Below are 437,578 nucleotides of genomic sequence, written 5' to 3'. Positions count from 1 at the left end.
CGGTTCTGGCCCGCGCGCCCCTACGACCACTACACCTTCCTCGTGCACGCCGCCGTCGGGGCCCGCGGCGGCCTCGAGCACCTCGCCGGCAGCGTCCTCGGCGTCGAGCCGGAGTCGTGGGCGCCGGCAGCGCGGCGCGTCGAGGCCGGCAACCGCGAACGCGACGACGACAGCGAGACCGGCGTCTACGATCTCCTCGAGCTCGCCAGCCACGAGCTGTTCCACGCCTGGAACGTCAAGCGCCTGCGCCCGCGTGCGCTCGGACCGTTCGACTACACCCGCGAGAACTACACCCGCGAGCTGTGGATCGCCGAGGGCTTCACCAGCTACTACGACGGCCTGCTCGTCCTGCGCAGCGGCGAGATCAGCGTCAAGGCGCACCTCCAGCGCCTCGCCGACTCGATCGCCCGCCTGCGCGACACCCCCGGTCGCCGCGTCCAGTCGCTCGAGGAGTCGAGCTTCGACGCATGGGTCAAGCTCTACCGCCCGCAGGACGACAGCCCCAACGCCTCGGTCAGCTACTACCTCAAGGGCAGCCTCGTCGCGTTGCTCCTCGACCTGTGGCTCCGCGAGCTCCGCCCCGACGGCAATGGCCTCGACGGCGTCCTCGCCGAGCTGTGGCGCCGCGGTCCGGGCAGCCTCGACACGCTCGGACCGTCGACCGCGAACACCTATTCTTATCCAGGCTTTACCTCGGAGGACCTCGCCCGGATCCTCGGTGAGCACAGCGGCCTGGGCGAGGTCCCCCGCGCCGTCCGCGCACTCTGGAACGAGCCGACCGACCTCGACTTCGGACCGCTCGCGTTGCTCGGCCTGCGTCTGTCCGAAAAGCCAGTCGGCCCCGGCCTCATCGAGCTCGGCTTCACGATCCAGGATCGAGGCGGCGCTCCATGGGTCGAATTCGTGCGCACCGATTCGCCGGCCGAGCGCGCCGGCCTCGCTCCCGGCGACGAGCTCCTGGCCGCTCGCCGCGTCGACGGCTCCTGGCTGCGCCTCCGCTCGGCCCGCGCTCCCCGCGTCTGGGATCACCTCCAGCCCGGCCTCCCCGCGGAGCTCCTGGTCAGCCGCCGCGAGCGCGTCCTGACGATCCCGGTCGCCTTCGCGGCCGCCCGCGGCGCGCCGCACATCGAGCGGATCGCCGACGCCGACTCGGCCGCCTGTGCGCGCTTCGAAGCCTGGTCGGGCCGGCGCTGGAGCGACCCGTGATCGAACCCGCGCTCGAGCAGCTCGGCGCCGAGGACGTCGGGCATCCGTCCGGGACGCCGCTGCCGTTCCGTTTCACCCCCGCCGAACGCATCACGCCGCTCGTCATCAGCCTGCCGCACGTCGGCCTCGCATGGCCGGCCGACGCCCCGCGAGCGCGGCCCGCCGTCGAGTTCGCGCGCAACGCCGATTACGAGGTGCACCTGCTCTACAGCCGCGCCGCCGCTCTCGGTGCCGCCGTCGTGCGGGCCGAGTACAGCCGGCTGCTCGTCGATCTCAACCGCGCCCCCGACGACGTCAGTTCCGAGTTGGTCCCCGACCACCCCGCGCCGCGTCCCGACCGCCGCGGCTGGTGCGGCCCCCAGGCCAGAAATCGCGGCGTCGTGTGGGGCAGCGCCGTCGGCAACATCCCGATCCTCGACCACCCGCTGTCGTACGCCGAGTTCGCGCAGCGCCTCAGCCGCTACTACCTCCCCTACCACCGCGCTCTGTCGGTGCTGCTGGCGCGCCGGCGGGCCCGCTTCGGCCACGCGATCCTGCTCGACGCCCACAGCATGCCGAGCAGCGTCCCCGGCGACCTGATCCTCGGCACCTACGAGGGCGGAGCCTGCAGCCCCGGCCTGCAGCAGCGCGCGCTCGCGGCGCTACGCGCGTCTGCGGACGGTCGGCAGGCGCTCTCCGTGCGTCTCAACGACCCCTATCGCGGCGGCGAACTCGTGCGCTCTTTCGGCAGACCGGAGGCCGGCCAGCACGCGTTGCAGCTCGAGGTGAATCGCGCGCTCTACATGGACGAGGCGCGGCCCGCCGTGTGGCCGGAGCTCGCCGCGTTCGCGTCGACCGCCGGAGCCGCGCCGATCCGTTCGACCCGTCCGCGCCTCGCCGCGCTGATCGACCGTGTGGAATCCCTCGTCCGCGCACTGGCGAGCGCGCAGACCGGCCTTGGACTCACCAGCGAAAGCGCCGCGCGGTGAACATCTTTCGCCGACGCACTTCTGCAAACCCTTGTATCGCTCCTGCCCGAGAGGCTAACATCGACCAACCGCTCTCGGCTCCGTTGAAGGAGAGGCACCGTGGCTGCACCAAAGAAGACCACATCCGGCAACGCCGATGCGTTTGACGACCTGCTCGGCCAGCTCGTCGACGAGCTTGCAATGACTCCGACCATGGTGCCGGAGCCCGAGCCTCCGCCACCGCCCCCAGCGCCGGAGCCGCCGCCGCAGCCCGAGACCTTCGCTGCGCCCGTGCACGAGCCGCCGCCCCCCCAGAAGCCGATCCTGGCGATCGCGCTCGGAGGCGGTGTCGCTGTCGCCGGCATCGCGGTCGCGCTGGCGATGATCTTGAAGAAGCCCGAGCCGCCGCCGCCACCTCCGGCGCCCGCGAAGGTCGAGACCCCGGCGCCCACGCCGCCGGTTCAACCTGCCCCGACGGCCATGCCCAATCAGCCAGGTCAGCCGAACGTGGCCGGCCAGCCGAACATGCCCGGTCAGCCGCTCCCCGGCCAGCCGAACGTGCCTGGGCAGCCTGGCGTGGTCCAACCGGTCGATCCCAACGCGCCGACCCAGCCCGGCGTCACGCCCGGGACGCCCGACCCGAACGCCGCTGGCACGCCTGACACCGAGCCGAAGAAGACGCCGAAGAAGACGATCAAGAAGTCCGGCGGCAGCGGCGGCGGTGGTGGCGGTGGTGCCAAGAAGACCGAGCCCAAGAAGAAGAGCGAAGTCGCCGACCCCTTCGGCTGAGCCACACGAGAGAAACGACCCGCCCATGTCGATCCTGCGCGTCTCGCTGTCCGCCCTCCTCTGCACCACTCTCGCGCTGCCCACCTCCGTCGCCTGGGCTGGTCCGCCGCCGCCTCCGCCGGGGTCCCAGTCCGACGCACCGCCCGACCCGAGCACGCTGTCCCAGGACGAGCGCCTCAACTGGGCCAAGAAGCTGTTCGGCGAGGCCAAGGCCGCCCACGACCGCGAAGATTTCTACAACTCGGTCATCAAGTTCGAGCAGGCCTACAACTTCGCGCCCGACAAGCACATCTTCGCCTTCAACATCGGCCAGGACGCCTGGGAGCTGAAGGACTGCGCGCGCGTCAAGCAGTACCTCGAGCTGTTCCTGGTCAAGGAGCAGAACAACGCCGACCTGCGCAAGAAGGCGCAGGAGCTGCTGCAGAAGGCCGAGAACAACCCCGAGTGCGTCACCGGCGGCCCGGCTCCGACCACGACCACGACGACCACCACCAACAACAACAACAACTCCTCGTCGCGCCCGGCGACCGACGAAGAGGACCCGCTGCTGGAGAAGCGCAAGAACGGCGGCAGCAGCGGCGGCGGTGAAGAGGACGACACCCCGAAGAAGCGCGGCGTCTCCGGCCTGTTCATCGGCGGCGTGGTCCTCGCCGTGCTCGGCGTCGGCGCCGTCGGCGGCGGCATCGGCACCCTCGCGGCCGCCAAGAACAAGGCCAGCGGCATCGAGGAGGCCGCGGCGCCCGGCTCGATGATCAGCACCTTCCCACAGGGTCAGTACACCAGCGACGTCGACGACGACTTCAACTCGCTAAAGACCCTCAACCTCGTCACGCCGATCCTGATCGCGGCGGGCGGCGCGCTGCTCGTCGGTGGCATCGCCATGATCGCCATCGATCGCACCAACAAGAAGAAGGGCAAGGGCTTCTACGCCGGCAAGAAGCGGCTCGAGGTCACCGGCCTCGGCGCGGCGCCCCTGCCCGGCGGCGGCGCTGCCGGCTCCTTCGCGCTCCGCTTCTAGTCGATCGGCGCGCTAGACTTCACGCATGGCCGTGAGCGACGAGCGAGCCCTTCTACGGGCTCGTCTAAACCGTGAGATCGGGACTCTGGGCGTGGGGCGACCTTCCGAGGTCGCCTTCGCCTATCCAAGCCCCTATCGCGCGGGCATGTCGAGCCTCGGCTATCAGACGCTCTATCGCCTCCTGCACGAGCTGCAGATCGGCGCCCACCGGGCCTTCTTGCCGGACGCGTGGGAGCCGATGGCGCTGCCCTGGCCGCAGCCGCGGCGCCCGATCCTCACCTACGAGGGCGAGCGCCCGCTGTCGTCCTATCGGGTCGTCGCCATCTCGGTCGCCTACGAGCTCGAGCTCGCCGGCCTCGTCCGCCTGCTCGAAGGGTCAGGTATCCCGGTGCTGGCCGCCGAGCGGCGCGAGCACGATCCGATCCTCGTCTTCGGCGGCCCCCTCACCTTCTCCAACCCCAGCAGCCTGCTGCCCTTCGCCGATCTCTTGATCGCCGGCGAGGCCGAGGACGTGCTGCCCGAGGCCATCGAGCGGCTGCTCGCCCACCGCAAGCGCGAGCCGGCGATCGCCGCCGCGGCCGAGCTGCCGCACACCATCACCGGCGAGCTCGCGCCCGGCCTGTTCCACGAATTGCCGGAGCCGGCGCGCGCCAGCAAGGGCCGCGTCCCGGCCTACTCCGCGATCCTGACGCCCGACACCGAGCTCGCCGACATGTTCCTGGTCGAGCCCGAGCGCGGCTGCTCGCGCCAGTGTGCCTTCTGCGTCATGCGGATCCAGCCTGGCGGCGGCATGCGTCTGGTCGAGATCGATCGCGTCCTCGACCTCGTCCCCGAGCAGGCGCGCAAGGTCGGTCTGGTCGGCGCGGCCGTCACCGATCACCCCGACCTCGAGCCGCTGGTCGCCAGCCTCGTCGAATCTGGCCGATCGGTCAGCATCTCCAGCCTCCGCGCCGACCGCCTCACCCCCACCTTCCTGCGCGACATGCAGCGCAGCGGGCACCGCACCATCACCGTCGCCTCCGACGGCATCAGCGAGCGCATGCGCCTGCTGCTCGATCGCAAGATCAAGGAAGAGCACCTGCTGCGCGCCGCCAAGCTCGTACACGAGCACGGCTTCCACCGCCTCAAGGTCTACGAGATGATCGGCGCCCCCGGCGAGACCGACGCCGACGTCGACGAGCTCGTCCGTTTCGCCCGCGAGCTGGCCGGTATCGGTCGCCTCGCGCTGACCTTCTCGACCTTCGTCGCCAAGCGCAACACCCCGCTCGACGGCCAGGCGTTCCTCGGCGTCAAGGCAGCCGAGGAGCGCCTGCGACGGATCCGCAGCGGCCTCGGCGGCAAGGTCGAGATCCGGCCGCAATCGCCGCGCTGGGCCCACATCGAGTACTTCCTGGCCCAGCGCGGACCTGACGCCGGCCACGCCGCGATCAAGGCCGTGCGGGCCGGCGCGCGCTACGCCGACTGGATCCGTGCGTTCGAGGACACCCCCGTCCTCGCCCGTCCGCTCAAGTTCGGCGACGAGGAAGCCTGGGCGCGGCGGCGCGGCAAGGCGGCCGAGCGGCGCAACAAGTTCCCGCTGCCTGTCCTTGCCGCCAGCTCCGGCTCGTGAGCCGCTCGCGGCCGCGCTGAAATACCGGGACCCCCTCGCGCGTGGACGACTTTGCGGCCGCCTCGCGCGGCCGTGGTAGCGTCTCGCCGTGCAGCTCCTCGTCGCCTGGACCGTCCTCCGCACCTTCGCCGCGCTCGGCCGTCTCGAGCCTGTCGACGAGGCGCGCGAGGGCATCAAGGTCGACGAAGCGCCCGTAGCGATCGTCGAGACCCACTGGATGGAGACCGGCATCCGCACCCGTCCGTGGTCGCCGAGCAAGCGGATCGCCACCATGGCCAAAGGGACACGTTTGCTCGTGCGCGGCCAGGTCGCCAGCCGCGACAACAACGGCTGCAAGGGCAAGCCGTGGTACGCCGTCTACCCGTTCGGCTACGTCTGCTCCGAGCACGTGCGGCCCGGACGCGAGCCGCCCGCCACCGGCCACGCCCTCGCCGAGCGCATGCGCGGCGATCGACGCCTCCCCTACGACTACACCAAGGTCCGCGAGGACGGCGCGCAGATGTATCGGGGCGTCGACGCCGTGCGCGCCGGCGTGGCCGCGCGAAGCCTGAGCCAGGGCATGAACCTCGCCGTCGCGCGCACCCTCGAGGTCGACGGCGCCGCCTACGTCGAGACCGTCGACGGCCAGCTCGTCAGCAAGTCGGCCATCGGCTGGCTCGGTCAGGGCTCGGCCTGGCAGGGCGTCCTCGTCGACAGCGCCGCCGCGATCGGCCCCGCCTTCGCCTGGGCCTCGCGCGACAAGGTCCCCGTGCTCGCCGACGCCGACCCCAAGGCCGCGCAGGTCGGCCTGCTCGCCCTGCGCGAGCGCGTCCCCCTGCTCGAAGAGACAGGTGAGGCCGACCCCGACCGCTGGTGGAAGATCGGCGAGGGCCGCTATGTCCAGGCCAAGCACCTCAACGAGGTCGTCTTCACCGCCATCCCGGAGGGCGCCCTGCGCGACAACCGGCTCGCCAGCGGCGACGACCAGTGGATCGACGTCGACCTCGGCGAGCAGGTCCTCGTCGCCTACCGCGGCGCCACTCCGGTCTACGCCACCCTCGTCAGCTCGGGCAAGGGCTCGCCGACGCCGAAGGGCAACTACCCGATCTGGGCCAAGGTCGCCAGCATGACCATGGCCAACCAGGACTACGAGGACAACCCGTACATGGTCGAACATGTCCCTTGGGTCATGCTCTTCCAGGGTCACAACGCCCTCCACGGCGCCTACTGGCACGACCAGTTCGGCAAGCGGCGCAGCCACGGCTGCGTCAATTTGGCGCCCCGGGACGCGCGCTGGCTGTTCGAGTGGGTCGCCCCGGCGCTGCCCGCCGGGTGGACCGGCTTCCTGCCGGCCGATCTCGAGCGCAGCGTCGTCGTCCACGTCCGCGACTCGAGCCTCCCGCCCGACCAGGCCTTCTTTCAGGAGCGGCCGATCGGCCCGCCCGACCCGGAGGAAGAGAAGCGCAAGCAGGAGGAGGCCGACGAGCGGCGAGCCGAGGCCGCCGCCGCCCAGCCCGCGGACCTCGTCCCTGCAGCGGCCGCGGGCGGCTGAAGCTGCGGCGGATCGGCGCCGGTTGACCGTGCGACGCGCGGCCGCGTATGTTCCCGGCCATGGCCTCTGCCCGTCGCTGGCTCCTCGCTGTTCTCCTCTGCGCCGCCCCGTCGCTGCCCGGATGCAAGACCGGCCCGGGCCTCACCAGGGTGGAAGCGCCCGCCGAGGGCATCAGCCTGCGCTACGACCTCGCCCCCGGTCAGGTCTATCAGGGCAGCGTGCGCCGCAGCGCCACGATCCGCGCCGCCAGCAGCGCCACCAGCTCGTCGCAGAGCTTCAGCTTCGACCTCACGCTGACCGTCCGCGGGCCCGACGAGACGCACGGAGGCACCGCCGTGACCGCGCGCTTCAGCGCCGTCTCGGTCAAGTGGAGCCTCCCGCCGAGCTTCCCGGTCAGCGTCGCCGAGTTCAACCGCACCGCCAGCCAGCAGCTCCAGGGCCTCGAGGTCGACTTCAACGTCGACGACACCGGCAAGATCCTCCACATGCCCGAGCTCCCCGAGGACCTCTCGGCCGAGCTGCGCGTCGTCCTCCAGCAGGCGCTGGACGCCCTCGAGACCGCCTTCCTCACCGTCCCCGCGCACCCGCTCAAGGCCGGCGACACCTGGAAGGACGACAAGAAGCGCGGCCGCAAGGGCAAGCTCGGCCGCTACACCGAGGGCACCGTCACCAGCAAGGTCGACGGCTTCTACAAGACCGGCGAGCCGCCGATCACCGTCGCCCGGCTCATCACCGACACGGACGAGACCGAGATCACGACCACCTCGAGCGGCAGCCACGAGGTCAAGAAGCAGTCGACGATCACCGCCCTGTTCGCCACCGAGCAGCGCTACCTCTACAGCTACACCAACGAGGAGCAGATCTTCGACGCCGGCAAGACCAACACCTTCGCCAAGACCGAGGTGAACTGGTCCAAGCCCGTCAGCCAGACCGGAGCCGCGCCGGCCGCCAAGGTGCAGGACATCAGCGACCCCTGCCACCCCGACTACGTTGGCGCCGAGGAGTGCGCCAGCGAGGCCGCGGAGCCCGCCCCGCCCGCCGACGGCGAGCCGCCCGCCAGCAGCCAGCCGCCCACCACCTCCGCCCCGCCGCCCGCCGGCAGGAGCTGAGCGCGCCGCGGCTCGCGTGAAGGGACATGCCCGCAAGGGCATGTCCCTTCGTCATTGTCCCTTCCGACATGTCCCCGGCGACATGTCCTCTTCGTCACCCGCGCCGCGGCACCCGCTTCGAGATCCCGCAGCAGATCTCGTACGGGATCACGTCGGCCCAGGCCGCCAGCTCGTAGATGCTGACGCGGTCGCGGCCCTGGGCCCCGAGCAGCGTCACCCGCTCGCCCTCGCGGGCGTCGGGCAGGTCGGTCACGTCGATCATCGACACGTCCATCGTGATGTTGCCGACCACCCGGCAGCGATGGCCGCGGACCAACACCTGCGCCTGCCCGCTCATTCGCCGCGGGTAGCCGTCGGCGTAGCCGACCGGCACGATGCCGAGCCGCGACGGCCGCGACAGCTCCATGCGGTGCCCGTACGACACGCGCGCGCCCGCCGGCAGCTCGCGGATCCCGAGGATCCGCGAGTGCACGCTCATCGCCATGCGCAGGCCCGGCAGCTCGACCTCGCGGCTCGACGCCGCCCCGTACATCGCCACCCCCGGGCGCACCATGTCGAAGTGCGCGTGCGGCAGGCGGACCAGCCCCGCGCTGTTGCACACGTGGCGGATCGGCGGGTGGAACCCGCGGCTGGCCAGCGCGGCCAGGCTGTCGCGGAACGACTCGAGCTGGCGCGGGCTCGTGTCGTCGTCGCCCTCGTCGGCGCACGCGAAGTGGGTCATCACCCCTTCGAGCCGCACGTGCTGCCCGTCGTCGCCCTCGAGCCAGTCGAGGAACTCCGGCAGCTGGCCCGGCAGCGCGCCGAGGCGCGACATCCCGGTGTCGATCTTCAAGTGGATCGGCAGCGGCGGCGCGCCGCTGCGACGCACCGCCGCCGTGAGCAGCTGCAGGTGCTCGCGCGCCCACACCACCGGCGTCAGCGAGCGGTGCACGATCACGTCCTCGGAGCCCGGATGGACCCCGCCGAGCACCAGCACCGGCGCCCGGAGCTCCGCCTGGCGCAGCTCCACGCCCTCCTCGACCAGGCTGACCGCGCAGCCCCACGCGCCGGCGTCGACGAACGTGCGGGCCGCATCGATCGCGCCGTGGCCGTAGCCGTCGGCCTTGACGACGGCGAGCACGCGGCAGCGCGGACCGACGTGGGCCTGGATCGTGCGCAGGTTGTGGATCATCGCCCCGGTGTCGACATACGCATAAGTCGGCCGGACTTCGATGATCGGAGCTTGCCTGCGGTCGGCGATCCGACGTTCAGGCCCGGAATAACGCACGGGCCCGAAGGTAGCACGTGGTGTCGGAGAAGTTGGCATCGGGCGCGTCCCCCAACGCGACCGGCCCCGCCGACATTCCGCGGCTCAAGTCGTCTCGTTGACCAGGCTGTCGTTGAGGATCATGCGCCGGCCGCTGCCGCTGACCAGGCCGTTGCGGGCCATCGCGCTGAGCGTGCGCGACACGGTCTCGCGACAGGAGCCGACCATGCGCGCGAGCTCCGACTGCGTCGGCACCGGCGCGAGGATCCACCCGGCGCTCGCCGGGTTGCGGCGGCCCTGGCGGCGCGCGAGGCGAGCCAGCGTGCGGCGCAGCCGCTGCTCCACGTCACACAGCGCCAGGCCGCTGGCCACGGCCTCGACCTCGCGGAGCTTCTCGTACTGCAGCCGCATCAAGCGGACCACGGTCTCGGGCTCGCGGCGCAGGTGCTCGCTCAGCGCCTCGCCGGGGATCCGGAGCATCTCGCTCTGGACCGCGGCCACGGCGGTGGTCGACATCACCATCCCGGGCATCGCGCAGTTCTCGCCGAACACTTCACCGGGCCCGAGACTCGACAGGATCAGGTCGCGGTTGCCGTCGACGGCGCGGACGAGGTTGATGCGCCCGCGGAGCACGATATAGAGGCCATCAGCGGGCTGCCCGTCGTGGCAGAGGATGCTGGCGGGCGTCTTCCGGACTCGCACAGCCGTGCGGCCCAGCACCTCCAGTTCCGCGGGGCGGGCAGCGGTGAAGGGCTCGACGCAGGACAAGATATCCTGGGCTTCCATGCGCTCCAGGGGGATGCTAGGGCGGCGGGATTCCGACTCAACGTGCATGCTTGTGGGGGTGAGCACAAAGCGGGCCAAACGCCGGCACGGCGCGTCAAACGCCTAACTCGTTGATTTTCCAGCCGTCTTCCAAAAATACGGCGATCATCGCGCCCCTGGAGACCTGTTGCACGATCGCCACAGGTGAGTGAATTGGGCAACGCTGTGATCCATGTCGTGCCGGCGCACATGGCGCGAGCTCGTCCTACCCCCTGTTCGGTGTACCTTTCCGCCCGTGCCGACGCTCGTGCTCAACGGTGAGCCTCACCCGTTCGCGCCCGGGACCACGGTCGCGGCGCTGGTCGCCTCGCTGGGCCTGGACCCGCGGCAGGTAGCCGTCGAACGCAACCGAGAGATCGTGCCGCGGGCCACTTACGAGCGGACCGAGCTGGTCGACGGTGATCGGCTCGAGGTCGTGACCTTCGTCGGCGGAGGCTGAATTGAGCAACACACAAGACACCTGGACCCTCGCCGGTCGGACCCTGACCTCGCGGCTCATCATCGGCACCGGCAAGTACAAGGACGCCGAGGAGACGCGCGCCTGCCTGGCCGCCAGCGGCGCCGAGATCGTCACCGTGGCCCTGCGCCGGGTCGACCTCAAGGCCAAGGACAACCTGCTGTCGTGGATCGACCGCGGCCGTTACACGCTGCTGCCGAACACCGCCGGCTGCTACACCGCCGACGACGCCGTCCGCACCCTGAGGCTGGCCCGCGAGCTCGGCATCGCCGACCTCGTCAAGCTCGAGGTCATCGGCGACCCGCGCACGCTCCTGCCCGACAACGAGGAGACGCTCAAGGCCGCCAAGATCCTCCTCGACGAGGGCTTCGTCGTCCTCCCGTACTGCACCGACGACCCGATCGTGTGCCGCAAGCTCGAGGCCATGGGCTGCGCCGCCGTCATGCCGCTCGCGGCGCCGATCGGCAGCGGCCTCGGGATCCGCAACCCGCACAACATCCGCCTCATCGTCGAGCAGGCCAAGATCCCCGTCGTCGTCGACGCCGGCGTCGGCACCGCCAGCGACGCCGCCATCGCCATGGAGCTCGGCTGCACCGCCGTGCTCATGAACACCGCCGTCGCCCAGGCCCAGGTCCCCGTCCTCATGGCCGAGGCCATGCGCGACGGCATCATCGCCGGGCGCAAGGCCTACCGCGCCGGTCGCATGCCGACGCGCATCATCGGCAGCGCCTCGAGCCCGACCGCCGGCATGATCGAGTGAGCGGTGACTCCGCCCTTCCGCCTCCTCGCCATCACCCCGCCGACCGGCCCCGTCGATCCCGACCTGGTCACGCGCTGGCGCGCCGGTGCGGGTGATTGCGCGCTCGCCGTGCTCCTGCGCGAGCCGGGAGCGGCGCCCGACGTCCTCCTCGACCCGGCCGGTCGCCTCGCCCCGCTCGTCCGCCGCTGCCGCGACCGCGCGATCCCGCTGCTCCTCGCCGTCGACCTCGCCCACGTCGCGCGTGCCGTCGAGCTCACCGGCATCGACGGCCTCCATCTCCGCGGCGACCCCTCGCTCGCCAGCCTCGCCGCCCTGCGCCCGCGCCTCCCCGGCCTGCTCGGACGGGCCGTCCACGGCGAACCGCGGCCCGGTCACCACCTCGTCGACTACACCCTCGTCGCCCCGGTCTTCCCCCCGACCACCGCCCAGCCCGGCGCCCCGCTCGGTAGCAAGCGCCCGCTCGGTCTCGCCGGCCTGCGCGCCTGGACCGCGGACCCCGCCGCCTGCATCGTCGCCCTCGGCGGCGTCGGCCCCGAGACCGCCCGCGACTGTCTCGCCGCGGGGGCGCGAGCCCTCGCCGGGATCGGCGTCTTCTTTGGTCCGCCGGGACGGGTCGAGCAAGATGTCGCCGCGCTGAGCGAACAGCTCCGCGCCTGGCATGTTCTTCCGCCGCCAACCAGAGCCTGACGACTACGCCTCGCCGCCGGACCGCACCTGGCCGACGCGGCTCGCCTGGTGCGTCCTCGTCGGCGGCGCCGCGCTGCTGGTCCTGCGTTGCAGCTTCGCCACGGTCGTCGAGATCCACGGCGACGGCATGGCGCCCAACCTCCGCAGCGGCGACCACGTCCTGTTCGTGCGCGGCACCTGGGGCCTCGACCGCGGCGACCTCGTCGTCTACGACCCCACGCCGCCCCCGCCGCCGCCGGCGCCCGAGCCCGTGCAGGAGCTCCCCGGCGCTCGGCCCGAGCCCGACGCGCGCCCGCGGGTCTCCGGCACCCGCGATCGCCTGCGCAACACCGCCGTCGTCGACGCCAAGGAGCTCGGCCTCGACGACGAGTGGGAGAAGGTCCAGCGGCGCAGCGGCGTCGCCGGTCGTCCCCCGCCGCGCAGCTTGCGGGTCGCGCGGATCCTCGCCCTCCCCGGCGACACCGTCACCTTCGGCGATCCGCGCGGCGCGCTCGGCCTCGCCATCAACGGCGAGCCGCTCGCGCACAAGCCCGGCGACGGCCCCGGCGAGGCCGGCGCGCGCCCCACCTCCTTCGAGATCATCGACGACCGCCGCTACCAGGTCCTGGCCAGCACCGCCGGTCCCGACGCCTGGCCCGGCATGGGCGTCCCCGCCGACGGCGGCCCCTACGAGATGCCCGCCGACGGCTACCTGCTCGTCGCCGACAACCGCGACGAGGGCGCCTGCTGCGACTCGCGGGCGATCGGCTGGGTCGACACCGACCAGCTGCGCGGCGAGATCGTCCTCCGCCTCGGCGGCGCCCCCGACGACCCTCCGGCCGCCAAGCCCTGAAGGACATGTTCTCCAGAGCATGTGTCCATGCACATGCTCTTCACGACATGCCCTTCACGACATGTCCCGCTCGTCACTCACCTCGGTGAGCCTCGGGTCGCATATCTCCTCGTCGCGCCGGCCCCGTCGCCGCGATTGCGCCCGGCACCACGGCCCGATCAGCCCGCTCGCCCCGGCAGGCCGGGCCGGCCCCGCGTCGGTCAGCGCCGCGGCGGCCCGCCCGCCCGTGCAACGCACACAGCGCGTTCGCAGTGGCGCCCCAACGAGCGCCGGGGCTATCATTCGCGGCGCGCATGACCACCTCGACCGGCCCCGACCTCGAACGTCCGCTGCGGATCGGCACCCGCGCCTCCGAGCTCGCGCTGTGGCAGGCGCACCACATCCGCGACCGGCTCCGCGCCGTGTGGGGCGACGCCCTCGTCGTCGAGCTCGTGCACATCACCACCGAGGGCGACCGGATCCAGGACCGTCCGCTCAACCAGATCGGCGGCAAGGGCCTGTTCGTCAACGCGATCGAGGAGCGGCTCGCCGGCGGCGACGTCGACCTCGCCGTCCACAGCATGAAGGACCTGCCGGGGCACCTGCACCCGGGGCTCGCCATCGTCTGCACCCCGCCGCGCGAGGACGCCCGCGACGCCCTGGTCCTCGGGCCCGCGCTGCGCACCGCTCTCTGTCCCGAGGGACATGCCCCGAGCGACCTGTCCCTGCAGTCCTTGCCGGCCGGAGCCACGCTCGGCACCACCAGCCTGCGCCGCGGCGCGCTGGCCCTGCGCCTCAACCCCGGCCTGCAGATCCGCCCGCTGCGCGGCAACGTGCCCACGCGCCTGCGCAAGCTCGACGCCGGCGACTACGACGCGATCTTGCTGGCCACCGCCGGCCTCGTGCGCCTCGGGCTGGCCGACCGGATCGACGCGCGGCTCGATCCGGAGCAGTTCTGCCCCGCCGCCTGTCAGGGGATCCTCGCGCTCGAGAGCCGCGCCGACGACGACCGCGTGCGCGCGCTCGTGGCCCCGCTCGGCGACGAGCGGGCCGCGACCGTGGCCGCCGCCGAGCGGGCCTTCCTCGCCCGCCTCGACGGCGGGTGCCAGGTCCCCATGGGCTGTCACGCCGAGCTGCGCGACGAGCTCCTGCACGTCCGCGGCGTCGTCACGGACCCCGGCGGTCGCCCCTGCTTCACCGCCGCCCGCGTCGGCCCGCCCGCCGAGGCCGCCGAGCTCGGCACCGCCGTCGCCGAGCTCCTGCTCCGCCTCGGCGCCGACGCCGTCCTCGCCGCCCTCGCGCACAGGACCTGAGGAACATGCTCCCGGGAGCATGTCCTTCGCAACATGCCCGATCGAGCATGCCGTCGGGGACATCCTGCCCATGAGGTCGCCGGCCGCGCGAGCAACGGCGTGACCCGCCGCTCCGCGCGCCGCCGCTCACTCGCGCACGAGCTCGCGCTTCACCATCGACGCCGCCGACGCCTCGGCGACGGCCGTCGCCGACGGCACCTCGAGCCCGAACAGCTGCTGCACCGCGCCGGCCAGGTCGGCCTCGGCGCCCTCGCCGACGGCCGCCTGGCGCAGCGCCGCCATCGGCCGGTGCAGCAGCTTCTGCACGATCCCGTTGGCGAGCGCCTCGACCGCCTTCTGCTGCTCCGGCGCCAGCCCTTGCAGCTTCCCGCGCACGCGGGCCAGCTCCGCCTCGGCGATGCCGCGGGCGTGGTGCTGCAGCGCCTGCACGATCGGGCCGATCGAGCGCGCCCGCTGCCAGGCCACGAACTCGCCGACCTCTTCCTCCACCAGCGAGCCCGCGCGCTCCGCCTCGGCCGCGCGGGCGCGCATGTTGTCGTGCACGATCCCCTGCAGGTCGTCGATGTTGTAGAGGAACACCTGCTCGAGGCGCGCCACCTCCGGCTCGACGTCGCGGGGCACCGCGATGTCGACGAAGAAGATCGGCTTGCCGCGGCGCACCTTCATCACCGGCCGCAGCAGCGCGCGGTCGATCACCGGCCGCTGCGCCCCGGTGCTGGTCACGACGATGTCGGCGCGGCGGAGCTCCGCGTCGAGGCTGTCCCACGGCGCGTAGCGGGCGGTCAGCTCCTCGGCCAGCGCGCGCCCGCGGGCCTCGCTGCGGTTGACCACCGTCATCTCGGCCACGCCCGCCGCCTTGAGGTGGATGCCCGCCTGCGACGCCATCTCGCCGGCGCCGACCAGCAGCGCGCCGCTGCCGGTGAGTTCGCCGAAGATCGATCGCGCCAGGTCGACCGCGACCGAGGGCACGCTGGCCGCGCCGCGGGCCACCTCGGTCTCGCTGCGGACCCGCTTGGCCGCGCGGAAGGCCGTGCCGAGGCAGCGGTCGAGCACCCCGCCGACGGTGCCCTCGCGCTGGGCCAGCTCGAACGCGTCCTTCACCTGGCCGAGGATCTGCGGCTCGCCGACGACCATGCTCTCGAGGCTCGCCGCCACGCGACAGATGTGACTGGCCGCCGCTCGCTCGCCGCGGACGAACGTGTGCGCCACCAGCTCCGCCAGCGGCACCGCGCGCGTGTCGGCGAGCGCCTGCAGCACGCGCTCGCCGGCGCGGGCCCAGTGGGGCGCCACCGCGTAGACCTCGACGCGGTTGCAGGTCGACACGATCATCACCTCGCCGAGGCCCGCGCGCTCGCGCAGGGCCGACAGCGCGGCCGCGACGTCACCTGTCCCGAAGGCCAGGCGTTCGCGGAGCTCGACCGGCGCCGTCTTGTGGTTGAGGCCGACCGCGACGAGCTCCGTCATGCCCGCACCCCGTACCATACGAGTACGAGCAGCGTGCACGCGAACGCGGCCAGGGTCAGCAGCGCCGATTTGCGCCCGCGCACCCCCAGCGTCGCGCGCATCACCAGGATCGCCGCGCTGCACAGCCACGCCGCCGCCGCCATCAGCACCTCGATCCAGCGCCCGCCGATCGCCGCCACCCCGCCGGACTTCACCGTCCACAGCACCCCGGTGACGATCGTCAGCGTCAGCACCGGCGCCACCAGCATCACCGCATGGTAATGCAGGCGCTCGAGTCCGGTCAGAGACAGCCCGCCCGGCTGCGGTTTCCAGCGTTTCAGGCGCAGTCGGCGGTCCATGGTCAGGTAGAGCGCGGCGATGCCCGCCGCGATCGTGAAGCCGCCGAGGCCCGCGGTCGCCAGGCCGATGTGCGCCTTCGCCAGCGCGCCCGTCGGCGCCGGCAACGGGTCGTGGACACCGGTCGCGCCGAACATCACCCCGATCGACAGGCCGAGCAGGCCCACGGGCGCCACGATCGCGCCGAGCGTGCCCGCTCGCCGGATCCGCCCGACCACCAGCGCGCCGACCACGGCGATGAGCGCGCCGAAGCTGGTCGCCAGGAACACCGAGCCGAACGGATGTTCGCCGGCCACGCACTGTGCGCCGATGCACGCCACGTGCAGCGCCGCCGCGATCGCCAGCAGGATCGCCGCGCGGGTCTCGCGGTGCATGGCGTTCGCGTGCGCCTCGCCCGCGGGCGGATCGAGCGCGTACGCGAAGATCGCGGCGCCGTACGCGAGCGAGGCGAGGATGAAGAGGACGAGCATGCGAGCTAGTTGTCGGACGAGGTGCCGAGGCCCTCGATCTGCTGCATCAATCGGGTCCACGTCGGCCCGTCGAGGCGGACCTCGGCGCCGCGGGCGTCGACCACCGTGGCGATGAAGCCGGGCCGCACGGTGTACGCGTAGTCGCCCATCACGACCGAGCTCTCGTAGTGGTCGGCGCCCATCTGCGCCAGCTCCTGCGACGTCTTCACGCGCCCGACGACGTCATGAGGATCGGCCTCCCCGCCGTCGATGCGTTCGAACCACACCGCGGGGTTGATGAAGAGATCGACCGAGGGCGGACCCGACACGCGCAGGAGGTCTTGCTCGAGGGACACGGTCCCGGTCGAGAGCCAGGTGTCGACGAGGGTCTGAGCGACGAAGATCCGCGGCATGCCCGGCCAGGGTAGCCGCGCGCCCGAGGCCTCACAACCCTCGCAGGACCCTTGCGCCGCCGGGGGCCCGGCACCATGCTCTGGCCGGCCGACGCCGGGAGCGCCGCGCCGCCGCCGCGAGCGGCCCCTCCACTGCACGCCCGTCCAAGCCTGACTGCTTCACGGCCCTCTGGCCTGCACCTCACCCGCCCCAATCACCATGGCATCCGACAAGATCACCAACACCTCGGACCAAACCTTCAAGAACGACGTCCTCGACTCGCAGACCCCGGTCCTGGTCGACTTCTGGGCCACTTGGTGCGGTCCGTGCCGCGCGATCGCGCCCCACCTCGACGCCCTCGCCGGTGAGCTCGACGGCCAGGTCAAGATCGTCAAGCTCGACGTCGATCGCAACCAGAACACCGCCGTCGAGTACGGCGTCACCAACATCCCGACCCTGCTCCTGTTCAAGGACGGCAAGCTGGCCAACCGCATGGTCGGCGGCGGCTCGCGCGGCAAGATCGCCGAGTTCATCAAGACCGTCCTCTGAGCCCGCCGCGTTCCGCCGGTCTTTCAGGACAGGTCCTTTGGGACCTGTCCTTTTTTTCACCTCGCCGCGGCCGCGCTCACGGCTTGACGAACTTGAGCGTCATGCGGTCGCTCTCGCCGATGGCCACGTACTTGTCGCGGTCCTTGTCGCCGAGCTCGAGCGAGGGCGGCAGCGTCCACACGCCCTCCGCGTAGTCCTTGGTGTCCTTCGGGTTGGCGTTGATCTCCGAGCGCGCCTGCAGCTTGAAGCCGTACGACTCGATGCGGGCGACCACCCAGTCCTCGGGCAGGTAGCCGGTCTCGGCCGCCTTCTTGGGGTCGTCGACCGGGCCCGGCTTGCCGCGGTGGGCCTCGACGCCGAGGATCCCGCCGGGCTTGAGCGCCTTGAAGGCCGCGCCGTAGATCGCGCCGTCGATGTCGTCCTTGACCCACCCGTGGGTGTTGCGGAACGTGACGACCAGGTCGACCGAGCCCTCGGGCGCGAGCACCAGGGTGGTCGGATCGGTCACGGTCACCACCTCGACCTGGTCGTAGACCTCGGGCGCGCCCGCCAGCTTGTCCTTGAACTTGTTGGCGTTGCGGGTCTGGTAGGCGTCGGGCGGGCCGCTGGGGTCGAAGTTGGTGGTGATCAGCTTGCCGCTGTCGCGCAGCGTCGGCGCCAGGATCTCGGTGAACCAGCCGCCGCCGCCGGGCCACAGCTCGACCACCGTCATGTCCTTCTTCAGGCCGAAGAACAGCAGCGTCTCGAGCGGGTGGCGGTACTGGTCGCGCGCGCGGTTCTCGGCCGAGCGCTGCGGCCCGGCGATGGCCGCCTTGAGCGCCGCGACCGTCGCGGGATCGGCGTCACGGACGGCCGCGGCCGCGGGATCCTCGCCGCCGGGCGCCGGCGACTCCGCCGGCGTCTCCGTCGACTTGGAGGCGCAACCGAGAGGGACAAGCGAGGCGACCAGCGCGGTCAGCGAGAGGGAACGAAGAGCCGTGCGCAAGAGCATGCGCCGGGAACATACTCCACCGCACCGGCCCGGCCATCCGGCGCGCCACCGGTGAGCTGAGCCACGTCCCGCCGCCCCGCCGGTCCCCGCCGGCACCTTCCGAAGCCCGCCTACGGGTGTTAAACCGAACTTTACATGAAGCTCCGCGGCAGGATCCTCTGGCTCACCGAAGACCCGCAGCGCATCGCGCAGCAGCTGACGGGCACGGATCTCGGCTGCGGCGCAGACGACGCTCCCCCGCTCCACTACGGCGTCAACACCGACCTGATGATCAGCGGCGCCGCCTGCACTCTCGGCTACACCGGCCCGATCCTCGGCCCCTACTTCCTCGAGAACTTCAAGGAACAGGTCCAAAAGGACAGCGTCAAGGGCGGCGGCTTCCAGGTCGTCGTCGGCGGCGACGCCTACGGCTCGGGCAGCAGCCGCGAGGTCGCGGTGGTCGCCCACCAGGGCGCCGGCATCGAGCTCGTGGTGGCCCGCAGCTTCCAGCGGATCTTCCAGGAGAACATGGTCTACAGCGGCCTGCCGTTCACCACCGACTTCGGGGTGATCGATCGCCTGCAGGCCGGCGAGGACGTCGACCTCGGCCAGCTCGCCGCCGAGCTGCCGCCGTTCTTCCGCGCCGTCGTGCAGAACGGCGGCCTCCTGCGCTACGGCACGCGCCTGCTCGCCGGCGAGATCGAGCCCGAGTACCGCACCGACGCGCCGGCGCGGCCGCTCAACTGCGTCGAGAAGATCATCGCCGCGCGCACCTGGACCGGCGGCGACCGCTTCGGCATCGCCGCCGTCGCGCCGGGCGATCAGGTGCTGTGCGAGGTCGGCTTCCGCGGCGTGCACGAGTACACCGGCGGCATGGTGATGGCGCTCTACGAGCAGGAGTGGGGCACCACGCCGGTCAAGAACCCCGAGCTGGCCGCCGCCTTCGAGGATCACTTCGTCCTCATCGATCAGCCGACGGTCCCGCTGCGCGTCAAGCAGCAGCGGCTCGACTCGGCCCGCCAGCTGCGCGACGAGATGGTCAGCGCCAGCCTCAAGAACGGCATCCGGATCCACGGCCCCGGCCAGAAGTACGACGCCGGCGTGTGCCACCGGATCGTCGTCGAGCAGTACGGCAACCCCGGCACCATCATCATCCTCACCGACTCGCACACCCCGACCGCCGGCGTGCTCAACGCCTTCGCGTTCGGCGTCGGCTCGACCGCCATGGCGTTCGCGCTGCGCACCGGCCTCGTCCCGGTCACCGTGCCGAAGACCGTGCGGATCTGGGTCACCGGCGACGCCCGCGGCGTCGTCTCGCCGAAGGACCTCATCCTCCACATCATCGGCGACCCGTACTTCCGCGAGGAGCAGTGGCGCACCTCGGCGACCGACACCTGCGTCATCCAGATCGGCGGCCCCGGCCTCGATCAGTGGAACGTCGACGAGCTCAGCGTCCTCACCAACATGACCGTCGAGGGCGGCCTGATGACCGGCGTCGTCGAGCCGTGCGCGCCGGTGCGCGAGTTCCTGCGCGCGCGCCGGCCCGGGGTCGACGTCGACGGCATGTTCGTCGAGCCCGACGAGGGCGCCGCCTACGTGAGGACCATCGCCATCGATCTCGCCGACGTCCCGCTGACGGTCGCCACGCCCGGCGACTCGCGCAACCGCGCGGCGCTCGCCGACGTCGGCGAGGTCCCGATCCACAACGTCGTCATCGCCTCGTGCACCGGCGGCTCGCTCGCCGACCTGCGCGCCGCCGCCGACGTCCTGCGCGGCCGCACGCTCGCGCCGAAGGTCCGCGTCACCGTCACGCCGTCGAGCGCCGAGGTCAGCGCCTCGGCCGAGCGCGAGGGCCTGCTCGGGCTGTTCCGCGAGCTCGGGGCCGTCGTCACCGAGCCGGGCTGCGGCTCGTGCATCGGCAACGGCCCGGGCATCCCGCTCGAGGGCGAGACCACCGCGAGCACCACCAACCGCAACTTCGATCGCCGCATGGGCGGGCCCGGCCCGGTCTACCTCGTGTCGCCCGCCGTCGCGGCGGCCTCGGCCGTCACCGGTCACCTCACCGACCCCCGCGCCCTCACGGGCCGCGCCCAGGCGTGATCGGCAGCGACGGCTGCGGGCCTCACGGCGCAACTCCCTTCACGCGCCGGCGTCGCGGGTGCCGCCTCACCCGCGCGCAGGCGTGATCGAACGCGCCGTCCGGCGGCTTGTCGGTCGGGCGCCGCTCGGCGTACCGTCAGCGCCTCTATGCGCGTGATCGAGAGCTTCCTGAACGGCGCCTGGCAGTCCGCGGACGGTCCCAGGACCCCGCTCGTCAACCCCGCCACCGAGGAGGTCCTGGCCGAGGCAGCCCCGGCGCGCGGCCTCGGCGACGCCGTCCGCCACGCCCGCGAGGTCGGCGGACCTGCACTTCGGGCCATGTCCTTTCGGCAACGCGGCATCCTGCTGCAGGCCATCGCCAAGCTGCTGCACGGCCACCGCGAGGAGCTGCTCGACCTCGCCGTCGTCAGCGGCGGCAACACCCGCGGCGACGCCAAGTTCGACGTCGACGGCGGCCTCGGCGTGCTCGCGGCCTACGCCGAGCTGGCCGAGTCGCTGCCCGAGTCGCCGTGGCTGGTCGAGGGCGAGCCGGCGGTGGTCGTGCGCACCAGCAAGGTCCGCGTGCAGCACCTGCTGCAGCCGCGCCACGGCGTGGCGGTGCACATCAACGCCTTCAACTTCCCGGCCTGGGGCATGCTCGGCAAGGCCGCGGTCGCCTGGCTCGCCGGCATGCCGGTGATCTCGAAGCCGGCCACCAGCACGTGTCTGCTCGCCCACCGGATCGCCGAGCTCCTCGCCGGCGCCGACATCCTCCCGCCCGGCGCCTTCCAGCTGCTGGTCGGCCCGGTCGGCGACCTGCTCAACCACCTCGGCCCGCAGGACGTCGTCGCCTTCACCGGCTCGGCCGACACCGGCGCCAAGATCCGCGGCCACCTCACCGTCCTCACCCACGGCGTGCGCGTCAACGTCGAGGCCGACAGCCTCAACTCGGTCGTGCTCGGCCCCGACGTGCAGGAGGGCAGCGAGCTGTGGGACCTCGTCGTCCGCGACGCCGTCACTGAACTGACCCAAAAGACAGGTCAGAAGTGCACCGCCACTCGCCGGATCCTCGTCCCCACCGACGCCCTGCCCGCGCTGCGTGAGGCCCTCGAGGCGCGCCTCGGCGAGCGCGCGGCCCAGACCGGCAACCCGCTGAGCAAGAACGTCAAGATGGGCCCGCTGTCGACCGCGCAGCAGCTCGCCGACGCCCGCGCCGGCGTCGCCGCCCTGGGCGAGCGGGCCCGCGTCGTCCGCGGCGATCTGCAGCGGCGCGAGTTCATCGACGTCCCGGCCGGCAAGGGCTACTTCCTCGAGCCGATCCTGCTCGAGGCCGACGCCGCGGCCGTGCTCGATCGCCACGCCGTGTTCCACCGCGTCGAGGTGTTCGCGCCCGTCGCCACCCTCCTGCCCTACGACGGCAGCGTCGCCCAGGCCGCCGCGATCGTCGGCTTCGGCGGCGGCAGCCTGGTGAGCACCGTCTACAGCGACGACCGCGAGTTCGTCGCGCGCGCCGTCGCCGAGCTCGGGCCGCAGCTCGGGCGCCTCGTGCTGTCCGACGAGAAGGGCGCCGGCGGCTCCTTCAGCCCCGGCGGCGTGTTCCCGCAGGCGCAGCACGGCGGCCCCGGCCGCGCCGGCGGCGGCGCCGAGCTCGGCGGTCGCCTCGGCCTCGAGCTCTACATGCAGCGCACCGCCGTCCAGGGCGGCGCCAGCCAGCTCGCGCGCCTGTTCGGCGGCTGATTCCCCGCCTCGCCGCGCGGGCAAGACCGCCGCCGGAGCCGCCGTACGCGCCTTATGGGCGGCTGACGGCCGCGCCGGCGCGCGCTATCCTCGGCGGGCATGCCGATCCTGGTCGCGCTCGTCGTGCTCATCGCCGTCGTCGCGGGCGTCGCCTACGCCGGCTTCGCCCGCTTCCTCGAGCACCGCGAGCGCATGGCCGCGCTCGAGGCCCAGCGGCCGCGGGTCGTCCTGGCCCTTCCGCCAGGTGACAACCGCGACACCGATCAGCTCACCGACGAGATCCTCGCCGCCTGCCGCCAGAAGGGCGTCGACGTCGACCTCGACCTCCGCTGAGCCTCACAGCCCGGCGAAGATGCTCATCGGCACGCCGACGCGGGCCGCCCACTCGAGCTCGTTGTGCATCGCCCCTGGCGCGTGCACGTAGAACAGGTCGCTGTCGGGCGTGTAGCCGAGGGACTGCAAGATCGCGTACAGCTGCGCGTTCTCGCAGTAGTTGTCGAACGAGTCGGGCGCGTCGTCCTCGATCCCGTCGGCGTCCGCATCGACGCACGTGCCCTCGCCGCCGCTGTCGACGTAGATGACGAACCCGCGCTTGCCCGCCTGTTGATACGTCTCGAGGATCGTCTCGTTGTGCAGCTCGATCGAGCCCCAGCCGACCGTGCCCGACAGGCTGATCGCCATGTCCCAGCGCTCGGGGTACAGGTCCGCGATCGCCAGGCTGATGAGGCCGCCGAGCGACGAGCCCATCGTCCCCACCTTCTCCGCCGGCCCGTACGCCGCCTCCATGCGCGGCCGGATCACCCCGTCGACCAGCATCGCGTACTTCGGCCCGTCGCCGCCGACCGGCTGGCCGTCGAGCGTGTCGGGCACCTGCGTGTACTCGTTCATGCGCTCGGGCGTGTTCGTGATCCCGACGATCAGCGTGTTCGTCGGCGCGCTCGCCATCAGCTGCCAGCCGCCGAAGAAGGCCGACGGGTCGAACAGGTTCTGCCCGTCGTGGACGTAGAGCGCGTGCGTGAAGCTCCCGTCCTGCGGCACCAGCACCTCGAGGTCGCGCGGCTCGGCGAGCCCGACCTCCGCCCCGTCGATCGCGTACCAGCGCTCGAGGTGGGCCGCGCTCGCGCGCACCAGCGAGTACACCCCGAAGTCGTCGTACCCGTGGCGGCGCCCGTACGGGTCGGCGATCCACTGCATCGTCGCCGGCTCGTGGAATTTATAGAGGCTCCCGTCGGGCTCGGCGACCTCGGCCTCGATCCACCACAGCGCCCCGGCCTGCGCCATCGGCGTCGGCTCCCACGCGTTGTGGTCGCCGCCCAGCGTCCACTCGCCCTGTCCGCAGAGACAGGCGAACAAAAACCCGCCCGACGCCGCCGCGACCGGGAGCCCGCCGCGATCGGCGATCGTGCGGATCGCCTCCCCCGCGTCGACCTCGCCGGCGATCGCCCGGCGCAGCAGGACCTCGTCCTCCGACATCCCCGGCCCCCCGGTCGTCGCGTCGTCGGTCGTCGTCGGCGCCTCACTCGTCGCCTCACCCGTCGTCGCCTCGCCCGTCGTCGCCTCGCCCGTGCTCGTCGGCGCGGTCTGGCCCGCCGTGCTCGCGTCGCCGAACGACGTCGACGTGAGCGCCTCGCCCGTCACCTCGACCGTCACCCTGCTCTCGTCGGGCTGACAGGCGAGGACGGACGCGACGAGCGTGAGGCATCGAGGGGCGGCGCGCATGCGCGCGAACCATACACGACCGCGTCGGTCGCGTCCGCGATCCCTGCGCGGGGCCTCCGGAACGACGATTCGGGTGCACAGGCAACGAGCCCGCCGAGCGAGGGCCCTGCGTGTCGGCTCCTGGCCGCCCCGGGCGGCGCCTCACATGTCCTTCAAGACATCGAGCGCCGTCGCCTCCCGCCTGTCCCTACGGACATGCCCCGAAGCCCCTTCAGCTCGCCGGGGCCTCGCGGGCCGCCTCCGCCTCCGCGGCCAGCGACTCGCGCAGATCGAGCGCCGCCGCGTCGTAGACCTTCACCTCCGGCCCGCGGTACACCAGGGCCGTCAGGGGCGGCAGGTCGAGCGTCGCCGCGCACGGCAGCGCCCCGCCGGCCGAGTGGTCGGCGATCAGGCGGTCGGGGGCCGAGCCGCCGTTCCCGCCGAACTGCGCCTCGTCGGAGCACAGCATCAGCTGCCACTCGCCGGGCGCCTCGAACGGCACCGTGTAGTTCGACCACGTCATCGGCGTGAAGTTGAGGATCACCAGGATCACCGCGCCCGCGCGCGGCCGGCGGAGGAACGCCAGCGTGCTGCGGCGGTAGTCGTCGACGACCGCCCAGCGGAAGCCGGTCGGGTCGTGGTCGAGCTCGTACAGGCCCGGCTCGGCGCGCAGCAGGTGGCCGAGGCGGCCGACCCACCGCATCATCCCCGCGTGCTCGGCCTCGGCGAGCAGCCCCCAGTCGAGCGCCGCGTCGTGGTTCCACTCGCGCGCCTGGGCGAACTCGTCGCCCATGAACAGCAACTTCTTGCCCGGCAGCCCGAACATGTACGCGTACAGCAGCCGCAGCCCGGCCATGCGGGCCGCCGCACCGCCTGTCCCCGGGGACATCTTGCGGATCAGCGAGCCCTTGCCGTGCACCACCTCGTCGTGCGACAGCGGCAGCATGAACCGCTCCGAGTAGGCGTACATCATGCGGAACGTGACGTCGCGGTGGTGCTGCGCGCGGGTCACCGGGTCGCGGCCGAAGTAGCGCAGCGTGTCGTGCATCCAGCCCATGTCCCACTTGAAGTCGAACCCGAGCCCGCCGGCCTCGACCGGGTGTGACACGCCGGGCCAGGCCGTCGACTCCTCGGCGATCGTGATCGCCCCCGGGACCTCGCGGTGGACCGCCTGGTTGAGCGCGCGCAGGAACTCGATCGACTCGAGGTTCTCGCGCCCCCCGAGGTGGTTCGGCAGCCACTGCCCGTCCTTGCGCGAGTAGTCGAGGTACAGCATCGACGCCACCGCGTCGACGCGCAGCCCGTCGACGTGGAACTCCTGCAGCCACATCAGCGCCGAGCTGAGGAGGAAGGCCCGGACCTCGTGGCGGGCCAGGTTGAAGATCAGCGTGTTCCAGTCGGGGTGGACCCCGCGGCGCGGGTCGGCGTGCTCGTACAGGTGCGTGCCATCGAAGCGGACCAGCCCGTGCGCGTCGTTGGGGAAGTGCGCCGGCACCCAGTCGAGGATCACGCCGATGTTGGCCTGATGCAGCGCGTCGATCAGCGCCATCAGCTCCTGCGGCTCGCCGTAGCGGCGCGTCGGCGCGAAGTACGACGTCGCCTGGTAGCCCCACGAGCCGTAGAACGGGTGCTCCGTCAGCGGCATCAGCTCGACGTGGGTGAACCCGAGCGCGCGCACGTGGGCGATCAGCTTGGGCGCGACGGCCTTGTAGGACAGGTGCTCGCCGCCTGGCCCGCGCAGCCACGACCCCAGGTGCACCTCGTAGATCGCCATCGGCGCCGCCGGCCCCTGCCGCTCGGCCCGGCGCGCCAGCCAGGTCGCGTCGCCCCACGCGTACGCGTGGTCCCAGATCACCGAGGCCGTCTGCGGCGGCGCCTCCGTCATCAGCGCGTGCGGGTCGGCCTTGTCCATCACCTCGCCGTTGACCCCGATGACCCTGAACTTGTAGAGGTGCCCGCGCCGCGCCGCCGGCACGAAGCCGGTCCACACGCCCGCCCGGGTCGGCCGCAGCGGGTCGCGCTCGGCGTCCCACGCGTTCCACTCGCCGATCACGCTGACGGCCCGCGCGTTCGGGGCCCACACCCCGAAGTGCACGCCCTCCCCGCCCGGCTGAAGCCGCGCGCCCATCTTCTCCCACAGCCGCAGGTGCGTGCCCTCGGCGAAGAGGTGGTAGTCGAGGTCGCCCAGCGGGCTCGCCGGCTCCGCGAGTACGGCTGTCTCTTGCGGCATGTCCATGACGACCTGTCCCTCTGCACCTGGCTGTTCGAACATGTCCGTTCGCGCAGCCTCCGCGGCAGGAGCGGACGGCGCGACCTCGTCGGGCCCGGCCGCGGGCGGTGCAGTCGCGCCCTCGTCGCCCACGACCTCTGCAGCGGCCACTTCGCGCCCGGCCTCGTCCCTCGCCGGCGCGACCTCGGCGCTCACACCTTCCACCTCGCGCTCCGCCTCGCGGCTCGCGCGCGCCGCCTTCGGCGCCTCGGCCTTCGGCGCCTCGGCCTTCAGCGCCTCGGCTTTCGGCGCCTCGGCCTTTGGCGCCTCGGCTTGCTTCGTGCTCGCCGCCTCGCGCTTGCGCGACGACGCGGACCTGTCGGACTTGCGCGAACGGGACATCTGGCCGGCGGCTTTTACCGAGGAACCCGCCCCGTGCAAACCGGCCGCGGCCGCGGCCCGGGGCGCACGCGCGTGACCTTGCCGCGCGCGCCCACGTGGGTCCCCGTGCCCCCGCGCGTGCGACCCCTCGCATTCCCGCGGAAGACCTCGGCGACGTCCGCCCTGCGCAGCCCGCTCCAGGCGAGGACCGGGGCCTCGCCCGCGTCCCCGACGGCCACGAGCGGCTCGCCTGTGCTCCGAGACTCCGCGGTCAGCTCGCGCTGTGGGGCTCGCTCGCCGCGTCGGTGCGCAGCAGCAGCACCTCCATGGTCGCCGGCGGCAGCTCGCGGCTGTCGGCCGAGGCGGGCAGGATCTCCTCCTCCGCCGCCGGCGCCGCCGTGTCGACCAGCAGCTGCCAGCGGCCCAACTCGCGGCACGGCAGGGCGAACCGGGTCGGCACCTCGTCGGCGTTGAGCAGCACCAGCAGCGTCGCGTCGACGACCGGCTCGCCGCGGGCGTCGTGGATCCCCGTCGCGTCGCCGCCGAGCAGCAGCGCCAGCGCCCGGGTCGACGGCGACACCCAGTCCGAGTGGCCCATCGCGCGGCCGTCGGGCCGCAGCCACGAGATGTCGCGCAGCTTGCTGCGCGGCCCGCTCGCGCCGGCGAAGAACCGCGAGCGGCGCAGCACCGCGAAGCGCGAGCGCAGCGTCAGCGCCCGGCGGGCGAACGCCAGCAGCTGCTGTCCTTCGGGACCTGTCTCCCAGGACAGCCACGACGTCGGGTTGTCCTGGCAGTACGCGTTGTTGTTGCCGCGCTGCGTGCGGCCGAACTCGTCGCCCGCGGCCAGCATCGGCACCCCCTGCGACACCGCCAGCGTCGTCAGGAAGTTGCGGACCGTGCGGGCCCGGATCGACGCCAGCCGCGGGTCCTCGCTCGGGCCCTCGACGCCCCAGTTGCTGCTGTGCTCGTGGTTGTTGCCGTCGCGGTTGTCCTCGCCGTTGGCGTGGTTGTGCTTCACGCTGTAGGCCGTCAGGTCGCTCAGGGTGAAGCCGTCGTGGCAGGCCACGTAGTTGACGCTCGCGGTCGGCCCGCGATCTGTCGCCGAGAACAGGTCCGAAGAGCCAGTCAAGCGGTAGCCCAGCTCGCCGGCCAGGCCGAGGTCGCCGCGCCAGTAGCGGCGGACCGCGTCGCGGTAGCGGCCGTTCCACTCGGCCCACGGGTACGGCGACCCGCCGAGCTGGTAGCCGTGCGGACCTACGTCCCACGGCTCCGCGATCAGCTTCAGGCGCGACAGCAGCGGGTCCTGGCCGATCGCCGCCAGGAACGGGCTGTGGCGGTCGACGTCGGCCCCGCGGCGCGACAGGGCCGGCGCCAGGTCGAAGCGGAACCCGTCGACGTGCATGTGCTCGGCCCAGTAGCGCAGGCTGTCGAGCACCAGCCGCAGCGTCTGCGCGTGGCGCAGGTTGAGCGTGTTGCCGCAGCCGGTGAAGTCGGAGTAGTAGCGCGGCGCCGCCGGGTCGAGCAGGTAGTAGGCGCGGTTGTCGATCCCGCGCAGCGACAGCGACGGCCCGAGGTGGCCGCCCTCGCAGGTGTGGTTGAACACCACGTCGAGGATCACCTCGATCCCCGCCGCGTGCAGCGTCTTCACCATCGCCTTGAACTCGGCGATCTGCCCGCCGGGCCGCGGATCGGCGGCGTAGCGGGCCGCCGGGGCGAAGAACCCGAGCGTGCTGTAGCCCCAGTAGTTCACCAGCCCGCGGCGGCGCACCTCCGGCTCGTCGTAGATCTCGTGGACCGGCAGCAGCTCGACCGCCGTCACCCCGAGCGACTTCAGGTGCTCGACGATCGGCGGCGACGCCAGCCCCGCGTACGTCCCGCGCAGCGTCGGCGGCACCTGCGGGTGCAGCCGCGACATCCCCTTCACGTGCAGCTCGTAGATCAGCGTCTCGGTCCACGGCGTCGCCGGCCGGCGGTCGTCGCCCCACTCGAACGCGTCGCCGGCGACCACGCCTTTCGGCGCGTCGGCGGCGTTGTCCTCGCGGTCCATCGCCAGGTCGCCGGCCGGGTCGCCGACGCGGTAGGCGAACGGCTCGGCCGCGTTGCCGCTCCACGCCACCGCGCGCGCGTACGGGTCGAGCATCAGCTTGTGCGGGTTGTGGCGCAGGCCCGCGTGCGGCTCGTACGGCCCGTCGACGCGGAACCCGTACAGCTGGCCCGGGCGCAGCCCCGGCACGTAGCCGTGGAAGATCCGACCTGTCCGTTCGGGCAGCTCGATCGTCTCGCGCGGCGGACGGTGCGGCGCGTCGAACAGGCACAGGAACACGCGCGTGGCTGTCTCGGAGAACAGGGCGAAATTGACGCCGTCGTCGTCGGCGTTCGCCCCGAGCGGGTCCGGTCGACCGGGCCAGATCACGGAGGGCACGGCACGAACGCTACAACACGAGCCCCTGCGCGCGGGCAACAGACGCACGTCCGCGGGCCCGGCGAGCTCGGCGCCGATCGCTCGCGCTCGCCGGGCGATCCGCGCAGGTTCCGCTGTTTTGGCTTCGCAGCGCCCGCGCGGGCTGCTACTGGATCCTGGCGCTCGGCCTCGCCCCCGCGCGCACCCTCGCCATGAGCCCAATCGCCACCTCGTCGCCTGCCGGCCGCGTCGCCGGCGTCACCGTCCCGCTGTTCTCGCTGCGCTCCGAGCAGTCGTGGGGAATCGGCGAGATCGGCGATCTGCCGGCCTTCGCGGCCTTCATCGCCCGGGCCGGGATCTCCCTGATCCAGGTGCTCCCGCTCAACGAGATCTCCATCGGCAACACCTCACCGTACGCCGCGCTGTCGGCCTTCGGCATCGATCCGATGTTCATCTCGCTGGGGCCCGTGGTCGACCTGCAGCACCTGAGCACCCGCGACGTCCTCGGGTCGGCGGGCGTCGTCGCGCTGAACGCCGCCAAGAAGCGCCGCACCATCGACTACGACGCCGTCCGCCAGCTCAAGCGCAAGGCCCTCCTCGCCGGCCTGCAGCGCTTCATCGATCACGAGCTCGCGGCCGGCACCGGCAAGTCGCCGCGGGCCCGCGCATTCATCGAGTTCTGCGACGCCCAGCGCCACTGGTTGCCCGACTACGCCCTCTACCGCGCGATCAAGGACGCCCATCACGGGGCCGCGTGGTGGCAGTGGCCCGATCCTCTGCGCGAGCGCGATCGCGCCGCCCTGCGCGCTGCCCAGGCGCGCCACGCCGAGGCCGTCCTCTATTACGAGTACGTGCAGTGGCTCGCGCACGCCCAGTGGGCCGCCGCGCGCGGCGAGCTCGCGCGGCAGGGCGTCGAGCTCATGGGCGACCTGCCCTTCATGGTCGATCGCGACAGCGCCGACGTCTGGGTCCACCGCGGCGAGTTCCGCATGGACATGTCGGTCGGCGTCCCGGCCGATCAGTTCGACGAGGACGGCCAGGACTGGGGTCTGCCGCCCTATCACTGGCGGATCATGGCCCAGGGCCAACCGGGCTTCGCCTGGCTGCGGCGGCGCGCGGCCTACAGCGCCACCCTCTACGACCGCTTCCGCATCGATCACCTGGTCGGCTTCTACCGCACGTACATGCGGCCGTACGAGCGGCGGCGCGACGACAAGGGCAAGCTGGTCCCGGGGACATTCGACCCGCCGACCGAGCCCGAGCAGATCGTCCACGGCGAGCGGGTCGTCGGCGCCGTCATGGCCAGCGCCGGCGAGCGGGGCGCCAGGCTCATCGCCGAGGATCTCGGCTCGATCCCCGCCTACGTCGGTCCCTCGCTGCAGAAGCTCGGCGCGCCCGGCTACCGCGTCCTGATCTGGGAGAAGGACGGCGACGTCTTCCGCGATCCCGCCGCCTACCCTGCGCTCTCGGTCGCCACCTTCGGCACCCACGACACCGCCCCCGTGGCCGTGTGGTGGGACGAGCTGTCCGCGGCCGAGCGCGCCGAGGTCCTGAAGTTACCTGTCCTCAAGGACATGCCCGAACCGCTCGGCCAGGAATTCACCCCCGCGGTCCATGGCGCCCTCCTGCACCTCATCTTCGCCGCCGGCAGCGACCTCGTGCTGCTGCTGCTGCAGGACCTGCTCGGCGTCCGCGACCGGATCAACAAGCCGGCCACGCAGGGCGACCACAACTGGACCTGGCGCCTGCCGAGCCCGCTGGAGAAGCTGCGCGACGACCCGCAGGTCCAGGCCGCGCTGGCCCGGGTGCGCGCCGCGGTCGTCGCCAGCGGTCGGCGCTCGCCCACGCCGCCCTGATCCGTCTGCGGCGCTGTGGTAGCCTCGGCGCGCATGTCGCTCCGCCCCCGTCTCCGCGTCCTCTGTGTCCCGCTCGCAGCCGCAGCGCTGCACCTCTTCGGCTGTCAGCCGGTCGACGGCAAGGCCGACGCCAAGCCGGCGCCCGCCAGGACCGAGGCCGCGCCGACCAGGACCGACGTCCCGCCGCCCGCGCCCGCCGTCGCCGCACCCGACACCACGCCCGCGCCCTCCGACACCGCCGCCCCGGCCAGCGAGGGTTCGGTCGTCGCCCTCGTCGACGCCGGCGCCGAGCCGCGCGAGCCGCTGCGGCTCAAGCTCACGGCCGGCCAGGAGCAGGTCATGCTCATGACCATGCGCATGGGCATGGCCATGGAGGTCGGCCCCAACAAGATGCCGAAGACCGACATCCCGGCGATGCAGATGACCATGAACCTCAAGGTCAGCGAGATCACCGGCGAGGGCGACATCCGCAGCGAGTTCAGCCTCGACAAGATCGAGGTCCTGCCCGACAAGACCACCCCGCAGGCCATGGTCGATCAGCTCGAGTCCGTGCTCGGCACCATGAACAAGATGTCGGGCACCTCGACCATCACCCCGCGCGGGATCGTCAAGTCGGCCGACTTCAACATCCCGCCCGACGTGAACCCGCAGATCAAGCAGACGGTCGAGAGCATGCGGCAGCAGATCAACCAGATGTCGGTGCCCTTCCCCGAGGAGGCGCTCGGCGTCGGCGCCAGGTGGACCGTCACGCAGCACCTCGAGCAGCAGGGCATGAAGCTGCAGCAGGTCGCGACCTGGGAGCTCAAGGGTCGCGAGGGCGACGTCGTCCAGCTGGCCAGCACCATCGTCCAGACCGCCGCGCCGCAGGCGATCGAGGCCCCCGGCATGCCCGCCGGCGCCAAGGTCAACCTCGACAGGCTCGACTCCACCGGTTCGGGCACCACCCAGGTCGACCTCACCCACGTCGCCCCGGTCAAGGGCGACATGAAGCTCACCTCCTCGATCGCCATGACCACCGACGCCAACGGCATGAAGATGCCGATGACCATGGAGATGGACATGAACCTCGAGATCTCCGGCAAGTAGTCCCTGCTCGCGCTGGTTCGGCTGTGCGGCGCCCTTCGAGGCGCCGTTTTTTTTGCTCGAACACGGGCGTTTTCGCTCCGCGCGACAGACGCAGGTCCGGCGCGCTCGCGGGCGCCCGGCGGCCGAGCCGCCTAAACCCAACATTCTCGCCACACAAACTTAAATTCCTTGCGTTGGTTTCGGCGGTTGTATAAGACTCGCTGCAAGGATTAACTGTTTTGCAGCTTTATCACCTCTCGACCTCTTCGCAGACGACCGCCCATGCAGGCGTCTGCGAGGACGAGCCGGCGAGGGCCACGGGCAGGAGATCCACGAGACATGTCGCAACGAGCATGTCCATTCAGACATGCCGCTGCTCCACCGAGGTTATCGACGCGAGGAAGGTGTGAAATGAAGCGAGTACTGACGACCCTCTCGGCCGCGCTGCTGGTGATCGCCTGCGAGAACAGCAAGGGCCCGGAGCTCACCGGGGACAAGCCGCCCGAGACCGCGGGCGACACCAGCGAGGGCGACAGCGAGACCGGCCCCGACCCCGACGACCCGCCGGTCGTGACCTCTGCGGGCCCGACGACCGAGGGTGAGACCGACACCGGCACCACCGGGGACACCACCTGCAGCTTCGTCTGCGACACCACCGGCGGGACCGGACCGGACATCCAGTGCGACAACTGGGGCCAGGACTGCCCGGACGGCCAGAAGTGTGCCGCCTACGCCAACGACGGCGGCTTCTCGTGGAACGCCCTCAAGTGCGTCCCGGCCGACGCGGCCGGCGGCGAGGTGGGCGACCCGTGCACCGTCGAGGGCAACGGCGTCAGCGGCATCGACTCGTGCGCCTTCGGCTCGATGTGCTGGGCCGTCGACCCCGAGAGCGGCCAGGGCGTGTGCGTCGCCCTGTGCACCGGCTCGCCCGAGGCGGCCCAGTGCGCGCCGGCCGGGACCACCTGCGTGGTCGCCAACGAGGGCGTGCTCAACCTGTGCCTGCCGCAGTGCGACCCCCTGCTGCAGAACTGCGAGAGCGGCGACCTGTGCCTGCCGAACCCCCTCGACCAGAGCGCGTTCGTGTGCATCCTCGACGCCTCCGGCGAGTCCGGCACCACCTTCGACCCGTGCGAGTACGGCAACGCCTGCGACGCCGGCTTCGTCTGCCAGGACCCCATCTTCGCCAGCGAGTGCGACCCGGGCGCCAAGGGCTGCTGCCTGCCCTACTGCGACCTCAGCGACCCCGAATGCCCCGGCGCCAACCAGGACTGCCTGGCCTGGTTCGAGGCCGGCATGGCCCCGCCCGGATACGAGAACGTCGGCTACTGCGGGATCCCGCAGGGCTGATCCGCCCTTCGAGCCCGATCGACGCCGCCGCTTAACCTTACCGTGGGGACATGTTCTGGAGGACATGTCCCCGCGGTCTCCTCATGTCCGGGCCCGGCGCTCGAGACGCGACGACGCGACACGTCCACCGGTGAGTTTCCAGGCGCGGGTCGCTCGGCCCCGCGACGGGCTCGCATCGCACGGCGGCGCCAGCGGCCCGTGCGGTGCATCATGGGCCGGGAAGTCCTCGTGAGGACCGCGAGCACCGCTCCGCGATCCCTGCGGCCGGCCGCGAAGTCGGCAGGAGAACCGCGTCGTGTGCCCCATGTGAAGATCGCGACGCACGGCCGTGACCTGGAGCGAGTCGCGCGGTGCCCGCCCGAACCGCGAAGCCGCGTGCCGACCAGCGTTTGCGCCGCGGACGGACCGCCGCGCCGAGGCTCGCCGAGGCCGAGGCGGCCCGGATGGGCGCAGCCTGGTCCGGATTGCGCGGACGCGCGAGGCCTGTTACCTCTCGCCGGGACCCGTGCCTTCGCCGCGCAATTCGATCGCCCTCGGCCTGCTCGCTAGCTTCTCGCTCGGGTCATGCCTCTACGAGTCGAACAACCCCGATCTCACGGGCCAGGACGTCCGCCTCACGATCCTTCACACGTCGGACGTCCACTCGCGGATCCTGCCCTACGACCACGATCCTCTCTACACCGAGCAGCAGCTCGGCCTGGCCGACGGTCGCGGGCCCTACGGCGGCGTCGCCAAGATGGCCCACATCGTCAAGCGCGAGCGCGAACGCGCCGGTCGCTCGCTCTGGCTCGACTCGGGCGACCTGTTCCAGGGCGCCCCGATCTTCAACATCTTCGGCGGCGAGGCCGAGGTGCGGGCGATGTCGATGGCGGGCCTCGACGCCATGGCGCTCGGCAACCACGAGTTCGACCACGGGCCGGAGAACGTGCTCGAGCAGTTCTCGAGCTTCGGCGACTTCGATCTCCTGGCCGCCAACTACGAGTTCGAGGACGACGCCAAGCCGTTCGCCAAGCAGTTCGACATCATCGTCAAGCCGTTCGTCGTCTACAACGTCGACGGCCTCAAGCTCGGCATCATCGGCATGGGCAACCTCAGCTCGATGAACAGCCTCGAGGACGGCACCAACAACCTCGGGATCCTGCCGAAGGAGACCCTGCAGACCGTCCAGTTCTACACCAACTTCCTCCGCGAGTCGGTCGACCTGGTGGTCCTGCTCGACCACCTCGGCCTGACGGAGGACGAGGTGCTGGCGCGCAACATCTGTGGCCTCGACCTGATCCTCGGCGGCCACCACCACATCGCCCTGAGCCCGCCCAAGCTCATCGACTACAACCCCGACGCCCACTACGTCGCGGCCGAGCCCGACATGGACGCCGAGGTCGTCACCGTCGACAGCGAGGGCGAGGAGGACGACCCGGAGGTCGGCTCCGATCCCGACGGCACCGACCCGCCGCGCGGGATCGGCGAGTGCAAGCCCGAGCACCGGCGCCAGACCTTGCTGGCCCACCCCAACGCCTTCGCCAAGTTCGTCGCGCGCCTCGACCTCGTCGTCCGCGACAAGCGGATCATCTCGCACAAGTTCAAGCTGTTCCCGATCGACGCCACCGTCCCCGAGGACGCCGACACCCGCGAGGTCCTGCAGGAGTACATCCAGGAGATGGCGCAGACGCTGCTGCTCGACCGCGTGATCACGACCGCGACCGAGCCGCTGCGGCGGTTCGGCAACACCGGCGGCGACAGCATGCTCGGCAACCTGGTGGCCGAGGCGATGCAGTACCGGCGCTACATCGAGACCGAGTTCTGCGTCACCAACTCGCTCGGCATCCGCACCGACATCCTCGCCGGCCCGATCACGTACGAGCAGATGTACAACGTGATGCCGTTCGAGAACACGATCACGACGATGACCCTGAGCGGCATCGAGGTCCAGGAGCTGCTCGACTTCGCCACCCGCTCGAGCGCCGAGCGCGGCTGCAACTCGCAGATCCAGGTCTCGGGCATCAGCTTCACGATGAACTGTCGCACCGGCAAGGCCGAGGACATCCACGTCAACGGCGAGCCGCTCGAGAAGGCCCGCGCCTACGACATGTGCACCAACGACTACATGGCCTGGGGCGGCAGCGGCTTCCGCATGCTCAAGCGCAACACCACCAAGGTCAACACGGGCATCCCGATCCGCGAGGCGATGATCCAGTACATGCGCGACATCCCGGCGCTCCCGGCCTGCTACGACGCGAACACGCCGCTCGACCACTGCAAGTCCGGCTACGCCGTCCCCGACGGCCGGATCGTCACCAAGTACTAGGAAGGAGGCCTGCGCGTCATGCATTCCAAGTCCCCCGCCCTCGCGCTCGCGCTCCTCGCCGCCGGCTGCGTGCAGGAGCTCGACAAGAGCACCGGCAAGGTCGCGCCGCTCAGCTTCAAGGTCGAGATCGAAGGCGAGGTCGGCAGTGAGAAGAGCCCGCTCGCCTACAGCGGCACCGGCCGCCAGTTCCTCCTCGACATCCGCGCCGTCGACGACGAGGGCGAGCTCGCCACCTGGTTCTCGGGACAGGTCAACATCGACGTCGCCCCGCGCGGGCGGCTCGCGCCCAACCAGCCGAACACCGTCACGCTCAAGGACGGCGAGGCGCGAGGCGTGCCGGTCGAGGTGATGCGGGCCCACGGCGCCACCAACATCTGGGTCGAGGACCGCGGCAGCGACGAGAAGCCCGGCAGCTACGCCACCGGCCTGTCGCCGACCATCCACGTCGCCCACCCGACGCTGCGCGAGATCAACGAGACCGACATCCCCGCCTCGTCGCCGCTCGACGGCGACTTCGTCAAGGTCAACGCCGAGGGCCGCACGCTCGTGGTCACCGGGATCGCCGTCGACGGCTTCTACCTCACCGACATGAACGACATGGCGGCCGGCTTCAACGCCATCTTCGCGCACACGCACTCGCGGCCGAAGGGCGTCGAGCAGGGCTCGGTGATCGAGGAGATCATCGGCACCGTGGTCGAGTTCTACGGGTTTACCGAGCTCGGCTTTCCGACCTATCGCGTCGGCGGCAAAGTCTCCAACCTCGTCCCCGTGGAGCTGACCGGCGCGCTGGTCGAGCAGGACGGCGAGATGGAGAAGTTGGAGAGCCGACTCGTCGAGGTGCGGGACGTCACGGTGTGCCCGCTGGGTGACGGCTACGCGACGTTCGGCCAGTGGGTGGTCCTCGTCGACCCCGCCGGCAACTGCAACAGCGGCAAGGGCGGCGTCAACGTCGTCAGCGCCCTCAGCGCGACGGGCTTCGATCCGGCCGACCACGCCGGCGGCAAGCTGGCGCGGATCACCGGCGACCTGCGCTTCCACGCCGCCGCCAACCCGTCCTGGCTGATCTACACGCGCGGCGACGAGGACATCGAGGTCTCGGCCCAGTAGCGCCGCGACGGCCTGTCTGTCGCCTCCCGGAGGTCGGAGTGCCGCGACTCGTCGCGGCCTCGCGTCGCCGCGGGACGCGGAGACGTCGGCCGGATGTCGACCGCGTCACAGCGTTCGCTGGGGGATCGCCTCACGCGGGGCCCCGGACCGCGAACATCGCTTGCTGCGATCGCAGGGGCCCGGCTTGACATCGCGCATGGCCGCAAAGTAAGTGTCCGGGCGCACGGAACGCCCTCTGTGGCGGCACGCGCCGCGAATCACTGCATGGCCTCTCGAGGCCACGAGATGCGAAGGAGCTGGATCATGCGTCGACTCGTCCCCTGCACCGCGCTGTGTCTTGTCGCCTGCAACGCGTTCAACAACAACAACACCGCCGGTGACGACGCGACCGCGACCGAGTCCGCGGGCACCACCGACACGCCGCCGACCACCACGCAGCCGACCGACGGCGGCGGCCTGAACGACACGACCATCTACGACATCCAGCAGAACAAGGTCACCCCGAGCACGCTGGTGCGGGTCAAGGACGTCGTCGTCGTCTCGCCGACGAAGTTCAGCGGCAGCGGGGCCGGCAGCGTGTTCGTGCAGGAGCTCGACGGCGGCGAGTACTCCGGCATCCAGCTCTACATCTTCCCCGACACCGCGACCGAGCTGATGGCCCAGGGCAAGGTGCCGAAGCCGGGCGACAAGCTCACCGTGATCGGCGAGTACGTCGAGTACAAGGCGATGGACGACACCGGCGAGGAGACCTACAGCGAGATCAACATCTCGCTGCCGGACGACATCATGATCACCGGCACCGCGACCGCCCCGACCCCGCCGGTCGTGTCCCCGCCCGACATCGCCAACGGCGGCGCGCTGACCGAGGTCTGGGAAGGCACCGTCGTCACCATCGAGGACGTCGACGTCACCAACCCGGACCTCGGCTTCGGCGAGTTCGAGGTCACCGGCGGCGTGCGCGTCGACGACATGTTCTTCCTGCCGGAGGGCGGCCCGAAGCCGCCGATGGGCACCACGCTGACCCTCACCGGCCCGGTGATGTACAACTTCGGCAACTTCAAGCTGGCGCCGCGCGGCTGCGACGACTTCGTCGGCTTCGAGTGCGAGGGCGGCAACACCACCGACACCGAGACCACCGGCCCGATGGGCGCGGTCACGATCTACGACATCCAGCAGGGCATGGTCCCGCCGATGCAAGTCGTCACCGTCGAGAACGTGATCGTCACCAGCCCCCTCACCTTCAAGGGCGACGGCTTCTTCGTCCAGGACCCGCAGGGCGGCGAGTACTCCGGGATCTACGTCTACATCAACCAGAACCCCGACATGCTCGCGGTCCAGCCCGGCGACGTGGTCACGATCAACGGCCTCTACAACGAGTTCTACGACATGTCCCAGATCACCGCCGGCCAGGCCGGCGACGTGGTCGTCACCGGCACCGACGCGGTCCCCTCGCCCATCGTGCTCGACCCGGCCGACATCGCCACCGGCGGCGGCATGAGCGAGAACTACGAGTCGGTGCTCGTCAGCGTCGAGAACGTCACCGTCGCCACCGCGGCCGACCAGTACGGCGAGTGGACCGTCGACGGCGACCTCTTCGTCTCCGACCTGTTCTTCACCACCAACGAATGGCCGCAGCCGATGCCGGGCGACACCTTCAGCTCGCTCACCGGCCCGCTGATCTACAACTTCGAGAACTTCAAGCTGGCCCCCCGCACCGCCGAAGACCTGGCCCCGTAGCCGAGAGCGACCCATCGCCCATGCACCGGCCTCTTTCCGCCGCCGTCCTCACCGTCGCCTGGCTCGCGCCCGGCCTCGCGCTCGCGTTCCAGCCCGGTCCCGGCGACTCCCCGCCGCCGGGCTCGAGCCAACCGCCGCCCACGGCCACGCAGTCGCCGACGCTCGAGCCGCCGCCCCCGTCGGCCGCGCCGCCGCCGAGCGAGCAGCCCGCCGTCGCGCCCGAGGGACCTGTCCCTCCGACCAGCACGCAGGCCGTCGACGTCGAGGCGCTGCAGCGCGAGCTCAAGGTCCTGCGCTCGCGGGTCGATCGCGCCGAGCAGCGCCTCGCCGTGCAGGAGTCGCGGCGCGAGATCGACGAGAAGCGGGCCATGCCGACCACCGGCTACAACCAGTGGACCGCAGGCAACGCGATGGCGACGCGCATCACGTTCGCCATCGCCGACGACAACCTGCTCGCCGGCGCGAAGGACCGCTCGCCCTCGGCCGGCTTCAAGCTCGCGGCCGACCGCCTGTTCTACGACGCCATCGAGCAGGAGAAGCGCGGCTTCGAGACCGAGACGCAGTTGGTTGTCTACAAGCGCATGCCGACGTTCTTCAAGCGGATGGACGCCGAGGCGGCGTTCGTCACCGAGATCGAGCAGTGGCACGACGGCAAGACGTTCCAGAACTACACCACGCTCAGCGACGACGGCTCGTACGGTAAGCTCAACTTCTACACCAAGCGCAACGACTACACCGGCGACAACATCTCGCTGACGATGTTCCCGGTCGACTCGCAGCGCTTCCTGCTCGGCTACACCTACGCGGTCACGTGGGGCGGCGAGCGCATGTTCCCCAACAACACCGGCCAGACCCCGGGCCTCCGCCTGCGCTACGACTGGAACGTCGGCACCGGCAAGGACAGCTACGTGTTCCTCGGCGCCAAGTCGGCGCGCCTGCTCAACGAGAAGCTCAACGAGCCGCAGACCTACTACTCGGCGCTGGGCGGCTTCGGCATCGGCTTCACGCCCTGGCTCGCGTGGGAGGCCAACGGCGGCTACTACCAGTCGGGCGCGTTCCCGATGTTCTCGCCGAACTCGCGGATCGGCGGCAAGACGGTCCACACGTTCGGCGGCTCGACCCGCCTCACCGCCCACTGGGGCGTCCCGATCGGCACGTCGATCGACTTCCAGCTGTTCCGCTACAGCCCCGACGCCAGCTTCCTGCTGACGCAGCAGCAGATCTACGACAACCGGATCGCCGGCTCGGCCGCCGTCGAGTTCACCACCGTCGGCCAGACGCTGCAGCAGTTCGAACAGCCCGACACCACGCGGATCCAGCCGGCCAAGGCGGCGGCGTTCCTCGGCAAGCTGCGGATCAAGAAGCTCCGCCTGTTCGCCAACGCCATCTACCGCGACCTGGCGTTCGTGGTCCTGTCGATCCCCGGCGTGTTCCCCTACCAGACGTTCCCCCACGAGGCGAAGGTCAGCCCGGAGCTGTGGGGCTCGCTCGGCTTCGACTACTACTTCGAGCGCAGCAAGCTGACCCCGGGCGCTGTGCTGGCCTACAAGTCGCCGGCGTCGATCAAGGTCGGCGACACGACGAACGTGTACCGCGAATACTGGGACCAGGAGGTCCTCCCCGCCGGCCAGAACCCGTTCGACATCCTGTCGGGCAAGCTGACGCTGAAGTGGGACATCGCGCCGTTCTTCGTGGTGGTGTCCGAGCTGCGCTACACGCTCGACAACAACCGCACGAAGTTCGTCAAGGCGAGCAACGAGTCGGGCCGAATCCGCGTGTTCGAGGACCCGAACGTGACCAACCGCCTCGGCTTCTTCATCCTCGCCCAGGCGCGCTGGTAAGCGGCTTTTTCGCTCGTCACGGGCTCGCGTGTCTCGTCGAGACCGCGAGCCTTCGCCGTTACGGAGGTAGGATCGCCGGGCGATGCTCGTCGCGGGTTCGCAGCGGCGGGGCATGAAGATCGTCGAGCGGTGTTCGTCGCGGGTCGCAGCGGCGGGGCATGAAGATCGCCGGGCGATGCTCGTCGCGGGTTCGCAGCGGCGGGGCATGAAGATCGTCGAGCGGGCGGACGAGGGGCGGCGCAGCGGGTCCCTCGCTACGCGAGACCTGCCATGCCAGATGCTCGGCGCGGAGCGCTATGCTATCACATGTCCGAAGAGACATCCCGCGCCTGCGCGTCAGGCATGGGGCCCCTCGCTGCGTCCCACTGCGCCGCCCCTCGTCCGCCCGGCGAGAATCGGCGCCGCCCCGCCTCGTCGCCGCTCGGCGATGCATTTCCATCGCCCGTTGGACCTCTTCGCGGGCTGACAGCGCACGATACAGAGTTTGGGGGCCCGATCATGCAGCCGGCCGCGTGCCCGCCATGACCCGATGCGACTTCCAGGCGAACAGCACCGCGCCGAAGATCCCGCTCCAGACGTAGTCCACGCCGCGCTCGAACGCCACGTCGGGGGCGGTCTCGACGGCGTCGATGCCGAGGAACATCGAGATGAACATGAGCGCGCCCCAGAGGCCGCCCAGCACCGTGCGCCGGCCCTGGTGGTCGTCATGCATCACGTAGACCACCCACGTGGTCGTGAGCAGGCCGAACACGACGCCTGCGCCGATCATCCACGGGAGTGACGCCGGGCGCAGCGCGAAGTCGGTCATGGCCGCGCACAGGCCCAGGCCGATCAGCGTCGACAGAGCGAAGCGCCGGCCGAAGCCGAGCGAGTACAACCCGACGAGAGGCGCGTCCGACATCACCTGCACTCTGCCAGATCGCGGAGCGCGGCGAAAGCGGCCGGCGAACATCGTCTCCGCCGCGCCTCCGCGCCGCTCGACCCGACATGACCGTTCGAGCATGTCCGAAGAACCATCCAGTGTTCGCACCTCGCCTACGGCGGGAATCAGCGACAGCGGCACCCTCCTCGCCGACCCGGCAGCCCGCCGTCCTCGTCACGTCTCGTCGATGGATCGCCACGCCAGCTCGCGCGTTCGCGCCCGGAGGTGGGGCGCCGGGGCGGACACGCCGGGTCGGGACGGTCGTCGGCGAGGGCCCGGCGTGTCCGCCTGCGGACGACGGCCCCGGTCTGCGGGAACCGGATAGATTTTCAAATGGAGGTTCGGCGGTGCGACGACCCATCCTGGTACTGGTGATCGCGGCGTTCCTGGTCGCGCTGTGGTGGTGGTGGCGAGCCGCGGCGGAGCCAGGGGAGACGGCTGAATTGCCGTCAGGACATGTCCAAACAGACATATCCTGGAAGCCTGCCGCCGCGTTCGAACAATTAGCGCCGCCTGCCACGCTCGGGGCGATCGCGGGTCATGTTCGCGGCCCGGACCGCCTGCCCCTCGCCGGCGCGCAGGTGTGCGCTCACCTCGCCGAGGCGGGGCCGCAGGCGAGCGATGGCTGGGCTCCCGCGTGCGTGACGAGCGGCCGTGACGGGGCGTACCGCATCGACGGGTTGCTGCCGGGGCCGCGCCGGGTCGAGGCCGGCGCGGCGAATCGGGTGCCCGCGACCTACCGCGAGCAAGACGGCGGGGAATCGGTGCGGGTCGTCGCCGGTAGCGAGGCGCGGGACATCGACCTGGTCTTGTGGCCAGGTGGTGTCGAGCTCCGCGGCGTCGTGCGCGACGTGTCGGGCGGCGAGATCGAGGGCGCCGTGGTCCGCTTCGCCGCGGCGACCGCGTTCTCCGGCGCGGACGGGCACTTCTCGATGTTCGTGCGCCCGGGGCTCGACTACGTCCAGGCGCGCGCCGAGGGCTACGCCCCGGCGACCACCAACGCCTCGGCGCCGGGACAGACGGTCGAGCTCGCGCTGTTCCCCGAGTCGGTCCTCGTCGGCCGGGTCGTGCGAGCGGAGGACGGTCTGCCGATCGCGGGCGCCGAGGTGTCGGCCGGCGACCGCGACGCGCTCACCACCCACACCGACGCGTCGGGGCAGTTCCGCCTCGGGGGCCTGCGCGCCGGCGTGTACAAGCCGCGCGCGGTGTCCGACGAGGCGTGGGGCCTGGCCGAGACGGGCGTCCCGCTGGCGCTCGGCGAGACCTCGGCGCCGGTGACGATCCGCGCCCACCCGGCCGTGACCGTGGGCGGGAAGATCGTGACGGACAACGGCGGCAGCTGCGAGACCGGTCGGGTGACGCTCACCGATCCGGCGACGCGACGCGCGGTGAGCGGCGCGGTCGAGGCCGACGGCGAGGTCGCGGTGCGCGGCCTATCGCCCGGCTCGTACGAGGCGACGGTATGGTGCTTCGGACATGTCCCGGAGGACAAGTACGAACGCGTCGCGGTCGCCGAGGCGGCGGTCGCCGGCCTCGTGTGGCGGGTGCACGCCGGGCGCCGGATCACCGGACGCCTGGTCGACAGCGGCGGGACACCGGTCACCATGGCCGCGGGGCTGCGCGCGCGGCTCGAGGGCGGCGACCCGCGCGACTCCGCCTCGCAGGGCGCCGCGGTGGTGCAGCCGGACGGCTCGTTCGCGCTGCTCGGCCTGCGACCCGGACGCTATTCGCTGACCGCCTCGCGCGAGGGCGGCGCCAGCAGCAAGCCGCTCGAGGTCGACGCCGGCGAGCGCGACGTCGCCGACGTCGAGCTGGTGCTGCCCGCGGGCGGCGAGGTGCGCGGGCAGCTGCTCGACGCCCACGGGCGGCCGGCGCGGCAGGCCTTCGTGACGCTGTCCGGCGACCACCAGACCGGCTGGGGCGGCGCGGTCGCGGACGACGGCAGCTTCACCCTGCGCGACGTGCCCGAGGGCGCGTACCGGGCCCACGCCAGCGACCGCCGCGGGCCGCTGCGCCTGTCCGGACGCGGGCCCGACGACCTGCCCGGCGTACCGGTCGAGGTCAAGGCCGGCGCAGTGGCGCAGCTCGAGATCATGGTCGAGGCCGGCGGCGGTGAGATCCGCGGCAAGGTGGTCGATGAGACAGGTGCACCGGTGTCCGACGCCCAGGTCGCCTGCGCGCTCGAGTCGGACCGCCCGGGCGCCAGGTCGGCGCTGACGCGGACCGGCACCAGCAGCCACGAGCGCCCGATCATCACCGATCAGGACGGCCGTTTCGTGCTCACGGACCTGTCCTCGGGGACATATGCCGTGCGGGCCTGGTCCGGCGCCGGTGCGACGCAGGCCACCGCCGAGCGGGTCGCGCTCGGCAGCGAGCTGGTGCTGACGATCCCTGCCGCGGGCGAGATCGGCGGCAGCGTCCGCCTGACCGGCGGCGGCGCGCCCGAGTGGCTCAAGGTCACCGCCGAGGAGCCGACCCTCGACTACTTCCGTCACGACCAGTCCTTCAAGACAGCCGGCCGCTTCGCCCTCACGGGCCTGCCGCCCGGGACCTACACCGTGCGCGCCGAGGCCGGCGAGGGCAGCGCGGAGACGAAGGTGACCCTGGCCGCCGGCGAGGTGCAGCGCGGCATCGATCTGGTGCTCGCGCCGCGCATCGAGCTGCGCGGACGCGTGATCGACCTCGAGACCGGCGAGCCGCTCGTCGGCGTGCGCGTCGAGATCGGGATCGGTGGCCAGCACGGCCTCACCGACGCGAGCGGTCGCTTCGCCCTCGCCGGCACGCCGGTCGGCGCGGCCTCGCTGCGGCTGTCGCCGGCGCTCGCCGATCCGCAGGGCCCCGGCCACACCAACACCTCCGTGCCGATCCTGGTCGAAGGGACAGAGGCCATGGAGCTCCCCCCGACCGCGCTGGTGCGCCGCCGGCTGCCGCCGGGCACGGGCCCGGGCGACCTCGGCTACTCGCTGCAGGAGCCGCCGCCCGGCGAGGACCCGCGCCTGCGTCGCTGGCTGGTCAGCGCCGTGCGGGCCGGCGGACCGGCCGCGAGCGCCGGTCTGCGGGTCGGCGACGAGATCGTCGCGATCGACGGCCACCCCGTCGCCGGCGCCGACAGCTACCGCTACCGCGCCCTCGCGCTCGTGACCTCGGGCCGGACCCTCCAGCTCGGGCTCGCGCGCGGGGACACGCTCGCGGTCACGGCCGCGCCGCTGCGCTGAAGCGCATGCCCTATCGAACATGTCACCATGGACATGTCCAAACAGTCATCTTCTACCAGCCGGCCGGCGAGCCATCACATGTCCGATGCGACATGTGCGGAGGCTCGCCGCTCGACCCCGCCCGCGCCGCGCGTTTGACAGCCGCCCCCAGGCGCGGCAGCGTAGCGGAATGAAATTGCGCCGCATCTCCTTGCTCCTCACGCTCACCTGCGCGGCCGCCTGCGGCGACGACAAGGGCGGAGACACCGAGGCCACCACCGGCATCGGCTCCACCACGACCACCGACCCCACCACCGGCACCGGCTCCACCACGACCACCGACCCGACCACCACGGGCACCGCCGACGGCAGCGCCTCGGACGGCCAGACCGACACGGGCACCGATCTCACCGGCACCGATCCCACCGGCACCGACCCCACCGGCACCGGCACGACCGGCGTCGACACCTCGCAGTTCGAGCGCTTCACCGTGCGTGACGCGGCCGGTCCGTGCCCGCCGAACGCCGACTGCGACGGCTTCATCGAGCTGCTGGGGACGCGCGTGTTGCGGGTCGAGAAGTTCGGCGAGCTCGACAACCCGGTGACCGAGGTCGAGATCGACGAGGACGACTTCCTCGCCGCGGTCGCGGTGTTCACCGCGCCGGAGCTGGTGAACACGCTCGACGGCCCCGACCCGCTGTGCAACCCGCCGAGCGACGTCTTCGAGTCGATGGAGCTGGTGCTGGACGGCGCCCTGCACGACGCGATGACCACGGCCTGCGATCTGCCGCCGCTGGTCGCCGCGCGGGAGATGGCCGACGCGCTGGTGATGGAGTACGTGCCCTGACAGCGGGCCGATGGAACGCCGGGCCCGCCTCGGGCACAGTGTCGCGCGTATGCGAAAACTAATCCGCCTTCGAGCTCTCCTCGGTCTCCTCGTCGTCCTCGCGGCCTGCGCGCCCAAGCAGACAGTATCGGCCGTACCTCCGCCTGCCACACCGGAGCGGGCCGCCTGGACCGGCTCCGAGATCTCGGTCGCGGTGCGCACCAGCCCCGACGTGGCCCAGTTTCGCCAGGTGTTCGAGCGCGAGCTCGGACGCGCGGGCTTCCGCGTCCTGCCCAACCCCGACGCCCAGGCCCTGCTCCTCAACCTGCTCGGCGACGGCAACTCGACCTCCGGCGCGAACGCGGCCGGCAGCACCGTCCAGCAGACCATGATCATCGACATGAGCGTGTCGCTGGACGGCCGCCTCCAGGGCGAGCACCGCGCCACCGTCCAGTACACCGCGGTGCTCGACCGCAACGACAAGACCGACGACTTCAACAAGTTCAACGCCCGCGTCGGCGACTATCAACGCCAGGCGCAGGAGTGGCTCGCGGTCGACCTGACCAACCAGCTGATCGCCAGCCTCCAGGCCAAGCCCGCCCAGTGACCGTTCGAACATGTCCCTCAGGGCATGTCCGAACACATCACCTGCCCGCGCCTCACAGCGCGACCTTCGAGACCCGGTCGCGGTGGAGGTGGCCGAGGTAGAGCGCCCCGTCGCGCTCGTGCACGCTGGTGACCTGGTGCACCGACTCCCCCGACGGATCGTGCAGGCTCTGCAGCACCTTGCCCGTCTCGTCGATCTCGATCGCCAGCCCGTACGGGGCGGGCTTCGGCCACAGCGCGCGCGGCAGGTTGGCGACCATCTTCTTGAGGAACGGCCGCGGCGCCAGGAAGTCGCCGGCCGGGTTGCGCACGGTGAACATGGCGATCCAGAACGTCCCCCGCCCGCTCTGCGCCACGCCGTCGGGGAAGCCCGGCAGGCCCTCGATCAGCACGTCGGTCGTGCCCGACTTGTCGCCCTTCAGCCAGTGGCGCGAGATCCGGTAGCGGTAGGTCTCGTTGACCGCCACGTACGACTCGTCGCGGCTCAGCGCCACGCCGTTGGCGAAGTAGAGGTCCTTCGCCAGCACCGTCGACGTCTTGGTCTGCGGGTCGTACTTGATGAGGCGCCCGTGCGGCCGGCCCTCGAGCAGGTCGAGCATGTGGTCGCCGAACCCGAACTTGTCGCTCGCGTCGGTGAAGTAGACCGTCCCGTCCTGGGCCACCGCGACGTCGTCGGTGAAGCCGAGCCGCACCCCGTCGACGGTGTCGACCAGCGTCTCCACCTGTCCTTCGGGACTGATCGACAGCAGCCCCTTCTTGGCGTCGGCGACGATCAGCGCGCCCGACGGCGCGAAGTCGAGGCCGAGCGGGCGGCCGCCGGTGTTGGCGAACACCTCGATCGCCTCGCCGTCGAGGCGCAGCACCTCGCCGGCGTTGGTCCCGCCGTAGACGCGGCCCTGCGCGTCGGTCTCCACGTCCTCCGGCCCGTCGATCTTGCCCGCCGCCAGCAGCGTCGCCCCGGCCATGCGCTGGTTCGGCGCCAGCGGCCCCGTCATCTCGGACGCCGCCGGCGGATCCCACGCCACCGGATCGATCGGCGCGGGCGCCACCGCCAGGTACGCCGCGAACAGTGCGAGCCCCAGGACCAGCAACAACACCAGACGCAGCAGCAACTTCATGGAGTTCGCCATCGTAGGCCATCTTCGCCGGCCCTGCGACGGGCGTCGACGCCCCCCGGGGTGGTGCGACAACCGTCGCCGTCCGGCCCGCGTCGGCGCCCCGGCATCGCGTACGCTGAGCCCACGCGCCCGTGCGCCGCGCGTCGACCGGCGTGACCCCCATGGACCCCTCCCTCCTCTTCGCCCTCCTCGGCGGCCTCCTCATCGGCACCGCCTCGCTGCTCCTGCTCGCCGGTAGCGGGCGGATCGCGGGCGTCAGCGGCATCGTCGGCGGCGCGCTCGCCCGCCCCGCGGGCGATCTCGCGTGGCGGCTCGCCTTCGTGCTCGGCCTGGTCGCCGGCGGGTCTGTCCTTCGGGTCCTGTCCCCGAGGACATTGCCGACGGGCTTGCCGCACACGGCCCTGGTGATCGTCGGCGCCGGCCTGCTCGTCGGCTTCGGCGCCCGCCTCGGCGGCGGCTGCACCTCCGGCCACGGCGTGTGCGGCCTCGGCCGCCGTTCGCCGCGCTCGCTGGCCGCCGTGCTCACCTTCATGACCACCGCCTTCGTCACCGTCCACGTCGTCCGCCACGTCCTCGGAGGTGGCGCGTGACCACGCTCGTCGCCTTCGCCGCCGGCCTGCTGTTCGCGCTCGGCCTCGGCCTCGCCGGCATGACCGACCCGGACAACGTCCTCGCCTTCCTCGACCTCGCCGGCGCCTGGGACCCCGCGCTGATGCTCGTGCTCGCGGGCGCCTGCGGCCTCTACATGCTCGGCGCGCCGCTCGTGCTGCGGCGCGGCCGCCCGCGGTGGGCCGCGCGCTTCGCCCTGCCGACGCGCCGCGACATCGACGGCCGGCTCCTCGTCGGCGCCGCGCTGTTCGGCGTCGGCTGGGGCCTCGTCGGCCTCTGCCCCGGCCCGGCCCTCGTCGACCTCGCCGGACTCGGCGGCGACATCGTCCTCTTCGTCGCCGCCATGCTCGCCGGCATGTTCCTCTTCACCCGCGTCTTCGCCACCTCGCCATGAAGATCGAACACTTCTACGACCCGCGCACCAACACCCTGACGTACCTCGTGTACGACGAGCGCACGCGCGACGCCCTCGTCATCGACCCCGTCCTCGACTACGAGCCGGTCGGCTCGAAGGTGTGGGAGGAGTCCGTCTCGGCGATCGCGGCGAGGATCCACGCCCTCGACCTGCGCCTCGGCCTGCTGCTCGAGACGCACGCGCACGCCGATCACCTGTCCGGCTCTCAGGCGCTGCGGCGGCTGTTCCCCGGCGTCCCGCTGGCGATCGGCGCCGCCATCACCGAGGTCCAGGCGCTGTTCCGCGACATCTACGACCTCGGCCCCGACTTCCGCGTCGACGGCAGCCAGTTCGACCGCCTCCTCCACGACGGCGAGCGCTTCGCCGTCGGCGCCCTGCACGTCGAGGCCATCGCCACCCCCGGGCACACGCCCGCGTGCATGAGCTACCGCGTCGGCGACGCCGTGTTCGTCGGCGACGCCATGTTCATGCCCGACTACGGCGCCGGCCGCTGCGACTTCCCGGCCGGCAGCGCCCGCGCCCTCTACCGCTCGATCACCCGGCGCCTGTATGTCCTCCCGGACAGCACGCGCATGTTCGTCTGCCACGACTACCAGCCCGGCGGCCGCCCGCTCGCCTGGCAGACCACCGTCGGCGAGCAGAAGGCCGAAAACATCCAGCTGCCCGCCGGCCGCGCCGAGGACGACTTCGTCGCCTTCCGCACCGCCCGCGACGCCACCCTGGACGCCCCCAAGCTGCTCTACCCCAGCGTCCAGGTCAACATCGCCGCCGGCCGCCTCCCCGACCCCGCGCCCAACGGCCGCCGCTACCTCAAGATCCCGCTCAACCTCAAGGGCTGACGGCACCCGCGGGCGATGCTTCTTTTTAAAAGAAACATGTTCGATGGAGCATGCTCCTTCGAACATGTTCTCTGATACAGGTCGATACCGAGGCGTAGCCCGTCGCCCTGGCGGCATGGGCGCGCCGTCGCCCGACCTCGGCTCCCGGCGCTCGCCCTAGCCGGTCGCCTCTCACCCGCACTCGACCCGCACAGGCCCTCGCCGCCTGGCTCCACGCTCTTGCCCCGGAGTTGCGCTCGATCGGCCCGGAAGGCTCGCCGCCGCGCCTTCACCGCGGCTGCCCGACCTCGGAGCGCCTTGACCCGCCGCGCGCAGCGCCACTAGGCTGCTTCGGGTATGAGCGCGCGTAACGTCGAGAATACCAAGAAGGTGCTGGAGCTGTTCTGCCGCAAGGAGCTCGCGGAGGCCGCGAGCTACTTCGCCGAAGACGCGACCCTGCGCAACAACGTGTCCCCGGACGTCAAGCGCGGGCGCCAGGCCATCTACGAGCACCTGGTACGCTGGTACAGCAGCTTCTCCGACGCCGCCGCGCACAGCATGGAGTTCATCGACGCCGGCGACACCGTCATCGGCATGTTCCACGGCGAGGGCACGCACACCGGTCCGCTCGGCGAATTCCCGGCCACGGGCAAGCGCTACTCGATCCGCTACTGCGAGATCTACCGCTTCGACGCCGAGGGCAAGATCATCGCCAACGAGGCGTTCTACGACAGCCTCTCGCTGCTGCGCCAGCTCGGCCTCGCGCCCTGAAGCGCAGCGTTCCCGACGGCGACGCGACTTGCAGAGCCGGCGTCGCCGCGACGGGCGCCTCACCCGAGCAACCGAAGAGGAGGAGCACCCCCGACCGCGGCGCTCCGCATCGCCGCTCACACCCCGGCGAACAGCCGCGCACCGAAGCTGTCCGACAGCCGCGCGTCGTTGAAGATCTTCCGCGCCGCCGCGCCGACATCGTACTCGACGCGCTTGAACTCGAACTTGCCGCGGCCGGAGTCGTAGATGGTGTAGCTGGCGCGCGGGTCGTGGTCTCGGGGCTGGCCGACCGAGCCGACCGAGACGATGTAGCGGAACTCGGGGTGGATCTCGAATTCCTTCGTCACCACCTCGTACACGCGCTCGCGGCCGATGGCGAACGCCTTGCACAGGTGCGAGTGGCCGATGAACGTGATCTGACCGAGGCTGTCCCAGATCGGGATACAGGTCGCGGCCTGCTCGACGCTGAAGATGTACTCGAACTCCTCGAGGTCGACCGGCGAGCCGTGGCAGAAGTGGGTCGCCCCGTCGCGCTCGAAGTAGTTGAGCTTGCGCAGCCAGTTCATGTTCTCGGACGTGAGCTGGCGAGAGTGCCAGTCGAGCGCCTCGCGGGCCGCGTCGTAGTAGTAGCTGTAGTCCATGCGGCCGGCGACGGCCGCGTCGTGGTTGCCGAGGATCGTATAGCGGGTCACCCGCTTGACGATGTCGCAGCAATCGTTCGGCTGGGCGCCGTAGCCGACGGTGTCGCCGAGGCAGACGAGGGCGTCGATCTTCTCGCGTTCGAACGCCCGGAGCACCGCCTCGAGGGCGTCCAGGTTGGCGTGGACATCACTGAAGATCCCGTAGCGCATCAGTCCCCGACTTCCACTTCGACTTCGTCGATCTCGTCGTCCTCGGCGGCGTCGAGCTCTGGCGCGATCGCGTCCGACGCCAGACGCGAGAAGCGACGTGACGCCTCGGCCTCTTCCCCCTCGGCGTCGTCCCGCACGGCGCCCAGTGTAGCAAGCGCGCGCCTGGCCGCGGAGGATACCGACGGGTCCCCGACCTCCAGCAGATTCTCGACCGCGACCCGGCCCGAACCGCCCGGCCCCGCGCCCTCGGCCTTGATGAGCTCCGCGAGCGCGCGGGCGACCCGCGCCCCCACCACCTCCTTGCGCCCGGTCGGGGTGCTCCGGAGCAGGTTGCACAGCGGCCCGACCACGCGCGGGCCGAGGTTGCCGAGCGCGCGCGCCGCATCGACCCAACCCGCGCTTGGCTCGTCGCCGAGCATCATCACCAGCGGGCCCTCGGCTTTGCGCTCGCCGAGGTGGCCGAGCAGGATGGCCGCGGCCTGGCGCACATGTCGCTGGGGCGCCCGCAGGGCTGCCAGCAGCTCCGGCCCGACGCGGGAGCCGAGCTCGGCCAGCGCCGGCAGCAGACTGACGACCTCGTTTTCCGATAGTTCGGGCAAGGTCCCGATGACCGCCCGGACATCGCCGTCGGACCCGCGCAGCCGCCCCGTCAGCTCGCGCAGGCGGGCCTGCGATCGCGCCTCCTGCACCGGCGGCGCCTCGCGCACCTCCGCGGCCGCCTTCACCTGCGGCTGGCTGGCGCGACGGCCGGTCGTCACCTTGCCGAGCCCGAGCGCCTTCGACAGCTCCGGCGGCGGCGTGAGGTTCTTGTGCTGGCAGAGGTCCAGGATCCCGCGCCAGGCCGCCTCGACCTGCTCGGCGGAGAGGTCCTCGCCGCGGGCGATCGACGCCGTGCGCGCCGCGATGAGCTTCTGCACGAACATCCCGCCGTCGCGCGCCTGGTCGGAGCCGAGCCAGCGGCGCCAGAAGCGGGCCGGGGCCGGCAGCCCGAATTCGATCGCGGCGCCGAGCACGGCGGAGCGGATCTTCTCGTATGTCTCGATCGACAGGCCGTCGACCTCGAGCAGGCGCGCGAGGTTGTCCTTGCGCGAGCCGTGGTCGAGCCGCTCGAGCGCCGTCCAGGCCCCGGCGGCCGACTCGCGGGCGGTCTCCCCGAGCGTCTCGGCGATCGGCGTCCGCGCCGGCTCGAGCCGCTGCACCGTGTTGCGGCCGGACAGCAGCTCGCGGGCGGTGCGGTACGCGTCAGGCGGGAACTCGCCGGTGCCGAGCTGCGCCTGCGCGCTCTCGAGGCACGACGCCGCGTTGCGCTGCAGCTCGGGCGCCGCCAGCTCGCGGATCTGTCCGCCGGGCAGCGCCAGGCGGATCTTGAACTCGAGGGTCAGTTGTTTGAACAGGTCGAGCGTCATCGGCTCGCCGACGTCGACCACCGCGTCGATCACCAGCGACTCGCCCCCGGCCTCGGCCACGCAGCGGACCCCGACCAGCGGATAGCCGAGCCCGCGCAGGTGGATCGGCCGCACCTTCACCGGCGCCGACGCCCACACGCGCGCGGTCGCCTCGTTGACGTTCACCCCGACCTGCACCGCCCCGCCGTCGCGGCCGAGGCTGGCGATCGCGGCCCGCTGCACTTCGGCCCCGAGCCGCACCGGCGGGGGCGTGGGTGCCCGGCTCGAGGCGCGTCCGGACCGCGCCTCGGCCTCGTCGCGCCGCGGCCAGTTCGGCCCGCTGTCGCCCGCCGACTCGAGCACCTGGCGCTTGGGCCAGGTCCCGGTCACCGCCGCCTCGCTGACGCGGTCGCCCGCGCCCTCGAGCCCGCGCCGCGCCGCTGCGTCGGCCGCCTCGACCTGCCGCCGCGACCACGCCCCGCTGCTGTCGGCCGCCCCGGTCTCGGTCGCCTGCCCCGGCAGCACCGCCGCCGGCCGCGGCCCGCCCTCGCCGTTGCCCGGCCGCCCCGGCTGAGTCGGCGCGCTCGGGGACAGCGCCCGGGCCACCGCCGCGCGCAGCGCCGACCGCTCGCCGTCCGCCTCCGCCGCCGGCTCGATCACCGCCGCCGGCTCGATCACCGCCGCCGGCCGTCGCTCCTGTCCGTTCGTACCTGTCCCTTCGAGCACCGCCGCAGGCCGCCGGCCCGCCGGCTCCTCGAGCCCCGCGCGCCGACTTGCCCCCGAGGACATGAGCCCCGAATCATGTCCGTTGGAACCTGTCCCTTCGAGCACCGCCGCCGGCCGCCGCGCTCCCTCGTCCGCCCGCCGACCCGCGACGTCCGGCCCCTCGAGCACCGCCGCCGGTCGCCGCGTCCCCTCGTCCGCGCGCCGGCCCGCGACGTCCGGCCCCTCGAGCACCGCCGCCGGCCTCCGTGCTGTCCCCGACGACATGCCCCCTGCGTCCTGTCCGTTGGAGCCTGTCCCTTCGAGCACTGGCGCCGGCCGCGCCGGGCCGCCCAGGCCCTCGAGAGCGGCGGGGCGCCGGCCCTCGTCCGGCAACGTGCGCCGGCCCGGCGCGTCGGGCCCCTCGAGCACCGCCGCCGGCCGCCGGGTGGCCTCGTGCGCCGCCTCCTGCAGCTCATCCTCGATCGCGCGGGTGCGCCGGCGGCCCGGGAACGTGTCCTCGAGCGACTCGGGCAGGCTGGCCGCGCGGACCACCCGCGCCTTGCGAGCGTCGGCCTCGCTCGGTCCCGACCCCTCGCGTCGCCGGTTCGCCTCGACCGCCTCGCCCGGCCGCGACTCCTCGCGCTTCCTCGCCTCGACCGCGTCCCCCGGCGCCGCGCCGCGCCGCCCCGCCTCGATCTCGCCCGGCCCCGAGCCCTCGCGCCGCCGCCCCGCCGCCAGGGCCGGCCCCGAGCCCTCGCGTCGCCTCGGCTCGACCGCGGTCGGCCCCGAGCTCTCGCGCCGGCGCCCGGCCTCGCCGGCCCCGCCGTTCCTGGCCCCGGGGACATGTCCCTTCGAACCTGCCTCATCGACCCTGGCCTCGAGGCCAGGCGGCTCGCCCTCGCCGGCCCGCCCCGGCTCCTGGACGCGCGACCCCAGCGCCGGACCCGGCCACGGCGACAGCTCCGGCGCCGCCTCGTCCGCCTCCTCGGCCCACGGCGGCGGCACCGGCACGAACGCCAGCTCCGGCTGCAGCAGCCACGGCGCCGCCAGCTCGGGCCGGGCCTTGAGATCGGCGAGGTGGGCCTGCAGCGCGGCGATCAGATCTCCGCGCCGATCGGCGCTGAGCACCAGAGTCGCCGCGCCGCGATCCGGGTCGACCTCCAACCACGCGCCGCCGCCGGTCGCCGGGCGGCGGCAGCGCGAACACGCGCCGACCAGCGGGCCCCCGGTTCGCAGCGTCCCAACCAGCTCGGGCCGCGCCTGACGATCGAGCCAGCGCCACCGTCGGACCGCCACCAGCGAGCCGCACGGGCACGCGTAGAGGGCCTCCTCGGACCAGCTCCAGTCGCCTTGATTGGACACGCGCGCGACCATAGCGTCCGCGCGCGGACGGTGTAAAGCTGCCGCGCCGATGACCGACACGCCCTCGACCCCCCCGGCTGCGCCGGACTCGCTGCCCCGGACCTCCGGCCCCGACGCCGCCGCGCTCGACGCCGCCGTGGGCGATCTCGACCGACAATTGCGCGAGCAGGTGAAGCGCGCCCTCGGCGTCGAGCTCGACGGCTCGGTCACCTCGCTGGCCTTCCTCGACCACTACCTCGGCCTCGCGCGCAGCGAGACCCGCGCGCCGATCCTCGACCTGCTGGCCGCGTCGGCCGGGGTGTACTTCGGCGAGCTGGTGCGCCGCGAGTTCGGCGGCACCTGGGTCGGGCGCGCCGGCGACCCGCGGAACTATCGCCTGCTGCTCGGCGCGCAGTACCTCCATTTCACGCCGGTCGCGCTCGCGCTGGCCGCGATCCTCGGCCGCGAGCCGGACGACGAGGACGTCGACTGCGCGCTCCACCTCGACATCCGGGGCGGCTCCGAGCCTGACGGGGTCAGCGACGCCGCTTTCATCGAGGAGCGGCTGATGGCCGTCCCGCCGGTCCCGGAGGATCAATTCTACACGCTGACCACGCGCTTCGAGACGATCGCCCTGATCGTCGATCTGCTGGCGCAGCGGCGGGCGCAGAGCGGGTCTGAGCCCTACACCTACACCCTCGACGATTATTCCCACGCCCTGTCCTAGGTATTCCGGCCGCGCGCCCCGGTGTAGACTGCCGCCCGAGCGATGCCCGAAACCGCCGAGATGCCCCTGCTCGAGATGTTGCAGGTGCTGTCGCGGACACCGACCAGTGAGCCGCAACTCCGAGCCGTGGTCGCCGTCACGTGTGCGCGCTGGTGTGTCGTGCGCGGCGAGGACGGCGAGGCCCAACGCCTGCTCGCCCACGCCTTGGAGCTGGTGCCGGACCTGCGGCCGGCGATGCGCCTCCTCTACCGGATCTTTCTCCGGCGCGGCGACATCCGCAACTCCGTTCGCTACCTCGATCTCGAGATCCGCGCCACTCGCCACCCGCGCGAGGCGGCCGCGCTGTACCGCGAGCGAGGTCAGCTGGTCGAGACCCACTTCAAAGATCGCGCCGCCGCTTTGCAGTGTTATCAGGCGGCTCTGCGCGCGACCCCGAAGGACCTCGCGGTGCTGCGCTCGGTCGAGGCCGTCACCCTCGCGCAGGGCAACCTCATGGCTCTGGTCGCCAACCTCGAGGCGCAGCTCGAGGTCCTGCACGACCCGCGGGCCGTCGCCGCGGTCGCCCGCGACCTCGCCGTCCTCGAGACGCGCCAGGGCGGCGACCTCAACCTCGCCGCCGCGCTGCTCATCGCCGCCGGCGAGGAGCAGCCCGGCAACCTCCTCCTTATTCAAGACCTGTTCCGCGTCGCCGAGGCGGCCGGCAACGCGGAGTTGATGCTGCGCGCGCTCGAGGCCGAGGCCGACGCCCGCCCGCCCGAGCAGCGCGCCGGCCCGCTGGCCCGCGCCAGCCTGGTGCTGCGCGAGGTTCGCGAGCGCGCCGGCGCCGTCTCGCTGCTGCACGCCGCCGCCAAGCTGCAGCCCGACAACTTCAGCCTGTGGCGCAACCTCGAGGAGCTGGCGATGGCGACCGCGCGCTACGACGTGGCCGTCGAGGCCTGCGCCGGCCAGCTCAAGGCCATCGGCGGCTCCGACCCCGGCGCCGAGGCCGAGCTGTTCTACCGCCTCGGCAAGCTGGCGATGATCCGCCTCGACCGCGTCAGCGAGGGCCTGGGCGCCATGCGGCGCGCGCTCAAGCTGTTCCCGGGCCACACCCCGGCGCTCGAGGACGCCGGCCGCTACCTCATCGCCAACGAGTCGTGGCACCAGCTGCTCGAGCTGCTCAAGCTCCAGGTCGCCACCGCCGACGCCGCCGGCCTCAGCCCCGAGGAGCGCGCCCAGGCCCAGCTGCGCGCCGGCCAGGTGCTCGAGGAGAACCTCAAGGAGCTCGAGGGCGCCCGCCTGCTCTACGAGGAGGCCGTCGCCGCCTCGCCGACCTACCGCCCCGCGCTCGACCGCCTCGAGCGCGTGCTCCTCCAGCTCGGCCGCTTCGACGGCCTGCGCGAGCTCTACAGCGGCGAGCTGCAGCGCGGCGTCGGCGGCCCGCGGCGGATCTTCCTGCTGTCGATCCTCGCCCGCCTGCACGAGCGCCAGGGCGATCCCTCGGCCGCGATCAAGTGCCTGGTCGCCCTGCTCAAGGAGTTCCCGGAGCACCTGCCGTCGCTGCAGCAGCTGGCGCGCCTGCTCGCCCGGGCCGGCCGCGCGCGCGAGCTGCTGCAGGTCACCGAGCAGGAGATCAAGCTGACCATCAGCCCGCTGCGGCGGGCCAAGCTGCTGTTCCGCTCGGCCGAGCTGGCGCTGCAGATGGGCGACACCGGCCACGCCGAGGCCAGCCTGCAGGAGTCGCTCGAGGAGGTCCCGGATCACCCGCCGACCCTCGCGCTGCTCGAGCGGATCCTCCGCGACCGCGGCGACGACGTCGGCATCATCGATCTCCTGCGCCGCCGCCTGCAGCGCGCCGCCGATCCGGCCCAGCGCCTGTCGCTGCACCTCGAGATCATCCACCGCCTGCTCGCCCTCGGCGAGCTGCCGCAGGCGCTCGACGAGGTCGACCTGGTCCTTCAGACCTGGCCCGAACACCTCTCGACCTTGCACACCGGTGAGCGCCTGGCCGCCGCGCTCGGGCGCACCGAGGGGCTGCTCGGCTACCTCGCGCGTCACTTCGATCTGTCGCGCGGCCAGCGGGCGCGGGCGCTGCTGATCTACCGCGCCGCGCTGGTGCGGGCCAGCGATCCCGCCGGGATCTGGGCCGACCCTGGCCAGGCCGAGCAGGCCACCGGCGAGCTGCGCCGGGCCCTCGCCCTGTGGCCGAGCCTCGGCGGCGGCTGGACCACCTTGCTCGAGCACTGCGCCGCCAACGGCGACGGCAGCGAGCTGCGGATCGCGGCCCGCGGCGCGCTGGCCCACGAGCGCGGCCTCGGCAACCGCCAGGCCGCGGCGTTGTTGCTGGCTGAACTTTCGGACAGCCCCGCGCTCGGCGTGCAGTACCTCGAGGCCGCCGCCGAGGCCCGCCCGCGCGACCTCAACACCCAGCTCCGCCTCGCCCGCGCCGCCCGCTTCAGCCGCCGGCCCGACCTCGTGCGCGCCGGGGCGACCGCCGCCCTCGCCATCACCGCCGAGGAGGCGGCCGACCACCCCTTCACCCACAGCCTGCGCTACCGGGCCGCCCGCGCCGCCGAGTCGGCCGGCGACCTCGACGCCGCCGACGCCGGCTACACCGAGCTGCTGGCCAAGGATCCGCGCTACGAGCCGGCGCGCCGGGCCCAGGCGCGGATCGCCGCCCGCCGCAACCTCGCGCCGACCCGCCGCGCCGCCGCCGATCTCAACACCGCCGCCGCCGGCGAGAAGGACTACGTCGAGCGCGCCGCCCTGCTGTGCGGCAGCGCCGACCTGTACCTCCGGGCAGGTGACCTCGACGAGGCCCTCTCGCGCCTCAACGCCGCGCTCGTCACCTGGCCCAAGTACCTCCCGGCGCTCCACGGCAAGGCCTGTCTCTTGGAGCAGCGCGGCAGCGCGGCCGACCTCGTCGTCGCCGCCGACCTGCTCGGCCAGATCGCCGCCCTCGTCAGCGACCCGGCGCACCAGCTCTCGCTGTGCGTGCGCGCCGGCCTGCTCGCCGTCCGCGCCCGCGATCCCGGCCGGGCCTGGCGCGCCCTGGCCCGCGCCCTCGACATCGAGCCCGCCTCCGATCCCGCCTTCTCGGCGCTGTGGCGCACCCGCGAGCAGCACGGCAAGGAGGGCGCCCTGCCGCTGGTCGGCCCGCTGACCCGCCGCTTCGACGCCCTCGCGGCCGCCCGCACGCTCACGCCCGAGGCCGCCCGCGCGATCGCCCGCGTCGTCGAGCTCAGCGACGGCAGCATGGCCGCCGCCGTCCTGCTCGAGCGCGCCGTCCACTCGTTCGCCGACAACGTCCCGCTGCGCGTCGACCTCGCCCGCCTCTACGCCCGCGCCGGCCGCGGCTCCGACGCCGTCGGCCAGCTACAGGAGGCCCTCCAGCGCGAGGCCTCGCCCGAGCTGCGGGCCGTGCTCGAGTTCTTGCTGGCCGACGCCCACGAGCGCTCCGGGGCCCCGGACGCCGCCTTCGAGCACTACCTCGCCGCCAGCCGCGGCGGCTTCCAGTCGTTCGTGGCCCTGCGCGCCGCCGATCGGATCGCCTCCGCGATCGGCACCGTCGACCAGCGCGTCGAGGTCTTGCAGCGCCTGCTCGAGCTCGGCGACGCCGACGAGCGCGTGCGCAGCCTGCGGGCCCTCGCCGACATCGATCGCCGCGTCCGCGGCCGCCCCGAGGAGGCCGCCGGTCTGCTGCGCGAGCTCCTGCGCCTGCGCCCCGCCAACACCGACGTCATCCTCGAGCTGCACGGCCTGCTGATCGAGCTCGGCCGCGGCGACGAGGCGCGCGTCGCCTTGCAGGCCGGCATCGCCGCGCAGCGGGCCCTCCTGCGCGACCGCGGCCTGACGCGCCCGAAGGCCGCCGCCGGCGAGCCCGGCCCCGCCGACAGCGACCCGATCGTCGGCCTCCTGCGCCTGTTCGACGCCGCCGAGGAGTCGGGCGGCGTGTACGTGTGCGCCGCCGTGCTCGAGACCGTCGACCCCGACCTCGTGCCCGCCAGCCGCCGCTGCGAGGTCCTGCAGCCCGCCCCGTGGCCGCTGCCGACCGCGCCCGACAAGCCGCAGCCGTTCTTCACCGTCGACGACCCCGCCTGCGCCGCCGCCGTGCACCTCCTGCAAGCTGGCGTCAAGTACATGTCCGGAATACCAGGTGCTCCGCCGCCGCCGGTCAACCTGGCCCAGCGCCACAGCTTGCCGGCCGCCAGCTCGGTCGCGGTGGTCACCCGCGCCCTCGCCCGCACGCTCGGCGTCGGCGAGCCGCTGCTGTTCCTCAACCCCGGCGACGACAACGGCGTGGTCGCCCACGTCGGCACCGCGCCGGTGCTCCTCATCGGCCGCAAGATCAACGGCGCCCCGTTCTCGCCGGCCTCGCGCGAGGCGATCGGCCGGGCCCTGTTCCGCCTGTCGACCGGCGGCGACCACCTGCACCACGTCATGGACGACGTCGGCGTCATGGCGGTCCTCCACGGCCTCGCCAGCTGCGCCGGCGTCGAGCTCGACGACATCCACCCGCGCGACGAGAGCGTGTCCGACGCGATCATCGAGGGCCTCGCCGGGGCCGGCGTCGCCGTCGACTTCGGCGACGACGCCGAGATCCTGGCGCGCAACCTCCAGCAGTTCTCGCTGCCTGTCCTGCGGGACACCTTGCGTCAGGGCGAGGACCGGGCCGGCGCGATCGCCTGCGGCGACCCGCGGGTGCTGCTGCGCCGTCTGTCCGCCCGCCCCGCCGGGTCCGACTCGGCCCCGCCGCCGATCCTCGCCGTGCCCCGCGCCGCCGCCCTGGTCGCCTACCTCGTGTCCGAGGAGCACCTCGCGCAGCGCCGCGCCCTCGGCTACAACGTCGAGCTCGAGCTCGAGCTGAGCGACGTCGAGGAGCTCCCCGCATGACCGGCCCGCGCAAGCCTCTCCCCCTCGACGAGTGCGGTCGTCCGCTCGACCTCGGCGCCGCCCCGGCCGAGCGCGTCACCGGCAGCGGCCCGCCGCCCTCGCTGCTCGACCTGCCCGACGCCTTCTGGCCGCTCGACCTGCCGCTGGCCCCCGGCGCGCTGGCCTTGCCGGCCGTCGACTGGTGGCTGCTGGCCGACGTCCTGGCCGCCGAGGCCGCGCGCGAGCAGAACCCCGAGCTGCGCGCCGCCCTGACCGGAGAGACAGGTCGAGTCCAGCGCGAGCGCCTCGGCCTGATCGAGGGCGACGAGGCGCTGGCCGCCGGCAGCCCGGCGGTGCGCCAGGTCGCCGCGGCCGTGCAGGCCGTCCGGGCCGACCTCGCGGCTGAACTTACGGACCTGTTCCAGGAGGCAAGTGACGAGGCGCAGCCGGCGACCGCGCGCGCCGCCGCGTGGGTCGAGCACGGCCAGCGGATCGAGGACGCCACCGGCGACGTCGGCCGCGCCTACGCCAGCTACCAGGCCGCGCTCGTCGCCGTCCCCGACCACCCGATCGCGCTCGCCCTCGCCGTCGACGCCGCCATCCTGCTCAAGCGCCACGCCGACGCCCAGCGGCTGCTCTCGACCAACGTGCGCAAGATCGACATGGCCAGCCTGCGCGCCGCCCGGCGCCTCGACCTGGCCCACGTCACCGACGACCCGCGCCAGCGCCGGAGCTTCCTCGAGCTGGCGCACACCGACGACCCGAGCAACGCCACCGCCCTGCGTCGCCTGATCCGCACGATCCGGCGCGACGGCGGCGGCACCCCCTCGGCGCTGTCCGAGCTGTACCGCCGGCTCGCCGGCCTCGCCGAGGATCCGATCACCGCCGCCACCGCCCTGCAGCTGGCCGTCGTCGTGCTCGGCAGCGAACCTGTCCCGAAGGCCCTGTTCGACGACGTGCGCGCCTGGCTCGACCGCAGCAGCGACGAGTCGGCCGCCGCCCAGGGCCTGCTCGACGCCCTCTCCTACGCCCTCGCCGGCCAGGCCCTCGCCCGGCAGAACGGCGGCGAGCCCGACTCCAACTACCTCGAGATCCTGGCCCGCCTGGCGCCGCTGCTCGACGACACCCGCGAGCAGGCGATCGTGCGCGAGCAGATCGCCCGCATGCGCTGGCTCGCCACCCCGCTGGCCGCGCGTCAGAGCGCGATGAACGACGACGGCACCCTGCGCCGCCTGCAGGAGAGCGGCGACGAGGACGTCGCAATCGACCCGGTCACCGACGACGAGGTCGCCGCCTACCGCAAGCTCGAGCGCGACCTCCGGTTCGTGCGCACCCACCTGCCCGAGCAGCGCTGGGTGTGGCAGGCGCTGGCCGACATCTTGCGGGCCACCGGCGACATCGCGGCCCTCGTCTCGCACCTCACCGAGTGGGCCCAGCACCAGCCGCACGGCGCCGAACGGGCCGCGATCCTCGTCCGCCTCGGCTTCGTCCACGAGGAGCTCGAGCGCAACCTCCCGCGCGCCGCCGAGGTCTACGAGCTCGCCGTCGCCGAGGACCCGCGCAGCGCCCACTGCCTGCGCGCGCTCGGCAGCGTCTACGAGAAGATGCGGCGCTGGGCCCAGGCGGCCGCCACCCTGCAGCGGCAGGCGCGGGAGTCGTCCGAGGGCAGCGAGCGGCTGGCCGCGCTGCGCCGGATCGCCGCCATCGCCGAGAACGAGCTCCACGACGTCGACCTCGCGATCGCCACGCTGCAAGAGATCGCCCAGCTCGATCAGGACGACGTGCTCGCCCTCTATCAGCTCGCCGGCCTGTGCCGCACCCACGGCCGCACCCCGGTGCTGATCGGCACCCTGCAGCTGCTCGTCGATCGCCTCGAGGAGAACACCGCCCGCACCGCGATCCTCGTCGAGCTCGGCGAGGCGCAGGAGTTCCACCTCAAGCAGCGCGGCGCGGCGCGCGAGGCCTACGAGCGGGCGCTCGCCTTGACCCCGGGCTACACCCCGGCGCTGCGGGCCCTCGCGCGGATCTACCGCGACAGCGGCGACCTCGACGATCTGCTGCGCCTGCACGAGCCCGAGCTCGACCCGACCAGCGATCCGGCCGTGCTCGCGCTCAAGGCCGGCCGGATCTGCTTCGAGGAGGTCGGCGACATGGACCGGGCGATCGACTACCTCACCCGCGCCTACCGCCTGAACCCCGACCTCGTGCCGGCGCGCGAGGGGCTCTTGCAGCTGCTCTCCGCCAACGGCCGCGTCCGCGACGCCTACGACCTCCTGCGCGCCCAGGATCTGCCGCACAGTCCCGCGCTGCTGGCCGACTATCACTACCGCCTCGGTCTGCTCGCCGAGACCCTGGCCCGCAAGGACGCGCGGCCCGAGAGCGACACCGCCTTCGTCGACGAGGATCGGGCGCTGCAGCACTACCGCGCCGCGCTCGCCGTCCAGCCGCTGCACGGCCTCGCCAGCGAGCGCGCGCGCCGGCTGCTGGTCGCCAACCGCGACATCGCCAACCTGATCCGCCTGCTCGAGGATCAGAGCCAGCACCTGAGCGGCCCGGCCAAGGCCGGCGTGCTCGTCCACCTCGCGCGCCTGCACCTCGCCGAGCGCAACCTCGACGAGGCCCGCCGCACCTACGAGGAGGCCATCGAGAGCACGCCCGACGACGCCATCCTCCTGCGCGAGTACAAGAACCTCCTGCGCAAGGTCGGCGACACCGAGTCGTTGCCCAATCAACGGCTCCGCCTCGCCCGCGTCAGCGAGGACACCCACTACAAGGCGACCTTGCTGGTCGAGTCGGCCGAGGTCCTGCTGCGCAGCGACGCCCCGGAGGACCGCGAGTTCGCCGCCAACGCGATCCTCGGGGCCCTGCGCGAGGATCCCGGCAACCCGTACGCCGTGCGCCTGCTCGAGGGTCTGCTCAGCGATCCGAACAACCCGCTGGCGATGACCGACGCCGTCGGCGCGCGCGCGGTGCGGGCCCAGAGCGACGGCGAGCGGGCCATCTTCTACCTCGAGAGCGCCGAGCTGCTCGAACAGGCAGGCGCCGTCAACGAGGCCCAGCGGGCCTATCGCGCCGCGCTGCGGGCCATGCCGTCGCTGGCCCCGGCCGAGCTCGGGCTGCAGCGCGTCTCCTCCGGCGCCGCGCGCGAGTCGGCCGCGCCCAAGACCAAGGCCGTCAGCGTCCACACCCTCATGGCCGAGGCGCGCGACGCCGCGGTGCGGGCCGGCAACACCGGCAAGCCGGCCGACGCCGAGGTCGCGCTCGGCCTGCTCGGCCAGATCCTCGGCCGCGATCCTCACTACCGCGACGCCATCGGCCTCGCCCGCGCGCTCGCCAGCCAGCTGCCCGAGCCCAAGCCCGCGCTCGACCTCCTGCGCACCGTGTTCGGCCGGATCAGCGACGCCGGCCTGCGCTACGAGCTCGGCGTCTACCTCGGCGAGCAGAGCACCCGCGACGAGGACGCGCTGGCCTACTTCACCGTCGCCGCCCAGGCCCGGCCCGACGGCAAGCAGGCGCTGCGCGGCCTGGTGCGCTGCTACCAGCAGCTCGGCAAGGAGGCCGAGTCGGCGCGCGTCATGGAGCAGCTGCTCGCGCTCTACGACCCCGCCGATCCCTCGGCCGTCGACCTGCGCCTGATCCTCGCCGGCTACCTCGCGCGCGCCCCCGAGACCCTGGCCCGCGCGCTCGACCACGGCCGGATCGTGCTCGCCTCGCGCGGCGACGACCCGCGCGCGATCACCCTCATGGCCAGCCTGCTCGAACGGACAGGTCAGCCCGCCGAGGCCGCCGAGCTGCTCGACCGCCTGTGCGCCCGCGAGCGCGACCCCGATCGCCTGCACGAGCTGTACTTCCGGCGCGCCAGCCTGCTGGCCGAAGTGCCAGGTCGCGAGGCGCAGGCGCTGGCCGCGGTCGAGCGGGCCGCCGAGCTCGGCCCGGGCAACCGCACCACGATCCTCCTGCTCACCCGCCTGCTCGAGCGCCTCGGCCAGACCGAGCGCGTCTCCACCTTCCTCGAGCCGATCCGCCTGGCCATGCTCGGCGGCATCGGCCGCGGCGCGCTCAACCCGAGCGACATCCGCCTGCTGGCCGAGGTCGCCAACCGGCCCAACCCCGCGCTGGCCCAGATGGCGCGGCTCCTCGTCCACGCGCTCGAGCCGGGCGAGTCGTCGACCCTGCCCGACGGCTTCATGCGGCCCGCCTCCGCCCAGGGCCTGCAGGCCGCCTTCGCCACGCCTGCGCTCCGACAACTCCTGTTCTCGACGGGCGAGCTGCCCGACATCAACGACCTGCTGACCTGCGTCGAGACGGCGATGGACCGGATGTTCCCCGAGTTCACCGGCCTCAACGGCGACGAGACCGTGCCGGTCCCGCCCAACGTCGACGCCGGCGCGATCCGCAGCTACCTGCAGCAGTGGTGCCGCCTGCTCGGCATCGAGGACATGGCCGTGCGCGCCACCTCGATCAACAACACCGTCGCCGTCCTCGACGAGGGCGAGGAGCCGACGCTGCGCCTCGGCGTCAACCTGTGGCTGCGCGGCGACCCGATCTCCTGGCGCGGCCTCGGGGCCCTGGCCCTCGCCCGTCGCGCCCTCGGCGGCGGCCGCGTGCGCTCGCTGGTCCCGGTCGAGCTCGACCTCATGATCGCCGCCAGCTTCGAGGTCACCAAGGTCTTCAACGCCATCACCGCCGACCCCGACGCCCGCCGCCTCCGCGACGTCGCCAACAACCTCGGCAAGAACCTCCCGCGCCGCCAGCGGCGCCCGCTCCTGCGCGTCTGCCAGGCCCTCTCGAGCCACCACTTCGAGCCGGCCGCCACCGCCCGCGCCACCCTCACCACCGACCTGCGCATGGCCCTGCTGCTGTCCGGCGACGTCGCCGGCTGCCTGTCCGCCGCCTGCCTCCTCGACGGCTTCGCCAACGGCAACATCAAGCAGCGCATCGTCCTCAGCCGCAACGCCCAGGACCTGTGCGTGTGGATGCTGAGCGACGCGTACCTGGCCCTGCGCAAGGCCGTGGCCTGACCGTGCGGGCATGCTCTCGGGGACATGCCCACACGGACATGTCTCTCCGGACCTGCCCGCCCGCGCAGGTCCGCCGCGGAGCTCGCCCGGCGCCCCGGCCGGCCGCACGGCGAGGCGACGAAACGACCGTCCGCGCGGCGTTCGCCCCGCGGCCCCGGACCGGCTACCATGCCCGGGTGACTCGCCTCTACAACAAGCAGACCGGCGCGCTGATCGGCGCCCTCACGGACGAGCAGCTGCGCGACCTCATCGATCTCCTGGTCGAGGAGAGCGCGGACGACCGCGACTACTACATCGACCGCGACACGCTCGACTACCTGGAGGAGAACCAGGCCGATCCGGAGCTGCTGCGGATGCTCCGCGCCCACGTGCCCGAGGAGGGCGAGGGCATCGACATCGAGTGGCGCGACGAGACCGCCTGAGCCCTTTCGTTGAGCAGGAGCGCGGGGCCAGGGAGAACTGCGGGACAGCGGGCACGACAGCTCTCCGTTGAGCAGGAGCGCGGGGCCAGAGAGAACTGGGTGACGGCGGGCACGGCGCGGCGGATTGGGGCCCTCGCTACGGCGGGCCCCTCCCAGGTCACGTGCTCGGCGCCCTCACCTTCGCCAGACTTCCGGCTGGAGAACGAAGACTCTCGCGCGCACGACGGACGATGGCGCCTGCGCGCGGTGACCTGCGGCTCCGTCCCGCCTGCGTCCCAATCCGCCGCGCCGTGCCCGCCTACAACGACCGTCGCGGGCCCCGCTCGTCGCCGGGTGGCGGACCTGTCCGCTCGCGTCCGTGATCAGCGATTTCCGGGCGACGGACCTGTCCGCTCGGGCGTCGGGAGCTCCGAGGTGGGCCCCGTTCGTCGCCGGACGACGGACCTGTCCGCTCGCGTCCGTGATCGGCGATCGCCGGGCGGCGGCCCTGTCCGCTCGGGCGTCGGGAGCTCCGAGGCGGTCCAAGGGTCGCCGGACGACGGACCTGTCCGCTCGCGTCCGTGATCGGCGATCGCCGGGCGGCGGACCTGTCCGCTCGGGCCTCGGGAGCTCCGAGGCAATCAAGGGCATGGTAAGAGACCCTTGGCGTCGAGACCGCCGGCCGGCGCCGGGGGGGCGATGGAGCTGGAGTACGCCGAGTTCTGCCTGAGCGGCTTCACGCGCCAGCCCTTCGCCGCCAGCGTCGACGCGCTGAGGGCGGTCGGGCAGCGCTATCCCGTGCGGATGTTTTCGATCCGCGAGCCCGGCGATCGCTCGACGACGATTGAACCGGTCGGCCGCGCCGTCGACCTCTCGCGCGCCATGGGGGTCACCACCTGGCACGGCGTCCATGCCGGGGCCGACCCGGGGCTCGTCACCCTGTATCGGCGTCGCGACGGCGGCGCGGACATCGACGGCTACTTGCCGGTCTCGTGGGCCACTCAGCGCTTGCCGGCGCTGTCGCCGATCACGATCCTCGCGGCGTACGCCGACTTCGCCACCGCGGCCGCGCTGGCGCTGCAGGTGGAGGTGTTCACGGTCGGCAACGAGTGGTGCGAGGAGGGCATCGGCGGCGAGGACGTCATCCCGCCCAACCTGCTTGCGGTGTTCGCCGAGCACCACATCACGGCCATCGCCGATGAGCTGCGGGCAGCCGGCGCCGTGCTCGACGGACCGCGCCCCGGGCTCGTGCGCGTGTGGCTGCAGGCGCGCAGCCGCTTCGCCGCCGGGCTCGAGCCGGACCCGCGCGTGACGGAACTGCTCGCCGGTGTCCTTCGCGGGCTCTACTGAGCGCCGCGCTGTTGGCCGGCGGCGCGACGGCAAGCTTCGCCGTCGCTCCAGGCCGCACGGCGACTCCGCCCGGACCGACATGACACCCGTGTAACACCGGAGCGCATTGCCTCGCGTGCTCGAGCGCCACGGTGCGAACACTTGCCCGTGCGAGGGTGGGCGCCCTTCGCACCCGGCATCGTGACGGCGGCGCGAGTTGCCGGGCTTCGCTCGACTCTCGTACCCTCGACGTCATGTTCGCTTACGGCTTTGGTTGTCGCTCGCTGGCTGTGTCGCTCGTCGTCTCGCTCGTCGCCTGCGGTCGCACCGACACCGCGCTCGGCACGGACAGCGACCCGGACACCTCGAGCACCCCCGGCACCACCACGGACGGTGGCACCACCGCGCCCGCTCCCACCACCACCTCCACCGCGCCGACCACGACCCTCACCACGATGGGCGGCACCGAGACCGGCACGACCGTCGATCCGACCACCGGCCCGGCCACCGACACCGCCGTCACGATCACCGACGGCACGGCCACCGACACCTCTGCCACGACCACGACCGGCACCACCGCGGACACCACCGGCACCGGCACCGACACCGACAGCACCACCGGCCCCGCGCCGTTCTGCGGCGACGGTCAGGTCGATCCCGGCGAGGAGTGCGACGACGGCGACCTCGTCGACCTCAACGCCTGCTCGAGCGGCTGCGTCATCAACTTCTGCGGCGACGGCGTCGTCCACGAGCTCCTCGGCGAGGAGTGCGACGACGGCAACGACATCGAGGACGACGGCTGTTCGAACGGCTGTCGCGAGCCGCAGTGTGGCGACCAGATCGTGCAGGTGACCGAGGAGTGCGACGACGGCAACCAGGAGGACGGCGACGACTGCACCAACAGCTGCACCGCCGCGGTGTGCGGCGACGGCATCGTCCACGTCGGCGTCGAGCCCTGCGACGACGGCAACGACATCGACACCGACGACTGCCTGGTCGACTGCATCGAGGCGGTGTGCGGCGACGGCATCGTCCACGAGCTGCTCGAGGCGTGCGACGACGGCAACGACATCGACGACGACGCCTGCACCAACGCCTGCGCGCTCGCCACCTGCGGCGACGGCATCCTGCAGATGAACGAGGAGTGCGACGACGGCAACGACATCGCCACCGACGCCTGCACCACCCTGTGCAAGCTGCCGGTGTGCGGCGACGGCTTCGTGTTCGCCGACACCGAGGCGTGCGACGAGGCCGGCAACACCGCCACGTGCGACAGCGACTGCACCGTCCCCGAGTGCGGCGACGCCCACCACAACCCCGCCAACGGCGAGGCTTGCGACGCCGGCGGCGACAGCATGACGTGCGACAGCGACTGCACCCTCGCCTTCTGCGGCGACCACACCGTCAACGCCGCCGCCGGCGAGACCTGCGACGACGGCACCGAGAGCCCGACCTGCGACGACGACTGCACCGCCGTCGTGTGCGGCGACGCGAGCCTCAACGAGAGCGCCGGCGAGATCTGCGACGACGGCGGCCAGACGGCCACCTGCGACAACGACTGCACCTTCGCCGCCTGCGGCGACGGCGTCATCAACAGCGCCGCCGGCGAGAGCTGCGAGGACGGCAACCTCGCCGAGGGCGACGGCTGCAGCTCGCAGTGCAAGGCCCACAAGGTGGTGTTCACCACCAGCCAGGCCTTCGACGGCAACCTCGGCGGCCTCCTCGGCGCCGACGCCAGGTGCCAGGCCGCCGCCGTCGCCGCCGGCCTGCCCGGCACCTACCGCGCCTGGCTCAGCGACGCCACCGGCAGCCCCTCCACGCGCTTCACCAAGTCCACGATCCCCTACGTCCGCCGCGACGGCGTCGTCGTCGCCAACAACTGGACCGACCTCACCAAGGGCACGATCAAGGCCCCGATCAACCTCTCCGAGCTCAAGACGCCGCCCGGCGGCGACGCCAACGTCTGCGGCGGCGTCGCCCAGCTCACCTTCACCAATACCCTCTCCGACGGCGCCATGTTCGGCGACTTCTTCTCGTGCCAAAATTGGTCCAGCAACGCCCCCGGCCTCACCGGCGGCGGCCAGTGGACCAAGGCCGACGGCCTGTGGACGCAATTCGTGTGCGCCCAATCGTGCGACTGGAAGAAGCCGCTGTATTGCTTCCAGCAGTAGGCGTGAACGTTCATGCCGGATTGTGAGCACTTTCGAGTGCTCACAATCCCGTCGCCCCGCCGTCGATAGCCCGCGGCCCTCGCTCAGCGGCTCGCGCGTGTAACCTGCTCCTGCAAGCAATGCCGGAGCCCGGCGCGCAGGTCACGAAATGCTCGCAGGTCGCCGAACCCGCCGCCGAGCCCGACCAGCGTGTCGGCGACCGCGGGACGCACGCCCGTGAGCACGCAGCGGGCGCCCAGCAGCGAGGCGGCCCGCGTCACCCGGAGGACGTGATCGGCGGCCGCGGCGTCGATCACGTCGACGCCGGTGACGTCGAGGATGACGCTCCGCGCGCGCGTGGCGACCAGGCGCGTCAGCAAACCCTCCATCATGCTCTCGGCGCGCTGCGGATCGAGCTCGCCGATGATCGGGAGCACGAGGACGCCGTCCCAGAGCTCGAGCACCGGGGTCGAGAGCCGGCGGATCGTCTCGGCCTGGGCGGTGATGGTCGTCAAGCGCTGCTCGAGCTCCTCACGCTGGCGCGCCAGCGTCTCGTGCATCTGCTGCACGCGCTCGTGCTGCGCCAGCGTCTGCATCAGCAACACGTTGCGCAGCACCGTCTCGAGGTGGCGGGCGACCCACCGAAATTGCTCGACGTCCGCCTCGACGAAGCGCACGCGGAAGCGCGCGGCGCGGGCGTCGAAGCCGGCGAGCGCGAGCAGCTCGAGGTCCGGGCGCGGGCCGATCGTGCACCACAGGAACCGCTCGAGCCGCAGCGCGCCGGCGAGGGCGGCGAGCGGCCCCTCGGGCGCGTTGAGCAGCCCGCCCCGACGCGCCCGCAGCTCGGCGACCAGCCCGGGGCCCGCGATCGCGGCCGGCGGCTCTCCGAGGTGCGACGGCCAGGACAGCGCCTCCACCCCGTCGTCGCCGATCCGCAGCACCGCCGCGGCCTGAAAATCGAGCTCGTCGAGGAGGAGCCCGCACCACCGATCGCAGGTCGATTGCAGGTTGGCCTGCGCGTCGAGGTCGCTCTCCAGCGCGTGAAACGTGCTCCACCACGACAGCGCGCGCTCGTGCTGGCGCCGCAACGCGTTGAGCTCGGCCTCCCGCTGGGCGAGCAGCTGCGATTGCTTGCGCAGGAGATCCTCGTCGGACATCGGGCTCACTCCGCCAGCGCGAGCATCGGGTACGTGAAGTTGTAGTACGTGGCGTGCGGCCCGAACGGCGCCACCTCGCCCCACGCCAGCATGCCGAGCCACTCGGCGTCGGGAGCCAGCGCCTGTTGGACCAGCGCCTGCTCGCGCGCGGCCTCTTGCTTGCCGAGCAGCGGCACCGTCCGCGCGCTGCACTCGAAGCCCATCACCAGCCGGATCACCCGGCCCTGCAGGCGCCTCGCCAGCGCGCGGGCGGCCTGTTCGGCGCCGTCGACGGCCGCGCGGATCGAACGGAGGTGAAAGACGATGCGGGTGCCCTCGGGGACCGGCGCCGCCATGACGAGCCCGCCGCGCTGCGTGTCGAGGGCGAACGGCGAGCGCACGACGTACGGCGTCAGCGCGTCCGACTCGGCGGGCGGCGCCGCGAACTCGACCCCGAGCGCGACCTTGGCGGTCGCCTCGTTGTCGAGCTCGCGCAGCGTCTCACGCCCCTGGAACTCGCTGTAGACCGCGAGCGCGGGGCGACCATCGAGCTCGAGCAGGACGTTGCCGTCGGTGCGCGTGACCGTGGCCGTCGAGGTGGTCGGCTGCGTCCCCGTCGAGGTCGCGATCTCCGCGGTGAACTCGCCGCCGAGCGCGACAGCCACCGCGGCGCCGCTGCGCACGCGGTCCCCCATGTACTGGTACGTCTGGGCGAAGACACCCCACGGCTGACCGGCGCCGCCGCCGACGGCAGGGCAGCCGAGCTCCGCCTGCACCGCGCGCGTGAACGACTCGAAGTCGGCCCCGCACAGCGGATCGCCGTGCACGATCACGACCCGCGGCGTCGCCCCCCGCAGCCCGTCGCGGAGCTCTCGCCCCACCGCGTGCCCCCTGGCGATCGTGTCCCGCGCGAAATCTTCGGCCATCGCCGCCGCCGCCCGCAGCGCGGGGCCGCCGAGACCGACGATCCCGGCCGCGTAGTTGCCCTCGTGAAACGACCCGCGCCCCGTCAAGCCGGAGGTCGAGCAGCCGACGATCGGCGTCGAACCCAGCCCCTCGCGCACGGCCCCGAGCAACGCCTCCTGATCGTGGTCGACCGTCGCGTACACCAGCGTGATCGCCGGAGGCTCCGCGCCGAACGCTGCGCGTATCTCCTGCGCCAGCGTCCCTCCCGCCGCGCGTGCGAGCTTGTCGCGCGAGACCACGGCACGCGCGAGGAGCCGAGATTCGGGCTTCATGAAGGGAACCATAGAGGGTCCCGTCGAGCCGGTGCAAGTCTCCGAACCGTGAACATCGCGCGCGGACGCGAGTGTGGTGCGAGCCATCGGGACTCGCCCGGTGCAACCTCGTCGACGCCAACGCCCGGCCGCTCCACCTCGCGCACGCGCCGGGGCACCGTCATGACATTCACGGCAGCGCGCCAACTGGTTCTTCTCGCAGCTCGACAGCGGGGTGCCCCGGCTGTTCCTCCACAAGGAGCACGCCGAGCTGATGCGCGCCCTGGACGACCTCTCGTCCGGCTTCGAGAGCCCCGAGGCCGTCGACGCGATCGTCGGCTCTCCCTTCCCGGATTGAGACGCACACAGCTCTCCGAGACATGTCCCGAGAGACATGATACATGCGAGCCGGACGCGCCGGCCGGCGCAGGCGGACGGCCGCACGACAGCGCCGATGCGCGGCCCGGGGCGGACGCGCACGCGCCAGGACGCAGCGCGAGCGCGCCATTGTGTGATGGCGGGCCGCGCGCAGCGCGTCGATCGCGGACAAGCGAGCGGCGACGAAGCCGCCGATCGCGTCGCTCGCCCTGGGGCGCGCCGTCGTGGCATCCTCGCCGCCAGCGCCTGCTCGTCGGGCTGCAGGAGACATCGATGAATTCGGACCATGAGCTCACCCAGCTGCGTCAGCGCGTGACGGAGCTCGAGCGCAGCGAGGCTCGTTACCGCAACATCTTCGAGAGCTCCCCGATCTCGCTCTGGGAGGAAGACTGGTCCGCGGTCAAGCAGCACGTCGACCGGATCCTCGCCACCGGCGTCGATCTCGACGCGCACCTCCGACACCACGCCGACGACGTCATCGCCTGCGTGGGGTTGGTGCGGATCCTCGACGTCAACCGGGCCACGCTCGAGCTCTGCCAGGCCCTGAACAAGGATCAGCTGCTCGGGGCGCTGTCCGTCGTGTTCAACGAGAGCACGCTCGACACGTTCCGTCGCGAGGTCGTCGCCCTCGGCAACGGGGCGATGTCGTACGAGGAAGAGACGACGATCTGCACGCTCGGCGGCGAAGACAGGAACATCATGTTCCGCGTCGTCGTCAGCGCGGACTCCGAGCAGACGTGGGAGCGGTGCTTCGTGTCGCTCGTCGACATCACCGACCGCAAGCGGGCGGAGGAGGCGCTGCGCCTGAGCAAGGAGGAGACGATCCAGGCGCAGCGAGAGATGCTGGCGAGGTTGTCCGCGCCGGTGATCCCGATCAGCGACGACGTCATCGTCATGCCGTTCATCGGCCGGCTCGACCGGGTGCGCATGCAGCAGGCGCTGGGCGTGCTCCTCGACGAGGTGACGCGGCTGCGAGTCACCACCGCCATCCTCGACATCACGGGCGTCCCCGAGATCGACGCCGAGGGCACCCAGGGGCTCATCCAGGCCGCGCAGGCGGTGAAGCTGCTCGGCGCGCAGGTGGTGCTGACGGGGATCCGGCCGGGCATCGCGCAGGGCCTGGTCGCGCTCGGCTCCAACCTCGACGAGCTCGTCACGCGCGGGACCCTGCAGACGGGGATCGCGTTCGCCATGCAAGACGGTGGCGCCCGACGGTGACCGGCGCTCGCGCCGTGGTTCGTCGCCGTTCGCACTGAGCATCACGGCACGAACGACGAACGGGTGGCCGAGGAGCCACCCGCGAGGGTCGTGGCGAGCGGGAGACCCGGGCCGGCGGTTCGCGCGTCTCACGCCGATCAGCTCGGTCGCCGCCGGCGCCGGGCTCGTTGCGCGGATACGTCGGCAATTCTCTGCCTGTCCGACGTCGTTTGCTCGCCTCGGTTTTCCGACCACGCCTCTCCTCGTCGCACCGGCAGCGGCGCGCGAGGGACACGGAGACGGACCGTCATGACGACGCGGAGCACCGACGGCGACCATGCGCGTGAGTACGGCGCACGCGTCGAGGACCGACGCCGCGCGGCCGGGTGACGCCGACATCGAGGTTCGCCGTGCGCATCAAGCCTGGCAATGCATATCCCCTCGGAGCGACCTGGGACGGTCGGATCGGGACCAACTTCGCCCTCTACAGCGAGCACGCCTCGCGGGTCGAGCTCGTGCTCATCGACGCCGACGGCGGCGAGCAGCGGGTGCCGCTGCGCGAGCGGACCGCCTTCGTGTGGCACGCCTTCGTCGAGGGCGTCGGCCCCGGCCAGCGCTACGGCTACCACGTCGACGGCCCCTGGGCGCCCGAGGAGGGCCTGCGGTTCAACCCGCGCAACCTCTTGACCGATCCGTACGCCCGGGCGTTCAGCGGCGTGACGCGCTGGGAGGACGGCGCCTTCTCCCACGACATCGCCAGCGACAGCCCGGACCGCGACCTGATCGCCAACCCGCGCGAGAGCTGGGGCGTCCCGCTCGGCGTCGTCATCGATCCGCGCTTCGACTGGCAGGACGATCGCGCCCCCCGGATCCCGCTGCACAAGACGATCCTCTACGAGACGCACGTCAAGGGCCTGACGATGCGGCACCCGGACGTCCCGCTCGAGCTGCGCGGCACCTACCTCGGCGTGGCCAGCCCGCCGATCGTGCGCCACCTGACCGAGCTCGGCGTCACTGCGGTCGAGCTGCTCCCGGTGCATCAATTCGTCGACGACAAGTTCCTGCTCGACCGCGGCCTGCGCAACTACTGGGGGTACAACACGATCGGCTTCTTCGCGCCGGACGTGCGCTACCGCAGCGGCGAGCGCGTCGCCGCCGAGGTGCAGCAGTTCAAGGAGATGGTCCGCGCGCTGCACCGGGCCGGCATCGAGGTGATCCTCGACGTCGTCTACAACCACACCGCCGAGGGCAACCACCTCGGGCCGACGTTCAGCTTCCGCGGCATCGACAACCCGACCTACTACCGGCTCGTGCCGGGCGACCCGCGCTACTACTTCGACTACACCGGCACGGGCAACAGCCTCAACGTGCGCCACCCGCAGACGCTGCAGCTCATCATGGACTCGCTGCGCTACTGGATCCTCGAGATGCACGTCGACGGGTTCCGCTTCGACCTCGCGGCCACGCTCGCGCGCGGGCTGTACGAGGTCGACCAGCTGTCGTCGTTCTTCACGATCATCCATCAGGACCCGGTGATAAGTCAGGTCAAGCTGATCGCCGAGCCGTGGGACCTCGGCGAGGGCGGGTACCAGGTCGGCAACTTTCCCGTGCGCTGGGCCGAGTGGAACGGCAAGTACCGCGACACCATGCGGTCGTTCTGGCGCGGCGACGGCGGCGTCGCGGGCGACCTCGGCTACCGTCTGTCGGGCAGCAGCGACCTCTACCAGAACGACGGGCGCCGGCCGTACATGAGCGTCAACTTCGTCACCGCGCACGACGGCTTCACCCTCGCCGACCTGGTCGCGTACGATCGCAAGCACAACGAGGCCAACGGCGAGGACGACCGCGACGGCTGCGACAACAACCTGTCGTGGAATTGCGGCGCCGAGGGCCCGACCGACGACCTCGAGGTGCTCGCGCTGCGGCGGCGACAGCAGCGGAATTTCCTGGCGACGCTGCTCTTGTCGCAGGGCACGCCGATGATCGCCGGCGGCGACGAGATCGGGCGCACCCAGGGCGGCAACAACAACGCCTACTGCCAGGACAACGCCATCAGCTGGTACGACTGGGAGCTCGACGACGAGCGGCGGGCGCTGCTGCGGTTCGTGCGGCGGACGATCCGGATCTACCGCGACCACCCCGCGCTGCAGCGCTCCAAGTTCTTCAAGGGCCGCAAGATCCGCGGCGGCGACGTCCGGGACATCATGTGGCTCCGCCCCGACGGCGAGCAGCTGTCCGACGACGACTGGCAGGATCCCACCACCCAGAGCCTCGGCATGTTCCTCGCCGGCCACGGCGTCGACGACGTCGACGACGAGGGCGAGCCGATCCGCGACGACGACCTCCTCCTGCTCCTCAACGGCGGCCGAGAGCCCGTCGAATTCGTGCTGCCACCGCTCCACCGCGCCTGGGAGCGCCTCCTCGACACCGCCGACGACGAGGCGCAGGGCCTGGTCGCCGGCGGTGCCCGGGCCGACCTGCCGCCGAAGACGCTCGCGCTGTTCCGCGGCGTCGATCCCTACATGCCCCATGAGACATGAACCTTCGACGCCAGGGCAATTCCCAGGGCGCCGGCGCCGTCTGTCCTTGTCGGGCCCCGAGATCACGAATTGGCCCGCGTCGGTGCAGCGCGTCCGCGAGGACACGGAAGGAGGGAGATTGCGGGGCGTTCGCCGCGCCGCTGCGCCGTTGATCGTGGGCGAGCCGCTCCCGGGCACCTGCGCGACCGAATTTGGATTTGCGCTTGCTCTGGTCCTGAACAGGGCCAGAGAGCCGCAACAATCTACCCGTCCAGGAGTTGGAAGTGAGCCTCGACATCTTCAAGGAGCGCGGCACGCCGCTCGAGCGGCAAATGTTCACGTGGAAGGACATCGTCGGCGAGCCGTACAGCAAGCTCGACGACGACGCGTTCACGCGGGTGCGTCAGATCTTGATGCACGGCGTGGAGCAGGAGGCGTGCCGCTTCAAGCACTTCGCGGCGCGCTTCAATCCGGAGCTGCGCCTGCCGCTCGCCCGGATCCGGCGGGTCGAGCACCACCAGGCGACGATGATCAACTGGCTGATGCCGGGCGACCAGTCGACGCTCGAGACGACGATCGGCTTCGAGCAGGTGGCGATCGAGGTCACGGCGCACGTCGCCGCCGTCGAGCCCGATCCGTACATGGCGCGGGTGTACCGCTTCGGGCTGCTCGAAGACTTCGACCACCTGTACCGCTACGCGGCGCTGATGGACCGCCTGTGCGGCAAGGACGCCAACAACATCCTGCAGAGCTACACCGACGTCATGCCCGGGCGTCCGACCTCCGTCGAGCACCGCGCGCCCGAGGACGACCTGCGCCAGCACTACGAGAAGACCAGGGCCGCGCCGCTGACGAAGATCCACGCGGCGCTGATCACCGGCTCGGAGTGGCAGACGCGCGACTACTACCTGACCGTCGGCCCGACCTTCGCCGACCCGATCGCGCGCCAGCTCTACGCCGAGATCGCCTCCATCGAGGAGCAGCACGTCACGCAGTACGAGGCGCTGAGCGACCCGAGCGAGACCTGGCTCGAGAAATGGCTCGTGCAGGAGGCGACCGAGGTGTACGCGTACTGGAGCTGTTATTCGCAGGAGTCGAACCCGCGGATCAAGCAGATCTGGGAGCGCTTCCTGAGCTACGAGCTCGAGCACCTGCGGCTCGTCCGCGAGCTGATGCAGACGCTCGAGGGCCGCGACCCGGCGGAGCTGCTGCCGGCCGAGTTCCCGGATCCGCTCAGCTTCACCAGCCACCGGGAGTTCGTGCGCGAGACCCTGGCGGCGGAGGTCGATCTGCGGGCGCGCGGGTACGACATCGTGCCGCTGAGCCAGGACAGCCCGGCGTCGATCGCCTACCGCGCCCAGCTCAACGCCAAGGGCTCGCCCTCGGAGGTCGTGGCCGCCGGCTATCAATGGAACCCCGGGACCGAGCTCACCGACCCTCGCGTGCGCGAGGCTGCATTCGCATCGCTGGCCCGGGAGGAGGCTGCACAATGAACAAGAACGATCGCCCCACCGACACCGGCATCAACCGCACCGGCATCGCTCTGTCTCCCCTGGACGGGCCGCTCACTGCGGACGGAGCCCGATCCGCCCCGCCCAGCTCGGCCGGTTCGTGGCAGGACGCGGCCATGGTCCGCCTCCAGTACGCCACCGAGGCCGGCGAGTTCGGCCACATGCCGCCGCCCCTGACGCTCCGCGGCATGGCGAAGACCGCCAAGGAGCTGCTCAAGGGCACCAAGGCCAACGTGCTGCTCGACAAGCTCGGCGAGCGGCTCGCCTTCGAGCGCACGGGGGTGCGCCTGTACGACAGCCTGATCGTCAAGTTCGAGGCCACGGGTTCGTGGGAGGGCGGCCCGTCGCTGGAGGAGCTCGTGGCGTTCCGCAGCGACGAGGCGCGCCACTTCGACGTGATGGTCCAGGCCCTCGTGGCGCTCGGCGCCGACCCGACGGCGATGACGCCCTCCGCCGACATCATTGCCGTCGAGAGCCTCGGCGTGCTGCAGGTGATCTCCGATCCTCGCACCGGCCTCGCGCACGCCCTGCACGCGCAGCAGATCGCCGAGCTCGCCGACGTCGCCGGCTGGGACCTGCTCGCCTCGCTCGCCGAGACCCTCGGTCACTCCGAGCTGGCCGCCGAGTGCCGCCGGGCGCTCGCGCAGGAGAACTTGCACGCGGCCTCGGTCAGCCGCTGGCTCAAGGCCCACGCCGAGGTCGCGGCCCGCGGCGAGCTCGAGCACGCTGTCGCGAGCTGATCACATCGGCTGACGCATCGCCGGACCGGCCCCGCCCACCGCTCGACCTGTCATCGATGCGGTGAGACGGGGGGCCCAGGTCACGCTCCCTCCGAGCCAGACGATCGATCGCGTTTCGCCGGCGCAGGGAGAGTCGAAGGCGCGCTCTGGCGCGCCTCACCGGCGCGCGTGTGCCCCTGCGACGCCCACGCGCTCGGCCACGACCTCCGCGCCGTCAGGAGCGGCGCCAATTTTTTTGAACGCGGGAGCCGGCCCGGCCTAAGCTCGCGGCCCGGTCCATGGCCAACTTTCGCGTCCACGTCCTCGGTGCGGCGATACCCTCGGCGCTCGCCGCGGGCCTGGCGATGGCAGGCGGCCTGGTGACGCCGGCGGTCGGCGGCGTCTGCTTCGGCCTCGGCGTGCTCGGGGGAATGCTCCCCGACATCGACGCCGACAACTCCGTGCCGACCCGGATCATCTTCGGCACCCTCGCCGTGGCCGCGGCCGCAGCCGTCGCTCTGGCGCTCCGCGAGCACACCGCGCCGTGGCTGGTGGCGCTCGCGGCCCTCGCGGCGTTCGCGGTGATCCGCGTCGGCCTCCGTGGCTTCACCGCCTGGCTGTGCGTCCATCGCGGCCTCGTACACTCGCTCCCCTTCGCCGCGCTGGTCGGGGCCGTCGCGGTGCACCTCGCCTGGCGTTCGTTCCACCTCGCGCCGACCCCCGCCTGGCTCGCGGGCGTGTTCCTCACGGGCGGCTTTCTCATCCACCTCGTGCTCGACGAGCTGTTCAGCGTCGACCTCGTCGGCGCACGAATGAAGCGCCCCTTCGGCACCGCGCTCAAGCTCGGCAGCCGGCGCCAGTGGCTCGGGACTGCCCTCCTCTACGCCGGCGTGATCGGTTTGCTGACAGTGGCTCCGCCCGCCGATCGATTCGTCCGCGACGTGACTTCCAGTCGCACGCGGGCCGCGATCGCGGCCACCTTCGCCGGGCTCCGCTGACGGCCACCGGCAGATTCGCCGCTAGGAGCCTGTCCAGGAAATCGCGTGGCCGAAGGCGCGGGGCCGTGGAGATCTGGGTGACGGCGGGCACGGAGCGGCGGAGCGGGTCCCTCGCGACGGCGCTCGTCGTTAGCCATATCTTGCGCTCGAGCGCCGGACAGCGCGTGCGCCGAGGACAGCCGTCTGGAGGACGATGAGGCCACGACAGAGCACGATCGTTCCGGGTGGTCCGCGCTTGGGCCCCGGCCTGTAGCCGCCGAGCTCCGCGACCCATCCCGTCACGACGTGGAGCGGTGGGATCTCGGAGGGACGGTACGGGGGTTTTTTGCGGACCATGTGCTGCTGACGCAGCCGTATGAGCACCTCGATCTCCTCTCTGCTGTAGGCCACGGTGGCGGGGGCATCGGGTTGGGTGCGCGATAGGAATTTGATGCGCTCGATGCGGGCCGCGACCGACGAGGCGATGATCAGCAGGCGCGAGAAGGCCTCGAACGACTCGAGCTCGGACGCTTCGATGTCGCAGGCGCCGGTCTTCAAGGTGCGATGGAACTCCTCGCAGCGCCAGCGCATCGTGTAGTTGTGGATCACCAACTCGGCGTCCCGCGAGCTCTGCACGGGATACGTCGTGAGCAGCAGCCACTCGATGGGTGACACATCCTTTGGCGGCCGGGGCTCCGTCACCGCGACGATCGACATGCAGAGGGATACCTTGCGCTTCGCATCCGCCGTGTAGCGGACGGTCGTGGTCCCGAAGCGCACGCTCAGCGTTGCAGTCCGGCCGGACCGCTCCGCTCGATCCGGAATCTCGATCTGGTAGCGATAGGCGACCGGTAGCGCCTCGATCCAGGCGTGCAGGTAGTTCTCTTGCCCGCCGTTGACGACCACGCGCTCGTGACAGATCCGCGCGGTCAGAAGCGCGTCGTGCTCGTGGGCCCAGGCGAACACGCGCCAGAAGTCCGCCCCTTGATCGGCCTGGTACCAGGCAAGCACGTTGGGCGCATGCTGCCGGAGTTGCTCGTGGCACCCGTCCAGCGCTCGCACCCACGCGAACGACTCCCGCTGCTCGGCCGGGCGCTTGTCCTTGCGCCTGCCGCTGCGGCCTCGTCGGCGCGGTGGCGTGGGTATTTCGCTGCGGAGCCAGCGATCTTGATGCAGTACCCCGAGCACGACTCCCTCGCTGTCCAGCGCGAGCCCCGTCATCAGATGGACACCTCGAGCCCTGCTTGTGCGGGTCCCAACCGAGCCGAAGCTGGTGGACTTTCTCTGCTCGTCGAGCTTGATGCTGGTCTGATCGACGGGGACGATCGCCATCGGCATCTCGGCCAGTCGCCGGGCACACGCCTCACCACGCGCCCGTTCCAGCTCGTCGATCGAGATGTCGGGGCTCTCGACGAACCTGTACGCAGCCTCCAGCTCACACCCGACTTCGAACACTCGGGTCAGCTTCCCGCCTGGCCTCTCTGCCAGGCGCTGCGTGATCAGCTTCAAGCGCTCGTTACGTCGCCTATCGCCGAGGTCTGCCGCTCCGAACTCTTCTTGAGCCCATGCTGCGTCCTGCATGCTGCAACTGTGAGTGACCCTCCGCGAGGCGCCCTGGATCCACGACGAAAATTGTGATCAACACCGAGGCGACGGCGGGGCCCTCCCAGGCAACGTGCTCGGCGCCCTTGGGCTTCGATGATGAGCTGTCGTTGAGGACAGGTTCGTTCGTGCTTCGCGGACGATGGCGCCTGCGCGCGGTTGCCTGCGGCCCCTCCCGCCTGCGTCCCACTCCGCCGCTCCGTGCCCGCCTGCGGAGAGCGTCGCCGGCCCCGCTTGTCGCCGTGCGGGTTCATTCGCCCAGGCCATGCGCCCGGATGTCTCGAAGGACATGAGAATCCTCGCGACGAATCAACGATGTTCACAGCTCGATTTCGCGCGAAGGTATTTCATGAAGGACGGCATGAGCAAGACATTCCGCCCGTGGGAGATCGACCAACTCCAGCTCCTGCCGCCGTCCGTGCACGAGCTCGTGCCGGAGGGCCACGTCGCCCACTTCGTGCGGGATCTGGTGCGGGAGTCGCTCGACCTGTCGGAGATCTTCGGCGCGTACACGGAGGAGCGCGGGCAGCCTCCGTTTCACCCTGCGATGATGACTGCGCTGCTCCTGTACGCCTATTCGCAGGGCGTGTTCTCGTCGCGGAAGATCGCGCAGGCGTGTGAGCAGCGAGTTGACTTCATGGCCGTAACTGCGTGTCAGCGGCCGGATCATCGCACGGTTAATGACTTCCGCCGGCGGCATCTCCCGGCGCTCGGCGGTCTCTTCGGCCAGGTTCTCCGGCTGTGCCAGAAAGCCGGACTGGTGAAGCTCGGACACGTCGCGCTCGACGGGACGAAGATCAAGGCGAACGCCTCGAAGCACAAGGCGATGAGCTACGCGCGGATGAAAGAGGTCGAGCCGCAGCTCGCGGCCGAGGTCGCGCGGTGGGTCGCGCCGCACTCGCCGCCGCTCGGTGAGCCTCCCGCACGACGACAAGCGGGGCCGGCGACGCTCTCCGCAGGCGGGCACGGAGCGGCGGAGTGGGACGCAGGCGGGAGGGACCGCAGGCAACCGCGCGCAGGCGCCATCGTCCGCGAAGCACGAATGAACCTGTTCTCAACGACAGCTCACCATCGAAGCCCACGGGCGCCGAGCACGTTGCCTGGGAGGGCCCCGCCGTCGCGAGGGACCCGCTCCGCCGCTCCGTGCCCGCCGTCACCCAGATCTCCACGGCCCCGCGCCTTCTGGCGCGCGTTTTCTCAGGCAGGCTCCTAGCCGGCGGATTGCGCATGTGCACCGGCACGGGTGGCGTGGGCTTCGACCAGCTGCGTCGCTCGCTGCACGATATCCTCGGGGAAGCCGGTGCGGGCCAGCAGGGCGATGGCGTTGGGGCGCTCGATGCGGCCGGGGCGCAGGCGGTAGTCGAAGTCGAGCTCGCCGTCCTCCGTGGCGACCTCGCAGAAGTGGGCCTCGGTGAAGGCGCCCTCCATCTGCTCGCCGATCTCGAGATCGTGGGTCGCGGCGAGCACGAGGTGACGGCTTGCGAAGTGCTGCAACACCGCCACCGCGGCGGCCGTGCGCTCGAGCGGATTGGTACCGCGGAAGATCTCGTCGAGTACGACGAGGCAGGGACCGGCCTCGGCGCCGCGCACGATCCGGAGGATCGCGTCGAGCTCGGCGCGGTAGTAGCTGCGGCCTGTGAGGAGATCGTCGGCGATGCCGATGCACGAGGCGACCCGGACGGGCGCGCCGCGATAGGAGGTCGCGTAGACGACACAGACGCTCTGGGCGAGCACCGCGTTGACGGCCACGGTGCGGAGGAACGTGGTCTTGCCCGACATGTTCGAGCCGGAGACGAGCAGGCACGTGCTCGGCAGCAGCAGGTCGTTGCCCACGGCTCGGGCCAGCAGAGGATTGCGCAGGTCCTCCGCGCGGATCCGGGGCGGCGCGCTCGCGCCGTCGGACGCATCGATCCGGGGAATGCACGTGGCCGGGTCTTCCCGCAGGCTCGCGGCCGACTGGGCCGCGTCGAGGTCGCCAACCACGTCGAGGATGCGCCGCAACGGCGGCTGCAAGCGGCGCAGCGACCGGGCGGCGCCGTAGAAGCGGATGACCTCCAGCAGCAGCACGGTCTTGAGGTACTCGGACAGATCGAACGGATCGTTGAAGTGAAGCATCGTGGTGCGACGCACCAGCGAGCGGGTCCCGGGGAGCATCGCCTCGATCTCGTGCAGCGCGGGCCGCAGTGACTCCGTGCGCGCGACCGAAGGGAGCTGGACCAGGCGCTGCGCGACCATGACGAGGCGACCCACGTCTTCGAGGGCCAGCATCATCGGCGCGATGGTGTACGACGCCCGGTTGTGAATGACGATGTTGGCGGCGAAGATCGCCGCCCCCACACCGAGCAAGAGCAATGAAGGCAGGAGGATGCCCGCGGCGATGGAGCCCACCAGCGCGACGGGGAGCAGCCGCAAGACGGGCAGCGGCACCTCGGGCTCCTCGATGCTGCCCCACAGGACGCGCGGCAGGTGCTTGCCTCGACCCTCGCCGAATTCGAGCAGGAGCGCCTGGATCTCCGCGCGAAGCGCCGGGTCCCGGCCCATCGCCTCGATCATTGCATTGCGTCGACGGAGGGCGTCGACATCGAGCAGCGGGCGGCGGATCCATCGATACAGGGCCTGCGAGCCCGCGGCCGTGATGGTGCGATCGAGCTTCGAGACGACCTGGTCGAGCAGCAGGTCGCGCCAGGTCTGGTCGTCGAGCCGCTCGTGCTCGCCGGCGTCCATGGACTCGCGCAGCGGGCGAGCAGGATCGACGCCCTCGCGCTCGAAGGGCCGGCCCCAGCCGTGACGCAGCTGCTCTCGTCGCAGCCGGTCGCCGGCTCGGCGGGTCACGAAGCGATGCACGAGCCACCCTGCGAGCAGCGCACCGACGATCCAGAGGCCCATGAGCTCCATCGTCCCCGAAGTGTAGGACGGCCAGCGACGCGTCTGACAGACACTCGTGAAGAATCGACGATCACCACGCTCCCCCACCCTCCGCCGGGACGACAGCCGATGACGGAGTGGTTCGTCGACTCGATTCAGCGGCGCGCCCACACCATTCACGTGCACGGCTCGACGAGAATTCGGCCGCACGCACAGCATGGTCGGGTACGCTCCGAGCCGATGCCCCGACGTCACGCGTTCCGGCTCGCAACGCTCCTCTCCGCCGGCTGCGCCGCGCCGGCCCCCGAAGCCGACCCCCCACCAAGCCTTCCGCGAGCCGCCGAGGTCGCGCCCGCCGAGCCTGCGCCGGTGCCTACCGTGCCGACCGAGACCGACGTGCCGTTCGCGATCCCGACGATCGTGTTTTGCTCGACGGCGTGTGCGCCCAGGCGGAAGGCTTCAAGGATCCGTCACAAGGCCACGACGTGCGCATGGCGTGCGACGAGCTCGGGCAGATCGAGGGGATGAATTCGTGGACCGCGACCGTGACGAGCGCGTCAGGGCTCTCGGGCGTGACGTCCGGTTCGCGCTGCACCGTGAGCGTCACCACGGACGACGGCAGGTGCCGCGCCAACGTCCAGTGCGAGAGCCACGCGGTGTACGCGGGCGGTAACCCGTGCGCCGGCGCGGGGGCGTCGCTGTCCGGCGGCGAGTCGATGACGACCGCGAGCGACGGCGACGCGGCCATCACCATCGACACCGCGACGCGCAGCTGATGCTGCGAGACGACGAGCGCGGCGATCTCGGCGCATTCACGATCACCGCGACGATCGACGCGCCGCCCTGACCGTCTTGCGCAGCACTCGTAGATCTTGCGGAGCGCGGGGTTCGCCCGCAGAGCGACGGCGCGCAGCGACGCCGCCATTCACCTATTGTTCTGGGATTATTCCGTGGAGCGGAAGACTTCGAATTTCCTGTCGCGCAATCGAGCCATCCGTGTTCCCTGAGTGACACAGCCAGACGCGTACCGATGACTCGCGCCATCTGCTCGTGACGCGACCAGTCAACCAGCCCCTCCCCGAGGCGCACGGGTGCGGCCGACCTTAGGTGCGGCGCCGATGAACGGAGGTGCTCATCAGGGCTCCGATTGCGACGAGCGCCGCCACGCACCTCCGGCGGAGGCGTGACGCCTTCGCGCATTGACATCTCCGACCGCAACTGCCACCGTCCTCCGCGGGCGAGCCGACTCATCATTCGTACGGCCGCCGGATGGGGATATACATGCGTTCAAGATCTGTCTGCAATGTTCAATCACGGCTGATTCGTGCCATGGCGAGCGGCTGTGCGTTCCTGGCGTACGCTGCGTCCATTCCGAACGCCCACGCTGTCGCTCGCGAGTGGGCGACCTATTACGGGGGGAGCGGCAGCGACGGCGCCGCCGACACGGCGCTCGATTCTTTCAGTTCGGTGATCGTGGTCGGCCACACCGACTCCAGCACAGGCATCGCCACCGACCTCAGCAGCTTCGCGGGTGGCGACAACGACGGGTTCATCGCCAAGTTCGACGAATTCGGCGTCCTCGACTGGGGCACCTACCGCGGGGGCAGCGGCGACGAGAGCTTCCGCGTCGTCGCTATCGACAGCAACGACAACGTGATCGCGCTCGGAACCACCAACTCGTCGAGCGGGATCGCTACGGTGGGCGCGTGGAAAACGTCGCTGACAGGCAGCCGGGACGCCATGCTGGCCAAGTACACGCCGCTCGGCGCCCCGAGCTGGGTGACGTACCTCGGCGGCAACGGTAGCGATTTCGGCTCGGGCACCTGCGTGGCCAGCAACGGTACCATCTACGTGGTCGGCGACACGACCAGCACCGACCTGGGGCTCGGTACCCCCCACGACACCACCTTCAACGGCGTCCGGGATGCGTTCATCGCCAAGGTGAGCAGCAGCGGTACCCCGACGTGGATCAGCTACTACGGCCATAGCAGCGGCAGCACCGCTGCCAGAGACTGCGCGGTCGACGCGAGCAACAACGTCTACGTCGTCGGGGACACCACGGCGACCAGCGGCATCGCCACCGCCGGTACCCACGACACCGGCCACGACGGAGATGACGACGTCTTCGTGGCGAAATTCGACAGCAACGGCGGGCGCCTGTGGGGCACGTACTACGGCGGCAGCGCCACCGACCTGGGCATCGCCATCGACCTGGACGAAGACGGTGACGTGTACATCGCCGGCAGCACCAAGTCCCCGAACGACGGGCACCTCCGACAGATCGCCACCGACGGCATGCACAGCGAGGCGCTCGCGGGCGCACAGGACGCGTTCGTGGCCAGATTCGACGGCTCCAACGGCGCCAGGGTGTGGAGCACATACTTCGGCTCCGAGAACTCCGGCAGCGAAATCAGTAGCGACGCATTCACCGACCTCGAGGTCGACACCTCCGGGATCGTGCTGTCCGGTTCCACCAACTCCGACGACCCCCTGCTGTCGACGACCGGCGCCTACGACCCCTTTTACGGCGACTGGTTCGATCCGATCTTCGTCAACATGTCGATCGACGGCGACGTGTGGTACTGCTCGTACAATGGCGGCACCGGCATCGAGCCGGGCGACCATGGCAACGGCGTCGCGCTCTCTTTCGACGAGGCGGTGCTCGCCGGCACCACGCTCGCTAGCGGCGGGATCGCCACGACCGGGGCCCATGACACCTCGTACAATGGTTCGCACGACGTGTTCGTCACCTTCATCAGGCTGTTCGCCACATAACCGCGGAGGCTGATGCCGCGGAGCCGGGTATGCGGCCGCACGGGCGCGTGATGCTCGCCCCTGCGGTCTTGATGGCGGAGCCGATACCGTCCTCGCGTCGCCCCCGGAGCTGTCGCGCCGCGCGCGGCGTGACAGCTCGGGGGCGACGCGAGGGTCCAGAGACCCGGCCTCCGACGCCCCGACGTCGACGTACGCCCGATGTGCTGTCCGTTCGTCGCCTCCGGCGCGACGTCGGTGACCCGCTCGGCGCTCGCGGGCCTGACGGCCGACGCGTTCGGCCTCTCCGCCGCGACGTGGGCGGCCTGAACGCCCTGTCGGGCCTCCACGTCGCGCGCCACATGCAGCAGACTCTCCGCAGATGACCCACCCTCGCGGAATCCTCGAGCACATCGGCCGCACCCCGCTGGTCCCGCTGCGGCGGCTCGGCGCCGGCCTGCCGGTCCCGGTGCTCGTCAAGTGCGAGCACATGAACCCCGGCGGCAGCGTGAAAGATCGGATCGCCCTGGCGATCGTCGCCGACGCCGAGGCGCGCGGCGTACTCACGCCGGGGGCCACGCTCGTCGAGGCCACGGCCGGCAACACCGGCGTCGGCCTCGCGCTGGTCGCGGCCGCGCGCGGCTACTCGCTCGTGTGCGTGATGCCCGAGAAGATGTCGGTCGACAAGCGCGTCGCCCTGGCGACCCTCGGGGCGCAGGTGATCGTCACGCCGAACGCGGCCCCGTCGGATCCGGACAACTTCCGCAACGTCGCCCGTCGCCTCGCGGCCGAGCGCGGGTGGTTCTTGACCGACCAGTTTCGCAACCCGGCCAACGTCCGCGTCCACGCCGAGACCACCGGGCTCGAGATCCTCGCGCAGACCGGCGGCCGCGTCGGCGCCTTCGTCGCCGGGGCCGGCACCGGCGGGACGATCAGCGGCGTCGGGCGCTGCCTCAAGGACCACGTCGCGCGCGTGCAGATCGTGCTCGCCGATCCGGTCGGCTCCGGGCTCGCGGACTGGGTCGAGACGGGCCGGCTCGGCGCCGACGGGACCTACGCGGTCGAGGGCATCGGCGGCAGCGACGTGCCCGACAACCTGCACCGCGGCGTGATCGATCGCGCCGAGCGTGTCACCGACCACGAGAGCTTCGCCACCGCGTTGCGGCTGATCCGCGAGGAGGGCCTCCTGGTCGGCGGCTCGGCCGGCACCAACGTCGCGGCCGCCCTGCGGATCGCCGCGCGCGGCGAGGTCGACGGTCCCGTCGTCACGGTCCTGCCCGACGCCTGGGATCGCTACCGCGCCAAGCCGTGGATGCGCCCCGCGGAGCACAACACCCGCTGAGCGACCGGGCGGTCGGCGCGCCCGAGTGGTCCGCTCCGGCACGCCCCCGGGCTGACGACGAAGCGCGGCGGCAGATCCGCGAGGCCGCCTCGACCTCCGCGCCGGGACCCCGCGCCCCTCTGTGCCGGACCGTCGCGCCGGAGTACCGTGTCTCGCATGATCCCCAATTCGCTGCCGGGGCTGACCTTCGCGGCGCTCGTCGCAGCCCCCGCGGCAGCGTCGGCGGCGAACGGCATCGAGCCGCGCACGCCCGTCGACTGGCCCGACGCGACCGCCTGTCTCACCGTCGTCGATCGCCAGCAGAGCGCCATGGTGCACATGCCCTACAGCGTCCCCTTCGAGGACGTGGACGTGACCGTCGACGAGGTCGCCGACAGCCGTACGCACCAGTTCATCGCGTTCTGCCGCGATCACAGCCGCGAGGAGTTCCTGCCGATCTGGCTGACGTGGAGCGATGTCGAGGCGGCCGCGGCCAAGATGCTGGTCGACCCGCTGGCGGTCGAGGACGACGAGGTCCTCGAGACCAGCAGCGTGTGGAAGGACTGCTGGTTCCCGATCACGCCGCACGACGCGCGCCGGCCGATCACCTTCGCCGAGGCGAAGAAGGGCGTCGACTGGGACACCACCGCGCTCCCGGCCGGAGCCTACGTCGTGCAGGGCTACACCTGGGAGCCCGCCGTCAACATCTACGCCCAGCGCCCGGGCGTCGTCCACGTCGTCGACGGGCCTGATTTGGCCGCCGTCGGTCCGGCCGCCGCCGTGACCACCACCCTGGACTTCACCTTCGCCGAGGACACCTACACGATCGAGGGCTGCACGCGCGCGCTGCCCGGTTCGACGCTGAGCGTCCACTGGTCGATCACCGGGGCCGGCGTGCTCGACTGGAAGCTCTACACCGAGGACGTGCCGATCGACGGCGAGGCCTTCACGCTGCCGTTCTTGCCGCCGCCCGAGGCCTCCGGGCGGACCGTCGCGCTGCGCGTCGACGTCACCGACCCGATGCAGCGGACGTTCAGCGCCTACCCGCCCAACCTGCTCACCGTCCTGCCGGGCAGCGCCGGCGACACCACCTCCGACACCACCGCCGGCTGCAACCCCGAGGCCGCGTTCGTGGCCGATCCTTGCGACACGGGCGGCGACGGCAGCACCGGCGATCCGGGCGACCCGACGACGGCGGCGACGAGCGCCGCCACGAGCGACGGCAGCAGCGGCGACATGGCCGACAGCACGGGGACCGGCGGTTCGTCGTCGTCGGCCGGACCTGCGCTCACCCCGGACTCGAGTGGTTGTTCGTGCGACGCCACCCCGCCCGCCGGCCTCGCATGGGCGAGCCTCCTCGTGCTCGGCCTGCGCCGCCGCCGGCGTCGCGACCAGGCCGCAGCGCCGTCGTGACGGCCGCGTTCACGCCGGATCGCCGGCGCTCCCCTGCCCCGTCAGCGACCGCGTGCGCGGCCCGAACACCGCGTAGACCGCCGGCAGCACCAGCAGGGTCAGCATGCTCGCCGAGATCAGCCCGCCGATGACCACCGTCGCCAGCGGGCGCTGCACCTCGCTGCCGGGCGCGGTCGACAGCGCCATCGGGATGAAGCCGAGGGCCGCGACGAGCGCGGTCGTGAGGACCGGCCGCAGCCGCAGCTCGGCAGCCTGGCGGATCGCCGCCACGTGCTCCACGCCCTCGGCCTGGATGTGGTGGCAGAAGGACACCAGCACCAGGCCGTTCAGGACCGCGACGCCGAACAGGGCGATGAACCCGACGCCCGCCGAGATCGAGAACGGCAGGTCGCGGAGCCACAGCGCGAGCACCCCGCCGACGACCGCGAACGGCACATTGAGGAAGATGATCAGCGCCGAGCGCATGCGCCCGAGCGCGGTCCACAGCATGAACACGATCAGCGCCAGCGCCAGCGGCACGATCAGCGCCAGGCGGTCGCGCGCCGTCAGGTAGTGCTCGAACATCCCGCCGTACTCGACGCGGTAGCCGACCGGCAGCTCGATCTCCGCGCCGACCACCGCCTGGACGTCCTGCACCGTCGACACCAGGTCGCGGCCGCGGACGTTGAACTCGACGATGATGCGGCGCGACTGCTTCTCGCGGTTGACCAGCGCCGGGCCGGGCTCGAAGCGGAGCGTCGCCACGTCGCCGAGCGGCACGATCCGGCCCGTCTGCGAGCGCAGCGGGATCGAGCGCAGGTCGGCGAGGTCGTCGGTGAAGCCGTGCTTGAACTTCACCATCATGTCGAAGCGTCGCTCGCCCTCGAGCACCGCGCCGACGCGATGACCCACCGCGAGCGCCTCGGTCGCGAGGTTGACGTCTTCGATCGTCAGGCCGTAGCGCGCCAGGCGGGCGCGGTCGGGCAGGATCCGGAGGTAGCGCAGCCCCGCGACCTGCTCGACGCGGGCGTCGGCCACGCCGGCGATCCCGCCGACGCGCTCCAGCACCTTCGCGCCCAGCTCGCGCAGGACCGCGAGGTCGGGCCCGTAGATGATCACGCCGACGTCGGAGCGGACCCCGGCGACGAGCTCGTTGGTGCGCATCTGGATCGGCTGCGAGATGCCGCCGGCGACCTCCGGCACGGCCTGCTCGACGACCTCCGCGACCTCCTCGGCGAGCTGCTCCTTGAGCAGCCCCGGGCGCCAGTCGTCGCGCTCCTTCAGCGCGATGTAGACGTCGGACTGCTCCACGCCCATCGGGTCGGTCGCCAGCTCGGGCGAGCCGGTGCGCGTGACCACGTGCGAGACCTCGGGGATCTGCCGCAGCGCGCGCTCGAGTCGCAGCCCGGTCTCGACCGACGCGGTGAGCGCCGTGCCCGGCAGGCGCCGCGCCTCGACCAACACGTCGCCCTCGTCGAGCTGCGGCACGAACTGCGCGCCCAGGCGACCGAACAGCGCCGCCGCCCCGGCGAGCACCAGCACGCCCGCGGTCATCGTCAGCACGCGCCAGCGCAGCGCGAGCTCGAGGACCGGCGTGTAGAGCCGGTGGACCACGCGCAGCAGGATCGTCTCGCGCTCGTGCGGCTCCGGGCGCACGAGGAAGCTGGTCAGCACCGGCACCACGGTCAGCGAGAACACGAACGCCCCGGCCAGCGCGAACAGCACCGTGTAGGCCATGGGGTGGAACAGCTTGCCCTCCATGCCGGCGAGCGCGAGGATCGGCAGGTAGACGATGGCGATGATCAGCTCGCCGAACACCGCGGCGCCGCGGACCTCCACCGTCGAGGCCTGGATCACCCGCGTGCGCTCCTCCGATGTCAGCACGCGACCCGCGTCGCGGCTCGCCTCCGACAGCCGGCGCGCCGCGTTCTCGACCACGATCACCGCCCCGTCGACGATCAGGCCGAAGTCGATCGCCCCCAGGCTCATCAGGTTGCCCGACAGGCCGACCGCGTTCATCACGATCACCGCGAACAGCATCGCCAGCGGGATGATCGACGCGACCACCAGCCCGGCGCGCAGGTTGCCGAGCAGCAGCAACAGCACGAGGATGACGAGCGCCGCGCCCTCGAGCAGGTTGGTCGCGACCGTGCGGATCGTGCGCTCGACCAGGCGCGTGCGGTCGTAGAACGGCTCGATGCGCACGCCCTCGGGCAGCGTCGGCTCGAGCTCCGCCAGCTTGTCGATGATGCCCTGCGTGACGGTGCGGGAGTTCGCGCCCATCAACATCAACGCCACCCCGACGACGACCTCGCCCTCGCCGTCCTGGGTCGCCGCGCCGCGCCGCAGCTTGGGTCCGAAGCGGACCTCGCCGACCGAGGCGACGGTGATCGGGACCCCCTGCGGCGTCGAGCCGAGGACGACGCGCTCGAGGTCCTCGCGCGACTGCACCAGCCCGTTCGAGCCGATGACGAAGTGCTCCTGGTTGTGCTCGATGTACCCGCCGCCGGCGTTGGCGTTGGACACGCGCAGCGCCGCCGCGACGTCGCCGACCGAGAGGTCGAGGGCCTGCAGGCGCTTGGGGTCGAGGACGACCTGGTACTCGCGGTTCTCGCCGCCGAAGCTGTTGACCTCGACGACGCCGGGCACCGTGCGCAGCTGCGGCCCGATGTACCAGTCGAGCAGCTCCTCGAGCTCCATCAGCGAGTGGCCCTCGCCGCGCACCGTGAACTGATAGATCTCGCCGAGGCCGGTCGAGATCGGGCCCATCTCCGGCGTCCCGTACCCGTCGGGGACCGCCTCCGTCGCCTCGCGCATGCGCTCGTTGATCAGCTGGCGCGCGAAATAGATGTCGGTGCCGTCGTCGAACACCACCGTCACCACCGACAGCCCGTACTTCGAGACCGAGCGGACCTGCTCCATCTTCGGCAGGCCCAGCATCGAGCGCTCGACCGGGACCGTGATGTACTTCTCGATCTCGACCGGCGACAGCGCCGGCGCGGCCGTGATGATCTGGACCTGGACGTTGGTGACGTCCGGGACCGCGTCGATCGGCAGCTGCAGCGCCGCGCGCAGGCCGACGGCGATGAACAGCAGCGTCGCCACCAGCACCAGGCTCCGGTTGCGCAGCGACCACGCGACGATGGCGGTGAGCAGCGACATGTCAGTGGTGGTCCTCGCCGAAGGTCTCCTTCAGCAGCACGCTCTTGAGCGTCCACGCGCCGTGCACGACCACCTGCTCGCCCTCCTCGAGGCCGCGCACGACCTCGATCTTGCCGGGCGCGGAGACGCCGAGCACCACCTCGTGGACCTCGAACTCGCCCGACTCGCGCCTCACGAACACGACCTTCTTGCCGGCGACGTCGATCACCGCCGTGCGCGGGACGACCAGCCGCGGCTCCGCGTCCTCGCCGCGGTCGACGGCGATGTTGGCGACCCCGAACAGCCCGATCCGGAGCAGGCCGTCGCGGTTGTCGACGACGATCCGCGCGACGATCGTGCGCGCGTCCGGGTCGACCTGCGGCGACAGGAAGTCGATCTTGCCGCCGAAGAACTGCCCGGGGTAGCCGTTCAGCTCGACCTCGGCCGGCGCGCCGACCTTCACGTCGACGAGCATGTGCTCGAACACCCGCGCCATGAACCACGCGCGGTCGAGGTTGACGATCGTCGCCACGTTGTCCTCGGCGATCACCGCCTGGCCCTCGACGATCCCGCGGCGGGTGATGAAGCCGGCCGCCGGCGCGCGCAGGATGAAGTCGGACGTCCCGCCGCGCGTGCCGAGCCCGAGCGCCTTGAGCCGCTGCCCGGCCGCGCGCGACTCGGCGTCGAGCGCCGCCGCCTCGGCCCGCGCCGCCGCGAGCTCCTGCTGCGACGCCATGTTGCGCTGCGCCAGCGTCTCGAGCCGCGTCAGGTTGGACCTCGCCGACACCGCCCGGGCCTGCAGCGCCGCCAGATCAGCCCGGAGCCCGCCCAGGCTCGGCGCGCGGATCTTCGCCAGGACCTGGCCCTCGGCCACCAGATCGCCCTCGCGGAACTCGACCGCCTCGACGATCCCCGCCACGCGCGCGGCGACCTGCGCCGTGCGAGCCGGGTCGGCCGCGATCTCGCCGGTCGCGGTCACCGTCGGCGCGACGGTCTCGCGGCGCACCGGCTCCGTCGCGATCTTGGCGTCGGCGATCACCTGCTCGCTCAGCCGGACCTCGGTCGGGATCCCGCCGTGCTCGTGCTCGTCGCCGTGCTCGCCCTCGCCGTGCTCGTGCCCGCCGTCTTCGTGCCCGCGCTCCGCTTCGCCGTGTTCGCCGGCGGAGGCCCCCGGGCGGCCGCACGCGCCGAGCAGCGCGGCGAGGGCCCAACCAATTCGTCCGGTCATGGCGTCGCTCCTGGCGGAAGCAGGCCGGTCGCCTGCGCGAGATCGACGGAGGCGAGGCCGAGCGCCCGCCTCGCCTCGATGTAAGACGCGAGCAGGTCGAGGAAGGCCTGCTGCAGCACCACGGCGTCGCGGATCGGCAGCCGCCCCGCGGCCATCTCCTGGGCCAGGGCCTCGAGGTGGCCCTCGGCCTGACGGATGCGCTCCGCGTCGAACAGCGCGACCTCGGACCGGCGCGCGCGCACGGCCTCGAACGCGGTCATCACCTCGGCGCGGACCTGCCGGCGCACGCGCTCGATGTCCGCCTCGGCCTGCCGCACGCGCGCCTTCGACTCCGCGATCTCGCCGGCGTACGTGCGACCGAGCGGGCTCGGCAGCGGGATCGGGAACGCGACGCCGCCGCCCAGCACCTGCTCGGCGAAGCCGTCGCGCTGGGCGTAGGCGACCAGCGACGGGTTGGGCACGCGCGCCCGCTTGTAGAACTCGATCTGCCGCTTCAGCGCGTCCCGCTCGGCCGCCGCGACCCCGAGCTCGGCGCGGCGCGCCAGCGCCAGCTCGACCAGCGCCGCCGCCTCGCCCTCGATCGCCAGCGGCGACAGATCGCCCTGGACCTCGAACGTCGCCGCCGCCGGATCGGCGCCCAGCAGGTTGGCCAGCAGCGCCCGCGCCGTGGCGACCCGCCGCCCGGCCTCCACCTGCTGCTGGCGGATCTTGACCACCGTCGTGCCGATGACGTCGGCGTTGAGCCGCGACGTGAGCCCGGCCTTCTCGCCCTGGGCCGCCAGCTCGACCAGCGTCTGCGTCGCCTGGGCGATCCGCCCCAGCATCGCCTGCTGCTCGCGCGCCGCCAGCAGCTCGTAGTAGACGCGCAGCGTCTCGGCCGCGACCTCGCGGCGGGTCGCATCGACGCGGTGCTGCTGCGCCTGCGTCTCCGCGTCGACCATGGCCACCCGCTTGCGCCGCTGCCCCGCGATCTCGAGCTCCTGCGACAGGCGCCCGTACACATTGATGTCGCGGTCGCTGGTGATGAGCCCGCGGCGCGACGCGACCGTCGCCTCGACCATCGGGTTCGAGGGCAGGATCGTCCGCGCCGCCCGCTTGCGACCGGCCAGCGCCTCGACCCCGAGCACCGCCGACTGCACGGCGGGGCTGGCTTCGAGGGCGCACTCGACCACGCGCGCGCGCGTCAACACGCCGGAGCACGCCGGCGCGGGCGCGTCGCTCGGTGAGCCGGTCAGGGTGAGGAGCAGGAGAGAGGCGCGAAGGACCATCGTTCGACTCGTCGCATGCAGGTTAGGATCTGGCGCGGCAGCCCGGCCGCCTGGTCTCACGGAGGGCGTGGCTCACCACCTGCGCGGCCCCCGAGAGCGCGAGGCCGGCGATCACGAGGGCCACGAGGAGGTCGGGCCAGCCGGAGCCGAGCGCGAACACCCCGCTCGCGGCGAGCAGCACCGCGAGGTTGGCGAGCGCGTCGTTGCGGCTGCACAGCCAGACCGAGCGCATGTTGCTGTCGCCGTCGCGGTAGCGGTACAGCATCCGCGCGACCGCGAGGTTGGCGATCAGCGCGACCACGGCGACCACGCCCATCGTCTCCGGCTGGGGGACGCTGCCCCACAAGGCGTGGACGAGCGCCCGCACCAGCACGACCACCCCGAACAGACCCATCGTGACGCCCTTGGCCAGGGCCACGAGGGAGCGCGCGCGCAGGCTCCGCTCCAGGACCAGCAGGCTCACCGCGTAGCTGCCGGCATCCCCCAGGAAGTCGAGCGCGTCGGCCTGCAGCGCCGCGGATTCGGCGAACCAGCCGGCGACGACCTCGACCATGAACATCACGAAGTTGATCCATAAAGCCGCGACCAGCACGCGGCGGTACGCGCGCGTGGGCGCCGCAGGCAGCTCGTGGGCGCAACAGTTGCTCATGGGCCTCGCCGGGGAGGCTAGGCCCTGTAGCGACTACAAGGTCAACCTGAGACAGACGCGAGGAGTCGCACGCGCCGCACCGGCGGGCATCCTTCACCCAGCGAGCACGACTCCGGCGGACCCGCGCCACGGACGATTGGGGCGCCGACGGAGCGCGCCTCGCGACTTCAAGCGCTTCACGGGCCCCAGCTCGGCCGACGCACCAGGGCATGAGAGGCCCGGCGCACCTCCTCGGTTCTCAGACGTCGCCGAAACCGCCGGCCGCCCAGCGGCCCGCGCTCGCGCTGCTGAGCTTGAAGTTCGGCGCGACTCGCCGCTCGGCGAGCTTCTCGCCGGCGGCGTCCCACGCCGAGAGCATCGCGTGCGGATCGTCCTCGTCCGCCGCGATGTCCAGATCGACGCGGATCGGGCAGCCCTCCGCGTCGATGATCGTCACGCTGCGGTGGCGCTGGGCCCGGGCGTGCGCCTCGTGGCGGGTGACGACGTCCTGCGCGCCCTTCAGAAGCGTCTTGAAGTCGGCGTGATTCAGCGGCTTGGGGTTCTTCTTGTCGCGCCCCATCGTCCACGGACTGACGAGCACCGGCTCGGACTCGCCGTCCCGCGTCATCGTCACCGCCCAGCCCTCGTCGTCCTCGTTCTTGATCACCCGGGCCGTGAACCCGCTGGCGACCCACGTGCGCTCGTCGCCCTCGTTGTCACCGTCTGGCTGCTCTGCGCTCTTGGTCATGACGTTCCGTGTCCCGCTTGAGGCTGCGCAAGTGTACAGCATCCTCGCCGCAACCGACAGGGGGGTCGACCTCCCCGCCCCGGCCGCCGTCATGGGCGCCGCACGACGAGGCGCTGGGCGCCTGGGGCACCGCCGCCGGGTCGGCAAGCCGCCAATCGACGTCTTCGTGAATGCGCATCCATATCGACGTTGGCCATCCCGTCGTTCCGGCAACCACCCATTCGGTGCGCCCCGTACAGCCCATCGGGACTTCCCGCACATCGACGTCGCGCGCTCCGGCGGCGGTTCGGGCCCCAGGGCGCCCTGCGGAAAAAAGACGAGTCACCGCAATTGAATCGTCCGAATCGAGCACTCTCGCAAGAGGAGGGCGGCGGCAATCGCCGACACCGACGTGACAGTCAGCGGAATCTCGTGCCATACGCCATGCCGGTCACTGCCGCCCTGGCTTCGGTATCGCCGGCCCGCGCGGCCGTTCTGCCGCGCATGACCAGGCAAGGGGCCCCCGCGGGTTCGAGACGCCGACGATCGTAGGATTGGCGTCGCTCAATCGTGCACCACCGTTGAAATCAAATCACAGGAGACAGCCATGAAGAAGTTTTTTCTAATCGCCACGACCTTCGCCAGCGCGTTCATCGGGGAGGCTCCGGAGGCCGCCGCCGCGGACAAGCAGCAGACCGCCGTGACCGCGTGTGCCGTGACCGCCGGCGGGACCATCATCTACACCGGCTCCAACGTCGGGATCAAGGCGGGCAGCACCGGGACCGTGACCTTGATGTGCCCCGTCGACGTGAACCTCGCCAGCTTCGACACGATCGAGCTGTCGTACCGCGACTCCGACGGGACGGGCAACACGGGGTCGGTGGAGGTCATCGTCAACGCCGTCGACAAGACCAGCGCCGTCTTCAGCACCCCGTACGTGATCTTCGAGTCGAACTGGTACGCCACGACGGCGTGGAACAACAAGGTGCAGGCGCTGGCGTCGACGTTCACGTTCGACCACGACGACTATTTTTATTATGTGCAGATCAACCTGACCCGGAGTTCCACCACGACCTTCGTCCCGGTCGGGCACGTGAAGCTGTTCACCACGCCCTGACCTCCTCACGGGCCAGGACGTCCGGCCGGGTGCGCACCGGGAAATCGTGGCAGCCAGCGGCGGCCTCACTCGTCCGACCCAGCCCTCGGGCGGGAGCGCTCCCCCGGTCTCGCCGGGATGGGGCCCCCCGCGCCCCGCGGTCCGGCCGATCCGATCCCCGGCCCGACCCGGCCCGGCCTCTCGGCTCCGGGCGCGAGGACCCGGTGCACCCCCCCGGTCGGGGCTCGAGCTTCGCAGGCACATCGCCCTGAAGGTCCGGTACAGTGGACGAGCGACCTCGAGTCGCCGGGTGCACTTGCTCTGTCTCTCCTCCATCGTGTTCGTCGGGCTCGTGCTCGGGTCGCCGGCGTCGGCTCCCACGGACGACAACTCGGCGCGCGAGGACGGAGCCACACCGGCCGGCGCCAGCGTGCCCCTCGGCGGCCCGCTCCCGTATCGACCCTCCCCGCCCGGATCCGCGTGGCTCCCCAGCCAGGGCGTCGCCCCCCTCGATCAGGGAGGCGGGACCTCGGCGCCCGCGTCGCCCTCGCCCGAGGATGGCGCCGCACCGCTCGACGCAGCGATCGCCGCGCCGAGCGACCTCCCGCCGTTCCCCCCGCCTCACGGCATCGCCCCTCTCGACGCCGACCCCTTCGAAGCGGGCGAGCGCCCTCCGGTCGGCTCGCCGTCGCCCATCGCACCTTTCGGCTCCGGGCCCCCCGCGCCGGCCACCCCTCCTCCGGATCCGCGGACGCTCCGCGCCGTCCGGATCGACATCCTCGTCGCCCCCGTGTGGCGGATCCGGACCACCGAGTCCATGGTGCTCGCCAGCCTCGAGGCCGGGCGCCTACAGGGCTTCTCCGGCACCTTCCACGTCGGTATGATCGTCGCACCCGACCGCCAGATCATCGGCGCCAACGACTTCCCGATCGGCGGCGGCTTCGTCGCCCGGCGGCGGCTGGGCCAGCGTTCGCTGTACGGCAGCGTCGGCCTCACCGCCGGCCTCCTCGTCCACCGTGCCGACACCGATCTGGGGGTCGTGCGCCGCGTCGACCCCGACTTCCAGCTCCCCCTCAAGTTCGCCTGGACCGCCGGTCGGGTCGGGCTCACCGTCGCCCTCCTCCAGGGCTTCAGCGTCCGCACCCGGACCTATGAGCGCCGGGGAGTCGAGGTCTGGAAGCGGATCCCCTACCGCATCGGCCTCGCGATTGGGCTACACTTCGACGTCGGAGTCGGCCGGGCGAGACCGCGCCGCTCGAGGTAGAGAGTAACCATGACTTATCTTCGCTTGCTCGCCGTGTGTTCGCTGGTCCTCTCGAGCTGTCAAGACACCGTCGATCTCGATCCGCTGGATCGATCGCCCGTCGTCGAGTCCACGGTTCGGCCGCCGCCGATCCTCGGCGGCACGCTGACGCTGACCGACGATGGGTTGGCGATCGCGGCCGACCCCGACCGCGACCTCGTCCACATCGTCGACCTCGACGCTCGCGAGGTCCGCCACACCATCGCCCTCGCCCCCGGCGATCAACCGCATCGCATCGCTCTCGGCAGCGACGGCCGGGCCCACGTCGTCCTGCGCGGCAGCGGCAGCATCGCCACCATCGATCCGATCGCCGGCACCGTCGCCGCTCGCCACGCCGTCTGCCCCGAGCCCCGCGGGATCGCCTTCCACGACGTCGACAGCTCGCTCTACGTCGCCTGCGCGGGTGGTTCGCTGCTGCACCTCACCGAGGGTGGCGGCGTCCTCGAGCGGCGGGAGCTCGAGCCTGACCTCCGCGACGTCCTCATCGTCGACGGCGAGGTCAAGGTCTCGCTGTTCCGCTCGGCGACGATCCTCGGCCTCGACGGTTCTCGCATCGAGGTCCCGTCCTCCACCGACTTCATCCCCCACGTCGCCTGGCGCACCTGGGTCACCGAGAGCGGCGAGATCGCGATGCTCCATCAGGTCGCCAGCACCGCGGAGGTGCCGATCGATCCCGAGCCCGGCGACCTCCCCGAGGGCGGCTCGCCCTACGGCGGCGGCAGCTCCTGCGACCTCGGGCTCGTCGCCGCCGCGATCACCACGTTCAGCGCCGACGCCAGCACCACCACGCCGCTGCTCGGCTCCAACCTCACGGTCGACGCCGCCATCTCGCCGTTCGACGGCTGGGTGGCGATGGCGGTCCCCGGCGCCGCGAGGCCGGAGGATCGGGTCGAGTCCAAGCGCCGCGGTCGCGACGAGTTCGACTTCGGCCCCATCGCCCCGCGCGCGAGCACGGTGCGGGTCGATCGCCCGGACCAGCCCACATGCGGGAGCTTCGACGAGAACGACTACGGCCAGGTCACCGCCGTCGCCTACACCCCGCTCGGCCACCTGGTCATGCAGAGCCGCGAGCCCGCGCAGATCCTCGTGATGGACGGCGCTCCCGGCGGCCAGTTCGACACCATCCCGCTCCAGGGCGAGGCCCGCTTCGACACCGGCCACGAGATCTTCCATCGCGCCACCGACTCGGGGTTGAGCTGCGCCTCGTGCCACCCCGAGGGCACCGACGACGGCCACGTCTGGGACTTCGCGGACCTCGGTCCCCGGCGCACCCAGGCGCTCGACGTCGGCCTCTCCGACACCGCCCCGTACCACTGGGACGGCGACATGCCCGACTTCGACGTGCTCATGGCCGAGGTGCTCGCCCATCGCATGGGCGGCAAGCGTCAATCGCCGGAGCGCGGCGAGTCGTTCACCCGCTGGATGTTCGAGCAGCAGCGCCCGGCCGTCGCCGCCGGCGTCGACGAGCCGACGCTCGCGGCCGCCGGCGAGGGGCTCTTCGTCAGCTACGGCTGCGCGACCTGCCACGACGGCCCCGCCTTCGGCGGCCAGCGGACCGAGCGGATCGCCGGCGTGGCCAAGCAGGTCCCGTCGCTCCGGCGGATCTCCCTGCACCCGCCCTACATGCACGACGGCCGCGCCCGCACCCTCGAGGCGGCGATCCGCGACATGATCGCCACGACCCGCCCCACGGCCGCCCCGGACAGCGACGTCGAGGCGATCGCGGCCTACCTGCGCCAGCTCTGACCGCGGAGCCAGGCCGAGCCGCGCATGATCGTCGTCACCGGCACCAAGCGCTCCGGCACGTCGATGTGGATGCACGTGCTGGTCGCGGCCGGCCTGCCGTACATCGGCGAGCGCTTCCCGGGCGGCTGGGGCGAACTGCTGGGCGACGCCAACCCCGACGGCTTCTTCGAGTCCGAGTTGATGGGCGGCATCAATTATCGGACCAATCCGCACCCGCTGACCGGCGCCTATCTGGCGCCGGCGGCCACCCGCGACCACGCGGTCAAGGTCTTCATCCCCGGGCTCGTCCGCAGCGACGTCGCCTTCCTCGATCGCTGCATCGCCACCGTCCGCGACTGGCGCGAGTACGTCGCCTCGGTCCGCCGGATCGGCATCGACGACACCGCGTTGCCGCCGGCGCTCGACTGGTGGTGCTCCAACTTCGCGCTGATCCGCGACCTCGCGATCCGCGGCTACCCCGCCCACGTCCTCTCCTACGACAGCTTCCTCCGCGACCCGGAGAAGGTCGCCGCCGAGGTGGTGGCGTGGATCGGCCGCGGCGATCCGGCCGCGGCCGCCCGCGTGGTCCGTCCCGAGCGGAAGCGCGAGCCGGTCGGCGCGGCCGACAGCGCCCTCGCCGAGGGCGTCGATGCGGCCCACCTCGAGGTCTTCGACGAGCTCTACGCGACCATCGACGCCGGTCGGCCGCTGAGCGCCGGCTTCATCGACCGGCTCAACGCCGTCGACCGGGCGCTGCGCCCGATGGTCCTCGAGCGTCAGGCCGGCGTCGAAGCCAAAGTGATGGCCGACATTTTCGGGCGGCGATGATACGATCCGCATGATGGTGCTTGAGCCCTCCGCGCTCCAGCTGCGCTTCCGCGACGACGTGGCCTCCGAACCGCTCGCGCCGCCCGATGTCGCCGCGTTTTCGCGGTCCTCGTCGGCCGGCGCCGACCCGCGCCCGCTGCACGACGACGAACTCGGCGTGCTGCCCGGCGCCGGCACCGGCGATCCGGACGGCCCTGTCACGATCTTCTTGCGACAGCCCGAGTTCGGGATCCCGGCTCCGGGATACGACCACCGGGTCCCCGATCTCGGCAGCTGGGCGCTCCGGCCGACCACCTTCGGCTGGATCGCCCACGTCCCCGCGACACGCGGCCCGGGTCCTCGCCGCGCCGCCCGGGTGCTCGCGGGCTGCCTCGCCCTCGCCCTGCCGACCGACGCCCTCGCGGCGGCGCCCGCCATCCCGCCGCCGCCCGCCCAGGTGCCGGCCAGCCCATCCCCACCCACGCCGCAGCAGCCGACGAAGCTCGAGCCGGCGGCAGCGCCCGCGCCGTCGCCTGCGTCTGCGCCTGCGCCATCACCCGCCGCTCCGCCTGCCGTCCCCGACCCGCTCGCCGCCTCGCCCGAGTCCGAGCCCGCCGTCGCCCCGTCCCCGGAGCCTCTCCCGGCGGTCGCCGCCGTGAACGCCACCGCGGCCGTGACCGACGCCGCCTGGGAGGGCGTCGACGGCTTCGAGGTCATCGCCGAGCTCAAGGGCGGCAAGGTCCTCCGCGGCCGCGTCGGCGCCGTCCAGACCGACACGTTCACCCTGATCGACGGCACCACCGGGCAGATCCTCGTGATCCCCAAGAGCGGGGTCGCCTCGCTGCGCGCCTACGTCCCGCCGCCGATCCCCGGCAAGACCGGCACCGGTCTGATCGCCGGCGGCACCATCCTCGCCGCCATCGGCGGCCCGGTCTTCATCACCGGGGTCGTGTTCCTCGGCCTCTGCCCGTCGTGCGTCGAGCTCCACCTGCCGATGCTGCTCGTCGGCGGCGGCGCCCTCGGCGGCGGCATCCCGATGATCTCGCGCGGGGTTCAGCGCCGGAACGCCTTCCAGAGGGCGATCCAGGAGCATCGGATCGCCCCCTCGGTGGCGCGCACCCCCTACGGCGGGTGGGCCGGCGTGCTGCAGGTCCGCTTCTAGCCGCAGGCGTGTCGGCATTCAGCCGACATGACCGAGAGACCATGTCCTGATGGACATGTCTTCAAGAACAAGTCCCCGAGGACATGACCGCCGCACGGTCGACCGTGAGCTCGTGATCCAGGATCGACGCGTCGCTCCCGGCTCACGAGCCGCAGCCACCGCGGCCGCCGCCGCACGTGCAATCGAGGCAGCCGTGCTCGGCACACGTCCCGCACGAGCGCACGACCTGCTTCTTCAACGCCTCCCGCGCGCGAAACACCCGCACCGCCGCGTTGCCGGGCGTGATGCCCGCCTCGGCCGCGTAGTCCTTGACCGCGAGCCCGTCGAGCTCGATGCGCCGCAGCGCCTCCGCGTACTCCGGCTTCAGCGTGTCGGCCAGCCGGGCCACGCACTGACAGACCGCGCCGCGCAGTTCCGGAGCGGGTTCGACCGCCTCCTCGAGCTCGGCCGCCAGCGCGTCGAGGCGGCGACCCGAGGCCGCGTCGCGCCGGTGGCGATCGATCACCGCGTTGCGCAGCAGCCGGTAGAACCAGGCGATCGCCGCCTCGTCGTCGCGCAGGTCGCCGATCTTGTCGAGGCCGCGCACGAACGCGTCCTGCAGGATGTCCTCGGCGGCGGCGCGGCTGCCGACCCGCGCCTGCAGGAAGGCGAGGAACTCGCGGTGGTTGGCGACGAGCCGGTTCACCGCTTCAGGCGTCGGCTCGGCGTACGTCTCTCGGGCGCTCATGTTCGTTCTCCTCGTACGTGCTGCGGCCGCCAGGCAGTGTAGCGCTCGCCCGCGCCGACCGGACGCGCGGGCGAACCCCGCGGCTACGGCTTGCGCGCCACGACCTCGAGCACGCCGCGCGTCATGTTCATCCCGCAATTGAACTCGTACACGCCCGCGGTGAGCGCCGGCAACTCGATCGTCACCGGCTGATCGGTCGGCAGCTCGCGGCGGATGCCGAGCGCGGCGAACACCACCTCGCGCGTGCACGGCGAGCGGTCGCGGCGGACGAAATTCAGGCGGACGCGCTCGCCCTCGGCGACCGTGATCCGGTCGGGCCGATACGAGCCGTCGACGACGACCTCGATCTCGCGGACGGCCGGGGCGCGCTCGACCTTCGCCGCTTCGGCCGCGGCGGGGAGCACGCCGGCGACCGCGGTGACGCACGTGGACAGGACGACTCGGAGGATGACGTTGGGCATGATGCGACTCGTTCCGGAGGGCTGACGCCGCCGCCTGCCGGGCATTACACCCCGCCCGCCGCGAAGCGCCGCAGGCGCAGCGAGTTCGCCAGCACCGACACGCTCGACAGCGACATCGCCGCGCTCGCCAGCACCGGCGACAGCAGCCAGCCGGTCCACAGGTACAGCGCCCCGGCGGCGATCGGGATCCCGATCACGTTGTAGACGAACGCCCAGAACAGGTTCTGCCGGATCGTCCGCAGCGTCCGCCGCGCCAGCTGCAGCGCGACCGGCAAGCTCGAGATCCCGCCTCGCAGCAGCGCGATGTCGGCGGCCGCGACGGCGATGTCGGTGCCCGTGCCGATCGCCACCCCGACGTGCGCGCCGGCCAGCGCGGGCGCATCGTTGACCCCGTCGCCGACCATGGCGACCACTCGACCGCGCGCCCGTTCGTCGGCCACGACCCGCGCCTTGTCCTCCGGGCGCACCTCCGCGATCACGCGCCCGATCCCGAGCTCGGCCGCGATCGCCTCCGCCGTGCGTCGGCGGTCGCCGGTGAACATCGCCACCTCGATCCCCAGCGCTTTCAGGTCGGCCACGACCTGCCTCGCGCCCTCGCCCGGGCGATCCGCGACCGCGACGAGGCCGGCGAGCACGCCGTCGACCGCGACGAACGACGGCGTCCGTCCGCGCTCCGCCAGGCGTTCGGCCTCGGCCTCGAGGCTCGCCGCGTCGACCCCGTTGCGGCCGAGCCACGCGCTCGTGCCCACCAGCACGATCCGGCCGTCCACCGTCCCCGCGATCCCGAAGCCCGGCTCCATGCGAAACTCGCTCGCCAGCGCGGCCCGGATCGCCCGCTGCTCGGCGCCCTCGACGATCGCGCGCGCGACCGGATGTTCGCTGGCGCGTTCGACCGCGGCGACCAGCGCCAGCAGCTCCGCCGCGCTCCAGCCCGCGCCCGGCACCACGTCGGTCAGGGCAGGCTTGCCCTCCGTCAACGTGCCGGTCTTGTCGAGCAGCACCGCGTCGACGCGGCTCGCCGCCTCGAGCGCCGCCCCACCCTTCACCAGGATCCCCAGCTCCGCGCCCCGCCCCGTGCCGACCGCGACCGCCGCGGGCGTCGCCAGGCCGAGCGCGCACGGGCACGCGATCACCAGGACCGCGACGAAGCGCTCGATCGCCGCCGCGAAGCCTCCCGCCGTCGGATCGACCGCGACCCACGCGAGCAGCGTGATCATCGCGATCCCGAGCACGATCGGCACGAAGTAACTGCTGACGACGTCGGCGAGGCGCGCGATCGGGGCGCGCGAGCCCTGCGCCTGCTCGACCGCCTCGACGATCCGCGCCAGCGCCGTGTCGCCGCCCGTGTGGGTCACCCGCACCACCAGCGCGCCGCTCTGGTTCAGCGTCCCGCCGAACACCTGCGCTTCCTTCGCCTTGTCGACGGGGATGCTCTCGCCGGTCAGCATCGACTCGTCGACCGCCGACACGCCGCGGACGACCACGCCGTCGCTCGGGATCCGCTCGCCGGGCCGCACCAGCACGTGATCGCCGGGCACCAGTGACTCGACCGGCACATCGTCCTCGCGCCCCTCGCCGAGCCGCCGCGCCGTCTTCGGCACCAGCGCCACCAGCCCGCGGACCGCGTCCGACAGCCGCCGGCGCGCCCGCGTCTCGAGCAGCTTGCCGAGCAGCACGAAGCTGACGATCGCCGCGGCTGCCTCAAAGTACAGGTGCGGCAGCGCCCCGTGCTCGGCGTGCGGGAACAGCCCGGGCAGCGTCAGCGCCACGGTCGAGTAGACCCACGCCGCCAGCGTGCCGATGCTGACGAGCGTGTTCATGTCGGCCGCGCCGTGGCCCAGCGCCTTCCAGGCCAGGCGCAGGAACCGGCGGCCGGGACCGAAGACCACCGGCGTGGCGAGCACGAATTGCAGCCACCGCCCGAACGTCCCCGCGGTGCCGGGGATGGCGCCGTGCGACATCGCCACGACCAGCAGCGGCACGCTGAGCGCCGCCGCGGCGACGAAGTCGCGGCGGAGCCCTCGCTGCTCGCGCTGCTCGGACTGCGCGAGCGCCTCGGCCCGCGCAGCCGCCTCCACGCGCGCCGCAGGAGCGGCCGCGAATTCCGGCACGGAGTAGCCGGCCCGCGTGATCGCCTCCACCAACGCACGCGGCGAAGCCTCGCCCGGGGCGAAGCTCACCGTCGCGCGCCCGGTGACGAGATTGACGCTCGCCTCGGTCACGCCCCGCACCGCGCGCAGCGCCTTCTCGATCCGGCGCACACAGTTCGCGCAGGTCATCCCGGCGATCGGCAGCTCGATGCTCGTCGTCTCCGCGGCCGCGGGTCCCGGCACGGCATAACCGGCGCCTTCGATCGCCCGGGTGAGCGCAGCCTGGGTCACCGCCGCCCCGTCGAACACCACGCGAGCGCGCCCCGTGACGAGGTTGACGTGCGCCGCCTGGACCCCGGGGACGGCCTTGAGGGCGCGCTCGACCCGGACGACACAGCTCGCGCAGGTCATGCCCTCGATCGGCAGCTCGGCGTGGGCTCCAGCGTCCTCGGGCGTCGCGGTTCTGGCGATGGTGGCGGTGCTCGACATGGTTCCTCCTCGCCCCGCCGACGCCGCGACCCGCCCCGCATTACAGCTGTAATGCCCACCCACCCGCCGCGTCTCCGCGATGCGAGCCGCGAAACGCCGCGCCGCAAGGAGACCTGCCATGAACACGCCCCACCAAGCCATCCTCGCCGTCCCCGGCATGAGCTGCCAGTCCTGTGTCCGCCACATCCACGACGCCCTGCGCGAGCTGGACGGCGTCGACGAGGTCGAGGTCCGGCTGCGCGACGGCAAGGTGCTCGTGCGCCACCACCAGGACAGGGCGACCGTGGATCACCTGCTCGCGGCGCTGCGCGAGGCCGGCTACGAGGCGAGCCTCGCCCCGGCCGCGTGAATCGCCGGCGCGGACGTGATGCGCAGCCGCATCGCGTCCGCGCTGCCGATCGCTCGAGCCGCGAGGACCTCGCGTCCTGAAGCCGCTGGCGTCGCGCGCGGCGCCGGCCCGATCTCCTGTTCAAGTTCTGCGCCGGCCCGGTAGAGAGCACCGAGCCCTGCGAGGCGCTGTGTCGCCCCGGCGGGCGCGAGCGCCCGCGCCCGATCGTTCACCCGACGGGCATCAACTGCCCTCCGGCGCGAGGCGCCCGCCCACGGCGAGCTCGAGCTCGCTGCGGGCGATCCAGTAGTCACGAAGGGCCTCGACGTACTGGCGATGCGCCTCGATCTGGTCCGATCGGGTCTCGAGCAGCTGGTACGTCCCCACGAGCATCGCGTTGTACTGCAGCAGCGTCAGATCGGTGATCGACTCGGCGCGCGGCAACACCGTCTTCTGGTAGTGCTCGACCTTTCGGCGCGCCGCGACCAGCTCGGCCCGATGCACCCGGATCTCCGAGCGCGCGTGGATCGCCGCGTCTTGCAGCCGGTGCTGTGCCTGTCGCAAGTACGCCTGAATACGCGCGATGTCGGCGTGTCCGGGGTCGAAGATCGGCAGCTGCAGCGCGAGCGACCCGCCGAGGACCGGCTCGTGGCCCGCGTCGTTGCCGACCTCGTTGCGCATCACGAAGCCGGCCTCGATCCCCGGCACGATGCCGCGGCGACGGAGCCCGAGCGCGTGGGCGATCGACTTGACCTCGACGCGAGCGGCGGACAGATCGAGCCTGTCGGCGATCCCCTGCTGCTCGAGTCGGCCGAGGTCGACCTCGGTCGGCAACGCCTCCGCGAGGGGCCCCGCGATCTTCCACGCGGCGTCCTCGCCCCACAGCCCGAGCAAGCGCGTGAGCTCCTCGCGCTCGACCAGCGACGCGAGCTCCGCGTCGGCCAGCTCGACCCGGGCCCGGTCCAGCGCAGCGGCGAACAGCTCGTGATCGAGCGGATAGATGTTGCCGGCGTCGAGCTGGCGCTGCGCCAGCTCGTGCGCGACCTCGGCGGCCTGCGCCCGCCCGCGGTACAGCTCGAGCATCTGCTCGGCCGCCTGCGCGCGAACGAACGCCACTTTCACGTCCCGCGCCAGCATGAGGGCCGCCTGTCCCACCGTCACGATCGCGTGATTCAGCCGGGCCTTCGCCAGGCGCCGCTTGGCCGGGATCAGAAACGCGCTGAGCAGGCTCTGCGTCAGCGACAGCCCGCCGCCGAGGCCATAACCCCGCGTCGAATTGACGAGGTCACCGGCGATCACCGGGTTCTCCAGCAATCCCGCCTGGACCAGCTCTGCCTGGGCGACCCCGAGCTCCTCGAACACGGCCCGGAGCTCGCGGTTGTTGAGCAACGCGACTTGCAGCGCGCGCTCCAGCGTCAGCGGCGCGGACACGAGCTCGGCGACGCGGTCACGCACCCGGGCGCGGCTCTCCGCGTCTTGCTTCGCGGGGACCACGTCGGCCAGTCCGACGCGGCGCTCGACGAGCTCCGCGACGTCTCGCCGCGCCTTCGTCGGCTGGACCGACGCACATCCCAGGAGCGCCGTCACGGCCGAGATGATGAGAGCACGAGCCTTCATCGCAGAGCACCCTCCTGCTCCGGAGCGGTCGCCGGCGCGACCTCGCCTCGCGGAGATTTCGTGTTCACCACGTCTTCGTGGCCTGCATGTTCGGACCTGGCTTTCGTGGCACCGCCCTCATGGCCCCCATGTCCGTGACCGGCGTGCTCATCGGCGGCTGCCCCGTGGTTCATGTGCCCCGAATGCCCCGTGTGCTCGTGCCCGGAGTGCCCGGAATGCCCGCCGTCCGGCGCCTCGGTGAACGCCGAGGTCTCGTAGGGGTTCGCCCGCGCCTGATACGGGGCTGCGGCTGCGTTCGCGTCCGCCGGATCGGCCCCGGGAGGCTCGGGCGGCAGACCTGCGCGGCAGGCCGGCAGCGCAGCGAGCAACGCCGCGAAGACGATCTGTGCACCGCGCCGCGCGCGTGCGGGAGCGTCATGCCTTGATGCCGTCACGATCCATGTCCTCCTTCCGCGCCAGATCGGCCACCGTGCCCGGCGGGTGCTTGTACCAGCCGGGGTCCTGACTTCCGTCGCCGATGTCCTCGTCGCGCACCTTCACGATCGTGAACATCCCGCCCATCGTGATGTCGTCGAACGGCCCCCTGGCGCCGACCATCGGGATGCTGTTCTTCGGGACAGCCATCCCCATCGCCGCCATGTCGCCCATCCCGTGCTGCCCCATCGGCATGTAGCCCGGGACCACGCGCCCGCCGAGCGCGCCGACCTTGCGCGCATCGACGCCGATCATGTTGGGCAGGTCGTGCCCCATCTGATTCATCACGTGGTGCGTCATGTGACAGTGCATCGCCCAGTCTCCGGGCGCGTCGGCGACGAACTCGACGTCTCGCGTGCTGCCCACGGGCACCAGCACCGTGGTCTCCGGCCACTGCGCCGACACCGGCAGCGGGCCGCCGTCGGTGGCCACCACCTTCCAGTAGTACCCGTGCAGGTGGATCGGGTGGTGATCCATCGCGCTGAGGTTGCCGAAGCGGATCCGCACCCGCTCGCCGGTGCGGCACACCAGGGGCGCCGTGCCGGGGTACGCCTTCGCGTTCATCGTCAGGACGTTGAAGTCCGTCATCTCGTTGGGGTCGGGCCGCTTCGCGCCCGGCACGATCTTCCACTCGCTCAGCATGATCACGAAGTCCCGATCGACGCGGTACCCCGGCGGCGCCGGTCGCGGATGGACCACGATCATGCCCAGCATGCCGAGTGCCATCTGCGTCATCTCGTCGTGGTGCGAATGGTACATGAAGGTACCGGACTGCTTGAACGTCCACTCGTAGCGGAACGTCTCGCCCGGCGCGATCGAGCGTTGATTGAGGCCGCCGACCCCGTCCATGCCGTTCGGCAGGAAGATGCCGTGCCAGTGGACCGTCGTCGGCGCGGGCAGCTTGTTGGTGACGTACACCCGCACGCGATCGCCCTCGACCGCCTCGATCGTCGGCCCGTGGACCCTGCCGTTGTAGCCCCAACAGAGCGCGCGGAGGCCGGGAGCGAACTCGTGATCGACCTCCTCGGCGACGAGGTGATAGACCTTCACGCCGTCGACGATCTTCCACGGCAGCGTCGCGCCCCCGGGCGTGATCGTCGGCTGATAGTCGCGCCCCGGCTGTCCCGGCGCCCGGGCGGCCGAGGCCGCTCCGCCGCTGTAGCTCGACTCCCACCTGTGCACCGGAGCCGCGGCATGCGCCTGGCGACTCGCCAGCGCCGTGGCCGCGCCGCCGATGGTGGCACTGGCCAGGAGGGCCTGCCTTCGACTGAGTTTCACGTCTTTCATGATTGTCCTCGAAATTTGGCTGGTGACTGACCACGCCCGCGCGAGCCCTCGAGTCCGTCCCGGCCGGCATCATGAGCTGCCGGTCAGGCCGACGATATCCTGAGTGCGCCCCGCGACGCGAGCCGACGATGGCGACACGCCGGGCGCGGCGCTGCAAAAATGCCACCCCAGCGGCCTCGGCCGAATCAGGGGACCTGGACCGTCAGCTCGGCGGACACGCCTTCACCGCCCGCGTTGACCGCCTTGACGCGGTAGACGTGGCGCGTGCCCGCCATCACGGCCGCCGCCGTGGTCGGCGTCGTGCTCTCGCCCGTCGTCGCCGTCGTCGTGTCCGCGGTGTCGCCGCCGCCGTGCGTACCCGCGTGCGTCGCGGCGTCGGTGCTCTTGTGGTCCGCGCCGCAGGCGGCGAGGAGGACGGTGAAGATCATGGCGATCGGGGTGCTGGGTCGGTGTCGCATGGACTGGTCATTCACAGGACGTTGAGGGCGAAGGAGCATTACGCCGCGCAGTTGTCGCGCTCGCCACGAGCGGGTCTTCACGGCCGGACGCGATCGGCGCTCACGGCGACGCTCCCACCTGCAGGACGCCCATCATGCAGCCTTCTTTATGTTAAAGAGATGTCGCATGCGTCACTCCAAGATCACTGGCCGGGTTCGATGGAATGCACGCGGACCTGACCGTTCGCCGCGAGATGGGCCGTCAGACGAATCGGCGCCGCGCTGGCGTTGGTCCACAGGTACGAATAGAGGCCCGCGCGCGGCGCCACGAAACGGACCTTGCCTTCCGTGCCGGTGCCCTGGCTGTGGATGACGACCTGGTCGCCGTCGTGGCTGTGGACGTTCCACTCGAGCGGTCCACCCGCGGCCGTGAACGTCACCTCGGTCGAGGTCCCTTCGGCCATCTCGAGGTTGATCTCGGCGAACTTCCCGGGCTCGAGCACGACCTCCTCGAGCCCATTTTTTACGATTGAGGAAGAATCCGCAGCGGCACCACCGCACTTGCCGTCGCCGGGCGTGTGCCCGCCGCAACGGCCGAGCTCGTGGCGACAGGCGGCCTCCCCTCGTGGAGCGGGCCCGGCGGGGACCTCCGTCGCTTCGGGTTTGGGGGCTGACGCGCAGGCGAGGCCGCTGGTGGCGAGGGCGCTCAGCACGATCACGATGTCGGAGGCACGCATGCGTTGAACTGTATAGATAAGCACGAGACGTGCCAGTCAGGGTCCCGGCAAGATCGTTGCGCAAGCGAGGCCACGCGCGGCCAACGCAGGCCCGACATGAGAATATTCTTCAGCCTCCTGAGACATTTGTGATGAGGGCCGCGGTCGGCGAGGCCCGGCATGGCTCGGAGCGCTTGCTCGACCGCCAATGCTGTGCCCGCCTCGGCGGCCGCGCCCGCGCACGCGCGGCGACGCATCGGGTCCGAGCCCCCCGCGGTGGGGCCGCACGGACGCACGGATTTCCCCGCAGGAGTCCACCTGCGACGCGAAGCTCGTCGAACCCGACGACCCACCGCGCCTGCGCGCACGATTCCGCCACCGGCCCGCGAGTCGCGGCGAACCGCACGCTGCCCCCATTGCCCCGCGCCACGACTCGGGCTGGACCTGCGCCCCGCCGCGTGTAAGGTCCGTGCCGCATGAAAGCCCGCTCGTCTGCATTCATCCTCTGCACCCTCGCGCTCGGCCTCGCCTCGACCTCCGCGCAGGCCTCCAACTACCCGCCGGACTACGACATGTGCAGCCTCACCGAGACCCTCTACTCCGGGCCGTTCGAGGTGATCCGCGACTTCGTCGATCCGTGGGATCAGCACTACAAGCTCACGATCGCCTACGACGGCTACCTGCGCGACGACCACGCCGACGACGAGATCAACCTCTACGTCGCGCTCAACGGCCACGACGCGATGCTCGAGGCCTTTCCGGGCGCCCACGACGACGCCTACGTGCTGCTCGACTCCGGCCCCCGCGGCTGTTACTGGTGCCCCAACGGCCCGCACGCGCCGGACTACTGCGACGACGTGACCTTCGATCCGTACCAGAGCGGCAAGTGGCTGTGCAGCGAGCCCACTGCCGTCGAGCAGCACCTGTTCTACTGGGCCTTCGACGGCCTCGGCGGGCTCAACGCGTGGGACATCGAGCTCGCGGCCGAGGCCGGCGGCGAATGGGACAGCGACTACGGCAACAACTTCGCCGTGCGCTTCGAGCCGCGCTCGTGCTGGTGATCCCGCGCCCACCGCCTCTGCGGACGCCGCCGCCCCGCGTCGCATGGAATACCCATTCGCCCGCGCGCCGTGATGCGCCGGCTCGATTGTGAGCAGCGCGACGATCATCACCCGTCCACGAGATCGGGAATGATCGTGACAGGCGCAGCGATTGCCAACCGGCGGCCGGTTCCGCTAGCGTCGCCGGCATGTCTTCTCCTACGGTCCCTGTTCACCCGCGCCTGCGGATCCTCGGCCTCGCCGTGTGCACGACGCTCGCGGCTTGCCCCGGCGACGGAGCCGGCGACACCACCGGCTCGACCGGCGATCCCACCGGCAACGCGCCCACCGGCGGCGACCCGACCGGCAGCAGCGAGGCCACCGTCGGCTCGAGCACCGACGACACCACCGGCGCTCCGACCACCGGCGCCGTCGACCCCACCGGGAGCACCGGCGTCGACCCCACCGCTGCCACCACCGATCCGGGCACCAGCACCGGCCCCGACGACACCACCGGCGATCCGCCGGTCGACCCGGGCTGGAGCGAGCGGCAGTACGCGCGCGTCTTCATCTCGGGGCACAGCCTGACCGACAACCCGCTCGCCGATCACATGCTCGAGATCGCCGCCGGCCTCGGGGTCGACCTCGATTACAACCAGCAGATCGGCATCGGTTCGCCGATCCGCGTGCGCACGCTCGGCGGCGGCTGGGACAACCTCGACTGGCCCGGCTACAGGACCGGCAAGAACCGCGACGGCAGCGACATGGACGTCATCGCCGAGCTCGCCGCGCCGCAGACCCTCGGCCCGGGCGAGCTGTACGACACCCTCGTGATCACCGAGCGGCACGACGTCCTCGGCACGATCCAGTGGGAGGACACCACCGGCCTGCTGCGGCACTACCACGATCGCCTCATCGACGGCAATCCGGCCGGGCAGACGCTCCTCTATCACAGCTGGCTCGACATCGACAAGAGCGCCCCCGAGGCGTGGATCACCCACGAGAAGAACGCCCTGTTCGCCTGGGAGTGCGTGGCCGCCAAGGTCAATCACACGCTCGAGGCCGACGGCCGGCCCGACCGAATCACCACACTGCCGGTCGGCGCCGCCCTCGTCCGCCTGGTCGAGGCGGCGCTCGCCGACGAGGTCGCGGGCATCAGCGGTACGGTGAATCAGAAGATGGACCTGATCTTCAACGACAACGTCCATTTGACCCCGCTGGGCGTCTACTACGCCGCGCTCGTCACCCACGCCGCCGTGTTCCGCGGCTCGCCCGTCGGCGCCCCGGTGCCGCAAGGCGTCGCCGCCGAGCCGGCCGGCGACCTGCAACAATTGGCGTGGGAATTCGTGCGCGACTATTACACGGACCCCGAGATCGGCGGGCACAGCATGGAGGAGTGCCGCGCCTTCATCTCCGAGCAGGTCTGCGGCTCGTTCTGGACCCTGCTCGACCAGCCCGGCAACATCCAGGGCTGCACCACGCACTTCGCCGACGCCGACGCCGAGGGCAACCCGTTCCGCTGGCCCGACCCGCAGCTCGTGCCGTGGCCGGCCCCCTGAGGACGGTTCAACGGACCGTCGAGGCCCCGGGCAGCCCGTCGAGGACCTCCGCGATCGCCTCCACCGCCACGTCCGGCGCCGGGAGCCCCTCCGTGTGGCCCGGCGTGCGCGCGTAGTGCCCCTGGCGGACCCACACCGTCGTCAGGCGCTCGCCCCACGCCTGCTTGCACGCGCTCAAGATCCGCAGCTTGTCGTCGATCAGCACGTAGTGGTCGGCCGGGTGGCGGCGCGCCACGTCGTCGAGGCGCAGCTCCTTGTGGACATAGATGAGCACGCGCCCGTCGACCGCCTCCCACAGCCCGCTGCGGCGGATCTTGTGCGGCTGAAACACCACGTCGCCGTCGGACAGGATCACCACCTCGCCGCGCCGGCGCAGCCCGGCCAGCAGCTCGAGCACGCCCGCGAACAGGCGCGTGGGGAACGGATAGTCGAGCAAGAAGTGCGACACCGCCAGCAGCGACTGGTCGTCGACGTGACGCGCGCGGTAGCGCTGCAGCGTCCCCAGGTAATCGACGTAGCCGAGCTCCGCGCGCAGCTCCTCGAGCACCGCGAAGTACTCGCGGCAGTTGCAGGCCCCGAGCGAGCGATCGAGGTGGGCGCACAGGTCGGCCTGGACCGCGTCGTTGTCGAGCAGCGTGTTGTCGACGTCGATCAGGAAGACCGTGTGCTCGCCGGAGTTCATGCCCTCACCTCGCCGCGGGAGGATACGCGCCGGACCGCGCGCACGACAGCGCCGCTCGCCCGCGGGGCCGCGACCATTCGCAAGGGCCCGCTCGAGCGCCCGCACGCGGTCGCCCGCTCGTCCCTGCGGCGCGCGCGACCGCGACGCCCCGCGCGTCCTCAAGCCCGCCGACGCCCCGTCGCGGACGCGCGTGTCCGCCCTCGCACCGCTCCCAGCCCAGCACGCCGCGCCGCCTGGCAGCGGCGAGCCCGGCTATGCTCGCCGCATGCAAGGCTCCGGGCTCGCGCTGCTCATCGTCGCCTACCTCGCCGCGCTCGGCGTCGCCGTGTGGAGCGGCGTGCCGCCGGGCACGCTGCTGACCTGGGGAGCGGCCGGCGCGGCGATGATCTGGCTCGTCGTCCTGATCACCTTGCCGTGGAACCTGCACTTCCGGGCGCGCGAGGTGCTGGCGGAGATGCGGCGCTCGCGGGACGCCGGCATCAAGGTCACCGACGAGCAGCTCGCGTTCGCCGAGCGGGTCAAGCGCTGGACCCTGATGACCAGCCTGACGATCCACATCGTCTCCGCCGGCGTCGCCCTGGCGCTCGCCCTGCTCACCGACAGCGACCTCGGCTACCCGTTCGCCGGCTTCTACCTGCTGTCCTGCCTCGTGCGCCCGGCGATGGCCTCGATCCAGCAGGTCCGCCGGCGCCTCGAGGCGCTCGCCGAGGACACCCGCTACCCGCGCGACGACGTCATGAAGCTGCGCGGCCAGGTCGCCCAGCACGAGGCCGCCGTCGACAAGCTCGCGGAGGAGCTGAAGAAGCTGCGCGAGGAGCACGACCAGCTGACCGCCCGCACCGACCGCCAGCGCGTCGAGCTCGAGCAGAAGATCGGCGCCCTCGCCCGCAAGTTCGAGGACAGCCTCGATCGCCTGACCGACAACCGCGAGATCATCGCCGGCATCAAGTCCTTCCTGCGAATGATCCGCGAGGGCGACGCCGACGCCAAGGCGTGACCGGCAGCGCGACCGACCGCTCGCCGGTGTGCCCGGCAACCTGTTCATCCTCGCCGCGCCGCTCGATCCGCGCGACCTCTACTTGCGCCGCCAACGGGTCGCCGACGACGCGGAGGGGCCGCAAGACCCCTCAACTCGGCATCACGGATGAATCACAGGGCACGGGATGACACCACCGATCGCCGCGGTCTTGCGGAGCCACGCCCGCGCCGCCTAAGCTCGGCCTCTTCCTTATGCCTGTCTACATCAACTACGTACGTCCTGTGCTCCTCCTCGCCGTCCTCGGCGCCTGCGCTCCCGGCAAGGCCGGCGACACCGACACCACCGACACCACCGACACCACGGCCGGCACCGACACCGGCCCCGACGAACCGACCGCGGGCACCAGCGAGGGCGGCGTCTCCGGCTGCGACCTGCCGACCGGCGCCAGGGCCCAATTCGAGGTCGAATGGGGCGTCCCCGGCCCGTCGTGCGACTTGGAGGTGTGCGTCACGGAGCGCAGCGCCTCCTGCATCGTCAACGCCCTCGGCGTCACCGCCGAGGCGCTCGAGCTGATCCTCGACTGCGAATACCCGGACCTCGGCCCCTCGACCGACGTCATCGACCTCGAGGCCGTCGACCTCGCCATCGACCTCGCCGTCGGCGACCCCGTCGAGCTCTCCTTCCGCCGCGTCAACGCCTTCGAGGATCAGCCCGACTCCTGGCTGCGCCTGACCGACAACGACGGCCTCGTGCTCGCCGTCGCCGGCGGCGGCTCGCAGAGCTCCGAGGGCTGGGCCGAGGAATTCGTCGCCGAGGTCGTCGCCCCCTTCACCGTCGAGCTCCAGCCCGGCTGCGAACAAGGCGACGCCCAGATCGCATTCACGCACGCCGGTCAGACCGTCGCCGTCCCGCACGAGCGCTGGTCGACCCTGACCGCCGACGGGCACACCTGGGTCCTCGACATCCGCCACGCCGTCGTCGGCATGGTCGACCCGTTCGCCTCCGACCTCGCGTTCGCGGTGCTCCGCCGCGGCCCGGCGGCCGGGATGCCCTGACAGGCGCATTCGTCGCGATCACCCGCGGCGCCGCATCACTTGCAAAGTTGCAGTCGCATGCTCGCCGCGAAGTCCGGCGGGTCGGCGCGCGCGCTCTTGCGCCGGCCCGCGGAGTTGGTCTAGTCCCTTCCCGTGCCCCCCGACGCCCACCGCGCCATCCACGCTGTCTGGCGGCTGGAGTCCGCGAAGCTCATCGCCGGCCTCACGCGATACGTGCGCGACCTCGGCGTCGCCGAGGAGCTGGCCCAGGACGCCCTCGTCATCGCCCTCGAGAAGTGGCCGATCACCGGCGTGCCCGACAATCCCGGCGCGTGGTTGATGGCCACCGCCAAGCACCGCGCCATCGATCACCTGCGCCGCCTCGAGCGGCACGGCCGCAAGCACGCCGAGATCGGCGAGGCCATCGACGCCCGTCAGGAGACCGCCGCAGCCGCCCTCGACGCCGCGCTCGACGACGACGTCGGCGACGACCTGCTGCGCCTCGTGTTCACCTCGTGTCACCCGGCGCTGTCGAGCGAGGCCCGCGTCGCGCTGACCCTGCGCCTGCTCGGCGGCCTCACCACCGCCGAGATCGCCCGCGCCTACCTCGTGCCCGAGCCGACCATCGCCCAGCGGATCGTGCGGGCCAAGCGGACGCTCGCCGACGAGGGCGTGCCGTTCGAGGTGCCGCGCGGCCCCGATCTGGCCGCGCGCCTGTCCTCGGTGCTCGAGGTCATCTACCTGATCTTCAACGAGGGCTACTCGGCCACCTCGGGCGACGACTGGATGCGCCCCGCGCTGTGCGAGGAGGCCCTGCGCCTCGGCCGGATCGTCGCCGAGCTCATGCCCGGCGAGTCCGAGGTCCACGGCCTCGTCGCGCTGATGGAGATCCAGGCCTCACGCGCGCGCGCCCGCGTCGGCCCCGGGGGCCAGCCGGTCCTCCTCAACGATCAGAACCGTGCTCTCTGGGACAGGTTGCTGATCCGTCGCGGCCTCGCCGCGCTCGAGCGGATCGACGCCCTCGGCGGCGCGCGCGGCCCCTACGCCTTGCAGGCCGCGATCGCGGCCTGCCACGCCCGCGCGCTCACCCCCGAGGCCACCGACTGGTCGCGGATCGCCGCCCTCTACGCCGCCCTCTATCAGCTCTCGCCCTCGCCCGTCGTCGAGCTCAACCGCGCCGTCGCCGTCGCCATGGCCGAGGGTCCGGCCGCCGGCCTGAAGATCGTCGACGCCCTCGTCTCCGAGCCCGCCCTCGCCCGCTATCACCTGTTGCCCGGCGTGCGCGGCGACCTGCTGTTCAAGCTCGGGCGCTTCGCCGAGGCCCGCGTCGAGCTCGAGCGCGCCGCCTCGCTGACCCGCAACGAGCGCGAGCGCGTCCTCCTGCGCGAGCGCGTCGCTGCCTGCGACCGCGCCCTCGCCGGCGAGAAGCCGTGACACTGCGCCGCTACTTGCGGCGGTCCTCGGCGCGCGTGCGGCAGATGTGGTCCCACAGCGTCAGCGCCTCGCCGAAGTTGACCTCGGCGTTGGCGTGGTGGCGGTTGTGGAACGCCGACGTGTTGACGAACAGGCGCGGCAGCGTCGCCTCGAGCGCCGCGTACGTCACCCCGCAATGGAGGTAGTAGTTGAGCAGCACGAACCCGCCCACCAGCGCGACGTAGGTCGGCCCGAAGTGGGTCGCCCACGGGAACGCCACCAGCAGGATCGGCCAGAACGTCAGCAGCGATTCGACCGGCCCGACGGCGAACCCGGCGAACGGCGTCGGATCGCGGTACACGTGGTGGCCGCGGTGGAACGGGAACAGCAACCGCGTGTGCAGCAGGCGGTGCTTCCAGTACAGCCACGCGTCGAGCACCAGCACCCCGAGCAGCGTCTGCCAGATCACCGCCGACAGCCCGCCGGCCTCGGCCAGCGACCACACCAGGCCGATCGGCTCGCCCGCCTCGGCGCGCGCGATCGGCCAGGCGGCGAAGCAGGCCGCGATCCAGGCCGCCAGCGCCGTGTCGCCGGCGCTGCGACCGACCAGCGCCGAGCGCCGCCGCGGGCCCTGGATCCGCGCCCCGCGGAACATCGCCGCGATCGTCGCCGCCCCGGCGCCGAGCAGCACCAGGCCGCCGATCGCCGCGAACGCCACGAGCATCGACTTGTACCAAAGGACAGGTCCGTAAGGACAGGCGATCCCCGCCACCGTCGCCATCACCACCACCGCGCGGTCGACCGCGCCCGCGAAGCCGCGGCCATGCGGAGAGAACACGGCCGCGTCGGCGGCGGGGCGGAGCAGGTCGGTCAGGCGGGGCATCGTCGCCGCCAGTGGAGAAGATCGACGCCCCGTTGTCCAGGGGTCTCCCCCGGGTCGCCGGGCCCCCGGACGCCCGACCGCCTCAGCGCTTGCCGCTCGCCGCCATCGGCGCGATCTGCAGCCGGCGCAGCGCCAGCGCGTGCGCCAGCCCGTCCTGCAACGAGCTCAGGGTCTTCAGCCCAGCCAGGTCGACGCCGAGCCCGACGATCGTCTGCGCGATCGCGGGCGACACTCCGACCAGGATCATCTCCGTGCCGAGCAGCCTGACCGCCCCGGCGGTGCGGAGGATCAGCTGCGCCGCCTCGGTGTCGAACACCGGCACGCCGGAGATGTCGAGGATCACCACGCTGGCGCGCGCATCGGTGATCGCCTGCAGCAGCCGTTCGGTCAGCAGCTGGGCGCGCTGCGCGTCGAACATCCCGACCAGCGGCAGCGCCAGGATGCCCGGGTAGACCGGCGCGATCGGGGTCGACGCCTGGCGGATCGTCTCGAGCAGGTGCGTCTTCTCGTCGTACGCCGCCTTCAGCTCCTCGAGCTGCGACTCGAGCTGGCGCACCTCGAGCTGCGCCGCCTGCTCCTGGAACACCTGCTCGCGGTGGGCGACGAAGCGCATCGCGCCGACCAGCACCAATTGGAACAGCCAGTCGTCGACGCGCTGGCGCTCCGCCGCCTCGACCTCCGGAGCGGCCGCCAGCGACGCCAGCACCAGCGCGCGCAGCGTCGTCGCCAGGTTGCGCAGATCGGCGTAGCCGAGGCCTGCTCCCGCGTGTTGCTGGATCAGCCCCAGCATCGCCTCGCGGCCGGCCGTGTCCTTGCCCGCGCGCAGGTCGGCGGCCAGCGCCGCGATCATGCGGCCCGCGACCGCCTCGCAGGCCGTCGCCCCCATGGCGTTGAAGATGCTCCCCGCGCGGCGACCCAGGCGCTCCGCCAGGGCCGTCGTCAGGCCCGGGGCCTCGCGTTCGATCCAGTGCACGTGCCCGCTCATCGTCCGCCCGCCGCTAGAAGCTGACCAGATACGTGCACGACGTCCCGCCCTCGTCCATGCAGCCGCCGGCGCCGTGTTCGACCAGCGCCGGCGCCCCCACGCGCGAGCAGCAGCCCTCGATGATGCCGATGTTGAGCGGACACGGACCGAGCGTCGTCCACACCAGCGTCGCGCTGTGGTCGTCATCGAACGCGCAGGTGATGCTGCCGAGGTCGCCCGCCCGCGCGTTCATGCGATAGGCCGCGTCGAGCCCCATCAGCAGGCTCTTCACGTCGTCGAGGCCCGGCGGGAACGGGGCCGTCTCGATCATCTTCTTGCCGACGGCGATCATCGCCCCGCGCCCGATCTTCTCGAGGATCGCGAAGTACACGTCCATCGCCCAGTTGATCTCGTACCAGCGGTCGGGGTCGATGCGATCGACCCCGGCGTCGCGCAGCACCTTCTGCACCAGCGCCTCGGAGTGACCCAATCCGAGCAGGAAGGAATAGAGGGCGGCGCCGTTGTATTCACCCTTCGTCTTGCTGTGTCGCATGCGTCCTCCGCCCCTCGGCGCGCCCCTGCCGAAATTCCGGCGTACCCGGCGAAACGAGGTTCGGACGCCGCGCACGATCCTTGGCCGTATACCGCGGCCCGCGCCCGGCTGTCCAGGTCGCCGGCCTGCGGTGACATCGCGAGCGGCGATGTAGCCATCTTCAATTGACCGGAGTCGGCGGACGGGCCGCCCAGCATACTTCCCCTGATGCACCTTCAGGGGAGCCCGCAGACGACAGCGATCCGCGTGCTTGACGGTATCGCCGGCCATCACGATCCGCGCCAGAACTCGTTCTACCGCCGCTGCCGGTGCCGCGTGGTCGCGTGTACTCCAACGCCACACCCAGCGCCGCGACGCCGCCTCGATCTCGCCCCACGTGCTCCACCGCTCACAGTCTCACGATTCGCATGCCTGATTCGGCTCGCCGGCGATCCACCGCTCACGGTCTCACGATTCGAGGCCCGCCTCGCGCACCAGCAATTCGACCAGCGCCGCCGCCGGCAGCGCGCGGATCATCGGCGCCCCCTGCCCTGCCCACATTTGCATGAGGTCGGCCCGGCCCTGCGCAGCCGCGGCCGCGCGGAGGTCCCGCGTCGCGCTCTGCTGCTGCGGGAACGGGGCCGCCTCGACCGCCGCGAACGCGTCGCTGAAGCGGTTGCGAATGCCGCGAGCGCAGCGCCCGCTGAACGCCCGCGTCACCACCGTGCGATACGCCGTCGCCAGGGCCGCGCGGTGCGTCGCGCTGGTCGCCGCCTCCGGGCAGGCCATGAACGCGGTGCCCAGCTGCACCGCCGCCGCGCCGTTGCCGAGCATCGCCCGGATCGCGCGACCGTCCATGATCCCGCCGGCCGCGATCACCGGCACGCGCACGCGCGCAGCGATCTGCGGCACCAGCGTGATCGTCCCGATCAGCGCGTCCGCGAAATCGCCGATGAACGTCCCGCGATGACCGCCCGCCTCGGCCCCCTGCGCGCACACGGCGTCGACCCCGAGCGCCACCAGCAGCTCCGCCTCCTCGACCGTCGTCGCCGTCCCGATCACCGCGATCGAGCGCGCGTGCAGGGCCAGGACCTGCTCCCGCGTCGGCGCCCCGAACGTGAAGCTGAACACGGCCGGTCGGATCCGCAGCACCGCCTCGAGCTGCGCCTCGAACGACGGCGCCGCGCGGCCCGGCGGCGGCGCTTCGGCCAGCCCGAGCTCGCGCCGGAACGCGCTCAGGATCGGCGACACGCGCGCCGCCGCGGCCGGATCGTCGGGCGCATCGGCGCGGACGAACAGGTTGAGCGCGAACAGGCCGCCCGTCAGCGTCCGCAACTTCGCCGCCGCCGCCTCGATCTCGCTCGCCGTCATGTACGCGCAGCCGAGCGACCCGAGCCCGCCCGCGTTCGACACCGCTGCGGCCAGCTCCGGCGTGTCGACGCCGCCGGCCATCGGCGCCTGAATGATCGGCCATCTCGTCACCAGCGCGCTCGTCCGTACGTCTCTCGTCATTGCCGACAGCATGCACCACCCTCGGGCGCTCGCCCACGGCGAACTCTCCCGTTTTCATGGCACCCCGTTCGATTCGGGCCTCGCGCCGGCACATCGCGTAAGGTGAGCCGGTGGTCCCGTTCTCCGTCCTCGACCTCGCACCGATCGCCCAGGGCACCGACGCCGGCCAGGCCCTGCGCAGCACGCTCGAACTCGCCCAGCACGCCGAGAAGCTCGGCTACCGCCGGTTCTGGCTCGCCGAGCATCACAACATGCCGGGCATCGCCAGCGCCGCGACCGCGGTGGTCATCGCCCACGTCGGCGCCGGCACCAGCACGATCCGCGTCGGCGCCGGCGGCATCATGTTGCCCAACCATGCCCCGCTGATCATCGCCGAGCAGTTCGGCACGCTCGACGCATTGTTCCCCGGCCGCATCGACCTCGGCCTCGGCCGCGCCCCGGGCACCGACATGCGCACCGCTCGCGCCCTGCGGCGCAACCTCGCCGGCGACGTCGACAACTTCCCCGACGACGTCGCCGAGCTCATGGCCTACTTCCGCCCTGCGGCGCCCGGCCAGGCCGTCCAGGCCGTCCCGGGCGCCGGCGCCGACATCGAGGTCTGGCTGCTCGGCTCGAGCCTCTACGGGGCCCAGCTCGCCGGCATGCTCGGCCTCCCGTACGCCTTCGCCTCGCACTTCGCCCCGGCCGCGCTGATGCGGGCGATCGACGTCTACCGCCACCACTTCCGCCCGTCCGATCGCCTGGCCAGGCCGCACCTCATGGTCGCCGCCAACGTCATCGCCGCCGACACCGACGCCGAGGCGCGGCGCCTGCTCAGCTCGTTGCAGCAGATGTTCGTCTCGCTGCGCACCGGCCGGCCGGGCCTCCTGCCGCCGCCGATCGACGACTACGACGCTCGCCTGGCCCCGCACGAGCGCGCGATCCTCGACGAGGTGCTGTCGTGCTCGTTCATCGGCGCCGCGGCGACCGTGCAGGCCGGGATCGAGGGCTTCCTCGCCCGCACCGGCGCCGATGAGCTCATCATCACCTCGCAGATCTTCGACCCGGTCGCCCGCCTGCGCTCCTACGAGATCGCCGCCGAGATCCGCGACCGACTGCGGTAAAGGGCCCCCATGCACACGCCGAGCAGCGCCGCCGATCACTACGAGCTGTACTATTGGCCAGGTATCCCGGGGCGCGGCGAATTCGTGCGCCTCGTGTGCGAGGACGCCGGCGTGCCCTACCTCGACGTCGCCCGCCGCCCGGTCGAGGACGGCGGCGGCGAGCAGGCGGTCGTGCGCGCGCTCGAGTCGTTGCCCGGCCTGCCCGCGTTCGCCCCGCCGATCCTCCGCGTCGGCGAGCTGGTGATCGCCCAGACCGCCAACATCTGCCGCTTCCTCGGCGAGCGCCACGACCTGGCCCCGGGGACAGATGGCGGCCGCGCCGAGGCCATGCAGCTGCAGCTCACGGTCACCGACCTCGTCGCCGAGGTCCACGACACGCACCATCCCATCGCCGTCAGTCAGTACTACGAGGATCAGAAGCCGGCGGCCAAGCTGCGCGCCGCCGCCTTCCGCGACGAGCGGCTGCCCAAGTTCCTCGGCTACTTCGAGCGCGTCCTCCGGCGCAGCGGCGGCCCGTGGCTGCTCGGCGACGCCTGCTGCCACGCCGATCTCTCGCTGCTGCAGGCCCTGCTCGGCCTCGAGTACGCGTTCCCGCGGGCGTTCGCGCGGGCCAGCGCCGCCACGCCGGAGCTGCTCGGCCTGCGCGACCGCGTCGCCGCTCGCCCGCGGCTCGCCGCCTACCTGGCCTCGCCGCGGCGCCAGGCGTTCAACGAGTACGGCATCTTCCGCCACTACCCCGAGCTCGACCCCGCCTGAGGCCAACCACGATCGTCGCGGCCTCTTCAGCTACGGGACGGCGCCGCCCTCGATCCCGCAGCACGACAGCGCCTTCTCGTGCACCGTCTCGAGGTCGGCGCACGCGTCCTGGGGCGCGCACTCGCCGAACTTCACGTCGTCCGAGAAGCACTCGCACACCTCCGTCGTGCACTTCATCTCGAGCTTGGGCTCGCCGGTGCACTGGCGCATGTAAAAGCACTCGGTGCCCTCGAAGTCGCCGCCGCTGCCGAACCCGCACTCGTTGCCGAAGCCACACACCTCCTGCTGCGCCATCATCTCGTCGAGGCACGGCCCCTCCACGCCCGCCTCGATCTCGTCGATCTGCTGGCAGGTCAAACTCGACTGACACGCCATCGCCGCCACCGTCGCCGAGTGACACGGCTCCTCGAGCTCCCCGAGCCCCTGGTTGCAGTCCGAGGTGCACGCCGCGATCTCGGCGGGCGTCTCTCCGAAGCAGGCGCCGAGCGTGGCGCAGTGTTCGGCGCACACGCTGCCGGGGATGTCGCCGCTCGTGGTCGTGTCGCCTGCCGTCGCCGGCTCGGGCTCCCCGCTCGTCATCGTCAGCGGCGTCGTCGTCGGCTCGTCCACCGTGGTCGTCGGTTCGCCCGGCCCGCCCACAGTCGAGTCGGAGCCTCCCTCCTCGGTCGAGCTCGGCCCGGAGGTCGGGCCGTCGTCGGTGTCGGAATCGCTGTCGTTCTTCTCGAGCCCGCAGGCCGCGAACAACAGAGCTGTCAACGTGGTGCCACAGATACGAATCATCATGTCATGCCCTCGATTCTCGCAGTTTGGCAGCCGCCGACGCGCGCACCAACCCGGGAACTCCCCCCGCGATCGGACGTCCCGTCGTGACCGCACCCGGGCGGAATTGCCCGCAGCCGCCCGCCGCTACCCGGGCCGGCGAGCCTCGGTTATCCTGGGCGAATGGTCTGGGGCGGAGCCACCCTCGACGCCATCGCGCGTCTGAAACAGCTGCAGAAATCGCTGGGCAGCCGGCGCAGCGCGATCCTCGTCGACGGCCAGTTCGACCTGTTCGAGGCCATCCTCGAGCCCGGCGCCGTCTACGAGCTGCAGTGGCCCTCGGCCCCCGAGGGTGTCCCTCCCGTCATTCACCCGACCACCGGCGTCGTCCCGCGCGACGCCTACCGCTGATCGCGCCTGTCCTTCAGGGCATGCCCGTCGTCCGTCGCGCCGCCGCCATCCTCGACCGCCGGCTGCGTGCAGCTTGGTCGCGCGCGGCCCATCTCCTACGATCGCTCGTCGATCCCCATGCCCACCCGCCGTCGCTTCCTCGCGCTCGCCGCGGCCCTGTCCGCCACTGCATGCAATTCACGGGCGCGCGCCGTCCCGCCCGGTTCGCCGGCGCGCCCGCTCGAGCTGCTGGTCCTCGGCGGCACCGGATTCATCGGACCGCACCTCGTGCGCCACGCCGTCGCGCGCGGCCATCGCGTCACGATCTTCACCCGCGGGCGCCGCCAGGCCGAGCTGCCGGACGGCGTCGTGCGGCTCGTGGGCGACCGCGACGGCCAGCTGGGCGCGCTCGCCGGCAAGCGCTGGGACGTCGTCGTCGACGACTCCGCCACTCGCCCGGCTTGGGTCGAGCAGTCGACGCAATTGCTCAAGGACCAGGTCGGGCGTTATCTCTTCACCTCCTCGACCGGCGTCTACTACCCCTATTTGCAGCGCGGCGCCGACGAGTCGTGGCCCGTGCGGCTCGACCCCACCGATCCGGAGGACGGCTCCGAGGCCTACGGCGTGGCCAAGGCCCGCTGCGAGCGCGAGGTCCTGCAGACCTTCGGCGAGCGCGGCCTCGTCGTCCGCCCGACCTACATCGTCGGCCCCGGCGACACCACCGATCGCTTCCCGTACTGGCCGGTACGACTGCAGCGCGGCGGCGACGTCCTCGCCCCCGGCCGCCGCGACGACCCGGTCCAGCTCGTCGACGTCCGCGACCTCGCCGAGTTCATGCTGAAGCTGCTCGAGGACGGGCGCAGCGGCGTCTACAACGTCGCCGGCCCGCGCGAGCCGCTGACCATGCCGCAATTCCTCGAGGCCGCCCGTGCGGCCGTCAACCCCGCCGCGCGCCTGGTGTGGGTCGACGACTACGCGTTCCTCGAGGCCCACGAAATCGTCGATGCTGTCCCATGGGTCATGTTGAAGGGCAACGACCTCGGCCACATGTCGGTCCGCAACGACCGGGCCGTGGCCGCCGGCCTGCGGTTCCGCCCGCTCGCCGACACCGTGCGCGACACCCTCGCCTGGTGGCCGAGCGTCCCCGCCGAGCGCCGCGACGCGCCCGCGTTCGCCATCAAGCCCGAGCAGGAGGCCCGGGCGCTGGCCGACTGGCGCGCGCGCGGCTGACGACCGCGCTCACCAGGGACCGGAGGGCAGCGTGGGTCTCCGCGGCTCGGCGGGCCCCGTCGCCGGCCGGCCCGGCGCGGCGCCGTCCATGTCCTTGGGGACAGCTGCCTCCGGCGGCAGCAGCACCACGCGCTCGAGCTTCAGCTCGGCGCGGTGGGTGGCGACGAACTGGATCAGGCGATCGAAGCGCAGATGATCGCGGCCGTGATGCGACCACGGCACCTCGACGCGCAACCGCGTCGGCCCCGACCAGGACAGGCGCGCATCGGGCTCGACCAGCAGCACCGCGGCCTCCACGTGCTCGCTCCGCCGGCGCAGCACCAGCTCGACGCGCCCCGGCCACAGCGTGCCGCGCTTCACCCAGGCCGCCAGCGCCCCGACCGGCAGCGGGTAACGGGCGATCCGGCGGCGGAGCCAGCGGACCTCGGCGACCTCGCGCTCGCTCGCGTGGTGCACCATCGCGATCACGTTGCCGAGCAGCAGCAGGACCAGCAGCTGCGGCGCGAACGCCATCCCCACCGCCCCCGCGGGGAACAGCACGGCGAACAGCGCAGCGACGCGGGTCGCCCCCCAGATCTCGTCCCGCGGCCCGCGCTCCGCCCACGCCGGCACGCCCTCGCGGAGCGCCTGCTCGAGCGCCGTCTCCACGAAGCTGCGGTAGGGCTCCGGGGCGAGCCGGTCCGATCCTGCGAGCGCACGCATCGACCTCCCGAGGCTAGCAGCCGGGCCCCGATTGGGCACGCGCACGCGGCACCGCACCGCCGCGTTCGCTCGACCGCTCGCGCCCGCCGTTCACCGCGGCCCGCCGCGCCGGCGGCGCTCGTCGGGGCGCGTCCCGGGTCGCTCGGTTGACCTCGCCGCTCGTCGCCTCCGCGCGGGCACGACCGCGCGCCCGCGATCTTCTGCTACGAATCCCGGCCATGACGCGCACGCGCGCCCGAACCCTCCTCGCCTGGAGCGGCGGCAAGGACTCCGCCTGGGCGTCCGTCGTGCTCACGCGCGATCCTTCCGTCGAGCTCGTCGGCCTGCTCACCACCACCCGCGAGGACGACGAGCGCGTGGTCATGCACCGCACGCCGCGGGCCGCGTTGCTCGCCCAGGCCGACGCGCTCGGTCTCCCGCTGTGGGAGACCCAGCTGCCCGACCCGTGCCCCAACCCGATCTACGCCGCGAAGATGGGCGCGGTCGTCGAACGCGCCCGCGCCGAGGGGGTCGACGCGATCGCCTTCGGCGACCTGTTCCTGGCCGACATCCGGGCTTACCGAGAGGACATGCTCCGAGGGACAGGTCTGCGCCCTGCCTTCCCGCTGTGGGGCGAGGACACCGGCGCGCTGGCGCGGACGATGATCGCCGGCGGCCTGCGGGCGACCCTCGTCGCCGTCGACCTCGCGCGCCTGTCGGCCGGCTTCCTCGGCCGCGCCTTCGACCTCGACCTGCTCGCCGACTTGCCCGAGGGCGCCGACCCGTGCGGCGAGAACGGCGAGTTCCACACCCTCGTCACCGACCTCCCCGGCTTCGCGCGCCCGCTGACCCTGCGCACCGGCGCCGTGTACGAGCGCCACGGCCACGCCTTCCTCGACCTCGCCCTCGTCGATCGATCCGGCGCCGCGAACTGACACAGCGGCCTGCCGCCATCGGGAGGCGCCCGACAGGATTCCCGGGACACGGACGCACCGCGACGACCTGCACCGTCGATGCGAGCGCAGCGGGCTTGTCATCCCCGCGGCTCATCGCGTACGTAGAAACGTGCCGAGGTCGCATCGCACCGGTCTGCCGCTCGGCGTCGATCCATTCACCGCACCGCGTACTCGGGAGATTCGATGAAGAAGCCGTCCGTCACGAAGGCGTCGGCCAAGCGAGCCGCCGCCAAGAAGACCGCCGCCAGGAAGACCGCCAAGAAAGCCGCCGCCAGGGGGCGACCGGCGGAGGCGACCGCCAGGAAAGCCGCGAAGGCGTCGCCCGCGAAGAAGAGCGCGACCAAGAAGACCGCCAAGAAGACCGCGACCAAGAAGACCGCCAAGAAGACCGCGACCAAGAAGACCGCGACCAAGAAGACCGCGACCAAGAAGCCCGCCAAGAAAGCCGCGGCCAAGAAGCCCGCCGCCAAGAAGAAGCCCGCCAAGAAGACCGCCAAGAAGCAGGCGTCGGGCGGCTACGATCACCTCGACGCGCTCGCCGAGATCGCCGCCGACCACTGGAAATTCATCGACGCCTGGTTCGCCGACAACGACACCGAGAACTACCGCCCCGAGCCGCCGCAGGAACGCAGGGACCAAAGCGCTGCGCTCGCCCGCTGGGAGGACGAGTACGGCGAAGCGTTCGAGGACGGCCTGCGCGTGCACTTCGGCAACGGCTTCGCCCATCCCGGCCGCTCCTTCCTCGAGTACACCTTGCTCGACCTCTCGCTCGCCCGCAGCCGCTGGCAGGGCCTCAACGAGCTCGTCGACGAGGGCGCGTTCGAGGACGCTGAGCCGCGCGCGCTCGCCGACGATCAGGACGCGATCCGCTTCGTCTGGTGGAGCCGCGGCTTCATCCCTCTCGCCGAGGACGGCGGCGGCAACCTGATCTGCGCCGACATCGATCCCGGCCCCGGTGGAACCAGGGGCCAGATCATCAAGTGGGAGAAGACCGAGGGCCCGCTCGGCCCCCTCGACGAGAACCTGAGCATGTACCTCGTCAACTATCGCAACGCGCTCGAGGAGGGCTCGCTCGCCTTCGACGACAACGGCTTCCTCGAGCACCGGAAGCTGCGCCCCCGGGGCACCGAGACGCAGGAGGAGCTGTTCGCCGCCGTCGAGGCCGGCGACGGGGCCACGGTCGCTCGCCTGCTCGCCGCCGACAAGTCGCTCCTCGACCTCCGCAACCAGTACGACGAGCCGCTCATCATCCCGGCAATGCAGAAGAAGCACACCGACGTCGTCAGGGCCTTCCTCGACGCCGGCGTCGACGCCAACGCCTGCGGGCCCTCCGGCGGGCGGATCCTCGGCTACGCCATGAGCGCCGCCGCCGCGGAGAGCGTCGCGCTCCTGCTCGAGCGCGGCGCCATCCCGCTGATCGAGAGGCACGGCGCGCCCGAGAGCATCATCGCGTACATGCTCTACGGCGCGAACTTCTCCGACCACGCCCCCGAGGCCGACTACCTGTCGATGCTCGAGAGCCTGCTCGAGGCCGGCGCCGACCCCAACGTCCCCTTCGCCGACGAGACGCCGCTGATGAAGGCCGCCGCGTTCGGCAGCATGGCCCTCGTGAAGCGGCTGCTCGCCGCCGGCGCCCGCGCCGACGCCGTCGACGGCAAGGGCAAGACCGCCGCGGCCCACGCCCGGTCGAAGCGCCGCAAGGAAGTCCAGGCCTTCCTCGAAGGCCTCGCGGCCGGCTGACGCTGGCCCCGGCAGCGGCGCGTGGTTACGCCGCGGCCTTGGCCTGCTTCGCCAGGATCCAGTTGGCCAGCAGGCTGTCGCGCCCCGGCGCGATCGCGGCGATCGTCGCGGGGCGCAGCCCGAGCCGCGCGCGCGCCTCCGCCAGCGGCACTGCCAGCAGCTCCTCGAGCGGCGCCTCGAGCATCGGCTCGGCCTCCTTCGCCATGCGCAGGCCGACGCGGACGTTGTGCCACACCCCCGGGATGTGCAAGGGCATGAGCACCGAGTAGATCAGCGCGCTCGACCACAGCATCGCCGCGCTCGACCCGAACCCCTGCCCGATCATGAACGCGAACACCCCGATCTCGCCCGCGGGCGTGGTCGGGAAGCCGGTCAGCACGTGCACGAGGTCGTGCGTGGTCGTGTAGCGCAGCGCCAGCGGGTTGTCGGACAGGCGCGCCTTCATCTCGTCGCTGATCACCAGCGGCTCCAGCCCCTTGCTGTCGAGCTGGCGCGCGAACTCGCGGCCGACCGTGCCCTCCGGCAGCGCCCGCAGCTCGGCCATGTCGACCTCGAGGCACGGCGTCGGCAGCGTGTGCAGTCGATCGTTGCCGGTGTGCCGCGGCCCGGCCAGCACCGCGAACTTCAGCGCCGCCACATCGCCGAGCGACTTGCCCTCGCGGTGCAAGCGATTGATCTCGCGCATCTCGCTCCACTTCATCTTCGTGGCTCCTCGAACCCGCGCGGGCGCCGGAGCGGGCGCGATCTCGCGCCGACATCGGCTCCGAACCGCTCCTCCGGCGGGCTCCAGACCAATATTGACTAACTGACCAGATTTGTCAAACTGGTCAGCGATGAATTACGAGAGCCTCGCCCAGATGCGGACCATCCTCGAGGAGATGGTGGGTGACGTCGACCCCGACAGCCCGAAGGGCAAGAAGCGCCTGCGGATCCTCGAGGCCGCGATCGCGCTGTTCGTCACCCACGGCTACCGCAAGACCGGCATCGACGACATCGCCCGCGCCGCCGGCATCGCCAAGGGCACCGTCTACCTCTACTTCGCCACCAAGGTCGACGTCCTGATGACCGCCTGCGCCTACGAGAAGCTGCGGCTGTTCTCCCAGCTCGACGGCATCGACGCGCCGACGCTGGGCCCGCGCGACCGCCTGCGCCAGTGGGTGCGCGCCTCGATCCTCATGGTCGCCGCCTCGCCGCTGCTCAGCCGCGCCGCCATCGGCGACCCCGAGATCATCTCCGCGCTGCTCGAGGGCATGCCCGAGCGCACCGCCCAGGCCATCACCGACGCCGGCGAATTCATCGGCGCCCTGCTCGACGCCGCCGTCGCCCCGCAGCGGTGGACCAACGACGAGCGCCGCGCGCGGATCGTCGTCGTCGAGGCCCTCACCCGCTTCGCCCCGCTGCTGCGCGACGACCCGCTGCGCCAGGGCCTCAGCATCGAGCGCTTCGCCGACGCGCTCGCCGACGTCGTCGTCGACGGCATGCACGTACCCGCCCGCGACCGCACGCGCGCCTGAGCGCCGACCTCTCGACCCGCAGGCTCGCATCACCGGGGCGCCGGCCCGTGCGCGCATCGTCGCGGCCGCGGCCGCGGCACCCCGCTCGCCTCCTCGAATCGTGACGTCACGGCTCCGGCTGCGCCGCCGTCGCGCCCTGCTCGCTCGCCGGGCGCGCCCGCTCGGCGTGCTGGCCGACCCGCCACGCCTCGATGCCGACGACCAGCAGCACCAGCACGAACGTCAGGCCGGCCATGCCGCCCACGATCCACGCGCCGATCCCGGCATTCCCGTAGTCGGCGAAGGTCGGGCTGGCGAGCCCGGCGATCGCCGGGCTCGTCGAGATCGCGAACGCTGCCGGCCCGGTCCAGCGGAACGGCTGGCTCTTGGGCCAGATCAGCCCGATCCGCCACAGCAGCAGCCACAACGCCCCCGTCGCGCTGCCAAAGAACCCCCAGTACGCGCCGATGCCGTCGAAGCGCGCCCGCGGCCAGGCCCACAGCATGAGCGCCACCAGCCCGGCGAAGGTCGCCCAGTGGCTCCTGCGGCCGAACTTCAGGCCCGGGAGCGCCCGCGACCACGGCGGGTACAGCGAGTACAGCACCACCAGCCCCGCGGCGTAGATGAACGGCGCGTTGGTCAGCACGCCGGCCCAGATCTGCTCCTCGTCGAGCCCGCAGCCGGCCAGCAATCCCACGAGCGCGAACGGGTGCAGACGAGAGCGCATCGCCGAGGAGCCTATCACCCGTCGCCCGAGCGCGCCTCGGGCGGGCTCACGCCCGCACGGCGCTCAGCTCGAGCAGCGCCGGCTGGCCGCGGCGGCGGCCCAGCTTCGGGCTCGCCGCCGGATCGGCGTACCAGTCGGTGACCGAGACCAGCGACCAGTCGTCGGCCATCGCCGCGTGAATCGCCGCCGCCTCGTGCAGGTAGCTCGGCAGGTACAGGTCCTCGCCCTCGTGCTCGAAGTGGGCGCGGCCGCCCTGCGCGCGCCAGCGCGGGTGGATCTCGAAGATCTGCAGCCACCCGCCCGGGCGCACCGCCCGGGCCGCCGACGCCAGCAGCGGCGCCACGTCCTCCGCGTGCTCGAGCACGAGGCTGAGCAGCGCGCCGTCGAAGCCGCACAGGCCGGGGACCTCGGCGGCGTCGGCGTGGACGAAGCGGACCCGCGGGTCGGGCACGTTGCGGGCCGCCTGGGCCAGCATGCCCGGCGACACGTCGACGCCGACGTAGGCCTCGAACCCGCGGGCCAGGAAGAACGGCGCGTTGCGCCCCGTCCCGCAGCCGAGCTCGATCGCGCGGCGCCCCTCCGGCCGCCAGCGCCGCATCGCCACGCCGGTCATCGCCACCAGCGGATTGTCGCAGCGATCATACGACCGCGCCCACAAGTCATAACCTGAGACGATATCGGTGCTCCGCATGTGTCCTCCCTGCGGCCTCACCCTGCCGCGAATGGGGGCACTTTGCGTCCGCCAGACGTGCCTGCGGTATAGTCAATCCGGCCCGCCCGCGCAAGCCCTGCCGCGTCGAGGCCGGCGCGGGCCGCCGCGGCGGCCCCGCGATCCTGCACGAGGCTCGCCCGCTCACATCGGGATCGGCACCAGCTCGGCGGCGAAGCGGAAGATGAGGAACTGGTGGTCCGGGTTGCCCCCGCCGCCCGGCCACAGGAAGGGGCTCTGCGGCGGCTGCACGTTGCCCGGGTCCCAGTCGAACCACATCCACTTCGCCTCGGCCGGCATGTCCATCGGGCACACCAGCGGGAACTCGTTGCCGGCCATCGGCCCGCCGTTGTAGGGAGTCGTGTTGTCCTCGCCGAACGCCACCGCCCCGTACTGCGTCCCGACGTCGTCGACCCAGCCGACGCTCGTGGTGTTGGGATCGAGCGCGCCCGCGTTGCACTTGCCGATGTGCTCGTTGATGACCTGCAGCGTCGGCCCGCCGCTGCCCGGCTGGTAATCGACGCCCGTCGCGCACACCTCCCAGCCCTCCGTGCCGGTGAACACGTCCTCGCCGAAGTTCCCGCCGCCGTCTTTGCGGCGGAACCGGGCCAGCACGCCCTGCGTCACCGACGAATCGGCCCAGGCGACGATGTAGAGGAAGCTGGCGTTGTCGGCCTCCTCGTACGGCACCACGTACAGCTCCGGCCCCTCGCCGCAGTTGAAGATCTGCCCCGCCGTCGTGTTCTCGATCCCGCCCCAGTACATCGAGATGTCGTCCTCGGTGCCGTACGCGAACCCGTACGCGTTGTCGGCCGTGATCACGATCTCGATGTCGCTGGCCGGCTCGCCGGTCGTGCCGGTGCTGGTGTCGCCGGTCGTCGTCGTCTCCCCGGTCGTCGTCGTCGTCGTCTCCCCGGTCGTCGTCTCCGACGGATCGCTCGTGCTCGTGCTCGTCGCCTCCGACGTCGTCGTATCGACCCCCTGCGTCGTCGTCGACGTCGGCTCCGGAGTCGTCGTCGCCGTGCTGTCGGTGCCGACCGTGCCGGTGCCGACCGTCGGCTCCTCGGTCGTCTGCGTCGTCGTCGGCGCCACGTTGCCGGTCGTGGGGTCGGTCGCGCCGTCGGTCGCCGTCGACGTGTCGCTGGCCGTCCCGGTGCTCGTGCCGCTGCCATTCTCACAGGCCGCCGCCGACAGCGAGACGAGCAGCAACGGCAGCGACGATCGAAGGAAATTCAATGGGCAGATTCTCAACATGGCGGCATCGTACCCGATCGCGCGAGGGCGGCGCCGTGCGAATCGCCGCGACCCCCCCGCCGCTCGGGGGGCACGATCGCGCGCGCCCTCACGACAGGGCCCGGTGCGCCTCCGCCTCGCCCTGAGGGGTCTTCCCGGCCGCCGCCCGCGCTCCGCACACGCCGCGGCGCTGATGCACGCCACGCGGTCCGCACGCGCGCGGGCGTCGCCCGCCCGTACCGGTTCGACGCACGCGAACAGCGACGGATCGATCCGAGCGTGCTCGAACGATCCGTCGCTGCCTGTCCAATCGAAGGACCTCGGTCATCCGGGGTCGTTCGACGAGGCGAGCCGGACCTGCGTGAATCGAGCGAGCGGGCGGCCGCTCCCCGATTGATCGCAGCGCCCCGCGCGACCTCGATCAGATGCCGCCGCCGGCCTTCTGCATCAGCTGCTCGACCTCGTCGTAGCGGACCCCGGCGGTGGTGCTGTTCTTCTTCGACATCGGCAGCCACACGAAGTCGGGGTGGCGCCGCCGCGACCCGCCGACCCACTCGCCGCCGATGACCCGGCCCGAGCCGTCGAGCTCGAGGATGTAGTCGTAGACCTCGGTGAACGTGAAGGTCTTGACGTTGTCGACCAGCTGCTGGTTATAGCCCGGGCCCGCCTCGTTGATCCAGTACACCTCGGTCCGCATGCGCCGCAGCTCCGCCGCGTTCTTGTTGAAGCGGTACTTCGAGCCGCCCACCTTGAGCATGTCGTTCGCGGTCGCGGCCGAGACCTCCTGGTCGCGCGTGACCTTGTAGCCGATCACCGGGTGGTTCCACACCTCGCGGTCGTAGGTGCGGTCGAACACGAACGACTTGCCGCGGAGGCCGAGCAGGTTGGTCAGCGCGACGTGGAAGCTGCCGGGGTTGGTGTCCTTGCACGGCGCGCTGCCCGGCCAGCCCTTCGAGTTGCAGCGCAGCGACATGAAGCGGACCGACAGGCCCTCGGTGTACGTGAGGCTGACGAGCGCCTTGAGGTCGGAGATCTCGAAGCGCACCCCGTTGAAGGTGATGCCCTGCTTCGGCTCGCGCTCCATGATGGCCGCCGGCGCCCACGCGTGACAGATACCGATCCAGGTCTCGACGCAGCGGCCGCGCGCCTGGCCGTGGCGGCGGGCGCACGCGCGGCCCCCTCCGCACTGCGAGTCGTACTTGCACGCGCGCGAGCCCCCGACGCTGCCGACGCCGAACTGGTTGGACACGGCCGCCGCGATCCCGGCGCGGCCGAACGCGGCGCCGTACTTCTCGGCCGGCGAGCGGACCTTCGAGCCCGCCCAGCGGTAGTTGATGCTGTCGTTGTAGGTCGGCCAGTAATAGCCCGGCCACGGCGTGCGCTCCGCCCAGCCGTTGGTCGGCAGCTCGTGGAACTCGAAGTTGAAGTCCTTGCCGAGCAGGCGCGGGTCGTCGGCCTTCGACCAGCCCTCGCGGTACAGCAGCGCCTCCTCCTGCGACTCGGTCAGGGCCTCCTCGTCCTCGGCCTCGTCGACCGGCTCGTCACAGGCCGACAGCCCCGGACAGAGCACGCCGAGCAGCAGCGCGGCGCGGAGCGTGAACGAAGTCGCGAGTCGGCTCGCGGACAATGATGATGTAGTAATGAACACAGACATGATACACCTCGAACAATGAGCGCACCATTCGCACATTCTCCGTCGTCGCCGGCCGCAGGATCGCGGCGGGGTCCTCGGGAGCGACTTCGAGGCGGAGCGATCGTCACGCAGCGTCGATCGACAGCCTCGCATGATTCTCCTCTCGTCTCGCGGCGACATGGAGGCCCGCCGGAGCGGTCCTCTGCGTGAGCGCGGTCCTGACCGACGGCAGCTGCGACCGCTTCACGGCATCCGCTCGCAGAGACGACGGCGAGCGCGGTGCATGGGTCGCACGGAGTGACCGGCGGGCAATCCATCGGGTCGAGGTCAGCGTGACGGGTCGCCGGTCGAGGTATCGACGATGCGCGGGGCCAGGGCCGCCGACGTATTCGCCGCCGAGTGGGGGGAGCGCTCGATCTGCCGGTCTCGCGCTGCGCCGCTGATTCGGGCGCGACTCGGATTGTGACAGTTAGGAGAGTTCAGCGGCGAGGCGGGCCTCGCCGCTCGAAGCGGAGCGCCCGAGAGGCTCGGGGCGCTCCGCCTCATGCGGCCCGGAGCGGGCCGTGCGGCGCGGTCATCGAGCCTCGAGGACCGCGCGCGCGCCGTGGGTCACTTGCCGAAGGTGTGCTTGCCCACGCCCTGCTCGAGATCCTGGACCAGCATCTCGCACTCGGTGACATCGAGGTAGATCAGCTCGCCCTTGCCGATGCCCTGATCGAAGCCCTTGCCCCAGCGCTTGCCGAAGCCCGGCTTGCCGATGCCCTGCTCGTACTTGCCGATGCCCTGCTCGTACTTGCCGATGCCCTGCTCGTACTTGCCGACGCCCTGCTCGTGCTTGCCGATGCCCTGCTCGTGCTTGCCGAAGTGCTGCTCGAGCTCCTGCAGGATCTCCTGCTCGAGGCTCTGGTCGTACTTGCCGAAGCCCTGGTCGTACTTACCCCAGCGCTTGCCGAACCCCGGCTTGCCGATGTTCTGGTCCTTGCCGATGTTCTTGCCGATGTCCTTGCCGATCCCCTGCTCGAGATCCTGGATCAGCTCCTGCTCGAGGTCCTGGATCAGGTCCTGATCGAGGTCCTGCGTCATGCCCTGCTCGAGCTCCTGCACGAGCTCCTGGACCATCTCCTGCTCGAGGAGCGTATCGTCCTGCACCATGTGCTCGAGCTGCTCGAGCTCCTGCACGACGTTCTGGTCCTTGCCGACGGTGGGCTTGCCGAAGCCCTGCTCGAGCTGCTCGAGCTCCTGCACGACGTTCTGGTCCTTGCCGACGGTGGGCTTGCCGAAGCCCTGCTCGAGATCCTGCAGGAGCTCCTGCTCGAGATCCTGATCGAGCGGCGTCAGGCCCTGGCCGGGGCCGACCGGCTTGCCGAAGCCGGGTTTGCCGACGCCCGGCTTGCCGAAGCCCTGATCGTAGCCGCCGCCCCAGCGGGCGGTGCTACAGAACATGGCGCCCCCGGCGGTGCACGAGCTGCGGCACGAGCGAGCGGCGTCGTCACCGGTCGCGGCGATGTCGCAAGCCGCCAGGCACTCGTCGGCGCTCAGGACCTCGCACGAGCGGTTCTGGGTCACGCCCTGCAGCAGGTCCACGCAGAAGTTCATCTCCTGCTCGATGTCCTTGCCGACGTTCTGCCCATAGCCTTGCTGGCCGCCCCAGCGGGGCTCGTCGGCCGACGAGGTGGCGGGCAGCGCGAACGCGAGCGCCGGGAACAACACAAGAATGGTACGCAACATGGGAGGGTTTCCTTTCTCTGTCTGAAGCAGCCGGCAGGTCAATCCCGTCGGAGCCGCTCCGGTCGAACTATTGGTTGGTAGCACCGGGTAGGCAAAGCTACGGTGTGGTGGAGCGCAAACACGGGTGTGATCAATTGTGGCGAGAACCCGCCGGAAGGGCCGTCTCCGCCGCCAAATTCGGCGAAATAAGCCGCTCCCGCGGCCTCGGCGGGGCGCGCGAAGAGCCGCTCGAATACGCCTCCTGGCCGCCGCTGCGACCGCCTCGCCGACTCCTATCAATGCCGCTCGCCCGCCCGCGGTCGTCCCCCGCGCCGGAGTCGGCCGCGCCGCGCGGTGGTGGCATTATGCCGAGGCGGCGCCGAGAATGTGACAGTGCATCGCGCATTCGCCGTCGGCGAGCGGCCGCGCCGTTGCCCACGGTCGACGCCGCCGGCCCTCCAGGCGAGCCGCCGCGCGTCGACTCACCAGCCCGGTGCGCCGCGGACTACAGCGACCAGCGATACCGGCGCACCCGCGTCAGCCCCAGGAGCCGCATGTCCGAATGGACAGGCACGTCGACGGTGTCGACATAGGTCGCTCCCAGCAATTCGATGGTGCGCAGCGAGGCCGCATTGTCGGGGCTCGTCATCGGCCACAATTCTGCGAATCGGTGCGTCGCGCCAGCGGTGCCAACAATCGACAGGCGCGCAGCACCAGGCGGCGGCCGCGGTGCTCCGGCGCGATCTCGCAGCCCACGTGCCCCGCATGGGCCACCAGGCCCGGATCCTCATGATCGACGCGCAGGACGATCCGCCCGACCTCCGTGGTCGTCCCGCGCAGCACGACGGCGAACAGGTACGCCCGCCGCTCCGGGCGCGACGAGGCGTCGTCGAGCACGCGCAGCTCGAGCGCCTCGTCGACCATCGCCTCCCCGGTGGGCTCCGTATGCGCCACCCGATGCCGAGTCGCGCGCCCTGCGGCCACGAGCGACAGGGCCCCCGGCCCGCTCGCGCCGATCCGCCTCGCCGCAGCGCGAGTTCCGGTCCGGGAGCCGCTCGTCGCGGTTTTGGCTCCAGTTCCGGGCCACCACGTCCTCGCCCGGAGGCGACCCGGCCGCCGCACCTCTGATATCGTGGTTTCGTCGCCTGCCTTCGCGGCGCCTTAGCAAAAGGATAGAGCTTATGCCGACCTCTCGCACGACCTGTCTCTTCCTGTTCACCGGCGCGCTCGGCGTGTTCGCCTGCGACGACACCTGCCCCGAAGTACCTGTCCCTTTGGCCAGCATCGACGCCACGTGCGGCCCGACGGCGGTCGGCACCGTCCCCGTGGTCAACGGCAGCTTCGAGGCGCTCCACGATCCGCTGGCCGGCTGGAGCCTGCGCGACGCCTCCGGCACCGGTGTCACGCGCCTCGCCGGCCTCGACGGCTGCGCCGCGATCGCCCTCACGCCGGCAGACGACCGGTTCGCCGCGAGCGCGCAGCTGACCCAGGTCGTGCCGGCGGCGGCCGTCCGCGGCCAGCGCGTGCGCCTCAACGCCTACGTGCGCGCCGAGACGACCGGTGGTTCGCGGCCCGGCCTCGCCGTGCACGCCCGCGCCGGCGAGCGCCGGCGCGTCGTCGACGGCGCCGCGATCCGCTTCAAGGACGGCGCCTGGGCCCTGCGCGGCGTCGAGTTCGACGTCCCGCGCGACGCCGACACCATCGAGCTGGCCGTCCACCTCGGCGAGGCCGCGCGCGTCGAGCTCGACGGCGTCACCCTCGATCGCGTCGGCCCGGCCTGCCCCGGCTGCGACCCGCCGGCGCCCCTCGGCGAGCGCGAGCTCGACAACCTGCTCGCCTACACCAGGCTTTTGGGACATGTCCGCTGGTTTTATCCCGCCGACCAGGTCGAGCACGGCGACTGGAACCACCTCGCCCTCGCCGGCGTGCAGACCGTCCTGGCCGCCGACAGCCCGGCCGCCCTCGCCGACGCGCTCGAGCGGGTGTTCCAGCCGCGCGCCCCGCTGGTGCGCGTCGCCGTCGGCCGACCCACGCTCGCGCCGTTCGCCCGCCCGACCGACGCCACCCGCGCCCTCGTGTGGCGCCACGGCGACAAGAGCCAGCGCGTCGACCGTGACAGCCTCGTGGGACATGTCCCCGAGGACATCTCGGTGCCCGAGCCCGGCGTCCCGCACGCCGTCCCGCTCGCCCGCGGCCTCGTCGCCAGCATGCCGTACGCCGTGTGGGCCGCCGCTTCGAGCCTGCCGCTACCCGGCCGCAGCGACCCGCCCCTGACCAAGCCGCCCGGCTTCACCCCCGCCGCCGGCGACCGCCTCACCCGCCTGGCCGCGATCGCCGTGCTCGGCGCGCGCCTGAGCCAGTTCTCGCCCCACGTCGCCCGCGACCGCGACGCCTGGGAACATGTCCTGCGGGACAGCTTCGCCCGCGCCGCCGTCGCCCGCGATCGCTTCGAGCTGCGCGAGGTCGCGTGGCGGCTGTTCGCCGCGATCGGCGACACCCCGGCCCAGGCCCACGTCGACAACGACGTCGAGCTCGTCCACCGCCTGGCCCTGCGCTGGACCTGGCTCGAAGACCAGGTCGTCGTCACCGCCGTCGATCCCGCGCGCGCCCCCGACCTGCGGGTCGGCGACGTCGTCCTCGCCCTCGACGGCGTGCCCGTCGAGCTCGCGCTGCGCGACGTCCTCGAGTACGCCCCCGGCCGGACCGACGCGCGGCGCATGTTGTGGGCGCTGTCGCGGCTGTCTCGCGGGCAGACCGACGAGCCGCGCGCGCTGACGGTCCGCCGCGACGACGGCGAGCACACCGTCGCCGTCGCCACCGTCCCGGTCCGGCTCGCGCCCGCGGTGCGACCGGGCCCGAAGATCCGCGACCTCGCCCCCGGCCTCCTCCACGTCGATCTGTCGGGCCTCGACCCCGCGGACCTGCGCGCCGCCGCCGAGCGGATCGCCGCCGCCGACGCCGCCATCCTCGACACCCGCGGCGGCGTCACCCGCAAGATCGTCGAGCTGCTGGTCCCACCCGCGCCGCTGCCCGAGCGACACACGATCTGGCCCGAAGGACAGCACGCCTGGCGCGACCCCGACGCGGCTCCGACCGCTCCCCGCGAGCCCATGGCGCTGCCCTCGCGGCTCGTCGTCCTCACCGACGCCGGCGCCGTGCATCACACCGAGCCGCTGCTCCACGCCCTGCGGACCGACCACGGCGCGCGCCTCGTCGGCAGCCCCACGGCCGGCGCCACCGCCGAGGTGCGCGCCTTCAAGCTCCCCGGCGGCCTGGTCGTCGACTACACCCACGGCGAACCCCTCGCCGTCGGCCGCGATCCGTTCACGCCGCTCGCCCCCGACGTCGCCGTCACGCCGACGCTCGCCGGCCTCCGCGCCGGCCGCGACGAGGTCCTGGAGCGCGCCCTCGCCGAGCTGCAGCCCTCCGACGTCCCTGGCACCGAATGAAGACGACTGACGTGGATCCCAAGCTCGTGACGCCCTATCCGCCGACGCTCCACCGCCTCCCGGACGACACGTCGGGCCGCTTCCAGCTCATCCGCGAGTTCCTGCTGCGATGGCACGGGCTCGACACCGGAGCGGTCGGGCGGACCGTCGACCGCGTCGGCGAGGCCGAGGCGGGCGTCGGCAAGTCGCTCCCGCTGGCGGTGCGCGAGTGGATCGTCCTGCTCGACGACCTCCACCGCATCGACGGCTGGAAGCACGTCCTGCGCGACTGCTGGGGCCTGAAGCAGGTGCCGAACTGCGCCGCGTTCTCGTTGCTGACCGCGGGCGAGGGCGATCGTCACTGGGGCCCGCTGTTCCGCGATCTCGGCAAGGAGGACCCGCCCACCAGCGAGTTCGTCCCCGACTACGAGCGCGACGAGCGACGATTCAAGCGCCGTCGCCAGGTCGCCCCGCGCGTCTCGACCTGGGCGATCGAGTTCATCATCAGCTACCTGCGCCTCAGCAGGAGCCTGCAGATCGAGCGGCGCGCCTCGAAGCCGACGCTCGATCGAGCGTGCACGCGATCGGCCGGCGCTCTCGTCGCGTCGCAGATCGGCGCCACCGAGCTGCTCGAGTTCGAGGGCGGCCTGATCCACGCGGAGCCGGACGGGCGCGGGATCTATCAATTGCGATGTTACGCTCCGCACCTCGCGGCGACCGACTACCACGCCGCAGCCCGCGACTTCGGGCAACGGGTCGACGCGCTCCTCGGCGTGACGTGGCTGTGAAGCGGACGACGTCGTGCCCGCCCGCGCCTCAGGAATCGTGGTCCCAGCGCACGATCGGCCGCCCGCGCAGCCCGAGCCGCGTCCCCGTGTTCTCGCACTGCGGGCAGCGCAGCAGCTCGGGCGCCGGCAGCGGCGCGCACGCGCTCGCGCGGCCCGGTGTCACCTGCACTTCCGGACAGCCGCAGCGCGGGCACACCAGCCCTTCGCCCTCGGCGTTCACGTCGACTCCGCGCGCTTGCGCAGGCGCTCGCGCAGCTCCGCCGGCACCGACTCGTGGCGCCGCGGATCGGCCAGCGGCCGCACCAGGTCCTCCGGCGCGATCAGCCACGGCGGCTCGGGCACCTCGTCGAGCTCGTAGAACCCCCCGCAGAAGCACGCGTGGGGGCACGACGCGCACACCGGCTTGCGCACCCGGCGTTCGGCCAGGTACTGCGCCAGGTTGACCGTCTCGTTGTTGACGAACGCCATGTGGCGCTCGAGCTTGCCGAGGTCGCCCTGCATCAATGATTCGTGCCCCGGCATGAAGCAGAACGGCAGGTTGATGATCTGCAGCTTCATCCGCGCCTGCCACGCCTCGATCACCGCGCGCAGCGACGCCGCCGCGCTCGCCGTGTCGGGGGCCAGCATCGCCGTCGCCCGGCCGAACGGCGTCAAGAATTGATAGTTCACCCAGCGCAGCCCGAGCGACCACGCCAGCTCGGTGATCCCCGCCAGCTGCGCCTCGTTGTGCTTGGTGATCGTCACGTTCATCCCGAGCTCGACCCCGCGGGGCGCCAGGCGGACCGCGTTGCGCACCCCCGCCAGCGTCTGCTCGAAGGCCTCGGCGACCCCGACGTTCTGCGCGTGCGTGCGGGCGTCGGCCCCGTGCACGCTGAACAGCAGCGACGACAGCCCCGAGTTGACCAGGCGGGCCGCGAACGCCTCGTAGGCGCACAGCCGGCCGTTGGTCGTCACGTTGACCGCGCGGTAGCCGAGCGCGCGCGCGTGGCGGATGAGCCCCAGCAGGTCGGGGTGGAGCGTCGGCTCGCCGCCGTCGATGTCGAGCAGCTCGACGCCCTGCTTGCGGTAGTGGGCCAGCTGCTCGCGCAGTCGCTCGCCGTCGCCGTGCAGCTGCGAGCGCGTGCCCACCGCGCAGAAGCTGCAGTGGTTGTTGCACGCGTAGGTCGCGTTCATCACCAGCTTGCGCGGCCCCTGCGACGCCTGCAGCCGCTGCTCGAAGGTCCAGCGGAATTTTTCCAGCAGCTCGGCCGGCACCGTCGCCCCGGTCGGCGCCCGCTGGAACCGCGGCCCCCAGTCGTGATCGGCCGGCGGCGGCGCCAGCGGCAGCGAGCGGGCCAGCCGCGTGCCCGGCAGCGGCGTCGCGAACTGCACCGCCGGCCACGCCTTGAACCTGTCCCACAGGTCCAGCGCGAAGCTCAGCGTCTGGTTGATCTCCGCCGCCGACTCGCCGGGCTGGCCGATGATGTAGTGGATCATCAGCGGCACCCCGGCCGCCGCCGCCGACTCGGCCGCGCGCACGATCGCCGCCAGGTCGAGGCGCTTGCCGACCACCTCGTCGACCACGCGCTGGACCCCGCTCTCGGCGCTCACGCTCAGCGTCGTGATCCGCCCGCGCATCGCCTCCAGGTGGCGCGGCTCGAGGTAGTCGGCGCGCAGCCCGTTCGGCAGCTCGAAGCGCAGGCCGAGCTCGCGGATGTCCTCGAGGACATGGTCGAAGTGCGCGGGGTGGACGTTGATCAGCTCGTCGAGCACGAACACCCGCTCGGCCGCGTGCTCGCCGCGGAGCGCGCCGAGCAGCCGCCGCAGCCCGGCCCGCGAGTGGCGCCGCTGCGTCTTCGGCCGCCCCGGCGGGGTGTCGGGGTTCGAGCTGCAGTGGGCGCACGTGAACGGGCAGCCGCGGCTCGTCACCGCCGGCAGCGTGCGGCCGTCGATCGGGAACGCCCAGCCGCCGCGGCCGAGCCCGCGGACCACCGCCGCGCGGAACTCGTGGTACGCGTCGAGGTCAACCTTCGACCAGGCCGGAACGGGCAGGTCCTCGAGGACAGCTTGCTCGCCGCGGTGGAGCCCGCGCGGCGCCGGCCCGCCGGCGAGGTACGCCCGCAGCAGCGCCGGCACCGTGCGCTCGGCCTCGAATTGCACGTACGCGTCGGCCTCCGGGTAGCTGGCGAGCAGCGCGGGCGCGGCCACGTAGTGCTGCCCCGACTGGTAGCAATCGGCCAGCACGATCGGCACCTCCGGCCCGTGGTGCGCGCGCAGCCCGGCGAGGAGGTCGCCGAGGAGGTCGTCGCGGGCCGGCGGGCGGTGGAACGGCGTGACCGCCACCACGATCGCCGCCGCCTCGCGCGGGCACGCGGCCAGCGTCGCCGCCACCGACGCCCCGAGGTGCGCGCGCCCGTCGCTGCGCCACTCGAGCCCCGCCCCGGGCAGCGCGTAGGCGTCGACGAGGTCGCAGGCCGTGCCCTCGGCCTCGAGCACCGCCGCCAGCTGGACCGCCCCGAGGTCGATGAAGTACGGGTAATCGATGAAGTCTCGCGCCACCGACACGGGCGGATGGACGACGAGGACGCGGCCGGGGCGCACGGTCGGCGACGATAGCACGCTTGCGGCGCGCGCGGGGCGACGGGTACCCTGGCCGGGAATGGACGCCCTCCCGGCCACCGCGGTGCAGCACGAAGAGGCCGCGCACGAGCGGCGCAACTGGGTCCGGCTGACCTTCGACTGCAACGACCGCTGCGTGTTCTGCCTCGACGCGCACACGCACGACGGCACCAACCGCGACCGCGAGGAGATCAAGGCCCAGATCCTCGACGGTCGCCGGCGCGGCGCCACCCGCCTGATCCTCTCGGGCGGCGAGCCCACCATCCACCCCAACTTCGTCGACTTCGTGCGCCTCGGGCGGCGGGCCGGGTATCGCAAGATCCAGACCGTCACCAACGGGCGCATGTTCGCCTATCCCGAGTTCCTGCGGGCCGCCCTCGACGCCGGCCTCGGCGAGATCACGTTCTCGATCCACGGCCCCAACGCCCGGATCCACGACGCCCTCGTCGGCACCAGGGGCGCCTTCGACGAGGAGGTCAAGGGCCTGCGCGGCGCCCTGGCCGACGGCCGCCCGGTCGTCAACATCGACGTCTGCGTCAACCGCGGCAACGTGCGCCAGCTGCCCGAGCTCATGGCCACCTTCACCGCCATGGGCGTGCGGGAGTTCGACCTGCTGCACGTCATCCCGTTCGGCCGCGCCTACAGCGAGGGCCGCGAGGTCCTCTTCTACGACCTCGAGGCCATGCGGCCCTACCTGCTCGAGGCCTTCGCCTACGCCCGCAAGCCGGGCGTGCACGTGTGGCTCAACCGCTTCCCGCCGCAGCACCTCGAGGGCTTCGAGGACCTCATTCAAGACCCGCACAAGCTGATCGAGGAGGTCCGCGGGCGCAAGGAGGAGTACGCGCTGCTGCTCGAGCACGACATCCCGCTCGACTGCCGCGCCCCCGAGCGGTGCAAGCACTGCTACCTCGAGCCGCTGTGCGACCGCCTCGACGAGGTCCGGGCCCAGCTCGCCGGCCGCACCTTCGAGGTCCTCCGCGTCGACGCCGGCGCCGACAGCCACGCCCCCGTCGCCTACGGCGGCGACCCGGCCAGCCGCCAGCACGCCGCCGCCCGCCTGCGCCGCGTCCTGGCCGAGCGGGCCCTCGCCGCCGATCCCCCGGGACATGCTTTGAAAGACATGCCCGACCTCGCGGCCGACGGCACCGCCGACGAGGCCGCCGCCGGCATGGCCGAGGCCCGCGCCGCGCGAACGACCGGTCTCTCCGGACATGTCCACGACAACATGTCCGAAGAGACCGAGCCCGCCCCGCCCCGCCGCCTGCGCCTGCCGCTGCTCGGCGCCGGCCCGCCCGTGCCCCAGGCCCCGGCCCGCCCGCGCCTCGACGCTCGCGCCCTCGCCGCGGCCGCCCGCCCGCGCGCCCTGTGGCTGGTCGCGCCCGACCTGGCCGCCGCCGAGGCCCTGGCCGCCGAGTTCCCCGCCGTCCCCGAGATCGAGCTCGAGCTCGCCGACCCGACCGCCTTGCTCGCCCGCCTTTCGGACATGTCCCATGCACCAGGTCCTGAAGGCCAGCCGCTCACCCTCGCCGGCAAGCGCGTGACCCGCGTCGTCGTCGCCGACCCGGCGGCGGCCGAGGCCCTGCTGGCCGCCGAGCTCGACCTCGACGTCGTCCTCCTGCTGTCGCGCGCCGCCGAGCCGTGGCTGCTGGCCCTGGCGCAGGCCCCGGCGCGCCTGGTCCTGCGCCAGCCCGCGCGCGAGCGCCTGACCGAGTCGGCCGCGCTCGACCTCGACCTCCCGGCCTTCTTCGCCGCCTTCCGCCCCCCCGTCCCCGTCGAGGGCGTCCCCGCCTGCGTGCTCGGCCGGCCCCCGCGCGCCCGCCCGGCGGTGTTCGACGCCGCCCAGCTCGGCCCCGACGGCGGCCTCGAGATCTTCCGCTACGCCCGCCGCTTCATCGACGACGGCTTCCAGGTCAAGAGCCTGCGCTGCAAGACATGTTCGTTCGACCATGGCTGCAAGGGCATGCACATCAACTACGTGCGCGCCCACGGGTTCGCCGCCATGCGACCTGTCCCCTGAGCCATGTGCTCGCCGCCGCGTTCGTCGAGCAGGAGCCGCCGGTCGTGGTGACGCGCCGCCCCGGCCCGCCGCTGGCCCGCCGCCTGCAAGCCGCGCTCGACGCCGGCGACCTCGACGCCGACGAGCCGCGCCTCGGCGCCCGCGGGGCCCTGCTGCGGGCCACCGCGCTGGCGCGAGCCGGCCGGCTGGCCCAGGCCCGGGCCGTCGCCGAAGCTGCTCTCAAGGACAGGTCGGACGACGCCGCCGTGGCCCTCGCCGCCGCCGCCGTCCTGCGCGCCACCCACGACTACCAGCGCAGCCTCGACGCCCTCGCCGCCGCCGCGCGGGCCGCCCCCGCCGCCACCCGGGCCGCGGCCACCCGCGCGATCGGCTACGCCAGCGCGCTCGGGTGGGAGCGCGAGGTCGCGGCGGCGATCGCCACCGGCCGCGCCGCCGATCCCACCGATCCGGCGTGGGACGCCTTCGAGGCGCAGATGCACCTGCGCGGCGGCGATCTCGAGCCGGCCATCGCCGCCGCCCGCCGCGGCCTGCAGCGCGCCCCCGAGTCGGCCAAGCTGCGCATGGAGCTGGCGGCGGCCCTGGCCCGCGCCGGCCACGACGAGGCCTGCGCCGCCGAGGTCGCGGCCGCCGTCCGCCTGGCCCCCGCCGCCGACGCCGGCCTCTACCACCGCGCCGCCCTGTTCGCCCTGCTCGAGACCGGCGACCTCGCCGGCGCGCAGCGCCACGGCGAGCTCGCGCTGCAGGCGGCCCCGCACGACGCCGCCGTCGCGCTCGCCCTCGCGGACATGTCCCTGTGGACAGGCGATCGTGAGGCCGCGCTGGCCCGCGCCGACGCGGCCCCTGGCGCGCTCGGCCGCGCCGGCGCCCGCCGGCTCCGCGGCCAGATCGCCCTCGCCGACGGCGACGTCGCGCGCGCCCTCGCCGAGCTCGAGGCCGCCTGCAGCGCCCCCGACCCGGCCGCCGAGCTGTCGCGCGCCGAGGCGCTGATCCGCCGCGGCGCCTGGGAGCCGGCCCACGCCGCGCTGACCCGCGCGACCGCGATCGGCGACGGCTACCTGTTCGCCGCCTGGATGCTGCGCTTCCTCGCCGCCGCCGGCGAGCGCCCTGCCCCCGACGCAGCCGTCAACCCGCGCCAGATCGAGGAGTTCGCCGAGGCCCTCGCCGAGGTCTCGCCGCTCGGCGCCGCCGCGCTCGCCGACGACCGCCAGGGCCCGCTGGTGGCCGCCACGCGCGACGCCCTCGCGCGCATGGGCTGCAACCGCTCCGCGTTCGCCACCTATCACGACGGACATGTCCTGAAGCGCGTGTCCACGAGGACAGGTGTGCGCCACGCCTCGCGCCAGGCGCTGCAGACGATCCGCAGCGCCGAGCCGGCCCGCGCCCTCGCCCTGCTCGACGCCGCCTGCGCCCGCTGGCCGCGCTCGTCGCTGCCGCTGGCCCACCGCGGCGAGCTGCGGCTGTGGCTCGGCGACGACGCCGGCGCGCGCGCCGACCTCGAGGCCGCGATCGCCGTCAACCCGCGGACCCGCTGGGCCTACGTCGGCCTCACCCTCCTGGCCCATCGGACAGGCGACTCCGCCGGCGCCCTCGCCGTGTCGGCCGCCGGCATCGCCCGGATGCGCGGCACCGTCGGCCCGGCCGTCTACGCCCACCGCGCCGGCGCCCGCGCGGCCACCGGCGACCTCGCGGGCGCCCTCGCCGACCTCGAGCACGCCGTCGTCAGCCACCCCGCCCGCGCCGGCGCGTGGGTCGAGCTCGGCCTCGTCCACGCCGCCCGCGGCGACGCGGCCGGCCTCGCCCGCGCCTTCGACCACCTGCGCGGCCACGCCCCCGGCCTCGTCTCCGACGCCGCCGCTGCCCGAAACTTACCTGTCTGGGGGGACATGTCCTTCATACCCTGTCTAGAAGACCAGACATCGATCCTCGCCGAGGCCCTCGTCATGCTCCGCGGCAACCGCTCCTCGACCTGCGTCACCTACGTGACCGCGGCCGGGCAGCTGCGCACCGTCCCGCACGGCCCCGCGGCCGCCCACCCGCGCGAGCGCATTGACGCCGACCTCGTCGGCATCCGCACGCTGCTGCTGCGCTCCCTCGGCGTCGCCTGAGCCGGCGGCGCGCCGACACCTGACCGAATCGCACGCCGCGTGCGCACCAGTGCCACGATCGGACAATTTCGAGCAGCCCTCGCTAGTTCCCAATTCTCCGCCACACTATCCACGTTGCTCGTTGCTCGTCGGTCACATGTTGACCCGAACTCCTCGACCCACGAACAGCAGCGATCACTCGACGCGGTTCGCCGCACGCGCACTCTCAAATATCTGACTCCAGAATATCTTCTGGGTCATGTTTTCGGAGCAGACTGACGAACTCGATGAAAGACCTCTTTGTGACTGCATTGTACCCCCGCCAGTAGTGCGCCCGAATGCCTATCCCTTCCGCTATCACCGTCAAGCGCCACGCTGATGCTTTATCAAACGTTCGTCGCCTCTGCGCAGCATTCGCAGCCGCGCTCTCTCTAAGAGGCCTCAAATTATAAGAGTTACTAAGCCTCCTGGTATCGTCAACAACCACGGCCACGCACATTCGGACGATTTTAACCAGGTGACCGTCGTTAGCAAGCAATCCCAAGCCGCGCACAGAATTCGCAAAATTGTTGTACACCACAAATTCAAGGGGCTGACCTTCAACGTCTGCCACGCATGAAGCAATCACTCGGGCAACAAAATTCGCGCCAAGCAGGAAAGCGGCCCGAAAAGAGAATGCCGCTCCGATCCCCGTCGGACTCTGGACGACTGGAATCGTCACGCTAATCTCACGAGCGAACGCACTTGATCCAACATCCTCCGGGGAACAACTATCAACGTAACCCACGGCTGAGATTGAAGTTAGATCTGAAATTTCAGGTGAGCACATGGTAGCAATTAATCCGCCCCCACCACGCAGATGCTCATCAACAGCAATTACTTCCAGCGCATCCATGAACTTCCTTCGCGTACAAGTCGGATTTCGCTCAACGAGTACTGCGGGCTGGCTTTGCAGATCCGCAAGCACTTCACGGATCGCACAGGCATTCAGATAATCACGCGAATGCGTCTGGAAGAACTTCAAAGCGGCAGCAGCGAGACGCTTGATGTTTATGTCTAGGTTATGCTTCCGCTGCAGAATTCTGAGCCTATCAAAGCTGGGAAAGAGATCATTTTCCAACAGTTGAAGTGCGCACTCCGCGAAGCAGTACCAAACTTCGGGCAAGAACTCGATTTCTGAAATCCATGCCTCGAAGGAGGCTAGCCATCTCAAGACTGAGCCTTCATCTTGGTCATCCGGAACTGTGACGATATAAGGATCCGAGTAAACGCGAATGCCGACACTCTGCACGGGTCACCTCCGTCGATTCATTCGCTTTCGCAGCGACGCCTTCGTTATCGCCTCTTCCTGCCGAATCGTTTGGTCAAAGAATCCATCAGGCCAGTTCAGAATGTTCCCGGACTCCGAAATCTCCACGGGGGAAAATGTTGTGCGACCATCAGCCTCGTCTTGCTGCGCGAACAGCACGCGTACTGAAGGCGTAGTGTCTTCGTCATTTGACTGGGCGATATACAATCGCATTTGGTTCACGAGGCAGTCACTGTGCGTCTCGATCAGACAGCGCTTCCCCGTCCGCGCAAGCCCAACGAAAAAATCACCTAGCCGCGCTTGGGCCCGCATGTGCAGGTGCAACTCGGGTTGCTCAAGTAGAAGAAGTGAATCGACCGGCGCGAGAAGGCCCGCCACCAGAATGGGGACCACTTGACTAACGCCAACGCCTACAGCTGAGAGCGGACGATCTTTGGCACCAGGTCGATGGAGTACACGCCAAGCGACACCAGTTTCCCTCGCCTCACTTGTATGTACCCGATATGCGACGCTCAGATGTTGGATCCAAACGTTGAGAGCGTGCTCAAGCGTTGAAAAATCCTCCGCATTTTTGTCTGGATTCCACCAACGAATTAGCTTAAGCCTATTCGCATCATATACAGCAGCTGCATATTGCCCTCTTGATCCAACGTCATCGAGTTCACTGGAGGGTGAAAAGCTTTGCATGGCTTGTGGATCAACTCGAAGAGGTCCAAGATAGCGAATTTTTCCAAAGAAGAAGTTTGTCGCTGCCTTCACTGCTTCTTCAAGAAGTTCGCCTTCAATCGTCTGCAGAGTCGACAACTCATAGACATTGCTCGATTCGGCCCATTTCTCGCCATCACGAGTTATCTTCCGAAGAAGATTGTTCCGAAAATTCTCCTTTTCCCTCCCATGCAGCCCAGTGATGGACATAGCCTCGCGGAGCCAAGAAATGAAGCCAGCAAACGATCCGTCCTTGCGTTTCAGGGATTGGACGCGTCTATTGCGGCCGAATTGCTCGTTTTTTAGAACATATTCATAAAATCCTGTGATCATCTCCTCGGGCAGCGGAAATACGTTCGATTCAGCGTCGCTCATGTATAGCGAGCTCATGGAATAGTTGAAAGCCATTCTCACGAGCGCGTTGGCGACATATCTCATCCGTCCGTCAAAGTTCATTTTCTGTCTAACCACAATCCGCTCGGGCATGAAGTGACGCATTCGCGCCACACCTTGGATAGACTCCTCAGCTTGAGTCGTCGGATCTTCCCAGATTGGGCCGAGCTGTGTGATGCGCGTTTTATAGGAAATTCCCTGCCCGAAGCGCCAGCGTTGCTTATCTAGGCCCGAGACATTCTCAGTATACAACTCGGACTCTCCGGTCGACATCGGTTCAGCGTGAAGCTGCAGCGAGCGCCGGTAGACTGTCTTTATATTCATATTAAGACTGGTCAAAGTTGCGCCTCCTTCAGAACGCAAGATTCCCGTATCGACCTCGGTGGGCTGAAAACTCGCGTTGACGGTAATCTCGGTGATTCGAGAGCGATTACCGTTAAGGTGTCGGCGATACCGTGGGGTCTCGTGAAATGAGAGGCGGAACCCGATTGAGACCGGATCTTCAGGCTTGGCATTCTCATTCTTCACTTGTGCTAATAGGCCAAGCTGGACTTGATTGCCGTTCGGCACAAGTGAGCGCTCGTAATCCGAGTGTCCAAAGGTCTGAGACAGCATGAGGATCGCCTGTAATACGCTGCTCTTCCCTGAACTGTTCAGCCCGGCGAGGAGGGTAACCTCTCCAAAGTCAAGCGCGATCGGACCGCGAATCGGTTTGAAGTTCTGGAGAGTGAGGCTCTGAAGCATCGATCGCCTAACCTAGCGGAAGTGTGAAAGCTTCGCCAGTGCCCTGGGTTGGTTCCGACTTGGACCGTCCCAAGGACCCTAGCATGGCGTGGTCGATCGCACACCATAGACGTCCGCGCAAGCAGCCCGCCCGGTCGGGCTGTCGCGGGCCAGCGCGGCGGTGATAGTTCGTCGACTTCAGGCCCTCATGGCGTGCGAACGCCTGAAGAGCGTAGGGCTTTCCCCCCGTTCGGCTCGGCGCGCTCGTGTGGGAGTGGGCCACGCAGATCGGCTCGCCCAACCTCTGCCGCCTCGACGAGTTCCGCTTACACGAGGCCTGAAAAACCTACTGCGATGCAGGGGATCGACTACCTCCGCGAGCCCGTCTTCCCCTGGTAGCCACGTAGAACAAGGCCAAGAACGCACGCTTCCGGCGTCGCGTCCGCCCCGCTGTCCGTCTCGTGCAGGCAGCCGCCGATCCTCCCAGACTTCGTCCCCCGCGGCACCTTGCGCGCTCCGCTGCTCGCGCGTCCCGGGCCGGCGCCGCTCGGTTATAGTCGCTCGCCATGCCGACCTCGCACCGGGTGTGCCTGCTCCTCCTCGCCGCCGCTGCCTGCAGCGCGCCCTCTCAGCCGCAGAAGGCCGCGTCCCGCCCCGCCGAGCTCGCCCCGGCCCCGGCCAAGACCGGCGCGCCGCCGGCGGACAGGCCCGCCGACAAGCCCGCCGAGGCCCCGCACACCACCACCGCGACCGGACCCGCGGCCGCGGCGAGCGACCCCGACGTCGTCGTCATGCCCGACAGCCTGCTCGCCGACGCCATCCCCGCGATCCCGCGCGCGATCGCCGACGGCGTCGGCACCTACTCCGAGGCGCGCTCGGCCGGCGCGATCGACTGGCACCCCGTCGATCACTCGCTGCTGATCCGCACCCGCTTCGCCGACACCGACCAGATCCACGAGGTCAAGATGGCCGGCGGCGACCGGCGCCAGCTGACCTTCTTCAGCGACAGGGTCGGCCGCGCCACCTACCCGCCGGTCGGCGACGGCGACTTCTTCGTCCTCTCCAAGGACATCGGCGGCAACGAGTTCGCGCAGAACTGGCGCTTCGATCGCGCCGACGGCACCCTGACCCTCCTCACCGACGGCGCCTCGAAGAACAGCCTCGGCCCGTGGACCCGCGACGGCCAGCGCTACGCCTACACCTCGACCCGGCGCAACAAGAAGGACACCGACTTCTACGTCGTCGACCCGCGCGACCCGAGCACCGACAAGCTGGTCGCCGAGGTCGACGGCGGCGGCTGGGCGCCGCAGGACTTCTCCGCCGACGGCGACCGGATCCTCGCGCTCAACTACGTCTCCGTCAACGAGAGCTACCTGTGGCTGTTCGACCTCGCCGCCGGCACGCGCACGCTGCTGACCGAAAAGACAGGTGATACCCCGGTCTCGTGGGACGGCGGCGCCTTCACGGCCGACGGCAAGGCGGTCATCACCACCACCGACGGCAACGGCGAGTTCCGCGAGCTCGTCACCCTCGGCCTCGCCGACAAGAAGCTCACCCCTGTCGGCCAACCTGTCCCCTGGGACATCAGCGACTTCGCCGTCAGCCGCGACCGCAAGCTGGTCGCCTCCGTCGTCAACGAGGGCGGCATCGGCAAGCTGCGCGTGCACGAGCTGCCGGGCGGGCGCGAGCGGCCGATCAAGACCCAGCTCCCCGCGGGCACGATCGGCGGCCTCAACTTCCACTCCGACGGCCGCCTGCTCGCCTTCACCCTGTCGTCGGCGCGCTCGCCCGCCGACAGCTACGTGCTCGACGTCAAGACCGGCACGATCGAGCGCTGGACCGAGAGCGAGGTCGGCACCCTCAACCCCGCGACCTTCAGCGAGCCCGAGCTCGTCCAGTGGAAGAGCTTTGACGAGCGCGAGATCCCCGGGTTCTACTACCGCCCGCCGGCCCGCTTCACCGGCAAGCGCCCGGTCGTCGTCATCGTCCACGGCGGGCCCGAGGGTCAGTCGCAGACCGGCTTCATCGGCCGCAACAACTACTACCTCAACGAGCTCGGCGTCGCGGTCCTCTACCCCAACGTGCGCGGCTCCACCGGCTACGGCAAGACCTACGTGCGCCTCGACAACGGCGTCCAGCGCGAGGACTCGGTCAAGGACCTCGGCGCCGCGCTCGACTGGATCGCCAGGCGGCCCGAGCTCGACGCCGAGCGCGTCATGATCATGGGCGGCTCGTACGGCGGCTACATGACCCTCGCCGCCTCGGTCCACTTCGCCGACCGGATCCGCTGCGCCGTCGACATCGTCGGCATCAGCAACTTCGTCACCTTCCTCGAGAACACCGAGGCCTACCGCCGCGACCTCCGCCGCGCCGAGTACGGCGACGAGCGCGACCCCGAGATCCGCAAGAAGCTGCTCGAGATCTCGCCGCTCACCCGCGCCGCCGACATCAAGAAGCCGCTGTTCGTCATCCAGGGCCGGAACGACCCGCGCGTGCCCGCCAGCGAGGCGCACCAGATCGTCGCCAACCTCAAGGAGCGCGGCACGCCGGTGTGGTACCTCGAGGGCAAGGACGAGGGCCACGGCTTCGCCAAGAAGCGCAACCAGGACTACCAGATGTACGCCACGATCCTGTTCATGAAGACCTTCCTGCTGGACGGCATGCCGCAATGAGCGGGGCGAACCAGCAGCAGATCGAGCACTGGAACGGCCCCGGCGGCGCGAGCTGGCGGCGCCACCAGGAGCGGCTCGACGACATGTTCGCGGCCTTCAGCGAGGCCGCGCTGCGGGCCGCGGCCGTCCGCCCCGGCGAGCGCGTGCTCGACGTCGGCTGCGGCGCCGGGGCCACCACGCTCGCGCTGGCCGGCATGGTCGGGCCGGGCGGCGCGGTCGTCGGCGTCGACGTGTCGGCGCCGCTGCTGGGGCGCGCGCGCGAGCGGGCCGACGCCGCCGGCCTGGCGGTCGAGCTGCGGCTCGCCGACGCCGCCGACGCGCCGCTCGGGGGCCCCTACGACCTGCTGTTCTCGCGCTTCGGCGTGATGTTCTTCGCCGACCCCGTGGCCGCGTTCACCCACCTGCGCGCCGCCGCGAAGCCGGACGGGCGCCTCGCCTTCATGTGCTGGCGCGCCGCCGCCGACAACGACTGGGGCGCGCTGCCGCACCGGGCGCTGCGCGACCTGCTCCCGCCGCTGCCGCCGACCGATCCGTCCGCGCCCGGTCCGTTCGCCTTCGCCGACCGCGGGCGCGTGCTCGCCATCCTGGAGGCCGCCGGCTTCCGCGACGTCGCGCTCGCCCCGTTCGACGCCCCGCTGCGGTTCGGCCGCGGCGACTCGCGCGAGGCCGCGCTCGACGACGCGCTCGCCCAGGCCGCCGAGGTCGGCCCCCTCACGCGCCTGCTGGCCGGTCACGACGACGACCTGCGCCGCCGCGCCCTCGCGGCCGTGCGCGCCGCCTTCGCCGAGCGGGCCGGGCCCGACGGCGTCTTCCTCCGCGCCGCCGCCTGGATCGTCACCGCCCGCGCCTGACGCGACGCGCGACATGTCACCGCGGACATGTCGCCGAGAACATGCCCTCGCGCGCATGCTCGATCGGGCATGCCGCCGGGGACACCTCGTCGCCGGCTCACACGCAGTGGTTGTTCTCGCAGTCCGACAGCGGCGCGCAGTCCTTGGCGAACTCGCACGGGTCGAACATGCTGCCGTCGTAGCAGACGCCGACCACGCAGTGCTTCGACATCTCGCCGCAGTCGGTGTCGGTGACGCACGGGTCGCCCTCGCTGCCGTCGTAGCAGGTGCCGTTCATGCAGCGGGGCGCGCTCGCGCTGCACTCGGCGTGGAAGTCGCACGGGTCGCCCTCGCTGCCGTCGTGGCACTCCGCGCTGGCGCAGAACGGGGCCGAGGGCGGGCAGTCCCCGTTGAACTGGCACATCAGCCCCTCCGTGTCGGCCGGCGGGGCCGGCTCGCTGCCGGTCGTCTCCGGCCCGGTCGCGCTCTGGGTGTCCTCGGTGGTCGTGTCGGTCGTCGTCGTCGTCGACGTCGTCGGCACGGCCGGGCCCGTGGTCACCGACGACGGCCCCTCCGTCGTCCCCTCCGTGGTCGTCCCGGTCGTGCCGGTCGTCTGCATCGCCGGGATCTGCGGCCCGGCGGCCGTGTCGGTCGCGCCCACCCCCTGGATCTCCTTGTCGACGCACGAAGCCGAGAGCGCGAAGGCGAGGTACAGAACGACGGTGTGCCGCATATTCGCTGAAGAAAGATGGCGACACTCGAGCAGGCGGCAGCATCAATTTCCATTGATGGCAGTGGAACGATGTACGACGCGCGGAGCCCCGCGAGGCCGCGGATCGACCGTTCCGCCGCGAATTGGCGGCCGTTCGTCGCGCGGCTCCGCGCCGTGACGGGCGGCACCGAGGTGCCGCGATCGTCCGGAACGCAGCGACCGCCCCCCGCGACGGAGGCCCCGCCGGCGCGGAGCCGGTCGGGCGCCGCGCCCGTTGCGAATGGCATGTCCCCTTGCACATGGCACATCAGACATGTCCATCCCGCCAGCCTCGCCGCGCCGCCCCTCGCGGGCCCGCGCCTCACTCGCCGGCGAAGTCGGCCGCCGAGCGCACGCACTCGACCGCGACCGCCGCGACCTGGGGCATCGCCGGCGGCCGCTTCGTCACCTTCACGCGCACCTGCACCGGCGGGTACAGGCGCACCACCTGGCGCGCGAGGTCGACCGCCAGCGCCTCGATCAGCGCGTACCGGCGCCCGACCACATGGCGCTCGAGCTGCTGCACCAGCACGAAGTAGTCGACCAGGCCGGTGAACTCGTCGCGCGCCGGGCCGCGGCTGAAGTCGCAGTCGATCGCCAGGTCGACGAGCACCGTCTGCGTGATCGCCAGCTCCGCCTCGTGAAAACCGACCCCGACCGTCAGCTCGAGCCCGCTGCAGTACACCGTGTCGTGCATGACCTCGCCCGCGGGCCGCGCCGACCCGCGGGCGAACCTACCACGCGCGCGCCGGCGCGACATCGCGGCCGCGGCGCGAGCCCGCCGGAGCCGGCGCGTCGACCTCCCGCACGATCTGCGTCCGCCGATGCGGGAGCCGCGGCCGCGCCGGACAGTCCTCTGTCCTGAGAGACATCGCCGTCAACGGAGCCGGTGCTCGAGGCGCTGCGCCGTGTCCTCGAGCACGGCGCGGTGCTCGGCCGGCACGAACTCGATCTGGCGCCGCAGGTACGGCAGGAGCTCCGAGTTGGGCAGCTCGCTGATGGCGGTGCTGGCCACCTTGACGAACGGCTGCTCGCCCTCGCGGAGGCGGTCGCACAGGAAGTCGAGCGCCTCGACGCTGCCGATCTTGCCGATGGCGGTCAGCGCCGCCTTGCGGGCGGCCTCGGGGTCTGGGAGGTCGCGGGCCTCGAAGATCCGGCGCAGCGGCTCGAACGCGTGCGGGAACACCAGCCGCTCGACCGAGGCCGCCGCGGCCTTGCGCACGCCCGGGCTGGGGTCGCGCAGCGCCTGCGACACCAGCCCGAAGCTGCGCTTGAAGCGGAGCGCGCCCATCGCCGCGGCCACCGACTCGCGCAGCGACGCGTCGCCGTGGCGGTACATCGCCTCGAGCCCGGCGATCACCGGATAGGCGCGGACCACCGACAGCGCCTTGACGATGTCGAGGGCCGGGTAGGCCTGCCCGCGGCGCTCGAGCTCGAGCACCAGGAGCAGCGCGTGGCGGCGCACGTAGTCGGGGAAGCGGCGGTCGGCCATCACGCCGGCGGCCACCAGGGCCGGGTCGCCGCCGAGCTCCCACTCGGCCAGGTCGACGTACCAGACCTCCTCGTAGTCGGGCAGCTGGCGCAGGAACTCGGGCACCGGCATCGGCCGCGGCGCGTCCTGGGGCTGGTCGCCGAGGCGACGGATCAGCCGCAGCGCCCGCTCGCGGTTCTTCGCCGGCAGGTCGAGCGTCGTGATCTTGCGGTACGCCTCGGCCACCTGGCGGAACGCCCGCACCGACGCGAACGCCTCGGCGGCGGCGAGGCACGCGTTCTCGATGATCTGCGGCGGGTGCCCGGCCGCCAGCGCCTCGGTGGCCGCCTTGATCCACGCCTCGGCGCTGCGCCAGCGCAGGTCGTCGGCGTACGGCAGGCCCGAGCGGGTGCAGTAGTCGGCGGCCTCGCGCAGGATCGACGCCACCGCGTGGAACTCGCCGGCCTCGCGGGCCATGGCGATGAACGTCTCGTACAGGCGCAGCGCGTCGAGCTTGAGCCCGTCGTCGCGGAGGATCCGGACGCTGTTGAGGTAGCCCTCGGCGACGTTCTCGAACGCCCGCGTCTCCGAGCCGAGGCGCGCGATCAACTGATAGCAGTCGAACGCGCGCTCGCGCAGGCCCTCGCTCTCGAACGCGTCGGCGACCTCCTCGACGCTGGTGGTCGCGTCGGCGATGGCCTGGCGGGCCCGCTCGTGGCCGAGGCGGCGCAGGCACAGCGCGTAGTTGATCTTCATCAGCGCGCGCTCGTAGTCGCGGTCGACCAGCGCGTCGCCGGCGAGCATGCGGGCCCACAGCTGCGAGGCCGCCGCGTCGTCGCCGGCGCGCTCGAGGGCGATCGCGCGGTGCACCGGCATCCCGCCGAGCTCGAACCACGAGGCCGCCGGGCGGTGCTGGCCGGCGCGCGACAGGTAGATCGCGTACAGCCGCACGGTGCGGATCGCGTCGGCGTCGCCGGCCTGGGCCCGCTGCGCGTACAGCCGCATGATGTCCGGGCCCGGCATCTCGCGCGCCCCGAGGTACGACAGGCACGCCATCCCCTCGCCCCAGTTGCCGGTGGCCCGCAGCGAGTCGACGTAGGCGCGCAGCCACTCCTCGTACTCGAAGTCGATGCGGTCGACCACCTGCACCAATTGGCGCAGGTAGATCTGGGCGTCGGCGTGGCGGCCGGCCCGCAGCGCCCCCTCGGCGCGGATCCACAGCACGTTGGTGTCGATCACCGGCGCCTCCGACCATGTCCTTTCAGACCTGTCCCAACGGACACGCTGCCGGTCTTGCGGCGGATCGGCTGGGCCTGGCGCTGACCGGCCTCGACGTCGCTGATGATCTGGCGGGCGCGCTGGGCCCGGCGGCCGTGGCTGATCGCCTGGTCGTCGATCACGTGCACGCGGTAGAACAGGTCGAGGTAGCCGAGGTCGAGCACGCCCGAGCTCGGCAGGATGAACACGCCGTAGATCGGCGCGCGCGCGGCCAGAGCGGCGACGTCGTCGGGCGGCAGCTGGCACTCGCCGTGCGTCAGCAGGTACACCAGGACCTTGCCGGCGCCGGCGCCCGAGCGGCGCGGGGCCGACAGCTCGGCGTTGATCTGGCGGATCACGCGGGCGTAGTTGCGGCCGTGCTCGGCGCGGAACTGCAGCACGTAGGGCACCTCGGCGTGGCCCTGCGCGCCGACCCGCACGCCCTCGTACAGCCGGCTGTCGAAGAAGCGCAGGATCACGTGCTCGCCGAGCAGCGCCAGCCGCTTGCACAGCGCCAGCGCCAGCCCGCGGGCGAACACCTCCCGCACCCCGCGCATCGACGCCGAGCCGTCGACCAGCACGTAGTGGGTGCGGTGCTCGTTCTCCACCTGCTTCTCGTGGGTGAAGTAGAACAGCTCGTCGTCGATGAACTTCTGCTCGAAGATGTCCTCGTCGTACGCCAGCTGCGACAGCTCGAGGTCGTCGACCCCGCCGAAGCGCTCGATCGAGGCGTAGCCGTCGATCGAGAACACCTGCTGCCCGGCCTCGCGCTTGACCTCGAGGATCGACGGCAGGAGCTCCATCGAGAAGTCGATCACGTCGGCCAGCGCCGGGCTGACCATCACGTTGTAGAGGTCGGCCAGGTCGACGCCGGCGGCCGCCTCGCCGGGCCCGCCGCGGAACAGGCCGAACAGCCGCAGCGCGTCGACGTCGATCTGCTCGACCGCCAGCAGCGGCAGCAGCCGGTGCTGCGTCAGCGTCTGCAGCCACGCGATCGTCTGCCGCTGGTCGTAGCGGGTGTACGCCGAGCTCGGCTCGACGCGCGCGTAGTGGATCGCGTCGACCGGCAGCTCGATCGGCCGCAGCACCCGCACGTCGTCGGGCAGCTGCGGGACCACCGGCGCGAACACCCGCGCCAGGACCACGCCGATCATCTGGTCGCGGTGCTTCCAGCCGGCCTGCGCGCGCACCAGGTCGCTCTCGCTGAGCTCGACCAGAAGGCCGCGCCACGCCTCGCACAGCTCCGACTCGGCGATGCCCTTGACCACCGGACCCGGCCCGCCGAGGCCCGTGATGAGGCAGCCCAGGTCGTGCAGCACCACCAGCGGCGCGGCCACGCCGAGGCGCGCGAGGATCCCCTGCCACACCAGCGCGCGCATCATCGCCAGCGCGCCTGCGCCGTCGATCTGCGACAGCGCCAGGCTGCCGACCTGGCGCTCGAGCTCGGCCATGTTCGGCGTCACGCGCGGCGCCTGGGCCTGCGCGCCCGCGGACGGCCGCGACGGCCGCGGCGCCTGCGGCTGAGGCGGAGCGGCGCGCGGCGGGGCCGGAGGCTTGCGGACGTCGGCCATTCGCTACCTCATGCGAACCGGCTCGACGCGAACATCGTCTCGAGCAGCTTGTCGACCTCGCCGACCATGCGCTGGGCCGTCGGGCTGTCCTGCATGCGCAGCAGCGCCGCCTTGATGTCGCCGAGGTTGCGCAGCTGGCTGAACAGCTGCATGTCCGACAGCACCTGGCTGCCGGTGAGCGTCTCGCGGATCACCCGCAGCTCCTCGAGCAGGTCCTGCAGGCTCGTCGGCGTGGCGCCGATCCGGCCGTGGTCCGGGTGCGACTCGTACCAGCGGTCGAGCACCGGCCCGACGATCTCTTGCAGGATCTCCTCCTGCTCCGGCGTGTTCCACACGTGGCGGAGGATGAACAGGTCGGCGTCGTTGACGTGGTCGCGGCCGTCGAACAGCGCCGAGCTGGCGAAGATCTTGAGCAGCTTGACGACGCGGCGGTCGGACAGGCCGATGCCCTCCGAGCGGATCTGGAACACCAGGCCCTTGAACGTGGTGAGGAACTCCTCGCTCATCTTCACGTGCTGGCCGAAGTCGCGTTGCACCGCCAGCAGCTCGGCCGCGGTCGCGACCTTGCGGCCGACCTGCACGTCGGCCATCTGCTGCACCTCGAGCTGGATGCCCTTCTGCAGCAGGCCGCGGAAGTGATAGCTGTCGAGGTAGTCGCAGCGGACGCGCAGCAGGAAGCGGTCGAAGATGGCCGACAGCGCCTCGTCGGTCGGCACCTCGTTGCTCGCCGCGAACAGCGAGATGAGCGGCACCCGCACCGTGTGCGTGCCGTGGGTGAAGCGGCGCGCGTTGACCAGCGTGAGCAGGCTGTTCAAGATGGCGCTGTTGGCCTTGAAGATCTCGTCGAGGAACACGACCTCGGCCTCGGGCAGCATCTTCTCGATGCGCCGGCGGTACGTGCCCTGGCGGAACGCCTGGATGTCGACCGGGCCGAAGATCTCGTTGGGCTCGGTGAAGCGCGTCAGCAGGTAGTCGAAGAACCGGGCGTCGATCACCTGCGCGAACGCGCGGACGATCGCGCTCTTGGCGGTGCCGGGCGGCCCGACCATCACCATGTGTTCGCCGGCCAGGGCCGAGATGAAGAGGAGACGGATGATCTCCTCCTTGCCGAGGAACTGCTGCTCGAGCTGGCGCGCCCCGTCCTGCAGGCGGCGGGCGAGGTCGCTGATCGAGAAGGTGGCCGGGGTGGTGCTCATGGTTATTTTTCGGCTTTTACGACGCGCGGGACGAGCGTCGCCAGGAGATTTTCGACGACCGAGCGCGGGATGAGCTCGCCGAGATGATCGATATACTCGATCCAGCGCCGCTCCACTGCCGCGTCGAAGCCCAGCCCCGAGGCCCCGCCGAGCGGCGAGCCCAGCACGTCGCCCAGCGTGGGCAGCAGGAGCGGCAGCGCCAGGAACATCTGCACCGGCCGGTCGCGGCTGGTGGGCGCGACGCCGAGCCGGGCGCCGAGCTCGAGCACGCGGAGGAAGTGGACGTGGATGAGGGCCGCGACCAGGGCCGCCACGTCCTCCGGCCCGGCGGTGTCGACCGGCGCCGGCAGGGCCAGCATCGGCTTGGCCCCGGCGGACGGCGCGCCTGCTCCCTGGGCCGCCGGGGCCGCGCCCGACAGCGGACGGCCGGTGAGCGAGAACAGCAGCGACCCGAGCACCGTGCCCCCGATCTCGATCCAGTGCCGCGACGACGCCCACGCGTGGCAGACCGCGCGGGCGAACGCGCGGTGGCGCAGGAAGCTCGCGCCCTCGAGCGGGCTGTAGCCCGGCGGGGCCGTCAGCGGGCGCAGGAGGCAGGTCACGGGGCTGGCCCAAAGGACATCTTGTTGCAGCGCCGCGACCTCGGGCACGTGCGCGGACGACCACCACACGATCGTCTCCTCGCGCACCGACAGCGCCCCCGGCACCGTCCAGCGCAGGCGCCGGCGCGGGATCTCCTGGCCGACGAAGCGCAGCTCGCCCTCCGCCCCGCTCAGGATCTGGTCGCGGCGCGACAGCTCGAGGAACGCCCCGACCGCCGCGTGATTGGCCAGCGCCGCCGAGAAGCCCTCCGGGCGGGCGAACAGCAGCCAGTAGCGCGCGGCCGACTCGACCCGCCGCCACGTCGCCTGGCGCGCCCACACCCGCCCGCGGTCGGGGTGGTCGAGCACGAGCAGGTTGTAGAGCGCCACCCACAGCGCCAGCTCCTCCGCGCCGGGGTCGTGCAGGTCGGGCTCGGCCACCAGTTGCTGCGCGCGCTGCAGGCGGAGCGCCGCCACGTCGCTGTTGCGCAGCGTCGCCAGTTCGTTGGCCATCGCCCGGAAGTCGGCCGGCCGCACCGGTGCGGCCACGTGCACCGTCCCGCCGCCGAGCAGGGGCGCCACGAAGCGCGCGCAGAACTCGCCGAGGTTGCGCGTCACGACTCTCGCCCCGGCGGCAGCTCCGGCGTCCCGCTCGGTTCCTCGGCCGCCGGCCGGCCCGCGCGCGCCGCCTCGCCGAAGCCCCACAGCGCGAAGCGACCGAGCCGCTCGTTGAGCAGCGTCGCCGGCCCCGACGGCGGCATCTCCGACGGGCTCGCCTCGATCACCGCCAGCTCGAGCCGGCTCATCATCGCCGAGTCGAGCGGCGCCAGGTGGTCCGGGCGCAGCCGCAGCGGGCTCTGATCTGTCCCGAGGAACAGGGCGTGATCGGCCGCCTCGAGCCCCAGCAGCTCGCGCACCAGCTGCGGGCGCACGTGCGGCCACAGCTCGAAGCCGTCGGGCACCAGCACCCCGGGCGCGACCTCGACGATGCGCATCCCCAGCGGGATGATCGCCGCCGCCCCGACCCCGGCCGCCAGCCCGGCCGCGCCGCCGAGCGACGAGCCCGTCAGCACCAGCATCCCCTGGGGCAGCACCGCCAGCCGGGCCGCCGCCAGCGCCATCGGCGGGATCAGATAAATCAATCGCCGCAGCAGCCCCGCCTGCTCCCAGCGGATCAGCGCCCCTCGCGGCTCGCGGATCGACGCCGTCGGCCGCAGCCGCAATTCGACCTTGAGCGCCTGCACCGCCGTGCCGCGGGCGTCGCCGGGCTCGTGCGCCCGCGCGGCCACGTCGCTGCGCACCAGGTGCGCCCCGTCGATGAACTGCGGCGCCCCGTCGAGCCGCTCGACCCGACCGACGCGGCCGCGGAACAGGTACATCTCGTCGCCCGGCAGGCACGACGACGCCGACGCCAGGTGGATCGGGTGGCGATACCCGATCTCGACCGCCGCCCGCTGCGACACCGGCGCGAGCAGCTCGACGCCGGGGATCCCGTGCAGCACGTCGAGCACCTGCCCGCTCGGCTGGCGCAGGCGCAGCAGCAGGCTGGCCCGCCGCTCGCCGGCCAGGGCCACGCGCACGCCCGCGAGCGGCACCTGGTTGCCCCACAGGTAACTCAGGATCCTGTCCGAAAGGCCAGGTGCTACCAGCACCAGCGCGATCTCGTGCAGCCCGCACAGCTGCGGATCCCCGGCGATGCCCCCGAGCGGCAGCGGGATCTGGCGCAGCGACAGCCGCTGGATCAGCTCGACCGGGTCGAGCCGATCGAGGGCGCGGTAGCGCGCCGCGACGTCGTGATCGACGACCACGACCTCCTCGGGGCTGGCCGCCGTCGCCGTCCCGCCGGCGAGGTCGTAGCCGAACGGCGCCATGCGATCGCGGTAGCGGACGAACACGGTGCCGCTGCCCGTGAACAGCTGCCCGTGCACCGCCAGCGACAGCCGGCCCAGGCGGTCGAGCGCGTAGCTGTCGGCCCCGGCGCAGCGCATCAGCAGCGCGTGCCCGCCTCCGTCGCGCCGGGCTCGCTCGATCGTCATCGTCGGGATCAGCTCGTCGAGGCTGCACTCCTCGCTGTACGCGCCGAGGAACGCCACCAGCCGGTCGAGCGACGGGAACGCCACCAGCGTCTCGCGCCCGCACGCCACCCCGCGGGCGTCCGGCGCCAGACCCTGGAGATGAAAGCGCGTCTGTCCGGCGGCGATCGGCTCGAGCAGGGCAGGCATCGGGACCGGGAGTGTAGCCGCTCCCCTGCGGACCATCTACGGCCCAGATCCGGCCCGGCATCCCTCGCCAAGCGGCAGGATCGCGCCGCCGCCCGCAGCGGCGTCACCGCGACCTCGCCCCGCGGCCCGCCACGACCCATGCGACGCGAGGCCGGACCGGCGAATCGCTCGATCGACCGCATCACCCGGCGTCCGCGAGTGATCGACCGCCCGTGACCGCCGCCATCGAGACCCCGCAGCCCCGCTCGGGGCCCGCAGGAGCCGCCCGGCGGCGCCCCGGCGGCGGCGTGTTAGCATGGGCGCTGCTTGTCCCGCCCGAGCAAGCCGCGTCCGCCGCCTCCGCCGCCTCCGCCTGCCTTGCGCCCGCCGTCGGCCGCGCTCGACACGCCGGCCCGCCCCGGCCCCGGCGACGGCCTCGCCCGCGCTCGCGCCCTCGAGCACACCGGCGACCACGCCCGCGCCGCCGCCCTGCGCCTCGAGTACGCCCACACCCTGTGCGGCACGGCCCAGCGGATCGCCCTCCTGCGCGAGGGTGCCGCGCGTCACACCGGCGCCACCGAGGAGGGCCGCAGCCTCCACCAGGCCCTCGCCGAGACCCTCCTGCGCCACGCCGAGTTCATGGAAGACGGCGCCCCGCGGCGCGCGATCCTCATGGAAGCCGCGCGCGCGCTCGAGGAGGCCGACCAGGGCGCCATCGCCGGCGAGATCTACGAGCGCCTGCACATGCTGCGGCGCGCCGCCGTCGCCTACGAGCGGGCCGGCGCCGTCACGCAGCTCGAGTACGTGCTCGGCCTCATCGACCAGATCGAGCACATCGAGGCGACGCTGCAGCGGGCCGGCGACGAGATCGACGTCGCCCTGCGCGAGGGCCGGCGCTTCCTCGCGCACAGCCTGCTGCAGGAGCACCTGCACGACGTCCGGATCACCCGCGGACCGCTCGCCCACAGCGGCGCCCCGCTGCTGCGCGCCGCCCTCGCCCGCGTCCTCGCCGACCTCGGCAGCGCCCTCCCGCGCGGCCAGCGGCTCGACCTGCGCTGGGGCCCCGGTCAGGTCACGCGCGTCGTCCTGCGCTCCGATCTGCGGCTCGGCCGCTCGCCCGACGTCGAGATCAACCTCGCCGGCGCCAGCCTCTCGCGCGAGCACGCCGCCCTGCGGCTCGAGGCGATCGCCGCCTCCGGCAGCCTCGGCGCCGACGAGGTCGAGCTCGCCGTCGCCCTCGTCGACCTCGGCTCGCGCGCCGGCACCTTCTGGCGCGGCGAGGCCCTCGCGCCCGGCGAGCCCGTCGCCCTCGAGGGCCCCGGCGAGCTCGCTCTCGGCCTGTCCGCCGCCCGCATCGAGGTCCACCCGCTCCCGCGCGAGCGCGGCGAGCTCGGGGCCCTCCTGCGCCCGCTCGGCCCCGGCGCCGCGGCGCACCCGTGGACCCTCTACCTGCCCGGCGGCGGCCCGCTGTGGCTCGCCCCCGATCGCCCGATCCCCGCCACCCTCGAGCTGCGCCCGCCCTTCATCGCCGTCCGGATCGCCGCCGGGATCCGCGCCCAGCTCGGCCAGGAGCCGCTCGGCCCCGGCGCCAGCATCGAGGTCCTCCACGGCGACCGCCTCCACCTCGACCTGCCCGACGGCCGCCTGACGCTCGAGATCTCGATGACCTGACCCTTGCGACCTGCCCCCGAGGACCTGTCCCCGGCGACCTGCCCTAGCGCACCTGTCCCATCGCACCTGCCCCTCAGAGCCTGCCCTCTCGGCCATCCTCGTCCCTCGGCGCATCCAACCCTCCCCACGCCACCGCTGCTCCTCGCGCCGCCTTCGCCATTCGCCTGCTCCTCGCGCCGCCTCTCCCCGCACCAAGTCTTCCGGCCGCCCCGCCTGCCCCATCGCACCTGCCCCTTCGCACCTGTCCGTTTCGCCATGCCGATCGAGCCCCTCCGCGGTGACATCCGCGCCGATCCTGCCCTCGACCACCAGCTGCGGGCCGTGCTCGCGCGGCTGTCGGAGGGCGCCGAGCTGCCGCGCGAGCTGCCGGGGATCGCCGCCCTCGCGCGGCGTTTGGTCGAGGGGGCGCCGGCCGCCGAGATCGATCGCCTGATCCGCGACCTCAGCCACGCCGGCTACGTCCGCGGCGCGCTCGTCAGCGTGGCCGCGCACCTGCGCCTGCGGCCGCGGCCGGACCTCGTCCTCGTGCTCGCGCGCGAGCTGTGCGACGCCCTCGCGCCCGACCTCGGCGTCGAGCTCGCGCGCGCCGCCCTCGCCCTGCCCGACGTCGAGGACACCCGCTGGCAGCCCACCGGCCCGTACGCGGCCGCCAACCTGCTGCTCGGCGACACCCTCCTCGATCGCGGCGACCCGCTCGGCGCCCTGCGCCACTTCGAGGCCCTGCTCGCCGTCGACATCGACCACGCCCGCGCCCTGCGCGGCTGGAGCACCGCCCAGCGCCGGCTCGGCCGCGGGGGCGCGCACGCCAGCCGCGGCCTCGCCCTGCTCGAGGGCCTCGACGCCACCGAGCTCGTCGCCGGCCTCGGCGTCGATCGCTACGAGCTCGGCCGCCCGCTCGGCCGCGGCCGCCACGCCGTCGTCTACCAGGCCTTCGACCGCCGCGTCGGCCGCGACGTCGCCATCAAGCGCCTCGTCGCCGAGGGCAGCGACGGCCGCCTCGTCAGCGCCCGCTTCTTCGCCGAGGCCCGCACCCTCGCGCGCGTCCGCAGCCCGCACGTCATCGCCCTCCTCGACGTCCAGCCCGCCCACCGCTTCGTCGCCCTCGGCCTGTGCCGCGGCGGCAACCTGCGCGTCGCCGTGCGCAAGCGCCTGCTCGGGCCCGCCGACCTGCCGCGCGTCGGCTCGCAGATCGTCGCCGCCCTGCGGGCCGTGCACGCCGCCGGCGCCGTCCACCGCGACATCAAGCCGGCCAACATCCTGGTCCGCGAGGCCCGCGAGGGCTCCCCCGTGGCCCTCGCCGACTTCGGCCTCGCCCTCGCCGACCCGCGCTCCGGCAGCGGCCACGCCGGCACCCTGCGCTACCTCGCCCCCGAGCTGCGCAGCCCCGGCCCCGCCGCGCGCGCCACCCCGGCCTCCGACCTGTTCAGCGCCGGCGTCGTCCTCCTCGAGCTCGCCCTCCACCCGCAGCCCCTGCCCGCCGTGTTCGACCAGATCGGCGCCGCCGCCTTCGATCCCGAAGAACACGTCCCGAAGGACCTGCCCGACGGCTGGACCGACCGCCTCGTCCGCCTCCTCGGCCCCGACCCGGCGGCGCGCGGCTGACCGGCCTCTCCAGACATGTCCTTTCCGACCTGCTCTGTCGCACCTGTCCTTCGCACCATGCACCGCCTCGCCCCGCTCCTCCTGCTCGTCCTCGCCTGCGAGGAGCTGCCGCGCACCTACAGCAGCGCCGGCCCGGCCCAGCTCCTCTTCGCCGACCGCTTCGACGGCGCCGAGCTCGGCCCTTCCTGGAAGTCGACCGGCCCGGGCGCGCGGCTCGAGGGCGGCGAGCTCGTGGTCGAGGGCCTGCGCAACCACCCGCTGTGGCTGACGCTGCCGCTGCCGGACAACGTGCGCGTCGAGTTCGACGCCCGCGCCGCCACCGACGAGGGCGACATCAAGATCGAGCTCGCGGGCGACGGCAAGAGCTTCGCGCGCAGCGCCAGCTACACCGCCACCGGCTACGTCATCATCTTCGGCGGCTGGAACAACAGCACCAGCGCGATCGTCCGCCGCGACGAGCACGGCGGCGATCGCAAGACCACGCAGTCGCTCAAGGTCGAGGCCGGCAAGCGGTATCACTTTGCGATCACCCGCCGCGACGGCGCCATCCGGTGGGAGCTCGACGGCCAGGAGGCGCTCGTCTACGACGACCCCGACCCGCTCACCGGCCCCGCGCAGCGCCACTTCGCCTTCGGCGGCTGGGAGGCGAAGGTAGCCTTCGACAACCTCGAGGTCTTCGCCCTGTGAGTCGCCTGGCGTGCGCGACTCCTTCGCCTGAACGGCGCGGCTTCGCGCCCGAGGTGCAACCCGCCGCGTCGCCGACGATCCTCGCCTCATGACGCGCGTCACGAGCCGCGACGGGCGACTGCCCTGGTTCCTGCGGATCTTCGCCTCGTCGAGCCGGGGAGTGACGCTCCCGCGCCGCGTGCGTCCGCGCTGGCCGGGCTACTGTCTGTTCTCGCGTCACCCGATGCCCACGCGGAGCACCTGGGTCGTGGCTCGTGATCACCGAGAAGGAGCCTCGCTCTGGCGCGGATGGGTCCGCCTCGCCGTGCCCGGCCGGCCTGTCCCCGCGGCCATGTTCCACCTGCGCCGGGCCCTCCGCGGCGCCGGCACGGTCGCTCTCGCCGCCGGGTGCTTCGCGTTCACCGAGTGCATCGTCCGCCCGCACACGACAGGGTTCGCGTCGGGCCTTCTGTACCTCATGACGTTCGTGCTGCTCCTGCTCCCGCTGATCGCCTGGGAGCACCGGCGTCCGCTGCCGCTCGCCGTCACGGTCCACCCCGACCGCATCGAGTACGCCTTCCACCGCCGCGATACCGCCGAGGACTTCGCCCGGCTGAACGCCGCGCCCCTCGTGGCGCCGGCGGACGCGAGCGACGCGGATGCCCGTCGCCCTCACCCCGGCTCGAAGCCGACCTCGTCGACGTAGCACCAGAACCACCGCTCTCCCGGCTCGAGCGAGCGGATGATCGCGTGCTTCGTCGCATGAAAGTGCTGCGTCGCGTGCTTGTTCTTCGACGAGTCGCAGCAGCCGACCTTGCCGCAGGTCATGCACAGGCGCAGGTGGACCCATTCGTCGCCGAGCGCGAGGCAATCCTCGCAGCCGCGGGTGTGCGGGTGGACGTCGTGGATCTGGTCGAGGTGGGAACAGCTCTCTTTCGCCATGATCGAGCTCCTCCGTGGTGTGGCGCGCTCACTCGGCGAGCGCGCGGTGGATCATCTGCACGCAGATCGAGCCCTCGCCGACGGCCGAGGCCACGCGCTTGACGTTGCCCGAGCGCACGTCGCCGACGGCGAACACGTTGGGCAGGCTCGTCTCGAGCAGGTACGGCGCCCGCCGCCACGGGCGTTCGGCCAGCTCCTCCGGCGTCAGGTCGGGCCCGGTCTTGACGAACCCGGCCGCGTCGAGGGCCACGCAGCCGGCCAGCCACTGCGTGTTGGGGCGCGCCCCGGCCATCGAGAACACGTGGCGGATCGGCCGCGTCTCGCGGGCGCCGGTCTGGTGGTTGCGCCAGCACACCTGCTCGAGGCTCGTCTCGCCGAGCAGCGCCTCGATCTCCGTGTGCGTGCGCAGCGTGATCTTCTGGTGCTCCTCGATCCGGCGGATCAGGTAGCGCGACATGCTGTCGGCCAGGCCGCTCGAGCGGACCAGGACGTGCACGTGGCGGACCGCCTCGGCCAGGAACACCGCCGCCTGCCCGGCCGAGTTGCCGCCGCCGACCACGATGACCTCCTCGCCGGCGCACAGCTGGGCCTCCATCTGCGTGGCTCCGTAGTACACCCCGTCGCCCTCGAACTTGTGCAGGTTCGGCACCCCGAGCCGGCGGTACTGCGCCCCGGTGGCGAGGATGATCGCGCGCGCGCGCACCGAGCCCTGCGACCCGAGCTCGATCACGTACGGCGTGCGCGAGCAGTCGAGCCGGACCGCCTCCATCGCCACCGCCACGTGGGCGCCAAACTTCTGCGCCTGCGTCAGCGCGCGGCCGGCCAGCGCCTGTCCCGAAATACCTGTCGGAAAGCCCAGGTAGTTCTCGATCTTCGACGACGAGCCGGCCTGCCCGCCGGGCGCGCTGCGCTCGACGACCAGCACGTCGAGCCCCTCCGACGCCGCGTAGACGGCCGCCGCCAGCCCGGCCGGCCCGGCGCCGATGACCACCACGTCGCGCAGCACCTCGGGGTCGACGTCGGCGTTGAAGCCGAGGCAGCGGGCCACCTCCGCCGTCGTCGGGTTGCGCAGCACCACGTTGCCGCGGCAGATGATCACCGGCACCTCGTCGCACGCGACCTGGAACTGCTCGAGCAGGTCGGCGACGCCGGCGTCGCGCTCGACGTCGATGTACGAGAACGGGTGGCCGTTGCGGGTCAGGAACTCCTTCAGCCGCAGCGTCGCCGCCGAGTGGACCGAGCCGACCAGGACCGCGTCGCTGGCGTGGTGAGCGATCAGGCTGACGCGGCGGAGGATGAACGCGCGCATCAGCAGCTCGCCGATCTCGGCCTCGACCTGGACGATGTGGCGCAGCCCGTCGCGATCGATCTCCAGCAGCTCGCCCGGCTCGCCGATCCGTCCGCGGACCAGGTTGGGGCGGCCGGTCAGCATCGTGATCTCGCCGGTGAACTGGCCCGGCTCGTGGATCACGACCGGGTGTTCGACGCCGTCGTAGCCGGGCTGGACCACCTCGAGCGTGCCCGACAGGATGACGAAGAAGTTGGTGCCGACGTCGCCCTGATCGAACACCACCTCGCCTGCCCGCGTCGGCCTGCGCCGGCCGTGGCGGCACAGCCGGGCCTGCTGCGCCTCGCTGAGCCGCGGAAAGGTCGCCTCGCGCCGCTGGGCCGACGGGTCGTTGGGGAGGGTCGTCATGCGCCGCCCAGTCTACCGCGAACGCGCACGTTCGCCCCGCTCGCGCTCGTCGCACCGCACCCGAACTCGGCAGGGTCGCGGACCCCGTCCCTGCGGCCCCGCAGGCGACCGCCCGCACGGCGGCGCCTCGCGGTTGAAACCATCCGGCCGCCGCACTAGCCTGGCGGACCCGGCATGAAGCTCTGGGCCCTCAGCGATCTCCACGTCGGCCACGCCCGCAACCGCGAGCTCCTCTCGCACCTGTCCCCGCGGACAGACGACTGGCTGATCGTCGGCGGCGACGTCGGCGAGACCGGCGATCACCTGCGCTGGGCCTTCGACCTGCTGCAGCCTCGCTTCGCCCGCGTGCTGTGGGTGCCCGGCAACCACGAGCTGTGGACCGGCGACGAACGAGGCGCGCGCCTCGGCGGCGCCGACAAGCTGGCCGCGCTCGGCGAGCTGTGCCGCGAGCGCGGGGTCGTCGGCGTCGACGACGAGTGGCCGGTGTGGCCCGGCGAGGGCGGGCCGCACACCATCGCGCTGATGGCCCTCCTCTACGACTACACCTTCGCGCCCGCCGGCATGACGCGGGCCGCCGCGGTCGCCTGGGCCGCCGAGGACGGCGTCGTGGCCGCCGACGAGGTGCGCCTCGATCCCTCGCCCTTCGCCGACATCGTCGCCTGGTCCGCCGCGCGCGTGCGCAGCGCCGCCGCGCGGCTCGAGCAGGCGCGCGCGCGCCCGACGATCCTCGTCAATCACTGGCCGCTGCGCGACGACTTGATCTTCATCCCGCGCGTGCCGCGATACCGCCCGTGGTGCGGCACCGCGGCGACCCGCGACTGGCACCGGCGTTACGGCGCGCGCGTCGTCGTCAGCGGCCACCTCCACACGCGGCGCACCGACTGGATCGACGGCGTGCGCTTCGAAGAGGTCTCGCTCGGTTATCCGCGCGAACAACGGCCCGGCATGCTCGCCGACGCCTACCTGCGCCAGATCTTGCCCGAGCCGACGGCTTGCACTACCGCTCGCGCCATCGCATGAGCGCCCACAATTCGGCGCGCTCGCGCGAGCGTTGCCGCGGCCGCGCGCGCCGGGGTATCCTGCGCTCATGAGCCAGGCGGAGGTCTACGCCGAGTTCCTGCGCGCCGAGGGCTTCCGCCCGATCGTCGACGACGCCGGCGACCTCGTGTTCAAGTGCGAGGGCCGCTACTACTGCGTCACCGTCGACGACGACGACCCGCTGTACTTCCGCCTGGTGTTCCCCAACTTCTGGGGCCTCGAGAGCGAGGCGGAGCGCCACTGGGCGCGGATCGCCGCCGCCGAGGTCACGGCCGAGTTCAAGGTCGTCAAGGTCTACCCGCAGCACGACGACATGCAGGCCGCGACCGAGCTGTTCCTCGCCGCCGAGGGTGACTTCCGCCTGGTGTTCGAGCGCTGCATCGCCGCCCTGCAGGGGGCCGTCCGCCGCTTCTGCGAGCTGATGGAGCGCGGTCCCCGGCTGCGCCTGGTCGAAGAGACATAACGCATCGCCCGGCGCGCCTGCGCGTCGCGGCCCGCCCCGCCCGCTGTTCGGCGCGGCGTCGCGGCGCCGCGGCCGCGCGCGAGGCACCGCGCTTTGGTACCCTCGCGCCACCCGTGACGCTCATCGACCGCCTCCGCCGCCTCCGCGACGACCGCCGCTGGCGCCGGCAGTACCCCGACTTCGAACCTGGCTTTCGGGCCATCCACGACCGCGCCCGGCCGTACACGATGACCTCGACCGAGCGGATGTACGCGCTCTACCAGGCCGTGCGTCACGTCGCGCGCGAGGGCGTCTCCGGCGCCTTCGTCGAGTGCGGCGTGTGGAAGGGCGGCAGCGCCATGGTCGCCGCGCTGACCTTCCAGGAGCTCGGCGACCGCGCGCGCGAGCTGTTCCTCTACGACACCTACGAGGGCATGAGCGAGCCGACCGCGCGCGACGTCTCGTTCAAGGACCAGGCCCCGCTCGCCGACTGGGACAGGATCCGCGGCACCGACCACAAGGTCTTCTGCGCCAACAGCCTGGCCGACGCCACCGCCAGCCTCGCCACCACCGGCTACCCGCGCGACAAGATCCACTTCGTCAAGGGCAAGGTCGAGGACACCATCCCCGCCACCCTGCCCGACGCGATCGCCATCCTCCGCCTCGACACCGACTGGTTCGAGTCGACCCGCCACGAGCTCGTGCACCTCTACCCCCGCCTCGCCCGCGGCGGCGTCCTCATCGTCGACGACTACGGCCACTGGCGCGGCGCCCGCGAGGCCGTCGACGGCTACTTCGCCGAGCACGGCGGCGCCCCGCTGCTGCACCGCATCGACTACACCGGCCGGATCGCCGTCAAGCCCTGACGCCCGACGGGGGTGTTCGTGGGGTCATGTCTTCCGAGACATGCCCCTTTCGTCAGGTCCTCAGTGACATGTTCGTAGCGACATGTGCCGCGAGCCTCAGCGTCGCCAGCGCAGCTGCAGCTCGAGCTCCTCCTCGTCGTCCGCGGCCTCGTGCTCGATCGACAGCGCCGCGTCGCGCGGCACGCTGAAGCGGGCGCCGGCGACCTGGATCCGGAACGCCTCCCCGCGCTCGAGCGCGTCGGCCAGGCGGCGCAGGGTCTCGACGAAGGTCTGGGTGCTGCAGTTGCGTTCGACGTCGCGCTCGGGCATCGCCGCCAGCATAGACCACAAGCGAGCCGCGGAGCGCGCGTCGGGCAGCGCTCGCCCGGGCGCGTGGCGGTGACGGACCACGTCGAGCGGGCCCCGGTCGCGCGCCTCACATGTCCCGAAGGTCATCTTTCTGGATGCGTGGCGAGCCAGCGGGCCACGCGGTCGAGGTTCGGCTGGTGCCCCAGCTCGCGCCAGTACGCCTCGGCCTGCGCGGCCAGGCTGCGCGCTCTGGGGCGCTCCGGTGGCGAGGCCCCTAGCGCCTCGGCCAGCGCCATCTGGACGTTGGCCCGATCTTCCACGCCAGCCAGCGTCAGGGCGCGCTCGAGCAGCGGAAGCGCCTGCGCCGGCCGGTCGAGGGCCAGCTCGAGCTCTCCCAGCCCGAGGAGGGTCGCGGCCAGGCCGGCGTGATTCGGACCGAGCGCCTTCTCCTGCAGCGCCAGCGCCCGCTCGTGCCGCAGCCGGGCCTCCTCGTGGCGGCCGAGGCCCCGGAGCGCCCGCCCCAGGCCGTTGAGGGCGAGCGCCAGGTAGGACGACTCGGGGCCGAGCGCCTTCTCGCCCAGCGCCAGCGCCCGCTCGTGGGCCATCCTCGCCTCGTCGTGCCGGCCCAGGGCCGACAGCGCGTTGCCCAGGCCGACGAAGACGGCGTGGGCGACGGGATCGTCGGGCCCGACGCCCTTCTCGCGCAGCGCCAGCGCCCGCTCGAACGCGTCCTTCGCCTCCTCGTACCGGCCCAGGGCCGACAGCGAGGTGCCGAGGTGGGTCAGCGGGAAGGCCGTGACCGGGTGCTCCGGTCCCAGCACCTTCTCGCGCAGCGCCACCGCCCGTTCGTGCACCTGACGCGCCTCCTCGTAGCGGCCCAGCCCGAGCAACGCGCGGCCCAGGTTGCCGAGAGACAGCGAGGTGTGCGGGTGCTCGGGACCCAGGATCTTCTCGCGGACCGCCAGGGCTCGCGCGTGCCGCTGGCGCGCCTCCTCGTGGCGCTCGAGGGTCACGAACATGATGCCCAGCGTGTTGTCGGCGTCGGCTCGGCTCACCGGATCGTCGGCCAGCTCCACCGCGGCCTCCAGCGCCAGCGACAGGGTCAGCGCCTCCTCGCCGCGCCCCTGCCTGGCGCCCAGGACGAACAGCAGCTGGCTCCACGCCCGCGCGCCGAGCCGGGCGTCCTTGCCCTGCGCCGCCGCGACGATCGCCCGCCGGGCCAGCTCCTTCGAGCCCTCGTAGTCGCCGACGGGCTCCTGCAGCTCCGCCATCACGTACAGCGCCCGCGCTCTCAGCGGCGCGTACGCCACGGTGTCCACCTCCCGCAGCAGCGCTTCCCCGAGCTCCAGCCCCTCGGGGTACTTGCCGGCCTCGTACAGCGCCTCCAGGCGGTCCGCCTGCGCCTCGAGGGCCTCCACGCGCGCTCGCACCGACGGGTCTTCCGGCGGAGGGACGGCGGCCGTCAGCGCCTCCGCGTCGGCGCAGTCATCGAGCGGAGGCAGCGACTGCGCCGCGTCCACCGCCCGATCGACCAGCGCCCGGTCCGGGCCGCGCGCCAGCAGCTCGGTCAGCGCCCCCAGCCGGCTGCGCCGCCGCTCCAGGCACGACTCCCGCAGCGCCGCGAGCGTGCCCGCCTGCGCCGTCCGACCGGCGGCCTCGCACACCTCGGTCCGCATCTTCACCCACGCGTCCGCGTAGCCGTCCAGCTGCGCCGCCGTGCGCCGGGCCGTGTCGGGCGCGTACGACACGCCCGTGGCGAGCAGCGCCTGGTCGACCCGGGCCTTCGTCGGCGCGTCCCAGATGCCCGCCAGGTGCTGCTCCATCCCTCCGCACCCGCGCTCGCGCTCGTCGAGCCAGCCCCACACCACCAGCCCGGCCAGGAGCGCCAGCAGCACCACCAGCCCCCCCGCGAGCGCTCGCCCGCGTCGCCGCGCCTGCGGGTCGTCGGCGAGCTCGGCCAGCAACGCCGCCATCGACCCCGGACGCCGCGAGGGATCGCGGCTCAGCCCGCTCAGCACCGTCCGGGCCACCCAGGCCGGCACCTCGGACGTGGACGGCGGCGGCTTCACCCTGCCGGCCGCGTGGGCCTCCATCAGCTCCATCAACGTCTTGCCGTCGAACGCGAACTGCCCGTACAGCGCCTCGTACAGCGAGGCACAGAACGAGAACACGTCGGTACGGACGTCGCCCCGGCGCCCCTCGAGCAGCTGCTCGGGCGCCATGTAGCGCGGCGTGCCGACCACCGAGCCCGTCACCGTGAGTTCGTCGGCCGGGGCCGACGCGCCCGCGGGCGACGAGCCCTCCGCCGGCTCGGGAGCGGCCGGCAGCGCCTCCGACTGCTTGAGCCGCGCCAGACCGAAGTCCGTCACCCGCGCGCGGCCGTCCTTGCCGACCAGCACGTTGTCCGGCTTGAAGTCGCGGTGGATGAGGCCCGCCGCGTGGGCCGCCTCCAGCCCGCGCCCGGCCTCGAGGTACGTCGCCAGCACCTGCCGCCAGGAGCGAGGCTGCTGGGCGCACCACCGGCGCAGCGTCTGCCCCTCGACGAACTCCATGGCGATGAAGAGCGAGCCGTCTTCGAGGGTCCCCGCGTCGTACACGGCCACCACGTTCGGGTGGCTGAGCCGGGCCATCGACTGCGCCTCGCGGACCAGGCGGGCCTTCTCCTCGCGTCCGCTCGAGCCGTCGGCGCGGGTCCGCAGCAGCTTCAGGGCCACACGGCGGTCCAGCCGCGCGTCGTAGGCCGCCAGCACGAGGCCCATGCCGCCCTGCCCCAGGAAGTCGAGCACCGTGTAGCGCTCGGCCAGGCTCCGGCCCGGAGCGAGGGCCGCAGGCACGAGCGCCCCGTTCGCCGAGGGCAGCGTCGGCCCATCGGCGTCGAGAGATTTCCGCATGGTCATGGCGAGCTCCCCGGCACCCGAGGAGGCGTTCGCCCGCGGCGTTGAATCGCTCATCTGCGCGCTGAAGCGCGATCCTAGCCGAAATCCCGCCTCTCGGCGAACCGCCGCGCGCCTGCCGGAAGCGGTCGCTAACCTCGCTCGGGCGATCTTGCCCCGCCCCGGCGCGAGGACGTCTCGGGCCTGCAGATGCAGCGCCGGTGGACTCGAGTCTCACTCCTCCTGACGAAGCGCCGGGTGCTTCGCCGGCGACCTCGCGGAGTCGGTGCCGTGGTCGCGACGGCGCCGAACACCCGCGGGTCGCACACGTATACCTGAGGACATGTCCTTATGAACATGCCCTGAAAGCCTCACGGTGCCACCTCCGCCGCCGCATCAATTTCGCTGAACGCGACTGCAAGCTCGAGGCGACGCGCGAGCTCCGCCGCGAACCTCCCGTCAACCACCTTCTTCCGTTCGTCGACCCACCACCTGTCCGGTTCACGCCGAGCCGGGACACCGGCCCCGTCGCGGGATCTCGCAGCTCGCCCATGGGACGAAGCCCGGTGCGTCGACGCGCGAGGCCCCACGCGGGGTCCCGGCGCGGGGCCGCGCCTTGTTCGCTCGCGCCGCGCTTGCTAGCGTCGGCCCCGAGATCCTGGGGTTGGGATTCGAGGGGGCGACGTGGAGTCGGAGCTGCTTGTCGCGAGCATGATCGGCGGGAACTCGGCCCGCTTCGAGGTCGCAGGTTCGGCGAATCAATTCTGGGTGCTCCGCTTCTCCGGGGTCGAGGCGGTCTCCGAGCTCTACGAGTTCCAGATCGAGCTGACGGCGCGCTTCGAGATGGTCGACGAGATGGTCGGCGCGTACGCCAGCCTCCGCCTCGCCGGCACCGACCGCGCCGCGCGGACGATCCACGGCCTGCTGTGCCGCGCCGAGTACACGGGGGAGCTGCCGCCGCGCTCGACCTACCGCGTCTGCCTGGTACCCGACGTGTGGAAGATGCAGTTCCGCACGACCAGCCGGATCTTCCAGCGGATGTCGACCCCGCAGATCCTCGAGGCCGTGCTCGGCGAGTCGGGCATCCGCTACCGCCTGCGTTTGGCCGGCTCGTACAGCGCGCGCGACTACTGCGTGCAGTACCGCGAGAGCGACCTGAGCTTCATCCGCCGCCTCATGGAGGAGGACGGCATCGCCTTCTACTTCGAGCACGAGGAGGACGCGCACACGCTCGTGCTGTCGGACATCAACACCGGGCGCGAGCGGATCCAGGGCGACCCGGCGCTGCCGTTCCGCGTCGACGAGAAGATCCGCGGCAGCGAACATGTCCGCAAGTTCTCGCTCGGCCACCAGATCACGCCCGGCGCGACGGTCGTGCGCGACCACGATCATTACGTCTCGCGCAACGTCGAGGCCCGCGACCAGGCCCCCCGCGGCGCCGCCCAGCTCGAGCTCTACGACGCGCCGATCGGCGCCCGCGACCCGGCGATAGCGACCATGCAGGCCAAGCTGCGGCTCGAGGCGGCGCGCGTCGGCGGCGTGGTCGCCACCGGCACCAGCGACTGCCCGCGCCTGGTCCCCGGCCACTCGTTCCTGCTCGCCGACCACATGCGCCACGAGTTCGACGGCGAGTACCACGTGCTGCGCACGATCCACCGCGGCGAGCAGCCGCGGATCGTCTACGCCGACGCCGAGCTGGTCTACGACAACGACTTCGTCGCGATCCCGGTGACCACGCCGTACCGCCCGCCGCGCGTCACCAAGGTGCCGACGATCCGCGGGGTGCAGACCGCGACCGTCGTCGGCCCCGCGGGCGAGGAGATCTACGTCGACGAGCAGGGCCGGGTGAAGGTCCAGTTCCACTGGGACCGCGCGGCGCCGTTCAGCGAGCTCAGCTCGTGCTGGGTCCGCGTCAGCCAGGCGTGGGCGGGCCCGTCGTACGGCTCGTTCTTCCTGCCGCGGATCGGCCACGAGGTGCTGGTCGAGTTCATCGAGGGCGACCCCAACCGGCCGATCGTCACCGGCCGGATCTACGACGGCACGCGCCAGCCGCCCTACCCGCTGCCGGAGGAGAAGACCAAGAGCACCATCAAGTCCGACTCGAGCCCCGGCGGCGGGGGCTTCAACGAGCTGCGCTTCGAGGACGCCAAGGGCACCGAGGAGATCTTCATCCACGCGCAGTACGACATGAACACGATCGTGCTGCACGACGCGACCCGCGACGTCGGCAACGACGACCACCTGACCGTCGCCAACAACCAGACCGAGGACGTCGGCGTCGACCGCTCGGCCACAGTCGGCAGCAACGAGACGATGTTCGTCGGCGTCGATCAGCGCCTCGACGTCGGCCAGCACCAGACCAACACGATCGGCCAGAACCAGATCAACACGATCGGCCTCAACCAGTCGACCACGATCGGCGCCAACCAGGCGACCACCGTCGGCGGCGCCCAGGAGAACATCGTCGGCGGCGACCACAGCCTCAGCGTCCACGGCCACGTCCTCACCGTCGCCGGGATGGACAACGCTCTGGCCGTCGGCGGCAATCAGCACGTCCAGGTCCTCGGCGCCCGCACGCTCGAGGTCGGCCTCGATCAGACCACCACCGTGCTCGGCAACGTCATGTGCGACGTCACGATGATGGTCAGCGCCTCGGTCGGCACCGACCTGCTCGTCACGGTCGGCATGAACAACACCGTGACGATCGGCGCCACCCAGAACCTCGTCGTCGGCGCGGAGCGCGTCACCATGGTCGGCGCCAACGACACGCTCACCGTCACCGGCGCGCTGACGGTCTCCGCCGCCACGATCGTGCTGTCCGCGGGCGGCTCGACCATCACCCTGTCCCCCGCCGGCATCGACATCTCGAGCGCCGGCGTGGTCAGCATCAACGGCTCGCTCGTCACCACCAACATGGGCGCGGGGGGCGGCGGCGGCTTCTTCTGAGCCCCGGTGCGCCGGTTATTTGGTCCGGACGAGCCCCGCGGGGGCGATCGGCGTGTGCCCCCCGACGACCTCAAAGCCGCCGTCGTCGTCGGTGCGCTCGGGCGCGTACGGGACGACCTCGCCGGCGGCTTCGGCGGCGGCGATCTGGGCCTGACGGGCCCGAAACTCGCGCTGGAGCTGCGCGGTGGCGCTTGCGATCTCGGCCGATGTCAGGTTCGCCATGCTCAGATCTCCACCATGTAAATGATCGTCTTCGGCACGTACTCGCCGTCCGCGGTCGAACCGGCCGGACGCCTGAAATCGGTGGTGTACGGGACCCACATCGTGGTGTTCTCTCGCCCGGTCACCAGGAACTTCGTGTCGGTCGCGAACAGCACCTCGGCCTCGCGGTCCTGGTTGAGCTTGTCCGTTTCCGGCTGATTGATATCTTTCCCCTTGTAACCGAAAACGGACAGGTTCTCGATGTAACGACCCGTCTTGGACTTGATCAAGAACTCGTATTGCCCCCTGAACTTCGAAGGCGGGTCGCTGCCGGCGCACGTGCTCACGAACGCATTGTCGGAGACGACCTTGCCCACCTGGTAGGCCGAGTCATAACTGCCGAGGCCCTTGGCTCCTCGACAAACGATGCCCTGGTATGGAGGCAGCTTCGAGAGGGCCGAATTCAGGGTCTTCTTGTACCCCTCCCACTCGTTCTTCTGCCCAGGCGTGCCGTTACGAAGCGTCCAGTTCAGGGCCTCGTAGTCGCCCTGGGTGTACCGGACGAGGGCGAGCATCTCGGGGTCGTCGAGGCGCCCGTAGACCTTCCGATTCTTTCTCCTGGCCTCTTTGATGATCTTCTGTTCCCACTCTAGCCAGCTTGCGTCATTTTTTAGGGCCGGCTTCGACATCTTCTGGAAGTACTCGTAATCGTACTTCGTCGGGCGCTCCGGTTTGACCCGACCGCGCCCGAAGGGGTCAAGCCCGTCGCCAGCCAGCCGAGGGGGCATATGCTTCGTGGCGAACGGGTCCGACGACTCTTTCCGCGACCCGAACGGGCTCCGCGAGCCGTCGTCCTTGTTCGGCTTGGCCGGCTTCCAGTTCGGCGCGTCGTTCGCGTCCGGCCCGTCGTCCGCGTCCGGCCCGGCGTCCGCGTCCGGCCCGTCGTTCGCCTCCGGCCCGTCGTTCGCCTCCGGCCCGTCGTTCGCCTCCGGCCCGTCGTTCGCCTCCGGCCCGTCGTGCGCGTCCGACTCGTTGTTCGCGTCCGAAGTCGACGGCGGCGACTCCGTCTTGGCCGTCTGCTCCCCGCCCGACGCGCCCGCCTGCGGTCTGCCCAGTTGGGTCGGCGTCGTCGCGGGTCTCGGCGCGCTCGGCCGGGCGGACTTCCACGGAGTCGCCGGCGTCAACGGGCTCGGCGTCGGCGGGGCCAGTTGCGGATGCATGATCGTCGGCGCGGTCCCGGCGCCTCCGGGGCTGACCGCCTGACCCATCGTCCACCCGCCGCCCGGCGAGCTCGCGCCCGTGGACGCCGCCGGCGGCCCGCCCACGAGCGCGAGCGGCAGCCCGCCCTCTCCGCTCGCCTCGCCGCCCCTCGGGTTCGACCCGGGCGAGGACGACGGCGAGCCGGGCGGCTTCGCCGGCCTCGGCGGCTTCGCTGACGGCACGTTCGGCGACGCGTTCGGCGACACGTTCGGCGACACGTTCGACGACACCTTCGGCGACACGTTCGGCGTCACGTCCGGCGTCACGTCGCTGCCGCCCCCGATCCCTCCCTTGAACACCGGCATGCCCCGCCCCTCGCGCACGCCGGCACGGCGCGCGCCGACGACGAGCATCACCGGCCTCCTCTCCGCACGCAAGTCGTCGCCGCGAGCACCACCGCGCGCGCGGATCCCTCTGGCGCACTTGTGCGCGTACAAACGCCGCCGCCTTCGTGCGAGACTCGCGTCCTTCGACGGGCCCCGACGTCCGAGCGGCGAGCGCGCGTCGGTCCCCCGCGGCGCGATGCAGTTCTTCAATTACACCCCGTACCCGGCGTACCTCTTCCGCGGGTGCATCGAGGCGCGCAAGGTGCTCGCCTGCGCGATGCTCCGCGTCACCTACGACATCGTCGACGGCCGCCTGAAGCCGGCCGACGACCAGCCGTGGGGCGTCTCGCCGGCGCCCTGGCAGGGGCCGTACGGGCCGATGCCCTCCGACCAGCGCTACGTCCGCGGCGGCGTCGACCTCCTGGTCTTTGGGTCAGCTCGCAGCGCCAGGCCGGTCCCGAGCATCGAGGTCGTCGCGCAGGTCGGCGCCAGGTGGCGCGCCCGGATCCTCGCGTGGGGCGACCGCCACTGGCGGCCCGGCCTCACCGGCCTTGCCCCCGGCGCGCCCGAGCCGACGCGCGAGGTCCCGCTGACCCTCGCCCGCGCCTATGGCGGCAAGGACAGGTGGGACGGCGTCGACGTCGCGTACGTCGACAACCCGGACGGCCGCGGCTTCTACCTCGAGGCGGACCGCGCCCGCGGCAACCTGCTGCCGAACCTCGAGGATCCCGACGCCCCGATCCGCGCGTGGAGCGACCGTCCCGAGCCTGTCGGCACCGGTCCGTGCCCGCAGACCTTCGCTCCGCGGGTGCGCCGCGGCGTCGAGCTCGACGAGACCGGCCAGCAGATCCGCCGCCTCAAGCCCGAGTTCTTCAACGACGCCTTCCCGAAGATGATCGTCCCGCGCGCCGAGCCCGGCGAGCGCGTCTCGATCACCGGCGTCTGCGAGGACGGCGCGCTCGCGTTCGAACTGCCGGTCCACGACATCCGCGTCCGCGTCGAGGTCGGCGACGACATCGGCGAGCGCACCCCGGCGATCGATCAGATCGGCGTCGAGGCCGACGCCCGCCGCGTGTTCCTGACCTACCGCTACTCCTTCGCCTACCACCTGACGCCGCACCAGCGGCGAACTTGCATGCTCGGGCTCGTCGAGCCCGGATGAGGAGCGCGCCGTGTTCGCCGTGATGAAGCACTTCGATCTGATGATCGGGATCGACGTCCACACCTGTTGGCCGCCGCCCGACCCCAAGCCGAACGGCCCGGCGCCGTACTTGACGATCATGTTCCTCCACGGGCTCCAGCCGCTGACGCCGATGATGGCGCCGACGTGCCTGACGCTGTCTGGCATGACGATGCAGCGCGGCACCGACATCGGCCCCGGGATCCCGCACATCGGGCCTCCGAGCAAGCTGACCCCGCTCGACATCCTCCTGAGCTCCTCGGTCTCGTACTTCGGCCCCTCGGCCTACACCGTCGAGGGCGTGTCCGTCGCGGCCGCGCTGACGCTGGTGATCGGCGTCAACGCGAACTGCTGGACCGTCGGCCCGGTCCCGACCGGACGGGTGCTCTGCCCGACGACCCACTTCACCGGCATGACGCTGATGGACATCCTGTTCGGCGTCGTCAGCTACGCCGCCGACGTCGTGATGGAGCAGGTGACCGGCGCGGCGACTGCCGTCGTCAAGAAGCGCGTCGTCGGCCCGATCAGCAAGAAGCTGTCCACCAAGCTCGCCTCGAAGACCGCCGCCAAGACGGCCGGCAAGGCGTCGGCCAACGCGGGGAGCACGGCCGCCGGCAAGGCCGCCGCCCCGACGCTCGGCGGTCACCGCCCTCCCGGCTTCACTCCCGGCAAACCCGCGGGCCCGCGCCCCGCAGGCGGGCCCCAGCTCGGCGGCCACCGTCCTCCCGGCTTCACCCCCGCCAACCCCTCGGGCCCCCGCCCCGCAGGCGGGCCCCAGCCCGGCGGCCACCGTCCTCCCGGCTTCACCCCCGCCAACCCCTCGGGCCCCCGCCCCGCCGGCGGACCCCAGCCCGGCGGCCACCGTCCTCCCGGCTTCACCCCCGCCAACCCCTCGGGTCCGCGTCCCGCCGGCGGACCTCAGCTCGGCGCCCAGCGGCCCCCTCCGTGGCAGCCCGCCAGGCCCTCGCAGCCGAACAAGCCCCCTGCCAACGTATGGCAGCCCGGCAAGCCGAGCACGCAGCAGCGCCCGCAGGCCCGGCCGACGCTCGGCTCGCACCGCCCGCCGCCGGAGAAGCACCTGACCCCGCTCGAGTACTACCGCCAGACGGGCTACGACGCCCTGCTGGAGATGCTGGCCTCGATGCCGCTGTCGATCCCGCACCAGATGGCGATGGAGCTGCTGCCGCTGACCGGCATCGAGGAGTTCGGCGCCCCGCCCGAGCAGCAGGAGGAGAGCTGACCCTTGGGACAGGTACAGACAGCCCCCTCCGCGACCGCGCTGCAGCTGTCGGCGCACGGCCTCGACGGCAAGTGGACCCTGACGATCCTCGCCAAGCGCACTTACGAGATCGACGACGCCGGCCGAATCAGTCCGGCCGCCGAACAGCCGGCCCTGCGCGCCGAGCCCGAGTGGGACCCCGCCGACCCCGAGCAGCTGCTCGCCGACACGGACCTGTTCACCCACAAGTTGCGCACCGACGTCGTCGTCCACGGCCACGTTTACGGCGACGGCACGGCGCGCCAGCTGGTCGCCGAGGTCAAGGTCGGCGACCATCAGGTCCGCCTGCTCGCGCTCGGCGAGCGCCGATGCACGCTCGACGCCACCAACCGGGCGGTGTTCTCCACCCCTGCCCCGATCGAGCGGATCCCGCTGCGCTACAGCCACGCCTACGGCGGACGCGACGCCGTCTTCGAGGAGGTGCACGGCCACCCGCTGCGCGGCGACCCGCGCTTCGCCGACATGACCGAGGCCGACCTCGCCGCCGCGTCGCCGTACCTCTACCCGCGCAACCCGTGCGGCCGCGGCTACCTGATCGCCGCGACCCGCGACGCCGTCGAGCGCCTGTCGCTGCCCCAGCTCGAGGACCTGCTCGATCCGCTGACCCCGACCCGCCTCGCCGTCGGCGACTTCAAGAAGTGGTACAAGATGCCCCTGCCCCAGGGGACAGGTTGGATCGACTACGGCTGGTACCCGCGGTCCGCCTTCTTCGGCGTCGTCCCGATCTGCGAGCGCTTCGACGCCCCGGCGGCCGAGGTCACCCGCGGCCTCGTCCCCGCCGCGCTCGGCCCCGGCGACGGCAAGCAACCGGCGAACCACGCCTTCGAGGCCGCCAGCGGCGCCTCGCTCGCCCTGCAGCTCCCCCACCTGCGCGGCGGCGAAGCCGTGACGCTCACGCACATCCACCCGCGCCGCTCGCAGTGGAAGCTCGCCGTCCCGTACGCCCCCGCGCTCGCCGTCGACGCCCGCGACGGCACCGTCACCCGGGTCCAGGCCATCATGCACACCCTCGAGCTCGACCCCGAGGCCGGCCGCCTGACCCTCGTGTGGCGCGGCTCGGCCCCCGCGCTGCGCAGCTACCTGCCGCAGGAGCTCGAGACGATGCCGATGCGGGTCGCCTGGAGCGACTGACCTCTGGAACAGCTGGCCCGCCGCCGCGATCGGCCGCGCGCGACCTTCGACGCCATCGCCGCGCGCACGCCCGCGGCATGGTTCCGCATATCGCTGGTCTCTACTTCGGGGCCGCGCCGATCTGCCAGTGCTTTGACGCCGCGCCGGCCGAGGTCGCGCGCGGACCCGGACTGGCGGAGCTCGCTGCGAAGGAGCCGCCGCACCACGAGATCGAGGACGGCAGCGGGGCCTCGCCGGCGCTCCAGGTGGGCCATCACCGCGGAGGTGAGGCGCTGTCGCTGTCGCGGACCCATCCGCGAAGGCCCCGGCGACGTCGATCGTGCCGCCTGCGCCCGGGCTCGCTGTCGACGAACCGGTGTTGCACACGTTGCTCGTCGAGCTCGACCGCGGGCGCATGACGGCGGAGCGGCGCGGTTGTGGACGCGCCATCCGTCGCGCTGCGCCGCACGAACCGACGACGATGCCGATGCGCGTGACGTGGGGTGGAGCCGAAGCACGTGGTCGCGGCGCTGGACAGCGCAGCCGCGCTTTTTTACGATGCCCGGCATGGGGCGCGGACCGCTCGTCTCGCGCGAAGGGGAGACAGAATGACGAATGGTAGTGGGGATGATCAGGGCCCGAAGGGCGGGACGCCGGGCGGGACGCTGTTGTCGGAGCTGCTCACGGTCACCAACATCGGGCCGCGCGGGAGCGAACCCTACAAGCTGGTGCGCCAGGGGACGCACAAGCTGCTCGACGATCTGCTGCGCAAGGCCGAGGCGGCGCCGAAGCTCGATCGCCAGCTGGTGGACGAGATGATCGGCGAGATCGATCGGCGGATGTCGGCGCAGATCAGCGCGGTCCTGCATCACCCGCGGGTGCAGCAGCTCGAGTCGGCGTGGCGCGGGGTGCGGTACCTGGTCGATCAGATCGACTTCGATCACAACATCGGGCTCGACCTGGTCCAGGTGACGAAGGAGGAGCTGCGCCTCGACTTCGAGGACGCGCCCGACATCACCGGCTCGGGGCTCTACGACCTGGTGTATCGGCGCCAGTTCGGCACGCTCGGCGGCAAGCCCTACGCGGTGCTCTGCTCGACGCACGAGTTCGGGCTCGACGGCGAGGACGTCGGGCTGCTCAAGCAGTGCGCGGCGGTGGCGGCGATGGCCCACGCGCCGATCCTCGTCAACGCGGCGCCGTCGATGTTCGGGCTGTCGTCGTTCACCGAGCTGACCAAGATCAAGGACCTGCCGGCGCTCTTCGACGGCGGCAAGTACGCCCGCTGGAACGCGTTCCGCGACAGCGAGGACGCGCGCTTCGTCGGCGTGTGCATGCCGCGCTTCCTGCTGCGCTACCCCTACGGCGAGCCGGTGCACGTGCCGGAGGATTCGTCGGAGTACGTGCCCGCGGCGCAGCGGCCCGACGTGCCGGTGACTGCGTTCGCGTACACGGAGGACGTCATCGACCGCCACGAGCGCTACCTGTGGGCGCCGGCGTCGCTGGCGATGACGGCGCGGATCGCCGACAGCTTCACGCGCTATCGCTGGTGCCCCAACATCGTCGGGCCGCAGGGCGGCGGGGCGATCCACGACCTCCCGCTGCACATCTACGAGCAGCACGGCCACCTCAAGACCAAGAGCCCGATCGAGGTCGCGCTCGACGATCAGTGGGAGCGCGAGCTGTCGGAGCAGGGGCTCATCGGGCTGGTGTTCCGCAAGCACAGCGCCAACGCGGTGTTCGTGTCGGCGAACTCGGCCCACCGCCCGAAGCTGTACCCGCGCACCCCGGAGGGTCAGGCGGCCGCGCGCAGCGACGAGGTCGGCTCGCGCCTGCCCTACACCTTCGTGATCGCCCGGATCGCCCACTACATGAAGGTGCTGCAGCGCGAGCAGATCGGATCGTGGCAGACCCGCTCCGACCTCGAGCGCGAGCTCAACGGCTGGCTGCGCGGCTACGTGTCCGACATGCCGGACCCGCCCCCGGACACGCGCGCCCGCAAGCCGCTGCGCCGCGCGCGGGTGACGGTCCAGGAGGTCCCGGGCCAGCAGCAGTGGTTCCGCTGCGACCTGGCCGTCGAGCCCCACTTCTCGCTCGACGGGGTGGCGGTCGAGCTGGCGCTGGTCGGCAAGCTCGACCGCGCGTGACGGCGATACCATGCGCGAAAGGACATGCCCATACGGGCATGTCTTTTTCGCCATGTTCGATGGAGCATGTCCTGCGAGACATGCCTGCCCCGCCGCGCCCCGTGTGCGACGATCCGCGCGCGCGCTCCTCGCACGCGGACCCCTCGCTCGCCGAGCGCCGTCCCTGGCGTCCGCGGCCGCGCTCGCGCTACCGTGCCGGCATGCTTCGCCGCATCGCGCTCGCCCTGCTCCTCGCCTCCTGCTCCACCGCCGCGGACGGCGGGGCCGATGTCACGATCGGCGCCACGCAGGGCGAATCGACCGACACGAGCACGGCCGCCACGACGACCGCCGGCAGCGCCGCGACCACCGACGAGCCGTCCGTCACCACCACCACCACCGCGGTCCCCACCACCGGCCCCGAGCCGACCACCGGCGAGCCCGCGGGGCCGTGCGGTCAGCCCCCGCCGTTCACCGGCGCCATGGCGCAGACCATCGAGGCGGCCGGCATGGAGCGCGACTACGACCTCGTCATCCCCGCCGATTACGATCCCGACACCGCCTATCCGCTGGTGTTCGCCTGGCACGGCCGCGGCGGCTGTATTGGCTCAGCGTGAATGCAACCGAGGGAGGGGCGGCCTACGGACTTGCGGGTGGGCAGGTCTCGCTGGGATGATGGTGGGTTTGACGTTGGCGATCAAGTTCTCGGCGTTGACGACGGAGCTCTCGAGCGGCCTCGAGTTTGTGGTCGCGTTCGGCGAAGATGACGGTCTCGCGTCCGGCGAGCTTGTCGCTGGGCGCGATGTAGCCGATGGCGCTGTGGAGACGGCGGGCGTTGTAGTGCTCGACGAAGTCGGCGGTGACGCGGCGGGCCTCGTCGATCGTCGAGGGTGCTGCGGGTCGCAGGGCCGTGGATTTGAAGGTCTTGTGCCAGCGCTCGAGCTTGCCGTTGGACTGCGGGTAGCCGGGTGAGATCCGGACGTGGGTCATGCCGGCGACGCGGATGAACTCCTTGAAGTCGCGGGCGATGAACTGCGGGCCGTTGTCGGTGACGACGCGAGGTCGGGCGTCAGGGAACTAAACTTGCCCCGATCCGGTGGACACCCTCGATGAGTCAGGAGTAGAGAGGGTGAAGGCCATGAGCAAGAAGAAGCGCCGAGCGTTCACGGAAGAACAGAAGGCCGAGGCGGTAAAGATCGTAAGGACCTCGGGGAAGACGGTCGCGCAGGTGGCTCACGAGATGGGCTTGACGGTGAGCGCCCTGAGGAATTGGGTGAAGAAGGATGAGAACGACCGCAATCCAGCACCGGGCGGGCCGCTGACGACGGACGAGCGTGCGGAGCTCGCCAGGCTCCGCAAGGAGCTGAAGCGGGTGGAGATGGAGCGCGACTTCTTAAAAAAAGCGGCGGCCTTCTTCGCCAAGGAGACGTGACCATCTTCGAGGTGATCGCGGCGGAGGAGGCCCACTTTCCCGTCAGCATGATGTGCGAGGTCCTCGATGTCTCGCGGAGCGGCTACTACGCGTGGAAGACGAGAGAACCGTCGGAGAGGGCGCGGGAGACCGCGGAGCTCGCCCAGGAGGTCGCGGCGATCCACGAGGCGAGCAGGAAAACCTACGGGAGCCCGAGGATCCGTCGGGAGCTGCGCGAGCGTGGCCGGAAGGTCAGCCGCAAGCGTGTCGCCCGGCTGATGCGCCAGGAGGGCATCCAGGGCCGCCGCAGGCCGAAATTCAGGAAGACCACCGACTCGAACCACAGGCTCCCCGTGGCCGACAACATCCTCGACCGCAACTTCACCGCCAGCAAGCCGGACCAGGCCTGGGTCGCCGACATCACGTACGTCTGGACCCTTGAGGGCTGGCTCTACCTCGCGGTGCTCCTCGACCTGTTCTCGCGGCGCGTCGTCGGCTGGTCGATGGCCGACCACATGCGCACCGAGCTGGCCCTCGGCGCGCTACAAGCCGCGCTGGGGCATCGTGAGCCGTCCCCGGAGGGGCTCCTCTTTCACTCCGATCGCAGCTCCCAGTACGCCGCAGACGATCACCGGGAGGCCCTGCGCCGGGCGGGCATCACATGCAGCATGAGCCGCAAGGGCAACTGCTGGGACAACGCGGTCGTGGAGAGCTTCAACAGCACCCTCAAGACCGAACTCGTCCATCGCACGATCTTCCTCACGCGAGAAGCCGTGAAGCTGCCCCGATCTGGTGGACACGCTCGATGAGTCACTCGGCTCGGACATCCGCGCGAGTATGGCCCAGCCCCTGCGCGCCGCGCTGCAGCGCCTCGAGCGCGTCGACCCGCCAGGCCAGCGCCGGACCGCCGCGGCCGAAGAACGCGGCGGCCTGCTCCGCCAGCGGGCGGGCCTCGTCGCTGCGCCCGGCCGCCACGAGCGCGCGCGCGAGCGAGCTAGCGAGGTCGGCGCCGAAGGGGTCGAATTCGCGGTGCTCGCTACCGTGAAGCGCGCGCGCCAGCAGGTCGCACGCGGTCGCGGCGTCGCCACGCTCCAGCGCGAGCCGGCCATGCGCGGCGAGCGAGGTGAGCTCCCGCTCTGCGTCCTCGCTGGCCCGGGCGTCGAGGGCGTCGGCGCGGGCGAGGAGGCGCTCGGCGCTGGCGAGGGCGCCGTCGAGGAGATCGGCCTCGGCGAGGACCCTCAAGGTCCAGGCGATGTCCGGGTGATTCGGCCCGAGCGAGGACTCCTCGATCTTCAGGGCGCGCGCGGCGTCCCGCCGCTGCGCCGCAACGTCGCCGCGGAGCCCCGCGACCTCGGCGAGCCCCACCAGCGGCAGCGAGACGAGCGGGTGCTCGCCACCCACCGTCCGCTCGCCGATGGCGAGGGCCCGGGAGAATTGCCGCTCGGCCTCGTCGAGCTCGAGGCGGACCAGGTGCAGGTGGCCGAGGTTGACGACCTCCACGATCAGGTTGAGGTCGTCCGGGCCGAAGTTATGCTCGCTCGTGGCGATGGCGCGGCGCAGGTGCGGCTCGGCCGCCTCGAAGTCGCCGGGTCGGCCGCGGCTCAGCAGCACCGAGCCAATGTTGGCGTGGGCCATACCCACGTCGGGGTGGTCCGGCCCGTAGGCCGCGCGCCAGATCTCGAGCGCCTGCGTGAATCTGTCCAGGGCCTCGTCTTCGCGCCCGGCGCGGCGGAGTACCGTGGCCTGGTTGTTGTGATACGCGGCGATCGTCGGGTGCGACGGGCCGAACACGTTCGTCCGGATCTCGGCGAGGCGGTCGAAGTTCGCCAGGGCGGCGTCGTACTGGCCGAGCTCTCCTTGCAGCGTCGCGACCATGGCCAGCGCCCGGGATGTATCCCGGCTGTGCGGCCCCAGGTGCTGCTCGGCGTGCGTGAGGGCCCGCCCGAACCAGTCCTCGGCCTCGGCGAAGCGCCCGGCGCGGTACTCGACCTGCCCGCTGTCGAACAGCGCCTCGAAGTGGGAGCCGCCGCGCGGGGCGGTTCGCACGGACATGCTGCGGGCGAGCCGGACCCACATGCGGGCCTCGGGCCCGCGGCTGCCGGACAACGCGATCACCTGCGCCAGCGCCCCGGCGACGAGGCCGAGGCGCTCGTCGTCGCCGATCTCGGCGGCGAGCCAGGCCGCCCGCGTCAACATCGACTCGGCCTCGGCCCGCGCGTCGCGGGCCTGGTGGATCGTGCCGAGGTGATAGAGGGCCTGGGCGATGAGCGGCGCATGACCGATCGTCTGGGCACGCTGGAGCGCCTCGGTGGCGTGGCGCGCGGCGTCGTCGAGGTGCCCGAGCGTCCACTCGGAGCTCGCCGCCGAAAGCTGCGATTGCACGGCGAGCACGGCCCGGGTCGTCGCGGGATCGGCCGGCGGCGCGACCTCGGCCAGCAGGCTCCCGGCGTCGCGGCAGCGCGCGAGGTCCGGCAACCCGAGCGCCGCCTGCGTCGCCCGCTCGAGCTCGGCGGCCTCGATCGCCACGAGTTGCTGCACCAACCCGGCGAGCGCGCCGTGGGCTGCGGTGAGACACAGCGTGGTCCGATCGAGCAGCGCGTCCGAGATCTGCCCGCCGCGGTGCTGCTCGCAGACGGCCCGACGGGTCTCGCGCCACGCTCGCGCGTAGCCGTCGAGCTGTGCCTCGATCCGCGCCGCGGTATCGGCAGCGAAGCCGAGGCCGGTCGCCGTGATCGTGGCCCGGAGCTGCTGGCGCTCCGACTCGCCCCACACCGCGCCGATCTGGGCCGCGCCGTCGTCACAGGTCGCCGCATACGCGCCGAGACCGTAGCCGACGCCGGCGAGCAGCCCGACGGCGGTCCCGGCGGCCAGGCCCCACCGCCAACCCCGAGCGCGCGACCGCGGCGCGGCGAGGCGGCCGAGCTCCGCCCGCAGCGCGGCCAGCGAGGGCCAGCGGCGCTCGGGGTCGGGATCGAGGCCGCGGGCGACCACGCGGCCGAGCTCCGGCGATGCCCCTGTGACCGCGAGGGGCGGAGGTAGCTCGCCGCGCAGCGCCCGCAGGCCGAACGGCCCGTCGCGCACGAACGCCTCGAAGGACATGGGCGCCAGCGCCTCGTACAGCGCCGCGCAGAAGCTGTACTGGTCGCTGCGGGCGTCGGCGACGCCCCGGCCGTGCTGCTCCGGCGCCATGTAGCGGGGCGTGCCCCCGCCCAGGCTGGTGCTCGTCGACGTCGCCTCGGGCGGGCGTTCCTGAACGCACATGCGCTCGATGCCCGATTCCGGCGGGGCGTCGGCCTCGGCCTGCACGAGTCCGAAGTCGCCGACGCGCGCGCGCCCGTCGGCGCCGATCAGCACGTTCTCGGGCTTGAAGTCGCAGTGCACGAGGCCGTGAGCGTGGGTCGCGGCGAGGCCGTCGGCCGCCTGGAGGAAGATAGCGACGACCTCGCGCCAGGTCCGCGGCGCCCCGGTCAGCCAGGCCCGCAGCGTCTGGCCGGGCACGAATTCCATGACGAGGAACACGTGGTCCTCGAGCTCGCCCACCTCGAACACCTGGATGACGTGAGGGTGGGCGAGCCGGGCCATCGCCCGGGCCTCGCGCAACAGCCTGCGGTGTCCGCCGCGGGCGGTGACGCCGGGGTGGAGCAGCTTGATGGCGACGCCGCGGTCGAGCTCCGGGTCATAGGCGTGATAGATGACGCCCATCCCGCCGGCGCCGAGCCGGGCGAACACGACGAAGCGGCCGAGCCGGCCCAGCGACTGCGGGGTGCCGAGCAGCTCGAACTTGACCCGGCCCTGGTCGATGCGCTCGAGCAGGTTCGGCCGTTCGCTGGACACGTCGCGCATCCGGACCCGAAGCGAGGCCGAGGGTATCGCCCCGCGTGCGCGCGGACAACGTCGCGCACCGTGCGCGGGGCGGCGCGCGAAAAAAAATGTTCGCCCGCGCCGATCAAGCGCCGGGAGGTCGGCACTCGTCGGTCCGCGGCCGCGGCGCCCACCGAACGAGCGACCGCGCGCCTCCACTAACTGAACCTACTTCGGAACTGACCATGTTCGACACCGCCTTCTCCTCGATCCTCTCACCCGCGAAGCCCGCCGCCGCCGTGCTCGGCGGGCTGCTGTTCCTCATCGCCTGCCAACCGAAGGAAAACGCCACCGACGGCGACGACAGCCCCAGCATGGAGTGTGCTCCCGAGGGGGCGAGTAGTGCCGAGGCGGCGTGTTGCGAGGGGTTGGCCCCCGATTTCTCGAACACCTGCGTGCCGTGTGTGCCGGAGGGCCAGGCACGATCCGTGGATGACGGCGGATGCTGTGAAGGGCTGGTGGCCCATCCGACTACGATGATCTGCGAAGAGCCGCTGGGCCAGACCGAATCGACCGGCGACGACCCCACGACCAGCACCAGCACGAGCGACGACACCGGAACCGACACGGCCGGCGCGTGCGCCGGACACGACATCGTCGACGCCTGCTGCTGCTTCGCCCTCACCCCCGGGGACGGGGGGCCCACGCCGCCCACGATCGAGGTCGGCTGCGGCGACAGCCCCCTGTGCTCGAGCTTCGAGATCTTCTGCGGCGACCCGGAGGACGGCATGAGCTCGGAGCCGTGCACCACGACGAGCGACGAGGCGGCGCTCGACTGCGCCCTGGCGGCGCTGGCGGCCGGCAAGCCCGGCTCGCTGCATTTCGAGCTTCGCCACTCCTCCCAATTCGGATTCTGGGGAGACACGCTCTCGTATTACATCCGCGACGACGGGACCGCTTTCGTGGCCGCGCGCGAGTTTGTCGACAGCTCCAGCTCGGCGGACGTCTCGCACCGCCCGCTCCAACCGACCGGCTCCTTCGCCGACTGCCAGGCTACCGACTCGGTGGAGGCCAAGATCGCGTGCCTGAGGGCCGCGACCACCGACGAGGTGATCGAGCAGTGCGCCACCGCACCCGATTGAGCGTGGGCCTCCGGGCACGGCGATGCAGCGGGCCGCGTCGCTCTCGAGATCAGCGTCGTTGCCGTCGTTGGCGATGATGATCGAGGCAACCGGGATCAGTGCCGAGAGCACTGGGCCGGTGCCGCGGAAGTCCGAGGTTCAAGCCCAACCTGGCAAGGTCAGGGGTAGAGAAGATACAAACATTCGGCGGCCCTGCCATGAAGGACTGGACCCAGATGGCCAAGAAGACGGTCGACGACGCCAAGCCGCGGACCGCCGCGCCGTCAGTGCCCACAGGCGTGTACTGCCTCGGCTGAGCTGCAACGAACCTGAAATCTGGTAGAGGCGTGGCCAGGAGGCCCGCATGAAGAAGCAAGAACGCCGACACTTCACCCCCGAGCAGAAGTCCAAGATCCTGCGCGAGCACCACCTCGACAAGGTGCCCGTGTCCGACCTGTGCGAGAAGTACAAGCTGCAGCCGAGCGTGTTCTACGGCTGGCAGCGGGCGCTGTTCGAGCGGGCGCCGCAGGTGTTCGTCGAATCCCGCGTGACCCCGGCGGAGACCGTGAAGCGCGAGCTCGGCGGCAAGGTCGAGCACCTCGAGGTGAAGCCCAGGCGATCCTCGACTTCTTCGACAAGCACCCGCTGGAAGGCTACCGCCGGCTCACGTACATGATGCTCGACCAGGACATCGTCGCGGTCAGCCCCGCGACCGTCTACCGGGTCCTGAGTGCGGCAGGCCGCCTCGATCGCTGGCATCGCGGCCCATCGAAGACCCAGTCAAACGGCAAGCTCGAGCGCTGGCACAAGACCTTCAAATCCACCGCCCTGCGACCCGCAGCACTCTCGACGATCGACGAGGCCCGCCGCGTCACCGCCGACTTCGTCGAGCACTACAACGCCCGTCGTCTCCACAGCGCCATCGGCTACATCGCGCCCGGCGACAAGCTCGCCGGCCGGGAGCACGCGATCTTCGCCGAGCGTGACCGCAAACTCGAGACTGCTCGAGAGCTTCGCCGTCAACGCCGAGAACTTGCTCGCCAACATCAAACCCACCATCATCCCAGCGAGACCTGCCCACCCGCAAGTCCGTAAGCCGCCCTCCCTCGGTTGCATTCACGCTGAGCCAATACAGACGAGCCCGGTCTCCGTCCGCTGCACGCCATTCCGTTCACGCTCGACCGCGGGCTGATGGTGGTCCAGGGTCGGATCGCTGGATCGCCGCCACTCCGGAGAAGGTGCGCTCGCGCCAAATATCGCCGACGTGAGCGCGCCGGTCACCACGAGCTTCGAAACATTCAACCCTGCGCTCGAGATTGTTGTGCCGCGCGTCGGCTCCGCCATCCATGGATTGGCGTGTCACTTCGAAGCGATCGTGGGGCCGTCGCTCATGGCGAACCACACAGTTCGGATCGACTACGATCGACAGGTCATCGAGCTCTACGCACCCGACGTGGTCTACCGGGGCGCGAGGGTCAGGGACGGTGGCATGTTCACGTTGACCCAGGAGAACGGCGAGACCATGAGCTCGGACGCCCTGATCGACTGGGCGTCCGGGGCCGCGTTGACGGGGGCATGCTCGGGAGCCTCGACCGGGTCAGCGTTGGCGACGTCTGGATGACCGGCGGCGTGGACAGGGCGGCCCGCCGCCGGTCCGCCGCCTCAACCTCGACCTGCACCGGCATGAGCGCGGCGCTTCGCGCTCCTGACCCCGCGACCAGGTGCGCAACTCGTCGATGTCTCCTTCGAGGGTCGCCAGCTTCTCGCCGGTGGGGCTCCACACGATGACCTCGAACAAGGACATGCTCGCAAGCGCTCCATTGGAGCGGAACGCCAACTGCGAAGCGGAGGACATGCCGAGCATCGAACTGCTCGCCGGGGAGGGTCGTGGGGCTTGCGTGAGGCCGCGCCAGCAACACGCTCAGTGCCGCGCCGCGCGAGGATCGGGTGAGCATGTCCTTGGGCTGCGCCGCCGCGGTGCTCGCCGAGCGCGGCGCCGGGCACGATGCGGCCCTGGTCGGCGAAGGTGTCGCCCGTGTGTGCGTGGACAACGCCGCGCGCCGCGCGCCGCAAAAAAAATGTTCGCGCGCGCCGATCAAGCGCCGGGAGGTCGACACTCGTCAGTCCGCAGCCAGGGCGCTCGTCGGACGAGCGATCGCGTTGCCGCACCCATGACCGCTCCTCAAGCCGACCATGCTTAACCTCTCATTCTCCTCGCCCCTCCCCCCCTCGCCTGCGACGCGCTGTCTTGGGACCGCCGCGCTGCTCGGCGGGATGCTGTGCCTCGTCGCGTGCGAACTCAAGGAAGCCGTGACCGACGAGAATTCGACGAGCGACGGCCCACCGCCACCGAGACCGCGACCGGGTCGGTGACGTCGACCGCGACCGATGCCATGACCCCCACCACCGGGGCCATCCTCGCCCGTTCCAATTGTCCTTCCGGGCGCCCTGAGCGCTCGCTGCGGCCGGTCGCCGCATAGATAGTAGGTACAGCCATGTTCTTGTTGGTTCTGCAGAATCTCATCATGCTCTCAGGGTCGAGTGCAACCGATGTCGCGTCGGCGGCTCCGGCCTTTGCGATGGAGTGTCCGACCCTTGACTGCGCCGTCCGTCGCGCGCCTGACGAGGTCATCGCTGCCCTGATTCGGCTGCGAGATCCGTCGTGGGCCGTGCCGGGCCTCGAGGCCGCGGGCATCCGCTTTCGCCGCGATCGTGACGGTCGAGCGCGCCACGTCGGGACAATCTACCCCGTCGACGCTCCGGCGCGCGCGCTCGCCATGCTCGCGGCGATGGGGTGGGAGGTCCAGGTGGGCGCGCCGGACGTCGGCGCGCCCACGCAGGCCACCGGCACCGAGGCGGGGACGTGGGCCGTCGAGGCGCACGGCCCGACGCCGCTCGACGGGCCCACCGGCCGCGGGGTCAAGGTGATGAGCTTGGACGAGACGATCGATCTGTTCCACCCTCACTTCTTCCGCGCTGACGGCGGGGCCCACCCGTGGATCGATGTCGACGGCGACGGCATTCTCACCCCGGGCGTCGACGGGATCGACCTGAACGCCGACCTAGCGATCGAGGCACACGAGGTGATCGCGTTGCTCGACCACGCCAACACGACCACGGGAGCCTCCGCGGACGGGTTCTTCGACCCGGTGGTCGACTACCTCTATTTGGACCTCGACGGCAACGGTCTCCGCGACCGCGGCGTCGGGTTCGACGAGTCGACTCCGGGCTACGGCGAGCCGATGTACCTGCCTGACGACGCGAACGGCGACGGATCGATCGACGTTCACGAGCGCGTCCTCCTCCTGTCGACCTCGAAGATCTCCGCTTTTCGCCAGGGCGACCAGGTGTGGCGCCGCGGCGTCGATCTCATCGAGATCCCCGCATTCTCCTATTACACCGCCTGGCACGGCACGGCGACGGTGGGGATCCTCGCCGGCGGGCAGGACCGCCTGTTCCGCTCGCACCGGGGGCTGGCCGGCGACGTCGACATCGTCATGGGGTCCCGCCTCGGGTGGTCCGGCTGGGCGGACTACGTCGAGGCCTACGCGTGGGGCATCGAGGAAGAGGCCGTCGACGTCGTGCTCAGCGAGTACAACACCTACAGCGGCCACGAGCTCGACGGATCGACGCTGGTCGAAGCGGCGATCGACGAGTCGAGCGAGGCAGGGGTTGTCCACGTGTGCACCGCGGGCAATCTCGCCGCGTCCGAGAGGCACACGCAGACATCGGCGAAGCCGGCCGAGTTCCAATTCCTTGTCCCGAACGGTCCGCTCACGTGGTTCCGGATCACGTTGCACTGGCGCGACCCCGTCGCCGAGCTCCAATGTGTGTTGCGCAACCCCCAGGAGCAGGAGCACGTGCTCGTCCCGAACACGGTCCAGGCGTTCGGAACGAACGACGTCGCGGTCGATCGATTCGACAGCCTCGGCGGCACCTCTGTCCTGTTCATGAGGATGACGTCGAAGATCGCGCAGCACCCCGGCGTCGGAGCGTGGACCCTGGAGTGCACGCACGGCTCGGCGGAGCCCGTCACCGTGCATGCGTACCTCCGCGATCCGATGACGTTCTGGGACACGTTCACGCGCTTCCTGCAGCCGGCGCCAGACCCGACGACCACGATCTGCGTCCCTGCGACCGCGGACAGCTGCATCAGCGTTGCCGGCTACGAGTTCCAGGAGCCGTGGACGGTGCCGGCCGGGGAGCTCGGCCCCTGGTCGAGTCGGGGGCCGCGCATCGACGGCGGTCGGACGATCGACATCGCCGCGCCGCGGGACGCCTATGGGCCCGAGCCTTCGCCCGACCAGCCTGACTCCTCGGTGTACTACACCATGCCGGGCGGGACCAGTGGGGCCGCGCCGGTCGTCGTGGCCGCGGTCGCGCAGCTGCTCGAAGCCGAACCGGGGCTGACGAGCGCGCAGATCCGCGACCGTCTGCGCGCGAGCGCCGGCGTCGACGAGTTCGTCGACGTCGTCGACTTCCCGGACGACGGCTGGGGCTATGGCAAGCTCCGGGCGTACCAGGCGCTTTACGACGCGGACGCCCCGGCGCGGCCTGATTTCGTCACACGCGGCCTCGAGGTCGAATTGCAGGAGGGCGATGGGACGTGTACCGCCGTGGTGCGCGTGCTCGACGTCGACTGGCCGTCGTCGACCTTCCGCTGGGACGACGACTACGACGGGGCCTGGGACACGGAATTCGCGGCGACGCACGAGCGCCCGATCGTCCTCACGCCGGACGACCCGACGTACGCGGTGCGCGTGGAATTCGGGCGCGAGGGCTGGCGCGTCGGCGGCGCCGCCGTCACCGGCGAGGTCCCGGCCTCGTGCTTCATGGGCGGAGGTTCCGAGAGCAGCAGCAGCGGCGGCAGCTCCGAGACCGGTGATGTCACGACGGGCGGGAGCAACACGGACGGGGACGAGCCGACGGGGAGCGCTGGCACCGGCGGGGCGATGACGAGCACAGGCGCCGGCGTCAGCGACACCGCCGGCGCCAGCGCCACCGCTGGCGGCAACGACGCTGCCGACGACGGTGGATGCGGCTGCACGACGACCCCGGCCTCCGCCGCCTGGTGGAGCATCGTGATGCTGGGCCTCCGGCGCCGAAGGCAGTCGGCTTGAGTCCGAGCCCCACGACGCTCCCCTATCGCTTCCCTTATCGAAGCTCAGTGAGGTGTTGTCATGGGAGTCACGGCGACCGACTGCGGTAGGGTCCCGCCTCGGCCTCTGCCAGCATCCGCGGAGACCTCGCGGGCCGCGGGGACCCCCTGGCGCCCCCATCCGCGGCCGGGCCCCGCGTTGACGGTCTCACGCCGCCCCATGGTGGCCGCTCCTCGCGGACGCCTCCTGTTCTACGCGCCGTTGGTCGCGCTGCCTCGCGTGACTCACGGAAGGCGGCAGAGGCCGTCATCGAAGGCCGCGTCGCCGATCTCCAAACGCGTCGGCGGCGAACGGCCGGCGAACGAGCCGTACGAGCGTGCAGTCGCGCTCCTGCACTCCGACCCGCGGACCGCGGTCGAGCTCTTCAAGGCCGCCGCCAAGTTGCAGCCCGAGCGCCCGCGCATCCACGTCAACCTGAGCTGGGCGCTGTCGAAGCTCGGCCTCCACGCCGAAGCCAGGGCAGCGGCACAGCGAGCGCATCGGGTTCGGGCGCCGCGTGTATCGATAGCCCTGAGGGGGGTTCAGGTGCCGTCGGCGAGCGGTCCGGCGGGTTTCCAGCCCTGCTGAGCGCGGATTTCGGCGGCCCACGCCTCGAGGTCCGCGAGCGAGACGGAGACAGGAGTAGCGATCGGCGATGCGGCGAGGCGGGCGGCGACGGCGGCGCGCAGGCGCTCCTTGCCGCGCGCGAGCTGGCTGCGCAGCGTCGGCTCGGCGACGGCGAGCAGCAGCGCCGACTCACGGCTCGTCAGGCCGCTGAAGTACCGCAGCTCGAGCACCACCTGGTCGTGGAGCGGGAGCTGGCGCAGGGCGTCGACGAGGGCCTGCGCCTGGCGTCGACTCATGATGATCGAGCTCGGCGAGGCCGGGGCCAGGTCGTCGACGCACACCGCGGAGAAGTCGAGGTGCTCCCGCTCGCGTTTGTATCGCTTGCGGATGTAGCCGTGGAGCACGTTGCGGGCGACCGCGTAGAGGTAGCGCCGGAAGCTGGTCTCGCCGCGGAATTGCGGCAGCGACTCGAGCGCGCCGAGGAAGGTCTGATGGACGAGGTCGGCCGCGTCGTCGCCGCTGGCGACCTTGTTGCAGAAGAACCGCGACATCTCGCGGTAGTGCCTGGAGATCAGCGCATCGCCGGCGCCCGGCTGCCGGTCCCGCCAGGCCGCCGCGAGCTCCCAGTCACTCGGCTCGGACATCCGCGCGAGTATACCTCAGCCCCGGTGACGGGCGCTGCCGCGCCTCGAGCGCAGCGACCCGCCAGGCCAGCGCCGGGCCGCCGCCGCGGTAGAACGCGGCTGCACGCGCCGCCAGCGGGCGCGCCTCGTCGCTCCGCCCGACCGCTGCCAGGGCGCGCGCCAGGTCGATCGCTAGGAGCCCGAGGTAGAAATCGCCGGGACGAAATCGCTCATGTGGGGTTCGCATGAGCGGGTGTGTTCTGAAAGTCGAGCATCGGCGGAGACTGACGCGAGTCGCGTCCAAAGAGCGCTCCGAGCCACCGGAGAAGCGTGAGGACAGCCACGAGTACGGCAGAAAGCGCGGCCCGAAGGCCCTGGAGGGCCCTCGGTTTCCCGACTCCGTGGACCTTTCGCATGATCAGACTCAAGTTGAATCCGGCGGCGTGGATGACCAGCCGCTTGCGGATATTGTCGTGACCGCGGACGTGGACTCTGCGCATGCCGCCGGAGTCGAGCATGTGTGCGAAGGGCCGTTCGACCAGCTCGCTGCGCTTCTTCTGCAGCTCCTTGCCCTTGCTCCGTTTCATGCGGCGGCGGCTCCGGCGGACCGCGTCGCGCTCGGCCTGCTTGCCCTCCACCGCCGCCGACCTCGCGCGGGCTCCGGAATATAGCCGCGCACGTCGACCTCCTCGAGGGAGGTCATCACGTCGTTGCTGTGGTAGCCCTTGTCGGCGACGACCTCCTCGACGCGCTCGGCGATCTGCTCCCTGGCCTTCTCTGAGCCCTCCTGGCGCACCTCCGCGAGATTGGCGTCGGCGACCTCCAGCGTCTTTTCGAGGGTTTTCGTGTCGCCCGCAGCGCCGCCGTGCACCGTCACGCCGACGATCGCCCCGGTCTCGAGGTCGACCGCCTGCTCGTGCTTGTGCGCGAGGTGAGTGCTGCCGTTCTTCATCTTCATGATCTGCGCCTCGGGATCGTGCGGGTGCACCCACTCGTCGTTCGAGCCCTTCTTCGGCCGCTTGCGGTCGAGCCGCGCCACGTCCTCGCGCGTCGGTTCCTCGATCCTCTCGGCCTCTGCCAGGTCGGTCAAGTACTCCTTGTACGCGCGCCCGTCGTCGCGGCGAACAATCGAGCGCAGCGCCGCGTTCGCCTCGAGCGTCGTCGCGTCGATCCCCAGCGTCTTGCCGCGCAGCAGGCCGTGCTCCGCCACCAGCTCGAGCACCCGCGTAAAGACTCGCTCGTGCCCGTCGGTGCTCAGCCGGCGTCGCGTCCGCGAGATCGTCGAGTGGTCCGGCGGCTGCTTCTCCAGGCCGAGCCCCAAAAAACGCCGCAGGCTCAGCGAGTCGGCAATCCGCCCGGCGATGCCCCGCTCGCTGCCGATCCCCTCGAAGTAACCGATCAGCAAGCACCGGAAGTACACCCCCGGCGCGAGGCCCGGTCGCCCCATCACCTCGGCATAGAACTGCTCGCACTGCTTCTCCGCGAAGCGGTCGAAGCCGTGCTTCCGGAGCAGATTGTCGAGCGCCTCGTAGAACGGGTGCCCGAGCCCCTGCAGCTTGTCATAGGTGATGAACAGCGTCGGCTGCTCCCCGTTGTCGTGCCCCATTGCCATGGCAGAGCCACTCTATCAGGTTTCCGAGCGGCGCGCGATACCGCGCGCCGCTTTGCTGTTCGCGAGATTCCTCGCGGCGTGGTTACCGCGACTTCCACCACGGGCTGCTAGCGACCCCGCGTGCTCGCCGCGGTGTGGTCTGGGCGAAGTCGTCAAGAAGCGTTGCCAACCCGTTGCCAAAAGGTCCGGTTGCCAGACCATCAGCGGGCTCGGGCGGGCACGCCGCCCCCCTGCAGAACACCGATCTGGGCCAGGAAACGAAGGGGCCGGGGATCGGGGGTGTTCTGCGGGGGGTCAGTCGGACTTCAAGGTCGAGGAGGCCAGCGCCGGCCAGGCCGTGTTCGTCTACCCCGACGCCCTCCCGCTGGCCGACATGGGCGGCCAGACCGGCTGGGACCTCGATCCCGCCAACGAAGACGTCGCCCTGTTCGACGCCATCCTCGCCGACGTCTCGAGCCGGCTCTGCATCGACGGCGCGCGCGTCTTCAGCACCGGCCACAGCTTCGGCGGTTACATGTCCAACACCCTCGGCTGCGCCCGCGGCGGCATCGTCCGCGCGATCGCCCCGGTCGCCGGCGGCGGCCCGTTCTTCCCCTGCACCGGCCAGGTCGCCGCCTGGGTCGCCCACGGCACCGGCGACACCACCGTGCCCTTCTCCCAGGGCGAGGGCGCGCGCGATCACTGGCTGTCCACCAATTCATGCGGCGACACCACCGCCCCCGTCGAGCCGGCCCCCTGCGTCGCCTATGACGATTGCGCCGACGCCCTCCCCGTCCATTGGTGCCAGCACGACGAGCCCGACCTCGGCGGCCACGGCTGGCCCGCCTGGGCCGGTCCCGCGATCTGGGAATTCTTCGCCGCGCTGTGACGCCCCGCCGAGGACGAGCGGGCCGCGGACGGCCGATCGCCGCGGTGTCGACAATGCCCCGCGCGATGTCCCGGCCCAGGGCGCGTGCTCGACCTCGGGTCCTGCTGGCGACCGATCGTCGACATCTCCGTCAATCTCGACACATGGCCTTCAGGCCATGACTGACAGGACAGGTGCGTCGCGCGTCACGCGGGCGACGCCGCCGCCAGCGCGGCGAAGATCGCCGCGATGGCGACGGCCCCCGGATCGGGGACCCCGCGCAACGCGCTCTCGGGCACGTAGCTCGCGCGACCGGCGTGCGTCCGCGTCATCGTCCGCGTCGCCTCCGCGCCCCGCTGCGCCGCCGCGGCGGCCCCTGCGAGCCCCTCCTCGGCTTCGAGCGCCGCGATCGCCGGGAGCAGCGCGTCGAGCAGCGTGCGATCGCCCGCCCCGGCGCCGCCGACCTGCTGGATCCGCCGCACCCCCGCGCGCAGCGCCGCCGGCCAGGCCTGCGACGCTCTCGCTGCGACGCCCATCGCCGACACCCCGATCGACAGCAAGATCCCGCTCGATCCGCCCATCACGCTCGACAGCTGCCCCGCGATCGCGGCACACAGCGCGCCCGCGTCGGCGAACGGGAGGCGATCGAGCTCGGCGAGCACGGCCCGCGCCGCCGTCGCGAACGTCGTGCCGGTGTCGCCGTCGCCGACCTTCGCATCGAGCGCGTTGAGCTCGGCCTCGCGGGCGATCACCGCCGCGCACACCACCTCGAGCACGCGTCGGCGCGCCACGTGGACCGACGGCGAGGGTGTCTCCGGCCGCAGGCCCGCGGGCAACGGGACCGGCGCGACGCGGGCGACGCGACGTCCGGGCACCCACGCGGCCGGGCCGACCGGGGACAGCAGCGCGCGCTCGAGCTCCGGGTCGAGCGCGAGCGCGGACACCGACAGGCCCTTCATGTCGAGCGACGTCATCAGCCGCGCCGGGCCGAACACCAGACCGACCTCGCGCCGCATCGACGCCAGCAGCGATCCCGTGGCGACCGCGATCTCGATCGGCGGCACCCCGCCGAGGTCGTTGATCATCAGCGCGACGGGCGAGCCTGCGTCGCCGAGCCGCGCGTGGAGGCGCGACACGAGGACCTCGGCGAGCTCGCGCACCGGCGCGTAGCGGATCGTCTCCGCGCCGGGCTCGCCGTGGATCCCGAGGCCGAGCTCGACCTCGTCCGGGCCGAGCCGCAGCTCCGCCGGCTGGCCGGGGATCGTGCACGACGAGAACGACAGACCGAGCGAGCACACCGCTCCGGCGACGCGCTCCGCGGCGCGCTTCACCTCCGCGAGCGGCGCCCCTTCGCGGGCGAGGTGGCCGGCGACCTTGTGCACGAACAGAGTGCCGGCGACGCCGCGCGGCCGCGGTGCCTCCGGGATCGCGATGTCGTCGCCGACGACGACCATCTCGACCTCGAGGCCGAGCGCGCGCGCCTTCTCGGCAGCGAGCCCGAAGTTGAGGCGGTCGCCGGTGTAATTCTTGACGACGAGCAGGCAGCCGGCCGCGCCGGTGACGGCGAGGATCGCCGCGAGGACCGCGTCGACGCTCGGCGAGGCGAAGATCTCGCCGCTGACCGCGGCGGTCAACATCCCGTCGCCGACGAAGCCCACATGCGCCGGCTCGTGTCCCGCCCCGCCGCCCGAGATCACGGCGACCCGGCCGCGGTCCCAGTCGGCGCGAACCACGACCTTGATCGCGGGGAAGCCGTCGAGGCGGGCGAGCTTGCCCTCGCCGAGCGTCACCGCAATCTCGATCGCCTCGCGGACGATGTCCGCCCGCTCGTTGATGAAGTGCTTCACGCGGCGATGGTCGCACGAACGCCGGCCGTGATCAGCCCCCGCCGGCGTCGCCGCTCTCGTCCTCGGTTATCCTGCGGCGCGAGCAGGTTCATGAGCGTCTCGAAGCGCGGAGCGAGGCGGATCGTCGTCGACGGTGAGGAGTATGTCTGGCAGCTCCGCCGGCGGCCGACGCCCGATCAGCGGAGCGGCCGGACGCCTCTGCTGCTCGCCGTCGCTGCGCGCGGCGTCGACGGCCCCGCCATGCTCGTCCGCCTCCATCGCCCCCACCCGGGCAACCAGGTCGGTCTCGCCTCCGCCGCCGTCACCCCGCGCGAGGTCGCCGAGCTCGTGCGCGAGGGTCTGCGCGCCGGCTGGCAGCCCACGCGGCCCGGCCGGCAGTTCATCCTCGTCCCGCGGGCCGCTGCCCGCGGCCCGAGAACCTGGCCCCGAGGACATATGCATCATTCACGCGAACAGCTGCTCGCGCTCGCCCGCGCCCGCGAGCCCCGCGATCGCCTCCGCCTCGCCGACGATCCGGCGTACGTCTCCTGGCCCGGCGGCGGCGGGTTTCAGCCGTGCGCGATCCTCATCAACGACCGCGACCTGATCGATCTGGTCCGCGACGTCGAGCGCCCGCACGCCGCCCGTGAGATCGCCGAGCGGCGCCGTGACGACCCCGAGCTCGACCTCACCGTCGACCACCTCGCCGGCGACTACCTCCACCTCACGCGCCGCGAGTTGGCCCTCCCGAGCCGCCACCTCTTCGGGCCCTCCGACGACGTCCGCCACGGCTTCGCCGTCGCTGCCGACGACCCGGTCCACGCGAAGACCACCGTCCTCCAGTGCACCTGCGGGATCCTCGAGTGCTGGTTCTTGCTGGTCCGCATCACCCTCTTCGACGATCTCGTGGTCTGGTCGGACTTCGAGCAATTCCACCGCGACTGGGTCTACGACCTCGGGCCATTCGTCTTCGATCGCCAGGCCTACGAGCGCGCGCTCGCCGGGTGACCCCGGCTCGGCGGATGTCGTTTCAGACATGACCGAAGAGACATGAACCGCGACAGCCGGACCGCAGTGCGACGGGATGGCGTCGCGGACCGCCGAGGGCGGTCGCAGGCCGATGTCCCCAGGGACATGTCCGTTCATGTCGGACCGCCACGCCCCGAGGCTCGGGCAGCCGGGGGCGGGCCGCCTCGGGACGGCGGCGGGGTCGCACGGAGCGCCGCATCGACCGGGTGATGGCATCGCCGTTGCACGCGTGAGCGCCGGCGTTCGGGATCGCCCGCCCCGCAGCTTGCACGCTTCGCCGGCATCCGTGAACCTGGAACAGGCGCCGATGCCCGACGACTCCACGCACTCGAGCCAGCTCGTCACCCGCGTCGACGCGCTCGCGCAGGTGCCCGAGCGCGGCAGGCGGGCCGAGCCGGACGACCCCGGTCCGGCGAAGATCGGCCGGTTCGTCGTGCTGCGCAAGCTCGGCGAGGGCGGCATGGGCGTCGTGTACTCCGCGTACGACGAGCAGCTCGAGCGAAGGGTCGCGCTCAAGCTGCTGCGCGGCGAATTCCGCGGCCAGCAGCAGAGCGTCGGCCAGGCTCGGCTTCTACGCGAGGCGCAGGCGATGGCCAAGCTGTCGCACCCGAACGTCGCCCAGGTCTACGACGTCGGGCCGTTCGGCGACGCCGTGTTCATCGCCATGGAGTTCATCAGCGGCGGCAACCTCAAGGGCTGGTTGCAGCTCGAGGACCGGCCGTGGCGAGCGATCCTCGGCGTGTACCTGCAAGCCGGCCACGGCCTCGCCGCGGCCCACGGCGCCGGCCTCGTCCACCGCGACTTCAAGCCCGACAACGTGCTCGTCGGCGACGACGGCCGCGTGCGCGTCGTCGACTTCGGCCTCGCCCGCCACGACGAGCACGCCCTGATCCCCCAGGGCGCCCCGCCGCCGAGCGCCAGCGGCGTCGACCTGACGCAGGTCGGCACGTACATCGGCACCCCCGCGTACATGGCCCCCGAGCAGCTGTTGCTCGAGCCGGCCGACGCGCTCAGCGACCAGTTCAGCTTCTGCGTCGCGCTGTTCGAGGGCCTGTACGGCTACCGCCCGTTCAAGGGCGCGACGACGGCGGAGATCTCGAAGGCTGTCCTCGAGGACAGGCGCCTCGACCCGCCGCGCGACACCGAGGTCCCGGGCTGGGTCCACGCCGCGCTGGTCCGCGGCCTCAGCATCGATCCGGCGCAGCGCTTCCCGACGATGGACGCGCTCCTGCAGGTGCTGTCGGCCGATCCCGACCGCGCCCGCCGGCGCCGCCTCGGCGTCGCCGCGGCCGCCGCCGGCGTCATGTTGTTCGCCAGCGCCGGCGGCTACGCGGCCTACGCGATCCCGGCCCGCGCCGCCGCGACCTGCGTCGGCGCCGACGAGCAGCTCGCCGGCGTCTGGGATCCCTCCGTCGCCAGCGCCGTCCGCGAGGCCCAGACCGCGACCGGTGCCGCCTACGCCGACGAGGTCGCGACCCGCGTCGGCCAGCGGCTCGGCGAATACGCCGGGGCGTGGATCGACATGCGCCGCGGCGCCTGCGAGTCGCACCGCCGCGGCGAGCAGTCCGACTCGCTGTACGACCTGCGGGTCGCCTGCCTCGACGACCGCAAGACCGCCCTGCGCGCGCTCGTCGGCGTGCTGACGACCGCCGACGCCGCGGTGCTCGAGAAGGCCGTGCAGGCCGCCGACCAGCTGCCGACGCTCGCGCGCTGCGCCGACACCCGCGCCCTGCTCGCCCGCAGCCCCGCGCCCGACGACCCCGCGGTCGCGCGCGCCGTCGACGACCTGCGGGCCCGCCTCGCCGGCGTGCAGGCGAAGTTCGACGTCGGTCAGTTCAAGGCCGCGCGCGCCGAGCTCGAGCCGCTGCGCGCCGAGGCCGAGGCGCTGGCGCACGCGCCCACGCTCGCCGCGACGCTGCACCTCGCCGGCAAGATCGACGACCAGCTCGGCGACTACCCCACCGCCGAGGCGGCGCTGCTGCGCACCGTGGCGACGGCCGACCGCGCCGGCGACGACGAGACCCGCGCCGCCGCGACGATCGATCTCGTCCGCACCGTCGGCGTGCGGCAGGCCCGCTTCGACGAGGGCCTGCACCTCGCCGAGCTCGCGCGCGGCGCCACCGGCCGCCTGTCCGACGGCGGCACCGCCGAGGCGCTGCTCGAGGGCCGCCTCGGCGACCTGCTGCTGACCCGCGGCGACCTCGATCGCGCCGCGCCGCACATCGACCGCGCCGTGGAGCTGCGCGCCCAGCTCCACGGCGAGACCTCGATCGCCCACGGCCAGGCCCTGATCTCCCGCGGCACGCTCAGTTTCCTGCGCGGCGACTACCCGGCCGCGATCGCCGAGTACCGCCGCGTCCTGGCGATCTTCGAGCAGACCTACGGCGCCCGCCACCCCGTGCTCGGCGACGTGCTCAACAACATCGGCGCCGCCGAGCTGAGCCTGTTCGACCTCGACGACGCCGAGGCGACGTTCACCCGCACGCTGGCGATCGTCCGCGGCGCCTACGGCGACAGCCACCCCGCGCTGGCGACGGTCCACTTCAACCTCGGCATGATCGCCCAGTTCGAGGCCCGCTACCCCGATTCACTGGCCGCGCTCCGGCAGGCGCTGGCGATCTACGACGCCCACCTGCCGCCCGCCCACCCGAGCCGCGGCGACTGCCTGATCGAGCTCGGCAACACCCACCTGTTCGCCGGCGAATTCGCCGCGTCGGAGCAGTCGTTCGCCGACGCGCTGGCGATCTTCCACCAGGCCTTCGGGACAGGTCACCCGCGGACCACGCAGGCGCTCGCCGGCATGGCGACCGCGCAGCTGCGCGCCGGTCGGCTCGGCGACGCCGAGCGCACCTTCCAGCGCGCCCTCGCCGAGCTCGAGCGCGACCCCGCCGAACCGACCCGCGGCGTCCCGCTCGCCGGCCTCGGCCGCGTCCACCTCGCCGCCGGTCGCCACGCCGCCGCCGCCGAGGCGCTCGAGCAGGCGCTCCCGCTGCTGCCGCAGAACGCATTCGTCGCCCCGTACGACATCGCCGAGGCCCAGTTCGCGCTGGCCCGCGCGCTGGTCCGGCTCGACCCGGCCAACGCCGCGCGCAGCCGCGACCTCGCCTCGCAGGCGAAGACCGGCTTCCTCGGCGTCGGCGCGGCGTTCCAGCCGGCCGCCGCCGAGGTCGACGCCTGGCTGTCCGCTAGGGCAGGTTGACGTACGCGGTCCCGTCGGACTTGCCGGCGCACACCAGCCCGCCGATCGTCATCGTCTTGTCTCCGACGATGACGTCCCCCTCCTGCTCGATCGCGTCGTACTTGGTCTTCGGCGTCAGGCACTGGAGATCGGCGCCGCTCTTGAGGCACGCCTCCCACACCGGCATGCCGGTGAAGCACTCGCACGCGATCGGGTCGACCGTACAGGGCTTCTCGCCGCCCATCTTGCTCCCGTCCTGCCCGAGCGTACTGCCGGTCGTGGTCCCGCCGCCCCCGCCGATGCCGGTGCCGATGATCACCTTGCCCGGGTAGAAGTAATTGGCCACCGCGGTCCCGACGACCCCGAACCCGCACGCCGCGAACACACCGATCACGATCAACTTGCGCATGTCCAAACCTCCGCTTCCGAACCCAGCGAACCATTAGGCCGACACCCCCGCGGCGCGTCAATCGTCCCGCCCCCGAGCGGCGACCTGCGCATGACGCTGCCATGTAGGTGAAACGTGCCCGACGCCGCGTGCGGACCGGGGGCTCATGGATGCCGCCACGTCGCCCCCGACGACGCCCGCCGGCCGCGGACCTGCGCCCCCGCGGCGGGGGCTGCCGACACTCGGTGGATGGCAGGCGAATTCCTCGACGTGACCCAGAGGACAGGCCCGGTTCAGGAGGCTGCTGCGATGAAATCGTGGATCGACTGCGCGATCGTTGGATTGAAGTACATGCTGTAGTGGTCGCCGTCCGGCAACACGATGCTCGACGCGTGGGGGATCGCGGCGCCGATCGCCGCGGCTGCGGCCGGGTGAGCGACCTCGTCTGCGGCGCCGGTCACGACCAGAGTCGGCGCGGTGATCGAGGGCGGCGGGCAGCTCGCGCTCTCGGCGAAGAACTCGCGCAGCAGGATCGCATGGCGGTGCAGCGCGACCGGGCTGCGGAACGGCATGCTCGCCAGGTGGACGAGCGAAGGGTCGATCACCCCGAGCACGTGCGAGACCTGGTCACGCGCGGGCTGATGCCCAAGATCGCCGCGAGCCTCGACGCCGCCCGCTTCTACCACCGCGTCGTGTTCGGCGGCGGCGGCGCAGCACCATCGGCGGACGCGGGCTGGCGGCGCCGCTGCGGAACACGACCAGCGGGAAGTCGTCGGACGACCGCAGTGTGTCGCGGGTGTAGACCGCGTCGCACGCCTCGCCCTCCAGCTCCCGCAGGGACATGCGGACGTACTCGCGGCAGGTCGCGGCGCCGATGTCCCCGGTCGCGGGCCGGGCCGGCGTGAAGGTCTTCGGGGCGCGCAGGTAGCTCGAGTAGAACACGGTGCGTCGGTTGACGAGCTGCTCGAGCGGCGTCATCTCGGCGTCCTCGAACATGCGGACTTCGAGCCGGGCAGGTCGAGCAGCTCGGCCAGGCTGGCGAGCGCCTCGCCCACGCTCGGCCCGCGAGGGATCGTCAGGTGGTGGACCGGGCCGCCGGGGAAATCTTCGGTGTTGAGCTGCCACAGCTCGTCGGCGATCCAGTCGACCGGGACGAAATTGAGCGGCGTGGTGGCTTCGCCGCGCAGCCGCAGCGGGCGACCCACCGCGCGCAGGGCCTCACGCATGCGGTGGACCTCGCGGATGAACCCATACATGCCGGTGTCGCTGCCGCCGCTGCGTTTGGTCGTGTGCGGGCCGACGACGATCCCCGGGCGGACGATGCGGGCGTCGAGTCCGTGCAGCGCGCACCGGCGCATCACCTCTCCCTCGGCGGCCTGCTCGTCGCCGCGACCCTTCATCAGCTCGACGTCCAGGGCGCGACCGTCGTCGGGCACTCGCTCGGTGGCACCGTCACCACCGCGCTCGCCGAGCAGAGCCCTCACCTCGTCGAGCGCGCTGTGATCGTCGACCAGGCGCCCGACAACAGCTACGGTGGCCTCGACTTCCCGGCGAAGCTCAGCACTTCGCCCGTCATCGGCCAGGCGCTCTGGCGAACCGCGCCCGAATTCGCCATCCGCGAAGGCTTGAGCCAGGCATTCGCTCCCGGGTTCGACATACCTGACACCTTCATCGACGACTTCCAGCGCATGACGTTCACCTCGTACGACCACTCGGTCGCCGAACAAGTGCGCTACACGGATGAGAAGCCGTTGAACGAGCGTCTGGAGCAGACCGGCGTGCCGCTGCTCGCCGTGTTCGGCGAGCAGGACCAGATCTACGCCGCCCGCGAGGCCTTGCGAGCATACGCCGGGGTCACGAGGTCACAGACCCAACTCATCCCGGACGCGGGCCACGCTCCGAACGTCGAGCAGCCGATGGTGCTGGCCCAGCTGATCCTGGCCTTCTCGGCCCCGGCGCACCCCGGCGTTGCGATCCACGGAAACGACAGCTCCGGGTGAATAGGCAGAGGGGCAACGCCATCCCGGCCCGGGCGGCGACCCTCTCGGCGGCCGCACGCCACTCGGTCTCGTTCAAGCCGCTCTCGTGCTCGACGCGCAGCACGTGCGGCGTTCTCACGTGCCGGGCGGCTGGACGCCGGGACCGCCGAGCGACTTCAGGAAGGTGATCAGGTCGGCGCGTTCCTCGGCGTCCTCGACGTAGAACGGATGCGGCTCCTGCTCGCCCCGCCCCGGGTCGAACAGGGAGTCGAGGGTCGGCACCGAGGCGTCGTGAAGAAAGAACGGTTTGCGGGCGAGGTCGACCAGGAACACCGGCGGGATCCCGCGGAGCGAGGAGCGGTCGCTGGCGTCGACGATCACCAGCTTGTCGTCGTAGGTGCCCGGCGAATCGGCGATCGGGACCAGCGGCGGCTTGCGCACGAGGAGCTCCTTCGGCAGGTAGCCCGGCCACAGCGCGCGCAGATCGACCAGCATGTACGGCAGCGGCTCCAGTGGGTCGACGTTGTGGCAATCGGTGCAGTTCTCGGCGAGAAACACCTGCTTGCCCCGGGCAGCCGCGGCCGGATCGACCTTGGCCCCGGCGGGGATCGGCAGGTCGGCCAAATACGCGTTCATGTCGGCCAGCTTCTTCGCGTCGACGCGCCGCCCGGTCGGGCTGGTCGCGTGCCCGGGCGGCAGACCGTGCTCGGTCACGTGGACGAACGGGTACCCCGTGACGCCGGTCTCCTTCAAGATCGCCTCGTAGTTGGCGGCCAGTTCCTCGCCGAGCGGGCCGGCCCGCAACGTCAAGAACTGCCGCCCCGGCGCGGTGACCAGCGCGGTCGGGTCGAGGTTCTGCGAGAACGAGGCGCTGCTGATGTCCTGGAGGCGCTCGAACTCGCCGGCCGAACCGAAGGGGTCGGCGAGATCCTGGCGGAACAGCGGCGTGTTCTGCACCGAATTGCCGACCCCGTCGTTGGTCTCGTCGAACGTGCCGCGCGGGTAATAATCCTTGTTACGCAGGTATGCGTCGACCTCCGCCTCGCTGCTCTCGCGGCGGATCCCCTTCGGGGCGCGGCCGATCGTCATTCCGCCGAGCTCGAGCTGCAAATTGGGGTAGTAGGCCCGCGAGTTGAGGCCCGCGGCGATGATCCCGCCGACGTCGATCGACCAGGTGCCGAGGCCGTCGAGTCGCTTGCCGACCGCGCCGCGGTTGCCCGGCATCTGATAGACGGACCCGTCGGCGACGGTATGACAGATCGCGCAGCTGATGCCCATCTTGTCGCCGTTGCGCAGGTCGACCCTGCCGTCCCCGTCGATGTCCTTGGCCGCGAATCCGACGACCGCGTTGGCCTCGATCAGCGCGATCGTCACGTCGGAGTCGTGCAGCAGCGGCGCCTGCTGCTTCGACAGGTCGGTCTGGAACTGGTGTTCGAGTTTCTTGCGCAGTTTCTTGTCGATGTGCTCGATGTCGATGTGCATGCCGAGCTCGAGCAGCCCGAGCGGGGATATTTGCTCGTCCATGATCCCCTGCGGCAGGCGGACGGCGTCGGTCCAGAACCCCTCGTTCCCGAAGGTCTCGAAGCGGAACACCTCCTGGCCCGCGGCCGCGTCGCCGCGGAGGAACGGCCGCCGCAAACCTTCGACCGCCGGTCGGGTCTGCTGCGCCGGGCCGGCGCCGTACCACAGCATCGCGCCGGCGGCGACGGACACGGCGGCGATCCCGGCCATTCGCATGATCGTACGCATTGGGGCGGTCATACCCACTCCTCCGTCGCCGTGAGTCCGGTCGACGCCGAGATGGTGCCGGGACCTTCTTACGGTGCCGCCGCCGACATACCTCCTGGCTCGAGGCGACTCCTTGAAGCGGTCGAGTGGAATCGCGCGACCAGTGCGCGGCGTCCGCGTCCAGAGCCGCATCGCGACCTGCTTGGTTCCGCGCCGCTCGGGTGCAGCGCACGCCGGGTCACGTCCTGGTCGGCGATGGATGAGCGCGTGCGCCGGCTTCGACGAGGACGGTCTCGACCACCAGCGTCTCGCCCTCCCGGCGGGCGCCGAGGCTCAGCCGCCCCGGTCCGGGACGCGGCCCGATCCCCTGGGCCAGCGCGTTCTCGACGAGCGGCTGCAGCAGCATGCCCGGCACCCGCGCGCCGAGGACCGCGGGATCGACGTCGCGGACCACCGTCAGCCGCGGCCCGAAGCGCATCGCCTGCAGCTCGAGGTCGAGGTCGACCTGCTCGAGCTCGCGGCGCAGCGGCACCTGCCCCTCCGCGCCGGCCTGCTGCGTCAGCCGCAGCAGGTCGCCGAGCCCGACCAGCATCCTCTCGGCGCGCCGCGGATCGTCGCGGACCAGCGCGGCGATCCCGTCGAGCGCGTTGAACAGGAAGTGCGGGCGCAGCTCGAGCGACAGCGCGCGCAGGTTGGCCCGCGCCAGCGAGCGCGCCAGCACCTCGCGCTCGACCCGCTCGTGGGCCCGCTGCAGCACCGCGTGGGCGAGCACCAGCACGGCGAAGCCGCCCGCCCCGCGCACGACGACCTCGCCCGGCTGCATCTGCGCCGCGATCACCCCCGAGTCCACGCCCAACAACACAACCGCCAGGGCGAGGAACGCCGCGGTCACGGCCGCGTCGAGCGCGAGGTAGCCGACGCCCAGCAGCACGCGGAGCAGCTTGTGTCGCGCGCGCCGCCCGGGCGTGAGCGGCAGGGCGTCGAGCACCCACCACAGCGGCCAGGCCGAGGCGACGTACACCGCGGCCCCGGCCAGAGCGACGGCGAACATCTGCCAGCCCTCGACCGCGAGCCCGCGGGCCTGGAGCTCCTGCACCGTCGCGTTCGTCGGGCTGTAGATCACCGCCAGCACCACGCCGACGAACACGAGCCACTGACCGCGCGTGGTCTGGTGATACACCGAGGGGACGCCCTCGAGAGGTCTCGCGCCGACGCACACCACGCCAGTGTAACCCACCGCACCCGGCCGTGAGCTCGACCCCTGACATTGACGATTGAGTATTCCCGGGATGCTGTCTCGCGGCGTCCACGGCCGACCCCGGGCGCAGCTGTAAACGCTCGTGGTCGGCGCATCGTCCGCGCCGTCGCAGCGGCTCATCGAGATATTCGGCGCGTTCCCTGTTGCGCGCTTGTGATCCTCGGCCGCGCGGAGCTACCGTCGCCGCGCCATGAAGCTCCTCAATTCCCCCCTGTCGCCCTTCGCCGCCCGCGTGCGGCTCGCCATCCACGCCAAGTCGCTCCCGGTCGAGCTCGCCCCGTCCGGCATGTGGACGCCCGACGGCCAGAAATCGCCGGAGTACCTCGCGCTCAACCCGATCGGCAAGGTCCCGACCCTGATCCTCGACGACGGCACCGCGCTGCCCGAGTCCGACACGATCGTCGAGTACCTCGCCGACGCCTTCCCGCAGGCCGGCCTGCGACCCTCGCGCCCGCAGGACATCGCCCGCGGCCGGCTGCTCGCGCGGATCTTCGAGCAGTACGTGATGGCCCCTGGCTGGGGCGGCCTGTTCGGCCAGCTGTTCGCCCCCTCGCGCGACGACGCCGTCCTCGACGCCGCCCTCGCCAAGATCCACGAGGGCATGCGCCACCTGTCGCACTTCATGGTCGACACCCCGTTCGCCGTCAGCGACGCGATCACCACCGCCGACTGCGCCCTCGTCCCCTTCCTCTCCTTCCAGAGCCGGATCGCCCGCTTCTACGGCCGCGGCGACCTGCTGGCCGAGCACCCGCGGATCGCCGCCTACCACGCCCGCACCCAGCGCGACCCCGCCGTGCAGAAGGTGCTCGCCGAGATGCGCGACGGCCTCGTCGGCTCCCGCCTCGCCTGCCTGCTGACGCCCGACGAGCAGCCCGGCTGAGCGCGGCCGGTACCTGGTCGCCAGGACATGTCCTTCGAGGAAGCCCCGCGCGTCCCGGCGCTCGGGCCCCGCCTCGATGCGCCCCCTGCGCCGTCGTTTTTACCCGGGGGATATTGACCGGCAATATTCCCCGGGTATTATTGCCGCGTGGACCCGGAGCGCACCTACACCGCCTTCGCCGGCACCCGGCGTCTCGCCTCGGGCAGCGCCCGCGAGGTGCTGCAGCGCCTCCGCGACGCCGGCGCGTGCGCGGGGACGGTCCTCGTCTTCGACGACGCCAGCGGGCACCAGGTCGAGCTCGACGCCACGCTGGCCGCCGAGGCGCCGCCCGTGCGCGCCGGTCCCGGCCGCCCGAAGCTCGGCGTCGTCTCGCGCGAGGTCTCGCTGCTCCCGCGCCACTGGGAGTGGCTCGAGCAGCAGCCGAGCGGGATCTCGGCGGCCTTGCGCCGGCTCGTCGAGGAGGCCATCCGGCGCGATCCCGACGAAGAGCGGGCCCGTCTGGCGCGAGAGGCCGCGCATCGGGTCATGACCGCGCTCGCCGGCGACCTCCCCAATTACGAAGAGGCCGCGCGGGCCCTGTTCGCACGCGACTCGAAGCGCTTCGCGCGGCAGATCCGCCGCTGGCCCGCGGACATCCGCGATCACCTCGCGCGCATGGTCGAACGCGCATTTCCTTCAGGAGACGACCCATGACCTCTGCCACCCCGCACCGGACCCGCGCCGATCACAAGCGACAATACCGCGAGCAGCCGCGGCGCGCCGGGGTCTACCTCATTCGCAACACCGTCAGCGGCAAGGTGCTGCTCGGCAGCAGCATGAACCTGCACGGCCCGCTGAACCGCCACCGCTTCATGCTCGACATCGGCGGTCATCCGAACCGCGCGCTGCAGGAGGACTGGCGGCGCCTCGGCCCCGACGCCTTCGAATTCGCGATCGCCGACATCGTGACCCCGCAGGACGAGGAGGCGGGCCCGCACGAGGACGAGCTGTGGCTCCTGGAGCAGGTGTGGATCGAGCGGACCTCCCCCTTCGGCGAGCGCGGCTACAATCTCCACCCCCGGATCCGCGACGCATGATTCGGTGAGGCAACGCCCTCGCCATGGCATGTCTCAAGAGACATATCGCCACATCCGCATTCATCTCACCCTCGCCCCGACGCGCAGCGCCGTCGCGGACAGCTCCATGAGCCGGCCGCGACACGCATCTCCACGCACCGCCCGGCCAGGCCGCCTCTTCCCGCACACCTGGCCCCAGGACCGCGCGCGACCGCCCGGCTCGCGCGCCTCCTTGAATGCAGGCACGCCGACCCGCTATCGTCCCGCCGTGCCCCGGCGCACGCTCCTCGCCCTGCTCGCCGCGCTGCTGCCCGCGTGCACCGACGGCCCGGGTAACCCCGCGGGCGCGGCCGTCCGCGGCGCTGCCAGCACCTGGCTGCCCGATGAGGCCGAGTGCGCCGCCTGCCACGACGACATCGCCGACGAGTGGGCGCGCTCGCGGCACCATCGATCGTTCACCAACCGCGAATTCCAGCGCTCCTACGCCCGCGAGCCGACCCCCTTCTGCCGCGACTGCCACGCCCCCGGGCACGCGCACCTGCCCGCGGGCGACGCCGAGGCGCTCGGCGTCGGCTGCCTCGCCTGTCACGGCGACGGCGCCGCGATCGTCAGCGGCGTCCGCCGCACCGGCACCGGCGACGCCCCGCATGCGCTCCGCCGCGATCCCGGGTTCGCCACCGACAGCTGCGCCCGCTGCCACGAGTTCGACTTCCCGCCCGGCAGCGGCCGCGCCCCCGGCACCATGATGCAGACGACCATGCGCGAGCACCGGGCCTCCGCCCACGCCGATCGCAGCTGCGCCGACTGTCACATGCCGCGCCCCGATCTCACGACCCACCCGCGCCACGACTTCGCCTCCACCCGCGATCCCTCGGCCATGCGGCGCGCCCTCGACGTCACCGCGCGCCGCGACGGCGACGTCCTGCTGCTCGACCTGCGCACCCGCGACGTCGGCCATGCCTTCCCGACCGGCGATCTGTTCCGGCGCCTCGCCGTCCACGCCGCGCTCGTCGGCCCCGACGGCCGCGAGCTCGCCCGTCGGTCGCGGTACCTCGCGCGCCATTTCGTCCCGCGGCACCACCCCGACGGGCGGATCCGCCACGCCTCGACCCGGCCGCTCGTCGACGATCGCCTGCAGGGCGCCGCCAGCCTGCGCCTCGATCTGCGCCCCGACGCGCCGATCGACGGCGCCGCGCTCGTGTGGTGGATCGACCTCGAGCGCGTCGACGCCCGCGATCCCGACCGCCCTGAACAATCGACCATCGCCGATACTGTTCGCCTCGCCGACGGGCACCTCCCTCCATTGTCACCCGCGAGTCCACGACCATGACCACCCCGCATTCGCCCCATTCCCGCCCGTGGCTCCGTCTCGCCGCCCTCCTCGGCGCCGCGGCCTGTACCGCCAATCCGCCCGTCGACGCCCGGCCCGGGCCCGACGCCGCCCCGGCGCCCGCCCCTGTGGCTGCGCCGCCCGCCCCCGACGCCCCGCCCGCTCCCGTCGCCCGCGTCGAGCCGCCCGCGCCCGCACCTGCCCCGCCGTCCTTGCCGCCCCCGCCGTCCGGCGAACCGGCGCCCCCCGAGCCCGCCGGCGACGCACCACCCGTCGATCCCGCCGCCGCGCCGCCCGACGAAATCACCACACCCGCCGCGCTCGTCGCCGCGCCGATCGTCGCCGCCGAGCACCAGGCCGCGTGGCGCGACGTCGTCACATTGCCCGCCACCCCGGCCCTGAAGGGCTTTCAATACCTCGCCACCGGCGTGCTCGCCGGCGCCGGCGCCGATTTCTACACCCTCGACGCCGCCGGCGCGTGGGTCGCCGCCGGGATCGGGGCCCCGCCGGGGCATCTGGTCGGCCACTGGCCCGACGAGGTCTGGGCCGTCGAGCACGGCCAGACCCGTGATCGCGCCCTGCTGCCGCGGCTCCGACTGCACCGATTGCGCGGCAGCAGCCGGTGGGTCCCGCAGGCGATCGGCACCGATCAATGGGTGGAGACCGACCGCCTCGGCCCGGTGCGCAAGAGCTGGAACGTCGGCTTCCTCGCCATCCTCGACAACGGCCTCGTGCGCGTCGCCGGCAACGGCGCCCCCGACCCGGACCTGCCGATGGTCCGCGGCTCGCTCCGCGACATCGTCGAGAGCAAGGCCGGCGCGCTCTACACCCTCGCCGAGGACAATGGTTATTACGTGCAGATCGCCTGCGCCGACGCGGACTGCGTGCAGACCAACGCCACGCCGCTGCCGCCCGGCGCCTGGGAATGGGAGCACACCATCCCGCGCCAGAAGCACAGCGTCTCGATGACGCTGCGCGACCCCGCCACCGGCGCCACCGATCACATCCTCCATTACGAGACCGGCGGCTGGAAGCTCGAGGCCCTGCCCGCGGGCGCCCGCTTCGCCGGCCTGTGGCCGACCACCGACGGCGGCCTGTGGGCCCAGACCGCCGACGCCCTGCTGCACCGCGACCCCGCGGGCGCGTGGCGCAGCGTCGCCCTGCCCGCCGACGTCTCGGCCACCGGCCCCGTGTTCGCGGCCATGCCCAGAGCCATGACCGAGCTCGTGATCATGGGCGTCCGCGGCGGTGCCCCGGTCCTGCTCGCCACCGCGGCCAGGGCCCAGAACCCGGGCTGATCACGGGACAGCGCCCGGATCCGCGGCCCCCTCGCCGACCCGAGCGCTCCAACCGCGAAGCTCCGCCATCAGCCGATTCATCCACGCGTCATGGCCGCGTCCGCGCAGTCCGGCGACCTCGGCCGCCTCGAGCGGCACGAGGCGATCGTCGCGCTCGAGCCGCAGCGCGCACTCGAGCACCAGCGCCCGAACCTCCGCGCGGCGGACCGGACCGAGGCGCCCGGCGTCGAGGAGGCGCTCGCCGGCCGCGAGCGCCTCCTCCCACCGGCCGCCGCGGCACAGCCTCAGCGCCTCGATGATGGCAGCTTCGCTCTGCATGAACAGATCGGTGGAGCGCTGCAGCACGGCCACATCCTCGGCGGCCGCGTCGAGCTCGAGCAGCTCCACCCGCGCCCGCGCACGCAGGGCCCGCAGCCGCTGGCGCTCCCGCTTGATGAGCGCGTGCGTGGTCACGTCCGCCAGCTCCTGCCAGCGCGCCTGGCGGCACAGCAGGCGCGCGAGCAGCAGCTCCGCGTCCGGCGAGCTGGCCAGCGCGGCCCGGCAGCTCTGCTCCGCGACGTCGTCGTCCCCGCGCCGGAAGGCGACCTCCGCCCGGGTGAGGAGCGCCCCGGCGTGCTCCGGCCGCTCGCCGAGCACGCCGTCGGCGACCTGCCGCGCCTCCTCGTCGCGCCTGTGCAAGGCGAGGCACTCGGCATAATCGGCGCGCGCGTCCAGCGGATCGCGGCCGGCGGCGAGCTTGAACACCAGCATGACGAACGAATCGCCGGGCCCCGTGTGTTCCCGCCGCTCGTCGGCGAGGACCTCGAGCGGCAGCGAGCAGCCCGCGTGCTGCAGTTGCCAGCGGCGAAACGCCGCGCACTCGTCGCCATAACGCTCGTGCAAGTACGGCACGACGCAGGACTCGACCAGCCCGAACGCCCGCGTATCCGCGTAGGTCTCGGTCTTGTCGCCGGGATCCATGCGCCAGCGATCGCCGCGGGTGCGGAACGTATAATCATAGTGGTGCGACAATTCGTGCACCAGCACGGCGAGCGCCCGGAGCTTGAGGTAGACGCCGAACGGCCCGGGGGCGCCCGGCTCGTGGACGAACGCGTGGAGCCGGACGCTGGCGTCCTGCCCGTCGTACAGGCCCGCGAAATCCGGGCCATATGCGCCCGGCAGCACCTCGGAGCCGGGCCGCCCCGTCCACGGATCCGCGGACTCGTCCTCCGTCGCGCGCCGCTCGTCGCCGACACACAGGCGAATCGGCCCGAGCCCGTCCAGCGACCCCGGGGGCATGCGCCGCAAGATCTCCCGGACGTCCGCCTCGGTCGCGGCGTGGTGGACGTAGGGTCCGCCGTCCTCGACCAGCACCGGCGCCGTGTCGGGATCGACGATCGCCAGCGGGAGACGGCCGTCGCGCCCGCGCTGCTCCCGGATCCGCCGCTTGATCCGTCGCTGCCGCCGGATGTTCTCCCGCACCTCGTCGGCCAGCTCCGACTGGGCGTCGAGGTCGGCGTAGTCGTCGGCGAGGATCCGCTGGAGCACGCCGTGGGTGTCGTGGATGCTGCGAGACACGGAGGCGCATTGTAGGCGATTGCCACGGCGGCGAGCGAGCGCGACCCGAGGTGCGCAGACGCGCCTCACCGCGCTCGTGGATCACCTGTCGGCGACGAGGCGCGCGGACGGGCACCTCGGCATCGACGGCCATCGTGGTCCGCCCGCGATCAGACGCGCGGCCGCTTGAAGCAGACGATGCCCTGCGTCATCGTCACCAGCTCCCAGCCCTGATTCGCCGCCTGGGTCACGTCGTCGTTGATCCCGCTGACCGACGAGCTCGGCCCCATGCACATGTGCTCGAAGCGCGGCGCGGTGGCAGGATACTGGGCGATCGCGTGCCCGACGGTGCCGCCGGCGCAGCCGATGAGGATTCCCGAGAGGACGAGGGCGAGGTTCTTCCAGGTCATTGCCCGCCGACGCTATCACGCGCCGGGGCCGCCGAGGTCGGCCACCACCGGCCCGCTCCAGCCGCCGCCGCAGTTGTACGTAACCCACGAGCAGCACGAGCACCACGCGCGCGGAGACGACGGCGTCGCCGACGATAGCCCATGGTTCCACGTCGACGCGGCGCCCCGCGCCACCGCGTCACCCGTCGCATCGGTCGTGATCGCCTGGCCCGAAGGACAGCCAGCGACCAGCGTCGCCGCCACGATCGTCCACGACCCCGCCGCACGCCCCTCGACCTGCCTCGCGATCGAGTGTGCCGCCGCCCTCAAGCTCAGGTCGAGCTCGCTGGCCCGTCCGCCGATGGTGCCCTGGCCCGCGCACGAGCGGCCCGCCTCTCCGCGTTCGCTCGCCATTTCGCGCCTCGCGCGGCCCACGCCGCGACCTGTCGTGCCAGATCGCCGCCCTCCCCCCGGGAGAACCCCCTTATCATGCGCTCATGAAGCGCCGCGTCCGTCCGCTCGCCTTGCTCGCCCTGATCGCCACCGGTTGCGGGGTCCCCTCGCTCCTCGACAAGATCGACGCCGAGAGCGAGAAGTCGGTCGACATCGTCTGCTCGTGCAGCAACGTGTTCCCCGACCGGGCCATGTGCGAGGGCATGTTCAACTCGTTCCTCAGCTTCTTCGACCGCGACTGCCTCGAAAATGCCCTGGAGATCGACAAGGACGGCTCGAAGACGACCCTCAAGTGCTTTCTCGACCGCGCGCGGGAGTACAATGATTGCCTCGAGGACCGGCTCGACTGCAACGACGCGCAGTCTGTGTCGGACTGCCAGCAGAACTTCGACGACTGCCCCGAGCTGCCGCCGGCCGTGGATGAGAAGGCCTCGGCCTGCGCGGCCACCACCGACTGAGCCCGGCCGCGCCTGCGCGATCGGGAATGTCCTTCAGGACATGTTCTCTCGATCATCTGTCCGTGACGGCTACCACCGCCGAAGTTTCTTCACGCCGATGGCAGCGATGACTCAATCGCCGCCCCCCTTCGTGCGCCGGCCTTTGCCTCGCCCGCGCGGCGTGTCCACCTCCTGCTCGGCGGCCGCGCGCGCGGCCTCGGCCGCCTCCGCCCGGCTCTCCGCCGCCTCCGCCGCCAGCTCCGCCGCGTCGGCCCGCTCCCGCGCCGTCCTCGCCGCCTCCTCGGCCTTGTGCGCCAGTTGGTCGGCCTTGCGCGCCGCCGCCTTCGCGCGCTCGGCCTTCGTCGCCCACTGCTCGGCCTCGCGGCTGACCTTCGCGTACGCCCGGCGAGCGGCGGCCTGCTGCCGCGCCTCGGCCTGCTCCGCCTCCCGCTCCTCGCGAGCGGCAGCCTGCGCTTCACGAGCCGCCTCCCGCTCTGCCTCCCGCGCCTCGCGGGCCGCCGCCACCTTCGCCGCGCGAGCCGCCTCCCGCTCGGCCGCGCGCTGCTCACGAGCCGCCGCCTTCGCCTCACGGGCCGCAGCCTGCTCCGCCTCCCGCTGCTCGCGAGCCGCCTCCTGCTTCGCCGCGCGATCGATCCGGCGCGACGGCTTCGCGCGCTCACGCGTCGCCTTCCGCTTCACCTTCCGCTTCGTCGGCTTGCGCTCGCGCGTCGGCGTCTCGACCTCCGCGGCCGGCGGCGCTTCCTCGTCCGCGCCCCCTGCCATCATTCGCATCACGTCGCCGATGTCCGCCGGCTCGAGCTCTCGCGTCAGCGTCCCCTCGCGCAGCATCTCCCGCTCGTGCTCCGCCGCCGCGGGCGCGGATTGCAGGGTGATACGAATCGGGTCGAGGTGATCGCCCGGCGCGCGGATCCCCGCCTTTGCCAGCACGTTCGTCGCGGCTTGCAGCAATTCCCACACCAGCTGGTGGTGCGCCTCGCTCGCCTCGCGCAGCCCCGTCGCGCCGGAGCGCTGCGACTCGCGCATGCGTTCGCCCGCCTTCAGCAGCGCCGCCATCCGCCCCGGCTCGCGCCGCGCCAGCTGATTGATCGCCCACACCGCCGTGCTCGGCTTGCGCAGCGACTTCACCCGCGTCGCCCCGGCGCTGTCGCCCGCGGCCCGCAGCTTCGCGGCCAGCTCGTCGCGCGCCCGCGTGAACTCGGCCAGCGGCAGCCCGTAGAGCCCCGCGAGGCCGCCCGCCTCCGCGTCCGCCGTCGGTCCGGGGTTCTTCAGACGCCGCGCCATCGCCTCGTGCGGCGATCTTGACGCCTCGTCCGCCTCCGACCGCTCACACCTGCGATCGCCACCACCGGGCCGCGCTCGCGCCTGAACTCGGCGGGGCCGGCCCTGCCTCTCGCGGAGGCCGCGCGCCTCGCCGTCGAGCTCGCCGGCTCACTCCTCCGACCGGCCCCGCCGGCGCACGCGCTGCTCCTCCTCGTGGCGGCGGTACGCGTCCTCCTGCGTCAGCGGGCTCGCCTCCCGCGACAGCCGCTGCAGCAGCGCGAAGTGGCGGCGGAACATCTCCAGCTCCTCCTCCGACACGTCCTCCGCGTCGAGGACGCGATTCGACGCGGCCGGGTTGCTGGCGATCAGCTCGTCGAGCTTGAGCTGCAGCGCCAGCGTGTCCTTGCTCTGCGAGCGCTGCAGCAGGAACAGCATCAGGAACGACAGGCCCGCCACCACCTGCTCGATGGCGTCGGCGGCCTCCGTCCAGCCGAGGACCAGCGGACCGGCCACCAGCCACGCCACGACCACCGCCGCCGCCAGCCAGTGCGACACCGGGTGGACGACGAAGCGCGTCGCCAAATTGGCGATCCACTCGCCGCGCGTCGCGAATCGCGGCTGCCCCGTCGCCTCCTCGCATTCGTCGCGCTCCCGCGTCATCGCCCTGCCCCTCGGGTCGCCATGCCACGAATGCTCATACCGGGCCGTCCGCCGCGAATCGCACCGCTCGCGTCCGCGCCGTCGTCGTGACTCGGGTCCGTCGCCGCACCGTCAAGCCCGCCGCAGGCCAGCGAGCGCAGGATCGGGCCGCTCGTCGCCGTCGCCGAATCGACGCGCTCTCGCGCCGCTCCCGGCCAATCGCGCGCTCCGCCGATTCGCCGGACGCGGCGATTCACCCCGGGCTCATCCCGGTCGACTCGCGCCGCTCCGGCGGCGAGCCATGCGGACCACGCGCCGCCCACATCTCGAACTCGGCGAGGTCGTGGGCACACAGCACGCGGACCGCGTCGGCGTGCTGATACAGCAGATCGCGGAGCCGCTGCTGATTGCTCAGCCGGGCCCGGCGATCCACCTCCATCATCGCCTGATACGCGCGCAGCCCGATCGGGCAGTGCGGGTTGTTGACGTTGATCTCCGCGTGGAAGAAGTACGCGTCGCCCGCGTGCAGCAGCCAGCCGTCGTCCGCCTGCACCGCCACCCCCGCGTGTCCGGTCGTGTGACCGGCCAGCGGCACCAGCAGGATCTCCGGCCCGAGCCCGACCAGCTGGCGCACGCACGCGAACCCGAACCACTCGTCGCCCGCCGGCCCGTAGGTCTGCCACGAGCCCGCCATCGACCATTGCAGCGGCCGGTAGCGGCCGCGCGCGATCAGCCCCGCGCGCTGCTGGGCCGCGTGGGCCTCGTCGGCCAGCAGATGCACCTGCGCGTGCGGGAAATCCGTCAGCCCGCCCGCGTGGTCGAAGTCGAGGTGCGTCAGCACGATGTGGCGGACGTCCCGCGGCGAGAAGCCCAGCCGCTCGATCTGCCGCACCGCCGTCTCGTCGACGTCGAGGCGCGGTCGCATGAGGCCGACGAAGAAGCGGCTCAGGCGGATGTCGGGCGCCTGGATATCCTCGCGGCCGAGGCCGGTGTCGACCAGTACGAGCCCGCGATCGGTCTCGATCAGCAGGCAATGGCAGGGTATCCGCGCCCGACCGACGTCGTCGGGCGCTCGCCCCATCAGCCGCCCGCCGACCGGGCACATGGTTCCGCAATTGAGGTGATGAATGCGCACGGCGACCTCCGCGGATCAGGCTGCGCGGATTCCTTGCAGCGGCAACGAGGTCGCGCGCGGCCCGTCGCGGGCGCGACAGCGACGGCGCCCTCGCTGCGGCCGTCCGGGCCCGGCGCGGCCGCCGGAGCCGTGACCCGGAAATCCTCGCACCCCGCGACCACCGACCTCGACGTTCGTCTCCGGCGTCGGACCCGCCGGCGCCGCCGCCAGCGGGCGCGCCTGCGCGTCTTCGCCCGCGCTGCCGCGAATGTCGGCTCGTCCGCGGCGCGGCGCGAGCAGTCGCATCACAGCCGTGCGCCGTGGACCTCCCCGACCTCCAATCGCCGTCCCGCGCCTACCCGGCGTCCCAGGCGCTGCTGCAGCGCGCCCGCTCGCTGATCCCCGGGGGCTATCATTTGTCCGGCCGCCCGCTGCTGTCCCCCGGCGATTCGCCGATGTACTTCGAGCGCGGCGAGGGCTGTCGCGTGTGGGACGTCGACGGCCACGAATACATCGACTTCATCATGGCCTACGGCCCGCCGCTGCTCGGCTACGCCCACGAAGAGGTCGACCGCGCCGCCTTCGACCAGGCCCGGCGCGGCAACCTGCTGAGCCTGAATCATCCGCTGCACCTGCGCTTCGTCGAGCGCCTGGTCGCGCGCTTCCCCGGCGCCGAGATGGGGGCATTCTTCAAGACCGGCTCCGACGCGACCACCGCCGCCCTGCGGCTGGCGCGGCGGGCCACCGGCCGGCGCCGCGTCGCCCGCTGCGGCTACCACGGGTGGCACGATTGGTGCCTCCCGCTGGCCGACTTCGTCCCCGCCGGCCTCGATCGGCAGGTCCTCGAATTCCGCCCCGACGAGCCCGACTCGCTGCGCGAGCTGCTGCGGGCCCACGGCGACGAGATCGCCGCCGTGATCCTCGCGCCCGAGATGATGCCGGCCGCCCGCCCCGAGCTCACCCGGCAATTCGCCGAGCTCACCCGCGAGCGCGGCGCCGTGTTCATCCTCGACGAGATCAAGACCGGGCTGCGGATCCGCCCGAATTCGTTTCAGCAGTGGGCCGGGGTCGTCCCCGACCTCACGACCCTCAGCAAGGCGCTCGGCAACGGCTGGCCGGTCGCCGCGATCGTCGGCAAGCGCGAGATCCTGCGCCACGGCGCCGAGCTCCACATGTCGGCCACCTACCACGGCGAGACCACCGGCCTGGCCGCCGCGCTCGCCACCCTCGACATCCTCGACCGCAGCGACGTCACCGGTCACGTGTGGCGCCTCGGCGAGCGCCTCATCGCCGGCCTGCAGCGCGCCGCCGACCGCTTCGCCGTCCCGGCCCTCGCCTACGGCGAGCCGTTGCCGCCGATGCCGTTCCTCCGCTTCACCCACCCCGATCCGCAGGTCCGCGACGCCCACGCCGGCACCTTCTACCGCGCCATGCTGCAGCGCGGGGTCCTGCTGCACCCGCGGCACCTGTGGTTCGTCAGCGCCGCGCACCGCGACGACGACATCGATCACACCCTCGCCGCCGCCGAGGCCGCGCTCGCGGCGGTGCGCCGGCGTCACCTCGATCTCTAGCCCGCCGCCGGGCGACCGGGCGGGCGGAGCTCGCGTGGCGGTGCCCACATTTCGCGCGCCCTGGGAATTCACCCTGCCCGCTCGCACTGACGTGATTTTTACGCCCCGGCGCGCTTGTCAACAATACAGCCTCGCCCATGCTCAGCCCACCGCGCGCCCGCGTTTGTCCGGCTCCCAGCGATCTTCGGCCATGACGAACCCCAGCACCACGACCCGCGGTCCGATCTGTCCGCGCCCGCTGTTGCGGCGGGCCGACGACAGCTGGGTCAGCCTCGACGGGATCTGGGAATTCGCCATCGATCGCGCGGCCGTCTGGGTGCACCCGACCGAGGTCGCGTGGACGCACCAGATCCTGGTCCCGTTCGCGCCGGAGACCGAGCGCAGCGGCGTCGGCGAGAAGTCCTACTTCGCCGCCTGCTGGTACCGGCGCACCATCGATCTCCCGCGCACCGACGCGGGCGAGCGGCTGTTCCTCCGCTTCGGCGCGGTCGACTACGCCGCCACCGTGTGGATCGACGGCGTCCACGTCGCCGTGCACGAGGGCGGCTACACCCCGTTCTCGATCGAGCTCCCGCCGCAGCTGCGCGCCGGCGGCTCGGTCGAGGTCGTCGTGCGCGCGCTCGACGACCCGCACGACCTCGCCAAGCCGCGCGGCAAGCAGGACTGGCAGGAGCACCCGCACTCGATCTGGTACCCGCGCACCACCGGCATCTGGCAGACCGTCTGGCTCGAGCGCGTGCCCGCGGTCCACATCGCCTACCTGCGCTGGACCTCCAACCTGTTCCGCTGGGAGATCGGCTTCTCCGCCACGATCGCCGGCCCCGTGCCGCCGACCGTCGCCCTGCGCCTGCGCCTGTCGAGCCGCGAGCGCCTGCTCGCCGAGGATCACTACGTCTGCACCCACAACGAGATCCACCGCCGGATCCCGCTGTCCGACCCCGGCATCGACGACGCGCGCAACGAGCTGCTGTGGTGCCCCGGCTCGCCCAACCTGCTCGACGCCGAGATCGAGCTGCTCGCGCCCGACGGCCGCGTCGTCGACGCCCTGCGCAGCTACACCGCCCTGCGCACGATCGGCGTCCACCGCGACCAGATCCTCCTCAACGGCCGCCCGATCCGCCTGCGCATGGTGCTCGATCAGGGCTACTGGCCCGAGACCGGGATGACCGCCCCCGACGAGGGCGCCCTGCGCCGCGACGTCGAGCTCGTCCTCGCCATGGGCTTCAACGGCGTGCGCAAGCACCAGAAGATCGAGGACCCGCGCTATCACTACTGGGCCGACCGCCTCGGCCTGCTCGTATGGGAGGAGATGCCGAGCGCCTATCGCTTCAACGGCCGCTCGGTCCAGGCGCTCACCAACGAATGGATGCAGGTGCTGCTGCGCGACAGCAGCCACCCGTGCATCGCCGCGTGGGTCCCCTTCAACGAGTCGTGGGGCGTGCCCAACCTGCCCGACAACCCGTTCGAGCGCCACTACGTGACCGCGCTCTACCACTTGACCCGGACGCTCGACCCCAACCGCCCGGTCGTCGGCAACGACGGGTGGGAGAGCGTCGCCACCGACATCGTCGGGATCCACGACTACGAGTGCGACCCGCAGCGCATGATGCGTCGCTACCAGGCCCCCAACGTGCGCCACAACCTCTACGAGCGCGAGCGCTTCGGCGGCCGCGAGCTCGTCCTCGGCAACTTCCAGGAGTTCGTCCACCCGGTCGTCCTGTCCGAGTTCGGCGGCATCGCGCTGTCCCCCGATCGCCAGGGCACCTGGGGCTACGCGCGCAGCGACGACGCCGTCGAGCTCGAGCGCCGCCTGCACGCGCTGTTCGAGGTCGTGCGCGCCCAGGACATCCTCGCCGGCTATTGTTATACGCAGTTCGCCGACACCTATCAGGAGGCCAACGGCCTGCTCCACGCCGACCGCACGCCCAAGGTCCCGCTCGAGCGGATCGCCGTGTTGAACGGCCTCGGCTCGCCCACGCCGCACGACGACCACGGCCAGCAGGGGCAGGAGGTGTGATCGGTGTACAAGCGCAGCCTGACCAAGCCCGACGGCCGCCGCCTCCACCTCTACGGCCGCAGCGAGCTCCCCCCCGACTGCGTGGCCGACGGCCCGCGCGGCGGCCAGGGCGGCTCGCACATGCGCTGGCACCCGCTGCGCGGCGAATGGGTGGTCTACGCCACGCACCGGCAGACCCGAACCTTCCTGCCGCCGCCGGAGTACAACCCCTTGCTGCCGACGAGCGACCCGTCGCAGCCGACCGAGGTGCCCGGCTGCGCCTGGGACGTCGCCGTCTTCGACAACCTCTACCCCTCGCTGTCGAGCACGCGGGTCGAGCCGCCTGCCTGCATCGTCGACACCGCGCCGGGCGTGGGCGCCTGCGAGGTCGTGGTGTTCTCCCGCGACCCGCATGGTTCGCTGGGCGGCCTGCCGCTGGCGCAGATCGAGCTCATCCTCGAGGTCTGGGCCGACCGCACGCGCGAGCTCGGCGCGCGCGACGACATCGCCCACGTGTTCCCGTTCGAGAACCGCGGCGTCGAGGTCGGCGTCACGCTGCACCACCCGCACGGCCAGATCTACGCCTACCCGTTCGTGCCGCCGCTCGTCGCCCGCGAGCTCGCCAACCAGCGCACGTACCACGCCACGCGCGGCAGCAACCTCCTGCTCGACCTCCTCCGCGCCGAGATCGCCGAGGGCGAGCGCATCGTCTACGCGGGCGACCGCGCGGTCGCCCTCGTCCCCGTGTGCGCCCGCTACGCCTACGAGGTGTGGGTCGCGCCGCTCGTGCCCTGCCCGTCCTTGCTCGCGCTCGACGAGGCGACCCGCCGCGACCTCGCCCGCGCGCTCAAGACCATCCTCCTCAAGTACGACGGCCTGTGGAACCGGCCGTTCCCGTACGTCATGGCCTGCCATCAGGCCCCGTGCGACGGCGACAGCCACCCCGAGTCGCAGCTGCGCATCGAGTTCTATCCGCCGTATCGCATGCCGGGCCGCCTCAAGTACCTCGCGGGGACCGAGCTCGGCGCCGGGGTGTTCACCGCCGAGACCCTGCCCGAGGACAAGGCCGGCGAATTGCGGGCCGTGGAGGTGCGCCTCGATGATTGAGCGCGACGAGTTCATGGCCCTGTACGGGCGCCCGCGCCAGGTCGTGGCCAGCGCGCCCGGCCGCGTCAACCTCATCGGCGATCACACCGACTACAACGGCGGCTTCGTGCTCCCGACCGTGCTCCCGCAGCGGACCCAGGTCCAGCTGGCGCGCCGCGACGACCGGCGCGTCCGGGCCGCCAGCGCCCAGCGCCCCGACGTCCTCGACTACGAGCTCGGCGCCGAGGCCCGCACCGGCAGCTGGCTCGACTACGTGCAGGGCATCACCGCCGCCCTGCTCGCCGACCAGCGCTCGATCACCGGCTTCGACCTGCACATCGACTCCACCGTGCCCGTCGGCGGCGGCCTGTCCTCGAGCGCGGCCCTCGAGGTCGCGCTCCTCCGCGGGCTCCGCGACCTGTTCTCGCTCGCGCTCGACGACGACGTCGTGGCCGCCCTGGCCCACCGCGCCGAGGTCGAATTCGTCGGCGTACCGGTCGGCATCATGGACCAGATCGCCTGCAGCCGCGGCCATCCGGGCCTCGCCCTGTTCATCGACACCCGCACGCGGGTCGTCGAGCCGATCCCGCTGCCGCCCGACCTCGGCCTCGTCGTCATCGACTCCGGCCTGCCGCACGACCTCGCCAGCAACAACTACCGCGTCCGCCGCGGCGAATGTGAACAGGCCGCGGCCGCCCTCGGCGTCAGGCAATTGCGCGACGTCGCCGGCGACGACCCGCGGATCGCCGCCCTGCCCGATCCGCTGCCGCGGCGCGTGCGACACGTCGTCGGCGAGAACCAGCGGGTGCTGGACGCCGCGCGGGCGCTGGCCGCCGGCGACCTCGCCCGGCTCGGGCGCCTGTTCGACGAGTCGCACCGATCGATGCGCGACGACTTCGAGGTCTCGTTGCCCGAGATCGACCTGCTGGTGGCCCTCGCGCAGGCCGACGAGGCCGTGTTCGGCGCCCGCCTCACCGGCGGGGGCTTCGGCGGCGCCGTGGTCGCGATCACCGAGTCCGCCGGGGCAGCGCGGGTGGCCGGCGACGTCGCCGCCGCGTACCACGCGAAGACGTCGCGGCGGCCAATGATCGTACTCCCGAGCTTGCGCGCCTCCGCGACCCGACCCAAGGACGTCGAATCATGAACCTGCTCCAACCTGGCGAGCCGACCGATCGATGCGGCCGCGAGCTCATGCCGCGCCCGCTGCAGTACGATCTCGTGTGCCTGTCGCACCTCCGCTGGGACTTCGTCTATCAGCGCCCGCAGCACCTGCTGACCCGCTGCGCGCGCGCGCGGCGGGTCTTCTTCGTCGAGGAGCCGCGGCACGACGACGGGCCCCCGCGGCTCGAGTGCGAGCGGCGCGACTGCGGCGTCACCGTGGCCGTCCCGCACCTGCCGCACGACCTCGCCGACGCCGAGCGCGAGGCGCTGCTGCGCGTCCTCCTCGACGACATGGTCCGCGCCCACGAGCTGCGCAACTACGTCCTCTGGTACTACACTCCGATGGCGCTGGGCTTCACGCGCCACCTCCGCCCGGCCGCCGTCGTCTACGACTGCATGGACGAGCTGTCGAACTTCCTCGGCGCGCCGGCGGCCCTGCGGCAGCGCGAGCTCGAGCTGCTGCGCACCGCCGACCTCGTGTTCACCGGCGGGCGCAGCCTGTGTGAGGCCAAGCGCGAGGTCCGGCCGACCGCGCATCTGTTCCCCAGCAGCATCGACGCCGCGCACTTCCGCCGCGCCCGCGCGCCCCAGCCCCAGCCCGCCGATCAGGCCGGGCTCAAGCCCCCGCGGCTCGGCTGGTTCGGCGTCGTCGACGAGCGGTTCGACCGCGAGCTGCTGGCCGCGGCCGCCGAGCTGCGGCCCGAATTCAGCTTCGTCATGATCGGACCGGTGGCGAAGATCAGCCCGGCCAGCCTGCCGCGGCGGCCCAACATCCACTGGCTCGGCCCCAAGCGCTACGCCGAGCTCCCGGCCTACATCGCCGGCTGGGACGCCGCCATCATGCCGTTCGCGCGCAACGCCTCGACGCGGTTCATCAGTCCGACCAAGACCCCGGAGTACCTGGCCGCGGGGCGCCCCGTCGTCGCCACCTCGATCCCCGACGTCGTCGATCCCTACGGCCTGCAGGGCCTCGTCGCCATCGCCGACGAGCCGGCCGAGTTCGTCGCCGCCGTCGAGCGGGCCCTCCGCCGGCCGCGCGGCGGCGACTGGCTGGCGCAGGTCGACGCCTTCCTCGCCCGCAGCTCGTGGGACGACACCTGGCGGCAGATGGACGCCCTCCTCCTCGACGCCGTCCTCACCCGGTCGACCGCCGGAGCGCGAGAGCACTGACATGTTCGACTACTTGATCGTCGGGGCCGGGTTCGCCGGCAGCGTCCTGGCCGAGCGGCTCGCCGCCGGCGCCGGCAAGCGCGTCGTCGTCGTCGATCGCCGCCCGCACATCGCCGGCAACGCCTACGATCATTACGACGACGCCGGCGTGCTGGTCCACAAGTACGGCCCGCACATCTTCCACACCAACTCGCGCGAGGTGTTCGAGTACCTGAGCCGGTTCACCGCCTGGCGCCCCTACGAGCACCGCGTCCTCGCCAGCGTCGACGGCCAGCTGCTGCCGATCCCGATCAACCTCGACACCGTCAACCGCCTCTACGGCCTCGGCCTCACCGCGCTCGAGCTCGAGCAGTTCTTCGCCGCCCGCGCCGAGAAGGTCGAGCCGGTGCGCACCTCCGAGGACGTGATCGTCAGCCGCGTCGGCCGCGAGCTCTACGCCAAGTTCTTCCGCAACTACACCCGCAAGCAGTGGGGCCTCGACCCGGCCGAGCTCGACGCCTCCGTCACCGCGCGCGTGCCGGTCCGCTGCAACCGCGACGACCGCTACTTCGACGACACCTACCAGGCCATGCCGAAGCACGGCTACACGCGCCTGTTCGAGCGCATGCTCGCCCACCCCAACATCAAGGTCATGCTCAACACCGACTACCGCGACATCGCCGGCGAGATCGGTTACCGCGAGATGATCTACACCGGGCCGGTCGACGAGTTCTTCGACCACCGCCACGGCAAGCTGCCCTACCGGTCGCTGCGGTTTCACCACGAGACCTACGACCAGGCGGTGTACCAGCCGGCGCCGGTCGTCAATTACCCCAACCAGCACCTTTACACCCGCGTCACCGAATTCAAGTACCTCACCGGCCAGGAGCACGCCAAGACCAGCGTCGTCTACGAGTACCCGTGCGACGACGGCGACCCGTACTACCCGGTCCCGCGGCCCGAGAACGCCGAGCTGTACCGCCGCTACAAGGCCCTCGCCGACGCCACCCCCGGCGTGCACTTCACCGGCCGGCTCGCCACCTACCGCTATTACAACATGGATCAGGTGGTCGCGCAGGCGCTCACGCTCTACGCCCGGCTGTGCCAGCGATCCGGCGCCGACGCCCCGCGGACCGACGACCATGGACGAGACCCTCGTGTCCTCTCCGCCGCCTCTTGAGCTGTGGGGCGGCATCGAATGCACCGTCAACCGCGTCGGTGATCGCGTGTACGATCAATTGCGCGCCGGCGGCCACCACGAGCGCGACGGCGACCTCGACGCGATCGCCGGGCTCGGCCTCACCGCCCTCCGCTACCCGGTGTTGTGGGAGCGCACCGAGGTCGCCCCCGGCCGCCACGAATTCGCGTGGGCCGACCGTCGGCTGGCGCGCCTGCGGGCCCACGGCATCACCCCGATCGTCGGCCTCGTGCACCACGGCAGCGGCCCGCGGCACACCCATCTGCTCGATCCGCGGTTCCCCGGCTTGCTCGCCGACTACGCCGGCCTCGTCGCCCGGCGCTACCCCTGGGTCGACCTCTACACGCCCGTCAACGAGCCGCTGACCACCGCGCGCTTCAGCGGCCTGTACGGCCACTGGTACCCGCACCACCGCAGCGACGCCTCGTTCTGCCGCGCGCTCGTGCATCAATGTCGGGCCACGCAATTGGCGATGCGGGCGATCCGCCGCGTCCACCCGCGCGCCCGGCTGGTCCACACCGAGGACCTCGGCGCCACCCTGTCGACCCCCGCGCTGCTCTACCAGGCCGAATTCGAGAACCAGCGCCGGTTCCTCTCCCACGACCTGCTGTGCGGCCGCGTCGGCCGCGATCACCCGCTGTACGATTATTTGCAGTCCGCCGGCGTCACCGAGGCCGAGCTGGCCCCCATGCGCGACGAGCCGCCGCCCGACCTGCTCGGCGTCAATCACTACATCACCAGCGTCCGCTTCCTCGACGACCGCGTCGAGCACTACCCCCCGCTGCTCGTCGGCGGCAACGGGCGCCACCGCTACGTCGACGTCGAGGCCGTGCGGGTGTGCGCCGACGAGTGGCCCCGGCCGCACGAGCTCCTGCTCGAGCTCGGGCGCCGCTACCCGCTCCCGCTGGCGATCACCGAGGTCCACCTCGCCTGCACCGTCGACGAGCAGATCCGGTGGTTCCACGAGCTGTGGCGGGCGGCCGAGCGCTGCCGCCGGCTCGGCGTCGACGTCCGCGCCGTGACCGCCTGGTCGCTGCTCGGCGCCCACGACTGGCACTGCCTCGTCACCCGCCCCATCGGCCGCTACGAGCCGGGCGCCTTCGACGTCAGCGACGGCGCCCCGCGGCCCACCGAGCTCGCGCGCTTCCTCGCCGGCGTCGCGCGCGGCAACGCCTCGCACCCCGCGCTCGATCGCCCGGGCTGGTGGCGCCTGCCGGCCCGCCTGCTCCACCCGCCCGTCACGCCCGCGCGGCGCCCCTCGTCCCGCCCCGAGGTCGAGGTCGTCGGCAGCGACTGATCTGCAAGGAGAGCCAACATGCGCGTACTCGTCACCGGCGGCGCCGGTTACATCGGCAGCGTCGTGGTCGAGGAGCTGCTCGCCGCCGGCCACCTCGTCACCGTCCTCGACAACATGAGCAAGGGCCACGCCGACGCCGTCCCGCCCGGCGTCGACCTCGTGCGCGCCGACCTGCACGAGCAGGAATTGGTCGAGCAGCTGCTGCGCGCGGCCCAGATCGAGGCCGTCGTCCACATGGCCGCCGACTCGCTGGTCGGCGAGTCGGTCACCGCGCCGGGCAAGTACTACCGCAACAACCTCGTCGCCGGCCTGCGCCTGCTCGACGCCATGCTCGTCACCGGCGTCGAGCGGCTGGTGTTCTCGTCGACCGCCGCGGTCTACGGCGAGCCCGCGCAACAGCCCATCGACGAGACCGCCGCGACCCGCCCGACCAACCCGTACGGCGAGACCAAGCTGGCCTTCGAGCACGCCCTCGCCTGGTACGAGCGGGCCCACGGCCTGCGCTACGCCTCGCTGCGCTACTTCAACGCCGCGGGCGCCAGCCGCCGCGCCGGCGAGGACCACGACCCCGAGACGCACCTGATCCCGCTCGTGCTGCAGGCCGCGGCCGGACGCGTCCCGCACGTCACGATCTTCGGCGACGACTACCCGACCCCCGACGGCACCTGCGTCCGCGACTACATCCACGTCGTCGACCTCGCGCGGGCCCACGTCCTCGCCCTGTCCGCCCTCGCCGAGGGCAGCCGGATCTACAACCTCGGCTGCGGCGGCGTCGGCTACAGCGTACGCCAGGTCGTCGACGCCGCGCGCGAGGTCACCGGCGCGCCGATCCCCGTGCAATTCGGCCCGCGCCGCGCCGGCGACCCCGCGATCCTGGTCGCCAGCTCGGACCGGATCCGCCAGGAGCTCGGCTGGCAGCCGCTGCAGGGCGAGCTCGGCGCGATCGTCGAATCGGCCTGGACCTGGCTCCGCGCCCACCCGCACGGGTATGCGCATTGAGCTCCGGCTCTCCCAGCCGGATCATGCCGCGAGCCCCTCCGCACAGCCTCGCCGCAAGGCCCTCGCGCGCCCGAACCGCGCCGTACCCCGCGCCCGGCGTGACGGCGTCCTCGGCGCGTCCGGCCGCATCTGGCGCACCATCGCCCGCCGTGCTAGGAGCCCCCGCCATGAGCGAGGAGCGCCGGCGCGTCCTGAACAACCTCGACCGCATCGAGGACCGCCTGCGCGACGCCCCCGAGGGCCTCCACGACGTCGGAGAGCCGGCCGGCGACGACGACCTCGCCGCGAGCGGCCTCGCCCCCCACGTCGCCCTGCTGTGGGGCGCCTACGACGGCCTCGAGCTCGGCGGCGGCGAGGCGCGGATCTTGCCGCTGGCCGACCACGCCGAGGCCACCGCCGCGGCCGAGGCCGAGGGCCGACTGCGCCCCGGTGACCGCGTCATCGGCGAGCGCGGGCGCGACCTCCTGGTCCTCGCCGCCGATCCGCACGCCGAGGGGGCCGACGTCGTCCTCGTCGAGGAGGACGGCGAGCGCCTGCCCTGCGCCTCCTCGGTCGACCGGCTGGTCCTGGCCCTGCTCGGCGAATTCTCGGTCCTGTTCGACGAGGACGGCGAGTACCAGGAGGACCTGTTCGGCGACGACGGCGAGCTCACCCCCGCCGCCGAGCGCCGGCTGCTGCGGCGTCACCTCGACCTCGACCCCGACGCCCCGCTGGCCCGCTTCCGCCTGGCCCAGTCGCTGCGCCGCGCCGGCGAGCTGCGCGGGGCCGCCCAGGAGCTGCGCCAGCTGCTGCGGCGCGCCCCCGAGTTCGTGTGGGGCCACCTCGAGCTCGGCCGCGTCCGCCTCGGCGACGCCAGGCCCGTCGAGGCCGTCGCCGCCTTCCGCCGCGCCGCCGAGCTGGCCGCCGACCCCGGCCTGCGCGCTCACTGCCTCGCGCTCGCCTGCCTCGCCCTTTCGAACATGCCCTCGGCGACAGGTCCTTCGGCCCAGGGCAAAAAGGCCATGTCTTCCAAGACAGGTCCCGCCGAACAGGACGCAAAGGCCAGCTCCGAGCGCGCCGCCCTGGCCGCCGCCGCCCTGGCCGCCAACCCCAACTTCGCCGCCGCCCAGGAGGCCGCCGTGCGCGACGCCCTGGCCGGCGAGGACCTGGCCGCCGCCGACGAGCAGCTCGCGCTCGGCCTCGCGGTCGTCCCCGGCCACCTCGGCCTGCTCAGCCTGCGCCCCGCGCTCGCCGAGCTGCGCGAGCGCCCCCAAGACGACGAGGGAGGCGACGAGGAGGGCGACGACGACCCGGACGCCGACGTCGACCCCGCCCTGCGCGACGACGACGCCGAGCGCGTGGCCGCCCGGGCCAGGCCGGAGCCGCCGCCTACAGCGGACCGAGCGCCTGGTACTGGCTCGGCGTCATCCCCATATGGCGGGCGAACGCCCGCGAAAAGCTCGGGTGGTCGGCGAAGCCGGCGCCCAGCGCGATCTCGAGGATAGAGCGCCGCGACGACCGCAGCTCGCGGGCCGCCTGGCACAGCCGCAGCGTGCGCAGATAGGCCCCCGGCGTCATCCCGACCACCTGCGCGAACTGCCGCAGGAAGTGGTACTTCGACAGCTCGGCGACGCTGGCCAGCTCGTCGAGCGACAGCGTGGTCGGGTCGATGCGCGGGTCGAGGCTGCGGATGTAGTCGACCACGCGGGCGATCTTGCGGTGGGCGATCCGGTTGGTCGAGCGGCGCAGCGGCTCGCGCAGGTTGGAGAACTCCGTGAACGCCTGGTTCACCACGTGCTGCAGCGCGGCCTCGACGTCGAGCGTGCGCCCCGGCGCGCCGTCGCTGCGCACCAGGTCGTGCAGCGCCTGGATCGCCGCCACCAGCTCGACGCGACCGGTCACGCGCACGCTGGTGAACTCGGGGGCGCAGCGCGGCCCCGCGACGTCCTCGACCAACCCGAGCGCGATCCGGCGATCGACGTACAGCGAGATGTAGTCGACGTCGCTGCTGCCGCGCGCGTTGCCGGTGTGGACCTGCTGCGGGTTCATCAGCACCACGTCGCCCGGCTCGAAGCTGAACAGTCGACCCGCCACGTGGCACTCCTCCTGCCCCGCCAGCTGGGCGCAGATCAGGTACTCGTCGTGGAAGTGCGGCGTGAGCGGGCGACTGCCGTGCGCCCCGGAGGCGTGGTAGAGCGTGAACCCTCGCCCGCCGAAGAACGCGGTGTGAAGATCGGCCCGGGCCATGGCGCGAGCCTACTCCCGACGCGGCGTGCGGTCTACCACCTCGCGCGGCGCCGCCCGGCTGCGGACGCGTGCACGCGCCCACGTGAGCGCGGCCTCCCCGCCCACCGCACGGACAGCACAGCGTGCCTGCGACCTCGGCGATACACTTTGAGACGTGTCTATTGAACCTGATTCAAGCCGCGACCTCGATCTCAACGGCCAGCTCGACGTGCTCGAGGCGCGTCAGCGGTCGGAGGCGCCGCGCCCGCGGGCCATCTTCGAGCGGGAGACGCGGCGCGTCCGGATCCCGCCGGGCGGCGAGCTGCCGGAGTCGGCCGCGCTGCTCGAGCGCTTCTACGGCGGCGAATTCACCGTCCGCGAGAAGAAGCCGATGGTCGTCGACACCCGCCGCAGCGTCGGCCCCTACATGGTCTCGATCGACGCCCGGCCGCTCACCTTGCTCGACGCCTGCTCACAGATCGCCACCCAGACGCACGGCTTTTATCACCCGGGCATCGTCAAGGCGCTCTACACCGGCCGCTTCGAGCACTGCCTGTGGAGCAACCCCGACACCACCGTGCACCACGTCCCCGAGCTCGCCGCCTACGAGGAGGCGCTCGAGCGGCTCGCTCCGCCTGCGCTCGAGCACGTCAGCTTCGTCTGCGCCGGGGGCGCCGAGGCCAACGAGAAAGCGCTGCGGATCGCCCGCCTGCACGCGCCCCCGCCGGTGAACGGCCCGCGCCGGCGCGTGCTCGCCTTCCGCGACGGCTTCCACGGGCGCACGCTCGCCACCCTCGCCGCCACGTGGAACCCGGCGAAGCGCGCGCCGTTCGAGTTCGCCGGCTACGAGGCCGTGTTCAGCAGCGCCGAGCTCGCCGAGGTCGAGCGCCTGCTCGACGAGCGCGGCCACGAGATCTACGCGATCATCGTCGAGCCGATGCAGGCCGAGGGCGGCGACGTCTACCTCCGCCGCGAGTTCTTGCTCGGCCTGTGCAAGCTGGCCCGCGCGCGCAAGCTGCCGCTCGTCGTCGACGAGGTGCAGACCGGCTTCGCCACCGGCGGCCCGTTCTTCTGGTGGACGCGCCTCGGCCTCGGCGGCGACGAGGCCACCACGCCCGACATCCTCACCTGCGCCAAGAAGGCCAGCCTCGGCGTCGTCCTGTCGCGCTGGCCCGACCCCGAGAGCAACCAGGTCCACGTCGCCTCGGCGCTGCGCGGCCTCATCCAGCTCGAGACCTCGCGCGACCAGGCCACCCTCGAGCCGCTGCTGCGCCCGCGGGCCGAGGCGCTCGCCGCCGCCTTCCCCGGCCTCGTCGGCGACGTCCGCCTCGCCGGCACCGCCCTCGCCTTCGACCTGCCCGACGGCGCCGCCCAGACCGCCTTCATCGACCAGCGCTACCAGCGGGGCCTGATGACCTACCCGGCCGGCGATCGCACGATCCGCTTCCGCTTCAGCGCCGGCTGGGACGAGCGCGTCGTCGACGACCTGTTCAAGCGGATCCACGAGTCGCTCGCGCGCCTGTCCGACAAGACAGCCAGGGATTGGGTCCCCGAGGGTCAGTCGGCCGACAGCGACCCGGCCGTGATCGTGCGCCCGATCGAGGAGCGCGACTGGCCCAAGATCATGGCGATCGAGAACGCCACCTACGAGCCCGCGCGGCGCGACAGCGAGGCCTACCTGCGCCGCGCCGCCGCCACCGGCCTCGGCCTGTGCGCCGTCGACACCGGCAGCGGCGACATCCTCGGCTTCTGCTTCGGCGGCCCGCTCGAGGACTTCCGCGGCGTCTCGGGCGCCAGCCAGGACGAGCGGCTCGGCCTCGGCGACACCTTCTACTCCGCCGACGTCACCGTCGCCGAGGCCGCGCGCAGCCGCGGCGTCGGTCGCCTGCTCAAGCGCGCCCAGGTCCAGTGGGCCAAGGTCCACGGCTTCTCGTACATCTCCGGCCGCAACCGCGTCGGCACCACCGACGCGATGGCCGCCCTCAACCGCTCCTACGGCGCCTTCCCGGTCGTGCGCCTGACGCACCAGTACGAGGGCAACGCGCTCGCCGACTACTACCGGATCCCGCTGGTCCCGCCGCCGGCCCCGCGCGCCCCGACCGACGAGGGCATCCTCGACCTCGCCAGCGGCCTGCAGCAGCCGTTCGGGCCCGCGCCCGCGTTCATGGCCGGGCACGAGCTGGTCGGCCCGACCGCCAGCAAGATCAACCTCAGCAACTACGCCACCATCGACACCGTGCACTACAGCGAGCACCTGCGCCTGCTCGCCCCGCGCGGCACCGGCCACATGTACTTCACCTCGTCGCGCGACGAGACCGTCGACAAGGCGCTGCGCTGCCTGCGTCTCAGCCGCCCGCAGGGCCAGATCGCGGTCGGCCTCGAGGGCGGCTACCTCGGCCACGTCACCGCCGCCGCGCGCAGCCTGTCCGACCCCGCCGGCTTCGGCGACGGCCTGGCGCTGTTCGAGTTCCCGCGCCTGCCGCACCCCGACGCCGACCTGCCCGGCTTCACGGCTGGCCTGAAGAACCTGGTCGAAAAGACAGGCGCCGACAAGATCCTCGGCCTGTTCGTCGAGGTCGTCGGCGAGCGCTCGGGCCGCGTCCTCGCCGGCGCCACCGCGAGCGCGCTGGCGGCCGCCTGCCGCGAGCACGACATCCCGCTCGTGCTCGTCGAGGCCGCGAGCGGCTGCTACCGCAGCGGCGCCGGCCCGTGGGGCGTCGACGCTTTGCCGGCCGACGTCGTGCCCGACATGGTGCTCTGGTACCCCGGCGGGCAGCTCGGCCACATCTTCGTCGGCGACCGCTACTTCATCAAGAAGCCGCTCGTCCTGATCTCCACCTGGGACGGCGACGAGCTGTCGGCGATCCGCGCCCACGAGCACCTGCGGGCCGCCCGGCGCCTCGACCTCGCCGACTCGATCGCCGCCCTCGACGCCCTGCTGCAAAGCGACGTCCTCCCCGCGTGCCCCGGCGCGCGGCTGGGCGGCGCCGGCCTCTACCGCACGATCAGCTTCCCCAGCGTCGCCCTCGCCGAGGCCGTCGACCAGGCCTGCCTGCACCGCGGCCTCTACCTCGGCAACGGCCTGCCCGACACCCTCGTGTTCGCCCCGCCGCTCACCATCACCCCCGCGACCATCACCGGCGACCTGCGCCGCCGCGTGCTGGCCGCGATCGACGAGGCCAGGAGCCCCGCGTGACCACCTCGACCCCGTTCGACCCGGTCCTGTTCGATCAGGACGACCCCGCACGCCGCGGCGAGGCCCACGGCGAGATGTGGCGCGCCGAGATCCGCGAGCTGGCGGAGATCCGCGCCGCACTCGCGCTCAAGAAGGGCTCGTTCAAGGACCGCGGCCAGCTCGACGCGATCGCCCGCCTGCACCTGCCGCTGCTCGACAACTTCTCCGCCCCGCTCGCGGCCGAGCTGCGGGGCATCGCCCGCGGCGCCGCCGTCGCGCCCGAGGCGGTCGTCGTCCTCAACCACTACACCGACCTCCGCGACGTCCCCCCGAGCGTGCTCGAAGGGCCATGTCCCGAGGACCCTGTCGTTTCGGACACCTTCCACGACCTCAACACCGCCGACGACCCCGGCGGCTGCACCGCCGTCTACCTGCCCGGGCAGGGCGCCCCGGTGCTCGGCCAGACCTGGGACATGCACGGGACCGCCGAGCCGTACGTGCGGGCGATCCGGATCAAGCCGCGCGGCGGCGACGACGAGGTCGTCTGCTTCACCCTCACCGGCTGCCTCGGCATGACCGGCGTCAGCGCCCGCGGCGTCGCCGTCACCATCAACAACCTGTCGAGCACCGACGGCCAGGTCGGCGTCGTCTGGCCGGCGCTCGTGCGCGCGATGCTGGCCTGCGCCGGCGCCCGCGAGGCCCGCGACCTGCTGCTGCGCACCCGCCTGTCCTCGGGCCACCACTACATGATCGCCGACGGCCGCGAATTCTTCGGCGTCGAGACCTCCGGCCAGCTCAAGGTCGTCACCCAGCACGGCGCGCGCGCGGCCCACCTCCACACCAACCACTGCTTCGACCCCGTCCTGCGCCGCCACGAAGCTGTCCCGAAGGCCAGCACCTCGTTCCGCCGCATGGAGCTGGCCACCACCCTCTACGTCCAGCAGCGCCCGCAGGACGCGCGCGCGCTGTGGACCATGCTCTCGAGCCACGAGGGCTACCCGCGCTCGGTCTGCTCGCACATCGACGACGCCGGCGGCGACCCCTCGGCCTCCAGGACCTGCGGCCGCATGATCGTCGACCTCACCCGCGGCGAGGTCCTCGTCGGCCGCGGCTGCGGCCAGGTCGAGCCGCCCACCGTCGTCAAGCTCGATCGCTGGCGCGGAGGACATGTCCCATGAGCCATATCTTCTACACCTGGACCGCCCAGCGCCACGCCCACCCGCTCACCGTCGACGCCGCCGAGGGCGCCCGCTTCCGCACGCGCGAGCACGGCTGGCTGTGGGACCTCGAGAGCCAGACCTACAACGTCAACGCCGGCCACGGCGTGGCCCACATCCAGGAGCGGATGATCGCGCAGATCCGCGAGCTCCCGGTCGCCGGCCCCAACATGCGCCTCGACGTGCGCGAGCAGCTGAGCGCCGCGCTGGCCGAGCGCACCGGCCTCGAGCGGGCCTTCCTCGCCTCCGGCGGCGCCGAGGCGGTCGAGAACGCGATCAAGATCGCCCGCCTCTACACCGGCCGCAGCAAGATCGTCGCCCGCCGCCGCAGCTACCACGGCGCCACCCTGGCCACCCTCGGCATCGGCGGCGACCCGCGCCGCGCCCCGTTCGCCAGGGACCTCCCGCCCGCGATTTACATCGACGACCCCTACCCCGTGCCCGCCGGCGAGCCCTCGGCGTGGGTGAAGAGCCTGCACGAGGTCGTCGAGCGCGAGGGCCCCGACACCATCGCCGCGATCGTGCTCGAGGGCTTCACCGGCACCAACGGCATGCAGCACCCGCCCGCCGACTTCTGGCCGGCCGTGCGGGCCGTGTGCGACCGCCACGGCATCCTGCTGGTCGACGACGAGATCTTCAGCGGCTTCGGCCGCACCGGCCGGTGGTTCGCGCGCGAGCACTGGGGCGTCACGCCCGACCTCATGGTCCTGGGCAAAGGCCTCACCAGCGGCTACGCCCCGCTGTCGGCGGTCATGGTCTCGCGGGCGGTCGCCGCCCACTTCGACGAGCACAAGCTGTGGTGCGGCGTCACCCACTACGCCCACCCCGTCGGCTGCGCCGCCGCGCTCGGCGCCATCGAGGTGTACGCCGAGCAGCGCCTGCCCGAGCGCGCCGACCAGGTCGGGGCCGTGCTCGCCGAGCGCTTTTCGGACATGTCCCAAAGACCAGCCACGCGCGCCGCCGTCCGCGACGCCCGCGGCCTCGGCCTCATGCGCTGCCTCGAGCTCGACCGCCCGGCCGCCCCGATCGCCGCGCGCCTGCTCGAGCGCGGCGCCTACGTCCCCTGCCGCGACAACCTGCTCTTCATCTGCCCGCCGCTGTGCCTCACGGTGGAAGAAGCGCACATCGTCGCCGACCTGCTGACCGACGTCGTTGCAGAATCCATCACTTCCGTGCGTGCCTGAGCGCCGCGCGGGGCCGGGTTTCACGCCGCCGCACCCGCGCGCGGTGAGGTCGCGGTCCGGCGCGAGTGATCCGTCGCCACCGAATTGGTAGCTACCCGATCGTGGTCACCGAACGGACCGCGCGGCGCCACCCCCTCGCGCCCGCTCCGCGGTGAACCGCCGCCCGTGGTCACCGGACCGCCCCAGCGCGACGTGTTCGCGCCGGCCCCGTGGTGAATCGCAACACATGTCCTCCGGGACATCCGATCGGAAGCACTACCATGGTTTCCAGCGTATCCCTCGCCCTCTCCGTCGTCCTCGCCGCCCAGCCCGCGTCGCCCGAAGGCCCCGCGCCTGCCCCCGCGACCGACAGCGCCTCGCTCACCGCGCCGGCCCCTGCCTCGGCCCGCCCGCCCGAGCCGCGCTGGCGCGGCACCGGCCTGCTCGCCACCGCCGGCGTGTTCGGCGGCATCGGCCTCGGCGCCAACCTGGGCCGGGTGATCGTCGCCAGCCGGTTGTGCCGCGGCGCCAGCTACGACCCCGAATCGCAGGACTACTCGGCCCTCGACGACTGCGCCTTCGGCGGCGCGGCGCTCGGGATCCTCGCCCCGATCGGCCTCCTCTCCAACACCGCCGCGTTCGCCTTCGCCGCCGGCGGCAGCTCCATGCGCGGCCGCTGGGACGCCCACCGCACCGCCTTCGCCGGCGAACGCCAGCAGCGGGCCGGCCTGCAGATCGGCCTCGGCGCCGGCCTCCTGACCGCCGGCATCATCACCTACCTCGGCGTCCGGATCGGCTCGTTCGCCGACGCTCTCGGCTTCGCCACCTGCAACGATCGTCACCCCGTGATCGACATGACCGGCGGCGAACTCGGCGACGACGGCAACATCCCCGAGTTCACCGGGTGCATGGGCCGGCGCATGGGTGGTTACCTCGCCGGCATCGGCATCGGCCAGACGATGAGCGTCGTCGGCGTCGGCCTCTTGACCCACGGCGCCGTCTACAGGAGGGACCTCAAGCTGATGCACTACATCACCCGCAACCAGATCCGGCTGCAGCCGACCCTGAGCTTCAACTACGCCGGCCTGACCCTGTCCGGCCGCTTCTGAGCGACAGCCGGCGTGCCCTCGTCCCCCTCGCGGTCGGCCGCTGCGATCGCGGACGGCGATCTCGACCGCAACTGCGTAAGATTCCGCCCCTGGCGGTGCTAAGTTCCGCCCATGCGAGCCGTTCAGTTCTCCCGCTTCGGCGCCCCCGATGAGGTCGCCGACGTCGTCGACCTCCCCGCACCTCCACCGCCCGGGCCCGGGCAGGCCGCCGTCGACCTGCTCGCCGCGCCGGTCAACCCGGCCGACCTGCTCAACCTGCGCGGCCAGTACGGCATCGTCCCGACCTTGCCGGCGATCGCCGGCCTCGAGGGCGTCGGGGTCGTCACCGCCATCGGCCCCGGCGTCGAGCACATCCGCGTCGGCGACCGCGTCCTGCTCGGCGGCGGCACCTGGCGCGAGCGCCAGGTCGTCAGCGCCGGCGGCCTGTTCGCCCTCCCGCCCGGCCTGCCGAGCGAGCAGCTGGCCATGCTCACCGTCAACCCGCTGACCGCCCGCGCGCTGATCCACGACGCCCAGCTGCAGCCGGGCCAGTGGGTGATCAAGAACGCCGCCAACTCCGGCGTCGGCCGCAGCTTCTTCACGCTCGCCAAAAAGGCCGGCGCGCGCGGGATCGCGGTCGTCCGTCGACCTGGCCTCGAGGACAGGCTCAAGAGCTGGGGCGCCGAGGCCGTGCTGGTCGACGGCCCCGACCTGCCCGAGCGCGTCAAGGCGCTCGTCGGCGACGGCGCCCTGCGCTACGCCGTCGACGCCATCGGCGGCAGCGCCACCGCGCGCCTGGCCGCCGCCCTCAGCCCCGGCGGCGTCGTCGTCAACTACGGCCTGCTCTCGGGCGAGGCGTGCCAGATCTCCGGCGTCGACCTCGTGTTCCGCAACATCGTCCTGCGCGGCTTCTGGCTCGTCAACTGGTTCCAGCACACCCCGCGCGAGGAGGTCGCCCGGGCCTTCGGCGAGCTGATCGGCCTCCTGTCCGCCGGCGAGCTGACCACCCCGATCGAGGCCACCTACCCGCTCGAGCGCGTCCGCGAGGCCGTGCGCCACGCCGAGCAGCAGCAGCGCGGCGGCAAGGTCCTGCTCGCCATCGGCTCCTGACCCGTTCGCCATGCGCGAAGGGCCATGTGCCGGCGCCCATGTCCCGAAGACCAGACAGGCGAGCGGCCGCGGGCACGGCCCCGGTCGCTCGTCGACGGCAAGATGCACGATCGGCCATGTTCCGATGAACATGTCCTGATGACCAGACAGGCGAGCGGCCGCGGGGCACGGCCCCGGCCGCTTGCCGGGCGCGGGCGACGGGGGACACTGATCGCCGAGGAGGTCGAGCATGCGTCGTCTCGTCATCGTCTTCGCGGCCCTCGTCTGCGCCTGCAACGGCCCGCCGGCGCTCCCGGGCGCCTCGGCCACCGAGCCCGGCGTCACCACCGGCACCACCGAGGCCGTCGTCACCACCGCGCCGATCGACGTCGCCGTCCTCGACGCCTGCCCCGACCTCGTCCCGATCGCCGAGGACGAGTTCGCCGCTCGCTTCGCCGCCGCCGTCTGCGGTGAGAAGGCCGCCTGCGGCTGCGACCTCGACCCGCGCTGCGTCACCCGCTTCAGCGCCCTGTTCGAGGCCGTGCGCAGCGCCGCGCGGGGGGGCGCCCCGCACTACGACCCCGTCTGCGCCGCCGCCGTCCTCCACGACAAGGTCGCCGCGCGCGGCTGCGCGACCCGGTCCGAGTACCACGACGACCAGGGAGCCTGCAGCCGCGGCTGCGAGGTGTTCCGCGGCGACGTCCCGCCCGGCGGCCTTTGCGGCGAGTTCGCCTCGCTCGACGTCGCCGCCTTCGCCGACGTGTGCGCCGGCGTCGACATGGCCTGCGGCGTCCTCGGCACCGCCAGCTGCGAGCAGCGCGGCGCCATCCCCACTGTCGGCCGCGGCGAGGTGTGCCTGTCCGCCGACGGCAAGACCCTCTTCGCCTGCGAGGCAGGCTCGTGGTGCAGCGCCGCGAGCCGGGTGTGCGTGCCCGAGGTCGGCTTCGGCCAGAAGTGCGGCCGCTTCGCCGAGTGCAGCCCTGACGCCTGGTGCAGCCAGGACGGCGAATGTCTCCCGCTCAAGGCCCACGGCGCCGCGTGCCAGCGAGACCGCGAGTGCGCCGCGCTCACCTGCGAGCAGGGCAGGTGCAACGACTTCGTCATCGCCTGCCGCGTCGACAGCCCCGCCGACCTGCTGTTTCCGTTCACCCTGTGAGTCGCACCGCCGCCGACGAGCGGCGCGACGACAGGAACAACGCGGCCCGGCGGAGTCGCGACAGCGACGCGAACGTCCGCGTGAGTCAGGGCCACCGATGCCGGCAATGCATCGACCTGCACGACGGCACGCCCCGAACAGCTCACCCCGACAGGGAACGATCGCTCACCCTCGTCCGCCGCCCGACCCTGCCGCCTCGAACCGCCGTTACGCCCCCGTAGCTGCGGTCATGCACCCGTTGCGCGCCGGCGCGCCCCGTGTTACGGCGCTCGCGCATGATCGCGTTTGACAGCAGCGGCCGCAACCTCGTGCTCGCCGACGACGGCGAGCTCCTCGTCCACGACGGCCCGAGCGAGGGCCCCCGCTGGCGCCGCGACTGCAAGTCCCCGCTCGTCGCAGTCGGCGCCACGACCGACAGCGTCGTCAGCGTCGACGAGGACGGCCAGGCCGTGTGGCACGACCCGCACAAGGACGTCCAGCGGGCCACCGCCGACGCCGGCGAGCTCGCGCGCGCGGCCGCCGTCGCGCCTTCGGGACATGTCCTCGTGGCCACCTCGGACGGCGTCGTCGAGCTGACCCCGAGCGGCCCCGGTCGGCGCCACGCCTGGCCCGACGCCACCGTCGTCGCGTGGGGCGTCGGCGGCCAGCTGCTCGTCGCCGACGAGCGCGGCAAGGTCGGGGTGTTCGGGCCCGCCGGCCTCGTGCACGAGGTCCAGATCGACGACCCGGTCGTCGCCGCCGCCTGGAACGCGCGCGGCTTCTGGGTCGTCGCCACCGCCGGCAAGCTGCTGCGCCTCGAGCACGGCGCCGTCCACCACCTCACCAATTGCCCGTCCGGCCTGTCCGTGCGGGCCGTCGCCTGCTCGCTCGCCGGCGACGCCATCGCCATGGTCCTCGGCGAGGCCCTCGTCATCGTCCTGTCATGGCCCGGCCGCGACAGCATCGGCCAGCTGCGCTACATGGACCGTCTCGTCACCGGCGTGCAGTTCGGCCCCGAGCCGTGGCTCGCCGTCGGCCTCGACGGCGGCGACGGCAACAAGTTCGACCTCGGCAACGGCGACCTCCACCGCACCGACACCCACCCCGGCCGCGAGCACCGGCGCTGGATGGTGCAGGTCTCCGTCCACCCGCCCGAGCCCGCGTCAGCGCCCGCCCGCCCGCAAGCCGCCGCCCAGGCCGAGCCCGCCGCCGCCCCAGCCGCGGCGTCGGTCGGCACCATCGTCCTCGTCCTCGTCCTCACCCTCGCGGTCATCGGCGCGATCGCCTTGCTGGTGGGCTGAACGGGCATGCCCCTAGAGGCATGTCCCCGAGGACATGCCCTCCACGACCTGCCCCTCACGACCTGCCCTTCGGGGCATGCCCTTAACCGCCGGGCGAGCGGCCTGCCGACCGCAGCACGAGCGGCGCGAGCACCGTGCGGTTCGTCAGCACCACCTCGCGCGACGACCCGCCGTCCCCGCTGCCGAGCTCCGCGACGACCCACACCTCCCCGCGATCCAGCGCCACCACCTGGCGCGCCCGCACCGGCTCCGGCCCCTGCGGCGGCAGCGGCGAGCCGTCGAGCGTCGCCACCGGCTTGCCCGGCGCATCGACCGGCGCCAGCGGGACCTCCTCCCAGGGCGCGCTGTCGGACCCCGGCGCCCGCCGGTACAGCCCGCGGTCGTTGACGAGCCACAGCGTCCCGTCGGGCGCCTCCGCCAGCGACCGCACACAGCCGCCCGGCGGCAGCGCGACCGGCCGCCACGCCCCGGCCGTCAGCCGCTCGAGCACCGGGCGGTCCTTCTCCACGCAGCGATGCACGTACAGCCGCGCCGGATCGCGGCCGACCATCACCGCAGACTCGCCCCCGTTCACACCCGGCGCGTGCCCGGGCAGCGCCGGCAAGTCCGCCCATTCGCCCGCCCCCGGCGACCAGCGCTGCAGCGACGACTCCCGCCGCAGCACCACCATCGTCCCGTCGGCGAACGCCGCCAGCTGCAGCCCCTCGCGCCCCGGCGGCAGCGGCGGCCACGGCGGCGGCCCACCGCCGGCCAGCACGTCGATCGTCGTCCGCAGGTCCGGATCTCGGGCCTGCATCGCCCGCAGCACGTCCGGGTCCTCGCCGATCCCGGGCCCCGCGAACCCGCGCAGGCCGAGGATCGCTCCGTCGTGCCCGACCGCGTAGTCGCTGTAGAAGTCGAACCGCAACGGCGCGCCCGGGATCCTCCACTTGGCCCACGCCCGATTCCGCCAGCGCCACACCGCGAACTCGACGCCCGTGCGCGTGAGGGCCCACTGGGCGGTGACGAACACGTCGTCCGGCCAGCGCCCGCCCATCGCCCCCGGCCACTGCGGCCACTCGCGCAGCCACGCGGGCTTGGTCTCGAGCTGACCGAAGCCGGCCGGCGCGAGCGCCAGCACACCGGGGCCGTGCACCGCGATCATGCCGTCGGCCAGCACGGTGAGGTTCACCCAGGTGTCGGTCACGGCCGCCAGCTGCAGCGGCCGACCGTGGAGCGACCTGCCCCCGGGGACATCCTCGTCCTCCGCCACCACTTCCGGCATGTCCTCGAGGACAGGTTGAATCCCCGTGCACGCCCCCGCGAGCGCGCACCCGAGAACGAACCGGCGAACCGACACTCGCCCATGCTATCACGCGGACGCGCGCGCCGGCGCCCCGGCACTGCGAGCAAGGCCCCCGTGCTGCCTGCAATGGAACACCCGAGCCGCGGCCCTGAATCCAGGTCAACTCGGCGTATTCCCGAACTCGGCCGTCCACGAGGCCTGGACGACGCATCGGCCCGAAGTTCTCCAGGGGTTCGCTAGACCCTCTCTGTCAGCGGCCGCGCGGACTTCGGCACCGCGTCCATCCGCTCGACGATCACCTCGACCTTGCGCGCCCGCAGCTCGCCCAGCACCGCAGACTTCGCCTGGCCGCCCGCCAGCAGCAGCCTGGCCCACCGGAGCGCCGGCAGCTGCAGCAACGGCTGCAGGTCCGCGTCGGTCGCCAAGGTCAGCTTCTTGAGCCCCGCGAGCCCCTCGATCCCGGCGAGCGAGTGCACGTAGAACGTGTCGTCCTCGCCGTGCCACAGCGGCCACACCTGGTGCTGCACCTTGTGCCCGCCGCCCTCCCACCACAGCTCCGCGATCTTGGCGAGCGCCTGGTCCGGCACTGCGAGCGACACGAGCGCTTGCAGCGTCTTCGTGTTGACGCGGTCCTGGCTGGTCGCCTTTGGGATCTTCGCCAGGTCGAGCTTCCGCGCCTTGCTCAGCGTCTCGACGACGGCGAGCCGGAGCGCGGGGTCACGCAGCGCTTCGAACTTGCTCATGCCCAGCACGATGCCCCGCGGCGCCGTCCGCGGCAAGCGCGGGCACGTCGGCGCGACGAGGAGGTGCCGCTCGCGGACCGAGCAACTCGCATGAACCCCTGGAGAACTTCGGAGCGGCTGTACTGGCGACGAGCCTCGTGATGCCCGAGCCTCCCGCTCGGCCTCACCACCCCCGCTCGCCCTCACTGCGCCTCGAAGCGCTCGCCCTCGCCACGAGCCTCGTGATGCCCGAGCCTTCCGCTCGGCCTCACCCCGTGCGTCGCCAGGGTCGCGCCAGCCCTCACTGCGGCTCGAAGCGCGACGTGATCCGGTCGCCGTTCGACAGCTGGCACTCGCCGGTGCCGCCGCCCTTGATCCCGCGGTCCGGGTCGTCGAGCGTGAAGTGACAGCGCATCTTGTCCCCGCGGTCGCCGTCGAGCGTGGCCACCACCTTGCCGGTGTTGCGGGTGATGAATTCCTCGACCGTATCGTAGTACGGCCAGGTGCCGCCCCAGTACCAGCGCGGGCCCATCCACGGATCGGCGTACCACGCGTTGTAGAATTCGTCGTACTGATCGACGGTCGCAGTGCGCGTGATCTCGTGGTACCTGCCCTCGAACGACTCGCCGTCCGGCAGCTTGGTCTTCAGCCGGCCCGACAGCGAATCGTCGCCGGACGTCCAGTGGAACACGACGCGCTCGTGCTTGACCGCGGGCGCCGCGGCGCCTGTCGCGTCGCCGCCGGTCGCCGCGCCGCCGGTCTTCTCGGGCGCGGCCGTGTCGGGGTTCGTCACCTCGCCCCCGAAGCTCCCGCGCGAGCAAGCGGACACCAGGAGCAGCAGGAGCCATTTCGTGGATCGTGGGTTCATGGGCGCAGGAGGTTGCGCGAGTTGTCCCGGCCGCCGGCGCACGGATCGGTGCGCGCCGCCAACGCCGGCCCAGCGCCCGCTATCGCGCCGAATCACCGAGACGACCTGTGATTCGTGACACCCTCGCGGCCGCAGCGAGGCGCGCCGGCGCGGCGCTCGCCTGACCCTCCGGCCAGATTGTCCGCCTCGGCGCCCCCCCGAAGCCCCGACGCGCCGACCGTCTGTCCCTGCAGACAGCTTCCAGACGGCTCCACCGACCTGTCCATCCGGCGAGCCTCAAAACTCGCCCGCTCGCCCGCCCCGCACCTGCGCGCCCCCATGCCACCGACCGCCTGTCCTTTCGGCCAGCTCAATTCGCGCCCGCTCGCCGCCCCGAACCTGCGCGTTCCCCTGCCACCGGCCGCCTGTCCCTCCGGCCAGCTTCAAGACTCGCCCGCTCGCCGCCCCCGCACCTGCGCGTCCCCCTGCCACCGACAGCCTGTCCTTTCGGACAGCTCACTTCACGCCGCGCTCGCCGCTCGCCGGGGCCCCGGGCACCTCGGCCGAGCGGGCCTCGCAGGCCGTCACCATCGTCGCCAGCACCAGGGCCGCGCCGACCAGCCGGGGCACGCCCCAGCGAGCCGCCCGCGCCGGCGCGTCGCTGCGGATCCGGCCGACATCGAGCACCCCACGCACGCGCGCCCGCAGCCCGTCGGCGGCGACCCTCCCGGCCCGCTCGAGCTGCGCCCGCGCCACCGCGACCAGCTGCGCCGCATAGCTCGACGACGGGATCCCCGTGTGCAGGGCCGCGTCGTCGGCCGCGTCCTCCGCGTGGACCCGCACCCGCCGCAGCGCCCACCAGGCCAACGGATCGGGCCAGTAGATGGCACGCGCCACCGCCCCGGCGAGCAGCAGCAGGCAATCCGCGCGGGCCACATGGGCCAGCTCGTGGGCCAGCAGCGCCCGCCGCTCGGCCGCAGGCGCCGCCAGCATCGTCCGCGGCACCAAGATCACCGGCCGCAGCACCCCCACCACCTGCGGCGTGCGGCTCGTCGCGCACGCCCGCAGCTCGACCCGCGGACCTCCGCCGAACCACAGCGATCGCGCCGTCTCCTGCCACGGACCCTCGGCGATCGGCGCCGCGGCGCGCACCAGACGATGCGCCGCGGCGTGCCCGACGACCAGCCGTGCGAGCAGCAGCGCCGCCCCGAGCCCCCACACCGCCAGCAGCGCCGGCGCGACCCCGGGCGGCAGGCGCAGCGTCGAGGCCGCGAGCGCCAGCCGGGGCAGCGGCAGCACCAGCGCGACCGCGATCGCCAGGGCCCAGATCTGCCGCCGCACCGCCGCGCTGCGCCGCCGCGAGAACATGTCCGAAAGGACAGCCAGGGCGAACACCAGCGCCCCCACCAGCTCGAGCGCGCCGAGCCACAGCGCCGCCGCCTCCACGCTAGCGGCCCTCCTTGCGCGCCTGCTCGATCATCGCCCCGAGCTCGTCGAGCTCGCCCGGCGACAGCTCGCGCCCGTCGAGGTCGAGCAGCGCGGCCACGGCCTCGCTCGTCGAGCCGCCGAAGAAGGTGTCGACCACGTGCGCCAGCGCCGACGTGGCCACGCGGTCGCGCGGGCGCGTCGGCGTGTAGATGTACGTCGGCCCGTCCTGCCGGTGCCGCAGGTGGCCCTTGTCCTCGAGCACCTTCACCAGCGCGCGCACAGCCGAGTACGACGGCGGGTCGGACAGCTCGTCGAGCACCTCGCGGATGGTCGCCTGCCCGCGGCGATAGACGATGTCCATGATCTGCCGCTCGCGTCGGCTCAGCGGATCGAGGTCGGACTTGCGTCGCGTCATCCCGTGTGCTGTTTTTCTAGCACCATGCTAAAAAACCAGCAAATCCCCGCCAGCCCGCGCCTGTGGGCCCTCCTGGCCCTCTCCGGCGCCGGCGCGCTCGCGCTCGATCTATGGACCAAGCAATGGGTCTGGGACACCCTGCGCCCGGGCGGCCGCGCCCTCGTGCTGTGGGACCCGCTGCTCGAGCTCGCCTTCGCCTACAACCAGGGCAGCGCGTTCGGCCTGGTCCGCCGGCTCGACTACCCGCTGGTGCTGGCGGCCATCACCGCGGCGATGCTCGTGTGGATCGTCGTCACCGCCCGCGCGGCCGAGGGCACCCGCCTGCGCTTCGTCGCCGGCGGCCTGGTCGCCGGCGGCGCGCTCGGCAACCTCCACGACCGCCTGTTCCGCGTCGACGAGCTCGGCCGCCACGGCGTCGTCGACTTCATCAAGCTCAACTACCCGTGGGGCGGCAGCTGGCCGAGCTTCAACGTCGCCGACGCCGCCCTCGTCGTCGGCGTCCTCCTGCTCGTCTGGGACCTGCGCGCCCGCAAGCCCGCCGCCGACGCGTGACACCGGCTCCTCCAGCGCCGACCATCGAGCCACAGCCCGGTTCAATCGGCCACACGACCGGGGATCTCGATCGCGTACATGTCGACCCATCGCGCGATCTGCTTGCGATCGCGGCTGAAGTGGCGGGCCGTGGCGCGCAGGCTCCAGGCGTGGGCCGCCAGCGCGGTGAGCAGCTCGTCGCGGGTCGGACGCGGGCGAATATGGGGTCGGTGGCTGGCATCGCCGTCCGGGGTCGCGTTGTCGGGCGTGGCCGGGGTCTCGTCGCGGATCCAGCGCGGGAGCGCGTCTCGCTCGACCCGCCGCAGGTCCTTGCCGCAGCCGTGGACGAATCGCTGGAGGGCGCGCAGATTGTCGGTCCATACCCCGAGGAGCAGCGATTCGACGGCCTCGACCGCGAATTCCAGCGGCTCCACCGAACCGCGGGGGGCACACCATTGGCGGTGGAGGCGATCGATCCAGTCGACGATGTCGGCCCGGCGCGCCCGCAGGAACGGGACCTCGACCTCCCACAACGCGAGGCGGGCGTGGAGGTCGCGACGGAAGCGCCCGGCGGCGACCTCGGCGGCGAGCGAGCGGTTGGTCGCCGCGATCACGCGCACGTCGATGCGGTGCGGCTGGGTGCTGCCGACGGCGACGACCTCGCCGAGCTCGACGGCGCGCAGCAGCTTGGGCTGCAGATCGAGCGGCAGCTCGCCGACCTCGTCGAGGAACAGGGTGCCGCCGGCGGCCGCGCGGAACATGCCGGCGTGCTCGCCGGTGGCGCCGGTGAAGGCGCCACGGACGTGGCCGAACAGCTGGCTCTCGACCAGCTGGGCGCTGAGGGCGGCACAATTGACGACGACGAGCGGGCCGCGGCGCCCGGACAGGCGGTGGAGCTCGGCGGCCACGCTCTCCTTGCCGGCGCCGGTCTCGCCGAGCACCAGCACCGGGGCGCGGTCGACCGCGGCGCGGGCGACCGCGGCGCGCAGACGACGGGCGGCCAGGGACTCGCCCGGCAGCGCGTCGAGGTCGACGTGCGGGGCGGGGCCCGGGACGGCGCCGCGCTCGTAGACCACGAGCACGTCGCCGATCCGGAGCACGGTCTGATCGACGAGGAAGCGCGGCGAGGTCGCGATCGCCTGGCCGTCGAGGCGGGTGCCGTTACGACTGCCGAGGTCGGCGATGCAGTGTGACGCGGCACCGGCGTCCCAGCGGACGACGGCGTGCCGGCGCGAGACCGTCGGGTGCTCGACGGCTCGCATGTCCTTTCCGCCAGCATGGCGGCCGAGCGTGATCGCACCGTCGTCGAGGTCGATGACCCGGGCCAGCGCGCGCGGATAGACGATCACGAGCCGGGCCGTCGGCGGCGCCTCGACGGACCGCCGCGGCGGCTCGGCCGAGATCGTGGTTTCCTGCGCGTTCGATGGCACTTTGTCGGGTCTGGCCCGCATCGGGTGTCCGATGGTGTCTCACGGACACCCCGGGGACAAGCACACAGGAGTGCCGGGGTCGACCGATAATTTCCAGTAAAATCAACAGTAATGGCGGTGGCCCGCGGTTTGCCAATGTCGGCGTCGAACGCTGACCTCGAGGGACGCATCCGCGCCTCGACACCCACGCATAGCGAGCTTTCCATGACACCCACCATTCCCAGGCTCTCCACCGCTCTCGCGCTCGTCCTCGTCGCCCCTGCATGCACCACGGAGGAGACCGACCCCGGGGTCGAGTTCCGCGACACCAGCTGGGGCTGCGGCAGCGGCTGCCCGACCAACTCGCCGCACGCCAACCAGTACGACGTACCGGAGCTCAACCTCGACGGCCTACCGAACTTCGACGGCGTGACGCTCGTCGGGTTCCGCGACGGGGCCGACAACTTCTACGAGCTGACCGCCACGGACGACGAGCTCATCCTCCTCGATGCCCAGGGTAACCCGTCGAAAGCGGGCCAAGGCCTGACCGGCCTGCGCATCGAGCTCGGCAACGCCCTCGGCGAAACGGAGTACATTCATGTCCTCGGCTACACGTCCTTGATCGAGTCGTGGGCCGTCGGAACGAAGCCGATGTCCGCCTACGCGCTCGCGTACGCCGACACGGAGACCGGCCGGTTGGTCAACGTCTGCCCCGACTATTACGCCGACCCCTACGCGACGGTCGTGACCATTATCGACGGGGAGCGCTACGACGGGACGACGAAGTCGGTCATGCCGAACGAGGCGGGCTGGATCACCCTCGCGTGCGAGGGACAGGCGGTGTACAAGATGAAGCGGCTCGGGTACGGCCCCCACATCAACTTCGCCAACACCCCAAAACCGTCGACGGTCGAGCAGCGCAATGCGACGCTCAGGATGATCACCGCGACTTATTGCGGGCACTCAAAAAACTTTACCAGCTACACGCAAGAGGGCACGAAGATCCTGTGGGCCAACCAGGTAGGCAACGTCGACTGGCGCAAGGCGGGCGCGCTGCCCGAGGCGGTGTGGGACCAGAACGGTGCGGTGTGCTGGAACACCCACAGGTCGACCCTCGTGCCCAACTGCGACCCTGTGCCGTGCACCGCGGCCGACGTCGGTGAGTGGATGACCTGGCTGCCGATCCCGTGACGACGGGCGACGACATCGACACGCGGAGCAGCCCGCTCGGGCCGGAGAGCGTGACGCAGGACGGCGCGGCGCGTACATCGGCGGCGAGCTTCGGCCCGGCGCCGGCGCGGATCGGCCGCTACCACGTGCTCGAGCGCCTCGGCGCCGACGGGATGGGGGTCGTCTTCGCGGCCTACGATCCGGAGCTCGATCGCAAGGTCGCCGTCAAGCTGCTGCGACCCGATCGCAACTCCGGTGATTCCCAGGTGAGGCTGCTGCGCGAGGCCCAGGCGCTGGCCCGTCTCTCGCACCCGAACGTGGTGCAGGTCCACGACGCCGGCGCGCTCGACGAGCGGGTGTTCCTGGCGATGGAGTTCATCCGCGGCGTCGATCTGCGCGCGTGGCTGGGCACGGCGAGGCGCGGCGAGGCGGAGGTCATGCGCGTGTTCCTGGCCGCGGGTCGCGGGCTGGCGGCCGCGCACGCGCAGGGGGTGGTGCACCGCGACTTCAAGCCGGAGAACGTGCTCGTCGGTGACGACGGGCGTGTGTGTGTCGCCGACTTCGGGCTCGCGCGCGTCGAGGTCGGGTCGGCTTCGATGGGCGGCCGAGGCACGGCCCTCGCCCTCCTGCTGACCGACAGCGGCGCGCTGCTCGGGACGCCGGCCTACATGGCTCCGGAGCAGCACCTCGGGCGGCCGTCCGACGCCCGCAGCGACCAGTTCAGCTTCTGTGTCGCGCTGTGGGAGGCGCTGTTCGGGCAGCGTCCGTTCGCCGGCGACACGGCGTCCGAGACCGCGGCGGCGGTGGTCGCGGGCGAACTCCGCAGCCCGCCGGCCGACCGCCGGCTCTCCCGCCACGTGCTCGAGGCGCTGCGCCGCGGGCTGCAGGTCGATCCCGGCGCGCGCTTCCCGACGGTCGACGCGCTGCTCGCGGCGCTCGCCCGCGACCCCGCGCGGTCGCGCAGGAGATGGCTCCTTGTTCCTGTCTTCGCGGGCATGATGTTCGGGACAGCTTACTTCGCCCGCGACGACGCGGCCGAGGCGTGCAGCGGCGCCGCGCGCGAGCTCGCGGGGGTGTGGGACGCCGATCGCCGGGCGGCGGTGACGGCGGCCCTGGCCGGCGCGGCCGACCCGGAGCTGCCGGCCCGCGTGCTCGCCGGGCTCGACGGACGCGCGGCCGCCTGGGTGACGGCGCGCCGCGAGGCCTGCCTCGACCACCACGCCGGCAGGCGCTCGCCGACGTTGTACGACGCGCACGCGCGCTGCCTCGACCGCCGCCGCCAGGAGCTCAACCGCGCGGTCGACCTGCTGGTGACGGACCACGCGAGCGTCGACGCGGCGCGGCTGGTGGCGCGGTTGCCGGCGGTCGGCGCCTGCACCGACGCGGGCATCGCCGAGGCCGAGGCGGCGCGGCCCGACGACCCGCTGCTGGCCCGCGCCGCAGCGGCGCTCGCGGACGAATTGTCGGCCGCGCGGACGCATCACCACGGCGGTGACGAGGTCGCGGCAGAGCGCATGACGGCGACGGTGGTGGCGAAGGCGCGCCGGCTCGAGCTGCGCCCGTTGCTCGCCGAGGCGCTGCTGCTGCGCGGGCACGTCCTGGCGGCCGTCGACCAGCTCGACGACGCGCGCGAGGCGATGCGCGAGGCGGTCGTGCACGCGCTGGCGACCCGCCGCGACGCGCTCGCGGCCGAGGCGCTGGCGGTGCAGTTGTTCCTCGACGGCCAGCTCGACGCGCGCGCGAAGGCCCTGGCGGCCGCGCCGATGGCCCGCGCGCTGGCCGAGCGGCTGGTCGCCCCCGCGGCCGCGCTGGCGCGCCTCGACAACAACCTCGGGACGCTGGCGTTCCACGCCGGCGAGCTCGACGAGGCCCGCGCGTACTTCGAGCGCGCGACAGCCGAGCTCGCGCGCGTCGAGGACCCCGATCGGATCGAGCTGGCGAACTACCAGGCGAACCTGGCCCTGAGCACCCGCGATCCGGCGGCCAAACACGACGGCTTCACGCGGGCGATCGCCGTCCTCTCCGGGGCGCTCGGCATGGACCACCTCGAGACGCTGCACCTGCGCCTGCGCCACGGGTTGCACGAGGCCGACCTGACGCAGGGCGCGGCGATCCTGGCCGCCGTCTGCCCGCGCCTGCGGGCGCTGTACCCGGAGGTCCACTCGAGCTGCGCCAGCTGCTTCCAGCGACTGGGCCTGACCGAGGCCGAGCTCGGGCGCGACGAGGCCGCGCTGGCGGCCTTCCGCGCCGTACCGGGCTGCCTGGGCGCGCCCGGCAACCACATGCAGGCCGAGCACTTCGCCGTGCTGGGCGCGCGGTCGGGGGCCGCGATCGCGTGGATCGAGGCCCGGCCCGCGGAGGCGCTCGCGCTGGCCGACGACGCGCTGGCGCGGGCAGAGCCGCATCAGGCGATGTGGTGGGTCGCGCTCGAGGTGGCGGAGCTCCAGGTCCTCCGCGGGCGGGCCCTGGTCGCCCTCGGCCGGACGACCGACGCTCGGGTGACGCTCGAGCGAGCGGCGACGCTGATCGCCGAGCTGAGCCGCGGTCACACCGACGCGCTGCTGCCGGTGTGGGCCGAGCGGGTCCGCTCGCTGCAGGCAGCGATCGCGGGGTGACGCCTCGCCGATCTGCCTGGAAGGACAATATGCATTCCCGCATTGATCAATGTCCGAACGGACAGGCCGTCTCGTCCCCGCTCGCGGGCCACGAGGCGAGTGTCTCCGGGGACAGTGTCCCGGAGACACTCGCGGCGGCCGCCCGCCTCGTGCCGGCGGGCACGAGAATCCTCAAGGATCTCGACGCATCGAGCGTGGCACGCACGCTGCTTTGACGGTCGCGGGTGCGGAGGCGCGAGGAGCCCCCGCCCGAGGAACGTCATGAAGAGCAAGATCCAGAATATCGTACGACATGTGTCCTGTGCCTTGATCATCGCGGCGGCCGGCTGCGACCCCGGCGAAGACGCCGCGCCGGTGGCGGCCGAGGAGATCGGCGCAGAGTCGGAGCTGCTGGTGGAGCTCGATCTGCCGAACGGCAACGTGCTGCGGTTCTTCGCCGTCCCCGGCGGCGGCGTGGTCGCCGAGGAGGAAGGACACGCGCTCACCAACTCGCTGGCCTCGCTGCCCGAGCTGATGGACGCCAGCCCCTACGAGGTGTTCCGTGCGGTCGCGCCGCGCGACCGCGCGGCGCCGGCCGAGCTCCTCGAGGATTACGAGGAGACCCTGGCCGAGCGCGCGTCGACCGGCGCGGCCGGGACCCCCGAGGACTTCCACGTCGATCAGCTGGCCGGCTTCTACGAGTTCCCGCAGGCGCGCAAGTTCTCGGATTGCACCGACGTCTCGGCCTGGCAAGATTACGGCGAGGAGACGGAGATCGGCGCCAATTGCCCCGGATCTGCCGGGACGTCGTACTATCAGTGCCTCTCCAACTGGTCGCCGCCTCTCAGCTCCAATTGCGGCGGCTTCGCCTGCACCGAGTTCTTCACCAACCAGAAGAAGTTCCGCGCGTCCGCCTGCGCCCGCACGGGCGACACGTACGTCACATTCATGATGGCCGGCAAGCTGCCCGCGGACCCCGACTACACCCTGCTGTTCAATCGGACCCTGGCCGATGCCGGCACCTACTACAACTACTGGTACTCGTATGGGACGGCCCGGCACTTCTACCGCCTGATCTATCGCTGGGGCACCGGGACCCGCAACATCAACAAGTCGCTGTGGTTCAAGTCGTGAGCACGACGAGGTGACCACGGCCGACCGCGGCGTCGCGGTGGATCGTCGCGGTGCACGGGGCCCGACCGGGCCCCTCGGGCATCTCGGTAACGACGCCGACGCCGCATCGCCTGTCTCTCGGGCCAGCTTCAGCCTCTCACTCGCGCCGGGCCAGGAACGCCTCGACCCGCGCCTTCGCGTTGGCGTGCAGGTCGGCGTAGAACAGCCCGTACTCGATCGCGTGGTAGTTCCCGGCCCCGAGCGCGCGGTCGAGCAGCCGGCTCATGAAGTCGCGCGGCACCGACCCGCGCACCTCGACCCGCAGCGTCCCCGTCGCGCACTGCGCCGTCACGAAGCCCGGCGTCGGCGTCGGCGTCGCTCCGCTGCTGTCCCAAAAGACAGCCCCGAGCCCGCCCTCGGCCCGCGCCGCGTCGGCCCGCCAGGTCAGCGGATTGACGCACACCCGCGTGCGCGGCGGCGCGTCGGCCGGCGGCGGCGGGTTCTCGACGAAGTCGATGCCGGTCGTGAACTCCGGGCCGCGCGCGTTCCAGGCCACCACGCAGCCGGTCGCCGTCGGCGTGTCGCACACCGGCAGGTCGCCGAGCGCCTCGACCGTGATCGGCCCGCCGATCAGGTACGCCGCCACCAGCTGTCGCCGCAGCGGCCCGGGCGCGACCACCTCGCGGAGCAGCCGCAGGCCGATCACCGAGCCCTGGCTGTGGGCCGCGACGATGAACGGCCGCCCGTGGTTGTCGTGCTCGAAGTAGTGGCGGAACGCGGCGATCGCGTCGTCGCCCGCGAGCCCGATCGCCCGCGCCCCGTCGGCGCTCGCCGTGGTGAAGGCCGTCATGTTGGCCTGGCGGTAGCGCGGCCCGTAGACCGCGCAGCAGCCGTTGAACGCGCTGGCCTGGATCCGCGTCGAGCCGGCGTCGGTGGCCTCGTTGACCGCGACGTCGTCGAGCCTCGCGTTCCACGCGGCGCCGAGGAACGACGTCGGGTGGAGGTAGAACACGTCGACCGCCGGCGCCTCGCTCGCGGCGAGCCCGTTCACCGCCACGTCGGCCGCGTCGGCGCGCTCGGGCCGGGCGGTCCAGGCCGACGGCTCGGCGTAATTCGGCGGCGGCGGCGTGTCGCCCGGATCGAACGCCACCCCCGGCGCGGCCACGGCCAGCACGATGTCGCCGAGCCAGATCCACCCGACCCCCAGCGACGCCAGCAGCAGCACCGCGAACCCGACCGCGATCCGCCGTACGAACTTCTTCACGCTCACGCCCCCTGGGCCAGCGCCTGCGCCAGCGCCTGCGCCAGCGCCTGCGGCGCCCCCGGACGCACCAGCGTGGTCTCCGGGTACAGGTCGCGCATCAGCTCGGGGATCCCGCCGACCGCCGTGGCCACCACCGGCAGCCCGTAGCGCTTGGCCTCGGCGATCACCAGCGGCGCCCCCTCCGACAGCCCGCCGATCTCCCGCGACGGCACGCACAGCAGCGCCGCGCGGCGGTACAGCGCCTCCTTCGCCGCGCCCTCGACGAACCCGTGGAAGCGCGCGTCGAGCTGCAGGCCGTCCGCCAGCCCTTGCAGCCGGCGCCGCTCCGGCCCGTCGCCCGCGATCGCCAGGCGCGGCCGCCGGGGCATCAGCGCCGCCGCCCGCAGCAGGTCGTCGACGCCCTTCTGCTTGATCAGGCGCCCGAGGAACAGCACCTCGTCGCCTGTCCGTGCGGGCATGTCCGCGACGGCATGTCCTTCGAGACCTGCCCCATCGGACACGCTGCCGACCATCGTCTCGACGCGCAGCGGCGGCGCCCCGCCCGGCCAGGCCGCGGCCACGCGGGCCAGCTTCTCGGCCGAGGGCAGGGCCACGCTCTCGGCCTGGGCCAGCGCCGCCAGGGCCGCCTCGCGCAGCGGCCCGGGCAGGCGCAGCAGCAGGTCGACGTCGGTGCCGTGGCCGTACAGCTCGCACGGCACGCGGGCCGCGCGGGCCGCCTCGGCCGCCAGCCAGCCGCACGGCAGCAGCATGTGCGCCGCGATCTTGTCGGGCCGGAACGCCCGGATCTCGCGCTGCAGCGCCCGCTGCAGCGCGGCCACGAACGGCAGCACCAGCAGCGCGCGCCACGGCCGGTCGCGGATGTTCTCGAGGATCCCGAAGTGCCCCGTCAGCGACGACATGCCGGTCGGCGCGTAGGCGAAGCGGACCACCTCGCACGGCGACGCCAGCGCGCCGCGCACCCACGCGGTCCGCGGGACCAGGAAGCGGACCGTCTCGCCGGCCGCCGCGCGCGCCTCCCAGTGGCGCAGGATGAAGCGGCCGCGCGGATCGCCGGCCCACTGCGGGAAGGTCGTCGTGACGACCAGCGACCTCACAGCTTCTCCGCCACAAACACGTAGAACCCGGCCAGCGCGGCCAGCGGGCTCTCCATCAGCGCCCACTCGACGCGGTCGTGCAGCTTGCCGACGACCGGCAGGCGGCACACCACGGGGTGCGGCGTGGTGATCCGGATGCCCGCGCGCGCGACCACCTTCGTGCCCGCGGGCAGCACGTCCGCGGCCTCGGCCGGGGTGAGGAAGCGGGTCGAGATGGCGGCCTCGTCGAAGGTCTGCGACGTCTTGCGCGGGCCCCACACGCGCTTGATGAGGTAGCGCAGCGAGTTGCGGTTGTAGATGTCGAAGATGATGTGGCCGCCGGGCCGGGTCACCCGCGCCATCTCCTCGAGGCAGCGCTCCCACCCGGGGATGTGCGCCAGCACCTTGAAGGAGTAGGTCACGTCGAAGCTCGCGTCGGCGAACGGCAGGTCGGTCGCGCTCGCCTCCTGCACGTCGAGCCCGCGGCTCTTCGCGTGCTCGAGCATGCCGGGCGACAGGTCGACGCCCTTGGCGCTGCGGGCGACCGTCGCCACCCGCTGGAGGATGAGCCCCGTGCCGCAGCCGACCTCGAGCGCGTCCTTGCCCTGGGCGTAGCGGCTGACCACCGCCGCCGCCTGGTCGTCGATGAGCTTGTGGTATCCACGATCGCGACCGTGGTCGTACCCGGCCGAGAAAGCGTCGTAATAGTTACGGTTCTGTGAAGTATCGGCGGTCGCCGCCATGGCCGGCACCATAGCCGCCGCCCTGGCGTGCGTCCAGGCACTCCCAGGCGGCGTTGACAATGAAAACGACTTTCAGTATCCGATTCCGAGCACGCCACCGCGCCTCGCGCTGGCGCCCGCCTCACGGACTGGAAGCCCCGCATGCGCCGCACGTTCCTCGCCCTCTGCCTCCTCCCCGCCTGCACCACCTCGACCACCGGCTGGGAGGACGACGCTTTCCGCACCGAGGCCAAGAACGTGGTCGATCGCTACGCCGCGCTCGTGTCCGCCGCCTACGAGAAGTCGAGCCGCGGCGCCGAGCAGATGGACAGCGCGCTGCAGGACTTCGTCGCCGCGCCCTCGGCCGACACGCTGCAGGCGACCAGGACCGCCTGGCTCGGCGCGCGCGACGACTACGGCCTGACCGAGGTGTTCCGCTTCTACAACGGCCCGATCGACGCCGCGCCCGACGAGCTCGAGGGGCGGATCAACGCCTGGCCGATGGACGAGGCGTACATCGACTACGTCGAGGGCATGCCCGACGTCGGCATCATCAACGACCTCGCCGCCTACCCCGAGCTGAGCCGCGACGTCCTGATCGAGCGCAACGGCGCCGAGGGCGAGGACAGCATCTCGACCGGCTGGCACGCGATCGAGTTCCTGCTGTGGGGCCAGGATCTCGACCCGGCCGGCCCCGGCGCGCGCCCGTTCACCGACTTCGTCGACGGCGGCACCGCGGCCAACCAGGACCGCCGCCGCCAGTACCTCACGCTCACCAGCGAGCTGCTGCTCGACGACCTCGCGCGCGTCGCCGACTCCTGGTCCGAAGGCCAGGAGAACTACCGCGCCGAGTTCGTCGCCCAGGACCCCAAGGACGCGATCGGCAAGATCCTCCTCGGCATGGCCAGCCTCAGCGGCGCCGAGCTCGCCGGCGAACGCATGACCGTGGCCTACGACACACGCGAGCAGGAGGACGAGCACTCCTGCTTCAGCGACAACACCCACAAGGATCTGCTGGCCAACATCCAGGGCATCGAGGACGTGTACCACGGCCGCATCGACGGCCAGGCCGGCCCGAGCCTGTCGAGCCTGGTCGCCCGCATCGACGCCGATGCCGACACCCTCGCCACCGCCAAGCTGCAGGCCGCCGTCGCCGCCGTCGCCGCCATCCCGCCGCCCTTCGACGCCGCCATCCAGGCCGCCGACGGCAGCCCCGAGCGCGCGAGCGTCAAGGCCGCCATCGACAGCCTGAAGGAGGCGACGGAGGCGCTGGTGGGCGTCGCCGAGGCGCTCGAGATCGAGCTCAACCTGGAGTAGAATTGGACGTGCGCCGCCTGCCTGTCCTTTTGGCCCTGGTCCTCGGGACATCCTGCGAGGATCCTGCCCCCGCGCTCGAGCCGGGCGAGGAGCTGGCCGGCGGCGACACCACGATCCGCGACGAGAGCCCCAACGCGTTCTCGTACAGCGCCCGCAACATGAGCTTCGAGCGGCGCCAGCGGTTCGTCGTCGGCAACTCCTTCTTCAACAAGAACTGGGTCATCGCCCCGGCCTCGACCGCCGGGCGCGACGGCCTCGGGCCCACCTTCAACGCCCGCTCGTGCTCGGCCTGCCACTTCAAGGACGGCCGCGGCCGCCCGCCCGAGGGCGACGAGGCGTTCGCCAGCATGCTGCTGCGCCTGTCGGTCCCCGGCGAGGGCCTGCACGGCGGCCCGCGCGACGTCCCCGGCTACGGCGACCAGCTGCAGCCGCACGGCATCGACGGCGTCCCCGGCGAGGCTGTCCCGAAGGTCAGCTGGGTCGAGCAGCCGGGCACCTTCGCCGACGGCGAGCCCTACAGCCTGCGCGCCCCGACCTATAGCCTCGAAGAGCCGGCCTACGGCCCGCTGCCGCCCGACCTGCTGATCTCGCCGCGGGTCGCCCCGGTGATGATCGGCATGGGCCTGCTCGAGGCCATCCCCGAGGCTGACCTGCTCGCGCGCGAGGACCCCGACGACGCCGACGGCGACGGCATCTCCGGCCGGGCCAACCGCGTGTGGGACCTGACCGCCGAGGCCGCCGTGGTCGGCCGCTTCGGCTGGAAGGCCAACCAGTCGACCGTCGCCCAGCAGACGGCCGGCGCCTTCCTCGGCGACATGGGCCTGACCACGGCGATGTTCCCGCTCGACAACTGTCCCGAAGAACAGGTCGATTGCACCGCCGCCCCGAACGGCGGCGCCCCCGAGGTCGAGGCCGACCTGCTCGCGGACGTCGTCTTCTACTCCGCCACCCTCGCCGTGCCCGCCCGCCGCGGCGCCGACGACCCCGAGGTCCTGCGCGGCAAGCAGGTGTTCCGCGACGCCGGCTGCGCCGACTGCCACGTCCCTCGCCACGTCACCGCCGCCGACGCCGCCATCGAGGAGACCCGCGGCCAGACGATCTGGCCCTACACCGACCTGCTCCTGCACGACATGGGCGACGCCCTCGCCGACGGCCGCCCCGACTACCTCGCCGACGGCAACGAGTGGCGCACCCCGCCGCTGTGGGGCATCGGCCTGGTCGAGACCGTCAACGGCCACACCACCTTCCTCCACGACGGCCGCGCCCGCTCGCTGATGGAGGCCGTCCTGTGGCACGGCGGCGAGGCCGAGCCCGCGCGCGAGGCCGTGCGCGCCCTGCCCCGCGACCAGCGCGACGCCCTCGTCGCCTTCCTGGAGTCGCTGTGAGCATCTCCGTGCACCTGGCCGCCCGGGCATGTCCCCTCGGCCCGGTGCCAGAAGACATGCCCGCACGGACATGTCCCCGAGCACACCTCGCGCCACCCGCCACGCAGCGCCTCCGCCCGCCGCGCCGCGCCGAAGCCCCACCCGTCGCACGGCGCCCTGCGTCACACCTCGCGCCGCACCGGGCTTGCCCCGCGTCGCTGCTCCTCCAGCCGCCCGTCGCACGGCGCCCCGCGTCACACCTCGCGCCGCGCCCAGCTTGCCCCGCGTCGCTGCCGGTCCTGCCGCCCGTCGCACGACGCCCTGCGTCACACCTCGCGCCGCGCCGGGCGTGCCCCGCGTCGCTGCTCCTGCCGCCCGCCGCATCCAGCCCGGTCGTCTCGCCGCGTCCCGCGTCCATGTGCAGCGCGAGCGCCGGCGTAGCCGCCCGGCTCCCCGCCCTCCTCACCCCGCCGAGGTCCCGATGATCCGCGCCGGTCTCTCTCGTCATGTCCTCACGGCCATGCTCTTCGGAGCAGGCGTCGGGACGATCGTCGGCCTCGCCTGCGGCGGCGGCGACGACGACGACTCCCGCCCGGCCGTGCTCGAGCACGTCGCCCGCAGCGTCGCCGTCCCGGCCTTCACCGCCCTGCACGACCGCGCCGAGGCGCTGGTGACCGCCATGGACGCCCTGTGCGCCACCCCCGACGATCTCGCCCTGACGGCCGCGCAGGCCGCCTGGTCGGACGAGCGCGACGCCTGGGCCCGCGTGCTCCCGTTCGGCTTCGGCCCGCTGCCGCCCGAGCTCAACGCCCTCGACTTCTGGCCCGTGCGCGTCGACAGCGTCGAGGCCGCGGTGGCCGGCGCCCCGGCCACGGCCGACGCCGCCTACCTCGGCACCCTCGGCGTCAGCGCCAAGGGCATGCCCGCGCTCGAGTACCTGCTGTGGGGCGACGGGCTCGGCGACCCCCTCGCGCCGCTGCAGGACCCCCGCCGCTGCAGCTACGCGCGCGTCCTCGCGGTCGACATCGCCGCCCGCACCGGCGCCCTGAACAGCGCCTGGACGGACGAGTACGCCGACGCGCTGGCCACCGCGGGCCGCGGCAGCACCGTCTACGACTCGCTCAAGGCCGGCGTCGACGAGGTCGTCAACAAGTCGATCGACGCCTGCCTGACCATGGTCAAGGGCAAGCTCGACAACCCGCTCGGCAACCTCACCGGCGCCGCCGAGGACCCGACCCTCATGGAGTCGCGCTTCTCCGGCCACACCCGCGCCGACCTCGAGGCCAACCTCGCCGGCGTGTGGGCCGTCTACCACGGCGCCGACCTCGACGCCCCCGCGGCCGGCATCTCGGTCCTGGTCCAGGAGATCGACGCCAAGCTCGACGAGCGCGTGCGGGCCCAGTACGCCCGCGCCCGCGAGGTCCTGACCGCCGTGCCCGAGCCGCTGACCGCCACGCTCCTGGCCGACCGCGCCGCCGTCCAGCTCGCGCGCGACGAGCTCGACACCTTCCGCCGCATGCTGAAGCTCGACGTCGCCAGCGCCCTCGGTGTCACCCTGGCGCTCAGCGACAACGACGGCGACTGACCCGAGGGACATGTCCGAGAGCGCAGGCACGGCGACCGGCCCGCGGCGCCCCGCCCCGACGGACATGTCCGACAGCGCAGGCACGGTGGACCGACGCCCCGACTCGCCGACCGCTGCCGTCCGAACGGACATGTCCGAACGCGCAGCCTCCCCTCCTCGCTCCCGCCTGCTGCGCGCCCTGCTCGCCCCGGTCGACGCGGCCGGCCTGCACGCGTTCCGGATCGCCTTCGGCCTGCTGATGTTCGCCGGCACCGTCCGCTTCGCCGCCCGCGGGTGGATCCACCAGCTCTACGTCGAGCCGAGCTTTCACTTCAAATACTGGGGCTTCCACTGGCTCGAGCCGCTGCCGGCGGCCGGCATGATCGCCGTGTTCGTCGCTCTCGGCGCGCTGTCGCTGCTGGTCGCCGCGGGCGTGTGGTACCGGCCCGCCGTCGCCCTGTTCTTCGTCCTCTTCACCTACGTCGAGCTGCTCGACAAGGCGACCTACCTCAACCACTACTACTTCGTCAGCGTCGTCGCCCTGCTGATGATCGCCCTGCCGCTGCAGCGCCGCGTCGCCGTCGCCCCGACCTGGGCCCTGTGGGCGGTGCGCCTGCAGGTCGGCCTCGTCTACTTCTACGCCGGCCTCGCCAAGCTGCGCCCCGACTGGCTGCTGCACGCCCAGCCGCTCAAGCTGTGGCTGGCCGCGCGCGCCGACTTCCCGGTGCTCGGCCCGCTGCTGCGCCGGCCCGAGGCCGCGTACGCCATGAGCTGGGCCGGCGCCGCCTTCGACCTCACGGTCCCGTTCCTCCTGCTCCACCCGCGCACTCGCCCGTTCGCCTACGCCGGCGTGCTCGCCTTCCACGGCCTCACCGGCGCCCTGTTCCCCGCGATCGGCATGTTCCCGTGGATCATGGCCGCCTCCGCCCTGGTGTTCTTCCCGCCCGACTGGCCGCGGCGGCTGCGGCACCGCCTGTCCCCGAGGACCTGCCCCCAGGGACCTGTCCTCTCCGCCACATCGTTCCCGGCCCGCCCGCTGCTGCTGTCCGCCCTCGCGCTGCACTTCGCCGTCCAGCTCGCGCTGCCGCTGCGCCGCTTCGCCTACCCCGGCGACACCGCCTGGACCGAGGAGGGCTACCGGTTCGCCTGGCAGGTCATGCTGGTCGAGAAGGTCGGCAGCGTCGGCTACCGCGTGCGCGACCCCGACAGCGGCCGCGTGCGCCAGGTCGACCCCGAGCCGCTGCTGACCGCCCAGCAGGCCAAGCAGATGGCCTTCCAGCCCGACATGATCCTCGAGTACGCCCACCACCTCGCGGCCCACAACCCCGGCGCCGAGGTCCGGGCCGACGTCTTCGTCACCTACAACGGCCGCCCCGCCGCGCGCCTCGTCGACCCCGACGTCGACCTCGCCCGCGAGCGCGACGGCCTCGCGCCCAAATCGTGGATCTTGCCGGCCCCGCCGCGCCCGTGAGCGCCGGCACCGGACGCACATCGACGCAGGACCACGTTCACGGCCCGCACAGCGGCGCGCCCCCGTCGACGCACGAATCATCGTCCCGCGCCCGCTGCCGGCCTCGCACCGCGATCTCCGAGCTCGCCGGCGATCGCCACGCCGCGAATTCGCCACGACTTTCGCGAAGAAAGCCGCGCGTAGTAACCTCGGCACCGTGACAGCCGCCCGTCTCCGCGCCGTCTTCACCGCCGCCGTCGCCGCCGGCCTCGCCTGCAACAGCACCCCGCGTCCGCCGACCTCCGGCACCCCGACCCCCGGGGACGGCGAGGGCCTGCCGCCCGGCACCCCCGCCTTCAGCGCCCCGGCCTGCACGCACGAGCAGCTGCTGCTCGGCCTCGACACGGCCCACACCAACGCCCGCTTCGAGCACGTCATCCTGCGCGAGACCACCCTGCGCCCCACCGACACCGGCCCCAAGCCGCAGCAGTCGCAGAGCCTGGCCACCGCCGGCCTGGCCTGTCAGACCGCCGACAACAAGCAGGCCTGCGCCTACAAGCTCGCCACCGCCGTCAGCACCACCTCGCTGTTCCCCACCCCCGACCCGAATTTGGCCCGCTACATCGTGCTGCAGCACGACGCCAACGTGAAGACCGTGGCCACCCGCGCGCAGCTGCTCACGCTGCTCGGCGCCATCGACACGCCCGGCGAGGCGCGCCTGCTCGCCGCCACGCTCGGGATCCAGCCGCTGTGCGCCGAGGACAGCGTGCGCGCCATCGACGGCGGCTTCCAGGTGATCGGCAAGCGCCCGCAGAGCACCTGCATCAATCAGTTCGAGGGCGTCCTGATCGACGTCGTCCGCGGCCAGACCACCGTCAGCTCGACCGTCGACCTCACCGATCCGACCCAGGGCTGCCTGGCCAGCGGCCGCCGCCCCGAGGGCTTCGCCGGCCCGCGGCCGCAACCCGGCGACCCGCTCGTCGCCTGGCTCGGGCAGATGCAAGAGCTCGAGGCTGCCAGCGTGCCCGCCTTCGAGCGCCTCGCCCGCGAGCTCGAAGGCCACGGCGCCCCCGACTCCCTGATCGCGCGCGCCCGCGCCGCCGCGGACGACGAGGTCCGCCACGCCGCCGCCTTCGCCGGCCTGCGCCAGCGCCACGGCGCCCCCCCGCGCGAGCCCGCGGCCCTGCCCGACCTCGACGCGATCCGCCCGCTCGAGCGGCTCGCCGTCGAGAACGCCGTCGAGGGCTGCGTGCGCGAGACCTACGGCGCCCTGGTCGCCCGCTACCAGGCCGAGGTCGCCGACGACCCGGCCCTGCGCCGCCTGTTCGCCGCGATCGCCGAGGACGAGACCCGCCACGCCGAGCTCGCCTGGGACGTCCACACCTGGCTCGAAGGACAGCTCGACGCCGCCGCCCGCGAGCGCGTCGCCGCCGCCCGCGCCGCCGGCGTCCACGAGCTGCGCGCCGCCGTCGCCGCCGACGCCACCGACCCCGAGCTCGCCCGCCGCAGCGGCCTCCCGACCGGTCCCGTCGCCGAGCTCCTGTTCGACCGCTGCGCCGCCGCCCTGTGGGCCGCGTAGCAGCGCCTGCACGAGAGGACATGCCCGCCAGAGCATGTCCCCATGGGCATGTCCGCGGGAACATGCCCCATCGGAGCGCTCGCGCCCGCCGCACATGTGTCGACCCGGGGGCAACGTGTCCTCCGCACATGCGGCGGCCGGCATGCCCTGCGGAACGCCCCCGACGCTGACGAATCCCGTGTCTTCGTCCGTCGGTCCGCCTGCCCCCAGAACCCTCTTGCGCCCGCGCCCCATCGACATGTCCTTCGCGCCATGTCTTTGAGACCAGCCCGCCTCTCGCCGATCCAGGCGAGGACGGGTCGTCGCCCCGCTCCGACTCGGCGACCGCTCGCCGCGCACCCGCCGGCCTGCGCCCGCTGCCGCGCCAGGCAGCCCGCCTCTCCGCGAGAATTTGCCGGTGCGCCGCGCCTCACGGCGCCTGCGCGAGCTCGCCCGCCCGCGCTTGCAAAGAACAAGCTCGGTGCAGCAGGACAAATTTGGGCTAAATTCGCCCGCCATGGCCGCGCGCAGCTACGGGAGTTACTGCGGGTTGGCCCGCGCGCTCGAGATCGTCGGCGAGCGCTGGGCCCTGCTCATCGTCCGCGACCTGCTCGTCGGGCCCCGGCGCTTCACCGACCTCCAGCGCGGCCTGCCGCGGATCCCCACCAACGTCCTGTCGACCCGGGTCAAGGAGCTCGAGCAGGCCGCCGTGATCCACCGGCGCCTCCTGCCCCGCCCCGGTGGCGCGATCGTCTACGAGCTCACCGACCGCGGCCGCGCCCTCGAGCCCGCCGTGCTCGCCCTCGGTCGCTGGGGCGCGCCGCTGCTCGGCGAGCCCGGCGCCGGCGAGATCGTCACCACCGATTCGCTGGTCATGGCGATCCGCACCACGTTCCACCCCGACGCCGCGCGCGGCCTCCACGTCGGCTACGAGCTGCACCTCGGCGACCTCGTCGCCCACGCCCGCGTCGACGACGGCCGGCTCACGGCCGGCGCGGGCCCCCTGCCCGGCGCCGACCTGGTCCTCGAGACAGGCCCGGAGCTGCGCGCGTTGATGACCGGTGAGCTGGCCCCCGCCGCCGCGCTTGCCCGCGGCGCCGTCCAGATCCACGGCGACCCTGCGCTGCTGACCACCTTCGTCGCGCTGTTCCGGATCGAGCACACGCCGGCCGGCGCTACGCTCGAGGCATGACCTATCGAACGCTCCTCGCGGGCGCGCTGCTGCTGTGCGCCTGTCCGAACGACCAGGCGGGCGCAGGCGCCTCGGCCACCGACGCGACCGCCACCGACGCGACGACCACCGAAGGCACCGCGGGCGCCCCGACCACCGGCCCGGACACCGTGCTCGCGTCCGTCTGCGAGAAGCGAGCCGCCGCGATCGAGGCGACCGCGACGTTCGACTGCGCGTGCTCGGTCGGCGACGGCCTGGCCGCGGGCGCCGACGCCTGCGTCGCCGGCATCGTCGCCGCCGCCAACATCCCCTGCCAGTGCGACCTCGAGGCCGACCCGACCCACGCGGCCTACCTCGCCTGCCTCGCCGAGGCCGACGTCCACTACCAGACCTGCGTCGAGCCGCTCGCGTGCGCCGACGAGGACGCCCGCCTCACCTGCAACACCACCTACGTCGAGGCCGTCACCGCCTGCGACGACGCCGCCAAGGCCAGCGTCGGCGCCCTCGCCGTCCAGTGCCAGGGCGCCGCCGCCTTCACCTGCAGCACCGGCGAGCCCGTGGCGGCCCACTACGCCTGCGACGGCCAACCTGACTGCAAGGACATGTCCGACGAAGCCAAGGCGACGTGCACGTTCGTGTGCGACGACGGCCAGGAGATCCTCGTGTTCAACAAGTGCGACGGCACCGTCGACTGCGACGACTCGTCCGACGAGTCGCCCGAGCTGTGCTACTTCTCGTGCGACGAAGGCCTGGAGATCCCCAAGTCCTGGATCTGCGACGGCAGCGCCGACTGCGACGACATGACCGACGAGGCGAACTGCCCGTGAGCCCCCGGGCCGGCCCCTGAACCCCGCTTCATGTGATCGGCCGGCGCGCGGATCCACTTCCGCCGCGCGGCCCGCCGCGTCATGCTCTCGCCGTGCCCGTGCCGGACCCATCCCGCCTCGCCCGCGCCGCGCGCGTCGGCCTCGGCGCCGGCCTGGCGATCGCCGTCTGTTCGGCCGCGGCCCTGTGGACAGAATTGCCGTGGGTGTTCCCCTCGCTGGGGCCGACCGCCTTCCTCGCGTTCGCGGCCCCGGCAGCCCCGGCCAACCATCCGCGCCGCGTGCTCGTCGGTCACGCCATCGCCGTCGTGTGCGGCGCGGCGGCCGTGCGCCTGTTCGACGTCGCCGACATCCCGGCCGTGCTCACCCAATTCGACCTCCCGCACCTCGGCGCCGCCACCCTCGCCATCGCCGCCACCGCGGCGTTCGCCGTCCTCCTCGACGCCGAGCACGCGCCCGCGGGCGCGACCACCCTGATCGTCGCGCTCGGCTTCATCCGCCACCCGCGCGACCTCGTCCTGATCGAGGCGGCGGTGCTCGTGCTCGTCCTCGTGTGCGCGGCCCTGCGCCGGCTCGGCCTGATCCGCACGGAGACGGCCAGCTCTTCAGGACATGTCCGATGACGCATGTCCAAGCGTCGAGCCTTGATGCATCTCGTCGTCGAATCAAAGTGCGTCGACTCGAAGCTGTCGCGGGCTCTCGGTGCCTTCGTCGTCGACTCGAACATGTCGCGGGCTCTCGGTGCCTTCGTCGTCGACTCGAAGCTGTCGCGCGCTCTTGATGCGATAGTGCGTCGACTCGAAGTTGTCGCGGACTCTCAGGGCCTTCGTCGTCAAATCGAAGATGTCGCGGGCTCTCGGTGCCATAATCGTCGAGTCGAAGATGTCGCGCGCTCTTGATGCGATAGTGTGTCGAGTCGAAGATGTCGCGGGCTCTTGATGCGATAGTGTGTCGAGTCGAAGATGTCGCGGGCTCTCGGTGCCATAATCGTCGAGTTGAGGATGTCGCGGGCTCTTGATGCGATAGTGTGTCGAGTCGAAGATGTCGCGGGCTCTCGGTGCCTTCGTCGTCGAGTCGAAGATGTCGCGGGGCCGTGGGGTGTGGGGGGGCGGCGAGCGGGGGGCATGGGTCCCTCGCTTTCGTCGGGCACCCCCCCAAGGCACGTGCTCGGCGCGACTCCTGCGAGTCGCTCTTTCCCTCGATTCAGCGGCTGTCGCTGCGATGACGGACTGTGCGCCTCCGCGCGAGCCTTGGGCTCCGCCCCGCCGGCGTCCCATGCCCCCCGCTCGCCTTGAGAAGGGTTTGGCGGCCCCGCTCGTCGCCGGGTCTCGTTCATCGCGCGACCCCGATGCCCGCTCGTCCCCAGGTCTCGTTCATCGCGCGACCACGATGCCCGCTCGTCGCCCCCCTCGTCCCTCGCGCGACCACGATGCCCGCTCGTCGCCCGCCCTCGTCCCTCGCGCGACCACGATGCCCGCTCGTCGCCCGCCCTCGTCCCTCGCGCGACCACGATGCCCGCTCGTCCCCGGCCCTCGATCATCGCGCGACCCCGATGCCCGCTCGCGCCGTTCTTATTCGTCGTGCGACCACGATCCCCGCTCGTCGCCCGCCCTCATTCGTTGCACCAGCAAGCCTCTACATCTCGATGAAGAGCAGCGACGCGCAGAGCCTCATGCGCAGAGGCGACGACGGCACGGCGACGAGCGGGGCATCCGGTGCAACGCGGCACCCGACGCATGGGGACGAGCGGGGCCGCCAAACCCTTCTCAAGGCGAGCGGGGGGCATGGGACGCCGGCGGGGCGGAGCCCAAGGCTCGCGCGGAGGCGCACAGTCCGTCATCGAAGCGAGTCCCGCTGCATCGAGGCAGCAGTCTCTCGCAGGAGTCGCGCCGAGCACGTGCCTTGGGGGGGTGCCCGACGAAAGCGAGGGACCCATGCCCCCCGCTCGCCGCCCCCCCCACACCCCACGGCCCCGCGACTCCGGCCCCGCGACGCTCTGCGCACCGACAAGCCCCGCGACTCCGACCACGCGACTTCGCACCGACAAGCCCCGCGACTCCGGCCCCGCGACGCTCTTCGCACCGACAAGCCCCGCGACTCCGACCACGCGACTTCGCACCGACAAGCCCCGCGACTCCGACCACGCGACTTCGCACCGACAAGCCCCGCGACTCCGACCACGCGACTTCGCACCGACAAGCCCCGCGACTCCGACCGCGACCCTCTGCACATCGACAAGCCCCGCGACTCCGACCCCGCGACTTCGCACCGACAACCCCGCGACTCCGACCATGCGACTTCGCATCGACAAGCCCCGCGACTCCGACCCCGCGACGCCCTTCGCAACAACAAGCCCGCGACTCCGACCTCGCCACGCTCAACACCAGCCGGGACCTCCTCCCCTTGCAAGACCGCGAGGCGCGCCCGCCACGCGCAGGAGCGTGCGCAAGCGCTCGCCCCGAGCCCCTGCCGCGCGGCCCCGGGCTTGTCTACACCATCGGGGCGATGATCCGCGCCGCGCTCGTCTTCGGCCTCGTCCTGTGCGCCTGCAAGGAGCCCACGGGGTCGAACACCGGCGGCCTCGTGGTCGTCTCGGAGACCTCGCCGACCGAGTTCGGCGACCCGCCCGAGTGCGGCACCGACGGCGGCGCCTCGACCGGCGAGGTCGAGCCGACCGGAACTTCGGGGCAGGTCCCCGAGGACATGTCCGAAGGTGAAGCCTACTGCGCCGCCCTGACCTCCGCCCCGGCCTGCGACGGCGTCGCCCACGGCGGCGGCGTGTGCCGTTGGCTCGACGTCGTCCCGGTCTACCCCGGCACCTGCGACATCACCCAGCTCTACCGCACGTGCGTGTTCGTGCCGGACGAGAGCGAGTGCCCGGTCCCGACCTCGTGCGACCAGATCGGCCTCGGCGTGTTCGGGCGGCGCGGCTGCGACGGCGCCGTCGAGCTGATCATGGCCGGCCCCAGCGAGGGCCTGTGCGGCACGCCGGCCGGCTGGGGCCTGTGCGCCGGCGCCGACGCGCCGCCCGAGTGCACCTGCGCCTGCACCTGAGCACATGTCCGAACGGACATGCTTCTCGCCACATCTCTCGGCCGATCAGCCGTGACCCCCGGCGCCCGCCGGACGGTCGCCCAACCTGCATGAACAGACATGTCCCAAATGCACTGCCCCGGTCTCACGGCCGAACCGCCGGCGCCGCTAGCGATTCAGCCGCGAGCGTGAACCGCCCGCGGCCGCGTCCAGGCCGGCTCTGCGCGTCCGTCAGGGCGGCGGCGCGGCCGGCTCGTCGGCCTTCTTCTTGCTCGCCTTCGGCGGCTTCGCCGCCTCGCCCTTGTAGCGAGTCACCTTGATGACCGTGCGGTTGTTCTTGGCCCGGCCCGCCGCGGTCAGGTTGACCGCGACCGGGCTGTTGTCGCCGTAGCCGTTGGCGGTCACCCGATCGGGGCTGACGCCCTTGGCGAGCAGCGCGCTGCGGACCGCGTCGGCGCGCTCGCTGCTGCGCTGCTTCGGCGCGCCGCGGTCGTCGGTGTGGACCCCGATCTCGATCTCCTCGTACTCGGGGTGCGCGCCCAGGAACGCCGCCAGCTGCTCGATCAGCGGCGCGCTCTTGTCGTCGACGCCGTTGGCCGAGGTGTACTTGATCGCCTTCTTGAGCCGCAGCGTCTTGCCCTTGCCGCTGACGAGCGGCGTCTCGACCGGCACGGCGCGCCGCAGCGACTCCTTCACCGTCGTCATCTGCTCGCCCGCCGCCACCGTGAAGCGCAGCGACTTGTCCTCGAAGCCCGGCGCGCGGGCGATGGCGAAGTAATCGCCGGCCGGCAGCTCGAGGCGGATGAGCCCGCCCTCGGTGCTGGTGAACGGCTCGTCGACGCCCTGGCCCGAGACCGACAGCGTGACCAGGATCGGCGCGCCCGCCTCGTCGGTGAACGCGCCGTCGAGCATCCCGACCGGCGGCGTGTTGGCGACGTCCATCGTGATCGTGATCTGCGTGTCCTCGCCGGCCTTGATGTCGGCCGTCGCGTCCTTCGTGGCCTTGTTGGCCAGCTCGACCTGGATCGCCACCTGTCCTTCGGGGAACCTGTAGCTGGTGAAGTTGCCCTGGTCGTCGGTGAGGATCGCATTGCTGGCCGCGCCGGGGAAGCGCACCTTGGCCCCGGGGACCGGCGCGCCGGTGCTGTCGAGCACCTGGCCGACCACGCGGCCCTCGACCACCACGGGCGCCGGCGGCAGCTCGTTGCTCACCGGCGCCGGGACCTCCTTGACCACCGGGTTCGGATCGATCGACCAGCCGAGGCCGAGGATCACCTGCCACGGCGCCACCGGCGGGCCGTACTCGAAGTTCGGCGAGACCATGCCGATGTCGACCGCGGCGTCGAGGTGGAGCCCGGCGATCACGTTGGCGCGCAGGCCGACGGTCCCCCACAGGCTCGAGCGCGGCAGCGGCGACGGCGTCGCGCCCTCCTGGCGGAACGCGGTCATCTCGGCGGTGGCGACGTCCCACGCGAGCTCGACGATCGGGTCGAGGCCGAACTTGCCCTCCTTGCCGAGGCGGACCGGGAAGTCGAAGCCGTAGCGCATGCGCACCCGGCTCGGCGCCACCCCGAGGGCGAAGCGGGACACCTCGCGGCTGGTCGCGTCGGTGAACTTCTCGAAGTCGATCAGCTTGCCGGAGTTGTCGAGGATCCACCCGATGTTGGTGCTGAACCGCACCGGCACCTGCTTCTTCGTCAGGTAGCGGACGTCGACGGTGAACAGGAAGTCGATGTTGAAGTTGACCTTGTCGGTGAGCAGGCGGCTCGTGCCCGACAGCAGGCCGAGGCCGAGCTGACCGCCGAGGCCGATCGCGCCGCCCTTGACGAACCGGTGCGCGCCCTTGATGCCGAAGTCGAGGTCGCCGAGCGCGAACTGATTGACCGGGTCCTGGCGCCCGGGCTGCGCGCGAGCGTTGCGCGACGCCTGGCTGTGCACCGCCAGGAACAACTCGCCCCACTTGAACGGGCTGTAGCCGATGTTGACCGTGCCGCGCACGCGGCCCTGCTCGTCGGCCCCGTGCTCCGAGCTGTCGTAGATGAACCCGCTCTTGCGGAAGAAGTCGGTGTGCAGGCGGACGCGGACCGTGTGGCGCCCGCCGACGTCGGCCAGCGTCGTGTGGTACAGACCGAGGCCGCCGCGCAGGCTGTTGACCGCCGGCTCGCGCCGCCCCTGCACCATCCCCGGCTGCTTGTCGGTGCTCGGCGGCGCGGCGGCGGGCCCCGGCACCTCGACCGCGGGCCCGGGCGTCGGCGTCTCGAACGCGTCGACCACCGGAGGTGTACTTCCGGACAGGTCCCCGGAGACAGCTCCGTCCGCCTCGCCGCTCACCGCGCCCTCTGCCCCCGCGGGCGGCGCCACGGCCCCTGGATCGCCGCTCGGCAACGCCGGGGGCGCATCCGCGGGCGCCTCGGCGCCGGCCGGCGGTGGCGTCGTCGCGTCCGCGGGGAGCGGGGGCGGCTCCGCCGCGGCGGCGCGGAGGGGCAGTCCCAGGAAGATCCCCGAGAGCGCAAGCAGCGAGGCACGTCGCATGCAGGAAGCGTCCCCCAAAGGGCGCACACCTGTCAAACCTTTGTGGCGATCCGCCCCCGGGCGTGCGGACGCGAGCACGGAGTTTGGCCGGTGCACCACCAACTATTTTCCGACCCGGTCGCCCGTGCGTGACGGAAAGCGAGATATGCGGCCTTCGCAGACCGAGGGCCATCGACGTGCGATCATGCAGTCATGTCGAACCTCTATCGCCCTGACCGTGCAGCACGCCTCGCGGTCCTGTCTCTTGGACCCTGGCTCCTGCTCGCGACCGGCTGCCCCTCCGACTCGACCGCCACCACCGATTCGGGCACGGACACCGATCCGACCACCACGACCTCGGACACGGCCGATCCCGACATCACCACCACCACCGGCACGCCGACGACCACCGACGCGACCACGGACGCGCCGACCTCGACGAGCACCGGTCCGGCGCCGGCCGTGTGCGGCGACGCCGTCGTCGCCGAGTCCGAGGCGTGCGACGACGGCAACGACGAGCCCGACGACGGCTGCAACTCGAAGTGCGAGAGGACAGCCAACGTCCTCTGGACCTACACCCACAACGGCGCGGCCGACGAGTTCGACAGCGCCAGGGCGGTCGCCATCGACAAGACCGGCCGCATCATCCTCGCCGGCGTCGAGGGCGTGAGCCCGGCCGACACCGACGCGCTGCTCATCGCGCTCAACCCCGACGGCACCGAGCTGTGGAGGAAGACCTACCCCGACATGCTCGGCGACCGCAACGCCTTCGAGCACGTGGTCGTCGACGACGACGGCAACATCTACGCCGCCGGCTACGAGGAGGGGCCTGACAACTCGGCGATGGCCGTGGTGCGCAGCTTCGACGCCGACGGCAACGAGGGCTGGAGCTTCGTCGACGGCTCGCCGGTGGTGGACTACGCGCTCAACCGCCGCCTCTTGCTGGCTGACGGCGCGCTCTACTCGACCGGCCAGGAGGACCTGCTCGACATGGGCACGCAGATGACCGTACGCCGCCACGACCTCGCCGACGGCGAGGCCGTGTGGAAGACCGTCACGCAGGCCGACACCTTCCGCGTGCTCGGCTACCTCCTCGTCCGGACCGACGCCGGCCTGCTCACCGGCGGCTTCTCCGTCGACGAGGACAACACCGCCCGCCCGGTGCTCATCACCCTCGACACCGACGGCGCGATCGTCGACACCCAGATCGAGGACCACCCCGGCGGCGGCTGGCTCGACGCCGTCCCGATCGGCGACGCGGGCGACCTCGTGCTCGTCGGCCGGCGGGCGCCCGAGGGGGTCACCGGCGTCGACTTCGGCCTGCGCCGCGTCGGCCCCGACTTCGCCGAGAAGTGGACCGTCACCAAGGACTACGAATTCCTGTTCGGCCTCGGCAACGGCGTCGTCGTCGGCCCCGATGAGCGCATCTTCGCCTCCGGCTTCTTCGTCGCCCCCGGCCAGTTCGACAACGCCTTCGCCGGCCTCTTCGCCGGCGACGGGACCGAGATCTGGACGCACACCTACAACAACGACGACATCGACCTGTACGACGACGGCATCGCCGCCGCCTGGGGGCCCGACTTCCTGGTCCTCGCCGGCCAGTCCAATGTTCTCGGCGAAGACCTCAACGTGTGGGTCCGCGCCTTCGCGGCGGACTGACCCCAGGATATCCCGTATAATGAGCGCCGATTCGATGGGCGCGGCTCCACGCGGCGGGCCGCGCCGGCGCTTGTTCCGCCGCACACCGCCCGGGTAAAGTCACATCATGGCCAAAGAGCTCGTGTACAACGCGACCCTCGCCGAGCGCGAGGACCTCACCCCCGCCCTCGCGGTGTTCCGGATCCGCCCCGACGAAGCGCTGCCCGGAGAGGGTTCGTGGTTCGTGCCCGGGCAGTACCTCACGATCGGCCTCAACAACCGCGAGAAGCCCGAGCTGGGCAGCGTGCGGCGGCCGATGTCGATCGCCTCGGCCCCCGAGCGGCGCGACCTGGTCGAGTTCTACATCCGCTTCGTCGAGAAGCCGGAGTCGGACAACCCGCTCACCCACTTGCTGTGGAAGACCCGCGCCGGCGACCGCATGTTCTTGCGCTCGCAGCCGGTCGGCAAGTTCACCGTCGAGGACACCATGGGCCACGACTCGCGGCTCAAGGTGTGCGTGGCCGCCGGCACCGGCCTGGCGCCGTTCTTGTCGATGGTGCGCAGCAAGGTCAACCAGGACCCCCTGGTGCGGCTCGACGACTGGGCCATCATCCACGGCGCCAGCTACAGCAAGGACCTCGGCTACCGCGACGAGCTCGACGCGCTGGCCAAGAACCACGGCCTGCGCTACCTCCCGACCGTCAGCCGCCCGCGCGAGGAGACCAACTGGACCGGACACGTCGGCCGCGCCGAGGACTTCTTCCTGGCGGACCGCCTGCCTGGCCTCGAGGACAGCCTCGGCCTCGACCGCAACACCTTCCGCCCCGACCGCGTCGGCATCCTGATCTGCGGCCTCCAGGGCACCATCGGCGCCACCATCGAGCGCCTGCTCCACCGCGGCTTCGTGCCCGACAACCGCAAGATCCGCCGCGCCCTCGAGATCCCCGAGGACATGCCGGCCCACACCTTCTACGAGGCCTACGACACCATCCCGCCGATCGACCTCAACGACACCTCGCGGGTCGCCGAGCTCAAGTCGACGTTCCACGGCGCCCTGCCGAGCCGCGGCTGAGCGGCGACGCACCGGGCGCGCGGCGTGATGGCCCAAAGGACATGTCCTCCGGGCCATTCGCGCGCCCCCGGGCCGCCGTCGCGCCGCGCAAACAGGCCGCGGCGCGGGCCGCGGCCTCTCTCGCCTGATGGCCCGAAGGACATGCCCTTCGGGCCACCCTCCTACTCGACGGTCACCGGCGCGACCGAGGCCGGGCGCCGGAGCGCGCGCAGCAGCGTCCACGGGACCGCGATCGTCAGGGCCGCCTGGACGAACCCGAGCAGCGGGCTCAGCTCGGACAACGCGAACACGGCGGGGTGGCTGGCGTAGAGGTTCTGGGCCGAGCGCGACCACACCGCCGTCTCGCCGAACGCGATCGCCAGCATCGCCATGCACACCATGGTCCACAGGCGCGAGGCGAAGGTCATCGGCGCGACGGCCACGCGCAGCGACAGCAGCGCGGTCACGACCAGGAACCACAGCGCGTGGAGGAACGCAACCGGGTGCCCGAACACGTGCATGGCGCCGTGCGGGAGCATCGTCGCGGCCAGCGCGAGGTAGAGCGCGGCCCAGGCCATGAACTCGCCGACCAGCGGCCCGACCGGCGTGCGCCGCAGGGCCGGCGGGACATCCCCCGTCGGCGCGCGCATCATCAGCAGGATCGCCAGCGGGATCGACAGCATGCCGAGGTTCAGCAGGTAGAACTCTTCGCTGCGCCACTCGTCGAGCGGCGGGTTGGCGGTGGTCACCAGCACCATCGCCGCGATCGCGCCGACCAGCGCCTCGCCGCCGCGCAGCGTCACCATGTCGGTGTTGCCGACCCGCCGGGCCAGCGCGCGCAGGCCGAGGTACGCCAGCGTCAGCATGCCGAGCGCGCCGACGATCACCGGCATCGTCGTGTCGATCTCGGCGCCGAAGGCCGGGCCCTCGCCGCCGAGCCCGAACGCCTGCGCGAGCGAGTGGCTGGCCGCCGCCTGCGGCAGCAGGGCCAGCGTGCCGGCTGTCCTCTGGGACATCTCGGCCGCGAGCGCCACGCCGATCCCGCCGAGGATGCTGAGGATGCCCGCCAGGCCGCCGGCGACCAGGCCGGGCGAGCGGACCTTGCCGAGCGCGAGCCCGGCCAGCTGCGCCAGCAGGAGCAGGAACGCCCCGCCGGCCATCGTCACCGCGACCAGCGCCAGCGCCGAGCCGACGTGGCCGACGGCCGCCGCGGCCGCGAGCAGCAGGAGCAGCTGCGGCGCCGCCAACACCCCGACCACCGCCAGCGGCCCGGCCGTCAGACCGATCGCCAGCTCCTGGGCCCGCAGCGCGCTGCCGGCCAGCGGCTGCAGCGTGTTCTCGTGCGTCTCCTGGGCCATCTGCGTGCCCGCCAGCACCGGCGCCGCCAGCAGCAACAACATCATCAGCGCCCCGCCGGCCAACACCCCCGCCATCCGCAGGGCGTCGAGCGGCCCGAGCGGCGAGGCGTAGATCTCGACCGCCGGCGTCATCTCGCGCGCCACCACCGAGCGCAACGCGCGGACCTCGTCGGCGTCGTACCAGGCGAAGTAGTCGCCCGCGCGGTAGCTGCCCGAAGGGACATGGCTCTTCGTCCATGTCTCGAGGGTCCGCACCGCCGCCACCTGCAGCTCGCGGAGCCCGCGCGGCGGCTCACCGACCGCCGCCTGGCGCAGGCGCAATTCGGCCGTGTCGAGCATGTTCTGCACCCGATTGGCGGCGTCGTCGTATCCCGGCGGCAGGCCGGCGGCGCGGCGCTGCAGCGCGGTGCGGAGCGCCGCCGCCTCGTCGGCCGAGTCTGCGATCAGGACGAAGCGCGCCTGCTCCTGGCGGAAGGTGTTCTCCTCGAGGGAGAACGCGGTCCGCAGCTCGCGCTCGAACTCACCTGTCCCGAGAGCCAGCCACACGCCGAGCAACCCGGACATCGCGGTCAGCAGGACGGACAGCGCGAGCAGGCGGCGGCCACGGGGGCCGCGGAGGGCGCGGGCGACGAAGGGCCGGGCGGCGGAGCGGATCGAAAGGCGGCGGGACATGGGCGGCTCCTGGGCTAGTTGACGCGGTCTTCGGACAGGCGGTTATAGACGTCTTCGAGGCGGCTGCGGACGCGGCTGCAGGTGACCACGCGGACGCCGGCGGCCACCAGCGCGGCGAGGGTGTCGGCCATGCGGTCCTCGCCCCCCGGGATCTGGGCGGTGATCGTCTCGCAGCCGTCCTCGAACCCGCTGGACTCGATCAGCGCGCGATGGCCCACCAGCACCTCGCGCGCGCGCTCGCTGCCGGCCCCCTCGGGCCCGGTGGGCGGCAAGATCCGCAGCTCGTAGACGAACCGGCGCACCTCGTAGCGCTCGATGATGTCGGCGACGTCGCCCGCGACCACCAGCTTGCCCTGCTGCAGGATCGCCAGCTGATCGCACAGGTCGTCGAGCTCGCGCAGGATGTGCGACGAGATCAGCACCGTGGTCCCGCGCTCGCGCGTGCGCAGCAGGATGGTCCGCAGCTCGCTGCGCCCGCGGGGGTCGAGGCCGTCGGCCGGCTCGTCGAGGATGAGCAGCCGCGGCTTGTGCAGCAGGCAGCGGGCGATCAGCAGCCGCTGGCGCATCCCCTTCGACAGCGAGCCGGCCGGCGCGTCGCGCTTGTCGACCAGGTCGAAGGTCACGAGCATGTCCTCGACCGCCGCCGCGAGCTCCTTGTCCGGCACTCGGAAGCACTCGCCGAAGAAGCGCAGGTACTCGGCCGGGCTCATGTGCTTGTAGAGCGGGTTGCCGTCGCCGAGGAAGCCGATCGCCCGCCGCAGCTCGGCGTCGTCGACCTCGGGCGGCCGGCCGTCGAACTGGATCTCGCCCTCGCTCGGCCGCATCACCGTCGCCAGCATGCGCAGCGTGGTCGACTTGCCGGCGCCGTTGGGCCCGATGAGGCCGCAGATCGACCCGCTCGGGATGGTGAGGTCGAGCCCCCGGATGGCCCAGCGGTCGCCGTCGTAGGTCTTGCCGAGGTTCCGCAGGTCGATCCGCATGCTCGTCGGGCGACGAACGTCGCCGCACCCGCCGATATTTCAGCCCATCCCCCGCCCGCCGTCGAGCGCGACCGCACGAACCTGTCCCTCGGGACATCTTCTCTCCAGCCCTCCGGCCGGCGTGATCGGGGCTCGCCCGGGCCCCCGAAGGCCTCTCGCCCGCACCGGCTCGCCCGTCGAGCCTTGACCTCCCGCGGCCCCGCGCCGCCCGCGGACCGCCGACTCGCGGCCCCACCGCTGCTGCGGCGCCCGTTCGGTTTGGTATGCTGCGCCCCATGCGACGCCCGCTCATCGCCGCGCTCCTTTTCGCTGCCTGCGGTCCCACGGCCCCCGCGCCGGTCCAGGCCGGCAAGAGCGCTCCTGCCGAGGCCGCCAAGGCCCCTCCGCCGAGCCCCGCGCCCGCGCCTGCGGCCGCCCCGGCTGCCGCGCCCGAGAAGCTCGAGATCCCCAAGGAGCCGCCGCTCACCGCGGAAGAGATCGCGCTCATCGAGTCGGACCCGAACACCCTCACCCCCGACCAGCGGCGCGCGCGAGCCCACGCGCTACGCCGCAAGATCTTGCAGAACCCCGACAGTCCACAGGCGCAGGAACTCGAGCGGTTGCGCCGCGACGTCGAGGCCGGTCTGGTGAGGCCGGAGCTGCCGTCCAGCTCCGGCGGCAAGGACCTCGTGCTGTCCGCCCCCGAGGGGAAGGGCAAGGTCAAGTCCGCTCCTGTCCCCGCGCCCGCGCCATGAGCCCCGCCGCTCGTCGCGCCTCCGCGTGCGCCCGCCGCGATCGCGGGCCGCGTCTCGTCGCGTCCGGCGATCGCGGCTCGCATCGGTCACGCGGCCACGCCTTCACTCGCCCCGCGGGCCCGCGCTTCGCTGCCGCCATGGCTCGCGCCGGCGCCCTGCACCTCGATCGCACCCCCGACCGCGAGCCGCTCGCACCGCGCGGCCTCGTCCTCGCTCGCTCGCCCGTCCACGAGGTCGCCGCGCATGCGCGATGAACCCGGCCGGCTGATCGAGACCGTGCTCGCGCCCGGCATCGTCCGCTGGACGATCAGCCACCCGCGCAAGCGCAACGCCCTCACGCCCGCCATGCTGGCCGCGATCGAGGCCGGGGCGCGGGCGCTCCGCGGCGAGATCGTCGTGCTCGACGCCGCCGCCGGCCCGTGCTTCTGCGCCGGCTTCGACCTCGACGCCTTGCCCGAAGGACAGGTCGACGCCGCGGACGCCGACGCCCCCGACGCCCCGCTCATCACCGCCACTGCCGCCCTGCAGACCTGCGACGCCCTGGTCGTCGCCGTCGTCCACGGCGACGTGTTCGGCGCCGGCGTCGAGTTGGTCGCGGCCTGCGATGTTCGGATCGCCGCGCCCGGCGTCCGCTTCACCGTCCCCGCCGCGCGCCTCGGCGTCGTCTACCACGCCGCCGGCGTCGCCCTCCTGCGGCGGGTGTTCGGTCCGGCGCTCGCGCGGCGGATGTTGCTCGCCGCCGACGGCATCACCGCCGAGGAGGCCGACCGCGCCGGCGCGCTCGCCGGGCTGCACCCGCAGGACGAGCTCGCGCGAGCCGGCGAGGAGCTGGCCGCCCGACTACGTCGGGGCGCGCCGCAGAGCCTGCGGGCCCATCGGGACCTGCTGCGCGCGCTCGACCGCGGCGGACCGACCGCCGAAGAGCTCGCCGCGCACGAGCGAGCCCGCCGCGTCGCCTACACCAGCGACGACTTCCGCGAAGGTCGAGCGGCCGCGCGGGAGCGTCGTTCGCCGCGCTTTCGCGGCGGTTGAAGCGCCGCGGAACAATTGTTTGTTATCTTCCGCGGCCTCATGTCCGTCAAAGACCAGATCGAAGCCAAGCTGCGCGAGGCCCGCCTCGCCCGCGACGAGGCGACCAAGAACGTCATCGGCATGCTCAAGAGCAAGATCCTGCTCGAGCTCAAGTCGGGCTCCGGCGCCGAGGACAACGACGCCCTGTGGCTCGACACCATCAAGTCGTACGTCAAGCAGCTGAAGAAGACCATCGCCGAGTACGAGAAGCTCGGCGAGCGCGGCCAGCAGCTGCTCGGCGAAGCGAAGTTCGAGCTCGGCTTCTGCGAGCAATTCATGCCCAGCCGCCTCGACGAGGCCGCCACCGAGGCGCTCGTGCGCGAGGCCGTGGCCGCCAACAACATCACCGACCCCAAGCAGGTCGGCAAGCTCGTCGGCATGGTCATGAAGAATCACAAGGACGACGTCGACGCCGACCTGCTCAAGCAGGTCGCCACCCGCGTCCTCTCCGGCGGCTGAGCCGTCACCGTTGCCAGGCGCGGTCGCTATATCCGCCGGTCCGCGCCGCGTCACACCGCGTCGTGCTGCCAGCCGACCCGTTCCGCCAGGTCGCGGATACGGGTCGCCGCGTACGCGAAGTCGCCGGGCCATCGCTGCTCGTGGTCGGTGATGACCACGGGACGCTCATCGTTCCTCCGCGGTGCTCGATCGCCGCACCTCGCGGCCACGCCGATTTTTTCCCTCAGGAGCCTCGTTGCGACCGCACCGCGTGGACCCGGGCGATCGCCGTCAGCAGCTGATCGAGCGTCGACAGCCCCAGCGAGCGCAGCGCTGTCGGCAGGTCGGCTCCGAGCCACCTGACCTCGGTCTCGTACCACTGCAGCAGCGCCTCGCGCGACAGCCCCGTCTCCGACCAGCCGCTCTCCCCTGCGCTCGCCAGCGCCTCGCGCACCCGCCCCAGCTCGCCGCGGCGTTGCAGCTCGAGCGTCACCAGACTGCGCACCGCCGTCGCGTACTCGCGGCCGAGCAGTTCGACGATCGCCTCCGCCCGCAGCAGCGCCTGCGACCCGGCCAGATCGAGCCCCTGCTCTTTGAGCCATGTACTCATGGCCAGCTTGTCGCGCAGCCCGAGCGCGCGGCGGATCCGCTCGGCCGCCGCGCTCATCGCCGCCCCCTCGACCTCGAGCCCGCGGCGCTCCGCCTCCGCCTCCGCCAGCGCCAGCAGCAGCGCCCCGCGCCCGCGCTCCTCGCCGCCGGGGGACAGCAACGCGTGCAGCGCCAGCGCCTCCTCGCGCGGCGCCGTCGCCTCCGCGCGCGCCGTCGTCGCGACCATCGACTCCCAGAAGCTCGTCGCCTCGAACTCGAACGTCGGCACGTGGGGCGGCATCGCCTCGCCGCCCGCGTCGGTCATGGCCCGCAGCAGCGCGATCGCGTCGTCGCGCTTGCGGTTGGGGCGCACCCGCCCGACGAACGCGCGCAGCCCCGCCAGCTCGTCCTCGCCGATCCCCAGCCCGGGCGCCGCACGGAACAGCGCCGGCCACGAGCGGTCGGCGTAGAACGTCGCCTTCGCGTGCGCCAGCAGCCGGCTCGCCGTCGCCGCCGAGATCGAACCTGCCCCTTCGGCCATCTCGAGCCCGTGGCGGATGTTGACCAGCGCCTCCGACAGCGGCCTGAACCCCGACTCCGCCGCCCCGTGGGCCACGGCCACCTCGTCGTCGTCGGTCAGCTCGCCGCTGGCGAACGCCGCGAACACCGCTCCCACGCCCTCCATCCCGAACGTGTGCAGCTCGGCCGCCCGCAGCGCCCCCATGCTCGCCGCCCCGAACACCCGCACCCCCCGCGACAGCGCGAACAGGATCTCCTTGTGCCACACCGCCGGCACCGAGTTGAACAGCCCGTCGACCAGCCCGATCGCCCGCGCCCCCTGCCGCGTCACCGCGTCGTACACGTCCCCGAGCCGCGCCGGCGGCAAGATGTTCGCCGGCGTGTGCAGCGACGCCTCGGCCACCGCGAGCGTCGGCCCGAGGAACACGACCATGCCGCTCATGACCCGCGCAGCCCCCTCCCCCACGCCCCGTTTCTCGCCGGGGCTCCCTCGGAGACATGTCCCCGAAGACATGCCCTATCAAACAGTCGATCGTCCTGCCCTCCCTCGAAGACATGTCCCTGAAGACATGACCATCCGACCACTCGGACGAGTCCCCGTAATCGTCGGCACCACGCTCCCCGCACCGACACGAGCGGGGCCCGAGACGCTCGTCGCGGGGCGGCCCGGGGGCGGCGAGCAGGGGACGCAGCGAGGGCTGCTGGCGCGCAGACGCCGAGCCACTCCGCGGACACGCGCCAATCCTTCATCGGCGGCGAGCACCTGGCATGGCAGGTCTCGCGTCGCGAGGGACCCGTGCTCGCCGCCCCCGGGCCGCCCCACCCAGCTCTCCGCCGCCCCGCGCCGACGCCTCGGCCAGCATTCCCCGCACCGCGCATCTCATACCCCCCCACGAGCGCGAGCGCGAGCGCGGGCCCCCGGAGCCATCCCGGAGAACCTGCCCTCGAGGCCAGGTACGATCATCCGCGCCACCGGCACCCCGATCTCCGCCCGCGTCAGGTCGACCAGCACCGCGCTGCTGCACCCGGTCGCCCGCAGCCGTCCGAGCAGCAGCTCGAGGTCTCCCTCGAAGCTGTCCGTCGCCGACGTGGCCCCGAGTCTCCGCCGCCCGGGCGCCGCCGCCAGCGCCGCCGCCTCGTCCGCGCTGCCTTGCGGGTCGGTGAACGCCTCGTATGTCTTGAAAGACAGATCATCGCGGCTCCCCGCGATCAGCGTCAGCCGCGTCTGTATCGCCTCCGTCAGCGCGCGCAGCAGGGCCACCGCCGGGTCGAGGTGACAGCCGTAGCCGCCGCAGGCCCCGCGGGCCGCCCAGCGCGGCGCGCCTGGTCGGTCGACGATCCGGCACGCGTACGCCGGCACCCCGACCTCCGACGTGATCTCGACTGCGCCGACCAGCATCGACGCCGCCGCCAGGCGTTCCAGCACTGCGCGGCAGCTCGCATCGGTCACCCCCGCCAGGTCCACGCCGCTCGCCTCCTCGGCTGTCCCGGCGCTGCGGGCCGTCGCGTCGCGCTCGATCAGCTCGCACAGCGCGTGGACGATCGCCTCGAGCAGGTGGTTGCCCGACGCCAGCCCGCTCGTGCTCTCGATGAACGGCGGCAGCGGCTCGCGTGGGTCGCGGACGAAGTCGACGCTGACGCACGCGTGCGGCACCCACGTCGGCCGATCCTGCAGCAGGTCCCACCCGCGGCACCACAGCAGCGGCAGGTCCTCGCGGACCTCCGCGTCGGCGCGACGCGGCAGTCCGTGCAGGTCGACCACCGCCTCGCCCTCGCGTCGCAGCGCCGTCGCGCGCTCGTATCGCAGCGGCACCGCCACGTGTTCGCCGTGCCACGCCTCGATCGCCTCCATCAGCGCCGACGCGGCTGCGGCCTCGCGGTCGACGCCCTTGCCCTGGGACACGCTGACCGAGCGCGCGTTCGGGCGCACCGCCTGGACCACCGGGATGCCGACGACGTCGAGGCCAGTGACGTCGGCGAGGCGGGTGATCCCGAGGCCCGGCATCAGCGGGCGGAACGCCTGCAGCGTCGCGGCCGGGCTGCGCGTGCGGTGCGTCCCGGCCGTGTGGCCCTTGGCAGCGGCGAGGAGTTGGTCGCCGATCCGTACGGGCATGTGCGAAAGTTCCTGTCCTCGAGACCCTGTCCCCGGGAGCATGCCCCCAGGGACAGGGGTGACCGACGGGCGCCGGGCCCGCCGCCTCAGTTGGCCGCCTGGATCTCCTTGATCTTGGGGCCGAGGTCCGGGTGCTCCGGGTCCTCCTCGATCCCGCGGCGGAGCATCGACAGCGCCTTGGACGTCTCCTTGAGGCCGAGGTGCGCGTTGGCGAGGCGGAGGTAGATGTCGCCGCGGCGGACCATGCCCGACTGGTCGACGTTCTGCAGCAGCATCGCCCGGGCCAGCTTGAGCGAGTCTTCCCACGCGTTCTGGTGGGCGTACACGTCGGTGAGGAGCACCATCGTCTCGGCGTTGGTGGTGTCGATCTTGTAGGCGTCCTTCAGCTTGTCGAGCGCCGTCTTCATGTCCGGCGTCTCGCTGGCGAGGCCGATCCGGGCCATGCGGGTCAGGTAGTGCGCGAGCAGCTTGGTCTTCTTGGGCTGCGCCGAGGCCACCTGCACCAGCCAGGCGTACATCCCGCTGGCGTCTTCGAAGCGGCCGCTGACGAACAGCGCGTCGGCGATCCGGCGGTTGATCTCGATGTCGTCCTGGACGACCTCGTAGACCGGGGCCAGGGCGCGCAGGGCCTCCTCGACGTCGCCGACCTTCTCGACGAGCAGGTCGACGCGCTCGATGATCAGCTTGCGCTGCTCGTCGCCCTCCGCGTAGCTGGCGAGGAGCGCCAGCAGGTACGCGACCTGCTCCCAGTAGCCCTCCTTGCGGCTGAGCTCGAGCAGCGTGCGGGCGGCCTCGATGTTGGCCGGGTGGAGGTGCAGCGCCATCTCGAGGTGCTCGCGCTGCTTCTCCGGCGTGCCGGCCAGCCGGGCCAGGCGCAGCTGCAGGTCGGCGCCGACCGTGCCCTGGGGCTGCAGCGCCGCCGCGCGGTTCAGCAGCTCCTGCATCGCCTCGTCGTTGCCTTGCTGCTCCTCGACCGCCGCCAGGGCCATCAGCGCCGGCACCGAGTTCGGGTCGGTCTGCAGCAGCTCGGTCAGCAGCTCGCGCGCCTTCTCGGACTCGCCGAGGCGCTCCGAGTAGAGCTCGGCCAGCCGCAGGCCGACCTCGCGCCGCTGGTCGACGCCGCCGACCTCGCGCAGGACCGCCAGGAACTGCTCGAGCAGCTCGGCCAGGTCCTCCCACTTCTCGGCGCCCTCGTAGAGCCGCCACAGCGCGACCAGGCTCGGCGTGTGTCGCGGCGCCTCGAGCAGCAGCCGGCGGTGGCGCTCGATCGCCTCGTCGACGTCGCCGAGCTTCTCCTCCGACAGCACCGCCATCTCCTCGAGCACCGGCACGCGCTGGCCGGCCTGCAGCAGGTCGAGCTTGCGCTCGAGCACGTCGCGGACCTCGCGCCAGTGGCCGAGCCGCCGCTGCAGGTTCTCGAGCTCCTGCATCGCCTGCAGGTCGTCGGGCCTGGCCCCGAGCATGTCGTTGTAGGTCGTGATCGCGTCGTCGACCTTGCCGGTCTCGACCAGCAGGTGGGCCAGCTTGAGGCGGAGCGTGCGGCGCTCGTTGTCGTCGGCGGTGATCGTGATCCGCTGATCGAGCGCGGTGATCAGGCCGTCGACGTTCTGGGTCGCCTCGAGCAGCTGCAGCAGCCGCCCCCACGCCTGCTCGTGGCCCTGGTCGAACTCGAGCAGCGCCCGCAGGTCGGCGATCGCCGTGGTCGGCTCGGCCTGCGCCTCGGCGACGTTGGCCGCCTCCTGCAGCAGCGGGATCGACAGGTCCGGGTTGCTCGCCAGCGTGGCGTAGCGGACCAGCGAGTCGTGCAGCGTCGGCAGCTCGCCGGCCGCGCGCGAGGCCATGATCTGCAGCTCGAGCGCCTCGAGGTTGTCGGGGTTCTCGGCCAGCACCGGCGCCAGGGCCCGCAGGGCCGCGGTGTACTGGCGCAGGTCGCGGAGCAGGATCTTGGTCGTCTCGATGCAGAGCTGGCTGCACGAGCGCGACTCCTCGCGGGCGGCGTCGATCGCCCCCGCCATGAACTGCACCGCCTTGATCAGCAGCTGCTTGTTGCCGGCCAGCGCGACCACCCGCTCGACCGCGACCGGGTGGGCCGCGTCGAGCTGCAGCAGGTTGCCCCACGCCTCGAGCGCCTCGTCGGGGGACCCGCCGCCCTCGTCGATCAGGCGGCCGAGGTTCTCGAGCGCGGCGGCGCGGTCGTCCCCGGTCGCGCTCTGCAGGCGCAGCCGCGCCAGCTTGGCCAGGCCAGGCCGGTTGCCGGCCAGGTGGTACGCGTTCTCGAGCGGCTCGATGAGCGCCTGGCCGACCTCGACGCCGGTCTTCTGCGCCCGGTCGAGCACGCGCTCGAGGCCGGCCACCGCGCCGGCGAAGCCGGGTCGCTCGTCGAGCGCGTCGCGGTAGGCCTCGGTCGCGCCGGCGAGCTCGCCGGTGTCGAACTCGGCGTCGCCGAGGCGCACCAGGATATCGGCGCGTCCGGCCTGTCCGACGGCCAGCTTGGCCGACTCGCGCAGGGCGCGGGCCAGCAGGCGCTTCTCGCCGCCGGCGCGGGCCAGGCGCTCGATGTGCCGCGCCGTCGCCTCGTCGGCGATCCCGGCGTCGAGCATCGCCGCCAGCAGGCCGAGCGCGCGGGCGCGGTCGCCGAGGATCTCCTCGGCCACGCCCGCCGCGGCCTGGGCGATCAGCAGCCGCGCCGCCGGCTCGAGCGACTCGTTGGCCGCGCGCCGCGCCAGCGACTCGACGTGCTCCTCGGCCCTGTCCAAAAGGACAGACAGGCGCGCCGTGTACTCGAGGACAGGTCGCATCTCGTCGGCGGCGACGCGGTCGAGCAGCAGGTTGGAGGCGACGAGGCTGCCGCTGGGATCGTTGAGCCGCTCGTAGCGGATCTTCGCCAGCTGGCGCAGCGCCTCGGCGGCCTCGGCCGGATCCTCGGTGAGCTCGGAGCGGGCCTTGTAGACCTCGGCGAGGTCGGCCCAGCGGCCCATCTGCTCGAGCTGGGGGATGACGAGCGCGGCCGCGGCGTCGGAGCTGGCCTTGTCGCGGACGAGCTGCAGCAGGTCGCCGATCGCCTCGGAGTGCCCGGGCGTCACCTGGAACACCGACTCGTAGTGGGCCATCGCCCCGACGGAGTCGGCGAGCGGGCCGATGTGCAGGCGCGCCACCTCGAGCAGCAGCGTGACCCGCCGCTCGCGGCTCGGCGCGATCGCGGCGCGCTCGAGGACCACGTCGCCGGCCTCGCGGTGGCGGTCCTGCGCCAGCAGGGCCGCGGCCAGCATCGCCAGCGCCTCGTCGTCCTCCGGCGCGTCCAGCAGCAGCGCGCGCAGCGTCTCGATCTCGCCCTCGCGGTCGGAGCGGGCCTCGCGGTGGATCCGCGCCAGCTCCTTGCGCAGCGACGTGCGGACCGCCGGGTCGTCGGCGGAGTCGATCTGATTGCCGATCACCGCGATCAGCAGGTCGTACGCGCCGCGGGCGGCGTACAGCCGGCGCAGGCGGTTCATCGCGTCGGTGCTGTTGGGCTCGATGTCGAGGATCCGCTGCCACACGCCCTCGGCCGCCTCCGGCTGGCCGAGGCCCTCCTCGACCAGGCGGGCCAGGCGGCGCAGCAGGACGATGCGGTCCTCGTCGTCCTCGGCGACGGCGACCCGCCGCTCGAGCACCCCGCGCAGGCCCTCGAAGTCGGCCAGGCCGGCCAGCGCCTCGTCGAGGAGCGCGAGCACTTCTGGCTGATCGGGCATGACCTCGAGGGCATGTCGCAAAGTGCGGGCGGCGCCGTCGTTGTCGCCGATGTCGATGGCGATCTGGGCCGCCTGCAGCTCGAGCGCGACGCGGCGGTCGGCGTCGGTCTGCAGCGTCTCCGCCTCGGCGGCCTGCAGCAGCGCCTGGCGCAGCTCGTCGAGCCAGCCGTGGGTGCGCGCGATCTGCTGGATCTCGGCGTCGAGCGCCTCCAGCACCCCGGCCGGGCCGGGCTCGGCGAGCGCGCGGGCCAGCGTGCGGAACGCGTACGCCTGGCCCTGATCGAGGCCGCCGTAGTAGGCCGCGATCTCGCGGTAGATCTGGTGGCGCTGCGCCGGGTCTTCGGTCTGCGTCAGCTGCCACTCGTCGACCGCGATGAGGCGCATCGTGTTGCCGGTGGCCTCGTAGATCGGCCGCAGGACCGCGAAGATCCGCACGCGCTGGGCCTCGTGCGACTCGGCCATGCGCTCGAGCGCCCCGACCGCGCCGACGCTGCCCGGCTGCTCGCTGAGCAGCAGCTCGACGGTGTCGAGCGCCGCGTCGACGTTGCCGAGCCGCTCCTCCTGCAGGTCGGCGATGTTGAGCAGCACGACCTCGCGGTCGGCCTGCCACTCGGTGCGGACCAGGCGCTCGCGCAGCAGCTCGATGAGGTCGTCCCAGCGCTCGCGCTGGGCGTAGACCCGCTCGAGCCGCGAGCGCGCGGCCTCGTGATCGGGCTGGGCCTCGAGCACGCGGCGGTAGGCGCGGATCGCCTGGTCGGCGTCGTCGAGGATCCCGAGCGACAGCTCGGCCAGGCGCTGCAGCACCTCGAGCTGCTGGGCCTCGTCGAGCGAGGTGTCGGCCTCGTGCCAGTACGCGGTCGCCAGCTCGGTGTACATCTCGGCCTGCGCCAGCGCGCTCTCGAGCGCCGGGAACACCGTGCGGTCGTCGGGGCGGGCCTCGATGAGGCGCTGGTACAGCGGCACCGCGCGGCGCGGCTGGCCGAGCGCGCGCGACCACAGCTCGGCCGCGTCGCGCACGATCACCAGCGTCTCGTCGCGCTCGTCGCCAGCGGCGGCCTCGACGTGATCGGTGTAGAGCTGCGCCAGGCCCTCGAGCCGGCCGAGCCCGTGGGCCAGGCGCGGCAGCAGCTCGCGCACGCTCGGGTCGCTCGGGTCCTCGGCGAAGGCGCGGCGGGCCGTGTTGAACGCGCCCTCGAGGTCCTCCTGCTGGTCCTCGTAGATCCGGGCGATCTTCAGGAGGATCGGGATCCGGGCGTGGGTGTCGTCGCCGGCCTCGAGCAGGCGCAGCTCCTGGATCTGGATCAGCCGCGGCCAGTCGCCGACGGCCGTGAACACCGGCTCGAGCTGGGCGATGACCTGCGGCCGCAGATCCTCGTCGCTCATGTAGCGGCCGAGCTGTTCGGTGCCGACGACGTAGTCCGGGTCGGCCTTGAGCGCCTCGGCGAACTGCTGCAGGCCCTCGCTGAGGTCGCCGAGCTGCTCGCGGTAGAGCTGGGCCAGGCGCAGGTGGGTGTCGACCAGCTCGCGGCCCGACAGGCCCTCGAGGCGCCGGCGCAGGAACTCGGCCAGGTCGCCCCAGCGCTCGGTCTTCTCGTACAGCGGCCCGAGCACCGCCTGCACCTCGTCGCCGCGCTGCGCCGACGCAGATGTCTTTTCGTACAGGTCGATCGCGTCCTCGGGGCGCTCGAGCTTCGTGCGGTACAGCTCGGCCGCGCGGACGAGGAACGCGTCGCGCACCAGCTCGCTGTCGCTGCGGTCGGCGCGGCGGACCAGCAGCTCGGCCAGCGCGGTGAAGTCGTTCTCCTCGACCAGCACCTGCTCGAGCGCCTCGGCGGCGGCGATGTCCTCGGGGCTGGCCTCGAACAGGCGCTCGAAGGCGCGGCGGGCCGAGTCGTTGCGGCCGAGCACGCGCGCGAGCTGGCCGATCGAGCGCAGCACTCGCTGCTGCACCGCGGGGTCGCCGAGGGTGTCGACGTTCTTGAGGTACGTGTCGTGGACGGCCTCGTGGTGGCCGAGCTCGTTGCCGAGGCGGTCGATGCGGTCGAGCACCTCGACGACCTCGGCCTGCTCGCCGGCCTCGGCCAGCGCCTCGATCAGCACCTCGAACGAGCGCTGCGGATCGCCGAGCCGCTCCTCGTGGGTGCGCGCGACCTGCAGCAGCCCGAGCATGCGGTTGCGACCGGGCGCCTGGTGCCGCGCCTGCCGCTCCTCGAGGTCGAGCAGCGCGCGCCAGTTCTGCTCCGCCTCGTACAGCGGATACAGCACCTTGATCACGCGCTCGCGGATCTCGTCCTGCGACAGGTACTCGGTCAGGGTGGCGCGGGCCCGCTGGTCGCGCGGGTCGAGGCGCAGCACCTCCTCGAGCAGGTCGGTGGCGTCGGCGTAGCGGCCGAGCTTGTCGCCAACGACCTCGGCGGCGCGGCCGAGCAGCTCGGCCTTGCGCTCGTCGTCGGTGGCGAGCGCGATCAGGCGGCGCAGGCCCTCCTCCGCGTCGGGCCAGCGCTCGAGGTCGATGTTGAGGCGCACGATCGCGTCGAGCGCGAGCTGGGTCTCCTTCGGCGCGACCGCGAGGTCGACGATCCACTGGAACGCCTCGATCGCCTGGTGCGGATCGCTGAGGTGGTCGCGCTGGATCTCGCCGACCTTGCGCCACAGGCGGGCCTGCTCGAACGGGTCGTCGGTGCTCATGACGCGCTGACGGAGCACGCGGCACAGCGCCTCCCACTCGCCGCCCTCGACGTAGATCCGCTCGAGGGCGTCGAGCGCCTGGAAGTTGCCCGGGTCGATGTCGAGGACCTCGACGTAGGTCGCCGCGGCGCCCTTGAGGTCCTCGAGCTTGTCGGCGTGCAGCTCCGCGATCTCGAGCAGGATCCGGACCTGCTCGGCGTCCTTGTCGACGTAGCGGAGCAGCCCGCGCAGGCCCTCGACCAGCGCCCGCGAGTCGCCCGCCGCGCGGTGCAGCCGCGTCAGCGCCAGCGTGGCCCGCTTGGCCAGGTCGACGTCGGCCGGCTCGAGCGCGAGCAGATCGGCGTAGGCCTTGCGCGCGCCGTCGCGGTCGTCGAGGTGGGCGTCGAGCACGACGGCGATCCGCGACAGCAGCTCGATCTTCGCGCCCGCGTCCGGCAGCTTGCCCAGCGCCTGCTGCCACACCTCGACCAGCTCGCGCTGCTTCTCGAGCTCGACGCCGAGGCGCTGCAGCTCGGTGCGCGCGTCGGCGCGGCGCGGGTCGAGCAGGTACGCCTCGCGCACCGCCGCGAACGCGGCCTCGGAGTCGCCGAGCTCGTTCTCCTCGATGCGGGCGATCTCCAACAAGTGCGCGGTGGCGGCGTCGGTCGAGCCGAGCGACTCGGCCTGCTGCCGGCGCACGCGCAGCACCCGGACCTGGGCCGCGTAGTCCTTGACCGCGAGGTAGATCGGCTCGAGCAGGTTCGCGACCTGCAGCTGCACGTCGGGGTGATCGAGCAGGCGCTCGAGCAGCTTGCGCGCGGCCTCGTTGTCGGGGTCGGCGGCGATGACTCCCTGCAGCAGGTCGACCGCGCCGTAGGCGTCGCTCAGCTTGTCCATGCGCAGCGCGGCCCGCCGGCAGGCCAGCTCGTGGCGCTCGGCGTCGCTGTCGACGCGCTCGGCCCAGCGGCCGAGCAGCTCCTCGAGCGCGTAGTGGTCGTCCTGGCGCTCGCTGAACTCGTACATGCCGGCCAGGGTGGCGACGGCGCCGAGGTCCTCGGGCACGAGGTCGAGCAGCTCCTCCGCGGTGCGGGTCGCGATCTCGCGGTTATCGAGCACGTCGCGGGCGATGGCGATGATCTTCTCGAGCAGGCGCTTCTGCTCGCCGGCGTCGAAGATGATGTCGGCGCGGCGGCGGTAGAGCTTCATCAGCTCCTCGTGCGCCTCGCGGCGGGTCAGCAGCTCGTCGAGCGCGTGGTAGGCGACCTCGTGGGTCTCGTCGCGGTCGAGCAGCTCGGCGAACGCGGCCTCGGCCTCGTCGTACTGCTGCAGGTCGTCGCGCAGCGCGACCGCGCGCGACAGCAGCAGATCCTTGTAGAGCGCCTGGGCCTCCTTCGACACCTGCTGGCCGGCGGCCTCGGCGGCCTCCTCGGCCTTGCGCATGTTCTGCAGGATCTGCCCGTACGCGCCGGCCACCAGGTCCATGCGCTGCAGCTCGCGACCGGTCCGCTCGACCTCGCCGCGCAGCGCCGCGTCCTCGGGGTTCATCACGAACAGCTCGCGGCGGACGCGGAGCGCGTCGGCGCGGCGGCCCCCCATCTGGTCGTAGAGCCCGGCCAGGCTGGTCAGCTGGGTCGCCCGCGCGCCGGCGTCGGGCTCGGCCATGATGATGACCTCCATCGCCTCGGCCTCGCGGCCGTGGTCGTGGATGCTGCGGTAGTACGGCAGCAGCCCGCGCATGATGGCGAGCGCGCTCGACGGGTCGAAGCGGCGCAGCACCTCGAGCGCGTCGATCGTCGGCAGGTGGTCGGGCTCGAGATCGAGGATCTGCAGGAAGCCGGCGATCGCCTTCTGCGAGTTGAGCAGGCGGGTCGCGTGCAGCTGCGACAGCTCGAACAGCACCGGGATCTGGTCGTTGCCGAGCTCGACCGCGTCGAGCCGGCGCTGCAGCACCTCGGCCAGCTCGGCCCAGCGGCCGCGGGCGCGGTACAGCCGGGTCAGCGCGTCGAGGGCCTCGTTGTCGCCGGCCGCGAGGCCGAGGACCTCGCGGTAGGTCTCGATGGCGGCGTCGAAGTCGCCGACCTTGTGCTCCTGCAGCGCGCCGACGCGGCGCAGCAGCGGCAGGCGCACGTTGTTCTCCTTGGTGACCGACAGCCGCTTGAGGAACACGGCGGCGAGGTCGGCCCACTGCGAGGTCGCGGTGTAGATCTCCTCGAGCGCCGCGTGGGCCACCTTGTTGGCCGGGTCGAGGTCGACGACCTGACGGTAGAACCGCTGGGCCTCGAGCGGCTCGCCGAGGCGCTCGCGCGAGATGGTCGCCAGCTTGTCGAGCAGCTCGAGCCGCTCGCCGGTCTCACAGTCGGGCGCGGCGATCCGGCGCTCGTAGATCTTGCTCAGCGCCTCCCAGCCGTCGGCCCGCTCGGCCGCCGCCTCGAGGCCGGCGCGCAGCACCTCGTCGGTCGGGCGCAGCTCGTAGGCCCGCGCGGCCCACTGCAGCGCCAGCTTGGGGTCGTTCAGCTTCTGCAGGGCGATGTCGCGCATCACCGCGATGAGCTCGAGGCGGTCGTCGTCGTCGCTGACGCCCGCCAGCAGCACCTCGTAGGTCTGCAGCATCCGCGTCCAGGCGCCCTGCTCGCGGTAGATCGGCAGCAGCTCACGCGCCACCGCCAGGTCCGTGGGCCGCAGCGCCAGCACCTTCTCGAGCGCCCCCAGCCCGCGCTCGGGCGCGTTGAGGCGGTCGCGGGCCAGGCCGGCGATCCGCTGGTACAGGGCGATCCGCTCGTCCTCGTCGGCAAGCTGCTCGGCGGCCTCGTAGAGCACGTCGAGCACCTCGCCGAGGCGACCCTGCGCCTCGTACAGCGCCACGAGGTCGTCCCAGCGGCGCCCGGCGACGTAGGCCGCGCGCAAGGCCGTGCCGGCCTCGACGTGGCTGGGATCGAGCCGCGCGACCGCGGCCCAGGTCTCGATCGCGGCCTCGGGCTGCTGCAGGCGGTCGGCCTGCAGGTGGGCCAGGCGGCCCAGCAGCTCGACCTTGCGCACCGGCGCGGCCGCGGCGTCGATCTGGCGCCGGAGGACGTCGGCGGCCTCGGGCCACTGGCCCTCGCGCTCGTAGAGGCCGATCAGGGCGACGAAGGCCTCCTCGACGTCGCCGTGCTGGGCCAGCACCTCGCGCCAGCCCGCGATCGCCTCTGCGCGGTCGCCCAGCTTCTCCTCGGCGATCCGGGCCAGGGCGATCCGCAGCTCGCAGGCCCGCTCGCCGGTGGCGGTGGCGAGTTCTTCCTTGCGCAGGTCGATGAGGGCGCGCCAGTCCTTGCGCAGCTCGTGGATCCGGGCCAGCGCGTCGCGGGTCTCGCGGTCGTCGGGGGCCAGCCGCAGCGCCTCGTGCAGCGGCTCCATGCCCTTGGTGCTGTTGTCGAGCTGGTCGACCCAGATGCTCGAGATCCGGCGCAGCATGTCGACCTGGCGCGGCACGTCCTTCTCGGCCCGCGCGGCGTCCAGCAGCCGGCCGTAGACGGTGAGCAGGTCGTTCCAGCGGCCCGACGCGCCGTAGGTGTCGGCCAGCGCCTTGATGGTGGCGCCGTGGCGCGGGTTGATGTCGAGGATCCGCTGCAGGGTCGCCAGCGCCATGGCGTCGAGGCGCAGGTGGTCGCGGTACAGCTCGGCGATCTCGAGCAGCCGCTCGATCCGCTCGTCGCGGTTCTCGGGCCGGTCGGCCACGCGGTCGAACTCTTCCTTCAGCAGTTCGACCAGCGCCGTCCACTTCTGCCCCTCGCGGTAGAGCCGCTCGAGCGCCTTGGCGGCCCGCGGGTCGTAGCCGTCCTCACGCAGCACCGAGCGCCACACCTCGATCGCCCGGTCGATGCTGCCGAGCTTCTTCTCGGCGAGGTCGGCCATCTCGTGCGCGAGCGTGAAGCGCTGGTCGGTCTCTTCCTTCTTCAGCGACCGCCGCGCCTGCACCAGCACCTGCATGAGCTGGCTCGCGTCCGAGTCGGCCGAGAACATCTCGCGATAGAAGGCGAGGATCTGCGGGTTGGCGGGCTCGTTGCGGCGGACCCGGCGGAAGTAAGGTTCGGCCTGGGTCGACTGGCCCGACAGCCGCCACACCACCACGCCCGCGAGCAGGGCCACGTCGTTGCCGGCGCCCTCGCGCGGGGCCTTCTGCGCGGCCAGCTTCGCGGCCTCGACGACCTCCTCGTTGCTGGCACCGTCGAGGATCATCCGGCCCATCACCTTCGCGGCGGCGTCCCCGGAGCCGGGCTCCTGCTTGGCCTCGGCGCGCGCCGCCGCCAGGTCGACCGAAGCCAGCGACGCGGCGAGTTCACTGCGCCGTGCCGGGTCAGACGGTTGGGTCAGGAACTGAAACAGGACGGAGCGGAGTTCGGACATAGAAAGCCTCGAGAGGCGACGCAGCGGGGCCGCGTCCGCCGAGCGAGCGGCATGCGAAGGCTGCCATAGGGTGGCGAAGATTTGCGGCCTTCGCTAGGTCCTAATGCAGTCGCGACCCGAGATCGCGGCGCGACTCGGACGCCCCCGGATTCACCCGTCGTCCGGCTCGATCGGGGCCGCCTTCGCGACCTCGGCCGGGCTCGCCGTGCAGAGGGTCGCTAGCGTCACCGCGGCCGCGGCCGAGACGTTGAGCGACGCGACTCCGCCCGCGCCCGGGATGGTCGCCAGAAAATCACAGGAGTCGCGAGTCAACCGGCGCAGTCCGTGACCCTCGCTCCCGAGCACGACCACGAGTGCGTCCGGCATGCCGTCCGCGGCCAGCCGGCGCAGGTCCGCGCCGTCCTCGGCAACCGTGCCGACCACCCAGAAGCCGGCCTCCTTCGCCTGCGCCAGCGCGCGAGCCAGGTTGGTCACCTGACACAGCGGCAACCTCTCGGTCGCGCCCGCCGACGCCCGCACCACCGTCGGCGTCACCGCGACCGAGCGGTCGCGGGCCCAGAAGACCCCGCTCGCACCGAAGAATTCGGCGCTCCGCACGATCGCTCCGAGGTTGTGCGGATCTTGCACACCGTCGAGCGCAACCAGCAAATGTTTCCGACCTTCGGGTGGCGATCCTTCAAGTAACTCTTGAAGGTCCCACGCGCGCGGGGGGCGGGCGATGGCGACGACCCCGCGCGCCAGTTCGGGCGAGATCACCGCGGCGATGGCGTCCGGTGTACAGACATCGATCGCCACCCCGGGCGGCACATGACGCCGCAGTTCGAGCTCGTGCCCGGGCAAGGCGAGGATCCGGCGGACCCGGTTCGGCGCGCCGCGCAGCAGCTCGACCACGGCCCGCTCGCCGGGCACGAGGTAGTCGTCGCGCGTCACCTGCGGCTGCCCGGGACGCTGCGGTCCGCGCCCGTCCCGGCCGTGCGAACCCCGCCGCGCCTCGTCGCTCCCCGGGCCGCGCGCGGGCCGGCCCTCGTCTCGCGCTTGCGGACGGCCCTGCCCGGCCGGCGGGCGCTGGCGCCGGCCGTCGCCGCCGCGGGCCCGTCGATCGGGGCTGGAGGGCGCGTCAGCGGCCCGAGGGGCGCTCCGCAGGGGTGAGCGAGACGGCCGGTTCGGTCGCGACAAAGCGACCGCTTTCTACCCTGAGCACGGCCGCCGCGGGAGGGGGCGCCGCCTCGACGCCGGCCCACGCCTGGGCCACGGCCCGGTAGACCAGCCAGGCCTGGTCCGGCGGACCCGAGCCCTCCAGCGCCGTGTACGCCTCGGTGAAGCCGGCCGCCTCGGGCGTCTCCCACCCGACCGGCGCGACCAGGACGCCCTCCAGCACCTCGTGCCCGGGCCCGATCGCCTCCGGCGAGCTGCCCTCCGCGGTCGACAGCACCGGCACCCCGGGCTGCTTGGGGCGGTCGATCACGACCCCGTCGCGGACCATCTGCCGGACCACCAACTCGACGCGACCGAGCTGATCCGGGATGAGCACCGCCGCCGTCTTGAGGCTCGAGCGGACCGGGCCGAGGACCTTGCTGAAGCTCGTCGTGTTGGCCGGATAATAGATTGTTTTCAGAGACTTCACTCCTACTTTCGGAAGTGACTTCTCGAAGGCGGCCACGGCGCGTTTGCCGTACGCGTTGTCGGGCGCGAGGATCACCGCGGTGGTGCGGTTCGCGCGACCGACGGCCTGCGCGAGCGCGGCGGCGCGGGCCTCGAGCGTCGGTGCGACCCCGAGCACTTGCGGACCCGTGCCCTCGCCCGGGACCACCAGCCGGACCCGGCCGCCGCTCGCGGCGGCGACCTCCGCGGCGGCCTCGACGTTGCCGGGGCCGACCGGGCCGACCAGCACCGACGCGCCCGACGCCAGCAGCGTCGCGGCCGCTTGCTTGGCCTCGGCAGGGCTGGAGCCAGAGTCCTCCCAGGCGACCTGCAAATTGCTGCCGGCGGCACCGGCGAGCACGCGCACCGCCGCGGTCGCCGCCGCCAGCTGCACATCGGCGAGCCCGGCGAACTTGCCCGAGCGCGGCAGCAGCAGCCCGATCCGCGGCGGACCGCCCGCGCCGGCGACCTGGCACCCGCCGACCCACGCCGGCGCCCCGGCGGGCGCGCGTCGACCCGCGCGCACGAGGAGGCACTGCGCCGCCGGTGTGCCGGCGGCCTTGCGCGCCGTCTCCTCGAGCGTCGCTGCGTCGAGGCCGCGCCACTGCTCGCGCATGCGGGCCTCGGCGAGCGCGGCCGCGGCGCTGCCGTCGGGAACGACCTCGCGCCACTGCGCGTAGGCCAGCGCTGCGCCCGCCCGATCGCCGAGTCGCTCGCGCGCCCGCGCGGTGGCGAAGAGGAGATCTTGACCGCGGTCGCCGCGGGTCGCCGCCGCGATGGCTTGCAGTGCCGTCTGCGGATCACCGACCTCGGCTTCGGCGAGGGCACGCGTGCGACCGAGGTCTTCGGCGAGCTCGCGCTCCGGCGGGGCGAGATCGATCCCCTGCGCGCGGGCCTTCGTGACGTCTTCGAGACCCGCGCGGGCCGACGCCAGGGCCGCCGCGTAGTCACCGCGATCGAGGCTCGCGCCGGCCTTCACCTGTTGCGCCGCGAGCCGGAGGTTGAGCGGCGGGTCGCGGGCGAGCAGGCGATCGGCCGCCTCGACCACGGCTGCGCCGGAGGGGTCCTTCTGGCGAGCGGCCTGCACGGCGTCCCACTCGCCCTGGAAGGCGGGGTCGACGTGCCCGGGATCGACGGCGCGGATCGTCTGTGCCGCCGGACCGACGGCCTGGGATCCACGACAGGCGCCGAGCACGGCGAGTACGACCGCGGCGTGGACCAGCGCCCGACCGAGCGGGTGTCCGAGCGTCTTGTGGGGGCCGCGACCCGGCGCTCCCGGTCGCAATCGTACGGGCAGTCGGCTCATGGTCGGCGAGCATACGCCGGCCGCCTCGACGGGCCCAAGCAATCGGCCATGCGTCCGCGACGAACTCGGCCGCGCGCGAGCGCCGTCCGAACCATGGCACGCCGTGCTATACGAAGCGGACCATGTCGATCGGCGACGGGGAAGACCTCGACGACTCCGGCTTCGGCGAGACCAGCCGTTACGCGGCCCACCTCGACCGCGGGTGGTCCTTGCTCGATCGCGCCGACTACGAAGCCGCGCGTCAGTCGGCGCTGCAGGCCCAGCGGATCCGCCCCGACGCGCCCGACGCTGCGGTCCTCCTCGGCGCGATCGCCCTCGCCGAGGGCGATCCGGTCGAGAGCCTGCGCTGGTACGACCAGGCCATCGAGCTCGATCCCGACTACTTCGAGCCCTACGCCGCCGCCGCCCAGATCGCCCTGTTCGACCTCGGCGACGCCGCCCGCGCCCTGCAGTTCTGCGACGACGGCCTCGGCGTCGAGTCGGTCAGCGCCATCGACGCCCTCGATCTCGAGCTGCTCGGCGCCGAGTGCCTCGTCTCGCTCGGCCGCGACGAGGAGGCCCGCGCCCGCCTCGACGCCCTGCGCGAGCACCCGCTGTTCGCCGCGATCCTGCGCGCCTCGCTCGAGGCGGGCGACCTCGAAGCTGGCGATGAGGACATGTCCTTGAATTCATCCTCGTCGCAGTCCGAGGTCGACCTCGACAGCTCGGTCAAGCGGCGCCGTCGCCGGCCGATCGTCCGCGACGACGCGCCCGCGCCCGCGCGCAACGACGACGAGGACGACGACGCCGGGGACGAGGCCGAGGCCGCAGAGGCCGCCGAGGCCGCCGAGGCCGCCGAGGCCGCCGAAGCCGCAGTGGCCGAGCTCGACGAGGACGAGGACGGCGAGCCGCTCGACGAGGAGGAGCGCAGCGCCCAGGTCCAGCGGGTGCTGCAGTTCATCCTGCGCATGTGCAGGCTGTGGCTCGACCTCGGCGCGCCCGAGTCCGCCCTGCCCGCCCTGCGCGCCGCGGCCGAGCGCTTCCCCAACAACGGCGACGCCTGGCACCTGCTGAGCGAGGCCGAGTACGCCCGCGGCGACGCGCGCGCCGCCTGCCACGCGGCCCTCCGGGTGTACCGCCTCGATCAACAGCACGCCCCGCCCAAGTGGCTGCCGAGCCCGGCGCAGCTGCACCGCAAGGTCGTCCAGATCTTGAGCAGCTGCCCCGACGAGACCCTGCGCGAGCTCGGTCAACGCCGCGCGGCGCTGGTGCTGCTGGTCCACGAGGTGCCCTCGCTCGAGCTCGTGCTCGAGGGCGTCGATCCGCGGATCAGCGCGCTCAGCCTGGCCACCCGCGGCGGCGGCGACGACGAGCCGCCCGAGCTCACCGGCCTGGCGATCTACCGCCGCAACCTCGTGCGCCTGGCTCGCTCGGCCGAGCAGTTCGACCACGAGCTGCGCTTCGCCGTGCTCGAGGAGCTGGCCAACTTCTTTCAGCTCAGCGACGCCCGTCGCGAGCGCCTCGGCCTGCCGCCCCTCGCCGGCGACCTCGACTACGTCGACGAGGAGCCCCTGCCCCCGCCCCCGCCCGCCGTCGAAGAAGACGAACCCTCGGCCCCGCGTCGGCGCCGGCGCAAGAAGAAGCGCATGCACTCCTGAGCCGAAGGCTCGGGCCGCGCCTTCAGGCGGCTCGAGCATCGCTCGCGCAGCGACACGCTGCGCGGGTCATCCTCGCCGGCGATCGTCGCGCCGCTCGCTCGCGCTTCTCGGCTTCGCTCGACGCGAGCAGCTGTCGCGCAGCGACGTCGCAGGCATCACGAGTCCGCGTCGCCGGTCCTTCGCGCTCGTTCGCCTCGCGATCATCAACACGCCGCGCTCCCTCGCCACGAGCGTCACGATCGCCGCGCTCGCACATGCGACTCACTCACTCGCCGCCAGCGTCACTCGCCTCGCGGCGACGCACCCGGCTCAGGGGCCGCCGAACGCGTCGCTGAATTCCGCGATCGTCGACATCAACCCGCGCGGCACGTCGACGCCGTCGCGGGCCATCTCTCGCAGCGTGCGCTCGTAGTCTTCGAGGCCGGTGCCGGGGATCCGGGTGATCCGGTCGAGCGCGCCGCGGAGCTGCTCGATGATCTCGTCGGACATCAACCAGCCGTGGACCGCGTGCAGGCGGAACACGCGGTCGAGCCACACGCCCGAGGATGACTTTTGGGCCAGGGCGATCAGGCACACCACGCACGACTTGGCGGTGGGGTGATCGACCGGCACGCTCGAGCCCATGAGCTGATTGGTCAGCGCGAGCGCGTAGCGCTCGGCCTCCTTGATCTTGCCCATGTTGAGGCTCTTCTGGACCAGCTGGCTGATCAGCGAGGGGAACTGGGTCTCCTCGTGGGGGCCGATGGTCTTGCGCAGGCTGTCCATCGGATCGTCGATCGGCGCCTGGCTGCCGTCGCTGATGATCGCTATCACCTCGCGCCCGATCTTCAGGTTGTCGCCGTGGACCAGCTGCGTCTTCACGCGACCCGGCAGCCGCTGACCGTTGAGGAACGTGCCGTTGCTGCTGTCGAGGTCCTCGACCTGCAGTTCGTTCGCGGACACGTGGAGGCGCGCGTGGTAGCGCGAGGTCAGGTCATCGTCGAGCGTGAAGAAGCAGTCGCTCATGCGCCCGACCAGGTGGGACCCAGTGGGGAGGGACAAGGTGCGCCCCCCGAACTTGATCTTGAACTGCGGCACCGCGGCGCCCATGGTAACGCAAGTGCCGGGGCGCCCCCAAGCCTCACCGCGCTGCTCCACGCCCCCAGGCCCGTCCCCGTAGCGGCGGGAAGCCCGCCATGGCCGCTCGCGGGGCCCGCCGGCCCGGCCGGCTAGCGGACCAAGAACTTGACGTCGGGCTGAACCTGGCCGCCTGCGAGGGTCACGCGGACGACCTGGCCCCGCGTGGTGCCGCCGGAGCTGTCCACCACGAACACGGTCGAAAGCTCGGGCGCGTTTACGATCCGGGTCGGGCCGGTCAGCACGACGCTGGCGGTCGTGACCTGGGCGTCGTACGGCGAATAACCCAGTTTCGTGCCGAACGACTCGCGGGCCCGGCCGGGGATCCGCGAGCGCCTGAATTCGGCGAACTCGGCCGGCCACAGCGCGTCCTCGGTGCCCGGGATCGGCGCAGCCAGGTCGAGCAGGCTGGTCAGATCGAGCACGAAGCTCATCATCGGGTTGCTGTAGCGGATCGCCGGGACCGGGCGCTGACCGTCGTCTGCGGGCCCGTAGCTGAAGAAATGGTACAGCGCGCTGAAGGTGTCGGGCCGCAGCGCCTTCGGCCGCTCGATGTCGATGAAGCAGGGGTTCGGGGCCCCCCCGTCCGGGCGCTCCGCCTCCGCCGGGCAGCTGGGGATCGGCCACAGCGGGTTGTGCCGCGTGTCCTCCTCATCTGCGCCCAGGCGGATCCGGCTCGTCAGCAGGTTGGAGACCTCGGGATCTTCGAGGCACTCGCCCGTGTCGGGATCGGCCTTGACCTTCTGCGGCAGGAAATCGAACGCCCCCGTCGTGCCGCGCACCACGAAGCTGTTGCGCGCCAGCACCTGGTAGCGGATGAGCTCGCGGAAGCACGCGGGGCCGGGCAACGGCGTCAGCGCGCAGTCCTCGTCGGGCCCGCACGGGCGCGTGCACTGGCCGTCGATGCACAGCGGGTAGTCGGGCGACAGCACCGCGCAGTCGCTGTGGCTCGCGCAGCCGTTGTCGGGCTGAGCTGGCCCACAGGACAGGCGAGCCTCGCACTCGACGAAGCCCGGGTCGCCGACGAAGCCGTAGTCCGGCGAGCAGCACGGCAGCGCGCCGTCCTGGCCGCAGTCGGGCTCGTCGTCCGGGCGCGCGCAGGTCGGCTCGCCGTCGACGGTGCGACCCGCCACGTGATCGCCGCGGCACAGCGCCTCGAGCTCCTCGTCGGTGGCCGGCGTCGACGCCGACGCGCCCTCGGGGCGCATCATCACGTACGACTCGACCGGCTTGTCCAGCACCTGCAGCCACAGCTCCTGCTGGAAGGCGCGGGTGATCGCGAACTCGCGCCGCGCCCCGCCGCAGTCGTCGCGCAGGAACGGGCGGCAGATCTGCAGCAGCTGCTCGCGCGAGGCGTCGTACGCGATCTCGGACACGCACAGCCCCGGCGAGTTGGCCGGCGCATCGGGGTCGAGCAGGCAGTACTGACCCGCGCCGCAGTCGGTGTCGGCCGAGCAGCCGAGGATGAACAGCTTGTCGCCGCCCAGCACGCCGCGCTCGCAGAACTGCGCCGTCTTGTCGACCAGCCGCGTGTCACCCGCCTCGGTGCTCAGGCAGGTGCCCGCCTCCCAGCCGGGCTCCTCGCACACGAGCTGCCCGCTCGAGCTGGTGGTGCCGGGGATCTCGCCCTCCCAGAACAAGTTCCACGTGCCGCTCGCCCACGTCGGGTAGTCGCGCACGACGGCCCGCACGACGTCGTTGGCGTAGAGGCCGGACGTCATGACGTCGTCCTGCTCCTCGGCCCGCGCCAGACGATCCTGATCGATCGTCGACACCGGCGGCGACAGGGCCGGGCCGATCTGCTCGCAGTAGCCCGTCTCCTCGTTGTCGCTCTTGATGCACTTGACGTCGTCGCAGTCGTTGTCGTTCTCGCACGACACGCGGGTCTGATACGCGCGATCGATCCGCCGCAGGCTCGGCGCCAGCGTGCGCGTCACCGTGGCGTCGGTGAGGCCGCCCGGCAGCAGGCGCTCCGGCTCCTTGTCGTCCATCCGCGGCAGGTTCTCGATGCTGGTGCTCGGCAGCGTCGGGTCGACGTTCGGCCACAGCGAGTGCGGCGGGACCTGGGCGTCGAGCACGCCGAGGTAGTCGTACGTGTCGCTGACGCCGCTGCGGCCCTGGAACTGATCGAACACGCCGAAGATCAGGCGGCCGAAGCTGGTCGTGGCCACGCCGACCACGCCTTTGCCGGTGAAGGGCGACGAGATCACGCGGTTGTCCGACACCGCCTCGCCCGTGTCGGCGCTGCCCGACGGGCAACGGCCGTAGCTGCCGCCGGCCATCTCGACCGCCGTCGGGTCGTACCACTTCTGGAACGTCCAGTCGGTGATCAGCGAGCCGTTCGGCCCGCGGATGCCCGGCCCGCGCGCGAACGGCCGCCGGTCCGGCGGGTTCTCCCCGGGGAACTCGGCCGGATGGCAGGCCGTATTGGTCACCGCGGTCGGATCGACCTGCGTGTCGCACTCGCTGCCGAGCTCGGTGCGGTTGGCGCTGAGCTCGCGGCGGATCACTCGCGTCGAGCCGTCGCCCGCGAGCACGTAGAGGAACTGATACGGCTCGGGCACGTCGGCGCCGCTGAGCATCTCCATCGCCGGCGTCGGGCGGATGGCCGAGATGCCCTGCGCCGCCGGCAACTCGAACTCGAGCGGGTCGTCGGTCCACGTCTTGCCGTCGAAGCGGAGCTCGTAGATCGTGTCGGACCCGAGCCCGCCGACGTACAGCGAGTGGTCCTCGATCGCCTTGTCCGCTTCGTCGACGCAGCCGGTCAGATCGGCCGGCGGACTGACGAGCGCCATCGCCAGCGGGTACATGCCGTCGGGGTCGCCGGCCGGCGCGCTCGCCAGCGCCTCGGCGTACTCCGGGTCGAGGAACTGCTCGGCGCAGTCGACCGGGCACACCGGATCGGCGCCGCTGTCGACCACCGTGATCGCGTCGTTGTCGGGGTCGCGGACGAACTGACGGCTCTGGAGGATCCGCTGCGTCCGCAGGTCGACCTCGGCGATCAGCTGGCACGACGGGAAGGTGACGTACACGCTGCCCGGGTTGGCCGGATCGCAGCCGAGCGTCGCCTCGCCGCTGTTGCTCAGGTCGGGCGGCACCGCGAGCACCTGCCCGGGCCTGGCCCCCAGCGGCGTGCCGTCGGCCCGGCGCGGCACCACCGTCGACACGTACGCCGCCGGGTCGTCCTCCGGCGGCTCCTCGAACGCGTACGCGGCCAGCCCGCCGACGTCGAGCACGCTGAGGTCGCAGCTGCCGAGGTTGCCCGAGATGGCGAAGCAGCCCGCCTGCAGCCCGGTGGTCGCCGTCATGCTCGACGGCACCTCGCCGGCGCTGATGAGCTGGGGCCCGGGCGCGGAGATGTTCATGTCGATGACCGAGCCGGCGCAGCGGCTGAACATCGCGATGTCGTTGCGCTCCGAGTTGGCGACGAAGCCGACCAGCCGCAGGTCGCCGCACACCGACTCGGCCACCGCGTCGGAGCACTGCTCGAGCGACTGCGGCGTGTACGTGCCGTTCTCGTGGCGCACGCACGCGAGCGCGACGTCCAGCGGGCGGTCGAGCACGCGGTTGGGGATCACCTGGTTCTGCCGGTTGCCGCAGCCCGCGGCGGCCGCGACGAGCACGACGAGCGCGGCTGTGGCCGTGAGGTTCACACGCGTGGTGGCGGAGCGGCGGGTCATCGAACTACTGCTTGTAGGGCGTTTGCAGGCCGATCCGGGCGATCTCGGCGAAGCGCGTCGGCCGGTCGCGGGCCACGTCGATCACGCTGACCGTGGCGTCGAGGGTGTTGCCGACGTAGAGCAGCCGACGCGCCCGGTCGACGATGATGGGGTGCGGCCCGGCGCCGGTGGCCACGTTGGCGACCACGCGGAAGCCGGACAGGTCGACGATGAACACCTCGCCGGGGGTCGGGCACGACACCGCGGCGTACTCGTTGGCGCCGTCCTCGAACAGCGCCATGCGGCTCGGCCCGCTGCACAGCTCGACCAACCCCGCCGACTCGTCGCGGGTCTCGCCGCGCTCGTCGACGCTGGTGTCGACGAACAGCAGCGCCCCCGGGCTGCTCTGCACCGCGAACAGGCGCCGGCCGTCGCGCGAGAAGGCGATGTCGCCCATCTGCCCCGAGCCTTGCGGCACCGTGAAGCCGACCGCCGAGGTGAAGCCGGCCGAGAAGATCTGCGGCGTGCACAGCAGCGCCCCCGGCTCGCCCTCCTGCACCGGCTCGGGCTCGGCGATCCGCTCGCCCTCGATGTCGATCGGGAAGCCCTCGGCGTCGAGCCGCGCCTCGCCGACGCACACCTGGTCCGATGTCGGCAGCGGCTCGTCGGGCGTCAAGCGGGCGAAGAACAGCCCGGTGCGGAAGCTGCTGTAGATGAGCGGGCGCCCGCAGTCGACCGGCTCGCCGTCGGCCGTCTCCGGCACCTTGGTGACGTTCGGGACCTGCGAGCTGCCGGGCACACATGGCCTTTCGGCCATCCCCCACCCGCCGCCGCCGAGCGAGTCGCCGATCAGGAACACCTGCCGCGCGTCGACGATCATCGGCTTCGTCGGCCCCAGCGGCAGCGGCACGGGCTCGATCACCCCGCCCGTCGTCGTGTCGGGGTTGGTGTCGCCCGTCGTCGTGTCGTCCGTCGTCGTGCCGTCCGTCGTCGTGCCGTCCGTCGTCGTCGAGTCGCCCGTCGTCGTGCCCGTCGTCGTCGAGTCGCCCGTCGTCGTGCTCGTGCCCGTGTCGCCGCCCGTCGCGTCGGGGTTCGACGGCAACTCACCGCTCACCGGCACCGCGAGATCGATCAGCACCACCTCGGGAGTGGTAGCGAACGTCACGAACGCCCAGTGACGCAGCTTCGAGATCAGGATGTTCGAGGGCTCGGGCCCGATGCGGTAGTTGTCGGAGTCGTCGAAGGGGTAGCGCAGCGCGTGGGCCTGGTCGCCCGAGCGGGCGCAGCGCCCCTCGTCGAACAAGTCGGTGGTCCCCTGCCCGCACTCGAACCGCAGGTCGGTCGGCGCCTGCGGCTTCTTCGGGTCGAACGGCGTGTCGAGGCCGCCGCTGAGCTCGACCCACGTGATGCTCGGGTCGGCCTTCACCGTCGCCAGCAGGTAGGCCGTCTCCTCGGTCTTCATCCACCCGGCCAGCGCCGTGATGAAGCTGCCCATCCGCACCGACAGCGGCCTGTCGGCCTCGCCGTCCTTGTCGTCGTCGATGTGGGCGATGACCGCCGTGTCCTCGCACTCGATCACCTGCGGGCGGAACGCCGCGTGGCGGCAGGGCGCCTTGGCGTCGACCTTCTCGCCGACGTCGCGCACGCTGGCCCGGATCCCGCACGCATCGGCCTTGGCGGCGGCCGAGCAGGTGCCGTCGTCGACGCCGTGCAGGCACATCTGCGAGCAGTTCATCCACGCGGCGAAGAAGCGGTCGAGATCGACGGCGACCAGCGAACCTGCGTTGTAGGCCAGGTTGCTGTTGGCGTTGGCGACGAACAGCCAGCGCGCGGTCTCGGTCTCGGGCACCCGCGGGTCGAGCGTCAGCGCCGCCGGGAAGTAGATCCCGGCGTTCTCGGCCGAGATGCCCTGATTGCGCCGCTCGCAAGCGCTCAGCGCGGCGAGCACCGCCAGCGCACACGCGAACGCAGACTTGGGGCGCGACATCGGCGGGACCCTAACACAGCCGCGCGGCACCTACACCCCCTCCGCGCCGGCGTCGCGCGGCAGCGCGGCGAAGAACGCCTGCGCGTGCAGCGGCCGCCGCAAGTGTGAGCGGACGATCGACTGGATCGCGTCCCGCACGGCCCGCCGCACCGCCGCCGGGGCCATGGCCAGCGCCCCAGGATCGCCGCCCGCCTCGAGGTGCTGGATCGCCGTCAGCGCGCTGGAGGGCAGCCGCGGCGCCCCGCGCTCGTGCTCGGGGCACAGCACCCCGCCTCGCGGCCCGTCGAACGCCGCCGTCGCGTCGCCCGCGATCTCGGCCCCGCACACGCAGCAGCACGTCAGCGCCGGCGACAACCCCAGGCAGCGCAGCAGCGCCAGCTCGTACTGTCGCAGGTGCAGCGCCTGCGGCGCCCCGCCGATCACCTGCTCGAGCGCGAGGCACAGGGCCGCGAACAGCTCCGGATCGGGGTGGCGCGCGAGCACCAATTCATCGGTGAGCTCGCACAGATAGGCCACGTAAGCGAAGCGGGTCAGGTCGGCGCCGACCGGCGCGTGCGCGGCCGTCGCGTCGAAGCTCTCGAGCCGCAGCAGCGCCCCTCGCCCGCGAGCGATCGCCGCCACCCCGCGCATCCCCGGCGACAGCCCGCCGGCGAACCGCTTCTTCGAGTTACGGGCCCGCGCCGCCGCCGTCTCCAGCTTGCCTTGCTCCGGCGTCAGCACGATCGCGATCAGGTCCGCCTCGCCGAGCGGGCGCGTGCGGAGGATGACGGCGGGCGTGGGCTGGGACTGCATGACGCGGACGAAGGGTGAGTACCACGCCAATTAGCCTGTGATTCCGAGAAGCACCGTCGCCAGCCAGAAGTAGAACAGGAGCCCGAGGATGTCGACCGACGTGGTCACGAACGGCCCCGTCGCCACCGCCGGGTCGATGTTGAGCCGGTGCATGAGGAGAGGCACGCTCGTGCCGACCGCCGCGGCGATCATCATGCTGCCCATCATCCCGAGGGTGATCACCGCGCCGAGGTGGAACGGATCGTCGCTCGTCGTGCCCAGCAACGGCGCCGCCAGGGCGATGCCCGCGCCGTAGAGTGCGCCGAGCGCCGCGCCGAGCGCCACCTCGCGGAGCACCAGCCTGCCGAGCCGATTGGTCTCGACGTAGCCGACCGCGAGCCCGCGGACCACGATCGTCGAGCTCTGCGTCCCGACGTTGCCGCCCATCCCCGCGACCACCGGCATGAACAGCGCCAGCGCCGGCACGGCCTGGAGCGCCCCTTCGAAGCCCTGCAGCGACGCCGCCACCAGCAGTCCGCCGGCCGCCGCCGCCAGCAGCCACGGCATGCGGGCCCGGAAGCTCGCGCCGAAGCTGCGGGTGTCGAGCATCATCTCTCCGGCGCCGGCCATCTTCAGGATGTCCTCGGTCGCCTCCTCGCGGACGACGTCGAGGATGTCGTCGATGGTCACGACCCCGAGCAGCCGCCGCTGATCGTCGACCACCGGGATGGCCACCAGGTCGTAGCGACTCGCCAGCTCGGCGACTTTCTCCTGATCTGTCTCGGCCGTCACCGACACCATCTCGGTCGTCATCACCGCGTGGATCGGCATGTCCGGCTTGCTGCGCACCAGCTGACGCAGCCCGATCACCCCCACCAGGCGGTCGTGCTCGTCGACCACATAGAGGTAGTGGACGTGCTGCGGCAGATCGTCGGCCGTCTGCACCATCCGGGTCGCCTCGGCGATCGTGACGTCGTGGTGGATCGAGAAGACGTCCGGCGACATGATGCCGCCGGCGGTGTGCTCGCCGTAGGCCAGCAGCTCCTCGAGCGCGTGGGCGTCCTCGACGTCGTAGTGCGCCAGGATCTCGCGCAGCTTGGCCTCGTCGACGCGCCCCAGGATGTCGGCGGCGTCATCTTCCTGGAGGTTCCCCAGCAGGCCCGCCGCCTCTTCGGGCGCGCGCCGGCTGATCACCTCCGCCGCCACCTCGTAGCGCATCGCCGCCAGCACCTTCGGCCGTCGCTCCGCCGGCAGCGCCTGGAACACCAGGTCCTGCTCGTGCGGCTCGAAGTTGTCGAGGTACGACGCGACTTGCACCGCATCGAGCCGCGCGAGCGCCCGCGCCACCCGCCGCGGATCGCCGGCGTGGACCAGGCGCGCCAGATCGTTTTGGTTGAGCGCCGGCGTCATGCGGGCGCCACTATACGCGCCCACCGGCGGGCGGGCCGACATCCGGGCCCAAACCGCGAGCCCACGGGCCGCGGCCCCATTTCACCGCCGATCGCCGGAGTACGCGCGATCACCTGCGACTCACTTCACTCGCCGCGACCCTTCCTTACTTAAGGAAGCGATCGCGATCACGAGTGCGGCGGGGTCACCTGTCCGCCGGACAGCGCGAAGGCCGTCACCGCGATCACGGCGATCACCAGGCACACCGCGATCCACATCAGCGCGCGGCTCTGCGGGATCCGGTTGAGCGCGCGCAGCATGTCGAGCGACTGGGCGCCGACGCGATAAACCGCCTGCAACGCCGCGTTCGAGCTCTCCTCCGCAGCCGCCGCCGGCGCCGCGGCCAGCGCGGTGGGACGATTCGCGGACTCGGTGGCCGGCTTCGACTTCGCTCCCTCGGTGCGAGCCGGCTTGCGGGGGCCTGCCACCGCCTGCACCGGCGCAGCGTGCGTCTTGGCGGCCAGATACGCGGTGGGGCGCCGAGGCGCCCGCTGTGCACCGGCTTTCTGGGCCTGCAGATGATCGTGGAGCAACCCCGCGACGACCTCTGGATCCAGGCTCAACGAGCGCGCGCAACAGCGGAAGAACCCGCGGACGAACACCGGCCCGGGCAACGTGCTGAACTGATCCTCTTCGAGTGCTTCGAGGCTGGGGCGAGGGATCTTGGTCTCGAGCGCCAGCTGCTCGATGCTTATCCCCCGGCGCTGTCGCGCCTCCCGGATGTAACGGCCCGGCGACGGCGGTCCCTCATGCACCTCGGCGCCCTCGGTGGGTTGGGTGCTGACGATCCGGAGGCGGCCCGTGGGAACTCGCATGCGCGCACATTCTGAGATCAAGCCGCGTTCGGCGGCAACCCCCCGGGCAAGCATTTTCACACCGGGACCTACCTCCGTGCGATTTTCCGGCGCAAGGCTCGCCAGCGGCCGCAACAGGCGAATTCGTGCCTGTACGTCGCTGCCCCCGACAATTCCCGCAGCGATGCAGGGTGTTTTTCCCGTCTGCGACAGGCGATCTCGCCCTTGGCCTGCATCACCCCGGCAGCGAGCGGCCGACGCTGCCGCCAGCCCCTCGGCGACCTCTGCAAAACCCGCGTGATCGCCCTGCGGATGTGATCGGACTCTGCGCCGATTCACCCACGGGCCCACCGATGTGCTCGTGGTCTCGCCGTGACGCGGACGCACCGCCGTGCACTGGTCCCTACCGGCCCCCCTCGCTATGATCAGAACGTGGATAACGTAGCCCTGTTTGCGCTTGTGCACGGCAATCCGGACGGTCGTGGCGTCGAGGCGAGCTGGTTGACCCGGGTGCTGTCGCGCTGCTGCGAGGGCCACGGTTTCGCCGCCGAGGACGGCGCCGCCGTCGACCCGACGCTCGTCCGGGCGTGGAGCGTCGGCGGCGTCCAGGGCAGCGAGACCCTCGTGCAGTCGCGGCCGGTCGTCCGCGAGCTGCGGGCCGACTTCATCGCCGACTTCCTGCGCGCGCCGAGCCAGACCACCCTCGCCGCCCACGCCGTCGCGCCTTCGGGACATGGCTCCGAGGACATCCCCGTCCCGCGGCTCGGCCTGGCCCGCTTCCAGCGCTGGCTCGGCGTACGGGCCGAGAGCGTCCTGGCCGCCGAGGACCGCGACGACGCCGTGCGCGAGCGCCTCAAGGCGACGATGCCCGACTTCTTGACCCGCGCCCTCAGCCACTCCGGCGACCGCGAGCTGGCCGTGTTCGGCTTTTTGGCCGCCCTCCACGCCAACGGCGACCTCAACAAACCCTACGTCGGCCCGCCGCAGATCCGCCGGGCCCTCGCCAGCCTCGACGAGCTGCTCGGTCGGCCCGCGCGCCTCAACCTGCTGGTCTGCGACGGCCGCACGCTCGGCGTGATCCACCGCGGCGGCCGGCTCCTCCTCGTCGACGCCCCCATCCCGAGCGGCTCGCGCCGGGCCTTCGCTCACGGCCCGGAGCAGCGGGTCCAGGCCTCGCTGGTGATCCACGACGACGGCCCGGCGGAGCTACCGCCCGCCTGCGACGGCGCCGAGATCCGCCGCCTGCCCGAGGGGATCTTCACCCTCAGCGCCCGCCAGCTGGGCCAGATCGAGCGCGAATAAGCCGCTTTGGAGACTGCGTCGGACGCCGCCTGTATAAGGAGCGTCCGCATGGCGGTTCATATCCTCCATCACGGCTGGTGCTTCGACGGCGCCGCGTCGGCCGCCCTGTTCGCCGCCTTCGACCGCCAGCGCCACGGCCCCCGCGCCTGCCGCTACATCCCCAAGGACCACCGCCCCGGCGACCCCTACGACCCGGCCGACTTCGACGCCGACGACGTCGCCAGCGTCGACTTCCGCTACAGCCAGCACCCGCGGCTCGCCTGGTACTTCGACCACCACGCCAGCGCCTTCCAGCTGCCCGGTGACCGCGAACATTTCCTCGCCGACACCAGCGGCCAGAAGTTCCACGACCCGACCGCCGGCAGCTGCGCCGGCTACATCGCCCGGCTCGTGCGCGAGCGGTTCGCCTGCGACCTCTCGGCCCACGAGGAGCTGATCCGCTGGGCCGAGATCATCGACTCCGCCGCGTTCCCCGACCCGCGCATGCCGGTCGAGCTCACCGAACCGGCGCTGCTGCTGATGACCTTCGTCGAGAGCAACCACGACCTCGAGCTCGGCGAGCGCTTCATCCGCGACCTCCTGGGCCACCCGCTGCCCGTCCTGGCCGCGGCCGACTACGTCCAGCGGCTCCTCCGGCCCCGCCTCGAGCAGAACCGCCACGACATCCGGCTGATCGCCGAGGCCTCCGTGCTCGACGGCGACGTCCTTCATTACAGCCTCATCGACCAGCCCGTCCGCGCCTACAACAAGTTCATCCCCTACTATCACCACCCACGCGTCCGCTACGTCGTCGCCCTCACCCGCGGCCCCGACCGCCGGATCAAGCTGACCGCCGGCTACAATCCCTGGCTCCCGCGCGACGCTCGCGAGCACAGCATGGCCGCCCTGCTCGAGCCCTACGGCGGCGGCGGACACCCGTACGTCGCCGGTTGCACCTTCCCCGCCGACGACGAGGACCGCGCCGTCGCCGTCCAGCGCGCCATCGCCGCCGTGCTCCGCGGAAACCACGCCGCCCGGGCCTCCGCCGCCGTGTCTCCCGCTTGAGCGGCCGTCGCCGTGCGACTCTGATATCTCGTCGTCTCCGTGAGCGACCCTGACCGACCTGCCCTTGCGGCCATCCTCGTCCAGCTGCGCGGCCGCGTCGACGCCCACTTCGCCGCCGCCCAGGCGCGCACCCCGGCCGCCTTCGCCTGCCGTTCGGGCTGCGACACCTGCTGCCACCAGCGCTTCGGCGTCTTCGCCGCCGAGGCCGAGCCGATCCGCCGCGCCCTCGCCGACCTGGCCCTCCGGACACCTGTCCTTCGCGCCAGAATTCGAAAGCAAGCCGACGACCCGGCCCACCAGCACCACTGCGCCCTCCTCGTCGACGGCGCCTGCGCTGTCTACGGCGAGCGGCCGCTGATCTGTCGCTCGCACGGCCTGCCGATCGCCGTCGCCGACCCTGCCCCGCGCGTCGATCACTGTCCCCTGAACTTCACCTCGGGGCCCCCGCCACGCGAGAGCGTGCTGCGCCTCGACGCCGTCAATCAGCCGCTCGCCGTGCTCGCCACGCTGTGGGACCGCGCCGACGGCGAGGGAGATCGTCCCCCTGCCCGCATCGCCCTCGCCGACCTCGCGCGCGAGCCCGATCCGGCGGAAACACCGTAATCCGCGCGGCTTCGGGCTCTCGGCGGCGCCGCCGCCTCGGTCAAACGCGCGACTCCGCGCACAGCCTCGCCACGAATCGTACGCATGCCCGCACATTTTCATTGACGCGCCGCCGGGGGGGCAGTAAAAGCAACACCTCGCTGCGGGGTGGAGCAGCCAGGTAGCTCGCCGGGCTCATAACCCGGAGGTCATGGGTTCAAATCCCGTCCCCGCTACTCAAAGAAGGGCCCGTTCGCAAGAACGGGCCCTTCGTCTTTTTCGCCGTCCGGACGGCGGGATTGGGCCACACTCGACGGGCCGTGGCGCTCGAGTTCCTCACCGCGGGGCGGCTCATCGTCCTCGACGTCGCCGACGTGGCGGGCGTCGACGGCCAGGAGCCCACGCTGCTCGACGCCGTCCGGGCGGCCAAGCTGCCGATCGGTCAGAGCTGCCGCGGCGAGGGCGTGTGTCGCTCTTGCGCCGTCGACATCGAGATCGGGCTCGCGTCGCTCCCGCAGCCGAGCGCCCTCGAGGCGCGGTTCGGCTTCACGGGTGCGCGTCGCCTCGCCTGTCAGGTCGCGCTGCCGGCGGCCCGGGAGCAGGTTCGGCTCCATCACCCCGCCTGGGGCCGTCCGGCCGCGTCATCCGTGGACTCAACTTCTCCGGCGTCCCCCGGACCTGGTGGGCCTGCGGATGATAGGCTAGAGCCCTGAAACGTGGCCAACGCCGGGGGAACGGGCAGCGCATGGCAGCGGGAGGCCGATCTCCTCGCTGACGGGCGCGTACGCCTGGAACGGCTGTGCAACGCGGCCCGCTTCCGCCACCTCTTCCCGGGCGGCCCGAGCCTCGCGCTCCTGCTCGACGCCTATCAGGACCTGCAGCGCCAGCGGCTCGTCGGGCGGATCGCCCCCGACGACCTGCGCGGGGCGCGCCGCTACTTGCGCAAGCAGCTGAAGCGACGGGTCCGCGAGGAGGCCATCGAGCGCTCCTTGCGGCTCGCCTACCGGATCCCCGTCGCCCGGCCGCGGCCCCTCCTCGCCAGGTTGCCGCCGATCGTCGAGAAGGCGCTCGAGGCCGTCGACGACGACGTCGAGCCGCGGGTCCGCGATCACGTCCTCGGGCGCGTCACCGGCGACATCCCCGGGCCCGACGTCGACCCGCGGCTGCATCACGGCTTCGGCCAGCTGCGCGAGGCCCTCGTCTTCCAGGCCCTCTCGCACCCCGACGAGATCGGCGCGCTGCACCCCCAGCTCGTCCGCTTCGCCGGCACGCCGCAGCCGACCCGGCGCCAGCACCCCTTCCTCCGCTTCCTCTTCGTCAAGCTGCCGATCTCGTTCGTCCTCGGCTTCCTCGGCCTCTTCACCGTCGCTTACGTCGTCGCCTACTTCTTCGTCAACGACGCCACGCTCGGCCGGATCCTCACCGTCGTCATCGACAAGCAGGTCAACGGCCGACTCGAGCTCGGCAGCGTCCACTGGCGGCCCGACCTCATCATCGATCTGATCACCGGCCAGCCGCACCACGCCACCGTCACGGGCATCAAGCTGTGGCGCGGCTACATGAGGCAGGACATGGTCGAGCCGGACACCGTCATCGCCGAGTGCGACGGTCCGGTCGAGGCCGAGCTGATCCTCCACGAGATCATCCCGTGGAACCGCTTCCTCGTGCCGGCCGTGCTCGAGGTCCCGTGGGTGCTGCACTTCACGGACATCTGGACCGACGCGCCGATGCGCCTCGACGTGTCCGAGATCAAGACCCACTACGCCGACGGCACCGAGGCCTGGGTCGTCGACCTCGTCGAGGCCTTCGGGCCGGGCCCCGGCCCGTATCCGGTGCTCAGCACGCGCGCGCTCAGCATCCGCATCGATCACACCGACCTCCGGAGCCTCGCGCTCGACCTCGACTTCCGCGGCCAGACCGGCTGGCAGACCCAGCTCGCGCTGCAGGACGTCGGCGCCGTGCTCGTGTTCGAGGGCCTCCACCCCAAGAAGCCGCCGCCGCTCAAGAAGCCGCTGCAGTTCGACCTCAACGCCCTCGCCACCACCGGCGTCGCGCGGATCACCGCGCTGGGATACGAGCTGCCGATCAAGGACCTCAAGCTCGACGAGTTCGCGTCCGGCGGCGACGGCCCGCTCGGCGACATCCGGATCCGCGCCGCCGGCGAGATCGGCGGCTCGCACGGCATCCTGCGCGGGTGGTTGCGCGACATCTTCACCACCGGCAAGCGCACCGTCGACGTCACCGCTTTGTTCGCCGACGCCGGTCCGATCGGTCGCCTCATCACCCGCGTCCACGGCCTCGCCGACCCGATGATCGACGCCTTCGGGGCCCCGGCGCAGCTGGCCTTCCGCGGCCCCTTCGACGACATCCGGATCGGCCTCGCCGCCTCCGGCGTCGACCTCGACTTCTTCACCGACCCGAGCGTCGACTGGGCGATCAAGGACGCCGCGATCGACGCCACCCTCGCCCGCGATCCGGTCCCCGACACCTGGGCCAACTACATCCCGGCCGGCGAGGAGCGGTGGATCCTCGACATCGCCCGCTTCGAAGGACATGTCCTCGGGGGCAGGTTCCACCTGCGCGAGCACGAGGCCCGCAACCACCTCGTCCTCGGCACCGGCCCCGAGCGGCGCATGCTCCTGACCGCGCAGACCGAGCTGCAGGGGATCGACCCCGGCGAGCTCGTGGCCGCCGGCGGCACCCGGGCCATGCTCGCCGGCACCGCCTCGGGCAAGCTCGACGTCCGCGAGTTCGCGCTCGACCTCGGCGCGCCGGCGCCGACCACCAGCGAAGAGGATCAAGCTGTCCCTTCGACCACCCCGGCCGACGTCACCTACGCCCTCGCGCCCGCCGCTCCGCCGGCCAAGTCCGGGGGCAAGACGCGGCCGAAGGCCCGGGGCGAGGGCGCCGAGCCGGTCGCCGACGCCCTCGCCGCCGCGGCGGAGGGCGTCCCGCCGGCCGAGGAGAGCTCGCCGCTCGACCGCATCGTGCTCGAGATCGGCGGCCTCAAGATCGAGCGGCGGCGCGGCAACGACGGCCTCCCGCGGCGGCTCCGCGTCGACGGCGGCGTCGTCCTCGACCGCGACGACGGGCTCGACCTCGCCGACCTGCTCGTCACCGTCGACGGCGCCACCCTGCGCGTCGACGGCGGCCTCGACAAGACCTTCGCCACCCTCAAGCCGACCGACATCAAGCTCAAGATCACCGACGGCGCCAGCTTCTTCGCCAGCATCGGTCAGAGCCCCTTCGTCGAGCGGCTGTCGGCCGGCCTCACCGTCTACGGCCCGGTCGGGCGCCCGAGCGGCCGCAACGGCTCGCTGCAGCTGTCGGACGTCGGCCAGGGTCAGTTCGCGGTGCAGAACATCCGCGACGTCTCGCTCGGCCTGCACGACGGCGTGCTCAGCCTGCGCAGCCAGCGGGCCACCGTGCTCGGCGGCGCCGGGGCGCTCGACGTCGACGTCGGCCTGTTCGACGGCAAGGGCATCAGCAGCGACCCCACATTGCGCGCCACCATCGACCTCACCGGCGTCGAGCTCGACCGGCTCGGCGGCGACAGCGTCGGCGGCCGCGGCGACGTCCGGCTCGAGATCGGCGACGACGCCAAGCGGCCCGTCCCCCTGTCGAAGTTCCAGGCCCGCGGCGCCCTGTCCATCCCCGAGCTCAAGGTCGCCCACGGCCAGCTGCGCGACACCGAGACCCGCTTCAGCCTCACCCGCGACGGCGTCACCATCGACGAGTTCATCGCCCGCCAGCACCGGCGCCCGAGCCCGTACTCCGCGCCCGAGCTGTCGGTCCCGGTCGGCGACCTGCGCGGTCACGGCTCGGTCAGCTTCGACAGCGACCCCCAGCTCGACCTGCAGATCACCGGCCGCGGCCTGCCGGTCAGCGCCTTCACGGCGATCGCCGGCTTCGGCGACCTGCCCGCGGGCGCGCAGATCGACAAGGGCACCGACCTCAAGATCACCGGCACCCTCACGCGCCCGAGCGTGCACGGCACCGTCGCGCTGACCGCCATCAACGCCATCGGCATCCCGCTCGGCTCCGGCGAGCTCCAGCTCGACAGCAACGACCGGCTCGCCGGCGACGGCCTGGCCGCGCGGCGCGAGATCGTCATCAAGGGCCGCTTCGGCGACGACGGCGGCCGCCGGCGCCGCGCCCCCTACGAGTGGGACGTCGACGCCATCGTCGCCATCGGCGAGAAGCCGCGCGGCAGCAAGGCCGCGCCGCCGTACGCCGCCGACCTCGCGGTCCGCTTCGCCAACCTCCCCCTGCGCAACCTCCTCGGCGCCGCCGGCCTCGAGCCCGGCGACGGCCTGCACGGCCAGGCCGAGGGCCTGACCATGAGCGCAAGGACATGTCCTCCGGGACAGCCGATGATCACCTCGTGCCTGTGGCGCGACGACCAGGGCAGCCGCGACCTCGAGATCCTCGTCGAGCTCGACCGCCTGTGGGCCGCGGGCAAGGCCCCGAGCTCCGGCGTCCCCGCCGGCAGCAACCAGCCCGGCGACCCGTGCCGCGACTCCGACTCGCTGTGCAGCGCCAACCGCCTGGTCGCCACCCTCGCCGGCTCGCGCCTCAGCCTGCGCGACGGCTGGGAGCTGCGCTCCGGCGGCACCGCGACCGGCAAGACCCTCACCGTCTCCGGCGACGTCGAGCTCTCGGCCTCGCCGAACGCCCCCGCCCCCGAGAAGCCCGAGAAGCCCGAGAAGCCCGAGAAGTCGGCGAAGGCCGCGGTCGCCGACAGGAGCGAGAAGTCGGACAAGCCCGCCCGCGACTGCCGCGAGCCGCTCGGCGTCGCCCGCACCCCGCCGGCCACCGGCGGCAGCGCCCGCCTGGCCGGTGAGCTCGACCTCGCCGGCCTCCACCCCTTCCTCGCCGGCACCAGCGTCAGCGGCCTCGCCGGCAAGATCGGCCTCGACGTCCAGCTCGACGGTCACATCGGCGACCCGATCATCAGCGGCAGCTTCAGCGTCCCCGACCCGCGCCAGCCCATCACCGCCAAGGCCGCCGGCACCACCTTCGCCGTGCCCAAGCTGTCGCTCCAGTGGGCCCAGGACGCGCTGCTCGCCAGCGGCGAGCTGACCGTGCGCGGCCAGACCCTGCAGTTCGGCGACCTCAACGATCACCGGACCTTCTACGTGCTCGGGGGCGACTGCGGCGGCAGCTTCTCCGCCGCCGCGCGCGGCCGCCTCGACGGCCGCCTGTTCCGCGAGTTCCTGCCCGACACCTTCGCGCAGAGCTCCGGCGGGCTCGAGATCGCCGACCTCCACGCCGAGGGCCGCGTCGGCGAAAGCGTCGACCTCCGGACCTTGCGCGCCAAGGTCCAGCCCGCGCCGGGCGGCCTCGGCGTCGAGCTGGCCGGCCTCGGCATCGACAAGATCGACCTCGAGCGCGGCGTGATCGAGGTCCAGCGCTGCAGCGACACCGACCCCTGCCCCGCCAAGCAGGACGGCTTCGCCGTGTTCGTCGGCGGCCGCAACGCCTCGATCGACGACCTCGAGCCGCCCGACGGCTCCGCATACGCGCGGGTCGGCGACAACGGCCGCCTCTCGCTGTGGGGCAGCGTCGTGCTCGCGCCCGACTTCTCGCGCCTCGAGAGCAGCAGCATGCGCGTCGACCTCGACGACGTGCAGTACCGCATGTTCGACAACTCCGGCCGGCCCCAGCTGTACGCCGCGATCTCGGGCAAGGGCATCGTGCTCGAGGGCCGCGACGTCCAGGCCCTGCGCGGCGACATCCAGATCGCGCGCGGCCGCTGGGTGCGCGACGCGCAGCAGGGGGTCAAGGTGTTATCCTTCGCCGATCCGACCTCCGCGCCGTCCGCCCCGCCGCCCGAGATCTTGCGCGACATGAACCTCGACCTCCGGCTCCGCACGACCTCGCCCTTCCGGGTCGACAACAACATCATGAAGGGCGTCGAGGGTCAGGTCTCGATCGCGCTCGGCGGCACGATCGCCGACCTCGAGATGTCGGGCAAGGTCGACGTCACCGCCGGCGTCCTCGACATCGCCATCCTCAACGGCGCCTACGACATCCAGTACGGCAAGGTCCTGCTCGAGAGCAACCTGTCCTCGAGCACCGTCAACGTCAGCGCCCAGCGGCAGGAGCCGGTCTACCTCGACAACCAGCCGCGGCAGATGATCCTCCGCCTCGGCGGCACCCTCGACGCCATCACCTTCCGCTGCATCGTCGTCGGCGACACGCGGACGCGCAGCCGGACCCAGCGCGAGTGCGTCGACTACGCCATCCTCGGCAGCGGCAACCGCGAGGTCGCCGACGCCAACGTGCGCCGCTACGGCTCGGGCGGCCTGCTCGGGCGCCCGCTCGGCCTGGTCGGCAACCTCACCGAGATCAACCTCAACCGCTACGTCGAGAAGTCGGTCCCGCGGCTCGCCCCCTACCTGCCGCAGATCGGCGCCCAGCTCGGCCAGCTCGGCGTCGAGGTCAACGCCGAGACCCCGCGCCCGTGGTTCCGCACCGACTGGGGCAACATGACCATCGGCGCCGGCTACACCCGCGGCTACCCCGGCCTCCTGCTGCGGAACAGCTACAACTGGCGCGTCCGCTTCCGCCTCCTCGACGCCGCCAGCCTCGAGTTCCGCGACAACCGCCGCTCCTACTTCAACGAGCGCATCATCTTCGACCCCCTCCGCCAGCGTTCGCTCGAGCTGCGCCTTGAATACCAGCTTCCCAGCCTGCGCTGAGCGCCGCGCCCCGCGCCGCCTCGCCCTCGCCCTCGCCCTCGCCGCGCTGTGGCCGGCGCGCGTCGACGCCCTCGCACCTGCCCCGAAAGCCAGTAACTCCGCGCCAGGTCCCATCGACCCTGCCCCCAAGGGCAGTCTCTTCGGGACAGGTACCGAAGAACCTGCTCCCGAGGACATCCAGGACGAACCCGCCGAGCCCGCCGAGCCCGCCGCCCCGGCCGGCATCGACGACGTGCCGGCGAAGGAGGCCGAGCCGGAGCCGCCGCCGGCCGAGGACAGCGGGCTGGCGGCGCCGACCACCACCGACGAGGTCCCGGTCGGCACCGCGCCGCCGATCAGCACCTCCACCGGCGACACCTGCGCCCGCTTCGACGGCGCCGCCGACCCGCTGGTCCTCATCGACAACGCGATCGACAACCTGCGCGACGCCGGCGGCTTCACCGTCGGCCCGCGCGAGCGCGAGACCAGCATCCGCGGCACGATCTGCGCCGTGCGGCTGACGGGCAAGGACCACGCCCTGCTCTACTACCAGCTCGAGCACACCGCCGACGAGGGCGGCTACCTCATCGTCCTCGAGCCCAAGGGCGCCGACGAGGTCGAGCTGACCGTGCGGACCGTGCTCGAGGGCGAGGACCGCGGCGTCGTGTTCGGCGGCGTCGAGCGCGTGCGCGTCGTCGGCGAGTTCCTCAGCGGCGACGACGGCGTCCGCCTGCGCAAGATCCTCGACCTCGGCCGCGGCACCTACCTGCTCCCGGCCGCCATCAGCGCCCAGCTGCAGCAGCTAGGCTACCGCGCCCAGTTCGAGCCCGAGGGCGCCGGTCAGCTGACGATCCGCGTCGACCCCGGCCAGAGCATCCGCCGCGTGCGGATCCGCGGCCACCTGCCGCTGTCCAAGACGGAGGTCCAGCGCGAGCTCAGCATCAACTCGCGCCCGGGCGCGCTGGCCCGCGGCCGCTGCATGGGGCCCCGGCAGCTGCGGCGGGCCGAGGTCCACCCCTCGCCGTGCGAGCCCGGCGACGCCGCCTGCATGCAGTGGGAGCGCGACGAGACCGAGCGCCTGCGCCGCTACCTCTACGACAAGGGCTACCTGCGCGGCCGCGCCTCGCTGTCGCTGGCCTGCGGGCGCGCGCGCGACGAGGTCGACCTCTACGTCTACCTCGACAAGGGCCCGGCCTTCCGCGTCCCGCTGCGGCAGATGGAGATCGTCGGCAACATGCCCGAGGCCGACAAGCGGTGGATCCGGCGCGCCTTCTGGCCGCGCGTCAAGGCGACCCCGTTCCCGGCGCGGATCACCCGCGAGCGCATCGACGACAGCAAGGATCGGACCGAGCGCCAGTACGCCGAGCCGCGCGACAGCCTGGTGCGCCAGACCGCCGTCTCGCAGCTGACCCTCCCGTACCCGCAGATCCAGATCGACACCAGCTTCGACGACCTCAAGCCCGAGGACATCCCGAAGACCGGCAGGCTGCCGCTCAAGGTCACCGTCGACCTCGGCCGCGGCGTCAAGACCTCGTTCATCGGCAACCGCAGCTACACCGACCAGCGCCTGCGCAGCGAGCTGCAGCTGTTCTCCCGCCGCGAGGCCCCGAGCGCCCAGACGGCCCTGCGCGAGGCCGCCAACCTGCGCTCCTTCTACCAGACCAAGGGCTTCCTGCTCGCCGAGGTCAAGGGCCGCTACGACGAGTTCGGCAGCACCGCTCCCGGCTCGTTGACCTTCCAGGTCAAGGAGGGCCCGGTCGTGCGCATGAAGAAGCTCGACCTCCGCGTCGGCCGCGGCGTGCCCCGCGGCGTGCGCGAGCGGATCGAGCGCGAGTTCGCCGACGAGCGCGTCCTGCGGGCCCCCGGCACCTTCACCGAGGCCGGCGTCGTCGACCACCTCTCGGCCCTGCTCGCCCGGTTCGCCGACGCCGGCTACCTGTGCGCCACCGGCAGCGTGCGCGTCGCTTTCTGGCCCGACGGCCTCGACAAGAAGGGCCAGTACGCCGAGGTCGACGTCGACACCATCCTGCGCCGCGACCCCTGGCCCGCGTGGGCCACCCGCGACCTCGACGCCGACGGCCTCGCCTCGCTGCTCAAGCTCCAGCGCGCCGAGCTGTACGTGCGCGTCACCGTCGAGCCGGGCCCGCGGGTGTTCACCTCGCGCCAGCCCGAGGTCGTCCGCTACCTCGAGACCATGATCCCCGGCGACCGCGAGGTCGAGGGCCTGCCGCACAACGACCGCGGCGAGTGGGGCGCGACCCGCATGCTCCGCGGCACCGCCCTGCGCCGCAAGGGCGACGACCGCCCCGGCAACATCCCGCTCACCATCTCGCTCGACCGCGACGCCGAGCAGGGCATCATCGACAACTACCGCAACGACGGCTTCCCCGTCGCCGACGCCGAGCTGCACTGGCTGTACACCGACCCGCGCACGAAGGAGGTCAAACCTGTCCCGAACGCCAGGCGCCTCGTCGACCCCGAGATCGGCCTGTGCCAGGCCCACCCGAGCGGCACCGCCGTCGAGGTCGGGACCCAGATCAGCGTCTACGAGGGCCGGCCCGGCGTGTTCGGCGACACCGTCATCCGCGGCAACTTCAAGACCCACGGGTGGATCTTGCGGCGCCAGTTCGCCCACAAGGCCGGCGGCGTCTACTCGCGCGCTCGCGCCGACGAGTCGCGCGCCAACGTCGACGGCCTCGACGTCGCCGAGAGCACCGAGCTCACCGCCTACCCGACCGGCTGCGACCTCGACGACGACCCCGCCGAGCGCTGCACCGTCCACCAGGTGCTCGAGATGCGCGAGTCGAAGGACGTCTCGGTCAAGCTGCAGGGCGGCGTCGGCCTCGCCACCCTCGACCCGTTCTACGTGTTCCTCCACCCCGAGTTCCCCAACGTGTTCGGCACCGCGTGGGACTTCGACGTCCTCGGCCACTACGGCTTCGACACCAAGCGCTTCTCCTCCAACGTCCCGTTCCTCGGCGACTGCGCGGGCCAGAGCTGCTACGAGCGCAGCGTCCGCGGCCGCCTGGCGCGCCCGCGGATCTTCGCCACCCCGCTCACGCTCGAGATCAACGGCCAGTACCAGTACCGCGTCACCCCGGCGCGCGGCCCGATCGAGCTCGCCGTCGGCAACATCACCCTCAGCTACAGCCGCAGCCGCGAGCTCCAGCTCTACGTCGGCTACCTGATCCAGAAGAGCAACATCTCGCAGGACGTCGCCAAGCCGGCGTTCACCCCCATGACCGACCTCGGCATCCCCGAGGTCGTCAACCGCCGCGACGCCATCGTCTCCGACCGCACCGGCGCGCTCACGGCCGGCTTCACCTACAACAACACCGAGAACCCCTCGAACCCCGAGAAGGGCATCATCATCCAGGGCGACCTCCGCTTCGCCTCGCCCTACTTCGGCGGCCAGGACTGGTTCCTCCGCGCCGACCTGGCGTACCAGCAGTTCATCCCGATCCCGCGCACCAACAACCGCCTCAGCTTCCGCTACGCCCTGCGCTACGGCCACGCCATCCCGCTGCCCGGCCTGCGCGGCCTGCGAGGCGAGCGCGGGGCCGACGGCGTGCCGGAGATCTGGCGCTACTGGGGCGGCGGCACCTCCGACCTCGGTCTGCGCGGCATCTTCCCCGAGACCATGCTCGTCGACATCGAGGAGATCGACACCGGCGACGGCTTCAAGCGCCTCCACTATACCGCCCAGGGCGGCCACATCCGCGCCCTCGCCAGCATCGCCCTCCAGGTCACCTCCCTCACCGACTTCCTCGGCGGCAAGATCCACCACTCGCTGTTCTTCGACTTCGGCATCCTGGCCCAGAAGTGGTCGCAGGTGCAGTTCGCCCGCGACTTCCGCCGCAGCGTCGGCATCAACTTCATCAAGTGGGACATCAAGCTGGTCACCCTCGCGCTCGGCTACGCGATCCTCCTGCCCAACTCGATCGCCCCCGGCAACGTCAAGCCGATCGACGACCGCAACGGCCGCTTCATCTTCGACGTCGGCATCACCTTCTGACCTTGAAGACATGTCCTCCGCGCCAGCCATCCGCGCTCCCCGTGGCTCCTGACCCATGCGACATGTTCTTCGAGACATCAGCCTCGCGCTGATCGCCGCCGCCGCATGCCACCGGCACCCCGCGCCGCTCGCGGTGGTCGAGCCGGCCTACGCGGCCGAGCACGCCCGCTGGCACGCCGAGCGGATCGCGGCCTTGCGGGCCCCCCAGGGCTGGCTCGCGCTGGCCGGGCTCTACTGGCTGCAGGACGGCGACTACCGCCTCGGCGCCGATCCGGCCGCCGACATCGTCTTCCCCGAGGGCGCCCCGCCGGCGGTCGGCACCCTCACCCTCGCCGACCGGCAGGTGCGCCTGCGCGTCGCCGCCAGCGTCGACGCCCGCGTGCGCGGCCAGCCGGTCACCGACCTCGTGCTGCGCTCCGACCTCGACGCGGCCCAGCCGGCCGACCGCGTCGAGCTCGGCGATCGCTTCACCTTCCTGATCATCGCCCGCGGCGCTCGCCTCGGCCTGCGGCTCTACGACAGCGCCTCCGAGGAGCGGCGCGAGTTCGCCGGCATCGCCACCTTCGCCCTCGATCCGGCCTGGGTGATCCGCGCCCGCTTCGAGCCGCTCGCGACCCCGCGGACCATCGAGCACCCGACCGTCCTCGGCACCGTGCAGCCCGCCGAGGTCCCCGGCGTCGCCGTCTTCACGATCGCCGGTCGCGAGCACCGCCTGACCCCGATCCTCGAGCACGCCCCCGACGGCGACGCGCTGCTGTTCGTCTTCAGCGACCGGACCAGCGGCCACGAGACCTATCACGGCGGCCGCTTCCTCCTCGCCGAGCCGCCGCAGGGCGACGAGGTCGTGCTCGACTTCAACCGCGCGCACAACCCTCCCTGCGCCTTCACGGCCTTCGCCACCTGCCCTGTCCCGCTGGCCGAGAACCGCCTGCCACTGGCGATCCACGCCGGCGAGAAGGCCCCGTAGCGGCGCGACGGATCGGCCCGTCGCCGGCCATGCACGGAGCCTGCGCGCCGTCCGGCTCGCGGTCCGGAGCGGACGTGCCCCGCTCTCGATCGCCGGAGCAGCGCCGTGGACGGGCCATCGGCGCCCGGACTCGCTACCCTTGGCACATGCCTCGCCTTGAACTCGCCCTACCCATGCTGGCCGCGCTGGCCGTCGCGTGCGCCGACGACAGCACGGCCATGACGACCGCCGACACCACCACGTCCACGGCCACCGACGCCGGCACCGACAGCAACACGCCCTCACCGACCACCACCGCGCCCGACCCGACCGCGAGCACGATCACCACCGCGACCGCCACCGACGGCACCACCACCGTGCCGGGCACCGCGAGCGACACCGCCACGGTCACCAGCGATCCGACCGTCAGCTCCGATCCGTCGGCGACCGAGCCGAGCACCACCGAGCCGGCCACCACCGACACCTCCGACACCACGACCGGCAGCGGCGTCTGCGGCGTCGCGGGCGAGACGGTCGCGGCCGAGCTGGTGCACGTGGGCAAGCCGGCCGCGTGCGGCCCGCTCGAGTTCACCGGCACCCGGATCAGCGACCAGAAGGGCCCGGTCTGGCAGCTCGACGGCTGCGCCTGCGGCGACAACTGCCTCGTCCCCGATCCCTGGACGCTGAACGTCCAGGCGCCCGCCCCCTGGCTGCCGCTGCTGCCCGCCTGCCCGCGGATCGTCGTCGACCGCGCCGAGGGCTTCGGCGGCTGTCAGTTCGTCGCCATCTCGGTGTGGGACCTCGCCGCGCCCGGCGAACCGGCCGTCTACCACGCCGGCCACGGCCTCACCCCGACCCAGGCCGGCAGCGCCGAGCTCACGATCACCCCGCAGAGCATCGACACCTGCGACTGCATGGGTTGCTGCCAGCCGGCCGAGCTGTGGGACCTGCAGTTCAGCCTCGCCGGCGCCGACGTCACCCTGTCCGAGGGCGAGAGCGCCGCGCTCGGCCAGCGCAACGCCATCAACTTCGAGTCGCACCACAGCGGCCTGTGCGACGCCCCGCTCGACGCCCACTGGGCGATCCGCAAGCCGGCCTGAACCACCCGCTGCGCCGGCGCGTCGATTCATCTGACTCTTGAGACATGTCCCGAAGTCTCGCCGCGCGGTGGACAGCCGGCCGCGCGCGCGCCTATCCTCGCGCCATGATCCGTCCGCTCGCCCTCGCCGTCGTCCTCCTCGCGCCCCTCGCCGTCGCCGTCCCGGGCGCCCTCGCGGACGAGGTCGAGCCGGCGTGGGCCACCACGCCGACCACCACGGACACCTCGGGCAGCGGAACCACGGCCGACGCGAGCACCGCCGACGCCACCGGCACCACCGGCGACAGCGACGCCACCGGCGACACCGCTACGATGCCGCCGGTCTACGAGGCGTGCGGCTGCGCCAGCGCGGGCGAGGCCGGCGGCTGGGCCGCCCTCGCCCTGCTCTTCACATCGGGATCACGGTGCCGACGCCGGCGCCCCACCACGTGATGTTCTTGTCCTCGATCGGCGTGACGACCTTCGTCACCGGGTCGATGCGGACCATGTACCCGCCCGACTCGAACGCGAGGATCAGCCCCTCCCAGCCGGCCAGGCCGTAGACCGCCGGGTACGCGGGGAGCGTCGCCAGCTCGCTCATCACCGCGCCGGTGGCCGGGTCGACCTCGACGATCACCGTCCCGCCGACGCCCACCTTGTTGACCGCGCCGAAGGTGCCGACGCCCTCGATCGAGAACGCGTCGCCGGCCGACGAGTAGCCGTTGCCGTACTGGCCGATCTGCTGGATGTTGAACATCCCGTTCTGCAGGATCAGGCGGTACCACTGGCCCGAGTTGGCGATGCCGACCAGCGCGTCCTTGTTCGGGTCGAGGATGCCCTTCGGGATCATCGTCAGGCCGTTGAAGCTCTGCGGCAGCGTGCCGAGGTAGTACGTCTGCGCCGTCTGCGGGTTGACCACGTAGCCGCAGCCGAACGTGACCGCGTACAGCACCCCGTAGCGGTCGATCGCCACGTCCGTGACCGAGTGGTCGCAGCCGTCGGCGGGGAACTTGAAGTTGCTGACCATCGTCACCGCGTACGGGTCGTTGACGTCGACCGTGTACAGGTTGCCGGACGAGTGGGCGTAGATCTTGAACGGCGTCGTCACCCCGGGCAGGCCGCCGTCGTTGGCGAACGGGTCGTCGGCGTTGGGGATCCCGTCGTTGTCGAGGTCCTCGTCGCAGACGTCGCCGACGCCGTCGCCGTCGCCGTCCTTCTGGTCCTGGTTCGGCACCAGCGGGCAGTTGTCCATGTCGTCGGGGATCGTGTCGTTGTCGTCGTCCTCGTCGCACGCGTCGCCCATGCCGTCGCCGTCGGCGTCCTCCTGCCCCGCGTTGGCGTCGGCCGGGCAGTTGTCGCCGTCGTCGGGCACGTTGTCGTCGTCGTCGTCGTCGTCGTCGACCGGCTCGGTCGACGTCGACATGGTGTCGTCGGTCGTCGCGCCCGTCGTGCTCGTATCCTCGGTGTCGCTCGCGGTCGCGTCGGTCGTAGTCTGCGGCCCGGCCGTGCTCGTCGTGACGCCGTCGTCGGTGTCGACGCCCTGCGTCGCCACGGTGGTGCTCGTATCGCTGTCGCCGGTGGTGGGCGCCGCCGTCCCGACGGTGGCCGAGGAGGTCGGCGAGTCGACCGTCGTCGTGATCGGCGCGCCGGTCGAATCGATGGTGCTGTTGTTGCCGTCGGTGAAGCCGTCGGTCGAGCCGCCCGTGCCGCTCGCGGCCGTCGAACAGCCTGCCAGCACGAGCGCGATCGAACATGCACCAAAGGACACGTGACGAAAGCCAGGAGACACGGACATGGGGGCCACCGTATCCGATCGCCTGCGGGAGAACCACTGTCGCCGCGCGCGACGGACGTGAAGACCTCCGCGCGGACCGAGGCCGGGTGGATCGACGCGGCGCCTGCCCGCGCTCGCGGAGCGCCGGCGCCCGGGCCGGCGGCGGCGCGCGTGGGACATGTCCCGAAGGGCATGTCGTGGATCGCCGCGTCGAGCCGCGCCTCTGCGACCCTCGAGAACATCGTCCCGGCTCGATCCCGCGTCGACGCGTCGTCGAGCGTCGGTGGTTCGCCGAGTCTCCCGGAGACGACACCCGACGTCGGCTGGCGCCCGCGCGCGGCGTCACGCGGGCAGGCGCCGCGTGCTCAGCCCGCGGTGCAGCAGGCCGGGTGGCCCTCGGTGCCGCACAGCGGATCGTCGAGCACGTCGACGCACAGGCCGCAGCACTTCGGGTGGCCCTCGGTGCCGCACAGCGGATCGACCTCGAGCGGCACGCAGCCCTTGCAGTCCCAGCGCCAGTGATCGACGACCGTCACCGTCGCCTTGCTGCTGTCGCCCATGTCCATGATGGCGAACGCGAACGTGAACGTCTCGCCGGGGACCACCTGGGCCTGGATCGTGACCCAGCCGGTGGTGCCGTGGCCCTCGAAGCCGGTGCCCGCCAGCTCGGGCGCGTCCTCGACGTAGCCGGCGTTCGCCATCGCCTCCGCCAGCGACGTCACCGTGAACGGCTGGCCGTCGAAGAACGTCACGTTGCCGGTGTACGCCTCGCTCGTCGACCAGCCGATGAACATGTCGTTGAACGGGTCGTCGACGAACTCGGGGTACTCCGACGAGAAGAACACCGCGTCGAACAGGAAGCCGTCGACCCCCGGCGGGACCTGGACCGCGAACGAGCCGAACAGCACGTCGTTGGGGTCGCCCTGGCCGAGCGCCCAGTTGGGCGCGATGCTGTCCGAGCAGTCGTTCTGGCCGTCGCAGCCCTCGAACGGCGTACCGCCCTGACCGCCGTCCGATCCGACCAGGGGGCTCATCGGCGCCGGCAGCTCGTTCGGCAGGTCGGGGTTGAAGTTGTTGTCGTTGTCGTACTGCGACTGATCCTCGAGCAGCACCCCGTCGGGTTGGAGGTTGGCGACGCGACCTGTGCTCAAGACCAGGAACTTCTCGCCCTCGCGCGGGCGGAACAGCAGCTCGCCGGGCGTGTTCGGGTCCTCGGCGCTGCCGAACCCGCGCGCCGCTCGCCACGCGATCGGCTGCGACATGAACACCTGGTCGGCGATCGGGATGGTGTTCTCCGGGGCCCCGGCGCAGCCGACCCCGATCGCGTGGAACGGGTCGGTGTCGTCGCCGCCGTCGCACACCAGCAGGATGCCCGGCGCGCCGCACTCCTCCGTCCCCGTCGTGCCCGTCGTCTCGTCCGTCGTCGCCGTCGACGTCGTCGTCTCGCCGCTCGAGGTGCTCGTCGTCGAGGTGCCTTCGGTCGGCGTCACCGGCTCGGTGGTCGTCGGCGTGGTCGTGGTGCTCGTCGAGCTCGACGTCGTCGACGCGCTCGTCGTCGTCGGCTCGTCCGTGGTCGGCGTCGTCGTCGAGCCGTCGCTCGCGGAGCTCGTCGACGTCTGTCCGAACCCGCTCGTCGCTTGCTTGCCGTCGTCGCCGCAGGCCCCTGTCATGCTGGCTGCGAACGACACGGCGACGAAGCGAGCGAGCGATTGTGTCAAGCGCATCGGCCAATCTTCGCGAATTCACCGCGACTCGCCCAGCCCTGCATTGCTGCGCGGCGCGGTGCGCGAGTGTCGCGAGCGGCGATGGATCGCTCGCGCGCGCTCATGTCTGTCCTCGCTGTCACGCTCGCGATCGGTTGCGGTGACTCCGCCGGTGGTGCGCGCCCGTGACGCGACGACGACCGCCATCAGCCAAGATCCGAGCGATGTGCCGTGCGAGCAGCTGACCCCCCTTTTTCGGCACCACCGAACCCGGCGATCCCACCGCGACGGCACCACGCAGAGCCCCCCGACCCCAGCACGACCGCGACGAAGCCGGATCCGCCCACCGATCCGTCCGCCCTGCGGCAGCGAGCTCGGCGGTCTCGAACAGCCTCCATCCATCCCGCCTCGACACCTGCAACTCCGTCAAGCTCAAGTCCGACTGCGGCGACCCGAACGACGCGAGCCGCGATCTGTTCGTGTACTACCTTCCACATCGACGGCCTCGGTCCCGCGATCCCGAACGGCAGCCACGTCGATCAGGGCCAGCTCGTCGCGTACAGCGGCAACTCCGGCTGCTCGTCCGGCCCGCACATCCACCTCGAGCGTGCCAACTCGGAGAACCCGGCCGGCGACTTCTGCCCGTGAGCCTGGTCTTCGGGATTGCAGGCGTCGAGGTCGCGGCTCCGCCACCTCACGAGTCCGTGTCGCCGGTACGGACCTCGCTCCGCGAGCGATGCAGCGCGTCGGCTCGCGGCTCTCGCCCATCGCGGTGCGTCTGCGAGTGCACGCCGCGCATCTCTCGCCGGGGGGGCGGCCGCGCGCTCCGATTGTGACCTGTCCCACGAGCCAGCTGGTCGAGCTCGCCTCCGGGCGGGTACACTGCGCGCGACGATGCTCGCCATCCTCGTGCTCGCCGCTCTGGTGACCGCCGGCTCGCCGTCCCGGCGCGCGCTCGGGCTGCTCGTCGCCCTGCCCGCCTTCGCCGCCCCGTTCGTCGCCGAGGGCCCGATGGCGCGCGCGTTCCTGGCCGCGGCCGCGTTCTGGGGCTTCGCGCGCCTCGTCGACCTCGTCCGTGAGCGGCGCGGGTTCGGGCCGCTGCGGCGCGTCGTCCACGTGCTGGCGATCGTCGACAGCCGCCAGTGCGAGTGGGTCCCGCCGGGCATCGACGTCGCCGCGTGGTCGCGGGTCGCGCTCGCGTCTGTCTTCATGCTCCTGTCCTTGTGGACAGGTGTCGTCCTGTCGCCGCACCACGGCGGCTTGCCGCTGCGCTGGCTGGCCGGCTGCGTGTTCGTGTACTGCTTCGCCGAGACCGCCGCCGGCCTGCTGCACGGCCTCGGCCGCCTGCTCGGCGCCCGCGTCCCGCCGGTCCACCGCCACCCGATCCTCGCCCGCAGCCTGCGCGACTTCTGGGGCGAGCGCTGGAACCTGGTCGTCAACCGCTGGCTTCGCCAGCACTGCTTCGTCCCGCTGGCCCGCCGCGGCCGCGCGGGCGCCGGGCTCGCGCTCGCGTTCGCCGTCAGCGTCGTCCTGCACACCTGGATCATCGCCGCCGCGCTCGACCTCGACATGGTCTTGCGGACAGCCGCGTTCTTCTCCTTGCAGGGCGTGCTGCTGGCCGTCGAGGGGCCGCTACGCGTGCGGCGCTGGCCCTCGCCGGCGGCGCGCGCGTGGGCGCTGGGCGGCACCATCCTGCCCTCGCCGCTGTTCACCGAGCCGATGCTGCGGATCTTCGCCGAGCTGGTCGCCTGAGCCCGCACGTCGCGGTCCAGCACGCCACGCGGGCCGCGCGACCGGCACGCGCGGCTCGACCGCCGCGGCCGCGATCGTGATCAGCCCCATCCACGCCGCGAGCGAACCCTGCCAGCGCCGCCGACCGCGACGCGCCCGCGAACGCCGAACGCTGGCGACGCCGCGCCCGCCGCCTCACCGTGGTCGACGCCCGCGACTTGCCGCACGTCCACGGCCGACCATGCTCCCGGCGCCGAACCCCGGACCGGGCGGATGACCGTCCTGTCCCGAGGGACAGACTCAGGAGGCAACAGCCATGACGAACCCGAATCAACGAGACAGGCAGGATCGCGGCACCGGTCAGGTGCAGCAGGACGAGCGTCAACGCAGCCAGCAGCAGGGCGGCCGTCAGCAGCAGGACATGCCGGCGAGCACGCCGCGCACCGATCGAGATCCGAGCGAGAACAATCCGAACCGCAATCGCACCGACATGGGCGATCGGACCGACATCGAGACCGATCAGCCGATGCGCAAGGGCAACCGCCAGGGCCAGGATCGCTGAGCCTGGCAGTCCCGTGAACGGTGCTCGCGCCGAGCCGATCGCCCTCGCGTTCGGTCCCGGCGCGTCGTCGCGAGGCGACGCGTGAAGGCCGTCATCCTCGCAGACGACGGCCTCGACTTCACATCATCCCGAGCTCAGAGCGTGTCGCCCTCGCCCTCACCGGTGTCGCCCTCGCCCTCACCGGTGTCGCCCTCGCCACCATCGCCTTGCGTGTCGCCCTCACCACCATCGCCCTGCGTGTCGCCCTCACCACCATCGCCCTGCGTGTCGCCCTCGCCACCATCGCCCTGCGTGTCGCCCTCGCCTCCATCGCCCTGCGTGTCGCCCTCGCCTCCATCGCCCTGCGTGTCGCCCTCGCCTCCATCGCCCTGCGTGTCGCCCTCGCCACCATCGCCTTGCGTGTCGCCCTCGCCACCATCGCCTTGCGTGTCGCCCTCGCCACCATCGCCTTGCGTGTCGCCCTCGCCACCATCGCCTTGCGTGTCGCCCTCGCCACCATCGCCTTGCGTGTCGCCCTCGCCACCATCGCCCTGCGTGTCGCCCTCGCCACCATCGCCCTGCGTGTCGCCCTCGCCTTGCGGGTCGCCTTCGCCGTCGCCCTGGGTGTCGGCGTCACCATCACCGTCGCCGTCACCCTCGCCCTCGCCGTCGCCGTCACCATCGCCGTCCTGGCCGTCGCCGTCGCCATCGCCGTCACCCTCGCCGTCCTGGCCGTCGCCGTCGCCATCGCCGTCACCCTCGCCGTCCTGGCCATCGCCATCCCCGTCGCCCTCGCCCTCGTTGTTCTCGGACTGGTCGTCGCCGTCGATCTTGCCGTTCAGCTCGATGTCACAGCCGAACAGGAACAGGGTGGTGGACAGGGAAAGGATCGTGGTACCGAGGATGCGCATGATGTTTTGAACTCCGCCCCCCGAGTCCCCGGGCTTGCGAGGTTGTTACAGGGGCTCGCACAATTTCTTGCGGGCCCGCCGCCGCGCGGTTTTGCACACATCCGAACCTCTATAAAACTTCGCTGCGGTCGCTGTAACACCTCGGCTCGATCGGGTACCTGGGGTCCGAGTGGGTTCGCTCCTTCAACTTCTCCGCCCTGCGCCCGCGCCGAGCGCCGCCGATCCCGAGGCGCGCGAGGCCGAGCTCGTCGCCCGCGCCCGCGGCGGCGACCTCGAGGCGTGGTCGCGTCTTTATCAGGAGCACTTCGACCGGGTCTTCCGCCACCTCGCGTACCTCACCGGCGACACTCACGCCGCCGAGGATCTGGTCCAGGAGACCTTCGCGCGGGCCTTCGTCGGCCTGGCGCAGTTCGAGGGTCGGGGCTCGTTCGCCGGCTGGCTGCGCGGGATCGCCGTCAACATCGTGCGCAAGCACTGGCGCTCGCGCTATCGTGGCGACCAGGCCATGGATCGCCTCGAGGTCGTCAGCGCCGAGCGCAGCGCCGGCACCGATGCCGACCCGGAGGGCGCGCATCTGCGGCAGAAGCGGGCCGAGGTCCTGCTCGCGGTGCTCGACACCTTGCCGGCGCCGCTGCGCGAGGCCTTCGTGCTCTGCGATCTGCAGGAGATGCCGGTGCAGGCGGCGGCCGCCGAGCTGGGCGTCTCGCCCGGCAACCTGCGGGTACGTGCCACCCGGGCTCGCGCCAGGATCCGCGGCGAGCTGGTTCGCCTCGGCTGGCTCGCCGACGACTCTCACGCCGAGGAGCGCGACCATGCCGGCGCATAATCCCGACGGCATCTCGCCCGAGCTCGCGCCGATCGCCCGCGACGCCGCCCGCCACCTCGACCGCATGATCGCGCAGGCCCGGCTCATACCTGACTTTGCGGTCATGTTGGCTCGCGCCCGCGAGCTCGACGAGGGCGCCGTGTCGGCCGAGGCGGTCGCCCGCGCCGAGGCGCTGCCGCCGGTGGTCCCGCTCGCCCCGGTCGACCGGCGCAACGACGCCGCCGCGCTCGCGCCCTTCACCCACGCGCTGCGGGCCGAGCTCGACGCCAGCCTCGCGGAGCGGCGCATGGCCAGCATCCCGCCCCCCCCGCAGCCGCGACGCCGGCGCGTCGGCGTCGCGCTCGGGGTCGCCGCCGCCCTCGCCGCGGCCGTCCTCCTGGCGGTGTTCGGCCCCGACCTCGTCGCGCGTCAGGACGGCGATCGCGGCGTCGCGGCCGCCCTCGACGGCGCCGGCCGGCCAACCGGCGAAGCGCGCAGCGGCGGCACCACCGAGGCCCACGTCGACGCGATCGCCGAGCCGCGCGTGGCACCTGTCCCCGAGGACATGATCGAACAGCCAGTGACGATCGACCCTGTCCCCACGGACATGCCCCAACCACCAGCCGTCGAGGCCGCCCCGGACGCCGCCCCGCGCCCGCGCAAGCCGGCGGCCAAGGACGGCCCGCGCCCGCGCAAGCCCGCCTCCGCGGCGCCGGCGCCGGCCGGCCCGTCGCTGGAAGACGAGGCCCAGCAGCTGTGGCAGCGCGGCGAGCTCGCGGCCGCCGAGCGCAAGTACCGGGAGATCCTCGCCGTCGCCGGCACCAGCCTGCGGGCCGAGCTGGCCTACGGCGACCTGTTCGCGCTGGCCCGCCAGCTCCGCGGCGGCGAGGGCCAGGGCGCCGTGTGGCGCGAGTACCTCGAGCGCTTCCCCGACGGCCGCTTCGCCGACGACGCCCGCGCCGGTCTGTGCCGTCGCCGTCCGGTCGACGCCCGCGCCGCCTGCTGGCGCGACTACCTCGAGCATCACCCGTCCGGCGTCCACCGCAAGCAAGCCGAGGCTGCCCTCGCCGGCGACCGCCCCGCGGAGGCCCCGTGATCCGCCGCGGCCGGGCGCCGGCGTTACGACATGTCCTGCAGGACATGTCGCGCTCGTCGTCTCCGGCGGCCGCATCCGTGATCGCCTCGCCGCGGATCGACGCAACCCCGGCCGGCCCGGCGACGACCTCGCGCCTCGCCGCCCTCGCGGCCCTCCTCGTCGTCGGCGCGGCCTGTCAGGTCACCTACACGATCGGCGGCAGCGCGGGCGACAGCCACGGCGACGATCACAGCAGCGACGACCACCACGACAGCGAGCACGACGGCTCCGCCGGCGAGTCCGAGGCCGGATCCGGCACCTGCCCCGACGGGCCGACGAGCTGCGACGAGCCGACCTGCCCCGACGGCCTGATGCTGTGCGGCAGCGACTGCATCGAAGCCGACTCGTGCTGCCTCCCCGCCTGCGACCCCGTGCGCGAGCGCTGCGACGGCGGCGAGTGCCGCTGCCGCGACGGCCTGGTCCGCTGCGGCGAGGCATGCGTCGACACCCGCAGCGACCCGCGCCACTGCGGCGAGTGCGACAACGACTGCGGCGACCAGGGCTTCTGCAACAACAGCAAGTGCGTCGAGGGCTGCGGCGACGGTCGGGTCGCCTGCGACGGCGCCTGCGTCGTGCTGGCCAGCGACCCTCTGCACTGCGACGGCTGCGGCAACGGTTGCCCCGGCGACGAGATGTGCCTCGCCGGCGACTGTCGGCCCTACGCCTACGCCGGCGAGTGCCTGACCTGCCCCTGCCCCGACGCGTGCCTCGGCGACCTCGAATTCTGCTGCGACTCCGCCTACCTCGGCGCGGCCCTGTGCGTCGACGGCGGCTGCGACTAAAACTTGCCAGGCTCGCCCCGTGCTCTCCGCCTCGACATGCGCGCTCGTCCTGCTAGCCGCTCCCGCGGCTGCATCGACTGCGCCTTCGGACATGTCCCCGGAGACAGACACTACCACCGCCGACGAGCCGCAGGAGTTCCGGGCCGCGCGGGTCGACATCGGCGGCTTCGACGAGGCGGCCGTGCTCGCCGCGCTGCGCCTGCGCCTGCCGCGGCTGCCGATCGAGCGCCACGGCGGCCCCGCCCCGAGCGAGTCGCCGCACCTCTATCTCCAGCTCTCGCGCCCCGCCGACGACCGCGGGGCCCTGCGGATCATCACCTCCGACGGCCGCGCCTACGAGCGCAGCTTCCCGGTCGAGATCGGCCAGGAGGTGCGCGTCGCCGCCAGCACCGCCGCCAACCTGATCTTCGCCGTCGAGCAGGGCGCCGTCGCCCCCGACGAGGAGGACGTCGCGATCCCGCCGCCGGCCGCCGCCGAGCCGCAGGCCGAGCCCGAGCCCGCCCCGCCGCCGCCGAGCCAGGCCGAACCGACAGGTCCCAACATACAGGTCCCGAAGGACAGCTCCGACGCCCCGCGGTGGCAGCTCGGCCTCGCCCTGCACGGCGCGGCGGTCCTGGGCGCCGGCCGGAAGGTCTACGGCGGGCCGTTCGCCGGCGCGGGCGGCGGGATCGGCCTCGAGGTTCGGAGCCCCCGGGGCTTCGCCGCGGCGCTCGAGGCCCGCGCGATCGGCCAGACCGAGGCCGGCGTCGGTCTCGGCCGGCTGCGGATCGCCGTGGCTGCCGGCTACGCCCTGCGCCGCGGCGCCTTCGAGCTGCCGATCCTCCTCGGCCTGGCGATCGAGCCGTGGTGGGTCACGCGCGAGGGCGAGCGCGCGCCGCTGTTGGCCGGCGACGACGTGGTGGCCCAGCCGCCGCTGCTCGGCGGGTTCCTCCGCCTGTCGCCTGGCTATCGCCTGCAGCCGCGGCGCGACCTCGGCCTGCGCCTCGGCCCGCGCCTCGAGGTCGGCGGCGCGTTCGTCGTCGACGAGCACGAGGGCCCGCGGGTGGTCGCCCTCGCCGACGCGATCGGCGTGCCGCGCTTCCGCGTCGGCGGCCTCGAGCTCTCGCTCGGCCTCGAGGTCGCGCTGCAGTTCGGGCTGCCGTCCCGCTGACGACCGGGCCATTTCGGGCGGCCCTCGCCGGTGCTTCGGCCGGATCGCCCGTCGGTCTCCCCATGGCCTGCCCGCTCCCCGCGCGACACGACGCGAAATGGCCAGACCGCGGCGCTCGTGCCAGACTGCGGCCATGCGATCTGCCATGCCCCTGGCCCTGGCGGCGCTCCTCCTCGGCTGCGCCCACAAGTCGGTCGGCGGACCGGTGTCGGTGCGCAGCGAGTCGGTCAAGGAGGACGACGCCGAGCTGTTCCTCGACCTCACCTACGAGCCCAGGGGCCCGCGCCAGGTCGAGCTCGTGCTCAAGATGCGCGTCGGCGGGATCGTCGAGACCAACAAGCTGGTCGCCGAGGTCTATATCCAGGGCTTCAACGTCGAGGGCAGCGGCGCCACCCGCTGGGACGGCTTCGTCCCGCCGCGCACGCCCCAGACCTTCCGCGTGCTCCTCACCGTCGCCGACGGCTTCGACGAGGCCAGCGCCACCGTGATGCTGTCGCGCTCGCAGGACAGCAACCAGCTGCTGCGCGAGGAGCTGACCTTCGCCGTCGACGCCGAGGGCCGCGTCCACAAGCAGTGAGCCCTCGTTCGAGCATGTCCGTTTCGGCATGCTCGATGCGACATGCCCATCCGAACATGCTCGAAAGAGCAGGCTGGTTCAGGTCTCGACCGTGATGGTCTGGATCCCGACCAGGTCGCCGTCGGCCGTCTCGCCGATCACGAACATGTCGATCGCCCCCGACAGCCACATGCCCGACTGCTCGCCGATCCGGAACATCTTGAGGTCGACGAGGTGCGCCTCGAGCACCGCCTGGATCGCCTCGTACTGCTCGGCGCGCATCAGCTCGTAGTCGGTCCACCAGTCCTGCGGCGTCGTCATGTCGAGGAAGATGTCCTGCCACGGCTCCTCCTCGATCACCTGCTCCTCGAGCGGCGCCTCCCAGTCCTCGACCACGATCAGCGGCCCGATCAGCTCCTTGAAGTTGTCCACGGTCACCGGCGCGGCGTCGGCCAGGCCGAACACGGTCCACGGGTAGTCCGACTCGCTCGTCCACAGCACGCCGTCGACCGCGACCTCGAGCGCGTCGATCGCCGCCTGCGCGGCCGCGCCCAGGCCGTCGTCGCCGGTCGTCGAGTCAGTGTCGCCCGTCGTCGTGGTGTCGCCCGTCGTCGTCGTGTCGCCCGTGGTCGTGTCGTCGCCCGTCGTCGTCGTGTCGTCGCCGGTCGTCGTGGTGGTGGTCTCGTCCCCCGTCGTCGTCGTCGTCTCGGCGCTCGAGGTGATCGCCTCGGTGGTGCTGTCGCCCGTGGTGCTCGCGTCCGTCGTGCTGTCGCCGGTCGCGCTCACGGTCCCGTCCCCGATGGTCGGCTCGCCGGTGGTCGGGCCGGTCGTCGAGGTCGTCGTCGTCGCGTCGGTGCCTGTGCCGTCGGTCGTCGCGGGCTCGGTGGGACTGCAGGCGAGGGCGACGGCGAACGTGGCGAGGAGGCAGGGACGAATGGACATGGCGGTCCTCCTAGCGCGTCCCTCCAGCCGAGGGAAGCCCGCGCCGCGTTTGCCGCAGCACGCGTGCGGCTCGACGCACCGCCTCGCGCGAACGCAGCGAACTCGACACCGTGCGGTGACACGCCGGTCGCCCGCGCGCGACGGCAGCCGACGAGCGAGCTACAGCCCCGCCCGCTTGTCCCAGCGACCGGCCCACGTTACGCTCGGGCGGCGAGGCGGCCACGTGGGCCCGGGATATCAAAGTTGATCTCGGGAGAGGTCACAGCCCAGTGCCGGACGCAAATCCGGTAGACGGCGGTCGTAACTAAAACGGTCCTAAGGTAGAGAAACCCGGGTCGGGCGGCCTCGCTTTGCCTCGCGCGCACATGTCTCATCGAACATGCCGAGTCTGACATTATGCATGGGACATGTTGGATCAAACATGTCCTGCAATGTCTCCCCGCTGCGCCCAAGCGCGCCGTAAGACGAGCTCGTCGGGACATGCTTTTAAAAGCATGTCCCGATAGACAGAGGCGCCGCGCTCAGCCGTTGACCTGGCGCATGCTCGCCGCCGGGTAGCGTTCGCCGGCCGCCGCCCCGCGGGGCGCGATGGCGTCGATCGCCGCGAGCTCGTCGGCGGTGAGCACGAGGTCGACGGCGGCGATGTTCTCGGCGAGGCGGGCCTCGCTGCGCGTGCCGGGGATCGGGACGATGTTGTCGGCGCGGGCCAGCAGCCAGGCGAGCGCGAGCTGGGCCGCGGTGACGCCGCGGGCGCGCGAGAGCTCCTCGATCTTGCGCACGAGGTCGAGGTTCTTCTGGAAGTTCTCGCCCTGGAAGCGCGGCGAGTGGCGGCGGAAGTCGTCGGCGGCGAGGTCCTCGATCGTCTTGATCTGGCCGGTGAGGAAGCCGCGGCCGAGCGGGCTGTAGGCGACGAAGGTGATGCCGAGTTCGGCGCACACGCCGAGGATCTCGTCCTCGGGGTCGCGGCTCCACAGCGAGTACTCGGTCTGCAGCGCGGCGATCGGGTGCACCTTGTATGCGCGGCGGATCGTCGCCGGCGCGGCCTCGCTGAGCCCGAGGTGGCGCACCTTGCCGGCCTTGACCAGGTCGGCCATCGCCCCGACCGTGTCCTCGATCGGGACCTCGGGATCGACGCGGTGCTGGTAGTACAGGTCGATGACGTCGACGCCGAGGCGCTTGAGGCTGGCGTCGCAGGCCTCCTTGACGTACTCGGGCTTGCCCGAGACGCCGAGGAACTCGCCGTTGGGGCCGCGGCGGATGGCGAACTTGGTGGCCAGGACGACGCGGTCGCGCCGGCCCTGGATGGCCTTGCCGACCAGCTGCTCGTTGCGGCCGGAGCCGTACATGTCGGCGGTGTCGAGGAAGTTGACGCCGTGGTCGAGCGCGTGATGGATGACGGCGATCGAGCGCTGGTCGTCCGCGGCGCCGTAGAAGTCGGACATCCCCATGCAGCCGAGGCCGATCGCGGAGAGGTCGAGGTCGGTGGTACCGAGCTTGCGTGTCTTCATGCCGTCCTGTGTATGCGATGACCCCGGCGCGCCGCCACGCCGGCCGCTGCGCTTCTCTTGCCCGATCCTGCGAGGCGCTTCTCGGCCCGGGCCGCGGCACGTCCCCGCGCTCCCGCGGCGCGCCGCTCGGTCGCCCTTGCCGGGCGCTGCGCCCGTGTTGCCCGATCCTGCGCCGCGCCGTCGAGGCCCGCGCGCACAGGTCCCTATCCCGGGCTCGTCGCCGCGCTCGCCGGCTCCTGCGGCGTCAGCCGACGGGCGTACTCCGCCGGCGGGACGCCGAAGTAGCTCTTGAAGTCGCGGGTGAAGTGCGAGGCGCTGGCGTAGCCGACCCGGTCCGCCGCCTCGCTCGCCCGGGCGCCGCGCAGCAGCAGCAGGCGCGCCTCGTGCAGGCGGACGTGCTTGACGTAGCGCATCGGGCTGACGCGGGCGACCGCGCGGAACCGGTGGGCGAAGTGCGACGGGCTCATGGCCACCCGCCGCGCCAGCTCCTCGACCGTCAGCCGCGTCGCCGCGTGGGCGCGGATGAACGCCATCGACTCCTGGATCCGCGCCTCGTCGCCGCGGCGGACGGCGCGGCGCAGCACCGCGGCGGCGTCGGAGCGCAGCAGCCGGAACACGATCTCCTCGACGATCAGCGGCGCCAGCACGGTCCGCTCGGCCGGATCGAAGACCGCCTCGACCAGGCGCACGAGCGCGCCGACGATCGGCGCGTCGAGCCGCGAGACGAACGCCGGCACCGGCTCCTCGACCACGCCGACCTCGCTGTCGGCCAGCGCGATCAGGGTGCGGGCGACCACGTCGGGCGGCATGGCCACGCCGATCGAGAGGTACGGCCGCTCCGGGCTGGCCTCGAGCACGGTGCTCTCGAACTCGGCCTCGCCCGTGAGCACGAGGTAGTTGAACGCATCGTAGGGGAGCGCGTGGGCGCCGAAGCTGGCCTGCTTGCGCCCCTGCACCACCACCGCCAGCTGCAGCGTCAGCGCCTCCGACTTGCGCTTGGCGAACGGCCGGTCGGCGCGCCAGAACCACACCCCGGGGTACGGCGTGTCGATGCGGCCCTCGCCCGGCGCGTGGCGGGCGACGAGGGCGAGCAGGTCGGCGTGTCCGCGCGGCGGCTGGTCCACGCGGCCGAGGATACCGCAGGCGCGCCGCGAGCGGACGGGCGGCGCAGGAGCGGCCCCACGGCCCGCGGAGGGGTCTCCGGCGCCGCCGACACCAGCCGGCCCGCGGACATGTCGTGCATCGGCCGCACGCTCCGGCGCCCGCTGGGGCCGGCGCGGACGGCCTCGCCCGAGCGAGGCCTCGCGCGAGCACGCCGACACCGCCACGAACAGCGGGGCCGCCACGTCGTGGCCCCTTCGCACCGGCGGGCCCGCGCGAGCAACCTGCCTGTTCGGCCATGCCCAATGGCACATGCCCGATCGGACATGCCCGCGAGGCCATGCCCCTCGGGCCAGCTCAGCCGTGGTGGTACGGGTGCCCGGCGAGCAGCGAGCCGGCGCGGTAGAGCTGCTCGAGCAGGATCAGGCGCACGAGCCGGTGCGGCAGGGTCATGCGCGACACGGCCAGCAGGCGGTCGGCCTGGGTGCGGTCGGTGACGGTGAAGCCGTCGGCGTCGCCGATGTAGAGCGCGACGTCGCGGGCGTCGCGGCGCCAGCGGTCGATCCACTGCGCGAGCTCGCGGGTGGCCAGCTGCTCGCCGCGCTCGTCGAGGAGCACGCGGGCGCCCTCGTAGCGCGACCAGTGGGTGCGGATCGCCGCGAGGTCGCGGACCTCGAGCACCTCGACGGTGACGAACGGCTGCACGCGCCGCAAATAGTCGGCGCACAACGCGACGAGCGCGGTGTCCTTGAGCTTGCCGGCGGCGACGACGCTGATCTTCACGGTCTCACTTGCGCCGCGGGGCGGGTGGCGTCGCCTCGGCCGGGGCGGCCTCGTCGGCCGGCTCGTCGGCGAGGTCCTCGTCGTCCTCGTCGTCGGCGTAGGCGTAGTCGCCCTCCTCGTCGGCGAAGTCGTCGCTCTCGTCGCTCTCGTCGTACTCGGCGGCCTCGTCGTCCGCGGCGTCGAGGTCCTCGCCCTCGTCGTCCTCGTCGGGCGCCAGCTCACCCGGCGCGCCGGCCAGCTCCTCCTCGTCCTCGAGCTCGCCCGGGAACGCGCCGAAGGTGCCGCCGCGGAACGGCGGCATGTCGGCCGGCGGCGCCAGGCCCTCGAGCCCGGCGGTGTCCATGACCTCCGCCGGCAGCCCGAGCTCGGCCTGCGGCGCGTCGCGCCACATGCTCTCGAGGTCGTAGTGCTTGCGCACCGGGTGGTAGAACACGTGGATCAGGAAGTCGTCGTAGTCGAGGAGGTCCCACAGGTGCTCCTCGAGGCCGTCGGTGCCGATCGGGGTGGTCTGGATGTCCTTCAGGCCAGCCATGATCGCCTCGGTGATGCCGCCGACGTGGCGGTCGGACCGGCCGGACACGACCAGGGCCCAGTCGGTGTAGCCGGCCACGTCGGTGAGCTTGAGGACCACGGGCGCGGCGGCCTTGGCGTCGACGGCGAGGTCGAGCGCACGCTGGAGGGCGGGCGGCAGATCCGCGCGCGTAAGGGCAGGCTTCGTCACGCGTGGCCTTTTAGCGCGGGCGAGCGGCGAGGCAAAGGCCCCCGGGGTCCGCCCCGGCGCGTCAGCTCACGCACGAGCGCGGTTCGACTCGCCGACCTCCGCTCGCTCGCCCGCTCGCGCGACCGCGGCCTCGGGCGCCCGCTCAGGTGCCGGCGAGGCCGTCGAGCAGACGCCGCCGCTCGCTCTCGTAGCGGACCCGCTCCGGCAGCGGCTGGACGTGCTCCGGCGCCTGGATCTGCAGATCGGGGGCCCGCCCCGCCGTGCCGGTGAGGTGGGTCTCGCCGACCAGCGCCCGCTCGAGCTCGTCCCGCACCCCGTAGCCGACCCGCACCTCCGCGGACTGCCACAACCCGGTGGCCCGCTCGAGCGTCAGCGTGCCCTCGACCGCCGTGACCTCGGCGCGCTCGCGCCAGGCGCGGCCGGGGGCGGCGCTCGCGGCCACGGGGGCGCGCGCGCCGGGCTCGGCCAGCGACAGTGTCACCCGCACCAGCTCGCCCTCCTCGACCGCGGCCACGGCCAGCGCCGGCGCGGCCAGCTCGACGACGTCGTGGACGCTGCGCTGGGCCTCGTCGAGCCAGCGCAGGTGGAGGTCGGCGTCGAGCGGGCGCACGTGCCAGCCGCGGTGCATCAGCCGCGTGTAGGCCTTCTCGTCGAGGACCATGACCTCGCGCCCGCGGTGCTGATCGGTATGTTGGGACAGGTAGAAACGGACAGGTTCTTCGGGACCGGCGGCCCACTGCAGCTCGAGCTCGTCGACGACCTTCTGCGCCGGCAGCACCGGCGTGTCGACCGCCGGGCGCACCGGCTCGACCGGCGTGAGGTTGAACTCGGCCGTGTACTTGAGGGTGTGGCGGCCGAGCAGCTCGCGCGCGGTGGCGTGGCTCTGGGCCAGGACCGCGAGCAGGGTCGCCGGGGTCGGCGTGGCCAGGAGGGCGTCGACGCCGGCGCGGGCGACCTCGGCCTGGCTCTGGCGCGCGGCCCCGGGGCGCGGCGGCAGGCTGGTCGGCTCCACGGCGGGCGCGGCGTCGTCGTCGCCGCAGGCCGCCGGCCCGCACGCGAGCAGGACCGCGAGGGCGAGGCCGCGGACGGGCCGGATCGAGGGCGCTGGCACGCGCGCAGGATATCAGGAACAAGCGCGCGCCGGATCGCGTAGGATCGGGCCGACGCGATGCTCGAGCCGTTCCTGCAAGGCCAGCCCACCCTCGACCTCGTCGAGATCGATCCGGTGCTGGTGAAGGCCCTGATGGCTCCGTGGGCGCCCTGGATGGCCTTCTTGTGGGGCACGCTGTGGGGCAGCTTCGCCAACGTGGCGATCTGGCGCCTGCCGCGCGGGCTATCGGTCGTCCGTCCGGGCTCGGCCTGCCCGGCGTGCGAGACGCCGATCGCCTGGTACGACAACATCCCGGTCCTCTCGTACCTGCTGCTGCGCGGGCGCTGCCGCCGCTGCGGCGAGCCGTTCGCCCTGCGCTACCTCGTGGTCGAGCTGCTCGGCGGCATCCTGAGCTTCACGCTCTATCTGCAGTACGTCCTGCGGCCGATGGTCCAGGGCGGCCCGCCCGGCCTGCTCGCGTGGCTGTTGTGGTTCGTGTTCGGCCTCGGCCTCTTGATCGCGACCTACACCGATCTCGATCTGTGGCTGATCCCCGACGAGGTCGTGCTGCCGATCGCGGGCCTCGGGATCGCGGTCGCGGCGGCGAGCCCCGCCACGCTCGGCGTCGGCGTGGTCGAGGCCGGGCTCGCGGCGGCCTGCGGGTACCTGCTGATCGCCGGGCTGCGCTGGGTATACCTCCGCTACCGGGGCATCGAGGCGCTCGGCCTGGGCGACGGCAAGCTGCTGGCGATGGTCGGGGCGTTCGGCGGCGCCCGCGGCCTGATGTGGACGCTCGCGGCCGGGGCGATCCAGGGCCTCCTCGTCGCGGTGCCGATGCTGCTCCTCGGCCGCCGCGTGGCCAACACCGCGCTGGCCGAGGTCCACGGCGACGACCCCGAGCTCGGCGACGAGGATCCCGACGCCGGGGTGCTCGGCGCGCGCGTCCCCTTCGGGCCCTTCCTCGCGCTCGCCGCCTTCGAGTATATGTTCCTGCGCGAGCACATCGAGGCCCTGTGGGCCGCGCTCGTTTCGCCGTGATCGAGTTCTTTTCAGCACCGATGGACGACGCGGTCTTTCCGCTGCCGCAGCTGCACTGGTTGGCCCTCGAGCTGTTGCCCCGCGCCGCGCGCGGCTACGCCGACGTGGCCGCCGAGCTGGTGTTCGCGCTGCTCCTCGGGCTCGTGCTGCGGTTCGTCGTCCTGCCGCTGCTGGTCCGCGCCAGCGCCCGCAACGACTGGGCGATCGACGACATCGTCACCGCCCGCCTGCGCGACCGCGCGTTGCTGTGGTCGATCCTCGCCGGCGTCCTCGCGGCCATGCCCGACATGCCGTGGAAGGCGCGCTCGATCGCCGCCGGCGAGAAGATCGCGGCCGCCGTGCTGGCGCTGTCGGTGACGCTGACGCTGATGCGGATCGTGTCTGAGATCGTCGGCCGCAACCAGTCGCCGTCCGGCGGCGGCACGACCCTCGTCAAGTACATCATCAACTCGCTGCTGCTGCTGCTCGGCGTCGGGGCGATCCTCGGGATGTTCGGGGTCTCGGTGTTCCCCGCGCTCACGGCCCTCGGCGTCGGCGGCCTCGCGGTCGCGCTGGCCTTCCAGGACACGCTCGCCAACGTGTTCGCCGGGGTCAACCTCAGCGCCTCGCGGCAGATCCGCCTCGGCGACTTCGTCAGCATCGACGGCTCCAAGATGGAGGGCTTCGTCGCCGACATCGGCTGGCGCACCACCACCCTGCGCACGCTCGACGAGCTCCTCATCTACATCCCCAACAAGCGCCTGGCCGAGGCGATGATGACGAACTACAGCCGGCCCGACCCCTCGATGTGGATCGAGGTCGCCCTGCGCGTCGGGCTCGACGTCGACCCCGAGGCGATCGAGGCGCTCCTGCTCGACGAGGTCCGCCTGGCCCGCGCCGAGCTGCCCGGCCTGCGCGACGAGCCCTCGCTGCCGCGCTTCCGCGTCGGCGAGTGGGCGCTCGAGATCCGCCTGTACGTCCCGATCCGCAACTTCGTCGACCGCAACCCCCTGACCTCGACGATGGTCAAGCGCGTGCTGAACCGCCTGCGTCGCGAGGGCGTGGTGATCCCGGTCCCGCACCGGGTCGTGCACATGACCTCCGCGACCGCCGACACCACGGCCACCCCCGCGGGGTCTCAACCGCCACCACCCTGATTCAGCGCCTGCGGGCCTGATTTGGGGTCGAAGAGCCGCATTTTGTTCGCGCGACGGGCTCGTCGCGTGGGCGCACGATCACTGTGATCCGATCGACCTTGTGGCGCCGCTCACTCGTCGATCGGCAGGATGACTCGTGGCGAGACCCCGGCTCGCACACGGGATCGACGACCTCCTGGCCATCGACCAACCGCAGACAAGTCGCCGGCGCTCCTGACCCCGGAGCGCCGGTCTCGGGCGTCGGGCCGGAGACCGCCGGTCCGACGCCCGGGGCGGACCCCTCTCCCTCCCCTCCTCGCATGAAATTCCCACGCGACGATCGATCACGGATGACGGCCGAGCTGGCGATCGAGGTGACGCTGCGCTATCCGCTGCCCTGGTTCTCGCCGGGGGACCTCGGCCTGCAGGAGGTCCTGAGCCCGGGCCCGCGCCTGCTCGGGGCGTCCGGCTTCCGCGGACTGGCGGTGGCCCGCCTCGGCGGATGGCCGACCATCGCCGGCGACCCCCAGCGGGCCGCGACCGCCCTGCGGTTCTTGACCTTCTGGGCCGTCCTCGGTGAGGACGGCGGGTTCGCCGAGGCCGACCTCCTGGCCGCCGTCCGCGGCAGCGACAACCTGCCCGAGAGCGTCCCCGCGGCCCTGCGCGGCTGGTGGGAGGTCGCCCGCCGCTGTCGCGCCGCGATGGGCCCGGCCTGGTGTGGCCGCCTGGCCGAGCACCTCGCCGACTGGCTCGAGGCCAGCCGCTGCGAGACCCACTGGCGCGCCAAGATCGCCGCCGACGTCGCCTACCCGACCCGCCAGGACCTGCTGCCGACCCGCGTCGCCAGCGTCGGCGTGGCCCCGGCGATCGACTTCCTCGAGTACGTCGGCGACTGTCCGCTCCCGCTGGCCGTGCGTAGCCACCCCGCCCACGCCGCGGTCCGCCGCTACGCCGCCCGCCTCGTCGCCGTCCAGGACGACCTCGTCGGCGTCGCCGAGGACCTCGCCTCGCACCGCCCCAACCTGCTCGGCTGCATGCTCCGCAACGAGGGCCTGAGCCCCGCCGCCGCCGCCGCCGAAATCGAGGCGCTGCACGACGAGAGCCTGTGCGGCCTCACCGGCGCGTCGCAGCTGCTGCGCGCCGAGTTCCCGCGCAGCGAGGCCGTGACCCGTTGGCTGCGCGCAGTGCAGTCGCTGTGTCACGGCTTCGCCCGCTGGCACTCGACCGGCGCGCTCGTCACCCGCCTGCCCTCCGGCCCGGGCCTGGCGATCGAGATCGAGTACGTGTGAGCCCGGCGCGCGCAAGACATGTCGCCGGGGACATGTCGCTGGGGCCATGGTCTCTCGCACATGCCCTCCCGAGCATGCCCTGTTAAACATGCCCTGAGGGACACGCCCGCTCACGCCGGCGGTCGCAGGCCGCGGGCCTGGATCCACCGCTCCAGCGTCGCGCGCTCGTCCTCCATCCGCTCGTCGGCCCGGATGTGACGCCACGCCTCGTCGAGGAGCGCGCGGGCGCGGGCGCGGTCGCGGCCGGCGTCGTGGAGGGCGCGGGCCAAGAGCCCGCGGGTCCACGCGACCAGGCCGGGGTCGGCGTTCGGATCTTGCAGCGCCACCGCCTGCTCGAGCAGCTCGACCGAGCGCTCGGGCCGGCCGAGGCGGTACTCGATGTCGCCGAGCACGCGCAGCTCGTCGGCCCCGCTGTAGGCGTCGCCGCGGGCCTTGCGGGAGATCACCACGCTCTGCGTGATCGATCGCTTCGCGTCCTCGTAGCGGCCGAGCTCGACCTCGAGCTCGCCGAGCCCGAACAGGGCGTCGCCGATCATGTAGTGCTCGGGGCCGACGCTGGCCCGCAGCGACGCCAGCGCCCGCCGGTACATCGCCTCCGCCTCGCCGTGCCGGCCGGCCCGCGACAGCGCCCCCGCCAGCCCCGCCAGCACGTCGCCCGTGTGCGGGTGATCGGCCCCGAGCTCGCGCTCGCTCAGGCTCGCGGCCTGGCGCAGGCGATCGATCTCGTCCTCCTCGCGGCCCTGCCACGCGTGCACGAGCCCGAGGTTGTGCAGCACGGTGGCGATCCTGAAATGGTTCGGGCCGAGCTCGCGCTGGTAGATCGCCAGCGCCTGCTCGTACGCCGCCTCGGCCTCGTCGTAGCGGTGGACGCCGTAGAGCGCCGCGCCGTAGGTCTCGAGCGTGACGGCGACGTCCGGATGTTCGTCGCCGTACACCCGCCGCTGCCCGGCCAGCACCCGCTCGAGCAGCGGCAAGGCGGTCCCGGCGTCGGTGCGCTGGATGGCCACGCCGGCGAGGAAGAACACGATCTCGAGGGTGCGCAGATCGTCGGCGCCGAAGCGGCGCTCGAGGATCGCCAGCGCCTCCTTCAAGTCGGCCTCGGCCGCGGTGAAATCGCCGCGATCGAGGGCGACGCGCCCGCGCATCGACAGGAACGACGCCTCGCGCCGGCGCGGGCGACCGAGCCGCTCGAGCGCCGCGGTCACGCGACCCTCGATCGCCGGCAGTTCGTCGTGGCGGGCCTGCTCGATCGCCTTGATCCACATCAGGGCGATCAGCGCCTCGGCCATGACGACGTCGTGGCCGCTCGCCTCGGCCGACCAGACCGCGGCCTCGAGCGCGCGCACGGCCGCGTCGAACTCGCCGAGCTCGTCGGCGAGGACGCCCTCGAAGTACAGCGCCTCGGCCACGAGCGGGCGGTAGCCCACGGCGCGCGCCTCCGGGGTCAGCGCCTGGGCGCGCGCCAGCCCCTCGCGGTAGCGGCCGGCGTCCCAGAACGACTTGATCTCGGCGAGCCGGCTGCGCAGCGCCTCGACCTGCCGGCGCGTCTGCGGGTCGGCGGGAGGCCGCACCGGGGCCGTCAGCGCGTCGACGTCGGCGCAACCATCGAGCTCCGACAGGCGATGCGCCGCGCGCACGGCCTGCTCGGCGGTCGCTCGATCGGCCGTCCGCAGGCGATCGCCGAGCGCCTGCAGCTCGCGCAGGCGGGCGTCGAGGCACGAGGTGCGCAGGCCGAGCAGCGCCTCGGTCTGCTCGCCGTGCAGCCACGTCGCCGCGCACGCCTCGGTGCGCATCGCCACCCAGCGCGCGGCGTAGTCGTCGAGGCTGCCCGCCAGCTCGGCCACCGCGGCCGGCAGCGCCCCGGCCTGCGTCAGCGCGTGCGTCACCTGCTCGCGGCGCTCGCCGTCCCACACGCCCGCGAGGTGGCGCGCGGCGCCGCGGCACAGCCCGGGCTCGGCCGCGTAGGCGTACACGAGGCCCGCGAGCAGCCCCGCCGCGCCGACGACGAGCGCCGCCGCCGCGAGCCGACGACCGGGCTCGCGCGCGAGCGCGGCCAGCAGCGCGTCCATCGTCGGGAACCGATCGGCCGGCGCGACCGCCAGCCCGCGCAGCAGCGCCCGTCGCAGGTGTCGCGGCACCCGGGCCCCGCGGGGCACCTGCGCCAGCCGGCCGTCGCGGACCGCGAGCGCCAGCGACTCGACGGTGTCGCCCGCGAACGGCCGCTGGCCGTACAGCGCCGTGTACAGCGCGACGCAGAAGCTGAACTGATCCGAGCGCGCCTCGGCCGGTCGGCCCGCGTGCTGCTCCGGCGCCATGTAGCTCGGCGTCCCCAGCACCGCCCCCGTCGCCGTCAGATCGGCCAGAGGCGTCCCCTCGGCCGCGGGCTCGGTGATCGCGAGTGGTTCGTCGCCGCTGGCGCGCGCGAGGCCGAAGTCGACCACGCGCACCTGGCCGTCGTCGGTCACGAGCACGTTCTCGGGCTTGAAGTCGCGGTGGACCAGCCCGGCCGCGTGGGCGGCCGCCAGCCCGCGGCCGGCGAGCAGGAAGCGCGCGAGGATCTCCCACCGCGATCGCGGCCCCGCGCGCAACCAGGCCGCCAGCGTCTGGCCGCGGATCAGCTCCATGGCGATGAAGATCCGGTCGCCGATCCGGCCCACGTCGTGGATCGCCGCGACGTTCGGGTGCGACAGCCGGGCCATCGCCTGGGCCTCGCGGCGCAGGCGATCCTCGAGCTCGCGGCGCGGCCCGTCGGGGTGCGGGCGCAGCAGCTTGAGCGCCACCGGCCGGCCCAGCTCGGGGTCGTGCGCCGCGTAGACCACCCCCATCCCGCCGGCGCCGAGCAGCGACATCACGACGTAGCGGCCCACGCGCGCCCCCGGCAGCAGCGGCAGGCTCGCCTCGCTCGCCGCCTCCCCCTCGCGCTGCGGCGTCGGCGTCGGCGTGCGCGCCGGCGCGCCGCCGTCGCGCGTCGGCGCCTCGGTGACGTCGCTCGCCAGCTCCGAGAGCAGCTGCCGGCACGCCTCGCAGCGCGACGCGTGGGCCTCCACCCGCGCGCGCGTGGCCTCTGCGGCCCGGCCCTCGACGAGCTCGAGCAGCGTCTCCGTGCCCAGACAGGCGCTCACCGGTGGCGACGGCATCGTTGCTCGCCCGACCCGGGCACGATATCACCGGCGACATGGTCACCGGGCGCGAGGAGACCGGCGCGGGTGCGCGCGAACGCGACGCGCCCGGCCCCGACGCGCTCGCCGCAGAGCTCGCCGCGGCCCGACCCGACCTGAAATTCACGCCCGGTCTCGGCCGCGCGCTGGCCGACGCCGTCGCCGCGGCCGAGCGCGCCTGGCCGGGGCTGTCGTTGCCGGCGCCCCGGTTCGTCGCCGCCCTGGCGCCCCGGCTCGCCGCGGACCGGCCCGCGGAGGCCGCGCTCGCCGAGCTCTGCGTCGGCGACCTGTACCTCGCGTGCGCCTGCGTCGACGGCGACCCCAGGGCCCTCGCCGGCTTCGATCGCCTGCTCGTCCCGATCGTCGAGCGCGCGGCCGCCCGGCGCGGCGCCACGGCCTCGCAGCAGACCGACCTGCAGCAGATCGTGCGCGAGCGCCTGCTCATGCCGCGCCCCTCGGCCGCCGACGAGTCGCACGCGCGACTCGCCGAGTACTCCGGCCGCGGCAGCCTGCGCGCGTGGATCCGCGTGGTCGCCACGCGCGAGACGCTGCGCCTCCTCGGCCGCCCGCAGCGCGAGGTCTCCGGCGACGACGACGCGATCGCGGCCCTGATGCCCGCCGACGCCGGCCCCGAGCTCGAGCACTTCAAGCGGCACTACCGCGAGGCGTTCAAGCAGGCCTTCCGCGAGGCCGTCGCCGCGCTGACCGACCGCGAGCGCGTCCTCCTGCGCCAGCACGCCCTCGACGGCCTCAGCATCGACCGCCTCGCCGAGTTCTACGGCGTCCACCGCTCGACCACCGCGCGCTGGATCGACGGCGCCCGCCGGTCGGTGCTGGAGCACACCCGCCGCGCCCTCGGCCGCCGCCTCCACGTCCCCGCCTCCGAGCTCGACAGCATCATGCGGCTGATCGACAGCCGCCTCGACATCACCCTGCCGACGCTGCTGCGCGAGCCCGGCACGCCCGCCGCCCCCGGCAAGCCCCGGTGAGCGGCTCATCGGACATGCTCCATAGAACATGTCCTCGGCGACAAGTCGATTCGCACATGCCCCCATGAACATGTCCTTCGCCTCACTTGAGGCCGCCGCAAGTCGCTCGTCTCCGGCCGCCGCTCCGGCGCATGTCGCCACGGACAGTTCCGCCCCCTCCGCGCCGGCGAGCCCCGCCTTCCGGGACATGTCCCAACGGACAGGCATCCTCCCTTCCCCCGTCACCGCCGCCGCTTCGGCGGCTTGACCGGCGGGCCCGGCGGCCCCGGCGGCGGGCTCATCACCCGCGCCTCGCCGCGCAGCCGCAGCCCCGGCGGCAGCGACGCGAACACCCGCGAGACGTCCTCCGCGCGCACCTCGCTGCGACCCGCGCGGCCGCTCACCGATCCGTCGCGTCCCGCGGCCCCCCCCGGTCCGTCCGCCCCGGGCGGCCGCGTCTCGCACTTGCTGCAGACCGACGGCGCAGGCCCGCCCACGCCGCCGTAGCCGCCGTCCCCGCCCGCGCCCGGAGGCCCGCCCGCGACGTCGATCCCCACGATCCGCGCCAGCTCGGGATAGCGGTCGTCGACGATCAGCAACACCTCGCCGCCGGCGCCCCCCGGTCCGCCCTCGCCGCCGTTGCCACCCGCGCCGCCGGCTCCCCCCGGATCGCTGCCGGCCCCGCCCTGGCCCCCGACGCCGCCGCGCCCGCCCTCGCCGCCGCGAGCCACGACGGTGACGCCCTTCGCCAGATCGAACAACGTCATCTGCTCGCGGTCGCCGGTGATCCGGATGAGCCCCGCCTTCTCGTACTTCGGCGTGCGCACGATCGTGACGTGGGCCGTGAGCCGCGGCCCCGGGGCACCGGGCCCGCCGGCGCCGCCCTGGCCGCCCGCGCCGCCGCGGTCCTCGCCCCACGGCCCGTCCTGGCCCTGGGCCCCGGTCGACCCCGCGGCCCCGACGGCCGTGATGCACGAGTACTCCGGGTCGAAGTGACGCACCACCTCCTTGGTGCTGTCGAGACGGTACGTCGCCTTGACGTCGAAGCCGAGCAGCGTCGCGAACGAGTCGTCGGTGGCGCGGAACACCCCGCGCTCGACCGAGCCGCCGCGGGCCGCCAGCGCGAACTCCGTCAGGTCCATCTTCCCGCGCGCCTCCTTGGCCTCGGCCGTGGGCGCCACCGTCTCGAGCGTCAACGCCTCGCCCGGCTTCTTCTTGTCGATCGCCTGCGCCAGCACCTTGAACGGGCCGCTCTGGCCCGGGCACCACAGCTCGCCCGCGTCCGCGAACGCGAGGTCGATGCTGTGCACCTCGTACTTCTCCATGTTGACGGTGAAGGCCGACGCGTCGGCCCCGCCCGCGCTCGTCAGCTCGGTGAAGAAGGCGCAGCCGCTCGTCGCCGTCAGCGCGAGCGCGGCCAACCTCCGGATCGTCGCGCGCATGATCACGGCTGCACCCCGCTCTCGTCCGACTCGAGCACGCACACGCGGCGGACCTCGTCGCAGATCATCGCCGGGTAGTCGATCGCGACCGGCAGCGCCGCCATCAGACAGTCCCGGTCGTAGTCGAGCGGATCGCACGCGCAGCCGAGCTGCCGGCCGGGCACGCAACCTGTCCCTTTGGACACGCACACGCCCGGCAGCGCGAGCTGCTCCTCCTCGGCCGTGCGCCCGCACTCCTGCGTGTGCCAGCAGTCCTCTTCGACCGCGCACGGCTCGCCGTCGAGCTCGTCGGCCAGCGAGCAGCCCGCCAGCGCCGCGGACACCAGCGCCGTGTGAATGAAGCGTGTACGTCGCATCAGAACCTCACCTCCCAGTGCAGCGCCGCCCCGCCGCGGGTCGGCGCCGCGCCGAACGCCATGCTCGTGCGCCGCTGCTCGCGCAGCTTCTTGAGCCGGGAGCGCGCGACCGCGGTGATGATCACCCCGACCACCAGGACCGAGACCCCGCTGGCGAGCACGAACGTGGCCATGCGCGCGTTGGCGATGATCTGCTGCCGCTTCGGATCGTCGACCGGCAGCACGTAGTCGTTGTCCTGCTTGAGCTGCTTCAGTCGCCCGGGCGAGCCGAGGTAGCCCAGGACCCCGCCCGCGATCGCCGTGACCCCGCCCGCGATCGCCAGGCTCGCGCCGGCGATCGTCGTCGCGCCCGCGCGGCGGATCTTCTTGTTCATCGCGTGCGGGTCGCCCCCGGTCCGCCCCCCGGTCCCCCCGCCCTCGTGCGTCCACTCCAGCACCGGCGCCTCCGCGGCCAGCTCGGCGTCCCCGCCCGGCTGCGCCGCCACCTCGCCCGGCAGCAGCAGCGGCAGCACCGCCGCGGCCGCCAGCGCGCGCCGCGCCCTCGATCTCTGTCTCGACATGGCACCCCTTCCGCCCGGAGGACCCGCGCCCGCGGCCGATGTCGCAGAGAAAATTTCAAAAATCGTCGCCGCGCGCTCTCGCGCCGGACGCGCTCGCACGCGACGACCGCGCGGTCGCCGGCGACCGATCTCCGAGGACATGCCCTTTTAGACATGCCCTAAAATACATGTCACAACCCGGCGGCCTCGGCCTTCGCCGCGCTAAGGTCGAGCAGCTCCTGCAGCGCGAAGTTGTAGTCGAGCACGTGCAGGCCGAGGAGCCCGGGCGCGAACAGCGGCGCCTCGACGTCGACCGGGTCTTGCCGCACGTCGCCCGGATCGGGCTCGATCGCCACGGCCAGGGAGTGCTGCCCGGCGGATGACGAGGTCCGCCCGGGCACGACGACGCTCGCTCAGCGAGCAGCCGTCGCCGCGCCGGCGTCCGCCGGCTTGCGCAGCCGCAGCACGTAGTTCTCCGCCAGCTCCGGCACCTTCTCCTCGCGCACCAGCTCGAAGCCGTCGGCGAGCAGCTCGGCGAGGAACACCTCCTTGCCGGCGCGGACGTGGTCGAGCATGTGCTTGCTGGTCTTGCCCGGGATCCGCTCGAGCTCCACCAGCACCAGCTCGCCGCCGGGGCGGAGGGCCGCGCGGATCGATCGCATCATGCTGCGCGGGTACTCGAAGTGATGGTACGCGTCGCACATGAACACGAGGTCGACCGAGCCCGGCGCCAGCGGCGTGTGATCCTCCGGCGTCTGCATCGTCTCGACGTTGGCGAGCTCGCTCTCGCGGGCCTCCGCCGCGATGTTGGCGAGCAAGCCGGCGTTGATGTCGAGCGCGTACACCTTGCCGCTCGCGCCGACGGCCTGCGCCAGCATCAGCGTCAAGAAGCCCGAGCCCGCCCCGACGTCGGCGACGACCATGCCAGGCCTGGCCGCGACCGCCGCGACGACGCGCGCCCGGTGGACCCAGATCTCGCGCGACTCCGACTGGAGCCGCCGCACCAGCCGCTTCGTGTCGCCGTCGCGCCACGTGTCGTTGATGCCCGGCTTGACGCTGGCCTCGCGCACCGGCGCCACCGTCTCGCTGGCCGGGGGGCTCGTGCCCGCGTGCGTCGCCGGTGCCGCGCACGCGAGCAGGAGGGACAGCGGGAGGCAGGCAGCGACGCGCACGCGCGCAGTCTACAACGTCGCGCCGGGTCATGCCTCGGCGGCGCGCTCGCCCGTGACGAGCCGGAGCCGTTCGTCGCTCACGCCGGCCCCGCCGCGGCCTGGCACAGCGGACAGCGCTGCGCCGCGTGCGGCTCGTCGCGTCGGTGCAGGTCGAGCACCGCGCGCGAGATGTCGGCGAGCTCGCGCCGGACCTCGCGGCGCGCCCCCTTCACCCGCGCGATGTGCATCTCGTCATAGCCGGTGGTTTGGTGGCGCATCCAGGCGATCACCGCCGCCCTGGCCCGCTCCTCGACGGGGATCCGCTCGGTGCGTGCGACCGTGCCGCTGCCCACCGGCGTCGCGTGGGCCGTGACCCGCGCGGCCACCGTGCGCGCCAGCGCCTGCCAGCGCGGCGCGAAGCGCAGGTACTGCAGCACCGCCTCCTCGAACGTCACCACGTACGCCGCCTGGGTCCGCTCGCGGCGCGCGGCGTCGGCGACCCGCTTCTTCGCGTAGGTCTCGGTCGTGCGCTCCGCCGCGAGCGCCTCTCGCAGCTGCTCGATCGTCGCCGCCGGGGCCCACAACCCGCGTGAGAACAGCTTGCGGCCCTTCTTCTCGACCACCGCCCACGACGGTCCTGCGAGCTTGACCCTGCGCGTCAGCGCCGCGTCGCCGGGCGGCAGACAGGCCCACCCGGGCGGCGGCGACAGACGACGCCCGTCGGGCGCGACGAATACCTGCGGATCGGCGGTGGGCGCCAGCGTCAGCGTCTCGGCCATCTTGCGCGGGACTGTGCCAACACACGCGCCCGCTGTCGAGGCAGGAACGCGCACGGCGCCGCCGGCACCTCCGACGAGCGCACGACGCAATTCACAAGACGACGAAGTGGTTCACGAGGGATCGCCCGCCACGTGCCGCGCCCTCACGCGGCCTCCTTCGAGATCGGGCCGCGTCGCACTCGCGGCCTGCCGAGCCACCCCGCGACCTCTCGAGGTCACTCCTCACCCGCCGGCAAGCACGAGCGGCCCGGCGCAGACGCGCCCGTCCTCGCGAGTCTCGCGTGCCTGCTCGCCCCGCAAAAAATTTTCTTCACCGCCGCGGGAAGATGCCGGGCGCCCGCCGTTGTCCCGGCGAACCAGGACTGAAGCTCCCGCCGCCTCGCCGGCCGGGCCGACGCCGACCCGCGTCGCGCTCGTCGGCGGCCGGGAACGGGCCTCCGCGCCGCGGATCCGCCCTGTTCGTCGACCGACCCGCGCGTCCGCGCGGCGTTCGGCGGCGCCGGGACGAACATGTCCTATCGAGCATGTCCGCAACGACCTGTGTGAAAGACCACGCACCATGAATCCCCGCATCTATCTCCCAGCCGCCCTCCTGCTCGCCTTCCCCGCCTGCGACGATCCCGACGATCTCGAAGCCGGCCAGATCGACGACGTCATCCTCGACGACGCCATCGAGCCCGCCGGTGATTCGACCGGGGGCCTCGACCTCACCGCGGCGCTTCGGCCGCAGACGATCATCGGCGGCGGCCCGGCCTCCGAGGGCGAGTATCCCTTCATGGTCTCCGTCGCTATCACCGGCAGCGGGCACCACTGCGGCGGCAGCCTGGTCGCGCCGAGCTGGGTGCTGACCGCGGCGCACTGTGTCCAGGGCCGCACGCCCGCGAGCTTGACCGCCAAGATCGGCCGGACCGACCTCCACAACGCCGCCACCGGCGAGGTCCGCAACGTCACCCGGATCGTCGTGCACCCGCGCTACAACACGGAGGCCGGCACCTACGACAACGACCTCGCGCTGCTCGAGCTGTCGTCGCCGTCGACGCGCACGCCGATCGAGCTCGCCGGGCCGCACACCGCCAGCGACCGCGTGTGGTGGCTCCCGGGCATGACCGCCACCGTGATCGGCTGGGGCTCGCTGTGGGAAGGCGGGCCGACCACCAACATCCTGCAGGAGGTCGATGTGCCGGTGCTCGCCGACAGCTACGCCGCCCAGCCGGGCGTCTACGGCAGCAGCTTCAACCCCGCCGTCCACGTCGCCGCCGGCCCCGTGGCGGGCATGAAGGACTCCTGCCAGGGCGACAGCGGCGGCCCGCTCATGGCCTGGACCGCCTACGGCTGGCAGCAGTTCGGCGTCGTCAGCTGGGGTGAGGGCTGCGCCCGCCCCGGCAAGCCCGGCGTCTACACGCGGATCGGCAGCCAGCGCCTGCACCAGTGGCTGCGCAGCGTCATCCACGAGACCCCGGCCGTCGGCGACGTCAACGGTGACGGCCGCGACGACATCGTCACCTTCACCCACGGCGACTCGGGCGCGGGCCCGCTCGACGTCTACGTCGCCCTCTCGAACGGCACCAGCTTCGGCGCCGGTCAGCTGTGGGCCGACTGGTGGGCTCACCGCGGCCATGTGCCGATGGTCGGCGACTTCAACGGCGACGGCCGCGACGACATCTGGGCCTTCACCGAGGTCGAGGTCTACGTCGCCCTCTCGCGCGGCTACGACTTCAACGGCGGCGTCCACGTCAGCCCTCACGGCAGCGCCGACAGCGACGACATCGGCCGCGTCGCCGACGTCAACGGCGACGGCCGCGACGACGCCGTCCTGTTCGCCGCCGACGGCACCGGCGACGTCCACGTCATGCTCTCGACCGGCACCGGCTTCGGCCCCAGGACCAAATGGCACGAGTACTTCGCCCCCGAGGGCGAGACGCCGATGCTCGCCGACGTCAACGGCGACTCCCGGGCCGACATCATCACCTTCACCCAGGGCATGAACGGCGCCCTGGCCATCGTCGCCCTCTCGAACGGCAGCAGCTTCGGCGCCGCGGCGGTGTGGCACGACTGGTTCGCCCCCGCCGGCGAGGTCCCCGCGGTCGGCCGCTTCAACAACGACGCCAGGGCCGACATCGCCACCTTCGTCCGCAACGGCAACGTCTACGTCGGCACCTCCAACGGCGTCAACAGCTTCGCCTCGGCACTGTGGACCTCGAGCTTCGGCGACTGGAACGACACCCTCATGGTCGGCGACGTCAACGGCGACAACCGCGACGACCTGATCGCCTTCACCCAGGATCAGAACGCCGACGTGTGGGTCGCCCTCTCGAACGGCGCGAGCGGCTTCGGCAGCCCCTACGTCGCGCACAACTACTTCGCCCCGTGAACCATCGCACCCGCGAGCCCGCGTCCCGAAGGCGCGGGCTCGCGTCGCTGCACGCGACCCGACCCTGCGATTCAGCCCGCTGCGGCACTTGCGCCACAACTTCTGACGGCCCCGCGGCGCCCGGCAGTACGGCCGACCTTCCGGCCCCGTCCCTCGCGGTGGTCGCCCGCTGGCGCCATCTCGACATTGTGGGCAAGCTGACCGCGACCTCACCATGAGCACCCCGCAACCAGCCCAGATCAAGGTCTTCACCTTCAAGGACGGCCTGCTCGCCCGGCTCGCCCACGACCTGCGGCTGTCGCTCGGTCGCTTCGAGATCCGCCGCGAGGGCACCGCGCTGAGCGGCCGCTTCTGGCCCGACGCGCTGCGCGTCGACGGCGTCGTCGGCAAGGACGGGCGGGTCGACGTCGACGGCCTGTCCGCCGCCGACAAGGCCAAGATCCAGCGCAACATCACCGACGAGATCCTCCTGACCGCGCGCCACCCCGAGGTCACCTTCGCCGGCGCGCTGACCCCCGGCGGCCTCCTGGATGGCCGATTGACCATGCTCGGAAAGTCAGCTCCGGTGCGCGCCCCCGTGCGCGTCGAGGGCGACCGCCTGCGCGCCGACTTCACGCTCGTCCCCTCGCAGTGGGGCATCGCGCCGTACAAGGCGCTGGCCGGCGCGATCAAGCTGCAGGACCGCGTCGTCGTCAGCCTCGACCTCCCCGCCGATCCCACCAGCGGCGGCGAGACCACGCCCGACCCGTGCACGTGGACCGGCGCGTAACGCCGCGCCGCTGACCGGGCGCCGGGGACATGTCCGCGGCGGCATGTTCAATCGCACATAAAAAAACGGACATGCCCGAGAGGGCATGTCCGTTCGCACCCGCGCGGCCGGCCCGCGCCGCGCTTCACTTCGCGTGGGCCTTGCGGGCCGCCTCGCCGATCTTGCGCTGCTCGGCGGCGTCGATGACCCCGTCGCGCAGCGCCTCGTCGACCACACGACGGACCGCGTCGGCGCTGCGCTGCTGCGCCTCGCCGCGGCGCCGGGCCTTCGCCGCATCCCGCTCGGCCCGCTCGGCCTGGCGCCGGGCGTCGCGTTCGGCCCGCTCGTGGGCCCGCTCGGCCCGCTCGTGCGCCCGCTCGGCGCCCTCGCGGGCCCGCTCGGCGCCGCGGAGGGCAGCCTCGACCCCGCGCTGGACATCGGCCGAGATCTTGCCGAAGTCGACCTTCGCCAGCTCGCGCTCGATCTGCTCGTCGAGGTCGTCGAGGTTGAGCGCCGCGAGCTGCGCCTCGATCTGGGCCTCGAGCGCCTCGGCCTGCGCCTCGATGGCCGCCGTGTCGATCACGTGCACCCGCGGCCCCGCCATCACGTGCGCGCCGTCGTCGTCGTCGCAGTCGTCGTGATCGTGGACGACCACCCGGTAGCTCGGCGGCGTCGGCGGCGTCGGCGGAGTGGGCGGCGTCGGCGGCGTCGGCGGCGTCGGCACGTACAGCGCCGTGGTCGGCGTCGGCGACGTCGCCGGCACGTACAGCGCCGTGTTGTAGAGGCCGGTCTTGTTGCGCAGCTTGGCCGCCTTGCGGGCGTGCCGCTCGGCGCGGCGGAGCAGCCGCTTCTGCCGGCGGGTCAGCTCCTTCTGCTGCTGCACCACCACCACGTCATGCCCGTGCACCGCGTAGTTCGGCGGCTCGTGGACGACGATGACCTCGTGTCCGTGCCCGTGCCCGTGCCCGTGCCCGTGCATCGCCACCAGCGGCAGCTCGGGCACGTGGACCAGCGGCTGCGGCGACGGCCCGTTGTCGGGCGACGTCGGCCACTCGGATGCCGCCGGCTCGGACGCCTCCGCGATCGCCAGCCCCGGCGCGCCGAGGGCCACCAGCATCAGCAGCGCCGCGCCGAGCAGGCCGCGCCAGCGTCGGGCCCAGCGCCCGCGGTCGCGCAGCTGTACGTCGAGCAGCCGCTGGACCCGGCGCACCAGCTGCGAGCCGTGGCCCGCCATCGGGCTGGCGAACGCCGACATGTCCCGATGGCCAGGCCAGGCCGCCACCTCGGCCAGGCAGCGCGCCAGGTGCAGCTCCGACCCGGTGTGGCGGACCGCGTAGTCGTCGCACAGCTCCTCGGCCGCCTCTTGCATCCCGCGGCGGGCCACCCGGTTGAGCGGCTGGAAGAACATCGCCGCCTCGATCACCGCCGCCAGCACCTGCCACGCCGGATCGCGGCGCAGCACGTGGGCCAGCTCGTGGGCCAGCATCGCCTCCTGCTGCCGCGGCGGCAGCTCGCGCGCCCGCTCCGGCACCACGATCTCGCGCCCGGCCAGGGCGATCGGCGAACCTATCTTCTCGGACATGGTCAAGAGGACACTGTCGCCGGACAGCCGCGCGTGGGCCAAGAGCCGCGTCAGGCGCTCGCGCAGCGGGCCCGAGCCGAGGACCCGGCGGCCGCGCAGGCCGCGGCGCAGGCGGCCGAACGTGATCCCCAGGCGCCCGACCGAGGCGCCCGCGCCGAGCAGGAACAGCCCCGCGAACACCCACACCGCCGTGCTGACGCCCCCGCTCGCGCCCGCCGTCGCCACCTGCACGGGCGTCGGCGTCGGCGTCGGCGTCGGCGTCGGGACCATCGGCGCCGGCGCGCCGAACCACACCGGCGCATCGACGAACACCGGCGGCGAGGCGAACACCGCCGTCACGTCGTCGTCGCGGACCACCACCAGGTGCGACTCGCAGCCGACGCACGCGCGGGTGAACGGCACCAGCAGCTCGGGCTGCTCCTCGACCACCGGCGGCAGCGGAGCGGCCACCGTCGGCGGCGCGGCCACGGCCGGCGCGCTCGCGGCGACCGTCACCCGGCCGAACAGCGGCTCGACGCCGAGCCCCGTCTGCAGCGTCGCCGTGAACAGCCCGCCGACCAGCGACATCTTCCACAGCAGGCTGCGCGTCAGCGCGTCGAGCGGCAAGAACCGGCTGAATGCCCACACCCCGCCGATCAGCAGCGAGCTGTGCACGAAGTAAGTACCGAGCCAGCTCACCATCGTGTGAGCCGCGGGCCCGGCGACACCGGCGAGGCCGGCAGGATCGATCGCAGGATCAAGCATCGTCGTCTTCCTCAGCTTCGCCGGATCGTTCGGCCAATAGTTGCTGCAGGCGCGCGACGTCGTCCGGATCGACGCCCTTGCCCTCGACGAGGTGACTGACCAGCGCCCCCACGTCGCCGCCGAAGAAGTAGTCGGTGACGCGACTCAACATCGAGCGCCGCACCTCCACCTCGCTGACGAGCGAGCGGTAGATGAACTGCCGCCCCTCCGCCCGGTGCGTGATGGTCCCCTTCTTCTCCAGCCGCGACAGCATCGTCGACACCGTCGTCGGCGCGAGCCCACGATCCTGTTCGACCAGGTCCGTGTGCACCTCGAGCGCCGTCGCCTCCCCGCGGTCCCACAAGATCCGCAGCAGGCCGAGCTGCAGATCGCTGAGCTGGTGTGTCTCGCCCATGAACGACAACCGTAGTACTACAGGTGTAGTAAGTCGTCAAGCCGCAAATTTCGGCCTCTGGACGGCCTCCGCGTGCATCGCGCGGAACCGCTCCGACCTGCACTTTCGTACATGTGGGCCCCCCGGCCGGACCCTCGGCGCGCGGTCCGCAGCACCCCGTTCCGCCGCTGCTCGTCACGACGAGCACGCGGGCGCGACCGTTCGCGACGAGCACGCCGCGATGCTCGAGCACCTGGCCCGAGCGTCGATCGCTGACTCCGCCCCCGGTCGCTCCGCGAAATGTTGCTCCGTCATCTGCGAGCGTCGCTGGCCCGCGGGCCGGCTCGGGGCCCGCGAATCGATAGATTCACAGATCTACCGCGCGATTGTCTCGTGCGCGCGTGGACTCGCGCGCACGCGCGATCCTGCGTCTCACCCCCGATCTCTCGCATGCCCGACGAGGGCCGCCGGCGCGAGCGTCCTCTGGCGATTGCGCGAACGAAACATCGGAGGAGACGCGTGATCGATCGCCGCATGAACGGCGCTTGCCGGCGATGAATCGGCCCAGCAGACTGCTCGCGCGGCCCCGTGCCGCATCCATCTCGATTGGAGTGTAGAGTATGTTCATTCGCAAGCTTGCCATCACCGCCGCCGCGACCTGCGCGGCCCTCGTCTCGACCCCGGCCGCCGCGGATTCCACCGGAGTCACCGGCTTCGTCAACAAGGTGACGGTCTACGACGACTCGTCCGACAACTACGGCGCCCAGCACGGCATCCTACAGGTCGTGGAGTCCGGCACGGGGACCCTCCGCAACTACGTGTGGGGCGCCTCGCTGTGCCCGGGGCGGGAGCTCGCCCCGGACATGATCCAGCTGCTCGTCGACGCCCTGCACAACCGGCCCGCCGTCGAGATCGTGCCGTCGTACAAGACCGGCAACGGCGGCTCGCGCTGCCTCGTCGGCTTCACGCTCAACTACGTGCCCTGATCGCCTGCCGTAGGGCCCACGATTGGCGCCGGCTGCGGGCGACCCACTCCGACGAATCGCATTCGTCGTGGTGGGCCGCCCGGGGTCGGCGCGTCATTGATGACACCTGCGATTCGGTCGCCGGTGTCAATGCCGCTCCGGCTCGCCTCGCCTGCGCGAGGCCGACGCGATCAGCGCGTAGAACAGCGGGGTGGCGAAGATCGCCAGCACCGTCGCCGCGAGCATGCCGCCGAGCACCCCGGTGCCGATCGCCCGCTGGCTGTTCGAGCTCGCGCCGGTGGCGATCGCCAGCGGCACCACGCCGAGGATGAACGCGAGCGACGTCATCACGATCGGGCGGAAGCGCAGCCGGCACGCCTCGATCGCCGCGGCCCGGACGGAGCGCCCCTGGGCGACCAGCTCCTTGGCGACCTCGATGATCAGGATCGCGTTCTTCGCGGTCAGGCCGATGATCGTGATGAGTCCCACCTTGAAGTAGACGTCGTTCGGCAGCTCGCGCCACGAGATGGCGAGGACCGAGCCGAGCACGCCGGTCGGGATCACGAGCAGGACCGCGAGGGGGATCGACCAGCTCTCGTAGAGCGCCGCGAGGCAGAGGAACACGCACACGAGGGACAGCGCCAGCAGGTAGAACGCCTGGCTGCCCGACAGCTTCTCCTGCAGCGACTGCCCGGACCACGCGTAGTCGAAGCCCTCCGGGAGCTGGGCGACCAGGCGCTCCATCTCCGCCATCGCGTCGCCGCTGGCGTACCCGGCGGCCGCGCTGCCGCTGAACTTGATGCTCGGGTAGCCGTTGTAGCTGACCACCTGCGACGGCCCCATCGTCCACTCGACCTCGGCGAACGCGCGCACCGGCACCATCTTGCCCTCGCCGCTGCGCACGAACAGGTCGAGCAGGTCCTCCGCGCGCATCCGCCTGGCGGGGTCGGCCTGGACGATGACCCGCTGCATGCGCGACTGGTTGGGGAAGTCGTTGACGTACGCCGAGCCGAGGTTGGTCGACAGCGTCTGGTTGATCGCCGCGAAGCCGACCCCGAGCGCGTTCGCCTTGTCGCGGTCGATGCGGAGCACGATCTGCGGCGCGGTCGGCAGGCCCTCGACGTACACGCCGGCGAGGATCGGGCTCTGCGCCGCCGCCGCCAGCAGTTGATCGCGGGCCGCCGCCAGCGCCGCGTGACCGCGCTGGGCCTTGTCCTGCAGGCGAAAGCTGAACCCGCTCGAATTGCCGAGCGACTCGATCGCCGGCGGCGCGAGGGCGAAGGCCAGCGCGTCGGGCACCCCCCCGAGCACCGCGTTGGCCCGCGCGCCCACGGCGTCGGCCGAGTCCTCCGGGCCGCGCTGCGACCAGTCGTCGAGCATGACGAACGCGAGCGCCGCGTTCTGGCCCTGACCCGAGAACCCGAACCCGGCGATCGTCGCTACGCTCGCCACCGCCGCCTCGCCCGCGAAGTGCGCCTCGATCGTCTCGATCACCTCGAGGGTGCGCTGCTGCGACGCCTCCGGCGGGGTCTGGACGTCGACGATCAGGTAGCCCTGGTCCTCGGTCGGCAGGAAGCTCGAGGGCAGCCGCTCGTAGCTCCACGCCAGCGCGCCGAGCAGGGCCACGTAGATCGCCAGGAAGCGCGCGGGCCGACGCAGCACCCCGCCGACGCCCGCGCGGTAGCCCAGCGTCGCCGCCTCGAAGCCGCGGTTGAACCACCCGAACGGCCCGCGACGGGCGTGCCCGTGCCCCGCCTGCACCGGCCGGAGCAGCGTGCCGCACAGCGCCGGCGTCAGCGACAGGGCCAGGAACGCCGAGAACGCGATCGACGTCGCCATCGACACCGCGAACTGGCGATAGATGACCCCGACCGAGCCCGGGAAGAACGCCATCGGCAGGAACACCGCGACCAGCACCACGGTGATGCCGACGATCGCCCCGGTGATCTGGCCCATCGCCTTGCGCGTCGCCTCTCTCGGCGGGAGGCCCTCCTCGGCCATGATGCGCTCGACGTTCTCGACCACGACGATCGCGTCGTCGACGAGGATGCCGATCGCCAGCACCATGCCGAACATGGTCAGCACGTTGATCGAGAACCCGGCGAGCAGCAGCGCGGCGCAGGTCCCGAGCAGCGCGACCGGCACCACGATCGCCGGGATGACGGTGTAGCGGAGGTCCTGCAGGAACAGGAACATCACCGCGAACACCAGCCCCATCGCCTCGAGCAGCGTGACCAGCACCTGGCGGATCGACACCTCGACGAACGGCGTCGTGTCGTAGGGGACCGAGATCTCGACGTTCGCCGGCATCGTCCGCGAGAGCTCGGCGATCTTCGCGTGCACGCCGGTCGCGGTGGCCAGCGCGTTGCCGCCGGGCGCGAGCTGGATGCCGATGCCGGCCGCGGGCCTCCCGTCGAGGCGCGACTGCATCAAGTAGCTCTGGCCGCCGAGCTCGACGTCGGCGACGTCGCGCAGGCGCACCAGCGAGCCGTCGAGGTTGGCCCGCAGGACGATCTCCTCGAACTCCTGCACCGTGTTCAGCTGGCCCTTGACGAGCACGTTGGCGGCGATCCGCTGGCCATCCGCCGCCGGCGGCGCGCCGACGATGCCGGACGCGACCTGGGCGTTCTGACTCTCGATCGCCGCCGTGACGTCGCCGGCCGTCAGGCCGTAGCCGACGAGGCGGGCCGGATCGATCCACACGCGCAGCGCCTTCTCGGTGGAGAACAGCGTCGCCCGACCGACCCCGGGCACCCGCCGCAGCTCGCCCACGATCCGCCGCGCCGCCAGGTCGCCGAGCTCGATCTCCGTCATGCTGCCGTCGGTCGAGCGCACCGTGACGAACTGCATGATCGCCGTCGTCGCCTCCTCGATGATCACGCCCTGCTGCGCCACCACCCGCGGCAGCCGGGCCTCGACGCGCTTGAGCCGGTTCTGCACCGCCACCGTCGCCTGCGCCGGGTCGGACCCGGGCGCGAACGACACCATGGTCTGCGTCGTCCCCGAGGCGTCGCTGGTCGACTCGAAGTACATCAGCCCCGGGATGCCGTTGAGCTCCTCCTCGAGGATCCGCGTGACGCCCTCGTAGAGCCGCTCCGGCGGCGCGCCGGGGTAGTTCGCGGTCACCGAGACCGTCACCGGCGCCACGCTGGGGTACTGCGAGACCGGCAGGTAGGTCAGCGAGATCGCGCCCGCCAGCATGATGAACAGCGAGATGGCCCAGGCGAAGATCGGGCGATCGATGAAGAAGGAGATCATGACAATGCCCTCCCCGGGCGGATGGATCGTTTTCAGCGCTGCGCGGTGGTCGGCGCGAGCGCCGGCGCGAGGCTGGGTTCGCTCCACGGGATCGGCTTCACGCTGGCCCCGGGGCCGATCTTCTGGAAACCTTCGACGATGAGGATCTCGCCCGCCGCGAGCCCGTCCTCGACGACCCAGCCGACGTCGATCAGCGGTCCGGTGCGAAGTGGTTTGAGCGCGACCTTGCCGGCGCCGTCGACCACGAACGCCTGCGCCTCGCCGGCGCTGCTGCGCTGGATCGCCTGCGGCGGCACGACCACCGCGTCGGTGGCGCGCCCGCGGGCCAGACGCACGCGCACGTAGGTGCCGGGCAGCAGGGCGCCGTCGGGGTTCGGGAACGTCGCGCGCAGCGTCACCTGGGCGGTGCCCGGGTCGACGTTGACGTCGGTGAACAGGAGCTTCCCGACCTCGCCGTACACGCTGCCGTCGGGGCGCACGAGCTCGACCTCGGCGCTGCCGTCGTCGTCGCTCCCGTCGAGGAGGTCGACGGGCTGCACGAAGTCGACGTAGATCGGATCGATCTGCTGAATCGTCGCGAGGTGCGTCGCCGCGACCTCGTTGACGAGCGCGCCCTCGGTCACCAGGGCGCGACCGATCCGGCCGCTGATCGGCGCGCGCACCGTGGCGTGATCGAGATCGATGCGCGCCCGGGCCAGCCGCGCCTTCGCCGACGCGTACTCCGCCTCGGCCTGCTTGAGCGCCGCGTCGGCGACGTCGTTCGTGGCCGTGCTGACGGTCTGACGCTCGAGCAACGTCAGGGTGCGGTTCGCGTGCCGGCGAGCCTGGTCGCGCGTCGCCTCGGCCCGCTCGACCGCGGCCGACTGCGCGTCGCGCTCGGCCCGGTAGACCGTCGGCTCGAGGCGGAACAGCACGTCGCCCTTGCGGACGTGACTACCCTCCTCGAACACGCGCTCGAGGACGATGCCGGAGATCCGCGCGCGCACCTCGGCGACGCGCGACGAGGCCACACGTCCCGGCAGCTCGCGCACGCGGGGGACCGCGCGGGTCGCCACGACCACGGTCGACACCTCCGGCGCCGGCGGCTCGTGCGTGGGGGCGGCGTCGGCCGGCGGCGGCTGGCACGCGACGAGCAGGGCGAACAGCGCCAGGCGCTTCACGAACGGGGAGAGGAAACAGGATTGCATGATTTCGGCACCTGTCGCATTCGCACTCGTCGGCCGGACGACGTCCGGTTCGAGGCGCAGCGCGCATGGGTAGGAAATGGTCAGGACGATCGCAGCGCCGGGGAGCCCCGCAGGCCCCGTCGTCACCGCTTTCGGGTCAGTTCGATCATTTGCGAGAGCAATGCCTTGCGATCGATCGGGGGTTCACCGGCTTGAGCCATCAGGTCCTCCAGCCATACCCCGTCCGCCGCGTAGCGGACGAGTTGCAGCGCCAGATCGCCGTCGGTGTCACGGTGACGGCTCAGGCGCGCCTTGTACCAGTCGCCCCACGCCTGCCGCAGCGCCGGGTCGATCAGCGTCGAGACATTGAGCGCCGCGCACGGACAGGGCCCCCTGTGATCGGCGCGCAGGGTGCTGCGGACATATGCCCGGGTAAATCGTCCGTGGGCGACAGGATCGGCCGCCATCGCCGCGTCGATCTCCGCGTCGAGCACGCGAAGCTGCTCGGCGAACAGCGCCTCGGTCAGCTTTTGCTTGCTGGTGAAATGGTGCAGAAGGCCGCCCTTGGTCACGCCCGCGGCCTCGGCGACTGCTTGCACCGTCAAATTGGCGAGGCCCCGGTCGACCAAAATCTGCGCAGCACAATCGAGCAGCTTCTGCCGCACGACATCGGGCTCTTTCTTGCGCTGGTTGGCGAGCGACACGGGCCGGGAAACATACCGTCCGGTCGGTATCTTCGCAAGCGGAGTCGCGCATCGCTCCGTCGCCCGTGCGGCGGCTGTATGCCCGAAAATCACCCGATGGGCAACGTTCCGCCGCCGCATGCCCGTTCCCTGCATGGCCATCGGCGGCGTTTGCGCTACCGTCCGACAGGCGCGATCTCGCACCACGGGCGACCCGGTCAGGCTGACGCCGGAGTGTCTTCCGCGCCCGCCGAGTTCATCGAAACGGGGCCGACGCGAATCGAGGAGCGCTCCATTCGGGTCTACACATTTTCTGTGTGCACATTGCGAAATGCAGGCTCGAGCGGACCGCCGTCGCTCTCGACACCCGTACCCGGCCGTGGCACCCTCGACCCGTGCAAGAACCTGCACCCGCAGCACGTATCTTTATCAGCTACACCCACGACAGCGACGAACACGCCGCCAAGGTCCGTCGGCTCGCCGACACCTTGCGCGCGTTCGGCCTGCTGGCGGTCCTCGATCAGTACGAATCTCCCGGGCCGAGCGTCGGCTGGCCGTTTTGGATGGAGAGAGAGCTGCAGGCCGCAAATTATGTCGTGTGCGTGTGCTCGGCGACCTACCGTCGCCGCATCGACGGCCTGGAGGCGCCGGAGAAGGGCAAGGGCGTCGCCTGGGAGGGGAACCTCATCCGCAACCTGCTGTACGACGCGAAGAGCGACCTTCGCAAGTTCGTCCCGGTGCTCTTCGACGCCGAGCCTGACGACTCGGTGCCGCTGATGATGAAACAGTTCCATCGGCATACGCTGCCGGTCGGGTTCCCGGACCTGTACCGGCACCTCACTGGTCAGACCTCGCCGCCACCGCCGGTGAATCCGGAGATTCGGGTCATCCAGCCCAAGCCTGCCCCGACCCTCGATCCCGCGTGGAACCTCGCCGCACGCATCGAGGGCGGCGCGCCCGGGACGACGAATACGGCGAGCCCCGCGCCGACGAAGCCCACGGTCACCCGCGAACAAGCCAAGGCGAAGCTCCTCGACCTGCTCGTCAGCTTGATGTCGGCCGACGAGCTGCGCCGCTTCGTCGCCTACGGCCCCAACGGCGAGCGCTTGAGCCGTTCCCTGCCGGGGAGCTCGGTGAGCCTGCACGCGCTCGCCACCGAGCTCATCGCGCTCCTCGAGCGCGACGGCCAGCTGGGCCCCGAGCTGTTCGAGCGACTGCGTCAGGACCGACCCTACCGGGTGAAGGACATCGATCCGGTCGCGCGCGTGTGGAGCGAGCTCTCGCCATGACGTCCTCGAGCCGCGAGCCGCCCTCCGTCGCGCGCCCGATCCAGGCCTGCGAGCCGGCCCGACTCTGCGACCGAGGGGCCCTCGCCGCTATCGCTTCCGCGCGCGCTTGTCTCGATCGAGGGTTTCTGCTCTCATCGAGCGATGCGTAACTCTACCCATCTCCGCTGGCGATCCGCCGCAGTTACCCTGGTCACCGTCGCAGCGATCCACGGGTGCGGCGACGCGGGCAGCGGCACGATGAGCGACGGCGGCACCGCCACCCAGGGCACCCAGCCGACCGGCACCAGCGACGGCGGCACCGGCACCGCCACGCAGACGGGCACCGAGGGGCCGACCGGCACGCAGGGCGAGACGCAGGGCAGCACGGTGCCGACCACCGGCACGCCGACCAGCACCACCGACACCACCGACGGCGTCAGCGCCACCGACCCGACCGCGACGACCGACACCACCACGGCCGGCACCACCACCACGACCACCACCGGCGGCATGAAGCTCGACATGGGCGGCCCGCCCGGCTGTCCGCCGGACGATCAGCCCGTCACGTTCGACTACATCTGGATCGCCAACACCACGCAGGGCACCGTCTCCAAGATCAACACGATGACGGGCGTCGAGGTCGGGCGTTACTACACCAACCCGGTCCCGAACGGCGGCGAGCCGTCGCGCACCTCGGTCAACCAGTTCGGCGACGTCGCGGTCAGCAACCGCAACCCGGGCAGCGTCACCAAGGTCATGGCATTGCCGGAGAAGTGCGTCGACAAGAACGGCAACGGCATGATCGACACCTCGACCGGCCCCAACGACATCCGCCCGTGGGGTCAGGACGAATGCGTGGTGTGGCACACCCCGCTCCCGCTCGCCAACGGCTACTCCGGCGGCGCGCGCCCGACCGCGTGGGAGGGCGTCGCCCAGGATCCGGTCAGCTGTGAGACGCCCGTCCCGCGGCTGTGGGTCGGCTACAAGGACGTCAACAACATCGCCCACTTCTCCCGCCTCGACGGCGACACCGGCGCGATCCTCGACGACGTCCAGCGCCCCAACTGGAACGCCAACTCGTTCGGCCCCTACGGCGGCGCCGTCAATACCGCCGGCGACCTGTTCGTCATCGGCTACGACAACGAGGTCTCGATCCGCGTCGACGCCGTCACCCTGCAGATCGAGGAGCTCGGCCTCTCGCCCGGCAACTACAAGTACGGCATGGGCGTCGATCAGAACGGCAACATGTACGTCGGCGCCTTCTCCGGCGCCGACCACATGTACTTCTACGATCCGGTCGCCAAGCAGTGGCAGGGCCTGGGCAACGGCGGCAACCCCGGCGGCGGCGCGCTCGGCATCGCCGTCGACAACGAGAACCGCGTGTGGGGCGCCGCCAACGGTCCGTGCCGCTTGATCGAGCTCGACGGCGACACCAAGACCTGGACCAACCAGAACATCGTCCTGCCCGACTGCGGCTCGCCGTGGGGCGTCAGCATCGACAACGAGGGCTACGTGTGGGTCGTCGACAAGGCCAACAAGGCCTACAAGGTCGATCCCGACACCTACGAGATCAAGCTGATCGTCACCGGCCTCGTCAATCCTTACACCTACTCCGACATGACCGGTCAGGGCCTCAAGCTGGTCCTGCCGCAGTGACCGCGAATGTCGTGACCCCGCGCCGGCGAATCTCATGACTCGGCGGCGCGGGTCCTCGCTGCGCCCGAATGTCATTCACGGCCGGCCGTCACCGCCGAGCATTCGCTCGCGAACGGCCCCGGCGCAGGCCCAGGAGCGCCAACCACGGCAGCCCCTGGGCCAGCGGGTTCGGGCCGCCGGCGTCGGCGACGCAGCCGCAGCCGGCCTCGCCCTCGGCCTCGGGCCCGCCGTCCGACGCCGCGTCCGACTCCGTGTTGCCCTCGGTGGTAGAGTCGACGCCGGTCGTCGGCGCCTCGCCGCCGGTCGTCGGCTCCTCGCCGCCGGTGTCCCCCGGGAGGGCGCACGACCTCGCGTCGGGGGCCCAGCGCGGGAACGGCGAGTTGGTGATGCCGCTGATCGAGATGTTGTCGATGTCCCAGCCGGCCGCGCTGTACGCCCCGTTGGTGCCGACGCGGAAGCGCAGGCGCATCGTCAGCCCCGCGAGCGCCTTGCCGAGGTTCACGCTCCACGGCTTGCGCGTCGGGTAGCCCGCGCTCGTGCCGGCGAACCCCGGGCGACCCGTCAGCACGTTGCCGCCGGCGCTGATCACGGCGTTGTATCCGGGCTCCGGGATGACCTCGGCGATGTCGTGCCAGGTCGCGCCGTCGTCGTTCGACAGCTCGATCACCCCGCCGTCCCACGGGTGATCGTAGTAGTCATCGAAGCTGAACGCGTGCTCGAAGCTCAATACGAAGTCCTCGCCCTTCGCCACCACGAGCGGCGGCGAGACCAGGCTGACGTCGCTGTTCGTCGGCAGGTCGGCGGCGTGCCACACGTGGCCGGGTCCGCTGCCCACGCGCGACCAGGCCATCTCGCCGAGCTCGCCCTCGATCGTCCACGCCGTCGCCTCGACCTCGACGTCGTCGCTCGACGAGCTCGCCGGCTCGAGGTCGGAGTCGACCTGCCCGCGCACCAGCAGCTCGCCCGGCGCCTCGCAGCCGTCCGCCCCGTTCACTCGCAGCCGGAGCGCCGCCGGTTGCGGCTTGTTCACCTTGTCGGCGAGCACGACCGTGATCTTCACCGTCGCCGTCTCGCGCGGCGCCAGCTCGGGCAGCGCCGCCGCGGGGCCGTCGGGGAACACCAGCGACGAATCGTGCTCGACGACCTCGACCGTCGAGCCGGCCGGGAGCGGCGCCATCCCGGCGTTGAACACCTCGACCTCGACCTGCCCGACCTCGCCGACGTCGAGCACGCCGTCGTCGTCGCACGACTCGAGGCTGTCCGCGAACCTGGCCGCGAGCGGGACCCCGCGCGCGCGCAGCTCGAAGTCCTCCTTCACGCCCTTGAAGTCCTCCGAGAAGCGCGGCGGCGACACGGCGCAGCTGCCCGCCCCGCGGCGCGCGAACGCGGCGGCGAGCGTCGTCGCGTCGGCGTCGCTGGTCGCCGCGGCGGCCATCAGCAGGGCGTCGCGCTGCTCGGTGTAGGTCGGGTCCGGCGGCGCGAGCATCATCCCCGCCACCACGTAGTCGGACATGCGCCGCCGGACGTCGTCGAACGCGAGGTCGCCCGCGTGGGCCTCGTGCAGCGCGACGTAGGCCTCCCACAGCATCGTCGCCCACACCTCGCCGGCGTTGTGCTGCAGGCTGTTCGCGCTCGCCGGCCCCGAGATCGGGTGGTCGTCGGGCAGCGGCTCGCCGTCGGCGATGTGGCGGAAGCTCAGCGCGTTGCGCGTCGGGTCGACCGAGTACGGCACGCGCCGCATGCCGAAGTAGCCGGTCGCGTCGAAGGTGGCGTATTGACCGTAGCCGAACGAACCGCCGAGGTCGTCGCCCTCGCGCAGGGTCATCAACAGCGCGTTGAAGTCGCTCCATCCCTCGCTCTCGGCGCGGCCGGCGGGGCTGCCGGACAGGACGAGCCGGTGGTGCAGGAAATGCCCCCACTCGTGCGTCAAGATCATGTTGTCGAGCGCGCCGTCCCGCTCCCGGCTCGGGATGGCGGCAATGCGCGCCTCCTGTGAGCCGGCTTCCAGCGCGGCCGCGATCGCCTCACCGGCCGACCTGGTCGTGCTGACGCTGGGGATCGACGGATCGACGATGTCGTCGGCGTCGACGAGGACGGGCGGGTTGTAGACGGCCTGGAGGTTGACGAGGACGGCACCCACCGCGCCGGCGGCCTCGGCGGCCGCGACCTTGAACTCGTCGTCGCACATGCCGCGGCTGATCAGCGCGATCTTCCCGCTCAGATCGTTCAGCGGCGGGTCACACGCGTCGCCCGGGTTCACGCCGCCGGAGTCGATCACCTGCGCGAGGTCTGCCGTCACGTCGAAGCTCTCCGGGCCGAAGTTCGCCACCCGGGCCGCGAACGGCTGGTTCAGCGGCATCAGCTCGAGGTCCGCCCGTCCCGCCGGGTCGAACAGCAGGATCTCCATCCGCGGCGACTCTCCGTCGACCGGCGTCGACATGTAGCCGTTGTTGCGCAGCCCGTCGAGCGCGCCGTCCTGCGCCTCGACGAGCATCGGATCGCCGTCGAGCCCGCCGCGCCCGAAGTTGTCGGCCTGCCCGTTGCCCGTCGCCTCGGTGAACCCGGAATCATACCACCAGTCGTGCTGCCAGTTGGCGACGTAGAACAGGTTGACGAGCACCGCCATCCACTGCTCTTCGCTCGCCCGCGGGGCCAGGGCGTGGTCGTACGCGTGATCGAACACCCCGGGCGAGGTCGACGCGGCGCGCTGCCGGTTGTTGAACGTGGGGTCGACGCCGTGCGGATCGGCGTAGGCGTCGACGTTGTTGCCCCGGGTCGTCGTCGCGCCCGGCGGCAGCCACGGATCGGGCTCGCCGTCGGGGTTGGTGTTGAAGCCCTCCATCGTGACCAGCGGGGGCTCCGCGAGCGCCGTCGGGCCCTTGCCCGGGACGCCCGTCGGGTGCGGGGTGTAATCCGCCAGCGGGCCGTCGAACGGCCGCCTGTCGCCGCCCTCCTCGGCCCACGTCCGGTATTGATAGGAGTCGTACGCCGTCGCGTCGCGGCGGTACAGGAGCCGCCCGTCGTCGGCGGCGACGATGTATTGATAGACGTCCGTGCGCCCGCCGAGCGAGGCCTGCAGCTCGACGAAGTGCCCCGGCACCAGCCGATCGCCGAGCGGGAAGTACGTCGGCCGCACGCGCGCGGGCTCGCGGAAGCGCAGCCGCCCGCCGGACGCGAGCGCGTAACGTCGCCACCCGTCCCGCGTCCCGGCCGCCGCCAGCGTGACCTCGCCGAGGTCGCCGTAGAGGTCGCGCAGCGCCACCCCGACGGCATGCTCGGGCGCGAGCGAGAAGGCCGGGACGCGGCCGGACAGCGCGGCCGGGTGCGGGGTCCCGGAGATCGCCGTCAATCGGCGCGTGCGATCGAGCAGGAGCTTGACGTCGGCGTGGAACACGTCGACGCCGTCGACTGTCTGCCGCAGCGCGACGATGATCCCGCCGCGTCCGGTGTCGTGCGTGTACAGGTGACGCGCGGCCGCCAGCGCGGCCCGCGAAACGCCGTAGCTCGGCGCATGACGCTCGAGGTGCTGGCGCGCGGCCGCCTCGAGCGAGAGCGACTGCGACGGCGCCTCGGCGAGCGGGGTCCACAGCAGGGAGGGCGCGCCGCGGCCCGGGTCACGCGCCAGCGCGACCCCGGAGGCCACCGGGGCGGGTCGGGCCGGGACGACGGACATCGCGGCATCGAGGTTCGGGAGGTCGCGCGCCCGCGCGTCTGCTGCGAGCAGGCCGAGACAAGCCAGTGAAATGGTCAAGGATAATAAGCGCATGGTAGGCCCTACGAAGTAAGAATGAGAGCGGCGCGCCGTTCGGTCGGTTGCAGGGCTACGATCGTGATTTGCCGCACTGACAGATCCGCGAACGCATCCTGGTCGCATAGGGGCACACCACCGGGGAGCCCGAATGAAATCGCAGCCGCGCTGACACCAAACACCCCGCTCAAGGGTCGCGCTCGACACTCGAGGAGAACCCATCCCCGCAGCGACGGCGAATGTCATGACCTCGCGGCGGCGAATGTCATGACTCCGCGGGTCATCCCTCCACCCGCTCGCGCGAGCTTGTCAGCGACCCGCCAGCCGCAGCCGCAGCGCCACGAACCACGCGAACAGCTTGAACCCGAGCGACCCCGGCGGCGGCGTCGGGCGCACGCGCGTGTTGTGGAACGCCGCGATCGTCCACCCCTCGCCCTCGCGGACCAGCACGTACGTCTGCCGCGACAGCCGCTCGGCCGACACGCCGCGCTGCCACGGCCACACCGCCCCGCCGATCGCGTGGGCCACGGCCGCCTCGGCGCCGAGCCGGCGCACGTCGGTGATCTCGCCGCGCAGGCACGTCCCGCGCAGCACCGACGCGAACAGCTCCGCGTGCGAGCGCTCGACCTCCGCGCGCCCGCGGGCGATCGACCCGTCGAACGCCACGTAGTCGACCTCGGGCGCGAACAGGGCCGCGTAGGCCCGCGCGTCGCCGCGACCCCACGCCTCCCAGGTCCGCAGCACGTGGTCCCGGATCTCCGCCTCATCCTCGTCGCCGTGATGCATGCCGTTCGGATAGCTCCGCCCATCGATGACAGCCAGTGATAGTTCCTGATACATTTCATCACCAGGCGTGATGTCCGTGGACCTGGCAGCGATCGACCTCAACCTGTTCCTCGTCCTCGACGCCGTGCTCACCGAGGGCAGCGCCACCGCGGCCGCGCGGCGGCTGCACGTCACCCAGTCGGCGGTCTCGAACGCGCTCGCGCGGCTGCGCGAGGTCGTCGGCGATCCGCTGGTCGTCCGCCGCGGCCGCGGCCTCGTGCCCACGCCGGTGGCCCTGCAGCTGGCCCCGCGCGTCGCCGCCGGCCTGCACGAGCTGCGGGCCGCCCTCGCCCGCGATCGCGCGTTCGACCCCGCCACCACCACGCGGCGCTTCACGATCGCCCTCACCGACAACCAGGAGGTCTCCGACCTGCCGCGGATCGTCGCCCGCTTCGAGCAGCGCCTGCCGGCCGCCGCGCTGCAGGTCGTCACCGTCGAGCGGCTCGTCACCAGCGACGGCCTCGCCGCCGGCCTCGTCGACGTCGCCCTCGCGCCCGCCGCCGTCACCGGCCCCGGCCTCCACCAGGCCCCGCTCTACACCGAGGAGGGCGTGCTCGTCGTCCGCCGCGACAACCGCACGGTCGGCCGCCGCCTCGACCGCGCCGCCTTCGAGGCCACGCCCTACGTCGACGTGCAGATCCTCGGCGAGGCCGGCCACGGCCACCGCGTCGCCCGCGACGCCCTCGCCCGCGCCGGCCTGCGCCGCCGCGTCGTCCTCACCGTCCCGCACTTCATGGCCGCCGCCGTCGCCGTCTCGCGCACCGACTGGATCACCGGCCTGCCCCGCCGCTTCGCCGCCGAGGTCAGCCGCCACCTGCCGCTGCGCACCGTCGCCGGTCCGCTCCCGTCCGTGGGCTTCGACATCGCGCTGCAGTGGCACGACCGCACCGACGCCGACCCGGGCGCGAAGTACCTCCGCGCCCTGATCCTCGCCGCCATCGGCGACGCCGGCGCCCGCCGGAAGAATTCCTGACCTGTCCTACGAGACAGGCCCGATCATCGCCGGGGCCGCGGCGCCCGACCTGTCTCTCAGGCCAGGCGCCCTCGCCTACCGCATCAGGTCAGGCTCGCGCGGTCGAAGTTCGTCAGCGACGCGAACGTCTCGAAGCGGCGCTGGATGGTGGCCGCGTCGAGGCCCTTGAGGCGGTCGTAGGAGAAGCCCTCGACGCAGAACGACGCCATCACCGAGCCGTAGATCATCGCGGTACGCAGCGACGCGCCGGTGGGCTCGACGCCCGGACGGGCCAACCAGCCCATGAAGCCGCCGGCGAAGCTGTCGCCGGCGCCGGTCGGGTCGACCACGTCCTCGAGCGGCAGCGCCGGGGCGGAGAACACATCGCCGTCGGCGTCGAACAGCAGCGCGCCGTACTCGCCGCGCTTGATGACGACGTTGCGGGGGCCGAGCGCCCGCACCGCGCGGGCCGCCTTGACGATGTTGTGCTCGCCGCTGAGCTGGCGGGCCTCCTCGTCGTTGAGCGTCAGCACGTCGACGTTCTTGAGCACCGCCTTGAGGTCGTCGTTGGCGATCGAGATCCACAGGTTCATGGTGTCGAGGCCGACGAGGCGCGGCCGCTGCATCTGCGCGAACACGTCCGACTGCAGGCGCGGCTGGATGTTGGCGAGGAACAGGTACTCGCTGCCGCGGAACTCGGCCGGCAGGCGCGGCTGGAACTTCTCGAACACGTTGAGGTGCGTCTCGAGCGTGGTCCGGTCGTTCATGTTCTCGTGGTACTGGCCCTTCCAGCGGAAGGTCAGCCCGTCCTGGACGATCTCGAGGCCGGACACGTCGACCCCGGCCGCGCGCAGGTCGGCGACCGCGTAGTCGGGGAAGTCGCGCCCGACCACCCCGACCAGCCGCACCTGCGACAGGTACGACGCCGCCATCGCGAAGAAGGTCGCCGACCCGCCGACGCTCTCGGGCCGCTCGGCGCGGGGCGTGATGATCCAGTCGATGGCGACGCTGCCGACGACGACGAGGTGGGGCTTGTTGACGGTCATGGCTCTCTCTTCGTTCCTGTTCGTTCAGACATGCCTGATAGGCCAGGCGCTTCGGGACCTGCTCCTAGCAGCATGCCCCCGGGGACAGTTTCAGACGGGCGGCAGCAGGTGGCCGGCGATGAGGTCGAGGCGCCGCCGCGTCTCGGCCGGGACCCTGGCCGGGTCGGTGATCAGCGCGTGCGTGAGCGCCTGCGGGTACGGCAGCTCGGCGGTCGTCAGCGGCAGCGCGGCGGCGACGCGCCGGACGATCCGCCGCGACAGCGCCGCGTTGGCCTTGAGCACCGCGACCACCGCCTCGACGCTCACCTCCTCCTCGCTCTGATGCCAGCAGTCGTAGTCGGTGGCCATCGCCAGCAGCGCGTACGCGATCTCGGCCTCGCGCGCGAGCTTCGCCTCGGGCAGCGCGGTCATCCCGATCACGTCCGCGCCCCACGCGCGGTAGAGGTTGGACTCGGCGCGCGTCGAGAACGCGGGGCCCTCCATGACCACGCAGGTGCCGCGCGCGTGGATGTTCGCGCCCTCGGCCTCGGCCGCCCGCAGCAGCCGCTCGCGCAGGCCGGCGTCGACCGGGTCGCCCATCTGTACGTGCGCCACCAGGCCGCCGCCGAAGAAGGTCTGCGCCCGACCGTTCGTGCGATCGATGAACTGATCGGGGACGACGACGTGCCCGGGGGCGATGCCCTCGCGCAACGACCCGACGGCCGACACGCTCACGAGGTGCGTCACGCCGAGCTGCTTGAAGCCGTGGACGTTGGCGCGGAAGTTGATCTCCGAGGGCAACAGCACGTGCCCGCGCCCGTGCCGCGGCAGGAACACCGCGCGCACCGGCGGCAGCCCGCCCTCGCGCGGCAGCACCCCCACCGTGTAGGCGTCGGACGGTCGTCCGAACGGGGTCTCGAGCGCGACCTTCTCGACCTCGGTGAGCCCCTCGATCTCGTACAGCCCCGATCCGCCGACCACGCCCAGCACGAGACGATCACGAGCTTCGGGCGACGCGGGGTGCGGGGCAGACATCGGCGGGAGGATACCGACGCCCCCTGCACGCGCCAAGCGCCGTTGCGCGCGACCCCTCACGCTTGTTACACAGCCAGCACGCCACCCGAGCTACATCACGATCGCCGGGGCTGCGTCGCCGCCGGTCACCCCGTCACCGCCGCGGCCGCCATGCACGCGCTCGCGGCCGGCGGCAACGCCTTCGACGCCGTGCTCGCGGCGCTCATGGCCGCGTGCGTCGCCGAGCCCGTGCTCGCCTCGCCCGGCGGCGGCGGCTTCATCCTCGCGCTCCCCGCCGGCCAGGAGCCGCGGCTCTACGACGCCTTCGTGCACACGCCCCGCGTGCGCCGACCCGGCGCCGAGGCCAGCGCGCGCGAGGTGGTCACCGACTGGGGCACCGCGCAGCAGGCGTTTCACATCGGCCTCGGCTGCGCCGCCACGCCCGGCCTCGTCGCCGGCATGTTCGCGGTCCACCGCGAGCTCGCGCGCCTGCCGATGCCGGTGATCGCCGCGCCCGCGGTGCAGGCCGCCCGCGAGGGCATCGCCGTGTCGCAGTTCATGGCCTACCTCATGGGCCTGGTCGCGCCGATCTACCTCGAGCAGCCGGCCGCGCGCGCGATCTTCGGCGACCCTCGCGCCAGCGTCCCCACCCCGGTGCGCGCCGGCGGGCGCCTCGTCAATCCTGTCCTCGGGGACATGTTCGAGGCGCTCGCGCGCGAGGGCGAGGACCTGTTCTACCGCGGCGACGTCGCCGCCGCGATCGTCCGCCAGAGCCGCGAGGCCGGCGGCCACATCACCGCCGACGACCTCGCCGCCTACCGCGTCGAGGCCCGCGCCCCGCTGCGCCTGCGCTACCGCGACGCCGCCCTGCTGACCAACCCGCCCCCGGCCGCCGGCGGCCTGATGATCGCCTTCGCCCTCGCCTTGCTCTCGGGACATGACCTTCGGGGCATGGGCTTTCAGACAGCCGAGCACGTGGCCCTGCTGGCCCGCGCCCAGGCCGAGACCGTGCGCGCGCGCGCCTCCGCCGGCCCGCCGCGCGAGGGCGTCGAGGCCGCCTGGCTCGACGGCGAGCTGCTGCGGGCCCACGCCGCCGCCCTGGCCGGCCCGCTGCGCAGCCGCGGCACCACCCACGTCAGCGTCATCGACGCGGCCGGCAACGCCGCCTCGGCGACCGTCAGCAACGGCGAGGGCTGCGGCGAGATCGTCCCCGGCACCGGCATGATGCTCAACAACATGCTCGGCGAGGACGACGTCAACCCGCCCGGCCCGCACGCCTGGCCGCTCGACCAGCGGCTGGCGTCGATGATGTCGCCGACCGCGATCGTCGGCGACGACGGCGGCCTGCTCGTGTGCGGCAGCGGCGGCTCCAAGCGGATCCGCACCGCCGTCCTCCAGGTCGTGTCCAACGTCCTCGACTTCGGCCTGCCGCTGCCCGCGGCGATCGCCGCCCCGCGCGTGCACGTCGAGGACGACCACGTCAGCTTCGAGGCCGGCATGGCCCCCGCCGCCGCCGAGACCCTCGCCGGCCTGTTCGCCCGCACCACCGCCTGGCCCGGGCTCAACATGTTCTTCGGCGGCGTCCACACCGTCCAGCGCGACAAGAGCGGCCGCCTGTCCGGCTTCGGCGACCCCCGCCGCGACGGCGTCTGCCTCGGCGGCGACTGAATCGACATGTCCCGACGGACATGCCTTCAAGGACACGCCCTGCGAGACATGCCCCCAAGGACATGTCCCATCGGACTCAGAACGAGCCGCGCAGGCTGATCCCGGCGAACCCCGGCCCCAGCGCCGGCGCGAACGACGTCTTGTCGGCCTGCCCGCGGCGCTTGAGCCCGACCACCAGCAGCGCCACGCCGGCCCCGGCCAGCAGCGGCGCCAGCACGGCCCCCGCGATCGCCATCGAGTTGGCCCCCTTGCCGCGGTCGAGCAGGCCCTGGCAGTCGGGCGACGGCATGTCGAGGCTGCACATGTTGGCCGGGCTGTCGAACTGCTGCTCGAGCGACTTGCCGCGCGCCCCGCCGACCCCGGCCACCACCGCCGCGCCGACGCCGAGCCCGATCATCACCCCGCCGCCGATCGCCAGGCCCTTCCACGGCCTGGGCGGCGTCGGCTCGGGCAGCGGCTCCGGCGTGTCGTCTCGCGGTCCCTCGAGCGGCTGCTCGATCGGCGGCGCCTGCTCGGCCTCCGCCGCCTCCGCGGCCGCCAGCCGCTGCTTGAAGTCGTCGCGCGCCGCCGTGATCTTGCCGCTGATCGGCGTCTCGGTCCCGTACGCGCGGGTGAAGGCCTCGCAGTAGGCGTCGAGCGCCTCGGCCGCCTCGCGCAGCGCCTCCGACCGCTTCTCGCCCTGCAGCCCGCGCGTGAACGCGTCGACCACGTATTCGTAGACGGCGGCCCGGTTCTCGCGGTTGGCCGTCGTCTCCTTCAAGTTGGCCGCCGCCGCGATCCACGTGCGCGCCGCCTCGAGGTGCTCGCCGCGGTCGAACTTCGCCTGGCCCTCGTTGAACCCGGCCTCGAACGCCGCCAGCGCCGTCGCGTCCTCGGCGGGCGCCGCGAACGCCGGCGGCGGCGCCAGCATCGCCAGCGCAAGGAAGAGAGACAGGACCCGGGGGGGACGCGTGGCGTGCTTCATGTCGTGTGGGGGGATGTCCGAAGAGACATGGATGTTCGAACCGGTGAGCCGCCGCCTCGCTCACGCGCGGGCGGCGGTGCTGAAGAGCGGGGAGGCCTCGCGGCGACCCGTCGCGCCGCCCACCGCGAGGCGTCGCCGTGGGCAGTCACCTCGACGGTCGTCGCCGCGGGTGCGACCGGATCGATCACCGCCACCGTGCGCACCGCCTCGCCCGTTGTGGCCCGCAGGCCCCACGCCACGGCCACAGCGGACTGAGCCGGACACCGCGAGGGCGAGCGACGGCGTGGGGGCGAAGCGGCGGCGCGGCATCGGGAAAATTCGGCGCGAGTGTACAACACCTGGGCCCGCCACGAGCGCGCTGATCCGCGCCGCCCGCGTGCGTCTCGGTCGCCTTGCTCGACGATCCGCCCGAGGGCGTCGCCCGCCGCTCCACCCCTCATGACCGGTGCTCGCACGTGCGTCGCCGTCGTGGCTGTCGCCGTCGTCGCCCACCTCGTCGAGCTCGACGGTCCGTCGAGCAGCGTCGTCGCAGTCAACCCGCGCGTCTCGGTCAGACCGATGGTCCGTGCCGCCGTGAGTCCGCTCGTCCCGGCGAATGGTCGTCGTGTCGTGCCGTCCTTTCGCTGCTCACCTATCGCTGCCCCGGCGAATCAGCCGACGAGCGCGACGCCGAGGATCCACACGCCACTCGCCGTCGGGGAGGATCCCGGACACTTGACCCATCGACCGCAGCATCGCCGCCGACGATATTCGAGCGAGCCTTCACTTTCACCGCGAAGCCGCCGAGAACATCGTTCTCATTGCAGATCCGCCCGCCCGGCGCAGGCCCGCCCGCTCCCGGCGTCGCTCCAGAATGGACTCCGTTCTCGCGTGCAGAACGGCGACGGCTGGTGTAGGTAAGCGAGACCAGGCATGCCTCTCGAGTCCCCCCAGGACCCGCTCGTCGGAACCGTGCTCGAAGGACGCTTCCAGGTCGAGCGTCTCCTCGGCGAAGGCGGCATGGGCCGCGTCTACGTGGCCGACGAGCTGCGCCTGCGGCGTCGCTGCGCCCTGAAGGTCCTGCTCCCGGAGCTCACCGAGGACAAGGACTGCGTCGAACGATTCCTGCGCGAGGCTCAGGCCATCGCCCAGATCCACCACGAGCACGTCGTCGACGTCTACCACCTCGGCGAGGACGCGAACGCCAACGTCGTGTTCTTCGCCATGGAGCTGCTGATCGGCAAGGACCTCGAGACGCGCCTGCTCGAGCGCGCCCGCAAGCCGGTCTCGTGGCAGCAGGTCACGGTTTGGATGGAGCAGGTCGCCGGCGCCATGTCTGCGGTCCACGCCGCCGGCATGATCCACCGCGACCTCAAGCCGTCGAACGTGTTCCTCACCGCCAAGCGCGGCGGCGGCGAGGTCGTCAAGCTGCTCGACTTCGGCATCGCCAAGACCGCCCACCACGCCGCGCTCACCAGCACCGGCGCCGCGCTGGGCACCCCGTTCTACATGTCGCCGGAGCAGATCCTGGCGCAGGCGCTCGACTCGCGCACCGACATCTACTCGCTCGGCGTGGTGTTCTTCGAGGCGCTGGCCGGGCGCATGCCGTTCATCGGCGAGCCGATCCAGGTCGCGATGCAGCACTGCAACGTGCCTCCGCCGACGATCGCCGCCGTCAACCCCGACGCGGGCGTCCCGGCCGAGCTCGACGCCTTCATCCAGCGCATGCTGGCGAAGGACCGCGAGGCTCGCCCGCAGACGATGGAGGACATCGAGGCCTTCCTCCACGACTTCCTGCCGGCCCACAACGTCGGCGCGCGCCCGATCACCGGCCCGGTCCCGATGGCCGGCGCGGGCCTCAACGACTCGGCGCCGAATCACTTCGGCCCCGACTCGAGCCTGCTCACCGCCTCCGCCTCGGGCTCGCCCGCCGTCTCGAACCCGCAGCAGAAGACCGTCATCGCCGGTTCGACCCCGGCGTCCGGCCTGCCGCGCGTCGACACTCGCACCAACCTCGACAACCAGCGCCCCCAGGCCGCCACCGTCGAGATCCACCTCGACGCCGAGCCGCCGCGCCCTGCCGCCCCGCGGCCGAGGTTCCTGCTCCCGCTGCTCGGCGGCGCCCTGGCGCTCGTCGTGCTGCTGGCGTTCGTGTTCAGCGGCGAGGACCCGCCGGCGCCGCCGGTCCCGGTCGCCGCCCCGCCCGCCAAGGTCGTCGAGCCGGTCAAGCCGCCCGAGGTCATCAAGCCGCCGGTCCCGCCGCCGGTCGAGGCCAGGGTCGAGCCTGTCCCTTCGGACAGCACCGACACCGCCGGCGCCGAACCTGTTCCTTCGGACACACCCGGCGACGCCAGGGACGACGACCCGAAGGTCAAGAAGCCCCCGGTCAAGACCGGCGACAAGACCGGCGACAAGCCGGCCGACCCGCTGGCGAAGCTGCGGCGCGCCGCCGATGCCTGCCGCAAGAAGCACAAGGCGACCAAGGGTCCGAAGATCACCGTCGACTACGCGACGGGCAGCGACGGCTCGGTCACGCGCGCCGTCCCCTCGCAGCAGGACGCGCTCGGCAAGTGCCTCGCCGACGCCGTCAAGGCGACCAAGTTCGCCCCCCAGCTCAAGCTCGGGCTCAAGATCGATCTCTAGAGCTACCGTGTCACCGAACGACTCGCGAGAGGGCGCCTGTCCATGTCGACATGTTCAAGCGCGATGAGCCTTGCCTCGACGACGGCCCTGATCGGGTCGACCCTGGCCCTCGCTTGTTTCTCGCCGACCGGGCAGACCAGCGTGACCACGACCGAGGAGAGCGGCGACGCGAGCACGACGCTCGGGACCACCGTCGAGCCGACGAGCGAGCCGACCGGCACCGTCACCTCGATCGATCCCACCGCCGACACGGTCGCGCCGACCACCGGCAGCAGCGACTGCGACCAGTGCCCCGACAGCGCCCCGTACTGCGCACCCGACGGCCAGTGCGTCGACTGCCTCGGCCTCGCCGCGCAGGGAACCAGCTGCCATGACGTCGCCCCCGGCCTGCCGGTCTGCGACCCGGGCGGCCAGTGCGTCGGCTGTCTCCTGCCGACCGACTGTTCGATCGGCACCTGCGACCTCGAGAGCAAGCAGTGCGTCGAGTGCAGCGCCTCCGCCGACTGCCCGGACAACCTGGCCTGCGATCCCGACACGCACACCTGCGTGCGTTGCCGCGAGCACAGCGACTGCCCCGAGAGCGCCTGCGAGCTCGACCTCGGCAGCTGCTTCCCCGCGGACACCAAGCACTGGTACGTCGACGCCACCCCGGAGAATTGCCAGGGCGGCGTCTGCGGCCCCGACACCCCGTGCTGCGAGATCCAGGACGCCTTCGCCGCCCTCGCCGGCGCGCCCGGCGACTACCACGTCGTCCACGTCGAGGGCGGCGCATACATCGTCCCGGTCCGCCTCGAGATCGCCAGGCGCGTCGCCCTGCTCGCGGCACCCAAGGCGCAGCTGATGGTCGCCGCCGCCGGCCAGTCGAGCGTCCGGGTCGGCACCGGCGGTCCCACCGAGATCGACGCCAAGCTCTACGTCGCCGGCCTGCAGCTGTCCGGCCTCGGCGACGTCGCGTTCGACTGCACCCACGCCACGGGGGCCTGGCTCGACGACGTCACGGTCAGCGCCTTCGTCGGCAACAGCGTGTACGCCACCGACTGCGTCACCACCATCCGGCGCTCGCGCTTCCTCGGCAACCTCGGCGGACTCACCGCCAACACGGCGGGCCGGCTCCGCCTCGAGAACAGCATCGTCAGCGGCATCACCACCGGGATCAGCCTGCTCGTGCAGGGCGGCGCGCTCGACCTCGCCTACAGCACCGTCACGCTGCAGGATCCGGTGCCGGGCGGGCTCCTCTACTGCATGGGCGGCTCGGCGGCGATCCGCAACTCCGTCGTCGTGTCCGACCAGGACGGCGACCAGGTCGAGTGCAACGCCATCCTCACCGCCGCCACCAGCGTCACCAGCGAGACCGAGCTGGTGTCGAACGCCGGCGTCGTGCTCGTCCCGGGCGACGCCGTGGCCGAGCAGTTCGTCGGTTACGCCGCCCACGACCTGCGCCCGGTCCAGGAGAGCGCGCTGGCCGGCGTCGCAGTGTGGGAGGCCGAGGACCCGCCGACCGACATCGACCGCCTCGCCCGCCCGAGCGCGCCGGGCAGCCCCGACTTCGCCGGCGCGCACGTGCTCGAATAGTCATGACCGGATGACCCTGTCCCGCTGAGCATGTCCGAGAAGACATCCTCCCTGTCCCTCGGGTCAGCCCTCCTCGCCGCCAGCTTCAGCCCGACGGGCAGCGGCGCTCCGACCGGGACCGCCGAGACCGCCGGCCCCCGCGGCGAGCCGACCGACACCGCGCGACCGTCACCGCCCGCGCGTCGACCCCCGTGACCTAACTCCGACCTCCTCGTCCGGCCGGCGTATCGTCCCACCTCCTCGCGGGCCCCGGAGGCTCGCCAGGCCGCCTGCCGCCGTCCGGCGCCCGTTAGCGCAGCCGGCGCACATGCACTCGCATTGCAATTGCAGCTCGCTGACAACAGCGACTCGAGTGCGCCTGTAGTTCGCTCGCTTGACGGCCTCGGCCTGGATCTCTTAACCGTTCGGTCCCGGTGCCACGCGCGCGCGTCACCCTCTGCACCTGCCTCGCGGCGTGCCTGTGGGCCGCCCCTGGCCGGGCCTCGCCCGCGGTGGTCCCGCCGAGCCCGCGGCAGCAGGTCGACGCCGTCTATCCGCTCGCCGAGGCCCGCAGCGAGCTCGTGACCGTCGAGCTCGCCGTCACCGTCGAGGTCGACGGTCGCGTCGGCGCCGTCGACGTCACCCGGAGCGGCGGCCCGGCCTTCGACGACGCGGCCGTGGCCGCCGTCAAGCAGTGGCGCTTCGAGCCGGCGCGCCGCGGCGACGTCGCGGTGGCCGCCAAGATCCGCGTGCCGTTCCAATTCGCCCCGCCGGTCGAGCCCGCCGAGCCCCCTGGTCCGACCGACAGTCCACCTGTCCCTTCGACCAGCCCCACACCCCCGGCCCCCGACGCCAGCCCGGCCGCGCCTGCGCCCGGCCCGACCCAACCTGCCCCTTCGACCACCCCCGAGCAACCTGCCCCTTCGGCCAGCCCCGCCGCCCCCGAGCCCGTCCTGGACGTCGCCGCGCGCAGCCGCCGGCCGCCGCCGCGGGCCGCCAGCGACTTCGTGGTCGAGCGCGACGTCCTCGCCGCCCCGCCGCGCCAGAGCGCCGCGGACATGCTGAGCAGCGCCCCCGGCGTCTACGTCGCCCGCGCCGAGGGCGAGGCCGTCGCCCACGAGATCACCCTGCGTGGCTTCAACGCCGCGCACGGCCAGGACATCGAGATCACCGCCGGCTCCTTGCCGCTCAACCAGGTCTCGCACCTGCACGGCCAGGGCTACGCCGACCTCAACTGGATCATCCCCGAGACCGTGCGATCGATCCGCGTCACCGAGGGCGTCTACGACCCGCGGCAGGGCGACTTCGCCGTCGCCGGCAGCATCGACTTCGACCTCGCCGTCCCGCGCCGCGGCATCCAGCTGCGCAGCACCGGCGGCTCGTTCGCCACCTTCCGCCAGCTCGTGCTGTGGGCGCCCAAAGGCCAGGACGACGAGACCTTCGCCGCCGCCACGGTCCGGCGCACCCGCGGCTTCGGCATGAACCGCGGCGGCCTCTCGGGCATGGCCATGGGCCAGTTCGCGTTCGCGGCCGGCGGCTGGCGCGGCAAGGTCCACGTCGCCGCCTACGCCGCGCGGGCCGGCCTCGCCGGCGTCCTGCGCCGCGACGACGTCGCCGCCGGCGTCGTCGGCTTCCACGACAGCTACGGCGACCCCTCGGCCAACAGCCAGTCCGCCTCCGCCGCGCGCGGCCACCTCGCCCTCGACCTCGAGCGCCGCGGCGAGCGGGGCGCCGTCACGCGCATGGCCGTGTGGACCGCCCTCGTCGACTTCCACAGCCGCGAGAACTTCACCGGCTACACCCAGCGCGGCGTCGTCATGCCCGAGTGGGTCGGCCGCGGCGACCTCATCGAGCAGCAGAACCGCGACTTCGGCGGCGGCATGCGCCTGTCTCATCGGACAGGCGCCTGGCGCCCCGCCCGGTGGTTCCAGGCCGCCCTCGAGGTCGGCGCCTCGGCCCGGATCCACAACGTCCAGCAGGCGCAGAACCTGCTGCAGGCGCCGCAGAACGAGACCTGGGACCGCCGCGTCGACGCCACCGTGCTCGCCAGCGACGTCGGCATGTACGGCGACCTCGACCTCCGCTTCGGCAAGCGCGTCCGCCTGCGCGGCGGCGGCCGGGCCGACGTCCTTCACTACGACATCGACGATCGCCTCGGCAACTTCATCGCCCCCTACCAGATCGAGAGCCACCTCGTCGGTCACCGCCGCACCGCCACCGGCGTGGCCGCCGGCCCGCGTGCCAGCCTCGAGGTCGCACCTGTCCCATGGGTCAGCCTGTTCGCCGCCTACGGCCAGGGCTACCGCTCGCCGCAGGCGCGCCAGCTCGACGAGGGCGAGCGGGCCCCGTTCGCCAAGGTCCACAGCACCGAGGGCGGCGTGCGCATGAGCCCCTGGGGCGGCCGCCTCCAGCTCAGCGCCGCCGGCTTCGCCACCTTCCTCTCGCAGGACCTCGCCTTCGACCCCGAGGAGGGCCGGCTCGAGAAGGTCGGGCCGACGCGGCGGGCCGGCGCCGCCGTGCAGCTGATCGCGCGGCCCTTGCCGTGGCTGGTCGCCGCCGGCAGCGTCACCTACGTCCACGCCGTCCTGCGCGCCCCGCCGCCGGCCACCGCCGAGAACCCGTCCCCGCCCTACGTCCCCGGCCAATTGCTGCCCTACGTCCCGCCGGTGGTCGTGCGCGCCGACGTCGGCGTCGACAAGGACCTCGTCGAGCTGAAGGGCCGCCCGCTCGGCCTGCGCGTCGGCCTCGGCTACTCCTACCTGTCCCCGCGGCCCTTGCCTTACGGACAGTTCGCCGACCCTGTCCACCTCCTCGACGCCAGCGCCGCCGTGCGCTGGTCGGTCGTCGAGGTCGGCGTCGAGGCGTTCAACCTGCTCGCGCGCCGCTGGGCCGCCACCGAGTACAACTTCGTGTCCGACTGGGGCACCCGCCCCGTCCCCTCGCTCCTGCCCGCCCGCCACTTCGCCGCCGGCCCGCCGCTCAGCGTCATGGGCACCCTCGCCCTGCACTTCTAGACCTGTCCTCACGGACACCTCCCGTCCTCCCTCCCTCTCTCCGCACCCGCTCCCCCTCGCCTTCCCCTCTCCCGCTCGCTCCCGCGGTCCTCTCCGCGCACCTGCGCTTTCAGCCCTGTTCTCTCCGCCCTGTCCCTTCCAACCTGTTCATCGCGCCATGTCCTTCCGCCCAGCCACCGCCCTGCTGCTCTGCGCCGCCGCCTGCGGCGCCACCGGCGAGCCGGCCTTCCAGGCCCCCCTGCGGGCCCGCGGGGCCGCGTCCGAGGTGACGGTCGGCGCCTGGACGGTCACGCTCGAGCGGGCCGACGTCGGCCTCGGCCCGCTCTACCTGTGTGCCACCGCGGCGGCCTCCTCCGAGCTGTGCGCCACCGCGGCCGCCGAGTACGCCGCCGTCGCCGCCGTCGACCTCACCGACCCCGAGCCGCAGCCGCTCGGCGAGCTCGACGTCCTGCCCGGCCAGGTCCGCTCGGCCATGCTCGACTACGGCGTCACCTGGCTCAAGACGCAGGCCAAGCCGGGCGCCCAGGACGGCGCCCCCGGCGGTCGCGCGGCCCGGTTCGCCGGCCTGGCTGTCTCCGGGGACATGTCCTTCGAGTTCACCGCCGACCTCGACGTCGTCCCCGTGCTCCGCGGCAGCCGCACCGTCGAGGGCCTGCGGATCGGCCCGTTCGACCTCGCCCCCGGCGGCGCCCTCGACGTCACCATCGACGCCGCCGCGTGGTGGGCCGGCGTCGACTTCGACGCCCTCGCCGCTCTCGGCCCGGGCCCGCACGACCTCGCCGCCCTCGCCGCCGACGACCCCGCCTCGCCCGCCGCCGACGCCCTCGCCGCCGTCCGCTTCGCCATGATCGCCGTCCCGCCCCGGTTCGCCTGGACCGCCGAGGAATGACCGCATGACCCCGATCGACGCCCTCCAGCAGCTCTTCCTCCGCGCCGGCGCCGGCTGGGTGCTGTGGCTGCTCGGCATCCTCTCGCTCGTCAGCGTCGCCCTCACCGTCGAGCGCTGGCTGGTCCTGCGCGCCCGCGGCGGCGACCTGCGCCTGCTCGCCGCCCGCGTCGGCGTCCTCCTGCACGCCGGCGACCGCGACGGCGCGCTCCGCCTGCTCGAGGGCTCGCCGAGCGTCGCCGCGGCGATCGCCGCCGCCGGCCTGCGCCTCGGCGAGCGCGGGCCCAAGGCCGCCGAGTACGCCATGCAGAGCGCCCTCGCGCTCGAGCGCGGCCAGCTCGAGCGCGGCCTTATCTTCCTCGGCACGCTCGGCAACAACGCCCCCTTCGTCGGCCTGCTCGGCACCGTCATCGGCGTCATCGCCGCCTTCGAGGAGCTCGGCCACGCCGCCCCCGGCCACGGCGGTGGCACCGGCGCCGCCTCGCAGGTCGCCTCCAACGCCGTCATGTCGAGCATCGCCGAGGCCCTCGTCGCCACCGCCGTCGGCCTGCTCGTCGCCCTCCCCGCGGTCGCCGCCTACAACGCCTTCCAGCGCAAGATCACCTCGCTGTGCCAGGGCAGCGAGGCCCTCACCAACCTCGTCCTCGCGTACATGTCCGACACGACAGGTCCCGAAGGACATCAGGAGGCGCCCTGATGGCCGGCCACACCAGCGGCGGCGACCAGGGCGGCCTGATCGTCGGCATCAACGTCACGCCGATGGTCGACATCGTCCTGGTGCTGCTCATCATCTTCATCGTCACCGCCAAGATCATCGTCACCCCCGCGGTCGAGATGGACCTGCCCGAGGCCAGCACCGCCGGCGAGGTCCAGGTCGTGCTGTCGGTCATCGTCCCCGAGCGCGGCGCCACCCTCGTCGACGGCGACCCGATCGCCGGCGACGACGATCTGGTCGCCCGCGCCGCCGCCGTCCGCGCCCGCAGCCCCCAGGTCCGCGCCGTCATCCACGCCGACGGCGAGGTCCCGCACCGCCGCGTGGTCGCCACGATCGACGCCCTCCAGCGCGGCGGCGTCTACCGCGTCGCCTTCGCCACCCTGTCCCCCGCGCCAGGTCCCTCAGGACAGGAGGCGACTCCGTGACCCGGCCCGGCATCGCCGCCCAGGTGTTCGCCGCCGCCGCCCCGCCGGCCTCGCGGCGGCACCACGCGATCGTCGTCGCCGTCCTGCTGCACCTCGGCGTCGCCGTCCTGATCCTCCGCGCCCAGCCGACCCTCGAGACCTGGAGCGCCACCATGGCCGCGCGCGTGCACGACGAGCTGACCCGCCTGCAGCTCGCCGACGTCGAGCCCGCCGAGCCGCCGAAGCCGCCGCCCGAGCCCCCGCCGTCCGAGCCCCCGCCCCCGGCCGCCGAACCTGCGCCGGCCGTCGCCGCCGCCGAGCCGACCCCCGCCCCCGCGCCTCGCCCCGCCCCCGCGCGCGCCGGTCGGGTCGTCGCCGCCCCGCCGGGCGCCCTCGATCTCACCGGCGACGTCGTCGTCGTCGGCAGCGCCAGCGCCTACGTCGGCGGCGCCACCAGCTCGACGGGCACCGGCAGCAAACCTGTCCCGAACGCCAGCTCGCAGCCGACCCCCCCGCCCGCCGTTCCGCCGCCGGCCCAGCCGCCCTCCGCCGCCCCGCCGACCGTCGATCGTTCGCGCCCGGTCGCCCTCGCCAGCGCCGAGTGGAACTGCCCGTGGCCGGCCGAGGCCGACGGTCTCGCGCTCGACGAGCAGGTCGCCGTCATCCGCGTCGTCGTCGACGCCCGCGGCGTCGTCGAGACCGCCGAGGTCGTCGACGATCCCGGCGACGGCTTCGGCCGGGCCGCGCTCGCGTGCGCCCGCGCGACCCGCTTCAGCCCCGCCCTCGACCGCGACGGCCGCCCGATCCGCGCCCGCTCGCCCGCCATCCGCGTCCACTTCACGCGCGACCGATGACTGCCCCTCAGGACATGTCTGCAAGGACACGGCCTCGGCTGGCCCCGCTGGGGCTCGCCCTCGCGCTGCTGACCTGCCGCTCCGAGCGGGCCGACGCCGACGACTGCGCGCTCATCCTCGACCGGATCGTCGCCCTCGAGCTGGCCGAGCAGGGCTACCGCGACCCCGAGCTCGCGCGCCGCAAGCAGCAGGAGTTCGCGCGCCGATTCGCCCCCGAGCTGCAGCGCTGCGAGGGCCTGTCCCTGCCGCCAGGTGCGCGCGAGTGCGTCGCCAGGGCCGTCTCCGCCGAGGAGATCAGCCACGTCTGCCTGCGGTGATCGATCGCAGATGTCCTTTCGGACAGGTTATCCCGGACCTCTGCGGGCGCGGGGCCCCACCGGCCCCGGTTGACAACGCGATCGGCCGGGCGCGAGACTGCGGTCGTCATGGTGAGGTCCGGTTCCGCGCTCGTCCTCGCCTTCACGCCCGTCGGTCGCAAGGCCGGGCCGGGCGACGAGGGCACCGGCACCGACGCGGCCTCGACCGCCCAGGACCTCCCCGTCTGTATGTAAAGACATGTCCCTCCAACCACGCCGGTTCACGCCGCCACGCAAGGCCTCCGCATGATCTCTCGCGCCCTCGTCCCCCTGTTCGCCTCGCTCCTGCTCGCCGCCTGCTTCGACGACTCTCGCGGCGAGGACACCGACTCGACCTCGAGCGCCACCGTGCTCACCACCGGGTCCGCCAGCCAGGTCAGCGGCGACGACACCTCGACCACCACCACCACCGGCTCCACCTCGACCGGCTGGACCACCGAGGAGCCGACCACCTGGGCCACCTCGACCGGCCCGGCGACGCAGACTACCGGCGAGCCGCCGGCCACGACCACCACCACCACCGGCGAGGGCAACCCCGGCTGCGAGATGTACTGCTCGGCGATGATGGCCGCCTGCGGCGGCACCAACGCCCAGTACACCAGCGTCGAGAGCTGCCTCGGCGCCTGCGGCGGCATGCCCCCGGGCAACCCCGGCGAGACCTCGGGCAACTCGCTGTCGTGCCGGATCTACCACGCCGGCATGGCCTCGATCGATCCGGTCGTGCACTGCGTCCACGCCGGCCCCAGCGGCGCCGGCGCGTGCGGCCAGAACTGCGAGGGCTTCTGCGCGATCGCCAACTCGATCTGCCCCGCCGAGCACCCGACCGTCGACGAGTGCCTGGGGAACTGCCAGGTCTTCCCCGACACCGAGCCCTACAACACCGAGGACGCCGCCGGCGACACGCTCGCCTGCCGGATCTACCACCTCATGATCGCCGCCACCAGCCCCGGCGACGCCGAGGTCCACTGCGGCCACACCCTCGTCGGCTCGCCCGTCTGCATGTGACCCGAGAGACATGGCCCACGAGCCATGACTCAAAGACCAGGGCCGCGGCCCGGCGCCCGGGCGCCGCCGCGGCCCCGTCCGTCCTCAGCGGGCCGAGGGCCAGCCGTCAGGCTGGGCCGCCGGCGTGCGGCGGACCGGGTTGCGCGGCTGCTCGTAGCGGGCGCAGAACTTGTCCCACAGCGAGACCACGCGCGTGACCTCGGGGTCGTTCATCCCCTGGGACATGTCCCGGAGGTCAGCCTTGCCCTGCTCGCACTGCTGCCAGCCGTCGGCGTCGATCCAGGCCCCGGCGACCGGCCGGGTGCCGATCGGCTGCGGCCGCGAGGCCATCAGCGCCAGCCGGTCGGCCCACGCGATCAGCAGCCGGCCCTTGCGGATGTTGTAGGCCTCGCGCTCGATCTCCGCCAGCGAGAACGCCCGCTCCTCGAGCATCTTCTGCCCCGACTCCGGGTCCTCGTACTCGATGGTCAGCATGATCTGGTCCTGCGGGCGCAGCCTGCCGCCGCGGGCCATCACGTCCGACAGGAACAGCTGCGAGGTGTTGGCGAAGTAGTGGATCGCCTGCACGTCCTCCTTCACCGCCGAGCTCTCCTCGCCGTAGAACACGTTCATGCGCAGCGACGGCGGCAGGTGCAGCTGGAAGTGCACGTCCATCGCCGTCGTCTCGAGCAGCGAGATGAAGCGCGGCCCGAACACCGCGTCGACCTCCGCCTCCGAGCCGAGGAACACGTACGCTCCCTTGCCGCGCTCGGTCAGCTTGTCGAGCAGCGCGTCGTTGAACTCCGTGCCCACGCCCACGCCCGACAGCCTGATCTTGCGCTCGTCGTAGTACCTGGCGACCATCGCCATCGTCCGCGGGTCGGTGTTGCCGGTGTTGGCCAGCGCGTCGGTGACCAGCACCACCCGGTTGTTGTAGGTCGGCTGGTAGCCGCGGTCGGCCAGCTCGTAGCCGCGGGTCAGCCCGGCGTGCACGTCCGTCGACCCGCGCGGCCTCATCTTGTCGATCGCCCGCTCGAGCGTCTCCGGCTTGTCGCGGCCGACCACGAAGTTCTCGAGCGGGACGCACACCTCGTGGTCGAACAGCACCACGTTGACGAGGTCGCCGGTCTTGAGCTCGCCGATCATCCGCCGCATGCCGCGCTTGAGGTAGTCCATGCGGCCCTCGTCGCTCATCGAGCCCGAGCGGTCGACCACGAACGTCAGGTTGCCGTTGCGCCGCGCCTGCTTGTCGACCGGGCGCCCGCGGATCGCCAGCGCCAGGTTGTAGATGCCCTCCTGCTTCGGATCCTTGGCGATCTCCGGCAGCACCGAGAAGTCGTCGGTCGCCGCCACCTCGGCCGTCTCGAACGAGAAGTAGTTCAGGAGCTCGTGCGGACGGATGTGCTCGAGCGGCACCGGCAAGAACTTGTCGATGGCGAAGATCACCCGCTGCGCCGACGACAGGCTCATCGTGTCGTCGTTCGACAGGTACGTCGCCTGTCCCCAGTCGCTGTACTGCTCGGCGTCGGGCTGCGGCATCGGCTCGTACGCCACGGAGCTCTCGTCCTCCGCCCCGCCGTAGGCCACCTGCCCCTCGGCCATACTCGGCGCGGCCGCGGCCGGGGCCTCCTCGGGCGCCCTGTCGCGCCCCCGGTCCTTCTTCTTCTTCTCGGTCCGGGACATCCTCGCGTCACCGGGCGCCTCGGCCCGCTCGGCGCTCGCGACTTTGGTCTGCGTCGCCGGCGGAGCCGGCGGCGACGGCCGGGCCGTCGCGTCCCCGTCGTATCCGCTGCTGCTGCCGCGCCCCGCAGCGATCCCGCCGCCGCCCTTCGTCTGCACCGGCGACGGCGACGACGGCGACGTCGACGTCCCCTGGTTGTACTTCACCTGCTTGTACGCCGGCTTCGGCGGCGCCGGCTTGCTCGGCGCCTTGGCGATCGGCGACCCGCCCGTGGCCACCGCCCCGCCGCTGCCTCCGTAGCACTGGTCCATGCGCTGCACCATCTTCGGCAGCGCCGCCAGGTTCGGCGGCGGCGCGTCGCCGCGGCTCCGCGGCGGGTGCGGACGCGGCGAGAACGTGTGCGGCGGCGCCTCGTAGGCCACGTTCCCTTGCCCATGGGCCAGGTTCCCGTTGTCGTTGCCGTCGGGGGTCACGGTGCCGATGGGGGCCACCGAGCTCGAGCGGCACTGCGTCAGCGCGAGCGGGGTCGCCAGGAGGATCCACTTCATCCACGGGTTCATGCGCGTCTCCTTCAACCGGGCACCGGCCACTGTGACAGCCTCGTGCCTCGGCGTGCAGCCCTCAACGCCTCCGCGGGGCTGGTCCTGACACCCGGCGGACACGCCACGCACGGCCCCCTGCGCGCGGGCGCGAGCGAGGCCGCGGCCGGCATGTTTCGCGCGGCTCGCGACGCGAATTGCCGAGGTCACGGGTGCGAGCGGGTGGGCGGATCCGCCCGACGCCGGCGAATCACATGTCCCAAGAGACAGCCACGCGCGCGCGCGGACAACTCACCGCCGCTCTCGCTGCGAGCCCCTGGCGTCCCGGCCGGGGCCGCGCCTATCATCCGAGGCTGCTGCGATCATGCTCGGCCCGACCTCTGCGCTGCTCCTGCTGGCGGTCGCCGGTCCCCCCGCGATCGAGTGGCGCGCGCCCGAGGGTTGTCCGACCCGCGCCGACGTCCTCGACGCCCTCGCCGCCTTGACGCGGCCGCCCGACCTCGAGGGCGTGCGCGTGCGTGGCGTCGTCCGGCGGGTCGGAGGCCGCTACGAGCTGCGGCTCGACATCCACACGCGCCGACTCACCCAGCGCCGGGTCGAGCGCGCCGACGCCTGCGACTCGCTCGACGGCGCCGCCGCGCTGATCATCGCCATCGCCATCGACCCGCTCGAGTTCGCCGGCTCGCTCGCGCCGGCGCCACCCGCACCCGAGCCCGAGTCCGAGCCCGCTCCGCCCGTCCCCGCACCGCCGGTCGACGTCCCCGGCCCGCCGCCCGAGCTCGTCGAACCCGAGCCCGTCCCCGGGCCCGCGCCCGACGAGCCCGCGAAGGCCGACCCCGACCGGCCCTGGCCGCCTACGCCGGCGCCCGTCGCCCGCCCGCGCCACACCAGCGTGTTCGTGCGCGTCGACGGAGGCATCGACGCCGGCGCCACCCAGACCGTCGCCGGCGACGTCGGCGGAGCTCTCGGCGTCCTCCACCGCCGCCTGCGGATCGAGGCCGTCGGCCTCTACATGCCCCCGCGGCCGCTCACCTTCCGGGGCGATCGCGTCGGCGTGGTCGCTCGCTGGGCCCTCGGCGTACGCGGCTGCGTCCGCTTCGTCCGCAGCGTCCTCGAGATCCCGCTGTGCCTCGGGCTCGAGGGCGGACAGTTCCTCGCCGTCGGCGACGGCATCACCGTCGATCCCCGGAGCGCCCGCCCGCCGTGGTTCGCCATCCTCCTCGGCCTGGGTCTCGTCTGGTCGCCGCACCCGCGGGTCGGCCTCGGCCTGCGCTCCGAGTTCGTGGTCGCCCCCCTGCGCGCCCCCTTCACCGTCAGCGACCAACTCGTCCACATCACCCAGCCCGTCGGGGTCCGCGTCGGCGGCGGCCTCGAGATTCGCTTCGGCCCCGGGGCCCGGCGTGACGGATCCACTCCGGCCCGGCCACGATGAGTAAGTAACTGCCGTGCTGAAGGTTCAGCCGCCCACCTCTGGCCCCGAAGAGCACGCGCAGCGCGGGTTCGTCACCGTGTACTACGCCTACTTCGACCTCGTCTGGCGGATCCTCCGCCGCCTCGGGGTGCCCTACGACCAACTGGAGGACGCCGCCCAGGACGTGTTCCTCGTGCTCCACCGCCGCCTGCCCGGGCTCGACCCGCAGATCTCGCTGCGGAGCTGGCTGTTCGGCACCGCGCGGCGAGTGGCCAGCGATTTCCGCCGCGGCCTGCGGCGTCACGAGCGCCGGATCCAGGCGTTCGCCGTCGTCCACAACCACCAGCCGCGCGAGCGCGTGGCCGAGCGAGCGGAGGCCGCCGACTTCGTGCAGCGCTTCCTCGACAGCCTCGACCAGGACAAGCGCATGGTCTTCATCCTCGCCGACCTCGAGGGCTTCACGGCGCCGGAGATCTCCCAGGCCCTCGATGTCAAGTTGAACACCGTGTATTCGCGTCTACGAGCCGCCCGCGCCGAGTTCGAGCGGGCGATCGCCGAGACCGAGAAGGCGGATGGGAGGCAAGCAGCATGGAACCGCTGAGTTCGGAGGCGCGGGCGCGTCTGGCCGCATTTCGCAGCGCCGAGTCGCCGAGCCGCGTGATCGCCGACCGCTGCCTCGCGGCGCTCGAGCAGCGCTTCGACGAGGTCGGCAGCGACGACCTCGACGACGAGGCCCCGAGTCGTCCGCGGCTCGCCCCGCGCGTGCTCGCCGGCTTCGCCCTGGCCGCGGGGGTCTTGCTGGCGCTCACCTGGGCCGTCATGCACGGCGGCGGCGGCGAGTCGCCGACCACCCACGTCGCCGCCCCGTACCAGGCCCAGGGCGGCGCCGTCCCGCGCACCGCGGAGCCCGGGCGCGCCCCCGGCCGGCCGGCGCCGCCGCCCGAGGTCGTCGAGGCCCCGCTCGACACCACCGCCGTCGAGGCGCCCGCGGACAAACCTGTCTCTTCGGACACCTCCAAGTCGCGCAAGCCGGCGCGCGAGGACAGCGTCGCCGCCGAGGTCGACCTGTTGCGGCGGGCCAAGCTGGCCGAGCCGGACGAGCGGCTACAGCTGCTCGAGGAGCACGCGCGGCGGTTCCCCACCGGCATCCTCGCCGCCGAGCGCGGCCTGCTGGAGATCGAGGCCCGCTGTGCGATGGGCCAACGCGACGCCGCGCGCCAGCTGGCCGCCACCTATCCCAAGCGCTTCCCGGGCTCGCCACTGGTCGAGCGCGCGGCGGCGCTCTGTACCGCACCGGCCACGCAGCCGTGACCCGCCCCGGCGGGTGAGACCACCCGTGCTTAACTTATCCACCCCTCGCACCTCCTCCGCGACCACGGCGCGCGTGTGCCTCGCCGTGGCGCTAGCCTGTTCTTTGGTTCATGTCGGTTGCTGGCTCGATCCGAGCCCGCTCGGCGAGTTCCCCGAAGACAGCGACACCCAGGACAGCGGCGGCGCCGACACCCTCGTCTTCACCTCGCAGCACGTCGACGACACCACCCTCGACCCGCTCCCGACCACCACCGCCGACGCGACCACCACCACCGGCGAGCCCGACACCACCACCGGCGGGCCCGGCACCACCACCATGGACCTCCCGCCGGTGCCCGGCTGCACCGACGGCGGCGCCTGCGATCAGCTCGACGTCCTGTTCGTCATCGACAACTCGGGCACCATGGGCGAGGAGCAGAGCCAGCTCGCCGACAGCTTCCCGGCCTTCGTCTCGCGGCTGCGCAACCTCACCGACGCCAACGGCAAGCTGGTCGGCGTCGACGTCCACGTCATGGTCACCACCACCGACGTGCCGCATCCCCTGTGCACCCCGTTCGAGAAGCCCGACTACGACGCCGCCGACGGCGAGCCGATCGACACCCCGTGCACCGAGCGGCTCGAGCGGTTCACCGGCCTCGGCGCCGACCCGCCGGTGATGCCGGAGATCTGCACCTCGCGCTGCTCTTCGGCCGCCCCGGCGTTCCCGACCGACCCGTTCATCCACTTCAGCCCCACCGCCCACAACGTCATCGACCCTGACGGCGAGGGTGACCCGGCCGCCGACGCGCTGGCGTGCATCGGCCCGCAGGGCATCGACGGTTGCGGCATGGAGGCGCCGCTCGAGGCCATGTTGCGCGCGCTCGACCGCGACGCCCGGTGGAACCGCGGCGAGCGCCCGTTCCTGCGCCCCGGCGCGCCGCTGGCGATCGTCCTCGTCACCGACGAGACCGACTGCTCGACCCTCAACTTCTCCTACTTCGACCCCAAGATGGTCGACGACCCCGAGTTCAACAAGTACTGGCCGACCGACCCCAGCAACGGCCACAAGACCGAGCCGACCAGCGCCACCTGCTGGAACGCCGGCATGACCTGCGCCGACGACGACGACGACGGCGTTTACGAGTGGTGCATGTCGGAGGACAAGGAGGTCCTCTACCCGGTCGAGCGCTACCACAAGTTCCTCGCCGGCCTCAAGCAGGTGCACGACAAGGACGTCGTCATGCTCGTCCTCGGCGGCGTCCCGCAGGTCACCGTCCACAACAGCGACCCGCCGTTCGAGCCGCTCGAGGGCGGCGTCGCCGGCCTCGTCTACCGCGACTGGCAGCCCGGCGACATCCTCCCCGGCGACACCGACTCGCCGGCGCAGAAGCAGTTCGAGTTCGGCGTCGGCCCCGGCTGCGTCGGCCCGGCCGGCCAGGCCGTCCCGCCCGGGCGGATCCAGGAGGTCTGCCAGGCCCTCGACATCGCCGACGACCCCCAGACCCCCGTCGACGAACGCGCCGTGCGCTGCTGCATCGAGTCGGTCTGCGACGCCGACTACACCCCCGCCCTCGACTGCCTCGCCGGCATGCTGCAGCCCGCCCTGCAGGCCTCGCCCTGAGCATGTCTCGAAGGGCATGCCCTCGATCACCTGTCCCTGACGACATGCTATCGGGGGCATGTCCATAGCGATCAGCGACACCCCGTGCTCGTCACCCCCTGCGCGTCCCGGACGCGCCGCGGCAGATGCCACGTCGTGAATGACGCGAGGTGGCGCGAGCCCGGCGGCCGGCCCTGGCCGTCGAACTGCCGCTCGTGACCGGCTCCTCAGCACATCTCCTGTCGAAGCCCAGACAGTGCGGCGGGTGTTCGTCGTGAAGTCCGACCTCTGCCTCGGCGAGCCCCGCTCGGCCTCGAGCTGCGTAACGTCCGTCGTCACTCATCGCGCAGCGCGCGGAACAGCGGCGACGCCGGGATCTCCTCGCCGTTTTTATCGCGCAGCCCACGAACGGCGACCACGTCGCGCGTGCCTGTTCGCAGGCGACGCATCGGTCGAATGAAGATCGTCTGGGGTTCACCTGCCACGCCGGTCGTATCGACATCCGCGAAGTACGGCCAGCGTTCCCCCGAGTCGAGCGCGAGCAGCACGATCGGCGCCTCCTCGGCCAGCGCCCGATGTCGTTGCTCGGCGGCAGCGACGGCCCGCCGTTCGGCGTCGCCGTGGCGTTGGGCGTGCACCGGGCGAACCGTCGAGCAGGTCGTGGGCCGGGAACTCCGTCTCTCGCGTGTTCTTCGGTCAGCCTCGATGTCCGCACGCCTCGTCGGCCGCGCAGCCGTCGCACGCCGCGGGCGCGGCTGTGGATCCGGACGGCCCCGATGAGGTCGTGGGGACATGTTCCATGGAACCTGTTGTCGGGGACATCTTTATCGTCGCCTTGGAGGTCGAGGCGTCGTCGCTGGCGCTGCCGCGGCCGGATCGCGGCACGCGACCGGGCCGGGACCTGGCCGGCAACTGACTTCGCGAGGCGCTCAGGTCGACGCGCCGGCGAGCGGTCGCGACCACACGCGCACGATGCGGTCGTCGGGTGTCCGCTGGTACAGCGCGAGCTCGGCGATCGTGAACTCGCCCGGGACCGTCAGCGAGAACAGCGCGCTGATGTCCGCGTCGGAGAGCGGCCCGGCCATGCGGATCGTGCAGTGGGGGAAGAACGGGAACTGGCTCTCCTCGAACGCGATCCCGGAGTGCTTCAGGGCCTCGTGGAGGGCCATGAACGGCATCGGGTCCGACATGCTCAGGCAGAAGATGTCCGTGTCTGGGAAGCGGACCATCCCGCCGAGGCTCGCGCGGATCGGCGCCCACTCCTGCGCGAGCGCCTCGAGCCTGGGCTCGACGCGGTCCCAGTGCAGCTGCGGCAGCATCGCTCCGACCCCGCTCGATCCCGTGATCGTGATCTCCGGCGGGAAGTCCTTGAGCCGCTGACAGTAGCGGCGGCGCAGCGCCATCACCTCCGACGCCTGCGGCTCGGGCAGATCGAGGCAGATGTACGTCGGCGGGACGAGGTTCATCGCTCCAAGATCGGTAATACAACGCTTTCGCAAGCGCGTCACTGCCCGACCGCGAGGTGTGGGGTCTTCGGCGGACAGGGAAACTCAGCAGACAGTCCCCCTCACGACGCGCGCCGTGGACGCAGATCTCGACCTTTTTATATGGTGGCTCCTCAGCAAGGAGCCGCCCATGCCCAGGCAGCGTCGTTTCGCCCGCGCCCCGTCCCGGCCACTCGGCCCCGGCGGGATCGCGGCCCTCCTCACCCTCTCGGCGAGCCTCGCCGGCGGTTGTTATCAAGGCATCGGCCAGGATCAGACCGCCGGTCCGCCCACCGCCCCGTCCAGCGGCGACGTCACGGACACCGGCGTCGATCCCACCGACGGCGGCGATCCGACCGACGGCACCGACCCGACCGAGGGCGGCGAAGCCGAGTTCGCCCCGGCGCCTGCTCGCCTGCGCCTGCTGCTCGCGCGCCAGTACAGGAGCTCGGTCGCCTACCTGCTCGGCGAAGCCGCGGCCGCCAAGGTCCAGACCCCGCCGGACAGCGCCATCAACGGCTTCGAGTCGATCGGCGCCGCCCAGCTCGCGCTCAACGATCAGGCCATCGACACCTACGAGAAGTCGGCCCGCGCCGTCGCTGCCGCCGCCGACGCCGCCACCCTCGCCGGCTACCACACCTGCGCGCCGACCGGCAGCGACGACGAGGCCTGTCACAAGGAGTTCGTCGCCAACTTCGGCCGGGTCGCCTGGCGCCGCAGCCTGACGCAGGCCGAGATCGATCGCTACGGCGCCGTCGCCCGCGACGCCGCGCTCGCCTTCGGCAGCTGGGAGCTCGGCCGCGAGTACGCCGTCGCCGGCCTGCTGCAGTCGCCCTACTTCCTCTACCAGGTCGAGGTCGGCGAGCCCGATCCGGACCAGCCCGGCCAGCGCGTGCTCACCGGCGTCGAGCTCGCCACGCGCATGAGCTTCTTCTTGCTCGACACCACCCCGACGCGCGAGCTCATCGACCTCGGCGAGGGCGACGGCCTCGTCACCTCCGACGACGTGCGGGCTGTCGCCTGGACCATGCTCGAGACGCCGGCCGCGCGGGCCGCTCTCGGCGGGTTCTTCGCCGAGGTCCTGCGCCTGCGCACGCTCGAGACCCTGCCGAAGGATCCCGGCACCTACCCGGCCTGGACCCCCGCGCTCGGGGCCAGCATGCGCGACGAGGTGCTGCGCCTCATCGACGACATCGCCTTCACCCGCGAGGCCGACTTCCGCGAATACCTCGACGCCCCGTACACCTACGCCAACGGCCCGCTCGCCGCGCTCTACGGCCTCATCCCCGACGCCGGCGTCCTCGGCGACGTGTGGCAGAAGTTCGACCTCCCGGCCGAGGGCAAGCGCGGCGGTCTGTTCGGCATGGGCGGCTTCCTCGCCGCCTACGCGCACATCAGCAGCACCTCGCCGACCCTGCGCGGCAAGTTCGTGCGCGAGGTGATGATGTGCCAGGGCATCCCGGCGCCGCCGCCCGACGTCGTCACCGAGCTCCCGGTCGGCGAGGACTACCCGACCATGCGCGATCGCCTGGCCGAGCACATGACCAACCCGTCGTGCAAGCCGTGCCACGAGCTGATGGACCCGATCGGCTTCGGCCTCGAGAACTTCGACGGCATCGGCGTGTTCCGCCTGGTCGAGAACGGCGTCGACCTCGACACCAAGAGCAACCTCGACAGCCTCGGCGAGTTCGACGGCGCCCGCGAGCTCGGCAGCTTGCTGCGCCAGAGCCCCGCGGTCACCCGCTGCCTCGTGCGCAACCTGTTCCGCCACGCCACCGGCCACCTCGAGCTGCCGGGCGAGCTCGGCGCGCTCGAAGACCTCGACGCGAGCTTCGAGGACAACGAATACCGCATGAAGGAGCTCCTCGCCGAGCTCGTCGCCAGCCCCGCCTTCCTGCGCGTGGGTACCCCCGAGTGAAAGGAGCACGAGTCATGAAGCGCCATCATCTCAGCCGTCGCACCCTGCTCCGCGGCGTCGCCGGCGGCAGCACCGTCGCGCTCGCGCTCCCGCTGCTCGAGGCCATGCTCAACTCGAACGGCACCGCCCTGGCCGACGGCACCGCCCTGCCGAGGCGCATGATCACCTGGCACTTCGGCAACGGCGTCGCCCTCGTCGACCCCGCCGACGTCGGCAAGGGCAACCGCTGGGCTCCCGCCGAGACCGGCCCCAGCTACCCGCTGACCCCGCAGCTGGCCGCGCTGGAGAACGTCCGCGAGTACTGCAACCTGCTGACCGGCTTCGACATCAAGGCCTCGTCGAAGCACCGCCGCGGCCACCACGACGGCTGCGCCGGGTTCTTCTCCGGCTACCCGTTCATCGAGCTGCCGCACGCCGAGAACAGCTACTCCTCGAAGTTCGGCGGCCCCTCGATCGACCAGGTCGCCGCCGCCGCCGTCGGCGCCCAGACCTTCATGCCCTCGCTGCAGCTCGCGATCTCGAAGCGCGTCATCGGCGGCGAGGGGCCGACGCTGCAGTACCTGTCGCACAAGGGCCCGGACCAGCCGCTGCCGCCGTTCTTCAACCCGCAGGAGGCATTCGCCGCCCTGTTCGACAGCTTCGTCCCGCCCGACGACCCGTCGAAGGGCCCGCGCGTCGACATCCTCGACGCCGTGCGCGAGGACGTGAAGGCTCTGAAGCTGCGGGTCGGCAGCGCCGACAAGCTGCGCCTCGACGCCCACCTCGCCAGCGTCGAGCAGATCAAGAAGCAGATCGAGACGCTGCCGCCGGCCTGCACCCTCCCGGGCATGCCGGTCGAGACCAACATGGACATCGACGGCGTCGAGCCGATCGAGCTCGTCAACGCCGCCATGGTCGAGATCATCATCGAGGCGTTCCGCTGCGACCTCACCCGGATCGTCAGCATCCAGTTCTCGGGCTCGGTCGGCTACCACATCTTCGGCAGCCTCGGCCACACCAAGGGTCACCACGACATGACCCACGACACCGCCGACAACGAGCTCGTCGACCAGACCACCATCAAGACCGTCGAGTGCTTCGCCGTCCTGCTCAACCGCCTCAAGGAGACGGTCGAGGGCGACGGCAACCTGCTCGACAACTCGTGCGTGATCCTCGGCAGCGACGCCGCCTCGGGCTACACCCACAGCGTCTTCGACCAGCCGTGCATCGTCGCCGGCCGCGGCGGCGGCGCCCTCCGCTACCCCGCCGAGCACTACCACTCCCCGTCGGGCGAGAACACCTCCGACATCCTGCTCGCCTGCCTGCAGTCGGTCGTGCCCGAGGCCACCGAGGTCGGCGCGACCAACGCCGACGGCGACGGCTACTCGAACACCCCGTGCGCCGCCCTCCTGGCCTGAAGGACAGCCGGCTCTCCCGACCGCGCGGCCAGCGTCCTCGCCGGCCGCGCTGTTCGTTGGGTCCGTAGAACATGTCCCTGAGGACATCTCACTCGTCCTCCCGCCCCGACCCGAAGGACGGCCTCCTGACCCGAAGGACAGCCGCACCGGCCGTCGCGCGCCGCGAGTTCGCAGCGGACGACCTGTCGGCCACGCCCCCCCGACCGCCCGTCCCCGCCCCGCCGTCCTGTCTATCCGGACCCCCTCGCGGCGCGGCTGTCTGGACGCGACCGGGGGTGATCTACGGCGCCCAGGTCGCCTGTCCGGTCGATGCCCCCAGACCGAACGGGATTTCTGCCGCATTCGCGCGCCGCGCGCGATGCCCGCCATGCGCCAAACCGGTTCGCCGGGGCTTTCCCGCCCGCTTCGCGCTCAGGTGCGCAGGCCGCGACGCACTCGCGCCCGCGGACGGCCGGCCCCGGTTTTTCGTCGGCGCCCGCGCGATCGATGGGGCAACGGCTCCGGCTCCATGTAGTGTGGTCGCCACGCTCGCTGATCGCGGCCCGAGGCACACCGAGATGAACCTGAAAGACGTGAACACGACCCTCACCGAGATCGAAGACGGCCTGATGGGCGGCCTCGCCACCATCGACGTCTTCAGCAAGACCTCCGGGATGTCGGTCGCCGGTATTCGCAGCTCGCCCAAGGCGTGCGCCCTCTTCAACATCCTGTGCGAGCGGATCACCGAGGCGCTCAAGAAGTCCCAGCTCCCGGTCCCCGACTTCGTCTATCAGACGCTCCTCCGCCTCGGCGACGAGGGTAACGTCATGATCGTCGTCGTCGACCTGACCGAGAAGTACCGCCTCGGCATGGCGGTCGACTGCGTCAAGGCGCCGCTCGGCATCCTCGTCAGCGTCGTCCTCCCGGACTCCATCCCGCGCCTGCGCAACTCGCTGCGTTGAGCGGCGCCGGCTCTGCGCCCGCCCGGCGGTCCTCCGCGGCTCCGGGCGGGTTTGTCGCGACCGGATCTCCACGTGTCCCCAGGACAGCCGTCCCCGCGGACGTTCTCCACCTGTCCTGAAGGCCATCTCTCCCGTGCGCCGCCGACCCTGTCCCCGAGGACAGACTGACCTGTCCTGAAGGACACCCTCGCTCGAACCGCGAGGCCGCGGCCTCACGGCTCGAGCGACGCCTCGCCCGTCGCGACCGCGACCGCCTCGCGCCCGGCCGCCCAGCGCAGCAGCGAGTCGAGCGTCGGGCACAGCGCCTGGCCCCACTCGGTCAGGCGGTACTCGACCTTCGGCGGCACCTGCCCGTGGACCACGCGCTGCACGATGCCGTCGCTCTCCATGCGCCGCAGCTGCTGCGCCAGCATCTTCTGCGACACCTCCGGGATCGCGCGCTCGAGCTCCGAGTAGCGCAGCACCTTGCCGCCGAACAGGTGGAACAAGATCCGCAGCTTCCACCGGCCCTCGAGGATCGCCAGCGCCTCACCGACCGCCTCGGCGGCCGCCTCGGGCGTGTCGGGCACGGACTTCCGCGCGGGTGAGTGACTCACTTTTTCGTGCGTACTTGTCACCCACTCAGACTAGTCCCATCTTTCGAGCCCGGGCAATGCGAGCCGCCGCGACGCCTGTTGCGCCGCGGTCACGCGTTCGCTCGCCCGGAGATCGATCCATGACCACCACGACCCCCGCCTTCTATGACCCCCGCGAGTTCGTCGGCAAGCGCGTCCTCGTCACCGGCGGCACCCAGGGCATGGGCGCCGCCATCGTGCAGCGGCTCGTCGCCGGCGGCGCCACGGTCGCCACCACCGCGCGCTCCACCTTGCCCGAAGGACAGACACCCGCGCTGTTCGTCCAGGCCGACATCGCCACCCGCGCCGGCGTCGATCGGGTCGTGCGGGCCGTCATCGACGACTTCGGCGGCCTCGACATCCTCGTCGACAACGCCGGCGGCTCGTCCGCGCCGGGCGGCGGCGTCCTCGCCCTCGACGACGACCAGTGGCACCACGACCTCGACCTCAACCTGCTCGCGGCCGTCCGCCTCGACCGCGCCTTCCTGCCCGGCATGCTCGCGCAGCGCTCCGGCGTCATCCTCCACGTCTCCTCGATCCAGCGGCGCCTGCCGCTGTACGAGGCCACCCTCGCCTACGCCGCGGCCAAGGCCGCCCTCAGCACGTACAGCAAGGGCCTCGCCAAGGAGGTCGGCCCCCGCGGCGTCCGCGTCCTCAGCATCGCCCCCGGCTACATCGAGACCGCCGCCGCCCACGCCCTCGTCGTGCGCCTCGCCGCCGAGGCCGGCACCGACGAGGCCACCGCCCGCAACGGCCTCATGACCTCGCTCGGCGGGATCCCCATCGGCCGCCCCGGCCACCCCGAGGAGGTCGCCGAGCTCGTCGCGTTCCTCGTGTCCGCCCGCGCCGCCTCGATCCACGGCACCGAGGTCACCATCGACGGCGGCACCATCCCGGTGGCGTGAGCCGCCATTCGTCGCACATGACCGATCGGACAGACGAGAACGACCCGCTCAGCGCACCACGAGCATCCGGATCTCCGACATGTCCTCCATGGCGAAGCGGATCCCCTCGCGCCCCAGCCCCGACTCCTTGACCCCGCCGTACGGCATCGGGTCGGCGCGGAACGAGGGCACGTCGCCGATGATCACGCCGCCGACCTCGAGCGTGTCCCAGGCCTGGTGCATGCGGTCGATGTCGCGGGTGAACACGCCGGCCTGCAGGCCGAACTTGCTGTCGTTCACCTGCCACAGCGCCTCCTCGAAGCTCGCGAACTCCTGCAGCACCGCCACCGGCCCGAACGCCTCCTCGGCGACGATCGGCTGCTCGCGGGGCACGTTCTCGAGCAGCGTCGGCTCGACCATCACCCCGTCGCGCTGGCCCCCGCACAGCAGGCGCCCGCCGGCGTTGACGGCGGCCTCGATCCACTCGGAGATCCGGCGCGCCTCTTTCTCCGAGATGATGGGCCCGATGAACGTCTCCTCGTTGCGCGGGTCGCCCGCGCGCAGCTTCGCCGTCGCGGCGACCAGCGCCTCGCGCAGGCGCGGGTAGATCGACGTGTGGGCGAAGATCCGCTGCACGCTGATGCAGCTCTGCCCCGACTGATAGAACGCCCCGGTGACGAGCCGCGGCACCACCTTCTCGAGGTCGGCCGTCTCGTCGACCACGCAGGCCGCGTTGCCGCCGAGCTCGAGCACCACTCGCTTCTTGCCGGCCCGGGCCTTGAGCGCCCAGCCGACCGCCGGCGAGCCGGTGAAGCTGAGCAGCTTGAGGCGCTCGTCGCTGGCCAGCGCGTCGGCCCCGCTGCGCGGGCACGGCACGATCGACCATGACCCTTCGGGCAGGTTCGTCTCCGCCAGCACCTCGCCGATCAGCAGCGCCGAGATCGGGGTCGCGCTGGCCGGCTTGAGCACGAACGGGCAGCCGGCCGCGATCGCCGGCGCGATCTTGTGGGCCGCCAGGTTGAGCGGGAAGTTGAACGGCGAGATCAGCGAGCACGCCCCGATCGGCACCCGCTTCCACTGCCCGCGGTAGCCTTGCAGGCGCGGGCTGGTGCCCATCGGCAGCACCTCGCCGATCGGGCGCGTCACCTCGGCCGCCGCCGCCTTGAACGTCTCGATGAGACGACCCACCTCGCCGCGCGCGTCGCGGAGCGGCTTGCCGGCCTCGACGCACAGCACCATCGCCAGCTCGGCCGCGCGCTCCTCGAACCGCCGCGCGCAGTGCTCGAGCGCCGCCTGGCGGGCGTAGATCGGCAGCGCCGCCATCGCCCGCGTCGTCCCGGCGGCGGCGGCGATCGCCGCGTCGAGCGTGCCCACGTCGGCCTGGGCCACGCGAGCCGCCTCCTCGCCGGAGAACTTGTCGTACACGGGCAGGTCGAAGTTCGCCTGCACCGCCCGGCCGCCGAGGAACAGGGGGTACGTCTCGCGGAGCATGCTCCGGTTTACACCACCTCGGGACCCGCAGCGACCGCTCCCCGCAGCAGCGCCCCGCGCACGAACACCGCGCGGGCGGGCGCCGCGTCGCGCCGGAACGCCAGCGCGTCGAACAGGCCCTCGGCGCCCGCGATCTCCGGCGCGTCGATCACCGCCAGATCGGCCTCGAAGCCCGGGCGCAGGCAACCGAGCCCGGCCGTCATCCCCAGCGCGCAAGCTCCGCCCCGCGTCGCCAGCCACAGCAGTTCCTCGGCCGTCGTCGGCGCGCCGGCGATGAGGCTCGCGTCGTACGCGCTGGCGATCACCTGGCGCAGCGAGAAGCTGCGCCCGGCGCCGACGTCGGTCCCGAGCCCGACGCGGACGCACCGCTCGCTCGCCGAGCGCAGGCGCATGCAGCCGCTGCCGAGGAAGAAGTTGCTGTCGGGGCAATGTGCCACCGCGCTGCCGGCGGCCGCCACTCGGTCCCATTCGCCGTCCGACAAATGGATGCAGTGCGCGAACAACGAGCGCGGCCCCGCCAGGCCGTGCGACTCGTACACCTCGAGGTAATCGCGGGCCGCGGGGAACGCCGCCGCCGTGTGCCGCAACTCATCTGTATTTTCGGACAGGTGCGTCTGGACATACAGCCCGCGCGCGTCGGCCAGCCGACCCGCCCGGCGCAGCAGCTCCGGCGTGCAGCTGAGGGCGAACCGCGGCGTGACGCAGAACCCGAGCCGGCCGTCGTGCCCGTGCCAGCGGTCGACCAGGCGCTCGCACGCCGCGATCGCCTCGTCGGCGCCGACCAGCAGCCCCGGCGGCGCCCCGCGGTCCATCAGCGTCATGCCGACCAGCGCCCGCAGCCCGCGGCGGTCCAGCTCCTGGAACAGCACGTCGGTGGCCGCCTCGTGGCTCGAGCCGTAGATCGCCGCGCACGTGGTCCCGTGGCGGACGAGCGCCTCGCAGAACTCCCACGCCACCACGGCCGCGTAGCGCACGCTCTGGAAGCGCAGCTCCTCGGGGAACACCGAGCGCTCGAGCCAGCGCAGCAGCGGCCCGCTGGCGCTGCCGATCACCCGCGTCTGCGGAAAGTGCACGTGCGCGTCGACGAAGCCAGGCAGGATCACCGCGCCCGGGTAGGACTCCGGCAGCGCGCAATCGTCCGGCGCGGGCCCGACCGCCGTGATCCGGCCGTCGTCGCCGATCGTCAGCAGCCCGTCGGCGATCCGCTCGATCTTCGGCCGCGCCGGATCGGGGCACAGCAGGCGCCCGCGCAACACGCGGGCGCGTGACGTTGTTCTGTGGCCCCCGCTCGCGACGGGAGCGTCCGTGGTGGTCGACATCCGGCCCCGAAGGTGCCCGTTGCGGCCGCCGGGCGCAATCCATCGCGGCGCCAAAGTGCCCGCACGATCGCTCCCCGGCGCGCACGAGATTTGTCTATTTTGCTCAGGTGGCCCTCGTGTTCGTGCTCGCGGTCGGCCTCTCGCGCCTCTTCGTCGAGCCCGCAGCCGAGCCCGGGTCGCCCGCGAATTCGTCGCCCCGCCGGGCCCCTCGATCCCCGCGCCGACGACCCTCCAGTTCACGCCCACGAGCCTCGCGCCGGCCCGGCCCGCGCCTGCGCCCGCGCGCACCGTGATCGTCGCCCCACCGCCCGCGCGGACCCGCGTCGAGCAGGGCCCGCGTCTCCCTCGCGGCTGGGCCTTCGACCTGACCGGAGGGACAGCCGTGCCGCTCGCTCTCGGCGCCGCCTTCCAGGTCGAGGCGCCGCCGCGGCTGCTGGCTCAGCTCGAGATCGGCGGCCTGCTCGGTCGCTACGTCGACGTGCTCGACGCCACAGCCCCGCCGCGCGATCCGCCGGCCGCCGGCCTCATGCGTGACGTCGGTCGCAACGCCCTCGTCGTGCGCGCCGCGGTCGGCGTGCGCCCGCTGCGGCGACGCGGCCTCGAGCTGCGCGGCGGCTACACCGTCGTGACTCACGGCCAGAGCCTCGTCGGCCTCGACGGCATCGACGCCGAGCTCGGCGCCGAGGGGCGCGTGCCGGTACGTGGCGCGCTGTACGGCGTGCACGTCGACGTCGGCTGGCGCTGGGTGATCCGCGAGCACTTCCTCGTGCACGCCGCGATCGGCTATGTCCACAGTCTGGCCGCGCGGATGTGGATCTCGGACATCTCGAGCGACGACCCCGAGTTGATCCCGCGCACAAACGACGCGCTCGGCGACATCGCCGAGGACGCCGCCACGACCGCGCTGCGCTCGCCTCTGCTGCTGTTACACCTGGGATATCGCCTTTAGAACTTTGGGACAGCCGATGATTAGCGCTCGCTGCGCGTCAGCGTCGGGCGGACACGCGCGATCGGCCGGCGGCGCCGCTTGACCGCGCTTCATCGCCGTCGCGAGCCTCACGGCTCTGCGCGGGTGGGCGGCGGTGCAAGACTGGACGGGTCCCATGAGCGTCATCATTCCCGATACGGACGCGTCGGGGATCTCGGTGGACATCTCGCAGTCGCTGCCTGGTGTCACGATCACGGTCCCTGCGACCCTGCCCCCGCGGCTCGGTCGGTTCACCATCCTCGAGCGCCTCGGCGGCGGAACGGCCGTGGTCTACGCCGCCTACGACGAGCTCCTCGATCGCAAGGTCGCGATCAAGGTCCTGCCCGACACCGGGTCGAAGGGCCAGATCCGGCTGCTGCGCGAGGCCCAGGCGATGGCGGGTGTGACCCATCCGAATGTCATCACCGTGCTCGAGGCCGGCGTCGTCAAGGGTCAGGTCTACGTCGCCATGGAGCTGATCCGGGGCGCCGCGCTGCCGGCATGGCTCGCCGCCGGGCCGCGGACCTGGCGCGAGATCCACGACGTATTCACCCAGGCCGCGCGCGGCCTCGCGGCCGCCCACGACGTCGGCCTGCTGCACCGCGACTTCAAGCCCGGCAACCTCATGATCGACGCCACCGGCCGCGCCTGCGTCCTCGACTTCGGCCTCGTGCGCGCCACCCCCGATCGCAGCCTGCTCGAGCTGTCCTCCGGCGCGAGCCAGAGCATGCGGATCCGCGTCAGCGCCGACGAGGAGGACGACATCCTCGGCACGCCGGCCTACCTCGCGCCCGAGCGCTGGCGCGGCGGCCCGGCCGAGCCGGCCTCCGATCAGTTCAGCTTCTGCGTCGCCCTCTACGAGGCGCTGTTCGGCCTGCCGCCGTTCGCCGGCAACGACATCCTCGCGCTCTCGCACGCGATCACCAACGGCGAGCTGCGACCGCCGCCGCGCAACCATGGCGTGCCCGCCTGGCTCGTCGCCGCGATCATGCGCGGCCTCAAGACCGAGCCGCGCGAGCGCTACCCCTCGATGGAGGCGCTGCTCGGCGCGCTCGCGCCGGCGCGCGGGCGGGCCTGGCGGTTCGTCGGCGCCGGCCTCGCGCTCGCCGTCACCGCCGGAGCGGCCGGCCTCGCCGTCGTGCCCGAGGCCGCGGCCGAGAGCCCGTGCACCGACTCCGACGCCCAGATCCAGCGCGTGTGGGGCCCCGCCCAGCGCAACGCGGTCGCCACCGCCCTGCGCGACGCGGCCCCCAACTACGCCGCCGTGCTGTGGCCGAAGGTCGCCGACAAGCTCGACCGCTTCGCCGCCGCGTGGACCGAGAACCACCGCGACACCTGCCTCGCCGAGCACCAGGGCCGCTACACCGAGTCGGTGATCGATCGCCAGCGCCGCTGCCTCGACCGCCGCCGCGCCGCCCTCGACGAGACCGTCAAGGCGCTCTCGATCGCCGACATGGACATGGCGCCGCGGGCTCTCGGCGCCGCCAGCGACCTCGTGCCGCCCTCCGCCTGCCACGACCTCGCCTTCCTCAAGGCCGAGCCGCCGGGGCCCGACGACGCCGAGCTCGGCGAGCGCGTCGCCGACCTGCGCAATCACATGGCCCGGGCCGAGGCCCTGGCCAAGCTCGGCCGGATCCACGACGCCGTCGACGAGGCCGGCGACGTCGAGACCGCCGCCGAGCAGCTCGGCTACGCCCCGCTGCGCGCCGAGAGCGCGTTGCTGCGCGGGCGGCTCTCGCTCAACACGTCCGAAGAGACAGGTCAGGAGATCGAGTGGCTCACCCGGGCCATGCGCACCGGCCTCGAGTCGCGCGGCGACGCGATCGCGGCCGAGGCCGTGGCCTTGCGCCTCGTCGCCGTCAGCCGCCGGCCCGAGTTGGTCGGTCGCGCGCTCGCCGACGAGCCCCTCGCGCTCGCCCTCGCCGCCCGCGGCGCCGCCCCCGAGGCCCTGCGAGGCCTCGTGCTGCACAACCTCGGCGTCGCCCACCTCGCCCAGCGCAACCCGACCGAGGCGCGCCGCTACTTCACCGAGGCGCTCGGCGTGCGCCAGGCCGCGCTGGCGACCGGCCATCGTGACATCGGCTACACCCTCCTCAACCTCGCCTCGGTCACCGAGCCCGGGTCCGCGCGCGACGACCTGCTGGCGCGCGCGCTCGAGATCTTCGACGCCGAGCTCGGCGTCGTCCACCCGGCCACGATCGAGGCGCGGATCACCGCCGCGCAGCTGGCCGAGCCGGGCGAGGCGTGGTCGATCCTCCAGACCGGCTGCGTCGCGCTCGAGCGGTTCTTGCCCGACGACCTCGTGCGTCGCACCCGCTGCCTGTTCCACCTCGGCCGCGCCGCCACCGAGATCGGCGACGACGACGACGCCGCCTCGGTCTTCCGCGCCGCCGCCGAGCTGTCCGAGATGTCGGGCGCGCGCCTGTTCGGCCCCGAGGCCACCTTGCTGGCCGGTTACCGCGGCCTCGCCGGCCCCGCGAACGACAACAGCGCCGTCGACCACCTGCAGGCCACGCTCCTGCGCATGCCCGACGCCACCTGGTCGAACGAGGAGATCGCCGAGTTGCGGCTCGTCCTCGGCCAGAACTTGCTCGCGCGCGGCCGACCCGTCGAGGCCCGCTCCGCCCTGAGCGCCGCCGTCGCCGAGCTCACCGCGCTCGCCGCCGACGACCCGCACTGGGCCCCGCGCCTCGCCCGCGCCCACCGGACCCTCGCCGAGGCCATGCTCTCCGCCTCGCCGCCGGCCGTCGCCGCCGCCCGCCCGCACCTCACCGCCGCCATCAACTTCTACCGCGACGCCGGCGCCAGCTTCGCCCGCCAACTGGCCGCCAGCGAGCGCCTGCTGGCCCGCGGCCCGGCCCGCCCGAAGCTGCCCTCCAGGCCATGACCTCGAGGACATGCCCTCTCCAGCATGTCCTGGAGGGCATGCCCTCGATCACCTATCTCATCGAACATGTCCCGTGACCGCGAGCGCGGCGGCGCCGCCGCTCACCCGGCCGGGTCGCAGCCGAACGGCGGCAGCGTGGCCGCGGGCGTCTCGGCGCCGGCCTTGACCCGCTCGGCGGTCACGCGCGCCCCGCAGGCCCACGTCAGCGTCGGGCTGAAGCAGCGCACGCACGACACGTCGCGGACGATCGCGTCGACGCCCATGGCGACGTTGATGGCCCCCTCGCCGCCGGCGTTGCGCAGCGTCGCGTGCTCGATCAGGTTGCCGCGGGCCTTCTCGTACAGGCGGATCGCGTCCCACGTGCCGCGGCGGTCGGCGAGCCCGAAGATCTCGACCGGCTGTTCGGCCGTGCCCTCGATGCGCAGCGTCCCGCCGTCGAATTCGCCGACGCCGAGGGCGAAGCCGTCGTGCACGCGGATCTTCGCGCCGGGGCGGATCGTCAGGGTCGCCTCGCCGTCGACCGAGATCGGCCGCTTGAGCTCGATCGGCACCCCGAAGTCGTGCCAGACCGCGTCCTTGCCGATCTCCCCGCCCTCGATCTGCACCGTCGTCGCGGCGTCGAGCTTGTTGTCGGCCGCGATCATCCCGTACAGCTGCGGGCTCACGTCGAACGCCGGGTGCGAGCGCTCGAACGTGTTGCCGCGCAGCTCGCCGAGCCGCACGTTCGCGCCCTGCAGCGTCACCCCGCCGCTGTTGTCGCGGAACGTGCAGCCCTTGACCGTCAACCGCGCCTCGTTGTTGGCGTACAGCACCCCGCGGTCCGACCGCTGGCCGCCGTACTCGAACACCACGTTGCTGAAGCTCGCGGTCGCCGAGCGGTAGAGGTTGACCCCGCGCCACGCGTGTGACGTCTGCCGCGTCGCCGACGTGAGCACGATCGGCTCCCCGCCCGCGGCCTCGGCGATGAGCGCCGCCGGGTGGTCGTAGCCGACCGTGAAGTAGGCGTCGTCGTCGAACTTCAGGACCATCCCCGGGGCCAGCTCGAGCAGCGCCTCGTGCTTGTCGTCGGCGCCCTCGATCTCGATCACGCCCCCGATCACGAACGGCACCTTCGGCACGTCCCAGCGCGCGCGCTCGCGGATCATGCCGCCGAGCACGTGGATCACCGAGTCGGGCGGGAACGTGTTATCGGCCGCCACCGACCCGGCCGAGCGGGCCGGCAGCAGCAGCGCCGGCGAGCTGACGCGCTCGAGCCGGTTGCCTTTGAAGCTGCTGAGGTGGCCCTTCGACGTCACGTGGACCGCCACGTTCTGGCTGTCGCGCACCGTCGAGTTGTCGATCTTCACGTCCTCGGCCTGGACGTAGATCGCCCCGCGCAGGTCGGTGCCCGCGAACTCGAGCACGAGCCCGTGGATCTCCGAGCCGTCGGCGTGGTCGTACAGCGCGACCCCCTTCCACGCCCCCGGCCTGGCCTGCTCGCCCGCGGCCGTGAAGCGCACCGGCGCCTCGGGCGTGCCGCGCACCAGCAATTGCGCCGCCCGCTCGAACCCGACCGCCAGCTCGGCGCCGGGCATGAATTGCAGCGTGACCCCGGCCTCGATCGTCAGCGTCCCGTTCTCGATGCGGTAGCCCGGGTACACCGTCACCGTCTTGCACGTCGAATCGATCACGCGGTCGAGCTGCTCCGGCTCGTTCAGCGCTTCGGGACAGCTCGTGACCGAGGGCCGGCGCGGCGCGGGCGCAGGTGCCTGCACCCGGTCGGGCATGTTCGGGTTCGCCTCGGCCTTCTGCGGCTTCTCCTCGCCGGCCCCGCAAGCGAGCGCGGCGACCAGCCAGGCGAGCGCCGGCCCGCGCAGGCCGAGCCGGCGCATGGGCGCGACAGCGGACGCGACGGCGCGGGGACGCATCGGCCGAGCATGCCACGCGCGTGCGCGGCCCCGCAAGGCGCACGAACGGCGCCGCCGGCGGTGCTAAACTTCGGCCGTGGCCTCCCGCAAACCCGCGCCCGTCGTCACGGAACCGACCATCCGTGTGCGCCGGATCCACCGCCGCGACCTCAACAAGGTGTGGGAGTTCCTCAAGCGCGTGTTCCGCTCGGTCAACCGCGAGACCGTCGAGTACCAGCGCCCGCGCACCAAGACCCGCTTCCTCGAGATCTACGAGGAGGAGGGCATCGAGCAGCTGCTGTTCGAGATCCACGAGGGCGACGCCCCGGTGGTCGTCGGCTACGCCGAGTGCGCCTACGAGGTCATCGGCTCCGACAATTGGATCAACGAGCGCTACTTCGAGAGCCGTGACATGCGCCCGCTGTTCGTCGAGGAGATCGCCATCCACCCCGACTACCAGGGCCGCGGGATCGGCAGCTTCGTCATCGAGCAGCTCGAGCACCTCGCGCGCGTCCGCGGCTGCACCCACCTCGTCCTCGAGGTCGCCGCCAACAACAAGCGCGCGCTCCAGTTCTACCGCGCGCGCAGCTTCTCCCAGATCGACGCCGCCATCTTCCTGGCCAAGAAAGTCGTCAGCGAGCCCGAGCTGCTGCCGCCCCGCACCCTGCGCAGCAACGGCCTCGAGGCCCCCGCCGACCCGCCCGAGCGCGAGGAGGCGGCGGAATCCGGGGACATGTCCGAATCGACCGGATCCGAAGACCAGGGCCTCCAGGACATGCCCGAAGAGCCAGCCGGATCCGGGCCCGCCCCCGCGCACTCCGTCCGCTCGGCCCGCGCCCGCCGCCCGCGCCGCAAGAAGGGCTAGCGCCGCCCCGTTCGACCCCGGCACTTCGACAGCCCGCCCCGCAGGATCGCGCACGTGATGTCCGCGCCGGCAGCTCGTGCTCCGTGAGCCCCCCCGCGCTCCGCTGCGAATCCGCCGCGACCCGACGACGGCCGCCGGATCGGCTCCCGGCCATTTTCCGCGCGTCGCTGCGCCCGCGCCCGCCCTGCGAGCCGACTCGTGTTAGCGTCCGCCGCGTGACCGCTCCGGCCAGCGCCCCGCACATCGACGCTCGCGGCCTCGACGTGCGCTTCCCCGGCGGCGTCCAGGCCCTCCGCGGCCTCGACCTGCAGGTCCCCCGCGGCCAGCTCGTCGCCGTCATCGGCCCCTCGGGCTGCGGCAAGTCGACCCTCCTGCGCGTCGTCGCCGGCCTCGCGCCCGCCGGCGCCGGCACCATCGCCGTCGCCGGCGAGGCCCCCGAGCGGGTCCGGGCCCGCCGCGCGGTCGCCTTCGTGTTTCAGGATCCGACCCTCTTGCCGTGGCGCAGCGTCCACGCCAACGTGCGCCTCCCCCTCGAGCTCGCGCGCGTCCCCCGGAGCGAGCAGGACACCGCCGCCGACGCCGCCCTCGCGCTCGTCGGCCTGTCGGAGTTCGCCGCCGCCAGCCCGGCCGCGCTCTCGGGCGGCATGAAGATGCGCGCCTCGCTCGCCCGCGCGCTCGTCACCCGGCCCGAGCTGCTCCTCCTCGACGAGCCGTTCGGCGCCCTCGACGAGCTCACGCGCGAGCGCCTCAACGACGAGCTGCTGCAGCTGTGGGAGCGCGACCGCTTCACCGGCCTCGCCGTCACCCACAACGTCGGCGAGGCCGTCCTGCTCGGCGATCGCGTCGTCGTCCTGTCCGCCCGTCCCGGCCGCATCGTCGCCGACCTCCCGATCGACCTGCCGCGCCCGCGCCGGGCCGCCCTCGTCGGCACCCCCGAGTTCGCCGCCGCCGCCGCCGAGGTCCGCGCCCGCCTGCGCGCCGCCGACGTCGCCGCCTGACCGATCGACCCTGCCCTTTCCGACCTGCCCGATCGACCCTGCCTCGACCGACCTGCCCGATCGACCCTGTCCCCGGGCGCCTGTCCCTTCCATCCTCCCGCTCTTCGCCGCGCGCCCCTGGCCCGCGACGCCTGCCGCCCGCCCCTCGCTCCCTCCGCCTCCGCTCTCCCCGCTCGATCTCCCTGCCCCTTCGGCCCTCGCTCGCACTCCTTCCGCCCGGCACCTCCGCCCCTCCCGCTCGCCTCCCCGCATGTCCCTCGCTTCGGCCGCTCGAGCCGCCCTGCCGCCGCTCCTCGTCTTCCTCGCCTTCCTCGGCGCGTGGCACCTCGCCTGCGCCGTGCTCGCGCTGCCGGCCTACCTCGTGCCGCCGCCGGCCGAGGTCGCGCGCGAGGCCGTCGCCCACGCCGGCGAGCTGGCCGAGGCCGCGCTGCTCACCGCTCTGGGGGCACTCGGCGGCCTCGGTCTCAGCCTCGTCGTCGGCGGCCTCGTCGCCGTCCTCTTCTCGCAGTCGCAGGTGGCCGCGCGCAGCCTCTACCCCTACGCGATCTTCCTGCAGACCGTCCCGATCGTCGCCGTCGCCCCGCTGATCGTCGTGTGGTTCGGCACCGGCCTGCAGAGCGTCATCCTCACCGCCGCGATCCTCAGCGTCTTCCCGATCATCACCAACGGCACCACCGGCCTCGTGCGCGTCGACCCTCAGCTGCTCGAGCTGTTCGCCATGAGCGACGCCTCGCGCCTGCAGCTGCTGCTCAAGCTGCGCCTGCCCGGCTCGCTGCCCTACTTCGCCGCCGGCGCCAAGATCAGCGGCGGCCTCGCCGTCATCGGCGCGATCGTCGGCGAGTTCTTCGCCGGCTTCGGCGCCGACGACCTCGGCCTCGGCGCCGTCATCCTCCAGACCTCCGGCCGCCTGCAGACCGCCTACCTGTTCGCCGCCATCTTCGCCGCCACCCTGCTCGGCCTGGTCCTGTTCGGCGCCGTCGCCCTGCTCGGCGAGCTCGCCCTCCGCCGCTGGCGCGGCCGCGAGCAGACCCTCCACTGACCTGCCCGTACGAGCATGCCCTCGCGAACATGCCCCATCGAGCATGTTCGTGAGAGCATGTCTCCAATTTCCCCTCGCCGACGGCGCCGTGCTCCGCTCGACCCGCGCCGCGTCTCAGCGCCGGCGCGGCACCAGCCGGCCGACCGCGCGCACCGCCAGCGCCTCGAGCGGCGCTCCGCTGACGCGGTCGACCAGCGTCGGCTCGATCGCCCGGCCCGTCGTCGCGTCCTCGAGGCGGGTCGGCGGTGGGTCCTCGCGGGCCCAGCGGTCGCCCCACTGCATCAGCGTGATCACGACCGGGCGCAGGCCCCGGCCCTTCGCCGTCGGGGTGTACTCGTCGCGCGGCGGGTGCTCCTGGTAGCGGCGGCGCGCCAGGATCTCCGCGCGGCACAGGTGCTCCAGGCGGGCCGTCAACGTCGCCCGCGGGATCTGCAGGCGGGCCTGGAACGCCTCGAAGCGGGTCACCCCGAGCAGCGCGTCGCGCACGATCAGCAGCGTCCACGGGTCGCCGACGACGTCGAGCGCCCGCGCGATCGAGCACTCCATGCGGTCGAGTCGTTTGCGTCGCACGATCTGCCTCAGCCTCGCGCCGGACCTGTCCGAAGGGGCAGCGAGCACAGCGCCGTCGCCAGCCCGCCGACCACCATCACCCACCATACCCGATCGAAGCTCGCCAGGGCCGGCGGCCCGCTCGCCCCGGCCGTGAGCCCGATCGCCAGCGCCACCCCGAGCGTGCCGCCGAACTGGCGCAGCGCCTGGTGGACCGCGTTGCCCACGCCGAGGCGGTTCGGCGGCAGCGCCTGCCCGACCACGCTCGCCTGCTGCGGCAGGCACAGCGCCACCCCGGTCCCCGTCAGCAGCATCGACGGCAGGTAATCGCGCACGTAGTCGACCTCCGCGCCGAGCAGCCACAGCCGCCACAGCCCCCCGAGCGCGAACAGCAGCCCGCCCGTCACGAGCAGCGGGCGCTGACCGATCCGCGCCGCCAGCCGTCCGAACCGCGGCGCCAGCACGGCCACCAGCAGCGGCCCGGGCGCGACCCCGAAGCCCGCCGCGAGGATCGACCACCGCCACACCGAGGTGAGGAACAGGACGCTCGCCAGGAACATCGCCGTGAACGCCGCCCCGAACATCACCGCCGCCGCGTTGGCCCAGCGGAAGTTGCTCGACGCGAACAGCGACAGGTCGATCGTCGCCGCCCGCGTGCGGCCCTGATGGATCACGAACATCGCCAGCACCGCCGCCCCTGCGGCCAGCGATCCCAGCGTGTTCCTCGACGTCCAGCCCCACGCCTCGCCGAGCACCAGCGCCAGCGTCACCAGCACCGCGCCGATCACCAGCAGCAGCACCCCGAGCGGCGCCGGCATCACGCTGCCCGGGTCGCGCGACTCGCTGAGCCGGCGCCGCCCGAGCAGCAGCGTGAACACCCCGACCGGCAGGTTGATGACGAACACCCAGCGCCAGCCGAGCGCCTCGATGAGCGCCGCGCCGAGCGTCGGCCCGACCGCGCCCGCCACTGCCCCCGTCGCGCCCCACACCGCCAGCGCCACCGGCCAGCGCTCGCGCGGCGTCGCCCGCATCACCAGCGCCAGCGACGACGGCACCAGCGCCGCGCCGCCGGCCGCTTGCAGCACGCGCGCCGCCACCAGCGACCACGGCGTCGGCGCCGCGGCGCACAGCAGCGACGCCGCCGTGAACCCGAGCGAGCCGGCGAGGAACATCGCCCGGTGACCCCAGCGGTCGGCCAGCCTCCCGAACGGCACCAGCGCCGCCGCGAACACGATCGTGTACGCGTTCAGCACCCACGACAGCTCGGCCGCCGGCACCGTCGGGAACGTCGCCGTGATCGACGGGAACGCCACGAACAGCACCGTCGTGTCGAGGAACACCGCGAACACGGCCAGGCTCGCGACCAGCAGAGGCGACAGTCGAATCTCCATGCGTTCAATGATTGAACGTATGATTGTCCGCCCGCAAGCCGAAGCCGAGCGATTACGCTCACCGCGACGCAACCGAACTCACGTGCTCGCTTCTTGCTGATCTCATATGACAGACATAATCTGAAACCCATCCAGGAGCACACGATGCGGTACAGGACATTCGGTCGTCGCAGTGGTTTGCGCGTCTCTCAGCTCGCCCTCGGCACGGGCAACTTCGGCACCCGCTGGGGGCACGGCACCGAGCCGGCCGAGGCCCGGCGGATCTTCGACGCCTACGCCGAGGCGGGCGGCAATTTCATCGACACCGCCGACACCTATCAGGTCGGCCAGTCGGAGGAGCTGCTGGGCGAGTTCCTGGCGGCCGACCGCGACCGCTTCGTCGTCGCCAGCAAGTACACCCTCGGCACCACCGGCGGCCTGTCGCACACCGGCAACAGCCGCAAGGCGATGATCCAGTCGCTCGAGGCCAGCCTGCGCCGGCTCAAGACCGACCGGCTCGAGCTCTACTGGGTCCACTTCCCCGACGACGTCACCCCGATCGACGAGATCGTGCGCGGCCTCGACGACCTCGCGCGCGCCGGCAAGATCCTGTACGGCGGCCTGTCGAACTTCCCCGCCTGGCGGGTCGCGCGGGCCGACGCGATCGCCGAGCTGCGCGGCTGGACCCCGCTCGCCGGCATCCAGATCGAGCACAGCCTGGTCGAGCGCACCGGCGAGCGCGAGCTGTTGCCGATGGCCGAGGCGCTCGGCCTCGGCGCCGCGCTGTGGTCTCCGCTCGGCGGCGGCTTCCTCACCGGCAAGTACCGCACCAGCGACGAAGGTCGGCTCACCGGCCTCGGCATGCTCGTCCACACCGAGAAGACCGCGCGCGAGACCGCCATCCTCGACGCCGTCGTCGCCGTCGCCGCCGAGGCGGGCGTCGCCCCGATCCAGATCGCCCTCGCGTGGTCGCTGGCCCGCGGCGCCGCCTCGACCACCGCCCTCGTCCCGATCCTCGGCCCGCGCACCCGCGAGCACCTCGACGCCGCCCTCGCCGCGCTCGAGCTCACCCTCTCGCCGGCCCAGCTGGCCCGCCTCGACGAGGCCAGCGCGATCTCCCTCGGCACCCCGCACGACCAGGTCGTGAGCAGCCGGGCGCGGATCGCCGGCGGCCAGCTCGAGCGGCTCGACAGGCCGGTGATCCCCGTCGCCTGATTCGCCCCCGCCGTGCTCGCCCGCAGCGACCCGCCTCACATGCGCATCGGAACATGTCCATTCCGACATGTCCCGGCATACCTTCGCGGATCGGCCGCCGCGGCGCAGCCCGCTGGTGTGTCCGCGGCGCTCCGTTGTACGCTCCCGGCATGCGCGCCCCGCCCCGATCCTTCCTGCCGCGCGAGCGCATCGGCGCCCTCGTCCACCTCGTCGTCGCCTGCCTCCTGCTCGTCGCCTGCGCGCGCGAGCAAGATCCGGCCAAGGTGCGGATCGCCCTCAACTGGTTCCCCGAGGTCGAGCACGGCGGCTACTTCGCCGCGCTCGTGCACGGCTACTACAAGGAGGAGGGCCTCGACGTCGAGCTCGTGTCCGGCCGGCCCGAGGCTCCGGTATTGCCGCAGGTCGCAGCCGGCCGCGTCGACTTCGGCGTCGCCGACGGCTCCGAGATCCTGCTCGCGCGCGCTCAGGGGGCCCCGGTCGTGGCCCTCGTCGCCGGCCTGCAGAGGAGCCCGCGCTGCATCATGGTCCACGAGGCCTCGGGCATCACCGACCTCGCCGACCTCAAGAGCGGCAGCTTGCACATGAGCGTGCGCGAGCCGTGCGCCACCTTCCTGCGCGCCCGCTACCAGTGGCCCGAGACGCTGCAGATCGTCCCCTACAGCGGCAGCGTCGCCCCCTTCCTGCTCGACCCGCGGGCCGCCCAGCAGGCCTACGTCTTCAGCGAGCCGATCATCGCCGAGGCCCAGGGCGCCAAGGTCCGCTGCATCCTCCTCGCCGACCTCGGCTTCAACCCGTACGCCAGCGTCCTCGTCACCTCCGAGTCGCTGCTCGCCTCCAGGCCCGAGCTCGCCGCCCGCGTCGCCGCCGCGACCGTACGCGGCTGGGAGCAGTACCTGCGCGACCCGAGCGCCACCAACGCCGAGATCCGCGCCCGCAACACCGAGCTCAGCCCCGAGGTCCTGGCGAAGGGCGCCACCGCCCTCGCCCCGCTGGCCGCCCCCGAGGGCACCAAGCCCGGCGCCATGGACCCTGCGCGCTGGAAGGCCCTCGCCGACCAACTCGTCGAGCTCGGCCTCCTCGGCCCCGACGCCGTCGATCCGGCCGCCGCCTACCGGCTCGACCTCGTCAAGCCGAGCGAGTAGCGCGCCGCTCCTTACACATGACCCGAGGGCCATGCCACAAACGACATGCTCTTTTATGCATGTCTCTTGCGACATGTCCACCGCACCACTTCATTCGCTCGCGCCGCTCTCGTCCTGCTGCACCGCTGTCACTCTGCCACTGCGGTAGCCGCGTCGCCGCGGCACGCCCTCGCTCCTGGCCTCGTCTCCGGCAGGCACCGGTCCGCCGCCCTGTCGCCGCGCGACTTCGCCGACCCGCGCGCGTTCACGACACCCCTTCACATCGGCCCCCGTTCGGACGCCGAGACGCAGCGCCTGGTCGAGGAGCTCGCGCGAGCGACACGCCGACTCGCCCGCGCTCGGGGTGGTCGACAGGGATGGCCCGGCCACGCGACCTGGCCTTTCCGCCAGCCTCGGCGCGCGGCCTGCGGAGTTGACGCCTCACACGGCCCCGGTCACATTCAGCCGACGCCGCCCTCCGCCCGTTCCTCTCCGTCGTGCCGGTAATCGCCCTTCTCCTGCTCGTGGCGGTCGGACCTGCCGCGCCGCCGATCGACCTGACCTGGCAGGTCCCGGCCGGCTGCCCCGACCAGGCCGCCGTCCTGGAGATGGTGAACGGACTGCTGCGCCGGCCGCCCACCGACGCCGAGCCCGAGCGGGCCGTCGCCCGCGCCGGCGTCACCCGCGAGGGCCCCCGATGGGAGCTGCGGCTCGAGCTGCAGACCACGCGCGGGGAATTCCGCCGCACCGTCCAGGCCGAGAGCTGCCAGGTCCTCGCGCGCGCGACCGCCCTGGTGCTCGCCGTCCACCTCGACCCGCTGGCCGTCAGCCGCGGCCTCGACCCGCCGGCCGCCGTCGTCCCCCCGCCCGAGCCGCCGCCCCTGCCCCCCGCGCCGCCCGACCTGGCCGATCGGACAGCCACCGCCCGGCCCGGCCCGGCCGCACCCGACCTGTCCGAACGGCCAGCCGCGGAGCCTCCGCTCGACCTGTCCCCGGGGACAGCCACGGCCCCGCTCCTCCAGCCGCTCGGCCCCCTGCCGCCGGCCGCCGCGGCGCCGCCGCCTGTCAATATGGCCGAAGAGACAGCCGAGTTCGTCGCCCTGCGCCCGCGCGAGCCGCCGGGCGACGCCCCTGTGCCCCCGCTGGTCGCCCACGTGCGCGTCGACGGCGGCTTCGACTACGGCGTCCTGCCCGGGTTCGGCGGCCACGCCGGCCTGTTCGCCGGCGTCACGCTCCCGCGCGTGCGCCTGGAGGCCGGCCTCATCGGCGTCCCGCTGCGGATCTTGCCGGCCCAGGACAACGTCGCCGGCGGCCGCTTCGACCGCCTCGTCGGCGCCCTGCGGATCTGCCCGCTCCTGCGCCCGCGCCCGGCCGTCCTGCTCGCCCTGTGCGTCGGCGGCGAGGCCGGCGCGATCCAGGGCGTCGGCCTGCAGGTCGCCGTCCCGAACCCGCGGTGGGCCCCCTGGCTCGGCCTCTTCCTCGGCCCGGCCGTGCGCTGGCAGCTCTCCGGCCCGGTCGGCCTGTGGTTCGGCGTCGACGGCGTCCTCGCCCTCGGCCGCCCGATCTTCACCGTCGGCGCCGACCAGGAGGTGTTCCAGAGCGGCCGCGCGGGCGTGCGCGCGACTTTCGGCGTGGACCTGCAATTCGGCCCACGGAACCGCTGACCCGCGGAGACAGACCCGATCGTGCAGCTCCCTCCGCCCGGCTCCCTCGACTTCGCCGCCGTCTATCGGACCCACTACGGGTTCGTCTGGCGCACCGTGCGGTCGCTCGGCGTCGATCCGGCCCGGGTCGACGACGCCGTCCAGGACGCCTTCCTGGTCGTCTACCGCCGCCTCCCCGAGTTCGCCGGTCGGGCCGCGCTGCGCACCTGGCTGTTCGAGATCGCGCGCCGGATCGCCAGCCGCTACCGCCGCAGCGCCGCCCGCGAGGCGCCCCGCAGCTGCCCGCTGTCCGACGTCGAGGTCGCCGCGGCGCCCGCCGAGATGCCCATCGAGCAGGCCGAGGCCGCGGCGATCCTCCAGAGCTTCCTCGACGGCCTCGACCGCGACCAGGCCGTCGTCTTCGTCATGACCGAGCTCGAGCAGTGGCAGGCCCCCGAGATCGCCGCCGAGCTGGGCGTCAACCTCAACACCGTCTACTCGCGCCTGCGGGCCGCTCGCCGCGAGCTCGACCGCATGGTCCGCCGCCTCGATGCCCGCGACAGCCGCCATCGGCCCCGCCGCGGCGCCCAGGTGCTCGCCGCGCTGGTCGTCACCAGCCCGCCGTGGCCCGCGCCGTGGCGCCTCGGCCCGCCGCGCGACCCGACTGTCCTTGCAGACATGTCCCTGTACACATGGTCGATCGAACCCGTCGCTAGCACGATCGGCGCCGTCGCCGGCAGCAACGCCGTGGCCGGCCTCTCGCTGGTCGGCCTCGGCCTGGCGACGGTGTTGGTGGCCGGCCGCGCCGCGCCGCCGCCCGAGCCCGCGCCGCCCGTCGTCGACGCTGCCGCCCACGAGCCCACGCCCGCGGTCACCCCGGCGCCGATCGTCATCGCCGACGCGTCCGTGTCTCCAGCCGCTCCCGCGCCCGCAACCGCGCCGCCGCCGCGACGCCACGCCCCGCGCCCCGCCGCCGACGAGCCCTCGCTGGCCGCCGAGCTCGCGCTCGTCGAGTCGATCCGCGCCGCTCTCCTCGCCGAGGACGATCGCGCCGCGCTCGAGCTGGCCGCGCGTCACCAGCAGCGCTTCCCCGCCGGCGTGTTCGCGCAGGAGGCCGCCGCCGCCGGCATCGAGGCGCGCTGCCGGCTCGGCCAGCACGCCCGCGCCCGCCGCGACGCCGACGCCTTCGTCGCCCGCTGGCCGACCTCCGCCCTCGCCGTCCGGGTCGACGCGCTCTGCCGGGAGTGAGCCGAGATCGGCGAACGGAACCCGGACCCGCGCGGCACTCACTCGCTGAAGGTCCCCATGCGCACCCCATCGCTCCTCGCCCTCGTCTGTCTCGTCGCGCTGCTCCCGGCGTGCAACCTCGACATCAAGCAGTGCATCGGCGACTGCCTCGCGATCGGCGACGGCGGGCCCGGCGGCGGGGGCCTCGGCGGCGAGATCGGCTCGTGCGAGATCGTCGACAACCTCTTCGAGCCCACCACGTGTCACGACGGCGTCTCCCAGCCCGGCGAGCTCTGCTTCGTCGGCACGCTCGGCGTCGACCCTCCGTCGCCGATCACGTCCAGCATCGTCCTCCCGCTCGACGACAGGTTCGGCGTCGACATGCTGATCACCCAGGCGAACGACTCGGTCACCCCGCAGCTGTTCAACGTGGGGAATTTCTTCACCTCGCAGGCGTGGCCCGATCCCCTCGCCACCACGCCGGTGCTGCACGCCGCCGGCGACTTCGACGAGGACGGCGCCGTCGACGTCGTCGCCACCACCCGGACCCTCACCGAGGGCCGGCTGATCCGCGCCTTGCTGCTCGACGGCGCCGGCGGCCTCGCCGAGGTCCGGCTGGTCAAGAACGTGGAGAGCGTGGTCACCCTCGACGCCGCCGACTGGAACGGCGACGGCCACCTCGACATCGTCGCCGTCACCCCTCCCGCGCCCGGCGTCGACAACCTGTTCGTGTTCCTCGGCGACGGCACCGGCGAGTTCACCGAGACCGTCGGTCCCGTCATTGCCCGGCCGGTTCCCACCCACGTGCTCGCAGCGCTCGACGCCGACGGCCGGTCCGACGACTTCGTGTTCACCGACGACGCCGGCGGCCGGATCGTGCGCCACGCCGGCGGCCAGCAGATCGTCACCGCCCCCGGCATGCCGGCCGAGCTGTGGTTCCACGAGTTCGCCGTCGCCGATCTCGACGGCGACGGCCTCGGCGACCTCGTCGGCGTCGCCACCAACACCGAGTTCGAGAGCAGCGAGGCGGCCGTGTTCCTCCAGCGGGACAGCGGCGAGTTCATCGACCCCGTGCGCTACCCCGTCCACTGCGACGCCCGCCTCCTCGCCCTCGCCGACCTCGACGGCGACGGCCGGCTCGACATCATCACCACCGGCACGAACGCCTTCAGCACCTTCCGCCGCGGCGACGGCGCCGGCGGCTTCGCGGCCGTCCGCAGCATCTCGTTCGGCGGGCTGCAGGAGGGCGACTCCTTCTTCGTCGCCGACTTCAAGGCCGACGGCACCGGCGACCTCGCCGGCACCAGCATCGCCACCGGGGGACTGCTCTTCTCGGCCAGCGTGGACTGACCGTGAGGGCATGTCCATCGAGGCATGCCCATTCGGACATGGCCAAACAACCATATTTCCGAGGACATACCCTCAAGGGCATGTCCTTCGTGCCATCACTCGAGCAGCGCCAGCAGGTCGCTGCGGGTGATCGCCGCCGCCCCGGCCGCGTCTTCCAGAGCCGCCTCGGCGATCGCCCGCTTGCGCGCCTGCAGGGCCAGGATCCGCTCCTCGACCGTGTCCTCGGCGACCAGGCGGTGCACGATCACCGGGCGCTCCTGGCCGATCCGGTGCGCGCGGTCGGCCGCCTGATCCTCGACCGCCGGGTTCCACCACGGGTCGAGCAGGAACACGTGATCGGCCGCGGTCAGGTTGAGGCCGGTGCCGCCGGCCTTGAGCGAGATCAGCATCACCGGCGGGCCGTCGGGGTCCTGGAAGCGAGCGACCACGCCGCCGCGATCGCGGGTCGAGCCGTCGAGGCGGCAGAACGGCAGGCCCGCGGCCTGCAGCCCCGGCTCGCACAGGTCGAGCAGGCTGGTCCACTGCGAGAACACCAGCGCCTTGTGGCCCTCCGCGATCGCCTCGGCCAGCGTCTCGAGCAGCAGCTCGAGCTTCGACGAGCGGGCGGCCGACTGCCCCGGCACCAGCGCCGCGTGGCAGGCCGCCTGGCGCAGGCGCAGCAGCGCCTCGAGGGCCGCCAGCACCCCGCCGCCGGCCTGCAGCTGGGCCACCACCTCCTCGTGCGTGGCCGCGCGGATCGCCTCGTAGACGGCCCGCTCGCGCGCGTCGAGGCTGCAGCGCAGCACCACCTCGGTGCGCGGCGGCAGCTCGCGCGCGACCTCCTGCTTGCGCCGGCGCAGCACGAACGGCGCGATCCGGCGCCGCAACGCGCGGGCCGCCGCCGCGTCGCCGTCGCCGATCGGCCGGCCGTAGCGCTCCTGGAACTCCGCGCGCCCGCCGAGCAGGCCCGGGTTGATGAAGTGGATCTGGCTCCACAGCTCGTCGAGGCGGTTCTCCACCGGCGTGCCGGTCATCGCCACGCGCCAGGCGGCCTGCAGCCCGAAGGCCGCGCGCGCGACCTGGCTCTCGGGGTTCTTGATCGCCTGCGCCTCGTCGAGGATCACCATGTCCCACGGCTCGCCCGCCAGCGCCTCGGCGTCGAGCCGCAGCAGCGCGTAGCTGGTCAGCGTCAGGTCGGCCTGGGGATCGATGCGCCGCTTCGGCCCGTGGTACACGCTGACCCGAAGGCCAGGTCGAAACTTCTCCGCCTCGGCGGCCCAGTTGTGCAGCACGCTGGTCGGCGCGACCACCAGCGTCCGCCCGTGCACCGCGCACAGCGCCTGCAGCGTCTTGCCGAGGCCCATGTCGTCGGCGAGCAGCGCGCCGAGCCGGGCCTCGCGCAAGAACGCCAGCCAGTCGACGCCGCGCCGCTGGTACGGCCGCAGGTCGACGCGCAGATCGGCCGGCAGCGGCACCTCCGGGATCGCCTCGAAGCCCTCGACCAGCGCCGCCAGGCCGGCCAGCTCCGGCGGCGGCGGGTAGTCGAGCGCGCGGCACAGCTCCGCCAGCGCCGGCCGGGCCCACGGCGCCGGCTCGCCGCCGCCCGCCTCGCGCGCCGCCAGCAGCAGCGCCACCTCCGAGCCGAAGCGGGATAGCCAGTCGACCGGCAGCGGCGCGACCCCGCCGTCGTCGAGCACCACCTCGCCCGCGCCGGCCTGCCACGCCTCGAGCACCCGGCGCGCGTCCGCCGTCGAGACATGTCCTGAAGAACCTGTCTCAAAGGCAATACCGAGCCGACCGCCGGCCTCCGCGACCATGCGGGCGTGCAGCGGCCCCTTGCGCACGAACTCGCGGTGCGACTCGCCGGCGATCTCCGCCCCCTCGAATTGGCGCAGCGCCTCGGCCAGCCCGACCGCGAGCGGCCCGACCGCGCTGGTCGTGCGCCCGAACTGCAGCCCGAGGTCGCCGAGCCGGCGGACCAGCGACGCCTCGGCGATCGCGTCCCTCCGCGGCACCTCGCGCCCGTGGATGACGAGCCGCCCGGCCTCGACCCGCGCCGTCTCGGGTGTCCCATAGACCAGGACCGGAAGGACAGACATGCCCGTGCCCGCGCGGCCGACCTCGAACACCACCCGGGGCCGCGCGTCGGACAGCACCGGCAGGCGGTCGGTCTTCTCCCTGAAGCCCTTCACCCGCGCGCGCAGGGCCGGGATCGCCTCGGCCACCAGCTCGCCGGCGCGCTCGGGCGGGAATTGCAGCCCGGCGCGCAGCTCGGCCGCCTCCTTGGGCCCGATCCCGCCGTTGTCGAAGCAGCGCAGCACGTCGCCGCACAGCACCACCCCGCTGCCCGAGAACACCTCGGTGATCGTCGGGTCGCGGACGATGTAGAGGCGGAAGCCCTTGCCGCCCTCGAACGCCGCCACCCGCCCGTGGTAGCCGGCCGGCTCGGCGGCGGCCGTGATCTTCTTGCCGTCGAGCGTCACGTCCTCGCAGATCGCCAGCGCCGGCACCAGCTTGCGCGTGATCACCGGCGCCAGCGGCCCGCGCTTGTAGATCCCGAGCGCGCTCTCGACCGCCAGGTCGGCCGCCGTCGCCACGATCCCCGGACCCTCGACCTTGCCGCTGGTGATCTGGAGCAGGCTGAAGCCGAGCGGCGTCTCCTTGCCTTCAGGACCTGTCCCTTCGGACACACGCACGCGCACCAGCTCGAGCCCGCCCTCGACCCGGCGCAGCCGGTAGCCGACCCGCCCCGAGCGCTCGCTGCCGCGCGGCAGCGCCTCGCCGGCCTCGACCGCGCGCTGCAGAGCGATGACCGCCGCCGCGACGTGGAAGCAGCACTCGCCGGCCTCGTCGCAGTCGCAGCTCCACTCGGCGTCGCCCGGGTAGAGCGCGACCGTCGGGCTCTTGCCCGCGCCCTTCACCGCCACCCGCAGCACGACCTCGTCGCGCTCGCGCCGGACCCCCGCGACCGCCCCCACCCGCGCGAGCTCGACCCCTCGCGACCAGTCGCGCGGAGTGCAGGCGGCGCGCACGGCATCGAGGAGGGCTCGCACGGGGCGGTCGCCTAGCACGACCGCGCGGCGCTGTCAGCCGTCCGCCCGCGCGCCCGCGCCAGAGCAGCCCTGTCGGCCTCTCCGTGACGAGCCCGCGCTCGCCGCCGCGGCGCCGACAGGCGAGCCCGGCGCGCTCGACTCCCACGCAACGCGACGCCACGCGAAACAATCGGGGACACCGCGAGCACGAGCTCGAGTTCGCCTATCGCGCCGCGCGCCTCGCCAGGCGTGCTCCCGAGGGCGGCCGCGCGGATCGCCGCGCCGGCGCCCTTTTTCCAGCAGATGTCTCTCCGGACAGCCTCGGCCCGACCGCTCACGGATGTCTCCTCGGACAGGAGCCCCACGACCTTCGCTCACACATGTCTCTTCGGACAGCGCCTCTGCGCGCCGGATCACGTCGGCCGCGGCTCCGGCAGTCCGGGCGGCAGGCGGCCGAGCGCGAGCGGCTGCAGCGGCGCCATCGGCGGCGTGCCCACGCGCTGGCGCCAGGCCTCGGGCCCGAGCGGCTGGATCACGTCCCCGCGGGCCCTGCAGGCCGCCAGGGCCGCGTCGAGCGTCGCCGGCTCGCACGGGTGCAGCACCACCAGCGGGCCGATCGCCCCCGCGTGCGCGGGGGGCGGCTCGATCGGCGGCGCGCGCAGCAGCGCCGGCGCCAGGTAGGTCCGCGGATCGCCCGGGCGCTCGAGCTGTCCTCCGGGACAGAGCACCCTGGCCCCCGGGACAGCCGACCACGCGGCCAGGGCGGCGCGATAGACCTCGGCCAGGGCCGGGTCGACCGGCCCGGCGAACATCTCCGGGTCGTCGGGCGACCCGAACCGCGCGCCGACCCACAGCCGGTGCAGGTGCCGCTCCAGGCGCTCCAGCGGCCCGGCCACGAACGCCTGCACGATGCGCCGCGGGTCGGCGCCGCCGCGGCGCAGACCCGACAGCGCCAGCGCGTACGCGGCCAGCTCGCGGTCGGCGTCGGCGTGGACCGCGGCCACCCGCGGCCGCGCCGGCGTCACGCCGACGAACTCCCAGTCCCGGACCTCCGCGGGGCAGGCCTCGCCCGCCGCGCCGATCGTCAGCGCCTCGCCGGCCTGCTCGCGCGACAGCTCGTCGCGCAGCTCGGCCAGCAGCTCCGGCACCACCGCGCTCGCGCCCGCCTCGACCTCGAGGTGCACGCGCCGGCCCTGACGCAGCAGCGTGCTCACGATCGGCAGGCTCTCGAGCGGCTGGTCGCGGCGCTCGCACACCCGCGCCTGCCGACCGCCGAGCCCGTGGAAGCGCCGCTCCCGGAGCGCCCACAGCTCGCGCTGGACCTTGCCGATCGCCTTGTGCCTGTCCCACGCGACCATCCCGTGCGTGCGCGCCAGCGCCTCGCCGATCGCGTCGGCCCGCGCCGCCAGGAGCCCCAGCAAGGCGACCTGGCGCGCCCGCGCTGCGGCGGCGATCCGTTCCGGCTTGAGGCTCACGAAACCCCGCTATACCACGCCGCGCGCCGCCGCCGTCACGCCCGCGAGCGCGGCCCTCGGACGCGAGCGCCCCTGCGCCCGCTCTGCGTTTGCGCCTGGCACCATCGTCGCTCTGCGGGGACCGGGCGCCCCTGCCTCAACGGAAATGCCCGGGAGGACATGCCCCCGGGGACATGCCCTTTCGAACATGCCTCATCCGGCATGCCTCAAGAAACAGGCGATTGCGCCAGCAGCCCGCGCAGCAGCGCGGCCACCTGCGGCCGGGCCGCGCGGGTGCGGACCTGGACCTCGTCGTGGCTGAGGCCGACCTGGCTGGCCGCGTTCGTGACCACGCCGACGCCGCAGACCGCCGCGCCGTGGGCGGCGGCGAGGATCGCCTCGTAGGTGGTCGACATGCCGACGACCTGGCCGCCGAGGGTCCGCAGCGCCGCGGTCTCGGCCGGCGTCTCGTACTGCGGTCCGCGGGCGTGGGCGTACACCACCTCGGCCAGCTTGCCGGCGCCGAGGCCGGGGTCGAGGGCCTGCAGGCGCGCGCGCAGGTGCGGGCTGTAGAGCTGGCTCATGTCGATGAAGCGGGGGCCGACCAGCGGGGTCGGGCCGAACAGGTTCATCTGGTCCTTGAGCAGCACCACCTGGCCGGTGCGCAGGGTCGGGTCGAGCCCGCCGACGGCGCAGGTCAGGCACACCCCGCGGGCGCCGTTGGCCAGCATGGCGAACAGCGGCGCGGTGCAGACGTCGATCGGGTGGCCCTCGTACGGGTGGATCCGCCCGGTCTGCACGCACACGCGCAGCTCGCCGATCGTGCCGAACACCAGGGCGTTGCCGTGGCCCGCGACCGTCGGCACCGGCAGGCCCAGGCCGCGCAGCGGGATCGAGCCCTCGATCGCCATCCCCAGGCCGTCGGGGCCCTCGCCGGCGATGCCGACGAAGCCCGAGCCGGACACGACGACCCAGTCGATCGTCGCCCCCTCGAGGCGCTCACGCAGGAGCTCGGAGGCGCGGTGGTGGTGCGGGTCTTCGGTGTGGAGCATGCAGGCCAGAGCTCTACAGGCTCATCACCGCCAGCACAACGCCGAGCGCGATGCCGATGGTCACGCCGATGCCGACCGCGATCATCGTCGTCCGCGTCGCCCCCGTCGCCGGCGCGCCGGCCGGAGCGCCCGCCGGCGTCTTCTTCTGCTCCTGCCGGATCTTCTCGTTGATCTCCTCCGGCGAGCGCAGCTCGACGTCGGCGTGGCGCGGCGGCACCTGCCCGCCGAGCCGCTTCGAGATCTCGGTGAGGCCGACCTTGAGCTCCTCGAACGACGGTCGCACGTCGGGGCGGCGGCTCATCATGCGCCGGCACAGGTCCGACAGCGGCTCGTCGAAGCCCTTGATCTCGTACTTGAGCTCCGGCCGCTCCGACCGCAGGTGGCGGCGCACCACCGCGGTGTAGTGGTCGTCCTGGCCGCCCTTGCGGAACGGCGGGTGCCCGCTGCACATGTGAAACAGCGAACAGCCGAGGGCATAGACGTCGGCGCGCGCGTCGACCTCCTTGCCCATCGCCTGCTCGGGCGCGAGGTAGTCCGGCGTGCCGACGAACACGCCCGTGGCCGTGATCGACAGGTCCTCTTGCAACGCCTTGGCCAAGCCGAAGTCGGTCACCTTGACGATGCCGGTCGACGTCACCACCAGGTTCGACGGCTTCACGTCGCGGTGTACGACGCCCACGCGCTGGGTCTCGGCGAGCCCGATCGCCGCCTGGCGGATGACCTCGGCCGCGTCGCCCGGGTGCAGCGCGCCCCGCTTCTTCAGCATCGCGCCGATGTCCTCGCCGTCGAGGAACTCCATCGCCAGGAACGGCCGGTCCTCGTGCTCGCCGATGAAGTACACCGCGACCACGTTCGGGTGGTTCATCTGCGCCAGGGCCTTGCCCTCGCGGAGGAACCGCGTCTTGAACTCCTCCGACTCGCGGTGCTTCTTGCCGAGGATCTTGATCGCCACCCGCCGGCCGAGACCGGCGTCGACGCCCTCATAGACCTCCCCCATGGCCCCCTTGCCGACGAGGCCTTTGACCTTGTAGGGGCCGATCTGGGTCGGAACCGACGACATCGCCCGTCCAACCTAGCACGGACCGCGCCGGGCCCGCTACGTTGCGGACAACAGGCCCCTACGCGCCTTCCTGGCGATCCAGCAGCCCCCTGCCGGCCGCGATCGGCGGCGGCGCAGCCCGCCCTGCGCGCCGCTGCGACCGCGAACTCGAGTCCTCGACCTGCAATCACGCCGGCAGCGCCGGGGAAGCGATCGGGCCCGCAGGCGGCCGCAAGGAACGCGTATCAGTCGCGATGAAAGCCCGGTTCGGCCGGGTTTTCGAAGCGCGTCATGTGCTTGATGAACATCAGCGGGACCTCGCCGATCGGCCCGTTGCGCTGCTTGCCGATGATGATTTCGGCCTGGTTCTCGACCTTCTTCTTCTCCTCGTCGGTCGCGGCGTAGCGCTCGGCGCGGTAGATGAACATGATGACGTCTGCATCCTGCTCGATGGCGCCGGACTCGCGCAGGTCCGACAGCTGCGGCCGGTGATCGGCGCGCGTGTCGACCGCGCGGTTGAGCTGAGACAGCGCCAGAACGGGCATCCGCAGCTCTTTGGCCATGGCCTTGAGGCCGCGCGAGATCTCGCTGATCTCCTGCTCGCGCGAGTCGTAGCGGCTCTTGCCGCCGCGCGCGAGCTGCAGGTAGTCGACGATGATCATCCCGAATTGGCCCTCGATGCCGGGGAAAATGCTCTTGTCGTCCTTGAAGCGACGCGCGCGCGCGCGCATCTCGAGGATCGACGGCGCCGCCTGGTCGTCGATGTAGAACTTGCTCTGGGCGATCCGCGACGCCGCGCTGGTCATGCGGATCCACTCTTCCTCGAGATAGTTGCCGGTGCGCAGCTTGCCGGCGTCGACGCGGGCCTCGGCACACAGCACGCGCTCGACCAGCTGGCTCGCGCCCATCTCGAGCGAGAAGAACAGCACCGGGTGCATCACCGGCTTCTCGGCGTCGGGCAGGCCGTCGAACCGCTGCGGCATGATGCAGGCGCTCTGCGCCAGGTTGAGCACGAACGCCGTCTTGCCCATCGACGGGCGCGCCGCGATGATCACGAGGTCGCCCGGCTGGAGCCCGCCGGTCATGTGGTCGAGCTGCGTGAAGCCGGTGGGCACCCCGGTGATCGGGTTCTTGCGCTTGGCCCGCTCGGAGATGTTGTTGAACACCTGGATCAGCAGGTCGCGCGACGACACGTAGCCGGTCTTGCGCCCGCGCTCGTTGACCTCGAGCACCCGCTTCTCGGCCTGGTCGATGAACTCGTCCGGGCTCTCGAGGTCGCCCATCCCCTCCTCGGCGATCTCCTTGGTGACGACGACGAGGTTGCGGATGGTCGCGGTGCGGCGGACCATCTCCGCGTGGTGGGCGATGTTGCGGCTGGTCGCGTAGCGGTCGGCGAGCCGCGTCAGCGCCTCGATGCCGCCGACCAGCTTGAGCTCGTCGCTGGCGCGCAGCTGCGCCTCGAGCGTGACCGTGTCGATCGGCTCGCGCTTCTCCGACAGCGCCCGCATGGCCCGGAACACGGCCTGGTGCGCCGGGACGTAGAAGTCCTCCTCGCGCACCACGTCGAGCACGTCGAGCAGCGCCTGATCGCCGCGCAGAATGATTCCGCCGAGGATCGCCGCCTCGGCCTCGCTGTTGTGCGGGAGAGTGCGTCCTGCCATCGCCAGCCCGGGAGGATGCCCGAGCCGCGCGCCTCCTGTCGAGGGCACGCGCGGCCCGCCGCCCTTCGCACCAGGCCTGTCGATCCGGCGCTAGTGCGACAGCGGGCCCGCCGGCAACCACGGGGCGGGCTTGCCGGCGAGGAAGCCCGGCATGTTCGAGCCCGGCGCGGCGAGCTGCAGCCCGAGCGCCGTCAGCACTTCGCGCACGCGTCGCGCGCTCGGGTCGTCGGGCTTGAAGTGGCAGCGGAGATCGAGGATGCCGGAGAAGAAAGCGGCGGTGTCGTCGGCGAGGTAGACGAGCGCGTCCTCCTCGTGATCCCACAGCACCCACGGCGTGCCGACCGTGCGCGCGATCGCGGGGTCGACGTAGCGCCCGTACGCGCTGCCTCCGCCGTCCATCGCCACCACGAAGAACTTCGGCGCGTGACAGTCGAGCTGGTCGGCGGACATCGGCGCGAGCTCGAACATCAGGCGCTCGAGGTCCTCGCAGAACTGCGGGTCGGCGTCGGCGCGGGCGATCACGCGGCGCAGCGCCTCGTCGGGCGGCAGACCGAGCGCGTCGTAGTCGGCGAGGTAGCGGCGTTGCATGCCCGCCAGACTTTCACGCCGCGGCCCGGCGTGGCAAGGTGACCGCATGCGCCCCGTCCTCGTCGCCCTCGCCGTCCTCGCGCTGCCCGCCTGCGCCGGCAAGCTGGAAACAGCCACGCGCACCCAGGCCGCCGCCGACTTCAATTGCGACGCCGACAAGCTGAAGGTCCGCGGCGACGAGGTCTACGGCAAGTACCACGTCGCCGGCTGCGGCCAGAAGGGCGTCTATTCGGCCCAGTGCCTGATGGGCGACTGCAGCGCCCAGCGCCTCAAGGGCGAGTAGCGCCCGCAGTCCATCGCCGCGAGAAAGCGACGAGGGGCCCGCGCTGCGGACCCCTCTCGTTCGGACTCACGCGGCCGACCCTCGCGGGCCCGGCCTGGTGATCACACGCCGACCACGTTGACGCGGATCGTCTCGGTGATGTCGCCGCTGAAGCGCACCGGCACCTCGTAGGTGCCGATGTTCTTGAACGGCTCGTCGAGCTTGATCAGCTTGCGGTCGATCGTGATGTTCTGGTTGGCCAGCGCCTCGGCGATGTCCTTGGTGGACACGGAGCCGAACAGCTTGCCCTCGGCGCCCTTCTTGCGGGCGATCGAGACGGACACGCCCTTGAGCTTCTGCGCCATCGCCTTGTGCTCGGCGAGGACGCGCGCCTGCTCGGCGGCGATCAGGCGCTTCTGGTGCTCGAGCTGGGCCATGTTGCCGCGGGTAGCGGCGAGCGCCAGCCCGCGCGGGATGAGGTAGTTGCGGCCGTAACCCGGGCGCACCTTGACCACCTCGCCGGCGCGGCCGAGGCCGGGGACGTCGCTGCGGAGGATGAGTTCCAACATGAGCGGTTAACCTTTCTGTCCTCGGGGTCAGGCCACCGTGTACGGCAGCAGCGCCAGCATGCGGGCGCGCTTGACCGCCTTGGTGATCTGGCGCTGCTGCTTGGCCGTCACGCCGGAGATCCGGGCCGGGACGATCTTGCCGCGATCGGTGAGGAAGGCGCGGAGCAGCTGCGGGTTCTTGTAGTCGATGACCAGGGTCTTGTCGCTGGCGAGCAGCGAAGCCCGGCTGGCCTTGCTCGAACGGGGTGCTTTCTCTTCGCTCATGACTTAGCGCCTCCTCTCGTCGTCGTCGCCGTCGTCGTCGGAGACGAAGCGATCCTCTTCCTCGCGCACCGGCTCGGGCTGCGGCTCCGGCTCCGGCGGCGGCTCGGCCACCGCCTGCAGCAGGTCCTCGGTGATCTCCGAGGGCCGCGCGTCGGGGTCGACGTCGTCCTCGAGCCGGACGGTGTAGTAGCGCAGCACCGACTCCGAGATCTGCAGGTTGCGCTCGAACTCGTGGACGATGTCGCTGCCGCCGAGGAAGCGCCAGTAGAGGTAGATGCCGGTCGGCGAGCGCTTGATCGGGAAGGCCAGCGTGCGGCTGCCCCAGTTCTCGATCTTGATCAGGCGCGCGCCGTACTTCTCGAACACGCCCTGCATCTTGTGGACGAGCTCGAGGATCCCGTTCTTGTTGACGTTGGGGCGCAGGATGATGACGGTCTCGTACTCGCGCTTGGTGCCCTTGCGCGACTGGACCGACACGACCTGGCCGACTGTACTTTCGGACATGGAAGTCTCCTTGTGGACTTGCTGGCCCCCACCATGGGAGCAAGGAGTGGCCCCGCGGGGCCCTCGTCTGCCTCGACCGCCGAGCGGCAGCAAAAGCAAACGGCCCGCCCGGAGCATCCGGACGGGCCGCAAGGTGTAGCCCCGAACGCGCGCCCCCGCAAGAGGGACGCGCAGGTGTTCAGGACCCCGAAGCCATCTTCAGCAGGGTCGGGGCGATCACGACCGCGACGATGGTCATGAGCTTAATCAAGATGTTGAGGCTCGGACCCGCGGTGTCCTTGAAGGGGTCGCCCACGGTGTCGCCGATGACGGCCGCCTTGTGCCGGTCGGAGCCCTTGCCGCTGTTGCCCTCCTGCGAGTTGTCCTTCTTCTGGTCCTCCACCTGCTTCTTGGCGTTGTCCCAGGCGCCGCCGGCGTTCGACATGAAGATCGCCAGCATGACGCCCGACACCAGGGTGCCGGCGAGCAGGCCGCCGAGCGCGAAACGCGACCACAGACCGACCACCACCGGCGAGATGAGCGCCAGCAGGCCCGGCGCGATCATGCGGCGGATCGACGCCTGGGTCGAGATGGCGACGCAGCGCTCGACCTCGGTCTTGCTGCCGGCCTCGAGCACCTGACGCTCCTCCTCGGCGGTCAGGTCGCGGTTCTCGTGCTCGGCCTTGGTGACCAGGCCCAGCGCCGAGCGGAGCACCGGGATCTCGCGGAACTGCCGGCGGACCTCGGTGATCATGTCCATGGCGGCGCTGCCGACCGCCTTCATCGCCATCGCCGAGAACAGGAACGGCAGCATGCCGCCGATCAGCAGGCCGATGAGGACCTCGGGGTTGGTGAGCATCAGCTCCTCGCCCGGCCGGAACCCGACGTTGCGGAAGGCGGCGAACAGCGACAGGGCGGCCAGCGCGGCCGAGGCGATGGCGAAGCCCTTGCCGATGGCGGCGGTGGTGTTGCCCACGGCGTCGAGATTGTCCGTGCGGCCGCGCACCTCCGGCGGGAGGCCGCTCATCTCGGCGATGCCGCCGGCGTTGTCGGAGATCGGGCCGTAGGCGTCGACCGCCAGCTGGATGCCGGTCGTCGACAGCATGCCGAGCGCCGCGAGGGCCACGCCGTACAGGCCGGCGAAGTCGTTGGCGAGGTAGATGGCGCCGGCGATGAGGACGATCGGGATCGCCGTCGACTCGAAGCCGACGCCGATGCCGGCGATGATGTTGGTCGCCGGGCCGGTCTTCGACTGCGCGACGATGCTGTTCACCGGGCGCTTGCCCTTCGAGCAGTAGTAACCGGTGACGAGGCCGATGGCGACGCCGGCCACGAGGCCCGCGACGATCGCCCACATCAGGGCCATGGTCGTGATCGGGGCCGCGCCGTGCGTGAGGATCATCGGCGTGCCGTTGGCCGCGGCCGACTTCACGCAGTAGTCGATGATGAGCCACGAGATCGGCAGCATCACGAAGGCCGCGCCGAACGAGCCGGTGTCGAGCGCCACCTGCGGGTTGCCGCCCTCCTTCGTGCGCACGAAGAAGGTGCCGAGGATCGACACGACGATGCCCGCGCCGGCGATGAGCAGCGGCAGGATCGCCGCCTCGAGCTTGCCGGACGCCGCGACCGCGCCGAGCACCATGGTGCCGAGGATCGCGCCGATGTACGACTCGAACAGGTCCGCGCCCATGCCCGCGACGTCGCCGACGTTGTCGCCGACGTTGTCGGCGATGGTCGCCGGGTTGAGGAAGTGGTCCTCGGGGATGCCCGCCTCGACCTTGCCGACCAGGTCGGCGCCGACGTCGGCCGCCTTGGTGTAGATGCCGCCGCCCACGCGGGCGAACAGCGCGATCGACGAGGCGCCCATCGAGAAGCCGGCGAGCAGGTTGACCACGCGGGTCAGCTCCTGCGCCGAGCCGTCGACGTCGGCGAGCGCGTCGAACTGGCCGAGGTAGAACAGGAACAGCGCGCCGAAGCCGACCAGGCCGAGGCCGACGACGCACATGCCCATCACGGCGCCGCCGCGGAACGCCACCGACAGCGCCGGCGACAGACCGCTGCGAGCGGCGGCCGCGGTGCGCACGTTGGCGCGGGTCGCCACTCGCATGCCGAAGAAGCCGGCCAGCGCCGAACACAGCGCGCCCGACACGAACGACAGGCCGATCATCGGCGACGACGTCGTCGGGTCGGCGGTCAGCACCAATAGGCCGGCGATGACGACCACGAACAGCGCGAGCACCTTGTACTCGGCGGCCAGGAAGGCCATCGCGCCGCGGAAGATCTGCTCGGCGATGCCCTGCATGCGCTGGTTGCCGGCGTCCTGGCGGGAGATCCAGGCCGTCGTAAAAGCCGCGTACAGCAAGGCTAGAGCGCCGCAGGCCGGGACGGCGTACAGCAAGTTTTGGATCGGCATGTCCACGGGGGAGGTCCTTTGCTCGGGCCCGAAGGGCCGGGAACTGATTCGGGCGCGCCCGAAGCTGGATGGGAGAGCTGGCGCCGGGCGCCAGGGTCAGGTGGTGTTGAACTTGTTCATCGCCGTGACCACGCCCTCGCGGGTCACGCAGGTGATCGCCTTGACGGCCCGCGCGAGCAGCTCGTCGACGACGACGCGCTCG

343 protein-coding genes, 1 tRNA gene and 2 pseudogenes (1 of these 346 cut by a window edge) are annotated in these 437,578 nt (G+C 72.4%); 197 read left to right on the top strand and 149 right to left on the bottom strand.

Features of this window, described 5'->3' with window-relative positions; genetic code table 11:
• From K7C98_RS21590 to K7C98_RS21560, 7 genes and pseudogenes are all read left to right on the top strand, one after another.
• Positions 1 to 1,206: pseudogene (locus K7C98_RS21590) on the top strand (hypothetical protein); the annotation flags it as partial.
• A complete protein-coding gene (locus K7C98_RS21585; RefSeq protein ID WP_224193601.1) occupies positions 1,203 to 2,174 on the top strand; it encodes an N-formylglutamate amidohydrolase in 972 nt (323 codons plus the stop codon). The pseudogene K7C98_RS21590 and the gene K7C98_RS21585, both read left to right, overlap by 4 nt.
• 99 nt (positions 2,175 to 2,273) lie before the next feature.
• A complete protein-coding gene (locus tag K7C98_RS21580) occupies positions 2,274 to 2,942 on the top strand; it encodes a hypothetical protein (RefSeq protein WP_224193600.1) in 669 nt (222 codons plus the stop codon).
• Between the two features lie 25 nt (positions 2,943 to 2,967).
• Positions 2,968 to 3,960 carry a hypothetical protein gene (locus K7C98_RS21575; protein WP_224193599.1) on the top strand — a complete coding sequence of 331 codons (993 nt, stop codon included), beginning with the start codon at positions 2,968 to 2,970 and terminating at the stop codon, positions 3,958 to 3,960.
• 145 nt (positions 3,961 to 4,105) lie between these two features.
• A complete protein-coding gene (locus tag K7C98_RS21570; protein WP_224193598.1) occupies positions 4,106 to 5,569 on the top strand; it encodes a B12-binding domain-containing radical SAM protein in 1,464 nt (487 codons plus the stop codon).
• Positions 5,570 to 5,657: 88 nt separating this feature from the next.
• A complete protein-coding gene (locus K7C98_RS21565) occupies positions 5,658 to 7,100 on the top strand; it encodes a L,D-transpeptidase (protein WP_224193597.1) in 1,443 nt (480 codons plus the stop codon).
• Between the two features lie 59 nt (positions 7,101 to 7,159).
• On the top strand, positions 7,160 to 8,209 hold the full coding sequence (locus tag K7C98_RS21560) for a hypothetical protein (RefSeq protein WP_224193596.1): 1,050 nt from the start codon (positions 7,160 to 7,162) through the stop codon (positions 8,207 to 8,209).
• Between the two features lie 94 nt (positions 8,210 to 8,303).
• Here K7C98_RS21560 and alr read toward each other — a convergent pair whose 3' ends face one another.
• Complete coding sequence (gene alr / locus K7C98_RS21555) at positions 8,304 to 9,515, bottom strand: alanine racemase (protein ID WP_224193595.1); 1,212 nt, start codon at positions 9,513 to 9,515, stop codon at positions 8,304 to 8,306.
• A gap of 45 nt (positions 9,516 to 9,560) precedes the next feature.
• Positions 9,561 to 10,157 (bottom strand): Crp/Fnr family transcriptional regulator, encoded by a 597-nt coding sequence (locus K7C98_RS21550; protein ID WP_224193594.1) that lies wholly within the window; start codon positions 10,155 to 10,157, stop codon positions 9,561 to 9,563.
• A gap of 358 nt (positions 10,158 to 10,515) precedes the next feature.
• Between K7C98_RS21550 and thiS the strand changes: the two genes are divergently transcribed.
• The 5 genes from thiS to hemC all read left to right on the top strand — a co-directional run bounded on the left by thiS (position 10,516) and on the right by hemC (position 14,308).
• Positions 10,516 to 10,719: a sulfur carrier protein ThiS gene (thiS, locus tag K7C98_RS21545; RefSeq protein WP_267684119.1), complete on the top strand. Its 204-nt coding sequence runs from the start codon at positions 10,516 to 10,518 to the stop codon at positions 10,717 to 10,719.
• Position 10,720: 1 nt separating this feature from the next.
• Positions 10,721 to 11,497: a thiazole synthase gene (locus K7C98_RS21540; RefSeq protein WP_224193593.1), complete on the top strand. Its 777-nt coding sequence runs from the start codon at positions 10,721 to 10,723 to the stop codon at positions 11,495 to 11,497.
• A 3-nt stretch (positions 11,498 to 11,500) separates the two neighbouring features.
• On the top strand, positions 11,501 to 12,184 hold the full coding sequence (locus K7C98_RS21535; RefSeq protein ID WP_224193592.1) for a thiamine phosphate synthase: 684 nt from the start codon (positions 11,501 to 11,503) through the stop codon (positions 12,182 to 12,184).
• Positions 12,156 to 13,016, top strand: a complete 861-nt coding sequence (locus K7C98_RS21530; RefSeq protein WP_224193591.1) for a S26 family signal peptidase — start codon at positions 12,156 to 12,158, stop codon at positions 13,014 to 13,016. The genes K7C98_RS21535 and K7C98_RS21530 overlap by 29 nt, the downstream gene beginning before the upstream one ends.
• Before the next feature lie 293 nt (positions 13,017 to 13,309).
• Positions 13,310 to 14,308 (top strand): hydroxymethylbilane synthase, encoded by a 999-nt coding sequence (hemC, locus tag K7C98_RS21525; protein WP_263429635.1) that lies wholly within the window; start codon positions 13,310 to 13,312, stop codon positions 14,306 to 14,308.
• Positions 14,309 to 14,434: 126 nt separating this feature from the next.
• Here the strand turns inward: hemC and hemA are convergent, their stop codons facing one another.
• Genes hemA through K7C98_RS21510 form a run of 3 tightly spaced genes read right to left on the bottom strand, consistent with a single transcriptional unit; the run spans position 14,435 to position 16,970 of the window.
• Entirely contained in the window at positions 14,435 to 15,772 is a 1,338-nt protein-coding gene (gene hemA, locus K7C98_RS21520; protein ID WP_224193590.1) for a glutamyl-tRNA reductase, read from the bottom strand.
• A complete protein-coding gene (ccsA, locus tag K7C98_RS21515; RefSeq protein WP_224193589.1) occupies positions 15,769 to 16,578 on the bottom strand; it encodes a cytochrome c biogenesis protein CcsA in 810 nt (269 codons plus the stop codon). The genes hemA and ccsA overlap by 4 nt, the downstream gene beginning before the upstream one ends.
• A 5-nt stretch (positions 16,579 to 16,583) precedes the next feature.
• A complete protein-coding gene (locus K7C98_RS21510; protein ID WP_224193588.1) occupies positions 16,584 to 16,970 on the bottom strand; it encodes a hypothetical protein in 387 nt (128 codons plus the stop codon).
• A 199-nt stretch (positions 16,971 to 17,169) separates the two neighbouring features.
• Here K7C98_RS21510 and trxA point away from each other — a divergent pair, with 199 nt between their 5' ends.
• The gene (gene trxA, locus K7C98_RS21505; RefSeq protein ID WP_224193587.1) at positions 17,170 to 17,499 is read left to right on the top strand and encodes a thioredoxin; all 330 of its coding nucleotides are present in this window, start codon (positions 17,170 to 17,172) and stop codon (positions 17,497 to 17,499) included.
• A 76-nt stretch (positions 17,500 to 17,575) separates the two neighbouring features.
• Here the strand turns inward: trxA and K7C98_RS21500 are convergent, their stop codons facing one another.
• Positions 17,576 to 18,490: a class I SAM-dependent methyltransferase gene (locus tag K7C98_RS21500; protein WP_224193586.1), complete on the bottom strand. Its 915-nt coding sequence runs from the start codon at positions 18,488 to 18,490 to the stop codon at positions 17,576 to 17,578.
• A gap of 135 nt (positions 18,491 to 18,625) precedes the next feature.
• On the opposite strand from K7C98_RS21500, the gene K7C98_RS21495 reads away from it, so the two are divergent.
• The 3 genes from K7C98_RS21495 to K7C98_RS21485 all read left to right on the top strand — a co-directional run bounded on the left by K7C98_RS21495 (position 18,626) and on the right by K7C98_RS21485 (position 22,618).
• Positions 18,626 to 20,569, top strand: coding sequence for an aconitase family protein (locus tag K7C98_RS21495; RefSeq protein ID WP_224193585.1), 1,944 nt, complete (start codon positions 18,626 to 18,628; stop codon positions 20,567 to 20,569).
• A gap of 147 nt (positions 20,570 to 20,716) precedes the next feature.
• Complete coding sequence (locus K7C98_RS21490; protein WP_224193584.1) at positions 20,717 to 22,285, top strand: 3,4-dehydroadipyl-CoA semialdehyde dehydrogenase; 1,569 nt, start codon at positions 20,717 to 20,719, stop codon at positions 22,283 to 22,285.
• A gap of 99 nt (positions 22,286 to 22,384) precedes the next feature.
• Positions 22,385 to 22,618, top strand: a complete 234-nt coding sequence (locus K7C98_RS21485; RefSeq protein WP_224193583.1) for a hypothetical protein — start codon at positions 22,385 to 22,387, stop codon at positions 22,616 to 22,618.
• A 3-nt stretch (positions 22,619 to 22,621) separates the two neighbouring features.
• On the opposite strand, the gene K7C98_RS21480 is transcribed toward K7C98_RS21485, so the two are convergent.
• From K7C98_RS21480 to glgX (K7C98_RS21470), 3 genes are all read right to left on the bottom strand, one after another.
• Entirely contained in the window at positions 22,622 to 24,004 is a 1,383-nt protein-coding gene (locus K7C98_RS21480; protein ID WP_224193582.1) for an alpha/beta hydrolase-fold protein, read from the bottom strand.
• A gap of 211 nt (positions 24,005 to 24,215) precedes the next feature.
• Complete coding sequence (glgB, locus tag K7C98_RS21475) at positions 24,216 to 26,594, bottom strand: 1,4-alpha-glucan branching protein GlgB (RefSeq protein WP_224193581.1); 2,379 nt, start codon at positions 26,592 to 26,594, stop codon at positions 24,216 to 24,218.
• Positions 26,595 to 26,844: 250 nt separating this feature from the next.
• Complete coding sequence (glgX, locus tag K7C98_RS21470; protein WP_224193580.1) at positions 26,845 to 28,995, bottom strand: glycogen debranching protein GlgX; 2,151 nt, start codon at positions 28,993 to 28,995, stop codon at positions 26,845 to 26,847.
• Between the two features lie 191 nt (positions 28,996 to 29,186).
• Between glgX (K7C98_RS21470) and malQ the strand changes: the two genes are divergently transcribed.
• From malQ to K7C98_RS21435, 7 genes are all read left to right on the top strand, one after another.
• On the top strand, positions 29,187 to 30,830 hold the full coding sequence (gene malQ / locus K7C98_RS21465) for a 4-alpha-glucanotransferase (protein ID WP_224193579.1): 1,644 nt from the start codon (positions 29,187 to 29,189) through the stop codon (positions 30,828 to 30,830).
• 33 nt (positions 30,831 to 30,863) lie between these two features.
• The gene (locus tag K7C98_RS21460; RefSeq protein ID WP_224193578.1) at positions 30,864 to 31,916 is read left to right on the top strand and encodes a DUF6263 family protein; all 1,053 of its coding nucleotides are present in this window, start codon (positions 30,864 to 30,866) and stop codon (positions 31,914 to 31,916) included.
• A gap of 390 nt (positions 31,917 to 32,306) precedes the next feature.
• Positions 32,307 to 33,242 carry a ribulose phosphate epimerase gene (locus K7C98_RS21455; RefSeq protein WP_224193577.1) on the top strand — a complete coding sequence of 312 codons (936 nt, stop codon included), beginning with the start codon at positions 32,307 to 32,309 and terminating at the stop codon, positions 33,240 to 33,242.
• Between the two features lie 505 nt (positions 33,243 to 33,747).
• Entirely contained in the window at positions 33,748 to 35,547 is a 1,800-nt protein-coding gene (locus K7C98_RS21450) for a bifunctional metallophosphatase/5'-nucleotidase (RefSeq protein WP_224193576.1), read from the top strand.
• A gap of 18 nt (positions 35,548 to 35,565) precedes the next feature.
• Positions 35,566 to 36,654, top strand: a complete 1,089-nt coding sequence (locus K7C98_RS21445; protein ID WP_224193575.1) for a hypothetical protein — start codon at positions 35,566 to 35,568, stop codon at positions 36,652 to 36,654.
• A gap of 303 nt (positions 36,655 to 36,957) precedes the next feature.
• Complete coding sequence (locus K7C98_RS21440) at positions 36,958 to 38,391, top strand: hypothetical protein (RefSeq protein ID WP_224193574.1); 1,434 nt, start codon at positions 36,958 to 36,960, stop codon at positions 38,389 to 38,391.
• A gap of 20 nt (positions 38,392 to 38,411) precedes the next feature.
• The gene (locus tag K7C98_RS21435) at positions 38,412 to 40,232 is read left to right on the top strand and encodes a hypothetical protein (protein ID WP_224193573.1); all 1,821 of its coding nucleotides are present in this window, start codon (positions 38,412 to 38,414) and stop codon (positions 40,230 to 40,232) included.
• 496 nt (positions 40,233 to 40,728) lie between these two features.
• Here the strand turns inward: K7C98_RS21435 and K7C98_RS21430 are convergent, their stop codons facing one another.
• Positions 40,729 to 41,295, bottom strand: coding sequence for a hypothetical protein (locus tag K7C98_RS21430; protein WP_224193572.1), 567 nt, complete (start codon positions 41,293 to 41,295; stop codon positions 40,729 to 40,731).
• Positions 41,296 to 41,501: 206 nt separating this feature from the next.
• Here K7C98_RS21430 and K7C98_RS21425 point away from each other — a divergent pair, with 206 nt between their 5' ends.
• The 3 genes from K7C98_RS21425 to K7C98_RS21415 all read left to right on the top strand — a co-directional run bounded on the left by K7C98_RS21425 (position 41,502) and on the right by K7C98_RS21415 (position 45,781).
• Positions 41,502 to 44,369, top strand: a complete 2,868-nt coding sequence (locus tag K7C98_RS21425) for a carboxypeptidase regulatory-like domain-containing protein (RefSeq protein ID WP_224193571.1) — start codon at positions 41,502 to 41,504, stop codon at positions 44,367 to 44,369.
• Positions 44,370 to 44,538: 169 nt separating this feature from the next.
• Positions 44,539 to 45,195: a hypothetical protein gene (locus tag K7C98_RS21420; RefSeq protein WP_224193570.1), complete on the top strand. Its 657-nt coding sequence runs from the start codon at positions 44,539 to 44,541 to the stop codon at positions 45,193 to 45,195.
• 193 nt (positions 45,196 to 45,388) lie between these two features.
• Positions 45,389 to 45,781, top strand: coding sequence for a hypothetical protein (locus tag K7C98_RS21415; RefSeq protein WP_224193569.1), 393 nt, complete (start codon positions 45,389 to 45,391; stop codon positions 45,779 to 45,781).
• A 52-nt stretch (positions 45,782 to 45,833) separates the two neighbouring features.
• Here the strand turns inward: K7C98_RS21415 and K7C98_RS21410 are convergent, their stop codons facing one another.
• A complete protein-coding gene (locus K7C98_RS21410) occupies positions 45,834 to 46,898 on the bottom strand; it encodes an SMP-30/gluconolactonase/LRE family protein (RefSeq protein ID WP_224193568.1) in 1,065 nt (354 codons plus the stop codon).
• 161 nt (positions 46,899 to 47,059) lie between these two features.
• Here K7C98_RS21410 and K7C98_RS21405 point away from each other — a divergent pair, with 161 nt between their 5' ends.
• The 4 genes from K7C98_RS21405 to K7C98_RS21390 all read left to right on the top strand — a co-directional run bounded on the left by K7C98_RS21405 (position 47,060) and on the right by K7C98_RS21390 (position 49,511).
• On the top strand, positions 47,060 to 47,488 hold the full coding sequence (locus K7C98_RS21405; RefSeq protein ID WP_224193567.1) for a YeeE/YedE family protein: 429 nt from the start codon (positions 47,060 to 47,062) through the stop codon (positions 47,486 to 47,488).
• Positions 47,485 to 47,901: a DUF6691 family protein gene (locus K7C98_RS21400; RefSeq protein ID WP_224193566.1), complete on the top strand. Its 417-nt coding sequence runs from the start codon at positions 47,485 to 47,487 to the stop codon at positions 47,899 to 47,901. Before K7C98_RS21405 ends, K7C98_RS21400 begins: the two co-directional genes overlap by 4 nt.
• A complete protein-coding gene (locus K7C98_RS21395) occupies positions 47,898 to 48,761 on the top strand; it encodes an MBL fold metallo-hydrolase (RefSeq protein ID WP_224193565.1) in 864 nt (287 codons plus the stop codon). The genes K7C98_RS21400 and K7C98_RS21395 overlap by 4 nt, the downstream gene beginning before the upstream one ends.
• A 336-nt stretch (positions 48,762 to 49,097) precedes the next feature.
• Positions 49,098 to 49,511 (top strand): ester cyclase, encoded by a 414-nt coding sequence (locus K7C98_RS21390; RefSeq protein WP_224193564.1) that lies wholly within the window; start codon positions 49,098 to 49,100, stop codon positions 49,509 to 49,511.
• A 116-nt stretch (positions 49,512 to 49,627) separates the two neighbouring features.
• Here the strand turns inward: K7C98_RS21390 and K7C98_RS21385 are convergent, their stop codons facing one another.
• Positions 49,628 to 50,362, bottom strand: coding sequence for a metallophosphoesterase family protein (locus K7C98_RS21385; protein ID WP_096332686.1), 735 nt, complete (start codon positions 50,360 to 50,362; stop codon positions 49,628 to 49,630).
• Positions 50,362 to 53,814 (bottom strand): hypothetical protein, encoded by a 3,453-nt coding sequence (locus tag K7C98_RS21380; RefSeq protein ID WP_224193563.1) that lies wholly within the window; start codon positions 53,812 to 53,814, stop codon positions 50,362 to 50,364. The genes K7C98_RS21385 and K7C98_RS21380 overlap by 1 nt, the downstream gene beginning before the upstream one ends.
• Before the next feature lie 49 nt (positions 53,815 to 53,863).
• Between K7C98_RS21380 and K7C98_RS21375 the strand changes: the two genes are divergently transcribed.
• The 6 genes from K7C98_RS21375 (at position 53,864) to K7C98_RS21350 (ending at position 68,293) form a co-directional block, all read left to right on the top strand.
• On the top strand, positions 53,864 to 54,520 hold the full coding sequence (locus K7C98_RS21375) for a hypothetical protein (protein ID WP_224193562.1): 657 nt from the start codon (positions 53,864 to 53,866) through the stop codon (positions 54,518 to 54,520).
• A 42-nt stretch (positions 54,521 to 54,562) separates the two neighbouring features.
• Positions 54,563 to 59,392: a tetratricopeptide repeat protein gene (locus tag K7C98_RS21370; RefSeq protein ID WP_224193561.1), complete on the top strand. Its 4,830-nt coding sequence runs from the start codon at positions 54,563 to 54,565 to the stop codon at positions 59,390 to 59,392.
• Positions 59,389 to 64,392 carry a tetratricopeptide repeat protein gene (locus K7C98_RS21365; RefSeq protein WP_224193560.1) on the top strand — a complete coding sequence of 1,668 codons (5,004 nt, stop codon included), beginning with the start codon at positions 59,389 to 59,391 and terminating at the stop codon, positions 64,390 to 64,392. Before K7C98_RS21370 ends, K7C98_RS21365 begins: the two co-directional genes overlap by 4 nt.
• Before the next feature lie 176 nt (positions 64,393 to 64,568).
• The gene (locus tag K7C98_RS21360) at positions 64,569 to 64,814 is read left to right on the top strand and encodes a hypothetical protein (protein ID WP_224193559.1); all 246 of its coding nucleotides are present in this window, start codon (positions 64,569 to 64,571) and stop codon (positions 64,812 to 64,814) included.
• Between the two features lie 642 nt (positions 64,815 to 65,456).
• A complete protein-coding gene (locus K7C98_RS21355; protein WP_224193558.1) occupies positions 65,457 to 66,143 on the top strand; it encodes a hypothetical protein in 687 nt (228 codons plus the stop codon).
• Positions 66,144 to 66,376: 233 nt separating this feature from the next.
• On the top strand, positions 66,377 to 68,293 hold the full coding sequence (locus K7C98_RS21350; protein WP_224193557.1) for a DUF4215 domain-containing protein: 1,917 nt from the start codon (positions 66,377 to 66,379) through the stop codon (positions 68,291 to 68,293).
• Between the two features lie 83 nt (positions 68,294 to 68,376).
• On the opposite strand, the gene K7C98_RS21345 is transcribed toward K7C98_RS21350, so the two are convergent.
• Complete coding sequence (locus K7C98_RS21345; protein WP_224193556.1) at positions 68,377 to 69,429, bottom strand: STAS domain-containing protein; 1,053 nt, start codon at positions 69,427 to 69,429, stop codon at positions 68,377 to 68,379.
• Positions 69,430 to 69,434: 5 nt separating this feature from the next.
• Positions 69,435 to 70,646 (bottom strand): FIST signal transduction protein, encoded by a 1,212-nt coding sequence (locus K7C98_RS21340; RefSeq protein WP_224193555.1) that lies wholly within the window; start codon positions 70,644 to 70,646, stop codon positions 69,435 to 69,437.
• A 214-nt stretch (positions 70,647 to 70,860) separates the two neighbouring features.
• Here K7C98_RS21340 and K7C98_RS43810 point away from each other — a divergent pair, with 214 nt between their 5' ends.
• The 6 genes from K7C98_RS43810 to K7C98_RS21315 all read left to right on the top strand — a co-directional run bounded on the left by K7C98_RS43810 (position 70,861) and on the right by K7C98_RS21315 (position 77,947).
• Positions 70,861 to 70,983 carry a hypothetical protein gene (locus K7C98_RS43810; RefSeq protein WP_263429633.1) on the top strand — a complete coding sequence of 41 codons (123 nt, stop codon included), beginning with the start codon at positions 70,861 to 70,863 and terminating at the stop codon, positions 70,981 to 70,983.
• Between the two features lie 293 nt (positions 70,984 to 71,276).
• Entirely contained in the window at positions 71,277 to 72,221 is a 945-nt protein-coding gene (locus K7C98_RS21335; protein ID WP_224193554.1) for an STAS domain-containing protein, read from the top strand.
• Positions 72,222 to 72,610: 389 nt separating this feature from the next.
• Entirely contained in the window at positions 72,611 to 74,740 is a 2,130-nt protein-coding gene (gene glgX, locus K7C98_RS21330) for a glycogen debranching protein GlgX (RefSeq protein ID WP_224193553.1), read from the top strand.
• Positions 74,741 to 75,003: 263 nt separating this feature from the next.
• Positions 75,004 to 76,212 (top strand): hypothetical protein, encoded by a 1,209-nt coding sequence (locus tag K7C98_RS21325; RefSeq protein ID WP_224193607.1) that lies wholly within the window; start codon positions 75,004 to 75,006, stop codon positions 76,210 to 76,212.
• 134 nt (positions 76,213 to 76,346) lie between these two features.
• On the top strand, positions 76,347 to 76,970 hold the full coding sequence (locus tag K7C98_RS21320; RefSeq protein WP_224193552.1) for a ferritin-like domain-containing protein: 624 nt from the start codon (positions 76,347 to 76,349) through the stop codon (positions 76,968 to 76,970).
• Positions 76,971 to 77,248: 278 nt separating this feature from the next.
• A complete protein-coding gene (locus K7C98_RS21315) occupies positions 77,249 to 77,947 on the top strand; it encodes a metal-dependent hydrolase (protein ID WP_224193551.1) in 699 nt (232 codons plus the stop codon).
• A 129-nt stretch (positions 77,948 to 78,076) separates the two neighbouring features.
• Here the strand turns inward: K7C98_RS21315 and K7C98_RS21310 are convergent, their stop codons facing one another.
• A complete protein-coding gene (locus tag K7C98_RS21310) occupies positions 78,077 to 79,507 on the bottom strand; it encodes an IS4 family transposase (protein ID WP_224193550.1) in 1,431 nt (476 codons plus the stop codon).
• Positions 79,508 to 79,889: 382 nt separating this feature from the next.
• Between K7C98_RS21310 and K7C98_RS21305 the strand changes: the two are divergent.
• Positions 79,890 to 80,417, top strand: a pseudogene (locus K7C98_RS21305) (transposase); the annotation flags it as partial.
• Between the two features lie 320 nt (positions 80,418 to 80,737).
• Here K7C98_RS21305 and K7C98_RS21300 read toward each other — a convergent pair.
• On the bottom strand, positions 80,738 to 82,414 hold the full coding sequence (locus K7C98_RS21300; protein ID WP_224193549.1) for a MutS-related protein: 1,677 nt from the start codon (positions 82,412 to 82,414) through the stop codon (positions 80,738 to 80,740).
• Between the two features lie 404 nt (positions 82,415 to 82,818).
• Between K7C98_RS21300 and K7C98_RS21295 the strand changes: the two genes are divergently transcribed.
• From K7C98_RS21295 to K7C98_RS21280, 4 genes are all read left to right on the top strand, one after another.
• A complete protein-coding gene (locus tag K7C98_RS21295) occupies positions 82,819 to 83,169 on the top strand; it encodes a hypothetical protein (RefSeq protein WP_224193548.1) in 351 nt (116 codons plus the stop codon).
• A 553-nt stretch (positions 83,170 to 83,722) separates the two neighbouring features.
• Positions 83,723 to 85,168 (top strand): hypothetical protein, encoded by a 1,446-nt coding sequence (locus K7C98_RS21290; RefSeq protein WP_224193547.1) that lies wholly within the window; start codon positions 83,723 to 83,725, stop codon positions 85,166 to 85,168.
• 358 nt (positions 85,169 to 85,526) lie between these two features.
• On the top strand, positions 85,527 to 86,486 hold the full coding sequence (locus tag K7C98_RS21285) for a PLP-dependent cysteine synthase family protein (RefSeq protein WP_224193546.1): 960 nt from the start codon (positions 85,527 to 85,529) through the stop codon (positions 86,484 to 86,486).
• A 156-nt stretch (positions 86,487 to 86,642) separates the two neighbouring features.
• On the top strand, positions 86,643 to 87,878 hold the full coding sequence (locus tag K7C98_RS21280; RefSeq protein WP_224193545.1) for a hypothetical protein: 1,236 nt from the start codon (positions 86,643 to 86,645) through the stop codon (positions 87,876 to 87,878).
• A 9-nt stretch (positions 87,879 to 87,887) separates the two neighbouring features.
• Here the strand turns inward: K7C98_RS21280 and K7C98_RS21275 are convergent, their stop codons facing one another.
• The 5 genes from K7C98_RS21275 to K7C98_RS21255 form a co-directional block, all read right to left on the bottom strand.
• Positions 87,888 to 91,019, bottom strand: a complete 3,132-nt coding sequence (locus K7C98_RS21275; RefSeq protein WP_224193544.1) for an efflux RND transporter permease subunit — start codon at positions 91,017 to 91,019, stop codon at positions 87,888 to 87,890.
• Between the two features lies 1 nt (position 91,020).
• Positions 91,021 to 92,226: an efflux RND transporter periplasmic adaptor subunit gene (locus K7C98_RS21270; RefSeq protein ID WP_224193543.1), complete on the bottom strand. Its 1,206-nt coding sequence runs from the start codon at positions 92,224 to 92,226 to the stop codon at positions 91,021 to 91,023.
• Positions 92,223 to 93,494: a TolC family protein gene (locus K7C98_RS21265; protein WP_224193542.1), complete on the bottom strand. Its 1,272-nt coding sequence runs from the start codon at positions 93,492 to 93,494 to the stop codon at positions 92,223 to 92,225. Before K7C98_RS21265 ends, K7C98_RS21270 begins: the two co-directional genes overlap by 4 nt.
• 22 nt (positions 93,495 to 93,516) lie before the next feature.
• Positions 93,517 to 94,143, bottom strand: a complete 627-nt coding sequence (locus K7C98_RS21260; RefSeq protein WP_224193541.1) for a cation transporter — start codon at positions 94,141 to 94,143, stop codon at positions 93,517 to 93,519.
• Between the two features lie 238 nt (positions 94,144 to 94,381).
• On the bottom strand, positions 94,382 to 94,870 hold the full coding sequence (locus tag K7C98_RS21255) for a hypothetical protein (RefSeq protein WP_224193540.1): 489 nt from the start codon (positions 94,868 to 94,870) through the stop codon (positions 94,382 to 94,384).
• 586 nt (positions 94,871 to 95,456) lie between these two features.
• On the opposite strand from K7C98_RS21255, the gene K7C98_RS21250 reads away from it, so the two are divergent.
• From K7C98_RS21250 to K7C98_RS21230, 5 genes are all read left to right on the top strand, one after another.
• The gene (locus K7C98_RS21250; RefSeq protein ID WP_224193539.1) at positions 95,457 to 95,966 is read left to right on the top strand and encodes a hypothetical protein; all 510 of its coding nucleotides are present in this window, start codon (positions 95,457 to 95,459) and stop codon (positions 95,964 to 95,966) included.
• Positions 95,967 to 96,735: 769 nt separating this feature from the next.
• The gene (locus tag K7C98_RS21245) at positions 96,736 to 97,209 is read left to right on the top strand and encodes a hypothetical protein (protein WP_224193538.1); all 474 of its coding nucleotides are present in this window, start codon (positions 96,736 to 96,738) and stop codon (positions 97,207 to 97,209) included.
• Positions 97,210 to 97,218: 9 nt separating this feature from the next.
• Entirely contained in the window at positions 97,219 to 98,994 is a 1,776-nt protein-coding gene (locus K7C98_RS21240; RefSeq protein ID WP_224193537.1) for a c-type cytochrome, read from the top strand.
• 24 nt (positions 98,995 to 99,018) lie between these two features.
• Positions 99,019 to 99,801 (top strand): hypothetical protein, encoded by a 783-nt coding sequence (locus K7C98_RS21235; RefSeq protein WP_224193536.1) that lies wholly within the window; start codon positions 99,019 to 99,021, stop codon positions 99,799 to 99,801.
• Between the two features lie 13 nt (positions 99,802 to 99,814).
• A complete protein-coding gene (locus K7C98_RS21230; RefSeq protein ID WP_224193535.1) occupies positions 99,815 to 100,942 on the top strand; it encodes a hypothetical protein in 1,128 nt (375 codons plus the stop codon).
• A gap of 142 nt (positions 100,943 to 101,084) precedes the next feature.
• Here K7C98_RS21230 and K7C98_RS21225 read toward each other — a convergent pair whose 3' ends face one another.
• From K7C98_RS21225 to K7C98_RS21215, 3 genes are all read right to left on the bottom strand, one after another.
• The gene (locus K7C98_RS21225; RefSeq protein WP_224193534.1) at positions 101,085 to 101,669 is read right to left on the bottom strand and encodes a sigma-70 family RNA polymerase sigma factor; all 585 of its coding nucleotides are present in this window, start codon (positions 101,667 to 101,669) and stop codon (positions 101,085 to 101,087) included.
• A gap of 83 nt (positions 101,670 to 101,752) precedes the next feature.
• The gene (locus tag K7C98_RS21220; protein ID WP_224193533.1) at positions 101,753 to 102,130 is read right to left on the bottom strand and encodes a cupredoxin domain-containing protein; all 378 of its coding nucleotides are present in this window, start codon (positions 102,128 to 102,130) and stop codon (positions 101,753 to 101,755) included.
• A gap of 44 nt (positions 102,131 to 102,174) precedes the next feature.
• Positions 102,175 to 104,709 carry a heavy metal translocating P-type ATPase gene (locus K7C98_RS21215; protein ID WP_224193532.1) on the bottom strand — a complete coding sequence of 845 codons (2,535 nt, stop codon included), beginning with the start codon at positions 104,707 to 104,709 and terminating at the stop codon, positions 102,175 to 102,177.
• 118 nt (positions 104,710 to 104,827) lie between these two features.
• On the opposite strand from K7C98_RS21215, the gene K7C98_RS21210 reads away from it, so the two are divergent.
• Positions 104,828 to 105,058 carry a heavy-metal-associated domain-containing protein gene (locus K7C98_RS21210; protein ID WP_224193531.1) on the top strand — a complete coding sequence of 77 codons (231 nt, stop codon included), beginning with the start codon at positions 104,828 to 104,830 and terminating at the stop codon, positions 105,056 to 105,058.
• A 222-nt stretch (positions 105,059 to 105,280) separates the two neighbouring features.
• Here the strand turns inward: K7C98_RS21210 and K7C98_RS21205 are convergent, their stop codons facing one another.
• From K7C98_RS21205 to K7C98_RS21190, 4 genes are all read right to left on the bottom strand, one after another.
• Entirely contained in the window at positions 105,281 to 106,654 is a 1,374-nt protein-coding gene (locus K7C98_RS21205) for a TolC family protein (protein WP_224193530.1), read from the bottom strand.
• A gap of 414 nt (positions 106,655 to 107,068) precedes the next feature.
• Positions 107,069 to 108,415 (bottom strand): multicopper oxidase family protein, encoded by a 1,347-nt coding sequence (locus tag K7C98_RS21200; RefSeq protein ID WP_224193529.1) that lies wholly within the window; start codon positions 108,413 to 108,415, stop codon positions 107,069 to 107,071.
• Between the two features lie 185 nt (positions 108,416 to 108,600).
• Complete coding sequence (locus tag K7C98_RS21195) at positions 108,601 to 108,873, bottom strand: hypothetical protein (RefSeq protein ID WP_224193528.1); 273 nt, start codon at positions 108,871 to 108,873, stop codon at positions 108,601 to 108,603.
• 182 nt (positions 108,874 to 109,055) lie between these two features.
• Positions 109,056 to 109,589, bottom strand: a complete 534-nt coding sequence (locus K7C98_RS21190) for a hypothetical protein (RefSeq protein WP_224193527.1) — start codon at positions 109,587 to 109,589, stop codon at positions 109,056 to 109,058.
• A 455-nt stretch (positions 109,590 to 110,044) separates the two neighbouring features.
• Here K7C98_RS21190 and K7C98_RS21185 point away from each other — a divergent pair, with 455 nt between their 5' ends.
• Together K7C98_RS21185 and K7C98_RS21180 are read left to right on the top strand one after the other, a co-directional pair.
• Positions 110,045 to 110,629 (top strand): hypothetical protein, encoded by a 585-nt coding sequence (locus tag K7C98_RS21185; RefSeq protein ID WP_224193526.1) that lies wholly within the window; start codon positions 110,045 to 110,047, stop codon positions 110,627 to 110,629.
• A 188-nt stretch (positions 110,630 to 110,817) separates the two neighbouring features.
• Positions 110,818 to 112,167, top strand: a complete 1,350-nt coding sequence (locus K7C98_RS21180) for a hypothetical protein (protein WP_224193525.1) — start codon at positions 110,818 to 110,820, stop codon at positions 112,165 to 112,167.
• Positions 112,168 to 112,174: 7 nt separating this feature from the next.
• On the opposite strand, the gene K7C98_RS21175 is transcribed toward K7C98_RS21180, so the two are convergent.
• Positions 112,175 to 112,849 (bottom strand): HAD family hydrolase, encoded by a 675-nt coding sequence (locus tag K7C98_RS21175; RefSeq protein WP_224193524.1) that lies wholly within the window; start codon positions 112,847 to 112,849, stop codon positions 112,175 to 112,177.
• A 265-nt stretch (positions 112,850 to 113,114) separates the two neighbouring features.
• On the opposite strand from K7C98_RS21175, the gene K7C98_RS21170 reads away from it, so the two are divergent.
• From K7C98_RS21170 to K7C98_RS21160, 3 genes are all read left to right on the top strand, one after another.
• Entirely contained in the window at positions 113,115 to 113,846 is a 732-nt protein-coding gene (locus K7C98_RS21170) for a hypothetical protein (protein ID WP_224193523.1), read from the top strand.
• A 263-nt stretch (positions 113,847 to 114,109) separates the two neighbouring features.
• Positions 114,110 to 114,883, top strand: a complete 774-nt coding sequence (locus K7C98_RS21165) for a hypothetical protein (RefSeq protein ID WP_224193522.1) — start codon at positions 114,110 to 114,112, stop codon at positions 114,881 to 114,883.
• A gap of 132 nt (positions 114,884 to 115,015) precedes the next feature.
• Positions 115,016 to 116,296: an RNA polymerase sigma factor gene (locus K7C98_RS21160; RefSeq protein ID WP_224193521.1), complete on the top strand. Its 1,281-nt coding sequence runs from the start codon at positions 115,016 to 115,018 to the stop codon at positions 116,294 to 116,296.
• A 10-nt stretch (positions 116,297 to 116,306) separates the two neighbouring features.
• Here the strand turns inward: K7C98_RS21160 and K7C98_RS21155 are convergent, their stop codons facing one another.
• From K7C98_RS21155 to K7C98_RS21140, 4 genes are all read right to left on the bottom strand, one after another.
• A complete protein-coding gene (locus tag K7C98_RS21155) occupies positions 116,307 to 117,158 on the bottom strand; it encodes a sterol desaturase family protein (protein ID WP_224193520.1) in 852 nt (283 codons plus the stop codon).
• Positions 117,159 to 117,240: 82 nt separating this feature from the next.
• Positions 117,241 to 118,131, bottom strand: a complete 891-nt coding sequence (locus K7C98_RS44935) for an STAS domain-containing protein (protein WP_224193519.1) — start codon at positions 118,129 to 118,131, stop codon at positions 117,241 to 117,243.
• A 25-nt stretch (positions 118,132 to 118,156) separates the two neighbouring features.
• On the bottom strand, positions 118,157 to 118,675 hold the full coding sequence (locus K7C98_RS21145) for a hypothetical protein (protein ID WP_224193518.1): 519 nt from the start codon (positions 118,673 to 118,675) through the stop codon (positions 118,157 to 118,159).
• Positions 118,676 to 119,122: 447 nt separating this feature from the next.
• Positions 119,123 to 120,166, bottom strand: coding sequence for an NAD(P)H-dependent flavin oxidoreductase (locus K7C98_RS21140; RefSeq protein ID WP_224193517.1), 1,044 nt, complete (start codon positions 120,164 to 120,166; stop codon positions 119,123 to 119,125).
• Between the two features lie 110 nt (positions 120,167 to 120,276).
• Between K7C98_RS21140 and K7C98_RS21135 the strand changes: the two genes are divergently transcribed.
• The gene (locus tag K7C98_RS21135; protein WP_224193516.1) at positions 120,277 to 121,269 is read left to right on the top strand and encodes an LLM class flavin-dependent oxidoreductase; all 993 of its coding nucleotides are present in this window, start codon (positions 120,277 to 120,279) and stop codon (positions 121,267 to 121,269) included.
• Between the two features lie 9 nt (positions 121,270 to 121,278).
• Positions 121,279 to 122,025 carry a glutathione S-transferase gene (locus K7C98_RS21130; RefSeq protein ID WP_224193515.1) on the top strand — a complete coding sequence of 249 codons (747 nt, stop codon included), beginning with the start codon at positions 121,279 to 121,281 and terminating at the stop codon, positions 122,023 to 122,025.
• A gap of 30 nt (positions 122,026 to 122,055) precedes the next feature.
• Here the strand turns inward: K7C98_RS21130 and K7C98_RS21125 are convergent, their stop codons facing one another.
• On the bottom strand, positions 122,056 to 122,808 hold the full coding sequence (locus K7C98_RS21125) for a hypothetical protein (RefSeq protein WP_224193514.1): 753 nt from the start codon (positions 122,806 to 122,808) through the stop codon (positions 122,056 to 122,058).
• Positions 122,809 to 122,967: 159 nt separating this feature from the next.
• On the opposite strand from K7C98_RS21125, the gene K7C98_RS21120 reads away from it, so the two are divergent.
• Together K7C98_RS21120 and K7C98_RS21115 are read left to right on the top strand one after the other, a co-directional pair.
• Positions 122,968 to 123,195, top strand: coding sequence for a hypothetical protein (locus tag K7C98_RS21120; RefSeq protein ID WP_224193513.1), 228 nt, complete (start codon positions 122,968 to 122,970; stop codon positions 123,193 to 123,195).
• A 117-nt stretch (positions 123,196 to 123,312) separates the two neighbouring features.
• Positions 123,313 to 124,404: an NAD-dependent epimerase/dehydratase family protein gene (locus tag K7C98_RS21115; protein ID WP_224193512.1), complete on the top strand. Its 1,092-nt coding sequence runs from the start codon at positions 123,313 to 123,315 to the stop codon at positions 124,402 to 124,404.
• Between the two features lie 9 nt (positions 124,405 to 124,413).
• Here K7C98_RS21115 and K7C98_RS21110 read toward each other — a convergent pair whose 3' ends face one another.
• Positions 124,414 to 125,106, bottom strand: a complete 693-nt coding sequence (locus K7C98_RS21110; protein WP_224193511.1) for a hypothetical protein — start codon at positions 125,104 to 125,106, stop codon at positions 124,414 to 124,416.
• 218 nt (positions 125,107 to 125,324) lie between these two features.
• Between K7C98_RS21110 and K7C98_RS21105 the strand changes: the two genes are divergently transcribed.
• Together K7C98_RS21105 and K7C98_RS21100 are read left to right on the top strand one after the other, a co-directional pair.
• Positions 125,325 to 126,020 (top strand): ATP-binding protein, encoded by a 696-nt coding sequence (locus K7C98_RS21105; protein ID WP_224193510.1) that lies wholly within the window; start codon positions 125,325 to 125,327, stop codon positions 126,018 to 126,020.
• Between the two features lie 204 nt (positions 126,021 to 126,224).
• On the top strand, positions 126,225 to 127,781 hold the full coding sequence (locus tag K7C98_RS21100; protein WP_224193509.1) for an ankyrin repeat domain-containing protein: 1,557 nt from the start codon (positions 126,225 to 126,227) through the stop codon (positions 127,779 to 127,781).
• A gap of 25 nt (positions 127,782 to 127,806) precedes the next feature.
• Here the strand turns inward: K7C98_RS21100 and K7C98_RS21095 are convergent, their stop codons facing one another.
• Positions 127,807 to 128,481 carry a ubiquinone biosynthesis protein COQ4 gene (locus K7C98_RS21095; protein WP_224193508.1) on the bottom strand — a complete coding sequence of 225 codons (675 nt, stop codon included), beginning with the start codon at positions 128,479 to 128,481 and terminating at the stop codon, positions 127,807 to 127,809.
• A 133-nt stretch (positions 128,482 to 128,614) separates the two neighbouring features.
• Here K7C98_RS21095 and K7C98_RS21090 point away from each other — a divergent pair, with 133 nt between their 5' ends.
• Entirely contained in the window at positions 128,615 to 129,295 is a 681-nt protein-coding gene (locus K7C98_RS21090; protein WP_224193507.1) for a TetR/AcrR family transcriptional regulator, read from the top strand.
• Between the two features lie 106 nt (positions 129,296 to 129,401).
• Here the strand turns inward: K7C98_RS21090 and K7C98_RS21085 are convergent, their stop codons facing one another.
• From K7C98_RS21085 to K7C98_RS21055, 7 genes are all read right to left on the bottom strand, one after another.
• Entirely contained in the window at positions 129,402 to 130,001 is a 600-nt protein-coding gene (locus K7C98_RS21085; protein ID WP_224193506.1) for a hypothetical protein, read from the bottom strand.
• Between the two features lie 46 nt (positions 130,002 to 130,047).
• Complete coding sequence (locus K7C98_RS21080; RefSeq protein ID WP_224193505.1) at positions 130,048 to 130,692, bottom strand: class I SAM-dependent methyltransferase; 645 nt, start codon at positions 130,690 to 130,692, stop codon at positions 130,048 to 130,050.
• Between the two features lie 162 nt (positions 130,693 to 130,854).
• On the bottom strand, positions 130,855 to 131,946 hold the full coding sequence (locus K7C98_RS21075) for a hypothetical protein (protein WP_224193504.1): 1,092 nt from the start codon (positions 131,944 to 131,946) through the stop codon (positions 130,855 to 130,857).
• A gap of 418 nt (positions 131,947 to 132,364) precedes the next feature.
• Positions 132,365 to 133,570, bottom strand: a complete 1,206-nt coding sequence (locus K7C98_RS21070; RefSeq protein ID WP_224193503.1) for a hypothetical protein — start codon at positions 133,568 to 133,570, stop codon at positions 132,365 to 132,367.
• Positions 133,571 to 134,185: 615 nt separating this feature from the next.
• Positions 134,186 to 135,304: a hypothetical protein gene (locus K7C98_RS21065; RefSeq protein ID WP_224193502.1), complete on the bottom strand. Its 1,119-nt coding sequence runs from the start codon at positions 135,302 to 135,304 to the stop codon at positions 134,186 to 134,188.
• A gap of 484 nt (positions 135,305 to 135,788) precedes the next feature.
• A complete protein-coding gene (locus K7C98_RS21060; RefSeq protein ID WP_224193501.1) occupies positions 135,789 to 135,932 on the bottom strand; it encodes a hypothetical protein in 144 nt (47 codons plus the stop codon).
• Complete coding sequence (locus K7C98_RS21055; protein ID WP_224193500.1) at positions 135,929 to 136,237, bottom strand: hypothetical protein; 309 nt, start codon at positions 136,235 to 136,237, stop codon at positions 135,929 to 135,931. Before K7C98_RS21055 ends, K7C98_RS21060 begins: the two co-directional genes overlap by 4 nt.
• Positions 136,238 to 136,464: 227 nt before the next feature.
• Here K7C98_RS21055 and K7C98_RS21050 point away from each other — a divergent pair, with 227 nt between their 5' ends.
• Entirely contained in the window at positions 136,465 to 138,732 is a 2,268-nt protein-coding gene (locus K7C98_RS21050; protein ID WP_224193499.1) for a hypothetical protein, read from the top strand.
• Between the two features lie 11 nt (positions 138,733 to 138,743).
• The gene (locus tag K7C98_RS21045) at positions 138,744 to 139,499 is read left to right on the top strand and encodes a hypothetical protein (protein ID WP_224193498.1); all 756 of its coding nucleotides are present in this window, start codon (positions 138,744 to 138,746) and stop codon (positions 139,497 to 139,499) included.
• A 28-nt stretch (positions 139,500 to 139,527) separates the two neighbouring features.
• Here K7C98_RS21045 and K7C98_RS21040 read toward each other — a convergent pair whose 3' ends face one another.
• Together K7C98_RS21040 and K7C98_RS21035 are read right to left on the bottom strand one after the other, a co-directional pair.
• On the bottom strand, positions 139,528 to 139,719 hold the full coding sequence (locus K7C98_RS21040; protein WP_224193497.1) for a hypothetical protein: 192 nt from the start codon (positions 139,717 to 139,719) through the stop codon (positions 139,528 to 139,530).
• The gene (locus K7C98_RS21035; RefSeq protein WP_224193496.1) at positions 139,716 to 142,079 is read right to left on the bottom strand and encodes a radical SAM protein; all 2,364 of its coding nucleotides are present in this window, start codon (positions 142,077 to 142,079) and stop codon (positions 139,716 to 139,718) included. The genes K7C98_RS21040 and K7C98_RS21035 overlap by 4 nt, the downstream gene beginning before the upstream one ends.
• A 58-nt stretch (positions 142,080 to 142,137) precedes the next feature.
• On the opposite strand from K7C98_RS21035, the gene K7C98_RS21030 reads away from it, so the two are divergent.
• Entirely contained in the window at positions 142,138 to 144,114 is a 1,977-nt protein-coding gene (locus tag K7C98_RS21030; protein ID WP_224193495.1) for a radical SAM protein, read from the top strand.
• Positions 144,115 to 144,119: 5 nt separating this feature from the next.
• A complete protein-coding gene (locus K7C98_RS21025; protein WP_224193494.1) occupies positions 144,120 to 146,219 on the top strand; it encodes a tetratricopeptide repeat protein in 2,100 nt (699 codons plus the stop codon).
• 205 nt (positions 146,220 to 146,424) lie between these two features.
• Here the strand turns inward: K7C98_RS21025 and K7C98_RS21020 are convergent, their stop codons facing one another.
• Both K7C98_RS21020 and K7C98_RS21015 read right to left on the bottom strand, forming a co-directional pair.
• Positions 146,425 to 147,489 carry a hypothetical protein gene (locus tag K7C98_RS21020; protein ID WP_224193493.1) on the bottom strand — a complete coding sequence of 355 codons (1,065 nt, stop codon included), beginning with the start codon at positions 147,487 to 147,489 and terminating at the stop codon, positions 146,425 to 146,427.
• A gap of 3 nt (positions 147,490 to 147,492) precedes the next feature.
• Positions 147,493 to 149,349: a DUF3696 domain-containing protein gene (locus tag K7C98_RS21015; protein ID WP_224193492.1), complete on the bottom strand. Its 1,857-nt coding sequence runs from the start codon at positions 149,347 to 149,349 to the stop codon at positions 147,493 to 147,495.
• Positions 149,350 to 149,894: 545 nt separating this feature from the next.
• Between K7C98_RS21015 and K7C98_RS21010 the strand changes: the two genes are divergently transcribed.
• Positions 149,895 to 152,000 (top strand): S9 family peptidase, encoded by a 2,106-nt coding sequence (locus K7C98_RS21010; RefSeq protein ID WP_224193491.1) that lies wholly within the window; start codon positions 149,895 to 149,897, stop codon positions 151,998 to 152,000.
• Complete coding sequence (locus K7C98_RS21005; RefSeq protein WP_224193490.1) at positions 151,997 to 152,851, top strand: class I SAM-dependent methyltransferase; 855 nt, start codon at positions 151,997 to 151,999, stop codon at positions 152,849 to 152,851. Before K7C98_RS21010 ends, K7C98_RS21005 begins: the two co-directional genes overlap by 4 nt.
• 97 nt (positions 152,852 to 152,948) lie before the next feature.
• On the opposite strand, the gene K7C98_RS21000 is transcribed toward K7C98_RS21005, so the two are convergent.
• The 7 genes from K7C98_RS21000 to K7C98_RS20970 all read right to left on the bottom strand — a co-directional run bounded on the left by K7C98_RS21000 (position 152,949) and on the right by K7C98_RS20970 (position 161,879).
• Complete coding sequence (locus tag K7C98_RS21000) at positions 152,949 to 153,563, bottom strand: hypothetical protein (RefSeq protein WP_224193489.1); 615 nt, start codon at positions 153,561 to 153,563, stop codon at positions 152,949 to 152,951.
• 340 nt (positions 153,564 to 153,903) lie between these two features.
• Complete coding sequence (locus tag K7C98_RS20995) at positions 153,904 to 154,278, bottom strand: dihydroneopterin aldolase (RefSeq protein WP_224193488.1); 375 nt, start codon at positions 154,276 to 154,278, stop codon at positions 153,904 to 153,906.
• 180 nt (positions 154,279 to 154,458) lie between these two features.
• A complete protein-coding gene (locus K7C98_RS44930) occupies positions 154,459 to 156,291 on the bottom strand; it encodes a HEAT repeat domain-containing protein (RefSeq protein ID WP_224193487.1) in 1,833 nt (610 codons plus the stop codon).
• Positions 156,288 to 157,880, bottom strand: a complete 1,593-nt coding sequence (locus tag K7C98_RS20985) for a hypothetical protein (RefSeq protein WP_224193486.1) — start codon at positions 157,878 to 157,880, stop codon at positions 156,288 to 156,290. The genes K7C98_RS44930 and K7C98_RS20985 overlap by 4 nt, the downstream gene beginning before the upstream one ends.
• A gap of 8 nt (positions 157,881 to 157,888) precedes the next feature.
• Positions 157,889 to 159,076, bottom strand: coding sequence for an AAA family ATPase (locus K7C98_RS20980; protein WP_224193485.1), 1,188 nt, complete (start codon positions 159,074 to 159,076; stop codon positions 157,889 to 157,891).
• A 2-nt stretch (positions 159,077 to 159,078) separates the two neighbouring features.
• Positions 159,079 to 160,275 carry a hypothetical protein gene (locus tag K7C98_RS20975; protein WP_224193484.1) on the bottom strand — a complete coding sequence of 399 codons (1,197 nt, stop codon included), beginning with the start codon at positions 160,273 to 160,275 and terminating at the stop codon, positions 159,079 to 159,081.
• Entirely contained in the window at positions 160,272 to 161,879 is a 1,608-nt protein-coding gene (locus K7C98_RS20970; RefSeq protein WP_224193483.1) for a hypothetical protein, read from the bottom strand. Before K7C98_RS20970 ends, K7C98_RS20975 begins: the two co-directional genes overlap by 4 nt.
• Before the next feature lie 306 nt (positions 161,880 to 162,185).
• Between K7C98_RS20970 and K7C98_RS20965 the strand changes: the two genes are divergently transcribed.
• From K7C98_RS20965 to K7C98_RS20950, 4 genes are all read left to right on the top strand, one after another.
• The gene (locus K7C98_RS20965) at positions 162,186 to 163,529 is read left to right on the top strand and encodes an FHA domain-containing protein (protein ID WP_224193482.1); all 1,344 of its coding nucleotides are present in this window, start codon (positions 162,186 to 162,188) and stop codon (positions 163,527 to 163,529) included.
• A gap of 255 nt (positions 163,530 to 163,784) precedes the next feature.
• Entirely contained in the window at positions 163,785 to 165,131 is a 1,347-nt protein-coding gene (locus tag K7C98_RS20960; RefSeq protein WP_224193481.1) for a serine/threonine-protein kinase, read from the top strand.
• A 57-nt stretch (positions 165,132 to 165,188) separates the two neighbouring features.
• Complete coding sequence (locus K7C98_RS20955; protein ID WP_224193480.1) at positions 165,189 to 165,818, top strand: hypothetical protein; 630 nt, start codon at positions 165,189 to 165,191, stop codon at positions 165,816 to 165,818.
• A gap of 88 nt (positions 165,819 to 165,906) precedes the next feature.
• Entirely contained in the window at positions 165,907 to 166,503 is a 597-nt protein-coding gene (locus K7C98_RS20950) for a hypothetical protein (RefSeq protein ID WP_224193479.1), read from the top strand.
• Here the strand turns inward: K7C98_RS20950 and K7C98_RS20945 are convergent.
• Both K7C98_RS20945 and K7C98_RS20940 read right to left on the bottom strand, forming a co-directional pair.
• Positions 166,470 to 166,739, bottom strand: a complete 270-nt coding sequence (locus tag K7C98_RS20945; RefSeq protein ID WP_224193478.1) for a UBP-type zinc finger domain-containing protein — start codon at positions 166,737 to 166,739, stop codon at positions 166,470 to 166,472. The genes K7C98_RS20950 and K7C98_RS20945 overlap by 34 nt on opposite strands.
• A 28-nt stretch (positions 166,740 to 166,767) precedes the next feature.
• Positions 166,768 to 168,435 carry an FAD-dependent oxidoreductase gene (locus tag K7C98_RS20940; RefSeq protein ID WP_224193477.1) on the bottom strand — a complete coding sequence of 556 codons (1,668 nt, stop codon included), beginning with the start codon at positions 168,433 to 168,435 and terminating at the stop codon, positions 166,768 to 166,770.
• Between the two features lie 174 nt (positions 168,436 to 168,609).
• Between K7C98_RS20940 and K7C98_RS20935 the strand changes: the two genes are divergently transcribed.
• From K7C98_RS20935 to K7C98_RS20925, 3 genes are all read left to right on the top strand, one after another.
• Positions 168,610 to 169,455, top strand: a complete 846-nt coding sequence (locus tag K7C98_RS20935; protein ID WP_224193476.1) for a metallophosphoesterase family protein — start codon at positions 168,610 to 168,612, stop codon at positions 169,453 to 169,455.
• Between the two features lie 67 nt (positions 169,456 to 169,522).
• Positions 169,523 to 169,936: a hypothetical protein gene (locus K7C98_RS20930; protein WP_224193475.1), complete on the top strand. Its 414-nt coding sequence runs from the start codon at positions 169,523 to 169,525 to the stop codon at positions 169,934 to 169,936.
• Between the two features lie 113 nt (positions 169,937 to 170,049).
• Positions 170,050 to 170,781: a TylF/MycF/NovP-related O-methyltransferase gene (locus K7C98_RS20925; protein WP_224193474.1), complete on the top strand. Its 732-nt coding sequence runs from the start codon at positions 170,050 to 170,052 to the stop codon at positions 170,779 to 170,781.
• A 96-nt stretch (positions 170,782 to 170,877) separates the two neighbouring features.
• On the opposite strand, the gene K7C98_RS20920 is transcribed toward K7C98_RS20925, so the two are convergent.
• The gene (locus tag K7C98_RS20920; protein WP_224193473.1) at positions 170,878 to 171,090 is read right to left on the bottom strand and encodes an amphi-Trp domain-containing protein; all 213 of its coding nucleotides are present in this window, start codon (positions 171,088 to 171,090) and stop codon (positions 170,878 to 170,880) included.
• 122 nt (positions 171,091 to 171,212) lie between these two features.
• Positions 171,213 to 173,960, bottom strand: coding sequence for a serine/threonine-protein kinase (locus K7C98_RS20915; protein ID WP_224193472.1), 2,748 nt, complete (start codon positions 173,958 to 173,960; stop codon positions 171,213 to 171,215).
• Positions 173,961 to 174,653: 693 nt separating this feature from the next.
• Here K7C98_RS20915 and K7C98_RS20910 point away from each other — a divergent pair.
• Positions 174,654 to 176,888: a type VI secretion system Vgr family protein gene (locus tag K7C98_RS20910; RefSeq protein ID WP_224193471.1), complete on the top strand. Its 2,235-nt coding sequence runs from the start codon at positions 174,654 to 174,656 to the stop codon at positions 176,886 to 176,888.
• Positions 176,889 to 176,903: 15 nt separating this feature from the next.
• Here K7C98_RS20910 and K7C98_RS20905 read toward each other — a convergent pair whose 3' ends face one another.
• Together K7C98_RS20905 and K7C98_RS20900 are read right to left on the bottom strand one after the other, a co-directional pair.
• On the bottom strand, positions 176,904 to 177,110 hold the full coding sequence (locus K7C98_RS20905; RefSeq protein ID WP_224193470.1) for a hypothetical protein: 207 nt from the start codon (positions 177,108 to 177,110) through the stop codon (positions 176,904 to 176,906).
• 2 nt (positions 177,111 to 177,112) lie between these two features.
• Positions 177,113 to 178,702 carry an ADP-ribosyltransferase gene (locus tag K7C98_RS20900; protein WP_224193469.1) on the bottom strand — a complete coding sequence of 530 codons (1,590 nt, stop codon included), beginning with the start codon at positions 178,700 to 178,702 and terminating at the stop codon, positions 177,113 to 177,115.
• 169 nt (positions 178,703 to 178,871) lie between these two features.
• Between K7C98_RS20900 and K7C98_RS20895 the strand changes: the two genes are divergently transcribed.
• The 5 genes from K7C98_RS20895 to K7C98_RS20875 all read left to right on the top strand — a co-directional run bounded on the left by K7C98_RS20895 (position 178,872) and on the right by K7C98_RS20875 (position 184,984).
• A complete protein-coding gene (locus tag K7C98_RS20895) occupies positions 178,872 to 179,837 on the top strand; it encodes a DUF2169 family type VI secretion system accessory protein (RefSeq protein ID WP_224193468.1) in 966 nt (321 codons plus the stop codon).
• A 10-nt stretch (positions 179,838 to 179,847) separates the two neighbouring features.
• The gene (locus K7C98_RS20890; protein WP_224193467.1) at positions 179,848 to 181,095 is read left to right on the top strand and encodes a hypothetical protein; all 1,248 of its coding nucleotides are present in this window, start codon (positions 179,848 to 179,850) and stop codon (positions 181,093 to 181,095) included.
• Between the two features lie 3 nt (positions 181,096 to 181,098).
• Positions 181,099 to 182,265: a DUF2169 family type VI secretion system accessory protein gene (locus K7C98_RS20885; protein WP_224193466.1), complete on the top strand. Its 1,167-nt coding sequence runs from the start codon at positions 181,099 to 181,101 to the stop codon at positions 182,263 to 182,265.
• A 587-nt stretch (positions 182,266 to 182,852) separates the two neighbouring features.
• Positions 182,853 to 184,388, top strand: a complete 1,536-nt coding sequence (gene tssC, locus K7C98_RS20880; RefSeq protein WP_224193465.1) for a type VI secretion system contractile sheath large subunit — start codon at positions 182,853 to 182,855, stop codon at positions 184,386 to 184,388.
• A 200-nt stretch (positions 184,389 to 184,588) separates the two neighbouring features.
• Entirely contained in the window at positions 184,589 to 184,984 is a 396-nt protein-coding gene (locus K7C98_RS20875; protein ID WP_224193464.1) for a hypothetical protein, read from the top strand.
• Between the two features lie 22 nt (positions 184,985 to 185,006).
• Here K7C98_RS20875 and K7C98_RS20870 read toward each other — a convergent pair whose 3' ends face one another.
• A complete protein-coding gene (locus tag K7C98_RS20870; protein WP_224193463.1) occupies positions 185,007 to 185,357 on the bottom strand; it encodes an integrase core domain-containing protein in 351 nt (116 codons plus the stop codon).
• Positions 185,358 to 185,505: 148 nt separating this feature from the next.
• On the opposite strand from K7C98_RS20870, the gene K7C98_RS20865 reads away from it, so the two are divergent.
• Positions 185,506 to 185,799, top strand: coding sequence for a transposase (locus tag K7C98_RS20865; protein ID WP_224193462.1), 294 nt, complete (start codon positions 185,506 to 185,508; stop codon positions 185,797 to 185,799).
• On the top strand, positions 185,796 to 186,587 hold the full coding sequence (locus tag K7C98_RS20860; protein ID WP_224193461.1) for an IS3 family transposase: 792 nt from the start codon (positions 185,796 to 185,798) through the stop codon (positions 186,585 to 186,587). The genes K7C98_RS20865 and K7C98_RS20860 overlap by 4 nt, the downstream gene beginning before the upstream one ends.
• A gap of 1 nt (position 186,588) precedes the next feature.
• Here the strand turns inward: K7C98_RS20860 and K7C98_RS20855 are convergent, their stop codons facing one another.
• Positions 186,589 to 189,612 carry a tetratricopeptide repeat protein gene (locus K7C98_RS20855; RefSeq protein WP_224193460.1) on the bottom strand — a complete coding sequence of 1,008 codons (3,024 nt, stop codon included), beginning with the start codon at positions 189,610 to 189,612 and terminating at the stop codon, positions 186,589 to 186,591.
• A 44-nt stretch (positions 189,613 to 189,656) separates the two neighbouring features.
• On the opposite strand from K7C98_RS20855, the gene K7C98_RS20850 reads away from it, so the two are divergent.
• The 7 genes from K7C98_RS20850 to K7C98_RS45520 all read left to right on the top strand — a co-directional run bounded on the left by K7C98_RS20850 (position 189,657) and on the right by K7C98_RS45520 (position 196,426).
• Positions 189,657 to 190,721, top strand: coding sequence for a hypothetical protein (locus tag K7C98_RS20850; RefSeq protein WP_224193459.1), 1,065 nt, complete (start codon positions 189,657 to 189,659; stop codon positions 190,719 to 190,721).
• A gap of 343 nt (positions 190,722 to 191,064) precedes the next feature.
• Entirely contained in the window at positions 191,065 to 191,376 is a 312-nt protein-coding gene (locus K7C98_RS20845) for a transposase (protein ID WP_224193458.1), read from the top strand.
• Positions 191,373 to 191,795: a transposase gene (locus tag K7C98_RS20840; protein WP_224193457.1), complete on the top strand. Its 423-nt coding sequence runs from the start codon at positions 191,373 to 191,375 to the stop codon at positions 191,793 to 191,795. The genes K7C98_RS20845 and K7C98_RS20840 overlap by 4 nt, the downstream gene beginning before the upstream one ends.
• Before the next feature lie 169 nt (positions 191,796 to 191,964).
• Complete coding sequence (locus K7C98_RS20835) at positions 191,965 to 192,321, top strand: hypothetical protein (protein WP_224193456.1); 357 nt, start codon at positions 191,965 to 191,967, stop codon at positions 192,319 to 192,321.
• Positions 192,322 to 192,653: 332 nt separating this feature from the next.
• Positions 192,654 to 192,875, top strand: coding sequence for a hypothetical protein (locus tag K7C98_RS20830; RefSeq protein ID WP_224193455.1), 222 nt, complete (start codon positions 192,654 to 192,656; stop codon positions 192,873 to 192,875).
• 494 nt (positions 192,876 to 193,369) lie between these two features.
• On the top strand, positions 193,370 to 195,820 hold the full coding sequence (locus K7C98_RS44925; protein WP_224193454.1) for a S8 family serine peptidase: 2,451 nt from the start codon (positions 193,370 to 193,372) through the stop codon (positions 195,818 to 195,820).
• Between the two features lie 60 nt (positions 195,821 to 195,880).
• Positions 195,881 to 196,426, top strand: coding sequence for a tetratricopeptide repeat protein (locus K7C98_RS45520; protein WP_431312838.1), 546 nt, complete (start codon positions 195,881 to 195,883; stop codon positions 196,424 to 196,426).
• Here the strand turns inward: K7C98_RS45520 and K7C98_RS20820 are convergent.
• From K7C98_RS20820 to K7C98_RS20810, 3 genes are all read right to left on the bottom strand, one after another.
• Positions 196,381 to 197,049, bottom strand: a complete 669-nt coding sequence (locus K7C98_RS20820; RefSeq protein ID WP_224193453.1) for an RNA polymerase sigma factor — start codon at positions 197,047 to 197,049, stop codon at positions 196,381 to 196,383. The two genes, K7C98_RS45520 and K7C98_RS20820, sit on opposite strands and share 46 nt — an antisense overlap.
• Positions 197,050 to 197,258: 209 nt before the next feature.
• Positions 197,259 to 197,615 (bottom strand): transposase, encoded by a 357-nt coding sequence (locus tag K7C98_RS20815; protein WP_224193452.1) that lies wholly within the window; start codon positions 197,613 to 197,615, stop codon positions 197,259 to 197,261.
• Entirely contained in the window at positions 197,612 to 198,640 is a 1,029-nt protein-coding gene (locus K7C98_RS20810) for a transposase (RefSeq protein ID WP_224193451.1), read from the bottom strand. The genes K7C98_RS20815 and K7C98_RS20810 overlap by 4 nt, the downstream gene beginning before the upstream one ends.
• Before the next feature lie 337 nt (positions 198,641 to 198,977).
• Here K7C98_RS20810 and K7C98_RS20805 point away from each other — a divergent pair, with 337 nt between their 5' ends.
• On the top strand, positions 198,978 to 199,508 hold the full coding sequence (locus tag K7C98_RS20805) for an alpha/beta hydrolase family esterase (RefSeq protein ID WP_224193450.1): 531 nt from the start codon (positions 198,978 to 198,980) through the stop codon (positions 199,506 to 199,508).
• Between the two features lie 185 nt (positions 199,509 to 199,693).
• Here K7C98_RS20805 and K7C98_RS44920 read toward each other — a convergent pair whose 3' ends face one another.
• Positions 199,694 to 201,334, bottom strand: coding sequence for a dihydroxyacetone kinase subunit DhaK (locus K7C98_RS44920; protein WP_224193449.1), 1,641 nt, complete (start codon positions 201,332 to 201,334; stop codon positions 199,694 to 199,696).
• 90 nt (positions 201,335 to 201,424) lie between these two features.
• Here K7C98_RS44920 and K7C98_RS20795 point away from each other — a divergent pair, with 90 nt between their 5' ends.
• Entirely contained in the window at positions 201,425 to 202,321 is an 897-nt protein-coding gene (locus K7C98_RS20795; protein ID WP_224193448.1) for a hypothetical protein, read from the top strand.
• A gap of 328 nt (positions 202,322 to 202,649) precedes the next feature.
• Positions 202,650 to 205,541, top strand: coding sequence for a serine/threonine-protein kinase (locus K7C98_RS20790; RefSeq protein ID WP_224193447.1), 2,892 nt, complete (start codon positions 202,650 to 202,652; stop codon positions 205,539 to 205,541).
• Here K7C98_RS20790 and K7C98_RS20785 read toward each other — a convergent pair.
• From K7C98_RS20785 to K7C98_RS20770, 4 genes are all read right to left on the bottom strand, one after another.
• A complete protein-coding gene (locus K7C98_RS20785) occupies positions 205,528 to 205,929 on the bottom strand; it encodes a hypothetical protein (RefSeq protein WP_224193446.1) in 402 nt (133 codons plus the stop codon). The two genes, K7C98_RS20790 and K7C98_RS20785, sit on opposite strands and share 14 nt — an antisense overlap.
• Positions 205,930 to 206,201: 272 nt before the next feature.
• On the bottom strand, positions 206,202 to 206,513 hold the full coding sequence (locus K7C98_RS20780; protein WP_224193445.1) for an alpha/beta fold hydrolase: 312 nt from the start codon (positions 206,511 to 206,513) through the stop codon (positions 206,202 to 206,204).
• A 22-nt stretch (positions 206,514 to 206,535) separates the two neighbouring features.
• Positions 206,536 to 206,904, bottom strand: a complete 369-nt coding sequence (locus tag K7C98_RS20775) for a hypothetical protein (RefSeq protein WP_224193444.1) — start codon at positions 206,902 to 206,904, stop codon at positions 206,536 to 206,538.
• Positions 206,883 to 207,266 carry a hypothetical protein gene (locus tag K7C98_RS20770; protein WP_224193443.1) on the bottom strand — a complete coding sequence of 128 codons (384 nt, stop codon included), beginning with the start codon at positions 207,264 to 207,266 and terminating at the stop codon, positions 206,883 to 206,885. The genes K7C98_RS20775 and K7C98_RS20770 overlap by 22 nt, the downstream gene beginning before the upstream one ends.
• Between K7C98_RS20770 and K7C98_RS20765 the strand changes: the two genes are divergently transcribed.
• The gene (locus K7C98_RS20765; RefSeq protein WP_224193442.1) at positions 207,246 to 207,908 is read left to right on the top strand and encodes an alpha/beta fold hydrolase; all 663 of its coding nucleotides are present in this window, start codon (positions 207,246 to 207,248) and stop codon (positions 207,906 to 207,908) included. The two genes, K7C98_RS20770 and K7C98_RS20765, sit on opposite strands and share 21 nt — an antisense overlap.
• A 114-nt stretch (positions 207,909 to 208,022) precedes the next feature.
• Here the strand turns inward: K7C98_RS20765 and K7C98_RS20760 are convergent, their stop codons facing one another.
• The gene (locus K7C98_RS20760) at positions 208,023 to 209,618 is read right to left on the bottom strand and encodes a hypothetical protein (protein WP_224193441.1); all 1,596 of its coding nucleotides are present in this window, start codon (positions 209,616 to 209,618) and stop codon (positions 208,023 to 208,025) included.
• A 235-nt stretch (positions 209,619 to 209,853) separates the two neighbouring features.
• A complete protein-coding gene (locus tag K7C98_RS44915) occupies positions 209,854 to 210,852 on the bottom strand; it encodes a sensor histidine kinase (RefSeq protein WP_224193440.1) in 999 nt (332 codons plus the stop codon).
• Positions 210,853 to 211,063: 211 nt separating this feature from the next.
• Here K7C98_RS44915 and K7C98_RS20750 point away from each other — a divergent pair, with 211 nt between their 5' ends.
• From K7C98_RS20750 to K7C98_RS20730, 5 genes are all read left to right on the top strand, one after another.
• A complete protein-coding gene (locus K7C98_RS20750) occupies positions 211,064 to 211,753 on the top strand; it encodes a glutathione S-transferase family protein (RefSeq protein ID WP_224193439.1) in 690 nt (229 codons plus the stop codon).
• A 147-nt stretch (positions 211,754 to 211,900) separates the two neighbouring features.
• Positions 211,901 to 212,446, top strand: coding sequence for a DUF2239 family protein (locus K7C98_RS20745; RefSeq protein WP_224193438.1), 546 nt, complete (start codon positions 211,901 to 211,903; stop codon positions 212,444 to 212,446).
• On the top strand, positions 212,443 to 212,829 hold the full coding sequence (locus K7C98_RS20740) for a GIY-YIG nuclease family protein (RefSeq protein ID WP_224193437.1): 387 nt from the start codon (positions 212,443 to 212,445) through the stop codon (positions 212,827 to 212,829). Before K7C98_RS20745 ends, K7C98_RS20740 begins: the two co-directional genes overlap by 4 nt.
• Before the next feature lie 247 nt (positions 212,830 to 213,076).
• On the top strand, positions 213,077 to 214,138 hold the full coding sequence (locus K7C98_RS20735) for a multiheme c-type cytochrome (protein ID WP_224193436.1): 1,062 nt from the start codon (positions 213,077 to 213,079) through the stop codon (positions 214,136 to 214,138).
• The gene (locus tag K7C98_RS20730) at positions 214,135 to 215,436 is read left to right on the top strand and encodes a hypothetical protein (protein ID WP_224193435.1); all 1,302 of its coding nucleotides are present in this window, start codon (positions 214,135 to 214,137) and stop codon (positions 215,434 to 215,436) included. The genes K7C98_RS20735 and K7C98_RS20730 overlap by 4 nt, the downstream gene beginning before the upstream one ends.
• Here K7C98_RS20730 and K7C98_RS20725 read toward each other — a convergent pair whose 3' ends face one another.
• From K7C98_RS20725 to K7C98_RS20715, 3 genes are all read right to left on the bottom strand, one after another.
• Entirely contained in the window at positions 215,437 to 216,993 is a 1,557-nt protein-coding gene (locus tag K7C98_RS20725) for a hypothetical protein (RefSeq protein ID WP_224193434.1), read from the bottom strand.
• A gap of 149 nt (positions 216,994 to 217,142) precedes the next feature.
• Positions 217,143 to 217,382: a hypothetical protein gene (locus tag K7C98_RS20720; protein WP_224193433.1), complete on the bottom strand. Its 240-nt coding sequence runs from the start codon at positions 217,380 to 217,382 to the stop codon at positions 217,143 to 217,145.
• A gap of 15 nt (positions 217,383 to 217,397) precedes the next feature.
• The gene (locus K7C98_RS20715) at positions 217,398 to 217,775 is read right to left on the bottom strand and encodes a hypothetical protein (RefSeq protein ID WP_224193432.1); all 378 of its coding nucleotides are present in this window, start codon (positions 217,773 to 217,775) and stop codon (positions 217,398 to 217,400) included.
• 83 nt (positions 217,776 to 217,858) lie between these two features.
• On the opposite strand from K7C98_RS20715, the gene K7C98_RS20710 reads away from it, so the two are divergent.
• Positions 217,859 to 218,272, top strand: a complete 414-nt coding sequence (locus K7C98_RS20710; RefSeq protein WP_224193431.1) for a hypothetical protein — start codon at positions 217,859 to 217,861, stop codon at positions 218,270 to 218,272.
• A 111-nt stretch (positions 218,273 to 218,383) separates the two neighbouring features.
• Here the strand turns inward: K7C98_RS20710 and K7C98_RS20705 are convergent, their stop codons facing one another.
• The 3 genes from K7C98_RS20705 to K7C98_RS20695 all read right to left on the bottom strand — a co-directional run bounded on the left by K7C98_RS20705 (position 218,384) and on the right by K7C98_RS20695 (position 221,306).
• Positions 218,384 to 219,325, bottom strand: coding sequence for a hypothetical protein (locus K7C98_RS20705; RefSeq protein WP_224193430.1), 942 nt, complete (start codon positions 219,323 to 219,325; stop codon positions 218,384 to 218,386).
• Positions 219,326 to 219,700: 375 nt separating this feature from the next.
• Positions 219,701 to 220,192 carry a low affinity iron permease family protein gene (locus tag K7C98_RS20700; RefSeq protein WP_224193429.1) on the bottom strand — a complete coding sequence of 164 codons (492 nt, stop codon included), beginning with the start codon at positions 220,190 to 220,192 and terminating at the stop codon, positions 219,701 to 219,703.
• Between the two features lie 232 nt (positions 220,193 to 220,424).
• Positions 220,425 to 221,306, bottom strand: coding sequence for an MBL fold metallo-hydrolase (locus tag K7C98_RS20695; protein WP_224193428.1), 882 nt, complete (start codon positions 221,304 to 221,306; stop codon positions 220,425 to 220,427).
• 299 nt (positions 221,307 to 221,605) lie between these two features.
• On the opposite strand from K7C98_RS20695, the gene K7C98_RS20690 reads away from it, so the two are divergent.
• From K7C98_RS20690 to K7C98_RS20650, 9 genes are all read left to right on the top strand, one after another.
• Positions 221,606 to 222,856: an aspartate aminotransferase family protein gene (locus K7C98_RS20690; RefSeq protein WP_224193427.1), complete on the top strand. Its 1,251-nt coding sequence runs from the start codon at positions 221,606 to 221,608 to the stop codon at positions 222,854 to 222,856.
• 190 nt (positions 222,857 to 223,046) lie between these two features.
• Complete coding sequence (locus K7C98_RS20685; RefSeq protein ID WP_224193426.1) at positions 223,047 to 224,873, top strand: glycoside hydrolase family 2 protein; 1,827 nt, start codon at positions 223,047 to 223,049, stop codon at positions 224,871 to 224,873.
• Positions 224,874 to 224,876: 3 nt separating this feature from the next.
• Entirely contained in the window at positions 224,877 to 225,959 is a 1,083-nt protein-coding gene (galT, locus tag K7C98_RS20680) for a galactose-1-phosphate uridylyltransferase (RefSeq protein WP_224193425.1), read from the top strand.
• Entirely contained in the window at positions 225,952 to 227,082 is a 1,131-nt protein-coding gene (galK, locus tag K7C98_RS20675) for a galactokinase (RefSeq protein ID WP_224193424.1), read from the top strand. The genes galT and galK overlap by 8 nt, the downstream gene beginning before the upstream one ends.
• Positions 227,079 to 228,269, top strand: a complete 1,191-nt coding sequence (locus K7C98_RS20670) for a glycosyltransferase family 1 protein (RefSeq protein WP_224193423.1) — start codon at positions 227,079 to 227,081, stop codon at positions 228,267 to 228,269. Before galK ends, K7C98_RS20670 begins: the two co-directional genes overlap by 4 nt.
• A gap of 1 nt (position 228,270) precedes the next feature.
• Positions 228,271 to 229,428 (top strand): UDP-galactopyranose mutase, encoded by a 1,158-nt coding sequence (gene glf, locus K7C98_RS20665; RefSeq protein WP_224193422.1) that lies wholly within the window; start codon positions 228,271 to 228,273, stop codon positions 229,426 to 229,428.
• Positions 229,391 to 230,743 (top strand): family 1 glycosylhydrolase, encoded by a 1,353-nt coding sequence (locus K7C98_RS20660; protein WP_224193421.1) that lies wholly within the window; start codon positions 229,391 to 229,393, stop codon positions 230,741 to 230,743. The genes glf and K7C98_RS20660 overlap by 38 nt, the downstream gene beginning before the upstream one ends.
• Before the next feature lie 18 nt (positions 230,744 to 230,761).
• Positions 230,762 to 231,742 (top strand): UDP-glucose 4-epimerase GalE, encoded by a 981-nt coding sequence (gene galE, locus K7C98_RS20655; protein ID WP_224193420.1) that lies wholly within the window; start codon positions 230,762 to 230,764, stop codon positions 231,740 to 231,742.
• 167 nt (positions 231,743 to 231,909) lie between these two features.
• Positions 231,910 to 233,226 (top strand): hypothetical protein, encoded by a 1,317-nt coding sequence (locus K7C98_RS20650; RefSeq protein ID WP_224193419.1) that lies wholly within the window; start codon positions 231,910 to 231,912, stop codon positions 233,224 to 233,226.
• On the opposite strand, the gene K7C98_RS20645 is transcribed toward K7C98_RS20650, so the two are convergent.
• Entirely contained in the window at positions 233,111 to 233,968 is an 858-nt protein-coding gene (locus tag K7C98_RS20645; RefSeq protein ID WP_224193418.1) for an AraC family transcriptional regulator, read from the bottom strand. The genes K7C98_RS20650 and K7C98_RS20645 overlap by 116 nt on opposite strands.
• A 154-nt stretch (positions 233,969 to 234,122) precedes the next feature.
• On the opposite strand from K7C98_RS20645, the gene K7C98_RS20640 reads away from it, so the two are divergent.
• The 7 genes from K7C98_RS20640 to K7C98_RS20610 all read left to right on the top strand — a co-directional run bounded on the left by K7C98_RS20640 (position 234,123) and on the right by K7C98_RS20610 (position 244,115).
• Positions 234,123 to 237,143, top strand: a complete 3,021-nt coding sequence (locus K7C98_RS20640) for an aminotransferase class III-fold pyridoxal phosphate-dependent enzyme (RefSeq protein WP_224193417.1) — start codon at positions 234,123 to 234,125, stop codon at positions 237,141 to 237,143.
• Positions 237,140 to 238,300, top strand: a complete 1,161-nt coding sequence (locus K7C98_RS20635) for a C45 family autoproteolytic acyltransferase/hydolase (protein ID WP_224193416.1) — start codon at positions 237,140 to 237,142, stop codon at positions 238,298 to 238,300. The genes K7C98_RS20640 and K7C98_RS20635 overlap by 4 nt, the downstream gene beginning before the upstream one ends.
• Entirely contained in the window at positions 238,297 to 239,523 is a 1,227-nt protein-coding gene (locus K7C98_RS20630) for an aspartate aminotransferase family protein (protein WP_224193415.1), read from the top strand. Before K7C98_RS20635 ends, K7C98_RS20630 begins: the two co-directional genes overlap by 4 nt.
• Before the next feature lie 260 nt (positions 239,524 to 239,783).
• Entirely contained in the window at positions 239,784 to 240,611 is an 828-nt protein-coding gene (locus tag K7C98_RS20625; protein ID WP_224193414.1) for a hypothetical protein, read from the top strand.
• 111 nt (positions 240,612 to 240,722) lie between these two features.
• Positions 240,723 to 241,700 (top strand): zinc-dependent alcohol dehydrogenase family protein, encoded by a 978-nt coding sequence (locus K7C98_RS20620; protein WP_224193413.1) that lies wholly within the window; start codon positions 240,723 to 240,725, stop codon positions 241,698 to 241,700.
• Between the two features lie 229 nt (positions 241,701 to 241,929).
• Entirely contained in the window at positions 241,930 to 242,835 is a 906-nt protein-coding gene (locus tag K7C98_RS20615; RefSeq protein WP_224193412.1) for a hypothetical protein, read from the top strand.
• 275 nt (positions 242,836 to 243,110) lie between these two features.
• Positions 243,111 to 244,115 (top strand): hypothetical protein, encoded by a 1,005-nt coding sequence (locus K7C98_RS20610; protein WP_224193411.1) that lies wholly within the window; start codon positions 243,111 to 243,113, stop codon positions 244,113 to 244,115.
• A gap of 82 nt (positions 244,116 to 244,197) precedes the next feature.
• On the opposite strand, the gene K7C98_RS20605 is transcribed toward K7C98_RS20610, so the two are convergent.
• The 5 genes from K7C98_RS20605 to K7C98_RS20585 all read right to left on the bottom strand — a co-directional run bounded on the left by K7C98_RS20605 (position 244,198) and on the right by K7C98_RS20585 (position 248,812).
• Entirely contained in the window at positions 244,198 to 245,454 is a 1,257-nt protein-coding gene (locus tag K7C98_RS20605; RefSeq protein ID WP_224193410.1) for a hypothetical protein, read from the bottom strand.
• 182 nt (positions 245,455 to 245,636) lie between these two features.
• On the bottom strand, positions 245,637 to 246,143 hold the full coding sequence (locus K7C98_RS20600; RefSeq protein WP_224193409.1) for a DUF6892 domain-containing protein: 507 nt from the start codon (positions 246,141 to 246,143) through the stop codon (positions 245,637 to 245,639).
• Between the two features lie 280 nt (positions 246,144 to 246,423).
• Entirely contained in the window at positions 246,424 to 246,990 is a 567-nt protein-coding gene (locus tag K7C98_RS20595; protein WP_224193408.1) for a hypothetical protein, read from the bottom strand.
• A 495-nt stretch (positions 246,991 to 247,485) separates the two neighbouring features.
• On the bottom strand, positions 247,486 to 248,415 hold the full coding sequence (locus K7C98_RS20590) for a M56 family metallopeptidase (RefSeq protein ID WP_224193407.1): 930 nt from the start codon (positions 248,413 to 248,415) through the stop codon (positions 247,486 to 247,488).
• A 1-nt stretch (position 248,416) separates the two neighbouring features.
• The gene (locus tag K7C98_RS20585; RefSeq protein WP_224193406.1) at positions 248,417 to 248,812 is read right to left on the bottom strand and encodes a BlaI/MecI/CopY family transcriptional regulator; all 396 of its coding nucleotides are present in this window, start codon (positions 248,810 to 248,812) and stop codon (positions 248,417 to 248,419) included.
• 24 nt (positions 248,813 to 248,836) lie between these two features.
• Here K7C98_RS20585 and lspA point away from each other — a divergent pair, with 24 nt between their 5' ends.
• On the top strand, positions 248,837 to 249,364 hold the full coding sequence (gene lspA, locus K7C98_RS20580; RefSeq protein WP_224193405.1) for a signal peptidase II: 528 nt from the start codon (positions 248,837 to 248,839) through the stop codon (positions 249,362 to 249,364).
• A 41-nt stretch (positions 249,365 to 249,405) separates the two neighbouring features.
• Here the strand turns inward: lspA and K7C98_RS20575 are convergent, their stop codons facing one another.
• Entirely contained in the window at positions 249,406 to 250,773 is a 1,368-nt protein-coding gene (locus K7C98_RS20575; RefSeq protein ID WP_224193404.1) for a sigma 54-interacting transcriptional regulator, read from the bottom strand.
• A 204-nt stretch (positions 250,774 to 250,977) separates the two neighbouring features.
• Here K7C98_RS20575 and K7C98_RS20570 point away from each other — a divergent pair, with 204 nt between their 5' ends.
• From K7C98_RS20570 to K7C98_RS20560, 3 genes are all read left to right on the top strand, one after another.
• Positions 250,978 to 251,943, top strand: a complete 966-nt coding sequence (locus K7C98_RS20570; RefSeq protein ID WP_224193403.1) for an ADYC domain-containing protein — start codon at positions 250,978 to 250,980, stop codon at positions 251,941 to 251,943.
• Positions 251,940 to 254,537 (top strand): protein kinase domain-containing protein, encoded by a 2,598-nt coding sequence (locus K7C98_RS20565; RefSeq protein ID WP_224193402.1) that lies wholly within the window; start codon positions 251,940 to 251,942, stop codon positions 254,535 to 254,537. The genes K7C98_RS20570 and K7C98_RS20565 overlap by 4 nt, the downstream gene beginning before the upstream one ends.
• Positions 254,538 to 254,831: 294 nt before the next feature.
• A complete protein-coding gene (locus K7C98_RS20560; protein WP_224193401.1) occupies positions 254,832 to 255,650 on the top strand; it encodes a hypothetical protein in 819 nt (272 codons plus the stop codon).
• A gap of 136 nt (positions 255,651 to 255,786) precedes the next feature.
• Here the strand turns inward: K7C98_RS20560 and K7C98_RS20555 are convergent, their stop codons facing one another.
• Genes K7C98_RS20555 through K7C98_RS20545 form a run of 3 tightly spaced genes read right to left on the bottom strand, consistent with a single transcriptional unit; the run spans position 255,787 to position 258,709 of the window.
• A complete protein-coding gene (locus tag K7C98_RS20555; RefSeq protein WP_224193400.1) occupies positions 255,787 to 256,893 on the bottom strand; it encodes a DUF3089 domain-containing protein in 1,107 nt (368 codons plus the stop codon).
• Between the two features lie 2 nt (positions 256,894 to 256,895).
• A complete protein-coding gene (locus K7C98_RS20550; protein WP_224193399.1) occupies positions 256,896 to 257,987 on the bottom strand; it encodes a glycosyltransferase in 1,092 nt (363 codons plus the stop codon).
• Entirely contained in the window at positions 257,984 to 258,709 is a 726-nt protein-coding gene (locus tag K7C98_RS20545; protein WP_224193398.1) for a class I SAM-dependent methyltransferase, read from the bottom strand. Before K7C98_RS20545 ends, K7C98_RS20550 begins: the two co-directional genes overlap by 4 nt.
• Before the next feature lie 141 nt (positions 258,710 to 258,850).
• Between K7C98_RS20545 and K7C98_RS20540 the strand changes: the two genes are divergently transcribed.
• The 9 genes from K7C98_RS20540 to K7C98_RS20500 all read left to right on the top strand — a co-directional run bounded on the left by K7C98_RS20540 (position 258,851) and on the right by K7C98_RS20500 (position 270,990).
• The gene (locus tag K7C98_RS20540) at positions 258,851 to 260,005 is read left to right on the top strand and encodes an imelysin family protein (RefSeq protein ID WP_224193397.1); all 1,155 of its coding nucleotides are present in this window, start codon (positions 258,851 to 258,853) and stop codon (positions 260,003 to 260,005) included.
• 8 nt (positions 260,006 to 260,013) lie between these two features.
• Positions 260,014 to 261,390: a di-heme oxidoredictase family protein gene (locus tag K7C98_RS20535; protein ID WP_224193396.1), complete on the top strand. Its 1,377-nt coding sequence runs from the start codon at positions 260,014 to 260,016 to the stop codon at positions 261,388 to 261,390.
• Positions 261,391 to 261,889: 499 nt separating this feature from the next.
• Positions 261,890 to 262,954 carry an imelysin family protein gene (locus tag K7C98_RS20530; RefSeq protein ID WP_224193395.1) on the top strand — a complete coding sequence of 355 codons (1,065 nt, stop codon included), beginning with the start codon at positions 261,890 to 261,892 and terminating at the stop codon, positions 262,952 to 262,954.
• A gap of 130 nt (positions 262,955 to 263,084) precedes the next feature.
• On the top strand, positions 263,085 to 264,404 hold the full coding sequence (locus K7C98_RS20525) for an HTTM domain-containing protein (protein WP_224193394.1): 1,320 nt from the start codon (positions 263,085 to 263,087) through the stop codon (positions 264,402 to 264,404).
• 196 nt (positions 264,405 to 264,600) lie between these two features.
• On the top strand, positions 264,601 to 265,962 hold the full coding sequence (locus K7C98_RS43775) for a ferritin-like domain-containing protein (protein ID WP_263429630.1): 1,362 nt from the start codon (positions 264,601 to 264,603) through the stop codon (positions 265,960 to 265,962).
• Positions 265,963 to 266,458: 496 nt separating this feature from the next.
• Positions 266,459 to 267,133, top strand: coding sequence for a winged helix-turn-helix transcriptional regulator (locus K7C98_RS20515; protein ID WP_224193393.1), 675 nt, complete (start codon positions 266,459 to 266,461; stop codon positions 267,131 to 267,133).
• Positions 267,130 to 267,939 carry an LDL receptor domain-containing protein gene (locus K7C98_RS20510; RefSeq protein WP_224193392.1) on the top strand — a complete coding sequence of 270 codons (810 nt, stop codon included), beginning with the start codon at positions 267,130 to 267,132 and terminating at the stop codon, positions 267,937 to 267,939. The genes K7C98_RS20515 and K7C98_RS20510 overlap by 4 nt, the downstream gene beginning before the upstream one ends.
• A gap of 98 nt (positions 267,940 to 268,037) precedes the next feature.
• Positions 268,038 to 268,559, top strand: coding sequence for an HPP family protein (locus K7C98_RS20505; protein WP_224193391.1), 522 nt, complete (start codon positions 268,038 to 268,040; stop codon positions 268,557 to 268,559).
• A gap of 1,882 nt (positions 268,560 to 270,441) precedes the next feature.
• Complete coding sequence (locus K7C98_RS20500; protein WP_224193390.1) at positions 270,442 to 270,990, top strand: hypothetical protein; 549 nt, start codon at positions 270,442 to 270,444, stop codon at positions 270,988 to 270,990.
• Between the two features lie 210 nt (positions 270,991 to 271,200).
• Here K7C98_RS20500 and K7C98_RS20495 read toward each other — a convergent pair whose 3' ends face one another.
• Positions 271,201 to 273,501: an OmpA family protein gene (locus tag K7C98_RS20495; RefSeq protein WP_224193389.1), complete on the bottom strand. Its 2,301-nt coding sequence runs from the start codon at positions 273,499 to 273,501 to the stop codon at positions 271,201 to 271,203.
• Positions 273,502 to 273,693: 192 nt separating this feature from the next.
• On the opposite strand from K7C98_RS20495, the gene K7C98_RS20490 reads away from it, so the two are divergent.
• Together K7C98_RS20490 and K7C98_RS20485 are read left to right on the top strand one after the other, a co-directional pair.
• On the top strand, positions 273,694 to 275,139 hold the full coding sequence (locus K7C98_RS20490) for a DUF4215 domain-containing protein (protein WP_224193388.1): 1,446 nt from the start codon (positions 273,694 to 273,696) through the stop codon (positions 275,137 to 275,139).
• 106 nt (positions 275,140 to 275,245) lie between these two features.
• Positions 275,246 to 276,190, top strand: a complete 945-nt coding sequence (locus K7C98_RS20485) for a hypothetical protein (RefSeq protein ID WP_224193387.1) — start codon at positions 275,246 to 275,248, stop codon at positions 276,188 to 276,190.
• 161 nt (positions 276,191 to 276,351) lie between these two features.
• Here the strand turns inward: K7C98_RS20485 and K7C98_RS20480 are convergent, their stop codons facing one another.
• Both K7C98_RS20480 and K7C98_RS20475 read right to left on the bottom strand, forming a co-directional pair.
• A complete protein-coding gene (locus tag K7C98_RS20480; RefSeq protein ID WP_224193386.1) occupies positions 276,352 to 278,199 on the bottom strand; it encodes a hypothetical protein in 1,848 nt (615 codons plus the stop codon).
• 14 nt (positions 278,200 to 278,213) lie between these two features.
• A complete protein-coding gene (locus K7C98_RS20475) occupies positions 278,214 to 279,179 on the bottom strand; it encodes an ABC transporter ATP-binding protein (RefSeq protein WP_224193385.1) in 966 nt (321 codons plus the stop codon).
• Between the two features lie 275 nt (positions 279,180 to 279,454).
• Between K7C98_RS20475 and K7C98_RS20470 the strand changes: the two genes are divergently transcribed.
• From K7C98_RS20470 to K7C98_RS20460, 3 genes are all read left to right on the top strand, one after another.
• Positions 279,455 to 279,913: a hypothetical protein gene (locus K7C98_RS20470; protein ID WP_224193384.1), complete on the top strand. Its 459-nt coding sequence runs from the start codon at positions 279,455 to 279,457 to the stop codon at positions 279,911 to 279,913.
• Between the two features lie 243 nt (positions 279,914 to 280,156).
• Positions 280,157 to 280,945, top strand: a complete 789-nt coding sequence (locus K7C98_RS20465; RefSeq protein WP_224193383.1) for an enoyl-CoA hydratase/isomerase family protein — start codon at positions 280,157 to 280,159, stop codon at positions 280,943 to 280,945.
• A 39-nt stretch (positions 280,946 to 280,984) separates the two neighbouring features.
• Positions 280,985 to 281,443 carry a GatB/YqeY domain-containing protein gene (locus tag K7C98_RS20460; RefSeq protein ID WP_224193382.1) on the top strand — a complete coding sequence of 153 codons (459 nt, stop codon included), beginning with the start codon at positions 280,985 to 280,987 and terminating at the stop codon, positions 281,441 to 281,443.
• A 223-nt stretch (positions 281,444 to 281,666) separates the two neighbouring features.
• On the opposite strand, the gene K7C98_RS20455 is transcribed toward K7C98_RS20460, so the two are convergent.
• From K7C98_RS20455 to K7C98_RS20435, 5 genes are all read right to left on the bottom strand, one after another.
• Positions 281,667 to 282,995, bottom strand: coding sequence for a TfuA-like protein (locus K7C98_RS20455; RefSeq protein ID WP_224193381.1), 1,329 nt, complete (start codon positions 282,993 to 282,995; stop codon positions 281,667 to 281,669).
• Positions 282,996 to 283,409: 414 nt separating this feature from the next.
• Positions 283,410 to 284,642 carry a YcaO-like family protein gene (locus K7C98_RS20450; RefSeq protein WP_224193380.1) on the bottom strand — a complete coding sequence of 411 codons (1,233 nt, stop codon included), beginning with the start codon at positions 284,640 to 284,642 and terminating at the stop codon, positions 283,410 to 283,412.
• A gap of 86 nt (positions 284,643 to 284,728) precedes the next feature.
• Entirely contained in the window at positions 284,729 to 295,420 is a 10,692-nt protein-coding gene (locus K7C98_RS20445) for a tetratricopeptide repeat protein (protein WP_224193379.1), read from the bottom strand.
• Between the two features lie 150 nt (positions 295,421 to 295,570).
• On the bottom strand, positions 295,571 to 296,350 hold the full coding sequence (gene rlmB, locus K7C98_RS20440; RefSeq protein WP_224193378.1) for a 23S rRNA (guanosine(2251)-2'-O)-methyltransferase RlmB: 780 nt from the start codon (positions 296,348 to 296,350) through the stop codon (positions 295,571 to 295,573).
• Between the two features lie 187 nt (positions 296,351 to 296,537).
• Positions 296,538 to 298,367 (bottom strand): ABC transporter substrate-binding protein, encoded by a 1,830-nt coding sequence (locus K7C98_RS20435; protein ID WP_224193377.1) that lies wholly within the window; start codon positions 298,365 to 298,367, stop codon positions 296,538 to 296,540.
• Positions 298,368 to 298,489: 122 nt separating this feature from the next.
• Here K7C98_RS20435 and K7C98_RS20430 point away from each other — a divergent pair, with 122 nt between their 5' ends.
• Positions 298,490 to 300,004, top strand: coding sequence for a tetratricopeptide repeat protein (locus K7C98_RS20430; protein WP_224193376.1), 1,515 nt, complete (start codon positions 298,490 to 298,492; stop codon positions 300,002 to 300,004).
• Positions 300,005 to 300,313: 309 nt separating this feature from the next.
• Here the strand turns inward: K7C98_RS20430 and K7C98_RS20425 are convergent, their stop codons facing one another.
• The 6 genes from K7C98_RS20425 to K7C98_RS20400 form a co-directional block, all read right to left on the bottom strand.
• A complete protein-coding gene (locus tag K7C98_RS20425) occupies positions 300,314 to 301,081 on the bottom strand; it encodes an FHA domain-containing protein (RefSeq protein ID WP_224193375.1) in 768 nt (255 codons plus the stop codon).
• Between the two features lie 131 nt (positions 301,082 to 301,212).
• Entirely contained in the window at positions 301,213 to 304,800 is a 3,588-nt protein-coding gene (locus tag K7C98_RS20420) for a hypothetical protein (RefSeq protein ID WP_224193374.1), read from the bottom strand.
• A 4-nt stretch (positions 304,801 to 304,804) separates the two neighbouring features.
• Positions 304,805 to 306,766, bottom strand: coding sequence for a YncE family protein (locus tag K7C98_RS20415; RefSeq protein ID WP_224193373.1), 1,962 nt, complete (start codon positions 306,764 to 306,766; stop codon positions 304,805 to 304,807).
• A gap of 30 nt (positions 306,767 to 306,796) precedes the next feature.
• A complete protein-coding gene (gene recO / locus K7C98_RS20410; RefSeq protein WP_224193372.1) occupies positions 306,797 to 307,558 on the bottom strand; it encodes a DNA repair protein RecO in 762 nt (253 codons plus the stop codon).
• Positions 307,559 to 307,588: 30 nt separating this feature from the next.
• On the bottom strand, positions 307,589 to 308,947 hold the full coding sequence (gene mgtE / locus K7C98_RS20405; RefSeq protein ID WP_224193371.1) for a magnesium transporter: 1,359 nt from the start codon (positions 308,945 to 308,947) through the stop codon (positions 307,589 to 307,591).
• Positions 308,948 to 309,114: 167 nt separating this feature from the next.
• A complete protein-coding gene (locus tag K7C98_RS20400) occupies positions 309,115 to 309,855 on the bottom strand; it encodes a helix-turn-helix domain-containing protein (protein WP_224193606.1) in 741 nt (246 codons plus the stop codon).
• 357 nt (positions 309,856 to 310,212) lie between these two features.
• On the opposite strand from K7C98_RS20400, the gene K7C98_RS20395 reads away from it, so the two are divergent.
• The 10 genes from K7C98_RS20395 to K7C98_RS20350 all read left to right on the top strand — a co-directional run bounded on the left by K7C98_RS20395 (position 310,213) and on the right by K7C98_RS20350 (position 325,883).
• A complete protein-coding gene (locus K7C98_RS20395; RefSeq protein WP_224193370.1) occupies positions 310,213 to 311,082 on the top strand; it encodes a hypothetical protein in 870 nt (289 codons plus the stop codon).
• 48 nt (positions 311,083 to 311,130) lie between these two features.
• Entirely contained in the window at positions 311,131 to 312,126 is a 996-nt protein-coding gene (locus K7C98_RS20390) for a hypothetical protein (protein ID WP_224193369.1), read from the top strand.
• 39 nt (positions 312,127 to 312,165) lie between these two features.
• The gene (locus K7C98_RS20385) at positions 312,166 to 312,729 is read left to right on the top strand and encodes a YkgJ family cysteine cluster protein (protein ID WP_224193368.1); all 564 of its coding nucleotides are present in this window, start codon (positions 312,166 to 312,168) and stop codon (positions 312,727 to 312,729) included.
• Positions 312,730 to 312,870: 141 nt separating this feature from the next.
• A tRNA-Met gene (locus K7C98_RS20380) sits at positions 312,871 to 312,944 on the top strand.
• 84 nt (positions 312,945 to 313,028) lie between these two features.
• A complete protein-coding gene (locus tag K7C98_RS45515; protein WP_431312837.1) occupies positions 313,029 to 313,421 on the top strand; it encodes a 2Fe-2S iron-sulfur cluster binding domain-containing protein in 393 nt (130 codons plus the stop codon).
• 3 nt (positions 313,422 to 313,424) lie between these two features.
• On the top strand, positions 313,425 to 319,412 hold the full coding sequence (locus tag K7C98_RS20370; RefSeq protein WP_224193367.1) for a hypothetical protein: 5,988 nt from the start codon (positions 313,425 to 313,427) through the stop codon (positions 319,410 to 319,412).
• On the top strand, positions 319,384 to 323,406 hold the full coding sequence (locus K7C98_RS20365; protein ID WP_224193366.1) for a BamA/TamA family outer membrane protein: 4,023 nt from the start codon (positions 319,384 to 319,386) through the stop codon (positions 323,404 to 323,406). The genes K7C98_RS20370 and K7C98_RS20365 overlap by 29 nt, the downstream gene beginning before the upstream one ends.
• Before the next feature lie 55 nt (positions 323,407 to 323,461).
• Positions 323,462 to 324,373, top strand: a complete 912-nt coding sequence (locus tag K7C98_RS20360; RefSeq protein ID WP_224193365.1) for a DUF1684 domain-containing protein — start codon at positions 323,462 to 323,464, stop codon at positions 324,371 to 324,373.
• Positions 324,374 to 324,519: 146 nt separating this feature from the next.
• On the top strand, positions 324,520 to 325,452 hold the full coding sequence (locus tag K7C98_RS20355; RefSeq protein ID WP_224193364.1) for a hypothetical protein: 933 nt from the start codon (positions 324,520 to 324,522) through the stop codon (positions 325,450 to 325,452).
• Between the two features lie 104 nt (positions 325,453 to 325,556).
• Entirely contained in the window at positions 325,557 to 325,883 is a 327-nt protein-coding gene (locus K7C98_RS20350; RefSeq protein WP_224193363.1) for a hypothetical protein, read from the top strand.
• On the opposite strand, the gene K7C98_RS44910 is transcribed toward K7C98_RS20350, so the two are convergent.
• Both K7C98_RS44910 and K7C98_RS20340 read right to left on the bottom strand, forming a co-directional pair.
• Positions 325,840 to 327,225 carry a thrombospondin type 3 repeat-containing protein gene (locus tag K7C98_RS44910; RefSeq protein ID WP_224193362.1) on the bottom strand — a complete coding sequence of 462 codons (1,386 nt, stop codon included), beginning with the start codon at positions 327,223 to 327,225 and terminating at the stop codon, positions 325,840 to 325,842. The two genes, K7C98_RS20350 and K7C98_RS44910, sit on opposite strands and share 44 nt — an antisense overlap.
• A gap of 344 nt (positions 327,226 to 327,569) precedes the next feature.
• Positions 327,570 to 328,928: a choice-of-anchor L domain-containing protein gene (locus K7C98_RS20340; RefSeq protein ID WP_224193361.1), complete on the bottom strand. Its 1,359-nt coding sequence runs from the start codon at positions 328,926 to 328,928 to the stop codon at positions 327,570 to 327,572.
• An 873-nt stretch (positions 328,929 to 329,801) separates the two neighbouring features.
• Here K7C98_RS20340 and K7C98_RS20335 point away from each other — a divergent pair.
• Complete coding sequence (locus tag K7C98_RS20335; protein WP_224193360.1) at positions 329,802 to 330,659, top strand: MBOAT family protein; 858 nt, start codon at positions 329,802 to 329,804, stop codon at positions 330,657 to 330,659.
• Between the two features lie 295 nt (positions 330,660 to 330,954).
• Complete coding sequence (locus K7C98_RS20330; RefSeq protein WP_224193359.1) at positions 330,955 to 331,200, top strand: hypothetical protein; 246 nt, start codon at positions 330,955 to 330,957, stop codon at positions 331,198 to 331,200.
• 134 nt (positions 331,201 to 331,334) lie between these two features.
• Here the strand turns inward: K7C98_RS20330 and K7C98_RS20325 are convergent, their stop codons facing one another.
• Positions 331,335 to 332,090: a hypothetical protein gene (locus tag K7C98_RS20325; RefSeq protein WP_224193358.1), complete on the bottom strand. Its 756-nt coding sequence runs from the start codon at positions 332,088 to 332,090 to the stop codon at positions 331,335 to 331,337.
• A 169-nt stretch (positions 332,091 to 332,259) separates the two neighbouring features.
• On the opposite strand from K7C98_RS20325, the gene K7C98_RS20320 reads away from it, so the two are divergent.
• The 5 genes from K7C98_RS20320 to K7C98_RS20300 all read left to right on the top strand — a co-directional run bounded on the left by K7C98_RS20320 (position 332,260) and on the right by K7C98_RS20300 (position 336,539).
• On the top strand, positions 332,260 to 332,916 hold the full coding sequence (locus K7C98_RS20320; RefSeq protein ID WP_224193357.1) for an RNA polymerase sigma factor: 657 nt from the start codon (positions 332,260 to 332,262) through the stop codon (positions 332,914 to 332,916).
• The gene (locus K7C98_RS20315) at positions 332,903 to 333,991 is read left to right on the top strand and encodes a tetratricopeptide repeat protein (RefSeq protein ID WP_224193356.1); all 1,089 of its coding nucleotides are present in this window, start codon (positions 332,903 to 332,905) and stop codon (positions 333,989 to 333,991) included. The genes K7C98_RS20320 and K7C98_RS20315 overlap by 14 nt, the downstream gene beginning before the upstream one ends.
• Before the next feature lie 44 nt (positions 333,992 to 334,035).
• Positions 334,036 to 334,812 (top strand): hypothetical protein, encoded by a 777-nt coding sequence (locus K7C98_RS20310; RefSeq protein ID WP_224193355.1) that lies wholly within the window; start codon positions 334,036 to 334,038, stop codon positions 334,810 to 334,812.
• 91 nt (positions 334,813 to 334,903) lie between these two features.
• Positions 334,904 to 335,962 (top strand): hypothetical protein, encoded by a 1,059-nt coding sequence (locus K7C98_RS20305; RefSeq protein WP_224193354.1) that lies wholly within the window; start codon positions 334,904 to 334,906, stop codon positions 335,960 to 335,962.
• A gap of 133 nt (positions 335,963 to 336,095) precedes the next feature.
• Complete coding sequence (locus tag K7C98_RS20300) at positions 336,096 to 336,539, top strand: hypothetical protein (protein ID WP_224193353.1); 444 nt, start codon at positions 336,096 to 336,098, stop codon at positions 336,537 to 336,539.
• A 78-nt stretch (positions 336,540 to 336,617) separates the two neighbouring features.
• Here K7C98_RS20300 and K7C98_RS20295 read toward each other — a convergent pair whose 3' ends face one another.
• The 6 genes from K7C98_RS20295 to K7C98_RS20270 form a co-directional block, all read right to left on the bottom strand.
• Positions 336,618 to 337,460 (bottom strand): nuclease A inhibitor family protein, encoded by an 843-nt coding sequence (locus K7C98_RS20295; protein ID WP_224193352.1) that lies wholly within the window; start codon positions 337,458 to 337,460, stop codon positions 336,618 to 336,620.
• A 521-nt stretch (positions 337,461 to 337,981) separates the two neighbouring features.
• A complete protein-coding gene (locus K7C98_RS20290; protein WP_224193351.1) occupies positions 337,982 to 338,968 on the bottom strand; it encodes an aldo/keto reductase in 987 nt (328 codons plus the stop codon).
• A 203-nt stretch (positions 338,969 to 339,171) separates the two neighbouring features.
• Entirely contained in the window at positions 339,172 to 340,092 is a 921-nt protein-coding gene (locus K7C98_RS20285) for an AraC family transcriptional regulator (protein ID WP_224193350.1), read from the bottom strand.
• Between the two features lie 334 nt (positions 340,093 to 340,426).
• Positions 340,427 to 340,852 (bottom strand): 23S rRNA (pseudouridine(1915)-N(3))-methyltransferase RlmH, encoded by a 426-nt coding sequence (locus K7C98_RS20280; RefSeq protein WP_224193349.1) that lies wholly within the window; start codon positions 340,850 to 340,852, stop codon positions 340,427 to 340,429.
• A gap of 4 nt (positions 340,853 to 340,856) precedes the next feature.
• Positions 340,857 to 341,573, bottom strand: coding sequence for a ribosome silencing factor (gene rsfS, locus K7C98_RS20275; protein ID WP_224193348.1), 717 nt, complete (start codon positions 341,571 to 341,573; stop codon positions 340,857 to 340,859).
• Between the two features lie 142 nt (positions 341,574 to 341,715).
• Positions 341,716 to 342,684 carry a hypothetical protein gene (locus K7C98_RS20270; protein ID WP_224193347.1) on the bottom strand — a complete coding sequence of 323 codons (969 nt, stop codon included), beginning with the start codon at positions 342,682 to 342,684 and terminating at the stop codon, positions 341,716 to 341,718.
• 57 nt (positions 342,685 to 342,741) lie between these two features.
• On the opposite strand from K7C98_RS20270, the gene K7C98_RS20265 reads away from it, so the two are divergent.
• The 3 genes from K7C98_RS20265 to K7C98_RS20255 all read left to right on the top strand — a co-directional run bounded on the left by K7C98_RS20265 (position 342,742) and on the right by K7C98_RS20255 (position 346,105).
• Complete coding sequence (locus tag K7C98_RS20265) at positions 342,742 to 343,701, top strand: prepilin peptidase (RefSeq protein ID WP_224193346.1); 960 nt, start codon at positions 342,742 to 342,744, stop codon at positions 343,699 to 343,701.
• The gene (locus K7C98_RS20260; RefSeq protein ID WP_224193345.1) at positions 343,698 to 344,837 is read left to right on the top strand and encodes a mechanosensitive ion channel family protein; all 1,140 of its coding nucleotides are present in this window, start codon (positions 343,698 to 343,700) and stop codon (positions 344,835 to 344,837) included. Before K7C98_RS20265 ends, K7C98_RS20260 begins: the two co-directional genes overlap by 4 nt.
• Before the next feature lie 299 nt (positions 344,838 to 345,136).
• On the top strand, positions 345,137 to 346,105 hold the full coding sequence (locus K7C98_RS20255) for a terpene synthase family protein (RefSeq protein WP_224193344.1): 969 nt from the start codon (positions 345,137 to 345,139) through the stop codon (positions 346,103 to 346,105).
• 110 nt (positions 346,106 to 346,215) lie between these two features.
• Here the strand turns inward: K7C98_RS20255 and K7C98_RS20250 are convergent, their stop codons facing one another.
• Positions 346,216 to 349,227 (bottom strand): tetratricopeptide repeat protein, encoded by a 3,012-nt coding sequence (locus K7C98_RS20250; protein WP_224193343.1) that lies wholly within the window; start codon positions 349,225 to 349,227, stop codon positions 346,216 to 346,218.
• Between the two features lie 53 nt (positions 349,228 to 349,280).
• On the opposite strand from K7C98_RS20250, the gene K7C98_RS20245 reads away from it, so the two are divergent.
• Positions 349,281 to 350,252, top strand: coding sequence for a transcriptional regulator (locus tag K7C98_RS20245; protein ID WP_224193342.1), 972 nt, complete (start codon positions 349,281 to 349,283; stop codon positions 350,250 to 350,252).
• A gap of 221 nt (positions 350,253 to 350,473) precedes the next feature.
• Here the strand turns inward: K7C98_RS20245 and K7C98_RS20240 are convergent, their stop codons facing one another.
• The 6 genes from K7C98_RS20240 to K7C98_RS20215 form a co-directional block, all read right to left on the bottom strand.
• Positions 350,474 to 351,673 carry a hypothetical protein gene (locus K7C98_RS20240; protein ID WP_224193341.1) on the bottom strand — a complete coding sequence of 400 codons (1,200 nt, stop codon included), beginning with the start codon at positions 351,671 to 351,673 and terminating at the stop codon, positions 350,474 to 350,476.
• A 2-nt stretch (positions 351,674 to 351,675) separates the two neighbouring features.
• On the bottom strand, positions 351,676 to 352,029 hold the full coding sequence (locus K7C98_RS20235; protein ID WP_224193340.1) for a hypothetical protein: 354 nt from the start codon (positions 352,027 to 352,029) through the stop codon (positions 351,676 to 351,678).
• Complete coding sequence (locus K7C98_RS20230; protein WP_224193339.1) at positions 352,029 to 352,589, bottom strand: hypothetical protein; 561 nt, start codon at positions 352,587 to 352,589, stop codon at positions 352,029 to 352,031. The genes K7C98_RS20235 and K7C98_RS20230 overlap by 1 nt, the downstream gene beginning before the upstream one ends.
• A gap of 170 nt (positions 352,590 to 352,759) precedes the next feature.
• Positions 352,760 to 352,924 carry a hypothetical protein gene (locus K7C98_RS20225; protein ID WP_224193338.1) on the bottom strand — a complete coding sequence of 55 codons (165 nt, stop codon included), beginning with the start codon at positions 352,922 to 352,924 and terminating at the stop codon, positions 352,760 to 352,762.
• 57 nt (positions 352,925 to 352,981) lie between these two features.
• Positions 352,982 to 353,740, bottom strand: coding sequence for a class I SAM-dependent methyltransferase (locus K7C98_RS20220; protein ID WP_224193337.1), 759 nt, complete (start codon positions 353,738 to 353,740; stop codon positions 352,982 to 352,984).
• 77 nt (positions 353,741 to 353,817) lie between these two features.
• The gene (locus tag K7C98_RS20215) at positions 353,818 to 354,498 is read right to left on the bottom strand and encodes a DUF2293 domain-containing protein (protein ID WP_224193336.1); all 681 of its coding nucleotides are present in this window, start codon (positions 354,496 to 354,498) and stop codon (positions 353,818 to 353,820) included.
• A 559-nt stretch (positions 354,499 to 355,057) separates the two neighbouring features.
• Here K7C98_RS20215 and K7C98_RS20210 point away from each other — a divergent pair.
• Both K7C98_RS20210 and K7C98_RS20205 read left to right on the top strand, forming a co-directional pair.
• Complete coding sequence (locus tag K7C98_RS20210) at positions 355,058 to 356,869, top strand: trypsin-like serine protease (RefSeq protein WP_224193335.1); 1,812 nt, start codon at positions 355,058 to 355,060, stop codon at positions 356,867 to 356,869.
• Between the two features lie 214 nt (positions 356,870 to 357,083).
• On the top strand, positions 357,084 to 357,638 hold the full coding sequence (locus K7C98_RS20205) for a YceI family protein (RefSeq protein WP_224193334.1): 555 nt from the start codon (positions 357,084 to 357,086) through the stop codon (positions 357,636 to 357,638).
• Positions 357,639 to 357,762: 124 nt separating this feature from the next.
• Here K7C98_RS20205 and K7C98_RS20200 read toward each other — a convergent pair whose 3' ends face one another.
• Entirely contained in the window at positions 357,763 to 359,943 is a 2,181-nt protein-coding gene (locus tag K7C98_RS20200; protein ID WP_224193333.1) for a M56 family metallopeptidase, read from the bottom strand.
• Positions 359,936 to 360,337: a BlaI/MecI/CopY family transcriptional regulator gene (locus K7C98_RS20195; RefSeq protein WP_224193332.1), complete on the bottom strand. Its 402-nt coding sequence runs from the start codon at positions 360,335 to 360,337 to the stop codon at positions 359,936 to 359,938. The genes K7C98_RS20200 and K7C98_RS20195 overlap by 8 nt, the downstream gene beginning before the upstream one ends.
• 599 nt (positions 360,338 to 360,936) lie before the next feature.
• Between K7C98_RS20195 and K7C98_RS20190 the strand changes: the two genes are divergently transcribed.
• Positions 360,937 to 361,302, top strand: coding sequence for a hypothetical protein (locus K7C98_RS20190; protein ID WP_224193331.1), 366 nt, complete (start codon positions 360,937 to 360,939; stop codon positions 361,300 to 361,302).
• A 126-nt stretch (positions 361,303 to 361,428) separates the two neighbouring features.
• On the opposite strand, the gene K7C98_RS20185 is transcribed toward K7C98_RS20190, so the two are convergent.
• The 3 genes from K7C98_RS20185 to K7C98_RS20175 form a co-directional block, all read right to left on the bottom strand.
• The gene (locus tag K7C98_RS20185) at positions 361,429 to 364,539 is read right to left on the bottom strand and encodes an efflux RND transporter permease subunit (RefSeq protein WP_224193330.1); all 3,111 of its coding nucleotides are present in this window, start codon (positions 364,537 to 364,539) and stop codon (positions 361,429 to 361,431) included.
• Positions 364,540 to 364,571: 32 nt separating this feature from the next.
• Positions 364,572 to 365,726 (bottom strand): efflux RND transporter periplasmic adaptor subunit, encoded by a 1,155-nt coding sequence (locus K7C98_RS20180; RefSeq protein ID WP_224193329.1) that lies wholly within the window; start codon positions 365,724 to 365,726, stop codon positions 364,572 to 364,574.
• A 122-nt stretch (positions 365,727 to 365,848) separates the two neighbouring features.
• On the bottom strand, positions 365,849 to 366,409 hold the full coding sequence (locus K7C98_RS20175) for a TetR/AcrR family transcriptional regulator (protein WP_224193328.1): 561 nt from the start codon (positions 366,407 to 366,409) through the stop codon (positions 365,849 to 365,851).
• Between the two features lie 374 nt (positions 366,410 to 366,783).
• Between K7C98_RS20175 and K7C98_RS20170 the strand changes: the two genes are divergently transcribed.
• Entirely contained in the window at positions 366,784 to 367,677 is an 894-nt protein-coding gene (locus K7C98_RS20170; RefSeq protein WP_224193327.1) for an SEFIR domain-containing protein, read from the top strand.
• Between the two features lie 141 nt (positions 367,678 to 367,818).
• Positions 367,819 to 369,312 (top strand): hypothetical protein, encoded by a 1,494-nt coding sequence (locus tag K7C98_RS20165; RefSeq protein ID WP_224193326.1) that lies wholly within the window; start codon positions 367,819 to 367,821, stop codon positions 369,310 to 369,312.
• Positions 369,313 to 369,400: 88 nt separating this feature from the next.
• Here the strand turns inward: K7C98_RS20165 and K7C98_RS20160 are convergent, their stop codons facing one another.
• Both K7C98_RS20160 and K7C98_RS20155 read right to left on the bottom strand, forming a co-directional pair.
• Positions 369,401 to 372,985 (bottom strand): M36 family metallopeptidase, encoded by a 3,585-nt coding sequence (locus tag K7C98_RS20160; protein WP_224193325.1) that lies wholly within the window; start codon positions 372,983 to 372,985, stop codon positions 369,401 to 369,403.
• A gap of 384 nt (positions 372,986 to 373,369) precedes the next feature.
• Complete coding sequence (locus tag K7C98_RS20155) at positions 373,370 to 373,846, bottom strand: SgcJ/EcaC family oxidoreductase (RefSeq protein ID WP_224193324.1); 477 nt, start codon at positions 373,844 to 373,846, stop codon at positions 373,370 to 373,372.
• 70 nt (positions 373,847 to 373,916) lie between these two features.
• On the opposite strand from K7C98_RS20155, the gene K7C98_RS20150 reads away from it, so the two are divergent.
• Entirely contained in the window at positions 373,917 to 374,858 is a 942-nt protein-coding gene (locus K7C98_RS20150) for a LysR family transcriptional regulator (protein WP_431312836.1), read from the top strand.
• 83 nt (positions 374,859 to 374,941) lie between these two features.
• Here the strand turns inward: K7C98_RS20150 and K7C98_RS20145 are convergent, their stop codons facing one another.
• A complete protein-coding gene (locus tag K7C98_RS20145; protein WP_224193322.1) occupies positions 374,942 to 375,883 on the bottom strand; it encodes a PfkB family carbohydrate kinase in 942 nt (313 codons plus the stop codon).
• 90 nt (positions 375,884 to 375,973) lie between these two features.
• Positions 375,974 to 376,897 carry an S-methyl-5'-thioadenosine phosphorylase gene (gene mtnP, locus K7C98_RS20140; RefSeq protein ID WP_224193321.1) on the bottom strand — a complete coding sequence of 308 codons (924 nt, stop codon included), beginning with the start codon at positions 376,895 to 376,897 and terminating at the stop codon, positions 375,974 to 375,976.
• A 150-nt stretch (positions 376,898 to 377,047) separates the two neighbouring features.
• Here mtnP and K7C98_RS20135 point away from each other — a divergent pair, with 150 nt between their 5' ends.
• Positions 377,048 to 378,544 (top strand): gamma-glutamyltransferase family protein, encoded by a 1,497-nt coding sequence (locus tag K7C98_RS20135; RefSeq protein ID WP_224193320.1) that lies wholly within the window; start codon positions 377,048 to 377,050, stop codon positions 378,542 to 378,544.
• A 76-nt stretch (positions 378,545 to 378,620) separates the two neighbouring features.
• Here K7C98_RS20135 and K7C98_RS20130 read toward each other — a convergent pair whose 3' ends face one another.
• Positions 378,621 to 379,508 (bottom strand): hypothetical protein, encoded by an 888-nt coding sequence (locus tag K7C98_RS20130; protein WP_224193319.1) that lies wholly within the window; start codon positions 379,506 to 379,508, stop codon positions 378,621 to 378,623.
• Between the two features lie 912 nt (positions 379,509 to 380,420).
• Between K7C98_RS20130 and K7C98_RS20125 the strand changes: the two genes are divergently transcribed.
• From K7C98_RS20125 to K7C98_RS20080, 11 genes are all read left to right on the top strand, one after another.
• Positions 380,421 to 382,130, top strand: a complete 1,710-nt coding sequence (locus tag K7C98_RS20125) for a serine/threonine-protein kinase (RefSeq protein ID WP_224193318.1) — start codon at positions 380,421 to 380,423, stop codon at positions 382,128 to 382,130.
• A gap of 63 nt (positions 382,131 to 382,193) precedes the next feature.
• Complete coding sequence (locus tag K7C98_RS20120) at positions 382,194 to 383,702, top strand: hypothetical protein (RefSeq protein WP_224193317.1); 1,509 nt, start codon at positions 382,194 to 382,196, stop codon at positions 383,700 to 383,702.
• Between the two features lie 30 nt (positions 383,703 to 383,732).
• A complete protein-coding gene (locus K7C98_RS20115; RefSeq protein WP_224193316.1) occupies positions 383,733 to 383,897 on the top strand; it encodes a hypothetical protein in 165 nt (54 codons plus the stop codon).
• Positions 383,898 to 384,115: 218 nt separating this feature from the next.
• Positions 384,116 to 386,695, top strand: a complete 2,580-nt coding sequence (locus K7C98_RS20110) for a TonB-dependent receptor domain-containing protein (RefSeq protein WP_224193315.1) — start codon at positions 384,116 to 384,118, stop codon at positions 386,693 to 386,695.
• A gap of 157 nt (positions 386,696 to 386,852) precedes the next feature.
• The gene (locus K7C98_RS20105) at positions 386,853 to 387,584 is read left to right on the top strand and encodes a hypothetical protein (protein WP_224193314.1); all 732 of its coding nucleotides are present in this window, start codon (positions 386,853 to 386,855) and stop codon (positions 387,582 to 387,584) included.
• Positions 387,585 to 387,588: 4 nt separating this feature from the next.
• A complete protein-coding gene (locus K7C98_RS20100) occupies positions 387,589 to 388,278 on the top strand; it encodes a MotA/TolQ/ExbB proton channel family protein (RefSeq protein ID WP_224193313.1) in 690 nt (229 codons plus the stop codon).
• A complete protein-coding gene (locus K7C98_RS20095) occupies positions 388,278 to 388,721 on the top strand; it encodes an ExbD/TolR family protein (RefSeq protein WP_224193312.1) in 444 nt (147 codons plus the stop codon). Before K7C98_RS20100 ends, K7C98_RS20095 begins: the two co-directional genes overlap by 1 nt.
• The gene (locus K7C98_RS20090) at positions 388,718 to 389,554 is read left to right on the top strand and encodes an energy transducer TonB family protein (protein WP_224193311.1); all 837 of its coding nucleotides are present in this window, start codon (positions 388,718 to 388,720) and stop codon (positions 389,552 to 389,554) included. The genes K7C98_RS20095 and K7C98_RS20090 overlap by 4 nt, the downstream gene beginning before the upstream one ends.
• 14 nt (positions 389,555 to 389,568) lie before the next feature.
• Positions 389,569 to 389,871, top strand: coding sequence for a hypothetical protein (locus K7C98_RS20085; protein WP_224193310.1), 303 nt, complete (start codon positions 389,569 to 389,571; stop codon positions 389,869 to 389,871).
• 108 nt (positions 389,872 to 389,979) lie between these two features.
• Entirely contained in the window at positions 389,980 to 390,105 is a 126-nt protein-coding gene (locus K7C98_RS43765) for a hypothetical protein (protein ID WP_263429626.1), read from the top strand.
• 51 nt (positions 390,106 to 390,156) lie between these two features.
• A complete protein-coding gene (locus K7C98_RS20080; protein WP_224193309.1) occupies positions 390,157 to 390,915 on the top strand; it encodes a hypothetical protein in 759 nt (252 codons plus the stop codon).
• Positions 390,916 to 390,999: 84 nt separating this feature from the next.
• Here K7C98_RS20080 and K7C98_RS20075 read toward each other — a convergent pair whose 3' ends face one another.
• Positions 391,000 to 393,135, bottom strand: a complete 2,136-nt coding sequence (locus tag K7C98_RS20075; protein ID WP_224193308.1) for a vWA domain-containing protein — start codon at positions 393,133 to 393,135, stop codon at positions 391,000 to 391,002.
• Between the two features lie 343 nt (positions 393,136 to 393,478).
• On the opposite strand from K7C98_RS20075, the gene K7C98_RS20070 reads away from it, so the two are divergent.
• Genes K7C98_RS20070 through K7C98_RS20055 form a run of 4 tightly spaced genes read left to right on the top strand, consistent with a single transcriptional unit; the run spans position 393,479 to position 397,436 of the window.
• On the top strand, positions 393,479 to 394,546 hold the full coding sequence (locus K7C98_RS20070; protein ID WP_224193307.1) for a hypothetical protein: 1,068 nt from the start codon (positions 393,479 to 393,481) through the stop codon (positions 394,544 to 394,546).
• 13 nt (positions 394,547 to 394,559) lie between these two features.
• On the top strand, positions 394,560 to 395,126 hold the full coding sequence (locus K7C98_RS20065) for an RNA polymerase sigma factor (protein WP_224193306.1): 567 nt from the start codon (positions 394,560 to 394,562) through the stop codon (positions 395,124 to 395,126).
• Entirely contained in the window at positions 395,114 to 395,836 is a 723-nt protein-coding gene (locus tag K7C98_RS20060) for a hypothetical protein (protein WP_224193305.1), read from the top strand. The genes K7C98_RS20065 and K7C98_RS20060 overlap by 13 nt, the downstream gene beginning before the upstream one ends.
• Positions 395,837 to 395,861: 25 nt before the next feature.
• Complete coding sequence (locus K7C98_RS20055) at positions 395,862 to 397,436, top strand: hypothetical protein (RefSeq protein WP_224193304.1); 1,575 nt, start codon at positions 395,862 to 395,864, stop codon at positions 397,434 to 397,436.
• Positions 397,437 to 397,750: 314 nt separating this feature from the next.
• On the opposite strand, the gene K7C98_RS20050 is transcribed toward K7C98_RS20055, so the two are convergent.
• Positions 397,751 to 398,053 carry a hypothetical protein gene (locus K7C98_RS20050; RefSeq protein ID WP_224193303.1) on the bottom strand — a complete coding sequence of 101 codons (303 nt, stop codon included), beginning with the start codon at positions 398,051 to 398,053 and terminating at the stop codon, positions 397,751 to 397,753.
• A gap of 47 nt (positions 398,054 to 398,100) precedes the next feature.
• Between K7C98_RS20050 and K7C98_RS20045 the strand changes: the two genes are divergently transcribed.
• Entirely contained in the window at positions 398,101 to 398,331 is a 231-nt protein-coding gene (locus tag K7C98_RS20045; RefSeq protein ID WP_224193302.1) for a hypothetical protein, read from the top strand.
• A 13-nt stretch (positions 398,332 to 398,344) separates the two neighbouring features.
• On the opposite strand, the gene K7C98_RS20040 is transcribed toward K7C98_RS20045, so the two are convergent.
• Complete coding sequence (locus K7C98_RS20040; protein WP_224193301.1) at positions 398,345 to 398,881, bottom strand: 2'-5' RNA ligase family protein; 537 nt, start codon at positions 398,879 to 398,881, stop codon at positions 398,345 to 398,347.
• Between the two features lie 169 nt (positions 398,882 to 399,050).
• On the opposite strand from K7C98_RS20040, the gene K7C98_RS20035 reads away from it, so the two are divergent.
• The 3 genes from K7C98_RS20035 to K7C98_RS20025 all read left to right on the top strand — a co-directional run bounded on the left by K7C98_RS20035 (position 399,051) and on the right by K7C98_RS20025 (position 403,155).
• Entirely contained in the window at positions 399,051 to 400,817 is a 1,767-nt protein-coding gene (locus K7C98_RS20035; protein ID WP_224193300.1) for a DUF1592 domain-containing protein, read from the top strand.
• A 14-nt stretch (positions 400,818 to 400,831) separates the two neighbouring features.
• The gene (locus K7C98_RS20030; protein ID WP_224193299.1) at positions 400,832 to 402,214 is read left to right on the top strand and encodes a DUF1552 domain-containing protein; all 1,383 of its coding nucleotides are present in this window, start codon (positions 400,832 to 400,834) and stop codon (positions 402,212 to 402,214) included.
• Positions 402,215 to 402,786: 572 nt separating this feature from the next.
• A complete protein-coding gene (locus tag K7C98_RS20025; protein ID WP_224193298.1) occupies positions 402,787 to 403,155 on the top strand; it encodes a hypothetical protein in 369 nt (122 codons plus the stop codon).
• Between the two features lie 212 nt (positions 403,156 to 403,367).
• On the opposite strand, the gene K7C98_RS20020 is transcribed toward K7C98_RS20025, so the two are convergent.
• Positions 403,368 to 403,772 (bottom strand): winged helix-turn-helix transcriptional regulator, encoded by a 405-nt coding sequence (locus tag K7C98_RS20020; RefSeq protein ID WP_431312835.1) that lies wholly within the window; start codon positions 403,770 to 403,772, stop codon positions 403,368 to 403,370.
• Positions 403,773 to 403,870: 98 nt separating this feature from the next.
• Here K7C98_RS20020 and K7C98_RS20015 point away from each other — a divergent pair, with 98 nt between their 5' ends.
• Complete coding sequence (locus K7C98_RS20015; RefSeq protein WP_224193296.1) at positions 403,871 to 404,674, top strand: SDR family oxidoreductase; 804 nt, start codon at positions 403,871 to 403,873, stop codon at positions 404,672 to 404,674.
• A 48-nt stretch (positions 404,675 to 404,722) separates the two neighbouring features.
• Here the strand turns inward: K7C98_RS20015 and K7C98_RS20010 are convergent, their stop codons facing one another.
• Both K7C98_RS20010 and guaD read right to left on the bottom strand, forming a co-directional pair.
• On the bottom strand, positions 404,723 to 406,144 hold the full coding sequence (locus K7C98_RS20010) for an aldehyde dehydrogenase family protein (protein WP_224193295.1): 1,422 nt from the start codon (positions 406,142 to 406,144) through the stop codon (positions 404,723 to 404,725).
• 8 nt (positions 406,145 to 406,152) lie between these two features.
• Positions 406,153 to 407,400 (bottom strand): guanine deaminase, encoded by a 1,248-nt coding sequence (gene guaD / locus K7C98_RS20005; protein WP_224193294.1) that lies wholly within the window; start codon positions 407,398 to 407,400, stop codon positions 406,153 to 406,155.
• 445 nt (positions 407,401 to 407,845) lie between these two features.
• Here guaD and K7C98_RS20000 point away from each other — a divergent pair, with 445 nt between their 5' ends.
• Positions 407,846 to 408,412, top strand: a complete 567-nt coding sequence (locus K7C98_RS20000) for a hypothetical protein (RefSeq protein WP_224193293.1) — start codon at positions 407,846 to 407,848, stop codon at positions 408,410 to 408,412.
• Positions 408,413 to 408,566: 154 nt separating this feature from the next.
• A complete protein-coding gene (locus K7C98_RS19995) occupies positions 408,567 to 411,317 on the top strand; it encodes a serine/threonine-protein kinase (RefSeq protein WP_224193292.1) in 2,751 nt (916 codons plus the stop codon).
• A 101-nt stretch (positions 411,318 to 411,418) separates the two neighbouring features.
• On the opposite strand, the gene K7C98_RS19990 is transcribed toward K7C98_RS19995, so the two are convergent.
• Complete coding sequence (locus tag K7C98_RS19990) at positions 411,419 to 413,188, bottom strand: right-handed parallel beta-helix repeat-containing protein (RefSeq protein WP_224193291.1); 1,770 nt, start codon at positions 413,186 to 413,188, stop codon at positions 411,419 to 411,421.
• A gap of 112 nt (positions 413,189 to 413,300) precedes the next feature.
• On the opposite strand from K7C98_RS19990, the gene K7C98_RS19985 reads away from it, so the two are divergent.
• The 3 genes from K7C98_RS19985 to K7C98_RS19975 all read left to right on the top strand — a co-directional run bounded on the left by K7C98_RS19985 (position 413,301) and on the right by K7C98_RS19975 (position 416,105).
• Complete coding sequence (locus tag K7C98_RS19985) at positions 413,301 to 414,068, top strand: GNAT family N-acetyltransferase (protein ID WP_224193290.1); 768 nt, start codon at positions 413,301 to 413,303, stop codon at positions 414,066 to 414,068.
• 215 nt (positions 414,069 to 414,283) lie between these two features.
• The gene (locus tag K7C98_RS19980; RefSeq protein WP_224193289.1) at positions 414,284 to 415,066 is read left to right on the top strand and encodes an ABC transporter ATP-binding protein; all 783 of its coding nucleotides are present in this window, start codon (positions 414,284 to 414,286) and stop codon (positions 415,064 to 415,066) included.
• A 250-nt stretch (positions 415,067 to 415,316) separates the two neighbouring features.
• The gene (locus tag K7C98_RS19975) at positions 415,317 to 416,105 is read left to right on the top strand and encodes an ABC transporter permease (protein ID WP_224193288.1); all 789 of its coding nucleotides are present in this window, start codon (positions 415,317 to 415,319) and stop codon (positions 416,103 to 416,105) included.
• 114 nt (positions 416,106 to 416,219) lie between these two features.
• Here K7C98_RS19975 and K7C98_RS19970 read toward each other — a convergent pair whose 3' ends face one another.
• Complete coding sequence (locus tag K7C98_RS19970; RefSeq protein WP_224193287.1) at positions 416,220 to 416,675, bottom strand: winged helix-turn-helix transcriptional regulator; 456 nt, start codon at positions 416,673 to 416,675, stop codon at positions 416,220 to 416,222.
• An 8-nt stretch (positions 416,676 to 416,683) separates the two neighbouring features.
• A complete protein-coding gene (locus K7C98_RS19965; RefSeq protein WP_224193286.1) occupies positions 416,684 to 418,045 on the bottom strand; it encodes an MFS transporter in 1,362 nt (453 codons plus the stop codon).
• Positions 418,046 to 418,189: 144 nt separating this feature from the next.
• On the opposite strand from K7C98_RS19965, the gene K7C98_RS19960 reads away from it, so the two are divergent.
• The 5 genes from K7C98_RS19960 to K7C98_RS19940 all read left to right on the top strand — a co-directional run bounded on the left by K7C98_RS19960 (position 418,190) and on the right by K7C98_RS19940 (position 424,580).
• Positions 418,190 to 419,239, top strand: coding sequence for an aldo/keto reductase (locus K7C98_RS19960; RefSeq protein ID WP_224193285.1), 1,050 nt, complete (start codon positions 418,190 to 418,192; stop codon positions 419,237 to 419,239).
• Positions 419,240 to 419,388: 149 nt separating this feature from the next.
• Positions 419,389 to 420,381, top strand: a complete 993-nt coding sequence (locus K7C98_RS19955; protein WP_224193284.1) for an ABC transporter substrate-binding protein — start codon at positions 419,389 to 419,391, stop codon at positions 420,379 to 420,381.
• A 476-nt stretch (positions 420,382 to 420,857) separates the two neighbouring features.
• Positions 420,858 to 422,024: a hypothetical protein gene (locus K7C98_RS19950; protein WP_224193283.1), complete on the top strand. Its 1,167-nt coding sequence runs from the start codon at positions 420,858 to 420,860 to the stop codon at positions 422,022 to 422,024.
• A gap of 21 nt (positions 422,025 to 422,045) precedes the next feature.
• Positions 422,046 to 423,251 (top strand): sigma-70 family RNA polymerase sigma factor, encoded by a 1,206-nt coding sequence (locus tag K7C98_RS19945; RefSeq protein ID WP_224193282.1) that lies wholly within the window; start codon positions 422,046 to 422,048, stop codon positions 423,249 to 423,251.
• Between the two features lie 57 nt (positions 423,252 to 423,308).
• The gene (locus K7C98_RS19940) at positions 423,309 to 424,580 is read left to right on the top strand and encodes an FG-GAP repeat domain-containing protein (RefSeq protein WP_224193281.1); all 1,272 of its coding nucleotides are present in this window, start codon (positions 423,309 to 423,311) and stop codon (positions 424,578 to 424,580) included.
• A 95-nt stretch (positions 424,581 to 424,675) separates the two neighbouring features.
• Here the strand turns inward: K7C98_RS19940 and K7C98_RS44905 are convergent, their stop codons facing one another.
• From K7C98_RS44905 to K7C98_RS19910, 6 genes are all read right to left on the bottom strand, one after another.
• On the bottom strand, positions 424,676 to 427,612 hold the full coding sequence (locus K7C98_RS44905; RefSeq protein ID WP_224193280.1) for an SNF2-related protein: 2,937 nt from the start codon (positions 427,610 to 427,612) through the stop codon (positions 424,676 to 424,678).
• Between the two features lie 392 nt (positions 427,613 to 428,004).
• Positions 428,005 to 429,066 carry an aldehyde dehydrogenase family protein gene (locus K7C98_RS19930; RefSeq protein WP_224193279.1) on the bottom strand — a complete coding sequence of 354 codons (1,062 nt, stop codon included), beginning with the start codon at positions 429,064 to 429,066 and terminating at the stop codon, positions 428,005 to 428,007.
• A gap of 206 nt (positions 429,067 to 429,272) precedes the next feature.
• Complete coding sequence (locus K7C98_RS19925) at positions 429,273 to 430,097, bottom strand: purine-nucleoside phosphorylase (RefSeq protein ID WP_224193278.1); 825 nt, start codon at positions 430,095 to 430,097, stop codon at positions 429,273 to 429,275.
• A 13-nt stretch (positions 430,098 to 430,110) separates the two neighbouring features.
• A complete protein-coding gene (locus K7C98_RS19920; RefSeq protein WP_224193277.1) occupies positions 430,111 to 431,157 on the bottom strand; it encodes a serine/threonine-protein kinase in 1,047 nt (348 codons plus the stop codon).
• A 224-nt stretch (positions 431,158 to 431,381) separates the two neighbouring features.
• Positions 431,382 to 432,797 carry a replicative DNA helicase gene (dnaB, locus tag K7C98_RS19915; protein ID WP_224193276.1) on the bottom strand — a complete coding sequence of 472 codons (1,416 nt, stop codon included), beginning with the start codon at positions 432,795 to 432,797 and terminating at the stop codon, positions 431,382 to 431,384.
• Between the two features lie 90 nt (positions 432,798 to 432,887).
• On the bottom strand, positions 432,888 to 433,385 hold the full coding sequence (locus tag K7C98_RS19910; RefSeq protein WP_224193275.1) for a hypothetical protein: 498 nt from the start codon (positions 433,383 to 433,385) through the stop codon (positions 432,888 to 432,890).
• A 46-nt stretch (positions 433,386 to 433,431) separates the two neighbouring features.
• On the opposite strand from K7C98_RS19910, the gene K7C98_RS19905 reads away from it, so the two are divergent.
• Positions 433,432 to 433,668: a hypothetical protein gene (locus K7C98_RS19905; RefSeq protein ID WP_224193274.1), complete on the top strand. Its 237-nt coding sequence runs from the start codon at positions 433,432 to 433,434 to the stop codon at positions 433,666 to 433,668.
• Between the two features lie 101 nt (positions 433,669 to 433,769).
• Here K7C98_RS19905 and rplI read toward each other — a convergent pair whose 3' ends face one another.
• From rplI to pth, 5 genes are all read right to left on the bottom strand, one after another.
• Positions 433,770 to 434,216, bottom strand: coding sequence for a 50S ribosomal protein L9 (gene rplI, locus K7C98_RS19900; RefSeq protein ID WP_224193273.1), 447 nt, complete (start codon positions 434,214 to 434,216; stop codon positions 433,770 to 433,772).
• 27 nt (positions 434,217 to 434,243) lie between these two features.
• Positions 434,244 to 434,480: a 30S ribosomal protein S18 gene (gene rpsR / locus K7C98_RS19895; RefSeq protein ID WP_224193272.1), complete on the bottom strand. Its 237-nt coding sequence runs from the start codon at positions 434,478 to 434,480 to the stop codon at positions 434,244 to 434,246.
• A 3-nt stretch (positions 434,481 to 434,483) separates the two neighbouring features.
• On the bottom strand, positions 434,484 to 434,984 hold the full coding sequence (rpsF, locus tag K7C98_RS19890) for a 30S ribosomal protein S6 (RefSeq protein ID WP_224193271.1): 501 nt from the start codon (positions 434,982 to 434,984) through the stop codon (positions 434,484 to 434,486).
• Positions 434,985 to 435,162: 178 nt separating this feature from the next.
• Positions 435,163 to 437,376: a sodium-translocating pyrophosphatase gene (locus tag K7C98_RS19885; RefSeq protein WP_224193604.1), complete on the bottom strand. Its 2,214-nt coding sequence runs from the start codon at positions 437,374 to 437,376 to the stop codon at positions 435,163 to 435,165.
• Between the two features lie 96 nt (positions 437,377 to 437,472).
• Positions 437,473 to 437,578: the 3' portion of an aminoacyl-tRNA hydrolase gene (pth, locus tag K7C98_RS19880; RefSeq protein WP_224193270.1), read on the bottom strand. 473 nt of this gene lie beyond the right edge of the window; the window shows 106 of its 579 coding nt (coding positions 474-579); its start codon lies off the right edge, out of view — the gene reads right to left on this strand; it ends in the stop codon at positions 437,473 to 437,475.

The organism is Nannocystis pusilla (assembly GCF_020073745.1).
Classification (GTDB): Bacteria; Myxococcota_A; Polyangia; order Nannocystales; family Nannocystaceae; genus Nannocystis; species Nannocystis radixulma.
The sequence above is the reverse complement of the archived record's forward strand: the minus strand, read 5'-3'. Positions and strand labels throughout refer to the sequence as shown.

Excerpts from the sequence above, each read along its gene's own strand:
- K7C98_RS21575 (WP_224193599.1), top strand. The coding sequence starts at position 2,968 with ATGTCGATCCTGCGCGTCTCGCTGTCCGCCCTCCTCTGCACCACTCTC.
- K7C98_RS21570 (WP_224193598.1), top strand. The coding sequence starts at position 4,106 with ATGTCGAGCCTCGGCTATCAGACGCTCTATCGCCTCCTGCACGAGCTG.
- K7C98_RS21560 (WP_224193596.1), top strand. The coding sequence starts at position 7,160 with ATGGCCTCTGCCCGTCGCTGGCTCCTCGCTGTTCTCCTCTGCGCCGCC.
- alr (WP_224193595.1), bottom strand. The coding sequence starts at position 9,515 with ATGCCAACTTCTCCGACACCACGTGCTACCTTCGGGCCCGTGCGTTAT.
- K7C98_RS21530 (WP_224193591.1), top strand. The coding sequence starts at position 12,156 with ATGTTCTTCCGCCGCCAACCAGAGCCTGACGACTACGCCTCGCCGCCG.
- hemC (WP_263429635.1), top strand. The coding sequence starts at position 13,310 with ATGACCACCTCGACCGGCCCCGACCTCGAACGTCCGCTGCGGATCGGC.
- hemA (WP_224193590.1), bottom strand. The coding sequence starts at position 15,772 with ATGACGGAGCTCGTCGCGGTCGGCCTCAACCACAAGACGGCGCCGGTC.
- ccsA (WP_224193589.1), bottom strand. The coding sequence starts at position 16,578 with ATGCTCGTCCTCTTCATCCTCGCCTCGCTCGCGTACGGCGCCGCGATC.
- K7C98_RS21510 (WP_224193588.1), bottom strand. The coding sequence starts at position 16,970 with ATGCCGCGGATCTTCGTCGCTCAGACCCTCGTCGACACCTGGCTCTCG.
- trxA (WP_224193587.1), top strand. The coding sequence starts at position 17,170 with ATGGCATCCGACAAGATCACCAACACCTCGGACCAAACCTTCAAGAAC.
- K7C98_RS21500 (WP_224193586.1), bottom strand. The coding sequence starts at position 18,490 with ATGCTCTTGCGCACGGCTCTTCGTTCCCTCTCGCTGACCGCGCTGGTC.
- K7C98_RS21495 (WP_224193585.1), top strand. The coding sequence starts at position 18,626 with ATGAAGCTCCGCGGCAGGATCCTCTGGCTCACCGAAGACCCGCAGCGC.
- K7C98_RS21490 (WP_224193584.1), top strand. The coding sequence starts at position 20,717 with ATGCGCGTGATCGAGAGCTTCCTGAACGGCGCCTGGCAGTCCGCGGAC.
- K7C98_RS21485 (WP_224193583.1), top strand. The coding sequence starts at position 22,385 with ATGCCGATCCTGGTCGCGCTCGTCGTGCTCATCGCCGTCGTCGCGGGC.
- K7C98_RS21480 (WP_224193582.1), bottom strand. The coding sequence starts at position 24,004 with ATGCGCGCCGCCCCTCGATGCCTCACGCTCGTCGCGTCCGTCCTCGCC.
- glgB (WP_224193581.1), bottom strand. The coding sequence starts at position 26,594 with ATGTCCCGTTCGCGCAAGTCCGACAGGTCCGCGTCGTCGCGCAAGCGC.
- malQ (WP_224193579.1), top strand. The coding sequence starts at position 29,187 with ATGAGCCCAATCGCCACCTCGTCGCCTGCCGGCCGCGTCGCCGGCGTC.
- K7C98_RS21460 (WP_224193578.1), top strand. The coding sequence starts at position 30,864 with ATGTCGCTCCGCCCCCGTCTCCGCGTCCTCTGTGTCCCGCTCGCAGCC.
- K7C98_RS21455 (WP_224193577.1), top strand. The coding sequence starts at position 32,307 with ATGAAGCGAGTACTGACGACCCTCTCGGCCGCGCTGCTGGTGATCGCC.
- K7C98_RS21445 (WP_224193575.1), top strand. The coding sequence starts at position 35,566 with ATGCATTCCAAGTCCCCCGCCCTCGCGCTCGCGCTCCTCGCCGCCGGC.
- K7C98_RS21440 (WP_224193574.1), top strand. The coding sequence starts at position 36,958 with ATGCGTCGACTCGTCCCCTGCACCGCGCTGTGTCTTGTCGCCTGCAAC.
- K7C98_RS21435 (WP_224193573.1), top strand. The coding sequence starts at position 38,412 with ATGCACCGGCCTCTTTCCGCCGCCGTCCTCACCGTCGCCTGGCTCGCG.
- K7C98_RS21420 (WP_224193570.1), top strand. The coding sequence starts at position 44,539 with ATGAAATTGCGCCGCATCTCCTTGCTCCTCACGCTCACCTGCGCGGCC.
- K7C98_RS21410 (WP_224193568.1), bottom strand. The coding sequence starts at position 46,898 with ATGAAGTTGCTGCTGCGTCTGGTGTTGTTGCTGGTCCTGGGGCTCGCA.
- K7C98_RS21405 (WP_224193567.1), top strand. The coding sequence starts at position 47,060 with ATGGACCCCTCCCTCCTCTTCGCCCTCCTCGGCGGCCTCCTCATCGGC.
- K7C98_RS21395 (WP_224193565.1), top strand. The coding sequence starts at position 47,898 with ATGAAGATCGAACACTTCTACGACCCGCGCACCAACACCCTGACGTAC.
- K7C98_RS21390 (WP_224193564.1), top strand. The coding sequence starts at position 49,098 with ATGAGCGCGCGTAACGTCGAGAATACCAAGAAGGTGCTGGAGCTGTTC.
- K7C98_RS21385 (WP_096332686.1), bottom strand. The coding sequence starts at position 50,362 with ATGCGCTACGGGATCTTCAGTGATGTCCACGCCAACCTGGACGCCCTC.
- K7C98_RS21375 (WP_224193562.1), top strand. The coding sequence starts at position 53,864 with ATGACCGACACGCCCTCGACCCCCCCGGCTGCGCCGGACTCGCTGCCC.
- K7C98_RS21370 (WP_224193561.1), top strand. The coding sequence starts at position 54,563 with ATGCCCGAAACCGCCGAGATGCCCCTGCTCGAGATGTTGCAGGTGCTG.
- K7C98_RS21365 (WP_224193560.1), top strand. The coding sequence starts at position 59,389 with ATGACCGGCCCGCGCAAGCCTCTCCCCCTCGACGAGTGCGGTCGTCCG.
- K7C98_RS21350 (WP_224193557.1), top strand. The coding sequence starts at position 66,377 with ATGTTCGCTTACGGCTTTGGTTGTCGCTCGCTGGCTGTGTCGCTCGTC.
- K7C98_RS21345 (WP_224193556.1), bottom strand. The coding sequence starts at position 69,429 with ATGTCCGACGAGGATCTCCTGCGCAAGCAATCGCAGCTGCTCGCCCAG.
- K7C98_RS21340 (WP_224193555.1), bottom strand. The coding sequence starts at position 70,646 with ATGAAGCCCGAATCTCGGCTCCTCGCGCGTGCCGTGGTCTCGCGCGAC.
- K7C98_RS21335 (WP_224193554.1), top strand. The coding sequence starts at position 71,277 with ATGAATTCGGACCATGAGCTCACCCAGCTGCGTCAGCGCGTGACGGAG.
- K7C98_RS21320 (WP_224193552.1), top strand. The coding sequence starts at position 76,347 with ATGGTCCGCCTCCAGTACGCCACCGAGGCCGGCGAGTTCGGCCACATG.
- K7C98_RS21315 (WP_224193551.1), top strand. The coding sequence starts at position 77,249 with ATGGCCAACTTTCGCGTCCACGTCCTCGGTGCGGCGATACCCTCGGCG.
- K7C98_RS21310 (WP_224193550.1), bottom strand. The coding sequence starts at position 79,507 with ATGCAGGACGCAGCATGGGCTCAAGAAGAGTTCGGAGCGGCAGACCTC.
- K7C98_RS21300 (WP_224193549.1), bottom strand. The coding sequence starts at position 82,414 with ATGGGCCTCTGGATCGTCGGTGCGCTGCTCGCAGGGTGGCTCGTGCAT.
- K7C98_RS21290 (WP_224193547.1), top strand. The coding sequence starts at position 83,723 with ATGGCGAGCGGCTGTGCGTTCCTGGCGTACGCTGCGTCCATTCCGAAC.
- K7C98_RS21285 (WP_224193546.1), top strand. The coding sequence starts at position 85,527 with ATGACCCACCCTCGCGGAATCCTCGAGCACATCGGCCGCACCCCGCTG.
- K7C98_RS21280 (WP_224193545.1), top strand. The coding sequence starts at position 86,643 with ATGATCCCCAATTCGCTGCCGGGGCTGACCTTCGCGGCGCTCGTCGCA.
- K7C98_RS21275 (WP_224193544.1), bottom strand. The coding sequence starts at position 91,019 with ATGTCGCTGCTCACCGCCATCGTCGCGTGGTCGCTGCGCAACCGGAGC.
- K7C98_RS21270 (WP_224193543.1), bottom strand. The coding sequence starts at position 92,226 with ATGACCGGACGAATTGGTTGGGCCCTCGCCGCGCTGCTCGGCGCGTGC.
- K7C98_RS21265 (WP_224193542.1), bottom strand. The coding sequence starts at position 93,494 with ATGGTCCTTCGCGCCTCTCTCCTGCTCCTCACCCTGACCGGCTCACCG.
- K7C98_RS21260 (WP_224193541.1), bottom strand. The coding sequence starts at position 94,143 with ATGAGCAACTGTTGCGCCCACGAGCTGCCTGCGGCGCCCACGCGCGCG.
- K7C98_RS21255 (WP_224193540.1), bottom strand. The coding sequence starts at position 94,870 with ATGACCAAGAGCGCAGAGCAGCCAGACGGTGACAACGAGGGCGACGAG.
- K7C98_RS21250 (WP_224193539.1), top strand. The coding sequence starts at position 95,457 with ATGAAGAAGTTTTTTCTAATCGCCACGACCTTCGCCAGCGCGTTCATC.
- K7C98_RS21240 (WP_224193537.1), top strand. The coding sequence starts at position 97,219 with ATGACTTATCTTCGCTTGCTCGCCGTGTGTTCGCTGGTCCTCTCGAGC.
- K7C98_RS21235 (WP_224193536.1), top strand. The coding sequence starts at position 99,019 with ATGATCGTCGTCACCGGCACCAAGCGCTCCGGCACGTCGATGTGGATG.
- K7C98_RS21230 (WP_224193535.1), top strand. The coding sequence starts at position 99,815 with ATGGTGCTTGAGCCCTCCGCGCTCCAGCTGCGCTTCCGCGACGACGTG.
- K7C98_RS21225 (WP_224193534.1), bottom strand. The coding sequence starts at position 101,669 with ATGAGCGCCCGAGAGACGTACGCCGAGCCGACGCCTGAAGCGGTGAAC.
- K7C98_RS21220 (WP_224193533.1), bottom strand. The coding sequence starts at position 102,130 with ATGCCCAACGTCATCCTCCGAGTCGTCCTGTCCACGTGCGTCACCGCG.
- K7C98_RS21215 (WP_224193532.1), bottom strand. The coding sequence starts at position 104,709 with ATGTCGAGCACCGCCACCATCGCCAGAACCGCGACGCCCGAGGACGCT.
- K7C98_RS21210 (WP_224193531.1), top strand. The coding sequence starts at position 104,828 with ATGAACACGCCCCACCAAGCCATCCTCGCCGTCCCCGGCATGAGCTGC.
- K7C98_RS21205 (WP_224193530.1), bottom strand. The coding sequence starts at position 106,654 with ATGAAGGCTCGTGCTCTCATCATCTCGGCCGTGACGGCGCTCCTGGGA.
- K7C98_RS21200 (WP_224193529.1), bottom strand. The coding sequence starts at position 108,415 with ATGAAAGACGTGAAACTCAGTCGAAGGCAGGCCCTCCTGGCCAGTGCC.
- K7C98_RS21195 (WP_224193528.1), bottom strand. The coding sequence starts at position 108,873 with ATGCGACACCGACCCAGCACCCCGATCGCCATGATCTTCACCGTCCTC.
- K7C98_RS21190 (WP_224193527.1), bottom strand. The coding sequence starts at position 109,589 with ATGCGTGCCTCCGACATCGTGATCGTGCTGAGCGCCCTCGCCACCAGC.
- K7C98_RS21185 (WP_224193526.1), top strand. The coding sequence starts at position 110,045 with ATGAAAGCCCGCTCGTCTGCATTCATCCTCTGCACCCTCGCGCTCGGC.
- K7C98_RS21180 (WP_224193525.1), top strand. The coding sequence starts at position 110,818 with ATGTCTTCTCCTACGGTCCCTGTTCACCCGCGCCTGCGGATCCTCGGC.
- K7C98_RS21175 (WP_224193524.1), bottom strand. The coding sequence starts at position 112,849 with ATGAACTCCGGCGAGCACACGGTCTTCCTGATCGACGTCGACAACACG.
- K7C98_RS21170 (WP_224193523.1), top strand. The coding sequence starts at position 113,115 with ATGCAAGGCTCCGGGCTCGCGCTGCTCATCGTCGCCTACCTCGCCGCG.
- K7C98_RS21155 (WP_224193520.1), bottom strand. The coding sequence starts at position 117,158 with ATGCCCCGCCTGACCGACCTGCTCCGCCCCGCCGCCGACGCGGCCGTG.
- K7C98_RS21145 (WP_224193518.1), bottom strand. The coding sequence starts at position 118,675 with ATGCGACACAGCAAGACGAAGGGTGAATACAACGGCGCCGCCCTCTAT.
- K7C98_RS21140 (WP_224193517.1), bottom strand. The coding sequence starts at position 120,166 with ATGACGAGAGACGTACGGACGAGCGCGCTGGTGACGAGATGGCCGATC.
- K7C98_RS21130 (WP_224193515.1), top strand. The coding sequence starts at position 121,279 with ATGCACACGCCGAGCAGCGCCGCCGATCACTACGAGCTGTACTATTGG.
- K7C98_RS21125 (WP_224193514.1), bottom strand. The coding sequence starts at position 122,808 with ATGATGATTCGTATCTGTGGCACCACGTTGACAGCTCTGTTGTTCGCG.
- K7C98_RS21120 (WP_224193513.1), top strand. The coding sequence starts at position 122,968 with ATGGTCTGGGGCGGAGCCACCCTCGACGCCATCGCGCGTCTGAAACAG.
- K7C98_RS21115 (WP_224193512.1), top strand. The coding sequence starts at position 123,313 with ATGCCCACCCGCCGTCGCTTCCTCGCGCTCGCCGCGGCCCTGTCCGCC.
- K7C98_RS21110 (WP_224193511.1), bottom strand. The coding sequence starts at position 125,106 with ATGCGTGCGCTCGCAGGATCGGACCGGCTCGCCCCGGAGCCCTACCGC.
- K7C98_RS21105 (WP_224193510.1), top strand. The coding sequence starts at position 125,325 with ATGACGCGCACGCGCGCCCGAACCCTCCTCGCCTGGAGCGGCGGCAAG.
- K7C98_RS21100 (WP_224193509.1), top strand. The coding sequence starts at position 126,225 with ATGAAGAAGCCGTCCGTCACGAAGGCGTCGGCCAAGCGAGCCGCCGCC.
- K7C98_RS21095 (WP_224193508.1), bottom strand. The coding sequence starts at position 128,481 with ATGAAGTGGAGCGAGATGCGCGAGATCAATCGCTTGCACCGCGAGGGC.
- K7C98_RS21090 (WP_224193507.1), top strand. The coding sequence starts at position 128,615 with ATGAATTACGAGAGCCTCGCCCAGATGCGGACCATCCTCGAGGAGATG.
- K7C98_RS21085 (WP_224193506.1), bottom strand. The coding sequence starts at position 130,001 with ATGCGCTCTCGTCTGCACCCGTTCGCGCTCGTGGGATTGCTGGCCGGC.
- K7C98_RS21080 (WP_224193505.1), bottom strand. The coding sequence starts at position 130,692 with ATGCGGAGCACCGATATCGTCTCAGGTTATGACTTGTGGGCGCGGTCG.
- K7C98_RS21065 (WP_224193502.1), bottom strand. The coding sequence starts at position 135,304 with ATGTTGCGTACCATTCTTGTGTTGTTCCCGGCGCTCGCGTTCGCGCTG.
- K7C98_RS21060 (WP_224193501.1), bottom strand. The coding sequence starts at position 135,932 with ATGACGAGCCCCGACAATGCGGCCTCGCTGCGCACCATCGAATTGCTG.
- K7C98_RS21050 (WP_224193499.1), top strand. The coding sequence starts at position 136,465 with ATGCCGACCTCTCGCACGACCTGTCTCTTCCTGTTCACCGGCGCGCTC.
- K7C98_RS21030 (WP_224193495.1), top strand. The coding sequence starts at position 142,138 with ATGGACGCCCTCCCGGCCACCGCGGTGCAGCACGAAGAGGCCGCGCAC.
- K7C98_RS21015 (WP_224193492.1), bottom strand. The coding sequence starts at position 149,349 with ATGCTTCAGAGCCTCACTCTCCAGAACTTCAAACCGATTCGCGGTCCG.
- K7C98_RS21010 (WP_224193491.1), top strand. The coding sequence starts at position 149,895 with ATGCCGACCTCGCACCGGGTGTGCCTGCTCCTCCTCGCCGCCGCTGCC.
- K7C98_RS21005 (WP_224193490.1), top strand. The coding sequence starts at position 151,997 with ATGAGCGGGGCGAACCAGCAGCAGATCGAGCACTGGAACGGCCCCGGC.
- K7C98_RS21000 (WP_224193489.1), bottom strand. The coding sequence starts at position 153,563 with ATGCGGCACACCGTCGTTCTGTACCTCGCCTTCGCGCTCTCGGCTTCG.
- K7C98_RS20995 (WP_224193488.1), bottom strand. The coding sequence starts at position 154,278 with ATGCACGACACGGTGTACTGCAGCGGGCTCGAGCTGACGGTCGGGGTC.
- K7C98_RS20985 (WP_224193486.1), bottom strand. The coding sequence starts at position 157,880 with ATGGCCGACGTCCGCAAGCCTCCGGCCCCGCCGCGCGCCGCTCCGCCT.
- K7C98_RS20980 (WP_224193485.1), bottom strand. The coding sequence starts at position 159,076 with ATGAGCACCACCCCGGCCACCTTCTCGATCAGCGACCTCGCCCGCCGC.
- K7C98_RS20970 (WP_224193483.1), bottom strand. The coding sequence starts at position 161,879 with ATGCCTGCCCTGCTCGAGCCGATCGCCGCCGGACAGACGCGCTTTCAT.
- K7C98_RS20960 (WP_224193481.1), top strand. The coding sequence starts at position 163,785 with ATGCCGATCGAGCCCCTCCGCGGTGACATCCGCGCCGATCCTGCCCTC.
- K7C98_RS20955 (WP_224193480.1), top strand. The coding sequence starts at position 165,189 with ATGCACCGCCTCGCCCCGCTCCTCCTGCTCGTCCTCGCCTGCGAGGAG.
- K7C98_RS20950 (WP_224193479.1), top strand. The coding sequence starts at position 165,907 with ATGACGCGCGTCACGAGCCGCGACGGGCGACTGCCCTGGTTCCTGCGG.
- K7C98_RS20945 (WP_224193478.1), bottom strand. The coding sequence starts at position 166,739 with ATGGCGAAAGAGAGCTGTTCCCACCTCGACCAGATCCACGACGTCCAC.
- K7C98_RS20940 (WP_224193477.1), bottom strand. The coding sequence starts at position 168,435 with ATGACGACCCTCCCCAACGACCCGTCGGCCCAGCGGCGCGAGGCGACC.
- K7C98_RS20935 (WP_224193476.1), top strand. The coding sequence starts at position 168,610 with ATGAAGCTCTGGGCCCTCAGCGATCTCCACGTCGGCCACGCCCGCAAC.
- K7C98_RS20930 (WP_224193475.1), top strand. The coding sequence starts at position 169,523 with ATGAGCCAGGCGGAGGTCTACGCCGAGTTCCTGCGCGCCGAGGGCTTC.
- K7C98_RS20920 (WP_224193473.1), bottom strand. The coding sequence starts at position 171,090 with ATGCCCGAGCGCGACGTCGAACGCAACTGCAGCACCCAGACCTTCGTC.
- K7C98_RS20915 (WP_224193472.1), bottom strand. The coding sequence starts at position 173,960 with ATGCGGAAATCTCTCGACGCCGATGGGCCGACGCTGCCCTCGGCGAAC.
- K7C98_RS20910 (WP_224193471.1), top strand. The coding sequence starts at position 174,654 with ATGATCGGCGGGAACTCGGCCCGCTTCGAGGTCGCAGGTTCGGCGAAT.
- K7C98_RS20905 (WP_224193470.1), bottom strand. The coding sequence starts at position 177,110 with ATGGCGAACCTGACATCGGCCGAGATCGCAAGCGCCACCGCGCAGCTC.
- K7C98_RS20900 (WP_224193469.1), bottom strand. The coding sequence starts at position 178,702 with ATGCTCGTCGTCGGCGCGCGCCGTGCCGGCGTGCGCGAGGGGCGGGGC.
- K7C98_RS20895 (WP_224193468.1), top strand. The coding sequence starts at position 178,872 with ATGCAGTTCTTCAATTACACCCCGTACCCGGCGTACCTCTTCCGCGGG.
- tssC (WP_224193465.1), top strand. The coding sequence starts at position 182,853 with ATGACGAATGGTAGTGGGGATGATCAGGGCCCGAAGGGCGGGACGCCG.
- K7C98_RS20875 (WP_224193464.1), top strand. The coding sequence starts at position 184,589 with ATGCTTCGCCGCATCGCGCTCGCCCTGCTCCTCGCCTCCTGCTCCACC.
- K7C98_RS20870 (WP_224193463.1), bottom strand. The coding sequence starts at position 185,357 with ATGACCCACGTCCGGATCTCACCCGGCTACCCGCAGTCCAACGGCAAG.
- K7C98_RS20865 (WP_224193462.1), top strand. The coding sequence starts at position 185,506 with ATGAGCAAGAAGAAGCGCCGAGCGTTCACGGAAGAACAGAAGGCCGAG.
- K7C98_RS20845 (WP_224193458.1), top strand. The coding sequence starts at position 191,065 with ATGAAGAAGCAAGAACGCCGACACTTCACCCCCGAGCAGAAGTCCAAG.
- K7C98_RS20840 (WP_224193457.1), top strand. The coding sequence starts at position 191,373 with ATGATGCTCGACCAGGACATCGTCGCGGTCAGCCCCGCGACCGTCTAC.
- K7C98_RS20830 (WP_224193455.1), top strand. The coding sequence starts at position 192,654 with ATGTCCTTGGGCTGCGCCGCCGCGGTGCTCGCCGAGCGCGGCGCCGGG.
- K7C98_RS45520 (WP_431312838.1), top strand. The coding sequence starts at position 195,881 with ATGGGAGTCACGGCGACCGACTGCGGTAGGGTCCCGCCTCGGCCTCTG.
- K7C98_RS20820 (WP_224193453.1), bottom strand. The coding sequence starts at position 197,049 with ATGTCCGAGCCGAGTGACTGGGAGCTCGCGGCGGCCTGGCGGGACCGG.
- K7C98_RS20815 (WP_224193452.1), bottom strand. The coding sequence starts at position 197,615 with ATGAAACGGAGCAAGGGCAAGGAGCTGCAGAAGAAGCGCAGCGAGCTG.
- K7C98_RS20810 (WP_224193451.1), bottom strand. The coding sequence starts at position 198,640 with ATGGCAATGGGGCACGACAACGGGGAGCAGCCGACGCTGTTCATCACC.
- K7C98_RS20795 (WP_224193448.1), top strand. The coding sequence starts at position 201,425 with ATGAGCGTCTCGAAGCGCGGAGCGAGGCGGATCGTCGTCGACGGTGAG.
- K7C98_RS20790 (WP_224193447.1), top strand. The coding sequence starts at position 202,650 with ATGCCCGACGACTCCACGCACTCGAGCCAGCTCGTCACCCGCGTCGAC.
- K7C98_RS20785 (WP_224193446.1), bottom strand. The coding sequence starts at position 205,929 with ATGCGCAAGTTGATCGTGATCGGTGTGTTCGCGGCGTGCGGGTTCGGG.
- K7C98_RS20775 (WP_224193444.1), bottom strand. The coding sequence starts at position 206,904 with ATGTTCGAGGACGCCGAGATGACGCCGCTCGAGCAGCTCGTCAACCGA.
- K7C98_RS20770 (WP_224193443.1), bottom strand. The coding sequence starts at position 207,266 with ATGCGCCGGTGCGCGCTGCACGGACTCGACGCCCGCATCGTCCGCCCG.
- K7C98_RS20760 (WP_224193441.1), bottom strand. The coding sequence starts at position 209,618 with ATGGCCGGGATCGCCGCCGTGTCCGTCGCCGCCGGCGCGATGCTGTGG.
- K7C98_RS20750 (WP_224193439.1), top strand. The coding sequence starts at position 211,064 with ATGAAGCTCCTCAATTCCCCCCTGTCGCCCTTCGCCGCCCGCGTGCGG.
- K7C98_RS20740 (WP_224193437.1), top strand. The coding sequence starts at position 212,443 with ATGACCTCTGCCACCCCGCACCGGACCCGCGCCGATCACAAGCGACAA.
- K7C98_RS20730 (WP_224193435.1), top strand. The coding sequence starts at position 214,135 with ATGACCACCCCGCATTCGCCCCATTCCCGCCCGTGGCTCCGTCTCGCC.
- K7C98_RS20720 (WP_224193433.1), bottom strand. The coding sequence starts at position 217,382 with ATGACCTGGAAGAACCTCGCCCTCGTCCTCTCGGGAATCCTCATCGGC.
- K7C98_RS20715 (WP_224193432.1), bottom strand. The coding sequence starts at position 217,775 with ATGGCGAGCGAACGCGGAGAGGCGGGCCGCTCGTGCGCGGGCCAGGGC.
- K7C98_RS20710 (WP_224193431.1), top strand. The coding sequence starts at position 217,859 with ATGAAGCGCCGCGTCCGTCCGCTCGCCTTGCTCGCCCTGATCGCCACC.
- K7C98_RS20705 (WP_224193430.1), bottom strand. The coding sequence starts at position 219,325 with ATGGCGGCGCTGCTGAAGGCGGGCGAACGCATGCGCGAGTCGCAGCGC.
- K7C98_RS20700 (WP_224193429.1), bottom strand. The coding sequence starts at position 220,192 with ATGACGCGGGAGCGCGACGAATGCGAGGAGGCGACGGGGCAGCCGCGA.
- K7C98_RS20685 (WP_224193426.1), top strand. The coding sequence starts at position 223,047 with ATGACGAACCCCAGCACCACGACCCGCGGTCCGATCTGTCCGCGCCCG.
- galK (WP_224193424.1), top strand. The coding sequence starts at position 225,952 with ATGATTGAGCGCGACGAGTTCATGGCCCTGTACGGGCGCCCGCGCCAG.
- K7C98_RS20670 (WP_224193423.1), top strand. The coding sequence starts at position 227,079 with ATGAACCTGCTCCAACCTGGCGAGCCGACCGATCGATGCGGCCGCGAG.
- glf (WP_224193422.1), top strand. The coding sequence starts at position 228,271 with ATGTTCGACTACTTGATCGTCGGGGCCGGGTTCGCCGGCAGCGTCCTG.
- K7C98_RS20660 (WP_224193421.1), top strand. The coding sequence starts at position 229,391 with ATGGACGAGACCCTCGTGTCCTCTCCGCCGCCTCTTGAGCTGTGGGGC.
- galE (WP_224193420.1), top strand. The coding sequence starts at position 230,762 with ATGCGCGTACTCGTCACCGGCGGCGCCGGTTACATCGGCAGCGTCGTG.
- K7C98_RS20650 (WP_224193419.1), top strand. The coding sequence starts at position 231,910 with ATGAGCGAGGAGCGCCGGCGCGTCCTGAACAACCTCGACCGCATCGAG.
- K7C98_RS20645 (WP_224193418.1), bottom strand. The coding sequence starts at position 233,968 with ATGGCCCGGGCCGATCTTCACACCGCGTTCTTCGGCGGGCGAGGGTTC.
- K7C98_RS20630 (WP_224193415.1), top strand. The coding sequence starts at position 238,297 with ATGAGCCATATCTTCTACACCTGGACCGCCCAGCGCCACGCCCACCCG.
- K7C98_RS20625 (WP_224193414.1), top strand. The coding sequence starts at position 239,784 with ATGGTTTCCAGCGTATCCCTCGCCCTCTCCGTCGTCCTCGCCGCCCAG.
- K7C98_RS20620 (WP_224193413.1), top strand. The coding sequence starts at position 240,723 with ATGCGAGCCGTTCAGTTCTCCCGCTTCGGCGCCCCCGATGAGGTCGCC.
- K7C98_RS20615 (WP_224193412.1), top strand. The coding sequence starts at position 241,930 with ATGCGTCGTCTCGTCATCGTCTTCGCGGCCCTCGTCTGCGCCTGCAAC.
- K7C98_RS20610 (WP_224193411.1), top strand. The coding sequence starts at position 243,111 with ATGATCGCGTTTGACAGCAGCGGCCGCAACCTCGTGCTCGCCGACGAC.
- K7C98_RS20600 (WP_224193409.1), bottom strand. The coding sequence starts at position 246,143 with ATGAGCAAGTTCGAAGCGCTGCGTGACCCCGCGCTCCGGCTCGCCGTC.
- K7C98_RS20595 (WP_224193408.1), bottom strand. The coding sequence starts at position 246,990 with ATGAACCCACGATCCACGAAATGGCTCCTGCTGCTCCTGGTGTCCGCT.
- K7C98_RS20585 (WP_224193406.1), bottom strand. The coding sequence starts at position 248,812 with ATGACGCGACGCAAGTCCGACCTCGATCCGCTGAGCCGACGCGAGCGG.
- lspA (WP_224193405.1), top strand. The coding sequence starts at position 248,837 with ATGCTAAAAAACCAGCAAATCCCCGCCAGCCCGCGCCTGTGGGCCCTC.
- K7C98_RS20570 (WP_224193403.1), top strand. The coding sequence starts at position 250,978 with ATGACACCCACCATTCCCAGGCTCTCCACCGCTCTCGCGCTCGTCCTC.
- K7C98_RS20545 (WP_224193398.1), bottom strand. The coding sequence starts at position 258,709 with ATGGCGGCGACCGCCGATACTTCACAGAACCGTAACTATTACGACGCT.
- K7C98_RS20540 (WP_224193397.1), top strand. The coding sequence starts at position 258,851 with ATGCGCCGCACGTTCCTCGCCCTCTGCCTCCTCCCCGCCTGCACCACC.
- K7C98_RS20530 (WP_224193395.1), top strand. The coding sequence starts at position 261,890 with ATGCTCTTCGGAGCAGGCGTCGGGACGATCGTCGGCCTCGCCTGCGGC.
- K7C98_RS20525 (WP_224193394.1), top strand. The coding sequence starts at position 263,085 with ATGTCCGAACGCGCAGCCTCCCCTCCTCGCTCCCGCCTGCTGCGCGCC.
- K7C98_RS20515 (WP_224193393.1), top strand. The coding sequence starts at position 266,459 with ATGGCCGCGCGCAGCTACGGGAGTTACTGCGGGTTGGCCCGCGCGCTC.
- K7C98_RS20510 (WP_224193392.1), top strand. The coding sequence starts at position 267,130 with ATGACCTATCGAACGCTCCTCGCGGGCGCGCTGCTGCTGTGCGCCTGT.
- K7C98_RS20500 (WP_224193390.1), top strand. The coding sequence starts at position 270,442 with ATGATCCGCGCCGCGCTCGTCTTCGGCCTCGTCCTGTGCGCCTGCAAG.
- K7C98_RS20495 (WP_224193389.1), bottom strand. The coding sequence starts at position 273,501 with ATGCGACGTGCCTCGCTGCTTGCGCTCTCGGGGATCTTCCTGGGACTG.
- K7C98_RS20490 (WP_224193388.1), top strand. The coding sequence starts at position 273,694 with ATGTCGAACCTCTATCGCCCTGACCGTGCAGCACGCCTCGCGGTCCTG.
- K7C98_RS20485 (WP_224193387.1), top strand. The coding sequence starts at position 275,246 with ATGGCCAAAGAGCTCGTGTACAACGCGACCCTCGCCGAGCGCGAGGAC.
- K7C98_RS20480 (WP_224193386.1), bottom strand. The coding sequence starts at position 278,199 with ATGTCCCGCCGCCTTTCGATCCGCTCCGCCGCCCGGCCCTTCGTCGCC.
- K7C98_RS20475 (WP_224193385.1), bottom strand. The coding sequence starts at position 279,179 with ATGCGGATCGACCTGCGGAACCTCGGCAAGACCTACGACGGCGACCGC.
- K7C98_RS20470 (WP_224193384.1), top strand. The coding sequence starts at position 279,455 with ATGCGACGCCCGCTCATCGCCGCGCTCCTTTTCGCTGCCTGCGGTCCC.
- K7C98_RS20465 (WP_224193383.1), top strand. The coding sequence starts at position 280,157 with ATGCGCGATGAACCCGGCCGGCTGATCGAGACCGTGCTCGCGCCCGGC.
- K7C98_RS20460 (WP_224193382.1), top strand. The coding sequence starts at position 280,985 with ATGTCCGTCAAAGACCAGATCGAAGCCAAGCTGCGCGAGGCCCGCCTC.
- K7C98_RS20450 (WP_224193380.1), bottom strand. The coding sequence starts at position 284,642 with ATGCCCGTACGGATCGGCGACCAACTCCTCGCCGCTGCCAAGGGCCAC.
- K7C98_RS20445 (WP_224193379.1), bottom strand. The coding sequence starts at position 295,420 with ATGTCCGAACTCCGCTCCGTCCTGTTTCAGTTCCTGACCCAACCGTCT.
- K7C98_RS20435 (WP_224193377.1), bottom strand. The coding sequence starts at position 298,367 with ATGAGCCGACTGCCCGTACGATTGCGACCGGGAGCGCCGGGTCGCGGC.
- K7C98_RS20430 (WP_224193376.1), top strand. The coding sequence starts at position 298,490 with ATGTCGATCGGCGACGGGGAAGACCTCGACGACTCCGGCTTCGGCGAG.
- K7C98_RS20420 (WP_224193374.1), bottom strand. The coding sequence starts at position 304,800 with ATGACCCGCCGCTCCGCCACCACGCGTGTGAACCTCACGGCCACAGCC.
- K7C98_RS20415 (WP_224193373.1), bottom strand. The coding sequence starts at position 306,766 with ATGTCGCGCCCCAAGTCTGCGTTCGCGTGTGCGCTGGCGGTGCTCGCC.
- recO (WP_224193372.1), bottom strand. The coding sequence starts at position 307,558 with ATGCAGTCCCAGCCCACGCCCGCCGTCATCCTCCGCACGCGCCCGCTC.
- mgtE (WP_224193371.1), bottom strand. The coding sequence starts at position 308,947 with ATGACGCCGGCGCTCAACCAAAACGATCTGGCGCGCCTGGTCCACGCC.
- K7C98_RS20400 (WP_224193606.1), bottom strand. The coding sequence starts at position 309,855 with ATGCTTGCCCGGGGGGTTGCCGCCGAACGCGGCTTGATCTCAGAATGT.
- K7C98_RS20390 (WP_224193369.1), top strand. The coding sequence starts at position 311,131 with ATGGCGGTTCATATCCTCCATCACGGCTGGTGCTTCGACGGCGCCGCG.
- K7C98_RS20360 (WP_224193365.1), top strand. The coding sequence starts at position 323,462 with ATGCGACATGTTCTTCGAGACATCAGCCTCGCGCTGATCGCCGCCGCC.
- K7C98_RS20355 (WP_224193364.1), top strand. The coding sequence starts at position 324,520 with ATGCCTCGCCTTGAACTCGCCCTACCCATGCTGGCCGCGCTGGCCGTC.
- K7C98_RS20350 (WP_224193363.1), top strand. The coding sequence starts at position 325,557 with ATGATCCGTCCGCTCGCCCTCGCCGTCGTCCTCCTCGCGCCCCTCGCC.
- K7C98_RS44910 (WP_224193362.1), bottom strand. The coding sequence starts at position 327,225 with ATGTCCGTGTCTCCTGGCTTTCGTCACGTGTCCTTTGGTGCATGTTCG.
- K7C98_RS20340 (WP_224193361.1), bottom strand. The coding sequence starts at position 328,928 with ATGCGCTTGACACAATCGCTCGCTCGCTTCGTCGCCGTGTCGTTCGCA.
- K7C98_RS20335 (WP_224193360.1), top strand. The coding sequence starts at position 329,802 with ATGCTCGCCATCCTCGTGCTCGCCGCTCTGGTGACCGCCGGCTCGCCG.
- K7C98_RS20330 (WP_224193359.1), top strand. The coding sequence starts at position 330,955 with ATGACGAACCCGAATCAACGAGACAGGCAGGATCGCGGCACCGGTCAG.
- K7C98_RS20325 (WP_224193358.1), bottom strand. The coding sequence starts at position 332,090 with ATGCGCATCCTCGGTACCACGATCCTTTCCCTGTCCACCACCCTGTTC.
- K7C98_RS20315 (WP_224193356.1), top strand. The coding sequence starts at position 332,903 with ATGCCGGCGCATAATCCCGACGGCATCTCGCCCGAGCTCGCGCCGATC.
- K7C98_RS20310 (WP_224193355.1), top strand. The coding sequence starts at position 334,036 with ATGTCGCGCTCGTCGTCTCCGGCGGCCGCATCCGTGATCGCCTCGCCG.
- K7C98_RS20305 (WP_224193354.1), top strand. The coding sequence starts at position 334,904 with ATGTCCCCGGAGACAGACACTACCACCGCCGACGAGCCGCAGGAGTTC.
- K7C98_RS20300 (WP_224193353.1), top strand. The coding sequence starts at position 336,096 with ATGCGATCTGCCATGCCCCTGGCCCTGGCGGCGCTCCTCCTCGGCTGC.
- K7C98_RS20295 (WP_224193352.1), bottom strand. The coding sequence starts at position 337,460 with ATGTCCATTCGTCCCTGCCTCCTCGCCACGTTCGCCGTCGCCCTCGCC.
- K7C98_RS20290 (WP_224193351.1), bottom strand. The coding sequence starts at position 338,968 with ATGAAGACACGCAAGCTCGGTACCACCGACCTCGACCTCTCCGCGATC.
- K7C98_RS20265 (WP_224193346.1), top strand. The coding sequence starts at position 342,742 with ATGCTCGAGCCGTTCCTGCAAGGCCAGCCCACCCTCGACCTCGTCGAG.
- K7C98_RS20255 (WP_224193344.1), top strand. The coding sequence starts at position 345,137 with ATGAAATTCCCACGCGACGATCGATCACGGATGACGGCCGAGCTGGCG.
- K7C98_RS20245 (WP_224193342.1), top strand. The coding sequence starts at position 349,281 with ATGGTCACCGGGCGCGAGGAGACCGGCGCGGGTGCGCGCGAACGCGAC.
- K7C98_RS20240 (WP_224193341.1), bottom strand. The coding sequence starts at position 351,673 with ATGCGCGCGACGATCCGGAGGTTGGCCGCGCTCGCGCTGACGGCGACG.
- K7C98_RS20235 (WP_224193340.1), bottom strand. The coding sequence starts at position 352,029 with ATGCGACGTACACGCTTCATTCACACGGCGCTGGTGTCCGCGGCGCTG.
- K7C98_RS20230 (WP_224193339.1), bottom strand. The coding sequence starts at position 352,589 with ATGTCGAGACAGAGATCGAGGGCGCGGCGCGCGCTGGCGGCCGCGGCG.
- K7C98_RS20215 (WP_224193336.1), bottom strand. The coding sequence starts at position 354,498 with ATGGCCGAGACGCTGACGCTGGCGCCCACCGCCGATCCGCAGGTATTC.
- K7C98_RS20210 (WP_224193335.1), top strand. The coding sequence starts at position 355,058 with ATGAATCCCCGCATCTATCTCCCAGCCGCCCTCCTGCTCGCCTTCCCC.
- K7C98_RS20205 (WP_224193334.1), top strand. The coding sequence starts at position 357,084 with ATGAGCACCCCGCAACCAGCCCAGATCAAGGTCTTCACCTTCAAGGAC.
- K7C98_RS20200 (WP_224193333.1), bottom strand. The coding sequence starts at position 359,943 with ATGCTTGATCCTGCGATCGATCCTGCCGGCCTCGCCGGTGTCGCCGGG.
- K7C98_RS20195 (WP_224193332.1), bottom strand. The coding sequence starts at position 360,337 with ATGGGCGAGACACACCAGCTCAGCGATCTGCAGCTCGGCCTGCTGCGG.
- K7C98_RS20190 (WP_224193331.1), top strand. The coding sequence starts at position 360,937 with ATGTTCATTCGCAAGCTTGCCATCACCGCCGCCGCGACCTGCGCGGCC.
- K7C98_RS20185 (WP_224193330.1), bottom strand. The coding sequence starts at position 364,539 with ATGATCTCCTTCTTCATCGATCGCCCGATCTTCGCCTGGGCCATCTCG.
- K7C98_RS20180 (WP_224193329.1), bottom strand. The coding sequence starts at position 365,726 with ATGCAATCCTGTTTCCTCTCCCCGTTCGTGAAGCGCCTGGCGCTGTTC.
- K7C98_RS20165 (WP_224193326.1), top strand. The coding sequence starts at position 367,819 with ATGCGTAACTCTACCCATCTCCGCTGGCGATCCGCCGCAGTTACCCTG.
- K7C98_RS20160 (WP_224193325.1), bottom strand. The coding sequence starts at position 372,985 with ATGTCCGTCGTCCCGGCCCGACCCGCCCCGGTGGCCTCCGGGGTCGCG.
- K7C98_RS20155 (WP_224193324.1), bottom strand. The coding sequence starts at position 373,846 with ATGCATCACGGCGACGAGGATGAGGCGGAGATCCGGGACCACGTGCTG.
- K7C98_RS20150 (WP_431312836.1), top strand. The coding sequence starts at position 373,917 with ATGTCCGTGGACCTGGCAGCGATCGACCTCAACCTGTTCCTCGTCCTC.
- K7C98_RS20145 (WP_224193322.1), bottom strand. The coding sequence starts at position 375,883 with ATGACCGTCAACAAGCCCCACCTCGTCGTCGTCGGCAGCGTCGCCATC.
- mtnP (WP_224193321.1), bottom strand. The coding sequence starts at position 376,897 with ATGTCTGCCCCGCACCCCGCGTCGCCCGAAGCTCGTGATCGTCTCGTG.
- K7C98_RS20135 (WP_224193320.1), top strand. The coding sequence starts at position 377,048 with ATGCACGCGCTCGCGGCCGGCGGCAACGCCTTCGACGCCGTGCTCGCG.
- K7C98_RS20130 (WP_224193319.1), bottom strand. The coding sequence starts at position 379,508 with ATGAAGCACGCCACGCGTCCCCCCCGGGTCCTGTCTCTCTTCCTTGCG.
- K7C98_RS20125 (WP_224193318.1), top strand. The coding sequence starts at position 380,421 with ATGCCTCTCGAGTCCCCCCAGGACCCGCTCGTCGGAACCGTGCTCGAA.
- K7C98_RS20120 (WP_224193317.1), top strand. The coding sequence starts at position 382,194 with ATGAGCCTTGCCTCGACGACGGCCCTGATCGGGTCGACCCTGGCCCTC.
- K7C98_RS20115 (WP_224193316.1), top strand. The coding sequence starts at position 383,733 with ATGTCCGAGAAGACATCCTCCCTGTCCCTCGGGTCAGCCCTCCTCGCC.
- K7C98_RS20105 (WP_224193314.1), top strand. The coding sequence starts at position 386,853 with ATGTCCTTCCGCCCAGCCACCGCCCTGCTGCTCTGCGCCGCCGCCTGC.
- K7C98_RS20100 (WP_224193313.1), top strand. The coding sequence starts at position 387,589 with ATGACCCCGATCGACGCCCTCCAGCAGCTCTTCCTCCGCGCCGGCGCC.
- K7C98_RS20095 (WP_224193312.1), top strand. The coding sequence starts at position 388,278 with ATGGCCGGCCACACCAGCGGCGGCGACCAGGGCGGCCTGATCGTCGGC.
- K7C98_RS20085 (WP_224193310.1), top strand. The coding sequence starts at position 389,569 with ATGTCTGCAAGGACACGGCCTCGGCTGGCCCCGCTGGGGCTCGCCCTC.
- K7C98_RS43765 (WP_263429626.1), top strand. The coding sequence starts at position 389,980 with ATGGTGAGGTCCGGTTCCGCGCTCGTCCTCGCCTTCACGCCCGTCGGT.
- K7C98_RS20080 (WP_224193309.1), top strand. The coding sequence starts at position 390,157 with ATGATCTCTCGCGCCCTCGTCCCCCTGTTCGCCTCGCTCCTGCTCGCC.
- K7C98_RS20075 (WP_224193308.1), bottom strand. The coding sequence starts at position 393,135 with ATGAACCCGTGGATGAAGTGGATCCTCCTGGCGACCCCGCTCGCGCTG.
- K7C98_RS20070 (WP_224193307.1), top strand. The coding sequence starts at position 393,479 with ATGCTCGGCCCGACCTCTGCGCTGCTCCTGCTGGCGGTCGCCGGTCCC.
- K7C98_RS20060 (WP_224193305.1), top strand. The coding sequence starts at position 395,114 with ATGGAACCGCTGAGTTCGGAGGCGCGGGCGCGTCTGGCCGCATTTCGC.
- K7C98_RS20040 (WP_224193301.1), bottom strand. The coding sequence starts at position 398,881 with ATGAACCTCGTCCCGCCGACGTACATCTGCCTCGATCTGCCCGAGCCG.
- K7C98_RS20035 (WP_224193300.1), top strand. The coding sequence starts at position 399,051 with ATGCCCAGGCAGCGTCGTTTCGCCCGCGCCCCGTCCCGGCCACTCGGC.
- K7C98_RS20030 (WP_224193299.1), top strand. The coding sequence starts at position 400,832 with ATGAAGCGCCATCATCTCAGCCGTCGCACCCTGCTCCGCGGCGTCGCC.
- K7C98_RS20015 (WP_224193296.1), top strand. The coding sequence starts at position 403,871 with ATGACCACCACGACCCCCGCCTTCTATGACCCCCGCGAGTTCGTCGGC.
- K7C98_RS20010 (WP_224193295.1), bottom strand. The coding sequence starts at position 406,144 with ATGCTCCGCGAGACGTACCCCCTGTTCCTCGGCGGCCGGGCGGTGCAG.
- K7C98_RS19995 (WP_224193292.1), top strand. The coding sequence starts at position 408,567 with ATGAGCGTCATCATTCCCGATACGGACGCGTCGGGGATCTCGGTGGAC.
- K7C98_RS19990 (WP_224193291.1), bottom strand. The coding sequence starts at position 413,188 with ATGCGCCGGCTCGGCCTGCGCGGGCCGGCGCTCGCCTGGCTGGTCGCC.
- K7C98_RS19975 (WP_224193288.1), top strand. The coding sequence starts at position 415,317 with ATGTCCCTCGCTTCGGCCGCTCGAGCCGCCCTGCCGCCGCTCCTCGTC.
- K7C98_RS19965 (WP_224193286.1), bottom strand. The coding sequence starts at position 418,045 with ATGGAGATTCGACTGTCGCCTCTGCTGGTCGCGAGCCTGGCCGTGTTC.
- K7C98_RS19960 (WP_224193285.1), top strand. The coding sequence starts at position 418,190 with ATGCGGTACAGGACATTCGGTCGTCGCAGTGGTTTGCGCGTCTCTCAG.
- K7C98_RS19955 (WP_224193284.1), top strand. The coding sequence starts at position 419,389 with ATGCGCGCCCCGCCCCGATCCTTCCTGCCGCGCGAGCGCATCGGCGCC.
- K7C98_RS19940 (WP_224193281.1), top strand. The coding sequence starts at position 423,309 with ATGCGCACCCCATCGCTCCTCGCCCTCGTCTGTCTCGTCGCGCTGCTC.
- K7C98_RS19925 (WP_224193278.1), bottom strand. The coding sequence starts at position 430,097 with ATGCTCCACACCGAAGACCCGCACCACCACCGCGCCTCCGAGCTCCTG.
- K7C98_RS19920 (WP_224193277.1), bottom strand. The coding sequence starts at position 431,157 with ATGTCGTCGGTTCCGACCCAGATCGGCCCCTACAAGGTCAAAGGCCTC.
- dnaB (WP_224193276.1), bottom strand. The coding sequence starts at position 432,797 with ATGGCAGGACGCACTCTCCCGCACAACAGCGAGGCCGAGGCGGCGATC.
- K7C98_RS19910 (WP_224193275.1), bottom strand. The coding sequence starts at position 433,385 with ATGCAACGCCGCTACCTCGCCGACTACGACGCGCTCGGTCTGCCGCCC.
- K7C98_RS19905 (WP_224193274.1), top strand. The coding sequence starts at position 433,432 with ATGCGCCCCGTCCTCGTCGCCCTCGCCGTCCTCGCGCTGCCCGCCTGC.
- rplI (WP_224193273.1), bottom strand. The coding sequence starts at position 434,216 with ATGTTGGAACTCATCCTCCGCAGCGACGTCCCCGGCCTCGGCCGCGCC.
- rpsR (WP_224193272.1), bottom strand. The coding sequence starts at position 434,480 with ATGAGCGAAGAGAAAGCACCCCGTTCGAGCAAGGCCAGCCGGGCTTCG.
- rpsF (WP_224193271.1), bottom strand. The coding sequence starts at position 434,984 with ATGTCCGAAAGTACAGTCGGCCAGGTCGTGTCGGTCCAGTCGCGCAAG.
- K7C98_RS19885 (WP_224193604.1), bottom strand. The coding sequence starts at position 437,376 with ATGCCGATCCAAAACTTGCTGTACGCCGTCCCGGCCTGCGGCGCTCTA.